Source organism: Nonomuraea sp. KM88 (assembly GCF_052245635.1).
In the GTDB taxonomy this organism is placed as follows: domain Bacteria; phylum Actinomycetota; class Actinomycetes; order Streptosporangiales; family Streptosporangiaceae; genus Nonomuraea.
On record NZ_JBQQCC010000011.1, the window covers coordinates 1 to 366786 of the forward strand.

At 69.9% G+C, this 366786-nt stretch carries 375 protein-coding genes, 4 tRNA genes, 8 pseudogenes and 1 riboswitch; of the genes and pseudogenes, 182 read left to right on the plus strand and 205 right to left on the minus strand.

Annotated elements, in window-relative coordinates:
* Positions 1–200 (plus strand): annotated as a pseudogene (locus ACTWPV_RS28980) (hypothetical protein); the annotation flags it as partial.
* A 427-nt stretch (positions 201–627) separates the two neighbouring features.
* Here the strand turns inward: ACTWPV_RS28980 and ACTWPV_RS28985 are convergent.
* Entirely contained in the window at positions 628–1095 is a 468-nt protein-coding gene (locus tag ACTWPV_RS28985; RefSeq protein WP_443154215.1) for a GbsR/MarR family transcriptional regulator, read from the minus strand.
* 50 nt (positions 1096–1145) lie between these two features.
* Between ACTWPV_RS28985 and ACTWPV_RS28990 the strand changes: the two genes are divergently transcribed.
* From ACTWPV_RS28990 to ACTWPV_RS29000, 3 genes are all read left to right on the plus strand, one after another.
* Positions 1146–2006: an SDR family NAD(P)-dependent oxidoreductase gene (locus ACTWPV_RS28990; protein ID WP_443154216.1), complete on the plus strand. Its 861-nt coding sequence runs from the start codon at positions 1146–1148 to the stop codon at positions 2004–2006.
* A gap of 185 nt (positions 2007–2191) precedes the next feature.
* Positions 2192–2635, plus strand: a complete 444-nt coding sequence (locus ACTWPV_RS28995) for a CBS domain-containing protein (protein ID WP_347650774.1) — start codon at positions 2192–2194, stop codon at positions 2633–2635.
* Positions 2632–3924: an ArsB/NhaD family transporter gene (locus ACTWPV_RS29000; protein WP_347650773.1), complete on the plus strand. Its 1293-nt coding sequence runs from the start codon at positions 2632–2634 to the stop codon at positions 3922–3924. The genes ACTWPV_RS28995 and ACTWPV_RS29000 overlap by 4 nt, the downstream gene beginning before the upstream one ends.
* A gap of 41 nt (positions 3925–3965) precedes the next feature.
* Here ACTWPV_RS29000 and ACTWPV_RS29005 read toward each other — a convergent pair whose 3' ends face one another.
* Positions 3966–4979 carry an alpha/beta hydrolase gene (locus tag ACTWPV_RS29005; protein WP_347650772.1) on the minus strand — a complete coding sequence of 338 codons (1014 nt, stop codon included), beginning with the start codon at positions 4977–4979 and terminating at the stop codon, positions 3966–3968.
* Between the two features lie 185 nt (positions 4980–5164).
* Here ACTWPV_RS29005 and ACTWPV_RS29010 point away from each other — a divergent pair, with 185 nt between their 5' ends.
* The 4 genes from ACTWPV_RS29010 (at position 5165) to ACTWPV_RS29025 (ending at position 12079) form a co-directional block, all read left to right on the plus strand.
* Positions 5165–6079 carry a LysR family transcriptional regulator gene (locus tag ACTWPV_RS29010; RefSeq protein ID WP_443154217.1) on the plus strand — a complete coding sequence of 305 codons (915 nt, stop codon included), beginning with the start codon at positions 5165–5167 and terminating at the stop codon, positions 6077–6079.
* Positions 6080–6089: 10 nt separating this feature from the next.
* The gene (locus ACTWPV_RS29015; RefSeq protein WP_443154218.1) at positions 6090–7265 is read left to right on the plus strand and encodes an acetate/propionate family kinase; all 1176 of its coding nucleotides are present in this window, start codon (positions 6090–6092) and stop codon (positions 7263–7265) included.
* A gap of 59 nt (positions 7266–7324) precedes the next feature.
* Positions 7325–9373 (plus strand): phosphate acetyltransferase, encoded by a 2049-nt coding sequence (gene pta, locus ACTWPV_RS29020; protein ID WP_443154219.1) that lies wholly within the window; start codon positions 7325–7327, stop codon positions 9371–9373.
* A gap of 168 nt (positions 9374–9541) precedes the next feature.
* The gene (locus ACTWPV_RS29025; RefSeq protein WP_443154220.1) at positions 9542–12079 is read left to right on the plus strand and encodes a cation-translocating P-type ATPase; all 2538 of its coding nucleotides are present in this window, start codon (positions 9542–9544) and stop codon (positions 12077–12079) included.
* 56 nt (positions 12080–12135) lie between these two features.
* On the opposite strand, the gene ACTWPV_RS29030 is transcribed toward ACTWPV_RS29025, so the two are convergent.
* From ACTWPV_RS29030 to ACTWPV_RS29060, 7 genes are all read right to left on the minus strand, one after another.
* Complete coding sequence (locus tag ACTWPV_RS29030) at positions 12136–12969, minus strand: class I SAM-dependent methyltransferase (RefSeq protein WP_443154221.1); 834 nt, start codon at positions 12967–12969, stop codon at positions 12136–12138.
* The gene (locus ACTWPV_RS29035; RefSeq protein ID WP_443154222.1) at positions 12966–13367 is read right to left on the minus strand and encodes a YHS domain-containing protein; all 402 of its coding nucleotides are present in this window, start codon (positions 13365–13367) and stop codon (positions 12966–12968) included. The genes ACTWPV_RS29030 and ACTWPV_RS29035 overlap by 4 nt, the downstream gene beginning before the upstream one ends.
* A gap of 302 nt (positions 13368–13669) precedes the next feature.
* Complete coding sequence (locus ACTWPV_RS29040) at positions 13670–14044, minus strand: CBS domain-containing protein (RefSeq protein WP_443154223.1); 375 nt, start codon at positions 14042–14044, stop codon at positions 13670–13672.
* Between the two features lie 127 nt (positions 14045–14171).
* Complete coding sequence (locus ACTWPV_RS29045) at positions 14172–14639, minus strand: CBS domain-containing protein (protein ID WP_443154224.1); 468 nt, start codon at positions 14637–14639, stop codon at positions 14172–14174.
* A gap of 393 nt (positions 14640–15032) precedes the next feature.
* A complete protein-coding gene (locus tag ACTWPV_RS29050) occupies positions 15033–15200 on the minus strand; it encodes a universal stress protein (RefSeq protein ID WP_443154225.1) in 168 nt (55 codons plus the stop codon).
* Positions 15201–15237: 37 nt separating this feature from the next.
* Entirely contained in the window at positions 15238–15891 is a 654-nt protein-coding gene (locus ACTWPV_RS29055) for a universal stress protein (protein WP_443154226.1), read from the minus strand.
* Between the two features lie 18 nt (positions 15892–15909).
* Positions 15910–16749, minus strand: a complete 840-nt coding sequence (locus ACTWPV_RS29060) for a universal stress protein (RefSeq protein ID WP_443154227.1) — start codon at positions 16747–16749, stop codon at positions 15910–15912.
* Between the two features lie 378 nt (positions 16750–17127).
* Between ACTWPV_RS29060 and ACTWPV_RS29065 the strand changes: the two genes are divergently transcribed.
* Both ACTWPV_RS29065 and ACTWPV_RS29070 read left to right on the plus strand, forming a co-directional pair.
* Complete coding sequence (locus ACTWPV_RS29065; RefSeq protein ID WP_347650756.1) at positions 17128–17823, plus strand: universal stress protein; 696 nt, start codon at positions 17128–17130, stop codon at positions 17821–17823.
* A 59-nt stretch (positions 17824–17882) separates the two neighbouring features.
* Positions 17883–19370, plus strand: coding sequence for a bifunctional aminoglycoside phosphotransferase/ATP-binding protein (locus tag ACTWPV_RS29070; RefSeq protein ID WP_443154228.1), 1488 nt, complete (start codon positions 17883–17885; stop codon positions 19368–19370).
* Positions 19371–19419: 49 nt separating this feature from the next.
* On the opposite strand, the gene ACTWPV_RS29075 is transcribed toward ACTWPV_RS29070, so the two are convergent.
* Genes ACTWPV_RS29075 through ACTWPV_RS29085 form a run of 3 tightly spaced genes read right to left on the minus strand, consistent with a single transcriptional unit; the run spans position 19420 to position 21715 of the window.
* Positions 19420–21132: a SulP family inorganic anion transporter gene (locus ACTWPV_RS29075; protein ID WP_443154229.1), complete on the minus strand. Its 1713-nt coding sequence runs from the start codon at positions 21130–21132 to the stop codon at positions 19420–19422.
* Positions 21129–21470: an ArsR/SmtB family transcription factor gene (locus tag ACTWPV_RS29080; RefSeq protein ID WP_347650752.1), complete on the minus strand. Its 342-nt coding sequence runs from the start codon at positions 21468–21470 to the stop codon at positions 21129–21131. Before ACTWPV_RS29080 ends, ACTWPV_RS29075 begins: the two co-directional genes overlap by 4 nt.
* Positions 21470–21715, minus strand: coding sequence for a hypothetical protein (locus tag ACTWPV_RS29085; protein ID WP_443154230.1), 246 nt, complete (start codon positions 21713–21715; stop codon positions 21470–21472). Before ACTWPV_RS29085 ends, ACTWPV_RS29080 begins: the two co-directional genes overlap by 1 nt.
* A gap of 258 nt (positions 21716–21973) precedes the next feature.
* On the opposite strand from ACTWPV_RS29085, the gene ACTWPV_RS29090 reads away from it, so the two are divergent.
* The 5 genes from ACTWPV_RS29090 (at position 21974) to ACTWPV_RS29110 (ending at position 25689) form a co-directional block, all read left to right on the plus strand.
* Positions 21974–23398 carry an MFS transporter gene (locus ACTWPV_RS29090; protein ID WP_443154231.1) on the plus strand — a complete coding sequence of 475 codons (1425 nt, stop codon included), beginning with the start codon at positions 21974–21976 and terminating at the stop codon, positions 23396–23398.
* A gap of 120 nt (positions 23399–23518) precedes the next feature.
* A complete protein-coding gene (locus ACTWPV_RS29095; protein ID WP_443154232.1) occupies positions 23519–23794 on the plus strand; it encodes a hypothetical protein in 276 nt (91 codons plus the stop codon).
* Positions 23791–24084 (plus strand): hypothetical protein, encoded by a 294-nt coding sequence (locus ACTWPV_RS29100; protein ID WP_347650748.1) that lies wholly within the window; start codon positions 23791–23793, stop codon positions 24082–24084. Before ACTWPV_RS29095 ends, ACTWPV_RS29100 begins: the two co-directional genes overlap by 4 nt.
* A complete protein-coding gene (locus ACTWPV_RS29105; protein WP_443154233.1) occupies positions 24081–24971 on the plus strand; it encodes a hypothetical protein in 891 nt (296 codons plus the stop codon). The genes ACTWPV_RS29100 and ACTWPV_RS29105 overlap by 4 nt, the downstream gene beginning before the upstream one ends.
* 139 nt (positions 24972–25110) lie before the next feature.
* Positions 25111–25689 (plus strand): dihydrofolate reductase family protein, encoded by a 579-nt coding sequence (locus tag ACTWPV_RS29110; RefSeq protein ID WP_443154234.1) that lies wholly within the window; start codon positions 25111–25113, stop codon positions 25687–25689.
* Between the two features lie 91 nt (positions 25690–25780).
* Here ACTWPV_RS29110 and ACTWPV_RS29115 read toward each other — a convergent pair whose 3' ends face one another.
* The 4 genes and pseudogenes from ACTWPV_RS29115 to ACTWPV_RS29130 all read right to left on the minus strand — a co-directional run.
* Positions 25781–26818 carry a TerC family protein gene (locus ACTWPV_RS29115; RefSeq protein WP_443154479.1) on the minus strand — a complete coding sequence of 346 codons (1038 nt, stop codon included), beginning with the start codon at positions 26816–26818 and terminating at the stop codon, positions 25781–25783.
* Positions 26819–27040: 222 nt separating this feature from the next.
* Positions 27041–27559: a hypothetical protein gene (locus ACTWPV_RS29120; RefSeq protein WP_443154480.1), complete on the minus strand. Its 519-nt coding sequence runs from the start codon at positions 27557–27559 to the stop codon at positions 27041–27043.
* Between the two features lie 15 nt (positions 27560–27574).
* Positions 27575–27859, minus strand: a pseudogene (locus ACTWPV_RS29125) (acyltransferase domain-containing protein); the annotation flags it as partial.
* Positions 27817–27978 (minus strand): annotated as a pseudogene (locus ACTWPV_RS29130) (acyltransferase domain-containing protein); the annotation flags it as partial. The pseudogenes ACTWPV_RS29130 and ACTWPV_RS29125, both read right to left, overlap by 43 nt.
* 77 nt (positions 27979–28055) lie before the next feature.
* Between ACTWPV_RS29130 and ACTWPV_RS29135 the strand changes: the two are divergent.
* Both ACTWPV_RS29135 and ACTWPV_RS29140 read left to right on the plus strand, forming a co-directional pair.
* Positions 28056–28595 (plus strand): GNAT family N-acetyltransferase, encoded by a 540-nt coding sequence (locus ACTWPV_RS29135; RefSeq protein ID WP_347646163.1) that lies wholly within the window; start codon positions 28056–28058, stop codon positions 28593–28595.
* 167 nt (positions 28596–28762) lie between these two features.
* Positions 28763–29695 carry an NmrA family NAD(P)-binding protein gene (locus ACTWPV_RS29140; protein ID WP_443154235.1) on the plus strand — a complete coding sequence of 311 codons (933 nt, stop codon included), beginning with the start codon at positions 28763–28765 and terminating at the stop codon, positions 29693–29695.
* Here ACTWPV_RS29140 and ACTWPV_RS29145 read toward each other — a convergent pair.
* Positions 29682–30344 (minus strand): Atu4866 domain-containing protein, encoded by a 663-nt coding sequence (locus tag ACTWPV_RS29145; RefSeq protein WP_443154236.1) that lies wholly within the window; start codon positions 30342–30344, stop codon positions 29682–29684. The two genes, ACTWPV_RS29140 and ACTWPV_RS29145, sit on opposite strands and share 14 nt — an antisense overlap.
* Positions 30345–30644: 300 nt before the next feature.
* Between ACTWPV_RS29145 and ACTWPV_RS29150 the strand changes: the two genes are divergently transcribed.
* Both ACTWPV_RS29150 and ACTWPV_RS29155 read left to right on the plus strand, forming a co-directional pair.
* Positions 30645–31172 carry an RNA polymerase sigma factor gene (locus tag ACTWPV_RS29150; protein WP_443154237.1) on the plus strand — a complete coding sequence of 176 codons (528 nt, stop codon included), beginning with the start codon at positions 30645–30647 and terminating at the stop codon, positions 31170–31172.
* Positions 31169–31654 carry a hypothetical protein gene (locus ACTWPV_RS29155; protein WP_347646159.1) on the plus strand — a complete coding sequence of 162 codons (486 nt, stop codon included), beginning with the start codon at positions 31169–31171 and terminating at the stop codon, positions 31652–31654. The genes ACTWPV_RS29150 and ACTWPV_RS29155 overlap by 4 nt, the downstream gene beginning before the upstream one ends.
* A gap of 90 nt (positions 31655–31744) precedes the next feature.
* Here the strand turns inward: ACTWPV_RS29155 and ACTWPV_RS29160 are convergent, their stop codons facing one another.
* From ACTWPV_RS29160 to ACTWPV_RS29170, 3 genes are all read right to left on the minus strand, one after another.
* Positions 31745–32569 (minus strand): SDR family NAD(P)-dependent oxidoreductase, encoded by an 825-nt coding sequence (locus tag ACTWPV_RS29160; RefSeq protein WP_443154238.1) that lies wholly within the window; start codon positions 32567–32569, stop codon positions 31745–31747.
* A 63-nt stretch (positions 32570–32632) separates the two neighbouring features.
* Entirely contained in the window at positions 32633–33568 is a 936-nt protein-coding gene (gene sigJ / locus ACTWPV_RS29165) for an RNA polymerase sigma factor SigJ (RefSeq protein WP_443154239.1), read from the minus strand.
* Between the two features lie 50 nt (positions 33569–33618).
* Positions 33619–34101: a carboxymuconolactone decarboxylase family protein gene (locus ACTWPV_RS29170; protein WP_443154240.1), complete on the minus strand. Its 483-nt coding sequence runs from the start codon at positions 34099–34101 to the stop codon at positions 33619–33621.
* 163 nt (positions 34102–34264) lie between these two features.
* Between ACTWPV_RS29170 and ACTWPV_RS29175 the strand changes: the two genes are divergently transcribed.
* Positions 34265–34693: a YkvA family protein gene (locus tag ACTWPV_RS29175; protein WP_443154481.1), complete on the plus strand. Its 429-nt coding sequence runs from the start codon at positions 34265–34267 to the stop codon at positions 34691–34693.
* 117 nt (positions 34694–34810) lie between these two features.
* On the opposite strand, the pseudogene ACTWPV_RS29180 reads toward ACTWPV_RS29175, so the two are convergent.
* From ACTWPV_RS29180 to ACTWPV_RS29200, 5 genes and pseudogenes are all read right to left on the minus strand, one after another.
* A pseudogene (locus ACTWPV_RS29180) lies at positions 34811–35386 on the minus strand (cation transporter); the annotation flags it as partial.
* Complete coding sequence (locus ACTWPV_RS29185; protein ID WP_347646154.1) at positions 35383–35769, minus strand: ArsR/SmtB family transcription factor; 387 nt, start codon at positions 35767–35769, stop codon at positions 35383–35385. The pseudogene ACTWPV_RS29180 and the gene ACTWPV_RS29185, both read right to left, overlap by 4 nt.
* A gap of 98 nt (positions 35770–35867) precedes the next feature.
* Positions 35868–37115 carry an MFS transporter gene (locus tag ACTWPV_RS29190; protein ID WP_347646153.1) on the minus strand — a complete coding sequence of 416 codons (1248 nt, stop codon included), beginning with the start codon at positions 37113–37115 and terminating at the stop codon, positions 35868–35870.
* The gene (locus ACTWPV_RS29195) at positions 37112–38203 is read right to left on the minus strand and encodes a PLP-dependent cysteine synthase family protein (RefSeq protein WP_443154241.1); all 1092 of its coding nucleotides are present in this window, start codon (positions 38201–38203) and stop codon (positions 37112–37114) included. Before ACTWPV_RS29195 ends, ACTWPV_RS29190 begins: the two co-directional genes overlap by 4 nt.
* A gap of 90 nt (positions 38204–38293) precedes the next feature.
* Positions 38294–38656 (minus strand): hypothetical protein, encoded by a 363-nt coding sequence (locus tag ACTWPV_RS29200; protein WP_443154242.1) that lies wholly within the window; start codon positions 38654–38656, stop codon positions 38294–38296.
* Positions 38657–38966: 310 nt separating this feature from the next.
* Between ACTWPV_RS29200 and ACTWPV_RS29205 the strand changes: the two genes are divergently transcribed.
* From ACTWPV_RS29205 to ACTWPV_RS29245, 9 genes are all read left to right on the plus strand, one after another.
* The gene (locus ACTWPV_RS29205) at positions 38967–40268 is read left to right on the plus strand and encodes an aminotransferase class V-fold PLP-dependent enzyme (RefSeq protein ID WP_443154243.1); all 1302 of its coding nucleotides are present in this window, start codon (positions 38967–38969) and stop codon (positions 40266–40268) included.
* Positions 40269–40351: 83 nt separating this feature from the next.
* On the plus strand, positions 40352–40732 hold the full coding sequence (locus tag ACTWPV_RS29210; protein ID WP_443154244.1) for an ArsR/SmtB family transcription factor: 381 nt from the start codon (positions 40352–40354) through the stop codon (positions 40730–40732).
* A complete protein-coding gene (locus ACTWPV_RS29215) occupies positions 40732–41637 on the plus strand; it encodes a cation diffusion facilitator family transporter (RefSeq protein WP_443154245.1) in 906 nt (301 codons plus the stop codon). Before ACTWPV_RS29210 ends, ACTWPV_RS29215 begins: the two co-directional genes overlap by 1 nt.
* Before the next feature lie 316 nt (positions 41638–41953).
* Entirely contained in the window at positions 41954–42427 is a 474-nt protein-coding gene (locus ACTWPV_RS29220; RefSeq protein ID WP_443154246.1) for a lamin tail domain-containing protein, read from the plus strand.
* Between the two features lie 48 nt (positions 42428–42475).
* Positions 42476–43318, plus strand: a complete 843-nt coding sequence (locus ACTWPV_RS29225; protein WP_443154247.1) for a phosphotransferase — start codon at positions 42476–42478, stop codon at positions 43316–43318.
* A gap of 136 nt (positions 43319–43454) precedes the next feature.
* Positions 43455–44492: a polyprenyl synthetase family protein gene (locus ACTWPV_RS29230; RefSeq protein WP_443154482.1), complete on the plus strand. Its 1038-nt coding sequence runs from the start codon at positions 43455–43457 to the stop codon at positions 44490–44492.
* Complete coding sequence (locus ACTWPV_RS29235) at positions 44489–45946, plus strand: phytoene desaturase family protein (RefSeq protein WP_443154248.1); 1458 nt, start codon at positions 44489–44491, stop codon at positions 45944–45946. Before ACTWPV_RS29230 ends, ACTWPV_RS29235 begins: the two co-directional genes overlap by 4 nt.
* Entirely contained in the window at positions 45943–46842 is a 900-nt protein-coding gene (locus ACTWPV_RS29240; RefSeq protein ID WP_443154249.1) for a phytoene/squalene synthase family protein, read from the plus strand. Before ACTWPV_RS29235 ends, ACTWPV_RS29240 begins: the two co-directional genes overlap by 4 nt.
* Positions 46839–47810, plus strand: a complete 972-nt coding sequence (locus ACTWPV_RS29245) for a phosphate acyltransferase (RefSeq protein WP_443154250.1) — start codon at positions 46839–46841, stop codon at positions 47808–47810. The genes ACTWPV_RS29240 and ACTWPV_RS29245 overlap by 4 nt, the downstream gene beginning before the upstream one ends.
* Positions 47811–47815: 5 nt before the next feature.
* On the opposite strand, the gene ACTWPV_RS29250 is transcribed toward ACTWPV_RS29245, so the two are convergent.
* Positions 47816–48520, minus strand: a complete 705-nt coding sequence (locus tag ACTWPV_RS29250) for a spheroidene monooxygenase (RefSeq protein WP_443154251.1) — start codon at positions 48518–48520, stop codon at positions 47816–47818.
* Here ACTWPV_RS29250 and ACTWPV_RS29255 point away from each other — a divergent pair.
* Positions 48495–49091, plus strand: a complete 597-nt coding sequence (locus ACTWPV_RS29255) for a glycerol-3-phosphate acyltransferase (protein ID WP_443154252.1) — start codon at positions 48495–48497, stop codon at positions 49089–49091. The two genes, ACTWPV_RS29250 and ACTWPV_RS29255, sit on opposite strands and share 26 nt — an antisense overlap.
* Here the strand turns inward: ACTWPV_RS29255 and ACTWPV_RS29260 are convergent.
* The 14 genes from ACTWPV_RS29260 to ACTWPV_RS29325 all read right to left on the minus strand — a co-directional run bounded on the left by ACTWPV_RS29260 (position 49042) and on the right by ACTWPV_RS29325 (position 63670).
* Positions 49042–50157 (minus strand): glycosyltransferase, encoded by a 1116-nt coding sequence (locus ACTWPV_RS29260; protein WP_443154253.1) that lies wholly within the window; start codon positions 50155–50157, stop codon positions 49042–49044. The two genes, ACTWPV_RS29255 and ACTWPV_RS29260, sit on opposite strands and share 50 nt — an antisense overlap.
* Positions 50154–51593 carry a phytoene desaturase family protein gene (locus ACTWPV_RS29265; RefSeq protein ID WP_443154254.1) on the minus strand — a complete coding sequence of 480 codons (1440 nt, stop codon included), beginning with the start codon at positions 51591–51593 and terminating at the stop codon, positions 50154–50156. The genes ACTWPV_RS29260 and ACTWPV_RS29265 overlap by 4 nt, the downstream gene beginning before the upstream one ends.
* Positions 51581–52351: a carotenoid biosynthesis protein gene (locus tag ACTWPV_RS29270; protein ID WP_443154255.1), complete on the minus strand. Its 771-nt coding sequence runs from the start codon at positions 52349–52351 to the stop codon at positions 51581–51583. Before ACTWPV_RS29270 ends, ACTWPV_RS29265 begins: the two co-directional genes overlap by 13 nt.
* Before the next feature lie 112 nt (positions 52352–52463).
* Complete coding sequence (locus ACTWPV_RS29275; protein WP_443154256.1) at positions 52464–54008, minus strand: alpha/beta fold hydrolase; 1545 nt, start codon at positions 54006–54008, stop codon at positions 52464–52466.
* A gap of 128 nt (positions 54009–54136) precedes the next feature.
* Positions 54137–56035 (minus strand): helix-turn-helix domain-containing protein, encoded by a 1899-nt coding sequence (locus tag ACTWPV_RS29280; protein WP_443154257.1) that lies wholly within the window; start codon positions 56033–56035, stop codon positions 54137–54139.
* A gap of 137 nt (positions 56036–56172) precedes the next feature.
* A complete protein-coding gene (locus tag ACTWPV_RS29285; RefSeq protein ID WP_347646137.1) occupies positions 56173–57180 on the minus strand; it encodes a branched-chain amino acid ABC transporter permease in 1008 nt (335 codons plus the stop codon).
* Positions 57177–58040, minus strand: a complete 864-nt coding sequence (locus tag ACTWPV_RS29290) for a branched-chain amino acid ABC transporter permease (RefSeq protein ID WP_347646136.1) — start codon at positions 58038–58040, stop codon at positions 57177–57179. The genes ACTWPV_RS29285 and ACTWPV_RS29290 overlap by 4 nt, the downstream gene beginning before the upstream one ends.
* Before the next feature lie 9 nt (positions 58041–58049).
* The gene (locus ACTWPV_RS29295) at positions 58050–59291 is read right to left on the minus strand and encodes an ABC transporter substrate-binding protein (protein ID WP_443154258.1); all 1242 of its coding nucleotides are present in this window, start codon (positions 59289–59291) and stop codon (positions 58050–58052) included.
* A 34-nt stretch (positions 59292–59325) separates the two neighbouring features.
* Positions 59326–60033, minus strand: a complete 708-nt coding sequence (locus ACTWPV_RS29300; protein ID WP_443154259.1) for an ABC transporter ATP-binding protein — start codon at positions 60031–60033, stop codon at positions 59326–59328.
* Positions 60020–60826 carry an ABC transporter ATP-binding protein gene (locus tag ACTWPV_RS29305; protein WP_347646133.1) on the minus strand — a complete coding sequence of 269 codons (807 nt, stop codon included), beginning with the start codon at positions 60824–60826 and terminating at the stop codon, positions 60020–60022. The genes ACTWPV_RS29300 and ACTWPV_RS29305 overlap by 14 nt, the downstream gene beginning before the upstream one ends.
* Before the next feature lie 199 nt (positions 60827–61025).
* The gene (locus ACTWPV_RS29310; RefSeq protein WP_443154260.1) at positions 61026–61490 is read right to left on the minus strand and encodes a helix-turn-helix transcriptional regulator; all 465 of its coding nucleotides are present in this window, start codon (positions 61488–61490) and stop codon (positions 61026–61028) included.
* A 40-nt stretch (positions 61491–61530) separates the two neighbouring features.
* Positions 61531–61941, minus strand: coding sequence for a VOC family protein (locus ACTWPV_RS29315; RefSeq protein WP_443154261.1), 411 nt, complete (start codon positions 61939–61941; stop codon positions 61531–61533).
* A gap of 155 nt (positions 61942–62096) precedes the next feature.
* A complete protein-coding gene (locus tag ACTWPV_RS29320; RefSeq protein WP_443154262.1) occupies positions 62097–62966 on the minus strand; it encodes an alpha/beta fold hydrolase in 870 nt (289 codons plus the stop codon).
* Between the two features lie 56 nt (positions 62967–63022).
* Complete coding sequence (locus tag ACTWPV_RS29325) at positions 63023–63670, minus strand: TetR/AcrR family transcriptional regulator (protein ID WP_443154263.1); 648 nt, start codon at positions 63668–63670, stop codon at positions 63023–63025.
* Between the two features lie 289 nt (positions 63671–63959).
* Between ACTWPV_RS29325 and ACTWPV_RS29330 the strand changes: the two genes are divergently transcribed.
* Positions 63960–65519 (plus strand): glycoside hydrolase domain-containing protein, encoded by a 1560-nt coding sequence (locus ACTWPV_RS29330; RefSeq protein WP_443154264.1) that lies wholly within the window; start codon positions 63960–63962, stop codon positions 65517–65519.
* 78 nt (positions 65520–65597) lie between these two features.
* Complete coding sequence (locus ACTWPV_RS29335) at positions 65598–66116, plus strand: DinB family protein (protein WP_347646118.1); 519 nt, start codon at positions 65598–65600, stop codon at positions 66114–66116.
* Here ACTWPV_RS29335 and ACTWPV_RS29340 read toward each other — a convergent pair.
* Positions 66113–67225, minus strand: a complete 1113-nt coding sequence (locus ACTWPV_RS29340; RefSeq protein ID WP_347646117.1) for an ROK family transcriptional regulator — start codon at positions 67223–67225, stop codon at positions 66113–66115. The genes ACTWPV_RS29335 and ACTWPV_RS29340 overlap by 4 nt on opposite strands.
* A gap of 88 nt (positions 67226–67313) precedes the next feature.
* Between ACTWPV_RS29340 and xylA the strand changes: the two genes are divergently transcribed.
* The 7 genes from xylA (at position 67314) to ACTWPV_RS29375 (ending at position 74345) form a co-directional block, all read left to right on the plus strand.
* Positions 67314–68465, plus strand: a complete 1152-nt coding sequence (gene xylA / locus ACTWPV_RS29345) for a xylose isomerase (RefSeq protein ID WP_443154265.1) — start codon at positions 67314–67316, stop codon at positions 68463–68465.
* Positions 68462–69205: a sugar phosphate isomerase/epimerase family protein gene (locus ACTWPV_RS29350; RefSeq protein ID WP_347646115.1), complete on the plus strand. Its 744-nt coding sequence runs from the start codon at positions 68462–68464 to the stop codon at positions 69203–69205. Before xylA ends, ACTWPV_RS29350 begins: the two co-directional genes overlap by 4 nt.
* Entirely contained in the window at positions 69202–70305 is a 1104-nt protein-coding gene (locus tag ACTWPV_RS29355; RefSeq protein WP_443154266.1) for a Gfo/Idh/MocA family protein, read from the plus strand. Before ACTWPV_RS29350 ends, ACTWPV_RS29355 begins: the two co-directional genes overlap by 4 nt.
* A 106-nt stretch (positions 70306–70411) precedes the next feature.
* A complete protein-coding gene (lysS, locus tag ACTWPV_RS29360; RefSeq protein ID WP_443154267.1) occupies positions 70412–72013 on the plus strand; it encodes a lysine--tRNA ligase in 1602 nt (533 codons plus the stop codon).
* On the plus strand, positions 72010–72549 hold the full coding sequence (locus tag ACTWPV_RS29365; protein ID WP_443154268.1) for an AAA family ATPase: 540 nt from the start codon (positions 72010–72012) through the stop codon (positions 72547–72549). The genes lysS and ACTWPV_RS29365 overlap by 4 nt, the downstream gene beginning before the upstream one ends.
* Before the next feature lie 63 nt (positions 72550–72612).
* Positions 72613–73341, plus strand: a complete 729-nt coding sequence (locus tag ACTWPV_RS29370) for a glycosyltransferase family 2 protein (RefSeq protein WP_443154269.1) — start codon at positions 72613–72615, stop codon at positions 73339–73341.
* 41 nt (positions 73342–73382) lie between these two features.
* Positions 73383–74345: a ketopantoate reductase family protein gene (locus ACTWPV_RS29375; protein ID WP_443154270.1), complete on the plus strand. Its 963-nt coding sequence runs from the start codon at positions 73383–73385 to the stop codon at positions 74343–74345.
* On the opposite strand, the gene ACTWPV_RS29380 is transcribed toward ACTWPV_RS29375, so the two are convergent.
* Positions 74320–74847 (minus strand): DUF6886 family protein, encoded by a 528-nt coding sequence (locus ACTWPV_RS29380; RefSeq protein WP_443154271.1) that lies wholly within the window; start codon positions 74845–74847, stop codon positions 74320–74322. The genes ACTWPV_RS29375 and ACTWPV_RS29380 overlap by 26 nt on opposite strands.
* Before the next feature lie 75 nt (positions 74848–74922).
* Here ACTWPV_RS29380 and ACTWPV_RS29385 point away from each other — a divergent pair, with 75 nt between their 5' ends.
* A complete protein-coding gene (locus ACTWPV_RS29385) occupies positions 74923–75279 on the plus strand; it encodes a hypothetical protein (RefSeq protein WP_347646108.1) in 357 nt (118 codons plus the stop codon).
* A 6-nt stretch (positions 75280–75285) separates the two neighbouring features.
* Here ACTWPV_RS29385 and ACTWPV_RS29390 read toward each other — a convergent pair whose 3' ends face one another.
* Positions 75286–75711 carry a hypothetical protein gene (locus ACTWPV_RS29390; RefSeq protein ID WP_347646107.1) on the minus strand — a complete coding sequence of 142 codons (426 nt, stop codon included), beginning with the start codon at positions 75709–75711 and terminating at the stop codon, positions 75286–75288.
* A 62-nt stretch (positions 75712–75773) separates the two neighbouring features.
* Here ACTWPV_RS29390 and ACTWPV_RS29395 point away from each other — a divergent pair, with 62 nt between their 5' ends.
* Entirely contained in the window at positions 75774–77675 is a 1902-nt protein-coding gene (locus tag ACTWPV_RS29395; RefSeq protein WP_443154272.1) for a sensor histidine kinase, read from the plus strand.
* Here the strand turns inward: ACTWPV_RS29395 and ACTWPV_RS29400 are convergent.
* Together ACTWPV_RS29400 and ACTWPV_RS29405 are read right to left on the minus strand one after the other, a co-directional pair.
* Positions 77662–78483 carry an MBL fold metallo-hydrolase gene (locus ACTWPV_RS29400; RefSeq protein ID WP_443154273.1) on the minus strand — a complete coding sequence of 274 codons (822 nt, stop codon included), beginning with the start codon at positions 78481–78483 and terminating at the stop codon, positions 77662–77664. The genes ACTWPV_RS29395 and ACTWPV_RS29400 overlap by 14 nt on opposite strands.
* Positions 78484–78504: 21 nt before the next feature.
* Positions 78505–78645 (minus strand): hypothetical protein, encoded by a 141-nt coding sequence (locus ACTWPV_RS29405; RefSeq protein ID WP_347646104.1) that lies wholly within the window; start codon positions 78643–78645, stop codon positions 78505–78507.
* Positions 78646–79038: 393 nt separating this feature from the next.
* Here ACTWPV_RS29405 and rho point away from each other — a divergent pair, with 393 nt between their 5' ends.
* The 3 genes and pseudogenes from rho (at position 79039) to ACTWPV_RS29420 (ending at position 83106) form a co-directional block, all read left to right on the plus strand.
* Entirely contained in the window at positions 79039–80142 is a 1104-nt protein-coding gene (rho, locus tag ACTWPV_RS29410; RefSeq protein WP_443154274.1) for a transcription termination factor Rho, read from the plus strand.
* Between the two features lie 23 nt (positions 80143–80165).
* A pseudogene (locus ACTWPV_RS29415) lies at positions 80166–81063 on the plus strand (putative RNA methyltransferase); the annotation flags it as partial.
* Positions 81064–81339: 276 nt separating this feature from the next.
* Positions 81340–83106 (plus strand): S9 family peptidase, encoded by a 1767-nt coding sequence (locus ACTWPV_RS29420; protein ID WP_443154275.1) that lies wholly within the window; start codon positions 81340–81342, stop codon positions 83104–83106.
* Between the two features lie 161 nt (positions 83107–83267).
* Here ACTWPV_RS29420 and ACTWPV_RS29425 read toward each other — a convergent pair whose 3' ends face one another.
* Positions 83268–84458 carry a PP2C family protein-serine/threonine phosphatase gene (locus ACTWPV_RS29425; RefSeq protein WP_347646100.1) on the minus strand — a complete coding sequence of 397 codons (1191 nt, stop codon included), beginning with the start codon at positions 84456–84458 and terminating at the stop codon, positions 83268–83270.
* A 471-nt stretch (positions 84459–84929) separates the two neighbouring features.
* On the opposite strand from ACTWPV_RS29425, the gene ACTWPV_RS29430 reads away from it, so the two are divergent.
* Together ACTWPV_RS29430 and ACTWPV_RS29435 are read left to right on the plus strand one after the other, a co-directional pair.
* On the plus strand, positions 84930–89105 hold the full coding sequence (locus ACTWPV_RS29430; protein WP_443154276.1) for a HAMP domain-containing protein: 4176 nt from the start codon (positions 84930–84932) through the stop codon (positions 89103–89105).
* A 3-nt stretch (positions 89106–89108) separates the two neighbouring features.
* The gene (locus ACTWPV_RS29435) at positions 89109–89738 is read left to right on the plus strand and encodes a response regulator (RefSeq protein WP_347646098.1); all 630 of its coding nucleotides are present in this window, start codon (positions 89109–89111) and stop codon (positions 89736–89738) included.
* A gap of 31 nt (positions 89739–89769) precedes the next feature.
* Here the strand turns inward: ACTWPV_RS29435 and ACTWPV_RS29440 are convergent, their stop codons facing one another.
* Positions 89770–91149 carry an NYN domain-containing protein gene (locus ACTWPV_RS29440; protein ID WP_443154483.1) on the minus strand — a complete coding sequence of 460 codons (1380 nt, stop codon included), beginning with the start codon at positions 91147–91149 and terminating at the stop codon, positions 89770–89772.
* A 186-nt stretch (positions 91150–91335) separates the two neighbouring features.
* A complete protein-coding gene (locus ACTWPV_RS29445) occupies positions 91336–93705 on the minus strand; it encodes a sigma-70 family RNA polymerase sigma factor (protein WP_443154277.1) in 2370 nt (789 codons plus the stop codon).
* Between the two features lie 110 nt (positions 93706–93815).
* Here ACTWPV_RS29445 and pyrE point away from each other — a divergent pair, with 110 nt between their 5' ends.
* Positions 93816–94349, plus strand: a complete 534-nt coding sequence (gene pyrE, locus ACTWPV_RS29450) for an orotate phosphoribosyltransferase (RefSeq protein ID WP_347646095.1) — start codon at positions 93816–93818, stop codon at positions 94347–94349.
* Here pyrE and ACTWPV_RS29455 read toward each other — a convergent pair.
* A complete protein-coding gene (locus tag ACTWPV_RS29455) occupies positions 94346–94759 on the minus strand; it encodes a hypothetical protein (RefSeq protein WP_443154278.1) in 414 nt (137 codons plus the stop codon). The genes pyrE and ACTWPV_RS29455 overlap by 4 nt on opposite strands.
* Before the next feature lie 66 nt (positions 94760–94825).
* Positions 94826–95527, minus strand: a complete 702-nt coding sequence (locus tag ACTWPV_RS29460) for a DedA family protein (RefSeq protein ID WP_443154279.1) — start codon at positions 95525–95527, stop codon at positions 94826–94828.
* Positions 95528–95654: 127 nt separating this feature from the next.
* Here ACTWPV_RS29460 and fbaA point away from each other — a divergent pair, with 127 nt between their 5' ends.
* From fbaA to ACTWPV_RS29475, 3 genes are all read left to right on the plus strand, one after another.
* Positions 95655–96677, plus strand: a complete 1023-nt coding sequence (fbaA, locus tag ACTWPV_RS29465; protein ID WP_443154280.1) for a class II fructose-bisphosphate aldolase — start codon at positions 95655–95657, stop codon at positions 96675–96677.
* Positions 96678–96711: 34 nt separating this feature from the next.
* Positions 96712–97122 carry a DUF3151 domain-containing protein gene (locus ACTWPV_RS29470; RefSeq protein WP_347617423.1) on the plus strand — a complete coding sequence of 137 codons (411 nt, stop codon included), beginning with the start codon at positions 96712–96714 and terminating at the stop codon, positions 97120–97122.
* 98 nt (positions 97123–97220) lie between these two features.
* A complete protein-coding gene (locus tag ACTWPV_RS29475; protein ID WP_443154281.1) occupies positions 97221–98504 on the plus strand; it encodes an adenylosuccinate synthase in 1284 nt (427 codons plus the stop codon).
* A 65-nt stretch (positions 98505–98569) separates the two neighbouring features.
* Here ACTWPV_RS29475 and ACTWPV_RS29480 read toward each other — a convergent pair whose 3' ends face one another.
* On the minus strand, positions 98570–99091 hold the full coding sequence (locus ACTWPV_RS29480; protein ID WP_443154282.1) for a GNAT family N-acetyltransferase: 522 nt from the start codon (positions 99089–99091) through the stop codon (positions 98570–98572).
* A gap of 244 nt (positions 99092–99335) precedes the next feature.
* Here ACTWPV_RS29480 and ACTWPV_RS29485 point away from each other — a divergent pair, with 244 nt between their 5' ends.
* The gene (locus tag ACTWPV_RS29485) at positions 99336–100241 is read left to right on the plus strand and encodes a glycerophosphodiester phosphodiesterase family protein (RefSeq protein WP_443154283.1); all 906 of its coding nucleotides are present in this window, start codon (positions 99336–99338) and stop codon (positions 100239–100241) included.
* Between the two features lie 21 nt (positions 100242–100262).
* Here ACTWPV_RS29485 and corA read toward each other — a convergent pair whose 3' ends face one another.
* A complete protein-coding gene (gene corA, locus ACTWPV_RS29490) occupies positions 100263–101342 on the minus strand; it encodes a magnesium/cobalt transporter CorA (RefSeq protein ID WP_443154284.1) in 1080 nt (359 codons plus the stop codon).
* Positions 101343–101745: 403 nt separating this feature from the next.
* Here corA and purD point away from each other — a divergent pair, with 403 nt between their 5' ends.
* The 5 genes from purD to ACTWPV_RS29515 all read left to right on the plus strand — a co-directional run bounded on the left by purD (position 101746) and on the right by ACTWPV_RS29515 (position 108043).
* Positions 101746–102960: a phosphoribosylamine--glycine ligase gene (gene purD / locus ACTWPV_RS29495; RefSeq protein WP_347646086.1), complete on the plus strand. Its 1215-nt coding sequence runs from the start codon at positions 101746–101748 to the stop codon at positions 102958–102960.
* Positions 102957–103793, plus strand: a complete 837-nt coding sequence (locus ACTWPV_RS29500) for a phosphoribosylaminoimidazolesuccinocarboxamide synthase (protein ID WP_443154285.1) — start codon at positions 102957–102959, stop codon at positions 103791–103793. Before purD ends, ACTWPV_RS29500 begins: the two co-directional genes overlap by 4 nt.
* A 79-nt stretch (positions 103794–103872) precedes the next feature.
* Positions 103873–105138, plus strand: coding sequence for a UDP-N-acetylglucosamine 1-carboxyvinyltransferase (gene murA / locus ACTWPV_RS29505; RefSeq protein WP_347646084.1), 1266 nt, complete (start codon positions 103873–103875; stop codon positions 105136–105138).
* 201 nt (positions 105139–105339) lie between these two features.
* Complete coding sequence (locus ACTWPV_RS29510; RefSeq protein ID WP_443154484.1) at positions 105340–106629, plus strand: GTP cyclohydrolase IIa; 1290 nt, start codon at positions 105340–105342, stop codon at positions 106627–106629.
* Between the two features lie 400 nt (positions 106630–107029).
* A complete protein-coding gene (locus ACTWPV_RS29515; RefSeq protein ID WP_443154286.1) occupies positions 107030–108043 on the plus strand; it encodes an EamA family transporter in 1014 nt (337 codons plus the stop codon).
* Here ACTWPV_RS29515 and ACTWPV_RS29520 read toward each other — a convergent pair.
* Positions 107924–109225: an aspartate aminotransferase family protein gene (locus tag ACTWPV_RS29520; RefSeq protein ID WP_347646082.1), complete on the minus strand. Its 1302-nt coding sequence runs from the start codon at positions 109223–109225 to the stop codon at positions 107924–107926. The two genes, ACTWPV_RS29515 and ACTWPV_RS29520, sit on opposite strands and share 120 nt — an antisense overlap.
* A gap of 209 nt (positions 109226–109434) precedes the next feature.
* Here ACTWPV_RS29520 and ACTWPV_RS29525 point away from each other — a divergent pair, with 209 nt between their 5' ends.
* Complete coding sequence (locus tag ACTWPV_RS29525; protein WP_443154287.1) at positions 109435–110295, plus strand: fumarylacetoacetate hydrolase family protein; 861 nt, start codon at positions 109435–109437, stop codon at positions 110293–110295.
* Positions 110296–110335: 40 nt separating this feature from the next.
* Complete coding sequence (locus ACTWPV_RS29530) at positions 110336–111415, plus strand: helix-turn-helix domain-containing protein (RefSeq protein WP_443154288.1); 1080 nt, start codon at positions 110336–110338, stop codon at positions 111413–111415.
* Between the two features lie 18 nt (positions 111416–111433).
* Here ACTWPV_RS29530 and ACTWPV_RS29535 read toward each other — a convergent pair whose 3' ends face one another.
* Genes ACTWPV_RS29535 through ACTWPV_RS29560 form a run of 6 tightly spaced genes read right to left on the minus strand, consistent with a single transcriptional unit; the run spans position 111434 to position 118276 of the window.
* Positions 111434–112750: a transcriptional regulator gene (locus tag ACTWPV_RS29535; protein WP_347646079.1), complete on the minus strand. Its 1317-nt coding sequence runs from the start codon at positions 112748–112750 to the stop codon at positions 111434–111436.
* Between the two features lie 2 nt (positions 112751–112752).
* Positions 112753–113553, minus strand: a complete 801-nt coding sequence (locus ACTWPV_RS29540; RefSeq protein ID WP_443154289.1) for an amidohydrolase family protein — start codon at positions 113551–113553, stop codon at positions 112753–112755.
* Positions 113550–114305, minus strand: coding sequence for an amidohydrolase family protein (locus ACTWPV_RS29545; RefSeq protein ID WP_347646077.1), 756 nt, complete (start codon positions 114303–114305; stop codon positions 113550–113552). Before ACTWPV_RS29545 ends, ACTWPV_RS29540 begins: the two co-directional genes overlap by 4 nt.
* Positions 114302–116011 (minus strand): heparinase II/III family protein, encoded by a 1710-nt coding sequence (locus ACTWPV_RS29550; protein WP_443154290.1) that lies wholly within the window; start codon positions 116009–116011, stop codon positions 114302–114304. Before ACTWPV_RS29550 ends, ACTWPV_RS29545 begins: the two co-directional genes overlap by 4 nt.
* Positions 116011–117009: a Gfo/Idh/MocA family protein gene (locus ACTWPV_RS29555; protein ID WP_443154291.1), complete on the minus strand. Its 999-nt coding sequence runs from the start codon at positions 117007–117009 to the stop codon at positions 116011–116013. The genes ACTWPV_RS29550 and ACTWPV_RS29555 overlap by 1 nt, the downstream gene beginning before the upstream one ends.
* A complete protein-coding gene (locus ACTWPV_RS29560; RefSeq protein WP_443154292.1) occupies positions 116993–118276 on the minus strand; it encodes an ABC transporter substrate-binding protein in 1284 nt (427 codons plus the stop codon). The genes ACTWPV_RS29555 and ACTWPV_RS29560 overlap by 17 nt, the downstream gene beginning before the upstream one ends.
* A 177-nt stretch (positions 118277–118453) precedes the next feature.
* Between ACTWPV_RS29560 and ACTWPV_RS29565 the strand changes: the two genes are divergently transcribed.
* Genes ACTWPV_RS29565 through ACTWPV_RS29575 form a run of 3 tightly spaced genes read left to right on the plus strand, consistent with a single transcriptional unit; the run spans position 118454 to position 121723 of the window.
* A complete protein-coding gene (locus tag ACTWPV_RS29565) occupies positions 118454–119341 on the plus strand; it encodes a carbohydrate ABC transporter permease (RefSeq protein WP_347646073.1) in 888 nt (295 codons plus the stop codon).
* Positions 119338–120165: a carbohydrate ABC transporter permease gene (locus ACTWPV_RS29570; RefSeq protein WP_443154293.1), complete on the plus strand. Its 828-nt coding sequence runs from the start codon at positions 119338–119340 to the stop codon at positions 120163–120165. Before ACTWPV_RS29565 ends, ACTWPV_RS29570 begins: the two co-directional genes overlap by 4 nt.
* Positions 120166–120187: 22 nt before the next feature.
* On the plus strand, positions 120188–121723 hold the full coding sequence (locus ACTWPV_RS29575; RefSeq protein WP_443154294.1) for a hypothetical protein: 1536 nt from the start codon (positions 120188–120190) through the stop codon (positions 121721–121723).
* 5 nt (positions 121724–121728) lie between these two features.
* Here the strand turns inward: ACTWPV_RS29575 and hisC are convergent, their stop codons facing one another.
* The 7 genes from hisC to ACTWPV_RS29610 all read right to left on the minus strand — a co-directional run bounded on the left by hisC (position 121729) and on the right by ACTWPV_RS29610 (position 131060).
* Positions 121729–122790, minus strand: coding sequence for a histidinol-phosphate transaminase (gene hisC / locus ACTWPV_RS29580; RefSeq protein ID WP_443154295.1), 1062 nt, complete (start codon positions 122788–122790; stop codon positions 121729–121731).
* Between the two features lie 50 nt (positions 122791–122840).
* Positions 122841–124376: a serine/threonine-protein kinase gene (locus tag ACTWPV_RS29585; protein WP_443154296.1), complete on the minus strand. Its 1536-nt coding sequence runs from the start codon at positions 124374–124376 to the stop codon at positions 122841–122843.
* A 99-nt stretch (positions 124377–124475) separates the two neighbouring features.
* Positions 124476–125141, minus strand: a complete 666-nt coding sequence (locus ACTWPV_RS29590) for an NUDIX hydrolase (RefSeq protein WP_347646068.1) — start codon at positions 125139–125141, stop codon at positions 124476–124478.
* Between the two features lie 58 nt (positions 125142–125199).
* Positions 125200–126987 carry a DUF4434 domain-containing protein gene (locus tag ACTWPV_RS29595; protein ID WP_443154297.1) on the minus strand — a complete coding sequence of 596 codons (1788 nt, stop codon included), beginning with the start codon at positions 126985–126987 and terminating at the stop codon, positions 125200–125202.
* A 33-nt stretch (positions 126988–127020) separates the two neighbouring features.
* Entirely contained in the window at positions 127021–128109 is a 1089-nt protein-coding gene (locus ACTWPV_RS29600) for a glycosyltransferase (RefSeq protein ID WP_347646066.1), read from the minus strand.
* A 19-nt stretch (positions 128110–128128) separates the two neighbouring features.
* On the minus strand, positions 128129–129376 hold the full coding sequence (locus ACTWPV_RS29605) for a nucleotide sugar dehydrogenase (RefSeq protein WP_443154298.1): 1248 nt from the start codon (positions 129374–129376) through the stop codon (positions 128129–128131).
* Positions 129377–129509: 133 nt separating this feature from the next.
* Complete coding sequence (locus tag ACTWPV_RS29610; protein WP_347646064.1) at positions 129510–131060, minus strand: glycosyltransferase family 4 protein; 1551 nt, start codon at positions 131058–131060, stop codon at positions 129510–129512.
* Between the two features lie 188 nt (positions 131061–131248).
* On the opposite strand from ACTWPV_RS29610, the gene wecB reads away from it, so the two are divergent.
* A complete protein-coding gene (gene wecB / locus ACTWPV_RS29615; RefSeq protein ID WP_443154299.1) occupies positions 131249–132379 on the plus strand; it encodes a non-hydrolyzing UDP-N-acetylglucosamine 2-epimerase in 1131 nt (376 codons plus the stop codon).
* Positions 132380–132529: 150 nt separating this feature from the next.
* Positions 132530–134542, plus strand: a complete 2013-nt coding sequence (locus ACTWPV_RS29620; RefSeq protein WP_443154300.1) for a glycosyltransferase family protein — start codon at positions 132530–132532, stop codon at positions 134540–134542.
* Positions 134543–134546: 4 nt separating this feature from the next.
* Here the strand turns inward: ACTWPV_RS29620 and ACTWPV_RS29625 are convergent, their stop codons facing one another.
* Positions 134547–135185 (minus strand): hypothetical protein, encoded by a 639-nt coding sequence (locus ACTWPV_RS29625; RefSeq protein WP_443154301.1) that lies wholly within the window; start codon positions 135183–135185, stop codon positions 134547–134549.
* A gap of 362 nt (positions 135186–135547) precedes the next feature.
* Between ACTWPV_RS29625 and ACTWPV_RS29630 the strand changes: the two genes are divergently transcribed.
* The 5 genes from ACTWPV_RS29630 to ACTWPV_RS29650 all read left to right on the plus strand — a co-directional run bounded on the left by ACTWPV_RS29630 (position 135548) and on the right by ACTWPV_RS29650 (position 141051).
* Positions 135548–137149: an NAD(P)-binding protein gene (locus ACTWPV_RS29630; protein ID WP_443154302.1), complete on the plus strand. Its 1602-nt coding sequence runs from the start codon at positions 135548–135550 to the stop codon at positions 137147–137149.
* A gap of 474 nt (positions 137150–137623) precedes the next feature.
* A complete protein-coding gene (locus ACTWPV_RS29635; RefSeq protein WP_443154303.1) occupies positions 137624–139735 on the plus strand; it encodes a nitrate- and nitrite sensing domain-containing protein in 2112 nt (703 codons plus the stop codon).
* Positions 139732–140139, plus strand: a complete 408-nt coding sequence (locus tag ACTWPV_RS29640; RefSeq protein WP_347617457.1) for a roadblock/LC7 domain-containing protein — start codon at positions 139732–139734, stop codon at positions 140137–140139. The genes ACTWPV_RS29635 and ACTWPV_RS29640 overlap by 4 nt, the downstream gene beginning before the upstream one ends.
* The gene (locus ACTWPV_RS29645; RefSeq protein WP_347617458.1) at positions 140136–140498 is read left to right on the plus strand and encodes a DUF742 domain-containing protein; all 363 of its coding nucleotides are present in this window, start codon (positions 140136–140138) and stop codon (positions 140496–140498) included. Before ACTWPV_RS29640 ends, ACTWPV_RS29645 begins: the two co-directional genes overlap by 4 nt.
* Positions 140479–141051, plus strand: a complete 573-nt coding sequence (locus ACTWPV_RS29650; RefSeq protein ID WP_347646058.1) for a GTP-binding protein — start codon at positions 140479–140481, stop codon at positions 141049–141051. Before ACTWPV_RS29645 ends, ACTWPV_RS29650 begins: the two co-directional genes overlap by 20 nt.
* Before the next feature lie 14 nt (positions 141052–141065).
* Here the strand turns inward: ACTWPV_RS29650 and ACTWPV_RS29655 are convergent, their stop codons facing one another.
* From ACTWPV_RS29655 to ACTWPV_RS29675, 5 genes are all read right to left on the minus strand, one after another.
* Complete coding sequence (locus ACTWPV_RS29655) at positions 141066–141443, minus strand: DUF742 domain-containing protein (protein WP_347646057.1); 378 nt, start codon at positions 141441–141443, stop codon at positions 141066–141068.
* Complete coding sequence (locus ACTWPV_RS29660; protein WP_443154304.1) at positions 141440–143944, minus strand: nitrate- and nitrite sensing domain-containing protein; 2505 nt, start codon at positions 143942–143944, stop codon at positions 141440–141442. Before ACTWPV_RS29660 ends, ACTWPV_RS29655 begins: the two co-directional genes overlap by 4 nt.
* A gap of 56 nt (positions 143945–144000) precedes the next feature.
* Complete coding sequence (locus tag ACTWPV_RS29665) at positions 144001–144675, minus strand: DUF998 domain-containing protein (protein ID WP_443154305.1); 675 nt, start codon at positions 144673–144675, stop codon at positions 144001–144003.
* 145 nt (positions 144676–144820) lie between these two features.
* Entirely contained in the window at positions 144821–146236 is a 1416-nt protein-coding gene (locus ACTWPV_RS29670) for a xylulokinase (RefSeq protein WP_443154306.1), read from the minus strand.
* A 169-nt stretch (positions 146237–146405) separates the two neighbouring features.
* Complete coding sequence (locus ACTWPV_RS29675; protein WP_132341854.1) at positions 146406–146594, minus strand: hypothetical protein; 189 nt, start codon at positions 146592–146594, stop codon at positions 146406–146408.
* 196 nt (positions 146595–146790) lie between these two features.
* On the opposite strand from ACTWPV_RS29675, the gene ACTWPV_RS29680 reads away from it, so the two are divergent.
* From ACTWPV_RS29680 to ACTWPV_RS29715, 8 genes are all read left to right on the plus strand, one after another.
* Positions 146791–147300, plus strand: coding sequence for a VOC family protein (locus ACTWPV_RS29680; protein WP_347646053.1), 510 nt, complete (start codon positions 146791–146793; stop codon positions 147298–147300).
* A gap of 69 nt (positions 147301–147369) precedes the next feature.
* The gene (locus ACTWPV_RS29685; protein ID WP_347646052.1) at positions 147370–147603 is read left to right on the plus strand and encodes a hypothetical protein; all 234 of its coding nucleotides are present in this window, start codon (positions 147370–147372) and stop codon (positions 147601–147603) included.
* Positions 147604–147794: 191 nt separating this feature from the next.
* On the plus strand, positions 147795–148952 hold the full coding sequence (locus ACTWPV_RS29690) for an MFS transporter (protein ID WP_443154307.1): 1158 nt from the start codon (positions 147795–147797) through the stop codon (positions 148950–148952).
* Positions 148953–149256: 304 nt separating this feature from the next.
* Positions 149257–150264: a S1 family peptidase gene (locus ACTWPV_RS29695; protein WP_443154308.1), complete on the plus strand. Its 1008-nt coding sequence runs from the start codon at positions 149257–149259 to the stop codon at positions 150262–150264.
* A gap of 152 nt (positions 150265–150416) precedes the next feature.
* Positions 150417–150794 carry a VOC family protein gene (locus ACTWPV_RS29700; RefSeq protein ID WP_347646049.1) on the plus strand — a complete coding sequence of 126 codons (378 nt, stop codon included), beginning with the start codon at positions 150417–150419 and terminating at the stop codon, positions 150792–150794.
* Between the two features lie 54 nt (positions 150795–150848).
* A complete protein-coding gene (locus ACTWPV_RS29705; RefSeq protein ID WP_443154485.1) occupies positions 150849–151184 on the plus strand; it encodes a VOC family protein in 336 nt (111 codons plus the stop codon).
* An 81-nt stretch (positions 151185–151265) separates the two neighbouring features.
* Complete coding sequence (locus ACTWPV_RS29710; RefSeq protein WP_443154309.1) at positions 151266–152408, plus strand: aspartyl protease family protein; 1143 nt, start codon at positions 151266–151268, stop codon at positions 152406–152408.
* Positions 152409–152661: 253 nt separating this feature from the next.
* Positions 152662–153222: a fasciclin domain-containing protein gene (locus ACTWPV_RS29715; RefSeq protein ID WP_347646046.1), complete on the plus strand. Its 561-nt coding sequence runs from the start codon at positions 152662–152664 to the stop codon at positions 153220–153222.
* Positions 153223–153653: 431 nt separating this feature from the next.
* Here ACTWPV_RS29715 and ACTWPV_RS29720 read toward each other — a convergent pair whose 3' ends face one another.
* Entirely contained in the window at positions 153654–153869 is a 216-nt protein-coding gene (locus ACTWPV_RS29720; protein WP_443154310.1) for a hypothetical protein, read from the minus strand.
* A gap of 49 nt (positions 153870–153918) precedes the next feature.
* On the opposite strand from ACTWPV_RS29720, the gene ACTWPV_RS29725 reads away from it, so the two are divergent.
* The 4 genes from ACTWPV_RS29725 to ACTWPV_RS29740 are packed head-to-tail and all read left to right on the plus strand — an operon-like array spanning position 153919 to position 155727.
* Positions 153919–154197 carry a hypothetical protein gene (locus ACTWPV_RS29725; protein ID WP_443154311.1) on the plus strand — a complete coding sequence of 93 codons (279 nt, stop codon included), beginning with the start codon at positions 153919–153921 and terminating at the stop codon, positions 154195–154197.
* Between the two features lie 10 nt (positions 154198–154207).
* Positions 154208–155050 (plus strand): hypothetical protein, encoded by an 843-nt coding sequence (locus tag ACTWPV_RS29730; protein WP_443154312.1) that lies wholly within the window; start codon positions 154208–154210, stop codon positions 155048–155050.
* The gene (locus tag ACTWPV_RS29735) at positions 155047–155436 is read left to right on the plus strand and encodes a YbaB/EbfC family nucleoid-associated protein (protein WP_443154313.1); all 390 of its coding nucleotides are present in this window, start codon (positions 155047–155049) and stop codon (positions 155434–155436) included. The genes ACTWPV_RS29730 and ACTWPV_RS29735 overlap by 4 nt, the downstream gene beginning before the upstream one ends.
* Positions 155437–155439: 3 nt before the next feature.
* Positions 155440–155727, plus strand: a complete 288-nt coding sequence (locus ACTWPV_RS29740; RefSeq protein WP_347646042.1) for a YbaB/EbfC family nucleoid-associated protein — start codon at positions 155440–155442, stop codon at positions 155725–155727.
* A gap of 23 nt (positions 155728–155750) precedes the next feature.
* On the opposite strand, the gene ACTWPV_RS29745 is transcribed toward ACTWPV_RS29740, so the two are convergent.
* Both ACTWPV_RS29745 and ACTWPV_RS29750 read right to left on the minus strand, forming a co-directional pair.
* Complete coding sequence (locus ACTWPV_RS29745; protein ID WP_347646041.1) at positions 155751–156167, minus strand: TIGR03668 family PPOX class F420-dependent oxidoreductase; 417 nt, start codon at positions 156165–156167, stop codon at positions 155751–155753.
* Between the two features lie 7 nt (positions 156168–156174).
* Positions 156175–157110, minus strand: coding sequence for a GlxA family transcriptional regulator (locus ACTWPV_RS29750; protein ID WP_443154314.1), 936 nt, complete (start codon positions 157108–157110; stop codon positions 156175–156177).
* A 71-nt stretch (positions 157111–157181) separates the two neighbouring features.
* On the opposite strand from ACTWPV_RS29750, the gene ACTWPV_RS29755 reads away from it, so the two are divergent.
* The 3 genes from ACTWPV_RS29755 (at position 157182) to ACTWPV_RS29765 (ending at position 159911) form a co-directional block, all read left to right on the plus strand.
* Entirely contained in the window at positions 157182–158072 is an 891-nt protein-coding gene (locus tag ACTWPV_RS29755) for an NAD-dependent epimerase (protein WP_443154315.1), read from the plus strand.
* 159 nt (positions 158073–158231) lie between these two features.
* Complete coding sequence (locus ACTWPV_RS29760) at positions 158232–159536, plus strand: MFS transporter (protein WP_443154316.1); 1305 nt, start codon at positions 158232–158234, stop codon at positions 159534–159536.
* A gap of 39 nt (positions 159537–159575) precedes the next feature.
* Positions 159576–159911, plus strand: a complete 336-nt coding sequence (locus ACTWPV_RS29765; protein ID WP_443154317.1) for a hypothetical protein — start codon at positions 159576–159578, stop codon at positions 159909–159911.
* A gap of 43 nt (positions 159912–159954) precedes the next feature.
* Here the strand turns inward: ACTWPV_RS29765 and ACTWPV_RS29770 are convergent, their stop codons facing one another.
* Positions 159955–160791, minus strand: a complete 837-nt coding sequence (locus ACTWPV_RS29770) for an alpha/beta fold hydrolase (RefSeq protein ID WP_347646036.1) — start codon at positions 160789–160791, stop codon at positions 159955–159957.
* Between the two features lie 60 nt (positions 160792–160851).
* Here ACTWPV_RS29770 and ACTWPV_RS29775 point away from each other — a divergent pair, with 60 nt between their 5' ends.
* Complete coding sequence (locus ACTWPV_RS29775; RefSeq protein WP_443154318.1) at positions 160852–161442, plus strand: CGNR zinc finger domain-containing protein; 591 nt, start codon at positions 160852–160854, stop codon at positions 161440–161442.
* An 82-nt stretch (positions 161443–161524) separates the two neighbouring features.
* Here the strand turns inward: ACTWPV_RS29775 and ACTWPV_RS29780 are convergent, their stop codons facing one another.
* The gene (locus ACTWPV_RS29780) at positions 161525–162505 is read right to left on the minus strand and encodes a hypothetical protein (protein WP_443154319.1); all 981 of its coding nucleotides are present in this window, start codon (positions 162503–162505) and stop codon (positions 161525–161527) included.
* Positions 162506–162629: 124 nt separating this feature from the next.
* On the opposite strand from ACTWPV_RS29780, the gene ACTWPV_RS29785 reads away from it, so the two are divergent.
* The 3 genes from ACTWPV_RS29785 to ACTWPV_RS29795 all read left to right on the plus strand — a co-directional run bounded on the left by ACTWPV_RS29785 (position 162630) and on the right by ACTWPV_RS29795 (position 163537).
* The gene (locus ACTWPV_RS29785) at positions 162630–162986 is read left to right on the plus strand and encodes an SMI1/KNR4 family protein (RefSeq protein ID WP_443154320.1); all 357 of its coding nucleotides are present in this window, start codon (positions 162630–162632) and stop codon (positions 162984–162986) included.
* A 78-nt stretch (positions 162987–163064) separates the two neighbouring features.
* Positions 163065–163304: a hypothetical protein gene (locus tag ACTWPV_RS29790; protein WP_443154321.1), complete on the plus strand. Its 240-nt coding sequence runs from the start codon at positions 163065–163067 to the stop codon at positions 163302–163304.
* Between the two features lie 56 nt (positions 163305–163360).
* Positions 163361–163537, plus strand: coding sequence for an Imm53 family immunity protein (locus ACTWPV_RS29795; protein WP_443154486.1), 177 nt, complete (start codon positions 163361–163363; stop codon positions 163535–163537).
* A gap of 213 nt (positions 163538–163750) precedes the next feature.
* Here ACTWPV_RS29795 and ACTWPV_RS29800 read toward each other — a convergent pair whose 3' ends face one another.
* Together ACTWPV_RS29800 and ACTWPV_RS29805 are read right to left on the minus strand one after the other, a co-directional pair.
* Positions 163751–164944 carry an FxsB family cyclophane-forming radical SAM/SPASM peptide maturase gene (locus tag ACTWPV_RS29800; RefSeq protein ID WP_443154322.1) on the minus strand — a complete coding sequence of 398 codons (1194 nt, stop codon included), beginning with the start codon at positions 164942–164944 and terminating at the stop codon, positions 163751–163753.
* A 59-nt stretch (positions 164945–165003) separates the two neighbouring features.
* On the minus strand, positions 165004–165228 hold the full coding sequence (locus ACTWPV_RS29805) for a hypothetical protein (RefSeq protein WP_347646031.1): 225 nt from the start codon (positions 165226–165228) through the stop codon (positions 165004–165006).
* 787 nt (positions 165229–166015) lie between these two features.
* Between ACTWPV_RS29805 and ACTWPV_RS29810 the strand changes: the two genes are divergently transcribed.
* Positions 166016–168805, plus strand: a complete 2790-nt coding sequence (locus ACTWPV_RS29810) for an AAA family ATPase (RefSeq protein WP_443154323.1) — start codon at positions 166016–166018, stop codon at positions 168803–168805.
* Between the two features lie 75 nt (positions 168806–168880).
* Here ACTWPV_RS29810 and ACTWPV_RS29815 read toward each other — a convergent pair whose 3' ends face one another.
* The gene (locus ACTWPV_RS29815; RefSeq protein ID WP_443154324.1) at positions 168881–173050 is read right to left on the minus strand and encodes a phospholipase A2; all 4170 of its coding nucleotides are present in this window, start codon (positions 173048–173050) and stop codon (positions 168881–168883) included.
* Positions 173051–173245: 195 nt separating this feature from the next.
* Here ACTWPV_RS29815 and ACTWPV_RS29820 point away from each other — a divergent pair, with 195 nt between their 5' ends.
* Entirely contained in the window at positions 173246–173725 is a 480-nt protein-coding gene (locus tag ACTWPV_RS29820; RefSeq protein ID WP_443154325.1) for a S26 family signal peptidase, read from the plus strand.
* Here the strand turns inward: ACTWPV_RS29820 and ACTWPV_RS29825 are convergent.
* The 5 genes from ACTWPV_RS29825 to ACTWPV_RS29845 all read right to left on the minus strand — a co-directional run bounded on the left by ACTWPV_RS29825 (position 173647) and on the right by ACTWPV_RS29845 (position 179224).
* On the minus strand, positions 173647–175539 hold the full coding sequence (locus tag ACTWPV_RS29825) for an ABC transporter ATP-binding protein (RefSeq protein WP_443154326.1): 1893 nt from the start codon (positions 175537–175539) through the stop codon (positions 173647–173649). The genes ACTWPV_RS29820 and ACTWPV_RS29825 overlap by 79 nt on opposite strands.
* A complete protein-coding gene (locus tag ACTWPV_RS29830) occupies positions 175536–176087 on the minus strand; it encodes a TlpA family protein disulfide reductase (RefSeq protein WP_443154327.1) in 552 nt (183 codons plus the stop codon). The genes ACTWPV_RS29825 and ACTWPV_RS29830 overlap by 4 nt, the downstream gene beginning before the upstream one ends.
* The gene (locus tag ACTWPV_RS29835) at positions 175996–176745 is read right to left on the minus strand and encodes a MauE/DoxX family redox-associated membrane protein (protein WP_443154328.1); all 750 of its coding nucleotides are present in this window, start codon (positions 176743–176745) and stop codon (positions 175996–175998) included. Before ACTWPV_RS29835 ends, ACTWPV_RS29830 begins: the two co-directional genes overlap by 92 nt.
* Positions 176746–178383: 1638 nt before the next feature.
* A tRNA-Ser gene (locus tag ACTWPV_RS29840) sits at positions 178384–178472 on the minus strand.
* A gap of 191 nt (positions 178473–178663) precedes the next feature.
* Positions 178664–179224 carry a YceI family protein gene (locus ACTWPV_RS29845; protein ID WP_443154329.1) on the minus strand — a complete coding sequence of 187 codons (561 nt, stop codon included), beginning with the start codon at positions 179222–179224 and terminating at the stop codon, positions 178664–178666.
* 102 nt (positions 179225–179326) lie between these two features.
* Here ACTWPV_RS29845 and ACTWPV_RS29850 point away from each other — a divergent pair, with 102 nt between their 5' ends.
* Positions 179327–179821, plus strand: a complete 495-nt coding sequence (locus tag ACTWPV_RS29850) for a MarR family winged helix-turn-helix transcriptional regulator (RefSeq protein ID WP_443154330.1) — start codon at positions 179327–179329, stop codon at positions 179819–179821.
* A 54-nt stretch (positions 179822–179875) separates the two neighbouring features.
* Here the strand turns inward: ACTWPV_RS29850 and ACTWPV_RS29855 are convergent, their stop codons facing one another.
* Positions 179876–180370 (minus strand): SigE family RNA polymerase sigma factor, encoded by a 495-nt coding sequence (locus tag ACTWPV_RS29855; RefSeq protein ID WP_443154331.1) that lies wholly within the window; start codon positions 180368–180370, stop codon positions 179876–179878.
* Between the two features lie 217 nt (positions 180371–180587).
* Between ACTWPV_RS29855 and ACTWPV_RS29860 the strand changes: the two genes are divergently transcribed.
* Both ACTWPV_RS29860 and ACTWPV_RS29865 read left to right on the plus strand, forming a co-directional pair.
* Positions 180588–181526: a hypothetical protein gene (locus ACTWPV_RS29860; RefSeq protein WP_443154332.1), complete on the plus strand. Its 939-nt coding sequence runs from the start codon at positions 180588–180590 to the stop codon at positions 181524–181526.
* Positions 181527–181531: 5 nt separating this feature from the next.
* Complete coding sequence (locus ACTWPV_RS29865) at positions 181532–182323, plus strand: MauE/DoxX family redox-associated membrane protein (RefSeq protein WP_443154333.1); 792 nt, start codon at positions 181532–181534, stop codon at positions 182321–182323.
* Positions 182324–182426: 103 nt separating this feature from the next.
* Here ACTWPV_RS29865 and ACTWPV_RS29870 read toward each other — a convergent pair whose 3' ends face one another.
* Positions 182427–183608, minus strand: coding sequence for an ATP-binding protein (locus ACTWPV_RS29870; RefSeq protein WP_347646017.1), 1182 nt, complete (start codon positions 183606–183608; stop codon positions 182427–182429).
* A 274-nt stretch (positions 183609–183882) separates the two neighbouring features.
* Here ACTWPV_RS29870 and ACTWPV_RS29875 point away from each other — a divergent pair, with 274 nt between their 5' ends.
* Positions 183883–184341 carry a MaoC family dehydratase gene (locus tag ACTWPV_RS29875; RefSeq protein WP_132590854.1) on the plus strand — a complete coding sequence of 153 codons (459 nt, stop codon included), beginning with the start codon at positions 183883–183885 and terminating at the stop codon, positions 184339–184341.
* Positions 184342–184343: 2 nt separating this feature from the next.
* On the opposite strand, the gene ACTWPV_RS29880 is transcribed toward ACTWPV_RS29875, so the two are convergent.
* The 6 genes from ACTWPV_RS29880 to ACTWPV_RS29905 form a co-directional block, all read right to left on the minus strand.
* Positions 184344–184580, minus strand: a complete 237-nt coding sequence (locus ACTWPV_RS29880; RefSeq protein ID WP_347646015.1) for a hypothetical protein — start codon at positions 184578–184580, stop codon at positions 184344–184346.
* Positions 184577–186121, minus strand: a complete 1545-nt coding sequence (locus ACTWPV_RS29885; RefSeq protein ID WP_443154334.1) for a radical SAM protein — start codon at positions 186119–186121, stop codon at positions 184577–184579. The genes ACTWPV_RS29880 and ACTWPV_RS29885 overlap by 4 nt, the downstream gene beginning before the upstream one ends.
* Positions 186118–186849: a prolipoprotein diacylglyceryl transferase gene (locus ACTWPV_RS29890; protein ID WP_443154335.1), complete on the minus strand. Its 732-nt coding sequence runs from the start codon at positions 186847–186849 to the stop codon at positions 186118–186120. The genes ACTWPV_RS29885 and ACTWPV_RS29890 overlap by 4 nt, the downstream gene beginning before the upstream one ends.
* A gap of 3 nt (positions 186850–186852) precedes the next feature.
* Positions 186853–187146: a hypothetical protein gene (locus tag ACTWPV_RS29895; protein ID WP_347646012.1), complete on the minus strand. Its 294-nt coding sequence runs from the start codon at positions 187144–187146 to the stop codon at positions 186853–186855.
* A 343-nt stretch (positions 187147–187489) separates the two neighbouring features.
* Entirely contained in the window at positions 187490–188119 is a 630-nt protein-coding gene (locus tag ACTWPV_RS29900; protein ID WP_347646011.1) for a response regulator transcription factor, read from the minus strand.
* 28 nt (positions 188120–188147) lie between these two features.
* Entirely contained in the window at positions 188148–189284 is a 1137-nt protein-coding gene (locus ACTWPV_RS29905) for a sensor histidine kinase (RefSeq protein WP_443154336.1), read from the minus strand.
* Positions 189285–189418: 134 nt separating this feature from the next.
* On the opposite strand from ACTWPV_RS29905, the gene ACTWPV_RS29910 reads away from it, so the two are divergent.
* Both ACTWPV_RS29910 and ACTWPV_RS29915 read left to right on the plus strand, forming a co-directional pair.
* Positions 189419–189964, plus strand: a complete 546-nt coding sequence (locus tag ACTWPV_RS29910; RefSeq protein WP_443154337.1) for a hypothetical protein — start codon at positions 189419–189421, stop codon at positions 189962–189964.
* 56 nt (positions 189965–190020) lie between these two features.
* Positions 190021–190093 (plus strand) — tRNA-Arg (locus ACTWPV_RS29915).
* An 87-nt stretch (positions 190094–190180) separates the two neighbouring features.
* On the opposite strand, the gene ACTWPV_RS29920 is transcribed toward ACTWPV_RS29915, so the two are convergent.
* The 9 genes from ACTWPV_RS29920 to ACTWPV_RS29960 all read right to left on the minus strand — a co-directional run bounded on the left by ACTWPV_RS29920 (position 190181) and on the right by ACTWPV_RS29960 (position 196076).
* A complete protein-coding gene (locus ACTWPV_RS29920) occupies positions 190181–191413 on the minus strand; it encodes a tyrosine-type recombinase/integrase (protein WP_443154338.1) in 1233 nt (410 codons plus the stop codon).
* On the minus strand, positions 191410–191595 hold the full coding sequence (locus ACTWPV_RS29925; protein WP_443154339.1) for a helix-turn-helix domain-containing protein: 186 nt from the start codon (positions 191593–191595) through the stop codon (positions 191410–191412). The genes ACTWPV_RS29920 and ACTWPV_RS29925 overlap by 4 nt, the downstream gene beginning before the upstream one ends.
* Complete coding sequence (locus tag ACTWPV_RS29930; RefSeq protein WP_443154487.1) at positions 191592–192944, minus strand: replication initiator; 1353 nt, start codon at positions 192942–192944, stop codon at positions 191592–191594. The genes ACTWPV_RS29925 and ACTWPV_RS29930 overlap by 4 nt, the downstream gene beginning before the upstream one ends.
* A 136-nt stretch (positions 192945–193080) precedes the next feature.
* Positions 193081–193203, minus strand: a complete 123-nt coding sequence (locus ACTWPV_RS29935; RefSeq protein ID WP_443154340.1) for a hypothetical protein — start codon at positions 193201–193203, stop codon at positions 193081–193083.
* A 4-nt stretch (positions 193204–193207) separates the two neighbouring features.
* Entirely contained in the window at positions 193208–193369 is a 162-nt protein-coding gene (locus tag ACTWPV_RS29940; RefSeq protein WP_347780227.1) for a hypothetical protein, read from the minus strand.
* Positions 193370–193384: 15 nt separating this feature from the next.
* Positions 193385–193726 (minus strand): hypothetical protein, encoded by a 342-nt coding sequence (locus ACTWPV_RS29945; RefSeq protein ID WP_443154341.1) that lies wholly within the window; start codon positions 193724–193726, stop codon positions 193385–193387.
* Positions 193727–193744: 18 nt separating this feature from the next.
* Entirely contained in the window at positions 193745–194398 is a 654-nt protein-coding gene (locus tag ACTWPV_RS29950) for a DUF2637 domain-containing protein (protein WP_443154342.1), read from the minus strand.
* Positions 194399–194416: 18 nt separating this feature from the next.
* Positions 194417–195754: an FtsK/SpoIIIE domain-containing protein gene (locus ACTWPV_RS29955; RefSeq protein WP_443154343.1), complete on the minus strand. Its 1338-nt coding sequence runs from the start codon at positions 195752–195754 to the stop codon at positions 194417–194419.
* Positions 195747–196076, minus strand: a complete 330-nt coding sequence (locus ACTWPV_RS29960; protein ID WP_443154344.1) for an SCO3933 family regulatory protein — start codon at positions 196074–196076, stop codon at positions 195747–195749. The genes ACTWPV_RS29955 and ACTWPV_RS29960 overlap by 8 nt, the downstream gene beginning before the upstream one ends.
* A gap of 110 nt (positions 196077–196186) precedes the next feature.
* Between ACTWPV_RS29960 and ACTWPV_RS29965 the strand changes: the two genes are divergently transcribed.
* A complete protein-coding gene (locus ACTWPV_RS29965) occupies positions 196187–196564 on the plus strand; it encodes a GntR family transcriptional regulator (protein WP_443154345.1) in 378 nt (125 codons plus the stop codon).
* Here ACTWPV_RS29965 and ACTWPV_RS29970 read toward each other — a convergent pair.
* Positions 196524–196715, minus strand: coding sequence for a hypothetical protein (locus tag ACTWPV_RS29970; protein ID WP_443154346.1), 192 nt, complete (start codon positions 196713–196715; stop codon positions 196524–196526). The genes ACTWPV_RS29965 and ACTWPV_RS29970 overlap by 41 nt on opposite strands.
* On the minus strand, positions 196712–196927 hold the full coding sequence (locus ACTWPV_RS29975; RefSeq protein ID WP_443154347.1) for a hypothetical protein: 216 nt from the start codon (positions 196925–196927) through the stop codon (positions 196712–196714). The genes ACTWPV_RS29970 and ACTWPV_RS29975 overlap by 4 nt, the downstream gene beginning before the upstream one ends.
* 152 nt (positions 196928–197079) lie before the next feature.
* Here ACTWPV_RS29975 and ACTWPV_RS29980 point away from each other — a divergent pair, with 152 nt between their 5' ends.
* The gene (locus ACTWPV_RS29980) at positions 197080–197820 is read left to right on the plus strand and encodes an XRE family transcriptional regulator (protein ID WP_443154348.1); all 741 of its coding nucleotides are present in this window, start codon (positions 197080–197082) and stop codon (positions 197818–197820) included.
* A gap of 2 nt (positions 197821–197822) precedes the next feature.
* Positions 197823–198299, plus strand: coding sequence for an NUDIX hydrolase (locus ACTWPV_RS29985; RefSeq protein ID WP_443154349.1), 477 nt, complete (start codon positions 197823–197825; stop codon positions 198297–198299).
* Here the strand turns inward: ACTWPV_RS29985 and ACTWPV_RS29990 are convergent.
* From ACTWPV_RS29990 to ACTWPV_RS30000, 3 genes are all read right to left on the minus strand, one after another.
* Positions 198267–198833 carry an HD domain-containing protein gene (locus tag ACTWPV_RS29990; RefSeq protein WP_443154350.1) on the minus strand — a complete coding sequence of 189 codons (567 nt, stop codon included), beginning with the start codon at positions 198831–198833 and terminating at the stop codon, positions 198267–198269. The genes ACTWPV_RS29985 and ACTWPV_RS29990 overlap by 33 nt on opposite strands.
* An 84-nt stretch (positions 198834–198917) precedes the next feature.
* Entirely contained in the window at positions 198918–199388 is a 471-nt protein-coding gene (locus ACTWPV_RS29995; RefSeq protein WP_443154351.1) for a GntR family transcriptional regulator, read from the minus strand.
* Complete coding sequence (locus tag ACTWPV_RS30000) at positions 199372–199725, minus strand: hypothetical protein (RefSeq protein WP_132631032.1); 354 nt, start codon at positions 199723–199725, stop codon at positions 199372–199374. Before ACTWPV_RS30000 ends, ACTWPV_RS29995 begins: the two co-directional genes overlap by 17 nt.
* A gap of 152 nt (positions 199726–199877) precedes the next feature.
* Between ACTWPV_RS30000 and ACTWPV_RS30005 the strand changes: the two genes are divergently transcribed.
* The 4 genes from ACTWPV_RS30005 (at position 199878) to ACTWPV_RS30020 (ending at position 204450) form a co-directional block, all read left to right on the plus strand.
* Positions 199878–200606, plus strand: coding sequence for an XRE family transcriptional regulator (locus ACTWPV_RS30005; RefSeq protein ID WP_443154352.1), 729 nt, complete (start codon positions 199878–199880; stop codon positions 200604–200606).
* A 294-nt stretch (positions 200607–200900) separates the two neighbouring features.
* A complete protein-coding gene (locus ACTWPV_RS30010) occupies positions 200901–201083 on the plus strand; it encodes a hypothetical protein (protein ID WP_443154353.1) in 183 nt (60 codons plus the stop codon).
* On the plus strand, positions 201067–203445 hold the full coding sequence (locus tag ACTWPV_RS30015; RefSeq protein WP_443154354.1) for a hypothetical protein: 2379 nt from the start codon (positions 201067–201069) through the stop codon (positions 203443–203445). Before ACTWPV_RS30010 ends, ACTWPV_RS30015 begins: the two co-directional genes overlap by 17 nt.
* 3 nt (positions 203446–203448) lie before the next feature.
* Complete coding sequence (locus tag ACTWPV_RS30020) at positions 203449–204450, plus strand: hypothetical protein (RefSeq protein ID WP_443154355.1); 1002 nt, start codon at positions 203449–203451, stop codon at positions 204448–204450.
* A 7-nt stretch (positions 204451–204457) separates the two neighbouring features.
* Here ACTWPV_RS30020 and ACTWPV_RS30025 read toward each other — a convergent pair whose 3' ends face one another.
* Both ACTWPV_RS30025 and ACTWPV_RS30030 read right to left on the minus strand, forming a co-directional pair.
* Complete coding sequence (locus ACTWPV_RS30025; RefSeq protein ID WP_443154356.1) at positions 204458–205621, minus strand: hypothetical protein; 1164 nt, start codon at positions 205619–205621, stop codon at positions 204458–204460.
* 250 nt (positions 205622–205871) lie between these two features.
* Complete coding sequence (locus ACTWPV_RS30030; protein ID WP_443154357.1) at positions 205872–207197, minus strand: protein kinase domain-containing protein; 1326 nt, start codon at positions 207195–207197, stop codon at positions 205872–205874.
* Positions 207198–209108: 1911 nt separating this feature from the next.
* Here ACTWPV_RS30030 and ACTWPV_RS30035 point away from each other — a divergent pair.
* Positions 209109–209534 carry a DUF5980 family protein gene (locus ACTWPV_RS30035; RefSeq protein WP_443154358.1) on the plus strand — a complete coding sequence of 142 codons (426 nt, stop codon included), beginning with the start codon at positions 209109–209111 and terminating at the stop codon, positions 209532–209534.
* Between the two features lie 368 nt (positions 209535–209902).
* Here ACTWPV_RS30035 and ACTWPV_RS30040 read toward each other — a convergent pair whose 3' ends face one another.
* Complete coding sequence (locus ACTWPV_RS30040) at positions 209903–210604, minus strand: response regulator (protein WP_443154359.1); 702 nt, start codon at positions 210602–210604, stop codon at positions 209903–209905.
* A complete protein-coding gene (locus tag ACTWPV_RS30045; protein WP_443154360.1) occupies positions 210601–211854 on the minus strand; it encodes a sensor histidine kinase in 1254 nt (417 codons plus the stop codon). Before ACTWPV_RS30045 ends, ACTWPV_RS30040 begins: the two co-directional genes overlap by 4 nt.
* 169 nt (positions 211855–212023) lie before the next feature.
* Here ACTWPV_RS30045 and ACTWPV_RS30050 point away from each other — a divergent pair, with 169 nt between their 5' ends.
* Genes ACTWPV_RS30050 through ACTWPV_RS30065 form a run of 4 tightly spaced genes read left to right on the plus strand, consistent with a single transcriptional unit; the run spans position 212024 to position 215847 of the window.
* Positions 212024–213667, plus strand: coding sequence for a hypothetical protein (locus ACTWPV_RS30050; RefSeq protein WP_443154361.1), 1644 nt, complete (start codon positions 212024–212026; stop codon positions 213665–213667).
* Positions 213664–214116, plus strand: a complete 453-nt coding sequence (locus ACTWPV_RS30055; protein WP_347646004.1) for a hypothetical protein — start codon at positions 213664–213666, stop codon at positions 214114–214116. The genes ACTWPV_RS30050 and ACTWPV_RS30055 overlap by 4 nt, the downstream gene beginning before the upstream one ends.
* A complete protein-coding gene (locus ACTWPV_RS30060; protein ID WP_347646003.1) occupies positions 214113–215273 on the plus strand; it encodes a hypothetical protein in 1161 nt (386 codons plus the stop codon). The genes ACTWPV_RS30055 and ACTWPV_RS30060 overlap by 4 nt, the downstream gene beginning before the upstream one ends.
* 4 nt (positions 215274–215277) lie before the next feature.
* Positions 215278–215847, plus strand: coding sequence for a hypothetical protein (locus ACTWPV_RS30065; protein WP_443154362.1), 570 nt, complete (start codon positions 215278–215280; stop codon positions 215845–215847).
* Between the two features lie 52 nt (positions 215848–215899).
* Here the strand turns inward: ACTWPV_RS30065 and ACTWPV_RS30070 are convergent.
* The 4 genes and pseudogenes from ACTWPV_RS30070 to ACTWPV_RS30085 all read right to left on the minus strand — a co-directional run.
* Positions 215900–216391: pseudogene (locus ACTWPV_RS30070) on the minus strand (transposase); the annotation flags it as partial.
* 178 nt (positions 216392–216569) lie between these two features.
* A complete protein-coding gene (locus ACTWPV_RS30075) occupies positions 216570–216965 on the minus strand; it encodes a VOC family protein (protein WP_443154363.1) in 396 nt (131 codons plus the stop codon).
* A 110-nt stretch (positions 216966–217075) separates the two neighbouring features.
* Positions 217076–217876 carry a helix-turn-helix domain-containing protein gene (locus tag ACTWPV_RS30080; protein ID WP_443154364.1) on the minus strand — a complete coding sequence of 267 codons (801 nt, stop codon included), beginning with the start codon at positions 217874–217876 and terminating at the stop codon, positions 217076–217078.
* Between the two features lie 342 nt (positions 217877–218218).
* Complete coding sequence (locus ACTWPV_RS30085; RefSeq protein WP_443154365.1) at positions 218219–218443, minus strand: hypothetical protein; 225 nt, start codon at positions 218441–218443, stop codon at positions 218219–218221.
* A 676-nt stretch (positions 218444–219119) separates the two neighbouring features.
* Here ACTWPV_RS30085 and ACTWPV_RS30090 point away from each other — a divergent pair.
* From ACTWPV_RS30090 to ACTWPV_RS30100, 3 genes are all read left to right on the plus strand, one after another.
* On the plus strand, positions 219120–220166 hold the full coding sequence (locus ACTWPV_RS30090) for a questin oxidase family protein (RefSeq protein ID WP_443154366.1): 1047 nt from the start codon (positions 219120–219122) through the stop codon (positions 220164–220166).
* Positions 220167–220280: 114 nt separating this feature from the next.
* Positions 220281–220709 carry a hypothetical protein gene (locus ACTWPV_RS30095; RefSeq protein ID WP_443154367.1) on the plus strand — a complete coding sequence of 143 codons (429 nt, stop codon included), beginning with the start codon at positions 220281–220283 and terminating at the stop codon, positions 220707–220709.
* Positions 220710–221251: 542 nt separating this feature from the next.
* Positions 221252–221413, plus strand: coding sequence for a hypothetical protein (locus ACTWPV_RS30100; protein ID WP_443154368.1), 162 nt, complete (start codon positions 221252–221254; stop codon positions 221411–221413).
* Between the two features lie 341 nt (positions 221414–221754).
* On the opposite strand, the gene ACTWPV_RS30105 is transcribed toward ACTWPV_RS30100, so the two are convergent.
* Together ACTWPV_RS30105 and ACTWPV_RS30110 are read right to left on the minus strand one after the other, a co-directional pair.
* Entirely contained in the window at positions 221755–221937 is a 183-nt protein-coding gene (locus ACTWPV_RS30105; protein ID WP_443154490.1) for a hypothetical protein, read from the minus strand.
* 52 nt (positions 221938–221989) lie between these two features.
* Positions 221990–222292, minus strand: a pseudogene (locus tag ACTWPV_RS30110) (SDR family NAD(P)-dependent oxidoreductase); the annotation flags it as partial.
* A gap of 75 nt (positions 222293–222367) precedes the next feature.
* On the opposite strand from ACTWPV_RS30110, the gene ACTWPV_RS30115 reads away from it, so the two are divergent.
* Entirely contained in the window at positions 222368–222829 is a 462-nt protein-coding gene (locus ACTWPV_RS30115; RefSeq protein WP_443154369.1) for a hypothetical protein, read from the plus strand.
* Between the two features lie 44 nt (positions 222830–222873).
* Here ACTWPV_RS30115 and ACTWPV_RS30120 read toward each other — a convergent pair whose 3' ends face one another.
* Positions 222874–223329 carry a tetratricopeptide repeat protein gene (locus ACTWPV_RS30120; RefSeq protein WP_443154370.1) on the minus strand — a complete coding sequence of 152 codons (456 nt, stop codon included), beginning with the start codon at positions 223327–223329 and terminating at the stop codon, positions 222874–222876.
* Positions 223330–223368: 39 nt separating this feature from the next.
* Positions 223369–224220, minus strand: coding sequence for a helix-turn-helix transcriptional regulator (locus ACTWPV_RS30125; protein ID WP_443154371.1), 852 nt, complete (start codon positions 224218–224220; stop codon positions 223369–223371).
* Positions 224221–224348: 128 nt separating this feature from the next.
* Here ACTWPV_RS30125 and ACTWPV_RS30130 point away from each other — a divergent pair, with 128 nt between their 5' ends.
* On the plus strand, positions 224349–225344 hold the full coding sequence (locus ACTWPV_RS30130) for an aldo/keto reductase (RefSeq protein ID WP_443154372.1): 996 nt from the start codon (positions 224349–224351) through the stop codon (positions 225342–225344).
* Between the two features lie 15 nt (positions 225345–225359).
* Here ACTWPV_RS30130 and ACTWPV_RS30135 read toward each other — a convergent pair whose 3' ends face one another.
* The 10 genes from ACTWPV_RS30135 to ACTWPV_RS30180 form a co-directional block, all read right to left on the minus strand.
* A complete protein-coding gene (locus ACTWPV_RS30135) occupies positions 225360–226175 on the minus strand; it encodes a class I SAM-dependent methyltransferase (RefSeq protein WP_443154373.1) in 816 nt (271 codons plus the stop codon).
* A 10-nt stretch (positions 226176–226185) separates the two neighbouring features.
* On the minus strand, positions 226186–226584 hold the full coding sequence (locus tag ACTWPV_RS30140) for a DUF1801 domain-containing protein (RefSeq protein WP_443154374.1): 399 nt from the start codon (positions 226582–226584) through the stop codon (positions 226186–226188).
* 96 nt (positions 226585–226680) lie between these two features.
* Entirely contained in the window at positions 226681–227664 is a 984-nt protein-coding gene (locus tag ACTWPV_RS30145; protein ID WP_347645989.1) for an arginase family protein, read from the minus strand.
* Positions 227665–227696: 32 nt separating this feature from the next.
* On the minus strand, positions 227697–228338 hold the full coding sequence (locus tag ACTWPV_RS30150; protein ID WP_347645988.1) for an amino acid ABC transporter permease: 642 nt from the start codon (positions 228336–228338) through the stop codon (positions 227697–227699).
* Between the two features lie 2 nt (positions 228339–228340).
* Positions 228341–229096, minus strand: coding sequence for an amino acid ABC transporter permease (locus tag ACTWPV_RS30155; RefSeq protein ID WP_443154375.1), 756 nt, complete (start codon positions 229094–229096; stop codon positions 228341–228343).
* Between the two features lie 3 nt (positions 229097–229099).
* Complete coding sequence (locus ACTWPV_RS30160; protein ID WP_347645986.1) at positions 229100–229957, minus strand: transporter substrate-binding domain-containing protein; 858 nt, start codon at positions 229955–229957, stop codon at positions 229100–229102.
* 19 nt (positions 229958–229976) lie between these two features.
* Positions 229977–230711 carry an amino acid ABC transporter ATP-binding protein gene (locus ACTWPV_RS30165; RefSeq protein WP_443154376.1) on the minus strand — a complete coding sequence of 245 codons (735 nt, stop codon included), beginning with the start codon at positions 230709–230711 and terminating at the stop codon, positions 229977–229979.
* A complete protein-coding gene (locus ACTWPV_RS30170; RefSeq protein WP_443154377.1) occupies positions 230698–231519 on the minus strand; it encodes an FCD domain-containing protein in 822 nt (273 codons plus the stop codon). The genes ACTWPV_RS30165 and ACTWPV_RS30170 overlap by 14 nt, the downstream gene beginning before the upstream one ends.
* 280 nt (positions 231520–231799) lie before the next feature.
* Positions 231800–232192 carry an SHOCT domain-containing protein gene (locus tag ACTWPV_RS30175; protein WP_347645984.1) on the minus strand — a complete coding sequence of 131 codons (393 nt, stop codon included), beginning with the start codon at positions 232190–232192 and terminating at the stop codon, positions 231800–231802.
* A gap of 184 nt (positions 232193–232376) precedes the next feature.
* Positions 232377–233102, minus strand: a complete 726-nt coding sequence (locus ACTWPV_RS30180; protein ID WP_443154378.1) for a hypothetical protein — start codon at positions 233100–233102, stop codon at positions 232377–232379.
* A gap of 575 nt (positions 233103–233677) precedes the next feature.
* On the opposite strand from ACTWPV_RS30180, the gene ACTWPV_RS30185 reads away from it, so the two are divergent.
* Positions 233678–234862, plus strand: coding sequence for a PucR family transcriptional regulator (locus ACTWPV_RS30185; protein WP_443154379.1), 1185 nt, complete (start codon positions 233678–233680; stop codon positions 234860–234862).
* Positions 234863–235018: 156 nt separating this feature from the next.
* Positions 235019–235405, plus strand: coding sequence for a hypothetical protein (locus ACTWPV_RS30190; RefSeq protein WP_443154380.1), 387 nt, complete (start codon positions 235019–235021; stop codon positions 235403–235405).
* A gap of 47 nt (positions 235406–235452) precedes the next feature.
* On the opposite strand, the gene ACTWPV_RS30195 is transcribed toward ACTWPV_RS30190, so the two are convergent.
* The gene (locus ACTWPV_RS30195; RefSeq protein ID WP_443154381.1) at positions 235453–235785 is read right to left on the minus strand and encodes a cupin domain-containing protein; all 333 of its coding nucleotides are present in this window, start codon (positions 235783–235785) and stop codon (positions 235453–235455) included.
* A gap of 71 nt (positions 235786–235856) precedes the next feature.
* On the opposite strand from ACTWPV_RS30195, the gene ACTWPV_RS30200 reads away from it, so the two are divergent.
* Entirely contained in the window at positions 235857–236807 is a 951-nt protein-coding gene (locus ACTWPV_RS30200) for a helix-turn-helix domain-containing protein (protein WP_443154382.1), read from the plus strand.
* Between the two features lie 10 nt (positions 236808–236817).
* Here ACTWPV_RS30200 and ACTWPV_RS30205 read toward each other — a convergent pair whose 3' ends face one another.
* From ACTWPV_RS30205 to ACTWPV_RS30215, 3 genes are all read right to left on the minus strand, one after another.
* Complete coding sequence (locus ACTWPV_RS30205; RefSeq protein WP_347645978.1) at positions 236818–237123, minus strand: hypothetical protein; 306 nt, start codon at positions 237121–237123, stop codon at positions 236818–236820.
* 35 nt (positions 237124–237158) lie between these two features.
* Complete coding sequence (locus ACTWPV_RS30210) at positions 237159–237563, minus strand: hypothetical protein (protein ID WP_443154383.1); 405 nt, start codon at positions 237561–237563, stop codon at positions 237159–237161.
* A 175-nt stretch (positions 237564–237738) separates the two neighbouring features.
* Positions 237739–238722, minus strand: coding sequence for a helix-turn-helix transcriptional regulator (locus tag ACTWPV_RS30215; protein WP_443154384.1), 984 nt, complete (start codon positions 238720–238722; stop codon positions 237739–237741).
* Positions 238723–238782: 60 nt separating this feature from the next.
* Here ACTWPV_RS30215 and ACTWPV_RS30220 point away from each other — a divergent pair, with 60 nt between their 5' ends.
* Together ACTWPV_RS30220 and ACTWPV_RS30225 are read left to right on the plus strand one after the other, a co-directional pair.
* A complete protein-coding gene (locus ACTWPV_RS30220; RefSeq protein ID WP_347645975.1) occupies positions 238783–239367 on the plus strand; it encodes a DinB family protein in 585 nt (194 codons plus the stop codon).
* The gene (locus ACTWPV_RS30225) at positions 239364–239825 is read left to right on the plus strand and encodes a VOC family protein (protein ID WP_347645974.1); all 462 of its coding nucleotides are present in this window, start codon (positions 239364–239366) and stop codon (positions 239823–239825) included. Before ACTWPV_RS30220 ends, ACTWPV_RS30225 begins: the two co-directional genes overlap by 4 nt.
* 28 nt (positions 239826–239853) lie before the next feature.
* Here the strand turns inward: ACTWPV_RS30225 and ACTWPV_RS30230 are convergent, their stop codons facing one another.
* Positions 239854–240186 carry an STAS domain-containing protein gene (locus ACTWPV_RS30230; RefSeq protein ID WP_443154385.1) on the minus strand — a complete coding sequence of 111 codons (333 nt, stop codon included), beginning with the start codon at positions 240184–240186 and terminating at the stop codon, positions 239854–239856.
* A 299-nt stretch (positions 240187–240485) separates the two neighbouring features.
* Between ACTWPV_RS30230 and ACTWPV_RS30235 the strand changes: the two genes are divergently transcribed.
* The 3 genes from ACTWPV_RS30235 to ACTWPV_RS30245 all read left to right on the plus strand — a co-directional run bounded on the left by ACTWPV_RS30235 (position 240486) and on the right by ACTWPV_RS30245 (position 242427).
* Positions 240486–240833 (plus strand): helix-turn-helix transcriptional regulator, encoded by a 348-nt coding sequence (locus ACTWPV_RS30235; RefSeq protein ID WP_443154386.1) that lies wholly within the window; start codon positions 240486–240488, stop codon positions 240831–240833.
* An 87-nt stretch (positions 240834–240920) separates the two neighbouring features.
* A complete protein-coding gene (locus tag ACTWPV_RS30240; protein WP_443154387.1) occupies positions 240921–241979 on the plus strand; it encodes a DUF6745 domain-containing protein in 1059 nt (352 codons plus the stop codon).
* A 10-nt stretch (positions 241980–241989) separates the two neighbouring features.
* The gene (locus ACTWPV_RS30245) at positions 241990–242427 is read left to right on the plus strand and encodes a hypothetical protein (protein ID WP_443154388.1); all 438 of its coding nucleotides are present in this window, start codon (positions 241990–241992) and stop codon (positions 242425–242427) included.
* Between the two features lie 8 nt (positions 242428–242435).
* Here ACTWPV_RS30245 and ACTWPV_RS30250 read toward each other — a convergent pair whose 3' ends face one another.
* The 3 genes from ACTWPV_RS30250 to ACTWPV_RS30260 all read right to left on the minus strand — a co-directional run bounded on the left by ACTWPV_RS30250 (position 242436) and on the right by ACTWPV_RS30260 (position 245550).
* Positions 242436–243422 carry an LLM class flavin-dependent oxidoreductase gene (locus ACTWPV_RS30250; RefSeq protein ID WP_443154389.1) on the minus strand — a complete coding sequence of 329 codons (987 nt, stop codon included), beginning with the start codon at positions 243420–243422 and terminating at the stop codon, positions 242436–242438.
* A 91-nt stretch (positions 243423–243513) separates the two neighbouring features.
* Positions 243514–244845 carry a glycoside hydrolase family 6 protein gene (locus ACTWPV_RS30255; protein WP_443154390.1) on the minus strand — a complete coding sequence of 444 codons (1332 nt, stop codon included), beginning with the start codon at positions 244843–244845 and terminating at the stop codon, positions 243514–243516.
* Positions 244846–244983: 138 nt separating this feature from the next.
* Positions 244984–245550 (minus strand): TetR/AcrR family transcriptional regulator, encoded by a 567-nt coding sequence (locus tag ACTWPV_RS30260; protein WP_347645967.1) that lies wholly within the window; start codon positions 245548–245550, stop codon positions 244984–244986.
* 108 nt (positions 245551–245658) lie between these two features.
* Between ACTWPV_RS30260 and ACTWPV_RS30265 the strand changes: the two genes are divergently transcribed.
* Genes ACTWPV_RS30265 through ACTWPV_RS30290 form a run of 6 tightly spaced genes read left to right on the plus strand, consistent with a single transcriptional unit; the run spans position 245659 to position 250214 of the window.
* Positions 245659–247467: an MDR family MFS transporter gene (locus ACTWPV_RS30265; protein WP_443154391.1), complete on the plus strand. Its 1809-nt coding sequence runs from the start codon at positions 245659–245661 to the stop codon at positions 247465–247467.
* Complete coding sequence (locus ACTWPV_RS30270) at positions 247464–247874, plus strand: hypothetical protein (protein ID WP_443154392.1); 411 nt, start codon at positions 247464–247466, stop codon at positions 247872–247874. Before ACTWPV_RS30265 ends, ACTWPV_RS30270 begins: the two co-directional genes overlap by 4 nt.
* Positions 247871–248107: a hypothetical protein gene (locus tag ACTWPV_RS30275; RefSeq protein WP_347645964.1), complete on the plus strand. Its 237-nt coding sequence runs from the start codon at positions 247871–247873 to the stop codon at positions 248105–248107. Before ACTWPV_RS30270 ends, ACTWPV_RS30275 begins: the two co-directional genes overlap by 4 nt.
* A gap of 49 nt (positions 248108–248156) precedes the next feature.
* Positions 248157–248597: a universal stress protein gene (locus ACTWPV_RS30280; protein ID WP_443154393.1), complete on the plus strand. Its 441-nt coding sequence runs from the start codon at positions 248157–248159 to the stop codon at positions 248595–248597.
* 29 nt (positions 248598–248626) lie between these two features.
* Positions 248627–249358 (plus strand): M15 family metallopeptidase, encoded by a 732-nt coding sequence (locus ACTWPV_RS30285; RefSeq protein ID WP_443154394.1) that lies wholly within the window; start codon positions 248627–248629, stop codon positions 249356–249358.
* A 10-nt stretch (positions 249359–249368) separates the two neighbouring features.
* Positions 249369–250214 carry an NUDIX domain-containing protein gene (locus ACTWPV_RS30290; RefSeq protein WP_443154395.1) on the plus strand — a complete coding sequence of 282 codons (846 nt, stop codon included), beginning with the start codon at positions 249369–249371 and terminating at the stop codon, positions 250212–250214.
* Positions 250215–250323: 109 nt separating this feature from the next.
* Here the strand turns inward: ACTWPV_RS30290 and ACTWPV_RS30295 are convergent, their stop codons facing one another.
* Positions 250324–250650, minus strand: a complete 327-nt coding sequence (locus tag ACTWPV_RS30295; protein WP_443154396.1) for an STAS domain-containing protein — start codon at positions 250648–250650, stop codon at positions 250324–250326.
* A 51-nt stretch (positions 250651–250701) separates the two neighbouring features.
* Between ACTWPV_RS30295 and ACTWPV_RS30300 the strand changes: the two genes are divergently transcribed.
* A tRNA-Ser gene (locus tag ACTWPV_RS30300) sits at positions 250702–250791 on the plus strand.
* 17 nt (positions 250792–250808) lie between these two features.
* On the opposite strand, the gene dnaE is transcribed toward ACTWPV_RS30300, so the two are convergent.
* Both dnaE and ACTWPV_RS30310 read right to left on the minus strand, forming a co-directional pair.
* Positions 250809–254360, minus strand: coding sequence for a DNA polymerase III subunit alpha (dnaE, locus tag ACTWPV_RS30305; RefSeq protein WP_347645959.1), 3552 nt, complete (start codon positions 254358–254360; stop codon positions 250809–250811).
* A 94-nt stretch (positions 254361–254454) separates the two neighbouring features.
* Entirely contained in the window at positions 254455–256587 is a 2133-nt protein-coding gene (locus tag ACTWPV_RS30310; RefSeq protein ID WP_443154397.1) for a nucleotide-binding protein, read from the minus strand.
* A 114-nt stretch (positions 256588–256701) separates the two neighbouring features.
* Here ACTWPV_RS30310 and ACTWPV_RS30315 point away from each other — a divergent pair, with 114 nt between their 5' ends.
* Entirely contained in the window at positions 256702–257658 is a 957-nt protein-coding gene (locus ACTWPV_RS30315) for an NAD(P)H-quinone oxidoreductase (RefSeq protein WP_443154398.1), read from the plus strand.
* A 5-nt stretch (positions 257659–257663) separates the two neighbouring features.
* Positions 257664–258182 carry a bacterial proteasome activator family protein gene (locus ACTWPV_RS30320; RefSeq protein WP_132505806.1) on the plus strand — a complete coding sequence of 173 codons (519 nt, stop codon included), beginning with the start codon at positions 257664–257666 and terminating at the stop codon, positions 258180–258182.
* Here ACTWPV_RS30320 and ACTWPV_RS30325 read toward each other — a convergent pair.
* On the minus strand, positions 258173–258943 hold the full coding sequence (locus tag ACTWPV_RS30325; RefSeq protein WP_443154399.1) for an HAD family hydrolase: 771 nt from the start codon (positions 258941–258943) through the stop codon (positions 258173–258175). The genes ACTWPV_RS30320 and ACTWPV_RS30325 overlap by 10 nt on opposite strands.
* 250 nt (positions 258944–259193) lie before the next feature.
* On the opposite strand from ACTWPV_RS30325, the gene ACTWPV_RS30330 reads away from it, so the two are divergent.
* The 3 genes from ACTWPV_RS30330 (at position 259194) to ACTWPV_RS30340 (ending at position 262120) form a co-directional block, all read left to right on the plus strand.
* Positions 259194–259397, plus strand: a complete 204-nt coding sequence (locus tag ACTWPV_RS30330; protein WP_043619750.1) for a cold-shock protein — start codon at positions 259194–259196, stop codon at positions 259395–259397.
* A gap of 162 nt (positions 259398–259559) precedes the next feature.
* Positions 259560–260885, plus strand: a complete 1326-nt coding sequence (locus ACTWPV_RS30335) for a hypothetical protein (RefSeq protein ID WP_443154400.1) — start codon at positions 259560–259562, stop codon at positions 260883–260885.
* Between the two features lie 71 nt (positions 260886–260956).
* Positions 260957–262120 carry an FAD-dependent monooxygenase gene (locus ACTWPV_RS30340; RefSeq protein ID WP_443154401.1) on the plus strand — a complete coding sequence of 388 codons (1164 nt, stop codon included), beginning with the start codon at positions 260957–260959 and terminating at the stop codon, positions 262118–262120.
* 9 nt (positions 262121–262129) lie between these two features.
* On the opposite strand, the gene serS is transcribed toward ACTWPV_RS30340, so the two are convergent.
* The 7 genes from serS to ACTWPV_RS30375 form a co-directional block, all read right to left on the minus strand.
* Positions 262130–263392 (minus strand): serine--tRNA ligase, encoded by a 1263-nt coding sequence (serS, locus tag ACTWPV_RS30345; protein WP_347645953.1) that lies wholly within the window; start codon positions 263390–263392, stop codon positions 262130–262132.
* Positions 263393–263508: 116 nt separating this feature from the next.
* Complete coding sequence (gene pheA, locus ACTWPV_RS30350) at positions 263509–264429, minus strand: prephenate dehydratase (protein ID WP_347645952.1); 921 nt, start codon at positions 264427–264429, stop codon at positions 263509–263511.
* A 68-nt stretch (positions 264430–264497) separates the two neighbouring features.
* A complete protein-coding gene (locus ACTWPV_RS30355) occupies positions 264498–264917 on the minus strand; it encodes a DUF4446 family protein (protein ID WP_347645951.1) in 420 nt (139 codons plus the stop codon).
* A 22-nt stretch (positions 264918–264939) separates the two neighbouring features.
* On the minus strand, positions 264940–266130 hold the full coding sequence (locus ACTWPV_RS30360) for a glycosyltransferase 87 family protein (RefSeq protein ID WP_443154402.1): 1191 nt from the start codon (positions 266128–266130) through the stop codon (positions 264940–264942).
* Between the two features lie 2622 nt (positions 266131–268752).
* On the minus strand, positions 268753–270264 hold the full coding sequence (mptB, locus tag ACTWPV_RS30365; RefSeq protein ID WP_443154403.1) for a polyprenol phosphomannose-dependent alpha 1,6 mannosyltransferase MptB: 1512 nt from the start codon (positions 270262–270264) through the stop codon (positions 268753–268755).
* A gap of 109 nt (positions 270265–270373) precedes the next feature.
* On the minus strand, positions 270374–271102 hold the full coding sequence (locus ACTWPV_RS30370) for a glycosyltransferase family 2 protein (protein WP_347645948.1): 729 nt from the start codon (positions 271100–271102) through the stop codon (positions 270374–270376).
* Positions 271103–271132: 30 nt separating this feature from the next.
* Complete coding sequence (locus ACTWPV_RS30375; protein ID WP_132328427.1) at positions 271133–271480, minus strand: STAS domain-containing protein; 348 nt, start codon at positions 271478–271480, stop codon at positions 271133–271135.
* 312 nt (positions 271481–271792) lie between these two features.
* Here ACTWPV_RS30375 and ACTWPV_RS30380 point away from each other — a divergent pair, with 312 nt between their 5' ends.
* Complete coding sequence (locus ACTWPV_RS30380; RefSeq protein ID WP_347617572.1) at positions 271793–272074, plus strand: hypothetical protein; 282 nt, start codon at positions 271793–271795, stop codon at positions 272072–272074.
* Positions 272075–272086: 12 nt separating this feature from the next.
* On the opposite strand, the gene ACTWPV_RS30385 is transcribed toward ACTWPV_RS30380, so the two are convergent.
* Both ACTWPV_RS30385 and ACTWPV_RS30390 read right to left on the minus strand, forming a co-directional pair.
* The gene (locus tag ACTWPV_RS30385) at positions 272087–273220 is read right to left on the minus strand and encodes a sensor histidine kinase (protein ID WP_443154404.1); all 1134 of its coding nucleotides are present in this window, start codon (positions 273218–273220) and stop codon (positions 272087–272089) included.
* Positions 273220–273918, minus strand: coding sequence for a response regulator transcription factor (locus ACTWPV_RS30390; protein ID WP_347645946.1), 699 nt, complete (start codon positions 273916–273918; stop codon positions 273220–273222). The genes ACTWPV_RS30385 and ACTWPV_RS30390 overlap by 1 nt, the downstream gene beginning before the upstream one ends.
* Before the next feature lie 94 nt (positions 273919–274012).
* Between ACTWPV_RS30390 and ACTWPV_RS30395 the strand changes: the two genes are divergently transcribed.
* The 3 genes from ACTWPV_RS30395 (at position 274013) to ACTWPV_RS30405 (ending at position 275114) form a co-directional block, all read left to right on the plus strand.
* On the plus strand, positions 274013–274186 hold the full coding sequence (locus ACTWPV_RS30395; protein ID WP_161714338.1) for a hypothetical protein: 174 nt from the start codon (positions 274013–274015) through the stop codon (positions 274184–274186).
* Positions 274187–274190: 4 nt separating this feature from the next.
* A complete protein-coding gene (locus ACTWPV_RS30400) occupies positions 274191–274391 on the plus strand; it encodes a DUF6412 domain-containing protein (RefSeq protein WP_132505839.1) in 201 nt (66 codons plus the stop codon).
* A gap of 81 nt (positions 274392–274472) precedes the next feature.
* Positions 274473–275114, plus strand: coding sequence for a YidC/Oxa1 family membrane protein insertase (locus tag ACTWPV_RS30405; RefSeq protein ID WP_443154405.1), 642 nt, complete (start codon positions 274473–274475; stop codon positions 275112–275114).
* On the opposite strand, the gene ACTWPV_RS30410 is transcribed toward ACTWPV_RS30405, so the two are convergent.
* Together ACTWPV_RS30410 and ACTWPV_RS30415 are read right to left on the minus strand one after the other, a co-directional pair.
* On the minus strand, positions 275098–275541 hold the full coding sequence (locus tag ACTWPV_RS30410; protein WP_443154406.1) for an ATP-binding protein: 444 nt from the start codon (positions 275539–275541) through the stop codon (positions 275098–275100). The genes ACTWPV_RS30405 and ACTWPV_RS30410 overlap by 17 nt on opposite strands.
* Before the next feature lie 113 nt (positions 275542–275654).
* On the minus strand, positions 275655–277535 hold the full coding sequence (locus tag ACTWPV_RS30415; RefSeq protein ID WP_443154407.1) for an ATP-binding protein: 1881 nt from the start codon (positions 277533–277535) through the stop codon (positions 275655–275657).
* A 96-nt stretch (positions 277536–277631) separates the two neighbouring features.
* Between ACTWPV_RS30415 and ACTWPV_RS30420 the strand changes: the two genes are divergently transcribed.
* Entirely contained in the window at positions 277632–278207 is a 576-nt protein-coding gene (locus ACTWPV_RS30420) for a methylated-DNA--[protein]-cysteine S-methyltransferase (RefSeq protein WP_347645942.1), read from the plus strand.
* Here the strand turns inward: ACTWPV_RS30420 and ACTWPV_RS30425 are convergent.
* The 6 genes from ACTWPV_RS30425 to ACTWPV_RS30450 form a co-directional block, all read right to left on the minus strand.
* On the minus strand, positions 278170–278613 hold the full coding sequence (locus tag ACTWPV_RS30425; RefSeq protein ID WP_443154408.1) for a hypothetical protein: 444 nt from the start codon (positions 278611–278613) through the stop codon (positions 278170–278172). The genes ACTWPV_RS30420 and ACTWPV_RS30425 overlap by 38 nt on opposite strands.
* A gap of 9 nt (positions 278614–278622) precedes the next feature.
* Positions 278623–279504, minus strand: coding sequence for a cytosine permease (locus ACTWPV_RS30430; RefSeq protein ID WP_443154409.1), 882 nt, complete (start codon positions 279502–279504; stop codon positions 278623–278625).
* Positions 279495–279607, minus strand: a riboswitch (TPP riboswitch). It overlaps the preceding gene by 10 nt.
* Positions 279608–279937: 330 nt before the next feature.
* Positions 279938–280783, minus strand: coding sequence for a hypothetical protein (locus ACTWPV_RS30435; RefSeq protein ID WP_443154410.1), 846 nt, complete (start codon positions 280781–280783; stop codon positions 279938–279940).
* 72 nt (positions 280784–280855) lie between these two features.
* The gene (locus tag ACTWPV_RS30440; RefSeq protein ID WP_443154411.1) at positions 280856–281299 is read right to left on the minus strand and encodes a peptidase inhibitor family I36 protein; all 444 of its coding nucleotides are present in this window, start codon (positions 281297–281299) and stop codon (positions 280856–280858) included.
* Between the two features lie 718 nt (positions 281300–282017).
* Complete coding sequence (locus tag ACTWPV_RS30445) at positions 282018–282341, minus strand: rhodanese-like domain-containing protein (RefSeq protein WP_443154412.1); 324 nt, start codon at positions 282339–282341, stop codon at positions 282018–282020.
* A gap of 424 nt (positions 282342–282765) precedes the next feature.
* Positions 282766–283200, minus strand: a complete 435-nt coding sequence (locus ACTWPV_RS30450) for a winged helix-turn-helix transcriptional regulator (RefSeq protein ID WP_347645937.1) — start codon at positions 283198–283200, stop codon at positions 282766–282768.
* Between the two features lie 75 nt (positions 283201–283275).
* Here ACTWPV_RS30450 and ACTWPV_RS30455 point away from each other — a divergent pair, with 75 nt between their 5' ends.
* Positions 283276–284793 carry an MFS transporter gene (locus ACTWPV_RS30455; RefSeq protein WP_443154413.1) on the plus strand — a complete coding sequence of 506 codons (1518 nt, stop codon included), beginning with the start codon at positions 283276–283278 and terminating at the stop codon, positions 284791–284793.
* Positions 284794–284850: 57 nt separating this feature from the next.
* On the opposite strand, the gene ACTWPV_RS30460 is transcribed toward ACTWPV_RS30455, so the two are convergent.
* Positions 284851–285729, minus strand: a complete 879-nt coding sequence (locus ACTWPV_RS30460) for an Fpg/Nei family DNA glycosylase (protein ID WP_347645935.1) — start codon at positions 285727–285729, stop codon at positions 284851–284853.
* 46 nt (positions 285730–285775) lie between these two features.
* Positions 285776–286381 (minus strand): TenA family protein, encoded by a 606-nt coding sequence (locus ACTWPV_RS30465; protein ID WP_443154414.1) that lies wholly within the window; start codon positions 286379–286381, stop codon positions 285776–285778.
* A gap of 23 nt (positions 286382–286404) precedes the next feature.
* Here ACTWPV_RS30465 and ACTWPV_RS30470 point away from each other — a divergent pair, with 23 nt between their 5' ends.
* Positions 286405–287067 carry a GOLPH3/VPS74 family protein gene (locus ACTWPV_RS30470; protein ID WP_347645933.1) on the plus strand — a complete coding sequence of 221 codons (663 nt, stop codon included), beginning with the start codon at positions 286405–286407 and terminating at the stop codon, positions 287065–287067.
* A gap of 5 nt (positions 287068–287072) precedes the next feature.
* Here ACTWPV_RS30470 and ACTWPV_RS30475 read toward each other — a convergent pair whose 3' ends face one another.
* Complete coding sequence (locus ACTWPV_RS30475; protein ID WP_443154415.1) at positions 287073–288338, minus strand: LCP family protein; 1266 nt, start codon at positions 288336–288338, stop codon at positions 287073–287075.
* Between the two features lie 292 nt (positions 288339–288630).
* Here ACTWPV_RS30475 and ACTWPV_RS30480 point away from each other — a divergent pair, with 292 nt between their 5' ends.
* Together ACTWPV_RS30480 and ACTWPV_RS30485 are read left to right on the plus strand one after the other, a co-directional pair.
* Entirely contained in the window at positions 288631–289977 is a 1347-nt protein-coding gene (locus tag ACTWPV_RS30480) for a hemolysin family protein (RefSeq protein ID WP_443154416.1), read from the plus strand.
* Positions 289974–290990, plus strand: coding sequence for a hemolysin family protein (locus ACTWPV_RS30485; RefSeq protein WP_347645930.1), 1017 nt, complete (start codon positions 289974–289976; stop codon positions 290988–290990). The genes ACTWPV_RS30480 and ACTWPV_RS30485 overlap by 4 nt, the downstream gene beginning before the upstream one ends.
* 443 nt (positions 290991–291433) lie before the next feature.
* Here ACTWPV_RS30485 and ACTWPV_RS30490 read toward each other — a convergent pair.
* A tRNA-Leu gene (locus tag ACTWPV_RS30490) sits at positions 291434–291516 on the minus strand.
* 199 nt (positions 291517–291715) lie between these two features.
* On the opposite strand from ACTWPV_RS30490, the gene ACTWPV_RS30495 reads away from it, so the two are divergent.
* The 7 genes from ACTWPV_RS30495 to pknB all read left to right on the plus strand — a co-directional run bounded on the left by ACTWPV_RS30495 (position 291716) and on the right by pknB (position 300432).
* Positions 291716–292456, plus strand: coding sequence for an FhaA domain-containing protein (locus ACTWPV_RS30495; protein WP_132630681.1), 741 nt, complete (start codon positions 291716–291718; stop codon positions 292454–292456).
* Between the two features lie 17 nt (positions 292457–292473).
* Positions 292474–292944: an FHA domain-containing protein FhaB/FipA gene (locus ACTWPV_RS30500; RefSeq protein ID WP_132590700.1), complete on the plus strand. Its 471-nt coding sequence runs from the start codon at positions 292474–292476 to the stop codon at positions 292942–292944.
* Positions 292941–294239, plus strand: coding sequence for a Stp1/IreP family PP2C-type Ser/Thr phosphatase (locus ACTWPV_RS30505; RefSeq protein ID WP_347645929.1), 1299 nt, complete (start codon positions 292941–292943; stop codon positions 294237–294239). The genes ACTWPV_RS30500 and ACTWPV_RS30505 overlap by 4 nt, the downstream gene beginning before the upstream one ends.
* The gene (locus ACTWPV_RS30510; protein WP_443154417.1) at positions 294240–295634 is read left to right on the plus strand and encodes an FtsW/RodA/SpoVE family cell cycle protein; all 1395 of its coding nucleotides are present in this window, start codon (positions 294240–294242) and stop codon (positions 295632–295634) included.
* The gene (locus ACTWPV_RS30515) at positions 295631–297091 is read left to right on the plus strand and encodes a peptidoglycan D,D-transpeptidase FtsI family protein (protein WP_443154418.1); all 1461 of its coding nucleotides are present in this window, start codon (positions 295631–295633) and stop codon (positions 297089–297091) included. Before ACTWPV_RS30510 ends, ACTWPV_RS30515 begins: the two co-directional genes overlap by 4 nt.
* A 21-nt stretch (positions 297092–297112) precedes the next feature.
* Positions 297113–298483 carry a protein kinase domain-containing protein gene (locus ACTWPV_RS30520; RefSeq protein WP_443154419.1) on the plus strand — a complete coding sequence of 457 codons (1371 nt, stop codon included), beginning with the start codon at positions 297113–297115 and terminating at the stop codon, positions 298481–298483.
* An 83-nt stretch (positions 298484–298566) separates the two neighbouring features.
* A complete protein-coding gene (pknB, locus tag ACTWPV_RS30525; protein ID WP_443154420.1) occupies positions 298567–300432 on the plus strand; it encodes a Stk1 family PASTA domain-containing Ser/Thr kinase in 1866 nt (621 codons plus the stop codon).
* Between the two features lie 141 nt (positions 300433–300573).
* Here pknB and ACTWPV_RS30530 read toward each other — a convergent pair whose 3' ends face one another.
* From ACTWPV_RS30530 to ACTWPV_RS30540, 3 genes are read right to left on the minus strand one after another with little or no spacing between them, the layout of a single operon-like run.
* Entirely contained in the window at positions 300574–301146 is a 573-nt protein-coding gene (locus tag ACTWPV_RS30530) for an anthranilate synthase component II (protein WP_443154421.1), read from the minus strand.
* The gene (locus ACTWPV_RS30535) at positions 301143–301301 is read right to left on the minus strand and encodes a hypothetical protein (protein WP_347645923.1); all 159 of its coding nucleotides are present in this window, start codon (positions 301299–301301) and stop codon (positions 301143–301145) included. The genes ACTWPV_RS30530 and ACTWPV_RS30535 overlap by 4 nt, the downstream gene beginning before the upstream one ends.
* Before the next feature lies 1 nt (position 301302).
* Complete coding sequence (locus ACTWPV_RS30540) at positions 301303–301920, minus strand: class E sortase (RefSeq protein WP_347645922.1); 618 nt, start codon at positions 301918–301920, stop codon at positions 301303–301305.
* A gap of 157 nt (positions 301921–302077) precedes the next feature.
* Here ACTWPV_RS30540 and ACTWPV_RS30545 point away from each other — a divergent pair, with 157 nt between their 5' ends.
* Positions 302078–302323, plus strand: coding sequence for a cell division protein CrgA (locus tag ACTWPV_RS30545; protein WP_132590961.1), 246 nt, complete (start codon positions 302078–302080; stop codon positions 302321–302323).
* A gap of 35 nt (positions 302324–302358) precedes the next feature.
* On the opposite strand, the gene ACTWPV_RS30550 is transcribed toward ACTWPV_RS30545, so the two are convergent.
* On the minus strand, positions 302359–303222 hold the full coding sequence (locus tag ACTWPV_RS30550; RefSeq protein WP_443154422.1) for a rhomboid family intramembrane serine protease: 864 nt from the start codon (positions 303220–303222) through the stop codon (positions 302359–302361).
* Between the two features lie 178 nt (positions 303223–303400).
* A complete protein-coding gene (locus tag ACTWPV_RS30555; RefSeq protein WP_347645920.1) occupies positions 303401–303940 on the minus strand; it encodes a peptidylprolyl isomerase in 540 nt (179 codons plus the stop codon).
* Positions 303941–304161: 221 nt separating this feature from the next.
* Here ACTWPV_RS30555 and ACTWPV_RS30560 point away from each other — a divergent pair, with 221 nt between their 5' ends.
* From ACTWPV_RS30560 to ACTWPV_RS30570, 3 genes are all read left to right on the plus strand, one after another.
* Complete coding sequence (locus ACTWPV_RS30560; protein WP_347645919.1) at positions 304162–304599, plus strand: hypothetical protein; 438 nt, start codon at positions 304162–304164, stop codon at positions 304597–304599.
* A gap of 192 nt (positions 304600–304791) precedes the next feature.
* A complete protein-coding gene (locus ACTWPV_RS30565; protein ID WP_443154423.1) occupies positions 304792–304923 on the plus strand; it encodes a hypothetical protein in 132 nt (43 codons plus the stop codon).
* A 164-nt stretch (positions 304924–305087) separates the two neighbouring features.
* Positions 305088–306671: a hypothetical protein gene (locus ACTWPV_RS30570; protein WP_443154424.1), complete on the plus strand. Its 1584-nt coding sequence runs from the start codon at positions 305088–305090 to the stop codon at positions 306669–306671.
* A gap of 129 nt (positions 306672–306800) precedes the next feature.
* On the opposite strand, the gene ACTWPV_RS30575 is transcribed toward ACTWPV_RS30570, so the two are convergent.
* A complete protein-coding gene (locus tag ACTWPV_RS30575; RefSeq protein WP_443154425.1) occupies positions 306801–307235 on the minus strand; it encodes a hypothetical protein in 435 nt (144 codons plus the stop codon).
* Between the two features lie 124 nt (positions 307236–307359).
* Between ACTWPV_RS30575 and ACTWPV_RS30580 the strand changes: the two genes are divergently transcribed.
* Positions 307360–308031 carry a response regulator transcription factor gene (locus ACTWPV_RS30580; RefSeq protein ID WP_443154426.1) on the plus strand — a complete coding sequence of 224 codons (672 nt, stop codon included), beginning with the start codon at positions 307360–307362 and terminating at the stop codon, positions 308029–308031.
* A complete protein-coding gene (locus tag ACTWPV_RS30585; protein ID WP_443154427.1) occupies positions 308028–309575 on the plus strand; it encodes a sensor histidine kinase in 1548 nt (515 codons plus the stop codon). The genes ACTWPV_RS30580 and ACTWPV_RS30585 overlap by 4 nt, the downstream gene beginning before the upstream one ends.
* Here ACTWPV_RS30585 and ACTWPV_RS30590 read toward each other — a convergent pair.
* The 5 genes from ACTWPV_RS30590 to ACTWPV_RS30610 form a co-directional block, all read right to left on the minus strand.
* Positions 309554–310507: a GNAT family N-acetyltransferase gene (locus ACTWPV_RS30590; protein WP_443154428.1), complete on the minus strand. Its 954-nt coding sequence runs from the start codon at positions 310505–310507 to the stop codon at positions 309554–309556. The two genes, ACTWPV_RS30585 and ACTWPV_RS30590, sit on opposite strands and share 22 nt — an antisense overlap.
* 10 nt (positions 310508–310517) lie before the next feature.
* Positions 310518–310865, minus strand: coding sequence for a hypothetical protein (locus ACTWPV_RS30595; protein WP_443154429.1), 348 nt, complete (start codon positions 310863–310865; stop codon positions 310518–310520).
* Positions 310862–311239, minus strand: a complete 378-nt coding sequence (locus ACTWPV_RS30600; RefSeq protein ID WP_443154430.1) for an SgcJ/EcaC family oxidoreductase — start codon at positions 311237–311239, stop codon at positions 310862–310864. The genes ACTWPV_RS30595 and ACTWPV_RS30600 overlap by 4 nt, the downstream gene beginning before the upstream one ends.
* Before the next feature lie 110 nt (positions 311240–311349).
* A complete protein-coding gene (locus ACTWPV_RS30605) occupies positions 311350–311922 on the minus strand; it encodes a PadR family transcriptional regulator (RefSeq protein ID WP_443154431.1) in 573 nt (190 codons plus the stop codon).
* A gap of 68 nt (positions 311923–311990) precedes the next feature.
* Positions 311991–312788, minus strand: coding sequence for an MBL fold metallo-hydrolase (locus ACTWPV_RS30610; protein WP_443154432.1), 798 nt, complete (start codon positions 312786–312788; stop codon positions 311991–311993).
* A gap of 31 nt (positions 312789–312819) precedes the next feature.
* On the opposite strand from ACTWPV_RS30610, the gene ACTWPV_RS30615 reads away from it, so the two are divergent.
* Positions 312820–313251 carry a VOC family protein gene (locus tag ACTWPV_RS30615; protein ID WP_347645908.1) on the plus strand — a complete coding sequence of 144 codons (432 nt, stop codon included), beginning with the start codon at positions 312820–312822 and terminating at the stop codon, positions 313249–313251.
* 31 nt (positions 313252–313282) lie between these two features.
* Here the strand turns inward: ACTWPV_RS30615 and ACTWPV_RS30620 are convergent, their stop codons facing one another.
* The 4 genes from ACTWPV_RS30620 to ACTWPV_RS30635 form a co-directional block, all read right to left on the minus strand.
* Entirely contained in the window at positions 313283–313924 is a 642-nt protein-coding gene (locus ACTWPV_RS30620; protein ID WP_443154433.1) for a response regulator, read from the minus strand.
* Positions 313915–315072, minus strand: coding sequence for a sensor histidine kinase (locus ACTWPV_RS30625; protein ID WP_443154434.1), 1158 nt, complete (start codon positions 315070–315072; stop codon positions 313915–313917). The genes ACTWPV_RS30620 and ACTWPV_RS30625 overlap by 10 nt, the downstream gene beginning before the upstream one ends.
* Positions 315073–315169: 97 nt before the next feature.
* The gene (locus tag ACTWPV_RS30630; protein WP_347645905.1) at positions 315170–315601 is read right to left on the minus strand and encodes a hypothetical protein; all 432 of its coding nucleotides are present in this window, start codon (positions 315599–315601) and stop codon (positions 315170–315172) included.
* Positions 315602–315615: 14 nt separating this feature from the next.
* Positions 315616–317433 carry a flavin-containing monooxygenase gene (locus tag ACTWPV_RS30635; RefSeq protein ID WP_443154435.1) on the minus strand — a complete coding sequence of 606 codons (1818 nt, stop codon included), beginning with the start codon at positions 317431–317433 and terminating at the stop codon, positions 315616–315618.
* A 229-nt stretch (positions 317434–317662) separates the two neighbouring features.
* Here ACTWPV_RS30635 and ACTWPV_RS30640 point away from each other — a divergent pair, with 229 nt between their 5' ends.
* Positions 317663–319009 (plus strand): hypothetical protein, encoded by a 1347-nt coding sequence (locus tag ACTWPV_RS30640; protein WP_443154436.1) that lies wholly within the window; start codon positions 317663–317665, stop codon positions 319007–319009.
* 70 nt (positions 319010–319079) lie between these two features.
* On the opposite strand, the gene ACTWPV_RS30645 is transcribed toward ACTWPV_RS30640, so the two are convergent.
* Entirely contained in the window at positions 319080–320750 is a 1671-nt protein-coding gene (locus tag ACTWPV_RS30645) for a serine/threonine-protein kinase (protein ID WP_443154437.1), read from the minus strand.
* Between the two features lie 399 nt (positions 320751–321149).
* Here ACTWPV_RS30645 and ACTWPV_RS30650 point away from each other — a divergent pair, with 399 nt between their 5' ends.
* A complete protein-coding gene (locus tag ACTWPV_RS30650; RefSeq protein WP_347645901.1) occupies positions 321150–322019 on the plus strand; it encodes a hypothetical protein in 870 nt (289 codons plus the stop codon).
* 277 nt (positions 322020–322296) lie between these two features.
* Here the strand turns inward: ACTWPV_RS30650 and ACTWPV_RS30655 are convergent, their stop codons facing one another.
* The gene (locus ACTWPV_RS30655; RefSeq protein WP_443154438.1) at positions 322297–322902 is read right to left on the minus strand and encodes a TetR/AcrR family transcriptional regulator; all 606 of its coding nucleotides are present in this window, start codon (positions 322900–322902) and stop codon (positions 322297–322299) included.
* 98 nt (positions 322903–323000) lie between these two features.
* Between ACTWPV_RS30655 and ACTWPV_RS30660 the strand changes: the two genes are divergently transcribed.
* The 3 genes from ACTWPV_RS30660 to ACTWPV_RS30670 all read left to right on the plus strand — a co-directional run bounded on the left by ACTWPV_RS30660 (position 323001) and on the right by ACTWPV_RS30670 (position 325017).
* A complete protein-coding gene (locus ACTWPV_RS30660; protein ID WP_443154439.1) occupies positions 323001–323444 on the plus strand; it encodes a nuclear transport factor 2 family protein in 444 nt (147 codons plus the stop codon).
* Positions 323441–324361, plus strand: a complete 921-nt coding sequence (locus ACTWPV_RS30665) for an NAD(P)H-binding protein (RefSeq protein WP_443154440.1) — start codon at positions 323441–323443, stop codon at positions 324359–324361. The genes ACTWPV_RS30660 and ACTWPV_RS30665 overlap by 4 nt, the downstream gene beginning before the upstream one ends.
* Before the next feature lie 74 nt (positions 324362–324435).
* Entirely contained in the window at positions 324436–325017 is a 582-nt protein-coding gene (locus ACTWPV_RS30670) for a hypothetical protein (protein WP_347645897.1), read from the plus strand.
* A 12-nt stretch (positions 325018–325029) separates the two neighbouring features.
* Here the strand turns inward: ACTWPV_RS30670 and ACTWPV_RS30675 are convergent, their stop codons facing one another.
* Positions 325030–325686 carry a glycosyltransferase family 2 protein gene (locus ACTWPV_RS30675; protein ID WP_443154441.1) on the minus strand — a complete coding sequence of 219 codons (657 nt, stop codon included), beginning with the start codon at positions 325684–325686 and terminating at the stop codon, positions 325030–325032.
* Entirely contained in the window at positions 325683–326654 is a 972-nt protein-coding gene (locus ACTWPV_RS30680; RefSeq protein WP_443154488.1) for an NAD-dependent epimerase/dehydratase family protein, read from the minus strand. Before ACTWPV_RS30680 ends, ACTWPV_RS30675 begins: the two co-directional genes overlap by 4 nt.
* A 139-nt stretch (positions 326655–326793) precedes the next feature.
* On the opposite strand from ACTWPV_RS30680, the gene ACTWPV_RS30685 reads away from it, so the two are divergent.
* From ACTWPV_RS30685 to ACTWPV_RS30705, 5 genes are read left to right on the plus strand one after another with little or no spacing between them, the layout of a single operon-like run.
* Positions 326794–328110 (plus strand): glycosyltransferase 87 family protein, encoded by a 1317-nt coding sequence (locus ACTWPV_RS30685; RefSeq protein ID WP_443154442.1) that lies wholly within the window; start codon positions 326794–326796, stop codon positions 328108–328110.
* Complete coding sequence (locus ACTWPV_RS30690; RefSeq protein WP_443154443.1) at positions 328107–329081, plus strand: molybdopterin-dependent oxidoreductase; 975 nt, start codon at positions 328107–328109, stop codon at positions 329079–329081. The genes ACTWPV_RS30685 and ACTWPV_RS30690 overlap by 4 nt, the downstream gene beginning before the upstream one ends.
* Entirely contained in the window at positions 329078–329290 is a 213-nt protein-coding gene (locus ACTWPV_RS30695; RefSeq protein ID WP_443154444.1) for a hypothetical protein, read from the plus strand. The genes ACTWPV_RS30690 and ACTWPV_RS30695 overlap by 4 nt, the downstream gene beginning before the upstream one ends.
* 29 nt (positions 329291–329319) lie before the next feature.
* Positions 329320–329934 (plus strand): TIGR04282 family arsenosugar biosynthesis glycosyltransferase, encoded by a 615-nt coding sequence (locus ACTWPV_RS30700; protein ID WP_443154445.1) that lies wholly within the window; start codon positions 329320–329322, stop codon positions 329932–329934.
* Positions 329931–330542, plus strand: coding sequence for a class I SAM-dependent methyltransferase (locus ACTWPV_RS30705; protein WP_347645891.1), 612 nt, complete (start codon positions 329931–329933; stop codon positions 330540–330542). Before ACTWPV_RS30700 ends, ACTWPV_RS30705 begins: the two co-directional genes overlap by 4 nt.
* A gap of 31 nt (positions 330543–330573) precedes the next feature.
* Here ACTWPV_RS30705 and ACTWPV_RS30710 read toward each other — a convergent pair whose 3' ends face one another.
* Together ACTWPV_RS30710 and ACTWPV_RS30715 are read right to left on the minus strand one after the other, a co-directional pair.
* Positions 330574–331950 carry a DHA2 family efflux MFS transporter permease subunit gene (locus tag ACTWPV_RS30710; protein WP_443154446.1) on the minus strand — a complete coding sequence of 459 codons (1377 nt, stop codon included), beginning with the start codon at positions 331948–331950 and terminating at the stop codon, positions 330574–330576.
* 35 nt (positions 331951–331985) lie between these two features.
* Positions 331986–332927, minus strand: coding sequence for an NAD(P)/FAD-dependent oxidoreductase (locus ACTWPV_RS30715; protein WP_443154447.1), 942 nt, complete (start codon positions 332925–332927; stop codon positions 331986–331988).
* A gap of 52 nt (positions 332928–332979) precedes the next feature.
* On the opposite strand from ACTWPV_RS30715, the gene ACTWPV_RS30720 reads away from it, so the two are divergent.
* Positions 332980–333396, plus strand: a complete 417-nt coding sequence (locus tag ACTWPV_RS30720) for a helix-turn-helix domain-containing protein (RefSeq protein WP_347645888.1) — start codon at positions 332980–332982, stop codon at positions 333394–333396.
* Here the strand turns inward: ACTWPV_RS30720 and ACTWPV_RS30725 are convergent.
* Together ACTWPV_RS30725 and ACTWPV_RS30730 are read right to left on the minus strand one after the other, a co-directional pair.
* Entirely contained in the window at positions 333375–334118 is a 744-nt protein-coding gene (locus ACTWPV_RS30725; RefSeq protein WP_443154448.1) for an NUDIX hydrolase, read from the minus strand. The genes ACTWPV_RS30720 and ACTWPV_RS30725 overlap by 22 nt on opposite strands.
* A gap of 184 nt (positions 334119–334302) precedes the next feature.
* A pseudogene (locus tag ACTWPV_RS30730) lies at positions 334303–334490 on the minus strand (zinc ribbon domain-containing protein); the annotation flags it as partial.
* Positions 334491–334615: 125 nt separating this feature from the next.
* On the opposite strand from ACTWPV_RS30730, the gene ACTWPV_RS30735 reads away from it, so the two are divergent.
* The 3 genes from ACTWPV_RS30735 to katG all read left to right on the plus strand — a co-directional run bounded on the left by ACTWPV_RS30735 (position 334616) and on the right by katG (position 337845).
* A complete protein-coding gene (locus ACTWPV_RS30735; protein ID WP_443154449.1) occupies positions 334616–335065 on the plus strand; it encodes a hypothetical protein in 450 nt (149 codons plus the stop codon).
* 79 nt (positions 335066–335144) lie between these two features.
* Positions 335145–335582: a Fur family transcriptional regulator gene (locus ACTWPV_RS30740; protein WP_347617628.1), complete on the plus strand. Its 438-nt coding sequence runs from the start codon at positions 335145–335147 to the stop codon at positions 335580–335582.
* 31 nt (positions 335583–335613) lie between these two features.
* Complete coding sequence (katG, locus tag ACTWPV_RS30745) at positions 335614–337845, plus strand: catalase/peroxidase HPI (RefSeq protein WP_443154450.1); 2232 nt, start codon at positions 335614–335616, stop codon at positions 337843–337845.
* A gap of 79 nt (positions 337846–337924) precedes the next feature.
* Here the strand turns inward: katG and ehuA are convergent, their stop codons facing one another.
* From ehuA to ehuB, 4 genes are read right to left on the minus strand one after another with little or no spacing between them, the layout of a single operon-like run.
* Positions 337925–338686 carry an ectoine/hydroxyectoine ABC transporter ATP-binding protein EhuA gene (gene ehuA / locus ACTWPV_RS30750; RefSeq protein ID WP_347646176.1) on the minus strand — a complete coding sequence of 254 codons (762 nt, stop codon included), beginning with the start codon at positions 338684–338686 and terminating at the stop codon, positions 337925–337927.
* Positions 338687–338732: 46 nt separating this feature from the next.
* Positions 338733–339386, minus strand: coding sequence for an ectoine/hydroxyectoine ABC transporter permease subunit EhuD (ehuD, locus tag ACTWPV_RS30755; RefSeq protein WP_443154451.1), 654 nt, complete (start codon positions 339384–339386; stop codon positions 338733–338735).
* Positions 339383–340117 (minus strand): ectoine/hydroxyectoine ABC transporter permease subunit EhuC, encoded by a 735-nt coding sequence (gene ehuC / locus ACTWPV_RS30760; RefSeq protein ID WP_443154452.1) that lies wholly within the window; start codon positions 340115–340117, stop codon positions 339383–339385. Before ehuC ends, ehuD begins: the two co-directional genes overlap by 4 nt.
* 7 nt (positions 340118–340124) lie before the next feature.
* Positions 340125–341057: an ectoine/hydroxyectoine ABC transporter substrate-binding protein EhuB gene (gene ehuB, locus ACTWPV_RS30765; protein WP_443154453.1), complete on the minus strand. Its 933-nt coding sequence runs from the start codon at positions 341055–341057 to the stop codon at positions 340125–340127.
* A 648-nt stretch (positions 341058–341705) separates the two neighbouring features.
* Between ehuB and ACTWPV_RS30770 the strand changes: the two genes are divergently transcribed.
* On the plus strand, positions 341706–341966 hold the full coding sequence (locus ACTWPV_RS30770; protein ID WP_443154454.1) for a type II toxin-antitoxin system Phd/YefM family antitoxin: 261 nt from the start codon (positions 341706–341708) through the stop codon (positions 341964–341966).
* Between the two features lie 243 nt (positions 341967–342209).
* On the opposite strand, the gene ACTWPV_RS30775 is transcribed toward ACTWPV_RS30770, so the two are convergent.
* Entirely contained in the window at positions 342210–343244 is a 1035-nt protein-coding gene (locus ACTWPV_RS30775; protein ID WP_443154455.1) for a DUF5937 family protein, read from the minus strand.
* 114 nt (positions 343245–343358) lie between these two features.
* Here ACTWPV_RS30775 and ACTWPV_RS30780 point away from each other — a divergent pair, with 114 nt between their 5' ends.
* Positions 343359–344525 carry an MFS transporter gene (locus tag ACTWPV_RS30780; protein WP_443154456.1) on the plus strand — a complete coding sequence of 389 codons (1167 nt, stop codon included), beginning with the start codon at positions 343359–343361 and terminating at the stop codon, positions 344523–344525.
* A gap of 158 nt (positions 344526–344683) precedes the next feature.
* Positions 344684–346126 carry a proline--tRNA ligase gene (gene proS / locus ACTWPV_RS30785; protein ID WP_443154457.1) on the plus strand — a complete coding sequence of 481 codons (1443 nt, stop codon included), beginning with the start codon at positions 344684–344686 and terminating at the stop codon, positions 346124–346126.
* On the opposite strand, the gene ACTWPV_RS30790 is transcribed toward proS, so the two are convergent.
* Positions 346120–346476 carry a winged helix-turn-helix transcriptional regulator gene (locus ACTWPV_RS30790; protein ID WP_443154458.1) on the minus strand — a complete coding sequence of 119 codons (357 nt, stop codon included), beginning with the start codon at positions 346474–346476 and terminating at the stop codon, positions 346120–346122. The two genes, proS and ACTWPV_RS30790, sit on opposite strands and share 7 nt — an antisense overlap.
* An 81-nt stretch (positions 346477–346557) precedes the next feature.
* On the opposite strand from ACTWPV_RS30790, the gene ACTWPV_RS30795 reads away from it, so the two are divergent.
* Positions 346558–347193 (plus strand): NAD(P)-dependent oxidoreductase, encoded by a 636-nt coding sequence (locus ACTWPV_RS30795; RefSeq protein ID WP_443154459.1) that lies wholly within the window; start codon positions 346558–346560, stop codon positions 347191–347193.
* On the opposite strand, the gene ACTWPV_RS30800 is transcribed toward ACTWPV_RS30795, so the two are convergent.
* Positions 347174–347905 (minus strand): aminoglycoside phosphotransferase family protein, encoded by a 732-nt coding sequence (locus tag ACTWPV_RS30800; protein WP_443154460.1) that lies wholly within the window; start codon positions 347903–347905, stop codon positions 347174–347176. The two genes, ACTWPV_RS30795 and ACTWPV_RS30800, sit on opposite strands and share 20 nt — an antisense overlap.
* A gap of 316 nt (positions 347906–348221) precedes the next feature.
* Here ACTWPV_RS30800 and ACTWPV_RS30805 point away from each other — a divergent pair, with 316 nt between their 5' ends.
* Complete coding sequence (locus tag ACTWPV_RS30805) at positions 348222–349628, plus strand: hypothetical protein (RefSeq protein ID WP_443154461.1); 1407 nt, start codon at positions 348222–348224, stop codon at positions 349626–349628.
* Here ACTWPV_RS30805 and ACTWPV_RS30810 read toward each other — a convergent pair.
* The 4 genes from ACTWPV_RS30810 to ACTWPV_RS30825 form a co-directional block, all read right to left on the minus strand.
* Entirely contained in the window at positions 349618–350808 is a 1191-nt protein-coding gene (locus ACTWPV_RS30810) for an FHA domain-containing serine/threonine-protein kinase (RefSeq protein ID WP_443154462.1), read from the minus strand. The genes ACTWPV_RS30805 and ACTWPV_RS30810 overlap by 11 nt on opposite strands.
* Positions 350809–351846 carry a hypothetical protein gene (locus tag ACTWPV_RS30815; protein WP_347645874.1) on the minus strand — a complete coding sequence of 346 codons (1038 nt, stop codon included), beginning with the start codon at positions 351844–351846 and terminating at the stop codon, positions 350809–350811.
* A gap of 21 nt (positions 351847–351867) precedes the next feature.
* A complete protein-coding gene (locus ACTWPV_RS30820; protein ID WP_443154463.1) occupies positions 351868–352845 on the minus strand; it encodes a protein phosphatase 2C domain-containing protein in 978 nt (325 codons plus the stop codon).
* An 83-nt stretch (positions 352846–352928) separates the two neighbouring features.
* On the minus strand, positions 352929–353630 hold the full coding sequence (locus ACTWPV_RS30825) for a vWA domain-containing protein (RefSeq protein WP_443154464.1): 702 nt from the start codon (positions 353628–353630) through the stop codon (positions 352929–352931).
* Positions 353631–353947: 317 nt separating this feature from the next.
* On the opposite strand from ACTWPV_RS30825, the gene ACTWPV_RS30830 reads away from it, so the two are divergent.
* Entirely contained in the window at positions 353948–354847 is a 900-nt protein-coding gene (locus ACTWPV_RS30830; protein ID WP_443154465.1) for an aminoglycoside phosphotransferase family protein, read from the plus strand.
* 47 nt (positions 354848–354894) lie between these two features.
* Here ACTWPV_RS30830 and ACTWPV_RS30835 read toward each other — a convergent pair whose 3' ends face one another.
* From ACTWPV_RS30835 to ACTWPV_RS30845, 3 genes are all read right to left on the minus strand, one after another.
* The gene (locus ACTWPV_RS30835) at positions 354895–356403 is read right to left on the minus strand and encodes an alpha/beta fold hydrolase (protein ID WP_443154466.1); all 1509 of its coding nucleotides are present in this window, start codon (positions 356401–356403) and stop codon (positions 354895–354897) included.
* 147 nt (positions 356404–356550) lie between these two features.
* Positions 356551–357486 carry a DUF6924 domain-containing protein gene (locus tag ACTWPV_RS30840; RefSeq protein ID WP_443154467.1) on the minus strand — a complete coding sequence of 312 codons (936 nt, stop codon included), beginning with the start codon at positions 357484–357486 and terminating at the stop codon, positions 356551–356553.
* A gap of 28 nt (positions 357487–357514) precedes the next feature.
* Positions 357515–358318, minus strand: a complete 804-nt coding sequence (locus ACTWPV_RS30845; protein ID WP_443154468.1) for a helix-turn-helix domain-containing protein — start codon at positions 358316–358318, stop codon at positions 357515–357517.
* An 84-nt stretch (positions 358319–358402) separates the two neighbouring features.
* On the opposite strand from ACTWPV_RS30845, the gene ACTWPV_RS30850 reads away from it, so the two are divergent.
* The gene (locus tag ACTWPV_RS30850) at positions 358403–359806 is read left to right on the plus strand and encodes an MFS transporter (protein ID WP_443154469.1); all 1404 of its coding nucleotides are present in this window, start codon (positions 358403–358405) and stop codon (positions 359804–359806) included.
* 48 nt (positions 359807–359854) lie between these two features.
* Here the strand turns inward: ACTWPV_RS30850 and ACTWPV_RS30855 are convergent, their stop codons facing one another.
* Positions 359855–360454, minus strand: a complete 600-nt coding sequence (locus tag ACTWPV_RS30855; RefSeq protein ID WP_443154470.1) for a chloramphenicol phosphotransferase CPT family protein — start codon at positions 360452–360454, stop codon at positions 359855–359857.
* Positions 360455–360704: 250 nt separating this feature from the next.
* Between ACTWPV_RS30855 and ACTWPV_RS30860 the strand changes: the two genes are divergently transcribed.
* Together ACTWPV_RS30860 and ACTWPV_RS30865 are read left to right on the plus strand one after the other, a co-directional pair.
* Entirely contained in the window at positions 360705–361064 is a 360-nt protein-coding gene (locus ACTWPV_RS30860) for a beta/gamma crystallin domain-containing protein (RefSeq protein WP_443154471.1), read from the plus strand.
* Positions 361065–361298: 234 nt separating this feature from the next.
* On the plus strand, positions 361299–361547 hold the full coding sequence (locus ACTWPV_RS30865) for an SCO4226 family nickel-binding protein (protein WP_347650938.1): 249 nt from the start codon (positions 361299–361301) through the stop codon (positions 361545–361547).
* Between the two features lie 69 nt (positions 361548–361616).
* Here the strand turns inward: ACTWPV_RS30865 and ACTWPV_RS30870 are convergent, their stop codons facing one another.
* A complete protein-coding gene (locus ACTWPV_RS30870) occupies positions 361617–362267 on the minus strand; it encodes a class I SAM-dependent methyltransferase (RefSeq protein ID WP_443154472.1) in 651 nt (216 codons plus the stop codon).
* A 140-nt stretch (positions 362268–362407) separates the two neighbouring features.
* Positions 362408–362584 (minus strand): hypothetical protein, encoded by a 177-nt coding sequence (locus ACTWPV_RS30875; protein ID WP_443154473.1) that lies wholly within the window; start codon positions 362582–362584, stop codon positions 362408–362410.
* Positions 362585–362706: 122 nt separating this feature from the next.
* Here ACTWPV_RS30875 and ACTWPV_RS30880 point away from each other — a divergent pair, with 122 nt between their 5' ends.
* From ACTWPV_RS30880 to ACTWPV_RS30890, 3 genes are read left to right on the plus strand one after another with little or no spacing between them, the layout of a single operon-like run.
* Entirely contained in the window at positions 362707–362952 is a 246-nt protein-coding gene (locus tag ACTWPV_RS30880) for an Imm53 family immunity protein (protein ID WP_443154474.1), read from the plus strand.
* Entirely contained in the window at positions 362922–363026 is a 105-nt protein-coding gene (locus ACTWPV_RS30885; protein ID WP_443154489.1) for a hypothetical protein, read from the plus strand. The genes ACTWPV_RS30880 and ACTWPV_RS30885 overlap by 31 nt, the downstream gene beginning before the upstream one ends.
* A gap of 55 nt (positions 363027–363081) precedes the next feature.
* Entirely contained in the window at positions 363082–363603 is a 522-nt protein-coding gene (locus ACTWPV_RS30890) for a hypothetical protein (RefSeq protein ID WP_347650942.1), read from the plus strand.
* Between the two features lie 206 nt (positions 363604–363809).
* Here ACTWPV_RS30890 and ACTWPV_RS30895 read toward each other — a convergent pair whose 3' ends face one another.
* The 3 genes from ACTWPV_RS30895 to ACTWPV_RS30905 form a co-directional block, all read right to left on the minus strand.
* Complete coding sequence (locus ACTWPV_RS30895) at positions 363810–364544, minus strand: class I SAM-dependent DNA methyltransferase (RefSeq protein WP_443154475.1); 735 nt, start codon at positions 364542–364544, stop codon at positions 363810–363812.
* Positions 364545–364716: 172 nt separating this feature from the next.
* Positions 364717–365145, minus strand: a complete 429-nt coding sequence (locus ACTWPV_RS30900) for a hypothetical protein (protein WP_443154476.1) — start codon at positions 365143–365145, stop codon at positions 364717–364719.
* Between the two features lie 390 nt (positions 365146–365535).
* The gene (locus ACTWPV_RS30905) at positions 365536–366057 is read right to left on the minus strand and encodes a hypothetical protein (RefSeq protein ID WP_443154477.1); all 522 of its coding nucleotides are present in this window, start codon (positions 366055–366057) and stop codon (positions 365536–365538) included.
* A 186-nt stretch (positions 366058–366243) separates the two neighbouring features.
* On the opposite strand from ACTWPV_RS30905, the gene ACTWPV_RS30910 reads away from it, so the two are divergent.
* On the plus strand, positions 366244–366660 hold the full coding sequence (locus tag ACTWPV_RS30910; protein ID WP_443154478.1) for a hypothetical protein: 417 nt from the start codon (positions 366244–366246) through the stop codon (positions 366658–366660).
* Positions 366661–366786: the final 126 nt, after the last annotated feature.

Here is a 366786-nt window from a genome sequence, read left to right on the forward strand (position 1 = left end):
CGGAGGAGATGTTGCTGGCCGCCGCCGGCGCGCTCGCCGCCGTCGTCACGCCCGAGGAGCTCGGCCCCAACTACATCATCCCGAGCGTCTTCCACCCCGACGTGTCCACCGCCGTCGCCGCCGCCGTGCATGTCACGGGGGCACACCGCGGCCCATCGAGCCACAACTCAGCGCGCGGTCGGAAAGAGAGTTGGCAATAGCCCCGGCCACGATGGCCTGGCAGATGGTCGAGACCGTGGACTCGGACCGAGCGTCCTCGAGGGCCGAGCGCGTCGGCCAGCAGTTCCGGCCCCAACAGGTCTCGATGGCGTTCGGTCTGCGGTTGGCCGGTGTCGTGTGTTGCTGCGCAGGCCCGGCTGGCTGAGCGCGGGTTCCCTGTGCCCGGCCGCTGACGCCGGGCCACGCCGATGTCGAGGCGGGCCGCGGCGATATCGTGGACGTCGTTCGCCGAGCGTTTCCGCACCGTGTCGGGCGTGCCGCCGCTGACCTACCTCAACCGGTGGCGGATGCTGCCGGCCCGGCGGGCACTCCACGACGGCGACGTCCGCGTCGGGTCGCCGGCGACCAAACTGGGGTACGCGGTCGCCCGTGGACACGATCGTGCGGCGCGCCGAGCCGGCGATGCCGTCAGGCGCCACTCGGCCGTCGGCGGCGCTCTCGGTCCCATTGGTCGAGGAGCTTGGGGAACTCGCGGCCCATGAAGCCGTACATGTCGCGCATGAGCTCCAGCCTGGCCCGGCTCTTGGGGTTGTCGCCGACGGCGGCGAGGCCCTGTTCGGCGAGCTGTGCGAACGCGGTGAACTCGGCCATCTTGGCCCTGAATGCGCGTCCGAAGACGTCCTCGGTCAGCCGGTAGTGATCGCGGCGGCCTCGCGGCGGGCGGAAGCGCTCGACGAGCCCGCCCCGTTCGAGCTGGCCCAGGGCGACGCTCATGCTGCTCTTGGCCACGCCAAGCTGCTCGCACAACGTCGGGGCGTCGGCGGAGTCGTCCGGATCGGCCAGGAGCGCGCCGATGACGCGGCCTGCCGTACGGCTGAGCCCCAGACGTTCGAAGTACAGCCCGGCACTTTCCACGAACTCCTCGGCACCGGTCACGCACAGATTCTAGTCTGTTCGGATTGTTCCGAACAGACTAGAATCTCTGCATGTTGTCCATCGCCATCACCGGCGCCGGCTCCGGGATCGGCCTGCGCGCCGCCCGCGCCCTCGCCGCCGCGGGCCACCACGTGCTGGCGCTGTGCCGAGACCCCGATCGGGGCCGCGCCGCGCTGGCCGACATCAACGCCCGCGCCGCGCACCCGGCCGACCTGGTCCAGGCGGACCTGTCGGCGCCCGCCTCCATCGAGGCCGCCGCCGAGCAGCTCGCGCGGACCGCCGGTCGCCTCGACGTGCTCATCAACAACGCCGCCGTCTTCGACCAGACGCTCCGCGCGCCCCAGTTCGCGGTGGACGGGCACGAACTGTTCTGGACGACCAACCACCTGGGTCCCTTCCTGCTGACCGCACGCCTCAGCCGGCTGCTCGCCGCCGCAGACAGGCCTCGCGTGATCAATGTCGCCAGCAAGGGCCTGCTCTCGATGCCACGCATCCGGATCCGTTTCGACCAGCTCGACGACCCGAGCTGGTACAGCCCGACCCGCGCCTACTACCACGCCAAACTCGCCCAGATCATGACCACGTTCACCCTGGCCGAGAGGGCCGCAGGACACCTGGAGACGACCTGCGTGCGCGTCCCCGCCGTACGTCTCGACCCGGACCGCGTGGCGGCCATGCCCTGGTTGCAGCGCACCTTGTACGCCCCCAAGAACCGCATGGCCGCCCCCGCCGAACGTCTCGGCGGGACCTACGCCCGGCTGGCCACCTGGGACGGGACCCTACCGGGACCCTACGTGGACGAAGACCTCCGCCCGGTCCGCGCCCCGGCCTTCGCCTACGACGAGGCCGCGCGCGAACGCCTCTGGACGGTGTCCCAGGCCGCCACCGGCCACCCCACCTGGGCCTGGTGACCGCGGAGGCCCCGTCACGAACGCTTCCTGGCCACGTTGTCCTCCATTCGCCGGAACGGGCGGGAGGTGATCGTTCCCGTTCTCCGCCGGTCGCCACCGTTCGCGGATAGTTGATACGTTGATGGCAGGTGTGCCGGGAAGTCTGGTCGGCGATTCTCATCGTCGACCACGAAAGAGGCACGAAGATGCGCGCAGGCGATCTCGCATGCGATTTTCCGACCGTCACCGCGGACACCTCGGTGTACGCCGCCGCCCGGCTCCTCGCCGAGCAGGACCTGCCGGGCCTCATCGTGGTCGACGAGCACGGATTGCCCGTCACCATCCTGCCCGGCACGCAGGTGCTCAGGCTGGCCGTGCCCGGCTACTGCCAGGACGATCCGGCGCTGGCGCGGGTCGTCGACGAACCACACGCAGACCGGTTCCTGCACGCTCTGACCGGCCGGACCGTCCGCGAGGCGCTACCGGCACAGCCGCGCGAACTGCCGATCAGCGACCCCGATGCCACCATCCTGGAGCTGGCCGCGTTGATGGCGCGCACGCACAGCCCGCTCGTGGCCGTGGTGAACGACGGGCGGCTGCTGGGGGCGGTCACGCTGCAGGCGCTGCTGGACCGGGCGGTGGCCGCGTGACCGTCACCGCATGGCTGGCGGTGGCGGTCTTCCTGTGCGCGTACGCGCTGATCGCCACCGAGAAGATCCACCGCGTCGCCGCCGCGCTCGGCGGCGCCGGCCTCATGCTGCTGATCCACGCCACCGACGCCGGAGCCGCGTTCTTCGACGAGCACACCGGCATCGACTGGAACGTCATCTTCCTGCTGCTCGGCATGATGGTGATCGTCGGCGTGCTGAAACAGACCGGCATCTTCGAATACCTGGCGATCTGGGCGGCCAAACGCGCCAAGGGCCATCCGTACCGGCTGATGGTGCTGCTGGTGGTCATCACCGCCGCCGCCTCGGCGCTGCTGGACAACGTCACCACCGTGCTGCTGATCGCGCCGGTGACCTTCCTGGTGTGCGAGCGGCTGGCGCTGAACGCGGCGCCGTTCCTCATCGCCGAGGCCATGGCCTCCAACATCGGCGGCGCCGCCACCCTGGTCGGCGACCCGCCGAACATCATCATCGCCAGCCGCGCGGGCCTGAGCTTCAACGACTTCCTCATCCACATGGCGCCCCTCGTCATCGTGCTGATGATCGTCTTTATCGGGTTGTGCCGGATCCTGTTCAGGAGGTCCTTCCACTACGACCCGGACCGCGCAGCCGAGATCATGGCGCTCGACGAGCGGGAGGCCATCGCCGACCGGCGGCTGCTCTGGCAGAGCCTCGCCGTGCTGGCCCTGGTCATGATCGGGTTCGTGCTCCATCCCGTGCTGCACTACGAGCCGTCGGTGGTGGCCATCCTCGGCGCGGGCGTCCTGGTGGCCGCCACGAAGGTGACCACCGAGGACGCGATCGAAGAGGTGGAGTGGCCGACGCTGGTGTTCTTCGCCGGGCTGTTCGTCATGGTCGGGGCGCTCGTGGAGACCGGCGTGATCGGCCAGATCTCCCAGGCCGCGACGGCCGCCACCGCAGGCCGGCCGGAGCTCACCACCATGGGCCTGCTCTGGGCCTCGGCCGGGTTGTCGGCCATCGTCGACAACATCCCCTACGTCGCCACCATGAGCCCCATCGTCGCCGAACTGGTCCAGGCGGGCGGCGGCAACGACCAGGCCCAGGTGTTGTGGTGGGCGCTGGCCTTCGGCGCCGACCTGGGCGGCAACGCCACCGCCGTCGGCGCGGCGGCCAACGTCGTCATCCTCGGCATCGCCGCCCGCAACGGCACCCCGATCAGCTTCTGGCAGTTCACCAAGTACGGCCTGGTCGTCACCATGGTGACCATCACGCTGACCGCGCCGTACCTCTGGTTGCGCTACCTGACCTGACGTTCACCTCGCGGAGCGTGCCCGGCCGGCCCATGCCCCTCTCAGGACTCCATGTGGGACTGGAACCACTGCAGCATCGGTTGCGGGCGTCTCTGGAACTCCAGGTAGCCGTCAAAGCGGCGGTTGGTACCGCGGATCCACTGGAGTTTCTTGTCGGCGACCGGAATGTTGTCGAACATCGTCTGCACGTCGCTCGGGTGGGTCAGCGTGTCGTCGTGCACCTGGTAGAGGAACGTCGGGACCCGGACCCCCTTGGCCCACTCCTGTGGCTGCCGCGCCGCGAACGGGATGCCGGTGCGCAACACCACCCGCCTTTCCAGCTCGCCGATGCGGTCGGCGGGCACGCCCGCCATGACCAGCCGCCGCGCCATGATGACCTCCATGGTGACCGGTTGCGGCCCCACCAGGCAGCGCACGCCCTCGAACGCCCGCGGGTCCCTGGTCATCGCGTGAAACGTGGCGCTGCAGCCCAGGCAGCGGCTGAACAGGCCGATCCGCATGCGTCGCGTGTCCGGGCGTTCGCGTGCGTACCGCAGCGAGCCGAGGACGTCGCGCGACTCGAAGATCCCGCTGGAGGCGATGCCGCCGTTGGCGGCTCCGCTGAGGCCGTAGTTGCGCAGGTCGTAGGCGAGCACGTTGTACCCGGCGTCGTGCAAGATCTTGTAGTCGGGTAGGAGGTCCACCTCGATGTCGTTGTCGCTGGAACTCCAGATGGACTTCCACGGTTCCAGCTGGCCGGGCAGCCCGGCCCGGCTGAATCCCATCGGGTGATTGGCGATGATCAGCTTGTCGGATCCCCGAGCAGGGATGAACCAGCCCTCGATGGGCACGCCGTCAACCGCCTGGAAGGAAACGTCCTCGTGGTCGAGGCCCTGCTCCTCCGGCGAATGCATGATCGGCGAGCGGAGTTGGTTGCCGAACGCGTCGGCCATCTGCTGCAGGATCTGGTCCTCGTCGGGGGCCGTCGACGCGGCCCTCGCCGTACCCGCCAGGAGCGGGATGGCTGACAGTCCGGCCGCCGCTCCCAGCACGGCGCGGCGAGTTGCTTCAGGCATGTGGCTCTCCATCTTCTGGTAAGGCAGGGCCCCGGTCGGACGGGGTGCGCAGCTCCGCCGAGCCGGCAGGATCACGCATCAACGCCACCATCGTCGGAAGGCCGGCGCGCGAAGTCCAAAGCCTGCGCGGCATCGCCATACGTTCGAGGCATCACCCGACGTCAGCCGCGGGCTATGCTGCAGGCATGGCGGAATCAGCGCCGGATCTGGACCTACGATCAGTGCGCTATTTCACGGTCGTCGCCGAGCACCGGCACTTCGGACGGGCCGCCGAAGCCCTGCACATCACCCAGCCCTCCCTGAGCCGCCAGATCCGCGGCCTGGAGCGGCAGCTCGGCGCCGCTCTGCTGGACCGCACCCCGCACGGCACCAGGTTGACCGAGGCGGGCGAGGTGTTCCTGCCCCGCGCCAAGGCGTTGCTGCGATCATCGGCGCAGGCGGTGGCCGCCACCCGCGCCGCGGCGCACCCCAGCAGGATCGCGGTCGGGCACACCCTGCACGTGCCCGTCATGCCCGCCGTGCGCGAGCTGCGTCATCGGCATCCCGACGCCGACGTGCGCGTGGTGCAGCTGGCCTGGAACGAACCGCGCGCCGCGCTGCTGGAGTGCCGGGTGGACGTGGTGGTGTGCCGGCTGCCGCTCCGTGACGAGGGGCTCCGCGTGACGACTCTCTACGACGAGCCGCGGGTCCTTCTCGTCGCCCGCGATCACCGCCTGGCCGGCAAGGAACGGGTGACCCTCGACGACATCGGTGACGAAGCCCTGCCGCGCCTGCCCGACACGGCCTGGAACGCCTACTGGCGGATCGACCCGCGGCCGGACGGCAGTCCCGCGCCGGACGGCCCGCTCGTCGAGGCGCCTGAGGAGAAGTTCGAGATCGTCGCGGCCGGGCAGGCCGTGGCCATCGTCTCGGCCGGCCTACGCGCGGAGACCCTCCACCCCGGCCTCACCAGCATCCCCTTGGAGGGAGTGAAGCCGAGCCAGGTCGCCCTCGCCACTCGAGCAGGCGATGGCAACCCCCTGCTCGCGCCCTTCCTCAAGGCCGCCCTGACGCGCCTCACAGGCGGTTGGCAGCCCTTCGGCGAAGACCCCCGGACGTAGGCTCCTGGACATGGCCGGCCGCATTCTCGTCCTGAACACGGGATCCTCCTCGATCAAGTACGAGCTCATCGACGTCGAGACCCGCGAACGCCCGGCCCGCGGCCTGGTCGAACGCATCGGCGAGAAGATCGGGCGGCTCACGCACCGGGCCGGCGGCCGGCCGCCGTACGTGAGGGAGCGGACCTTCTCCGGGCACGGCGAAGGGCTGGAGACGATGATGGAGGCGTTCGCCGCGGCAGGCCCCGAGCCGGCCCCCGTCGCGGTCGGGCACCGGGTCGTGCACGGCGGGACCAGGTTCGCCGAGGCCGTGGTCGTCGACGACGAGGTGATCGCCGCGATCGAGGAGCTCGCTCCGCTCGCTCCCCTGCACAACCCGGTCAACCTCGCCGGGATCCGGCTCGCGCGCAAGGTGTTTCCCGACGTGCCCCAGGTGGCCGTGTTCGACACCGCCTTCCACCGCACGTTGCCGCCCGAGGCGTACACCTACGCCGTGCCCCGGGACTGGCGCGAACGGCTCGACGTGCGCCGCTTCGGCTTCCACGGCACCTCCTGCGCCTACGTCTCCCGCCGCGCCGCCGCCCTGCTCGGCCGCGACCTCGCTGGCCTCAACCTGATCGTGCTGCACCTGGGCAACGGCGCCAGCGCCACGGCCGTCTCCGGCGGCCGCAGCGTCGACACCTCCATGGGCATGACGCCCTTGGAGGGGCTGGTCATGGGGACGCGCTCCGGCGACGTCGACCCCGCCATCGCCGGCTACCTCGCCCGGACGGACGGCATCGACGCCCAGCGGACCGAGCATGCGCTCACCCACCGCAGCGGCCTGCTCGCCCTGGCCGGGAGCCTCGACATGCGTGAGGTGCGCGGCCGCCACGACGACGCGGCCCGGCTGGCCCTGGACATCTACACCCGGCGCATCCGCAAGTACGTCGGCGCCTACTACGCGCTGCTCGGCCGGGTGGACGCGATCGTGTTCACCGGCGGCGTGGGCGAGCACGACGCCGCCACCCGCGCTGACTCCCTGACCGGCCTCGACCGCCTGGGCATCACCGTGGATCCCGCGCTCAACGAGCCGGACACTGCCGGTGAACGGGCTGTCTCGCCTCCCGGCGCCGAGGTGCCGGTGCTGGTCATCCCCACCGACGAGGAGTGGGAGATCGCCCGCCAGGCCCTCGCCGTCATCTCCTGACAGGCGGCGCGGCGACCCCTCGGCGAGTGGAACTGCCGCGGTTGCCGACAATGGTGAACATGACACGTGCGGTGTACGTCGCGGCGGGCGAGGCGGGAAGCAACAAGGGCACGGTCGCCCTCGGCATGGTCGAGCTGCTGTCCCGGCAGGTGGAGACCGTGGGCGTGTTCCGGCCGGTCGTGCGTACGGGGCGCGAGGACAATCTGATCAACACCATCCGGAGCAGATTCCAGCTCGCCATGCCGTACGAAACGTACGCGGGCGTCACCTACGACGAGGTGCACGCCGACGCCGAGCGTGCCGCCGGCGACATCGTGGCCCGCTACCGCGCGCTCGCCAGGCGGTGCGACGCGGTGGTCGTGGTCGGAACCGATTACACCGACGTGGGCGCGCCCACCGAGTTCGAGTTCAACGCCAGGCTCGCAGCGGATCTGGGAACGCCGGTGCTGAACGTGGTGAGCGGGAAGGGCAGGACGGCCCCGCAGATCGCCGCCGCGGTCGAGCTGTCGTCCCGGCAACTGGCGCAACACCACGCAAGGGAGCTCGCGGTCGTGGTCACCCGGGCGGCTGCCGAGCCCGTCGCGATCGACCACCCGACACCGGTGTTCGCCCTGCCCGAAACCCCCTCTCTGCGCGCGCCCACCGTCGCCGACCTGCTGAACGCCTGCGACGGCCGGCTTTTCCTCGGCGAGCGCGACGGGCTCGGCCGGGAGGCGAGCGCGCTGATGGTGGGCGCGATGTCGCTGCCCGGCATTCTGGACCGCTACACCGAAGGCGCCGCGGTGATCATCCCGTCTGATCGGGCCGCCGCGCTCCTGCCCGGGCTGATCGCGGCGCATGCGGCGCCCGGCTTCCCCGCCCTGTCGGCGGTGATCATGACGGGTGGCACGGATCTGCCCGGCCCGGTGGACCGGCTGCTCGGCAGCATGGCCATTCCGCTGCCGGTGATCGGCACCGACCACGACACCTTCGACACCGCGACCCGCCTGTCGGCCGTGGACGGCCAGTTCACCCCCGAGGCCGGCGGGAAGATCGACACGGCTCTGCGGCTGTTCGCCGAGCACGTCGACGGGCGGTTGCTGCTCGATCGGCTGGCGATCGCCAAGACCGACGTCGTCACGCCGCTGATGTTCGAGTACGAGCTGCTGGAACGGGCGCGTGGCCGCCGCCGGCACATCGTGCTGCCCGAAGGTGAGGAGCCGCGCGTCCTGCGGGCGGCCGACGTCCTGCTCCGCCGTGGCGTGGCCGAGCTCACCCTGCTCGGCGACGAGGAGCGCATCAGGGTGCAGGCCGCCCAGCTCGGCCTGGACCTGGACGACGCCAGGGTGCTCAGCCCGTTCGACGCGGAGCTGCGCGAGCGGTTCGCCCGCGAGTACGCCCGACTCCGGGAGCACCGGGGCATGACCGTCGAACTCGCCCGCGACACCGTCACCGACGTGTCCTACTTCGGGACGCTGATGGTGCACACGGGCATGGCCGACGGCATGGTCTCGGGCGCGGCGCACACCACCGCCCACACCATCAGGCCGGCGTTCGAGATCCTGCGCCTGGGGCTGGTCTCCAGCGTGTTCTTCATGTGCCTGGCCGACCGGGTGCTGGTGTACGGCGACTGCGCGGTCAATCCCGATCCCACCGCCGAGCAGCTCGCCGACATCGCGATCTCCTCAGCCCGCACCGCCACCCTGTTCGGCGTCGATCCCAAGATCGCCATGCTGTCGTACTCGACGGGCGCCTCGGGCGCCGGCGCCGATGTCGACAAGGTCCGCACCGCCACCGACCTGGTCCACCGGCGCCGTCCTGACCTGCCGGCGGAAGGGCCGATCCAGTACGACGCGGCCGTCGACCCCGCGGTGGCGCGGACGAAGATGCCCGGCAGCCAGGTGGCCGGGCGCGCCACCGTCTTCGTGGTGCCCGACCTCAACACCGGCAACAACCTCTACAAGGCGGTCCAGCGCAGCGCCGGCGCCGTCGCGGTGGGACCAGTGCTCCAAGGGCTGCGCAAGCCGGTCAACGACCTGTCCCGCGGTGCCACCGTCGCCGACATCGTCACCACCGTGGCCATCACTGCCGCGCAGGTATGCGACCACGAACCAATCGACAACGGCTGAAACGGCGATACGCCGCTGAGCCACCCAGGACGGCAGCCCCGGTCACGCACCTGCCGTCCTGCTTCCCCTTCCTGGACCTTCGTCCCTGGGCTGCGTGTTCGTTTCCTGCGAAAACAGGTATGCGAAACGATGCGGCGGTTCTGCCGAGCTAGGAGCAGGGAGGACGACGTGGTGGTTCCCACACGGCCCGGTCTGTCGTCCGGAGAAGCCGAGGCGCGTCTGGAGCGGGACGGGCCCAACCTGCTCCCGGAGAAGCCGCCCGTCCCCCTGTGGCGGAGGGTCGCCGTCCACCTGCGCGATCCACTGATCAACGTCCTGCTCGTGGCGGCGGCGCTGACCGTAGCCACGGGTGACTGGACCGACACCGCCGTGATCATGCTGGTGGTCCTCGTCAACACCTCCGTCGGGGTCGTGCAGGAGGTGCGCGCCGACCGGGCGATCACGGCGTTGTCACAGCTCACCGCCCCGACAGCGCGTGTGATCCGCGACGGCTCGCAGAAGGAGATCCCGGCGGCCGACGTGGTCGTCGGAGACCTGCTGGCCCTGGCGGAGGGCGACATCGTCGTGGCCGACGCCACGGTGGCGGAATCGGCCGCGTTGCTCGTCGACGAGTCGTCGCTGACGGGAGAGTCCGTACCGGTGGACAAGGCCGTCGACGACCAGGTCTCGTCCGGCACCGTCGTGGTGCGAGGACGTGGCGCGGCGACGGTCACCGCCGTGGGGGCGGCGAGCACGAGCGGCCGGATCGCGTCCATGATGGTCAAAGGAGCCGGTCTGACGCCGTTGCAACGCCGCCTGGTGGGGGTCGGCCGCCTGCTGGCCGGCGTGGCGGTGGCGCTGTCGGCGCTCGTGCTGGCGCTGGGTCTGGTCCGCGGGCAACCGGTCGAGCTGATGGTGGTGACCGCGATCAGCCTGGTGGTCGCGGCGGTGCCCGAGTCCCTTCCCGCGGTCGTGACTCTGAGCCTGGCCCTGGGAGCCCGCCGGATGGCGGCGCGCAACGCTCTCGTACGCAGGCTGCCCGCCGTGGAGACGCTGGGCGCGGTGACCGTGCTCGCCACCGACAAGACCGGCACCCTCACCGAAGGCAGGATGGTCGCGCGGCGCCTCTGGACTCCCTCGGGAGAAGCCACGATCACCGGCTCCGGATACGCACCCGACGGCGAGATCGTACGCGACGGCTCCCTCCACGACGCCCACCTCACCGGCCTGCTCGTGGCGAGCGTGCTCTGCAACGACGCCAGATTGTCGCCGCCTCAGGGCGACGGCGGGGAGTGGGCGGCGCTGGGCGATCCCACCGAGGCGGCCCTGCTCGCCGCCGCCGCCAAGCTCGGCCTCGACCGCGAGCACCTGCACGAGCGCTTTCCACGGCTGGCCGAACGTCCCTTCGACAGCGAACGCAAGCGGATGAGCACCGTGCATCGCCTGCCCGGCGGACGTGGCCGGGTGATCTGCAAGGGCGCCCCCGAGGTGCTGCTCCGCCCGCCCTTTCTGGCCGGCGACCCGGAGTCGGCGGCCCGCGCCGCCGAACGCGCCGAGCAACTCGCCCGGGAGGGTTACCGGGTCCTGGCGGTGGCCGGCCGCGATCTGGACGCCGTCCCGGAGACGGCGCCGGAGAGCGGGCTGTCCCTGCTCGGGCTGGTCGCGCTCCTGGACCCTCCGCGCCCGGCCGCGGCCACCGCCATCGCGGACTGCAAGCGGGCCGGCATCAGACCGCTCCTCATCACCGGCGATCACCCCGGGACCGCCCGCGCCATCGCCGCCGACCTGGGCATCATCGGCACCGGCGATCCGGTTGTGGACCTCCGGGCCCCATGGACGCCCGACCATCCCCAGGCCCGCGTGTACGCCCGGGCCACCCCCGGGCAGAAGCTCGAGATCATCGAGGATCTGCGGACGCGCGGCGAGACCCTGGCCATGACCGGAGACGGCGTCAACGACGGCCCCGCGCTGCGCCGCGCCGACATCGGCGTGGCCATGGGCGAGCGCGGGACCGAAGTCGCCCGCCAGGCCGCCGACCTCGTGCTCGCCGATGACGACCTGGACACCGTGGTCGCGGCCGTCGAGGAAGGCCGCCGGGTCTACGCCAACATCCGCCGGTTCCTGGTCTACGGCCTGTCCGGCGGAGCGGCCGAGATCGCCGTGATGTTGCTGGGACCGTTCGCCGGTCTCGCCGTCCCGCTCCTCCCCGCCCAGATTCTGTGGATCAACCTGCTCACCCATGGACTGCCCGGCGTGGCTCTCGGCGGCGAACCCTCCGTACCCGGATCCATGACCCGCCCGCCGCGGCCGCCCGGCGAGAGCATCCTCGGCGCGGGACTGTGGCAGCGCCTGATCCGCATCGCCGTCGTCCTCACGGCCGTCACCCTCGGCGTCGCCGTCTGGGCCCACCAGACCGGCCGCCCCTGGCAGAGCATGGCCTTCTTCGCCCTCGGCGCCACGCAACTCGGCGTCGCGCTCGGTTCCCGCACCCGGCCCGGCTCGCGGACCAACCCCTTGCTGCTGCTCTCCGTCGCCGGTGCGCTCGTCCTGCAACTCGCGGGCCTGTACCTGCCGCTGCTGCAGGACTTGCTCGGCACCGAACCCCTCGCCCCGGGTGATCTGCTGATCGTCAGCGCGCTGTCGGTCCTCGGCTATGCCGCCGCCCGCCTCGACCGGATCCTGCACCCACACCGGCCGGCCCGATCACCAGCCATGGCAGGTGGATGATCTGGCGATAACCGGCTGGTCCACGCCGGGTCGAGGGGCGAGCGCATGCCCGCGCGTCACTCGGTTCGGGCGGTGACCAGCCAGGCCGAGGCAAGCAGTCGTACGGCGTCGTCGCGCTCATAGCGGCGCAATGTTTCTGCCAACGCGGACCGGGCTCTTGCCATGGCGGTCTCTTCAGCACCGGAGACGAAGCCGGCCAGTTGAACGTCGAGCAGGAAATCCGCAGCGTGGGCGGCATCATCGCCCAGCTCGGTGAGGTACTCCACGGGGGACGTCGCAATGGCCGTGAAGCCCGCGTCGTTGAGCACGTCGCGGATGTGCGCCGGGTCGGTGAAGTCCGCGACCCCTCCCAGGCTTTCTTGGGGGTCCGGGGTGGGAAGATGCCGGGCCAGCGTGTCGAGGATCACGTCCGTCTGGTTCTCACCTGCGCGGTGACACAGGAACGCCAGGCGGCCCTTGGGGCGGAGCGACCGTCTGATGTTGGCGAAAGCGGCGACGGGGTCGTCGAAGAACATGACCCCGGCGCGGCTGATGGCCACCTCGAAGTGCGCGTCCTCCAACGGGTGGACCTGGGCGTCCCCGCGCTCGAAGGTGATGTTGCCGATGGCTTCCTCTACCGAGAGGCGTCGGGCGATCTCCAGCATCGGAGCCGACAGGTCGATCCCGACGGCATGCCCGCCGGCCGCCTGACGTGCGGCGATCCGCGTGGTGTCGCCCGTACCGCAGCCGATGTCCAGAACCCGGTCACGCTCGCCGATGCCCGCGGCGGCGAACAGGTGCTCGTTGGCAGGTGCGGCCATGCGATTTAGACGTTGATGGTGATCGGCCCAGGCCCTGCCTTCCTCGCCGTTCCACTCCTCCTCCTGCCTGGCATTGGCCACGAGTGTCATGAGGACGCCTCCGCATCGCTCAACTGCTTGACGAAGTGCCCGCGGCAGTGAGGGCAGCAGAACCCGTAGGTCTTCCCGCCGCGCTCCAGGATGACAGCGTCCTGGAGCGGGACGGTGGCGCCGCAGACCGGATCGACGATCGAGTCGTCCGGGACCGGGGCCGCAGGGCCGATCTTGGCTCGCTCGATCAGCTGCAGGACGTCGGAGGAGCGCTGGGCCCGCCCGTGCAGGCCGTAACCGCCTTCGGGAAGGCTGATCACGTGCACCCCGGGATCGGCGGCCACCGGCTCCCCGTCCACGGCCGACAACAGGCGCCGCCCGGTCAGCCGCCCGGCGAGGCTTCGTCGCTCTTGCGCATCGAAAACACCCTTGGGCACCAGTAGCTCAACGAACAGCATCGTCGCTATGTCCTTTTCGAAGAGAGGGTCCGTCAGTGGAAATGCTTCCGCGCCGGATCCCTCTCCGTCGTCGGCCCATAGACGGCTCTCCCGGCTACCTCGCCGGTCTTAGCGGGCAGGAACTCTACGACCTGGGGAGTAGTGCGAGGGCTCTCCTCCTCGAACGTGGCACGGTCCACGCGCATCGGACACCGGTGAGGCTGACGGTGAAGCGGTGCGGTCGATCTGATGGGGGCATACCTGGTTTCGCAGGTCAGCCGGACACCAAGGAGGTACGCGATGGCGATCGATGCGATCGTGGGCTATGACGGGTCGCCCATGGCGGCGGCGGCGATCGATGCCGGCATCAGCCGGGCCGCGTCGCGCACGCTGGTGTCCGGCGTCACAGTGATCGCCGGGGAGGTCATCAGTTGGGATGCCGTGGCTCCTGTGGCCTTCTCGTGCTCGCGCCGGCGGTGGCGGGACTCGAACATCGACATGCCATGACGTACCGGTTCGATCTCCTTGAGCAGCAGGTCGTCCTCGGAGACCACGCCCATCGGCCGCCGGTCGGTGTCGATCACGGTGACCGCGCCGACCGCGAACCGCTTCATCGCGGCCACGATCTCGGCGAACGACGCGTCCGCGAGCACCGCGATGGCAACGCGTCCCATGATCTCCCTGACTTCGATCGACATGATGTCCACCTCGCTTCCCACGTCCCAGGCTCACGTACGGCGGCCCGCCCGGTCAGCGGCGAACGTCCCCGATGACCGGGCCGAAGGTCCCACCAGGCTGCGTCCGACGGTGCCGGTCACGACGAGGTCAGCCCTGCACCGGCAGCACCGGCTCAAGGCGGAACATCCCCGTGATGACCTCATCCGACGGCTTCTCCGGCCGAACATGGCCCGCCACGGCCCTCAACACGTCCCTGGCGGTGATCAGCCCGACCAGGCCATCACCGGACAGCACGGGTAGGGCATCACAATCCGCGTCGACCATGACCGCCGCGACGCGTTCCAGCGGCGTGTCCGGATGGACGCGCGGCCGGCGTTCACCCGTCAGCAGCTCCCGCACCTGACGGTTCGACTGCTCCCTCAGGCTGCCTGACCAGGAGGCCGCCAGATCCTCCCGCGAGAGGATCCCGAGCACGTCGGCACCGTCCAGGACGGGGAGATGGTGCACCTGGGCTCGGCGCATCAGCTCCCAGGCCATGAGCGGCGACTCGTCCAGCTTGACCGCCACCAGAACGCGGCTCATCACCTGCCGCGCCGTGAGCGACTCGATCCCCATGACTCCTCCTCGGCCCTGGTCGCGTGACCGGTGCGTCGTCCTTTACGCGGGTCGCGTTCCTGGCTCCACTCTCGCGAAGCGGGGAACCGGCCGCCGGAGGCGGAAGTCCTCAACGACGGCGCCATTGGTCCCATCCATCCGCCGGCCATGTCGCGTCCGCTGACCAACGACTGCCCGGCTCGGGACTTCCGGCCCTGAAACCTCGCCTTCCCGCGAGATGCGATGGAAGCAACCAGAAAAGGCGCCTCGCCGCACGAGGGCCAGACAGGAGCTGACCGCCATGCGCATGACCGTCGCGGACGTGATGACCGTCAAGGTCGTCTCCCGCCACCGCCCGACCTGGGGGGCACCGGCATCACGTCACCGGACGCGAGGCGGGAGCGCGGCGGCGGATCAAGGCGGCGGGGTCACCGCCACCGGGCACCGGGCTTCGGCCAGGGCGATCTGAGTCACCGGTCCCAGCAGAAGGCGAGGAGGCGAATCGTTCCCCCGGGTGCCGAGCACGAGGAGGGTCGCGTTCTTCGTCGCGTCGATCAGCGCCCGTTGTGGCCGTTCGGCCACGAATTCTGTGGTGACGGAAACCGTGGGTGCCTGGAGGTCAGCTGGGACGTCGCGTCGCGGAACCGTGCCTCCGCCCCACTGCGGTCGCCTGGGAGTCGACGAACGGCTGCCAGTCAGGCCCGGCCGGCAGCCCGTAGTCTCGCCAGCAACAGATGGCGGTCACGGCGCAGCCGCGGAGCGCGGCCTCCTCCAGGCCGAAACCCAACGCCGCCAGGCTGGCAGGCGAGCCATCGACACCGACCACGATGCGTGGTGCGTCGCCGGTCGGCATCGCGTCAGACCGGACGACGATGACCGGCCGGGCACTGTGGGCGGGCACCTGCACAGCGGCCGATCCCACCTGCAGGTCTTCGAAACCACCTTGCCCCCGCAGGCCCAGCACCGTCAGCTCGGCCTCGCGTGCGACCCGCAGGAGCGCCGTGGAAGCCGTTCCTCTCTCCAGACGCGGAAGGACGTCCACGCCGGGGGCCAGGCCACGAGCACGGTGCACACCCTCGTCCACGACTTGGGCGGCGACCCGCTCGACCTGCGCCAGGACCTCACGCTCAACGGGCCGGCGCGGATACGGCCAGTGCCAGGCATGGCACACCAGAACGGAGGACTCGCGTAGCCGCGCCTCCTCGACCGCCCAGCGCAACGCCACCGCGCTCGCGGGCGACTCATCGTAGCCGACCAGTACGGGCCGTCCCATCATCGCCTCCCCGGGGCCTCAGCGGACGATCGCGACCGGGCAGGGCGCCTTGCGCAGCATGGCCGCCGCCACCGAGCCGAACCGTCCGTGCGGGCTGCCGACCACCACCAGGGTCGCGTCGGAGACGGCGGCGAGCGCCTCGCCCGCTCGTTCCTGCGGCGTCCGCGCCTCGATGGCGACCTTCGGCTGCTTCTGCCTCCATGGCGCGAGGGTCTCTGCCAACCAGCTCTCGGCCGCATGCTGAACGGCCAGCGGATCCATGACCGGGAACGTCATCCCTCCCCAGGCCACCGGTGGCTGGCGCCAGGCGTGCACGACCACCAGGGGAAGGCCGCGCATGGCGGCTTCCGCGCAGGCGAATCCAAGCACCGCGTCGGCCTTGTCGTCGGTCGCCACACCCGCCACGATCGGCCCCGGGTGGGGCTTTCGCGGCAGAGCACCCATACCGCGGACGACGATGACCGGGCACCGCGCGTTGGACACCGCGTGCGCCGCCACGGAGCCGATGACCGCCCTCGCCATCGCGCCCAGCCCGCGGGAGCCGACCACGAGGAGTGCGGCATCGGCCGACAGTTCCTCCAGACGGCTGGTCGTCGAGCCCTCGTACAGGTCCGTTCGCACGTGCAGGCCGCTGGAACTGGCGCGCGCGCAGTCGGCGCCGTGCCACAACACGTGCTCGGCCGCGCGGCGCAGCGACTCGCGGGCCGCCGAATCCCCGTCACCGTACGGCCACTGCCACGCGTGACAGACGGTGAGCGGCAGCTTTCGCAGCTCGGCCTCGTCCATCGCCCAGTCCAGCGCCTGCATCGAGTGGTCGGAGCCGTCATAGCCGCTGACCACGCCCAATGTCTCGTTCACCTGTCCACTCTCGGCAGATCGCACCGCAGGACGACAGGGACACACTTGTCCGAATTAGAAGCTTTCGCATTCTTTCGCCCGAACTTTGGCCGGGCATCGACGAAACGACGCCGGCGAGCGCCGTACCGGGATGCGGTGGAGATCCTGATGAGGCTGCCGTCACGAACGCCGCTGGGCACTACGCCGTCACCCGGCCCCACCAGCGACCCGCTGAGCCGTCCGCGCTGCTGGGCAACCGGCTTCTGCTCCGGGCCGTGACGATCGTGCTGCTGGTCTTCGTGGGCTTCCGTCGGGACCAAGGTCCTTCGAGGCCAGGGTCGCTCAGCCCTACGAGAGGGAGCTGCCGGAGCGAAGACTGGGCGCAGGGAGGCCACTGACATGAAGCACATCGTCCTCGGCTACGACGGCTCTGACTTCGCGATGCAGGCCCTGGACTGGGCGCTCGACGAGGCAGAGCTGAGAAAACTCCCCCTGACCGTCTCGCACGCCTGGCAATGGCCCTACGGCGAGGCGGAGGAGGAGGCCAAAGCACATCTGCGCAAGGCGGCCGAGCACGTGTTGTGGCACGGAGCCGACTGCGCCCGCGCCAGCAGCTCGGGTGTACGCGTCGAAACCGACCTCCACCAAGGGTCCGCAGCCCAGCGCCTCGTCGAGCTCTCCAGCGGCGCCGAACTCGTCATTGTCGGCTCCCGCGGCCTGAGCGCGCTGCCCAGGGTGGTCGTCGGTTCGGTGGCCGGCTATGTCGCCGCCCACGCCGAATGCCCGGTGATCATCGTACGCGGCCCTGGTCCGCTGCCCGCGTCGGCGACTCCCGGGCCGATCGTCGTGGCCGACAAGGAACCCGACGCGTCCGTCCTCGAGTTCGCGTTCGGCGAGGCGGCCATACGCCAGGTCCCCGTCACCGCACAGGCGGATCTGACCGACTGGGCGGCGCGCCACCCGGGCATCCGGGTGCAGCGTGGCGATGCTCACGAGCGCGCGACCCTCACGGTCGTCGGGCGCGGCCAAGCGGCGCATTTCGGCACCGCGAACTTCCTCCTCCAACACGCGCCCTGCCCTGTCGCGGTGGTGTGAGGAAGACCTTGACTGTGCCGCCGACCCTGATGCGTTCCCGCACCGGAGGAGATGGTGTCATGTTCGCCACGACGAAGGAGACGCATACCGCCGTGGTGTTCCTGCTGGGCGAGCACGCGTACAAGCTCAAGAAGCCCGTGAACCTCGGCTTCCTCGACTTCGGCACCCTGCGCGCCAGAGAGGCGGCCTGCCGTCGGGAGGTGGAGCTCAACCGCAGGCTCGCCCCCGACGTCTACGAGGGCGTGGCGCATGTGACCGGCCCGGACGGCGAGGTCTGCGAGCATCTCGTCGTGATGCGCCGCATGCCGCGCGAACGGCGCCTGGCCACCATGGTCAGCGAGGGGAGACCCGTTGACGAGCACTTGCGGGCGATCGCGCGCCAGATCGCCGCATTGCACGCCAGGGCCCCGCACGGCCCGCGGATCGATCGGGAGGGCGCCCCGCAGGCGCTGCGCGCCCGCTGGACGGCCGGCTTCGAACAGGTGCGCGCCCTGCCCGGCCACACGATCGAGCCCGGCGTCCTGGACGAGACCGAGCGCCTCACGCTGCGGTTCCTGGACGGCAGACAACCCCTGCTCGAAACACGCGTCGCCGAGGGCCGCATCGTCGACGGACACGGCGACCTGCTGGCCGAGGACATCTTCTGCCTGGACGACGGGCCGCGGATCCTGGACTGCCTGGAGTTCGACGAGCGCCTGCGGTTCCTCGACGGGCTGGACGACGCCGCCTTCCTCGCCATGGATCTGGAACGGCTCGGCGCGCCGCGGCTGTCCGAGCTGTTCCTCCGCCGGTACGTGGAGTTCAGCGGTGATCCGGCGCCGACGGCACTGTGGCACCACTACGTCGCGTACCGGGCCTTCGTCCGCGCCAAGGTGGCCTGCCTGCGCCACTGGCAGGGCGACGTGGACGCCGGGTGGGAGGCGCGGCGGCTGGCCGAGCTCGCGCTACGTCATCTACGGGTCGGAGCGGTCGTTCTGGTGCTGGTCGGCGGGCCGCCCGGTAGCGGGAAGACGACGCTCGGCGGCTCACTGGCCGACCGGCTCGGTTACACGCTGCTACGCAGTGACCGCATCCGCAAGGAACTGGCCGGACTCGACCCTCTGCAGGCCGCCAGCGCGTCTTACCAGGAGGGGATCTACGACCCGGGGCACACCGCCGGCACGTACGCCGAGCTGCTGTCACGGGCCGAACGGTTGCTCGGGCAAGGGGAGTCGGTCGTCCTGGACGCGTCCTGGGGCGATGAGCGGCACCGGGCGATGGCCGCGGACGTTGCCGGCCGGACCTCGAGCAGCCTGATCCCGCTGCGGTGCACCGTCATGCCACAGATCGCCGTTGCGAGGCTCACCGCCCGGGGACACGAGTTCTCCGACGCGGACGAGGCCGTGCGCTCCGCCATGGACGCGGCCATGGCGCCGTGGCCTGACGCGATCGAGATCGACACGGGGACCGCCCCGGAGCAGACGCTGGCCCGCGCGCTCGATGCTGTTCATCCGCCTGAGCCGAACGTGTCCTGGCGGTTCCGGCGGCCTCGGATGGAACCCGGCTGAGTGGCCGACAGGGGACAAAGGCGCTGACCGCCCGAACCCGCGCCGACAGTCAGCAGGCGGCCTGGGCCGGGCCGGCGGAGGAGGGAAGGATTCCGGCCTGGTGGAGATGGCGGCGGGCTGCCGCGATGGCCTCCGGGGTCGAGGCGAACACCTGCCCGGCCTCGTCCAACCGGGCGATCACGCCCAGGGCGTGCAGCGGCCGGTGGTGACCGTCGCGGATGCCGGAGACGTACACGGTGATGCCGCGTCGTTGGAGGCGGGCGATCGCGTCGCCGAGCACCAGCGCGCCGCTGGCGTCGATCGTGGTGATGCGCGACAGGCGCAGGATGACCACCGAGACGTCGGCGACCTCGGACAGCTCCAGCAGGAACCGGTGCGCCGCGGCGAAGAACAGCGGCCCGTCCAGCCGGTAGGCGACGATGTGCTCGGCCAGCAACGCGTGCTCTTCGGCGTCGTGGTCACCCGGCAGGTCCGCTTGCAGCGGCACGGTGTCCAGACGGACGTTCCTGGCGATGGCGCGCAGCGCGAGCGCGCCGGCGACGATCAGCCCGAGGATGACGGCGGCGACCAGATCCAGGGCGAGAGTGGCGATCGCGGTCAGTGCCAGGACGACGGCGTCGGCCCGGGTGGAGCGCATCATCGCCGTCACCGAGCCGACCTCCACCATCCGTACCGCGGTGGCCAGCAGCACCCCGGCCAGGGCCGCCAGCGGGATGCGGGCCACCACGCCGGCGGCGGTGAACACGATCACGCCCAGGATCACGGCGTGCGCGAGCGCGGCCAGCCGGGAAGAGGCACCCGCACGCACGTTGACCGCGGTGCGCGCGATCGCGCCCGTGGCCGGCACGCCGCCGAAGAGCGGGGCGACCAGGTTGGCCAGGCCTTGGCCGAACAACTCCTTGTCAGGGTCGTGCTGGTGGTTGACGCTCATGCCGTCGGCGACCGCGGCCGACAACAACGATTCGAGCGCGGCCAGCGCGGCGACCGCGACCGCGGGAGCGATCAGGGAGCTCAGCGCGGACACGTCCAGGAATTCGAGCGACGGGGCGGGTAGCCCGGCGGGCAGGGCGTCGATACGCGCCACCGGCAATCCCGCCAGCTCGGCGGCGAGGGTGGCGGCGACGACGGCGACCAGTGAGAACGGCACCGCGGGCCGCCAGCGCCCTCCGGCCAGGATCACCGCCGCCACCGCCGCGGCCAGGGCGATGGCGGCCCAGTTGGGGCGGGCGGCGAAGTCGAGCACCGCCTGCCAGGCCACGGCCAGCGCCTTGTCGCCTTCAGGTGTGGGAACGCCGAGCGCGGCGGGCACCTGCTGCAGGCCGATCACGCACGCGATCCCCAGGGTGAAGCCCTCCACCACCGGCGCGGGCACCAGCATCATGAACCGGCCCACCCGAGCCAGCGCGAGGCCGAGCAGCAGCAGCCCGGCCAGCACACCCACGGTCAGCACGCCGGTGGCGCCGTGCGCGTGCATGATCGGCACCAGCACCACCGTCATCGCCCCGGTCGGCCCGGACACCTGCAAGGCGGAGCCGCCGAATACGGCGGCCAGCGTGCCGGCCACCACCGCGGTGGCCAGCCCCGCTTCCGCGCCCAGCCCGCTGGAGATGCCGAAGCCGAGCGCCAGCGGCAGCGCGACGACCGCCACCGTCAACCCGGCCAGCAGATCACGGCGCGGATGGCGGGTGAAGGCGGCAAGGTCGGCGCGGGCGGGCAGGACTGAGCGCAGGCGGGCCCAGCCCGCCAGGAGCACAGAGGTCACCGGCCGCCGGCCTCCGACTCGAGCAGCTCGTTCAGCAGCGCGTGCCGGCCCGACAACTTGGCCTGCAGCAGGTGGCGGGCCGCGCGCAGCAGCTCGGCCACGTCCCCACCGGACAATGCGTACACCACGGTGGAGCCGTCACGGCGCGCGGTGACCAGCTCCGAGCGGCGCAACACGGCCAGGTGCTGCGACAGCCCGGTCGGCTCCACCTCGATCTCGGCCAGGAGGTCACGCACCGGCATCGGCCCGTCCTGCAGCAGCTCCAGCACGCGGATCCGCACCGGATGTCCGAGCAGCCGGAACAACTCGGCCTTGGCTTCATACAAGGGCACCGACATCAACGTGCGTCCTCCCCCGCCACCACGTCCGGCGAGCCGGGATCCGCGATCGCGCCCGATCCGGAGCCTGTCTCGTGGCCTGGACCGGTGCTCACCCCGTGAGCACGCGCCATGCGCAGCATCTCGTCCAGCGCCCCTGCCGCCGCCAGCGCCGCCTCGGCGTCTCCATCCCGCTCGGCCGTGCGCAGCGCGTCTGCCGCTTCACCGGCCCGACGGCGGATCGCCGCGGCAAATGCCTCAACCACACCTGTCCTCGCATGTCTTCCGATCGGTAGCTCACTTCGCACAATGATAGACCAATGGATTACGAAATTTCGCAATTCCTAAGAGCCAGACCGTCCACTCGTGGCCATCGATCTTCAGGAAGCCGGACGCTGACCCCAGCGGACTTGACATATACCCCCCAGTGGTATTGATTGACCTCTGCCCCTACATACCTCTAAGGGGTATAAGAGAGCCCGCTATATACCCCACCCAGGTATGAGAAAGATCTGGAGGAGCTCATGTCTGAGCCATCACCTCGACGCTGGGCCGCTCTGGCCCTGATCGCCACCGCCCAGTTCATCGTCATCATGGACACGTCGATCATCGGCGTGGCCCTTCCCCGCATCCAGCAGGACCTGGGCTTCTCCCAGGAGAGCCTGTCCTGGGTCTTCAACGCCTACGTCGTCGCCTTCGGCGGCCTCCTGCTCCTGGGCGGCCGCCTGTCCGACCTGTTCGGCGCCCGGCGGCTCTTCAGCACCGGCTGGCTGATCCTGCTCGCCGGCTCGCTCCTCGCCGGCATCGCCCCCGACGTGTGGGTCGAGCTGACCGGCCGCGCCGTACAAGGAGTCGGTGCGGCCCTGATCGCCCCATCGGCCCTCACCCTCCTGATGATGTTGTTCGGTCACGACCCCAAGGAACTGACCAAAGCCCTCGCCCTGTACGGCGCCGCCGCGCCCGCGGGCGGCACCGCCGGCGTCTTCCTCGGCGGCGTCATCACCGAATACCTGAGCTGGCCGTGGGTCTTCTACATCAACATCCCCATCGCCCTCATCGCGCTCCTCGCCACCGGCCCGCTGATGCCCGCCGCCCAGCCCCGGCGCGGATCCATCGACATCCTCGGCACAGTGACCGTCACCCTCGGCCTCGGCGCCGCCGTCTACGCCATCGTCCGCGCACCGGAAGCCGGCTGGGGCTCCGCCGAGACGTGGATCGTCCTCGCCGCCGCCGCGACACTGCTCGCCGCGTTCGTCGCCGTCCAGGCCCGCCGCCGCGAGCCGCTGATGCGCCTGTCGATCTTCCGTACGCCGAACCTCGCCGCCGCCAACCTCACCCAGCTGCTGCTGGGCGGAGCCTGGATCCCGATGTGGTTCTTCCTCAACCTCTATCTGCAGCAGGTCCTCGGCTACAGCGCCTTCCCCAGCGGCGCCGCCCTGCTGCCGATGACCGTCCTCATCATGATCGGCATGATCGTCCTGGCCCCCCGTGCCATCAACCGATTCGGCCCCAATGCGACCACGGTCACCGGCCTGGTCCTCCTCACCGCGGGCATGGCCTGGCTCTCGCTGATCAGCCCCGACGGCAGCTTCGCCGCCGACGTCCTGCCTGCCAGCCTCGTCGCCGCCCTCGGCATGTCGCTGGCCTTCATCCCCTCCCTCGGCACCGCCATCTCATCCGCCCGCCCGGAAGAGGGCGGACTCGCCTCCGGCATCGTCAACACCAGCTACCAGGTCGGCTCCGCGCTCGGCCTGGCCGCGATGACCGCCGTCGCCGCCGCCAACGGCTCCGGCCGGCTCGGCGACCTGCCCGCGCTGACCGACGGCTTCTCCGCCGCCTTCATAGGCGCCGCCGCCATCGCCCTCGCGGGCGTCCTGGTCGCCGCCACCACCCTGCGGACCCGCGCCACCGCACCCGCCGCGGACGAGGTCGCCTCCTCCCGCGGATGACCCACCGTCGATGTTGTCGGCGGCTGCCCTGCCGGTGCCGGTATGTGGCGTTCCGTGCGCGCTCGACAGCGGCGGGGTACGTGCCTAGACTCCCGAAGATCCCAACTTCCGGAGGTGCAGATGGACGAGCCGGTGACGGCGGAGGTGGGCGAGGACGGGCTGCTGGCCGCCGTCCACATCGAGCCGCGGGCCATGCGCCTCTACTCGGCGGAGCTGGCCGGACACGTCGTCGAAGCCGTACGCACGGCGCAGCGCGAGCACGAGCAGCCGCCCCAGGACTCCCCCGGCCTCGACGCACTCCTCCAGCGGCTGGACGAGCTCGAGGCCCGGGCGGACAGGGATTTCGACTACGTGAACAGCAGGCTTGACGACGCTCTCAGAGGGCTCACGGAATGAGCGGGCTCTCGACCGGGATCACGATCGACGCCGGCGGGCGCGACTCCGCGGGCCGGGCGTTCGGCACGCTGGCCGACGAATACCCCGGGCAAGCCGGCGGGTGGGGCCGGGGCGAGAGTCCGCTGCCGTACGAGGAGTTCGCGGCCGGCTACCAGGAGCTCACGGCCGGCCTTCGCGCCGCTTGCGAAGGGTTGTCCGGCTCGCTCGACCGGGCCGGAACGGGACAGGTCACCATGGCCGCCACCAACACGAGCACGGAACTCGCCAACTCCCGCGGGTGGCACGTATGACGGAACAGGCATCGGCGGGCGGGCTGGCGCTGCTCGGCGTCCCGCCACTGCCCGGCCTGGACGGCATCGACAGGCACATCGCCGATCTGGACGCGGCGGTCGCCCACCACCGAGGGCTCGCCGCGGAGAGCGGGCGCGCCCACCGGCTGGCGGGGGCGAACAGCGGCCCGGCCGCCGACGCGGTGGACGGCCACGTGACCGGCCGCGACGGCATCACCTTCACCGCGGGCGACCTCGCCGGCCGCCTCTCCAACCTGGCCGGCACGTTGCGCTTCACCAGGGAGACGCTGGTCTGGGTCGGCGGCCTGCTGACCGGGCTGGCCGCGCTCGCCGTGGCGGCCGTCGCGTACGCGCCCCACCTGCTGCCCCGGCTGAGAGCCATCGCCGTCAAGCTCTCCACCAGGCTGCGCGAGATCACCGCCCGCCTCGGGGCGCTGATGCGCGGCATGTCCACGAACCTGACCAACCGCAGGGTCGACAGGGTCGCCGACCGCTTCCACGACGCGTGGCGCGCTCCGCGCAGGCTGCCCGACGGCACGTACGACCCGAGGGTGAAGACCACCACCGACGCGGCCTGGATCAAGAAGCACGACACCGACCAGGTCGACATCGCCAACACGCGCTATCGCGACCTGCCGGCCGACTGGAAGCGCGAGAACCAGGAGTCCGCGCGCGTCGGGGTACAGCTCGTCGACGAGGCGCGGGTGAGCGGCGTGGACGTCAGAGGCGAGCGGTTCATGGAGGAGGCGAGCTCGGTGGTGCACGACAAGTGGCTCGTCCGCAACCGCGACTGGGCCCCAGAAGAGCAGCGCCGCCCGTACGAACTGCTCTCCGAGGCCGAGAAGGAGAAGGACCGCGACGTCATCCGCATGGTCCTCGGGATCTAGCCAGGCGAGGAGGCGGGAAGGACGGTCTGATCTAGGTCATCCCGTTCGCGCGGTTGCAGGTGTGCAACGGCGATGAGTTTCGCCGAGGTGTCCCGTCTGCATACACACACACCGATCCACCGCACTCGAGGAGAGCAGCGTGACCGCCACCTACACATTCGACGTCTTCAGCAGCCTCGACGGCTTCGGCGCCGCCGGCGGCGACTGGACCGGCTACTGGGGCAAGCAGGGCCCCGAGCTGCTGGGCCACCGTCTCGCCCTGTACGGCGAGGAGCAGCGGATGGTCTTCGGGGCCCACACGTACCGGGCGTTCGCGCAGATGCTGGCCACGAGCACCGAGGACTCCGAGGTGCGTGACCCGTGGGTCACCCGGATGCGGAACCTGCCGGCGACGGTGGTGTCGACCACGCTGGAAGGGCCCCTCGACTGGCCGGACGCGACCCTCGTGAGCGGTGACGCCGTCGACGTCGTCGCCCGGCTCAAGGAGGAGTCCGAGGTGCCGTTGCGCTCCCACGGCAGCCTGTCGATGAACCGGGCGCTGATGGCCGCCGGCCTGGTCGACCGCGTCCAGGTGACGCTCTTCCCCGTGATCACCGGTCAAACCGGGCTTGACCCGATCTTCCAGGGCGCGGCCGACTTCGACCTCGAGCTGATCGGGAGCCAGACGCTCGACGGCGACATCCAGGAGCTCGTCTACCGGCCCACCCTGCATGTCTGAGCCCGTCCCGTGGACGGGCGGCACGCCGGCGCGGCGGCCGGCATGTTCGGGGCAGGCTCGTCGCCGGCCGGCGACGAGCCTGCCCCCTTTCTCAGTTGCGAGCGCGGTCGGCGGGCTCGGACGCAGCCGGCCCTGACGCAGCCGGCTCGGCGGCCTGGCGGGTGTCCCTCCTGGACTTGAGCAGGCTGGCCACCGTCGTGATGGTGAGCACGGTGACGATGACGGACAACGAGAGCCAGTTGTTGATCTCGGGGACCCAGGTGACGTGCTCGCCGCCGTTGATGAACGGCAGCTCGTTCTCGTGCAGGGCGTGCAGGACGAGTTTCACGCCGATGAAGCCGAGGATGACCGCCAGCCCGTAGGTGAGGTAGACGAGCTTCTCCACCAGCCCGCCGAGCAGGAAGTACAGCTGTCTCAGCCCCATCAGCGCGAACGCGTTGGCCGCGAACACCAGGTAGGCGTCCTGGGTGATGCCGAAGATCGCGGGGATGGAGTCGACGGCGAACACCAGGTCCGCGCCGCCGATGGCGATGATGACGATGAACATCGGGGTCAGCAGGCGGCGACCGTCCTGCCGGACGGTCATCCGCGCACCGTGGTAGGCGTCGGTGACCGGGAACAACTTGCGCGCCAACCGGACGACGCCGCCGTTGGGGTCGTACTCGTCGTCGTCGTTGTGGTTGAAGGCGAATTTCCACGCGGTGTAGATGAGGATGCCGCCGAAGATCCAGAACACCCAGCTGAAACGCTGTACGGCCTGCGCGCCCACGCCGATGAAGATCCCGCGCATGACCAGCGCCATCACGATCCCGATGAGCAGGACGCGGTGCTGGTAGATCGCGGGCACGGCGAAGTTCGCCATGATGAGCATGAAGATGAACAGGTTGTCGACGCTGAGCGTGTACTCGGTGATGTAGCCGGTGATGTAGGCGGCCGCCTGGTCATCGCCACCGAAGATCCACACTCCTGCGCCGAAAGCGACCGCACAGGCGATGTAGAAGGCAATCCACCGCGCCGACTCGGCGATCGTGACCTTGTGGGGTTTCCTGTTGACGATGATCAGGTCGAGGAGGATGAGTCCGAGAAGGGCGGCGATGGTGGCCGCCCACAGCCAGGCGGGCACGGGCATGGGTGGGGGCATGAAAGCTCCTCCGACTTAGGCGTTGACACGTCCGTCGGAGGTCTTCTCCGCCCGCGGCGTCGCGGACCGACCGCGCCGGGTCCCGAGAAAGGGTCCGTGATGACGACGTGGCCGCGAAGGAGTACTCCCCTCCACTTCGCCTGCGATCATACATATGGAATGCTGTAGGCCAACATCCCCCCTCGTATGTTTCAGCGTAGGCGGTCGAGGTCAGTCGGATTCCGGGCGTGCCGGCAAGGCGATCCAGCCGGTGCGTGCCCGCCAGTTCCGTCCGGATCTGAGGTGGGCCACGTACGCCCTCTGCAGGGAAGTGCCCTGTGGCAGCTCCGCGAGTTGACGTGCGGTGACCGGCCCCGTCCGGCTCGGCTGTCCGAAGACGTACTCCAGCATGGAACCGTCGGCGAGATCCTCATCGCCGGACGTCAGCGGCCTCAACGCGAAGCGGCGGAGGAATCGCACGATGTTCGACCGCTCGGGGAGATATTCGATGAGCTGCGGGTCGAGCAACCAGGAGTGACAGACGACGTACGAGAGCGGCTCGTCAGGGAAATGGCGGCCGTAGAACCTCCGGGCCTGGCCGAGCGATTCGTCGCAGGAAGCCGGGGACAGCGGTGCACCGGACGGGATGTGCAGATGCAGGAGGAATCCTGTCGTGCCGTCCGGGCATTCGCCCCGGCCGCGGTCGTACTCCAATCGGCCGAGCCGATATTCGGCGCCTCTGAACTTCAACGGTGGACACCACTGCTCGAATCGTCCGACTCCACCGATCCCGTGCACGGAGCGGTGTTCGGCCATCATGGGGCCGAGTGTCGACAACGTCTCCCATGACGTTCGGGGGTCGATGCCGCGCTCGGCGTGGTAGCGCAGCGTCTCCGGCAGGACGGCGAGATAGAGCCAGACGTAGAGGTGGAGAGCGCCACCGGGCCGGCGCCGGCCGGGAACGCAGGGAAGCCGCGATAGCCACCGGCCGAGAGCCCTGAACCCATGTGCGACGTCACATCCTGGTGGCACCGTTCCAGGTGCCGCCACAACTCCGGATGCTTTTCGGGATCGGGCCGCGCCGCCAGCGCTTCGTTCCGATCGGCGGGCGATGCACCCAACTGCTCCAGCAACCGCGCCGCTTCCGCGTTCGAGGGAAGTTCGAGCATGTGACCCAACCTACGCGGACCGTCCGTACGGGTCACCCGCCGGAGTGATCCCGTCGGTGCGTGATTACCATCGCCGTGTGAGCGGAGACGGCGAGGAGCTTGTGACCGCACGGCTGTCGCTGCGGCGGCCCGCGCCGGAGGACGTCGACGCGATCTTCAGCATCCATCACGACCCTGCCACCTGCCTGCACAACCCCTCCGACGCTCTGTCCCGGCGCGAGGAGGCCCGGGAGCTCTTCGAGCGCTGGAACGATCACTGGCAGCGCTTCGGCTTCGGGTACTGGGTGGTGCGGCGCCGCGGCTCGGAGCGGCAGCTGGGTTTCTGCGGTACCAAGGCCATGGACCTGAACGGCATGAGGGTGCTCAACCTCTTCTACCGCTTCGAGGCCTCATCGTGGGGTCGAGGGCTGGCGGGCGAGGCCGCCGAGTCAGTGGTCGGGTGGGTGTCCGGACGCGTTCCCGACCTGCCGCTCATCGCCCGTGTCCGGCCGGCCAACATCGCCTCCCAACGTGTGGCCGTACGCGCTGGTCTGGCGCGAGCCGAACATCTCGACACCAGCGGCGAGGACGGCCTGGACTGGATCTTCGCGACGAACCTGCCCCGTCACGAGCTCTGAGGGCTGAGACCTGCGACGGCCGGGTGGTGCTCCGGTGCGAGGGTCATGCCGGCGGCCGGGGTGGTCAGGTGGTCGTCTCTCCGGACATTGCTAAGTGGCGGGGCCCGCCGTATTGTATCGCGCACAAAACGGCGGGACCCGCCGTTTCAGCCGTACGAGGGAGAAGCATGGTCACCACCTCCGCGCCCGTCCTGGTCACCGGCGCCACAGGCAAGCAGGGCGGGGCCGCCGCCCGCGCCCTGCGCAGGGCCGGCGTTCCCGTCCGCGCCCTGGTACGCGACCCGGCCACCGCCCGGGCCAGAGCCGTCGAGGCGCTCGGCGCCGAACTCGTCACCGGCGATCTCCACGACCGCGACTCGGTGGTCCGGGCCGCCCAGGGCGTCCGCGCCGTCTTCTCCGTACAGATGCCCGCGCTGACCGCCGATGGCTTCGATTTCGACGGAGAGGTGGCCCAGGCCGTCAACCTCATCGAGGGTGCGAAGGCCGCGGGGGTGCCGCAGTTCGTGCAGACGTCCACCAGCGGCGCGGGCGGGCACACCGAGACGCCCGGCTGGGTGGCAGGCCGCTGGGGCTCGCTGGACGACAGCCTGGAAGCCAAGAGCACGATCCAGGACCGGGTTCGCGCGGCCGGTTTCCCCCACTGGACGATCCTCAAGCCGGGCTTCTTCATGGAGAACTTCCTGCCGTCCATGGCGTTCCTGTTCCCGCGCGGCATCGAGGGCGGCCTGGTGAGCGTGGTGAAGCCCGGGACCCGGCTGTCCCTCGCCGCGGTGGACGACATCGGCACGGCGGCCGCCGCGGCCATCGCCGACCCCGCGCGCTTCGACGGGCTGGAGGTGGAGCTGGCGAGCGACTACCTGCCGATGTCGGCGATCGCCGACATCCTCTCCCGCACCCTGGGCACGTACCTGCCCGCGCCGGACATGACCGAGGAAGAGGCGCTCGCCGCCGGAATGCCGCCGATGGGCGCCTCGCACGAGTGGATGAACGTGGCCGGTCAACCGGCCCGGCCGCAGTACGCCAGGGACCTCGGCCTCCCGCTCACCGGCTTCGAGGAGTGGGCTCGGCGGCACCTGCCGGAGACGGTCACCCAGGTGTGAGGCGTTTGCGCATGACGAACCCGGCGTGGTGGAGCACCCCGTCGACCAGCTCTCCGAAGGCCCAGAACCCGGTGTCGTCGAGGTAGGTGACGCGGTCGTCGCGGACCCAGTATCTGCCTGTGTAGGCATCGGTCCGGCCGTGGCGCGTCTCGGTGTACCTGCCGTCGAGGAGCAGGTGTTGTTCCAATTCATGCGATTCGTCGACCCAGACGCCGTGCCATCTCTGGAGCCCTGGGGCGGGTGTTCCGGCGGGACGGGTGGGTTCGCCCTGCCACGCCTCGACATGTCCCCACACGACGACGGCGAGCAGGTCGTACGGCCGGAGGACCAGCATCTGCCCGATCCGCGACTCGCTCATACGCTCCCGTGTGACGGCGAAGGTCGCCGGGTTGCCCGGGGCCACATCATAGACGCCGCGCTGGTCCTCGGCGCGGGCGCGCATCGCGGTGTCCACCAGCAGCGGTACGACGAACGCGCCGTCCGCCTCGATCACCCGGGCCCGGGCCGGACGGGGCTTCTTCCCGCGCGGGCCGACGTGCGTGATCCTCCCGTCCTCGGCCCACAGGTCTCCGCGGACCGTCCGTGACGGCGTGACGTGGACCGTGGCGTCTATCACGACCAGGGGATCGGAGGCATCGTTTCCTGACATCGGCTGTGCTCCTCGTGAGGCCGTATCGGCTGCGGGGGCGCCGATCGGATGCGGGCTTACCGAAAAGATCGCGAGGCCGGCGGCCAGCGCGGCCGCCGGCAGGATCCACCAGGGGCGGCCGGTCTTCGGTGCGGAGGTGACCACGGTGGGCGCGTCGCTCATGCGCCTTACCCTCGACGAGGGCTGGGGTGCGGGAGAAGGCCGCGGTTCTCCTGGGAGCGCCACGCCCATGCTCGCGCCGATCGTGGTGAACCTGAGCGGCTTCTCGCCCGACTGTGCAGGGTGACGGGAAGGGGCGAGATGACCGATGAGCTGCTGGTGGTCCGCGCCCAGCTGGGAGAGCGGGCCGCATGGGCCGAGCTGGTGGCCAGATGGCGGGTGCCGGTGTGGACCTATGTTCGGCGGATGCTGGATGCGGAGCGAGCCGACGACGTCACGCAGGAGATCTGGCTGGCCGTGGTCCGTGGCCTGCCGGGGCTGCGGAAGCCCGGCCGGTTCGCACCCTGGCTCTTCACGATCGCCCGCCGTTCGGTGACCGACCGCCTGCGCGGTGAGTACGCCAGGGAGAGGGTGGAAGGCGTCACGTCTGACGAGGCCATGGTGGAGGACCCTGTCCAGGCCATGGTGGACCGCGCCGAGCTCGTCGCCGCACTCGCCGGGCTGCCGGTCCTGGAACGGGAGATTCTCGTCCTTTTCTACCTGGAGGACCTGTCGGTGGAGGAGTGCGCACAGATCTGTCTCGTCCCGCCCGGCACGGTCAAATCCAGACTCAATCGGGCTCGCCGGATGTTGCGAGAACACCTGGAGAAAAGGGGATACCAGCCATGACCGAAGAGGGGCCTCGCCTGTCGGCGGAGGAGCTGATCGAGCGGCTCGAATCGCCGCTGTCACCGTGGCGGCGGGTGCGCGCCGTAGCGGCGCTGCTGGCCGGACTGGCCGGCGTGGTGTTCGTGACCGCGCTGTGGTGGAGTGAGCCGGGGCAGGTGCCCGGCCGTACGCATCTGGCGTTCGCGGTGCTCGCCGTGTTCTGCCTGGCCTGGGCGGGTTACGGTACGTGGCTGCTGACACGCAGGGTGCCGTTGTTCGCCACCGACCGGGTGATCGCCGCCTGGATCGCCCTGAGCGCGTCGCTGGTCACGACCGCGGGCCTGGCGGGCATCGCCACCCAGCGCGATGCCGGCCCGGGCACCGCGCTGGCGACGGGGGGCGCGCTCGTCGCGGTGTCGCTGGTGCTGGTCGTACGGGCGCACGCGCGCCGGGCCGCGCTGCTGCGCCGCAAGCGCGAGCTGACCCGTGGCGAGCAGGCGTGACCGGCCGCCGGCGTCGACGGGGTCCACGCCGCCACCCGGGACGGTCCATGGCCCGCCTGCACGGGCTCATGCAGCGTGACCTTGACGGCCCTACGGGTTATGGGAGTACGCGTGGACGGCGGCTGTTCGGTTCTCGGCGTCATGTCCGAGGTCGATGCCGCCGGCCAGCCAGCCGCCATCGATGGTGAGCACGCTGCCGGTGATGAACGACGCGTTCTCACTGGCCAGGAACGCGACCAGGTTGGCGACCTCCTCGCTGCGCCCCGGTCTGCCCAGCGGAAAGCGGCTGGCGACGTCGAGCTCCTCACCCATCTTCCTGGTGAGATCGTTACTGGCGATGTACCCCGGGCAGACGGCGTTGACCCGGATCCCGACCGGCCCCAGCTCCAGCGCAGCCGACTTGACCAGACCGAGCACACCATGCTTCGACGCCGCGTACGCAGCCGACATCCGAACTCCGGTGAGCCCGGCCGCCGACGAGGTGACCACGACCGAGCCCCCACCCGCCTCGCGCATCGACCGGCCCGCCGCCTGCAGACCGAGCAGCACACCCCGCAGATTCACCGCCATCGTGCGGTCCCACTCCTCCAGCGGGTAGTCCAGAAGACCGCCCCAGTGCCCCGTAGCGGCGTTGAGATGCGCGATGTGCACGGCCCCGTAACGGGCGACAGTCTCGCGAACCATCGCATCGTTGTCCTCCGGCGACGCCACGTCGACCCGCAACCCGAACGCCTCGCCGCCGGCCGCCACGATCTCTCCAGCCGTCCGCTCGACCTTGTCGAGGGTACGCCCGGCACAGCACACCCGCGCTCCCAGGGCCGCCAGCGCCACCGCGGTCGCCGCGCCGATTCCGGACCCCGCTCCGGTCACGACCGCGACCCTCCCCGCCAGGGAAAACCTTCCTTGCTCCGTCATCAGTTGTTTCCTCCTCCGGTCGAACACGAGACATCAGCGACTCGCCCCTGGCGACAGGGCACGTCAGCCCGTCATCCAGGGACGAAGTTTGTCGGGATTCAACACCGACCAGATGCGCTTGATCCGGTCACCCACGACATCGAAGGCCAGCACCACCACGGTGACGCCGTCCTGCTGGGCCACCAGACCGGGCTGACCGTTGACCGTACGCTCCAGGATCGTCAGGCCGGGTGCCAGGCCGGCGACGGCGACGAAGGCGCGCGCGATCCGCTCGCCGCCCTCCATCGGGCGGAGCATGGCGCTGACCAGGCCGCCGCCGTCGGCGGTCCCCGTGGCCTCAGGGTCGAGGAGGCCGATGAGGGCGTCGATGTCCTTGGCTTCCCATGCCCTCTTGAAGTCCCTGACGATCCCGGTCTGCCGGGCCGCCGGAGCAGCGGACGCCCGAGACGCGCGAATGCGGCGGCGGGCCAACCACGCCAGCTGGCGACACGCCGCCGGCGTACGGCCGACGATCTCCGCCACTTCGGCGAAGGAGTAGCGGAAGACGTCGTGCAGGACGAAAGCGACCCGCTCGGCCGGGGTCATCGCTTCGAGCACGACGAGGAAGGCCATGTTGATCGACTCGTCGAGGGTGACCCGGTCGGCCGGGTCGGCCGTGCTGCCGCCCGGTCGGCCGTCGCTCCATTCCGTGAGATCGGGCAGCGGCTCAGGAATCCACTCGCCCACATAGCGCTCGCGCCGGGCCCGCGCCGAGCCGAGCAGGTCGAGGCAGATGCGGCTGGCGACCGTGGTGAGCCAGGCGCCCGGCGACTCGATGGCCTCCTGCTGTCGCCGGGTCATGGCGTACCAGCGGGCGTAGGTCTCCTGCACGACATCCTCGGCATCGGCCAGAGAGCCGAGCATCCGGTAGGCGAGATTGATCAGCTGACGCCGCTCGCTCATGATCGCGCTCAGCCCCGGATCGAACCGGCCGTCACCTGGATCGGATGGGGTGCTCATGACGTCGCCCGACTCCCTTGGTCGCAACTGCCCTCACCGAGACAACGCCGCTATCCGTGCTGGCCGTACTGGCCGGGCCGGTAGTCGCCGGCGGGCTGCTGGGTGATGATGTTCAGCCGGTTGACGGTGTTCATGATGGCGATGAGGCCCACCAGGGCGGCGAGCTGGTCCTCGTCGTAGTGCTTGGCCGCCGTCGCCCAGACCTCGTCGGTGACGCCGCCGGCCGCGTCGGCGACGCGGGTGCCCTGCTCGGCCAGTTCCAGGGCGGCCCGCTCCGCGTCGGTGAAGACCGTCGCCTCCCGCCACGCCGCGACCAGGTTGAGCCGCACCGAGGTCTCCCCGCGGTGCGCGGCCTCCTTGGTGTGCATGTCGACGCACACGCTGCAGCCGTTGATCTGGCTGACGCGCAGCGCCACCAGCTCCTGCGTCGCGGCGGGCAGGGCCGAGTCGTTCACGACCCTGCCCGCGGACAGGACGTGCTTCAGAAGCTTCGCCGCGATCGGAGTGCCGACGAAGTCGAGACGGGTGTTCATGCTGTTCTCCTTGCCGTGTTGGCTGCTACACCCCACCGACGAAGCAGTCCGGCGAGATGTCACCTCCAACCGGATGTGACGTGCGTCTCCCACCCGTGCGGAAGCGGTCGTCATGCTGCACGCCGACCCGGCCTCTGGCGCGCCAGATAGCCTCTCGGTCGTGATGGGCGCCTGGGGATGGGATCTGCTGATCGGGGTCGCCGTGGCGTTGCTGGTCACCTGGTCGGCGTTGCTCGCGGCCCTGGCCGCCGTCCGGCCGCGCGGCGCCCTGCTGCGCGAGGCGCTGCGCCTGCTGCCCGACGTGCTACGCCTGATCCGGCGCCTGGCCGCCGACCGTGCCCTGCCCCGCGGCGTCCGTGTCCGGCTCGCGCTGCTGCTGGCCTATCTGGCCCTTCCCATCGACGTGGTGCCGGACTTCATCCCGGTCCTGGGCTACGCCGACGACGCCATCATCGTGGTCGCCGTGCTCCGGTCGGTGGTGCGCCGTGCCGGGATCGACGTCGTACGCCGGCACTGGCCGGGCACCGACGACGGCTTCGCCGCCCTGACCCGGCTGACCGGCCTGGCCCCACCCGGCTCGGGGCAGCCCTGACTGTCCTGCGGCGGGGGTCGGCGGGCAGCAGCCGGCGTCGTTCTCCGTGGTGGAGACCTCGTCGGCCAGGGGGTGCGGGCAGCAGGCGTCGCCGCGCCACGCTTCGCGGCCTTCCTTGACGGCGACGGCGGCGATCACCAGCGCGGCGATCGGGTCGGCCCAGGACCAGCCGAACAGGCTGTTGAGCGCCAGGCCCGCCAGCAGCACCGCCGACAGGTAGGTGCACAGCAGGGTCTGCTTGGAGTCTGCCACCGCGGAGGCGGACCCGAGCTCGCGACCGGCGTGGCGCTGCGCGTACGACAGGAAGGGCATGATCACGAGCGAGAGGGCCGCCAGGATCAGGCCGGGGGTGGAGTGCTCGGCCTCGCCTGCGCCCAGCAGCGCCCGTACGGCGTCGAAGGTGACGTAGGCGGCCAGGGCGAAAAACGAGATCGCGATGACGCGCAGCGCCGTCTTCTCCCGTGCCTCGTGGTCGGTGGCGGAGAACTGCCAGGCCACGGCGGCGGCGGAGGCGACTTCGACGACGGAGTCGAGGCCGAATCCGATCAGCGCGGCCGAGGAGGCGATGCTGCCCGCGGTGATGGCCACGGCGGCTTCGATCACGTTGTAGGTGATGGTGGCCGCGACCAGCAGGCGGATGCGGCGCCGCAGTGACGTCCGCCGGTCAGGGGCGGGCGGGTTGAGCGCCGTCATGCCATGACGTCCCCTGCGTCGAGCGCGGCACCGGGAGCGGGGCGGAGCGTGACCGCGTGGCCGGTGGCTGCCAGCAACTGCTCGGCCGAGGCCAGCAGGTCCATCAGCTCGGGCCGGGTCAGGGAGTAGAACGACTGCCGCCCTTCGGCGCGATAGTCGATCAGGCCGCAGCCGCGCAGGCAGGCCAGGTGCTTGGACACCGTGGACTGCGCCAGCCCGAGCTCGGCGGTCAGGTCGACCACGCGGGCCTCGCCGCGGGCGAGTCGGGCCACGATGCGCAGCCGGGTTTCGTCGGCCAGGGAGTGGAACAGCGCCGCCGCCGGGGGGACGCCGGCGGCGATGTCGGCGCTGACGCACAGGCCGGACTCCTGATTGATTGCCATACGGCGATGATATCCCGGAATCGACATGTTGTGGCAGAAACCCTCGAATGCGCCTCACCCGGGGAGCGGAGGGCTCCCCGGGCTTCCGTCCGACGGGCTCAGGCGGTGGCCCGCAGCGGGCCGGCGGCCGGGATCCGGTTGCGGTGCTCCAGCCGTGCGACCGCGGCCGCGGAGACCAGACCCGCACCTGCCAGCAGCAGCCACGGCAGGCTCACCATGCCGGAGGAGCGGGCCACGTCCACCAGGGCGCCTGCCACCAGATTCCCGGCCAGGATGCCGATGCCGGACAGCAGGTTGTACAGACCGTAGTAGGTGCCGATCAGCCGGTTTCCGGCCATGTCAGCGATGGTGGCCATCTCGAACGGGAAGGCCACGAGCGTGCCGAGGGTGAGCAGGGCCGTACAGGAGATCATCGCCGCCATCCCCCATGGCGGCGGCAGCGGCAGCGGCGCCGTGACCGCGAGCGGGACGAAGGCCAGCCCGAGCAGGGCCAGGCCCCGCGCGATCGCCTGACCCCGGCTCCAGCGGGCGGCGCACCAGGCGGTGACGCGCACCTGCCCGGCGATGCCGAGCAGCGCGGACAGCGCGTACAGGGCCATCACGCCGGCGTCGCCGCCGCCGATGCGCGCCACCTCCAGCGGCAGGCCCAGATACATCTGGTACGACAGCGCGTACGAGGCGATCATCGCGGTGGCGAAGGAGACGAAGGCCCGGTCACCGAACGCCTGCCGCCATTCGCTCAGCACCGGAGGCCGCTCGCCGGCCGGGGCTGCGCCGCGGCGGGGGAGGTATCGGGCCTGCAGGAGGGTCAGCGCCGCGAAGATGGCCGCCGCGCTCAGGCACACGACGGTGAACCCGCCGCCCAGCAGCACGAGGCCGAGCAGCGGGCCCAGCAGGATGCCACCCTGGTAGAAGACGTTGAACACGGCGAAGGCGGCCACCTTGCGCTCGCCGGCCTCCGCGGCGAGGTAGGCACGCGCCGCCGGGTTGAACAGCGCCCCGGCCAGCCCCGTCACGACCGCGGCGCCGACGAGGAGCGGCAGCGAGGTGCTCAGCCCGAACGCCGCGAACCCGAGGGTGCGCAGCGCGCATCCGGCCATGATCAGCGGCTTGTGGCCGAGCCGGTCGGCCAGGGTGCCGCCGATGAGGAACAGGCCCTGCTGGCTGGCGTTGCGCAGGCCCAGGACCAGTCCGATCGTCCAGGCCGCCAGGCCCACGTCGTCGGCCAGGTGGCGGGCGAGGTAGGGCATGAGCATGTAGAAGCCGAGGTTGATGCCGAGCTGGTTGATCTGCAGGAGCTGGATGGGCCGGTCGAAGGAGCGGAACTGCCGCAGGGTGTCCTTCACCGGGTGCCGCCCAGCGGGTCGGTCACCGTGGTGCAGCGGCTCCAGCGGTGCACCTCGCGCGAGGTGGCGGAGGCCAGCAGGTCGGGCTCATCGGCCGGAGGGCCCGCGAGCAGGTTGTGGGCGCGGCAGTAGGCGTCGTCGTAGACGGTGCCGTAATAGCGCCAGGGCCCGTCGGGGAAGATCGCCACGATCGTCTGGCCGGGGTGCACGCCGGCCAGCCAGCGGGCCGCCAGCGCCACGGCGCCGGTGCTCCAGCCGCCGGAGATGTAGTGACCGCCGGCCAGCGTGCGGCAGGCCCACACCGCCTCGGCGGGGCTGACCCAGTGCACCTCGCTGAAGGCGTCGTAGGCGACGTTGCGCGGGTGGATGCTGGAGCCGAGACCGCGCATCAGCCGGGGCCGCGCGGGTTGCCCGAAGATGGTGGAGCCGACCGTGTCGACGCCGACCAGCCTCACGTCCGGGAAGTGGCGGCGCAGCACGTTGAAGATGCCCGCGCTGTGCCCGCCCGTGCCGACCGAGCACACCAGCAGGTCGATGTGCGGGAGCCGGGCCAGCAACTCGTGCGCCAGCCCGGCGTAGGCCTCGACGTTGTCGGGGTTGTTGTACTGGTCGGGGCAGTAGGAGTCGCCGATCTCGGCCAGCAGACGCTGCACCCGCTCGCGGCGGGCCTGCTGCCAGCCGCCGACGGGATGCGGTTCTGTGACGATCTCCAGGCGTACCCCGTAGGAGGCCAGCAACCGGCACATGAGCGGCTCCATGCCGGGGTCGCCCACCAGCACGACCGGGTGGCCGAAGACGATCCCGGCCAGCGCCAGGCCGAGCCCCAGGGTGCCGCTGGTCGACTCGATGATGGTCGCGCCCGGCAGGAGGTCTCCCCGAGCCCGTGCCCTGCGGACCATGTGCAGGGCGGGACGGTCCTTGATCCCGCCCGGGTTGAAGCCCTCCAGCTTGGCCCAGAAACCTCCGCCGCCCGGCACGAACGGCTGGGAGATGAATGCCAGCGGCGTGTTCCCGACGGTGAGAGAAAGCGCCGAATAACCGGCGGACGGCGCCTCTTGCGGGCGCGCGAAAGTCGTTTGCGATGACATTGGTGAAATCCCTGAAGTGAAGAGCGCGATTCGCGGAACAGGAAGCCGCGATGTGAACGGACGGTGGACGGCTGACGAACGCCGCCAGTCCTATATGCGCATCACGCAGAGGCCCGCCAGATGGGGTGCGGAAAGGCAGCCCAGGTCCGCCCGCGCGGCAGGAGCCTGTCCTGCGGGCCGGGCGGGAGAGAGGGACGCGGACGCGGGCAGCGCCACGGGAGCCGGCACGCCCGCGGGGCTGGTCACCGGGCAGTCCGCTTCCGTTCCGTGCCGGTGGCGGGCCGGGAGCTTGTGGTGCAGGCACCGCGCGTCGTGGTCGGCGTGTGCGCGGTCGGCGCCGGGCAGGTGAGCGCTGTGGGCGGGCCCTTCCGACAACTCCACGGCCGCGCACGCGCCGCCGTGGGCGAACACCACGCTGACGACCAGGGTGATCGCGAGCACCACATGCGCCATCAGCCGGCCGGCTCCGCATGCGGCCGGGCGGCGAGATCGGGCAGATCGTGTCGCGAGCATCACTGGGTGATAGTGCCCGCGAGGCGGTTTGACGCGCCCAGCGGCAGCAAAGGTTCCAGTAAAGCTCTCGCCTTTATGGGACGTGCAGCGCGCGTCGCACGAAGATCGTACGGCCCTGCGTGTTCATCCTCTTGAGTGTTCTGCCATTTACGCCGTATCCCGCCGGCACGGGAGAAGAAGACATTGTGCCGCGCGGAATATCGGCCGTGTTCGCCGTCCGTGAATTTCGCTGATATCAGTGGAGCCCGTTATGACTTTGTCCAGACGCCGGATGGTCGCCGGGTTCGGCGCGCTGGCGGCCGGTGCCGCGATCCGTCCCGCCGCGGCCGAGACGCTGACCGTGCCGCGAGGTGTCGCCCCCGAGCTTCTGGCCCGCGACGAGCGCTTCTGGGGCACGGTCGCCAGGCAGTTCCAGGTGAGCCCCGACTTCGTCAACCTGGAGAACGGCTACTACGGGATCATGCCGGACCCGGTACGGCGGGCCTACCACCACCACGTCGACCACCTCAACGAACGCAGCTCGCACCTGCTGCGCACCGAGTACAAGCCGCGCGCCGACGAGGTACGCGAGCGCATCGCCGCCCTGCTCGGCGTCACCGGGAACGAGATCGCGCTGACCAGGGGCGGCACCGAGGCCCTGCAGAACCTCATCGCCGGCTACAACCGCCTGCGCCCCGGGGATGCGATCATGTACGCCGACCTCGACTACCACAGCGCCCAGTACGTCATGAACTGGCTCCCGGCCCGGCGAGGCGTCCACGTCGAGCGCATCGTCATCCCCGAACCCGCCACCCGCCAGGCGGTGCTCGACACGTACGAGCGCGCGCTGAACCAGCATCCCAAGGTGCGGCTGCTCCTGCTCAGCCACATGAACAACCGCACCGGCCTGGTCACGCCGGTCCGCGAGATCGTCGCCATGGCCCGCCGGCGAGGCGTCGACGTCATCGTGGACGCCGCCCACTCCTGGGGACAGCTCGACTTCACCCTCACCGACCTCGACGCCGACTTCGCCATCTTCTCCCTGCACAAGTGGATGGGCGTGCCCCTGGGCGCCGGATTCCTCTACATCCGCGACGGCCGGCTGGCCGACATCGACCTCCTCTACAACGACGAGACCTACCCGGCCTCGGACATCCGCTCCCGGGTGCACTCCGGCACCATGAACGTCGCGCCGCACCTGACCGTGGACACCGCCCTGGACTTCCACGAGGCCTTGGGGGCGAAGGTCAAGCAGGCCCGCCTGCGTTACCTGCGCGACCGCTGGGTGCGGCAGGCGCACGAACTCGGCTCCGTGCAGATCCTCACCCCGGACGAACCCGGCATGTACGGCGCCATCACCGCCTTCCGGCTCCACGGCCGGACCTCCAAGGACGACAACGTCGCCATCGCCGATGACCTCATGACCAGGCATCGCATCTTCACCGTCGCCCGCAGCGGCATGAGCGGCGGCGACGCCGTCCGCGTCACACCCGCCCTGTTCACCTCCGCCGGCGACGTGGACCGGCTGGCGGCCGCCCTGAAGGACATCTGCGCGCGTACCGGGTGCCGGTGAGCCCAGGGCGCTCTTGACAGGCGCTCCCCGCCGGCCATTATCTTGCTCATGTGAATAGCTCTTCAGATGACAGCGTGTTGATCGTGGACGGCTGCACCGTCAAGGTGGTCGACGCCGACCGCGTGACCGCCGTACGCGAACGGATGCCCCCTGCCGAGGACCTGACCGACACGGCCGACGTGTTCGGCCTGCTGTCGGACCCCAACCGGCTGCGGCTCCTGGTAGCGCTGCTGGACGGCGAGCTGTGCGTCTGCGACCTCGCGGCGGTGACCGGCCAGAGCGAGTCCGCCGTCTCCCACGCCCTGCGACTGCTGCGCGCGCACCGCATCGTGGCCGCCCGCCGCTCCGGCCGGATGGCCTACTACCGGCTGGAGGACCCGCACGTACGGATGCTGCTCGACCTGGCACTCGCCCACACCGAACACACCGACGCCATCCACCCCGAGCGCGACCGAACCCCGTAATGGGCACCGGACACGGACACGGACACGGGCACGCGGGAAGCCGCCACCGATGGCGGCTGGCGGTCTCCTTCGCCCTGATCGGCGCCTACTTCGTCATCGAGCTGACCTACGGCCTCATCTCGGGCTCGCTGGCACTGCTCTCGGACGCCGGGCACATGGCCGCCGACGTCGTCACCCTCGGCGCCGCCCTGGTCGCCACCAGGATCGCCACCCGCCCGGACACCACCGGCCGGCGCAGTTACGGCTCCTACCGGGCCGAGACCTTCGCCTCCCTACTGGCCGTGATCATGATGCTCGGCGTCGCGCTCTACGTCGTCATCGAAGCCATCGGCCGCATCGGCGGCGGCACCGAGGTCTCCTCCGGCCCCATGCTCGTCGTCGGCGCCATCGGCCTGGCCGTCAACCTCGTGGCCCTGCTCCTGCTGCGCTCGGGAGCCGGCGAAAGCCTCAACGTCAAAGGCGCCTACCTCGAGGTCGTGGCCGACACCGCCGGTTCGGTCGGCGTCATCGCAGCCGGCTGGCTGGTGTCCGTCACCGGCCAGCCGTTCTGGGACACCTTCGTCGCCCTGGCCATCGGCGTCTTCGTCGCCGTGCGCGCCATCTCCCTCGGACGGCAAGTCTTCGCCGTGCTCGGCCAGCACGTGCCCGAGGGCCTCGACGCCGGTGCCGTGGCCAAGGACCTGGCCGCCATCGCGGGCGTCCGCGACGTGCACGACCTGCACCTGTGGACACTGACCTCCGGCATGAACGTGGCCACCGCCCACCTGGTCACCGCGGACCTGAGCGACAACCACGCCGTCCTGGACCAGGCCCGCGACCTGCTGCGCCGCCGCCACGGCGTGGCCCACGCCACGCTGCAGGTGGAACCGGCCGACCACCGCGGCTGCGACGAACTGGGCTGGTGAACCACCACAGGCCCCGGCGATCCATAGGCCGTTCCCGCTGCAACCCGGCGCCGCCACCGCAGCGGTGGTGTCCATCCCGGCCACCGCAGCGCCCGGTGCGGGTCACGGCCGTCGGCGACGAGGGTCTGCCGTAACGCTTGGGGGCGGCCGCGCAGAGCTGGTCACCGGTGGTGCGGCGCAGCACGACGGGCGCGGCACCGATGGTCGTGCTCGGCTGCGCAACGGACACCCAACCGATATGGGAACGGTCCATACGGATCCGACTCCCAACAATACCATCGATCCAGATCATGTCTCACACCTCAGGAGTGTCCCTGTGCGTATCGGATCCCTGCTGACCGCTGCCGCCCTGTTAGCCGCGTCCGCGGCCGTCGCCGCCCAGCCCGCGTACGCGGCCGCCCCGGCCGTCCAGATCACCAAGATCTACTACGACTCGCCGGGATCGCCGGACTCCGGCGCGAACAGCAGCCTGAACGGCGAGTACGTGCAGATCAAGAACATGACCAGGAAGGCCGTCAACCTCGCCGGCTGGACCGTCCGGGACAGGACCCGGCGGGACGATCACATCTACACCTTCGGCAGGCTCACCCTCAGGGCCGGCAAAACGGTCACCCTGCGGACCGGCAGGGGCAAGAACACCACCACCACCCGCTACTGGGGCAGGAGCGGCGGGACTCTGGCCTACATCTGGAACCAGACCAGCGACGCCGCCTACCTGCGGAACGCGTCCGGGAAGCTGGTCGACTCCTGCTCGTACAACTCGACGCGGCAGGCGTACAAGATCTGCTGACCTGACCGCGAGGTTCATCCCGGAGGGCCCGGCCGTACTGTTCACGGCATGACCGTGAAACCCGCGCCCGCCGCTCCGAGCGCCGGCGAACTGCTGGAGATCGCCGGCGCCCTGCTCCCCGGCCACTCCCTCGGCTCGGCCCGGCTCACCGAGGGCAACCTCCATCACGTCGTCCTCCTGCCGGGAACGGCGGCCGTACGGGTGACCAAGACCCCGCTCTCGGCGCAGGAGATGCCGCGGCGGATGGAGGCGCTGCGGGAGATCGCCAACGCGGGGCTGCCCTTCGCGGTGCCGGAGCCGCTCACCCCCGTCACCAGGTTCGGCGAACGTACGGCGGCCGCCGTCTCGTGGATCGACGGTGAGCCGCAGGCCGAGGGGCAGGGCGACCCCGAGCAGATCGGAAGGCTGCTGCGCGCCGTGCGCGAGGCCACCGTCACCCCACGCCTGCGGCGGCTGCTCAACGCCCCCCGGGAGAAGGGCTGGGCCGAGGCCCTGGCCGAGCACGTCGTCCCGCACCTGCCCGGCAGATGGAGGGACGAGTGCCGCAGGCGGCTGGAGGCGGCGCGGGACCTGGAGGCCGTGCCCGATGTGCTGGTCCACGGCGACCTCGGGGCCTCCAACGTGCACTGGAGCCCGGACGGTCGGCTGCTCGGCGTCCTGGACTGGGACCAGGCCCATCTGTTCGATCCCGCCATCGACGCGGCTCTGATGGCCTGGCACGGCTGGGACAACGTCAGGCGGGCGGTGGATCCGGAGACGTACCGGCGCGCCCGCGTCTACGATGCGCCCTTCGGTGTCGGGCATCTCATCGGGATCCTCGACGGCCGCCCGCTGATCAACGTCGACGCGTTCGTGCGCAGCATCGTCGCCTGGCTCGACAGGAACGCCTGACACCCTGGGCGTGTCCCGTTTGGGATCCAGTGTCCGGTGGTTACCGTAAAGAAGCATTCCGGATCGTGTGCAACCAGGTCCGCTCCTCCTGCGAAAGCGTGTACGGCGACAGAAGGAGCTGCGTGAATTGGACACGGTGACCTCGCAGGCCGGCCAGGTGCGCGAGCTGATCGACCGGCACCTGGCGCGGCTGCTTGACGAGCAGGTGGGGCGGCTCGACTTCCTGGACGGCCCGGACGTCGACCTGGTGCGCGAGCTCCTGGTGGCGTTCGTCCTGGAGGGCGGCAAGCGGTTGCGGCCCGCGTTCGTCTACTGGGGCTACCGGGCCGCCGGCGGCGGGCGACCTGAGGAGGTGCTGCCCGCGGCGTGCGCCATGGAGCTCGTACACGCCGCGGCGCTGCTGCTCGACGACGTGATGGACGAGGCGGACACGCGGCGCGGCCGGGCGGCGGCACACGTCGCGCTGGCCGGCCTGCACCGGCGGTCGGGACGGCGGGGCGACGCCGGCCGGTTCGGCGAGTCGGCTGCGACGTTGCTCGCGCTGCTGGCCCTGAGCTGGGCCGATGCGGTCCTCCTCGAGACGGGTCCGCGTCTGGAGGCCGCGCTCGACGTCCTCACCCGGCTGCGCGTGGAAACGATCTGCGGGCAGTACCTCGACCTGGCCCGCGCGCCCGGCGGCAACGGCGACGACGAGCAGGCCAGGCTCATCTCCCTCTACAAGTCGGCCAAGTACACCGTGGAGCGGCCCCTGCACCTCGGGCACGCCGTCGCGGGCGGCTGCCCGGGCACGCTGCGGCTGCTGAGCGCGTACGCGCTGCCGCTGGGGGAGGCGTTCCAGCTCAGGGACGACGTCAACGGCGTGTTCGGCGACCCGGCCAGCACCGGTAAGCCCGCCGGGGCCGACCTGCTCCAGGGCAAGGCGACCTACCTGCTCGCCGTCGCCCGCCGGCGGACCGGGAGCCCGGTCCTGGACGGCGTCACCGATCAGCGCGGCGTGGCGGCGGCGCGCAGGCTGATCGTCGAGTGCGGCGCGCTGGACGCGGCGGAGCAGCGCATCGCCGCGCTCGCCGGCGAGGCGGTCGCGGCGCTGGACGAGCCGCCCGGCATCCCGCCCGAGGCCAGGCAGGCTCTGGTCGAGCTGGCGGCCCTGTGCGCCGCGGGAGCCCCCGGATGAGTCCTGTCGTGGTCGTCGGAGCCGGTCTCGGCGGCCTGGCGGCGGCCGTCCACCTGGCCGCGGCCGGCCGCGAGGTCACCGTGGTCGAGGCTCTCGACGAGCCCGGGGGCTGCTGCGGCACCACCCGCGTCGGGGCGTACCGGTTCGACGCCGGCCCGTCCGTGCTGACCATGCCCGGCGTGCTCGCCGAGGTCTTCGGCGCGGCCGGTGAGGAGCTGCGGCGCTGGTTGCCGCTGCGCCGCCTCGAACCGTCCTACCGGCTCGTCTTCGACGACGGGTCGCGGCTGGACATGCTGCCCGAGCGCGAGGCGATGACCGAGCAGGTGCGGATGGTGTGCGGGCCCGCGGAGGCGGCGCGCTACGAGCGCTACCGGCGGCTGCTCGGCGAGCTCTTCCGGATCGAGTGGCCGGCGTTCATCAACGCCGACATGACCAGGTTGCGCGGCCTGGCCCGGCCGGCTGCGCTGCTCCGGCTGGCCGGGCTGGGCGGCTTTCGCCGGCTGGACCGCCTGGCCGCCCACCATCTGACGGACCAGCGGCTGATCAGGGCGCACACGTTCCAGGCGCTGTACGTGGGCCTGTCGCCGCAGCACGCGCTGGGCATCTACGCCGTGATCGCGCACATGGACACCGTCGGCGGCGTGTTCTTTCCCGAACGCGGCGGCATGCACGCCATACCGGCCGCCATGGCGGCCCTGCTGGAGAAGCTGGGCGCGGGCATCCGCTACGGCGTGCGCGCTCGCGAGGTCGGGACGGACGCCGACGGCGTCACCGGGGTGCTGCTGGAGGGCGGCGAACGGCTGCCCGCCAGGCAGGTGGTCGTGGCCTGCGACCGGCTGGCGGCCCAGAGGCTGCTGCCCGCACGGGCGGACGACTGGCGGCTGCGCCGCCCCCGCCACTCCCCCTCCTGCCTGGTGATGCACGCCGGCCTGGACCGCCCACCGGCCGGCCAGGCGCACCACACGCTGCACTTCGGGCGGGCCTGGGAGGAGACGTTCACCGCGCTGGCGGCGGGCCGGCCACAGCCGGACCCGAGCCTGCTGGTCACCTGCCCGGAACCGGACGGCGACGCGGCGCCCGACGGGCACGCCACGCTCAGCGTCCTCGAACCGGCGCCCAACCTGCAGCGCGTCGCCGACTGGGGCCGGCTGCGCCCGGAGCTCGAGGCGCGGCTGCTCGGCCGCCTGGCCACGCTCGGCTACGGCGACCTCGCGGGCGCGCCCCGGCTGGTGGTGGACCCGCCCGCCTGGGCGGCGCGCGGGCACAGCGCGGGCACGCCGTTCGCGCTGGACCACCGCTTCACCCAGACGGCCTGGCTGCGCCCCTCCGCCGTCGCCCGGCGGGTGCCCGGGCTGCACTTCGCCGGCATGTACACCGCACCCGGTGTCGGGGTGCCCACGGTGCTGATCTCCGGCCGGCTCGCCGCCGAACGCATCGTCAAGGAGGCCCGTTGACGCTCACCGCCAGCTACGAACGGTGCCGGCGACTCCACGCCCGCTACGGCCGCTCCTACTACCTCGCCACCCGGCTGCTGCCGCAGTGGAAGCGGCGGCACGTGCACGCGCTGTACGGTTTCGCCCGCTACGCCGACGAGATCGTCGACTCGTTCACCATGACCGCCGACCGGTCCCGAGCGCTCGACGGGCTGTGCGCCAGGGTCGAGGCCGGGCTCACCGGGGCCAGACAGGACGATCCGGTGCTGCCGGCGCTGCTGCACACCGTCAACTCCTTCGGCATCGACCACGACGACATCGCCGCCTTCCTCGCCTCGATGCGGGCGGACCTGTCGGTCACCCGGTACGCCACCTACGACGACCTGCTCGGCTACATGGCCGGATCGGCCGCCGCCATCGGCACGATGATGCTGCCGGTGCTGGAGCCGGCGCCGGGCTGCGAAGAGGCGGCCCGCGAGCCCGCCCGCCAGCTCGGCCTGGCCTTCCAGCTCACCAACTTCCTGCGTGACGTCGGCGAGGACTTCGCCCGCGGCCGGGTCTACCTGCCGATGGAGGACCTCGGCAAGTTCGGCGTCGAGCCGGGCGAGCTGGGCGCCGCCCGCACCGGACGGGCCGTAAGGCGGCTGCTGGCCTTCGAGGCCGGGCGCGCCCGCGAGCACTACCGCGCCGCCGCCGGCGGCATCGGCCTGCTCGTCGCCTCGTCACGGCCCTGCGTACGCGCCGCCGTCGATCTCTACGGCGGCATCCTCGACGAGATCGAGCGCGGCGGGTTCGAGGTCCTGGCCGGCCGCGTACGGGTGCCGCGCCGGCGGCAGGCGGCCGTGTTCGCCCGCCACCTGCTGGCCTCCGCCGAGGCGGGCAGGACCGAGCGCCGCGTCCGCGTGGAACTCCCGTGACAGCCGTGCGCCCGGTGGTCCTGGACGCGATGGGCGGCGACCACGGACCGGCGGAGACGGTCGCCGGTGCGGTGGCGGCGTGGCGCGCGCACAAGGTGCCGGTCATCCTGGTCGGCGACGAAGCGCGCGTGACCGGGGAGCTGCGCAGGCACGGCGCCGCGGGCGAGCTCGCGGTCGTGCACGCCGACGACGCCGTCCCGATGGCCGAGCGCGGCCCCGCCGCCACGGCGCTGGCGACCTCCAGCCTCGCGGTCGGCTGCGAGCTGGTCGGCCGGGGCCACGGCGGGGCGCTGGTGTCCGCGGGATCCACTGGCGCGGTGGTCTCCTGCGCGGTGCGCGGCATCGGACGGTCCGGCGTGCTGCGGCCCGCGCTGGCGGTGGCGCTGCCGTCGCTGCGGGGCGGCGCGAGCGTGCTGGTGGACGCCGGCGCGACAGCCGATCCGAGCCCGGCCATGATGGCCGAGTTCGCGCAGCTGGGCGCCGGGTACGCGCGAGCCGTGCTCGGCCGCCCCGACCCGATCGTGGGGTTGTTGTCGATCGGGTCGGAGCCGGGCAAGGGCAACCGGCTGACCCGCCAGGCCGGGGAGCTGCTCGCCGCCCTGCCGCTGCGCTTCCACGGCAACGTCGAGGGCCATGACGTGCTGGCCGGCACCGTGGACGTGATCGTCACCGACGGGTTCACCGGCAACGTCGTGCTGAAGAACGTCGAAGGGTGCGTACGCACGGCGCTGACCATGGTCGCCCAGGCCGGCATCGCCTCCCCGCGGCAGCTCGCGAAGGTGGCCCGCCGCTACGACCCTGAGACCCATGGCGGCGCCGCCCTGCTCGGCCTGCGCGGCACCGTCGTCGTCGCCCACGGCTCGTCGCCGGCCGCCACGATCGCCAGGGCGTGCGTGGTGGCGTACGCGCTGGCGGGGCCGGAACCGGCGACCGGCATCGAGGCGACGGCGGCGGAGCGGGTGACATGACCCGCTCAGCGCAGCGGGTCGGCGCCGTTCCAGGTTCCTTCACTGGCGTAGGGGGCGAAGCGGGCGAACAGCTCCTCGGCGTACCAGTTGTGCGCCCGTACCTGGCGGATGACCCGCTGGTGTGCCCCGTCCCGGTAGGCGAAGGCACGCACCGCCTCCTGGTCCCGCCACAACGAGAACGTCGCCTGCCGGGCCAGCGGCCACTCCCCCATGCCGATCGAGCGCAGGCAGCCGTCCTGCCGCCGGAGCAGGTCGTCGACGGGCGGAACCGACCGGTAGAAGGCGACCAGGCGGCCGGGCCGGATGGACGCCCTGGTGAGCACCGCCACCGGCCCTCCCCCGCCGTCGGGGCGGGCCGCCATGCCGTCGAAGGGGTCGCGCCCGGCCCAGGCGCCGCGCGAGGCCAGCGGGACCAGCCGCGCGTGCCAGCTCTCGTACGCCTCCGCACGCCAGCGGGCGGCGATCGGCGAGACGCGCAGGAACTCCTCCAGGTCGTCCTCTCCGCGCCAGACCGCGAACAGCGCCCACCGGCGCAGATCGGCTCCCAGCGACATGGAGCGGCCCCGGCCGGTGCCGAGCAGCCGCCAGAACAGCAGCCCGCCGGCGCCCCGCAGCAGCGGCCGGTCGAAGGCCATGTGCTTCATGGCGCCCGCGCTGCCGTACCGGACGAGGTGGAACGAGGCGATGGTCGAGGTGCTCGTGGCGGTCACCGCCGGCTACCTGCTCGGCTCGGTGCCGGTCGCGGTCGTGGTGGCGGGCGGGCACGGCGTCGATCCGCGTGACGTCGGCGACCGCAACCCGGGGTACTGGAACGTCAAGGAGGAGCTCGGGCGGCGGGCGGCCGTGCCGGTGTTCGCCGGCGACACGCTGAAGGGCACGCTGGCGGCCCTGGCGGGGCTGCTGGTCAGCGGCGGCCACACCACCGGGCTCGGCGTGGTGTCGGGCCCGAGCGTGGTGCCGGTGTACCTCGCGGTGGCGGCGGCCATGGCCGGGCACGCGTGGCCGGTCTTCGCCTCCTTCCGGGGCGGCCGCTCGGTCCTCACCTTCGCCGGCGGCGTCGCGGTCATCTGCCCGCCGGCGTTCGTGCTGGCGGTGGCCGTGCTGGTCGTGACGGCGCTGGCGCTGCGCTCGTTCGCCGCGGGGGCGCGCCTGGCGGTGTTCGCGGTGCCGGTGCTGCAACTGCTGTTCGCGCCCGTGGAGGTGGTGGCGGCCACCGGCGGGCTGATGTGCCTCATCGGGCTGCGCTTCTGCCTGGTCGCGCTGGCCGCCCGCCGCCGCTGACGCGCGGGTACGTGCGGCCACGCCACGCGCGGACGGGTCGCAGCGTGGCCTGGGTCAGCCGGAACGCGGACGCCGGGTCGAGCAGCGGCGACAGCAGCACGCCCGCGCCCGGTTCGCGATAGCTGCCCCGCAACGCCCTGGCCAGCAGCAGCCGCATCCCCAGCAGCGCCACGTCCAGCGCGGCCGGGCGTCCGGCGGCCAGCCGGAGCACGGGCAGCGCCCCGGTCAGCCAGAGGACGGCCAGGTCGGCCGCCTGCCGGCCGGGCCCGGTCACGTCCCGCAGCGGCAGCGAACGGCCCCACTCCCGCCACAGCTCGCGGACCGAGTCGTGCATGTCCACCTCCAGCAGGCCGCCCGCGTCCAGGAAGCCCACCGTCCAGCCTCGCCCGGCCAGGCAGCGGGCCAGCGCCACATCGTCGGTCATGCGATCACGTACGAGCGCGAACCCCTCCACTTCGGCCATCCGGGCCCGCCGGAAGGCCATGCACTGGCCGTTGGCGACGACGCGGCGCGGCGGCGGCGGGCTCGGCGGGCCGATGGGCCCGAACCGGTAGACCAGCGTGGCCAGCATGGAAGCGTGCAGGGCCTGCTCCAGCACGCCGTCGCAGACGAACCGGGGACCGGCGCTCACCAGGTCGTACCGCTCCAGAGCCGCCGCCAGCGCGCCGAACAGGCCGGGCGCGGGCCGGGCGTCGGCGTCGAGCGTCACCACGACCTCGCCGGCGGCGGCGGCCATCCCCTGGTGCAGCGCCCACTGCTTGCCCACCCATCCCGGTGGCAGCGGTCCCGCGGTGACGACCTTGGCGCCCAGCGACGCGGCCACCCGGGCCGTGCCGTCGCGGGAGCCGTCGTCGACGACGATCACCTCGGTCACGGCGGGCGCCGCCGGCACGGCCCGCAGGCACGGTCCGATCCTGGCCGCCTCGTCGCGGGCGGGGATCACCACGGAGATCGTCGTGCCGGCGTCCAGGCGGGGCCGGAGCCGCGGCAGCCGCCGCCGGCCGCGCGCGAGCCTGGCGGCGACGACAGCGGCGGCGACGATCTGGGCCGCGGTGAGCGGCCTCACGGCGCGCCCCCGGGGAGGTCCCGTGCCACCAGCCCGGCCACGATGCGCGCGCCCAGAGCCACCATCGGCAGCCCGCCGCCCGGGTGCACCGAGCCGCCCACCAGGTACAGGCCGCGGCGCGGCCCCCGGTTGCCCGGGCGCAGGAAGGGCGCCAGCCTGCCCCTGCAGGCGCTCCCGTAGATGGCGCCGCCCCAGGATCCGTAGCGTTCCCGCAGGTCGGCAGGGGTGAAGACGTCGACGAAACGCAGCCGACCAGCCAGGTCGTGGCCGCGCTCGGCCAGCCGCTCCAGCACGAGATCCCGGTACGCCGGCACCCCGATCGGCCATCGGCCGGGGTCGCGGGCGGGCACGTTGACCAGCACGGTCCAGTTCTCGGCGCCGCGCGGGGCCTGGGAGGGGTCGTCCACGGCCGAGCAGCCGACGTAGATCGTCGGGTCGCGCGGCGGGCTCCCGCGTTCGAAGATGTCGGCGAACTCCCGCTCGTAGCCGGCCGAGAACAGCACCGAGTGATGCGGCAGCCCCGGCGTGCGCCCCTCCACCCCGGCCAGCAGCAGCAGCGCGGACGACGAGCGCCCCAGCCGCGCGATGCGGCGCAGCCGCCGGCGGTCCGGCAGCAGGCGCGCGTACAGGGCGGCGGCGTCGGTGTTCGCCACCACGACGTCGGAGCGCACGCGCTCTCCGCTCGCCAGCCGCACCCCCGTGACCCGGGAACCGCCGGCCTCGACGGCGGCGACCGGCTCCGAAAGGAACACCTGCACACCTGCCGTTTTCAGCAGCAGGGCCAGGTCGTCGGCCAGCCGGGCCAGGCCGCCGGGCGTATACCAGACACCCTGCCCGTGCTCCAGCGCCGGCACGCACCCCAGCGCGGCGGGCGCGAGGTACGGGCTCGACCCGGCGTAGGTGGCGTAGCGGCCGGTGTACTGGCGCAGGCGGGGGTCACGGAAGTAGCGGCGGGCCAGCCCGTCCAGCGTACGCGCGGGCGCCACGGCCAGCAGATCGGACAGCCGGGCCTGGCCGGGCGGGCGGATAAGCGGCCCGGCGAACACCGTCCGGTGCGCGGCCCGCAGGCAGCCCCGCGCCCAGCCGTGGAAGGCGCGCCAGCTCGGTCCCTCTCCGGGAGCCAGCCGCTCCACCTCGGCCGCCATCCGGTCCGGGTCTCGCGGCGCGTCCAGCACCGTGCCGTCGGCGAACCGGTAGCGGCACAGGAGCTCCGGCTCGACGAGCTCGCGCCGCAGCCCCAGCTCGCGGAACAGCTCCGGCATGGTGAGCAGCGAAGGCCCGAGGGAGAAGGCGAACCCGTCCCGGCGGTGCTCGGCCAGCTTGCCGCCCAGCCGCGCGGACTGCTCGTACAGCCGGACCTCGTGCCCCTGCCTGGCCAGCAGCAGCGCGCACACCATGCCGCCCACGCCGCCGCCGATCACCGTCACCTCTGCCATGACCGCCTCCAGGCCAGCGCGGCGAACACGCCCATCGTGATCCCTCCGGCCGCCGCCACCAGCGGGTCGGCGGGCTCGAACACCGCCGCGAAGGCGACCGTCTCCATCACCGCCATGACCGTGTACAGCACGAGCAGGCCCCGCCCTGGCCCGGCGTCGCCGCACACGCGTCCGACGGCCAGCATGACCAGCGCCGACACCAGCAGCCAGCCCGCGAAGTTGCTCAGCGGGATGCCGCGGTACGCGCCGCCCTCGGCCCACGTCCACATCCCGAGCCGGACCATCTGCGGGTCGAGGAACAGGTCCCACGCCGTCAGCGCGCCCGCGCCCGCGGCGGCCCGCGCCCACCTCCCCGCCGGCGCGACGGCGGCCGCCACCGCGTACGCCGCCAGCCCCATGCCGCCCCAGGCCAGCGCCACCACGACGGGGACGCCGCCCACCTGCGGCCACAGCACGTCGTTGTAGCGGTAGACGCCGAACGGGAATCCGGTCAGCACCCCGGCCACCTCGGCCGCGTAACCGGTGAGCACCGCCGCGCCGAACGCGGCCACCGCCCTGGCCGTCCCCCACGTGTCGGCCGCGAAGGCCACGGCACACGCCGCCAGCAGCACCACGATCGGCCCGGTGTACCGCTCCGGCCGCGCGTCCAGCCCGGACGCCACCTGCAAGGTCACCATGGCGAGCAGCGACAGCACGCCGAGCGCGCGTGCCGGCCGCAGGGCCGCACCCGTCACCCGTTCGCCTGACGTCTGTTCCACACGCTGTCTTCCGGAGCGGCCGCAATCACGATCTACGTGCCCGGACGCGTGCCAAGCGAGCCTCATGGCCGTCCGAGCATCGGGACAAGATTCGCTCCGTGCGCGGTGCGGGTCAGCCGGTCGTGGCGGGGGCCGGCTTTCCCGGGCACGTGGTGGTGCGCCTGCCGGTCTCGAAGTAGGCGACGATCTTCTCGGCGCAGCCGGGCACCTGGGAGGCGGAGCCGTGGACGTCGTCGTCGACGGTCACCAGGGTGCCGCCGACGGCCGCGCGCATGGCGCGCGCCCACTCGTACGGTGTCACGGTCTCGTAGCGGTGGCCCGACAGGATCAGCGAGCCGCCGGTGGGCCGCACCTTCGGCGTCTTCGCCGGCAACGGCCACCCCGCGCACATGTGCACGAAGTTGCCCGTCCGGCCGGTCACCGGATAGTGCTTGAGACGCTGCTGGTAGGCCTTCCAGTTCGGCTGGAACGCGCTCGCGGTCGGATCCTCGTTGCAGTGGAACGCACGGCCGGCCGTCTTGTCAGTCCCCCCGTCCCCACCTCCGCCCTCACCCTCGCCCGGCTTGCCGAACGCCTCCTTGACCGCCGGGGGCGCGGCCGGGCCCTTGGCGTCGGCGAGTTCCTTGAGCACCTGGGCCATCCCGGGCCACTGGCCGCTGGGCCGGCCGGCGGCCCGGGAGATCAGCCCGCCGTCCACGGTGAGGCCGATGTCGGTGAAGGTCAGCGGTTCGGCGTCGTACCGCCTGACCATGTCCTCCACCGCGGAGACCACCTGCCGCTTCGAGGTGCCGAGGCCGTAGGTGTCGTCGCGTTCGGCCATCCAGGCGGCCATGCGCTCGAAGTTGCGGTCGACGGCGTCGGTGTGGGTCTTCGTCCAGAAGCCCTTCCAGATGTCGGGCGGGGTCACGCTGTCCAGCCACATCCGGCCCACCCTGGTGGGGTACATGGTCCTCATGACGGCGCCGAGCCACGTGCCCCACGAGACGCCGTAGAAGTTGATCTTACGCTCGCCCAGGGCGGCGCGGATCCGGTCGATGTCACGGGCCACGTTGGGGGTGGTGAGCTGCCTGAGGAACGCGGGATCCCGCTGGACGCACTGCTTGCTCCAGGCGACCATGTCGGCGTAGGCCTTCCTGGCGTGCTCCTCGGTGATCGGTCCCGGCGCGGGCGTGCCGCGCGGGATGTCGGGGCAGGAGACCTTGGTGCTGCGGCCGATGCCGCGCGGGTCGATCCCGATCAGGTCGTAGCGCTCGTTGAGTGCTTTGGCGCCCCTCATCGCGAGGTTGATGGACATCAGGTAGCCGGAGCCGCCCGGCCCTCCCGGGTTGAGCGCGATGCTGCCCAGGCGGTTCTTCTGGTCGGAGGCCCGCAACCTGGTCAGGGCCACGGTGATCTGCTTGCCGTCCGGGTCGCCGTAGTCCTGGGGGACGCGGATCGTGCCGCAGTCCGTACGGGCGAGCAGCCGCCTGAACTCGGCGAACTGATTCTCCTTGAGGCCCTGCTTGCGGAGGTCCTCGTCCGAGAACTCCTGACATTTCTGCCAGGTGATGGATGAGGGCTTGGGCTTGGAGTCGGCGGCGGCGGGCACGCCGACCGTGAGGGAGCTCATCAGCAGGGCTCCCGAGAACAACCCGCGGGCCGCTGTCGCACGGTTCACTGGTCGAGGTCCTTTCGGCGGAGGGTGATCCGGCGGGGCACGCGAAGGGCCGCACATGCCGGTCTTCTGCGGTTCCGCTCCTTTATGCACCGCCGCCTGTTTCCCTGCCGTTTCCGCCTGCGGGCACGTCAGCCGTCGGGCTCGCGCAGCTCGCGGCGGAGCCGGTGCAACCGCAGGGCCAGCTGCACTTCCAGGGTGTGGTCCGGGCTGTTCCAGTCCATGCCGAGCAGGCGTCTGACCCGGTCGAGGCGCTGGGTGACGGTGTTCGGGTGGATGTGCAGCCGTTTGGCGCTGGCGACCAGGCTCTGCCCGGTGGCGAAGTAGGTTCCGAGCGTCTCCATCAGCGCGGTGGACCGCTGCTCGTCGTGCCGGATGACCGGCCCGAGGGTGCGTTCCACGAAGCGCACCGCGGACGCGCCGTCGCCGAGCAGCAGTCCGGCGTATCCGAGGTCGTCGGCCGTGGCGGCGGCTCCCACCCGTTCGAGCCGGAGCAGGGCCTGCACGCAGGCCAGCGCCTCCGCGTACGCGCTGGGCAGGTCGGCCGGGTCGTCGACCGGTCCCGCGGCGCCAGCGGTGACCGGCGAGCCCAGCCGCGTGGTCAGCGAGCGTGCTATCTGGCGGCCGGTCAGCGACGGGTCGTCGGAGGGGACGACCAGGATCGCCTGGCCGTCCCGCACCGTGCTCAGACCGTCGCGGGCGGCCGCGAGGTCGGACGCCACGGAGGCGAGGCTCTGCCGGTTCTCCGCCCGGATGTGCGCGACGACGACGGCATGCCGCTTCTGGGGCTGGTAGCCGATCCGCAGGGCCCGCTCGGCCAGCGAGGAGTACGTGCGTGGGGTGGGCGTGAGGAGGTCGTCCAGCAACTCGCCGCGCACTCTGGCCTCCGCGGCGGCGAGGTTGCGGCTGAACAGCTGGAGCAACGACGCGACGACGGCGGCCCGGGCGAGCAGCCGCCTGTCCAGGTCGCCGACCTCGGACGGTGCGGCCGGCGGCCCCCACGCCAGGGTGCCGAGGTTCTCGGTGCCGGCGACGAGGCCGGTGACCCAGTACGTCCCGTCGTGGGTGACGGCGGAGCGGCCCGCGGCCCCGCCCGCGGCGGCGGACATCGCCCGCAACACCTCATGGGAGGCCCCGGGCGTCCAGGCGACGGGCGTCTCGAACTCGTCGAAGATGGCGAGCACGCCACCGAGCTGGTCGCCCGCCGCGGCCACGACCTCCTGCACGCCGCCGCCCCGGAGCACGATGGCCATGCTCTGGTCGTGCGCCGCGACCGCCCTTTCCTGGTCGACCGTACGTTGCCGCAGAGCCTCGTTCTCCCGCCGGAGGGCCGCCAGGGTCTGCTTCTGGTCGTCCCTCGACCGCGCCTGCTCGATGGCGGTCGCGGCGAGGGTGGCGAAGGAGCCGAGCAGAGCGATGGCGTCGTGGGAGAACCACCCCGGCGTGCGGTTGGAGGCGAACAGCACCCCGATGACAGCGCTGGTCCGCAGCGGCACGCCGACGATCGACACCTGCCGCTCGGCCCTGACCGAGGTGTCGACCGCCGGATCGTGCGTCAGCCGTTCGTCGCTGAAGTAGTCGGGCGTCGAGAACGGCGTGCCGGTGGCGGCGACCCTGCCGCCGATGCCGATCCCGAACGGGATCCTGACGTCCTTCCACGCCGAGGAGGTCGCGCCGACCATCACCTGCATGCAGGTCGCCCGGCCCTCGTTGTCGTTGAGGCTGAGGTAGGCCATGTCACAGCCGAGCAGCCGCTGTGCCTGGCTCACGATCAGGCTGAGGATCGTGTCGGGGTCGCTGCGGTCCTCCGCCAGCTCCTTCGCGCACTCGACGAGCGCGCGCTGCTGTTCGTGGCGGCTGCGCCGCTTCTCCAGCGTGTCGCGGAGCTGGAGCGCGAGCGTGTGCTCGGCGTGCAGATCCGCTATCTCGGCGGGTGAGGCGGCGCCGGCCACCGCGTCGTGCAGGACCTCGTCGTAGTGGGGCAGCGGGGCCCCGTCCACGAGAAGCTGGAGGAAACTGCGCCTGTTCACGCCCTTGCCCATCGTTATAGCACTCGCGCTTCCACAATGGGCACTAGTCAAGTCCCGCGGATCGCCAATTACCAGGCTGCTGCGGAGATAGGTGAATTCACGGGGCGTTCACCCATGCAACGGGCGGGCTTTCACGGTCAGGCCGGGGTGTCGACCGACTTCTTGGGCTCGGCGGGCACGTCCGCGGGCGCGTCGGGCGCACGCCGGGCGGCCAGCAGGTGGCGGGCCGTTCCCCAGATGCCCCGGCGGAACAGCAGCACGACCACGATGAAGATCGAGCCGGTGATGATCCCGGTCTCGGCGAACCCGGCGGTGGCCAGGAAGTCCTGGAGCTGGACGATCAGCGCCGCGCCGATGGCGCCGCCCCACAGCGTGCCGATCCCGCCGAGGATGACCATCATCACGGCCTGCCCGGAGGTGGTCCAGTAGACGCCTTCGAGCGAGGCGAAGCCGTGGCCGATGGCGAAGACTCCTCCGGCCGTCCCGGCGAGCGCGGCGGACAGGACGAACGCCTGCAGCTTGTAGCGGTCGACCGGGTAGCCGAGAGCGCGGGCCCGGTCCGGGTTGGCGCGGATTGACACCAGCACCCGGCCGAACGGCGAGCGTACGATGCGCCAGGCGACGAACAGCCCGGCCAGCACGAACGGCAGGCCCGCGTAGTAGAAGAAGAACGAGTCGGACAGGTCGAGCCCGAACAGCTCCCGGGGGATCCCCTGCAGGCCGTTCTCCCCGCCCGTGACGTCCCGCCACTGGTTGGCCACGAAATAGATCATCTGGGCGAAGGCCAGGGTGACCATGGCGAAATAGATGCCGCTGAGCCGTACGGACAGGAATCCGATCGGGAGCGCCAGCAGTGCCGTGAACGCCGCGCCGCCCGCGATCGCGACCGGGAACGGCAGCCCGCTGTGCAGCGCGATCAGGCCGGTACAGTACGCCGACCCGCCCCAGAACGCGGCGTGCCCGAACGACAGCAGCCCGGTGAAGCCCAGCAGCAGGTCCACCGACGCGGCGAACAGCGCCCAGCAGGCGATGTCGAGCGCCACCGGCGGGTAGATCAGCCAGGGCAGGGCGAAGGCGGTGACGAGCCCGGCCGCCAGGAGCAGCCACCCGCCCCGGCCCGAGCGGGCCAGCCTGGTCAGGATCACCGGAACGCCTCCTCGCGTCCGAACAGCCCGGCCGGGCGCCACAACAGCACGGCGGCCATGAGGATGAACACCAGGATCTGGGAGAGCGCCGGCACGTACAGGTTGCCGAGGGCCGACACCAGCCCGACGGCGAAGCCCGCGGCGACCGAGCCGAACACCGAGCCGAGACCGCCGATCACCACGACCGCGAAGACGGTGATGATGAGGTCGGCGCCCATGAGCGGGTTGACCGCCCGCATCGGCGCGGCCAGCACCCCGGCGAACGCGGCCAGCGCGATGCCGAAGCCGAACACCGGGGTCACCCACCGGCCGACGTCGATCCCGAGCGCCCGGGTCAGCTCGGGCCGCTCGGTCGCGGCCCGCACGATCACCCCGACGCGGGTACGGGTGAGCACCAGCCACACCGCCACGCACATCAGCACCGACACGGCCAGCACGAACACCTGGTAGGCGGGGTAGGTGAACAGCCCCAGGTCGACCGTGCCGTCCAGGGCCTGCGGCCGCGGGTACGGCTGCGAGCTCACCCCGTACTCCCGTTTCACCAGGTCCTGCAGGATGAGCGCGAGACCGAAGGTGAACAGGAAGCCGTAGAGCGGGTCGAGCGGCGTCAGCCGCCGGATGAACAGCCGTTCCAGCACGATCCCCGCGGCGCCCAGCAGCGGCGGCACCAGCAGCAGGGACACCCAGAAGTTCAGGCCGAACGCGTCGAGCGCGACGAACGCCCCGAAGGCGCCGAGCATGTAGAACGCGCCGTGGGCCAGGTTGACCACGCCGAGCATGCCGAAGATGACGGACAGGCCGAGGGCGAGCAGAGCGTAGAAGGCTCCGCCCACCAGCCCGTTGAACGCCTGCTGGAGCACGCCGGCCGCCTACAGCTTGCAGGCGGGGTCGGGCTGCGGCTGGAACGCCTCCGACGCCGGGATGGTCTTGAGCACCTTCACGTAGTCGTACGGCTCCTTGACCTCGCTGGACGGCTTGACCTGCGACAGGTACGCGTCGTGCAGCAGCAGGTGGTCCTGGGCGCGGATGGTGGCGTTGCGGGCGAACATGTCCTCGATCTTGTGGCCTTCGAGCTGCTTGACCACCTCGTCGGAGTTGTCGGTGCCGCCGCGCTGGACGGCCTCGAGATACTGCAGGGCGGCCGAATAGTTGGCCGCCATGTTGGCGGTGGGCCGCTTGCCGGTCCTGGCGTGGAACTTGTCGGCCCAGGCGCGGGACTGCTCGTCGGCGTTCCAGTACCACATGTCGGTGTAGCGGGTCCCGGCCAGGGCGTCCGCGCCGAGCGAGTGGATGTCGCTGAGGGCCAGCAGCCCGACCGCGAGCCCTACGCCCTTGTCGCGCAGCTTGTACTCGTTGTACTGCTTCACCAGGTTGACCAGGTCACCGCCGGCCTGCATCGTGCCGATCACCTGCGGCTTGGGGTCCAGGTTCGGCGCCTTGAGCAGGAACGTGGAGAAGTTGTCGTTGGGGAACGGCGTCGGGTCGGACTCGACCACGGTGCCGCCGGCCGCGTTGATCGCCGTGCTGAACGTCTTCTGCATGTCCTGCCCGAACGCGTAGTCGGGGTAGACGATGTACCAGTTCTTCGAGCCGTCCTTGGTGACCTCGGTGCCGGTGCCGTGGGCCAGCATGTAGCTGTTGTAGCCGTAGTGGAAGGTGTACTTGTTGCACTGCTTGCCCTCCAGCTCGGTGCTGGCGGCGCCGACGTCGATGAACACCTTCTTCTTGTTCTTGGCGATGGTGGCAACGGCGAACGCGGCCGAGGAGGTCGGCACGTCGAGGATGACGTCGGCCTGCTGCCGGTCGTAGAGCTCCTGCGCCTTGGAGTTGGCGATCTCGGGCTTGTTCTGGTGGTCGGCGTCCTTCACCTCGATGGTCTTGGCCACCGCCTTGTCACCATATTTCGCCTGATGGTCGGCCACCGCCATCTTGACGGCCTCGATCGTCAGGCGCCCGGAGGTGTCGGCGTAGATGCCCGACTGGTCGTTCAGCACGGCCAGCACCACCTTGCCGTTGCTGATCTTCTCGTCACCACCGCCAGGACCGCCTCCGCACCCGGCCAGCAGCAGCCCCGTGGCGGCCAGGCAGCCGCTCCAGCCTGTGACTCTCATTCAGGCATCTCCTCTTTTCCCGGCGGGGTGGTCGTCAGATTCCGAGGTATTCGAGCAGCTCGTGCTCGCGCTCACGGACCTGCTCGTTGTCCAGCGACTCGACGATCCGGCCCTCGGCGAGCAAATAGTGGCGGTCGGCGACCGTGGCGGCGAAGTGCACGTTCTGCTCGATCAGCAACACGGTGACGCCGGCCGCCTTGACCTCGCGCAGGATCTCGCCGATCTGCTGGACGATCAGCGGCGACAGGCCCTCGGTCGGCTCGTCGCACAACAGCAGTCGGGCGCCCGTCCGCAACACGCGGGCCAGCGCGAGCATCTGCTGCTCACCGCCCGACAACTTCGTCCCGGGAAACCGGCGCCGCTCACGCAGCGGCGGGAACGTCTCGTACACCCGCTTCAGCGACCACGGCTCCTGGCTCCCCTTGGTCACGGGCGGGAGCAGCAGGTTCTCCTCCACCGACAGGGTGGCGTACACGCTCCGGTCGTCGGGGACGAAGCCCAGGCCGCGGCGGGCCCTGCGGTGCGCGGCCAGGCCCGTGATGTCCTCGCCGGACAACGCGATCGTGCCCGTGGTCCTGCCGTACGCGCCATGCAGCCCCATCAGGCAGCGCAGCAGCGTGGTCTTCCCGGCGCCGTTGCGGCCGACCAGCGTGACGATCTCGCCCTCGTCGACCCGCATCGACACCTCGCGCAGGGCCTGCGCCTCGCCGTACCAGGCCGACAGCCCGTCAACGCGCAGCATGAGAGTCTCCGAGGTAGGCGGTGATGACCCGCGGGTCGTGGCGGATCTCGGCGTACGGGCCTTCTGCCAGCACCTTGCCGTGCTGCAGGACGGTCACCCGGTCGGCGAGGCTGGCCACCACGTTCATGTTGTGCTCGACCAGGACCACGGTGCGGCCCGCACGGATCCTGCGGACGAGCTCGCACGTACGGTCGACGTCCTCCACGCCCATCCCGGCGGTCGGCTCGTCGAGCAGGAGCACCTTGGGGTCGAGGGCCAGGGCGAGCGCCAGCTCCAGCGCGCGTTTGCTCCCGTACGGCAGCGAACCCGCCGGGACGCCGCCGTGGCCGGACAACCCGACCTGGTCGAGCAGCTCCTCAGCGCGCTCCGCGAAGCGGGCCAGCGCCCGGTCGGAACGCCAGAACCGCCAGCCGAGACCGGTGGGGCTCGCCAGCGCCAGCTCCACGTGCTGGTGCGGGGTCAGCTCGGCGAACAGGCTGGTGATCTGGAACGAGCGCGCCACGCCCAGCCGGGTGATCGCCTCGGGGCTGCGCCCGGCCAGCTCCCGGCCGCCGGCCAGCAGCACGCTGCCCGCGGTCGGCTTCAGGAAGCCGGTGAGCAGGTTGAACAGGGTGGTCTTGCCGGCGCCGTTGGGTCCCACCAGCGCGTGCACGCTGCCCTCGGCCACGTCCAGGTCCACGCCGTCCACGGCGAGGAAGCCACGGAACTCCCTGCTCAGCCCGCGCACCTTCAGGACGGGGACGGATCCGCCCGGGGCGGCGCCGTGCCCGCTCCCCACCGGATCTGCTCCCATGCGCCCTCCTCGCGCGTCATGACGTGACCCGCGTCACGCTCAGGCCGCCGTAACCGTGAACGCTAAGTGGGAGCCGGGCCGGCGGACCAGGTGAGAAGGACACACATTCCGGCAGCCCGCTATGAGCTGGCGCACACACCACGTGGCCTTAAGAGGGCTGCGGCCCGCTGTGCTTCTGATCGGGCACCGCGTACGTGACTCACGCCGGTTGCGGCTCGGCGACCGGCGCTTCCCTGCTCCTGACCGGTCTCGTCACCTGCTTCGCCACGCAGGAAGGCAGCCCCGCCACGACACCCGCCGCGCGGCGCTGGTAGTCGCTGGGCGGCCTGCCGACCAGCTCGGTGAAGCGGGTGCTGAAGGTGCCCAGCGACGAGCAGCCGACCGCGAAGCAGACCTCGGTGACGCTGAGGTCGCCACAGCGCAGCAGCGCCATCGCGCGCTCGATGCGACGCGTCATCAGATAGGCGTACGGCGACTCCCCGTACGCGAGCCGGAACTGGCGGCTGAGGTGTCCGGCCGACATGTGCACGCCGCGGGCGAGCGCCTCGACGTTCAGCGGCTGCGCGTACTCCCTGTCGATGCGGTCGCGCACGCGGCGCAGTCGCGCGAGGTCCTTCAGGCGTTCCGCCGCGGTGAGAGCGCGCCCCCATGCGGGATTGCACATGAGAGAACCCCTTTCGTCGATTCCTGAGAGCGAGACCGGCTCAGCGGAGCTGCTGGATGCGGACCAGGTTGCCCGCGGGGTCGCGGAAGGCGCAGTCGCGGACGCCGTACGACTGCTCCGTCGGCTCCTGGACGACCTCGGCGTCGCCGGACTGCACCTTCTCGAAGAGGCCGTCGAGGTCTCCGGTGGCCAGCAGGATCCAGCCGTAGGTGCCCTTGGCCATCATCTCGAGGATGGTGCGGCGCTCGTCCTCGGTGATGCCGGGGTCGGCGGCCGGCGGCGCCAGGAGGATGGACGTCCCCGGCTGGCCGGGAGGGCCGACCGTGATCCAGCGCATCTTGCCCTGTCCGACGTCGCTGCGCACCTCGAAGCCGAGGGCGTCGCGGTAGAAGGCCAACGAGGCCTCCGGGTCGTCGTGCGGGAGGAAGGTCGTGTGAATGGTGACGTCCATACCGCCACGTTAACCGCGGCCCGATGACCGGTGCTTCTCGAATCCTGACCGGTCCTGTGGTCAGCTCGCCGGCACGCGGGTTTGGTTGATCTGCCGGAATGTAGACCAGGCCAGGACGTGGTCGATGAGACCGGTGTTTTGACGGTGACGGGAAATCAGACGCCCACGCGGTTCGTGTGCCGGAGTATCTCCGAGGCGATGCGGGCAAGCGCTGGGGCGGGCAGGCTATGCCCCATGCCTTCGATCGGCACCAGGACGCTGCCAGGAATCGCGGCAGCGAGCGCCCTGCCCTGCTCGAAGGGCGCCATGAGATCTTCGGTGCCATGGATCACCAGTGTGGGAGACGTGATCGAGCTGACCAGCTCAGAACGGTCGCGGGAGGCCATCACCGCGAGAATGTGATTCTGCATCGTGTGCGTCATGTCGCCGGCTCGGAGGAACTCTCGTGCGATGATTTCGCGTGTCGCCGATTCATCGAACGGTGACAGGGAGCCGGACAGGATGCGGGCCAGGTCGAGTCGGGCCTGGATGCGCTGTTCGTCGGTGGTCGGCGGATCGGTGACCTGCCGAGCGTCCCACGCGACCAGTCGAGGATCCCGTTCAGAGCCACGGAACGTGCCGCTCTGTGGGTCGATCGCGGCAGCCGCGGACATGATGGCCGTCAGGGTGCGCACCCGTCCGGGGTGTTGCAGGGCGATCTCCTGCGCGATCATGCCGCCCATCGAGGCGCCGACCACGTGCGCGGCGTCCACGCCCAGCCCGTCCAGCACGCCGACCGCGTCATCGGCCAGGTCGGTCAGGGTGTAGGGCCGCGCCGCGTAGTCGACCCGGCCGGACAGCCCGGTGTCCCGGTTGTCGTAGCGGATGACGTAGTGCCCGCCGGCTCGGAGCATCTCGCACAGGTCGTCCGGCCAGGACGTCCCCTGGGCGCCGAGCCCCATCACCAGCAACATCGCCGGATCGGCCGCGTCTCCCAGAGTCTCGCACCACAGGCGCACCCCGTTGCTCTCGATCCATCGCTCCATCGCCTGCTCCCGTCTCCGCCGGTACACTTCCGATCAACACAAAAAGTATAGGACGGTTAACTTTTCTGCGGAAATCGGGGAGGGGCAGGCGCCCGCATCACCGCGAGCATCTGGACCTTCAGATGCTCGCGAACGACTGCGTCCTCTCCCCCCAGCCGGGCGGCGAGAACCGGGGTGACCATGCCCATGACAGACGTGACCGCGATCTGGGCTCCCAGCTCGGACAGGTCCGGCCGTACCTCTACAAGCAGAGCCACCCACTCTTCGCGCAAGACCCGCATCTGGCCGATGAGACGCCGCCGGTCCTGCTCGGGCAGCCTCGGCAGTTCCCCTTGCAGGATCAGCATCAGCTCCTGGTTCTCCAGAGCGAACGCCGCGAACCACTCCACCAGCCTGACCAGACGCTCATCGGGCTCCTGCCCCTCGGCCTCCAGGACGGCTCGCCCTCCTTCGCCCAGCCGCTCCAGCGACAACTCGATCAGCGCAAGCAGAATGGCCTGCTTGCCCGCGAAATGCCGGTAAACCGCTGGCCCGCTGATGCCCGCGGCGGCGCCGATGTCGTCGATCCCGGTGAGGTCGTAGCCGCGCTCCACGAACAGGCGGGCGGCCTGCAGCAGGATGACCCGCTTACGCGCCCCGTGCTGACGCCCCCTCGCGATGAACGCCTCCAACTCAGCCATCACCGGCCTGTCGGATTGTGTCATCACCTGCTCCAATTCCTGCCGTCGGTGACGCTCAACGTATCGCCGCCGGCCGCCTCTTCAAGATGAGCGGTGTCCAGCCGATTCTCTGAGGACTCTCAAACCGGCTCCGTCGCGGGATCAGCCACCTCCTGATCCCGGCACCGGCCCAGCTCCAATCGCACCCTCGACCCTGCGTACCCCGGGATTTCAAGAAGACCGGCAACAGCCACCGGCGGGGCCCTGCCGGATGTTCTCCCGGGCTTACATCACCGTTGGTGATCCGGTTAATGTGGGACGGTGTGATCACGAGGTGTTCTCCCCCCGCTCGTGGCTCGCCGTGACGCTCATCGGCACGCTCGTGCCCGTCACGCCCGCCGCCGCCCACCGCTCCCCGGCGAAGGTCGCCGATCCCGTCAGCCACGTCGATCCGCTGATCGGCTCCGCGGGCGGCGGCAACACCTATCCCGGCGCCGTCACGCCGTTCGGGATGATCTCCTGGAGCCCGACCAACACAGCCGGCGACCAGACCAACGCCGCCGGCTCCAACGGCTACTCCTACAACACCCCGCGCGTGCGCGGCTTCGCGCTGACCCACGTCAACGGCGCGGGCTGCCATCCAGGAGCGGCGGGAGACGTCCCGATCATGCCGTACGCCGGCGACGTCACCTCGTCCCCCACGGCCGACACGAAGGACGCCGTCTACGCGAGCGGCTTCAGCCACGACAACGAGACCGCGCGCCCCGGCAGCGACACGTTCTTCCACCGCCCCGACGGCTCGTGGGCGACCGGCGGCGACGGCTTCCGCTACGACCCGACGAACGAGCCAGGCATCCACGCGCCGTGGCTCTACAACGCACTCGGGCAACCGTGGAAGACGCAGGAGACCGTGCGCGCGATGGCCGGGCTGGTCTACAGGACCGGCCCCGGCGGGCTGCCCGGCAACGACGACCTCGGCACCATGTCCGCGTGGTACGTCTTCGCCGCGCTCGGCATGTACCCCCAGACGCCCAGCCGCGCCGAGATGTTGTTGTCCAGCCCGATCTTCCCGAAGGCGTGGATCAGGCGCGGCAACGGCAGGACCATCACGGTGACCGCGCCGCAGGCCTCCCCTGAGGCGATCTACATCCGGGACGTACGGGTGAACGGCAAGCGCCACACCCGCTCCTGGCTGCCGGAGTCGCTGGTCAACGGCGGCGGGCACGTCGTGGTGGACGTCGGCACGGCCCCTGACAGGTCGTGGGGCACGGCCGCCCGCGACCTCCCTGTCGACCGCGTCCCGGCCGCGCGGGAGCCCGTCCCGAACCTGCCCGCCCCGTGCGAGCCGTCCGGCGGCGTCTGCCTGCACCGACCGCAGTACGACGTCGACGGAGTCGCCACCGCCGACGCCAAGGCGCAGGGCAACCTGGACGGCAAGGGCTGGAGCTTCCCCGCCGAGCAGCTGCCCGAGCCCGGCCCGCACACCGTGGACGGCACCGCGTACCTGATCCCCGAGACCAAGGGCACCGCGGTCAACTTCATGAGCATGCGCGGCCAGCGCACCTACCTGACGAAGGGCCGCTACCGCGCGCTCGACCTGCTGGTCACGGCCGTGAACGGCGACCAGCGGACCGAGCTCACGATCACCTACGCCGGCGGCGGCACGTCGGCGGCGCCCCTGCGGGTGACCGACTGGGCGAGCGCGTCACCGCACTTCGGGGAGCAGGCCGCGCTCACGGCCGACACCCGTTACCACGTCAACGGCACCTCGGACGGCCGCAAGGTCACCATCTGGCGGGTGTCCGTACCGGTCGACCCGGCCCGCGAGGCCGTCTCGTTCACCAGCTCCCCGACCCCCAACCTGAAGGTCTTCGCGCTCAGCGCCCGCGCCTGAGCGCCGGGCTCTCCCGTCGTGGCGGGCCGGCCGAAAAGATCGCGCGATATCGGCGCGGTTGAAGTAGCGTCGGCCGTCATGACACTCCCCCGTGAACGACCTCCCTTCATGGCCGACGAGCGCACGCAGCTCGTGGGCTGGCTCGACATGCAGCGCGCGATCGTCCAGTGGAAGTGCGAGGGGTTGTCGGAGGAGGACGCGCACCGCCCCGTCCTGCCCACCTCGCCCCTCATGACGGTGGCCGGCGTGCTCGCCCACCTGCGCTGGACCGAGCACTGCTGGTTCGAGGTGCTCTTCCTGGGCCGTTCCGCCGCCGGCAACCCGCAGTTCGACGAGGAGGCGGAGGAGGACGCCGACATGGTCGCCGACGGCGTGCCGACGGCCCGGCTGCTCGACGACTACGAACGCCAGTGCCGGACCTCCAACGAGATCATCGCGGCTCACTCGCTCGACGACGCCGGCAGGCATCCGCACTTCGGCGCCGCGCCGGCGAGCCTGCGCTGGATGGTGATCCACATGGTCGAGGAGACCGCCAGGCACGCCGGCCACCTTGACACGATCCGCGAGCTGCTCGACGGGAGGAAGGGCTACTACTAGACGCCGAGGACCTCGGCGGGTTCGGCGATGACGCGCTGGATGATCATCCCGGCCGCCCCCAGCACCGCCGCGTCCGGGCCGGTCCGCGAGACCACGAGGGCGGGCGGGCCGTCGCGCATGTGCGCCAGCCTGGCCCCCAGCCCGCCGGCCACGGGCCCCTCCAGCCACGGGAACAGCGGCGCGAAGACGCCGCCGAGCACGATCATGCCCGGGTCGAGCAGGTGCACGGCCGAGGTGAGCGCCACGCCGAGGGCTTCGCCGGCCCGCTCGCACGTCTCCAGCGCCCGCGGGTCGCCCGACTCCAGCCGTGCCACCAGCTCGGAGACCGAGTCCAGCGCTCCGAGCAGGGTGTCCTGCCCGGCATAGACCTCCAGGCAGCCGCGGCCGCCGCACCGGCACGCGGGCCCGTCGGGCACGACGACGACGTGGCCCAGCTCGCCCGCCAGCCCGAACGTGCCCCTGAACAGGCTGCCGGCCACCACGAGCCCGGCGCCGACGCCGATCTCGCCCGACACGTAGAGGAAGTCGGTCTCCCGCGCGCCGAACCACAACTCGCCGAGCGCCGCCAGGTTGGCCTCGTTGTCGATGGCGAACGGCAGGTCGACCACGTCGGCCACCCGTACGTCCCGCCAGCCGAGGTGCGGCGCGCTGCGCAGCGTCTCACCCTCGACGGTGCCGGGAACGGCGAGCGCGGCGCCGATGACCCGCAACCCGGCCGCCTCGGCCTCGGCGATGGTCTCCTTGGCCAGTCCGCGCAGCTCGTGCAGGATGTGCGCGGGGTCGGAGTTGCGGTTGTCGGCCGGGCGGGTGCGGCGCAGGCGTACGGTGCGGGTGAGGTCGACCACGCAGGCCGCCAGATAGTCGATGTTGATCTCCAGCCCCAGCGTGGCCACCCGGTGGCCGCTCAGGCTCACGGCGACTCCCGGGCGGCCCCGCTCGCCGTCCCTGACGGCGCCGCGTTCGGTCACCACCCCCGCCTCCAGCAGGTCGGCGACGAGGCTGGACACGGTGGTCTTGGTGAGCCCGGTCAGCTCGGCGAGCGCGGCGCGGGTGTGCGGCCCCGACCGGTGGATCGCGCCGAGTACGACGGCCAGGTTACGGGCACGCATGGAATCATGACGGACCCCTCTTGACGCCACCATGCTCACCTCCTCAGGATTATGTACAGATTATGGACTAAAGACCGAAGGACGCACCATGACCGCATTCACGCCCACCCCCGACGACCGCTTCACCTTCGGCCTCTGGACTGTCGGATGGCAGGCCCGCGACCCGTTCGGCGACGCCTCCAGGCCGCCGCTCGACCCGGTCGAGAGCGTGCACCGCCTGGCCGAGCTCGGCGCGCACGGCGTCACCTTCCACGACGACGACCTCCTCGCGGTCGAACCCGACCGGGACAAGGCCATCGCGGCGTTCAGGAAGGCCCTCGACGAGACCGGCATGAAGGTGCCGATGGCCACCACCAACCTGTTCACCCACCCGGTCTTTAAGGACGGCGCGTTCACCAGCAACGACCGCGACGTGCGGCGCTACGCCCTGCGCAAGGTCATGCGCAACATCGACCTGGCCGCCTCGCTGGGCGCGAAGACGTACGTGTGCTGGGGCGGCCGCGAGGGCGCCGAGTCCGACGCCGCCAAGGACGTCAAGGCGGCCATGGAGCGCTACAAGGAGGGCCTGGACCTGCTCTGCTCGTACGTCCGCGACCGCGGCTACGACCTGCGCTTCGCCCTGGAGCCCAAGCCCAACGAGCCCCGCGGCGACATCCTGCTGCCCACGATCGGCCACGCCCTGGCGCTGATCAACGAGCTGGAGCACCCCGAGATGGTGGGCCTCAACCCCGAGGTCGGCCACGAGCAGATGGCCGGGCTCAACTTCGTGCACGGCATCGCCCAGGCGCTGTGGCACGGCAAGCTCTTCCACATCGACCTCAACGGCCAGCACGGGCCGAAGTACGACCAGGACCTGGTCTTCGGCCACGGCGACCTGAAGAGCGCGTTCTTCCTGGTCGACCTGCTGGAGAACGGCGGCTACGACGGCCCCCGGCACTTCGACTACAAGCCGCTGCGCACCGAGGACCGCGAGGACGTGTGGGTCTCGGCGGCGGCGAACATGCGGACCTACCTCATCCTCAAGGAGAAGTCGCGCGCCTACCGGGCCGACCCCGAAGTGCAGGAGGCCCTGCGCGCCTCCCGCGTGGACGAGCTCGCCCAGCCCACCCTCGCGGCCGGCGAGACGTGGACCGACCTGGCCAAGGACGACTTCGACCCCGAGGCCGCGGCCGAGCGCGGCTTCCACTTCACCCGGCTGAACCAGCTCGCGCTCGAGCACCTCATGGGGGTACGCGGATGACGAAACCCGTCAGTGTCCAGCTCTACACCGTCAGGGAGCCGCTGGCCGCGGGCCGCGACGACGTGCTCAGGCGGATCTCGGAGATCGGCTACACCGCGGTCGAGCCGTACGACCCCACCTCCGACCCCAAGGGTTTCCGCCAGGTAGCCGACGACCTGGGGTTGCGCGTGTCGAGCACACACGCGGGCGCGCTGCTCCGGCAGGAGCCCGCCGAGGTCTTCGACGCGGTCGCCACGCTCGGCACCGATCTGGTGATCGTCCCCGCCGGGATCGCGCACGAGGAGTTCACCACCGCCGACGGCATCGCCCGTACGGCCGACCTGTTGAACGGCCTGGCCGAGCAGGCGGCCGGGCACGGGATGCGGGTCGGCTACCACAACCACTGGTGGGAGCTCGAGCCGAAGATCGACGGCCGGCACGCCATCGAGGTGCTGGCCGACCGGCTGGCTCCCGAGGTGTTCCTGCAGATCGACACCTACTGGGCGGCGGTCGGCGGCGCCGACGTGCCCGCCCTGCTCGGCCGCCTGGGGGAGCGCGTGATCGCGCTGCACGTCAAGGACGGCCCGGTGGTCAAGGGCGAGCCGCACACCGCGGTCGGCAGGGGTGTCATGCCCGTGCCGGAGATCCTCGCCGCGGCCCCTGACGCCTGGCGCGTCGTCGAGCTCGACGAGTGCGCCACCGACATCTTCGCCGCCCTGGCGGACAGCCACGCCTATCTCACCTCCTTGGAGAGCCTTTGAGCAACGGCCCCGTCGGCGTCGCCCTGGTCGGCGCCGGAGTCATCAGTGGCCAGTACCTCCGCAACCTCACCGCCTTCCCCGACGTGCGCGTGCTCGCCGTCGCGGACCTCGACGCCGACCGGGCCGCGACCGTCGCCCGCGAACACGGCGTTCCCGTCTCCGGCGACCTCGGCACGGCGCTCGCACTGCCCGACGTGGAGATCGTGGTCAACCTCACGGTCCCGTCGGCGCACGCGGCCGTCGCGCTGGAGGCCCTGCGCGCCGGCAAGCACGTGTACGGCGAGAAGCCCTTCGCCATGGACATGGACGAGGGCGCCAAGGTCATGGCCGAGGCCGCCAACCGGGGCCTGCGCCTCGGTTGCGCCCCCGACACGTTCCTGGGCGCCGGGCTCCAGTCGACCCTGCACGCCCTGCGCTCCGGCCTCATCGGCACGCCGGTCGCGGTCGCGGCGGCCACGCAGAGCCTCGGCCCAGAGTCGTGGCACCCCAACCCCGAGTTCTTCTACCAACCCGGCGGGGGCCCGCTCTTCGACCTCGGCCCCTACTACCTGACCGCCCTCGTGTCCCTGTTCGGCCCGGTCAAGCGGGTCGCGGCCGGCACCCGCAAGGCCCGCGAGCAGCGCGTCGTCGGGTCAGGGCCCAAGGCGGGCACGGCCTTCCCCGTCGATGTCCCCACCCACGTCAACGCCCTGCTGGACTTCCCCGGCGCCGCCACGGCGACGGCGACGTTCAGCTTCGACTCGCCCGTCAACCGCAGGATGATCGAGGTCATCGGCACCGAGGGCGCGCTGTCGCTTCCCGATCCCAACACGTTCGAAGGCCCGCTGCTGGCCCGCGGCCTGCGCGACACGAACTGGCGCGAGCTGCCCGTGTCGGGCACGACGGTGAGCCGCGGCATCGGCGTGCTGGACCTGGCCAGATCGTTGCGCGCGGGCACGCCGCACCGGGCGTCGGGCGAGCTGGCCTACCACGTGCTGGAGCTCATGTCGTCGATCGCGCAGTCGGGCGAGCGTTCGGAGTTCCGTCCCATCTCCTCCACCACGACCGCGCCGGAACCGCTTCCGGCAGATTGGGATCCGCACGCGGCCACCCTGTCCTGATCCGGCGGCGACCGTGCTCCGGGCGGGACGGAGTACGGTCGCCGAGCCGGCGGACCCGTACGGTATCGCGTTGGCTTGAACCGGCCGGACCCGCAAGAATGGCGCGATGGCGGAAAGTGCCGAGACCGACTGGGTCTCCAGGTTCGCGGACGAGGTGATCTCCGAGGCGGAGAGACGCGCTCCGGGCAAACCGATCGTCTGCGCGTCGGGGTTGAGCCCGTCGGGCCCGATCCACCTGGGCAACCTGCGTGAGGTCATGACCCCACACCTGGTCGCCGACGAGATCCGCCGGCGCGGCCTCGACTGCGTCCACCTGCTGTCGTGGGACGACTACGACCGCTTCCGCCGGGTCCCCGCGGGCGTCGACCCGTCCTGGGCCGAGCACATCGGCAAGCCGCTGACCTCGGTGCCCGCCCCTCCCGGCAGCGTGCACGCCAACTGGGCCGAGCACTTCAAGGCGCCGATGGCAGAGGCTCTCAAGGAGCTGGGCGTCGACTGTCGCGACATCAGCCAGACGGAGCAGTACACCTCGGGCGCCTACCGCGAGCAGATCCTGCGGGCGGTGCGCGAGCGGGCGGCGATCGACGCCGTGCTGTCGCGCTACCGCTCGAAGCAGGTCGAGGACTACTTTCCGTACAAGCCGTACTGTGACCTGTGCGGGCGCGACCTGACGACGGTCACCGCCTATGACGACGAGACCACCGAGCTGGCCTACACCTGCGAGTGCGGCTTCGGCGAGACGGTCCGGCTGGCCGAGCACGACCACGGCAAGCTGGTGTGGAAGGTCGACTGGCCGATGCGCTGGGCCTACGAGGGCGTGATCTTCGAGCCGTCCGGCGTCGACCACCACTCTCCCGGCTCCGCCTGGATCGTCGGCGGGCAGATCGTGGGCGAGGTGTTCGGCGGCCGGCAGCCGATCGGCCCCATGTACGCGTTCGTCGGCATCACCGGAATGGCCAAGATGAGCAGCTCCAAGGGCGACGTGCCGACCCCTGCCGACGCCCTGGAAATCATGGAGGCGCCGGTGCTGCGCTGGCTGTACGCCCGCCGCAAGCCCGCACAGTCCTTCAAGATCGCCTTCGACCAGGAGATCCAGCGCCTCTACGACGAGTGGGACGCGCTGGGCCGCAAGGTCGGCGCCGGGCAGGCCCAGCCGGCCGAGCAGGCCGCGCACAGGCGCGCGGTCAGCACCGCCGCGGGCCCGCTGCCCGCCACGCCGCACCCGATCCCCTACCGCACGCTGGCCTCCGTCCTCGACATCACGACCGGGCACGCCGGGCAGACCATCCGCATCCTGCGCGACCTCGACGGGGTCGGCTCGCTCGACGACGCCCGCCCGCGCCTGGACAAGGCGCAGAGCTGGGTCGACGACCACCTGCCCCCCGACCTGCGCACCCGCGTGCGCGGCACTCCCGACTACGAGCTGCTCGACTCGCTCGGCCCCGGCGCGCGCGAGTCGTTGCGGCTGCTGGCCGACGGCCTCGACGACTGGTCGATCGAGGGCCTCACCGCGCTGGTGTACGGCGTGCCGAAGGTCCAGGCCGGGCTGCCGGCCGACGCCCAGGCGACACCGGAGCTGAAGGCGGCGCAGCGGGCCTTCTTCGCCCTGCTCTACAAGCTGCTCGTCGGCCGCGAGACCGGCCCCAGGCTGCCCACGCTGCTGATGGCCGTCGGCGCCGACCGGGTGCGCAAGCTCGTCGGCGCATGAGGGGCGTCGTCCTCATCACCGGCATCTCGGCCGCCGGCAAGTCCACCGTGGCGCAGGCCCTGGCCGAGCGGCTGCCGCGCTCCGCCCACGTGCGGGGCGACGTGTTCCGGCGCATGGTGGTCGGCGGCCGCGCCGAGATGACGCCGGAGGAGACGGACGAGGCGCAACGCCAGCTCCACCTTCGTTACCGCATTGCAGCGAATACTGCGGACATGTATTGCGAAGCCGGATTCACATCAATTGTTCAGGACGTCGTTATTGGTGGGGATTTGGAGCGGTTTACGGAAATGGTCCGTTCTCGGCCTTTGCAGGTCGTCGTTCTCGCTCCCGACCCGGCGGCCGTGGAGCGCCGCGAGCGGGCGCGCGGCAAGCGCGGATACGCGGGCGGATGGACGATTGCCCAGCTGGACGCCGTGTTGCGCGACGAGACGCCGCGCCTCGGCCTGTGGCTCGACACCTCCCGGCAGAGCCCGGAAGAAACCGTGAACGAGATTATCTCTCGGGTCAGAGAGGCTCAAATAGGAGGCGATGGATAAGAACCCTGACCCATGCAAGGAATCGTCAAGTGAGCTGCATGCGAAAGGGGGGATTTTTCTGCCATGAACAACCAGCCTTTCGCCGTCAGCGTCAGCGTCATCGTTCCCGCGATGAACGAGGCCGACAACCTCCCCCACGTGTTCGCCACGCTGCCCGAGTGGATCGACGAGGTGATCCTCGTCGACGGCAACTCGACCGACGACACCGTCGCCGTGGCGCGCGAGCTGCGCCCCGGCCTCCGGGTCGTCACGCAGACACGGCGCGGCAAGGGCAACGCCCTCATCGAGGGTTTCCAGGCCGCACGCGGCGACATCATCGTCATGATCGACGCCGACGGCTCCACCAACGGCCGGGAGATCCGCTCGTTCGTCGCCACGCTGGTCAACGGCGCCGACTTCGCCAAGGGCTCCAGGTACGCCCCTGGTGGCGGCTCGGACGACCTCAGCCCGATCCGCTCGCTCGGCAACAAGGTCCTCACCGGGCTGACGAACCTCCTCTACGGCACCCGCTACACCGACCTCTGCTACGGCTACAACGCCTTCTGGACCCGCCACCTCGACGCCCTCGACCTCGACTGCGACGGGTTCGAGATCGAGACCCTGATGAACGTCAGGGCCGCCCAGGCCGGCCTCGTCATCCGCGAGGTCCCCAGCCACGAGCGCTCCCGCATCCACGGCGAGAGCAATCTGCACGCGCTGCGCGACGGCTGGCGCGTGCTCAGAACGATCCTGCGGGAGCGCGGTCGCGGCAGCGCCGTCACGGCCCAGGCGCAGGTGGCCCTGGCGAAGTGAGCCGGTGGCGCCGGCCACGTGAATAGTGACATTCTCTGACAATGCGCTACATAGTGATCGGAGCGGGAGCAGTCGGGGGAACCATCGGGGCCCGCCTGTTCCAAGGCGGCCACGACGTTCTGCTCATCGCGAGAGGCGCCCACCACGACGCGCTCAAACGTGACGGCCTGCGCCTGATCACCCCGGATTCCACCGAAACCCTCCACATCCCCACCGCCGACGGCCCCGTGCCCACACGCGACGGCGACGTGCTGATCCTGGCCACCAAGTCGCAGGACACCATCGCCGCACTCGACCCGTGGCCGACCGGCCTGCCCGTGGTCTGCGCCCAGAACGGCGTCGCCAACGAGCGCATGGCCCTGCGGCGGTTCGAGCACGTCCACGGCATGTGCGTGTGGTTGCCCGCCGAACATCTGCGGCCCGGCGTGGTGACCGCGAACGGCCACCCGTACTCCGGCATGCTGCACGTCGGCCGCTATCCACAGGGTGTGGACGAACTCACCGAGCAGATCGCCACCGACCTCGGCAAGCACGGACTCGTCGGGCGGGCCGTCCCCGACGTGATGCGCTGGAAGCACGGCAAGCTGATCGGCAACCTGGGCAACGCCGTCGAGGCGCTGCTCGGCCGCGTGGACGGAGTCGCCGAGGTGGTCACGCGGGCCAGGGTGGAGGCCATGGCCGTGCTCGACACGGCCGGCATCGCGTACTCGACGAACGAGGAGGAGGCCGAGGTGCGCGGCCGGCGGGTCGACATCCGCCCGGTCGAGGGCGCCCAGCGCGGCGGCGGGTCGTCGTGGCAGAGCCTGGCCAGGGGCAGCGGCTCGATCGAGGCCGACTACCTCAACGGCGAGATCGTCCTGCTCGGCCGGCTGCACGGCGTGCCCACCCCCGTCAACGAGGTGCTGCGGCGCGAGGCCAACAGCGCCGCCCGCGAGAAGCTGCCGCCCGGCTCGATGCGGTTGGAAACGCTGCGAGCGCTCATCGACGAGCGTTGCGCATCCTGATCCCGCTGAACTCCAGCGTGCTCGCCGTCACCTCGTTCCAGAACGGCCACAGGTCGGCCATCACCCTGAGCTGGATGCCGGCCTCCTCGTGCAGCTCGAACAGGTCGGAGACCGGCTCGGGCGGACCCAACGGCGCCACGGGAACCGTCGCGACCACGGCGTGCGGCGGATCGCCGATGGGCTTGAAGTCGTCGGCCGGGAGCCGGTAAGCGTAGAGCCGGACGTCCATGATGGCCCGCAGCCAGCCGTACTCGACGGCGTGGACCCGCTCGCCGCAGCCCACGCCGACGATCCGGTCGAGGTCCTCCTGGGTGGTGCGCGGGCCGGCCCACGCCATCGCCCGGGGGCAGTCGCGGGGGAACCAGTAGTCGGGGCACCGGTCGTGGCCGACCGCCCACACGTAGGGCTCGGTCCGTACGGACGTCGGCGCGACATGCGGCACGAACCGCTCGATGGTCGGGTCCTCGGAGAAGTGCAGCACCTCGCCCGGTCCAGGTCTCATGATGACCATCATGGCGCATATCCCGCCGCCGCCAGGGCAGGGGAAACCCGCTCTGACGACAAGGGGTGAGTTCGGATGATCTTTTTAGGTGTGCTTCTGGTCCTGCTCGCCGGCGCCGCCGTCGCGCTGGTCCTCACCGAGGAGAGCGCCAGGTACATCCTGTTCGGATACACCTTCGAGCCCAGTCACCTGGAGATGTTCCTCGCGGGGACGGCCGTCGCGGCCGTCCTGCTCGCGGGGTTCTGGCTGATCGGCTCGGGGTCCCGCAGGACCGCCAGGCAGCGCCGCAGGCTCCGCAGCGCCAAGGCCGAGGCTTCCAGCCGGGTGGCCCGGCTGGAGGACGAGAAACGCGATCTGGAACGCAAGCTCGAACGCGACGGCTCCTCCGGTGACCGCCTCGTGTCGCGCGGACCCCAGGACACGCGTCCGTGACGCCGGTCAGGCGTTCACGCTCTGGCGTGCGGGTAGCAGGTTGCCCTCACGCCAGAGCGCGAACCCCGTGATCAGCGCGCCGAGCCCCTCCCAGAGCCCGACGCCGAAGAACTTGGCCGGCGCCGCGCCCGTCAGCACCAGCGTGGTGAACACCGCGAACGTCACCAGCCGGAACGGCACCGTCCAGCGGAAGAACGGGGTGTAGTTCGCCGAGGCCGCGAAGACGTAGTAGACGCCCATGTTGACCGCAGCCATCGACGAAGCGGCCATGTAGACCAGCGTGTAGTCCCCCGTCGGCCTGGTGTCGAGCACCTCGAAACCCAGCATGACCAGCAGGGTGTCAGGAGAGATCAGACCGAGCAGGCCGAGGGCGAAGGCGAGGAAGCCGAAGACCGCGATGGTCCAGCCCGAAAAAGAACGCGGGAGACGCACAGAAATCCTTCCAAAGGGGGGTGTACTCTGCGAGGCGATCTCATCATGCACCCGGAGGTCGCATGCCCCCCACGCGTGGCCGCCCCATCGCGCTGAAAATCCTCATCCTCCTCCTCGTCCCGCTGCTGTCCCTCGTGGGCCTGTGGGCGTTCGCCGCGGGACTGACCGGCGGCGACGGCGTCCGGCTGCTGGCGATCAACGACCTGGCGGGCAACCTGGCCATCCCGTCGGAGCAGGTCAACATCCACCTGCAGAACGAGCGGCTCGTCTCGACGCAGTTCCTGGCCACGGGCAAGGGCGCCGGCAAGGTGGCCCAGCAGCGCAAGTCCACCGACCAGGCCATGGCCACGTTCCGCAGGCTGGCCAGGGCCCAGCAGGACCTGACCCCCGCCATGACCACGCAGCTCAACGCGCTGAACACCAAGCTCGGCGGGCTCCCCGACCTCAGGCGCGCGGTCGACGGCGGCACGGCCGCGCCGCTCGACATCGTCGAGGGCTACAGCCAGATCGTCGACGCGTCCTTCCGCATGTACGACGCCATGGTGCTGGTGCCCGACATGTCCCTCTACAAGCAGGCCAGGGCGATCACGATGCTCGGCGAGGCCAAGGACATGTTGTCCAGGGAGCAGGCAGTGATCGCGGTGGTGCTCGCCAAGGGCAAGGTGGAGCCCAGGGAGCGAGGGGCGTTCACGGCCATGGTCGCCACCAGGCGGCTGCTCTACTCCCAGGCGCTCTCCCACCTCGACGACGAACTGCGCGGCCCGTACGAGCGGTTGTCCGCGTCGCCGGTCTACCGGGAGTTCGTCCGCACCGAGGACACCATCCGCACCCGGACCGCCGCCATCGGCCTGCCGCCCACGGCGGCCACCTGGCCCGTCGACGCACAGAACCTGTGGCAGGCCGTCGAGGACAACCAGAGCGCGGCCGTGCGGGGCATCACCGCCCGGGTCACGCCGACGGCCATCGGCATGCTGGTCAAGCTCGGCGTGGCGGGCGGCGTGGGCCTGATCGCCGTCATCGCCTCGATCGTGCTCTCGCTGCGCTTCCGCAGGCGCCTGGTGAGCGAGCTGGCCGGGCTCCGCGACGCCGCCACGGAGCTGGCCGAGGTACGGCTGGCCGAGCTGGTCAGGCGGCTGCGCAAGAACGTCGACCCGCCCAAGCCCGAGGAGGTGGCGCCGCTGAAGGTCAGGACCAGCACCTCCGAGGTGAGCGACATCGTCCAGGCGTTCAACGAGGTGCAGTCCACGGCCGTCGAGGCCGCGCTGGGCCAGGCCAAGCTGCGGCACGGCGTCAGCCAGGTCTTCGTGAACCTGGCCAGGCGCAACCAGTCGCTGCTGCACCGGCAGCTGCTGCAGCTCGACAGCATGGAGCGGGCCACCGAGGAGCCGGAGACGCTGGCGGACCTGTTCAAGCTCGACCACCTCACCACCCGCATGCGCCGGCACGCGGAGAGCCTCATCATCCTGTCCGACCAGGCTCCGGGGCGCGGCTGGCGCAACCCGGTGCCGGTGCACGACGTGTTGCGCGCGGCCGTCGCGGAGGTCGAGGAGTACGAGCGGGTCGAGGTGCTCCAGCCGCCGCCGGTCTCCCTGCTGGGCTCGGTGGTCACGGACGTGGCCCACCTGGTGGCCGAGCTGGTGGAGAACGCCACTCTCTTCTCCCCGCCGCAGACCAAGGTGGACGTGCGCACCTCCAGCACCGCGCACGGCCTCATGATCGAGATCGAGGACCGCGGCCTCGGCCTGCCCCGCGTCGAGCTCGACGAGCTCAACGAGCGGCTGTCGACGGTGCCGGAGTTCGACCTGGCGCAGAGCGACCGGCTCGGCCTGTTCGTGGTCGGCAGGCTCGCGTCCAGGCACGGCATCAAGGTCACCCTGGCGCCCTCGCCGTACGGCGGGCTGACCGCGATGGTCGCCCTGCCTTCGTCGCTGCTGGCCGGCCAGCCGGTGCTCAGCGGCCGGTGACGGGCCCAGTGGCCGGGTCAGTGGCCGGGTCAGTGAGAGGGCCGGTGACAGGCGTCGCGCCGGCCGGTGCCAGGCGCAGGAACGGCTCGCTGAAGTGCGCGGTGGCGAGGATCGCCCGCTCGGCGCGGAGCGCGGCGAGGGTCTCCGCGCGGGTGCGCGCGGCGGCCTCCTGGTCGCCGTCGTAGAGGTAGCGCAGGCGCGGATCGTCCAGCTGCACCGGGTGGAGTACGAGGTCGCCGGTCATGGCCACGTCGCCAGCCCTGGCGATCTGGTGTCCGGGGGTGTGGCCGGGTGCGAGGTGCACGCGCACGCCCGGCGCGACGTCCGCGTCGCCCTCGACGACGTGCAGCTGATCCTTGATCGTGGTGACGACGTCGTCGAGCATCGGGCCGGCGGCGGCGTCGAGCTCGGCCCGCTGGAGCACGTAGCGGGCGTTCTCGAACGCGGGCCTGCCGTCCGCGACAGCGCCCGAGGCGTGGTCGCCGTGCAGGTGGGTCAGGATGACGGTGCCGATGTCGGCGGGCGACACCCCCACGGCGGCGAGCTCGCCGGCCAGCGTGCCGGGGACCGGCGCCCAGCTGGCCGCCGGTGAGTCGACGCCGCCGATGCCGGTGTCGACCAGCGTCAGGCGGCCGGCCGCGTCACGCAGCAGGTAGCAGTGGAAGTGCAGGACCCAGGGCTCGTCGGGCAGGCCCGAGCCGGCGAACATCTCATCGAGCGGGCGTCGGATGGCGGGGCCCATGGGGCCGACGGCGTCGCAGAGCGGGGTCACGTCGACGCCGGACACGGTGATCGGTCGGTGCGGCATCCGGTAAGGCTACGCCGTCGCTCAGGCGGCGACCGGCTCGCCCGGGACGTATTCGTTCTCGACGTCGGCGGCGAAGACGGCGCGGCGGCAGCGGGCGCACCTGTACATGATCGGGCCTTCGTCGAGCTCGTTGTGGCACCGCGGGCAGTTGACGGTCTTCATGATGCTCCCCCAGATTCTCTCTTCGCCTTCATGGAACCCCCATCGAGTTGCAGGGATCCTGCATGCCACTAGATATGACGCCGCTGCGTCGATGGGAGTTGTGTCCTTCGGTACACCGAGCGCGGTAATTTTCCTCGCCCCGCGGTGTCGAGAAGAACATTGTCACGCGTCTACCCGGCGTTCGCCGGTCAAGACACGGGAACGGCCCGGGAATAGTCCGAGCGGGCTAGGCGTTGCATGGGCCAGATGGTGTGGTATGTTCCCAACCAGCGTTGAGCTCAGGCTCCGCTGATCCTCATCTCACAGCCCCGCCCCGCTTCACGGGGGCCCGGCTCGTGTTCCTTTCTCTGCCAACCCGTTACGGGTTCGGCGCATTCCCCTGAGGGGTCCATCATGTCTGTGCAAACCATTCCGCGGCAGCGTGCCTCCACGTCGGTCCGGCATGTGACCGGCCTTCTGGACGTACGCGAAAAATCCGCATTTCTCCGGGCCGGCCATCTGCCGGGACCGGGCGACGTACGCCTCACACCCGACAAGCTCCGCCAGTACGACCTGCGTCCCGGCGACCACGTGACCGCCACCCTCGCCGGCAACAAGCTGGTCGGTGTCGAGTCCGTCAACGGCGCCGCACAATGGCGCGACCGTCCCCGCTTCGCCGACCTGACACCGATCCACCCGACAGAACGGCTCAGCATCGAGACGGAGTCGCTCAGCACGCGCGTCATCGACCTGTTCGCCCCCATCGGCAAGGGGCAGCGCGGCCTGATCGTGGCGCCGCCCAAGGCCGGCAAGACCATGGCGATGCAGGCGCTGGCCGCCGGGATCTCCCGCAACCACCCCGAGGTGCACCTCATGGTCCTCCTGGTCGGCGAGCGGCCCGAGGAGGTCACCGAGATGCGCGCCACCATCGACGGCGAGGTCTTCTCCTCCACCTTCGACCACCCCGACCGCGACCACGCCGCCCTCGCCGAGCTGGCCGTCGAACGGGCCAAGCGGCTCGTCGAGGCAGGGCAGGACGTGGTGCTGCTGCTCGACTCGCTGACGCGGCTCGGGCGCGCGTACAACAACCTGGCGCCCGGCGGGGGGCGCGTGCTCACCGGCGGCATCGACGCCACCGCCCTCTACCCGCCCAAACGCTTCTTCGGCGCCGCCCGTAACGTCGAGGGCGGCGGTTCCCTCACCATCCTCGCCACCGCACTGGTGGACACCGGCTCGCGGATGGACAACAGCCTGTACGAGGAGTTCAAGGGCACGGGCAACATGGAGCTGCACCTGACCCGCGAGCTGGCCGAGCGGCGGTTGTTCCCGGCCGTCGACCTGGACGCATCGGGCACCCGGCGGGAGGAGATCCTGCTGCACCCGCAGGAGCGGCAGGTCATCTGGCGGCTGCGCCGGATGCTCACCACGCAGGAGAAGCGGCAGGGGCTCGAGATGCTCGTCGGCAAGCTCCGCGCCACCCCATCCAACGCCGCGTTCCTCCTGGAAGCGAGCGCGTGACGTGCGTGCACCAGAATGGGCGCATGCTGGCTGACATCGTCGACTGTCTGAGTTGTCCCGTGTGCCGTGCGGGGCTGCGGATCGACGCGGCCACGGTGCGGTGCGCGCAGGGGCACACGTTCGACATGGCCAGGCAGGGATACGTCAGCCTCCTGGTCGGCTCCAGGCCGCCGGGCACCGCCGACACCGCCGCGATGGTGGCCGCGCGGGCCGGTTTCCTGGACGCGGGGCACTATGCCCCTTTGGCGGACGCCGTGGCGCAAACCGTGCGGGCGCATGTCACGCGGCGGGCAGAACATGAGTCCTCCACGGAAACGAGTGACGGCGCCGAGCTGAGGGCGTACCGTGGGGCGCAAATGGAGGCCGGTCACGGCCCGGGGCCGGCCGGCCGCGGGCAGGGGCCGGAGATCGTCGAGGGTCGTCGCGCGGAGGGCAGGGCCGCGCCGGTGATCGTCGACGCAGGAGCGGGCACCGGGCACTACCTGGCGGCCACGCTCAACGCGGTGACCGATGGCATCGGGATGGCATTCGATGTGTCGAAGCACGCTGTGCGCCGGGCGGCGCGGGCGCATCCGAGGGCGGGAGCGTTCGTGGCCGACGTGTGGCGGCCCCTCCCGATCCGGGATGGGGTGGCCGATGTGGTGATCGACGTGTTCGCGCCCAGGAACGGGCCGGAGTTCGGCAGGATTCTGCGGCCCGGCGGCGTCGCGGTGGTCGTCACTCCCGCGAGGGCTCATCTGAGCCCGCTGGTCGAGGAGCTGGGCCTGCTCTCCGTGGACGACGAGAAGGAGCGCAGGGTGGCCCGGAGCCTGGAGGGGTTCGCCGAGCGCGAGCGGCGTTCGGTGGAGTTCGAGATGGAGTTGGGGCACGATGACATCGCCCAGGTGATCGGGATGGGCCCGAGTGCGTGGCATACCGATGCGACTACGCTCGATGAGCGAATTGCCTCATTTATCTCCCATAACGTCGCGAAAGGACGTCATAAAGTAACGACGCACGCGGCGTTTCACCTGTCTATCTATGAACCCGTCCCCCGATCAAGTCCCGTTCCTTGACGGGCCCGCGTGGCCGATGTTACTGATGGGGCATTTAGTCCGAAATTCCCCCACATTTCCTAAGTATTTCCCCGGCACAGGCGCAATACTGGACGACATCCATCGCCCCGAGGCGAAGGACTTCAGGGAGGGAGCGCGCCGGATGAAGGCGGAGGAACGCTGGCAGGCCAGGTTCCGGGCCTCGCGCATGACGCTGCCGTCCTGGGCCCGCCAGGCCCCCAACCGCTCCATCTACCGTTCCAACGCCACCGGCACCTGGCAGGTCTACGCGTGGGACCGCGTGTCGGGCTCCACCCGCCAGGTCACCGACCGGCCCAGGGGCGCGGTGTACGCCGCCATCGACCCGACCGGCCAGTGGATCTACTGGTTCGCCGACACCGAGGGCGACGAGTTCGGCTCGTGGTGGCGCCAGCCGTTCAACGGCGGCCCCGACGAGCCGGTCGCGCCCGGCATCCCGCCGGGCCAGCCCGGCGGGATCGCGCTGTCCGCGACAGGCGTCGCGGCGATCAGCCTGGCCAGCGGCGGAGCGTTCCGCATCCACCTGGTACGCGCCGGCGAGCCTGCCACGCTCCTGTACGAGCACCCCGAGGCCAACTGGGTGACCGACATGTCACTCGACGGCTCCCTGATCGCCATCAACCACGGCGAGTACGCCGACTACCGGCATCCGGCGCTGCGCGTCGTCCGCCCCGACGGCGACACGGTCGGCGAGCTCCACGACGGCCCCGGCAAGGGGGTCCTCGGCCTCACCTTCGCCCCGGTCATGGGCGACCGCCGCCTGCTCGCCCTGCACGAGCGCCGCCGGCGCCACGAGCCACTGGTATGGGACCCGGTGACCGGCGAGCAGCGCGAGATCTGGCTGCGGGACTCCGGCGACCTGGCAGCCGAGTGGTACGACGACGGCCGCGGCCTGCTCATCCTGCGCGACGACCGCGCCCGCAGCCACCTGCACCGCTACGACCTGGCCGGCGGCGTGCTGAAGCTCATCGAGACGCCGCACGGCGTGATCGACGACGCCGCCCCGCGGCCCGGCGGCCATGTCGAATACTCCTGGTCGAGCGCCTCCCACCCGCCGGTCATCCGGTCGAGCAACGACCAGGTCGTGGTCAACTCCAGCGGCCCGCCCGCCCCTCCGAGCGTCCCCGTGGAGGACCTCGACGTCGAGGGCGAGGGCGGCCGCATCCACGCGCTGGTCAGCAGGCCCGAGACCGGCACCTCGCCCTACCCGACGATCTTCCTGTTGCACGGCGGGCCGGCGGCGCACGACCGCGACGCCTTCTCACCCGAGGTCGCGGCCTGGGTGGACGCCGGGTTCGCGGTGGTGCGGGTCAACTACCGCGGCTCGACCGGCTACGGGTCGGCCTGGCGTGACGCGCTCCGCGGCGACGTCGGGCACACCGAGCTGGCCGACGTGGCCGCCGTGCACCGGTGCGTGGTCGAGCGCGGCATCTCCGACCCCGGCCGGACGGTGCTCGCGGGCTCGGGTTGGGGCGGCTATCTCACGCTGCTCGGCCTCGGCACCCAGCCCGACCTGTGGGCGGCCGGCATCGCCGCGGTGCCGCTGGCCTGCCACCAGACGTCGTACGAGGACGAGGCGGAGAGCCTGCGGGCCTACCATCGGGCGTTGTTCGGCGGCTCACCCGACGAGCAGCCCGAGCGGTACGCGGCCAGCTCCCCCATCACCTACGTCGAGCAGGTGCAGAGCCCGCTGCTGATCCTGGCGGGCGAGAACGACGCCCGCTGCCCGATGCGCCAGATCGAGAAGTACGTGGCCAAGCTGGCCGAGCACGGGCGCGATCACGAGGTCTACACCTACGACGCCGCCGCGAGCTCGCTCCTGGTCTCGGAGCGCATCGCCCAGCTCGCGTGCCAGCTCGATTTCGCCCGAAAGCACGTCAAACTGCACTAACCACTGACATGTCGTAAGAAGTTGGGCGACTCCGTCGCTTGATCGTCGGGCTTCCCGGCTGCCACCATCACGCCACCGCCGAGCCGGAAGGGCGTACTTGGAGCTCCACGATCGCCACGTTGTCGTGCCCGCCACGATCGCCGGACCGCCGGCCTGACGTGCTAGCGGGCGCGCAACACCACGATCGCCAGGTCGTCGGCGCTCGGCTCGGAGGCGAAGTCGGCCGCACCCCTGCGGATGCGCTCGGCCACCGCTCTGGCCGACAGTCCCGCGCACTCGGCCAGCAGCTTGGCCAGGCCGCCGTCGTCGTCGAGCAGCCGCCCGCCGGAGCGCCGTTCGGTCACCCCGTCGGTCACCGCCAGCAGCACGTCGCCATGGTCGAGGCGGATCGTGTCGGCCTCGAACGTCACCTCGTTGAAGACCCCCAGCAGCGACTGCGGGGTGGTCACCGCCTCCACCTTGCCGCCCTTGAGCCGCAGCGCCTCGGGGTGACCCGCCGACACCAGGCGCAACTCCAGCCCGGTCTCCACCGGCGTGATCTCGCCGTGCAACAACGTGAGGAACCTGGCCCGCTCGCCCTCCTCGAGGATCGCCTGGTTGAGCCGGCCGAGCACGGCCGCCACGCCGTACCCCTCCCTGGCGAGCAGCCGCAGCGTGTGGCGGGCGAGGCCGGTCACGGCGGCGGCCTCGGGGCCGGTGCCGCAGACGTCGCCGATCGCGAAGCGCCACGACCCGTCGCCCGCCTTGAACAGGTCGTAGAAGTCGCCGCCGACCTCGTTGGCCTCGCCGGCGGGTTCGTAGATGACGCCGTAGTCGAGGCCGGGGACCTCGGGCTCGTTGGGCGGCAGCAGGCTGCGCTGGAGCGCGCGGTTGGCGGCCGCCTGCTGGGCGTAGAGCCTGGCGTTGTCCATGGCGAGCGCGGCGCGCCTGCCGATGTCCTCGGCGAACTGGATGACCTCGTCGGGGAAGCGGTCGGGGCGGCCCAGGCACATCATGCCGAGGCTGCGGCCGCGCGCCGTGAGCGGCACCGCGAGGACGTGCGAGTCGTTCACGTGGAACGCGGAGGTGGCCCCGGTGTCGGCGCCGTCGACGTCCATGCCGTCGAGCTGCTCGCGCAGGCCGTCGATCCTGGCCTCGTCGGCGTGCCAGAGGTAGACCAGCCGCAGCGGGCCCACGGCGTTGTCGGAGGTGTAGACGGCGCACCAGCTGGACAGCCTCGGCACCACGACCTGGGCGACGATCGCGGGGACCATGTCGGGATCGAGCGTGCCCGCCAGCAGGTCACTCGCGTCGGCGAGGAACCCCAGCCAGTGGGGACCCCTGGAACTTTCCTCCAGCCATTCGGCTGCCACTCTGTCCGCCGAGCCGGGTACCGTGATCCTAGCCCAGTGGACACGGGAATCACCCGCGAAGGTGACTCCCCACTCTTCGACATTCGCGGAAGGAGCCTTTGGATCACTCTGGGAGAGGTTTTGCTGCCGCAACTCGACCTGTACGGCGTCCCCAAAATGCTTCCAAATCACCTCAAACGGCTCGTCAGCGACTTGCTCCGCCAAGTCCCCCGCGACCTGCTCCGCGGTGTGGAGCACGCCACCGGTGGCCCACGCGGTCATCACCTCGCGCGTGAACCTCATCGCAGCGGTCACAGCGGTCACGCCCGGCGCGAACGTCGCAGCGAGCACCGCATGGGGAGAAGCAGTCATCCCAACGTGCCTACCACACTTCCCGTTGACTTGGGGTAAATCCAAGGACAGGACTACGAGCTACTCATCGTGACAGACTTGAATCACTCGCCGGAGCACGCCGCGAGTGAAGGAGGCCCCATGACCACGGCCAAAGCCACGCTAACTCCGGAGGAGAGGACGTACACCGAGTCGGATCTCGTTCCCATCCTGGAGACCCTGTTCTCCTGGCGGGACGGCGACTTCCGGCGACGGGTCCCTCATGCCCCTCCCGGGATACTCAGCGAGGTGCGGCTGCTGCTCAACGAAGTGGCCGACCGGCGCGAGCATCTCTCCAACGAGCTCACACGCGTACGCAAGGAAGTCGTCAAAGAAGGCCGATTCGGGGAGCGGCTGACCCCCGGTCCCGGCGTCGGCGCCTGGGCGGAGAGCGTCGAGTCGGTCAACATCCTGATCGACGCGCTGGTCAGCCCGGTGAGCGGCGCGGCCGACGTCATCGACGCGGTGGCCAAGGGCGATCTGTCACGACGCATCGACCTCGACCGCACGGCGCGCGGCGAGGTGCGGCGGCTGGGCAAGGCCATCAACGGCATGGTCGACCAGCTCGCGCTGTTCAACACCGAGGTGACGAGGGTCGCGCGCGAAGCGGGCACGGAGGGCCGGCTGGGCGGCTCGGCCAACCTGCGGGGCATGTCGGGCAGCTGGCGCGACCTCACCGAGGCCGTCAACACGATGTCGTCCCGCGTGGCCGCGCAGGTGCGCGACATCGCGGTCGTGACCACCGCGGTGGCCAAGGGCGACCTGAGCCGCAAGGTGACGGTCGACGCGGTGGGCGAGATGTTCGAGCTGAAGAACACCGTCAACACGATGGTCGACCAGCTCTCCGGCTTCGCGGAAGAGGTGACGCGAGTCGCCCGCGAGGTGGGCACCGAGGGCCAGCTCGGCGGCCAGGCGCAGGTGCCCGGCGTGTCCGGGGTCTGGGAAGACCTCACCGACAACGTCAACTTCATGGCCAACAACCTCACCTCCCAGGTGCGCAGCATCGCGACCGTGGCGACGGCGGTGGCCCAGGGCAACCTGTCGAAGAAGATCACCGTTGACGCGCAGGGCGAGATCCTCCAGCTGAAGGACACCCTGAACACCATGGTCGACCAGCTGTCGTCCTTCGCCGACGAGGTCACCCGCGTCGCCCGCGAGGTGGGCACCGAGGGCAAGCTGGGCGGCCGCGCCGAGGTGAAGGGCGTGTCGGGCGTCTGGAAAGACCTCACCGACAACGTCAACTCGATGGCCAACAACCTGACCTACCAGGTGCGCAACATCGCCCAGGTGACCACCGCGGTCGCCAACGGCGACCTCACCCGCAAGATCGACGTCGACGCCCAGGGAGAGATCCTCGAGCTCAAGTCGACCATGAACACGATGGTCGAGCAGTTGTCGTTGTTCGCATCCGAGGTCACCCGCGTCGCCCGCGAGGTGGGCACCGAGGGCCAGCTCGGCGGCCAGGCACAGGTGCGCGGCGTGTCCGGGGTCTGGAAGGACCTCACCGACAACGTCAACTCGATGGCCAACAACCTGACCTCGCAGGTGCGCCAGATCGCGGCGGTCTCGTCCGCGGTGGCGCAGGGCAACCTGTCCAGGAAGATCACCGTCGACGCGCAGGGCGAGATCCTCCAGCTGAAGGACACTCTGAACACGATGGTCGACCAGCTGTCGTCCTTCGCCGACGAGGTCACCCGCGTCGCCCGTGAGGTGGGCACGCAGGGGCAGCTGGGCGGCCAGGCCCGGGTGCAGGGCGTGTCGGGCGTCTGGAAAGACCTCACCGACAACGTCAACTTCATGGCCAACAACCTGACCTACCAGGTGCGCAACATCGCCGAGGTGACCACCGCGGTCGCCAACGGCGACCTCACCCGCAAGATCGACGTCGACGCCCAGGGCGAGATCCTCGCGCTGAAGACCACCATCAACCGCATGGTCGACCAGCTGTCGTCGTTCGCCTCCGAGGTCACCCGCGTCGCCCGCGAGGTCGGCTCGGAAGGCCAGCTCGGCGGCCAGGCCCGCGTCGAGGGCGTCGAGGGCACGTGGAAGCGGCTCACCGAGAGCGTCAACGAGCTGGCCGGCAACCTCACCACGCAGGTGCGCGCCATCGCCACCGTGACCAGCGCCGTGGCGCGCGGCGACCTCACCCGCTCCATCGCCGTCGAGGCGCAGGGCGAGCTGGCGGAGCTGAAGGACTACATCAACTCGATGGTGGCCAACCTCCGCGAGACCACCCAGGCCAACCAGGAACAGGACTGGCTCAAGTCCAACCTGGCCCGCATCTCCAGGCTCATGCAGGGCCACCGCGACCTCCTCGAGGTCGCCAAGCTCACGATGAGCGAGCTGACCCCGCTGGTGTCGGCCCGCTACGGCGCCTTCTACAGCATCGACCCGGAAGGCGACCACGAGCTGATGCTGATCGGCGGCTACGGCGTGCGCCCCGACCGGGGGCCGCGCCAGCGCTTCGCGATCGGCCAGGGCATCGTCGGCCAGGCGGCGGCCGAGGGCCGGCACATCATCCTCGACGACGTCCCGCCGGAGTTCATCACCATCGACAGCGGGCTCAGCAGGTCCACGCCCGCGCAGATCGTCGTGCTGCCCATCCTGTTCGAAAGCCGGGTGCTCGGCGCGCTCGAGCTGGCCTCGTTCACGCCGTTCGGCGAGGTGCACCTCGACTTCCTGACGCAGCTCGTCGAGACCATCGGCGTCACGATGAACACGATCATCGCCAATTCCCGCACCGAAGACCTGCTGACCGAGTCGCAGCGGCTCACCAGGGAGCTGCAGGAGCGCTCCGACGAGCTGCAGCGCCAGCAGGAGGAGTTGCGCAGGTCCAACGCCGAGCTTGAGGACAAGGCGGCGCTGCTGGCCAAGCAGAACCGCGCGATCGAGATCCAGAACTTCCAGATCGAGCAGGCCCGCCGCACCCTGGAGGAGCGCGCCGAGCAGCTCGCGGTGTCCTCGCGCTACAAGTCCGAGTTCCTCGCCAACATGTCTCACGAGCTGCGCACGCCGCTCAACAGCCTGCTGGTGCTGGCCAAGCTGCTGACCGAGAACGCCGAGGGCAACCTGACCTCGCAGCAGGTCGAGTTCGCCCGTACGATCCACAGCGCGGGCTCGGCGCTGCTCCAGCTCATCAACGACATGCTCGACCTGTCGAAGGTCGAGGCGGGCCGGATGGACATCCACCCCATCCAGGTGTCGCTGCCCAAGATGGTCGACCTGCTGGAGGCGGCGTTCGCGCCGCTGGCACAGGACAAGGGGCTGTCGTTCAGCGTCGAGGTCGCGCCCGACGTGCCGCAGGAGCTGCGCGCCGACGAGCAGCGCCTGCAGCAGGTGCTGCGCAACCTGCTCTCCAACGCGGTGAAGTTCACGCCGCGGGGCGAGGTGAAGCTGCGCATCTCCACCCCGCCCACCGGGGTGCAGTTCGACGACGACACCCTGCACGACGCCGACGACCTGCTCGCCTTCCAGGTGATCGACACCGGCATCGGCATCGCCCCCGACAAGCGGGACGTCATCTTCGAGGCGTTCCGGCAGGCCGACGGCACCACGAGCCGCAAATACGGCGGCACGGGCCTGGGCCTGGCCATCTGCCGCGACATCGCCCGGCTGCTCGGCGGCGAGATCCACGTCGACAGCGAGCTCGGCAGGGGCAGCACGTTCACCCTCTACCTGCCGGCCTCCTACACCGGCCCGCTGGCCGTGACCGACGGCGGCGCCGCGCGCAGGCAGCTCATGACCAAGCCGGCGGAGGAGCCCACGTCGCCGGCGCCCGAGCCGCCGATGCCGCTCGACCTGCCGTTGCCCGAGCTGGTCGAGACGCCGACCGAGACGCCCGCGCAGTGGCAGGGCGACGATCCGCTCGCCGGCGCGAAGATCCTCATCGTCGACGACGACATCCGCAACGTCTTCGCGCTGACGAGCGTGCTGGAGCGACATGGTTCCACGGTCGTCTACGCTGAAAACGGTCGTGAGGGGATCGAGCAGCTCGAACGGAACGAGGACGTCGCGCTCGTGCTGATGGACATCATGATGCCGGAGATGGACGGCTGGGCAACGACGTCGGCGATCCGGCGCATGCCCCAGTTCGCCGATCTGCCGATCATCGCGCTCACGGCCAAGGTCATGCGGGGCGACCGGGAGAAGAGCATCGCCTCGGGCGCGTCCGACTACGTGCCCAAGCCGGTCGACGTGGACCGCCTGCTCGAACGCCTGCGCGGCTGGCTCAGCCGCGGACGCGGCGCCGCGTCCGACTCACCAGCCGAAGGGTCGTGATCGGTGACAGACCGTGCGAAGATCCTCCTGGTAGATGACCGCGAGGAAAACCTGATCGCCCTCGAGGCCATCCTCAGCTCCCTCGACCTGGTGCCCGTACGCGCCAGGTCCGGCGAGGAGGCTCTCAAGGCGCTGCTCAACACGGAGTTCGCGCTCATCCTGCTCGACGTGCGCATGCCCGGCATGGACGGCTTCGAGACGGCCGCGCACATCAAGCGGCGCGAACGCACCAGGAACATCCCGATCATCTTCCTGACCGTCGTCGACAGCGCCCCCGACTACGCCTTCCGCGGCTACGCGGCGGGCGCGGTCGACTATCTCACCAAACCGTTCGACCCGTGGGTGCTGCGGGCGAAGGTGTCGGTGTTCACCGAGCTGTACAACATGAACAAGCGCCTGGCGGAGCAGGCGTCCATGCTCAGGGATCGCCTGACCGGCGAGCTGCCGCCCGGCGCCGGCGACCACGCGGCGGTGCTGCCCGAGTTGTCGCGGCGGCTCACGGCCGTGGAGGACGAGCTGGCCAGGGTGCGCGAGCTGGCCCGCAAGTCCCAGGACCCCGCGCTGGCCGCGCCGCTGGCCGACCTGACGGACCGGGTGAACAGCCTGCGCGCGGGGTTCGACGCCCTGTCCTGACGCCAGGGCTGCGCGCGCTGACGTCGAGGGGTCATTGGCGGGCGCGTTCGAGCGCGTCCCAGAAGCCGCGGCGCAGGGCGTGGCGCACCTCGTCGTGCAGCAGGAAGTCGATCGGCAGCGACGACCCCTGCAGCAACCGCGCCTCCAGATCGGAGGGCATGCGCGGCTTGCGGGCCAGCACCGCCTCCAGCCAGAGCGCGGGCGCGTCCCGCGCGACCGACTCGCCGAAGTCGTGCCCTTCCCGGTGCGCGGCCTTGACCGCGTCGGACAGCGTGGTGGCGCCGGCCGTCGAGGCCGACGGCGTGACCGGCGCGGGCTGCGGACCGGTGTAGGGGCCGTGCTGCGACTGCTGGTAGCCGCCGGTCGGCGAGGAGAACTGGCCGGTGCTGGGCTGCTGCGGCTGCGCGGGCGCCGAGGGCGGCGGCGTAGCCGGCTGCTGCTGTTGCGGTTGGGGCTCGGGCTGGTAGTTGTACGTGGGCAGCACCGGAGGCGGGGACGACTGGCCCTGCCCCGACGGCGAGGGCCCGTTGGACGACGGCTGGCCCGGCGCGGTGGAACCGCCGGCGGCGTGGCTGCCGGAGTGGCTCCCGGTGGCATGGCTCCCCGATGCGTGACTGCCCGCCGCATGCCCACCCGTGGCGTGACCGCCTGAGCCATGACCGCCTGAGCCATGACCGCCCGAGGCATGACCGCTTGAGGTGTGCCCGCCCGAGGCATGACCGCTTGAGGTGTGCCCGCTTGAGGCGTGGCTGCCGGACGGCGGGGCCTGCGGCAACGAGGGCAGCGACGGCGTGGAGCTCTGCCCGGGAGGCAGCGAGTGGGTGGCCTGCCCGTTGCTGATCGGCTGGTGGTGCCCGTTGGCCGCCTCGGCGGCGCCGCTGACCAGGCTGACGTACTGCCGCAGGTGGACGGCGCCCAGCTCGACCAGGTCGTCGCACTCCTGCCGCAGCGAGCGCGACACGGCCCAGCTGCCTTCGACCGCGATGTGGATGACGCTCACCCTGATGCCGAGATCCTGGGCGTCGCACACGACCTGCGTGAGGTCCTCGTCGCCGCTCAGGACCACGGCGTCGCAGATGGCGTTGTTACGGGCGAGGGTCATGAGATCGCGATGCACCTGGGCGTCCACGCCCTCGCGCCGGCCCGGCCGGATGCGGGACAGCCTGAGCTTGAGACCCGGTATGTCGGCCAGCGCGTCGTGCTCCGCTGTGCGGCGGCCTTCGACGGTCGCTTCGTACCAGTAGCACCGCAGCAGCGGCAGGCCTGTGCGCTCGCGTGACAGGCCGGTCATCAGCTGGAGCAGACCCGGATAATCCCAGGAAACCGCTTCACGATGACGCGTGCCGTGCACGGCCATCGCGCCATCAGCCAGCAGATAGCCGGCGTCCACGAACAGCGCACAGCGATCCACTGACACCGCCCCTTTCCTGGTGGTCCGACCTTGCTGGCTCTGCACCGTCAGAGACCGGACTCGGCGGCCCTCTCTCAGGGTAATGAAAGCAGGTGATCGTGCGAGGGTTAATCCTGACGATTCGCCCCTCAGCCGCCATCGCGCCGGACCACTCAGGCCGACGGTACCATTTTGTCCTGATTATGGTCACGACCGTGCTCGCACGCTTATGGCCGCGGCCCCGAAGAGTACGGCGTCCTTGCCCGTCGCGATCGTCAGCCAGGGATCCGTTCCGAGCCGGGCGCTGACCGTGTCGACGTCGACGCCGAACGTCATCCCCGACACCCCACCCGACGACCCGTCGAAGACGTTCGCGAGATCGCGGTCGCCGCCCGCCGGCCGCAGCGCGCCGGACCCGAGCGAGACCTTGTCGCCCTTCAGATCGGCGTCGCCCTCCCACGTCACCAGCGCGGCCCTCGCGGGGGTGGCGGCGGGGTGCAGCCCACCCAGCGGAAGGCGCACCCGGCGGGCGGGCCCGCCGACCACGGTGGCCGCGTCGAGCACCATGGCCTGGCTGTACGGCTGCGCCGGATCGGTCACGACCAGCACGAGGCTCCAGCCCGCGTGGCGCGAGGCCCCCTCCTCCATGGGAGCGTCGGCCGCCCACCACACGCCGGTCCCGCGTGCGCCCGCCGCCAGCCCCGTGACGTCGGCGAACGCGTGGTAGGCCGGGCCCTGGGGCAGCTCGCGCACCGCCACGTGGCTGGGCCGGATCGTCGCGTATTTGCGCCGCCCAGGGGGCCTGAACTTGATGGGCCCGGTGCTCGCGCCACCGGCCGACCAGTAGAGCCCGGCCCACACGACCCTGCCGCCCTTCGGCAACGACAGCCTCGCCCCGCTGGAGGCGCCGGTGCCGAGGGTGTCGTCCCGGTCCACGGCGACCATCGGCCAGAGGTCGTTGTCGCGCCTGCCGCCCTCGCGACCCCGGGCCTGCTCGCAGCCGGGGCTCTCCTCGGGGCAGCTCAGCAGCGCGTTGCCCGCCGCCCTGACCGTCACCCTCCCGTCGGCGGCGAACCTAACCGGCGCGCCCGTCGCGCGCACTCCCTTGCCGGCCCGCGCCCTGACCTGCAGCGGGCCCGCGGCGACCCGCGCGGCGGGGCCCGTGCTCCGCGGAGCCCGTCGGGCCACCGTCACCCGCAGGAAGACGGCCGTCGCCCGCCCCGCCGCCAGCGGCTTCCTGGCGCAGCGGGCGCCGCCCACCGAGGAACGGCATTCCCAGCCGTCCGCGGGCCCCACGGCGGATGGAAGCCCGCGGCGCGCGGGCGGCATGAGCGTCACGCCCGGCGGCAGGGTCACGTACGCCGTCAGCTTCTCGCTCGGCCGCCCCCCGTAGTTGCGCAGCCGCAGGCCGACGATGCCGGGCTGGGCACGTACGAGTGCGCCGAGCACGTCGATGGTGGCGCGCAGCCGCGCCTGGCCCGCCGGCTCCCGCTCCGCGGGGGGTGGCGGCACCCGTTCCGGCTCCCCGCCCCGCGGCGGCGCCTGATCGGGGTTCTCCTGCGGCGGCATCCGCTCGGGGTCGCCGCCGTGCGGCGGCACGCGCACCGCGTGGACGGGCTCCGACGGCTGGGCGGCCACCGTCGCGGTCGCCGGTGTGCCGTCGGGCGCCCTGCCGGCGGTCTGCCACAACGACGCCGCCGCGGCCACCGTGAGGGCCACGCCGGCGACCAGCATGACGGGCTGCCGCCGGCGTGCCCGCAAGAGCCGCCGGACTCCCAGGGGCGGCCCGCTCTCGGCCGCGTCCGGCCTGGCCAGCGCCGCCGCGTACCCGCCGAACATGGGCCCCGCGATCAACGGCCCCACCAGCACCCGCAGCCCGCGGTTGACGTCGGTGAGCTCCAGGATCACCCCGTGGCACTCCTCGCAGCCGTCCACGTGCCGCTCGACGGCTCTCGCCTCCCGCCTGGCCAGCCCGCCCCTGACGTAGGCGCCCATCTTGCCGAGCACGGGTCGGCAGTCGTGCGGCGGCGCGGCGCCGAGGTGAATCTGCAGGTACGCGCGCCGCAGCCCTTCCGTGGCCCGGTACGCCAGCGCGGCCACGCCGTTGGCCGACAACCCGAGCAGCGGAGCCACCGCGGCGGGCTTGCACCTCTCCACCTGCGTGAGCCAGAGCACCGCCCGCCAGCGTTCGGGCAGCGACAGGTACGCCCTGGCGATCAGGGACCGTTCCAGCCCGGCGAGCGCGGGATCGACGAACGGCGCCGCCGGGTCGTACTCCTCGACCTCCCCCGCCTGGCGACCCGCCAGCTTGGAACGGTCGTGGACCGTGCGCCGCACCACGGTCAGCAGGTAGGTGCGGAAGCCGGACTCCGGCCCGCCGCCCCTGCCCACGAGATCGAGGATCTTGGTGAACGCCTCGGTGACGACGTCCTCGGCCTCGGCGCGGCGTACGAGCTGCCTGGCCATGGCACGGGCCGCGGCCACGTGCCGCTCGTAGAGCCGCCCGTAGGCGGTGGCATCGCCCTGTCGGGCGGCCTGTAGCAGGCTTGCATCGCTTTGCGGCAATTCGACACCCATGATCGGCTCCACGATTACGAAGGGTTGCCCCGCGCATACATTCCGCATTACCTGTCACGGCTAAACCGGGTGCGCGGAGGCGATCACGGGCGGGCCATAAGCTTGGGCGCATGACGGATCGCGACAACCTGCTGGCCGAGATCAAGAGCAAGGCCATCGTCCACGGCAAGGTCACGCTCTCCTCGGGCAAGGAGGCCGACTTCTACCTCGATCTGCGGCGCATCACGCTCGACGGGGTGGCCGCGCCGCTCGTCGGCAGGGTGATGCTGGACCTGACCGCCGACCTGGAATACGACGCGGTGGGCGGCCTCACGCTGGGGGCCGACCCGGTGGCGGGCGCGATGATGCACGCGGCGGCGGCGCGCGGCCGCACGCTCGACGCGTTCGTGGTGCGCAAGGCGCAGAAGGCGCACGGCATGCAGCGCAGGATCGAGGGGCCCGAGGTGAAGGGGCGGCGCGTGCTGGCCGTCGAGGACACCTCGACGACGGGCGCCTCGCCGCTGACGGCCGTGGAGGCGCTGCGGGAGGCCGGGGCCGAGGTGGTGGCGGTGGCGACGATCGTCGACAGGGGCGCCACGGAGCGCGTCACCAGTGAGGGCCTCGACTACCGCACCGCTTACACGCTCGGCGACCTGGGGCTCTAGCCGGGCTCCCCGACGGTGAACGCCTCTCTCTCGCCGCTCTCGCCATGCTCGCGCGGCTTGCCGTTCTCGGTGACCCGCACCGTGCCCGCGTCGCTGAGCACCACGTCGAGTTCGGGCTCGAAGTAGTTGAGCTCCTCGCCCCTGGTCATCTCGTGGTGGTGGAGCACGTCACCGCCCGGCACGCGTACGGTGACCACGGGGCAGGTCTCCGCCAGGCACTCGATGCGCACGGTCGGCACCCGCGCGGTGGCGTCGGAGGCCGGGGCGGTGGCGAGGCCGGTGGCCGGAGCGGAGGCGCGCTCGCGTTCAGGGACCTGCCCGCCGGGCGACACGAGCAGCGCGCGACCGCCGATGACCAGCAGTGTCACCACGGCTCCCGCCGCCAGGACGGTGAGGGCTAATCGGGCCATGCCCATCGGATCTGACCTGTGGCGTCCCACAGGGGGAGCGTACAGCGGATGATCCCGCCGTCGCGGCTAGTGCCGGCCGTTGGTCACCCGGTGCCTGCCGCCGGGGACGGCGGCGACCTTGTCACCCCTGCGCTTCTTGATCACCTCGACGATGATGGGGATGATCGAGATGAACACGATGAGGAAGACGCCGGGCAGGATGTACTTGTCGATCTGCTTGGGATCGACCTCTCTGCCGAGGGCGTTGCCGAGCAGGATGAGCCCCTCGGTCCAGACGATGCCGCCGATGACGTTCCAGACGAGGAAACGTTTGGCCGGCATCTCCAGCACGCCCGCCACCGGGTTCATGAACGTGCGGACGATCGGCACGAATCTCGCCAACACCACCGCCTTCGCGGGGCCGAACTTCTCGAAGAACTCCTCGGCCCGCAGCACGTGCTCGCGCTTGAACAACCGTGAATCCGGCTTGTCGAACATTCTCCGGCCGAACCTGGCCCCCAGGTAATGCCCGAGCTGGGCGCCCGCGATCGCGCACAGCGGCGTGCCGACCAGCAGCACGGGCAGCGAAAGCGGGGTGATGCCCATTCCCTGGGCCACCGCCGCCGAGCTGAAAATTCCCGCCGCCACCAGCAGCGAGTCGCCGGGCAGGAAGAACCCGAGCAGCAAACCGGTTTCGGCGAAGATGATCGCCAGAACGCCGACCGTGGCGAAAGCGCCGAGAATCGTCAGCCACCACGTCGGGTCCAGGAGGTTCCAAAGCCAGTCCACCAGGAGAGCCTACCTGTACTGGAGAGGCGCCAGATGACCAATGAGGTCGCGTTGTCTCTACCACGCGGGGTAGGGAGCCGGGATACTGGGCTCGCGCGAAGCCGTTTACTTCTCAGGGAGATGAATCATGCCTATAGCGACTCCAGAGGTCTACGCTGAGATGCTCGACCGGGCGAAGGCCGGCGGATTCGCCTACCCGGCGATCAACGTGACCTCATCGCAGACGCTGAACGCCGCCCTGCGGGGCTTCGCCGAAGCCGAGAGCGACGGCATCGTGCAGGTCTCCACCGGCGGCGCCGACTTCCTGTCCGGCACCACGGTGAAGGACATGGTCACGGGCGCGACGGCGCTGGCCGAATACGCCAGGGTGGTGGCCGCCAACTATCCGGTCACGGTGGCGTTGCACACCGACCACTGCCCGAAGGACAAGCTCGACGGCTTCATGCGGCCGCTGATCGACATCTCACTGGAGCGGGTGGCCAAGGGGCTCGACCCGCTGTTCCAGTCGCACATGTGGGACGGCTCCGCCGTACCCCTCGAGGAGAACCTCGACATCGCCAAGGAGCTCCTGGACAAGTGCGCCAGGGCGCGGATCATCATGGAGATGGAGATCGGCGTCGTCGGCGGCGAGGAGGACGGCGTCGTCGGCGAGATCAACGAGAAGCTCTACACGACCGCCGGCGACGCGCTGGCCACCGCCGAGGCCGTGGGCATCGGCGACAGGGGCCGCTACATGCTGGCCGCCACGTTCGGCAACGTGCACGGCGTCTACAAGCCCGGCCACGTCAAGCTGCGCCCGAGCGTGCTGAAGGAGATCCAGGACGCGGTCGGCGCGAAGTTCGGCAAGGACAAGCCGTTCGACCTGGTCTTCCACGGCGGCTCCGGCTCGCTGCTCGAGGAGATCCACGAGGCCATCTCGTACGGCGTGGTGAAGATGAACGTCGACACCGACACGCAGTACGCCTTCACCAGGCCGATCGCGGACCACATGTTCCGCAACTATGACGGGGTGCTCAAGGTCGACGGCGACGTGGGCAACAAGAAGACCTACGACCCGCGCTCCTACGGCAAGGCCGCCGAGGCCGGGATGGCCGCGCGCGTCGCGGAGGCGTGCCAGAGCCTGAAGAGCGCTGGGACAAAGATCTCCTAGCCACTTCGGCGGCCCGGCGGGTATGACTTGTCGTATGGATAACCTTCTCGCCGGGCCGCCCCCGACGCACCTGCCGGACCTGCCCGAGGCCAGGGAGGCGCTCGAATCCGGGGCCAAGGCCTCCGACGTGGCCGCCCGCTTCCCCGCGTTCCCCGCGGCCTGGGCTTCGCTCGCGGAAGAGGCCTTCGCCCAGGGGCACGCCGTCACCTCGTACGCCTTCGCCCGCACGGGCTACCACCGCGGGCTCGACCAGTTGCGCCGTAACGGCTGGAAGGGTCACGGGCCCGTTCCCTGGGAGCACGAGCCCAACCGCGGCTTCCTGCGCTGCCTCTACGCGCTGTCCAGGGCCGCCCAGGCCATCGGCGAGAAGGACGAAGCCGAGCGGTGCCTGCAGTTCCTCAAGGACAGCACGGAAACGGGTTACGACGCGCTGACCCAGAGCTAGCCCTTGGGACGAATAACCACGTTCGGGTAGTCTCTCCACGCAAGAGCCCCTGTCGCGCTTGCGCCAGGGGTTTCGTTTTGTGCTCGGGAGACTGAACCATGCCGGCTGCCGTACTCGTTGGTGCCCAGTGGGGCGATGAGGGCAAGGGCAAGGCCACCGATCTGCTCGGTGGCGACGTCGACTACGTCGTCCGCTATCAGGGTGGCAACAACGCGGGTCACACCGTGGTCATCGGAGACCAGAAATACGCGCTGCACCTGCTACCGACGGGGATCCTGTCGCCTGAGGTGGTGCCGGTCATCGGCAACGGCGTGGTCATCGATCCCGGCGTGCTGCTGGGCGAGATCGACGGGCTGGCCGCGCGGGGCATCTCCGCGGAGCGGTTGCTCATCTCGTCCAACGCGCACCTGATCATGCCGCACCACAAGGCGCTCGACAAGGTCACCGAGCGCTACCTCGGCAAGGCCAGGATCGGCACCACGGGGCGCGGCATCGGGCCCGCGTACGGCGACAAGGTCGCCCGCATGGGGGTGCGCGTCCAGGACCTGCTCGACCCCGGCATCCTGGCGAAGAAGATCGAGGTCGCCCTGACCGAGAAGAACCAGGTGCTGACCAAGGTCTACAACCGGCGCGGGATCGACCCGGCGGCGGTCGTGGAGGAATATCTCTCCTTCGCGGAGCGCCTCAAGTCGCACATCGCCGACACCTCGCTGGTGCTGTCCAAGGCACTGGACGACGACAAGTTCGTGCTGCTGGAGGGCGGGCAGGGCACGCTGCTCGACCTCGACCACGGCACCTACCCGTTCGTCACGTCGTCGTCGCCCACCTCGGGGGGCGCGTGCGCCGGGGCCGGCATCCCGCCCAACCGCCTCACGAAGATCATCGGGATCCTCAAGGCGTACACCACCCGCGTCGGCTCCGGGCCGTTCCCGACGGAGCTCACGGACGACATGGGCGAGTGGCTGCGCCAGACCGGCGGCGAGTTCGGCGTCACGACCGGCCGCGACCGCCGCTGCGGCTGGTTCGACGCGGTGATCGCCCGGTACGCCACCCGCATCAACGGCGTCACCGACTACTTCCTCACCAAGCTGGACGTCCTGTCCGGGCTGGAGCGCGTCCCGGTGTGCGTCGCGTACGACGTGGACGGGGTGCGCCACGACGAGATCCCCATGACGCAGACCGACTTCCACCACGCCAAGCCGATCTACGAGGAGTTCCCCGGCTGGCAGGAGGACATCACGGGGGCCAAGGTCTTCGAGGACCTGCCGCCGAACGCCCAGGCGTACGTCAGGGCGCTGGAGGAGATGAGCGGCGCCCCGATCTCCGCCATCGGCGTCGGCCCCGGCCGCGACCAGACGGTCGTGGTCCGGCCGCTCGTCTAGCCGTTTCTGCGGGGGTGGGTCACGCCCCCCGCAGGTCCCGGGAAGCCGTGCCCCATGACGGCGGTTCAGGGGCCGGTGAGGACCACGGCGGTCATCGGGGTGTGCAGGGTCCAGCCGAGCGTTTCGTACAGGGCCCTGCCGTCTGCCGTGGCCACCAGGATGCCCTGCCGCGCGCCCGCCGAGGCGGCGGCGGAGGCGAGCGTGCGCATGATGACGGTGCCGAGGCCGCGGCGGCGGTGGCGGGTGGCCGTCTCCACCTGGTCAACGACGGCCGTCCTGCCCGCCGGCGCGAACTGGCCCCTGGCCGCGACCTCGCCGGCGCTCGTGAGCAGGCGGGCCACCGTGACGCCCGCCCTGGTCGTGACGGCCGCCGTGTAGCCCGCCGGGGCCGAGGGCCGGGCCGTGCGGGGCAGGCGGGTCGTGGTCATCATGAACTCCGGCTCCTGGATGCGCCAGGAGGGCGGGAGGTGCGGGACGACGGCCTCGGCGGGCGCGCAGAGTTTGAGCCAGGTGCCGGGGGTCGTGATCCTGCTGGTCAGCTGGTGGAGGATGTCGGGGGTGGGTGCGGCCACGATGTGGCGGGCCACGTGTCCGGGGAGGCCGACGTCGACTCTCCACCCCCACGGTTGGGGTACGGGCCGTGGGGCTCTGCGGGAGATCACCCATCCGTCCACCCATGCCCCGACCGTTGCGGAATGGACCTTTTTGAGAACCTCCGTCATGCAATCCAGCCTATTGTCTGAGGTCTAGTCATCGACCGGGCGTAGCAGGATAAAAAGGACACGGCGTGGCACTGTCTAGTCGCCCCTCCAGCCAGGTAGGGTCCGGGTTGTGCGCGTTGAGATTCATGGTCACCGGGGTGCTCGCGGCCTCTGGCCGGAAAACACCCTGCCGGGGATGAGCCGCACGATGGAGCTGGGCGTGCACGCGCTCGAGCTCGACGTCGCGCTCACCGCCGATCGGCGCCTCGTGCTCACGCACGACCTCACGGTCTCCGCCGTGACCAGCGCCGACAGGCGTCCCATCCGCGCCGGCGACCCGCTCTTCCCCTATGTCGGCCGGCCGATCAACGCGCTCACCCTCGCGCAGCTGCGCACGCTCGACGTGGGCGTGCGGCTGCCGCGCCATCCCGACGACCCCTTCGCGCTGACCCAGGTGCCGATGCCCGAGACCCGGATGCCGACGCTCGGCGCGGTGCTGGGCCTGGTGAACGCCTACGACGCCGAGAGCGTACGCCTGCACGTCGAGCTGAAGTCCGACCCGACCAGGCCCGAGCTGACGCCCGACCCCGAGGCCTTCACCGAGCTCGTCGTGGAGGAGCTCGACCGGCACGGACGGCTGGACAACGTCGCCGTCCTCAGCTTCGACTGGCGGATCATCCGCCACGCCGCCCGGCTCGCCCCGGGCACGCGCAGGTTCGCGCTGATCGAGCCCGACACCCTGCACTGGCACGACGACCTGGGCGACGACATGCCGGCCACCGCGCGCGAGGCCGGTGCGACCACGCTCTCGCCCAAGCACCCCATGGTCGACGAGGCCCTGATGGCGCAGGTGGGGGCGGCCGGTCTCGACGTGGCGGTGTGGACGGTCAACGACACCGAGCTGGCGGGCCGGATGCTGGATCTGGGAGTGGCCGGGATCGTGACCGACTATCCCGACCGGATGCGGGAGTTGTGGCGCGAGCGCGGCCTGGAGCTGCCCGAGCCGGTGGGCCCGCTCAAGCCGGTCGGCGTCTAGAGGGCCGGAGCAGGCCGGTGCCTAGAGCCAGCCGTTGCGGCGGAAGCCGCGATGGAGCAGCACGCAGGCCGTGATCATGACGCCCAGCACCGCCGGATAGCCCCAGACCTGCTCGGTCTCCGGCATGAAGTCGAAGTTCATGCCGTAGATGCCGGCGATCATGGTGGGCACCGCGAGGATGGCCACCCACGAGGAGATCTTGCGCATGTCCTCGTTGGCCAGCGCGTTGGAGCGGGCGAGCGCGGCCTGGAGGATGGAGCTGCACAGCTCGTTGGACGACTCCACCTGCTCGCACACCCGCGACAGGTGGTCGCCGACGTCGCGGAAGTATTCGCGCATCTCCGACGGGACGACGCGGCGCTGGGGCAGCGCCGACAGCGGCGCCTGCAGCGGGGTGACGGCCCGCTTCATCTCCAGCATCTCGCGCTTGAGCTGGTAGATCCGGTTGATGTCACGGGAGCTGACGTCGGCGAACACGGTCGCCTCGACCTCCTCCAGCTCAAGCTGCATGAGGTCGGACACCTGGAGATACTGGTCGACCACGTGGTCGGCGATGGCGTGCAGGACGCCGGCCGGGCCGCGGCTCATCAGCGTGGGCTTGTCCTCGAGGCGCTCGCGGACCGCGGTGAGCGGGCAGTGCTCGCCGTGCCGCACGGTGACCACGAAGTCGGCGCCGAGGAACACCATGATCTCGCCGGTGGCGATGATCTCGCTGGTGCCCTGCGCCCGGACGGGGTCGAGGTAGGCGATGGTCTTGAGCACCATGAACAACGAGTCGCCGTACCGCTCGATCTTGGGGCGCTGGTGGGCCTTGACCGCGTCCTCGACGGAGAGCGGGTGCAGGTCGAACACCTCGGCCAGCCACTCCACCTCGGGCGCGCCGGGCTCGTGCAGCCCGACCCAGACGAACGCGTTGGCGCCTTCGGCGCTCTTGTTGTGCTCGCGTACGAGGTCGAGTGCTTCGACGATGGCCGGGGCCGCGACCTTCTCGCCGTGGACGTAGGCGCCGAACTCGACGACCGAGTCAACGGGAGGGACGCGGACGTCGCGCACCGCGCCGCCCGCCGGAGCGGCGTGCTGGCGTGCGACGTGCTGGCGCACAGGGTGACGGTTGATGCGACGGAAAAGAGTGGACGAGCGCATGGCGGGCCCTTTCCGCCCGACCTGGCACGCTCCACGCGCGACGAGAAGTCACCTCAATCAAGAACAAGGGCGTGGAGGCACGATCAGGCTGCCGTATTGGAGTGGTCGGGGGTACGCACGGAGTACGTGAAAAAGCACGTACTGCTGGGATCACCAGGTTTCATCCCGGACCACCTCCAATCACACAGGGACGCCGCAAAGCCGCCTCAACCTATCACAGGCGGGTGAACCAATCTGACAATACTCGCCTGAGAGCACGCGTCTCTGGTAGAACTCACCGAAGATTGTCGCCTGTTCCGGCACGTGTCGGGCGCGGCGGACCTGTGGGTGCGCATGGCGGCGGGCCTGCGACAATGAGCGGGTGCGCGTTCTAGTCATTGGTTCCGGTGGGCGTGAGCACGCCCTGTGCCGTTCCCTCAAGCTCGATCCCCAGGTCAGCGAGCTCCACTGCGCTCCGGGCAATCCGGGCATCGAGCAGGTCGCGACCGTCCACGCGGTCGATCCGCTCGACCCGGGCCAGGTGGCCGGCCTGGCGACGCGGCTGCGGGTCGATCTCGTCGTCGTTGGGCCCGAGGCGCCGCTCGTGGCGGGGGTGTCCGACGCGGTGCGCGAGGCCGGCATCGCCTGCTTCGGGCCGTCCAGCCAGGCGGCCATGATCGAGGGCAGCAAGGCGTTCGCCAAGGAGATCATGCAGGCCGCCGACGTGCCCACCGCACGGTCGCGGACCTGTGACAGCGAGGAGCAGGCCGCGGCGGCGCTCGACGAGTTCGGCCCTCCCTACGTGGTCAAGGACGACGGGCTGGCGGCGGGCAAGGGCGTCGTCGTCACCGATGACAGGCGGGCGGCGCTCGACCACGCGCGGTCGTGCGGGCGAGTGGTGATCGAGGAGTTCCTCGACGGGCCCGAGGTGTCGCTGTTCGCGCTGTGCGACGGCAGCACCGCCGTCCCGCTCCAGCTCGCCCAGGACTTCAAGCGCGCCCACGACGGCGACCAGGGCCCCAACACCGGCGGCATGGGCGCCTACACGCCGCTGCCGTGGGCGCCCGACGGGCTCACCGACCAGGTCATGCGGGAGGTCGTGCACCCGACGATCGCGGAGCTGGCGCGGCGCGGGCTGCCCTACCAAGGGGTGCTCTACGTCGGGCTGGCCCTGACCACGAAGGGCCCGAAGGTGGTCGAGTTCAACGCGCGCTTCGGCGACCCCGAGACGCAGGTGCTGCTCGACCGGCTGGAGACGCCGCTGGGCGGGCTGCTGATGGCGAGCGCGACCGGTGAGCTGGGGCTCGACCCGGTGTTCAAGGGCGGCTCCGCCGTCACGGTGGTGATCGCCGCCGAGAACTACCCCGACACCCCGGTCAAGGGCGACGTGATCACGGGGATCGAACCGTCCGACGACGCCTACGTGATCCACGCCGGCACCAGGCGCGAGGGCGACACGATCGTCTCCAACGGCGGGCGGGTGCTCAGCGTGGTGGGCCACGGCCCCGACCAGGAGAGCGCGCGGCGCAACGCCTACGACCTCGCCGCGCGGATCACGCTGCGCGGCTCCCACTACAGGACGGACATCGCCCCATGAAGCACGTGCACTCCGGCAAGGTGCGCGATCTCTACGAGACGGACGACGGCCTGCTGCTGATGGTCGCCTCCGACCGGGTCTCGGCCTTCGACCACGTGCTGGAGCCCGGCATCCCCGACAAGGGCGCGATCCTCACGCAGATGTCGTTGTGGTGGTTCGACCAGCTCAAGGACGTCGTGCCCAACCACATCGTGGCCAGGGGCGACGAGCCGCGCAGCGTGGTGTGCAGGCCGTTGACGATGGTCCAGGTCGAGTGCGTGGCCCGGGGCTATCTGACGGGCGGCGGGCTGGCCGAATATCGCGAAAGCGGCACCGTCTCCGGGGTGCGCCTGCCCGAAGGGCTGCAGGACGGGTCGCGCTTGCCTGAGCCGATCTTCACGCCGTCCACCAAGGCGCCGATGGGACAGCACGACGAGCCGATCTCCTACGGCCAGGTGGTGGCGGAGGTCGGCGCGGAGGCGGCGGAGGAGCTGCGCCGCATCACGCTGGCCGTCTACACGGGCGGCGCCGAGATCGCCCGCGAGCGGGGCATCATCGTGGCCGACACCAAGATCGAGCTCGGCTGGGACTCCGACGGTGTGCTCACCCTGGGCGATGAGGTTCTGACGCCCGACTCGTCGCGTTTCTGGCCGGCCGACGCCTGGCGACCAGGCCGTTCGCAACCTTCTTTCGATAAGCAATTTGTACGCGATTGGCTACTATCGCCCGAATCCGGATGGGACAAAGCATCTGGAAACCCCCCACCTCGCCTACCTGACCCCATCGTGGAACGCACACGCGAACGATACCTAGAAGCGTATGAGCGCATCACGGGAGCTCCCTTTAGCGGATGATTCGGCTGGGTCATGTGGTGTTAGCGACTACTGTTGGCCCGATCGAGCCTCACCGCCAGAATTCAAGGAGCCGCACGAAATGGTCCGTTACCGCGTGCGCGGTGGCAACGCACTGCGTGGAACCGCGTTCATCCAGGGCGCGAAGAACGCCGTGCTTCCCATGATCGGTGCGGCTCTGCTGGCCGCGAAGGGCCGCACCGTCCTGCGCAACGTGCCGATCATCGAAGACGTCCGCCGCGCGATCGAGCTCGCCGAGGCGGTCGGCGCGTACGTCGAACTCCACGAGTCCGAGCGCACGCTAGTCATCGACGCCTCCCGGCTGTCCAGCCCGGTGCTGCCCGCGGAGATCGCCCGGCGCTTCCGCGGCTCGGTGCTGTTCACCCCCGCGCTGCTGCACCGGCTCGGCGAGGCCGTCGTCGAGGGCGTCGGCGGCTGCAACCTCGGCAGCCGCAACCTCGACTTCCACTACCTCGGCTACAAGCGGCTGGGCGCGATCGTCGACGAGGGCGAGACCGTCATCCACGTCAAGGCGTCCGGCCTGACCGGGGCGACCCTCTACCTCGACACCCCCTCGCACACCGGCACCGAGAACCTCATCATGGCCGCCTCCCTGGCCAACGGCACCACCGTGATCGAGAACGCCGCGCTCGAGCCCGAGGTGCTCGACGTCATCGACATGCTCACCAAGATGGGCGCGCGCATCAGCGGCGGCGGCACCGGCTTCATCACCGTCGAGGGCGTCGACGAGCTCCACGCCGTCGAGCACACGGTCATGCCCGACCGGCTCGACGCGGGCGTGTTCGCGATGGCCGCGGCGATCACCGGGGGCGAGCTGAGCCTCGTGGGCACCGGCCTCGACCTGGGCGTGGTGCGCTACAAACTGGAGCAGATGGGCGTCGAGTTCGCCCGGCAGGGCGCGGTGCTGCACGTGCGCTGCGAGGGCCCGCTGCGGCCGATCAACATCATCACCGACACCTATCCCGGGTTCGCGACCGACCTGCAGTCGCCGATGATGGCCGTCGCGGCGCTCGCCGACGGCACCAGCTACATCCACGAGCGCATCTTCGACGGCCGCTTCGCGCTGGCCGGCGAGCTCAACAAGATGGGCGCCGGCGTCGAGGTCGACGGCAGCAGGGCCATCGTGCGCGGCCGCACACCCCTGACCGGCGCCGAGGTGACGGCCCACGATCTGCGTTCCGGGATCGCCCTCGTGCTCGCCGGACTCGCCGCTGAAGGCGAGACCGTGATCGGCTCCGGCTACCTGATCGACCGCGGCCACGCGCATCTCGCCGCCCGAATGCGCGCGCTCGGCGCGGACATTACACGAGAGATTTCCACGCACTAACAAACGCGAGAAAAACCTCGTTGAGCTGCTAGGACATCTTGTCGGGCGGTCAACCTGAACGGCTTTCCGGAAAAGTCGGGCGTGACATTACGGCCCCCGCGAGCGATCGTTCCAAAAGAGAGCACTGCAACGGACAGCAGGATGGGACGAACATTGGTCGAGAGGGCCGAAGAAACTCCCCGAGTGTCACGCCCGGGCGCCATGACACCGGACCTCACCATCGGCGTGGTCGGACCCCACGACCTTGTCGAGCGAGTCATGCTGATGGGTCACGCCGCGGCACCGCTGCCATGTCGACTGGTGGCGGCCGCCTACCGCGACGAGCAGGAGGCACCCGACAAGGTGACGAGGCTCGGGCCCGGTGTCGACGCATGCTTGTTCGCCAGCCCGGTCCCCTACGACCTGGCCAGGCGATCCGGCGTGCTGACGATGCCCGCGACCTACGTGCAACTCGGCGGAGCAGCATTGGTGGCGGCGCTGGCCAAGGCCGCGATCGACACCCGGATGGACCCCAAACGGGTCAGCATCGACGTGGTCAGCCGGGCTGACGTCGAGGAGGCGTACACCGACCTCGGCATCCCCGCCACGGACGTGCACAGCCGCGACGAGCCGGGAGCCACCGGCACGATCGCGGCCTACCACGAACGCCTGGCCAGGCAGGGCGCGACCACGGGAGCGCTGACGTGCCTGCCCTCGGTGGCCGAACGCCTGCACACGGCGGGCGTACCGGTCATCAGGATCAGGCCGACCTCCGCCGCGGTCCGCACGGCGCTGCACACCGCGGCGCTGCTCGGGGCGCATCACCGGCTGGAGGAGTCGCAGCTGACCGTGGTGCTGGTGGAGGTGCCGACGCTGCGCGAGCCCGTGCGCCGCGCCGCGCCCCGCTACTGGCGCGACGAGCTGCGGCTGTCGCTGCACCGGCTGCTGGTCCAGGAGGCGAACCGCATCAACGCCACCGTCTGGCCCATCGACGATCACAGCTATCTGGTCACGGCGACCAGGGGCTCGATCGCGGCGGCCACCGACGGCTTCCGGGTGTTGCCGTTCGCGGCCAGGATCAGGGACGAGCTGGGGCTGGCGGTCGAGGTCGGCGTGGGCATGGGTCGTACGACCCACGACGCGGAGTCGCACGCGCGGGCGGCGCTGGCCCGCACGCAGGCGGGCAAGCAGGCGCAGGGGTTCGCGGTCGACCGCGAGGGGCGGGCGCTCATCCCGGCCCCGCGGATGCCGCCGACCGGGGCCACCGCACTCAAACCCAAAGGGGTCGAGGTGCTGGCCCGGCTGGCGGCCAAGCTGGAAGGCGGCGACACGGTCGTGGACGCCGAAGGGGCAGGCAAGATGCTGGGGGTGACACCCCGTACGGCTCGGCGGTTGCTGCGCACGTTGGTTGACGAGGGACTCGCGTGGCCGCTACCGCCCAACCGCACCCCCCAGCCCGGCCGGCCCCGGCAGCTGTACCGGCTGATCGTGGAGAAGCTCGGGCCGCGCTGATCCGTCAGGGCTGATCCGGGCCGATCCTCCACCGGGCTGAACCCCGGAGGGCTGATCCACCGGATACAGGGCCCGCCGCCGCACCTTCCCCCTCCGACGGCGGCGGGCCCGCTTCCGGTTGCCCCGCAGCGGGGCCTCCCGTGCCCTGGCGACTGTCCGGCGGGCCAGCACTTGGCCAACTGGTGGTTGACATTTGGGGAAATGGCGGTTGGTCCTCGTGAGAAGGGGTATGAATTGCGACGCCCCCGATCGACGGGATTCGGACGGGGGCACCAATCTTCCGATGGTCCCTCGTCCGGCGCGCGCAGGTGAGAGCTCCCCGCAACCGCAAGGATCGGGCCAGTAGGTTGTCCGATAGTCGCGCGGTTTCTGTCGGGCTGCTCGGCTACTGTCATGACCCATGGACCGCAACGCTCCTGACCAACGATCCCCGCTCATCGTCTGGGGCGCCCTCGCCATCGTCTACGTGGTCTGGGGGTCGACCTACCTCGGCATCGGCATCGTGGTCGAGTCGATCCCGCCGCTGCTCGGCGCCTCCATGCGGTTCCTCGCCGCGGCCGTGCTCCTCGGCGGGTTCCTGCTCCTCACGTCCGGCAGGCGGGCGTTCACGATGACCCGGCGGCAGCTCCTCAGCGCCTCGCTGGTGGGCGTGCTGCTGCTCACCCTGGGCAACGGCATGTTGTCCGTGGCGGAGCAGTACATCTCGACCGGGCTGGCGGCGCTGCTCGTGGCGTCGGTTCCGCTGTGGCTCGTCGCCTTCAGGTTCGCGGTGCGTGACCGTCCCAGGGCCGCCACGATGGCGGGCGTGCTGGTGGGCCTCGGCGGGGTGGCGGCGCTCTCGCTCACCGGCAACGAAGGGGCGGCCGCCACGGGGATCGCGGTGGTGCTGGTCGCCTCGCTGCTGTGGGCGGTGGGAGCGTTCCTGTCGGGCCGCGTCACGATGCCGGCCAACTCGTTCGCGACGAGCACGATCGAGATGCTCGCGGGCGGCCTCGGCCTGGCGGTGCTCGGCACCGCGACGGGTGAGCGGCTCGACCCGTCGACGATCACCGGCAGGTCCTGGATCGCGCTCGCCTACCTCATCCTCGTGGGATCGCTGATCGGGTTCACGGCGTTCTCGTGGCTGCTCGGCAACGCCCCCATCTCGCTCGTGTCCACGTACGCCTACGTCAACCCCGCCGTGGCGGTGGTGCTCGGCGCGCTGGTGCTGAGCGAGCCGATCACGCCGCGGATCCTCGTGGGCGGCGTGATCATCCTGGTCGGCGTCGCGCTGGTCATCTCGACCGAACGCAGGTCAAAGATCCCGCAGCGCGCCGGCGAACGCGTCGACCGTGGCGGCGACGTCCGCCTCGGTGTGCGCCGTGGACATGAACCACAGGCCGCGCGGGACCATGTTGACTCCCCGGTCGAGTAGCGCGGCGTGCAGCCTGGCCATCCCGGCCCGGTCGGTGGCGGCGAAGTCCCGGTAGTTCCGCACGGCGGGCGCGTCGGTGAAGTACGTCTGGAACACCGGTCCCGGGCCGTCCACGAGCATCGGCACGCCGGCGCCGGCCGCGGCCGACCGCAGGCCCTCCATCAGCGACTTGCCGCGCTCGTACAGCGTGCCGTAGATCTCGTCGCGCTGCTCGTCGAGGATGCGCAGCGTGGCCTCGGCGGCGGCGATGCCGACCGGCTGGGAGTTGAACGTCCCCGCGTGGGCCACCTTGCCCGTCGAGATGTGGTCCATGACGGCCGCCCGGCCGGTCAGCGCCGACACCTGCATGCCCGCGGCCATGGCCTTGCCGAACACCGACAGGTCGGGAGTGACCCCGAGGTGTTCCTGGGCGCCTCCGGGGGCGAGCCGGAAGCCGGTGATGATCTCGTCGAAGATCAGCAGGGTGCCGTGCTCGTCGCACAGCCGCCGCACGCCCTCCAGGTAGCCGGGGTCCGGGCTGATCGCCCCGGTGTTGCACAGGATCGGCTCGGCGATGACGGCGGCGATCTCCCCCGAGTGCCGTTCCATCAGGCCGGCCAGGGTCTCCAGATCGTTCCACGGGCAGATGACCAGGTCGTCCGCGTGCCCCGGCTGCTGTCCCGCCGTGCCGGGCACCGCCATGGGGGCGCCGGCCGGCCCGGCCGCGTCCACCGCCGGGTGCACGCTGTAGAGGACGGGGTCGAGCCAGCCGTGGTAGTGGCCCTCGAACTTGAGGATCTTGGACCGGCCGGTGTAGCCGCGGGCCAGCCTGAGAGCGCCGTGGACGGCCTCCGACCCGACGGTGTTGAACCTGACCCGTTCGGCCGAGGGCACCATGGCACAGATCCGCTCGGCCACGCGCACCTCGGCGGCGTGCTGGGCCGAGTAGACCATGCCGCGGGCCGCCTGGGCCGCGATGGCCTCGACGACCGCCGGCGGGCAGTGGCCGAGCAGCGCGGGCCCCTGGCCGAGCACGTAGTCGACGTAGGAGTTGCCGTCCACGTCCCACAGGCGCGCGCCCTGGGCACGGTCCACGTAGAGGGGGACACCGGCCACCCGGCGGGCGTCGCTGGAGACGCCGCCGGCCAGGTAGTGCCGGCCGGCGGCATAGAGGTCACGGCTGACGTGCAAGGTCCTGCTCATGTGACCATCAAAGGCCGCGGCTCCGGCCGCCGACAAGGAGGAGAGCAACAAGGAGGGCGGCATCGCAAGGACGGGCCCTTGTGAGGCCCGCGACGCTCCTGGTGAGCTGCTCATGGAGATCTGCTGAGCGGGCTGCCGCCACGGCCTGACCGGAGAAGACGTCTGAGCAGGTTTCCTGTGGGTGAAGCGACTTCCAGGAAGGAACGGCCGTGTTTCTCGGGCGCATCCGGCGGTCTCCCGCCGAGCAAGTCGAACTGGTGGCCTGGCGCGAGGGTGGCGAACTGCTCAGCCTGGCCGGGCTGGACGCCGGTGACGATCCGGTGGCCCTGCTCGATCGGTACGGGCTGGACCGGCTCACCGGCGAGGTGAACCGGCTCTGGGCCGGCGCGCCGGCCGTGCTCGACGAGTCGTCGGTGGTGTTCGAGCCGCCGGTGGCGACCTGCACCAAGATCTGCTGCCTGGCGCTGAACTACGTCGCGCACGCCGAGGAGAGCGGGCTGGAGGTGCCGCCCGAGCCGGTGCTGTTCTTCAAGCCGCCGTCCGCGCTGACGGGCCACAACCGCCCGGTGACCGCTCCGGCCCGTACGAGGCATCTGGAGCACGAGGTCGAGCTGGCGGTCGTGATCGGCTCGACGGTCCGCGACCTGCCCGCCGAGCGCTGGCGGGAGGCCGTGGCCGGATACACCGTGATCAACGACATGACGGCCCGCGACCTCCAGCTGGCCAACATCGCCCGTAACGCTCCGTGGGACCAGTCCAAGGGGTTCGACACGTTCGCCCCCGCCGGGCCGTACCTCGCGACGGTGGACGAGGTGCCCGACCCGCAGGACCTGGAGCTGACGCTGGAGGTCGACGGGGAGGTGCGGCAGCGGGCGAACACCAAGCAGATGGTGTTCGGGATCCCCGAGCTGATCGCCGACCTGTCGGACGGGATGACGCTGCTGCCCGGCGACCTCATCGCCACCGGCACCATCGCGGGGATCGCCCCGCTCAGGGACGGGGACGTCATGCGGGCCACCGTGCAGGGCGTGGGCACCCTGGTCAACCGTGTCGACTTTCGGCCCGCCTAAACCATAGATATCGGCGCACCTTACTCGTACTCTTGGAGGCATGGACTTCACGGTCGGCGCCCTCATCGACATCGACGACTACGTCGCCTCGACGCGGGCCCGCGGCCGGGAGTGGGCGCGCCGGCAACTCGGCCAGGCCGATCGCGCGGTGCGCGCGGTGGCGGCACGACGGCCGGCCTCCTGCGAGCCGCTGCCTCCCGACGAGTGGCTGGTCCGGCTGAGCGGCGACGACCCCGACAGGCTGATGGGCGAGGCGACCGCGCTGGCCGAGCAGATCCGCGCCGGCATCGTCAGCGCCACCGACCTCACCGCGACCGTGAGCCTGGGCACCCCTCGGCGGGGCCCAGGCAGCACGACGGCGACCGAACGGGACGCCCGACGTACCAACGCCTACAAGCTGCTGCTCGGCGGCGACAGGGTCATCACGGCGCCGCAGGAGGAGTACTCCGAGGCGGCGCCGCCCGTGCGCATCGAGGCGGAGCTGGCCCGCCGGATCCAGGCCGGCGACAGGGGCGGCGCGGCCGGGCTGCTGGCGGGCTGGGTGGACAGGTGCGTCCAGGAGCGCGGCCTGTCCCCGAGGACGCTGCACAACTGGCTGATGGGCGAGCTGCTCTTCGTCGTGGACGTGGTCAACAGGGGCCGGCTCGCGGGCGGCTCCACCGACTGGGTCGACGCCTTCGCGCGCCTGCCGATCGAGGAGCTCACGACGGTGACCCAGATCCACGAACGCTCCTACCTGCACATCTGGATCGAGGAGACGTTGTGGCGGCTGATGCCGCCCGCCGCGCGCGACATCCTCTCGATGGCCGAGAGCTACATGGCGGCGCACTACACCGACCCGCGCCTGCGGCTCGCGACGGTCGCGGAGGCCGTCTCGGCCAGCCCGTTCTACATCGCGCACCTGTTCGCCGACGTGCGCGGGACGACGTTCCTGCGCCACCTGACCGGGCTGCGGCTGCGCCACGCCCGCGTCCTGCTCACCGCCACCACCGCGCCGATCGACACGGTCGCCGCCCGCTCGGGCTATCTGAGCGCGAAGGTGTTCCGCGGCGTGTTCAAGCGCCACGTCGGCTGCTCGCCCAGCGAATATCGCCGCAACCACCGGCCCCTGCCCCTGTGAGACCCGCACCCGGGCGCGCTAGTCGACGCGCGACACCAGCCGGTACGGCTGCCGCGGCCGCCCCGCCTGCGACGACCTGACCGGCGGGAGAGCCCACGCCAGCCCTTCCTCGACGAGGCTCTGCAACACCCGGCGGGCGCTGCGCGGCGCGACGCCCAGCACCTCGGCCACGCTCTCCGCGTCGACCACCATCGCCTCGGGGTCGTCGCCCAGCCGCTGGAGGAGCCGGTCGAGCGTCCTGGCCGCCTTGGAGTCGGCCATGGGCTCGTCCACCTGCTCCCGCCTGCGCCGCTGCCGCAGGGGCAGCGAGGTCGCGGTGCCGTCGCCGCTGACCAGGAAGGCGGCGGTGGCGTCGGCCGCACGCGCCCGCTCGACGGCGATGAGGGCGTGGGCGTCGGCGTCGCGGGCGGTGTTGCCGAGCCCGATGCCCACCTCGACGACCATCCCAAGGTCGGCGCGCACCCGGTCGGCGAACGGCGCCACCCGGAACCCGTCGGTGGCCTGCGAGAGCGCCCCCACGGTAGCCGTGATCACGTAGCTGTTCTCCTCGCGCGGGGCCACGGTCGCGCCCATCAGCCGGGCCTCGGCGAGCAGCGACCTGTGCAACGACAGCTTCAGCTCCTGCTGCCAGTAGTTGCCCGGCCCCGACTGGGCGGGGCGGGCCGAGGCCGCGAGCTCGACCAGCACGATGGCGATCTGCGACTCCTCCAGGCGGCTGCCCGTGCCCAGCAGCGTCGCGGTGTTGATGGCCAGGCGCAGCGTGTGCGGGGTGGGCATCATCCGCAACACCGGCACCTTGGCCGCCTCCAGCTTGCGGGCCACGGTCCTGACCGTGGTCAGCGCCGCCGTGGTGGCGCCCTCGCGGTAGAGGCGCTCGTGGAAGCCGACGAAGTCGCGCACCGAGTCGGGCTGGCGGTATTCGGAGACGTGCACGCCGTCCATGGGCACGCCGATCTCCTGGTAGGCCTCGGCCACGTCGGCGCGCGCGATCGAGTCGATGCTCACCCTGGCGGGGTCGATCCGCATGGACAGCGTGCCGCGCAGCAGGCTGGAGTAGAGGCCGGCCCCGCTCACCGGCACGAACGTGGCGGGCACCGGCAGCTCGCCCGCCTCGGTGGCCAGGTCGTGCTGGAGAGGCCCGGTGAACAGGACCGCGTCGATGTTGCCCGCTATCTTGGCGAGCTTCTCGCGCGTCTCGTGCTCACCCGCGTGGGGGGCGCCCACCAGCCGGAACGACGCGGCCGACGGCAGGCTCGCGCCGATGTGCACGATCTGCTCGACCAGATCGTGCGGCCCCACCACACCAATCGCGATCTTGGATCGTAGCCCGTCCACCTCTATGCCCCTGTTCTCCCGAGCAGAGCGGTGATCGTGCCCCCGAGTACCGCTGCCCTGTCGTCGTCGCCGAGATCTGAGAACAGTATCCGCCCTAGCGACATGCGCAGATCGATGAAGGGAAAGTCCGACCCGTACACGACCCGGTGCGCGCCGAGCCTGCGGACCATCTCGGCGATGTCCGCGCCCGTGTTGAAGGACCCGCACACCTCCAGGACGACCCGCTCGTGCCGCTCGGCCACCTCGATCGACTGGTCGATGCCCAGCGGCGTCACCCCCGAGTGCCCCGCCAGGATCGTGGCCCGCGGGTGCCTCCCGGCCACCTCGTCGACCAGGGGCAGGTCGTTGTACGGCGAGCCGGAGTAGGTGTGGGTGAGCACCGGCCGCCCGGTGAGCTCCGCGTACTCCCAGACCGGCGCGTAGCGCGAGCCGGTCAGCGGGTATTCGTGCAGGTCGGGATGGAGCTTGATCCCGCCGAAGCGCGGGTCGCCGCCCCACCGGTCGAGCTCGGCCACCGGGTCCTGCCACGGGTTGACGGTCAGGTAGCCGGTGAACCTGTCGGGCGCCCGGTCCACGATCTCCGCGGTGACCGCGTTGCCCCTGGCGGCGTCGAGCTGGATCGCCAGATGGCTGGAGAGCATCGCGTGCGCGACGCCGCACCGGTCCATCACCCCGATCATCCCGGCCGGGTCGGGGTCGGGGATGAAGAACACGCTGTACGGCCCGGCATGGGCGTGCGCGTCGACGATCCTCGTAGCCTGCTGCGGGCGGCGCTCCCACAGAGCCGTCGTCAACTCGTTCATGCCGCTCGGATCTCCCTCCTCAGCAGCCGGTGCACGTTCCCCGCGCCGATGGCCGCGACCTCCGCCTGCCCGAGCTCCGACCAGAGCAGCCGGGTGACCGCCTCGGCGGGGTCGCGGTAGGGCGCTCCGGTGCCGAAGACGAACCTGTCCGCGCCGAACCGGGCGACCAGCCACTCCAGCCCGCGGTGGGAGGACAGGTCGGCCAGCCCGATGTGCACGTTGCCGGTCCTGTCCAGGACGCCGGCGATCTGCCGCAGTTTCCGGTAGCCCACGCCGCCGACGACGATCCGCAGGCACGGGTGTGCCCGCGCGAGCGCCTCCACCTCCTGCCAGCTGGTCTGGCCGGCGTCCACGAGCAGCGGCAGGCGTACGGACTCCACGGCGCCGAGAACGGCGGCCGCGTCGGGGCCCGCGAGGTCCCAGCCGTGATCGAGCGGGAAGGCGCGCACGGCGACCACGCCCGCCTCCACGGCGGCCCCGGCGAACCCGGCGCCCGTCTCGCCGCACGTGTCGGGCACCATCACCCAGCACGGGCTGAGCCTGGGCTCCCCCGCGAGCCGGCCGATCAGCTCGCGGTTGCCCCGCGCCGGGTCGTGCAGCCACGACGTCATGCTGCCGACCACGGCCTCGGCGATGCCCACGCGGTCCATCGCGGCGAGCAGCTCGGCCACGGTCCCCCCGCCCACGTCGCGACGCGGATGGCGGCCGAGCATGGCGTCCGCGTCGATCAGGACCGGCCGGTCCTCGCTCATCGGCCGCCCCAGTGCTCGGCGAGCCCGTCCCGCGCCCAGCCGTGCGCGGTGAACGTGTCGGTCACGCCGCCCACGCTGATGGTGGACGGGCTCGCCTGGGCCTCGGGCGGCGCGTCCCTGAACGGGAAGACCGCGACCGTGAACCGGCCGTCGCGGCGGCGCAGCCCCAGCGAGTGGATCTCGCCGTACGGGGCGGTCGCGGTCTCCGGGTCTGGGATCCTGGCCCGCCCGCTGCCGAACGTGACCTCGTCCGGCGGCTCCACGGGCACCACGAGCAGCCCGGGGCCCTGGCTGCTCGCGTAGCCACCGCCGTGCTCGACCCACGGCGACGTGCCGTGCAGCAGCCAGATCGCCTCCGCGTCGATCGCGTCGGTGATCAGCCAGTACGACGGCTCGCTCCTGACGAAGACGATCCGGCGGTCGTGCCTGGCCCGGTAGCCGTGGTGGTGACCGGCGAAGACGTCCACGTGCTCGCCCGCGTGGAACAGGTCGCGGGCCGCCCTGCGGTCCTCGGTGTACTCCTCGCCGGGCACGAGCAGGGTGTTGTGGCCCCTGGTGGCCTGGAACCAGTCGTAGTAGCCGGGATCGTCGTACGACGGCGGGCCGCCCGCCTCCCACGCCAGCGGCACCCCCCAGCCGGACAGCACGAAGTCGAGCGCCGCGTGGTGGCTGTGCGGCTCCAGCTCGTGCCCGATGTACGGCCCGTGGTTGATCACGGTGTGCAGGGTGCCTGCGCGGAAGATCGTGTAGGCGCTGTCCTCCAGGGCGTGCGAGCCCTCGGCGGGCGCGATCGCCTCACCCAGCAGCCTCTCCCCTGTGCGCACCATCTCGGCGGGCCAGACCACGCCGCTGTCCTGCAGGTGCGGGACCCACCCGCCCGAGGTCGTCAGCGAGACCAGCCAGTCGTGCATGGCGCGGAAACGGGGGTGCGCGACCAGGTCGGGGTCGACGGACGCGGCCCGCTGCACGCCTCCCAGGCACATGCCGTGGTAGCCGGGGGAGCGCTCGTGGTGGCCGCCGTCCTCGCGCACGTCCCGTTCCAGGTGTTCCAGGATGCGCGCCCTGGCCACCTCGGCCCACTGCCCCGACTCGGGCAGGTCGGCGAACACGCGGGCGACGTGCAGCAGCTCGCAGACGGTGGCGAACTGCCAGTTGCCGTGCCGGAACTCGTCGTGCTCCTCGGCCGCCCACCGGGCGCCGCCGAGCACGGTCTTCATCATCTGCAGCCAGCACTCGTCGCTGAGCGCGGGCTCGGTGGAGAGGACGGCCAGCGCCCGGGTGACGTGCATCGACCGGGAGGACACCCCGAGGGAGTACCAGACCACGTCGAGCCCTGGCCAGTCGCCTTCGACCTGGTCGCGGCTCGCGTACCACTGCCGGAAGAAGCGGTCCCACTCGCGGGCGTAGCGCGGGTCACGGGTCTGCGCGTAGGCCGAGACCAGGGGCATCATCCACCGCAGGTAGTGGAACCCGTACAGCCGGGACCGGCCGTGGCCCTTGTCGAGGAAGTCGACCTCGGTCCCGATCAGCCGGTCCGCCTCCGCCACGTCCTCGGGCCGGGGCTGCGGCCACACCGGGTCGGGCCGCCGCCACGGCCGGGCCTGCGCGACCGTCGTCACGCCCAGCTCGGCGAGCAGCGCCTCGTCAGTGATGTGCCGCATCCGCGCCTGGTCAACGTGCGGCGGCTTCTCCACGTACGTCCCCATCAGAGCTTCACCGGCTGCCCCGTCCGGGCCGACTCGTGCGCGGCCGCCAGGACCGCGGTCACGTGCCGGGAGCTCTCCACGGTGATCAGCGGCTCGGTGCCGGCGATCGCGCAGTCCACGAAGTGGTGGATGGCGTCGCGGTAGGCCCCCGCGGGCACCCCGTGCACGACCCGCTGCAGCATGTTCCTCGGGTAGGTGTAGCCGTCCTCGGTGGCCAGCTGGATGTTCTCCTTCTGCCGGTCGAGCTGGATGGCGCCCGTCTCGCCGGCCACGGTGACGTAGCTGTCCACCATGGTCGGGAAGGTGTTGGGGTAGATCCAGGCCGACTCGAACGTGGCGACCGCGCCCCTTCCGAACCTGGCCTGGATCTGCATGGCGTCGGGGGTGTCGATGCCCCGGCCGCGCAGCTTGCCATATCTGGCCGTGGCGAACACCTCGACGACCTCGTCGTCGTACAGCCAGGTCAGCAGGTCGATGTCGTGGCTGGACAGGAACCAGGCGCAGGTGGTCCGGTCGGCCCAGCCGATCATCTCGGTGGGCACGTAGATCGTGTCGTCCTTGCGCGCGTAGCCCACGACCGGCTCGCCGATCACCCGCATCTGCTCCTTGGCCTGCGCGTACGCCGGCACCCAGCGGTGGTTGAACAGGCACATGGCCACCACGCCGGCCGACCGGATCGCGGCGACGGCGCGGTCGGCGTCGGCCACGGTGGTGGTGAACGGCTTCTCGACCAGGATGTGCACGCCGGCGCGGGCGGCGGCCACCATGACGTCGGCGTGCAGGTGGTCGGGGGTGGTGATGGAGATCGCGTCCACGGTGCCGGAGTCGAGCAGCTCCTGGTAGCCGGGGTAGACGGTCGCTCCTGGGGCGTGTTCGAGTGGCCTGCGGGCGACCGCGGTGATCTCGGTTGCGGGATGGGCGGCGAGGACCTCGGCGTGGCCGCGGCCCATCAGGCCGGCGCCGACGATCCCGATGCGAAGTTCAGGCAAGTGCGTCATTCCATCTTTTCTCGGCGGCGTCGAGTGCTTCCTCGGCGCTCTGGGATCCCTGGAGGAAGGCTCTGACCTCTTCCATGAGGTATTCGGCGAGCTCGGCGTCCTTGCTGGTGCCGAGCGGGAGGTACTGCAGCTGGGGCAGCCCCTTGACGATCACCTGGCGGGCGGCGGCCATGGGGTCGTCGCCCGCGGCCTCGGTGAAGAAGGGGTCCTTGGTCGACGAGACCGTGGACGGGTAGATCGGCACGATCTTGCAGAACGCCAGCTGGTTGACGCCGTTGGTGAAGAACTTGATGAACTCGGCGGCGGCCTTCTTGTGCGTGGAGGCCTTCGGGATGGAGAAGGCCTGCTGCGCGAGCAGCAGGTAGCCGCCGGTGTTCATCTTCACCGGCTCGGTGATGACGAGGTCCTTGTAGACGTCGGGGGCGTTCTTCTGGATGTTGAGCAGCTCGGCGGCGTTGGCCATCGGTTTGAAGGCGACCTGGCCGTTCTCCAGCGACTGGGGCAGGTTGCGGATGTCCTTGGAGATGGCGCCGGGCGCGATGCCGTGCTTGTCGTAGCTCTTCTTGAACGTCTCCAGGACGGCGATCGCCTCGGGCGTGTTGAAGGCCGCCTTCTTCTTGTCGTCCGTCAGCAGGGAGACGCCGTGATAGCGCAGCGCGGTGTGGTCGGGGATGGCGTTGGTGCCGTTGACCTTGGTCTTCTCGTAGACCTTGTCGGCCAGCGCGAGCGCCTCGGCGAAGGAGGTGGGCGGAGCCTTCTCGTCGAAGCCGGCCTTGCTGACGACCGACTTGCGGTACATCGCGACGGGGGAGCCGCCGTTGTACCAGGGCACGGCGTAGAGCTTGCCGTCCATCCGCATCGGCTCGACCAGGTTGGGCTGGAAGTCGGCCAGCTCTTTCTGGCCGAAATAGGCGTCGAGCGGCTCCAGCGACGGGACGAACCTGCCCAGCTCGACCGAGTTGACGTTGACCGCGTCGGGCACGTCGCCGCTGGCGACGGCGGCGAGCAGCTTGGTCGCGCTCTCCTGGCCGGGGACGTCCACCCACTTGATGCTGACCTTGGGGTGTTCCTTCTCGTACTGGGCGATCAGGCCGGTGATGTAGTCGCTGTAGTTCTTCTTCAGGTTGATCGTCCAGAACTCGACCTCACCCTCGAAGGGCTGGTCGTCCGCGGGCGCGGCGGCGGTCTGGGGCGACGTGCCGGCGACGCAGCCGGCGGTGAAGAGGGACAGCGCCAGCGCGCCGATCGTTAAGGCACATCGAGTCATCTCCGCGAGCCTCCTGCAAGATATGGCCGTCCTTTATCGCCACTTTCGGCACCATGTCAGCCCTGAGACGGAACGTCAAGAGGCAGGTCTTGACCATGTCGATCAGCCGAATGTACGCTTCCCCAAATTCTGGCCAGCCTTTATCAAATCTTAGGACGGCAAAAAGGATGTGATGCGATGGCCGCCGGCCGGATCCCAGGGCAGCGGTGGTACACGCCCTACCTGTTCGTGATCCCGGCACTCGCCCTGTTCGGCGTGTTCTTCGCCTGGCCGGCGATCACCGCGATCCAGCTGTCATTCCTCGAGTACGACGTGGTGTCGCAGCCGGTCTTCGTCGGGGTGGAGAACTTCACCAGGATCGTCGGAGACAGCAGATTCTGGACCGCGCTGCTCAACTCGCTGCTCTTCCTGGTGGGCATGTTCCCGCTGCTGGTGGTCGTGCCACTGCTGCTGGCCGTGCTGGTCAACCAGAAACTCCCCGGCATCAGAACGTTCCGGATGCTCTACTACCTGCCGGTCGTGACCTCGATGGTCGCCGTCGGCGTCGCCTGGGAATACGTCTTCCACCAGCAGGGCGTGCTCAACTGGATCCTCACCGGAGCCGGGCTCCTCGACCAGCCCATCCAGTACCTCCTCGACCCCTTCTGGGCGCTGCCCGCGCTCGTCCTGGTCGAGGGCTGGAAGAGCATGGGCTTCTACATGATGATCTATCTGGCCGGGCTGCAGACCATCCCCGCCAACCTGTACGAAGCCGCGAAGGTCGACGGCGCCACCGCCTGGCACCGGCTGCGCCACATCACGGTGCCGCTGATGGTGCCGTACATCGCGGTCGCGGTGACGGTGGAGATGCTGGACGCCATGCAGGCCTTCACCTCCATCTACGTGATGACCAGGGGCGGCCCGCAGGACGCCACCCTCACCCTCGGCTACTACATCTGGTCGGCGGCGTTCGAGCACTACGAGATGGGCTACGCCAGCGCGATGGGCCTGGTGCTCTGGGTGCTGATGATCGCCATGGCCATCCTCAACTACCGGCTCACCCGCGGACGGACGGTCACCCCATGAGCCTGCCCATGACACTGCGGCGCGCGGGGATGTACATCCTGCTGACGGCGATCGCCCTGGTCTTCGTCGGCCCGTTCCTGATCCTGCTCAGCGCTGGGCTGAAGCCCGCCGGCCAGGCGGTCTTCTCCTTCCCGCCCGACGTCATCCCCCGGCCGCCCGTGCTCGACTGGGCGGTCGAGGCCTGGACCGCCATCCCGTTCCCCACCTACCTGCTCAACTCGGTGATCTACGTCGGCGTGACGGTGCCGCTCTACATCGTCGTCTCCGCGTTGTGCGCCTACCCGCTCGCCCTGATGACCTTCAGGGGCAAGAACCTCATCTTCTTCGCCATCCTGTCCACGATGTTCCTGCCGAGCGAGGTCATGCTCATCCCCAGGTTCCTCGTGGTCTCCGAACTCGGGATGGCCGACACGTTCGCCGGGGTGATCCTGCCCGGGGTGCTCTCCGCCTTCGGGATCTTCCTGCTCCGGCAGACGTTCGCGGGCGTGCCCCGCGAGGTCGTGGACGCCGCCCGCACCGACGGCTGCCACGAACTGCGGATCTTCTGGCACGTCATGCTCCCCGCCGCCCGCCCCACCCTCGCGATCCTCGGCATCTTCGGCTTCATCTCGGTCTGGAACAGCTTCATCTGGCCGCTCGTGGTGCTGAAGGACTCGGCGAAATACCCGGTCGCGCTGGGGATCGCCTATCTCGCCGGAATCACCGGCACGGATGTTCGCAGCCTGGCGGCCGGAACGATCATCTCGATCATCCCGGTCGTCATCGTTTTCATGATCATGCAACGGCACGTACTCGAAGGCATGCGCGGCGCGGTCAAGGGCTGACGCCGCCGGAGGTGATGGATCGATGGTGACACGCAGGCAGTTCGGTCTCGGCGCGCTCGCGATGGGCGTGCTGGGAACCGTGCACACGGGCACGGCTCGCGCCTCGGCGGGCCACGACTACACGGCGCGGGAGACGTTCGACCTCTTCGAGCGGACCTTCCACGAGAGCGGCGCCGTGGGGCAGCCGACCGACAACAACGAGCACGGCGGCCTGGCCTGGGGCCAGTCCTACGTACTGGCCGCCTTCATCCGCATGTACGAGGCCTACCGCGACACCCACTACCTGGACCGGCTGGTCACCAACATCGACCTCGTGCTGGGCAACCGCGACTCCGAGCGCGGCGTGGCCGACTATCGCGGGGAGTCGCTGCCCGCGTGGCGGGCGATGCACCCCTACACGGTCGGCATCGCCGCGTTGAAGGACGCGACCGGCCGGCCCGTGCTGGAGGTGCGCAGCTCGCTGTCCTACGCCGACCTGACCACGGCCACCGTACGGGCGGGCAGCGGCGAGGACCGCTTCACGTTAGAGGTGAAGACCAGCAGGACCGGCGCGGTCGCCACCTTCACCGACCTGTCCATGGACCCCGACTCCCCCGACTACGCCGTACGCAGGATCCTCGACGCCTACCCGACGCCCACCCAGGTCACCGCGCGCGACCTGCGCGAGGGAGGGGAGGTCGCGCCCCCCGCCCAGGGCGCGACCCAGCTCGTCTCCCAGCCCGTGATCTTCGCGGTGCACACCGGCATGATCACCTACCCGATCGCGTCGTTCGCCCGGATCGTGATGCGCACGCCGAAGCTCCGCGCCGACCCGCGCTACCGGGCCAAGGCCGCGGAGTATCTCGAGGCCGCCAAGGCCGCGGCCGCCGTGCACGACCGCGAATGGCGGCAGAGCGACGACGGCGGCGGGCACCTCGCCTGGGTGAAGGGCACCCCGCTCGGCTACGACGGCACCGAGATGCCCACCAACCAGTTCCTCGCGCTCGGGCTCACCTACGCCGAGATCGCCGCCGCCACCGGCGACCCCGCCTACGCCGACCGGGCCAGACGGATGGCCCGCACCTTCGCCCGCGAGCTCAGGACGAACGACAAGGACGCCTACACCTGGTCCTACTGGCCGTCGTTCGGCGTGACCTACCGGGGCTTCTCGGCCGCCGACGGCATCTCGGAGTTCACCCCGTCGGGCAACGGCGCCAAGCAGATCGAGGACCTCAGCCACGGCGCGATCGACGTCGAGTTCGCCGCACTCGCCTTCCGTCACGGGCTCGGCTTCAAGGGCGCCGACATGGCCAGGTTCGCCAGGTCCTACAGCAAGAACATGGCCACCACCGACCCCGACGGCGTGCCGACCACGTTCCTGCGCGTCGACGGCACCGGCGGCCTGGCCTCCTCGGGCCAGTATCTCCAGGCGCCGCGGTGGATGGCCGTGGCGCAGTGGGACCGGGTGGTGTTCGACCACGCCAGGTCGATCTACGAAGCGCGCGCGCTGGAACCCAGCCAGGGCTCCCACATCGCCGGCGTGGGCTACCTCAACTGGCAGGCCCGCCGGCAGGATTGACGGCCCTACCTGGCGAAAGTGGCGGCGGCGGCGGCCAGGAACGCGTCATTGGCCTCGGGAGAGCCGATCGAGACGCGGACGCCCTCCTCCGCGAAGGGCCTGACCGCCACGCCCTCCGCCGCGCACGCGGCGGCGAAGTCGAGGGTGCGCCCGCCGAGCCGGAGCCAGACGAAGTTGGCCTCGGTGGGCGGCACCGTCCAGCCCTGCGCGAGCAGCGACTCCCGCACCCGGGTGCGCTCCTTGACCACCTGCTCGACCCGGTCGAACAGCTCGTCCTCCGCCCGCAGCGAGGCGATGGCCGCGACCTGCGCGAGGTGGTTGACCGCGAACGGGATGATCGTCTTGCGCACGGCCGAGGCCACCGGCTCCTGCGCGATCAGGTAGCCGACCCGCAGGCCCGCCAGCCCGTACGCCTTGGAGAAGGTGCGCAGGACGCAGACGTTGGGCCGGTCGCGGTAGAGGGTGAGGCCGTCGGGGACGTCGCGGTCGCGGACGTATTCGTGGTAGGCCTCGTCAAGCACGACGAGCACGTGCTCGGGCACGCGGTCGAGGAACGCCTCCAGCGCGCCACGGCGGATGGCCGTGCCCGTGGGGTTGTTGGGGTTGCACACGAACACCAGGCGCGTGCGGTCGTTGATCGCCTCGGCCATGGCGTCGAGGTCGTGGTCCTCACCGGCCAGCGGCACCTGGACCGAGGTGACCCCGGCCAGGTCGGCGAGGAGCGGGTAGGCCTCGAAGGAGCGCCACGCGTAGACGACCTCGACCCCCGGCTCGCCCACCGTCTCGAACAGCTGCTGCGCCACCGTGACCGACCCGGCCCCGAGCGCGACGTGCTCGGGCGGCACGGAGCAGCGCTCGGCGACGGCCTCGGTCAGCTTCGTCGCACCGGGATCGGGGTAGCGGTTGATCTGCCGCGCCCCCTCGGCGATGGCCTCGACCACGGACGGCAGCGGGTCGTACGGCGTCTCGTTGGACGACAGTTTGTACGACCGCCCATCGGGAGCCGCTACGGCCTTGCCCGGTTTGTACGGGGCCATGGTGTCGAGAATGTGGCGGAAACGAGGCATGGCCCAACTGTAGAAGGCGCGGCGCGGTGAAGCATCACCCGTCCCTGCCTTCAGCGGAGCTTGACGAGGGACGCCTGGACGAACCTGGCCGCCCTGTCGCCCGCGGCGAACCCGGGTCTACGCGTGGTGACGGCCACCTGCACCCAGACGTCCGACGAGCGGAAGGTGATGTCGGTCTTGTAGAGCTGCCCGCTGAACGAGAAGGGGGTCTTCTGGGTGTAGCTGAACGCCTCGTCCCCGACCTTCGGCCCCTTGCGGAGCTTGGTCCCCGGGACACGTTTCGGCTCTTCCTTCATGGTCACGACCGACTGGTCGAAGGCCATCTCGACGCCCATGGCCATGCGGCTCGCCACGAGGCTCACGTTGCTGCCGTCGTCCCGTCTCCACCCGCAGCTGGCGGCGACGACGAACTGGCGTTTCGCCGGCCCTCCGAGCACCTTGCGCACCTGCGCGGCCGTCAGCAGGTCGCAGGCTTCGAAGTCGCGGGTCTTCTTCTTCGGCGGCGACGGCGACGGTTGCACGCTCGCGAACGTCTGCGGCACGGAGTAGGTGGCGCGGGGCGTCACGATGAACGCGATCGTGCGGATGATGTTCGGCATGAACGGCACCATGGCCACCGCAGCCGCCGTGACCAGCGCCACCGCGATCGTGGAGCCCACGACGACCCGGCGGCGGGGGCGGCGGGGCAGGCGGCCGGGCGCGGTCCGCTGCCTGCTCAGGGCCGGGTCGGTCGTGGGGTTGCCCTGAGCGATGGCGTCGAGCCAGCCGGCCACCTGGTCGGAGGTGCAGCGTCGCGCCGGGTCCTTGTCGAGGAGGGCGGCGAGCACGGGTGCGAGCGGGCCGGCCCGCCGTGCGGGGTCGGGCTCCTGCATCAGCACCGCCGCCATCACGGCCGCCTGGTTGGGCCGGGCGAAGGGCGGCGTGCCCTCCACCGCCGTGAACAGCGTGGCGCCGAGCGACCACAGGTCTCCGAGCGGGCCGTCGGCCTCGCCGCGCAGGCGCTCGGGGGCGATGTAGCCGGGCGAGCCGCTCAGGAACCCGGTCTGGGTGAGCTCGGCGTCCCCGGAGACGCTCGCGATGCCGAAGTCGGTGAGCAGGACCCGCCCGTCGTCGGTGAGCATGACGTTGGCGGGTTTGACGTCCCGGTGCAGGATGCCCGACGCGTGCGCGGCGCCGAGCGCGTCGAGCATGCGCGTGCCGATCCAGGCGACCCTGTGCGGCGGCAGCGGCCCGCCCTCGCGTACGGCCTGGTCGAGGGAGCGGCCCCGCACCAGCTCCATGACGATCCACGGCCGGCCGCCGTCGAGGACGACGTCGTGCACGGTGACGATGGACGGGTGGGAGCGCAGCCGCGCCGCGGCCCGCGCCTCGCGCAGCGTGCGCTGGGTCAGCTCCTCGCGCGACGCCGCGTCGAGGTCGGGCGGCAGCTTGACCTCCTTGACGGCGACCTCCTGCTGGAGCAGCTCGTCCATGGCCCGCCAGACCGTGCCCATGCCGCCCTGGCCGAGCTCCGCCAGCAGCCGGTAGCGGTCGGCGAGCAGCGGCGTCATCGGGCCGTCGCCGGCGCCGAAGGGATCCCCTGCCATCCGCCGTCTCCCTCGATTCGCGACCGGCCCGCATGTTGACATGTGATCTTACGGGCGTACGGAGCTGAATGTCCGGTTTTCCGGGGAAGCGCGAGCGCGTCAGTCTTTGAGGGTGCGCAACATCGGCGGGTGGAGCAGCTCGGCCGGGCCCCGGCGGTAGAGCTTGGCCGGGCGGCCCCCGTCGCGGGTCGTGGTCGCGCCCGTCTCCACCAGGAACCCCTCGGCCTTGGTGACCTTGCGGTGGAAGTTGCGGGGGTCGAGCACCCGGCCCCAGACGATCTCGTAGACGCGGCGCAGGTCGGCCACCGTGAAGTCGGGCGGGCAGAAGGCCGCGCCCAGCGGGGTGTATTCCAGCTTGGAACGGGCCCGCTCGACGCCGTCCTTCATGATGCGGCGGTGGTCGAAGGCCATGACGGCGAGCGAGTCGACCGGCTGCCAGCTCATGTGGGCCTTCTCCGAGGCCGGCAGGTCGGGGGCGAGGCCGAGGTAGGCCACGCTCAGCACCCGCTGGCGGGGATCGCGGTCGGGATAGCCGTAGGTCTGGAGCTGCTCCAGGTGCACGGGCGCCCCCGGCAGGCCGGCCCGCTCGGCCAGGATGCGGTGGGCGGCGGCCGGCAGGTCCTCGTCGAGCTGGATGAAGCCGCCGGGCAGCGACCAGCGCCGCAGGAACGGCGGATTGTCGCGCCGCCACACCAGCGCGCTCAGCGCCTGGTTGCGGACGGTGAGCACGACCAGGTCGACGCTGACCGGGATGCTCGGGACCATGGCAGGCACGTTACACGCAGCCGCGGACGGGGAGCGAACGCTGCGACGGCCCTCGAGGTCAGGTGTCGATCCGCACGTGTAACGGCTCCGTCGTCGACTGCCCTGACGGCAGCTTCACCCCGATCCTGACCCACTCTCCGGCCGGCACCTGTGACCAGTTGAACGGCACCCACGCGGTGGCCATGCCCTCGGGCAGTTCCTCCAGTGGGTCCTCGTCGAGCCAGCCGACCGCGGACACCACCAGCTCCTCGGTCCCGCCGGACCACTGGATGGTGACCGTGCCGCCCCTGAAGTTGTAGCCGCGCACCTCCACGCCGTCCTGGACGTCACGCCCGCGGCGGATCGCGTCGACCGCGAGCGGCCGCCGCCAGTCGGCGGTGATCTCCTGCTCCAGCGAGGGCTGGCCGCACGTCATGAAGTCGCTCCACATGTAGGAGACGATCTTCTGCACGTAGCGCCCGGCCATGGTCACGGCCTGGTCGAGCCGCTTCTTGTCGGTCTTGCCGCGGGTGCCGTGCGGGGCGCACGGCTGGTCGCCGGACGGCTCGAACGCCTCCACGTTCGCCCACAGCTGCACCTCGTAACCGGCCATGAGCAGCTCTTCGCGGGCGAGCGACATCTCGCGGTAGTATTCGCGCGTGGAGCCGTGGTACGCGGTCTCGTACGTCGACTCCCCCACCACAGGCCGCAGCCGCTCGTCGACCTCGCTCTCGCGCTCGTCGGGCCAGAACAGGCCCACCTTGCCGGTGCCGCGGCTGTCCTGGGGCGCGATGATGCCGACGCCCGTCTTCGTCAGCGCCCTGAACCCCTCGGCCACCTGCCTGGGCGTCTGGCCGAACGCCACCCGCTTGCGGGCGTCGAGGTAGGGGCTGATCAGGATGGGCTTGCCGGGGAGTTCCTGCTCCACGATCCGGTGCTGGTCGGCGTAGACCTCCAGCGTCGGGTTGTCGGCCAGGGTGTCGGACATCTGGACCTCGAACGGCTGGTAGACGCCGCCCAGCGACTCGCGCTCGGCGAAGCGCACTCCGTAGTCCTGCAGGATGCGCCGCGTCACCGTGGTGAGCGTGCCGATGTGCTTCTTGTTGGCCCTCGTCGGCGTCTTGGGGTCGCGGGGCGCGAGCGGCAGCGCGGGGAAGACCCGCATGCCGAACTGGTCGGCCAGCCCGAGCAGCTCCGTCAGGCTGTCCGTGGGCTTGCCCGCGATCAGGATCATGTCGTAGGAGACGGCCTTGCCGCTGAAGTCGCACGTGGAGTCGTCCGAGCCGTCCGGCTGGGTGATGAGCCGGAAATAGGTGCGCTTGGGCGTCTGGATGGCGTGTTCCATCTCGGGGCAGCGGAACAGGCCCTCGCCGAACGACTCGTCGGTGCGGTAGACGTACGTGCGGCCGATCCGGTTACCGGGGTTGGCCTTCTTCAGATCCCGCTCGGCGGCGTCGTGACAGGTCAGGCCGTCTTCTTCGCACGCCTCGTACAGCGAGTCGAGCTCGCCGTCCTTGGTCTTGATCTCGCCGGAGCGGGTGACGGGGCGGTATTGCAGGCCGTAGCCGATCCTGATGATCGTGTCGCCGCCGACGCTGTGGATCTCCTGCAACTGCTTGCGCCAGGTGCAGGGGTTGGACTTGGGGGTGATCCAGTAGCCGGTGACGGCGTAGGGGGCCTGTTCCTTCGTCTCGAACGTTCCACACCGGTCGGTGACCGCGCTCACCTTCGGTGTCGGCTGGGTGCTCGACGGCTTGGGCGTGGCCGGCCGGGTGACCGGTTGCTCCGACGAGATGGGAAACACGATGATCGCCGCCGCCACAACGGCGAGAATGGCCGCGCCCACAGCGAGGAAAAGCCAGCGCACGTTCAGGTACCTACCGCCCTTGAAGGAGAACCGTTATCGGCTGAGGCCCGCCCACGACTCCAGCTGGGCGACGAACCGCTTCGCGGAGTTGGGCCAGTGATGGTTGGTGCGGGCCGCCGCGTAACCGCGCGCCCCCTGGGCCCGCCGCTCCCGCACGTCGTCGCGGAGGGTCAGCACCGCCTGCGCGACCGCCTTGGGGTCCTCCCACGGCACGACGACGCCGCTGTCGTAACGTTCGACCAGCTCGACAGCGCGCGGGGAGGGGGTGGTGATGACGGGGATGCCGTGGGCCATGTACTCAACGATCTTCGTCGGCATGGAATGCCGGTAGTTGGGCTCGTCGTGGAGTAAGGAAAGCCCCGCGAGCGCCCCGTCGAGCCGCTTGAGCGCCTCGTCGTTGGGCATGAAGTCGCGCCATTCCAGCAGGCCCTCGGTGACGGCCTGGTTGAGCATCGGACGGCTCTGCGGGTCGGCGTACCCGATCAGCTCGACGGCCACGCGGTACGGCTGCAGCAGCTTGGCCACCTCGACGGCCTCGATCACGCCCCTGGCCCGCGACAGCCAGCCGAGATAGACGACCCGGTCGTCGCCGGGCGGGGTCACGGAGTCGGGCACCCAGGTCTCGTTGGGCACGATGGGGTGGGCGTGCTTGAACCGGCCCGCGTACGCCGTCTCGGCCAGCATCAGGTGCATGTGGCGCTCGGCGGTGCCTTCGAGCATGCGGGCCATGAAGCGCACGGGCGGCCGCAGGGGCGAGGGGAGCCAGGGCTTCAGCGAGAGCGTGGCCGGGGTGTCCTCGTGCACGTCCCACACCACGGGCGGCCTGTTGCGTACGCCCCACACGGCGAACAGCAGCTCGGGGTCGTGGACCAGGACCAGGTCGACCTTGTCGCGCATGCGCTTGAACAGCCGGCGGGCGGCCCACACCGCGGACAGGCGTTTGCGCTGTGCGGCCCTGGGCAGATCGACGCCCGTGACCCAGGGACGGGGGACGACGCCGAAAGCGGTGAAGGACGCCGCGTACGTGACCTCATGACCGGCGTCCACGAGAGCGCGTATCTGCCGATGCAGAATCCTCGCGTCCTCGGGGTTATGCACCACCGTCATGACGAGCACGTGCACTGCGCGCAGCCCTCCGTCGCTACAGCCGCTCGACGCGTTCACCCTCGGCGAGAACGCCTCGGGTGTCCAGCACGAGCTTGGCTTTCGCCTCGACCATGTCGAGGTCGAACGCGGCGTGCTGCTGCAGGAGCAGCGTCACGTCCGCGTTGGTCACGGCCTCGGCGAGATCCTCCTCACGCGGCACCGGGGTGCCGTCGACCGACCACTCCTTGACGTACGGATCGGCGAACGAGAGCTCCGCTCCCAGTTCCAGCAGCGCCCGCGCCACCGGGAGCGCCGGGGTCTCACGTTCGTCGGCGATATCCGGTTTGTACGTGACGCCGAGCATAACCACTTTGGCGCCGTTCACGGGCTTCTTGTTGCTGTTCAGCAATCGCTGGACCCGCGCCACCACGTACGACGGCATCCGCTCGTTGATCTCCTGCGCCAGCTCGACGAACCGGAACGGGTAGCCGAGCTTGCGCACGGTGTAGGAGAGGTAGGACGGGTCGACGGGGATGCAGTGCCCGCCGACGCCCGGTCCTGGCAGGAACTTCTGGAAGCCGAACGGCTTGGTCGCGGCGGCCTCTATCGACTCCCACAGGTCGATGCCGAGCTCGTCGCAGAAGATCGCCATCTCGTTGACGAGGGCGATGTTGACGTGCCGGTAGGTGTTCTCCAGCAGCTTGGCCATCTCGGCCTCGCGAGTGCCGCTGACCGGCACCACCTGCTCGATGAATCCCCCGTAGAACGCCGTCGCCCGGTCGCGGCAGGTCAGCGTGTAGCCGCCGACGACCTTGGGGGTGTTGTGCAGCCCGAACTTGGGGTTGCCCGGGTCGATGCGCTCGGGCGAGAACGCCAGGTGGAAGTCCTCGCCGGCGCGCAGTCCCGAGCTCTCCAGCAGCGGCCTGGCCACCTCGTCGGTGGTGCCCGGCCAGGTGGTGGACTCGAGCACGACGAGCGTGCCCTTGCTCAGGTTGCGGGCGACGGTCTTGGTGGCGCCCTCCACGGCCGACAGGTCAGGACGGTGGTCCTCGTCGAGCGGGGTGGGCACGCAGATGACGATGGTGTTGCTTCTGGCCAGCACGGTCTCGTCGAGCGTGGCGCTGAACCCGTTGGCCAGCATGTGCTCGAGGTCCGCGTCGGTCAGGTCATCGATGTAGGACTGCCCGGCGTTGAGCGCGTCGACCTTGCGGGGGTCGACGTCCACGCCGACGACCCGCAACCCGGCGGCCGCCGCCTCTTTGGCGAGCGGCATGCCGACGTAGCCCAGACCGATGACAGCCAAGTCGATTTCTGTCACAGCTGTGCCTTGAGGAGCCGGAAACAACACTTCATGGTCGCAAAGGTTATCTCAAGTCCACCTAGCTCACGCCTAATGCGACCGAACCCGTCGTAAGAGACAGCCAACACGAAGGTCATCATTCACCAAGAGACCGGTATAGAGCTTGATAAGTCTCGGCAACCCGGCTCCACGTGCGCTTCGCCGCCACTTCGGCCCGTCCCGCATCGCCCATCTCCGCGCGCTTGCCGGGATCTTCCCTGAGCCCGGCGAGCGCCTTGGCCAGCGCGGCGGGATCGCCGGGCGGCACGAGCATTCCGGCGCCGTCGGAGCCGACGAGCTCGGAAAGCGCGGGCAGATCGCTCAGCACGACGGGTTTGCCGAGCGCCATCGCCTCGACCGGTTTCAATGGCGTAACAAGTCGGCACACGCGAAGGTCCTCGCGCGGGCAGACGAAGATGTCGATGGCGTCCTGCGCCTGCAGCGCCTCCTCGGGACCGACCCGCCCCGGCAGGACGGCGTCACTCAGACCCAGCTCGTCGACCAGCTCGAGCAGGTTGTCGCGCTCGGTGCCGTCGCCGACGATGAGCACCCGCACCGGGGTGCGGTCGTCACGCAGCAGCGCGGCGGCCCGCAACAGTGTGGCGAATCCCTCGTAGGCCACGATGCTGGACACCGACCCGACCACGATCTCGCCGGGCTCGATGCCGTACGCCTGCCTGAACGAGGCGCCGTCGTAGTGGGCCGACAGCAGCGAGTCGTCCACGGCGTTGGGCGCCAGGTGGATCTTCTCCCTGGGCACGCCGCGCTCGACGATCTCGGCGGCCATCGTCTCGGCCAGCGTCACCACGGCGTCCGCCTCGCGCATCAGGAACGCCTCGCGCTCGCGCTGGAGCACGTGCCGCTGGCTGCCGACGCGGATCGGGTCGCGCGAGGCCCAGGTCTCCTCCAGGAAGCCGCGCACCTCGTAGACGAACGGCGTGCCCGTCCTGTCGCGCACGGCGTGGGCGATCGAGCCGTTGCGGTGGTCGGTGGCGGCGTGCACGACCCGCGGCCGCAGCTCGGTCACCAGCTTGGTGACCCCGTCGGCGCCCCGCGTGATGCGGCCCTGGGTCTCGAACGGCATCTCCCCGTGCCCGTCCGGCAGCAGCCGGTAGTAGGGGATGCCGTCGATCTCTTCGTACGGGGCCGCGTCGGCGTGGCCCTGCAACATCGGCCAGCCCCAGCTCGTGACCACGTGCGGGTCGATGCCCGCGGCCTTCTGCGAGCTGACGATGCGGTGGGTGCGGACGGTGTAGCCGGCCTGCGTGTACGGCAGCGCGTTGGTGACGACGTGCAGCACGCGGTTCTCGACCCGGCTCAGGATGGCCACCTTGGGGGCCGGCGGGATCGGGTCGGGGCTGATGGCGGCTAACTCGCCTCGGTAGTAGGCGGCCCTGCGCTTGACGAAGGGGTATTTGGTGTGCGCCTCGAGCACGGCGGCGGCCTCGCTGACGCGGCCGGCGTCCCAGTGGGTCTTGGCTTCGTTCCACGGACCCTTGACCACGCGCATGCCGAACTTGCGCACCATGCGCCGGGCCCGGCGCGCGGCCGGCCAGGCCACGCTGCCCACGATGGGCCGCATCCGGGGCGGAAGCGTGTCGGCGGCGGCCTGGGCCACGCGGACGGGGTCGGATCTGACCTTCGTCATGACCACCCGGGAAACGATGATCGGGTGCTGGACGAAGCCTTTGAGAAGTCCACCGACGCCGGCACGGGCGGACTTCGCGGAAACCCTGTCGGATGAGCGGGAGGAGTCTTGACGACTGGCGTCGGATGCCACGCGGTGACCGTACCATAGGCAGCGTTTTTTCCCTTCCGCTATGAAAGGCGAGGTCAATGAGGGAGAACCCCCTGGTCCTGCACGTATTGGGTGCTCGTCCCAATTTCGTGAAAGCGGCCCCGGTGGTCCGGGCACTCGGTGAACTCGGCGTGCGGCAGGGCATCATCCACACCGGTCAGCACTATGACGCGCTGATGTCGGACGTGTTCTTCGCCGACCTCGGCCTGCCCGAGCCGGTGGCGAACCTGGGCGTCGGCTCGGGCAGCCACGCCAGGCAGACCGCGGCGCTGCTCGTCGGCCTGGAGGAGGTCGTGCAGGAGCAGGAGCCCGACCTGGTCGTGGTGTACGGCGACGTCAACTCGACGCTGGCCGCGATCCTCGTCTGCGCCAAGCTGGGCGTGAAGACCGCGCACGTGGAGGCCGGGCTGCGCTCGTTCGACCGCGGCATGCCGGAGGAGGTCAACCGGGTCGTCACCGACGCGCTGGCCGACGTGCTGTTCGCCACCTCGCCCGAGGCGCTGTCCTACCTGGCGTCCGAGGGCGTGCCCGCGTCGAAGGTGCACCTGGTGGGCAACCCCATGATCGACAGCCTGTACGCGGCCCTGCCCTCGCTGGACCCGGAGCCCGTGGTGGAACGGCTCGGCCTGCCCGGCCGCTACGCCGTGGCGACCCTGCACAGGCCGGCGAACGTGGACACGGCCGAGGCCGCCAAGGAGCTGGTCGACGCGGTTCTGGACGTGTCGCGGCAGATCCCGCTCGTGGTGCCCGTGCACCCGAGGGGCAAGGCCCGGCTGGCCGAGGCGGGCCTGGTCGACGGCCCGTCGGTCAAGGTGGTCGACCCGCTGGGATATGTGGACTTCCTCTCACTCGTCCGCGGGGCGGCGCTGGTGGTCACCGACTCAGGGGGCGTGCAGGAGGAGACGACCGTGCTGGGCGTGCCCTGCCTGACCGTACGGCCCAACACCGAGCGGCCGATCACGATCACGCACGGCACGAACCGGCTGGTCACGCCCGCGCTGCTGCCGGCGGCGGCGGAGAAGTCACTGGCCGACGGCGCCTCGACGCCCGCGGGCGAGCTCCCGGTGTTGTGGGACGGCCAGGCCGGCCCGCGGATCGCGAAGGTGATCTCCGCCTGGCTCAAGGGGGACAACCTGGCCCCTGCCTCTCAGGGCAAACGCCCCGAATAGTGGCCATTTCCCCCGTAGCATGATGTACCTCCGCTGAGCGTTAGGCGTCCCACCATGGCCGAAAATCCTCGCGGGGGGCAGGCCCCCCGCGTTCCTCCCGAGAATCTCGGTGCTTCGCACGGATCTTCCCAACACGAGCCCTCCGAGTTCGTGTACCAGCGACTCGGCCCCGTCAACTGGCTGCCCGAGGACCGCAAGGTCGTCGAGCGGTACGAGGCGGAGCTGAGAGAGTTGCGGCGGCGGCTGGAGATCGCCGAGGCCAAGGCCGCGTACGCCGGCTGGAAGCTGGAGGCCACGCAGGCCAAGCGCACGTTCAAGCTGGGCGAGGCGCTGGGCACGAAGAGCCCCGGAAAGATCGTCGAGGCGGTCAGGTCGAAGCAGAAGGCCCCCAAGCCGCCCACACCCGTCACCGAGGCCATCGAGGCGGCGAACAACCGGCCGCCGCTGGTCGACGTGCCCGCGGTGAAGTGGCCGGCGGGCCCGGTCAACCGGCCCGACCTGAAGGTCGCGGTGATCCTCGACGACTTCTCCAGGATGGCCTTCCGCTACGAGTGGGACCAGATTGAGTTCGGGCTCAAGGACTGGCCCGAGATCTTCGCGGACAAGCGGCCCGACCTGCTGTTCTGCGAGTCGGCCTGGCACGGCAACCAGGGCCGCTGGCGCTACCAGATGACCGGCACCAACGCTCCCAAGGAGCCGCTGCGCGACCTGGTGGCCTGGTGCAGGCAGGAGGGCATCCCCACGGTCTTCTGGAACAAGGAGGACCCGCCGAACTTCGACTTCTTCATCGACACGGCCAAGCTGTTCGACTACGTGTTCACCTGCGACGGTGACATGCTGCCGAAATATCGCGAAGTTCTCGGACATGACCGGGTGGACGTGCTGCAGTTCGCCGCCCAGCCCCGCGTGCACAACCCCATCCAGCAGCGCCAGGGCCGCCTGCACGACGTGGTGTTCGCCGGGATGTACTTCCGCGACAAGCACCCCGAGCGCCGCGAGCAGATGGAGACCGTGCTCGACCCGATCAGGGAGCTCGGGCTGCACATCTTCGCCCGCAACGGCGAGGTGGACGAGAAGTACGCCTGGCCGGAGAAGTACCGGCCGCACATCGTGGGCGAGCTGCCCTACGACCGGATGCTGGCCGCGTACCGGATGTACAAGGTCTTCCTCAACGTCAACTCGGTGCTGGACTCGCCGACCATGTGCGCCCGCCGCGTCTTCGAGCTGTCGGCCTGCGCCACCCCCGTCGTGTCGGGGTGGTCACGGGCGATCGAGGAGACCTTCGGCGAGCTCGTCCCCATCGCGCGCGAGCCGGTCGAGTCGTACAACCAGGTGCTGCACCTGATCAACAGCCCCGAGCTGCGGGCCAGGACGAGCCACCTGGCGATGCGCGAGGTCTTCGACAAGCACCTGTTCTCCCACCGCGTCGACCAGATCCTCCAGCTCCTCGGGCAGCAGACGCCGGCCAGGTCGCGCTCGATCTCGGTCGTGCTGCCCACCAACCGCGCCGCCCAGATCGAGCACGCGATCTCGTCGGTGGCCCGCCAGATCCACCGGCCGCTCCAGCTCGTCATGGTGCTGCACGGCCTGGACATCGACCCGGTCGTGGTCGCCGACAAGGCCCGCATGGCGGGCATCACCGACGTCGTCGTCCTGCCCGCGGACGCCTCGCTCTCGCTCGGCGCCTGCATGAACCTGGGCATCGCCGCCGCCGAGGGCGACCTGATCGCCAAAATGGACGACGACAACCTCTACGGCGAGCACTATCTGTCGGATTTGGTCAGGGCGTTCGACTACTCCGACGCCGAGCTGGTCGGCAAGGGCGCGCACTACGCCTATTTCGAGGGCATGAACACGACCATGCTGCGCCTGCCCGGCCTGGAGCACCGCTACTCGTTCCTCGTCCAGGGCGGCACGTTCCTCGGCAAGGCCGACATGTTCCGTTCGTACGGCTTCGCGGACATCACCCGCGGCGAGGACACCCAGCTGGTACGGCGGCTGAAGGAGGACTCCGTCAAGATCTACTCGGCGGACCGCTTCAACTTCGTCTACTGGCGCAGCGCGGACGCCTCGATGCACACGTGGCAGGCCGACCACATCAAGCTGACCCGCAACGCGCAGTTCGCCTTCGTCGGCCGCCCTGACGACCACGTGCTCATCTGACCCGTCAGGCGACCTGTTCGAGGTTCTTGTCGGCGAGGCGGGCCAGTTCGTACAGGCCCTGCGCCTTCACCTTCTGGCCGACCACGAGCATGCTCATGACCACGGTGCCCCGCCTGATCATGACGGAGCCGATCTGCGCGTTCTTCTCGCCGCCGGCCGCCGAGGTGAGGTAGGCCCGCGACTCGTCGCCCTTGGGCGGCATCTTCAGCGTCCTGGTCGTGTACGTCACCTGCGTGCCGCCGACGTCGGCCGTGTAGGAGGCGCACTGGCGCGGCAGCGGCTTGGGGAAGGACTCCGACGGCAGCGACACCACCGCCTGCGTGATCGAGCCGCGCTCGGCGGCGAACGCGATCACCGCGGCGGGCGCCCCCGCGATGTCGGGCTGCTCGATGTCGAGCTGCGCCGCGCCCGCGCACTCCGGGCGCTGCAGCTTGGCCTGGCGCAGCGCGGCGATGCCCTGCTGGGTGGACTTGAGCTTGCCGAACGCGCCCAGCTCGGGGCCGTAGGCGACGTGCATGCCGTCGGGCACCGGCAGCAGGGCGGCGCGGAGCTTGGCCGAGGCGGCGGACGGCGAGGACGCGGACGCCGAGGCAGCGGGGGTCTGCGGCTCCTCCCCGGAGGAACATCCGGCAAGGGCCAGCATGCCCAGACATATGCCAGAAATGGTCTTAAGCATATACGCTCCAATTCGCTCGCGCGGCATTGTCGGAAACGCTAGAGGAAGCGGAGAGTACGCAGCCGGGCAACGTCGCTATTCGCGGAATTCAATGGTTTCGCGGCTTTTTCCGGTTCCGCGGCCCACGAAGGGTGCCGCGATCGTGCTGGTCAGGCACTCGCCACCGCCAGGAGGCTGCCAAGAGGGGCGTGCCGGCCACTTGACTCTCCGGCCTGACATGCCGGACGGGTGACCCGATCAGGCATTCGCCGTAATAGGTCGCGCAAAATGTTTCTCGAACCACTGCGCGGCATGACGCCGCTTTTCACCCGGCTGCTGATGATCGCGCCATGGGCCTGACTCCACGCGACCTCGGGATGAAACAGATCATTTCCCGCCGGGACTTCTTCGACGGCATAGCCGTGAGCGCTCTGGGGAGCCCGGCGGCGGCACGAGTGGCGCATGGCGCCCCTGGGCAGGCTGAGACGCCCCAGAACGCCGCGTACGGGCCGGGCGGCTTCACGGTGCGGGGAGACACCAGTGAGGCGCTCAGCGTGCCGCACGCGCTGCGGGACGGGCGGTTCTGGGCCCACGCGGGCGCGCCGGAGGCGACAGGCGAGCACTACGACCTCGTGGTGGCCGGCGGCGGGCGCAGCGGGATGAGCGCCGCCACCGCATGGCTGCGGCACGATCCCGGCGCCTCCGTCCTCGTCCTCGACAACCACGACGAGGCCGCGGGGCAGGCCCGGCGCGACGCGCTGCGCCGCAGGACCCGCCAGGGAGCCGAGCGGGGACGGCCCGACGGCGTGATGTGCGACGCGGAGACCTTCGGCGCGGACACGCTGGTCAGGCTCGACTCGCCCGGATGGGCCGGCGAGGCGCCGATCGCCGAGCGGGCCAGGCGCGACCTGCTCATGCTCCACGAGAACCCGCCCGACTGGTTCCCCAGGCTGTCGGCGGAGGAGAAGCAGGAGCGGCTGGCCGCGCTCACGTACTCCGAGTTCCTGCTCCAGGTGTGCGGCGTCCATCCGGACGTCGAGCGGTTCTGCCGGACCATGCCGTGCCGCGAATGGGCCTACGACACCCGGGCCTTCGGCGCGATCGACGCCTGGGGCACCGGCTATCCGGGGTTCGCCGGCCTCGGGCTCGACCGGGACAAACCCTCCCGGCTCAACTCGCCCAGCGTGCGGCAGGAATGGCAGGCCGGCGTCCGAGGCGACCACGTCGCCCCGCCGCCGTCCGACGGCCGGGCGCGGCTGCGGCTGTCCAGCCCGGTGGTGTTCGCGCGCGACGGCGCCCGCGCCGCGACCGTGGGCTACTTCGACGGCCACCAGGTCATGACGGTCGAGGCCGGGGCGGTGATCCTGGCCTGCTGGAGCGCGGTCGTCCCGTACCTGGTGCCCGAACTCCCCGAGGACCAGCGGCGGGCGCTGCGCTCCGCGATCAGGGTGCCGCTGCTGCACGCCACGGTGCAGGTGCGCGACGCGCACGCATGGCGGCGGCTCGGCGTCCGGCGGGTGCGCTGGACGGGCGCGTACTGGTGCTTCTGCGAGCTCGAACCGCCCGCCACCGTGCACCTCCTGGCCGCGCCCTGCCGCTCCGAGCTGGGGCCCGGCGCGGGCGCCGCGGCGGGCAGGCGGGAACTGGTCAGGACGCCGTACGGGCGGCTCGAGCACACCATCCGCGACCAGCTGGCCCGGCTGCTCGGCCCTGCCGGCTTCGACCCCGCGGCGGACATCGAGGCGATCACGGTCGACCGGTGGGGGCACGCGAACACGCCCGAGTACTGCCGGCCCTGGCACCCGTACTATCCCGACGGGCCCTTCCCCGCGGACGTCGCGCGCAGGGGCTTCGGCAGGATCGCGATCGCGGGCTCCGACTCCGCGCCCGTGGGACGCGCCGACGCGGCCGTGTCCGCCGCGCTGCGCGCCGTCGCGGAACTCGGGCGATGACGCCGTGGCTGCCCTGATCCTCATCGGCCAGCCCTTCCCCCGCGAGGGAGCGCCGGTGTCTGGACTGAGGAGAGAGGGAGCGCAGCGACCGAACGACGAGGGAAGACACCGGACCCAAGCGACCGAGCCCGCGATCCGCAGGATCGCCACCAACCCGCGAGGGAGCGCCGGTGTCTGGACTGAGGAGAGAGGGAGCGCAGCGACCGAACGACGAGGGAAGACACCGGACCCAAGCGACCGAGCCCGCGATCCGCAGGATCGCCATCAACCCGCTTCGGCCCGCCGAGAGCCCAAGATCCCGTCCCAATAATCCCGGTAATGAACGTCTTCCCCCCACTGCGCGGGGACCATAAACGGTGCTAGTCTCCTGTGCGATCTTCCGGAGGTGTATTTACACAAGGTGTGGAAATGCCCCCGACTCGAGGTTGGGACATGGGCTCGCGAAACCGGTCAATTCGGTTCAAGATCTTCTTATTGCTGCTGCTACCCCTCCTGTCTCTGAGCGCGCTGTGGGGTTTCGTGCTCAACCTCACCATGGGCGACACCCAGTCACTGCTCCGGGCGGACACGCTCTACCAGACGATCGGTGTGACCTCCACCGACCTGGGCTTACAGCTGCAGGCCGAACGCGTGCGCTCGATGGAACCGCTCACCGCGCGTGAGCTCTCCGAGGTGCTCGGCAGCCAGCGCTCCCGCACCGACAAGGCCGTCGACGACTTCCGCCGGGCCGTCGACGAGGCCGGTGACGCCGTCGACAGCGACCTGCGCCGCCCTATCGGAAACCTCAACGTCGCCCTCGACCGGCTCGGCCAGATCAGGGCCGGCGTCGACGAGAGCCGCGGCAACCGCCTCACCACGCTCAACGCCTACAACCACGTGCTCGACCGGCTCTTCCTGGTCTACGACCACCTGGTCACCGTCTCCGACCTGGCCATCTACCAGCAGGCCTCCGCGATGCAGGCCATGGGCATGGCCCGGGAGTACATCGCCAGGGAGCACGCCCTCATCGTCGGGACGCGCGGCGCCGAACGGCTCAGCGACGCCGAGGCGGCCGCCTTCACCGAGTACGTCGCCTCCAGGAAGTTCCTGCACGCGCGCGGGCTGGCCGGGCTCGACGTGCGGCTGCGCGAGCCGTACAAGCTGGTCTTCGCCACCGACCCCTTCCTCTCCTTCACCAGCCTGGAGGCGCGCGTCGCCGGATCCGGCGAGCTGCCCGCCGACAACGACCGCTGGCACGAAATCGTCGACCGGCTCACCACCCAGCTCGACGAGATCGGCGCCGAGTCGTCCGCGACCGTGGCCACGCGCGCGGCCGAGGCCGCCACCTCAACCATCGTCAAGATCGCCATCGCGGGCGGCGTCGGTTTGATCGCGGTGCTCGCGTCAATCATCATCTCTGTACGCTTCGGTCGCCGCCTGGCCGGCGAGCTGGGCGGGCTGCGTTCGGCCGCGGTCGAGCTGTCGCAGACCCGGCTGCCCGAGATCGTGGCGAGGCTGCGCAGGGGCGAGGACGTCGACGTACGGAAGGAAACGAAGGCGATCAAGGTGAGCGGTTCCGCTGAGATCACCGACGTGGCCAGGGCCTTCGGCTCCGTGCAGCGCACCGCCGTCAACGCAGCGGTCGGCCAGGCCTCGCTGCGGCGCGGCGTCGGCCAGGTCTTCCTCAACCTCGCCCGCCGCAAGCAGGGCCTGCTGCACCGCCAGCTCGCGCTCCTCGACGGCATGCAGCGCCGCACGCACGACCCCGACCGGCTGGAAGAGCTCTTCCGGCTCGACCACCTGACCACCCGCATGCGCCGCCACGCGGAGAGCCTGATGGTGCTGTCGGGCGCCGAGCCAGGAAGGGCCTGGCGCAAGCCGGTGTCCGTGATCGACATCGTCAGGGCCGCGGTCGCCGAGGTCGAGGACTACACCAGGGTCGCCGTGGAGGCGATGCCGGTCGGCGCGGTCGACGGCACCACAGCGGCCGACATCACCCACCTGGTGGCCGAGCTGGTCGAGAACGCCACCATCTACTCGCCGCCCGACACCACGGTCCGGGTGAGCGGCGACATGGTGAGCAACGGCTACGCCATCGAGGTGGAGGACAAAGGCCTCGGGCTGTCGGCCGGCGAATACGCCCAGTTCAACGCGCTGCTGGCCGCGCCACCCGAGTTCGACCTGGCCGACAGCGACAGGCTCGGCCTGTTCGTGGTGGCCAGGCTGGCCGAACGGCACGGGATCCAGGTACTGCTGCGACGCTCGCCCTTCGGCGGCACGACGGCCATCGTGCTCGTGCCGCGGACGCTGGTGTCCGACCAGGCGACACTGGAGGCGGGCAGCGGCGACGGCAAGGCCGCCCTGCCGAGCCGTACGAGAAAGAAGGCGCTCGCGGTCGTGACCTCGGGCACCCACGCCGGGCTGCCCAGGCGAGTGCGTCAGGCCAAGCTGGCGCCGCAGCTCAAGCAACAACCGCCTGAGCCGGAGCCGCAGGCCGAACGCTCTCCCGAAGAGGTACGCGACCTGTTCTCCGCGTTCCAGCGGGGAACGCAACGCGCCCGAGAAGAAGCCTCTGAGGAGGGGCCCATGAGTAAGGGGGATGCATGAGTGTGCCGGCCACCAACACCGGTGAACTGAACTGGCTGCTGGACGACCTCGCGACAAGGGTCGCCGCGGTCCGCCAGGCGGTCATCCTGTCGACGGACGGGCTGGCGGTGGGTTATTCCAGCGCGCTGACCCGTGACGACGCCGAGCACCTGTCAGCGGTCGCGGCCGGGTTCCAGAGCCTGGCCCGCGGCACCGGGCGGCATTTCGGCGGCGGCGACGTGCGCCAGACCATCGTGGAGATGGAGAGCGCGTTCATGTTCGTCACCGCGGCCGGACAGGGCACCTGCCTGGCCGTCATCGCCGATGCCAGCGTGGACGTCGGCCACATCGCCTACGAGATGGCGATGCTGGTCAAGCGGGTGGGTCAGCACATCAGCACCAACCCACGCGCTGGAGCGTCATGAGCGATAGCCCGCAGTGGTTCGATGAGGAGGCGGGGCCGATCGTCCGGCCCTATGCTCTCATCCGCGGTCGCACGCACTCCTCCGGAGACACGTTCGACCTCGTGGCCACCGTGCGCGTCATCGGCGACCCGCCTGACGAGCTCGGCCCAGAACAGCAACTGATCCTGCGGGCAGCGCGAAACCCGATCTCGGTGGCAGACCTGGCCGTCGAGATCGACCTGCCCGTCGGCGTCGTCCGGGTCATGCTCGGCGACCTGCGTGACAACGGCCTCATCTCGGTGACGTCGCCCTCGGCTGGAGGGGCGCGCTCGAACGAGCGCATTCTCAAGGAAGTGATCAATGGACTCCGTGCTCTCTGAGGACCCCGTCGCGCTCAAGATTCTTGTCGCGGGGGGGTTCGGCGTCGGCAAGACCACACTGGTCGGGTCGATCAGCGAGATCAAGCCGCTGCGCACGGAGGAGGTGCTCTCCGACCGCGGGATCGGCGTCGACGACCTCGACGGGGTGGAGGCCAAGTCCACCACCACCGTCGCGATGGACTTCGGTCGCATCACGATCCGCGACGGGCTCGTGGTGTACCTGTTCGGAACGCCGGGCCAGGAGCGGTTCTGGTTCATGTGGGACGAGCTGTCCCACGGCGCGCTGGGCGCGGTCGTGATCGCCGACACCAGGCGGCTGACCGACTGCTTCCCGTCCGTCGACTACTTCGAGCAGCGCGGCACGCCGTTCGTGGTGGCCGTCAACTGCTTCGACGGCGCCGCCCGGCACAGCGTCGACGACGTGCGCATCGCGCTCGACCTCGAGGACGACGTACCGGTGATGCTCTGCGACGTGCGGCGGCGCACCTCCGCCAAGGAGGTCATGATCACCCTGGTCGAGCACTCCTTGCGGACCCTCGCCTCGGCGAACTGACGCGCGGGCCCCGGCTACAGGGCACGCAGGCCGTTGATCACCTCTCGGAGCAACGACTCCGAGGGGGCGGCGGCCTTGTCGCGCGGCGGGCGTACGGTCACCAGGCCGTGGTCGAGCAGGTCTCCCAGCAGCACCCGCACCACGGCGACCGGCAGGCCGAGGGTCGAGGCGACCTCGGCGACGGGCTTCGACTGCCCAGCCACGCAGGTCAGCAGCCGGCGGTGCTGGGAGCCGAGTTCCGCCTTGGCGGGCGCGGGCAGGCCCGTCGAGGCGACGGTCGCCAGCAGGTCGAGCGCCGACGACGACGTGGGCCTGGTGCGCCCGCGGGTGACCGCGTACGGCCGGACGACCGGCCCCGCCTCCTCGTCGACCCACTCGTGCTCGCGACTCACGATCCAGATCCCCCATCCTGCTCGCTGTCCTGCCGCCCGCGCTGCCAGCCGGACTGGAGCGAGGAGAGCAGCGCTCTGGCCTCCTCAGGTGAGCGCTCCGCGACCGGCTGCTCGGCGGGCGGCGCCTCCTTGAGCCGCTGCGGCAGGTTCGCCTGCCGCTCGCGCCGCGGCAACCCCGTCTCCCGTTCCCGCTGGGGCAGGCCCGTCGTCCGCTCGCGCCTCGGAAGCCCCGCGTCCCGCTCGCGCTGCGGCAGCCCCGTCTCCCTTTCGCGCTGCGGCAGCCCCGTCTCCCTTTCCCGCTGCGGCAGCCCCGTCTCCCTTTCCCGCTGCGGCAGCCCTGTCTCCCGCTCGCGCTGCGGCGGCTCGGCCGGCTCGGGGTCCTGCCGCTGTGGCAACGCCGTCGGGCCGCCCTGGAGTTGCCGCGGCACGGCCGTACGACCGTTCCCCTGGGATTGTTGCGGCACCACCGTGCGAGCGTTCCCCTGACCCTGCTGCGGCACCGCCGCGGGGCCGCTCCCCACCGCCCGTCTGCTGGTACGAATCCGGCGCGGCAGATCGCCCGGCCCGGTCGGCTCCTCCCTGACGACCGACACGGAGACGGGCTCGAAGTCCATCGGCTGCACGGGCGTGGGGATGGGCTCGACCAGCGAACCGGGCACCAGCACGATGGCGGTGGTGCCGCCGTACGGTGAGGGTTTGACCGTGACCTTGACGCCGTGCCTGGCGGCGAGCATCGCGACCACCGCGAACCCGAGCCGTTCGGTCTGCGCGGGGTCGAACTCCGGCGCGCTGGCCAGGCGCTCGTTGATGGCCCTGCGGGTGTGCTCGTCCATGCCCAGGCCGCGGTCCTCGATCTCGACCGCGAAGCCCTTGCCGACCATCTCGCCGCGCACGGAGACCTCGTTGCCGGGGGAGGAGAACGAGGTGCCGTTCTCGATCAGCTCGGCGAACAGGTGCATCAGGTCGGCCACCGCGGCGCCGGAGACGCCGCACTCGGCCATCGGGTAGACGCGGACGCGGGTGTACTCCTCGACCTGGGCGGCCGCGCCGCTCAGCACGTCCTCCATCGGGATGACGCCGCGCCACCTGCGGCCCGCCGAGCCGCCGGACAGCAGCACGAGGCCCTCGGCGTGGCGGCGCATGCGGGTGGTGAGATGGTCGAGCCTGAACAGCCGTTCCAGGGCCTCGGGCTCCTCCGTCTGCCGCTGCATCTCGTCCAGCAGCCGGAGCTGGCGCTGGAGCAACGACTGGCTGCGCCTGGCCAGGTTGCGCAGCGCCTCCGACACGCCCTCGCGCAGCCTGGCCTGCTCGACGGCGGCGTCCACGGCCGTGCTCTGGACGCTGTCGAACGCCGCCGCGAGGTCGCTGACCTCGCTGGTCGAGTTCTCGCTCACGCTGATCGGCGGGGCCTCGGTCGCGATGTCGACGCTCTCGCCCTTGCTCAGCTTCGACACGACCTCGGGCAGCCTGATCTCCGCCAGGTCGAGCGCCGTGCGGCGCAGCGCGGCCAGCTCGCGGGTGATGCGGCGGCCGACCCTGATCGAGACGACGACGGAGAACACGACCGCGATCAGGCCGAGCGCGCCGGCGACGCCGGCCTGCACCAGGACGGACACGCCAGCGGGCTCCATCCTGGCGAGCAGCTTGTCGCCGGTGGTGCCGATGGCCTCCCGATATTCGGCCTGCACCTGCTCGGCGATGCCCCGCCAGAGCTGCATGTCCACCCGCTGGCCGCCGATGTAGCCCTCCAGGAGGTTCTCCATCGTGACGTATCGGGGCGAGTAGTACAGCTTCTCGAACGGCGCCCGCAGCTCGGTGTCGAGGTTGGCCAGGGCCTGGGGATACAGGTACGTCCTGGCCCCGTCGATTCCGGCCAGCATGTGCGTCTCGTGCATGGTGGCGCGGCCGTTCGTGGCCACGATCAGCGCGTGCTCACGGCTCAGCAGCTCGCGCGCCTGGTCGGCGGTGATCAGGCCCTGCCCCTGCAGGGACAGCTCCAGGTCGGTGCTGACCACCAGCCTGGAGTACAGCAGGTGGATCTCGTCGGAGACCTTCGAGTACTCCGTGACGAGGTTGCCGGCGACGAACCTACGGTCGTCGACCTTCTTCCTGATGTCGGGCAGCCGGTCGGCCTCCGCGAGCACGGTCTGGAGCTGAGTCCGCATGTCCGGGGTGAGGACGTCCTGGGTGTCCTGCGCCATCGCTCCGTCGCGCAGCTCCTTCCTGGCCACGTCGACCTTCTCCCGAGCCTGCGCCAGCGCCTTCGGATCCTGCACCGCGCCCGCGAGCCGCTCGGCCGAGGCCAGTCGCTCGGCCTGCAGGCCGGACACCAGGGCGTCGGCCCTGTTGATGACACCGGTCCAGATGGTCTCGACCTTGAGCAGGCTGAGCGCCTCTCCCGACGTTGTGCTCGCGGCGAAGCCCCAGAGCGCGATCAGGGAGACCAAGGGGATGACGAGCAGCGTCGAGATCTTGAATCTGATGGATCTGCCCGATGCCATGACACCTGCTCCCGGATAGAAGATCGCGGGAGAGAATAGCACCGAAACAGACGCTTTTAAGATCGACTAGCGATAAATCTGTGATATGTCGGGAAATTGACGGCCTTTGCGGCGGCCGGACGCCAGGCCAGCCACGCCAGCCACCCCGCGAGCACCGCCAGCAACGACACCTCCGCGGCCAGCAGCAACCGCTCCACCAACCCGATCATCACCCGCTCGCCCGGCAGCGCCACGTAGGTGATCGCCAGCAGCCCGAACCCGCCCGCCAGCGCCACCCACTCCACAGCCCGCGCGACGGGCTTCCACGCCGCGTGCGCGGTCAGCCGGGGCACCAGCAGCGCGCCCGCGGCCGGCAGGCTCACGAACGCCGCGACCGACGCGTACCTGTGGATCTGCGCCGCGAGATCCGGATCCTGGCCGATGGGTGTGGTCGGGACGATCGCCGCCACGATCAGCGCTCCCGACCACACCATCAGCAACCGCCCGGGCATCCCCCGCACGGGCGCCCCCGCGGACCGCAGCCCCGCCAGCAACACCAGAGACCCGACCCCGAGAACCGCCATCGCCATCTCCGTCACGCCCCCGCGGTCGGACACGGCGAACTCGCTCACGGTCACGTTCATGGGGTCGAGGTAGGGGGCCGAACCGAACTGGCCGGCCACCACGGCGACCACCGAGAACAGGATCGAGGCGCAGGCGATCAGGGGGTAGAGCCTCTTTGCTGCGGTCATAGGCCCTACCCTGCCCCTGGCGACCGCTCCCCCGCATCAGGCCCCGCCCCCGACCCGACCCTGACCCGTCCCTGAGTCCTCATCTGTGGGCAGGGCGCGCGCCCGTGCCGCCACGCGGCGCGGAGCCGGCGCGGCGGGGCCGGCGTCAGTCGAGGATGTGCGCGGTCGCGCGGGCGTAGCGGTGGCGGATCTCCTGCACCGCCTGACCTTCGTACGTCTGGGTGTCCCCCGAGCGCCAGTCGGGGGTGGTGACCAGGGTGGCGGCCTGGTGGGCGGCGCCGTCGGCGACGTATTCGGCGGGTGGCGGCACCGCGATCGGCACGCCGAAGATCGTGGGGGCGATGCGGCGGACCGCCTCCGAGCGGGCCGCGCCCCCGATCAGCAGCACCCGTTCCGGCCGCAGGCCGAGCGCGTCGTGCGCGTCGGCCAGCCCGCACAACATGCCTTCGACGGCGGCCCTGGCCAGGTGGGCGGGGGTGGCGGTGGACAGGGTAAGCCCGTGGATCGACCCCGTCGCGGTGGGCCGGTTGGGGGTGCGCTCGCCTTCGAGGTAGGGGACCAGCGTGAGCCCTTCGGCCCCCGGCGGCGCCTGGAGGGCGAGGTCGCTCAGCTCGTCGAGCGAGACGCCGGCGATGCGGGCGGCGGCGTCCATGACGCGGGCGGCGTTGAGCGTGCACACCAGCGGCAGGAAGCGCCCCGTCGCGTCGGCGAACCCGGCGACCGCGCCGGTGGGGTCGGCGCTGGGTGTCTCGGCGACCGCGAACACGGTGCCGGACGTGCCGAGCGACACCACGACGTCGCCGGGCCGGGCGCCGACGCCGAGCGCAGCCGCCATGTTGTCGCCGGTGCCCGGCGCGATCAGCACGCGCCCGGAACCCGGCGCCGCCTCCTGCGGCCCGAGCACCTTGGGCAGGTGCGGGACGGTGCCGAGTGCGGTCTTCAGCAGGTCGGTGCGGTAGGCGCCGGTCGCGGGGGACCAGTAGCCGGTGCCGGAGGCGTCGCCGCGGTCGGTGGCGAGCTGGTCGAGGGGCGGCGTGGGGGCCTCGCGCCAGGCCCGCGCGTCGAAGGGGCCGGAGGCGAGGGCGCCGGCCAGGCGCCAGGTGAGCCAGTCGTGCGGCAGGCACACCGCCGCCGTGCGCTGGACGCCGGCCGGCTCGTGCTCGGCCAGCCAGCGCAGCTTGGTCACGGTGAACGACGCCACGGGCACCGAACCCACCGCGTCGGCCCATGCCTGAGGGCCGCCCAGCTCGGTGACCAGGTCGGCGGCGGCCCGGGCGGAGCGGGTGTCGTTCCACAGGAGGGCGTCGCGGACGACGTCGCCCGAGGCGTCGAGGCAGACCATGCCGTGCTGCTGGCCGGCCACGCTGATGGCGGCCACGTCGTCGAGCCCGCCGGCCTCCTCGATGGCCTGCAGTAATGCGGCCCACCAGTGTGACGGGTGGACCTCGGTGCCGTCGGGGTGCGGGGCCCGGCCCTGCCGGACCAGCGCGCCCGTCTCGGCGTCGCGGATGACGACCTTGCAACTCTGCGTGGAGGAATCGACCCCTGCGACCAGCGTCACCCGCGTACTCCTAACACGTGTTCCAGCGCCAAACTGGTTGAGATGGGGGGAATGCTACCCGCGCCCGGCGGGGACGCGGGTGACCAGGGCGTCCGCGGCCGTCCGGGAGATGCGCCCGTCGGCGCGGTCGGCTCGCCCATGTCTCGATGCTCCCCCCGCGATCAGGTGTTCACAAGCCCGACGGGTCGCGGCCCACGCTGATCTCCTCGGCGATCCTGCGGATCTCCGTCACCTCGAGGCCGGGAGCCTTGGGCAGGTCGCGCAGCAGCGCGTCCATCACCACGGGCACGGGCTGGCCTGCGAGCCTGCCCGCGATGCCGTGGACCGCCCTGAACAGCGCCTCTTCGGTGTCGTGCATCGGCAATCTCCTCGGTTCGGGTACCCGGAGAACGGTACGGCCTCTGTCCGACAGTTGCGCGCCACACCCCGCCCGCGTGTTCCCCGCCGCCGATGGGCCCCGGCAGGCCCCACCGGCCGTCGCTCGGCGGCAGCGGGGCTCTCCAAGTGGTTGAATTCTCATACATTTGAGGTGGCTCCATCGAAAGGGGTACACCATGCCGGTTCAGCGGCTCAACCACGCGGTCCTCTACGTGCGCGACATGGAGCGCAGCGTCGCCTTCTACCGTGAAGCCCTCGGTTTCGAGGTCGTCATGAGCCTGCCGGGCGCCGCCTTCCTGCAGGCCCCCGGCTCGACGAACGACCACGACCTGGGCCTGTTCGAGATCGGCGGCGACGCGGCCCCCTCACCGGCGGGCCGCACCTCGGTCGGCCTCTACCACCTGGCCTGGGAGGTCGACACCCTCGACGAGCTCGATCGCATCGCCGCCAGGCTGCGCGAGCTCGGCGCGCTGGTCGGCGCCTCCGACCACGGCACCACCAAGGCGCTCTACGCGAAGGACCCCGACGGGCTGGAGTTCGAGGTGTCGTGGCTGGTGCCCGCGGCGTTGCTGACCGACGAGGTGCTCGCCGCCCGCTCCAGCATCCGCCCGCTCGACCTGAGCGCCGACAAGGAGCGGTACGGCGCACGGACCCGAGGCGGCGTGGGCGTGTCCGTCCCGGCCTGAAGTACCGTGGTGATGACGGCTCCTTCGCCACGGAGCGATTCCACCGGGTGACTTCCAGGGGAAACGGCCATGCCAAGCGATCCTGACCATGTGCTCGACGCGATCGACGGCGTAGTCGACGAGTGGGAGACGCTGAGCGCCGACGCCATGCGCTGGGCGCCTCCCGAGAGCAAGAGTCCCGACCTCATGACCGAGGTGACCGAGATCTTCGGCCCGCTGGTCAACGCGTTCACGGAGGTGCTGCGGCCCGTCGGCGACGCGTTCGAACGGGTCCTGCAGTCGTTCGACGACGACGACCGCTGACGCGACCCCCTCCACCGGCGGGCCCGTCCGCTCGGCCTGGGGTCGCGGAGGGGTGGACGGTGACAGAGGGTGCACTAGACTGGCTCGCATGATCTGGCGACATTGATCCATAACCAGGGGCCGGCGCGGGGCGCGCGGGCCTCCGAGGCGACAAGCACTCGGAGTCCCTACTCGTCCCCCTGGAAGGCCTCATGCTTGTCGCATCACTCTACGTCTACGCGTTCCTCGGCGAATTCCTGCTGATCTACCCGGTCTACACGCTGCTGTTCATCGACACCGGGTTGTCCGTGGCCGAGACCTCGTCCCTGTTCGTCATCTGGTCGGCGACGGGCATGGTGCTCGAGATCCCGTCCGGTGCCTGGGCCGACCGGCTGTCCAGGCGCGTCACCCTGTTCCTCGGGCCGCTGCTGGCCGGGCTGGGTTTCACCCTGTGGTTGGTCTTCCCTTCCTACTGGGCGTTCGCGCTCGGCTTCGTGTTGTGGGGCGCCGAGGGGGCGCTGGTTTCCGGCGCGTTCGAGGCCCTCTCCTACGAGGAGCTGGAGCGCCGCGGCCAGGCGCACCGTTACACCGCCGTCATGGGCCGGGCCACCGCCGTGGGCACCGTCGCCGCCGCGGCGGCGATCGGCCTGGCCACGCCCGTTCTCGCGTCCGGCGGCTATCCGGCCGTGGGCGTCGCCAGCGTGCTGGCCTGCGTCCTGTGCGCGGCCACGGCGCTCACCCTGCCCGAGCACCGCACGCGCGGCGACGGCGCTGAGGAGGGTTACCTGGCGATCCTGAAGGCCGGCCTGACGGAGGTCCGCACGGATCGCCGGGTCCTGCGCGCTGTGCTGCTGGTCGCCTTCGTGACGGCGATCTGGGGAGCGCTGGAGGAGTACGTCCCCTACCTCGCGATCGAGGCGGGCGTGACCAAGGCCGTGATCCCGATGCTCATCCTCCTGACCTGGGTCGGCGCCACGGCGGGCGGCCTGCTGGCCGGACGCGCCCGGCACATGCCGCCCCGCGCGTACGCCCTGACCCTCGCCCTCGCGGCGCTGGCCATGGCGGCGGGGGCGGTGAGCGGGCACCCGGCCGGGTTCGTGCTGATCGCCCTGGCCTTCGGGGCGTTCCAGCTGGCCGGGGTGGTGGCGGACGCGCGGATGCAGGAGCAGATCACCGGCACGGCCAGGGCCACCGTGACGTCGGTCGCCGGTCTGGGCATGAACGTGGTCACGCTCGCCGTGTACGCCGCGTACGGGGCGACGTCGTCGTACGTGTCGAACGGCCTGACGTTCGCCCTCATGGTGGTGCCGTACGCGTTCATCGCCCTGGTGACGGCGCGCTCGACGGCGCTCGCCCCGGCGCGCCGGTGACCGGGGCCGTTCCCCGGCGGCGGCCCTGCTCGCCGCCGGGGACGGCCTTATGGGCGGAGGGCCGCCGGTTCGGGCCCACGGCCGAAACCGCGGATATAACACCGAAATAGGGCCTGTTTGACATCTGACGAGAAGCGTTAACCTCCGTTAACTTGACAGCACCCCCAACCGAGGAGTGCTCATGTTGAGTAAACGCGGTGCGGTGGCAGGATCCATCATCCTCGCCGCCTGCCTGGCCACCCCCCTCAGCCCAGCGTTCGCTGAGCCGGCACCGCAATCAGCTCCCCCCTCCGCGCCTCCCCCCGTGATCGACGCACTCGAACGCGACCTCGGCCTTTCCGAGGAGCAGGTCATCACCCGGCTCGCCAACGAGCAGCGCGCCGCGGCCACCGAGGCCTCGCTCAGCGGCAAGCTGGGTGCCGACTCGTTCGGCGGCGCCTGGCTCAACAAGGACGCCTCCAAGCTCATGGTCGCCACCACCGACGCCGCCGAGACCGCCGCCATCGAGGAGCAGGGCGCGCAGCCCGTCGTCGTCAAGCGCACGCTGGCCGAGCTCGAGGGGATCGTTCAGAAGATCGACCAGGCTCCGGAGACCGCCAGGTCCGGTGCCGCCCTCTGGTACGTGGACGTGACCGCCAACAACGTCTCCGTCCAGGCCTCCACGGTGGAGGCCGCGCAGGCCCTCGCCGACGCCGCGGGCGTCGACAAGGAGGCGCTGACCGTGTCGGCGACGACTGAGCAGCCGAAGCCGTTCATCAACATCATCGGCGGGTCGGCCTACTACATCGGCTCGAGCCGCTGCAGTGTCGGCTTCTCGGTCACGCGAGGCAGCACCCCCGGCTTCGTCACCGCCGGGCACTGCGGCCGGGCCGGCTCCAGGACCACCAACCCGACCGGCACCTTCCAGGGCTCGTCCTTCCCTGGCAACGACTACGCCTGGGTCGCCGCGCCCGGCAACACCCCGCAGCCGTTGGTGCGCGGCTCCGGCGGCTCGACCGTGACCGTACGCGGCTCCTCGCAGGCCTCCGTCGGCTCCTCCATCTGCCGCTCCGGCTCCACCACCGGCTGGCGCTGCGGCACCATCCAGCAGCACAACGCCAGCGTCACCTACCCGCAGGGCACGGTACGCGGCCTCACCCGCACGTCCGCCTGTGCCGAGCCCGGCGACTCCGGCGGCTCGTTCATCTCCGGCAACCAGGCCCAGGGCGTGACGTCCGGCGGCTCGGGCAACTGCAGTTTCGGTGGCACGACGTACCACCAGCCGGTCAATGAGATCCTCAGCGTGTACGGGCTCACGCTCCGCACCGGCTGACCTTCCCGCGAACACGCGCAGCGCGCCCGCCGCCGCGGGCGCGCTGCGCCTTTCTGGTCCGTGCGCAGGACCGTCGCGGCGGCGGCGATGAGTTTCTGGCGGCGGGCCGGTCTGTCGTGGTGTAAGGCACATCGACGACAGAGGAGTGGGCCATGAGGCGACCCGTTCTCGACAGCATGCTGCTCGCGAGCACCGATCCCGACCGGCTGCGCGACTGGTACGCCGCGGCGCTGGAGCCGGAGGAGAAGACCGACGTCGGCGTGATCCGGGTGCTGAAGTACGGCGGCTTCCATCTGCTGATCGACACGCGGGCGGACATCGCGGACAAGAATGCCGAGCCCGGCAGGGTGATACTGAACTTCGACGTGGCCGATGCCCGCGCCGTGGTCGCCCGGATGGAGAGTCTGGGAGTTTCGTGGCTGGCCGAGCTGGAGGACCGCGACGGCAGCCTGTTCGCCACCGCGATCGATCCCGACGGCAACTACGTCCAGATCATCCAGCTCAGCGAGGCGCACCGCGCGGCGATGTGACGAGAGGGGGCGGTTATCGTGTTCGGCACGACGAAGGCGTTCAGCGGTTTCTCCGTGAATGACGTCGCGGCAGCGAGAAGTTTCTACGGCGGCACGCTCGGGCTCCGGGTTTCGGAGGAGCACGGAATGCTGACGCTGCACATCGAGGGCGGCAACGGCGTCCTGGTATATCCGAAGGGCGACGCCCACACGCCGGCCTCGTTCACGGTTCTCAACTTCCCGGTCGAGGACATCGACAAGGCGGTGGAGGAGCTCGCGGCGCGGGGAGTGCGTTTCGAGCGTTACGAGGGCATGCCGATGGACGAGAAGGGGGTTTTCCGCGCGGAGGGCCCGCCGATCGCGTGGTTCAGGGATCCGGCGGGCAACGTCCTGTCGGTCATTCAGGTCTAGGCCTCGCGCGGGGGCGCCCCAAGGGTGCCCCCGCCGCCGGAAACGCCCTGGAAACACGCCGCCTGGTCTCCTGGTCTGACCATGCCGACCTTGCTTGACAGCCTGTTCCGCGCCGGCCATTTCGCGCAGGCTCGCCGCGGCTACGCGGACATCCTGCGCACCGACCCGGGTGATGCCCACGCCAACGCGCAGATCGGCCGCATCGCCCTGCTGTCGAACGCGTTCATCACCGCCGAGAAGTATCTGGCCAGAGCCGTGGAGCTGGCCCCCGGCGACGACGTGCTCAAGGAGCTGCTGGCGGACTGCTACGCACGCCAGTACAAGCTTGCCCGAGCCGTCCCGATGCTCAGGGCCGCCGGGAGGGACGCGGTCGCCGCGCAGTACGCCGCCGCCGGCGACACCCCGTTCGACCTGTACGGCCCGCGCAGCACCAAGCTGGTCTTCCAGCAACTGGACCCGCTGCCCACCGTGGAGGCGTCGGTCAACGGGTCGGAGCCGATGAGGTTCCTGCTGGACACGGTGGCGGAGCCGCTCCTCACTATGGAGGCGGCCGAGCGGGCGCGCCTGCGCGCGGTGGCCTCCACCCGTGCCAGGGACGGCACGGAGACGCATCTCGGCGTCGCGAGATCCTTCCGGCTGGGATCGATCGAGGTGCGCAACGTACCCGTCGTCTGGCGCGATGCCGACGTGTCCGCGTCCGGCACCATCGGGATGAGCGTCTTCTCCCGTTTCCTCACCACGATCGACTACGTCCGCCAGGCCCTCGTCCTGCGCCGCAGGTCGCAGCTGCGGGCGTTCAGGGCGGAGTCGGCGCGGCATGACGCGGAGATCCTGCCGCTGTGGCTGGCGGGCGGGCGTTTCCCGTGCACGGTGGGCAGCGTCAACGGCCACGGCCCGCGCCTGGTCTGCCTGTCCACGGGCGAGCCCGGCGTCGGGGTGACCACCTCGGAGAAGTTCGCCACGCTCTGTGGCCTGAAGTTCGAGACCCCTCGTACGGGGAGCGGCGGCGGCCCGTGCTATCCGATCGTCGCGGACCAGGTGGCGCTCGGCGCCGCGACGGGCCGCGGGATTCCGGGGGTCGTGGGGCCGTTGTTCGACGACCGTCTGGGATTCGACACGATCGCGACCTTCGGCCACGAGTTCCTCAAGCGTTTCGCCGTCACGTTCGACTTCACCGGCATGGGCCTCTACGTCACCGGCCCGCCCGGGGCACAGTCGCGTTGAATAACTACTTATGAGGTTTAAATCCCTTATATGGCAAAAGTTTAGTTCTATGCCTTTTGTGCCTTTTGGGGTAAATGCAACTCCGACATGCTCAATGACCTCCGACACTGGTAGTGGAGACCCGGGTCGCGAACCCGGGCACCTCGACGCCGTGCCGGGGCCCCGCCCCGCACGGCGCCACAGAACACGGGGGTACACAGTGAAACGAATGCTTCTCGCGGCGGCCTTGGCGCTGACCGCCTCCACTGCCGGTATGACCGGCGCATCCGCGCACTCGCCAGCCCTCTCCTCGCCGGTCCCCTCGCCGGATTCGTCGCCCGGCACGTCGCCCGGCACGTCGCCAGGGCCGGGAGGCGCCCCGATCGGCCCCGGATGCTCCGCGCTCGAGAGCAGCCTGCCGGGCCTCGCCGACCAGACGGCCGCGACCGCGCTGTCCGAGGTGCCCGACCTGTCCTCGCTGGACGAGGCCGTACAGGAGGCGGGTCTGGCCGACCGGCTCGACCAGGCCGAAGAGCTCACGATCTTCGCGCCCGACAACAAGGCGTTCGAGGCCATCCCGCAGGATGCCCGCGACCAGCTCATGGGCGACAACGAAGAGCTCACCAGGGTTCTGACCTACCACGTCGTGGAGGGCAAGAAGACGCCCGCCGACCTCGAGGAGGAAGGCACCCTGACGTCGCTGGAGGGCGGTGAGCTCAAGATCGAGGGCTCGGGCGAGAACCTCATGATCAACGACGCGAAGCTGGTCTGCGGCGGCGTGCAGACGAAGAACGCGACCATCTACGTCATCGACAAGGTCCTCATGCCCGAGTGACCGTCACCACCGGATCCACGCCCCGGACCGGGCGCGATCGCCAGGCCACCACCCTCGTGACCGCGCCCTTACCCGGGGCGTTTCCCTGCCCGCTCCGAAATGCACGAGCGGCCGTACGAAGAAAAGGCTGATCAACCACTGACCTGGCTATTTCCCGTCGGGTAACTCCGAGAGAACCTGAGTATCTGCTGTCGTCAAGGCCTCGCGGGAGTGAATTCCGGCTGAACGTCTTTGACATGCTGCCAAAAGAATGGGGGCAGGCGGTCTGGCGACACCCGGTGATGATAGAAAGACCCCGTGTCGACCGATGAATCGTCTTTCACGGCCAGTACGCCATCCGCGAGCGGTTCGCCGACCGCCTCTCCGAGCCCGTCGGCGTCCGACCCGGCCCCCACGCCGTCAGCGACCACCACGCCGACTCAGCCCCCGACTCAGCCCTCGACGCAGCCGCCCACCACGCCGCCCACCACGCCGCCGACGGCAACGGACCAACCGGCTACGACGCCTCCGGCGGCCACACCCGGAACACCCAGCCCTTCGGAGTCTCTGGTGAGCCCGTGCCCGCACGCTCCCGCGTGCCCTCCGCCCGTCTGCCTCCCGTCGAGCCTGCGCACCACGCCGACGCCGGCCGCCACCCCCGAGCCCACGCAGGCCCCGGACACCTCGGGCGGATCCCAGGACGGCTACGAGACCGGCGTGAGCCACGTACGCAAGTTCGCCGGCATCATGGACATGTCAGCCACCGGGGTCGACACGGTCAAGGAGGCGACCCCCCGCTTCGAGGGCTCGAGCCTCATCCCTCTGGCCGGCATGCCCATCGTCGGGCTGAGGTTCGTCAGCCGGTTCAACACGATCACCGACACCTGGAAGGACAGCGCCGGCATCCTCTCCGAAGTGCTGCACACCGACAGCGGCAAGGTCTCCAGGGCCGCTGACAACTACGTCGCCGCCGAGCGGGCCGGCACCATCAAGTGAGAGGGGCACGATGTCGACCGGCGAACCGCCGAAGCTGATCCTGCCCGGCCAGAGCACGCCGACGGCCAACCAGCAACTCCACGTCGCCAACGCCCGCGGAACGGTGCAACGGACCGTCACGGTCGCTCCGGGGCGCACCGACCCCGGCTTCTACAAGCGGCTGATCACGCAGCTGAACCCGCTGCGCCAGTCCACCAGGGCGGCGATGGCGATGTCGGGGATCGGCGTCGCCGCGCTCGCCCTGGACGTGGCGGCCACCCTCAACCTGGGCAACCCGTTCCTCTTCTACGACCGCCGCGAGCAGTGGAAGGAGATGGCCGGGCTGCTGGAGGCCAGCCGGTCCGACCTGTGGCGCTCCTACTTCGACGACATCTCGCCCAACTGGAAGGGCGCGGCGGTGGAAACTCTCCAGCAATACGTGCGGTTCAACATCAACGGCCTGTACGGCCAGCTGGCCAAGGTCTCCGAAGCGATGAGCGGCACCATGCACGGCCAGTACAAGCAGGTGCTGGGGTACGACCTGTCGGTGTTCGGGCTCTACGCCACCTCGGCTCCCATCCTGCGCAGCGTGGCCGCCATGAGCGCGCACCCCGTGGGGAAGGTCGCCCTGATGGCCCAGGTCGGCCTGTTCATGAGCGCGGCCGGCAACCTGGTCAAGCAGTTCGCCGACGTGTACAACTCCTACGAGGGCGAGCTCAACAAGCTGGAACTCAAGCTCAACGATGTGAGGGGCGCCTTCTACCGCTCCGGGAACCCGGACATGGGTGCACGCGACCTTCACCTCACGCCCAACATCGAGGATCCGTCCATGGTGGACGACTACTGGATCCCCGTCGGCGGGGAGGCCTCATGAGGCACGCAGACGCGTTCTCCTCAGGCTGGCAGGACGACGTCGCCGGGCTGCTGCGCGAGACCGAGGGCTGGGCCCGCGCCGTGACCGGGGCGCTGGGCGAGCTGGAAGAGGAGCGCCTGGCGGGCGCCGACCCGTCCGCCACCGTCCGCGTCGAAGTGTCCGGCACCGGCCGCCTGCGCAAGTTGTCCATCGACCCGCGCTGTCTGCGCGCCCTCGACCACGAGCAGCTCGCCCAGGCCGTCCGCGAGGCGATCGTCGCCGCCCACCTCGCGATGGACGAGCGGCTGACCGAGGTCGTCCAGACCCTCGCGGGCAGTCCCTCGGACACCGCGGTGCCCGCAGACCCGCTCGCTGGCCACATCCGCGACGTCCTTCGGGGAGAGTGATCGATGGAGGAGGCGCAGGCACGGCTCGATGCGCTGATCGCCGCCGCCGAACGGGCGGAGGCCAGGGTGGAGGAGTGGACGGCCGCCGAGTTCACGGGCCGCGCCGACCGTGGCGGCATCGTGGCCGTCACCGACGCGCTCGGCGTCCTCACCCGGCTGGAGATCTCACCACGGAGCAGGAGAAAGCTGGACGCGGCGAACCTGGCCGACGCCATCTTCGCAGCGATCACCACGGCCGAGGAGGCCGCGGCGGCCGCCCGGGACAAGTTCCTCGCCGACCTCGGGCGGTAAGGGACCGAGTGCATCCGCCCCGGCTATTCTGCAGAAGCCCAGCCGGACCATCGGCTCACGTACACGAGGATCACCGGCCCGCGCGGGCGTCGCTCGCGATACTGCGCGTACTTGGTGACGAGGTCGTCGATCGCCCGGTCGTGATCCGGTCCGCCGGACACGACACGGGCCCGGCCGTCGGCGCGCACCCACCACAACCGCGCCCACTCCTCGTCGTCGTAGCGGTCGGCCAGGAGGCAGGTGGAGGGGTTCTCCTCGATGTTGCGCAGCCGCCGCAGGCGGGTGGCCGACTTCGGTTTGTGATCGACGGCGGTCGCGACGACGTCGCCCGACACGGCGAACGTGACGGGCACCAGATGGGGGACACCGTCGCCACCCACCGTGGCCAGGCGGGCGACCCGCTCGCCGGCGAACAGAGCACGGGCACGATCGGGGTCCATGCCTTGCCTACGTACCCGCGGGCACCTGGGTGAAGCTCGCGCGGTAGGCCGTGGGGGTGAGCCCGACCCGGCCGACCATGTGCTTGCGGAGGGAATCGGCGCTGCCCAGCCCGCTCCGCGCGGCCACCTGATCCATGTGCAGCCGGGTGGTCTCCAGGAGTTCCCTGGCACGGTCGATGCGCCGGTGCAGCAGCCACTGGAGCGGGCTCATCCCGGTCTCCGTGTGGAACCGCCTGGTCAGGGTCCGCACGCTCATCCTCGCGTGACCGGCCAGGTCGGCCAGGGAGAGCGGGCGGTCGAGGCGCTCGAGCGCCCAGGCTCGGGTGGCGGCGAGCGAGGTGCCGTGCTCGGCGGGCATCGGCGTCTCGATGTACTGGGACTGGCCGCCTGGCCGCACGGGAGGGACGACGGCGAGCCGGGCGGCCGTGTTGGCCACCGCGGCGCCGTAGTCGGCCCTGACCAGATGGAGGCACAGGTCGATGGCGGCGGCCGCGCCCGCCGAGGTGTAGATGCCGCCGTCCTCGACGAAGAGCAGGTCGGGTTGCACCTCGACCGACGGGAAACGGGCGGCGAGGTCGCCGGCCAGGTTCCAGTGGGTGGTGGCGCGGCGCCCGTCCAGCAGGCCGGCCTGGGCCAGGACGAACGCGCCCGTGCACAGGGAGGCGATGCGCGTGCCGCCGGCCGCGGCTTTCCGCAGGGCGTCGAGCGTCTCGGAGGGAGCCTGTTCGCCGCCGCTGCCGACGGCGATCACCGTGTCGGCGCCCTCCACCGCGTCCAGCCCGTACGGCACCACGATGTCCGGGCCTCCGACGGTCGCCAGCGGGCCGGGGTTTGCCGTACAGATACGCACGTCATAGTGCGGAACGCTGTTGAACACCATGAGCGGGATCGAGACGTCGAAACTCAGCACGGGGGGCACGACGACTGCGGCGATGCGGTGCATGGCCAGATCCTCCGGAATATCGGCATTCCGGCCACTATGCCATGAAGTCGCCGATCGGCATCGTGGTCCGCATGACCTTTCATGTGATCGTGGGTCGCGGGGCCACCGCGACCAGGACCGCCCTGCACCTGGCCGGCGACGGCGAGCGCGTACGAATGATCAGCCGCACCGGCGGAGGGCCCGAGCACCGCCTCGTCGAGAGGGTCGCCGCGGACGCCACCGACACTGACCGGCTCACCCGGCTGGCGGAAGGGGCGGACACCCTGTTCACCACCGCCGCGCCGCCGTACCACACGTGGCCGGAGCAGTTCCCCATCCTGTCGGCGTCGCTGCTCACCGCGGTCAAGCGGACCGGACCCGCCTACGTCATGCTCGGCAACCTGTACGGCTACGGGCCGGTGGACCAGCCGATCAGACCCGACTTCCCGCTGGCCGCCACCGGACCCAAGGGACGGGCCAGGGCGCGGGTGTGGGAGGAGGCCGCCGCCTCGGGGGTGAGGGTCACCGAGGTGCGGGCCGGCCAGTTCTACGGCGCCGGCGCCTTCTCGGTGTTCAGCCTCATGGTGCAGCGCCCGGTGCTCGAAGGCCGGCTCGCCCTCGTGCCGCAGGAACCCGACGTGCCGCACAGCTACTCGGCGATCGGCGACACCGCGCGTACGCTGGTCGCCGCCGCCCGCGACGAGCAGGCGTACGGGCGGGCGTGGCACGCGCCCACCTCCACCCTGTCGGTGCGGGACCTGGCCGGCCGGCTCGCCGAACTCGCCGGGGCGCCGCGGCCGCGCCTGGAAGAGCTGACCGAACGCGACCTGACCCTGCTCGCGCTGAACGATCCGTTCTGGGCGGAATTGCACGAGGTGCTGATCAAGCCGGGCCACCCGTTCGTCGTCGACCACTCCGAGACTGAGAAGGTCCTGGGAGTGAGTACCACACCGGTCGACGACGTGCTCCGCGAACTGATCTGACGCGGCCGCCGGTCGGTGAGGTGAGCGGGCGCCGGAACACGAGGTCGCCGCACGGACCATGCCCGCCGCAAACCACACAAAAGGAGTTGAGGAACCGTCAGCGGCCGTGTTGGATGACCACGGCTTCAAGCGGGAGCGGTACACAGGGCGGTGCAGGGCGTGGCACAGGCAGCAGCCGACGACGGCACGACACGGAACGGACGGAGGCGCTGGCCGCTCCTGCTGGCGGTGGCGATCGACGCGCTGGGCACGGGCCTGTATCTCCCGCTGTCGCTGCTGTACTTCCTCGAAGTCACCGACCTGGACCTGGCGACGATCGGTGTCCTCGTCAGCGTGACCACCGCCCTGACCCTGCCGGTGCCGATAGTCGTCGGCTGGCTGGTCGACCGGTTCGGGCCGCGGATGGTGGTCGCCGGCGGTCAGGCGCTGCAAGGGTTCGGCTTCCTGCTCTACCTGACGGTCTCCGGAGCGGCCTCCCTGGTGGTCGCCGTCCTGATGACGGGGGTCGGCCTGCGGGTCTACTGGTCCTCCGTCTTCACGCTCGTCGCCGACCAGGCGGACGCCGAGGGGAGCGAGGCCACGGACCACTGGTTCGCGAGGACGGGGATGATCCGGGAGGCGGGGGCCGGCGGTGGAGCGCTGCTCGCGGGCGCGGTGCTCGCCGTCGACTCCGCGCGCGTCCACGACGGGCTGGTTCTCGGCAGCGCGCTGGCGTTCCTGGCCGCCGCGCTGCTGGTCGTGTTCGCGGTGCCGTCCACACCACACGTCCAGGCCCCGGTCCAGGGCCCCTCCGGCCACCGGGCGCTGCTGCGGGACCGCCCCTACCTCGCTCTGATCGCGACGTCCACGATCTTCGCGTTGTGCAGCTCGTTCCTCGCCCTGTCGTTGCCCGTCTACGTCGTCCAGGGCCTGTCAGGACCGAGCTGGGTGTCCGGGCCGCTGCTGGCCCTGAACACCCTGCTGCTGGCCACCTGTACAACCGCCCTCACCCGGTTCGTCCGTCGCCGCTGCACCCGTCCCCGCGCCATGGCGTGGGCCGGGGTGCTGTGGACGCTGTGGTGCGCCGCGTCCGCGGCCGCCGTGCTGCTGCCGTCCGAGGCGCTGGTGCCTTACCTGGTGGCGGTGGTGTTGTGCTACACGGCCGCCGAGATGGTGTACGGACCCGCGTCGAACGCGCTCGCCGCCGAGGCCGCACCGCCAGGGTCCAGGGGGACCTACCTGGCGGCGTTCCAGTACTCCTTCGCTGCCGCCAACATCCTCGCCCCCGGCCTCTTCGGCCTGCTCTTCGGCCAGAATCGGCTGCTCCCCTGGCTCGCCGTGGGCCTTCTCGCCGCGCTGGGCGCGGCGCTGATGCTGCGCCTCGAGCATCGCCTGCCTCAGGAGCGCCGAACGTCCGGGCCTACGGACACCGCCCGGGACGGCGCACCGGACACCAAGGCGACCGATGAAGGGGCAGCGCACTAGTCTGGTTCGGGGACGACCCGGACGGAGGCGCGGGCGCGAATGAGCGAGACCGATCCGCACATCCATGTCGACCGGAAGGTGCTGGAGGCCGGCGCCGACTTCCGCAACGTGATCGCATCGACGCTGGGCCGCGCACCTGACGCGCCTGGGGTCGTCACCACCGGCTGCGGCATCCAGGTGTCCAGCGCGATGACCTCGCTGCATCCGGAAAGCGTCACCTGCCTCGCCTGCCGCGAACACGCCCAGCAGGCATATGTACGCTTCGCCGACCTGACGGAGCGGCTGGGCGGTATGCCCGGCTCCCCCATCACCGGTGACCAGGCCACCCAGGCCGCGCGCTGGGCCCGCGACCGGGCGCAGCGGTTCGCCAGCTGACCCGCGCGCCGGCTGACGTGCGCGCCTGTCTGCTCTTCGGCCGTCAGCCGAGGAACCGCAGGAGCGCCTGCGCGGTGTCGTACGGGCTGTCCTCGGGAAGGAAGTGGCCCGCGTCCGGGATCATGGTCAGGCCGGCGCCGGGGATCGCGGCGGCGAGGCGGGCGGCGGTGGCAGGGGGAAGCCACTGGTCGTTCTCCCCCCACAGGACCTGGGTCGGAACGGTGATCTCGGGCAGCCGGTCCTCGATGTCCCTGGTGTCGTCGTCGCTCACCGCCGCGACCTGATCGATCCAGCGCTGCTGCCCGGCGGCTCCGTCCCAGGGGGCCAGGTAGGAGCTCGCGACGGCCTCGGACATGGGCCGGTGGGTGGCGGTGTGCAGGCGCGGGCGGATGATGTCGGCGAAGACGTGCGCGGGCATCGTGCGGTAGACGTCGGCGTGGGTCCGCATGTGGTGGGTGAACGGCGTCAGCCACGCTCCGAGGACGGCGGCGTCCAGGAGCGCGAGGCGGCGGACGGGCATCCCGTGCACCAGGTGGGCGCGGAGGGCGGTGGCCCCGCCGATGTCGTGCCCGACCAGGGCGGGGGCGTCGAGGTCCCAGTGCCCGACGAGCTCGGCGAGCGTGCGGGCCTGCAGGTCGATGGACGGGACGACACCCGGACCCGGCTGGGAGTCGCCGTATCCGAGCAGGTCCCACACGTGTACGGCGTGCTCGCGGGCCAGGATGGGAGCGACCTCGCGCCACAGGAAGGAGGAGGCGGGGGTGCCGTGGATGAGGATCACGGGTGATCCCTGGCCGAAGACGTCGGTGGCGACCTCACCGCCGGACACGCGGACCCGGTGACGAAGCTGCCATGTGCCGGACTCGGTGTGCGCGCTCATGCCACTCCTCCTGTAAGGGGTATAATTGGCTTATTCCGGTTACAGTAGGAGATGTAAGGCTTGAAGGCAACTTTTACCGGTTACGCGTGGGCGGCCGGGGTGGCGACAGACCTGGTCAACACCTCACCGGCAGTCCAGAGCGCGGGCGAGCTGCTGCCCGATCCGGCCGCGCTCTCCCGGTTCCTGGCCGAGCACGACCTCCACCCCGACGCCCTGGCCGCCGGCCGCACCCCGTCCCGCGACGACCTCGACCAGGTGCTCGCTCTCCGCCATGAGGTCCGCGCCGTCCTCGAGGCCACCGCCGAGGAGCACGCCGCGCTCCTGGCCACCACGCTCGCCAGAAGAGCGGGCACCGCTCCGGGCCTCAACCGTGACGCCGACGGCAGATGGCAGTGGTACGTCGCGACCACCCCGCAGGCCTCCGTCGCCGACGAGCTGGCCGTACTCATAGGCGTGGGCCTGCTCGCCGTCCTGCGGACCCTGAGCCACGACCGCTTCCGCCACTGCGCCTCCCCTACGTGCGACGGCATGTTCGTCGACACCAGCCGCGCGGGACGCCGCCGCTACTGCACGCCCGACCTCTGCGGCAACCGCGTCAACGTCGCCAACCACCGCGCCCGCCGCCCGGCCGCCGGCCCCCGCTCCGGCTGAGCGGGACACCAACGAGGGGCTCCCAACCGCGAAGATCGCTATTCGCCGGAGGATCGAGCGGGCGCGGCATCGCGCGTCAGGACTACGGCCGTCCCCGGCCCGGCTCCGAGTACGGCCGTTGCGACTCATAGGGTGCCTGCTGGTGCCGCTGTTGCGCGTACGGCTGCTCGTACCCCGGCTGCATGGGGGCGCCGTCCTCCCATGGTCCGTCTGGCCGCTGCGCCGCGCCGGAACGCCGGCGAAGCAGCGGGACCACGATCGCCCCCGCCACGCCCGCCACGCCGAGGACGACCGCCGCGATGAGAACGCCGAACAGATCCGCGCGCAACGAATTCCCGAACGCCTCGTAGACCGCCGCGACCAGTGTGCCGGTCACCTCGTCGGCCGCGACCGCGCTGTTGCCGAGCAGCTGATCCTTGCCGACGTCCAGCGCGACCATCGCACCACCCATGCCGAGCGCGACCGCGCAGCCGGCCGCAGCCAACGTCACGAACCGCCGCCGCGCGCTCAGGATGGCGAGCCCCAGTACGCCGAGCGCGGCAACCGGCAGCACGCCGGCCAGCGTCCCGAGCTGGTTGACGGACTCCCGGGCCTGAGCGATCTGCGGCGAGTCGACCAGCGTGAGCCGGGTGTCCGCCTCAGCCGGCGCCCGCGGCAGGGTGATGCCGTGGGCCCTGAGTCGCTTGCGCACGTAATCGATCAGGTCGCCGGTGTCCACCACGATCTTGGTGCCGGTGCCGTCCACCACGAGGTCACGCGCCGCCAGGTTCGCGTCCAGCCAGATCTGCCGCGCCTCCGGGGTCGCGAGAATGGTGGCCATCTGGGTGTGCACGCGGTCCTTCCACCGGGGCGGAACCGCGTAACCCTTCTCGTCGGCCGCGTCGAACGCGGCGTTGGCCAACAGGCGTTGCAGCTCCCGATCCTGCAGGAGCGGAGCCACCGTGGTTCCGTACGCATCGGTCTGCAGCTGACCATCGGCCCACCGCACAGGTACGGCGGTGATCGCCACGAGACACCCGACCAGAACTAACAAACTCGCGACAAATCCCCTGACAAAATTCATCAGGACACCGTGCCAGCTCTCCGGGGTAGCTGTCCAACTACGCTCGGCTCCCACCGGCTCCGAGTTGGCGCGTTCCGGGCAAGGTCAGTGTCGGCCGAAGCCGGCAGGATGCAGCCTTATGGACATGAACGTACTTCAGGCTCGTCCTCCAACGATCCCCGCAGGCGGAGTGCAGATCATGACCGAGGGTGAGATCTTCGAAGCGATACGGTCCGGCGCTGGGCCAGATGTCCTGCCGGTGGCCTCGTCCGAGGCGGTCGCTGAGGCTGAAGCGGCCATTGGATACCCGCTCCCTTCGCTGCTACGGCGGTTGTATCTGGAGGTGGGAAACGGAGGTTTCGGACCTCGAGGTGGCATCATCGGCGTACGGGGTCACGACTTCTGGAGCAGCGACATCTTCGCGGACATCACCGAATCGGCTGAGGCGTTTCGCACCGCGTCCCACGGACGACGGGCAGGCATGATCCAGTTGTTGGACTGAGGGTGTGCGATCGCGTCACTGGTGGATTGCCGTGATCCTGAGGGCGCGATGTGGGGATGGGATCCCAACGCGTGCTGCTTGGATCATGCGCTTTTTCCTCAGGACATCACCTTCGCTTCGTGGCTCGCGGAGTCGATCGGCCGCGACTTCCCCGAGCCCTTCTATGACGGTTACTTCGAGAACTCGTCGCAAGACAACACAGGGAGCGCGGTGAGCCCCAGCGGAGAGGAGGATGAACCGTGCATGTGGGTGCCACCCGTCTGGGTGAAAGGCAGGAAGGCCGGCACCTGGGAGCGCCGTCACCAGTCCGATGGCTGACGGCTCAGGGCCAAGAAGTTCCAAGGACAGGGCTCCTAACCGGCTGAAAGATCGACCTGGTCGACACGCCTCTCGCCGGAGCCTCGCTGGACCGCCAGGTAGCGGAACGCACCGAGGACGACTGGGTACACGCCTGCAGCGACGGGATCCACTTCGAAGGAGTCTGCGGACCTCTGAACCTCGGTGAGCTGCTGGTACCATTTCGCGACTTCGCCGGTATCACCCCTGACTGATGCACCCACGGAGTATGGCGCGCGACAGCGACGGAAGCCGGGGCGCCGGCGGTGTGACCGTTACACCCCCTGAGCAGGCGCGGCGGTGCTCCCATTCGGCAGGTCCCGCCGCCGCACCACCGAAAGAGAACGGACACGCACACCTGGGAGCCGTACACGCGGCGGGCCATGAGGACGTGTTTCCACGACTCGTCCGGGTTCGCTCTTCAAAGTTCAGGAAGCGCGTAGCCGCAGATCTGCCTGGACCCGCTCATGGATGTGCGTTATCAGCTTGAACAGGTCCGGGCAGTACACCGACGGATTGAGGTACCCGGTGCCCTCGCGGTAGCGGTGGGCGTAGTAACCTCCGCCGCACACCCTCGCCACCGGACAGCTCACGCAGGTCTCGCACAGCGCGGCCGCCCCCGCCTGACGTGCCGCCATGCCTGGGTGCTCCAGCGCCCGGTCGAAGGGATGGTCGAAGACATTCAGCCCAGTCCCGGCAGCACCCTCGTACCCCGACTTCAGCGTGTCCACCTGCTCGATGGTCCCGTCGGTCTCCACCACGACCAGCACGTTCGGCGCCAGCCCCACGGAGTCCACCCTGCTTTGCCCACCGAGCACCAGCTGGATGATCGACTCGAACAACCGCACACCCGTCTCCTGCTGGGGCGCGCCGTACCAGCGCTCGAACACGGCGATCAGCCAGTCCGCGTACGGCGTCGCCTCCACCCCGGCCGCGCGCAGTGGCGGCGGCGTGGACCAGGTGCCGTCCGGCAGCAGAAAGTCGACGACGGGCGGCCCGAACTCCAGCAGCGACTCGTACACCTGCACCGGATCGTTCGCCACATCGACCACGCAGTACAGGTGCGAGAACAACTCCCGGTACGGCTCGGCCCGCAGCCGCCGCAGCCCAGCGGTCACCTCGGCGTGGCTTCCACGGCCGCCGGTGTAGCGGCGGTGCCTGTCTTGCGCCCGCGCGTCCCCATCGAGGCTGACGCCGACCGCGATACCCTCGGCCAGCAGCACGTCCAGCACCTCGTCGGTCAGCAGCGTGCCGTTCGTCTGCAGCCGGAAGCTGAGCTCGGTTCCGGACGGGAGCGCGGCGCGGACGCTGCGTGCGGCATGGGCGACGGCTTCGCGTCCAGCCAGCAGCGGCTCACCGCCGTGGAAGACGACGTTGACGTACTCGACGCCATGCGCGACCACGTGCTCCGCGATGCGGAATGCGGCGCGCTCCACCGTGGCTGGGTCCATTTTTCGCGGACGGTCCCGCCACGACTGGTCGGCCATCTCGTAGACGTAGCAGTAGTCGCAGGCCAGGTTGCACCAGCCGTGCAGCTTGAGCGAGAACTGCTGGAACGGCGCCGGTCGCCAGGCCCCGCTGTCGCGGGCAGCCGCGCTCCACTCCTCGGTGGGCCACATCATCAGGGTCCCTTCGACGCTGGACGGGCGCGGTGGTCAGCCGCGCCCGCTCTCTTCTGGACCTACCGGTTGTGCCTGCCAGCGAGGATCTTGGCCTCGGGCTCGGCGCCCGCGCGGATGGCCAGCGCGTTGTCCAGGACGGAGGAGGCGGTCGAGACGGCCTCGGCCGCGGTCTCGGTCACGGCCTGCGCGATCAGCGGGGCCTGCGGTGCGAGCGCGAGCGACGCCGCGGCTGCCAGCGCAACCACGATCCGCGTGTTGTGACTCTCGGCGTGTGTAGCGTCCATGGGAATCCTCCTTTGTCGGAACGACATTCGGTTTTCCTTGCGATCAACACCACACGGTGGCCAGGCGGCAGGGCCCTGGACAAACCCACCCGGATACTTGTCCGCCGTGGGGCAGTGACCTTGGTCATGGCCGGGTCGCGACCGGTTCCAGGTTGGCGAGCATGATCCAAGACTGGCGGCCCCGTTCCGGCTGCGCATCCGTCGCATGACTGGACATGGTCCTGAGTGCCGGCTTTTGAGCCCCTGGGCGCTGTAGCCAAGGCTCGGGCGCCGAGCAGAAGCGAGCTGACGTGCGCTTTCATCCTTTGGCTCCTTGTTGATGTGCCGTCTGAACCGGCAGGTGCGACGTGCGGCCGCGCCCGGGTGTCACATTTCTCGGTCAGGCGGCGTCCAGTGATATGACCGGCGAAACGGAGAAATGTGACAGATGACCGAGCAGAAGTGGGCAACCTCCACCTCGGTGCGGGACCGCGGTCTGGGAGGCGTGGACGCTGCGCCCGCCGGGGATGGTCGGGTAGTGCTCGTCCTGGATGCGTGGGCTGCCCAGCGCGGAGACCGGGTGACGGGTGATCTCGGCCAGGACATCGTCCCCTCCGATCCTCTCTGCACGGGCCCGTCCCTTCGGTGGATGCTCGTTCGTCAACCGGATATGAGCACACTTCACGTGGAGCGGGCACGCGCAGCATGGCCAGACAGGGCCGTGGCGCACGCGTCGCACGGCGCGGTGTGGCCAGAGCTGTAACGCGCCGCCCATGGGAGAGCGGGCAGCGGTGGCCGTTTCGCGACCGTGCCGGAGCTGTTTCGACTGAGCGAGCGCGACGACCCTTTGGGACTCCCTGTGGCTGAAATCTACGGAAGAAGTGCGGAGAGGGCTGTCATCGACGAGGTGCTTGCCAGCGCGCGCGCCGGCGACAGCGGGGTCGTGGTGGTGCGTGGTGAGGCGGGAATCGGTAAGACGGCGCTGCTGGAGTACGCCGCGACCAACGCCGCCACGGACATGCGGGTGCTGCGTGCCGCGGGCATCGAATCGGAGACGGAGCTGCCGTTCTCAGGGCTGCATCTGGTGCTCGCTCCCCTGCTGCACCTCCGGAACAAGCTGCCAAGGCCGCAGTCCGAGGCGTTGGGTGCGGCGTTCGGCCTGGTCGACCAGGCCAGGAGTGACCGGTTCCTGCTCGGGCTGGCCACCTTGTCGCTGCTGGGCGAGGTGGCGGCGGCGGATCCCCTGCTCGTGCTGGTCGATGACACGCAATGGATGGACCGGTGCTCGGCTGCGGTGTTGTCGTCGGTGGCGCGCCGGTTGCGTGCCCAGGGCGTCGCGCTGCTTTTCGCCGTGCGAGACGGGTACCCGACGCCCGCGCAGGGCGTACCGGACGTACGGGACCTGCGGCTGACGGCCCTGGACCGGGACTCCAGTGCCATGCTGCTGGGCGACCTGGCCGGTCACGTCAAAGACCATCTTCTGGCCGAGGCCCAGGGCAACCCGCTCGCCCTGCTGGAACTGTCGGCCGCCCTCACGCCCGAGCAGCGTGCCGGTGAACTGCCCGGCGCCACGTTCCACCTCCATCACGGCCCGATGTCCGGACAGCTGGAATCGGCCTTCGCCCAGCGAGTCAGAGCGCTGCCCGAGCGAACCCGATCGCTGCTCCTCGCCGCGGCGGCCGACGACAGCGGCGATCTGCACCTCTTGCTCACGGCGGGCCGGCAGTTGGGCGCCGACGTCGCCGACCTGGAGCCGGCCGAGGACGACCGGATGATCCACATCTGCGGTGACCGGTTGAGATTCACCCACCCGCTCTTCCGCGCCGCCGCCTACCGTTCGTCGTCGCTGCCGGCCCGCCTGGCCGCTCATGCCGCGCTGTCGGAGGCGTTCAGGGAGGGCGGCATGGCAGACCGAAGCGCGTGGCATCGCGCCGCCACCGTACACGGCACCGACGAGAGCGTGGCCGCGGAGATGGAACGCACCGCCGAGAACGCTCGCGCCAGGGGCGGTCACGCAGCGGTTGCCACCGCCTATCATCGAGCCGCTCAGCTCACATCCGACCTGGGGCAGCGCGCCCGCCGCCTGGACGCGGCGGCACAGGCCGCACTCCATGCCGGGATGACCTCTTTCGCGACCCACCTGGCCGATCGCGCCTGGCCGATCGCGCGCGACCCGACGGTCCGCGCCGGCCTGGCGATGGTCCGCGCGGCCATCGCCCAGGAGCAGGACTTGCGGGCTCGGCCGGAGGAGACGGTCGAGGCCGCCGCCGGGCTCGCGAAGCAGGCTCCTGACACCGCCGCCACCATGCTCCTCTTCGCACTGATCAGCGTCTGGAGCGATGGCGAGCCGTACCAGCTGCCCCAGCTCGCCGCCAGTACGGCCATCGTGCCCCGCTCTTCACCCATGCTGGCCGATGTCACCGCAGCGATCGCTCACCTCGCCGACGAGCGATGGGCGCAGGCCGTCCCCCACATCAGATCGCTCGTCCAGGAAATCTCCAACACCGCGAACCTGGCTACGTGGCAGCGCATAACCGTACAGTGGTGGTTCCTGTGGCTCGCCGACATCCATGCGGGCCAGGAGGGCGCGATGGTCCTGGCCGACCGATGCCAGGCCCAGGGCAACATCGGTATGCTGCCCCGCGCCCTGCTGCATCTGGCGCGCAGCCAGTTGCTCCTCGGCCGGCACCGAGACGTGCTGTCCACCAGCGAGGAGGGCCTGCGCGTCGCAGCGCGCACCGAACAGCCCCACTTCGTCGGCCACCACGCCGGACTGCTGGCCTGCGTGGCGGCGATCGAGGGCGACCAGGCGCGGTGCACCGAGTTGACCGAGGACATCCTCGCCGATGGTGTGAGCGAGCGCGGCATCGAATGCGTGTATGCACGCGCGCTGCTGGACCTGGGAAACGGACAGCACGAGGCGGTGCTGCGCCGCCTCGCGCGAGTTCCCGAGGCTCTGATGCGCCACCATCCCGCCATCGATCACAGCCTTGGCACCGCCACCCTCGTGGAGGCCGCGGTCCGTCAGGGCCACCCCACCCTCGCCGTGGTCCCACTCGCCCGGCTGCGGCGATGGGCACACGCTACGGGCCAGCCGTGGACCGTGGCCATCGCGGCACGATGCCAGGCCCAGCTTGCCAGCGGCGAGGAGGCCGAACGGCACTACGAGCAGGCCATACGCCTACACCGGCAAGACGATGCGTACCCCTTCGAAGCGGCCCGCACCCATCTGCTCTACGGTGAGTTCCTGCGCCGCAGGCGGAAGCGCAACAGGGCTCGCCCGCTTCTGCGGTCCGCGCTCGACACCTTCGAGCAACTCGGCGCAGTCCCCTGGATCGACCGTGTCCGCAGCGAGCTGCGCGCCACCGGCGAGACCTCCCAGCCCAAGGAGCAGACGTCTGGGCTGCTGGACCGGCTCACCTCTCAAGAGCTGCAGGTGGTCAGGCTGGCCGCAACCGGGCTCAGCAACGCCGGCATCGCGGCCCGCCTGTATCTCAGCCCGCGTACCGTCAGTTATCACCTGTACAAGGCCTATCCCAAACTTGGCATCGGCTCGCGCAACGACCTGGCCCGCATGGACCTCGACCCGGACGGATGACGGTGGGAGGCGGTAGCGGGCCTGTTCGCGGCCGTATACGTACGTGTGAGTGCCGTGCTCCATGTCACCCATTCATCAGAAATGAGCGAACTGCCGGACAAATCCGTAATATATCCAGACAATCCCTCTGCAGTTCTCGTTGTAGTTCGGCGGCAACTGGTTGTCGCACGCGAGGTACATGTCCGCGACGAGGAGCCGGTCCAGGTACAGGCGCTTGGCGTAGCCGTCCCAGCCGACGTGCTTGTAGTTCCGGTAACCGAAGTCATGCCGGGTGCAGGCCCTGGTGAAATCCACCTGTTTGGGCCACCCGGCGCCCTTCGGCGGCACCAACGGGCGGGTGGGCGAGTGAGTGCATTCGTTCGTGTCCCAGTTGAAGTTGTAACTTTCGTAACGGACGTTGTGCCGCGCCGCCCAGAACATGTCGCGGCTGGCCTTGGTGTTCAGGGTCATGAGGTACATGAGGCCGCGCTTGCTGGTCCACAGCGTGGCGAAGGCCACGTTGCTGTCCGCGCTCCCCGCCCTGTTCACCGCCGTCACCTTGAAGTCGTAGTCGCCCCACGGAACGTACTTGAAGGTGATCGACGTCTTCGCGATCGGATAGCGCGCCCGCTTCCAGGAGGTGCCGCCGGCCCTGCGGTAGTGGAGCCAGTAGTAGACGTCGCGGGTCGAGCTGGGGTTCCAGTTGAGGGTGACGTATCCCTGGTGGCCTTCGGCGCGTAAGGCGGTGGGCGATTGCGGCGGGGACAGCTTCGGCCCGCCGCGCACCACGTTGGTCGCCGAACTCTGACCGAAGGAATTGGCCGCGACGACCTTGAAGTCGTAGGGCTGGTCGTTCCACAGGGGGTAGCCGACCCGCGTCCGTGTCTTCAGGGTCGGGAGCTGGAAGTAGTACCAGGTGCTGGAGCCCGCCGACTTGAAGAACAGCCAGTAATAGACGCGAGCGGTCGGGCTCGGGCTCCAGGCCAGATCCACATAGCCGTTGCCCGTGCCGAGGAACACCAGATCGGACGGAGGCTTGGGGAGGCCGGGGCCTGGCATGGCTGTGACCGTGTTGGTCGGGCTGCTCGCGCCGACGCCGTTGACCGCGACGACCCGGAAGTCGTACCAGAAGTGGTTCCACAGGGGTGCGGTCACCATCTTCTTGGTCACGGTCGCGGGCGTCGTGTCCTGCAGGACGTACCAGGCGCTGCGGTCGTGTGGTTTGAAGTGGATCTGGTAGTAGACGGGGAAGGACGGGGTCGCATTCCATTCGAGCTGGACATATCCGTCACCGGTGCCGGCGACCTGCAGGCCGGTCGGCGGTTTGGGGAGGGACGTGGCCGCAGCCGTGGCCCCGGCGGCTTCACGCCGTGCGGCCGGTCGCGCGGCCCGGCTCGACTGAGCCGGGCTGGACAGCGTGGCGGTGGCGGAGGAGGCGGAAGAGGTGACGGTCACGCGTACCCGGTCCGACAGCGGCCCGTCACCGGCCGCGTTGGTCCCAGCGACGGCGAACTCGTACACGTGCCCGCCCGTGAAGGGCCCCACTTGGGCCTGGGCCGTGGTCGCGGGATACTCGAGCTTGCGCAGCTCCGTCTCCCCGGCCGTGACGTCGCGGTAGTGAACCCAGTAGAAGGCGCCGTCGATGGCGGTCCAGGTGAGATCGACCTTCCCGCCGGCCTGCGGGGTCGCGGTCAGCCCGGTGATCTGCCCCGGCAGCGGCGGCATCGGCCTGGCGGACACCACCGCGCTCGCCTTCCCCTCGCCGCCCGCGTTCTCGGCGGTCACCTTGAACTCGTAGGCGTGCGCGTTGGTCAGCAGGCCCAGCTCAGCACGGGGTTCGAACGCGGGATAGGCCAGCTTGACGAACGTGCTCTCCCCGGCGGTGACGTCGCGCTGATAGACCCAGTACGTACCGGCGGTCTCCACGGCTTGCCAGGTGAGCGTGACCTTCCCGTCGCCGGCAGTCGCGGCCACGCCGGTGGGCGCGGCGGGTGGCGGCACGTCGGCCACCGCCCTCGCCACGTCGCCGGCAGGGCCCTCGCCGCCGTCGCCGACCGCTGTCACCTTGAACTCGTAGGTGTTACCGCTGATCAGCCGGTCCACTGTCGCCGTCGTGGTCTCCACCGGGGCGTCCGACCTGGCGAAGTCCGTCTGCCCCGAGGTGACGTCGCGCCGGTGGACCCAGTACGCGCCGGCCCGCGCGACCGCGTTCCAGGTGAGCTTGATCGTGCCGTCGGTCCCGGCGGTCGCGGTCAGGCCCGTCGGAGCGCCGGGTGGACGCATGGTGGCCGTGGCGCTCACGACGTTGCTCGCCGGCCCTTCGCCGCCCGCGTTGACGCCGGCGACCCTGAAGTCGTAGGTGGTTCCCGAGATGAGCTGCGTGGACCGCATGGTGGTCGTGTCGCTGGGCAGGTCGAGCGGCGTGAACTCGGTCGTGCCGGTGGGACGGTGGTAGACCTGGTACGTCTCCGGGTCGCCGGTGGCCGACCCGGTCCAGCGCAGGGTGACCGTCGCGTCCACCTCGGCGGTCGCCGTCAGGCCTGTGGGCGCGCTGGGCGTGGCGAACCGCGCCGTCATGGTGACGACGTTGCTGGGGAGGCTCTCACCCACGGAGTTGGCTGCCGTCACCTTGAACTCGTACGTGTGGCCGCTCTCGAGCCCTTCGATCTTCTGCGTGGTGGCCTCCGCCTCCTCCACCGGCACCTGCGTGAAGAGGGTTTCGCCTGCGGTGACATCCCGCTGGTGCACCAGGTAGGCCACCTCCTCCTCGGCCGCGGTCCACGTCAGCGTGGCATCGCCCACGGTCCCGGCGGTGACGCGCAGGTTCGTCGGCGCGGGCGGCACGGAACTGCGGCCGCGCGTGGTGACCACGGCGCTCGGCGTCCCCTCCACCCCGTTGGCGGCGACTGCGCGCACGTAGTAGGCGTAGTTCACGCCGGGAGACAACCCGCCGTCCTGCAGGCTTCGCTCCTGGGTGGGATATCCGGTACGGGCGAAGTGTGTCTGACCGTTGTCGAGGTTCTTGCGGTAGACCCAGTAGTCCAGCGAGTCGCCTGGCGGTGGCGTCCAGCCGATCGTGGCGACCCCTTCGCTGGACACCTTCACCTGCACGCCGGTCGGCGCCGCGGGGCCGCCGGTCGACGGGGGCGGCCAGGGCACCTCCAGGAATCTGGGCCGGTAGATGCGGACGTCCTTGTAATGATCGGCGTTCTCGATGGTGTTGACGTCGTAGGACAGCAGCAGCTCGCCGGGATCAGAGAGCTGCGGGTGGGCCCGGCCGTGGTAGATGAACTGGCGGTACGCGCTCAGCTCCGGCTCCGGCGCGCTCTCCAGATAGATGGGCCCGGTGAACGGGCCGGTCGCGGCGTTGGAGACGTACGCGACGAGCCAGTGACTGAACGGCTCGTGGCTCTCCTGCGTCACCAGAACGTACTGGTTGCCGCTCTTGTGGACCGAAATGCCCTCAGGGACGCCGCTCATGAACCGGGCCGACGCCGACTCCTGCGCCGACCAGCCGCTCCCGGTCCAGAACTCCCACGCCCCGCCGAGATCACCGGACGCGACCCTGGCGACGTGGCCGAACTTCAGTCCTCCGGCCGGCTCGCTGCCGTAGACATAGGTGTACGCGCTGTCCTCCATGATGGCCGAGCCCCAGCCCACCGGCCCTGTCAACGACAGGTCGCGGACCGACGAGACGGTCAGGCCCGGCAGGGCGAACGTCACGAGCGAGGTCCCGACGCGTTCGAAGGCGAACGGGCCCTCCTCCCCCGTCTTTCGGAACTTCCCATAGACAGCCTGTAACTGCCCGTCCGCCACGGTCGCGTCGCCGACCCAGTAGAACTCGTCGGCGGCTGAGGCGATCACCAGGGACTTGGGCTGAGCACTGCTCCCGCCGTGGATCGTGGGGCCGAGAGCTGAACCCTGCTGCACGACGATCGAGTTGTTGATGAAGGGTGCGCTTTCCGGCCTGGAGAAGTCGCTGTTGACCGTGCCGAGGAAGGTGTCGGAGAACAACCACGCCGTGCGGCCGTCGGGCAGCGGCACCGAGACGGTGGAGTCGCCGCCCGTCCAGTGGCCGCCGCTGTTGCCGTAGTTGCCGAACATGGCCCGCAGCTCGGACGCGTCGGGGTTGGCGGAGCTCTGGGCCGCGGCGGCCTGGGCGGACCCCGGCGGGAGGAGCGCCGACGCGACAGCGGGCAGCGGGGTGACCAGCACCAGGGCCAGAATCAGCGAGATGATCGCGGCCGGCAGGCGGGCGTGACGCATGGAGCCTCCCTGGTGCTTACACCGACTGGGCACGACGTAGACGGTAAGGACCCAGGCGACCCCGCGAATCAGTCTCCTGACTGGGTTTCGCGGTATGCGCCGGGGCGGCGACCTGGCGGATCCGTTCCGGCAGGGCACGCGTGGTTCAGCCGGTGCGGCGGGCCGCGGCACTCCGGCTTGAGCTAGCATCGGCCGATGTCCTACCTCATGGCAGCTTTCGCGGTGTGCGTGGCTGCCGTAACAGCGCTGGTCCTCGCCCGCCGCCGCCTGACGATCGTGACGGTGGCGGGGAGCAGCATGCTGCCCACCTACCGCCCGGGAGACAGGGTGCTGGTGCGGAAGATCGCCCTCCGGCGACTGCGGCGCGACCACGTGCTGGTGTTCGAGCCGTGCGGCCCCCAGGGCTGGAGCAGGGGCCCGCTGCCACGGCCAGAAGCCGCCGAGTGGGTCATCAAACGCCTGGTCGCCTTGCCTGGCGATGCAGTGCCGCCGCAGGTCATCACCGCCGTCGGCGCCTCCGAAGGCGCGACGGTGCCGCCGGGGAATCTGGTCGTGGTCGGGGACGGCGTGGACAGTGCCGACTCCCGGATCTGGGGCTACCTACCGGACGACCGCGTCCTGGGGGTGGTGGTGCGCACGCTGTCGCCTCCCGGAGTGGCCGGGGCGGGCTCATAACCCGAGGCCTGCAGGTCGAACAGCCGCGCATAGACGCCGCCCGCGGCGATGAGATCGTCGTGACTTCCCCGTTCGACGATCCGCCCGTCATCCAGCACCGCGATGAGGTCCGCGTGCCTGATGGCGCCGAGCCGGTGGGAGATGAGCACGCTGGTCCGGCCCTGCCTGAGCCGGCGCAGGCTCATATGCACGGCATGCTCGGCCTCGGCGTCGAGGCCGGAGCTGGGCTCGTCCAGGATCAGCAGGTCACGATGGCGTCTCATGAGGGCCCGAGCGAGGGCGACCCGCTGCCATTGACCGCCCGAGAGCACGACCCCGGACTCCTGATCGTGCTCCCCGAAGAAGGTCCTGCTGAGCAGGGTGTCGTAGCCGCGCGGCAACGCGCTGACAGTCCCATGGACGCCGGCTTCGGCGGCGGCGGCCTCGATGCGGTCCCCGCCGTTGTCTCCGGCGGAGGCCAGGTCGCCCAACATGATGTTCTGCCCGGCCGTCAGATCGTAGGACATGTAGTCCTGGAAGACCGCGCCGATTCGTTCACGCAGGTCGACGGGACTGACCTCGCGCAGGTCCGTCCCGTCCCAGCGAATGACTCCGCGGTCCGGGTCGTACATCCGGCACAGCAGCTTGACCAGGGTGCTCTTGCCTGCGCCGTTGAGTCCCACCAGTGCCACGGACCGGCCGTACGGGATGAACAGGTCGATGCCGCGAAGGATCCAGGCATGATCGCTGGAGTAGCGGAACCAGACGTCCCGTAGCTCGATGCCGGCGCGCAGCGCGGGCAGCGGGGCAGGTGCGGCTGGAATCGGCAGGTCCGGCCGGTCCCGCACCACGGCGAGATAGTGCCCGAACAGCAACAGAGCGTGGTGCGCCTCGGCCCACTGCCCCACCAGGGAGCCGAGCGCCGCCTGCACGCCTGCGGTCGCGGCGATGAAGACGGTCACATCGCCGACGCTGATGCCGCCCCCGGCGGCGCTCACGACCGCCCACAAGATCCCGGCCCCGGCTACGGCCGTCCCCAGCAGCGACAGCAGCCCATGATGGCGCAGGGCACTCCTGTCCAGGTCACGTTCAGCGGTGTTGACCGTGCGCAACTCGGCGAGCATCAGTCCGCGCAGGTAATCCCCCAACCCGAACAGGCGGACCTCCTTTGCCGCCTCCGGCGTGGTGAGCAGGGAGCCGAAGAAGATCTGCCGCCGCATGTTGGGCGTGATCCGCGCCTGCACGGCCGCCCGGCGGCGGCTCAGCGAGAGTTGCACCCCCACCGACGGAAGCGCGGCCACGATGATGATCGCCACCAATGGCGGGTTGATCGCCGCAAGCGTCGCGACGAAACCCGCCATGGTCACCAGGGCCTGGCCGGCCGCCAGCGAGGAGGTCACCAGGCGGTCGGGAGCGGTCTCGCCCGCCTCGGTACCCAGCCGCAGATCATCATGGAATCCGGGATCCTCGAACCTGCTCAGTCCTGGATGGATGTTGACGGCTGCGAACAGGCGGTCATAGATGAGTGTCCTGAGCGTGCGGCGCAGCTGCCCCTGCACATACGTCGACAGGGAGGGCGCGGCGATGAGCACCAGCCCCGCCACCGCCAGGGCGGCCGTCACCGGCAACAGCCGGCCGAGGTCCTGCCGGGTCGCCAGGCCGTCGATGACCAGCTTGGTCAGCCATGCCGTCAGGACCGGGGCAACGCCGGAGACCAGCGCGATCACCACCGAGCCCACCGTCGCGAGCGGGTGCGCCCGCCAGCTGAGCGCGGCAGCCGTACGGGCACGCTCGGGCAGCGAGCCCGCGCCCGGCCGGGAACCGGGGACGCTCACGCCAGTGCCGGCCCGGACAGCTCGGCGGGGTCGCCCGCAACCGCAACGATCACTGCGCCGGCGTCGACCAGGAAAAAGGTAGGGTACGAGGTCACCTGGAACGCCTTGCCCACCGGCCCTTCATGCGGCTCGACCACGATGGTGGCCGCTTGTGCCAGGTCGTCGGCGTAGATCGCGGCGTCGCCGTCGTCGGCCGCGATGATCGCCAGCGTCTGCCCGGCCGCCTTGGCGCGCTCGACGAACCCCGGTAGGTACACCCTGCAGACCGAGCAGTCGGTCGAGAACACCCCGACGAGACAATAGGGCGCCGACGCCCCGCCGGCAGTCTCCGCGCCGGTGAAGAACCCACGCGAAATGACGCTCCCGTCGAGACTCACCGCGGTGAAGTCCGGCAGTTCCGTGCCCGGCAGGGCAAATGGCGGCGGCGTGAACAGGTCGTCCAGGCGGCTGCCGTGCTCACGCAGGCGGCGCGTGACGCCGAGCACCAGCAGCAGGTTGACAGCGGTCAGGCAGCCGAGGAGGATCACGGCGGCGACCAGGTACGGCATGAGGCGGTCCTTGGATGAGGGCTGAGGGCGTTCGCGGAGGGCGTGACCCCTGCGTTTGACCGGCCGGCCGGCCGGCGAACAGGTCCGCGAGGTCGTCGAGGAGGACGACCGCCAGCGCGGCAGCCGCGCCAGCCACCAAGGCGATCACGGCGCCGGCGGGATGCAGGCTGTCGGGCGGGGCTTCCCGATGAGCCGCCACACCCGCCGCAGCGGCGAGAACGAGGAGCAGGTTGCGGATCAGATGCCGGCCGCCCAGCGGCGACGCCGTGGCGCCGAAACATCGGCAAGGGGTCCGGGCGCCGGTGCGGATCACCCGCCCGATCGCCGCGCAGAAGGTCAGGAGCACGGCACCGGCCAGCACGAGACCGGCCGGCGCCGTCCCTTCGGCCACCAGCAGTACGACGACGCTCGCCTCAGCGGCAACGACAGCGGCGCCGACGGCGACCGTCACCCTGGAAGGTAGACCGGGAAGCACATCAGGCACCGACCCGGCGAACCGGCCGAACGCGTTCTTGCTTCTGAGCTTGCCGAGCACCGCCACCAGAAAGACCAGGCTGATCGCGCAACGCAAGCCCAGGGCCACATACTGCATGTTCGACTGAGACGGCTCGTCGATCAGGCAGGGTTGCAGTACGTCCTGCCGGCGACGATGCAGCACCGGAGGCGGTAGAAGGGGGAGGGGTACTCATACCAGCACGTCTCGGCGTTGGCCGTCGTGCTGGGCAGTACTCGGTCAAGGAGCCGGTCGGCCAGGTGATTGATGGAACGGAGCATGGGGGGTTCCTTCATTCAAGCCGACGTCATCACGACGCCTGCAGCCGATGGGCGTGCATCACCCTCGTGTGCAGAAGGGCGATCGATCATGCCCGTATCGACCGCAAACCTAACTGTCGTGCCGCCCGGAGAATAGGTACATCATCAAAACCCAGTCACCTGTCATATACGACACGCCTCCGCACGGTGTTGTCCCACACGGGTGCTCGTCGACCGACATATAACCCGTATCTCATGGATCGGCCATGAGCAGCAGGGCTGGACGCGGCCGCGGCGCGCGCTTGCGATGGCGAGGCCGGACTCGGCGAGACGGCGCCGCTGGAATACGTGGGCTCCGGATGGGAGAGAGGCTGAAGGCTGGGGATGAGTGGACCGATCACACTTTGATCTTCACCACCCGACTCGGAGGCGCATGGGGCGATCAGGCGGAGATCTCCATCAGTCCAAACTGATCAGGAGGGACGACCACCGCGTGATTCATCGAGGTCGAGTGCTCGGCGAATCTCATTCCGAAACGACAGCCACGGCACCCGGCATCGCCTCCGTTTGCAGAGCCGTTTCGACGATGCGGAGGCCGTATATCACCAAGGTATGTCCGACCGGCGGCATTCCCGCCCGGCATGCCATCTTCGCGGAACGGGACGACACCACGGAAGACTGCAACCTGATCCGGTTTGCATGATCGGCCCCCGCGAACCCAGCGGAGTAGACGGATAGCGAAGTATCTGAATGCCCAGCGTCAATGACAACTTAACTTGATGTCTGCAGACTGGAAATCGGAAAAGCCCTTGCGGCCCACGAGACCACGTGGAAGAGAGCCGCCTGCCCCTGTGGAGGGAACACGGTGAGTAAAATGCTACTCCGCGCCATTCCGGCTTCCGTCGGCGTGCTGTCTGCACTATTGGCGACAGCGGCCGTACAAGGGCCGGCTTCGGCATCAGCACGCGACACCTACAAAGCTAAGCACGGGTCTGACACTGCGACTGTCTGGATCGCCTCCGAAACGATCTATGTGAACGACGGCGAGAAGGATGGACGTGATGTCGTCGGGCAGGTCAAATGGTGGGATTCTCGGTACGCGCAGATACGCGTGCACAACGTATGGGACCGCAAAGCGGACGGTGAAAGCGTCACGGGCAACGCCCCTGGCCCTGTACGCGGAATCCGGGTCTGCGAGAACGATGGGACGCCCGACGGCGCGTGCTCCGCATGGGTAGGCTGACCGGCCCTCGCGGAGATGGGTGACTCGGGAGAACTCGCCTCCGGGTGCACGACACGCCACAACGCCGCGACCTCCTGATCGAGGAGGGCGTCAACCTTCGAGTCGTCCAGGGGGTCCTCCGCCACACCCGTGTCACCACGACAGAGCGCTACACCATGTCGCCACACTCCAGATGAAGGACGCCGGCCAGCGTGTGGACGAAGCCCTTGGGGGACCGGCCCTGACGGGCACCAGCAACCCTGATGTCCACAGGCAAGGAGAAGGCCCTCACCCGCTCTCAGGGTGAGGGCCTTCTGCCTGCGGAGGATCGGGGATTTGAACCCCGGATGGTGTTGCCACCAAACCGCATTAGCAGTGCGGCGCCATAGACCTGACTAGGCGAATCCTCCCGGAAGCCACCGCGGCTCAGCACAGCGTACCGGCCTTCAGGCGAGGCGGCAAAGCGATTCCCCGCCCGGCTTCGCCAAGAGTTATCAACAGGCTGTGGGTAACTGCCTGTGGACGAAGCCCGCCCACAGCGTGGACGGGCTTCAGGGCTGTGGATAACCCTACCCGCGGACGGCTGCGACCCCAACGGGCGTCAGGCGGGGTTGGCTTCGCCCTCGATCTCGATCTTGACCTTCTTGCCCACGAGCACGCCGCCCGTCTCCAGGGTCTGGTTCCAGGTCAGGCCGAACTCCTCGCGGTCGATCTCCGTGGTGATCGTGTAGCCCCACACGGCCTGGCCCCACGGGTTGGTGCCGGCGCCGCCGTACTCGACCGTGAGCTCGACCTCCTTGGTGACGTCACGGATGGTCAGGTCGCCGGCGACGGTGAACTCGTCGCCCTTGTGCCCGACCACGCGCGTGCTCCTGAAGGTGATCTCCGGGTATTTCTCGGCGGACAGGAAGTCGTCGCCGCGCAGGTGGCCGTCGCGGTCGGCGACGCCCGTGGTGATGCTGTCGGCCTTGATCGTGAGCTCGGCGGACGACTCGATCGGGTTCTCGGCGATCGTGACCGAGCCGCTGAAGGTGTCGAACGAGCCGCGGACCTTGCTGACCATCATGTGCTTCACCACGAAACCGACGCGGGTGTGGGCCACGTCGAGGTTGTAGGTGCCGGCGGCCGGGATGGTCAGAGACTCCCAGGTACGAGTGGTCATCGAGGTTCTCCTCAGAAGGGGTTCAGGTGCAGTTATCTGCAACAACAATTATGTACACGAGGAATATTCCACTCGTCAACTATCGTCGGTTAGGCTGTGAGTGTGCTGAACTTCGACGACCCCCGGCTGACGGCCATCGGACTCCTGAGCGAGGCGTACGCCGGTCTGATGGCCCGCTTCCAGCCCGTGCTGACTGCGGCGGGGTTGTCCGAGATCGACTTCGAGACCCTCATCCGGCTGGCCCGCTCGCCCCGGCAGCGGCTGCGGATGAGTGATCTCGCCGCCCAGACCGGGCTGTCCACCAGCGGCGTGACCAGGGTCGTCGACCGGCTCGAACGCGAAGGGCTGGTGCGCCGCGAGGCGTGCCCCACCGACCGCAGGGCCTCCTACGCGGTGCTGACCGACGCCGGGCGCGAGCGGCTGGAGACCGTGGTGCCGCAACATGTGCAAGACATCGACGACTGCTTCACCGGGCTGCTGAGCAGGTCCGAGCTGGAGGCGTTCCTGGGCAGCCTGCGCAAGATCAGAGCCGTCGTACGCCCCTGCGCCACCGCCGGCGCGGTCGAAGCGGAGGCCGAGGCGCCGGCCTCCTCGTGAGGAGAGGGCCGTCGCCGGCTTCCTCATGACGAACGCGGAGAGAGGCGTCGGGCCTCAGCGTGACGGCAGCAGGGCGCTTCTCAGCTTGGCCATCGCCCGCGACACCGTGCTCTTGACCGTGCCGACGCTGATCCCCAGCGTCCTGGCGATCTCCGGCTCGGTCATGTCCTCGTAGTAGCGCAGCACGATCGCCGCCCGCATCCGCTCGGGCAGTTCCTCCAGCGCCTGTTCGAGCTGCTCGTGCACCTCGCCGCCGCCCACCGGCTCGGACGTGGTCGCCTCGGGCAGGTCGGCCGACGGATATTCCTCCAGCTTGCGGCGCCGCCACTGCGAGATGTTGATGTTCACCATGGCCCGCCGCACGTAGCCGTCGAGTGCGCCCCTGTCCTCGATGCGATCCCAGGCCAGGTACGTCTTGGTCAGCGCGTTCTGCAGCAGGTCCTCGGCGTCCAGCGGATGCCCGGTGAGCTGGTTGGCCGCGCGCAGCAGTGCGGGCCCGCGGGCCTGCACGTACTCGCGGAACTCGTCTTCCCAGCCGGTGGTCTGCATCGTGGCCAGAATCGCAGCCCGATGCCCTATTGGGCCTGAACCGGAATTCAGGTTTCGGCCCACCCACGACAAAGGTCCGTCAAGGTCGGTGGCGGTTTGTACGCCGCCGGGTGTCTAGTCACTTCCCCGGGGTTGCGTATTTTGCTCTTGTCTGCCCCGGTACGGTGTAAGCCACCCCCAAGTCGTGTGAATCTAGTACCCGACGAGGGAGGGGCGCATGGGGTATCCGAGCGTTGAGCGCCGCCGGGTGCTCGCCGCCGCCGTACTGGGTCGCGATTCGGATCCCGCTCCGGACAACGCGGACCCTTTACGCGCCGTCGCCGGCGAGATTCTGGACGTCAGCCCGCACCTGATCATCATCGAAACCCCCGGCGGCGCCGAGGAACGGCTCGTGATCGCGCCGTGGGCCACCGCGTGGCACGGGCGGGACGCGGCTCCCACCGACCTTCCCGTAGGGGCCATGGTCATGATGCGCGCCTTACGCGACGGGCGGGTGGTGGAGCGGATCTGGGCCGACGCCACGCGCGTCACGGGAACGATCCTGTCCATCCAGGGACGCAGGGACCTGACGGTCGAGCTCGACTGCGGCCCGCACCGTGGCCACCGGACGATCACCATCCCCTACCGGGCTTCAGGACGGATCCAGGTACGGCATCCCAAGTTCGAGCCCGGTTACCTGTTCGACGCGATCGGGATCAGGCAGGACGGCAGGAGCCTTGCGCTGCTCCCCGCGACCTCCCAACCTCCTTACCCGGCGCGGGCCGTGCCCTCGCCACCGCACGTGCACGCGGGGATGGCGGGCGGCATCTCGGGCACCGCCACCTGGTCCGACACGTTCGACGAGGAGGAGCGGGGCGCGGCCTACCCGATGCTGGAGCGGGCCGACACCGGCTGCGCCCAGGCGGGGGTGTCGTGCGCCGGGCTGCCGTACCTGTCGGTCGGGTCGCTGCTCCGGGTCACGAACGTGTGCTCCGAGCGCGCCGCCGACGTGCCGGTGGTGGCGTGCGGATGTCTGGCCGGGCGGTTCTGTGACCGGTGCGTCGAGTGCGACACCTCGCCGCGCGGGCGGATCGTCGAGCTGTCGCCGTTCTCCTACGTGGAGCTCGGCGGTGACCTGGTCAAGGGGTGCTTCAACGCTCAGATCGGATTGGGGTGACGCACGTGTGGGAATCGCAGCTCCCGCTGCTGGTCGTGCTGCTCGTTCTGGGCACCATGGCCAAGGTGGCTACGGTGCGCTCGGGGGGTGAGCCGGGCGCGCTGTCCAATCTGGGGCCGGCGGTCCTGGTGCCGGGGCGCCTGCGGGTTCCGGCGCTGCTGGCGTGCGCGGCTGGCGAGCTGGTGCTGGCCACGGGCCTGCTGGTGACCGACCACGCGATCTTCAGGTGGGCGACGGTCGCCTTCTTCGCGATGTCCACGTACGTGCTGCTGGAGCTGCGCAGGCGGCGGCCGGACGCGGGGTGCGGCTGCTTCGGCGAGGTGAGCTCGGCGCCGGTCGGGCTGCGTTCGATCGGCCGGACCGTGGTGTTGACCGGGATGGCCGGGGTGTCGGTGCTGGCACCGGTGCCCGGGTGGGTGGCCGTGTCGCACCCGTCGTGGCTCACGGCCGCGGGGGTGGCCCTGCTGCTCGGGTTGTCGCCGGAGATCGACGAGCTGATCGAACGCGCCCGCTTCCGTGCGCCGTGCGAGCGGCGGCGCGGCCCGTCGGAGTCGGCGACGCTGGCCCGGCTCAGGTCGAGTGGCGCCTGGCGCACCCACCGGGACGGGCTGGCGTCGCCGGAGCCGTACGACAGCTGGCGCGAGTTGTGCTGGCGGTTTTTCGCCTTCCAGAACCACGACCACGACGACGTCGTCTTCGCCGTCTATCTCAGCGGCCGGCGCCCGGCGGTGCGGATGGCCGTGGTCGGTTCGGAGGGCAGCGAATCTCTGACGGAATATACGCCAGTATCGGCCTGAAGCTAGAGAGCGTTAGATTTCGCTCTACAGGCAGGCTGATATAGCTCTATTGGGCTGTCTAGCTTCCCCACTAGACAGCCCAATAGAGGTCTAGGGGCGTCGCTCAAACGGGTTGAGCGCGCAGGAACTTGCCGAAGTGCGGCACCGTGAACGCGATCAGGCCGCGCTCGGCGCTGTAGATGAGCCCTTTCTTGATGAGGCTGTCGCGGGCGGGCGAGAGGCTGGACGGCTTGCGCCCGAGGGCGTCGGCCACCTCGGCGGTCGCGACCGGCTCGTCGCCGATCTGCGCCATGGCGTGCATGTAGTCGCGCTCGGCGGGGGTGGCCCGCTCGTAGCGGCTGCCGAAGAACCCGACGGCGAGCTCTTCCTCGGCCTCCGGGGCGGAGACCTTGACGTCGTCGATGGTGATCGGGCTGCGCGGCGCGAGATCCCACGCGACCTTGCCGTAGGCCTGGACGAAGTAGGGATAACCGTCGGCGGCTTCGTAGAGGGCGTCGAGCGCCTCCTGGGTGAACTCCACCTCCTCCTCGCGCGCCGGCAGGATCAGCGCCATGTCGGCGGCGTCGCGGTCGAGCTTGTCGATGCGCGCGTAGCGGAAGAGCCGCTCGGAATAGCTCTTGCTGGCCGACAGCACGCTCGGCAGGTGCGGCAGCCCGGCGCCCACCACGATCAGCGGCCCGCCCGACTGCGACAGCTCGTGGCAGGCGGCGCAGAGCGCGGAGACGTCGGCGGGCTGCACGTCCTGCATCTCGTCGATGAACAGCGCGATGCCCACCGCCAGGTCGGTGGCGACGCCGGCGGCGTCGACGAACAGCTCGGTGAGGTCGATCTCCAGGTCGCCGGAGTCGGCGCGCCCGCGGCTGGCGGGCACCTCGATGCCGGGCGACCAGTGCGAGGTGCCCTTGGCCGCGGACGGATCGCGCATGGCGAACGCCTTGAGCACCCCGAGGAACTCCTCGATGCGCTCGGGCGCGCGGTGACGCGGGGCCAGCTCGCGGATCGCCATGTGCAGGGCGGCCGCGACCGGCCGCCTGATCGACTGGTCGGGCCGGGCCTCGATCTTGCCCGTGCCCCACAACCGCTGCATGGCCATGGACTTGAACGTGTTGAGCAGGACGGTCTTGCCGACCCCCCGCAGGCCGGTGACGACCATGCTGCGCTCGGGCCGCCCACGGGCCACTCGCTCCAGCACGACCTCGAACTGCTGCAGCTCTCGATCGCGCCCGGCGAGCTCCGGCGGACGCTGCCCGGCGCCGGGGGCATAGGGGTTGCGCACAGGATCCACGCTCTCGGACTCTATTGCCGGATATAGCGGCCGTCTTAGATTTGGGAAGAAAGTGCTACGGCGTGTCCGGACAGGGGCCAGTGCGAGCACCGTCATCGGACACACCCCCTCCCACCAGGCCGAACCCTTGTTCGATTGCGGTACTGAAGACTGTAGCGCGGACTCGAACATCTATGCGATGGTTTCGAGTAAAGATCTTCGCAACAGCTCGACGCGTCCTGCTTAAGGCGGCGAACTTGGCAGCCGCGCCACCCGGGCAATAGCGTTCGGGACCATGCGGACCTTCGCGAACGTTCAGGAGCTCAAGGCGGCCGTCGGCGAGACCTTCGGCCCGACCGAGTGGCAGACGGTGACCCAGGACCAGGTCAACCTCTTCGCCGACGCCACCCATGACCACCAGTGGATCCACGTGGACGTGGAGCGCGCCAAGGAGGGCCCGTTCGGCGGCACGATCGCGCACGGCTATCTGAGCCTGTCGCTGCTGCCGTCGTTCATGTTCGAGATGGTCAAGGTCGAGGGCATCGCCATGGGCGTCAACTACGGCCTCAACAAGGTCCGCTTCCCCCGGCCGGTGCTCGTCGGCGCACGCATCAGGGCCACCGGCGAGCTCACCGACGTCAAGGGCACGCCGGCCGGCTACCTGTCCAACCTGAAGATGACGATCGAGATCGAGGGCGAGAAGCGCCCGGCCTGCGTCGCCGAGACCCTCAGCCTCTACGTGCCCGCCCAATAGCGTCAGAGGACGATCGCCGCGATCGCCGCCAGGCCGATGAGGGCGAGGTAGGCCAGCACGAGCCGGGTGTCCCTGAGCAGGCACTTGCTCCGGGTCAGCCCGGCTCGCCGCGCCCTCCAGTAACCGGCGAACCCCAGCACCGCGAACGCCAGCACCGCCCACGGCCCGAGCAGCCAGGCCAGCAGCGCGACGGTCGCGTACACGCACAACCGGAGCGGATCGTACGGCTCCTTGTTCACAACACCACCTCGAACGGGGCGCGTGGCCGCGCGGCCACCGCGGACAACCGCTGCCGGGAGAGCTGCGGCCAGGCCTGCACGGCGCAGAACGGCGCGCACTGGTCCTGCTCGGCGCGCGTCCCCACGTGCACGCAGCACTGTGTGAGCCGCTCCTCGATCATGGTCGAGATGTCCATGAACGGTTTGACGGTGATGCGCACGATCCGCTCCCCCATCATCCTGCGCAGCTTCTTCCGCCGGCCCGGCAGGGCCGACGACGCCAGGGTGAGGAGGGTGGAGACGCCGAGGTCGCAGTTCTCGCAGATGTTGCGCCACAGGTCGCCGATCTGGGGGTGCGAGAGCGACGACTGCTCCGACAGCAGCCCGAGCAGGGACTCCTGTACGGCCAGCCGCAGCTCGCGCGGGATCTCCGAGTCGGCGATGCGGTTGGAGACCAGGCCGAGGTTCTCCTTGAGCCGGTCGTGGCCGATCAGCGCCGTCAGCGAGCGCCACTCGCGGGCGTCGTCGCGGATGAGGTAGCCGACCGAGCAGCAGTGCGGGTGGGAACAGGGCAGCGCGGTCAGGTCGCGCCAGGTGACCAGGCCGCCGGTCTGCGGGCCCAGGCGGCTGAGCACGCCCGTGTGCGTGAGGCGGTCCTCCGGGTCGATGGTGCCCGACCTGCCGGAGCCGAACTGGGGCTGGAGTGACACGCCTCCGACGTACGGGGTGTCGAGGGCGAGGCGTACGACGTCGCCGATCTCACCGTCGTTGACGCCGAGCGCGGCGGTCATGACGAGGGTGGTGAAGATCTCGCGTCCGGACAGGCGCTGCACGGCCTGGGCCTTGATGCGGGTGAGGTCGCCGCCCCTGTGGTGTTTCGAGGCCTCGGCGGAGCCGTCGTACTGGAGGTAGACCTCGACCCGCTCCCTGTGCTCGGTGAGCAGGTCGAGCAGGGCGTCGTCCCTGGCGATGAGGACGCCGTTGGTGTTGATCAGGATGCGGGTGACCGGGCGGTCCGCCAGCTCGGCCAGGAGGGTGCCGAGCTCGGGGTGGAGGGTCGGCTCGCCGCCGCTCAGCATGAGGACGTCGAGCTTGCCGTTCTCGCGCTGGAGGCGCTGGTCGACGTTCGCGAGGATGTCGGAGACGGGGACGATGCCGGTCCGGTCGGGCGAGCTGTCGGCGAAGCAGGTGGGGCAGCGCAGGTTGCAGGCTTCGGCGATGTCCTCGAGGAGGATGCAGGTGTGCTGGGTCTGCATCTCGGGGAGTCCGTGGAGGTAGGCCTCGGGGATCGGGAGGAAGTTCCCCGATATATCCGGCATGTGCTGCTTGGTAGGGGCGGTCCATTCCTCCAGGTACGCCATGATTTCTGGGTCTTCGTCGTACAAAGTCCGGATATATCCGTGTTCTCGGCATCCGCGTTCCAGCCAGACCTTGCCGTCACGCTCGGCCAGATAGCCGCTCAGCCGCTCCACCCGGTCGAGGTCCCGGCCATGGCACCTCGGGCAGAACGCGTTGACGTACCTGAGAATGCGGTCGCCCCGCAGCCCCATCCCTGTGCTCACGACAGGACCTTCCGGTTGAAGAGGGAAACGTAGTAGCCGCGCCGCCAGCCGTACCCGAGCCTGAGGGCGAGCAGCAGCACGCCCGGGATCAGGAACCACTGCGGCCTGGTCAGATCCAGCCAGACCGTCTCGTTGGCCCTGGTGAACTCGACGAGGAAACGGAAGACGGCGTACGCGGCGACGTAGAGGGTGAACAACTCCCCCGGCTGGGTGAGCCGTTCGCGGGCCCAGAGCAGCGCGGCGAACGCGGCGAGCTGGAAGACGATCTCGTAGACGAACGACGGATGCATCGCCTGGCCGGTGAGGCAGCCGGGGCATTCGGGGGTGGTCGCCGGGGCGTGCACGCCCCACGGCAGGTCGGTGGGCCTGCCCGGCGCCTCCGTCAGATGGCAGCCGATCCGGCCGACCGCCATCCCCAGCGCCACGGCCGGGGCGAACAGGTCACCGGTGCGCTCCTTGTAGCCGATGAGCTTCTTGGCCACCAGGACGCCCGCGTACGCGCCCGTCAGGCCGCCGAGAATGCTGCGGGAGCCGTACAGCCAGAGGTCCTTGGCGTCGAGCGTCTCCAGCCAGCCCGCCAGGCGCATCCCGATGGCGCCGCCCACCAGAGCCCCGGCGACAGCGATCAACGACTGCTCGCTGAGCGCCCCACGCCTTCTCGCCTCCCGCACGAAGACCACGGAGGCCACCAGGACGCCCAGGCCGACGAAGATCTCGTGGTAGGGCATGCTTCAGCCGTACAAGCTGGGGTTGAGCCCCGTGCAGAGACCGGCGGTCAGGATCGACCAGAGCGCCCACCCGATCATCAACCCGAGCCCGGTGCCCCTCGCCCAGACCTTGCCGCGGACCAGGCACAACCCGATGCCCGCGCCCAGGCCGACCAGGGCGAGCACGGCCGCGCCGACGATCACGTAAGGGGTGGAGCTGCCCTCGGCTTCCATGGCGGCGACGAAGACGGCGAACCCGAGCACCGCGTTGATGAGGCTGTAGACGGTCAGGCCGACGAACACGAACGCGACCAGCACACCGGTGGAGGCGCCGCCCGACGGGGGCGGCGGGCCGTACGGGAGGTGCTGGTAGGGCGGTTGTCCCTGGTGCGGACCTTGCGGGCCTTGGGGCCGACCCTCGTGCGGCGGCCCTTGAGAGGGAGGTCCTTGGGACGGAGGCCCCTGCGGTGGCACCCACCGCTGCTCCGGCCCTTCATCACCCGGCGTGCTCACTGACGCTCACCTCCTAGTCGGGATCAGACTAGGAGGAACCGGTTGACATTGGCCAACAGGCCCCGGCTAGGCATACAGCTCCGTGCACAAGCGACGCCGGCGCCCGCCCGATCGTCCCTCCCCGACGAGGCTTTCCGGTCAGCCAGCCTTATGCCCCTTCCGAGTAGTAGATCGCCGCCTGCACGCGACTCTTGAGGCCCAGTTTGTTGAGCACCCGGCTGACGTGCGTCTTCGTCGTGGCCTCCGCCATGTCGAGCTCTCTGGCGATCTCGGCGTTGGACAGGCCCCGCCCGACGCAGGCCAGCACCTCCCGCTCCCGCGGCGTCAGAATCTCCGGGCCGGGGCGCGGCTCCCTGCGCGGCGCCTGATCCGCGAAAGCGGCGATCAGCCTCCGCGTGACACCGGGCGAGATGAGCCCGTCGCCCCGCGCCACCAGCCGGACCGCCTCGACCAGCGCGTCGGCGTCGGTGTTCTTCAACAGGAAGCCGGCGGCCCCGGCCCGCAGCGCCCCGAAAACGTAGTCGTCCACATCGAACGTCGTCAGGATCAGCACATCACACACCCCCGACAGTTCCCTGGCGGCGGAGATGCCGTCGAGCCTCGGCATGCGCACGTCCATCAACACCACATGCGGCCGCAACTCCCGGGCCATCGCCACGGCCTGCTCCCCGTCGGCCGCCTCACCGACCACCTCGATGTCGTCCACACCGTCGAGGATCAGCACGATCCCGGCCCTGACCGCCGCGTGATCGTCGGCCACCAGCACCCTGATGCTCACCCGCGCACCTCCACCACGTCACCCCTTCTCACGACTTTTCACCAGGAGCCGCGGGAAGCACCGCGGCCACCCGCCATCCGTCTCCCCGAGGACCCGCCTCGAAGGAGCCCTCGACCAGGGATGCCCGCTCCCGCATCCCGATCAGCCCCGCCCCGGCCCCCGGCAGCCGCGCGTCGCTCCCCTGGACCGCGTTGACGACCGTCAACGACACCTGCTCGGGACCGTAGGACACGACGACCTCCACCAGCGGGTCGCCGTGCTTGAGCGCGTTGGTCAGCGCCTCCTGCAGGATGCGGTAGCCGGCCAGATCGACGGCCGCAGGGATCTCGCGCGGCTCGCCCTCGACCCGGAACTCCGCCTCCATGCCCGCCCGCCTGGCCCTGTCGACCAGGCTCTCCGCGTCGGCCAGCCGCGGCCGGGTCGCCTCTTCCGCCTCATCGCCCTCCTGTCGCAGCAGCCCGATCATCGCCCGCATCTCGGCCATGCCCTTCAGGCTGTTCTCGCGTACGGACTCCATGATCTTCTGCACCGTCGCCCGATCGAGGTCCTTGCGCGAGAGCGCGGCCGTGGACTGGATGGCGATGGCGCTGAAATGGTTGGCGATCATGTCGTGCAGCTCGCGAGCCATCCGGGTGCGCTCGGCCGCCACCGCCGCCTGCCGATCGAGCTCGGCCAGACGCGCCACCTGCTCGGCCCGTTCCCGCTCGGCCGCCGCCCGATCCCGCTGCTCGCGCAGCACCATCGCCGTGAGGACCGGAGTCACCAGCACGAGCCCCGCCTGGATGCCCATGACGGCCGGCACGAGCCAGTCACCCTCGACGAACCCCGTCACCGCCCCCACGACCACCGCCAGCACCGAGCTGACGCCGAGCAGCCACCGGGCCAGCCTGACCGGCCCGTAGAGCGCCGCGGCGTACAGGTTGTCGGTGAAGACGAGAATGGTGCCCAGCGACGGACCCACCGCCACGTCGAGGGCGATCCCCACCGTCCCCAGCCCCAGGCACAGCAGCGGCGCCCGCCGCCGCACCAGAACCGCGGCACAGGTCAACGCCAGCGGCCCGGCGAGCCACCATTCGGGCAGGCCACGCTGGAAGTGCGCCCCGCCCGCGATCAGCACCAGGCCCGTCGCGAACGCGAGCCCGGCACCCAACGCCACCCGTTTCATGTCCTCATCCCACCACCCTCCGGACCCGGTTCCCTCCTGCTGCGCGACCGCCTGTGGATACACCCTTCGATGTATCCACAGTCTCGTTTTCACTGACGATGTGCCGGCCCGCCCCCGGCCGGAGACTGGAACACGTGATTGTCGCCATCATCATCGGCTGCGAGATCGGCTTCTGGATTTTGCTGGCCCTCGGGCTGGCCTCCCGCTACCTCTGGCACCGCCGCACGCTGAGCACCGCCCTCCTGCTCGCCGTCCCCCTCCTGGACGTGATCCTCCTGGCGGCGGCCGTCATCGACATGCGCGGCGGCGCCACGGGCGACGTCCGCCACGGGCTGGCGGCGGCGTACCTCGCCTATTCCATCGTCTTCGGCCACCGCACCATCCGCTGGGCCGACGCCACCTTCCACCACCGCTTCGCCGGCGGCCCCCCACCCTGGAAACCGCCCGCCGGGGGTATGGCGAGAGCCCGGTACGAATGGGCGCTGTGGCTGCGCATCGTCCTGGCGTACGGGATCGCCTGCGTCGTGCTGCTCGGCCTGGTGTGGCTCGTCGACGACCCGGCGCGTACGGAGGGCCTGGTCGCTTTCATGGAAGGGCTGTTCAAGATACCGCTGATCGCCGTACTCTGGCCGCTCAGCTACACGCTGTGGCCCCGCAAGGTGGAGTCGGCGAGCTCATGATTGCGGCATGTGGTTCGAGGCACTCCCAAGGACCCGCTATGCTGGTCTAGCAACAAGCGGCCGTAGCTCAATGGATAGAGCATCTGACTACGGATCAGAAGGTTACGGGTTCGACTCCTGTCGGCCGCGCACAGTTGAAAGGCCCGCCACCAGGGACATCCTGGAGCGGGCCTTCGTGTTTGTCAGGACAACCTCGCGATCTTGCTAACAGGGTTGCTAACACCACGCTCTCTGGTCGTTGATCGCTTTGGCGAAGACCTCCGCGGCCGACGCTTCCGCCGCGCGGATCACGTGGGCGTAGACCCTCAGGGTGATCGACGGGTCAGCGTGGCCGAGGCGGGCGGCAACGACGTGGACCGGCACACCGGCCAGGAGAAGCGTGGTCGCGTGGATGTGCCTCAGATCGTGGAGCCGGGCATGCGGTAGCGGGTGGTCCGGGTAGGTCTCGTTGTAGCGCTTGATCAGGATCGGGAACAGCGAGCTGAGCGTGTCCGGGTGGACGGGTTCACCCCAGCCGGTCGTGAACACGTAGTCGCCACCGCCTCGCCACTCAGGGCCGACTTTGAGCTTGTCGGCGGCCTGCATCTTGTGCTGGTTGCGCAGGACGGTGATGGTGCCGTCGTCGAGACTGACAATGCGCTTCCTGCCGCTCTTGGTGGTCCCCTCGACACGCGCGCCGTCGATGAAGGACGCCGAGCCTCTGATGACCAGCTCCTTGGCGTCGAGGTCCACGTCCGACCACCGGAGGTGGAGGAGCTCGCCACGCCGTGCACCGGTGTAGGCCGCCAGGTGGAAGAAGGGCCAGAGGCGATGATCACGAGCGTAACGGAGGAATGCCTTGAGCTGGTCCGTGGTCCAGACGGTGCCCGGTTCCCTGATCTCGCGGCGGGGACGCTTGGCTTTCTCGACCGGGCTGGACGACAGCAACTCGTCAACGTTCACCGCGTCGCGGAAGGCCTTCCGGAGAATGGCGTGGACGTAGTCGACCGTCCGTGAGGAGAGGGGCCGGCCGTTCTTCCCACCGCCGGCCATGAGGTCCCGGTACAGCTTGGTAATCGTGGACGCCCTGACGGCCTGCAAGCGCAGGGGGCCGATGTTGGGCTTGATGTACCGGTTGATCATGTGCCGGTAGTCGGCGAGCGTCTTGGGCTTGATCTCGACTGCGTGGGCCTCAATCCACTCGTCGAGGTACTCGCGGACGGTGATCGTGTTGCGGTCGACATACTCGCCGCGCCGGGCTTTGACCCGCGCTTCATCGCGGGCAGCCTTGGCGTCGTCCTCGGTGGCGAACCCGCTCACCCACTTCGGCTTGCTCTCTCCCGTCTCGGGGTCTCGGACTCTGATCACGTATGACCAGGTGGTGCCGCGCTTCATGACGCCGTCGCGCAGTTTGGGTGCCTTCTTCTTGCGGGGTTGCTCGTCTGGTGTGCCGGCGAGGGTCTTGGTCATATGGCGGCCTCCTTCCTGGTCAGGCGGGTGATGTAGTCGGTGAGCGCGGAGACGGGGATGCGGCGGGAGCCGTCGATGCGGATGGAGGTGACGGCGCCGGTGGCGAGTAGTTGGTAGAGCTTGCTGCGCGAGATGGACAGGGCTTCGGCGGCCTCAGGGACCGTGAGGAGCAGCCGGGTCATGGGCGGCTCCCAAGGTCGTGTTGGGACGTCGGCAGCGGTGTCTCGGTGAGGGCGGCGGCGAGGAGGTGGTCGCCGGGGGAGTGGCCCTTGCCTGCGTACTGCCATTCGCTGATGACGAGGACGGTGTCTTCGTCGAAGAGGGGGAGGCGGCCGGTGGTGATGTTGGTGTTGCGGGCGTGGTGTTCTCGGTCGGCGCGGATGTCGCTGAGGGTGGTGGAGTAGTGGCGGGATCGGGTGGAGAAGTGGCCGCGGAAGCCGAGCATGTGGGCCCAGTCGGTGAGGCGGAGTTCGGCCAGTTCGGGTTGGGTGCCGAGGTGTAGGCAGGTGGTGATGAGGCGGCGGGCGTGGTCGCGCAGGTTGTAGGCGGTCAGGTCGTCGAGGGGGTTGATGCGGTGGTCGAGGGTGCCGACGCATTCGGCGGCTTTGGTGGCGTACTTGGCGATGTAGCCAGCGACGGCTTGTTCGGTGAGGGCGCCGTTCAGGGTGATGGGGCGGATGTCGAGCTGGTCGCCCCAGCGCAGGGCCCGCTCTGGCTGGTCGGCGTGGGCGGGTGCGGTGGCGGAGACAGCTTGGGCGGCGTGGTGGATGGCTTGGGTCAGGGTGTCTGTGGTGGCCCAGGTCGGTGGTGGTGCGGTGGGTCCGCCGGGGCCGTCGAGGCGGATGACGGCGTGGAAGTGGACGACGCCGCGCCGCTGGTATTCGGCGACCTTGGCGAAGGAGAGGGTCAGGTGGTGGCGCAGCTCCTTGAGGGCCAGGCCGCCGGCCTTGGCGAGGGCGCGGCGTAGGGAGTCGGCGAAGCGCTTCCACAGCAGCGGGGCCAGGGCGTTGAACAGGACGCTGCCGGTGTAGTCGTAGCAGTCCGGGCAGAGCGGTTCGCCCAGGCGTGGGTCGTCTTTGCTGTGCCGGGTGGTGCAGGACATGACGCGGCCGTGCGGGCAGGTGGTGGCGTTGCGGCGGGCGTGGCAGGGGTGCACCTTGCCGCCATGCTCGCGGCGGGTGTGGACCGGGCCGAAGGACGGGGCGGTCAGGGTGACGAACAGGGTCGGGTGGCTGGTGACGGTGTCGGGGACGCCTTTGCCGCCGATGAGGCCGGCGCGGATGAGGTGGTAGGTGTCGGCGCGGTAGGTCTGGGCGCAGGCGGGGCAGCGGGTGGCGCGGCGGGTCTTGCACGGGACGCGTAGGACGCCGTCGGGTTCGCTGCGGGTGGTGTAGCGGTGCAGGAGTCTGCCGGTGGCTTGGTCGTAGTGGTCGACCTTGCCGCGGAGGTGGATGGGCTGGCGGCAGCCGCCGGTGTGGCGGACCTGGTTCGCCCAGCGGTCGTAGTCGGGCCGGTTGAGGCGCTTGATCATGCCGGTGATGGCGTGCGCGTTGGCGTGGGTTGCAGGCAAGATGGAGACCTCCTCTCACTCGTTCGGGTGATGGGGATGGCCCCCGACCTGGCAGTCGTCTTGGCGGATGTGCGGGCCAGGCCGGGGGCGCTGCGCGTTACGCGCCGTGGTTGTCGATGCCGGTGCCGTCGCAGTCGGAGCACCGGGCGTCGTCCGGGTCGATGCCGGTGCCGTTACAGGTGCAACAGCGGTAGTGGATCACCGGCAGGGTTTCGGGCACGGGCCTAGCTCCTTTCGCGTGGGCGGGTGGTCAGGTAGACGCGCCAGTGGTGCGGGTGGGCGCGGTCGGGGTAGGCGCGTGAGACGGCCTGGACGGTGAAGTGCAGGCGTAGGCGGAACAGGGCGTCGATGATTTCGGCTCGGGTGCCGTCAAGGCGGATGCGCATGCGTCGTTCTCCTGGTCAGGTGGCGGGCATCGGGTCGGGCTGGATGCAGCCGCGGTAGCTGATTTCGGCGTCGTAGCGGGCGCGGGCGGCGGCCAGGATGGCGACGGCGCGGTATTCGATCGGGCCGAACATGCGCGAGGTGGCGTAGTGACCGTGCAAGGCGTCCTCGTGGTTGGTGTCCGTGCCGAGGAGGGCGGCGAGCCGGTCGATCTCGGCGCGCTGGGCGGCGTCGCCGTCCTGGCGGGGGAAGTGGTGGACGGTGACGCTGGGCGGGACGGGTAGGTCGGGGTGGGTTTCGAGGAAGGCGGCCAGGTCAAGCAGGCCGTTGATGAGGGCGGTGCGGTGGTCATGGGTCATTGGTCGGGTTCTCCCTTCTCAGACGGTGCGCAGGGTGCGCAGCAGGTCGGAGGCGAGTTGGTTGGACACGCCGAGGTGGGCGCGTAGGGCGTCGCGGGTGATGGGTCGGCCGTGTTTGGCGTGGTGGTCGTCGGCGACGCGGCGGGCGTAATCGACGAGGGCGGGGGCGAGGTCGCCGTCCCGCCCGTCTTGGTCGTCGTCCTCGTCCTGGGCGGGGTGCGGGACGAGTCGCGGGTCCGGGGACGGGGTCAGGACGGTCGAGGACGACGCGGCCGGAGCTTCGGGTCGGGCTTGGGTAGTGCGGCGTTCGAGCATCGAGATGGCGATGAGGAATGCGGCGGCCGGGGTGGCGGCGGTGATCCAGCCCCAGACGGTCGGTGTGGCTTGGGCGAGGTTGGCGGCCAGGGACAAAGCGATGCCGCCGCTCAGGACGAGGACGGGCCAGGAGACGGGGCCCCGCCGGCCCTTGCCAGTTCGCTTGTCGCGTTGGCGTTCACGGGCGGCCATGACGCAGGTCAGGTCGATGCAGACGGCGACGGCCCAGGACATCCAGCCGGTCTGGCCGTGCTGGGTGGCGGTGTCGCGGATGTGGGTGAACGATCCGGCACCCGCGATGGCGGCCAGGACGAGGACCGGGCCGGTGTCGAGCAGTCGGCAGGCGAAGCGTCGCATCGTTCCTCCCTTCATGGTTCAGGCGGTGACGGGCTGAGGTAGGTGGGTGGTGATCTCGTCCCAGGCGGGGGTGAGGTGGGCGTGGGTGCGGGCGGCGTGTTCGGCGGTGGCTTCGGTGACGTAGAAGGATCGGGCGCGGTACCACTGGCCGTCCTGTCCGGCGACGATCGCGACGCCGGGCGTCTCAGCGGCGATAGCCCGTGCGGAGATGAGCGCGGCGGGGTCGAGGTCGCCGAGCGTCATGGTCGCGGTTTCGGGGTCATTGACGCGGTGGCAGATCCGGCCCGAGCACTGTGCGCGCAGGGCGGTGACGCCGGGGCCGAGGTCGGAGCCGATGCGCTGGCCGCAGCAGAACAGGTAGATGCCGAATGCCCGCCCGAGCTGGGCGACCCGCAGGAGCGCGGTTGAGGTTTTGGCGATCTCTTCTTTCTCGGACTTGTCGGCCATCAGGTACAGCTCGGCGAGCTCGTCGACCAGGACGACGACCGGGACGGGGCGGATGGCGGGCGGGAGTTGCCAGATGTTGCGGGCACTGGCCTGGCGGCACAGCCCCATGCGGTCGATCATTAGGCCGACCAGGTCGCACAGCAGGTCGACCGACTCCGTCCGCGAGGTGGCCAGAGCCGACAGCCGAGGCGCGTACGGGGTGAACTCGACGCCGCCTTTGAGGTCGAAGCCGACCAGCGCCACCGGTTGCGGCGCGAGACCGACAATCAAGGCGTTGGCCAGGTTCGACTTGCCGGACTGGGTCGCTCCCGCGTTGATCCAGTGCGGCACCGTACGGAAGTCGATCACCCACGGCTGTCCGGTCTCTAGCCGTCCCACGGTGACCTTGAGCAGGTCAGTGGAGGGTGGGAGGTGGTCGACGGTGACGAGCGGGTCGCGCATGGTGGCCATGAGGACGACGCGGCCGGGCCGGGGTGAGGAGACGCGTACGGCGTGCACGCCCCAGGAGTGGGCGAGGCGTTCGGCGGCGTCGGCGTAGTCGCCGGGGGTCTGGCCTTCGAGGGTGTGCAGGGTGACGCGCCAGCCGTGCCGGGTCGGCAGCGGTAGCCACATGAACGGTTTGGTGTCGACGGCGACCCGTTGGAAGCGGCGGCGTACCTTGACCAGGCCGGTGGAGGCGATCGCGCCGGGGACGGTGGTGAACCACCAGCACTGGCGCTTCTTGGTCAGCCCACAGCCGAGCGCTACCCGCCGCCAGGACACTCGTACGGACAGGGCGATGAGCGGGAAGCCGACCGCCAGCCAGAACGAGCGGTAGTGGTAGCGGCGCCAGGCCCACAGCCCGGCCGCGACAGCGACCAGGACTGCGGGGACTGCGAGCACTTCGAGCACTTCGAGCGCGTCACGCATCGGCGGCCTCCCGCAGGGGGAGCAGGGCGTTGGCGCGGTAGGCGATGCCCCATCGGCCGGCGATCTCCCAGACGTAGCCGAGCAGGCCGACGGCGTTGATCTGGTCGCCGACGGTGATGGGTGGTTCGCCGGTGATGCCGATCTTGACGAGTTCGATGCGGCCGAACTCGTCCTCGACGGAGACGGTGACTTCGTAGACGGTGTTGCCGTTCTTGTCGGTCTTGATCTCGCCGGTGTCGCGGTTGAGCACGCGCGGGCGTGGGGCTTTGACGCAGGTGATGGCGAGTTTGCTGACATCCACGGGGATCGGGACGGAACGCATGGGCGGAGACCTCCTCTTTCGTCGTGAGCAACATAGTTAACCTAGTTGGCTCGGTTGTCAATGTTCCCTCGGTTGGCCAGGTCGAACATCCGTGGTGAGATAGAAGGGCGATGGTCAAAAACACCGGACGCCCCGGCTACCTTCAGATCGCCGACGACCTGCGCGCGCAGATCCGCGGCGGGTCTCTTGCGCCCGGCGCTCCGCTGCCGTCCACGGCCAAGCTCGCCGAGCAGTACGACGCCTCTTTGTCGGTGGTGAAGCTCGCGGTCGGCGTCCTGCGCACCGAGGGCCTGGTGATCGGCCAGCAGGGCAAGGGCGTGTTCGTCCGCGACACCACCGAGCAACCCCCGCCGGCCGGCGGCGGCGACACCGCCGGCGAGGTGGCCGAGCTGCGCGCCGCCGTCCAGGACCTGTCGCTGCGGCTGGCCAAGGTGGAGGAGCAGTTGGCTACGTCCACGACACGCCGCCCCGGGCGTAGCAGCCGGTGACCTTGCGGGCCAGCGACGCCGCCGCCCCGTCCGGTGCCTGACGCAGGCTGAGGCGCTTGTCCTCCCGGCGGATGCCGACCAGCACCGTCACGTACCCTGCGAGCAGCGCGACGCCGAGCACTCCGGCGACGATCAGCGGAATCGCGGTCATGACCAGGTCACCCCCGCCTGCGCCAGCCCGCGAGGGGCACGCGGAGGACGCCGGTTGTCGTTGCGACGCCGGTTGCGCCGGTTGCGGGCCCGTTCCTTGCGCGCCCACCGGTTGCGGGCCAGGCACTTGGAGCATCGGACCTGGCCGTGTCCCAGGGCGTTGCCGCACTCGCACGAGGGCGTCTCGCCCGGGATGGTGATCTCGTTGTTCATGGCTGCATCCCCTCCTTCGGTTGGTGCCGTTGTGGCGTTGTGCAACCGAGGATGCGACGCAACGTCAGGACGAGATCACTACACGACGGGACATGTTCAAGACGTCCGGCCTACGATGGCCAGGTCCCCGGACGTCCTTGGGAGCAGGTGAGATGGCGAACGAACGGCTACGCGCGGCCCTGCTGCAAAAGGGCGTGAGCGTCGCGGACCTGGCCGAGGCGATCGAGGTCGACCCCAAGACCGTCGAACGGTGGATCACCAAGGGACGCGAGCCGTACCGTAAACACCGCTTCGCCACCGCTTCCTACCTGGGTGTGGACGAGACCTACCTGTGGCCGCAAGCCCTCTCCCGTGAACAGGTCGTCGCCGCCTCCGAAAGCGAAGTCCTGGCGATCTACCCGCACCGCTGGGCCGTGCCCCGGGACGCGTGGGGACGTCTGTTCACCGCCGCGTCCGACGACATCGGCGTCCTGGTCTACAGCGGCTTGTTCCTCGCCGACGACGCCGCCATGGTCCGCCTGCTCGGAGAGAAAGCACGGGCGGGGGTGCGGGTGCGGATCCTGCTCGGCGACCCCGACTGCGCCCAAGTCGCCCAGCGCGGAGCAGACGAGGGCGTCGGAGACAGCATGGCCGCACAGATCCGCAGCGTCCTGGTCTTCTACCGGCCATTGCTCGGCCTGGACAACTTCGAGATCCGGCTGCACCAAACGATCCTCTACAACTCGATCTACCAAGCCGACGACGACTACCTGGTCAACATGCACGTGTACGGCACCCGCGCCGGCAACGCCCCCGTCCTACATCTGCGCAGAGTGGCCGGCGGCGAGATGGTCACCACCTACGCCGACAGCTTCGAAAAGATCTGGGCCGGAGCCGTCCCCGTGGAGGCGTGAACGTGGCCAAACGCATCGACTTCTACGACGACCCCGACGCACCCGAGCCGAACAGCCTGGTCCCGTCCGTCAACGTCATCGTCACCAACCCGGCCGGAGACGTGCTGATGATCCGCCGGACCGACAACGACAACTGGGCCGTGCCCGGAGGAGCGATCGACCTGGGAGAGTCCATCCCGGAGGCGGCCGTCCGCGAGACGTTGGAGGAGACCGGGATCACGTGTGAGATCACCGGCCTGGTCGGCACCTACAGCGACCCCCGCCACGTCATCCTCTACACCAGCAACGGCGAGGCCCGCCAAGAGTTCTCCATCGTCCTGACCGCCCGCGCCACCGGCGGCCAGCCGACCCCGAGCGAGGAGTCCCGAGAAGTCCACTGGGTGCCCCGCGCCGAGGTCACGTCGCTGCCGATGGACCGGTCGATGCGGATGCGGATCGAGCACTACCTAGCCGGCGTCGGCCTGCCGCACATCGGATAGCGCGGCCTCCACCGACCGCACCGACGACACGATGCACGGCGTCGCGTCGGTGATCGACCGGCTCACCACATGCTCAGGCCCGTACCGGGCGTGGATCTCGGCCAGCCGGTCGAGCACATCCAGGTGCCGGCCATCCGGATCGGTGGTCATGTCGCAGTACGTCAGCGCCCGCGCCAGGTCCGGCCGTTCCTGGTCGAACTCCTGGGCCAGCACGTCGAACAGGTCCCGCTGCCGAGCCTCGTTGTCCGCACACGAGTGGTACGCGACCAGGCGGCACAACCGCTCATCCGCCCCGGCCACGTCACGCAGGTAACGGGCGCCGTCGAGCTGATGCATGCCAGTGTCGACCAGGTCCGGCGCGTACCCGATGTCATGCAACAGACAAGCCGCCAGCAACGTGTCAGCGTCCGCACCGAGAATCGAGGCCAGGGAGTCGGCCTGCTCGGCAACCCCCTGCGTGTGCGCCCACCGCCGGGGCAACGTCGTAGCCAGCAGGTCCTTGGCCAGGCCATATGCCCATTCGCTATGTCCCACGGGGCTCACGATAGGCATCCGGGACATAAGCGGAGCAGAGGGCAAGGCTGGACGTCCTGGGACGTCCTTCTTCACTGGCGTTCCCTACCGGACGAACCGCCCCCGGCCATGCTCCACCACCACAAGCCCTTCGACCTCCAGCACGGCCAGCGCCTGCCGCACAGTAGTCCGCGACACCCCGAACTGCCGCTGCAACTCCGTCTCACTGGGCAGCGCCGCACCGGGCGCGAGATCCCCGCGCTCGATCTGCGTACGCAACCGCGCGGCGATCACCTGATACCGGTATGAGGCGGCCGGGCCGTCCCCGAGCACTATCCGCCCTTTGGACGGGACCGTGGTCAGCAAGCCCTCCTCCTCCAGGAGGGCCAGGCCACGCCGTACCGTGTTCCGCGCCACCCCGAACACCCGGCACAGCTCCGCCTCCGACGGCAGCACCTCACCCGGCGCGAACTCACCCGCCCGGATCCGCTCCCGCAGCCGATCAGCGACCTGGGTATAGACCCGCCCGCCGGTCAGCCACCGCCCCGTCGCCACCAGGTCAGCCGCGGTAGGCATCAAGCATCTTGTTCAAGTCGACGCTCAGGTCACCCTGCTCGCCCTCACGCCACCCCTTGCGCGCGGCCTGCTCGATCCGATCCACCGCAGGGGCCATCTGCAAGAACGAGACCCGCTCGTCTTGCTGATCGCCCCAGTAGAACCAGCAGAACGGCAGATGCACGAACACCCGCCGCATCCGGCACCGACTGTCGGTCACGTCCAAGGCCGGCCGCCCATCCTGCGTGATCACCAGCACATGCGTGACACCCCGCACGGCCAACTGCTCGCCCAACGCGACCAGCAGCCGCTCCGCGTAGATGCGTTGCTGCTCCCTGATGGACTTGCTCGTCTGCACCCTGTGCCTCCCTGACGTCCTGTGTGGTTCCTCGTGTGCGTCGAGGTTCGCCCCGCAGCCGGGGGCAGGAACACCACAACTTAGGGACGTCTAGGGACGTCTGATGCTAACGTCGCAGAGCAGGGTCGTTCTGCGAGAGGAGCAGACCGGTCATGAACAACAACCTCCGCTACGCACTGGCCGCCGCCCGGCTCAACACCACCGACGTCGCCGCCGCCCTCGCCGTCGACCCCAAAACCGTCACCCGATGGCTCAACGGCCGCACCCCCTACCCCCGCCACCGCTGGGCCATCGCCGACCTCCTCCACGTCGACGAAGCCGACCTCTGGCCCGAAACAGCACCACGCCCCCAAGCACTCGCCAACGGCATCCAAGCGATCTACCCCCACCGCTGGGCCGTCCCCCAGACCGTGTGGCGCAACCACTTCGACCAGGCGCGCGAGGAGATCGACATCCTCGCCTACAGCGCCCTGTTCCTCGCCGAAGACTCAGCCGTCCTCAACACCCTCATCAAGCGAGCCGAGGCCGGCGTCAAAGTGCGCATCCTCCTGGGCGACCCCGACGGGCCAGAAGTCGCCGCACGAGGAAACGACGAGGGCATCGGGGCCGAAGTGATGACAGCCCGGATCAAGAACGCCCTGATGCTGTACCAGCCACTTGTGAACGTCGACGGCGTGGAGATCCGGCTACATCGCACAGTCCTCTACAACTCCATCTACCGCACCGACAACGAACTGCTCGTCAACGCCCACGCCTACGGCACACCAGCAGCCAACGCCCCGGTCATGCACCTCACCCGCACCGACGACTCAGGGCCCGCAACCACCTACATCACCAGCTTCAACCACATCTGGAACGGCGCCCAGCCTCACGGCAAGTAGTTCATACCTCAAGCGACACAGCTACGGTCCGGCCAGAAAGCAACTTCTCTCCACGTCATCAAGGGCAGTCCGCCTGCGGCGACCTGCCCTGCGTCGTGTGGCATCTGGCCGCGCTGCGGCTCTTCGGCCGGTCGCGGCCAGAGCCACCGACGCAACCAGTAGCGCAGTCGCCACAGAGTGGACATCCAGGCCAAAAAAGGACCTTACAGTCCGACGCCGTCGCCGACGGTCTGTCCATAAGGCTTGTGGCTTAGTAGGATTACAGCCCCACACTTCGAGGAGAATCAGCAGCACATGACTCCCGAGAGCAACCATGTAGTCGCGGTATTGCGGGAGGTAGATAACGCCGCAAGAAAGCGCCTAGCCCCGACCAGCGCCTACCTGCTAGACATGCCTTTGATTGAGGCATTGATGACGGAGCCGTTCGACAAGCAGGACACCCTTGGGAGGCTGATGCAGCATGCGGATAACGATTGACGCAAAGCCGCGAAGAGGGCTCAGGGTTATTCAGGAGATACCGAACATCCCACTTTGCCGCATTGAAGGCTACAACGGCATGGGAAAAACAAGCGCGATAAAGTTGTTGCAACTATGTGTTGGAGATCAGCCGTTTGCCGGGCAAGAAGCGGCATGGCAGACTTTCAGAGATCAGCTATCTGATACAAGCATCAGAATTACAGACTTGAAGGGCGCCAGCTCTGTAGAGTGGGAGATTAACCCGTCTCAATGGCCCGTCACGCCGGAACCCCTAGGAAACTCTGTGGGGCGGATATCGATTGACGGTAGTTCTAGAGATATAATGCACGTCCGCGAACTGCTCGAAATACACCACATCCGAGCGGACGAAACCATCTCTAACATACTTGCCAAGTATGCTGAGAAGTCACGCGACCACCTGAGGGGCTGGCTTGATACGCATGGCACGCCGAGGCAAGTAGAACTCGACAATGCTCTCACCTACATACAGGACCTGATTACAGCTGCGTCTCCTGCACAACTTCCTCTGGAGATTCATAAGGCAGACGCTGCCCGTGCGGAAGCGGCAGCAGTGAACCAGCAACTAGTAGCGCTAACCGAACAGGTGGAACTACTAAAGAAGGCTGTGGCTGTCTCTGAGAAGCTCGACCAAGTCCGCGGGCGCGGACCAGAACTTGATGAGAAGTTGGCAGAGCTCGATCGAGCGCGACGTGAACTTATAGAGCAAAAGGCACGCCTCGACGAGGAAATTAAGCATGCCAGCGAGCGTCAGCAAAGAGATACCGAGGCAGAGAAGGAGTTTAGCCTAGCTCAGAAGCATTTCGCGCGCCAGGAGACTAAGGTTGTAGAAGCAGAAACCGAGCTGCGTATCGCGTGCGAAGGCGCCGGCATTGCGGCATCGAAGCCATCAATTGAACAGGCTCGAAAGGCCGCGGCCAAGCGCCTCAAGGATTTGGTGGCGTTGCAGCCCCAAGTGAACGCTACACCCCTCCTTATAAATCTTCTCCGAGACTTGTTGTCACCACTTCATCAGGCTGAGCAGGGCGACCTTGGAGAGCAGACTCTGCTTGAGGAACTGGGGGCCCAAACCCACATTACTGTGACAACGCTGCGCGAGGCGGTGGCGCGCCAGCTCGAAGCCTTTGAACAGCAGCGGCCTACCTCAAGTGCTGAGGAGCTTGCAGTCAGCATCGATATGGCGAGAGCCAAACTCACAAAACTCGTCGATCTTGATGCTCTAGTGCAGAAAGTCGACACCGCACGTGACACAAAGAAGCGAGCATCCGAGCGTCTCAGCACCGCAGCGGCAAACCTACCTCCGACCACCGCACGGGCTCTAAATGACCTGCTCACCCAGCGTAATAACATAGATGATAGGGCCACCACACTACAAGGGCAGCATGCACGTTTGCAGCAGGCGAGGGAGCTCCTCGGCGGCGGCCAATCAGAAGATGCACTACTAGCAGAACTCCTGCGCCTTTGCGCATCGGCGGAAGTGGAGGCATCCCGTGTACGCCGCCGCCTGCAGGAAAAAGCTGAAGATCTAGATCGCGTCACCAAACGGCATGCCCTTGCCGAACAAGCGGCAACCCGTGCAACCAGAGTGGCTTCTGAACGTCTGATCCAAATTCACAGCGTTATCAAAGAACTTTCTCAGGCGGAGAACTCATGGATCCGCCGGATTTCACCTGGCATTGATGGACTTGAGAGGGCTACTCCACAAGTACAGGTGCAGGAACTGCAGAACATTCTTTCTGCGACAGAGTCGGCGCGTAATAGACTTGAACTCGCCATCAGTTCGGTGCAGGGTATAGCAGGAGCACTGAACAGGACGGTTGACCTTTTGGAGAAACAGGAGGGAACAACCGGAACATGGAATGACTCAGTACGCCTATGGCTGGGTGAAGAAGTACGTAGGTGGTTCGACAACGACAACGTTAAACAGGCACTCTTTGAATCTGGCAGCAGCATCTTCCTGGACCCGCTGACGATGATCGTATCGTGGAAAAATGGAGACGGTGCGGATCAGCGGCGACCCCTAGCCGCATTCTCTAGTGGCCAGCAAGCACTCGCCTTCACACGTGCACGAATGGCGCAGCTAGATCGAGAGCCTCCCCGGGCTTCCAATAGGCTAATCGCCCTAGATGAATTCGGATCAGTCATCGACAGGGACGCAATGGCGTACCTGGCGAAATATCTTACTGAACGGAGCGTTGGGAAGCCTAGCGAGCAAGTTGTGGTTATCCTGCCGCTTCGTGAAGGCACACTGGATCACAGCCGTAAAGAAGCTCCAGAGCGTGTCAAAAGTCTAGAGCTCCGGGGATATTTCGCCGAACCTCTGCTTCTAGAACAGGCTCGATAGTCCATGAATAACATTACACTTTTTGGTCTACCTACAGTGCTTGCTGATTTGGAGGCGGCACTTCTCATCGAGGATCTTACGCATCTCTGGCAGCTGACTTACTCTGAACTCCCAGGCGACCTGGAAGCGGACCTCTCCACGTGCAGGAAGTTTTTCGATCCGTCTCTGCGAGGATTTACACTCCGGCAACGTCTGTCGGATATAGAAACAACGCCGACCAGCGTGTACCAGCGTATGCATAAAAAGGGAGTGTCTCTTGTAGTTGATGTGGGCGAGAATCGGCTTATCGTTGGTGTTGAGGCTCGCCTTGCACTTGGCATACTGCGCAGCAAGAACCCAAATGAAGACCACGTGGTGATTGCTAAGCAAGAGGTCATGGAGGCAGAAGGTAGGGCGCTTCAGCTTTATCGCACCTGGTGCATGGGAAAGCTGATCCAGACTGTTGGCCTGAGCGCTGGCACGGGGAAGGAGGTTCTACAAGCTCCGTCAGTAGGCCTAGTGATAGCTCTCCTTATCAATCGATCCACAACACCTGAAACTGCCATCATTGACTACGGCGAGTCCTCTGAAGGCGCACTTATCGATCGAGCAATCCACCATGCGGCTATACGTTTCGCAGAGACGATCGCATCGGGCAGAAAGAAGTCTTCTTCAGAACATAAACTAACAGGTGGTTATATTCTCAGCGAAGCTCGTCGTCGGCTAGCCCATCGGCTAGTTACTGTCCCTCAACAAGAGGGGTCTGGCAGGTTGCTTTATGTGCCCGCACAATACCAAGATGAGGTAATCCGATTCATCGGCAAAGACCTTGCTCGCCGGCCGCAATTGACTGAGGCGAAGCTCAGAGATGGCATCGCTGAGCTCGTTAGATCCTTCCGTGCGATCGCCGAAGAACTTGCGTATCAATCCATGGTCCATGAACGTCCTGCGGACACGATCAAAGTCACCGACCGCATCGTATCCGCGTACGCGGATGCCCATGTGGAACAGGAAAGAGCCCAATAATGTTTGTCTAGGTTCGGCGGAAGAGCATCGCACGCTCGGTCAGCTCGATGTTGTGACGAGTCTGATTCTGCGCCCAACGCGCTCCACGCTTTCGCATGGTCACGTCTTTCTCTACTGTGAAGCCGTACTCTTCAGCAAGTTTACCGATGAGCGCGGGCGTGTCGACGTAGACACCATAGGGTGCGCTGTCTCCGATGAGCCATATGCTTAGAGCGTCCGGTTCAAGAGCTGCTGCCAAATTCTTCAGCACCTGAGCCATCGCTGCGAAATAGTCTGGTAGAACTTGGTCGTATTCCTTTCCTCTCGGCCTAGCAGCTCTTTCGTCCTTCAGCGCAGCGATTAGCGATGTAAGGTGGTCGCCGAAGGTTCCTACCTGGAGGAGCTGCTGGACCGCCGCTTGTGCAGCAGGAGCGCTGCTCTGTTGGGTCGTTGCGGTTACCATATCAACTCGAACAGTGGCACACATCTCCGCCCAACTCGACGCATAACCCCAGAAGTACAGTTCCAACCGTGTTGCGTCTGCGTAATCGAAGTTATTCAGGTATGGCGGTGACGAGATGCACCCCTGACCGAGTTGCTCTTCGAGTGACCACGTGTCAGGATTTCGCGAGTCGCCGGCAACGACTCGGGATAGGCCTGCGTCCGCATCGGACCTAATCGCGATATCTTCGCTGATCCAGTGAACTCTTACCAAAAACCTCGAGATAGGGTCGGAATGTATAGGCTTTCTCGCGGCTGCAGGACGTTGATATGGCCAGCCCACCTTTACAGCAGCGACGTCTCGAAGAGTAGCGAGTAGGGCCCATCTGAGATACGGCTCCCACTTGACTCGACTACCCTGTTTTATTTCGTCACGCAGTGCCGTCAACTCGGCCAGGACTGGCCCTGTAAACGACCTTACTACCAGGTCTGTTTCTGTACTTTGGAGTCTCTCTATTCGCCTTTTTGTGGCCACAGCTTTCGTTCGAACAATGTCGGCGATACGAGTGGCCTCGTTCCTTAACTCTGTCGGAGGCCCCGGCGCTGGCCTGAGCTTGAGGTTGGCGAGTTCGGCGACGAGAGGATGGGCTTCTATTCCAAAAAAGCGGAGATGGGCGCTCTGGCATCCCGTGCCTATAACGCCTGATCCCGCGAAAGGATCAAGGATCAGTGAGTCGGGGGACAGGTTCAAGGCCGAAAGTAGATGTGCTGCATAGTCAGAGGCAAACCCGGCAGGATACCGAAACCAGCGATCAAATGAGGCCTTAGAGCTGGTGCCATGGCTACGCCCGCGGCCTGACGGAGTCTCCAAGACCCGTACGGGGTCTGGGTGAGCGTCCAGGGCGGGTCCATGCTCGGAAGAGTGGATCTTGGGTAGCGTCACTAGGCTATTGCACCACGGCGGCGGTCATCATCGCCACGGAGCGCGTCGATTTTTTCGTTCACTGCACTAGAAGCGCGCTGAGAAGGTCACTGCGTGGTTGCCAAGTCCGCGCTTGCTTATAGTAGGTGACGAGGTCGCGTCGTGGTGTGAGGACTCGGTGCATGACCCTAGCTGCCGCTCCATCCAGGTCAGCAAGCCACTCAAGTGTCCGGTCCCGTTGCCGCCCGCTCTGGGTATGCATATCCGCAAGGAAGTACTGGAGGGCGACGTCTTCAGCATGGCCTAGTTCATTCCCCTCGACCAGCGTTTGAAGGATAGCGTGAACGCATCCAAGGGGGGCGTCAACATAGGAGCTGTCGCGATCTCCCCAACTGTTGACGATATGCCAAGCCATCTGCTGTGCCAAGATGGACGCTTGTCGAGGCTCCGATACTGTCCAGTTGTGCAACTTAGCTGACGGAACTAGCGCAAGGCTGTCGAGATATATGTCGGCATCGTCTGTGTGCCCGAGAGCGAAAGTTACCAGGGCGCTTAAATCCTCTCTGCTCCCCGACAGGATGCCTGCGAGAAGTGTCCTGGCTCGGTCGGAAGGGGGTTGATCCTTACTTTCGAAGACTTGCTGCAGAAGCGTGCGAACGTCGCTCAATGAGGCCGGCCGATCTTCCGGTTGTGGCGCTGCGCATGCCCGTATGAACTGGCGCCAGTGTTGATTCTTTCCATCGGGTAGATGGTAGATGCCATGGACAGGCCACTTGCCGCTGAGAAACCACTCGGCTAGCCGCCCGATGCTATAAATATCTACCTTTTTGCTTGATTGATATTTAGCGTCCACCATCAGCTCGGGTGCACTGAAGCCAGGCGTACCTACTCCTTGACCGGTTACGGTCAAGGGTGGCGATGAGCTGGTAGGGGGCCGCAGGACTAGGCCCCAGTCGGATATCACCCATCTGGGGCTTTGTGACTCAGGGACACTTATCAATAGGATGTTGTTCGGCGACAAATCTCTATGGATATGCTCCTGATTATGTGCTACATCAAGCGCTCTCGACACATCTACCAGCAGGCTTGCAAAATCGTCCTCACTTAGTTGTGAGCGGCGCGCGGTGAGGGTTCCTTCCGCCTGAGGCATTGTGTACCACTGATAGCCAGGGTCAAAGTCCCACACCGGCATGATGTTTGGATGAGCTAGATCTCGCTGCGCGTTTATCTCTCTATAGAGTCGAGCCAGCGCGTCGGGTGTCGAATTACATCTCTTCAACGCCACCCGCAATCCATCTTCTCGGCGGATGGCACCTCTAACCTCTGCGTATCCGCCTCGACCAAGGGTTTTAGGGGCCATCTTATAGAGTATCCGCGGGTCAACGCTGTCTCCACGCTGCATCATGAGATCAGCGTAGGTGGCGGGCCTCTCCCACGGCAGAGGCTTCGGGCTTGTAATCCGTTCGATACAGCTGCAGCGTCGGCTGCAGTCGGAGTGCCGGCATTGCGACTGCGGACTTCGGTACCCCAGTTCTGCGGCGGGGCCGATCGTCGCCGTGCCTCTCCGCCGTGGGTCGTTGAGTCACGTCACCAGGTGACCATGGCTGAGGTGCTGAACTGCCCACGACGGGCGAGGTGGTCGCTATCGGTCGACCTTGCTGACACGGATTTAACCCGGGGCCTGGACGACTTCAAGAGGGGAGTGGACAGGGATTGGGAGGCCGACATGCGCAATGAGCACGGCCCGGACGCGTACGCACGTTGATGGACAGCCTTGCCATGACTGCGGATAAGAAGGCGGCTTGGCGCCTGACGCCGTGACGATCGCTGACTTCGGTGCCCGCCATGCGGGGTAGGGCGATCGACGCCGAGGCCCTCCTTCGTCGGGCCCCGGCACCGGGGTGGCCATGGCAGAGATGACAGCAGTACTGACCGCAACGTCCCCGCACGGTGACGAACCCGCGCCATCGTCCACACGCACCTGACCCAGCCGAGCAGGGTGATTGTTCGGCCTGAAGCGGACGGTCAGGGCTCGACTGGATCGCTGGCATCGGGCGGATGAGGAGGACGGCTGACGAGGCGGACTGCTGTACAGCAGAGAATTACAGCAACAGGGCCGCACAGAGCCTCGTGCTGACGCCCGCCATCACACGTTTGATCAGGGAGGATGCCTTCACAGCTCCCGGCTGGCTCCCGTTTGCAAGCAGGCTCTCATGGCGGCAACGGTTCCGCTAGCAGTTCGAGATTGCTACACGTCGAGCTGCTGGACATCAACTGCCGCCGGAGCAAAGTCGAGAAGGGCTCGGCGGGCCTTCCGACCTCGGTCAGTTCGATCTTGTTCATCTGTAGCGCCGTGGATGTCCTCGGTTAACCGCAATGCCAACGATGCCAACCCATCGAGTTCATGGTTCGCTGTGACCAGCCGCAGCCTGAAGAGAGCGGCCGTCGCGTTGGCGCGCTGGCGGTAGGACTCATCTCGTGCAGTAGCGTACGCCGCGCTCTGGGAGTCTTCCTGTTGCCTATGCCATCGGTCGTTCTGGCTCTTCCGGAAGTCCGTAAGCGCGCCAGCGAAGGTGCTGTACGCCGCCAGACGTTCTTGCCACAGTCGCTTCTTCCCGCGCGGACTGGCGGGCCTGCTTGGCAGTCCTTATCTGGAAAACATATGTGGCGGTGGCTCCCAACAGCGTCCCCAAGATCGCTACAAGACTCGTTACCACGCTCTCCATCTGACCAGTGGATCACGCACACGTGCCGCCCGTCATGGGCTATCGCGTTCCGGTATTACCACCCTCCGTCATGATCTTGCTAACGCGGCTGCTAACACCGACCTTGGACTGCCCTGGACAACTATGGGCTTCCCGTTCGCCCGTTCGCTCGATGAGCTGGACCTTTGACTGCTCGTGTACGGACGTGGACGTTGTCGACCTTGCTACGGATCAGAAGGTTACGGGTTCGACTCCTGTCGGCCGCGCATCTGGTCAAAGGCCCTCCGGGATGATTCCGGAGGGCCTTTGGCGTACGGCAACGCAGCCGGGGCACAGCTGATCCCCCGCGAACAGCCCGTGCCGACGGGACGCCCGCCACTGAGGTGCCGGCGAGGCCCCTCGAAGGCTGTGGACCCGAGCCGCGGAAAAGGCCTGCTCAAGTCGCTCCCTGCCAGTCTCCAACAGCCCTCTTGGCCGAGATCGCAACGAGCCCTTTCGCTCTCACTATGAAAATTTCATAAGAATGCAGAAACTTTCTTGTCAAGGGTCCTTTAATGATCAATGATTGCCGAGTAAGGGAACTTAAGGCATAAGCACCAAGGGAGGCAGCCGTGAAAAAGAGTCACCGCGCCGCCAGGGCAGCGCTCGGCCTGACGGCAGGACTGGCCATCACCTTGGCCGGCAGCCCACCCGCGTCGGCGGCCACATGGGACCTCTGGGGGGAAAATCAAATCTGCATCCAACACCCCCACTCCCACTGGACATACTTCGTAGCCGCCATCGTCGGCAGCTGGTCGTCGACCGTTCACGTCACGCTGGAGGACCTGCCCCCCGGTGCGGTCGTCACCCATGCCGACGCGATTCCCCCCGGCTCGAACTACACCAGGCCCAACGGTTCGACAACGCTCAACGGCTGGGTCACCGCAGAGTTCGAGCCGCTGCCGATCGGCGTCTACACGGCGCAGTTGACGGCTTCGGACGGGACGCAGACTCTGTCCGACCCCGTCACCATCACCGTTAAGGAGCGCTGCCCCTGAAACGCGCATCCAAAAAATGTGCTCGGAACAGGGCAAGGGATTTGCTCTATTCGGTAGGTGTATCAGCCTTTGCATAGCGGCAAAAACACCGTCCGCGGCGCCCGATGGCTATGTAGGTGAATCCGAGAGCCAGATGTCAGTCAGTTTGAGAGCCATTTGGTGACCAACTGGGCCTGGAGTGTCGGTGAAAACGAGAGCCATGCCCCAGCAGGCGGGGCATGGCTCGGCTGGACCCGCTAGTCACGCAGGTGGCGCACGCGCTCCACCGCGCCGTCGCCGAGGTGCACGGGCCGGCACTCGCGCCGCCGCCGTCGACGAGCTGGACCTGGCGGGCTACCACCTGCTGCCCGCCACCCGCGCGGACCTGCTCACCCGCCTGGGCCGCACGGGCGTCCGGCGGACGGAGGCCGCGCGGAGGCCTGGCCGACGAGGCCGTGCAGGTGGGCGTAGGCGACCGCGTGGATCCGGTCGCGCAGGTGCAGTTTGCCGAGGATGCGCGACACGTGCGTCTTGACGGTCTCGTCGCCGATGCCGAGGCGGTCGGCGATCTCGGCGTTGCTGCGGGCCTCGGCCAGCAGCAACAACACCTCACGTTCCCGGGTGGTGAGAAGATCCAGGCCGGTCGGGGTGGGGGGCGGGGCGATGCCGTCGGCGAGGCGGGCGCTGAGGCGCCGGGTGACCGACGGGTCGATGAGGGTGTCGCCGCGGGCGGCCACCCGGATGGCTGCGATCAGTTCCTCCGGCGGCAGGCTCTTGAGCAGAAACCCGCCGGCTCCGGCCCGCAGTGCACGATGGACGTAGGTGTCCTGGTCGTAGGTGGTCAGCAGGATCACCTTGGTGGTGTTGGCGGGGTCGGCGAGTATCGCCTCCGTGGCGCGCAGGCCGTCCAGGCGCGGCATGCGGATGTCGATGATCGCCACGTCGGGACGCAGCCGCGACACTTCGTTGACCGCGCTCCGCCCGTCGGCAGCCTCCCCCACGCATACCAGGTCGGCCTGGGTGTCCAGGACGGCGCGCAGGCCGGAGCGGAACATGGCGTGGTCGTCGGCGATCAGGACGCGCAGGGTCACGAGGGGTCCAAGGGGAAGGTCACGGTGGTGATCCAGGTGTTGCCGTCGGGGGCGGGCCCGTAACTGGTCGACCCCGCGAACATGGTGACACGGTTGCGGATGCCCTGCAGGCCACGGTGAGGCGAGTCCGGCCGGGCGCGGATGGCGGGGGCGTTCGCGCCGAGGGGGTTGGAGGTGGCCACGGTGAGCCCCGCGCGGTCGTAGCGCAGTTCGACCTCCGCGACGCCGCCGGCGCCGTGCCGCAGGGCGTTGGCCAGCGTCTCCTGCACCACCCGATAGGCGGCGATGTCCAGTGACTCCGGCAGCCGGGACGGAACGCCGTGGACGCTCACCCGCGCCCGCAGGCCCACGGCGCACAGGGTGTCGAGCAGTTCGGGCAGGTTGTCCAGCCCGGGCTGGCTGTCCTCCTCGGCCGGGTTGCCGTGCAGGACATCCAGCAGGCGTCGCAGGTCGAGCATGGCGGCCCGGCTGGAGGTCTCCACGGCGGTCAGCGATGCCGTCAGGTCCTGAGCGCCGGCCGTCGTGGTGGCCCGCATCCGGGCCACCCCCGCGTGCATGCCGATCGCGCTGACGTGGTGCGAGATCACGTCGTGCAGGTCGCGGGCGATGTTGCTGCGCTCTTCGGCGATGGCCGCGGCCATCGCCTGCCGGGCTTCGGCCTGTTCCCGCTCGGAGCGCTGCTCCAATTCGGCGATGTAGGCGCGGCGCGCGGTGGTGTAACGCCCGACGAGCCAGGGCAGCAGGGCATCGCCCAGGACGTTGAGCAGGAACCGTCCCTGCTCGAAGGGCGCCCCGCCGAGGATCGGCCGCATGACCGCGCCCGCGGTCAGGCAGAGCAGGGACACCACCGCCGGCGCCCGGTTCAGCCAGGCGCCGACCCGGTAGGCGGAGATGAGCATGCCCGCCCTGTTCAGCAGGGGCACCGGGCTGGGCTCGGCGGGCCCTGCCTGACCGGCATGGGCGAACAGGACCGCGCCCGCCACCATGACGGCCGCCTGGGCGACGGCCACCACGCCCGACAGGCGCGGCGCGCCGGCCAGGGCCGCGTCCACCACGACGATCGCCGCCAGCACGGCCCAACTCCACACCGCCGGAGCGGGATCGTATTCCATGAACAGGGCGAAGGCCAGGACGTCCACCCCGAGGGTGACCGCGGCGATCATGATCGCCTGGCGGGTCAGCGACCCGCTGACGTCGCGGATGCGGACCGGCCCTGCCCCGCGCCCGCCACGCCCTTCGCTGCCGGACACCGGCACCCCTCCGTCCTGCGCCGCAACGGCCCGCGGCTACGTGGGCGGGCCACCATGATCACCCATAATGCCTGGTCATGCAGCATAGGTGAGTCCCCCGTCCGGGGGACCCGCATCCCCTGACACCGTGACGACAGCGGCAGGCGGGCATCCCTAGGCTGCCCGCACGATGAACGACACCGCAGCGCGCACGATGACGGGGCACGACAGCACGGCTCCTCCGCCACGCCGCCTCCGCGCCGTGCTCGCCGTCCTGCTGAGCGGCGTGACGCTGCTGCTCGTCCTGGGCCCGGTGGCCGAAGCGGACTCCGCCGACGGCGCGGACCTGCACGTCGCCCAGACGCTCGGCGATCGGGAGCTGACCGTCATCCTGCGCCGCGTCACCGATGTGCCCGGGCCGCTGCACGTGGACGTGATCACCCACACGGGCACGGCCGCCGGCCGGCTCGACCTGGCGGTGGTCCCCACCGGCGTCTCCGCCTCCGCGTCCGCCGGCTCGGCGTCGGGCACGACCGTCGACACCGCCGTGGTCACCTTGGGCAGCCGGCCCGGCACCTACTCCGCGGTGCTGGACGTCACCCGGGCCGGGCCGTGGGAGTTGTCGCTGCGCGACGAGAAGAGGACCGCGACGATCCCCTTCGTCGTGCCGAAGCAGGTGACCTCGCCGCCCGAGACCGCGGTGTACCTGGGGTTCAGCGGTGCCGGGCTGCTGGTCCTGGTCGCCGTCCTGGTCGCCGTGCGCGCGCGCCGCGGCTGGTGGACGCTGGTGCCGGGCGGCGCCCTGGTCGCCTGCCTGGCCGTGGCGGTCACCGGCGCGCTGCTGTCGTCCCGGCTGCCGCTGCCGCCGTCCCAGGGCGGGCAGGTCGACGCCACCATCGACGGCGTCACCGATCCCTATGCGCACGTGGAGCAGCAGGTGAGCAACTATTCCCGCCCGCCGGGCACGCTGCTGTTGTCGTCGTCCACCAACCGAGCGGGACAGGTGGCCGATCTGCGGCTCGCCCTCTCCGACGCCGCCACCGGCCTGCCCCTGGACGACATCGTCGTGCACGACGGGGCGCTGCTGCATCTGCTGGTCGTCAGCCCTTCGGGCCGGTTGCGGCATCTGCACCCGGTGCGGACCGGGACCGGCGTGTACGAGGTCCCGTTGTCGCTGCCCGAGGCCGGCCATTACGCGCTCTCCGCCGAGTTCGCCCGCCGGGGCGGCGGCGTCCAGCAGCTGCGCTCCGCCACCGGCATCGACGCGGTATCGGCCGCCCCCGCGCGGACGGAACCGGGCGGTCTCCAGGTGGGCACCGATCCGCGGACGGTGGCCGGCGTAAAGGTGCGGCTCACGGCGTCCTCGCTGGTGGCGGGCGAGACGGCCGTGCTGACCGCCCGCGTGGGCGACACCGCGACCCTGCAGCCCTGGCTCGGCATGATCGGGCACCTGATCGTCGTCGGCCCGCTCTCTCCTACGGCGGCGGCGGGGACGGGGACGCAGGGTGCCCAGGTCTGGGCCCACTCCCACTCCATGGGCGCGTTGCCGGACGGCCCTCACGAGATGAGCGATCCGGCGGGCACGGGGCACGCGACGCATTCATCCGCCCATGACATGGACGCGGGCATGCCCGGGATGAGCGGACTGACCTCCGTCAACGGCGACAGCACCGCCGACGAGACCGTGGCCGCCTACGGCCCCGACGTCTCCTTCGTCTACACCTTCCCGGCGGCCGGCCACTACCGGGTCTGGATCCAGGCCGAACGCGGCAACACCATCCTGACCGTCCCGTATCTGCTCCACGTCACCGGCGCCGCGGATAAGACGCCATGAGCCGGCGGTTCCTGGTCGCCGCGGTGCTCCTGGCGGGAACCCTGCTCACCGCGTTGTCGGTGCGTGCCCTGTGGGCGCCGTGGTCCGGCACGGCGCAGCCCGCCTCGGATGCCCCGCCCGGTGCGGCGACGCTCACCGGCGGCACCGCCCGCGAGACGGTGACACTGACGGTCTCCACGCCGGTCACCGGCACCACGGCTGTCGACGTCCGGCTCGTGCCGCGCGACGCGGCGGCGACCGGCGGGGCCCCACCGGTGGTCACGGTCTCTGCGGTGCTGCCCACCGCAGGTCACGCGGTACCGGACCACCCCGCTGCGCGGACCGTGGACGGCCGTTACCACGTGGCGGACCTTCCGCTGATGATGCCGGGCCGCTGGCAGGTCGTCGTCGCCGTCGACGGCGACGGCCGCCACGACCGGCTCGTCTTCCCGCTCACCGTCCCCCGTTGATCCCCCCGAAAGGCATGAGCCTGATGGCCCCTGTCCCCGCATCCACGTCCCGGCAGGCGGCCCCGGCCGGCGCGTACACCGTGCTGGCCGGCACCCTGTTGTCGCTGGTCGGCATCAACTGGGACGTGCAATGGCACGTCGACGTCGGCCCGGACACCTTCTTCACCCTGCCCCACCTCCTGCTGTACTCAGGAAGCGCCGTCGCCGGCGTCGCCAGCCTGGTGATGGTGCTGCGCGCCACCTCCGCGCAGCGGGCCGGGCACCCGCCCGATCCCACGGTCGGCGGCAGCCCGGTCCGGGTTCTCGGCGGCACGTTCACCGCGCCCCTGGGTTACCTCGTCGCCGGGATCGGCGGCGCGTTGTTCCTGCTGTACGGCCTGCTCGACCTGTGGTGGCACTCCCTGTACGGCTTCGACGCCGTCCTGGACTCCCCGCCCCACGTCGCCCTGTTCATCTCCATCAGCCTGACCATGCTCGGCAGCGTCATCGTCTTCGCCGCCGCCCGCGCACGACGGTGGGGGCAGATCGGGCTCATCACCAGCATCCCTGTGCTGATCATGTTCACTCCCCTCACCACGAGCGCCTTCAACAGGCTGGGTCTGCCCGTCAGCCCTCAGCTCGCGAGCAGCGTCTTCTTCGCCGTTTGTTTCGTCCTGATGGGCGCGATGACGCTGCGCCGCTCGCGGGTGGCCGTGTCCATCGCGGTCGTCCTCGGCCTCATGCAGCTGTTCCTCTGGTGGTTCGCGCCGTGGGCGGCGCGGGTTTACGCGGACTACGTGCGCTTGCCGCTGCGCGACAACCTCCTGGACGTCCCGCCGCAGTTGCCCTCGGGCATCCCGATGTTCCTGCTCGCCGCGGCCCTGGTGATCGAAGGGCTGCTCCGGCTCGGACGCGGGCGCGGCTGGCCGGCCCGCTGGCTGCCCCAGCTCACCGGCGCGGCCGGCGGCCTGGTGGTGAGCCTGTCGATGCTCGTGCAGACGTCGCTGCTGCGCGCGGGAGGGCCGATGGGCCGGCCCGCCACCTCCGTGACCTCGGTGGTGGCCAACGTGCTCCTCGGGCTGGCACTTGGCGCGCTGGCCGGGTTCCTCGCCGCCCGCTTCGCGGTCCTGCTGCACCTCAACGCTCCCGCCCCGGCCCTCGACCAGGAAGGACGCTGAACCGATGCGTCTCAGAACGCTCCTCGCGCCCTGCGTCGTCGGCGCGGTCGTGCTCCTCGCCTCCCCGGCCGCTCAAGCCGAGCCCGAGCCGGAGCAGGCGTACGCGCCGGTCGGGGTCGTCCACACCGAGCGGGTGCAGGCCGGCCCCTACCACCTGACCGTTGGCTTCTCCACCTGGCCGCTGCGCGCCATGCAGTCGCTGGACTTCACCTTCGTCCCCGACGGAGGGCTGACCGGCAAGTCCGGCACCCTCAGCATGACCGGCCCCGGCATGAAGCAAGGGATGCGCAGGACGAGCCCGCTGTCCCGCCACCCACGCAAACGGGACGTCTGGGGCCTGGACATCCACGCCCTGCCCACGGCCGGGCCGTGGAGCTTCACCTTCACTGTGAACGGCCCGCAAGGCCAGGGCACGGCCACGCTCGCCGATGTCACCGTGCTGGAGCAGCCCGGCCCGCCGCTGGCACTGAGCTGGACGTTGTGCACGCTGCCCGTGCTCGGGCTGATCGCCTTCCTGGTCGCCGCCTGGCGACGGCACCGCCCGTCCCGCCGCCTCGCGACGCTGGGCCTCTGACAGCGCGGCGCACGCCCCGGCCAACCTCACAGGGCCATCTCTCAAGCAGAGGTCAGGTGGCCCCCGGCAGCGCGAGCGCGTCCGATTGCGACACCCGGCGGCCGGGCCGGGTCGCTTTTGACCCTGCTCGCAGGCCAGATGCAGCTTGGTGGTCCAGCCGCCGCGGGAACGGCCCAGCGCATGATCGGCCGGTTCTAGACGCTCGCCGCCGGGCGGCTCGGCCTGCAGATCCCTCTTTTACGCGCACCGGCGGCGTGCTGGTGCGCGCGGGTGATGGTGGAATCCACGCTGACGTTCCGGTGATGTGCCCGGCCGCATCGGCCATCGCCTGCAACGCGGTCAAGATCCGCTGCCAGGTCCCGTTGCGCTGCAACCGTCGAAACAGCGCATAGACCGCCGACCAGGATCCGTGGCAGGCGGGCACGTAGCGCCACGGGGCGCCGACTCGCACCTGCCAGCGGATCCCGTCGATCAACTGCCGCTTGCCGAACAGCGATGGCCGTCCCGGCCGCTTGGGCGCAGGTAGCAACGGCTCCAGCACCGCCCACTGCTCATCGGGTCGGGTCGAACCGTCTCGTCACCGCTAGGGTGGCCACGAGGTCTCCGGTATTCAGGTTTGTCTTGGTCGACCAACCACCTACCGGAGACCACACTCATTTGTCGATCTAGGACGTCCCGGAGCCCATCAGGGCCTGTCCCACCACCCGCAACGGACTGCCAGCTCAACGTAGCTCACCCGTGATGATCCACAAATGGCCGAACGGGTCACGGATGCGGCCCGAGCGCTTACCGTATGGCCGGTTCTCGATCGGCACGACCACCTCGGCGCCGTGGGCGATCATGCGTTCGCCGACCGTGTCCGGATCGTCGACCTCGGCCTCGAGGAGAACCGCGGATCCCCCGAGATCGTCGGGTGACAGCCATCCCCACGATGAGACGGCCGGCGAGACCCGGAAGGACGACCCGCCGAGGCGATGATCAACGACGCTGGGTCGGCCGTCTTCATTCCGGGGAGCACTGAACACCAGCTCAGCGCCAAGGGTGACCTGGTAGAACGCCGACGCACGCTCCGGGTCGGGCACGACGAGACGGGGAGAAAGATGAATATCAGGCGTCATGGGCCCATCGTCGGGTCGGACGGAGCCAGGGGTCTTGAAGATTTGGGAACGCCCCATACGTCCGCCGTCATCTGGACGCACCCCTTGGCCTGGTGGCCTCGCGATGGACCCTACGCGGCCAGTCCCTCGGCATATAGCCACTCCGTCGGCGTACAGTCGGCCATGGCCCGCCATTCCCGGGTGAAGTGCGCCTGGTCGGCGAATCCCGACGCAGCTGCCACTGCCGCCAGGCTGACCGTCCCGGTACGGGCGGCGGCCACGAGCCTGCCACGTGCGGCCTCGAACCTAAGGAGCCGCTGGTACTCCTTCGGCGTCACCCCCAACGCGGTGCGAACCGTACCGCTCAAGTGACGCCGGGAGCACCCCAGAAACCGAGCCGCCTCCTGCACCCGGGAGGTCCCGGACAGTGCCGCCAACGTGGCCCGCAGTTCCTGGCCGCCGGTGTTCACCTCGTGCCGGGCCAGTCCGGCGATCAAGGCGCCTTCGACGAGGGCCCGACGTTGCGGCCATGACCGGCAGGCCGCCAGTTGCTCCGGCAGGTACGCCATCGGCGGGGCCACGTCGGCGAGCTCAGCGACGTGCCCGGACAGCGCCGACGCCGGGATCCCCAGCAGCGCACCGGCACCCAGCGGGCTGAGTGTCAGCCACACACCGCGCGTGCCGCCCTCCTGCCTCAACTCGGCCGCGTCCAGGTGAAGCCCGGCGACGACGGCCCGGAACCGTTTCCGTGAGCCGGGCCGCGCGAGCCACGCGATCTCCAACGAGTCCGTCTCCGGAATCGTGATCGACATCGTGGACGAGGGCAGCCCGCGATGAACGCCGACCGAACCCGGGCCGAGCTCGTAGGCGCTCAGTGTCGCCACGAACGGCGCTAGAGCCGCCGACCTCTGATGAACAGGCACGATGGTCACTCCTTCACCGTACGGCGGTCCGGCGATGCGACCGACGTCTCCGCCCCCAGCCACGATCCTCATCGCTGCCATCAACGAATGGCTCTGACCGATTTCGATACAGGACCTAGAGGCGACCTTCACCACGATCACCCCGGCCCCAGCTCCGACCTCGGCTTGAACGCTGCCAATGACCAGGTCGGCCAGCTGTGGAAACACCGAACCTGCAAGATCCTTTACGTCACACCGGCGTCACGCTGACACAGCACGCCGCGATAACCATGAACCGACACGAAGTATCACGGTCCGTCACCACCGAAAGTGGGCCAGAGCCGAAAACCGTACCGTCCCCGATCCGGACCGTCACGTCCCCGAAGTCGACCTCTGCTTCCACTCCCGGCAGATGTGACTGCGGGATGAACGCCTCCGGCGGATCGCGGCCCGCCGCTGGGCGACATAGGCGCGAACCATCTGATACGACACCTCGGCCGCCTGGTGCTCATCCACCAGGCGCGTGAAGATCCGTTTGGCCGTGTGCCGCTGCTTGCGCGGAGCGTCCAAATCCGCCCGCAGCATGTCGTCGATCAACGGCTTAAACGCATCCAGCCGACTCGCCTCGCGGTGCCATCTGCTTCCTCGGTTCCGGCCACGGCTGCCGCAAGGCCGCAGCCACCGTGTTCCGGCTCACCCGGTACTTGATCGCGATCTGACGACCCGAGAGGCCATCCCGAGAATCCCGGCGAATCGCCCCGAAAACCTCAGCCTTGGACTTCGGGTGCATCACCAGCGTCTCCTCACGCGGAGTAACGCATCGATGCTCCCACCGTTATTCCTCAGGTGGCTCCCGAATTCACCAACACGACCCCGGCCCTCTCGGGCGGCACAGAGCCACTGACTGACATCTGGCTCCCCGTTTCACCTACAGAGCCAGCCCGATTTGGTCGCGGACGGTGGATCACTTCGCCGCTGATTAGGCAGGACGAAGAACACCTGCACGGTCATGGCGGAGCGGGCAGCGACGCAACCGGGCCAGGATCTTCCAGGTCTTCACCCCTGTGGCGGTCAGCGCTTCGATCAGGCCGGCGACGCGGGCCGCGGTCAGGTCATGCGGGGCGCCCGTTGCGGAATGACCCAGCAGAGCTGAGCGTGCTCTGGCTCCGGCACGCGAAAAGGTCAGAGGACACATGCCTAGGTCCAAGGCTGTAGGGTCTCTCGTTCGCGGGACCGAGGTGCGTGTCGGCGATCGCCACTAGCGTCCACTGTCATGAATGACACCGGGACGTTGGAAGAAGCGTACGGGCGGCTGCACAGGACGGGCCCCGAGTTCGACGGATGGCTGTCCAACCACGGTCCGATGGCGGTCGAATCCATGGTCAGACACGGATACAGCCGTGAAGTGCACCGTTGGCTCGACACATACGTCGGCCGCCTGGACGAGCTTCCACGCGGCATCTCGCCGATCGGCGCCGAGGATTGGCGCGACGCGCTCGGCGACCCGAACCGTCTCGGCGACTGGCTGACGTACTTCGACAGGGAGCTGAGGGGGCAGCCGTGGCGTGCCGTACTGGAAACCTGGTGGCCGCGATTGCTGCCCGGTATCGCGGCCGGAGCCACCCACGGGGTGATTCGCACGGGGCATGCGATCCATGCGTTGTTGCGGCAGCAGGACGAGAGGCGTCTTGCCGAACTGGGCCAGGCACTCGGTTACTGGGCAGCGCGCTGGCAGGCCATCGCGGGCGTCGACGCGCCGTCCGGCACCGCCGGGCCGGAGCGCGCCTTCGCCGGGATCCACCGCGTGCCGGACCAGAGCAAGGGCATCAACCATCGCCTCGAACAGCTGGCTGACATCACCGAGTGGGGCTCTTCGCTCGCCGCGCTCAAACCGGCCGCCGACGCCGAGCAAGCTCGTGCGCACCTCACCGGGCTCGCGGACGCGGCGACCCTGCGTTACGCCGCTCACGCGCACGGCAATCCCATCATGCTGGTCCACACCGCGACGGCGCCGACAGCCGTGCTACGGGCTCTACCCGCGTTGCCTGCCGGTGTATGGGGCGCCAGCCTCAACGCGGCGTGGGCGGCAGGCGCCGCGGTGACCGCCGCCTACGCCCCGGGCGAACCCGCGCCCCGCCGGGATCTGCCTGTTGTCCCCGGATCGGCGGAGGAGGTGTTCGAACTCGCCGTCCGGCACGGGGATGAGCACGTGATCAAGCTCGCCGACACGGCCCTGGACGTCTACCACCGCACCAACGATCCCGATGCCCTCGCCGCGGTGGTCCGCGCGGCCGCTCTGATCAAACCCTTCTTCTCCTGAACCGGGGAGCCGCCGGCCCGTGTAATGCGCTCAACCGGATCGAAAGCAAAGATAAATCGACGCACACTACCGTAGCCATGAAAACACAACGGCATCACAGGGGGAATTCAGCTCATGAATCTGCCGAGATCAACGGCTGTCGCGCTGGCAGCTGTCGCGATGATCGGGCCGCTCCTGTCGACGGCCTCGCCGGCGGCGGCGCAGTCGGTGAGCGCATGGAACTGCACCAGCCTCAGCGGTTCCGGCGAATCGACCGATGACAAGGGCGGCCGAGATGTATGGGCCGAGTGCCACAAGGGCAGCGAGTGGGTGCGGGCGTATTTCCGGGCATACGACGAGAGGTTGGAGCTCGAAGACCACCACGGCAGCGACCCCAACAGCGTGGTGGCCTACCTGACCGTGGCAGGCTCGGGAACAGCGAGGTTCGAGGGCGCGGGCGACCGGGACCTGAGCTACGACGAAGGCAAGGCGGTCTCCGTAAAAGTGTGCACCTCCAGCTCGTCGACAAAGGTCTGCCACACGGAGCACGGGGGAAAGACCTGACTGAAGCGATAAGCGCCCAGCCTTGGCGTGTGTTCTCGGATAGTGACACCTTGGGGGATCGGCGCGAGTCACGCGTTTGTCACGTATTCGAAACGCACGCCATGCCCCCTGTCGGCTTCTAAGGAAAGCGCGGCAGTACGCTTTTTACGTCAGGCACCAGAGGCATTCCCCGGCTCCGTCGACCACCGTCTGACCTGGGCTCGCTGTGCGTGATCTACGGAGATCAGTCGACGATCGGAGATGGTGAGTGCCGGCAAGTCTCGCGCGGCTTGTGCTGTCGTTCCTGGATCAGGAGCTGGTTCTCGACCGGGGAAATGCGAATGCGGAGGCTCGGGGCAATCTGATGGCGTTCGGCTTCGCCCCGGAGGGCTTCGACGCCGGGTCCGTGGAGCGGGCTCTCGTCGCGGCTCGGTGCCCGGTTCGCTGATGTCGCCGGCCCGGTGACGTTCTATGCCTGGTACGACGAGCAGGCCGGCCAGCTACGGTGTTCGGCGGCCTCTGTCGAGCCGAGTGGTCTGCCGTTCCGGGGCAGGTTTCGGCCTGTGGACAGTCCCGCACCGGTGCTCGCACTGATGGCCGCGGACACACTGCCGGGTGTGGTGCCGTGGACTGATCTGCGGGAGGTCACCGCCGAGGAGGACGCCGGCCCGGACGAGCAGACCGAGCACACCTTCCCGGTATTTGCCGTGCAGCTCACCCGGTGAAGTGGGTCGCATCTCGTGAAGTGGTGTGCGGCAGTAACGTACACGGGTTCGGCCTTGTCGGCCGCGCGCAGCTGAAAGGCCCGCCACCAGGACATCCTGGAGCGGGCCTTCTCGTGTTTGTCAGGACGATCTCGAGGTCTTGCCAACGCCCGGCTCCTGATCGTTGTGCGGCTGAGCGAAGGCACCCGCCGCTGGGGCTTCCGCGGTGCGATCACGTGAACCCGAAGGCGCGATCGAGGGTCGGCGTGGCCGAATCGGTCGGCGGCGGCATCCCGCTGCGGCGCGAAGGCGACCTCTTCGAGCTCACGGCCGCGGACGCCGTGGCCGGCAGGAGCGGCACGTCAGGTCGTGAGGGCGGCCGCAGCTTCCCGGTAGATGACGTCCGGGTCCTCGGACAGCCAAGCCTTCACCTGGCGGCTCCAGTCGTCGGCGAGGACCTCGGGCCGGTGCGCCTCGATCCCGTCGAGGGCCGCCGCGACGATCACCTCGGGGGCGCTCTTGTCGCCCTCGTACCAGGCCATCATGTCGGTGTCGGCAGCGCGCGAAGGCGCGGATCATGTTCAGGGTGCCGTAGAAGTGGGTGTCCATCTCGCGGCGAATCGTGTCCAGGTCCCCGGCGACCAGATTTGCTCCGCTCGAGATGCCCGCGTTGTTGATGACGATCTTGACGTCAGGTGCCGCTGCCGCCGCAGCGGCGATCGATTCCGGATCGGTGATGTCCAGGCGCAGCGGGACGACCCCCGGTACGTCGACGAGGTCGGGCCGGCGGGCCGTGGCGTACACCTTGCCGGCGCCGCGGTCGAGGAGGGACAGGACGAATTGCCGGCCCAGGCCCCGGTTGGCCCCGGTGACCAGCACATGTGCTCCGTTGATCTGCATGCGGATACGCTAGAACCTCACATCCATGTCAGAGGCAAGTCCTGTGATGGATGTCACGGCGCGAGCGGAGCCGTCATGGAGTCATCGGCCAGGGCAAAGTCCGACGGGGACAAAGGCTCGATCGGTGCGCTCGTCTTCATGGTCGTTCTTGTCGCGCTTGTTGTCGGCGGGTTCGGCTGGATAGTGCACCGCAACTCGCAATGGGAGCAGATGCAACGCCGTGAGGCTGAGGGCCGCGTGCAGGAAACGGCGGCCGAGGTTTTCCGGGAATTCTCAGCGCTACCGGCGTCGGCCTCGAAGGGGAACTTCCACGATGTCCTGGCCGGACGCGGGGTCGACCTCACGGCCTACAGCGCTCGGACCGATCGCACCGATGTGGTGATCAGAATCCACGCGTACGCCGATACACAGCATGGCCGGCTCGCCCACCTGCGGAAATGCTTCGCCTACACCCTCATGTTCTCGGATGCGGCCAAGTCGTCGTATCGGAGCGTGGCATGCGGGCCCGGATGGAGCGTCTGGGACTTGGCGACGTGACCTTCACGCTTGTTGCCGCTCCAGAATGCGGCATGTCGGTGGAATCAGCCGAGTTGTTCGGTCAGCCGTTCCAGGCCACCCTTGATGAGCTGCGCATATTCGTCGTCGCCGAGCGCGCCGATCGTGGCCTGTGCGTGCTCGAGGTGCTCGCGGGCGCGGTCGAGATCGCCCAGCTTGCGGTAGCACTCGCCCAGGTTGAGGTGCAACGACGGGTAGAGGCCGGCCACCGGAAACGCCACCCCGGCGTGCGCCACCCGCTCATCGGTGATCGAATCGGCGGCGGCGAGCGCTCGCAGGTCCCACAGCAGCTCCTGCTGCACGTCGTCCTGCACGTCGGCCATCGAGTGGGCGAGGACGCAGATGTGCAGCGGGTCGCCCTGCTCGCCGCCGATGTCATCCCAGATCTGTGCGAACAGGTCGCGGGCGGCCTCACGCTGGCCTTGGTGGTGGTGCAGCTCCACCCCCTGGCCGATCCTGGTGAGCGTGGGGTCGGTGATCACGGTCACTCCTTGATCGGCGGGATGCGAACGTACATTGAATCATTTCACCGTTGACCCCGAGGGGAACTCCTCGATGCCGAGCACCAGCAGCAGCTCAAGCCGCTCGCGCGTCTCGGCGTCCGCGGGGGTGAGCACCAGCAGCTGCTGACCCTGATCGGGAGTGACCAGGGTCTCGCAGTCCATGGTCAGCCGGCCGACTCTCGCGTGCAGCACGGTCTTGCGGTCGGCGCGCCGGACCGCCACCTCGTGCTCGGCCCAGAGCCGGCGGAAGTCGGCGCTCGCGGCCTGCAAACGGTCGACGAGCCCCTCGACCACCGGGTCGCCGGACCGGCGGCCGGCGACCGCACGCAGATCGGCCACCAGCTGGCGGGTCTGGTGGTCGTGCTCCTCGGACGGGTAAGTGGCTCGAGAGGCGGGCTCGGTGAACCAGCGGTACACGACGTAGCGCCGGTCGCCGGAGAAGCCGGTGTGGTCGCCTGTCAGCAGGAGGGCCGCCCGGTTCTGGGCGAGAACCTCGCTCAGGTCGGACAGCACCATGGCCGGGGTGTCACCGAGCAGGTTGAGCATGCGCATCAGGCCGGCGCGGGCCAGGCGGGCCACCCCGTCGGCGGGCGGTGGCCGGTGGCCGGCCAGGTGGAACAGATGGTCGCGCTCGTCGTCGGACAGGCGCAACGCCCGGGCCAGCGCGCCGAGCAGCTGGGTCGACGGCTGGCTGCTGCGGCCCTGCTCGAGGCGTACGACATAGTCCACCGACATGCCGGCGAGCATCGCCACCTCTTCCCGGCGCAGGCCGGCGGTGCGGCGGCGAGGGCTGTCGGCCAGACCCACCTCCGCCGGCCGGATCGCCTCGCGGCGGCGGCGGAGGAAGTCGGCGAGCTGGTCACGTTGCATGCCTTCATCCTGCCTCGCGGGGCATCGGCCGAGCCAGGGAGCGGCTCTCCCATGATGAACGCTCCGCTTTCGCGCCTGCCTGCCCGGGCACAGCATGGTGGCGACATCGACAACGAGGGGTGAATGTGATGCAGCGACGAACCCTGGGCCGCACAGGTCCGGCCGTTTCCGCGCTGGGCCTGGGTGCGATGGGGATGTCGGACGCTTACGGCGCAACCGACCGGGCCGAGAGCATCGCGACGGTGCACGCCGCGCTGGACAGCGGCGTCACGCTGATCGACACCGGCGACTTCTACGCCATGGGCCACAACGAGATGCTGCTCGCCGAGGCGCTGCGCGGCCGGGACCGCGACAGCTACCAGCTGAGCGTCAAGTTCGGCGCCCTGCGGGGGCCAGGCCGCGAGTTCGGCGGGCAGGACAACCGTCCCGAGGCGGTCAAGAACTTCCTGGCCTACTCGCTGACCCGGCTGGGCACCGACCACATCGACGTCTACCGCCCCGCCCGCCTGGACCCGGCGGTGCCGATCGAGGAGACGGTGGGCGCGATCAAGGACATGGTCGACGCGGGATACGTACGGCACATCGGCCTGTCGGAGGTCGATGCGGCGACGATCCGCCGGGCGCACGCCGTGCACCCGATCGCCGACCTGCAGATCGAGTACTCACTGATCTCCCGCGCGGTGGAGGCGGACGTCCTGCCCACGCTGCGGGAGCTCGGCATCGGCCTGACCGCCTACGGCGTGCTCAGCCGCGGCCTCATCTCGGGGCACTGGTCCGCCGACCGCGCCGCCGGCCCCGGCGACGTGCGCGGCTTCAGCCCGCGCTTCTCCGGCGAGAACGTGGAGCACAACCTCGCCCTCGTGGAGGCCCTGCGCCAGGTCGCCGAGGCGAAGGGCTGCACCGTCGCCCAGCTGGCCATCGCCTGGGTGGCCGCGCGGGGCGAGGACATCGTGCCGCTGGTCGGCGCCCGTACGCGGGAGCGGCTGGCCGAGGCGCTGCCCGCGATGGACCTGCGCCTCACCGCGGACGACCTCGCGGAGATCGAGAAGGCGGTGCCGCCGAACGCGGCCCGCGGCGACCGGTACCCGTCCGCGTTCATGGCCGACCTCGGCGTGGGCAACTGAACAGTCCGGCGGCGGTCACGCGGGGAAGTCCAGGCGGTAGAAGACGGCCATCCTGCGCATGAACGGCAGCGCTCTCGCCACCGCGACCAGCGCGCGGTAGCTGGGCTTGAGCCTTTCGTATCCCGGCAGGTCGAACGCGCTCAGTTCGGTGACGACGCGTAACCGGGGGTCGATGGCCTCGAGGTCGGCACGGTTGTCCACTCCCCAGTGCAGGGTCGCGCCGGCGAGCCGGACCACCCGGTTGATCTTCTGCCACTTGATGCCGCGCCTGCTGAACGCGTCGAACACGAACCGGCCGGAGGGGAACCGGTCGATGATCGCGCGGAACAGCGCGTGGCCTTCTCCCTCTTCGAGGTACATGGTCAGGCCCTCGGCGACGACCAGTACGGGAAGGTCGCCCTCCACCCGGTCGAGCCAGGCCAGGTCGGTGACCGACGAGGGGATCACGGTGTGGTGGTCGCGTGCCGGGTAGAGGCGCTCGCGCAGGTCGATGACCTCCGGGAAGTCCACGTCGTACCAGTGCACGCCCGGCCCGGGGTCGACGCGGTGGACCCGGGTGTCCATGCCGCACCCCAGGTGCAGCACGATCGCCTCCGGATGCTCGGCGAGGAAGTCGCGCGTCCAGTCGTCCAGGTGTCTGGCGCGCATGGCGACGGTCACGGCGTCGCCGCGCCTCAGTCCGACTTTCGTGAAGTCGGTGTCGATGGCGCGCATCGCTTCGAGCGCCATCGTGTCGCCCAGGATGGGGGTGGGGGATTCGGCGTCCACGGCCCGGCCGTACAGAGTGGCGAGCATCGTCGCCTTCTCGCCACTCAGCTGCACCTTCTGCATGGACGTCAGGCTACGCCCCTCGGTGTACGCGGACGGAGTGGTCGAAGAGCTCGCGCAGCGCGCCGAGGTCGACGTCGGACAACCGCTTCAGGTAGAGGCATCCCTTGCCCGCCTTGTACGGCCCGAGGCGGGCGAGCGCCGCGGGACAGCGGTCCTCGTACCCGGCGACCAGGTAGACGACCAGGTGCGCCTTGCGCGGGGAGAAGCCGGTCAGGGGCGCGTCTCCCTCGTGGCCGCTGGCGTAGCGGTAGTGATAGGCGCCGAACCCGACGATGCTCGTGCCCCACATCGCCGGCGGCTCCCCGGTGATCTCCGCCATGAGCGAGGACACCTGCTCGGCGTCCGCTCGCCGGGTCTCGACCGGCACCGCGGCCAGGAACTCCTCGACCGATGCGCCGGTGGGGCTCATGGCGGGTGCCTTCTTCGGCGCTGGACTCGTGAGGACATCATCCTCCACGTGGTCGCCGCGCGGGGCGCCGGTCAGGTCCCCGCGCGGGACCGGGTGTCAGGACAGGCGGCCCTTGCGGCGCAGGTATTCGGGGTTCTCGACGGCGCGGGCCATCGTCTCGATGGCCAGCTGGGCGCCGAGCTGGGAGGTGACGTTGGAGGCCACGTCCAGCATCGGGTTGATCTCCACGACGTCGAAGCCGACGAGCTCGTGCTCGCGGACGATCGCGAAGATCGTCTGGCGGAGTTCCTCGTACGACATGCCGTCCGCCTCGGCGGAGGCGCATCCGGGCACGAGCGGCATGTCGAGCACGTCGATGTCGACGCTGACGTACACCTTCCTGCCCTTGGGCAGGGTCGCGAGCACGTCGTCGATGCCGGCCTTCCTGAAGCCCTTCATGGTGAACACGTCGTTGCCGTTGGCGCGGCTCTCGGCGAGGTCGTCCTGGGCGGCCCGCATGCCGCGGCTGCCGATCTGGACGATCTTCTCGACGTTCGGCAGCTTCCCGATCTTGAGCATGGGGCTGCCGTTGCCGTATTCGGCGCCGTGGATGAAGGGCCGGTAGTCGAGGTGCGCGTCGAAGTGGACGACGCAGATCGGCTCCTCGTAGGCCCGCACCACGCCGTAGGTGACCGAGTGCTCGCCGCCGAGGACGATGGGGACGGCTCCGGCCTCCAGGATCTGGGCGGTGTTGCGGGTGATGTTCTTGAAGGTCTGCTCGGGGTTGGAGTAGATGATGTCGACGTCGCCGCAGTCCACGATGCGCTGGTTCGCGGTTTCGTACTCGAGGAAGCGCCTGTCCTCCTCAATGTCGAAATATCCGGACCTGGCCTGCATGCGGCCGTAGCCGGCGTACCGTACCGACTGCTCCCGGATCGCCCGCGGTGCCATCCGCGCGCCCGGGTACCAGGGAGAGCCCTCGTCGTTGGGCACCCCCAGGATGGCCAGGTCGGCATCCAGCTGGGAGAGGTCGCTCACGATGGGCGACCGCTGGAAGCTCGGGATGCCAACGAACGGAAGGTTGAGCCGTAGATCCGACATAGTGCGTGATTTTCCTTCTTGTAGGTGATGCGTCAGGCATCCAGCCGCAGCTCAAGACGGCGAGCGACGCGGCTGAGGCCATAGTTGAGCAGGAAGTAGCAGACGGCGGCGAAGCCGAGCACCGCGAACGGCTCGGTCAGCAGCCGGGAGTTGGTGACCTCGACCCGGTGGAAGAACTCGAAGACCCCGATGATCGAGACCAGCGAGGTGTCCTTGATCAGCTTGATGAACTCCGACACCAGTGCCGGGGCCATGCGGCGCAGCGCCTGGGGCAGCACCACGTCACGCATCGTGCTCGCCTGGGACAGGCCGGAGGCGCGCGCGGCCTCCCACTGCCCGGGCGGCACGGAGGCGATGCCGGCGTGGACGATCTCCGCCAGATAGGCGCTGGTGAACACGCCCAGCGCGACCACACCCGCCCAGAAGGGGGTCAGGTCGAACCCGAGGTCCGCCAGGACGAAATAGCAGTAGAGGATGAAAACGATCAGTGGCGCGCTGCGGATGAGCTGGATGTAGCCGATCGCCGGCCACCGGACGAGCCGCGAGCGGGCCGAGCGCATCGCGCCCGCCAGCACGCCGAGCACGGAGCTGAGCACGATGGCCAGCACCGCCAGCTTCGCCGTCTCCCAGAGCCCGGCCAGCATGAACGGCAGGTTGTCGATGATCGCGCCCATGGTCACGCCTCCAACGCCGGCGTTGGGGTGGCGGTCCTGGCGCCCGGCCGCATCTTGGTCAGCATTCCCCGGACGATCAGAGCCAGCAGCGCGGACTCGGCCAGGCAGATCACGATGAAGATGACGAGCGCAGCGGTGTAGGCCTCGAATGCGGCGAAGGTGGCCGACTCGATCTGCTGCGCCTGGAAGACCAGGTCGGTGACGCCGATGGCCATGACCACGGAGGTGTTCTTGGTGGCGCTGATGTACTGGTTGCCGATCGCGGGGAAGGCCAGCGCGAACGCCTGCGGCAACACCACCGCGCGCATCGCCGTCCAGTAGCCGAGGCCGCCGGCCCTGGCCGCCTCCAGCTGCCCTCTGGGCACCGACTGGATCCCGCTGCGCAGCGCCTCCGCCACGTACGCCGAGGTGTAGATCGTCAGGCCGAGCAGCCCGGCGAGGAACTGGTTGCTGTAGACCGGGTTCAGCGGCGCGGCAGCGGCCCTGACGAGGTCCAGGCTGAACATGCCGAAGCTCCAGAAGACCAGCTGCACGAGCAGCGGCACGTTGCGGAAGAACTCGACGTAGGCGGAGAGCAGCCAGCGCAGCGGCGCCAGCGCGGGCACCGTCGACACGCGGCCGAGCGCCACCAGCGTGCCCACCACCGTGGAGCCGATGATGGCGAGCACGGCGAGCTGGAGGCTCACCCACGCGCCGTGCAGCAGGAAGCTCCTGCCCGGATCCTCGAGCACCACGGACCAGCTGAGGTCGTTGAACATGGTTCAGGACCCCGCGGGAAGGACACGGATCTCGTACGGCTCGGGCAGCACCTTGCCCCACCACTTGGCGTAGATGCGGTCGTAGGTGCCGTCCTCGGCCATGCCCATCAGCGCGGTGTTGACCTCGTCGCGGAGGGCGGCGTCGCCCTGGCGGAACCCCATGGCGAGCGGTCCCTGCGCGATTCCCGGGCTGACGATCTTGACCTGCTCGCCCGCCTTATCGGCGGCCGACTTCAGGCCGGTGAGGATGCCGACGGTGGTGCTGACGGCGTCGGCGTCGCCGCGCAGCAGTGACTGCAGCGCCGTGGGCCAGGACTGGAAGCTGAGGATCTTCGCGCCCGGCGCCTTCTCCCTCAACACGCTCTCTTCCGTCGAGCCCTGGACCAGCGCCACCGTCTTGCCGTCGAGCTGGTCGACGCTGGAGATCTTGGAGTCGCCGCGCACCATCAGGCGCTGGTCGTCCTCGAAGTACGGCTCGGAGAAGTCGACCGCCCTGTCACGCGCCCGAGTCGCGATCATGGTCGCGGTGATCACGTCGATCTTCCCGCTGTCCAGGTTGGCCACCCGGTTCTTCGGGTTGACCTCGACGAACTTCGGCCTGACCTTCAGCCGCTTGGCGACCTCCGTGACGAGGTCGATCTCGAAGCCTTCCGGCTCGGTTTCGCCCTGCCCGATCGACCCGAACGGCGGGGTGTCGAACTTGACTCCGAACACGATCTCCCCGCGTTTCCTGATCTTCTCCATCGAGTTGACTCCGGTCCCGCCCTTGGTCTCCGCCACCGGGGACAGCCCCGCCCTCGGGCGGTCACCGCAGGCGGTGAGCAGGAGCAGCGCGAGCGCCAGGCACACGACCCCTTTCATCCGTACAGGCACCTCTCTGTCAGATATGTGAGACCCGGCGCAGAAACTCCTGGGCCCTCTCGGTCGACGGGCTGGCGAAGAAGTCCTCGGGCGCTGCGCACTCCACGACTCGACCGCCGTCCATGAACACGACCCGGTCGGCCACCTTGCGCGCGAAACCCATCTCGTGCGTGACCACGACCATGGTCATCCCGCTGCCGGCAAGGTCGACCATGACCTCCAGGACCTCCTGGATCATCTCCGGGTCCAGGGCGCTGGTCGGCTCGTCGAACAGCATGATCGCCGGGTCCATGGCCAGCGCGCGGGCGATGGCCACCCGCTGCTGTTGCCCGCCGGAGAGCTGCGTGGGCAGGCTGTCCGCCTTCTCCGGCATCCCCACCCGTTCCAGCAGGTCCATCGCCCGGCGGCGGGCCACGTCCTTGGAGACCTTCTTCACCCTGACGGGGGCGAGCATGATGTTCTGCGCCACCGTCATGTGCGGGTAGAGGTTGAAGTGCTGGAAGACGAAGCCCACTCCGCTCCGCAGCTCGTTCAGGTTCGTGGCCTTGTTGTGCGGATCGCGGCCGTTGACCACGATCGTGCCGCCGGAGACGTCCTCCAGGGCGTTGATGCAGCGCAGCAGCGTGCTCTTGCCCGAGCCCGACGGGCCGAGCAGAACCACCACCTCGCCCTCGGCGACCGACAGGTCGATGCCGTTCAGCACCTCAAGGTCGCCGTACGACTTCTGTACGCCGGTGAACTCAATGATCGGCATCCGGCTCAGGCCCTCCGCGCGTGTCGTGTCCGGTAGGTCCGGGCATGCCCCAGGTGAGCAGCCGCTCGACGATGGAGGCGGTCTCTTCGGTGAGGAAGCGGCCGGCCTCGTCCAGCAATCGATCCATGTGGGCGCGCATCGCCTCCTCCGCCGCGTCCGCCCGCCCCGCGGCGATCGCGTCGGCGATCCGCTGGTGCTCGATCACCGTGACCTCGCCGGAACGGTGCGAGTCGAGCACGACGTCCAGGGCCGCCTCCAGGCGGTCGAGCGCCGGATCGAGGACGACGTCGAGCATGGCCTTCACGATCGGATTGCGGGTACACCTGGCCACCCGGCGATGAAAGGTCAGCGCGATGTCCCGCGGCACTTCGTGAACGTCGGCGAAATGCCTGCCGTGCCGCTCGACCAGCCGGGTGAGCGCCTCCGCCGAGGAGCCGTTGTCCTGGGCGAGCGCCGCTTCCCTGGCCGCCTCGGGCTCCACCGTCCGCCGCGCACGCAGCAGGTTGATCAGCCCTTCAGAGGTACGTACCTGCGTGCCTTCCAGGAACCGGGTCGCGGTGGTGCGCCCGCGCAGCACCGCGGCGACGTGCTGGCGGCCGGACGAGGTGAGCATCCGGCCCTTGGTCCCCGCGGCCACGGTGAGCCCGCGCCGGTCCAGCAGTCGCAGGCGCCGGGCGACCGTGGCCTCGCTGATCTCCAGGTCGGTGTCCAGCTTCAGCGCCTGCAGCACCTGCCGCGCGCCCAGCGGTTCCGGCGCTCCGGCGAGCACCTCGAGGATGGCGTCAGCCGAGCGTTCCTCCACCTTCACCACACCACTCCCACCGGCGGACCACCCACGAGCCCACTGTCCGTTACGTCCCGTTTTGTACCTCTTTGCCGCGTTGGTACATCAGTCAAATCTGACAGACGTCCGTCATGGGTTACAGGCGTGATGCATTTAGGTAAAGGTAAGGTTACGGCTGGCCTGGCGTGGATTCCCGGCGACGGTCAGGCGGGAGCGGGGTGACGAACGGCGCCGGCGATTCCAACGTGGCTGCCCCGGCATGAGAGAGCACACCACCCGGTCCACCCGACCGGCACGAGACCCTTCACATCGCCAGGACTTTGGCCTTGGCGTGCTCGTACTCCTCCGCGGTGAGTTCACCATGGTTCTTGAGATCGGCCAGACGAGTGAGTTCGTCGGCCTGGCCGGTCGTCCGCCCCAGGCGGCGTTCGACGGCTTCGTAGTAGCGGGACTCGCGTCCGGCCCTCACCGCGAGTTCTCTCTCGCCCATCCCCTTGCCGCGAGCGATCAGGTACACAAGGGCGCCCAGCAACGGCAGCACGATGACGAAGATCGACCAGCCCGCCTTGCCCCAGCCACTCAGCCTGTCGTCGCGGAAGATGTCGATGATGATCTGGAAGAGCAGCATCAGCCACAGGACCCAGAGGAAGAACCACATCATCGTGAGGAAGATATTGAGCAACGGATAATCATCCATTGGCCCTCGCCCCTTCCACCTAGCCTGTCCGGCGTTTCTGGATCCGTCACCGGAGAGCTATGGGATGTAAGCAGTCTACGAAAACCCTCCCACCGCGAGCAAACCGCCAATCAAGAAAACGCGCGAAATAGCACGAGATTTTAAGATGGATCACCTCGACTTTTTCTCCGGCAGCCGCGGGAGATTACTGCGGGCGCATCAGGTCGAGGTCCTCGCCCCATGCGTCCAGCACCGCGCCGTGCCCGGCGTGCCGGGCCGCCGCCTCGACCTGGGCGAAGAGGCGGCGCTGCACGAGCACATCACCCGTTGCCGAGATGCGGTCGACGGCGTCCAGCAACCTGCCGGTGTCCCAGTCCGGCAGCGGGTGCCGGGCGAGTTCCCATGCCAGGTACTTGTTGTAAGGACGGGGGCGGCGGTCCATGGCGAAGAGCAGTTCCAGCAGGAACCTGACGCTGTCGGCGGCGTCGAGCCGGGCGGCCAGCGCGTGTCCGTCGCGGTCGTTCTTGACGGATCGGTAAAGGGAGTTGGCGTACGCGTCGAGCCATTCGCCGCAGTCGCGGAACGCTTCGGCGGCTCCGAGCCGCGCCTTGGCCGCCACGATCCGGGCGATGCCTCCGTCGAGGCGGTCGAGCACGATTCTGGCGCGGGCGAGGGCGTAGCGCTCGAAGCCGGGCATGCCGACCGTACGGAACTCGGCGAGGGAGACGATGACGAGGTCGAGTTCGGGGCTGCGGTGGCCCGCGAACCGGGTGAGATCCGTGGTGGCGCCGTCGGCGAGGACGACGTACAGGTCGTGGTCGGAGTGCTCGGTAGTCATGCCGTCGTGGGCGTGGGAGCCCTTGAGTACGAGGCCGACGACGGCGGGGTCGGCTGCTGCGCGTTCGACGAACGCCTGGTAACTCGAGGGCATCGTGAGCTCCGATGAGACGCGTACGCGGGCGACTGGTCACAGCCGTGCAGATCGGGTCTATGGGGTCAAAGCAGGTGAGGTGCGATTGTGCCAGGTGGACTTCGCCGGGGCGGCCTTCGTCTGACGGGACGAGGCATTTGACCGGCATCCGTCCACGCGCGGGTCCCGGCCGGCTGTCCGAGCCGGGGCCCCTCGGACCCAGGTCGGGTTCGTACTCTTCCGGGTCCTTCAGCCAATCCGGGCCACAGCGCGGAGGAAACAGCGCTATTCCTTCTCCTCACAGGGGGTCAGACCCATGGAAAATCCTTAGTCGGGCCATTGTTGCCGGGCCCGCCCGAGCGCACCGAGGCGGAATGCAATCACCTCGTGATCGTGCGTCACAATTTCGGTCACCACGAATCACCGGCCGCATGAAACTTTCACCGCACCCCACGGCCATAATGGCGCTTTCCACCTTCCCCACCAGGTCGCGCGCCGATTTCCAAAAATCCACTGATACGAAAGCGTCCGGCCGACGAATACCGGACGCGCGTTTCAGGGTGACACGACCAATGGCGACGTCACGGGGAGAATTCATGGGCGACCTCTTCGGCATGCTCAAAAACCGGGTCGACGACAACGCGAGGAGGGTGGTGGACGCCTGCGTCGGCGAGCTCGCCGGTTTCCAGGCGATCGAGCCGAGAGCGCGGGCGTCGATGATGGAGTTCGCGGTCGTCGTACGGCAGCGGACGGCCGACCTGGCCGCCTCCGGCGAGCCGCTGCTGGACAGCGACCTGGCCTTCATCGAGTCGGTCGGCGAGCAGCGCGGCATGCAGGGCGTGGCTCCGGGATGCCAGCGCGGCGCGCTCGCGCTGCACGCGGCCTTCACCATGCGAGAGATCTCCGAGGCGGCCGGGCCCGGCGACCTGACCGACACGATGCGCATGCTCGACTGGCTGGCCCAGCAGGGCGCGGCGGCGCAGGCGGTCTACACCCGCGGCTACTTCCGGGGATATGAGCGCTTCCTGCCGACCGCCTCGCGCGTCAACCTGCTGGCCACCATGGTGCTGCACGACGACCCCATGGCCGGCGGGCTGGCCGGCAGCCTCGGAGTGCCGCTGGCCGAGCACTACCTGGTCACGGTGGTCCGGGTGGCCACGGCGTCGCCGAAGGAGTGCAGGGAGGAGGTCGTGTGCACCCTGCTGCAGCGGCATCGTGTGCCGTTCGGGTGGCAGGAGCCGGACGAGTTCGTGGCGCTCGTGCCGTACCACGGGACGCGGCCGGAGCACCGGGCGGCCGCGGAGAGCTCAGGACTGGCGCTGGCGCGGGCGGTCGCGGAGGGCGTGGGACGGCCGTGCTCCGTCGGCATCGCCCACGGGCGCCGCCGCGCGCTCGTCCAGGCGGCCGCGCTGGCGCGGAAGGTCAGCCGGGTGGCGCCGATCGAGCGGGTGCCGCGCCGGTCGTACGGGGTGGCCGACGTGTTCGCGGAGCTCGGCGCGGTGGAGACGCCGCAGGTGGACCAGTGGTTACGGGAGACCGCGCAGCGGCTCGGCGACGGGCCGGAACTGGTGCCCACGCTGGACGCCTACTACCGCAACGACATGAACCGCCTGCGTACCGCCGAATCCCTGCACATCCATCCCCGCACCCTCGACTACCGGCTGCGGCGGGTGCGGGAGCTGGTGGGGATCGAGCCGGGCTCCACGCACGGCGTACGGGTGCTGAGCACCACCGTCACGCGGATGCTGGCGGGCGCGTGGACCGAGCACGGCCTGGCCTGACCGCGCCCGAGCCCTTTGACATCAGTGACAACCGTCCCCCGGCGGCCGCGGCGGAGATTTACGAGAAGTGACGATGACCGGCGCTCCTGGCTTGGCGAAAGTAGCACTGACAAGGCTCGGCCGGCCGCCAGGAAACCCAGCGAGAGGTTCGATCACATGGCTGTACATGCGAGAAGAACGCTCATCGGCGTGCTGGCCGCGATCGCGGCGCTGCTGTTCTCTGTCGCGCTGCACACGGGTTCGGCCGCCGCGGCGCCCGAACGCGGGTTCACCGACCAGTCGACCGAGCTTTCTGACGCTCGGGGCAAGGGCGGCGCCGGGCTGGCCGCCACCTACTCGTGCTCCCGCAGCGTCCCCATCCCCGCGTACTACGTCGACATCGACTGCTCGGTGTTCAGCGGGGCGATCAGGGTCGTGGTGATCTGCTCCGACGGTTACCAGTTCGCCAGCCCGATCATCTTCGCCGGCTACCGGTTCACCGGGCGCGGAACGTGCGGGCCGCCGTGGACCGTACGGACCACGAACGTCGAACAGGTGTTCTGACCGGTACATCCGTCACCGGAGCCACCCGGGATCGCCGGGTGGCTCTTTCAGCCTTCCGGATAGAAGAGGAACAACGTGCAGCCCGTCACCGTCTGCGGAACGTGCGAGGACCCCGCAGGGGCGTGGATGAAGGAGCCGGCCGGGTAGTCCCGGTCGCCGTCGTTGAAGACGCCGGAGACCACGAAGACCTCTTCGGGGCCGGGTTCGTGGACGTCGATCCCCTGCCAGCAGGTGTTCGCGTCCATCTCCAGCACGCAGGCCTTCGCGCCGTTGTCCCCGGTCCACAACATCCGCGCCCGGATGCCCGGGAAAAGCTCGCGAACCGGAGCGTCCTGGACGGCTGCCCACGCGTAGGCGGAGGTGCTCTGTTCTGTCGTCATAGGGCCAGCCTGGCGGCCGGTCATGGCCCTCGCCGAGTGTCAGGAAAGACATCATGCGGTACTTTTAGGCCATGCATCGGGTAACGGCGCTGATCCGCCCGCCGCAGTCCACTTTCGAGCTCGGCTGCGCGGCCCAGGTGTTCGGCATCGAGCGGCCAGGGCTCCCGAAGCGCTACACCTTCAGCGTGTGCACCGAGCGTCCTGGCCCGGTCGCGACCCATGCCGGCTACGACATGCTCGTGACCGACGGGCTGGACGCGCTCGACCGTGCCGACACCGTGATCGTCCCGGGCTGGCTGCCCGCCGATGTCCCGCCCGCGCCCGCGGTCGTTCATGCACTGCGCCGGGCGCACTCCCGCGGAACGCGGGTGGTCAGCATCTGCTCCGGCGCCTTCGCGCTGGCGCACGCCGGCCTGCTGGACGGGCGGCGGGCGACCACGCACTGGGCGCTGGCGGACAAGCTCGCCACGCGTTTCCCCGAGGTGCGGGTCGACCCGGATGTGCTGTACGTCGACCATGGCGACGTGGCGACCAGCGCAGGCGCCGGGGCCGGCATCGACCTGTGCATGCACCTGGTCCGCAACGACCAGGGCGCCTGGTACGCCGCCCACATCGCACGGACCATGGTCATGCCGCCGCACCGCGAGGGCGGGCAGTTGCAGTACGCGGCGCCGCCGCACCCCGTCCAGATCGACGGCACGCTCGCGCCGTTGCTGGAGTGGGTCGCCGGAAGGCTCGGCGAAGAGGTCACCATCGAGAGCATGGCCGCGCACGCGGGCCTGTCGACGCGCACGCTCACCCGGCGGTTCGTCGATCAGCTCGGCACCAGCCCGGGGCAGTGGCTGCTCGCCCAGCGGATCGCCACCGCCCGGGGCCTGCTGGAGTCGTCCGACCTCCCGCTGGACGCCGTCGCCCGCCGCGTCGGTCTCTCTTCGGCCACCAACCTCCGCAGGCGTTTCCTCAACGCCCTGGGCACGACGCCCGGCGCCTATCGCCGGGCGTTCCGGGCCGGACCGCGATGACGCGGCGATCTCACTTGCTCCTGCCAGATTTCACGACGAGCCGTTGCGGACCGTTGACGTTGTTGGCGCTGCCGCGTGTCGAATTGTTGGACCGGTAGGAATCGATCACGTTGGAGAAGTTGCCGCTGTTTACCGACCGGCCCTTGCTCCAGTAATTTCCCGCCTTCTTGGCATTTCCCCGGGGCCGGATATTTCCGGTCTCCGCCGCGAAGGCCGAGGAATCCGCCACGAGCACCTGTTGCCCTGGAGAAGCCGGTGTGCCGGCCGCGAGCACCGCCAGCCCGCAACCGGCGATCAACAGTCCGGCCCTGCTCATATCGTTCGTCCTCCCGAAGGTCCGCGCGTGGTGCGTCATCGGCGCACCGAGTGGGTCTGGGCTCCGTTGGCCGCGTTGCCGCTGCTGGTCGCGTTGTTGCTGTCCGTGGATCCGTTCCCGTTCGCGAAGTTGCCGCTGTTGATGGGATCGCCTTCGTTGTGGTAATTCCCGCTGTTGGTGGAGTTGCCGCTGTTTTCAGCGCCGTTGATGCACTTCGTGGGCGAGTTGGACGAAGGAGAGTTGTAGGCGACCAGCCGGTTTCCGCAGAAGAAGCTGGGGACCATGGTGATGACCGTGCCCAGGTCGGCGCCGGCCAGCTGGGCCAGCTGGGAAGGAGGCCGCGGTTCTGCCACCGAACTGACGGCGCCGGCCAGCACCACGCCGCAACCGGCCACCACGACCGCCGCCAGCCGCAACGCATTTCTCGCGAAAGATCTCACAAACGCCTCCGGTTTCGGGCCAGGAACTTCCCGTCGCCGCCGAGCGTAGAGTCACCCGCAAAACGCGAACAACGGCGTGGGCACCCTGCCGGAGTTTCCGTGAAAGCCGGCTACACAAAATTTACCGGTGGAAAGGTCGCCGCGACGCGCGGGGAGACCTCGGTGCTGGGGATGATCACACCGGTCCGGCGTCGGCCGCGCCTGCCGCGAGCAGCCTCTGCGCCAGCTCGCGGCAGCGCCCGACGAGCTCCGGAGGGTCGAGCACCTCGAAGGCGTGCCCGAGCAGGAGCACGTGCATGAGCACGAAGTCGAGGTTGCCGCCGCCGCTGAGCACCTCACACCGCCCGGCTCCGCAGGGTCGCACCACGGCCGCCGACGGCGGGACCTGCGCGCGCACCGTGTCGGCCGGGGCGTGCACGAGAAAGCGTGCCTGGTGCGGGTAGACCCGGCTCGCCACGCTCTCCTGCACGTACGCCGCCGCGTCGGGCGCCGCGCGGGGGCTGAAGCGCCAGGTCCTGGCCGTCACGCCGGCCATCCGGTCGACGCGGAAGCTGCGCCAGCCGTCGCGGTCGAGGTCGTAGGCGAGGAGGTACCAGCGCCGGTCGGAGGCGACGAGGCGGTAGGGCTCGACCCGCCGCCGACGCACCTCGCCGCCTGACGGGTAGTCGAAGCCGGCCTCGACCTCGTCGCGGCAAGCTCGGGCCAGCGTCATGAGCATCTCGGGGTCGACCGGCGTGCGACCCCCGCCGAACGACTCGACCGAGCCGGAAAGGGCGCGGACCTCGTGCCGCAGCCGGGCGGGAAGCACCCGGTCGAGCTTGCTCAGCGCCCCCAGTGCGGCGTCGCCGGCTCCGGCGACAGCGCCGCCCGCGCCGGCCAGCAGCGAGACCGCGATGGCGATGGCCTCCTGGTCGTCGAGAAGGAGCGGCGGCAGGTCCTGCCCGCGGCCGAGGCGGTAGCCGCCACCGACGCCCTGGGTGGCGTGCACCGGATAGCCGAGGGTGCGAAGCCGCTCGACGTCGCGGCGTACCGTGCGCGGCGTGACCCCCAGCCGGCCGGCGAGCTCGGGACCGGTCCAGAGCTGGCGCTGTTGCAGCAGCCCGAGCAGGGTGAGCACCCGCTCGGTCGTCCCCCGCTCGTCACCGTTCGCCACGTCCATGACGTCCAGCCTGCCAGATAGCGGACCGATACTGTCCGCTAGCGCAGCGACAGTGACTCCATGGACACACGAACACCCGACTGGAACCGCTCCCTGCGCGAGCAGGCGGAGTGGCACTGGAATCACCACCTCAGGCCGAGGCTCGACGGCCTCACCGACGAGGAATATCTCTGGTCACCGGTGCCCGACGCCTGGAGCGTGCGGCCGCGCGGGACTTCGACGGCGCCCGTGCAGGCCGGCGCCGGGGATCTCACGATCGACTACGCCTTTCCCGAGCCGTCCCCCTCGCCTTTCACCACGATCGCCTGGCGGCTCGGCCACGTCATCGTCGGCGTGCTCGCCATGCGCAACGCGGCGCACTTCGGCGCGCCGCCCGCGTCGTACGAGACCTGGGAGTACGCGGGCGACGCGGCCACCGCGCTCGACCAGCTCGAGACCCAGCTCGACGTCTGGCTGGCCGGGGTGCGCGGCCTCGGCGAGGACGGGCTCCTGGTCCCGGTCGGCGAGAAGGAGCCCTACCCGGACGCGCCCATGGCGGATCTGGTGTTGCACATCCACCGTGAGCTGATCCACCACATGTCCGAGGTGTGCCTGCTGCGCGACCTCTACCTGCACACGAAAGCCGCGAACGGAGCAGCCCGATGAGCCGCGAGATCCAGGTCACCTTCGACGCCCACGACCCGAAGGCCCTGTCCACCTTCTGGCGTGACGCGCTCGGTTACGTCCACCCCGGACCGCCCGGGGTGGACCTGCCCGAGGGCGCCGACCCGCTGGCCGCGTGGGAGGACTTCCTGGAGCGCGCCGGCGTGCCCGAGGACCAGCGCAACGTGGCGTCGGCCGTCGAGGACCCGGACGGGCGGGGCCCACGCCTGTTCTTCCAGCGGGTGCCGGAGGACAAGGTGGCCAAGAACCGTGTCCACCTCGACGTCCGCGCGGCTCCCGGACTGGAGGGAGACGAGCGGATGGCGGCGCTGGAGTCCGAGTGCGACCGGCTCGTCGCGTTGGGCGCGACGCGTGTCCGCCGCCACGAACCCGACCAGCAGATGAGCGCCGGATTCATCGTGATGACCGACCCCGAGGGCAACGAGTTCTGTCTGGACTGACCGCCCCCGCGGTAACGGGGGCGGCACGTCAGTCGAGAAGGGTCAGGCCGAGCAGGCCCGCCAGGCGGCTCAGCTGCGGCTGAGCGTTGCGGATGACGGCTGAGCCGCCGGAGGCGAAGGACTGCAGAATCCGTACGGCCGACACGTCGGCGAAGGAGAGGTCGCTGACGTCGATGATCAGGTGATCGTCGATGTAGCGGGCCTCGGTCAGCGTGCGCAGGACCTCTCCGCTGTTGCTGGAGTCGATCTCACCGATGAGACGGATCACGGAAGGCCCGGCGTTGACGGTGCAGGTGACCTGCAGGATGTGGTCCACGTACAACAGGTGCTCCGGCGTGGGCGGAGGCGCTGACAAGACCATGTCGCCCTCGTCGGCGCACGAGGTCTCGAGAGTCGTGTGGCGGTCTCGGCGCACGTGCCGAGCCGCGTTCGCAGGGCGACGCGATCCGTAAGCCGGTCGCGGCTTGACGCTGTGCCTCGCGTGCGACATCGCATCCCCTCTGATCATCATGGGCGTCGAGCCTGGGCGGGCGGACACCTCTACGCGTAAACTAGTAAGCAGAATACTGGAATATCTTTTCTGCAATCAAACTTCGTGCAACGAGGTGCGGATCATCGTATGCTGCTGGTCAGCTCGACACCGGGAGGAGCCGTACAGGGATGGAAAAGGAAGGCGCACGCCGCGCAGCGTGGACGTTCCTGACCAACCATGCGCGGGTGCTCCTGGCGATCGCCGTCGACCCGCAGGTGAGGGTCCGTGACATCGCCGCATCGATCGGCATCACCGAGCGCGCGGCCCAGAGCATCGTCTCCGACCTGGAGGAGTCCGGCTACATCCAGCGCAACAGGGTCGGCCGCCGCAACCACTACCACATCGAGCCCGGCCTGAGCTTCCGCCACCACACGGAGGCCGACATGCCCGTTCAGGTGCTGATCGACATCTTCACCCACCGCGATCTCCCCGATGGCGGCACGCCCTCCCTCAAGGAGCAGGGCCAGGCCCGCTAGCCGCTGGACACGGGCGACGCCGATCTGTCACCATTCATCCATGATCGTGAGAAAGGACGACGCCACCCGCATCCGGTGAGCGTCCACGTGCAGCGGGAAGCTGCCGCAATCCGCGAAGCATGGCTGGGCCGGGCGTTGTCGACGCGGCCCGCCGACCGTCCGGCCGCAGAGGCCGCCATCTCGGGGCTCTACCAACTGATCGGCCTGCCCCCACCCCGTTTCCACTGGGTCTCGTCGCCCGCCAAGGGCCTGGCGACCGTGCCGCCGGGGACCCGCGCCTGCGAGAGCATCGACCGCCTGGCCGAGTGGCCCGTGCCCGGACGGCTGTCCACGCTGGCGAGCACGCTGCGCCACGAGCTCGACGCACGGGTCAGACCGCGTCGGCAGCCGCTCGACCAGATCGTCCGCCGTACGACGTTCTTTCCCCTACAGCGGTCCGTCACCAGCACCCTCGTCCCGGCGCTGAACGCGGCGCACGAGTCGCGGGCGCTCCGGCGCGTCTGGTACGACACGCTGTACGTCTCCTGGATCGCCGAGTACGACGCGCTGCGCCGTGCCGCCGGCGCGGTCTTCACCGGCGAGCAGCGGCGCCACCTCGACCTGTGGACCGCCGCGACCACGTCGTGCGGCTGGTGGTGGCCCAGGCAGGACACGTGCGTGGTCTCCGAGCGTCCCGCCGCCCTGCACACCGAGGTGTGCGGCGAGAACGGCGAGGTCCGGCCGCACCACGCGGACGGCCCGGCCGTGCGGTACGCGGACGGCTGGGACCTGCACGCCTGGCACGGCATGCCGGTGCCCGCCTGGGTGATCACGGATCCGAACGTGCGGCGGATCGCGGACGAGCCGAACGTGGAGGTCAGGCGGTGCGCGATCGAGCACATGGGCTGGGCCGCGTACGTCGGCCAGGCCGGGCTACGGCTCGTCGCCACCGCGCCCGACCCCGGCAATCCGGGCTGCGAGCTGCGGCTCTACGACATGCGAGGGGGAACGAGGGTGCTCCTCGCCGTCAACGGATCCGTCGAACGCGACGGCCACCGGCGCCGCTACGGGCTCACCGTGCCGGCCTTCGACGACCCGATCGCCGCCGCCGGCTGGACCTACGGGCTGTCCGCCGAGCACTACTCCCTGCTCCAGCGCAGAACCTGAGGTGATGACCATGAACGTGACTCTTGCTTCCCTGACCCGGCGGACCGGTTTCACCGTGCTCGACCACCTCGAGCAGTCGGTCCGCATCCCCGTCGTCGACGGCCTCCAGGCTCAGGGCGACCTCATCGTCATCCCGCTCGCGATGGTCGCCGGCTCCGTCAGGGCCCGGCACCAGGCCGAGTGGGAGCCCGTGCCGTCGGCGGGCGTCGAGCTGCTGCGCGGCGAGGCCGGCGGCAACCCGCACACGCTCGTCGCCGACCCCGGCACGTGCCTCTGGACGAATCAGGTGACGGACTCCGACCGGCTGGCGATCGGCATGTTCCAGGCGCACGCCACCGTCTACCTGCTGCACCCCGAGCATGGAGGCACGGGGTGCGCGCCGGGCACGTACGTGGTGCGGCGGCAGCGCGAGCGCGAAGGCCCCAGGATGCGCCTCATCGCCGACTGACTCCGACCTCAGGCGCGCAGCCCGTGAACCTCCGCGAGGAGCTCGGCCGAGCGCATCCAGGCCTTCCTGTCGACCGCGGAGAACGCGACGATCAGCTCGTCGGCCTGGGCGTGCTCGGCGAAGCGGGCGACGTACGCCTCGACCTCGGCCGGGTTGCCGACGGCGGAGTATTTGGCCATCTGCACGATCTGCTGCCCGGCCGGCGACTCCAGGATCATGTCGGCCTCCTCCTGCGTGAACGTGCGCCCCCGGCCGAGGAACCGGGTGACCCTGAGCCGCTTGGAGGCCAGGAACTGCTCCTCGGCCTCCTCCGTCGTCTCGGCGGCGATCACGTTGAGCGCCGCGATGACGTGCGGCCGGTCGAGCTGCGCCGATGGCTTGAAGTCGCGCCGGTAGACGGCCACGGCCTCCTCCAGCGCGTTGGGCGCGAAGTGCGAGGCGAACGCGTACGGCAGGCCGAGCGCCGCCGCGAGCTGGGCGCCGAACAGGGAGGAGCCGAGGATGTAGAGCGGCACGTCGGTGCCCTTGCCGGGCGTGGCCTCGACGCCGGGGATGCGGGACTCGCCCGTCAGGTAGCCCTGGAGTTCGAGCACGTCCTGCGGGAACGAGTCGGCGGAGGCCGGGCTGCGGCGCAGGGCCCGAAAGGTCTGCTGGTCGCTGCCCGGCGCCCGCCCGAGGCCGAGGTCGATGCGCCCGGGGTGCAGGGTCTCCAGGGTGCCGAACTGCTCGGCGATGGTCAGCGGCGCGTGGTTGGGGAGCATGACGCCGCCCGCGCCGAGGCGGATGGTGCTGGTGTGCGCGGCGACGTGGGCGATCAGCACGCTGGTCGCCGAGGAGGCGATGCTCGGCATGTTGTGGTGCTCGGCGTACCAGATGCGCTGGTAGCCGAGCTCTTCCGCGCGCTGGGCGAGCGCCACGCTCGCGGTGAAGCTGTCGCGCGCCGTCTCGCCCTCGCCGATGTGCGCAAGATCAAGAATGGACAGCGGCAGAGCCATGGGTACGCGCCTTTCGAGGAGTGCGGATGGCTCTGTGCAACATCGTGCGGGGCGCGGATATTTCGCCGGGCCCGGTGGGCCCGGCGAATGATCAGGAGGCGGTGCAGGTGAGGGTGGAGGGCGTGCCGTTCTGGCCGCTGTGAGCGGCGAGGAAGCCGAACGTGGTGCTGCCGCCCGCCGACACGGTGCCGTTCCAGCCGAGGTTGGTGACGGAGACGGAGCCGCCGCCGCCGGACAGGGTGCCGTTCCAGAGTTGCGAGATCGTCTGCCCGTTGGGGAACGTCCAGCCGACCTGCCAGCCGCCGATCGGGGACGAGCCGGTGTTGGTGACGGTGACCTCGCCCTGGAAGCCGCCCTGCCACTCGTTCGTCACCTTGTACGTCGCGGTGCACCCGCCGGGGCCCCCAGTGGGTGTCACAGTAGGTGTCACGGTGGGTGTCACGGTCGGCGTGACCGTGGGCGAGGGCGCGGCCATGGCCAGGTCGTACGCCCGCTGCGGCACGAACTGCCCGGCGGCCGCGATGCACCCGTCGGCCTCGCCGGGCGGCTTGACCCACAGGTAGGCGGCGATCGCCGAGTCACCCGTGTCCGTGGTGCTCCAGATGCCCGTCGCGCGTCCGGGCGGGTCGCACCACTCGCTGCCGGAAGGGCCGTTGCCGTTGCGGCTGGTGTCGATGACCGCCTTCAGCCCGGACACGCCGGTCGCCGCGAGCACGTTCTTCGCGTACGACACCAGGCCGGGCGTGGAGCGGTAGTTGGAGGTGTTGACCGCGATGCCGTCGGCGCTGCCGGCCACGTCGGCGCCGTTCAGCCTGGTCGCGGCCTCCGAGGCGGACAGCCAGGCGTCGTGCCCGATGTCAAAGTAGACCTTGGCCTGCGACGACGCGGCCTTGAACTTCTTGCCCGCGTACGCCATGGAGGCCTGGACCTGGGCCTGCTCGGAGTTGTTCATGCAGTTGGACATGATGGCCAGCGCGTCGGGCTCCAGCACGATGGTGGCCGCCCGGCCGCCGATCCCGGCGGCGATCTGGTCGATCCAGCCCCGGTAGGCGGAGTGGTCGGGGGCGCCGCCCGCGCTGGGGCCGCCGCAGTCGCGGTTCGGCATGGCGTAGACGACCATGATGGGGTTCTTGCCCGCCGCCGCTGCCGCGCCGACGTACGCGTCGACCTGGCCGCGCACGGTCGAGGGGTTGTACGTGGCGAACCACCTGCCCTGCGGCACGGCGGCGATCCGGTCCCTGATCACGGGGGTACGGCTGTCGCCCGGGTTCTCGGCCACCCATTCGGCGGCGTTCGTCTGGGGGTCCACGTAGAAAGCGGAGTCGGCGGCCCTGGCTGTGGACGAGGAGAGGACGACCGCCCCCGCGGCGACCGTGGCGGCCGCGGGGAGGAGCACCCCCAGGAGGGGCTTCCTGCGAGACATGGGTTTTACTCCGTCCGTCATGTGGGAGCGCTCCCACCGGCACCCCGAATGTAGGGAGCCATCACCGCCCGCACCAAGACATCGGATCGGTCATCACATCATCGCCCCAGGCCAGAGCCGCCTCGGGAGCTGAAACTTTCAGCCGGCCAGGCACGCCTCGAAGACCGCGGTGAGGCGGTCGACGTCGGCCGGCGTGGGCTCCTGCGGGCCGAGGCGGCGCCGGGTGGCGCCGATGCCGAGGAAGACCGCGGTGGCCATGCGGGCCCTGACCTGCGCGTCGGGGCCGTCGAGTCGCTCGGCGATGGGATTGAGCACGGCGGTGATGAGGCGCTCACGGGCCACGGCCCGCACCTCGGGGTGTGCCGCGGAACGTTCGAGCGCCCGCAGGATCGGGCTGTCCGGCGGTCGCCGCATGCGCTCGGCGGCGTATTCGGCCAGCCTGCGCGGCAGGGCCTCCGCGTCCCCCTCGAACAACGTGTTGAGCGTCGGCTCGCCCTGCAGGACAGCGTGGAAGAGCCCCGCTTTGGAGCCGAAATAGCGGCCCACCAGGGCGACGTTGGCCTCGGCCGCCGCAGCGATCATGCGTACGGTCACCGTCTCGTAGCCCTGCTCGCCGAACAGGGTGCGGGCCGCCTGCAGGATGCGCTCGCGCGTGGCCTCCCGGTCGCGCGGCCTGGCTCCCGCCTCCGTTGCCTGGCCGTCCATACCAGGACTCTAGTCGGCGGCGCGCGACCGCCGACCCACTTGCCGCGCGGCTAGTAAACGGGCGTATACTCCACTGAGTCACGACTGTTTCAGGGGGGATGTGGTGTCTTGGTAGCCCAGGCACATACCGCGACCCCCACGAAGCGGCAGTACACCCACCGCGAAATCCTCGAGATCATGTCCGGGCTGATGCTCGCGATGCTCACGTCGATGATCTCGACATCCGTGGTGGGCACCGCGCTGCCGACGATCGTGGGGGAACTCGGCGGGCAGGATCAGTACTCGTGGGTCGCGAGCGCGACCATGCTGACGATGACGGTCTCCACGCCGTTGTGGGGCAAACTGTCCGACCTGTTCGGGCGCAAGCTGCTCTTCCAGACCGCTCTGGGGTTGTTCGTCGCCGCGTCGGTCGTCGCCGGGATGTCGCAGGACATGGGGCAGCTCATCGCGGCGCGCGCCGTGCAGGGCCTGGGCGTCGGCGGCCTGTCGGCCCTTTCTCAGGTGATCCTCGGTGACATCGTCTCGCCCCGCGAGCGCGGCCGTTACTCCGGCTACATGGGGGCGGTCTTCGGCATCTCCACGGTCGCGGGCCCGCTGCTCGGCGGGTTCATCGTGGACGCCGACTGGCTGGGCTGGCGCTGGTGCTTCTACGTCGTCGTGCCGTTCGCCATCGTGTCCTTCCTGGTGATCCAGAAGGTGCTGAAACTTCCGGTCGTCAAGCGGGAGACCTCGATCGACATCTGGGGCGCGACGACCATCACCGCCAGCGCGAGCGCCCTCATGCTGCTGCTGACGCTCGGCGGCAACGAGTTCGAGTGGAACTCGGTCTGGACCTACTTCCTCACCGCGATCGCCCTGCTCATGCTGGCGCTCGCCGTGTTGTCCGAGCGGACCGCCCGCGACCCCATCCTTCCGCCGCGGTTGTTCCGCAACCGTACGTTCGTGCTCACCAGCCTCGCCTCGCTGTTCGTCGGCATGGCGATGTTCGGCGCGATGATCTACCTGCCGCAGTACCTGCAGATCGTCAAGGGGCTCAGCCCGACCGACTCGGGTCTGATGACGCTGCCCATGGTGGCGGCGCTGTTCGTCTCCGGCGTGATCTCCGGGAAGATCGTCACCAAGACCGGCCGGTGGAAGCTCTTTCCGGTCGCGGGCCTGCTGGTGGTGGCCGCCGGGCTGCTCCTGCTGTCCAGGCTGCACGTCGACTCCAGCGAGTGGCTCATCGGGTTCGACGTCGCGGTGCTGGGCACCGGGCTCGGCATGTCCATGCAGATGCTCATCCTGGCCGCCCAGAACGGTTCGGAGCCGCGCGACATGGCCTCCACCACGTCCGGCGTGTCGTTCTTCCGCTCGCTGGGCGGCGCCGTCGGCGTGGCCGCGTTCGGCGCGATCCTGACCAACCGGCTCAAGGACGAGATGGCCGAGATGCTCAGGGCCGCGAACATCGCGCTGCCCGGCGGCTCCGACGTCAAGCTCGGCAGCCCAGACGCCATCCAGCGGCTGCCCGAGCCGATCAAGCACATCGTGCTGGAGTCGTTCACCAGCGGCCTGGAGACCGTGTTCATGGTGGGCGTGCCCATCGCCCTGATCGGGTTCGTGGCCACGATCTTCCTCAAGGAGCTGCCGCTGCGCGGGTCGACCATGGCGGCGCCGCCCGAGCCCAAGCCGCTCGGCAAGGACGACCTGGTGCTGGCCGGGCTGCTGCTGGAGCTCGTGGCCCAGCGCATCGAGCGGACGAACGGCGAGCGCTCCGCGCTGCTCACCGCGGTCGCGAGGATGGCGCCGCCGGACGGCCGCTCCGAACGGGAGCGGGCCAGGTCGGTCGCCCAGGACGTGTTGCGACCCACCTCGCGCGCCCTGATCGCGCAGGCCGCGCCACCGGAGAAGGACCTTGTCACGGGAGGAATCTCGCAATGATTCGCAAGTTTGTCGGCGCCGTCACGGCCGCCCTGGCCACCCTGGCCGGGTTGTGGCTGATGATCGCGCCTTTCGCCCTCGGCACCCAGCCGGAGGCCGGCGACTGGACGGACGCCACCCGTTCCGAGTTCTTCACCGGCCTCGGCGTGGCCGTCGTGGGCCTGGCGGGCGCGATCGCGTTCGTGCTGGCCATCCACGCGGACCTGGTGGCGCGCGGCCTGGTGGAGGTGAAGCAGCGCGCCCCCGAGCCGGCGCCCGAGCCGGTGCCGGCCCCCGCGCCGCAGGCGTCGTCCGCGGAGCTGGCCACCCTGCTCGCCCCGCTCGTCGAGGCGCTGCGCGAGGACCTGAACAACACCCCTCGCCCGAACGGCAAGGGCTCCCTGGTCGGAGTGGAGGAGAACCGGTGAAGGCCAAGCTGGGCGTATCCGCCCTCGTCCTGCTGTTCCTCGGCGGCCTGTGGCTCGTCGCGGCCCCGTTCGTCGTCGGCTACCAGCCCCGCGGCGCGGCCTACGCGGACGCGACCGTCAACGACCTGTGGCTCGGCGGCTCGATCGCCGCGCTCGCGTTCGTGTCCCTCGTGATCTACGCGGCCGACGCGCTGCGCGAGCTAACCCGCCGCGGCAAGCACGCCGACACCTGACGAGAGACCAGCCGTGTTCGGCAGTGGCACGGACCCTCACGGGGAGCCGTTGGAAGGCCGGCTCCCCGCAGGGCGGTTCGAGATCGGCAAGGACGGCGCCGGCCTTCTCGTCGTGGGATACGACGGATCCGACCCGAGCCGCAACGCGCTCGCGTACGCGGCCGGGCTCGCCAGGAGAGACGACGCCGCGCTGCTCGTCGCCTTCGTGGAGTCGCTCTACAGCCCGTCACTGTGGTTCTTCTACGGGTCGCCCGTCATCCCCGACGCGGCGGCCGACCTGACCGAGGACCTCAGGGACGAGCTGAAGGGCGCTGGCGTCCCCTGGCGGTTCGTCAGCGTCCGCGGTGACGCGGCGCGGGAGCTGGAGACGCTGGCCGGCGCCTACAGGGCCGACGCCATCGTGGTGGGCCGCTCGCGCTTCCGCCTTGGCGGCTCGGTGGCGGCCAAGCTGGCCAAACGGGCTCGCCGTACGGTGCTGATCGTCCCCTGACCTGCTCCGACGTCGCATATGGTGGCCAGATGAAACGTACTGCCGCCATGGCGTTCGTGGTGCTCGCGTCCGTTTCCTGTGGGGCTCAGGAGCGGGGCGCCTCGCCCGCGACCTCCGTTCCCGTCCCCCCTGCGTCCGATCCGCCACACGAGACGTCCAGGCCCGTGGCCGTCACGCCCGAGCCGACGGGCCCGCCGCCGTTCAGCGCCAAGGTCTCGCGGGTCACCCGCGACCGCGTGCCGTACTCCTGGAGGGCCGGCTGCCCGGTCTCCTACCGCGACCTGCGGCTGGTCACGCTGACGTACTGGGGGTTCGACGACAAGCCGCACACCGGGGAGCTGGTGGTGCGCAAGACGGTCACCGACGACATCGTGACGGTCTTCGAGAAGCTGTACGACGAGCGCTGGCCGATCCGGAAGATGGAGCTGGTCGACGCGTACAAGGCGGACGACTACGACTCGATCGACGCCGACAACACCTCGGCCTTCAACTGCCGCCGGGCCACCGGATCGAGCAATTGGTCCAATCACGCCTACGGCGCAGCGATAGACATCAATCCCCGCGAGAACCCATATGTCACCGCCAGTGGCAACACCGCACACCAGAATGCGAAAAAGTTCACCCAGCGCCCAACTAAGGGTAAAGGTGTGATAAATCCTGGTGACAAGGTCGTCAAGGCGTTCGCCCGGGTGGGCTGGGAGTGGGGCGGCTACTGGTCGGGCACCAAGGACTACCAGCATTTCTCCAAGGGCGGAGGCTGAGCATCACGCCATGACGGCCAGAGACGGCGACGGCTGGACCGAATGCGGCCTGGGGCACCGCCACTGGGGCATCCACGGCGCGTCGGGACTTCTCGTCGTCCACCATGACGACCGCGGCGTCCCGCACGTGCTCATGCAGAAACGCGCCGTGTGGAGCCACCACGGCGGCACATGGGGCCTGCCGGGCGGAGCCCGGGACAGCCACGAGGACGCCGTCACCAGCGCGCTGCGCGAGGCCCACGAGGAGGCCGCACTCGCCGGCGACGCGCTCCGCGTGCAGGGCGTCTACCTCGACGACCACGGCGGGTGGGCGTTCGAGACGGTGATCGCCGAGTCGGCCGAGCTGCTGGCCGCGGCGCCCGCCAACGCCGAGAGCGACGAACTGCGCTGGCTGCCGTTGCCCGAGATCACCGGCAGGAACCTCCATCCGGGCTTCGCCGCGACCTGGGGTGAGGTGCAGGCGGCGATCAAGCCCGAGATCATCGTCCTCGACGTGGCCAACATCGTCGGCGCGCGGGCCGAGCACGGCTGGTGGAACGACCGGCTCGGCGCCGCGACCCGCCTGCTCCAGGACGTCTCCCGGCACCGGCTGGCGCATCCGGTGCTGGCCCAGTGGTTCCCCAGGATGGTGGCGGTCGTCGAGGGCGCGGCGAGGAACGCGCCGGACGTGCCGGGCATCCAGGTGGTCGCGGCCACCGGCAGCGGCGACGACGCGATCGTCGACGTCGTGCGCAGGGCCAGGCCGTGGGAGCGCGTGGTCGTCGTCACCGCCGACCGAGGGCTGAAGGAGCGGGTCGGCGCGCTGGGCGCCGAGACCATGGGCCCGAAGTGGCTGCTGGCCCAGCTCGGCGCGTAGACCCCGCCAGTGGCCCGGCACGCCGGCCGTCCGCGCACGCGACACCGCGGACGGCGGCCCTGAGGCGCATCAGCCGTCCGCGCACTGTGGACGCCGGCCCTGAGCCGTGTCAGCCGTCGGCGGACGCGACGCTGTCGAAGGCGGCCTTGAGCCGCGTCACGTCGAGCACCCGCTGCAGCACGCCGTGCACCCCGACGAGCCGTAACGACCCCGCGTGCTCGGCCACCCGGCGCCGGTGCTCCACCAGCGCCCACAGCCCGCTGGAGTCACAGAACTCGAGCCTGGAGGTGTCGATGACGACCTGCACGAAGCCCTCGGTGTAGAGCTTGACCAACCACTCCTTGAGCAGCGGCGCCGTGAGCTTGTCGAGGTCGCCGTCGAGCCGCACCAGCGCGCGACACGGCCCCCGCTCCACCTCGACGTCTAGATCCGCCACCTCCTGAACGTACACCCCTGCCACCACAGCCGCTATCGTGGGTTCCGCACAGGAGGGTTCGCATAGTGGACGAGTGCAGCCGCCTTGAAAGCGGCCAGGTCAGCGATGGCCTCGTGGGTTCGAATCCCACACCCTCCGCCAGGTGACGACCGGCTGGTTCACAGCGTGATCGCCTCCGGCCCCAGCAGCGCCTTCACATCGGCGGCGAAGCTGGGCTCCGCGTTGACGGGGAAGTCCGGCACCGCCAGCACCATGGTCTTCCCTGCCGGGCGCTTCAGGTTGATGTGCAGCGGAACCTTGCCCTCGTGCAGCTTCAGCACCTGCCGGAGCTCCTCCAGCAACTGCGGGGTGACGCGTTCCTCCCTGAGCAGGAGGGTGATCGGGGCGCCGTCGCTGTTGACGCCGGACACGTCGACCACGGTGAGGTCCGTCGCGAAGATGCTGATGGCGCCGTCCCGGTTGTTGATCTGGCCGCGGACGGCCACCACGCTGTCCTCACGCAGCGAGTCGGCGTACAGCACGTAGCTCTTGGGGAAGAACAGGCACTCGACGGCGGCGTCCATGTCCTCGACCGTGGCGATCGCCCAGAGGTTGCCGGCCTTGTTGACCCTCTTGTCCACCTTGGTGACGAGGCCGCACACGCTCACGTCGCCGCGGTCGTCGCGGCCGGATTCGAGCAGGTCGGCGATCGTGGTGTCGCGGTTCCTGGCCAGGAGCCGTTCCGTGCCGGCCAGGGGATGATCGGAGACGTACAGGCCGAGCATCTCCCGCTCGAAGTCGAGCTTGGTCTTCTTGTCCCACTCCGTGTCGGGGACCGTGACGGTGAAGGCATCGTCGGCGCCCGCGTCGGCCAGCCCGCCGAACAGCGAGTCCTGGCCGTGCGCTTCCTGCTTCTTGATGCCGCTGACCTGGTCGACGGCCTGTTCGTGAACCATGAGCAGGCCCTTGCGCGGGTGGTCGAGCGAGTCGTACGCCCCTGCCTTGATCAACGATTCGATGACCCGCTTGTTGCAGGCGGTGAGCGGGATCTTGCCCAGGAAGTCGTTGAAGTCCTGGTAGAGGCCCTTCTCCTTGCGGGCCTTCACGATCGCTTCGACGACGTTCTCGCCTACGTTGCGGACCGCGCCCATGCCGAACCGCACCTGGGTGTCGCCGACCGCGACGAAGTCGAGCTGGCTGTCGTTGACGTCAGGGGGCAGGACCTGGATGCCCATCTTGCGGCACTCCGCGAGGTAGACGGCCGCCTTGTCCTTGTCGTCTCCCACGGAGGTCAGCAGCGCGGCCATGTACTCGGCCGGGTAGTTGGCCTTCAGGTACGCGGTCCAGTAGGCGACCAGGCCGTATCCGGCGGTGTGGGACTTGTTGAAGGCGTAGCCGGAGAACGGCAGCATGACGTCCCACAGGGCCTGGATGGCGTCGTCGCTGTAGCCGTTGCCGCGCATGCCCTTCTGGAAGTTGGCGAACTCCGCGTCCAGGATCTCCTTCTTCTTCTTGCCCATGGCGCGGCGCAGCAGGTCGGCGCCGCCCAGGGTGTAGCCGGCCAGCTCGCGGGCGACGGCCATGATCTGCTCCTGGTAGACGAGCAGGTGGAACGTCGGGCCGAGGATCGGCTCCAGGGCCTCCTTCAGCTCCGGGTGGATGGGCTCGATGTCCTGCCGGGCGTTCTTCCTGTGCGCGTAGTTGGTGTGCGCGTTGGCCGCCATCGGGCCCGGCCGGTACAGGGCGAGTACGGCGGCGATGTCCTCGAACCGGGTCGGCTCCATCAGTTTCAGCAGCTGGCGCATCGGCCCGCCGTCGAGCTGGAACACGCCCAGGGTGTCACCGCGCGCCATGAGCTGGTACGTCTTCGCGTCGTCGAGCGGGATCGTCAGGGTGTCGAGCGTGATGCCCCGGTTCTGCTCGATGATCTTGATGGCGTGGTCGATGATGCCCAGGTTCCTCAGCCCCAGGAAGTCCATCTTGACCAGGCCCATGTCTTCACACGAAGGGTAGTCGAACCCGGTGATGATCACGCCGTCCTTGTCCCGCCGGTGCAGGGGGATCAGATCCATCAGCGGCGCCGAGGACAGGATGACCGCGGCCGCGTGCACACCGGTGCCGCGGATCAGTCCCTCGATGCCGCGGCCGGTGTCGATCACCTTCTTCACGTCCGGGTCGCTCTCGTACAGCGCGCGGATCTCGCCGCCCTCGTTGTAGCGCGGGTGATCCTCGTTGAACATGTCCGCCAGGGGGACGCCCTTGCCCATGACGTCCGGCGGCATCGCCTTGGTGATCTTGTCGCCGACGGCGAACGGGTAGCCGAGAATGCGCGACGCGTCCTTGACGGCGGCCTTGGCCTTGATCGTGCCGAACGTGTTGACCTGCGCGGTCATGGCGCTGCCGTACTTGTCGGTGACGTAGTTGACCATCCGGTCCCGGTGGCGGTCGTCGAAGTCGAGGTCGACGTCCGGCGGGTTGATCCGCTCCGGATTCAGGAACCGCTCGAACAGCAGGCCGTGCTCCAGCGGATCGAGCTCCGTGATCCGCGTGGCGTAGGCGACGATCGATCCGGTGGCGCTGCCGCGGCCGGGACCGACCGGGATGCCGTTGTCCCGCGCGTAGCGGCAGATGTCGGCCACCACGAGGAAGTAGGAGGAGAAGCCCATCGGCCCGATGACCTTCATCTCGGTCTCGTACCGCTCCATCACCTCGGCGGGGACCGGGGCGCCGTACCTCATCTCCAGGCCGCGCTCCACCTCCTGGCGAAGCCACGACTCCTGCGTCTCGCCCTCGGGCACGTCGGGGTAGTCGGGCATCCGGTCCACCTGTGCGAACACGTCGCTGTAGTCGCCGACCATCTCGGCGACCAGCAGCGTGTTGTCGCACGCCTCCGGCAGTTCGGAGAACAGCGCGTACATCTCGTCGGCCGGCTTGAGGTAGTAGCCGGAGCCGTTGAACCGGAACCGGTTGGGGTCGTCCTTGTTCTTGCCGACGCCGACGCACAGGAGGCTGTCGTGGGCGTCGGCCTGGTCCTCGGTGACGTAGTGGGAGTCGTTGGTGACCAGCAGCGGGATGTCGAGCTGCCTGGCCAGCCGCAGCAGGTCGGCCCGCACCTCCCGCTCGATGTCGATGCCGTGGTCCATCAACTCCAGGAAGTAGTTCTGCTTGCCGAAGATCTCCTGGTATTCGCCGGCGACCTTGACGGCCTCGTCGTACTGGCCGAGCCGCAGGCGCGTCTGCACCGCGCCGGACGGGCAGCCGGTGGTGGCGATGATCCCGGCCGCGTGCTGCGAGACCAGTTCCTGGTCCATGCGGGGCTTGCCGTAGTAGCCCTCGACCGAGGCCAGCGACGACAGCCGGAACAGGTTACGCAGCCCGTCCGCGTCCTTCGCCCACATGGTCATGTGGGTGAACCGGCCGCCGCCGGAGACGTCCTTGCCGCCCTCGCCGTCCGCGACACCGGTCTCCGCGCGAGAACCCCAGAAGACCGGTTTCTTGAACAACCGGGATCCTGGCGCCACGTACGCTTCGATCCCGATGATCGGCTTGACCGGGCTGTCCTTCGCCACCTTCTGGAACTCGTACGCACCGAACATGTTGCCGTGATCCGACATGGCGATGGCCGGCATATCAAGCCGCGCTGCCTCTTTGAACAGCGGTTTGATCTTGGCCGCTCCGTCCAGCATGCTGTATTCGGTATGCACGTGCAGGTGCACGAACGACTTGCTCACCCGTCCCCCGATCCCACTTCGCCCGACCTGTCGCCTGAGCTTATTGCGTCTCGCGGGACTGATGACGCCTGCCGCTAGGCCCGCGCCCGCGGCCTCACTCGGGGACGCCCGCGAAGCCGTCGCCCACGCTGGCGGCGAGCTGCAGGTAGGCGTCCCTGGTGGGCTCCTGGAGCCGGTCCAGATCGATCTCCGCGCCCTCCTCCAGGTGCGGGTCGTACGGCACCCGGATCACCGCTCGGCATCTGGCGGCGAAATGGGCCTCCAGCTTCTTGATGTCGACCGCCGACTTCGAGCGCGGCCTGACGCTGCACAGCACCACGGTCGCGTTCTTGACCAGGTCGCCGTACTGGTGCGCCTCCAGCCAGTCGAGCGTCGCCGAAGCCGCCCTGGCGCCGTCGACGGACGGGGAGCTGACCAGCACGATCTGGTCGGCGAGCCCGAGCACGCCGCCCATGGCGGAGTGGAGCAGGCCGGTGCCGCAGTCGGTGATGCAGATGGAGTAGAAGTTCTCCAGCACCTGGGAGACGTCCTGGTAGTCGTCGCCGCTGAACGCCTCGGAGACCGACGGATCACGGTCGGAGGCGAGCACCTCCAGCCGCGACGGCGCCTGCGAGGTGAACGCCCTGATGTCGACGTAACGCTTGACCTGGTCACGCTCGTTGAGCAGGTCACGCACGGTCGCCGAGGTCTCCAGGACGAGCTTGTCGGAGAGCGTGCCCCTGTCGGGGTTGGCGTCCACGGCGATCACGCGGTCGCCGCGGATCTGGGCGAGGGTGGCGCCCAGGCCGACCGTGGTCGTGGTCTTGCCCACTCCGCCCTTGAGGCTCAGCACGGCCACGCGGTGGTGCCCGGCGGTCACCGGAGTGCGCGCCCTGGTCACGAGCTCGCGGCGGCGGCGCACCTCCGGGGGTTCGCCCGGCTTGATCCAGCCGCCCGACGCCTTGTAGACCACGCGGCGCCACCCCTTGGAGGGAGCGTTACGCCGTCCGCGGAGCAGGGACTCCGGGTCGAGGCTCTCGGCCGTCGGCCTCCCGGTGACCGGGGGTCTGGGCGGGGCGCTGAAGACGGGCGCCGGGGCGGGTCGGCGGCGCGGCGGCGCCGGAGGGATGTCCCGGTCCGCGGGGCGCCACTCGGGCTGGTCGGCCCACGGAGAACCCTCCTGCCCGGCGGGACGCTCACGCGGCGGGTCGTCGTGGGGCGGGCGGTCCTGGCGCTGGGAGCGCTCCAGCCGCAGGGGACGGTCCTGGTGCCGGTCCTCCTGGACCGGCTCGGACCACGGAGAGCGCTCATCGGGCTGCGGACGCTCCTCCGGCTGCTGCTCGGGCTCGGCCCGCCGCTCGGGGCCCGCCCACTGCGGCACGGAATCAGCCCGCTGCTCAGGGCCCGCCCACTGAGGACCGGAATCGGCCCACCGCGGGCGCTCGTTCCGCGGCAGGGTCTCGTCGGAACCGGTCCACCGCGGGGTCTCGGTCCCGGGAAGGGTCTGGTCGGATCCGGAGGGCCACTGCGAGGGCTCGCTCTTGGGGGGCGTGCTCTCCCAGGTGGGCTTCTCCTCGTCGGCCGGCTTCTCCTCCGCCTGCTTCTCCGTCTGCTCCTCCGGGCGTGCGGTCTCCTCGGCCACGGCCGGCTGCCGGGCCGTCAGCGGATCCTCCACAGCCGATCCCTCGGCCGGCTGGATGGACGGGGCCGAGGGCTGGGACGAGGGCTGGGACGAGGGCTGGGACGCGGATGACGCGGACGGCTCCGCGGGCGGCGGCCACTCGGGCGGCGTGGACCACGGATCGTCCGCCGGCTCCGCCGTCTTGTCCTTGTCGGCCGTCTCCGGAGGCGCGAACGACAGCGTGAAGGTCTCGGTGTCGTCGGGGCGCGGCAGCGGCTTCAGCGGGGTGTTGAAGGGGTCGTCCGCGGGCGGCGCGGCCGGCTCCTCCTTCTTGGCGGCTCCGGCCTCGCCGAGCCACTCCCCGGCCTCGCTCTCCCCTTCGGGTACGTCCTCGGCCGCGGCCGTGCCGTACACGGAGTCGACCGCCGCGCGGAACAGCGGCGGCGTCGGCGTCTCGTGCTGCTGGGGCACGAGCGACCACGGGTCCTGGGGGTACGGCGAGGCGACCGGCTCGTCGGCAGACGCAGTCGAGGCGCTGACAGAGACGGGGGTCTCCTCCGTCTCCTTGATCGCGTCAAGCCAGGCCAGCTGTTCCTCGAGAGATTCTTCTCGATCGTGTCTTGCCACCGTGTTCCCCCTCGGGTGGGTCTAAAGGGGCAGCAAATAACTTGCAGATTAACGCCACCTGCTCCTACGCAGCCCGCCAACCCGGAACTTCTTTGCCCGACTACCGTGGTTCGCATGCGAGCCATTGAGATCACCGAGCCGGGCGGCCCCGAGGTGCTGGAGTGGCACGAGGTGCCGGATCCCGAGGTGGGGCGCGGAGACGTGCTCATCGACGTGACCGCCTCCGCGGTCAACCGTGCCGATGTCCTGCAACGTCAGGGGTTCTACGATCCTCCTCCCGGAACGTCGCCCTACCCGGGGCTGGAGGCCTCGGGCGTGGTGGCCGCGGTGGGCGCCGACGTCGAGCAGTTCAAGCCGGGCGACGCGGTGTGCGCGCTGCTCGGGGGCGGCGGTTACGCCGAGCGCGTAGCCGTGCCCTGGCAACAGGTCATGCCGCTGCCCGAGGGTGTGTCGCCGCGGGAGGCGGCCGGGCTGCCCGAGGTGGCCTGCACCGTCTGGTCCAACGTGTTCATGGTCGGGCGGCTGCGCCGGGGTGAGACGCTGCTCGTGCACGGCGGCGCGAGCGGGATCGGGACGTTCGCGGTGCAGCTGGCCAAGGCGCTCGGCTCCCACGTGGTCGCGACGGTCGGCACGGCGGAGAAGGCCGAGCGGGTCAAGGAGCTCGGCGCCGACGAGGTGATCAACTACCGCGAGGAGAACTTCGCGGACAAGGTACGCGCCGACGTCATCCTCGACATCATGGGCGCGAAATACCTCGCGGGCAACGTCAAAGCGCTGCGCACCGGCGGCCGGCTGGTGATCATCGGGCTCCAGGGCGGCCGCAAGGCCGAACTCGACCTGGGCGCCCTGCTCGCCAAGCGCGCGGCCGTGCACGCGACGGGGCTGCGCTCGCGTCCCGTGGAGGAGAAGGGCGCCATCGTCCGCAGCGTCGTCGACAACGTCTGGCCGCTGGTCGGTGCCGGTGCGGTGCGTCCCGTGGTCCACGCGGAGGTGCCCATGGCGGACGCCGCCGAAGCTCACCGAATGCTGGATTCCGGGGAGCACGTCGGCAAGATCCTGCTAGTACGGTGAGAGTTATGAATGCTGAGGACAACAACACCCCCCACATCGTGGTGGTGGGCCCCGACTTCCAAGGTCAGGGCGATAGCGGCGAGGACGATCGGTCGGTCACCAACCTGGTCGAGCAGCCCGCGAAGGTGATGCGCATCGGCAGCATGATCAGGCAGCTTCTCGAGGAGGTCCGCGCGGCTCCCCTCGACGAGGCCAGCCGTAAGAGGTTGAAGGAGATCCACGAGTCGTCCATCAAGGAGCTCGAGGACGGCCTGGCGCCGGAGCTGGTCGACGAGCTGGAACGCCTGTCGCTCCCGTTCACCGACGAGACCGGCACGCCGCCGAGCGAGGCCGAGCTGCGCATCGCGCACGCCCAGCTCGTCGGCTGGCTCGAAGGCTTGTTCCACGGCATCCAGACCACGCTGTTCGCGCAGCAGATGGCCGCCCGTGCCCAGCTTGAGCAGATGCGCAGGGCGCTGCCCGGCGTGCCGCACGGCGAGGAGCCGCAGCCGCGGCCGCCCGGTGGTTCCGGCCCCTACCTGTAGAGCTTCTCGATCACCTGCGCGACGCCGTCGTCGTCGTTGCTCGCGGTCACGTGATCGACCGCCGCCAGCACGGTGGGATGAGCGTTGGCGACGGCGTACGCCGTGCCTGCCCAGCTCAGCATGGGCAGGTCGTTCGGCATGTCGCCGAACGCCACGGCCTGCGCGGGTTTGATCTCGTGCTGTGCGGCCAGCGCCGCCAGGGCACTGGCCTTCGTGACGCCTTGGGCGCTCATCTCGATCAGGCCTCTGCGGCTGGAGTGGGTGGCGGTCACCAGGTGCCCCACCAGTTCGTGCACGGTGGCCTGGAGTTCGTCCGGGCCCATGCCCGGGTGCAGGGCCAGCAGCTTGGCGCACGGACGTGCCGTGAGGGAGCCGGCGCGGGCGCTCCCCTTGGCCTTGTCAAGGGCGCCGAGGAGGAAATCCGACTCATGCGCAAAACCGGCTTCATACTCGACCGAAAATGCGAGATCGGCCACGTTCGCTCTTAGCTGAGCCACGACTTCCTCGAGTACATCCACCGTGATCAGGTGAGATTCCACTATCCGTTCGGTATGGAGATCGTAGATCAGTGCCCCGTTCGCACAGATGGCGAGCCCGTGGTGACGCACCGCACCCGCGACGCCGCCCATCCAGCGCGGCGGCCGCCCTGTCACGAACACCAGCGCCGCCCCCGATTCCTCGACTTTGGCGAAGGCCGCGGCCGTGCGGGGAGACACGGTTCCGTCGGTGCGCAACGCGGTGCCGTCGAGGTCGGTGGCCACTAGACGGGGTGCGGGAAGGCTCTGCATAACAGGTTCCAGTTTGCCTGGTGATGCCGCCTGACAGAAATCTTCCTAGGGACGGGAACACCAACGCGCCAGAATGGTGTTAGATGTGATGGCGTTGTATTAGCTGATCCCGTAGTGAAAACCAGCATGACTTTGTCTGAGCCACCCCGGGTGCTTGCTGTACGACACACCGGGATCCACGAGGTGTGGGTCCCATAGATTCACATCCTGAGGGAGAGCTTTTATGGCTCAGGGAACCGTCAAGTGGTTCAACGCCGAGAAGGGCTTCGGCTTCATCGCCCCGGACGGCGGTGCGCCGGACGTGTTCGTGCACTTCTCCGAGATCGTCGGCAACGGCTACCGCAGCCTTGAAGACGGCCAGCGGGTCGAGTTCGAGATCACGCAGGGCCAGAAGGGGCCGCAGGCCTCGCAGGTCCGAGCCATCTGACCTGTAGCAGCGAGAGAGAGACCGGGGTCCGCATTCCAGCGGGCTCCGGTCTTCGCATGTGTCGGCCAGGTCACGGCTGTGACTCGACTCACACAGCCGTTGAACCGCCGGCCCCTCCCATACATCGACCTCTATATGAGGTATGCGTGGTCATGTCACCCCGTGACCGTCGCCGGGGTCTTCGTACTACTGGTCAACGACCACCTGCTCAAGCAGGCCTGGCCCGGGTTCGTCACGGGCAAGCTCAGCGACGTGGCAGGTCTCGTGGTGGCGCCCGCCCTGCTCGCCCTGCTCTTCTGGCGGCGGGCCGATCTGGCGGCCACCGCGCTCGCCGGGGCGCTGTTCACGCTCGTGAAATCGACGGAGACGGGCGCTGAGGTCGCCTCCCAGGTCTGGAGCCTCGTGGCGGGCCCGTCGCGCGTCCTGGCCGATCCCACGGACCTGCTGGCCCTCCCCGCGCTCGCGCTGGCCTGGTGGGTACGCGGGCGCAGCCTCCGTACCCGCTCCTCCAGATGGCGGATCGTCGCGGCGATGCCGCTGACCGTGCTGGCGGTGGCCGCCACGTCGGCCGACCACATGCCCGCCGCGGAGTCCGTCGAGGTGGACGGCGACCGGATCGTCGTCCACGTTTCGAGCGGCCAGGACTGGATCTCCCGCGACGGCGGAGCCACGTGGTCGGAGATCGACCGGGTGATGGCGGACGAGCCCAGAAGGCCGCAGAGCGCCGCGTGCGTGCCCAGGCAGGCGACCCGGTGCTACCGGGTGGTGCCGGACCGGATGGCCGTGCAGCAGTCCGACGACGGCGGCAAGACGTGGCGGCCGTCGTGGCCCACGTCCGGCGACGACCGCGAGCGGCTGCGCAGGACCTACTCCGGCGGGCACGGGCATCACCCGATGGGCCTGGCCGTGGTGCCCCGGCCCGGCGGGCACGACGTGGTCGTCGCGAACGGCCGGGACGGCATCCTGGTCCGCGACGCCCAGGGGACGTGGCGGCGGGTGGGCTGGCCCGGCTCGGCCACGGAGCAGGTCCCGGCCGTGGACGTGAGCCTGGAGCGGAACGTGGCGCTCTTCCTGGCCGCCTGCATGCTCTTCGGCGGCGTCGGGGCGGGGATGCGCCAGTTCCATCGCGTCTACACCGGCTTCGCCATATTCGCCTGCCTGGGCTTCTTCGCCATGGTCGCCGAGGCCGCCCTTCTGGGTCACGACGCGCTCGGCCTGGTGGCGCTCGGCGTCGTCGCGGCCGTGCTCGGCACCCTGGTCTGCCTCGTGCTGGCGTTCGCGGGCCGGGCGCGTCCCGTGACGGCCGCGGTCGGAGTCGTGGGCGCGCCGCTCGTCTACGCGGCCGTCTATCTGCCCTTCGACGGCTGGGCCGGCGGCACGCCCGAGGCGTACGAGGCCGCCGTCGCGATCGCCGCGGCGCTCACCGTTCTCGTGCTGGTGGCGGGCGCCGCCCTCATCAGGAACGACGCGAGCCGTTCCGGCCCGTGACCTGGTACCCCTCTGCCCCTCTGCTACTCTGTGGCATAGATTGATTACTTTGCGTCACAATGGGGGCTCTGGTGAAAGTCGCCTGCGTCGGCGGTGGACCCGCCAACCTGTACTTCTCGATCCTGATGAAACGTGTGGATCCGTCCCACGACATCACCATCTACGAACGGAACCCGGCCGGCTCGACATACGGCTGGGGCGTGACCTACTGGGACGAACTGTTCAACGATCTCCACCGGGCCGACGCCGACTCCGCGCGGGCCATCAGCGAGAGCTCGGTCCGCTGGGACTCCTGGGTCGCGGACATCCGCGAACGCGCCACGGTGACGGTCGAGCAAGGGGAGGCCGGCTACGGCATCAGCCGGCGCAGGTTGCTGGGCATCCTCGCGGAACGCGCCGAGTCGCTCGGCGTACGCATCGAGTGGGAGCGGGAGATCACCGACGAGGACGAGTTCGGCGACGCCGACCTCGTCGTGGCGGGCGACGGCGTCAACAGCGGGCTGCGCGACCGCCACGCCGAGCACTTCGGCCCTGAGTTCCATACCGGCCAGAACATCTACATCTGGCTCGGCACCACCAAGGTCTTCGACGCGTTCGTCTTCGCCTTCGTGGAGACCGAGCACGGCTGGATCTGGTGTTACGGCTACAAGTACAGCAAGGAGCACAGCACCTGCGTCATCGAGTGCACCCCGGAAACCTGGCGAGGGCTCGGGCTCGACCAGGGGAAGGAAGCCGACAGCCTGGCCATCCTGGAGAAGCTCTTCGCCGACATCCTCGACGGGCACCCGCTGATCGGGCGGGCACAGGCCGACGGCACCGCGCACTGGCTGCACTTCCGCACGCTGACCAACCGCACGTGGCACCACGGCAACGTCGTGCTGGTGGGGGACGCCGCGCACACCACGCACTATTCCATCGGCGCGGGCACCGCCCTGGCCCTGGCGGACGCCTCCGTCCTGGCCAAGGAGCTCTACCAGCAGAAAAATCTCGAAACGGCCCTCGCCGCCTACGAACGCGAGTCGAAGGCGAAGCTCCGCTCGCCGCAGAGGGCCGCCCGCAACAGCGCCCGGTGGTTCGAGAACCTCCCGCGCTACATCGACCGCTCGCCCATGCAGGTGATCACGCTGCTGGGCCAGCGGCACTCGGTCATGCAGCCGTTCGTCCCGCCGGCGCTCTACTACCAGTTCGACCGGATCGCCGGGCGGGTCGGAGGGCTCTTCGGGTTCGGGCGCTGACGGCGGTCGCTATTTGGCCGGCTCCAGCACGTCGAGGCCGACGTAGGGGCGCAGCGCCTGCGGGACCACCACGGAGCCGTCGGCCTGCTGGTGGTTCTCCAGGATCGCGACGATCCAGCGGGTCGTGGCCAGCGTGCCGTTGAGCGTGGCCAGGTGCTGGGGCTTGCCGTCCTTGTCGCGATAGCGGACGGCGAGCCTGCGCGCCTGGAACTCGGTGCAGTTGGAGGTCGAGGTCAGCTCGCGGTAGCGGCCCTGGGTCGGGATCCACGCCTCGCAGTCGAACTTCCGGGCCGCCGACATGCCGAGGTCGCCCGCCGCCGTGTCGATGATGCGGTAGGGGACCTCGATCCTGGCCAGCATCTCCTTCTCCCAGGCCAGCAGCCGCCGGTGCTCCTCCTGGGCGTCCTCGGGACGCACGTAGGAGAACATCTCGACCTTGTCGAACTGGTGGACCCGGATGATGCCCCTGGTGTCCTTGCCGTACGAGCCCGCCTCGCGGCGGAAGCACGACGACCAGCCCGCGTAGCGCAGCGGCAGGTCGTCGGCCGCGAGGATCTCCTGCGCGTGATAGCCGGCCAGCGACACCTCGGAGGTGCCGACCAGATAGAGGTCGTCCTCAGGGAGGCGGTAGATCTCCTTGTCGTGGGCCACGTGGAAGCCGGTGCCCTGCATGGTCTCCGGCTTGACCAGCACCGGAGTGATCATCGGCGTGAACCCCGCCTCGATCGCCTGCTGCATGGCCATGTTGAGCAGGCCGAGCTGCAGCCGGGCGCCGACGCCCTTGAGGAAGAAGAACCGCGAGCCGGACACCTTGGCGCCCCGCTCCATGTCGATGGCCCCGAGCGCCTCCCCCAGCTCCAGGTGGTCTTTGGGGGTGAAGTCGAACGCGCGCGGCTCGCCATGGGTCTCCAGCACGACGTAGTCGTCCTCGCCGCCCTCGGGCGCGCCCTCATCGACGATGTTGGGCACCGTCTGGAGCACCTCGTCGAGCTCGGCCCCCAGCTTCTCCGCCTCGGCTTCCGCGGCCTTGACCTGGCTCGCGAGGTCTTTGGCCCGCTGGAGCAGAGCGGCCTTCTCCTCGCCCTGCGCCTTGGAGACCGACTTGCCCATGCTCTTCTGCTCGGCCCGCATGGACTCGAACGCGGTCAGCGCGGAACGCCGGCGTCCGTCCAGGTCGAGCAGCGTGTCGACGACAGAGTCGTCCTCACCGCGGGCACGCTGCGACGCCCGTAGCCGGTCGGGATCCTCACGAAGGGTACGCAGGTCAATCACAAGGAAAAGGCTACCGGCGCCGGACCGCGGCCCGCCCCTCTATTACGCCGAGTCGCCGCCGCCCGCCGCCGCCCGCCGCCACCCCGCGTCACGAGCCGCCACGCGTGCCGGCGTACTCAGACCTGGCCGGAGCGGACCCGCGCCAGCCACTCGGCCGCCTCGCCGAACGCGCCGTCGGACGTGCCGCGCCTGATCAGCGGGGTCACCCCGTCGGCCCGCGGATAGCTCCCCAGGAACCGCACCTCGCCGCAGACGCGGTGCAGCCCCGCGATCGCCTCGCCGACACGGGCGTCGGCGATGTGCCCCTCGAAGTCGAAGTGGAAGAAGTAGCGGCCGATGCCGTCGCCCGTCGGCCGCGACTCGATGCGCGTCAGGTTGACCCCGCGTACGGAGAACTCCGTCAGCATCTCCAGCAGCGCGCCCGGGTGGTCGTCGGCGAGGAAGACCACCAGCGTGGTGCGGTCGGAACCGGTCGGCGCGGGCAGCGGCTGAGGGCGGCCGACCCGGACGAACCTGGTCACCGTGTCGGACCTGTCGCCGATGTCGGAGGCCAGCTCGACCAGCCCGTAGTGCTCGCCCGCGATGCGGGCGGCGATGGCCGCGTCGTAGGGGGAGCCGGGCAGCGACACTTCCTGGGCCGCGGCCGCCGTCGACGGGGCGGCCACCACGACGGCGTCGGGCAGCTCGCGGGAGATGAAGGCGCGGCACTGGGTGATGGCAGCGGGATGCGTGTAGACCCGCTTGACGTGGGCCATCTCGGTGTCGGGCCGGGCCAGCAGCGAGAACTGCACGGGCAGCAGCAGCTCGGCCGTGATCAGCAGCGGCTCGCCCCAGGCGAACTCGTCGAGCGTCGTGGTGATGGCGCCCTCGATGGAGTTTTCCAGCGGCACGACGGCGCCGTCGGCATCGCCCGCGCGGGCGGCGTTGAGCGCGGCGCTCACGTTGGCGCAGGGCAGGCGCTCGGCGGTGGGGTCGAGGAGCCGCAGGGCCTCTTCGGTGAAGGTGCCTTCGGGTCCGAGATAGGCGAGACGGGGCATGAGTCCAGAATATCCGCAGGTGGACAGCGCATGGTGACCATTCGGCCGAGCGCGTGGGGGACGACCGGCTACAGCTGCCACGAAGCCCGGGCCGTGATCAGCGGACCCAGCCCCAGGCGGGCCGCGCGCACGGCCTCCTCCTCTTCGGGCGACAGCTGCTGCTCGCCCTTTCCTCCCACCACGGACCGCACGTACGTACGCGTCTCGCTGCGCCCGTTGATCGAGGTCAGCACGATGCCGTCACCCAGCCCGTTGATCATCGCCACCGAGAACGACAGCCGCCCGGTCATCTCCGCGAGGGCGTCGTACCGGCAGACGGCCACGTCTCTGACGGCCTTGAGATCGCGCCCGCCCTCGTGCGTCTGCCGGGCGAGCAGCCGCCGGCAGTCCTCCACCGTGGCCTGCGCCCGGCGGAGGGCCAGACAGCCGATGAGCACGCCGCTGACCCCGGCCAGAACGCCCACGAAGACCCATGCGGTAACGAGCACGACACATAGCGTAATGGCCGGGTCAAGCAAGCATCCGGCGTTTCGGCACCCAGGACACCAGCAACCACACCAGGGCCAGCGCTCCCAACCCGAACCCGTTCTGGACGATCTTCCCGAGCACCAGGCTGACGCCCGGGATGTCGGCCGCCTTCAGCGATACACCCCACCACGGGACGGGCACCACGTAATAGAGCCACACCCCGGCCGCCACCCGCAGCCTGACCTGATCGCGGCCGTCGCCGACGATCGCGCCGAGCACCACGACGACGTAGGCCAGGTGGTGGATCCAGGCGACCGGCGAGAGCAGCACGGCCATCAGCCCGACGAGCGCGACCGCGGTGATGGAGTCGCCCGCCTGGTACGCGTCCCGCGCGCCGCGGAACCCATACCAGCCGACCGCCGCCACGATCACCAGCCAGATCGCGGACGTCAGCAGGTCGGGCAGGTAGAGGCGGATCAGCATGCCGCGGATCGACTGGTTGGTGGTGGCCGCGTTGGCGCCGAGGCGTTCGGGATCGAGCAGCGCCGAGAACCAGAAGTCGGCCGCGTCCTGCGGGATCACCGCGAACGGCAGCAGCGTGAGCACCGCCGCCGCGAACGCCGCCATGAAGAACGTCCGCCACTGACGGGTGACCAGCAGGTAGATCAGGAAGACTCCGGGCGTCAGCTTCACCGCCGTGGCCAGCCCGATCAGGAACCCCCGCGGCCACCACGGCCTCCTGGCCACGCAGTCCGCCAGGCACAACGCGACCAGCAGGATGTCGACCTGGCCGAACCGCACCTGGTCCCGGATGGGCATCATGTACGCGCAGGCCACCATGAACAGGGCGAAGGCCCACGGCGCGTAGTTCCGCCACGTGCCGAGGGCGCCCCTGAACGCGAAGCCCACGGTCACGGCCAGCGCCACGAAGATCCCGGCCGTCCACACCCACTGCGCGACGCCCCAGGACATCCCGGCCAGCCCGACGGCCAGCATCGCCGCGACGGGCGGGTAGGTGAACGGCAGCAGTTGCGGCGCGGGGGTGAAGTAGTCGTACACCGGCCGCCCGTCGAGGAGCATCTGCCCCCCGGTGCGATAGACGTCCAGGTCGACCAGGCGTTGATCGTCCGCATTGGTGAGCCATGTGTGCACCAGCGGGGTCACGGCCGCCGCGACGACGAGCACGACGACCGCCCACGCCCACCACTGCCGCCGCCCCACGCCCCCGGTCATCGGACCTGCTCCGTCGCTTCCCCCGCGTCGCGGGGCGGGCGGATCGCCGGCTGGGCGCTCACGGGTGGTCTTTTCCGGTGATCGCGCAGGCGTGGCCGCCGGCCCGCCGGAGGCTGCCGGGCCGGGAGTCGCTTCGGGATCGGGGCTTGACGTGGCCAAGGGTCAACGGAGTGTTGCTCGCCGCACGGTTCCCGCCCCTTGGGGGTGGCACGTACTCACGGACCTCATGACCGAGCAGCGTACCGTGCCGGGCACGCCGTCCCGGCCGCCGCCTTGCCCGCGCCCGGGGCCCCGGCCCGCGCCGTGCCGACGACCCGGCCCGCCCGTGCTCAGCATCTACGATCGGACGCACATCCTTCCCCGAAACGCTGGAGCTCCCGCACATGCCCAACGACGCCAGGCCGGACCCGTACGACGGCGGGCACGAGTCGCGCGGCCGACGGCGTGTGCGATCAGGCCGTTCCCTCCGCCGCGTGTTGACGTTGCTGCTGGGCATCGCCCTGGCCACGGCCGTCGCGCCCGCGGCGGCGGGCGCGGATCCGACGCAGGAGCGGGCGGTCGGGGGGCGCGTGGCCCTGGTCGGCGTGCCCGGCCTGGAGTGGAGCGACCTCGACCGGTCACGCACGCCCCACCTGTGGGACCTCGTCGGCAGGGGTTCCTCCGCCTCGCTCTCCACCCGTACGGTGCCGCCCCCCGACCGGGGCATCACCTGCCCCACGGCGGGCTGGCTGACCGTCTCGGCGGGCCAGCGAGCGGGTACGCCGGGCAAGGGCTGCACCCCGGCCCCCGCGCCCCGGCAGTCGGGGCAGGGCGCCACGATCCCCGGATGGGAGGCGCTGAGCGCCCACCAGGGCGAGACCGGCTTCGACGCCCGGCTGGGCACCCTGGGCCGGGCCGTGGGGGACGGCGGAGGGAAGGTGGCCGCGATCGGCCCCGGAGCGGCGCTCGCAGCGGCCGACGCCTCGGGAGACGTCGCCGCCTACGCCCCCGACCTGGGCTCGGCCGCCGACCTGACCCCCTACGACCTCGTCGTCTTCGAAGCCGCTGACCTGGCGACCGCCTGGGCCGCCCGCCCCCTGGACGAGTACGGAGTCCCCGCACCGATGCCCGCCGAGGCCAGGAAGGCGGCGGTGGCCCGGGCCGACCGGCAGATCGGCGCCCTCCTCGGCAATCTGCCCGCCGGCACCTCCGTCCTGCTGGCCGGCGTCTCCGACGTGACGCCCAACGCCCACCTCCACGTGGCCATCGCCGCCGGCCCGTCGGCTCCCGGCGGCCCGCCGTTCCCGCACGGCCGCCTCACGGCCACCTCCACCCGCCAGGACTCCCTGGTCACGATCACCGACCTCACCGCCACCACGGTCCAGCTCCTCGGCCTGCCGGCGCCCCGCGAGGTCGTCGGCCGCCCGTGGCGCTCCGGCGACGCCGCCCCGCCCGACCCGGCCGGCACGGTGGCGGACCTGGCCGACGCCGACCTGGCCAGCCAGGTGCTACGCGACGTACGCGGCCCCTTCTTCACCGTCCTGGTGACGGTGCAGCTCCTCTTCTACGCCCTCGCCGCCCTGGCTCTGCGCCGCCGCTTCAAGAACGGCACCCCGCCGCCCCCCTCCTCGCCGGAAACACCGGCCACCTCCGCGGTCGTGCCGCCGGCGGACGGCTCGGCCGCGGGCCTGGCGAGCGCGTCCAGGCTGCTCGTCGCCGTCCAGGTCGTCGCGGTGGTCAGCGGCGCCATTCCGGTGTCGACCTTCCTGGCCCAGCTGGTGCCCTGGTGGACGCTGCCGGACCCGATGGCGTCGGTGATCGTGACGATCGTCGCCATCGCCGCCCTGATCACCGCCGCGGCCTTCGCGGGGCCGTGGCGCTCCCACGTGCTCGGCCCTCTCACCGTGGTCGCCGCCGTCACCTCGCTCGCGCTCCTCCTCGACGTCATGACCGGCTCCAAGCTCCAGGTGAACGCCGTGACCGGCTACGAGCCCGTCACCGGAGGACGGTTCTACGGTTTCAGCAACATCGCCTTCGCCGTCTACGCCACCGGCACCCTGCTCGGCCTGGCCGGAGTGGCCCAGTGGCTGCTCGGCAAGGGGACGTCCAGGGTCGTGGTCGTCGTGGCGTGCGCGGCCTATGGAGGGCTGGCCGTCTTCGCGGACGGATGGCCGTCGTGGGGGGCCGACTTCGGCGGCGTGCCGGCCTTCGTGATCGGGCTGGCCGTCTTCCTCATCCTCCTGTCGGGCCGGCGCGTGTCACTGCTGAAACTGGCGCTCGTCGGCCTGGCGGGCGCGCTGCTCGTGGGGACGCTGTCGGTGTTCGACTGGCTGCGGCCGGAGCCTGAACGCACCCACCTGGGCACCTTCGTGCAGCAGATCATCGACGGCCAGGCGTGGACGGTGGTCGGGCGCAAGCTCACCGCCATGGTCGGCGTGACCGTCGGCAACTGGTCGCTGACCCTCCTTTCCGTGGTCGCGCTGGCCTTCCTCTTCCTGGTGCTCGCCCGCCCGTCACGCTGGGGCGCCTCCGCGCTGGGCCAGGTCTACGCGCTGGCCCCGGTGCTCAGGGCGGGCCTTTTCGGTACGCTCGCGTGCGCGTTCGTCGCCTTCCTCATGAACGACTCGGGCATCGCCATCCCCTCTATGGCGTTGACGGTAGCCGTGCCGCTGACGCTGGCCGCGTGCGTGCGCGCCCTGCAGCTCGCCACGCCCACACCAGTAGTGCCACGGTCAGGGCCAGCAGGGCCCACGCGAGCCGGGGCCTGAGCTCCGTACTGAGCCACACGAGGTCCTGTGGCTGGCCCTCCACCCTGGCGGGCAGGTAGGCCAGCGACAGGACCAGCAGGTGCGCGACCACGAACATGTCGAGCGCCGACGCCGTCACGAGCGCCAGCAGGCCGAGCGCCAACCCGTCGTACCACGGCAGGATGTAGGGGGTCGCGAACACGTACGCCACCACCAGCACCGCCGCCACGACGGGAGCCTCCGGGCCTCCTCCGTCCGTGGCCACAGAACCGGCACGCGACGCCGTACCGGATGCGAGGCGGAACAGGGACCAGGCGACGAGTGCGAGCACGAGGAGGGAGCCCACCTGGATCTCTCCTCGGTAGGCGCTGCCGGTGCCCACGACGGACTGCAGCCAGCCCTGGACGAGCTTCCAGAACGAGGCGTGCGAGATGGCCTTGCTGGTGCGGGTGATCGGCTCGATCGCCGCCGTGCCGACGATCGCGTAACCGGCGACCACGACGGCGAGGGCGCACCCGGCCATGAGCGCCAGCCGGGCAGGGCGCCGTCGCAACTCCCAGGCCGGGCCCAGGGCGACGAGGCCGGCGTTGATCTTGATGGCCACGCCGAGGCCGAGCAGGACACCCGAACCCGCCGGGCGGGCCCTGGACAGCAGTGCCGCGACCATGCAGGCGACGGCGAGGGTGTCGGCGTGCATGCCCGCCACCAACTGGTAGAGCAGGAGCGGGTTGGCGGTCCACAACAACGCGGCGCGCAGGCGTCTCGCCGGGTCGCCACGGGCGAACCGGTCGATGAGCAGGCCCGTCACGATGAAGGCGGCGGCATTGAACAGGGCCAGCACGAATATGGTCAGCCGGAGCGAGTCGCCGCCCACCCAGCTCGCCACCGCCTGCAGAGCCGTCGCCACCGGACCGTAGACGCTCGGCTCCTCCCGCCACGGCTCCTCGACCGCATCGGCGACGGGGTCGCCGGGAAGATCCACCGCGCCGTGGGTGTAGGGGTCGACGCCCAGCGTCACCATGCGGCCGTAGACGGCGTAGTTGAGGTGGTCGCCGGAACCCGAGGGAGGCAGGAACGCGAGCACGCCGGCGGCCAGGCAACCGATCATGACCGCCGTGCGCGCGAGCTCAGGGAGGACCCGGGGACCGCGGATGAGGGACAGGGCGAGCAGGAGGCCGAGGCCGCCGAGGACGAGGGCGGCGGCGGCCATGGCGATCGTGAGATGGGGGTCGGGCCGGACCTCGAAGGAGTAGGGCGGTTGCCAGGCAGCGCCGGTCAACGCGGGGACCATCGGCGAAGGACCGAGCAGGCCGATGCTGAGCGTCAGCAGGATCGAGGCGCCGATCGCCGCCGTGGCCGCCCACGCGAGCCGGCCTCGTGCCTTGTCGCGCCACGATTGCGAAGTCACCGGAAGATTCCAGCACATTCGCCAGGTGGTTCCGGACGGACGAGGTCAGACCTCCTCACGCCGGACGTTCTCCCGATCACCGAGCGAACGTTTCCCGTACGGCAGGTGGTCAGCGCTTGAATCGAACTTTGTCCAGATTTTGCGTGACAAGTGGCTCCCGCGTGGCCAGGGCGCGTGCCACATCGCGCAACTGCACGGCCCGGTGAAGTTGCGCCCGCCAGTCGGTGCCGGTGGCGCGGTGTGCCATGTCGACCTCGACTTCGGTGACCCGGAAGCCCTTGCGCAACAGGTCGATCGTCAGCGCCGTCTCCACGCCGAACCCGTGCGCCAGCGGCCTGGCCGCCTCGAAAGCGGCTCTCGTGAGGCAGCGCTGGCCGTTGAGCGGCTGGGCGGGCTCGAAGCCGGTCGCCCGGCGGATGCCCTCTTTCGACAGGCGGACGACTAAGCCGTGGCCGCCGAGCCGCACCCGGGTGGTGAACACGGCGATGGTCATGTCGGCCTCGCCCGCGCGTACGGGCTCGATGAGCGGAGCGGCGGCCTGGGCCGTGTCGCCCAGATCGGCGTCGAGGAAGAGGAGATGCCGGGGAGCGGCGTCCTCGTCGAGGAGGCGTACGGACTCCGCACCCGTCTCCATCGCGGCGGCCTTGCCCTTGTTGCGGCTGTGGCGCACCACCCGGGCGCCGGCCGCGCGGGCGACCCGGCCGGTCTGGTCGGACGAGCCGTCGTCGACGACCACGACGAGGTCGACGCCGGGCAGCGCCGCCGCCGCCCTGACGGTGGCCGCGATGCGGTCCGCCTCGTTGGCGGCCGGGATGACGGCCGCCGTGTCACCGCCCATCGAGCGTCACCTCCGCACGCGCGGCTTCCGTCATGATCCCTCGGCTATGAGAAACTCCTGCGGCACCTCGTCGTACACGGTGAACACCGAGTCGAGCCCCGTGACCTGCAGGATCTTGCGTACGGCGGGACGCGGCGCGGCCACGTCGAGCGCCCCTCCCTGCTCTTTCATGCGCTTGAGTGCCGAGAGCAGCACGTTCATCCCCGTGGAGTCGCAGAAATCCACGGCGGACATGTCGATGACCACCCGGCTAGGCCCTTCCTGCAGGAGCCGAGTGAACTCGGACTGCAGGTGGGGCGCCGTGTACAGGTCGATTTCTCCGGTGATGGCGACGAGCGCGCACCCGGCCTGTGATCGAGTCGAGACCTTGAGCTCCACATGGGCAGGCTAGCGGCGCGGAGGCTTCCGGTCACGTTGTCACGCCGATAGGGCGACCACAGGTTTTTGTCCTCCGTTTGTGCTCCATGGAAACGGAGAGTACGCGAAGCTTGACAGCGTGACATCGGAACTGGCAACCGCGTCATGGCGAAGGAGGGGCTGGGGCACGTCCGGCGGGCCCCCGGATCGATGAACGCAGACAATCCTGAAGATCCTCAGCGTCAGGGGCTCCGCGAACGGCTGGAGACCATCCTCATCCGCACAGAGAAGGCCACCTCATGGGATGACGAAGCAGGACGCCTCCGCGGCCTGGTGAACCACGAAGGCTATGTCCCCATCCGCACCCGGCTCGCGATCGAGGACCTCGACTTCCTCGCCGGCGCGCGCGCCGACCTGCTCAGGTTCTCCGAGCTCGGGCTCAGGCTGCTCGACCTCCACCAGCCGAGGGACGCGGGGGGCATCACGAGTGACACGGCCCACCCGATCCTGCGGTGCAGGAGCTGCATGTGGCGCTGGCCTTGCCCGACCTTCCGGGCGATGTCGGAGTCATTCGGCCTGCCCCGCTCCGACGTCGACCTTCCGGAGAGCGCCTGAGCACCCGAGGGATCAGCCGGCGACCAGGGGAAGCCGGATCTCGAACCGGCACCCCGGCCCGTCGTTGACCACCTCGATCCTTCCGTCGTGCGCCTCCACGATCCCCTGCGCGATGGCCAGCCCGAGCCCCGCCCCGCCGTCGGCCGTAGGGGTGCGTGCGGCCTCCCCTCGGAAGGCCACCTCGAACAACCGGGGCAGATCCTCCTCGGGGATCCCCCCACAGCAGTCGGTCACCGACAGGCATGCCATGCCCGTGTCGTCCACGCGGGCCCGCAGCACCACGGTCTGGTCAGACGGCGTGTGCCGGATGGCGTTGACCACCAGGTTGCCCAGGGCCCGCCCCAGCGCCCCCGCATCGGCCTCCACGGGCACGACCGACGCCGCCTCGGCGGTGAGCACCACGCCCTTCGCGCGGGCCAGCGGCTCGGCCCCTGCCAGGGTGTCGGCGACGAGGTCGGCCAGCCCGATCCTGGCCCGCGACAGCCGCAGGGCGCCCGCATGGATGCGTGACAGCTCGAACAGGTCGTCCACCATCACGGAGAGCCGCTCCACCTCCTGCTTGATCTGCCCGTGGTAGCGCGCGACCGTCTCGGGGTCGGAGACCACGCCGTCCTCCAGCGCCTCGGCCATGGCCCGCATCCCGGCCAGCGGCGTGCGAAGGTCGTGACTCACCCAGGCCACCAGCTCCCGCCGCGCCCCTTCGAGTGCCCGCTCGCGCGCGTGCGCCTCCTCCAGGGTGTTGGCGATCGTCTGGAGCTCGGCGGGCAGCCCCTCGGGCGCCACGAAGGGCGGATGGAGCACGGCGGCCACCAGCCGCCTGCTCTCCCCGACCACCCGCTTGGCCAGCACGAACGCGACCCCGAGCCCCACGAGCCCGCCCACGGTCACCACGCTCAGCACGAAGTCCTTGACCGCCCCCGCGATGATCATCTTCATGATGATCGCCACGACGCCCGCCAGCGTGGCCGCCACGGCGACGACAACGACCACGGCCAGCATCACGCCGATCGACCGGGTGCGCAGCCGCCACATCACCGCCACGCCCGCAAACGCGATCAGCAGCCCGAGCCCGGCGGTCACGGCGACGACCACGGCCAGGTCGCCGACGGCCACCGCCGGCTGCGTCAGAGCGGCCGTCCGAGGCATCAGGGCCCGTCTTCCAGAGGTTCGTACCGGTAGCCGACCCCCCACACCGTCACGATCCTGCGCGGCCTGGTGGGGTCGGGCTCGATCTTCTCGCGCAGCCGCCGCACGTGCACGGTCACGGTGGACGAGTCGCCGAACGACCATCCCCACACCTGGTTGAGCAGCGCGGACCTGCTGAACGCCTGGCGGGGGTTGCGCATGAGGTGGGCCAGCAGGTCGAACTCCCGCGCCGTCAGCAGCACCTCCCCACCCTCCAGGTGCACCTCGTGCGCGCCCACGTCCACCACCAGGCCCCCGTCGCGGAGCACGCCGGTGCCGCCCGTGACGGAGGCGCCGCGGGCGCGGCGCAGCACCGACTGGACGCGCAGCGCCAGTTCGCGCGGGCTGAACGGCTTGGTCACGTAGTCGTCGGCCCCGGTCTCGAGCCCGGCCACCCGGTCGATCTCCTCGCCGAGCGCGGTCAGCATGATCACGGGTACGGGCCAGCGTTCCCTGAGCTTCCTGCACACCTGAAGCCCGTCGAGCTTCGGCAACATCAGGTCGAGCACCATCAGGTCCGGCGGGTGGGCCAGCGCCCTGCGCAGCGCCTCGACGCCGTCGCCCACGCATTCGACCTCGTGCCCGTCGCGCTCCAGATAGCGGGCAACGACCTCCGAGACGGTCGGATCGTCGTCCACGACCAGGATGCGGGTGTTCACCACTTCACGGTACGGCCCGGCTTCGCGAAGGTGGCAAGGACGTCATTACTTCGTAAGCGTCGCGGATCATGCCACGAGGACGTACGGTGGCCTCATGGGTAGAGTCGTGATGCTCGTTCTCGGGACCCTGCTGGGTCTCTTCGTGTTGTTCAACTTCCTCCTGCCGATGGTGCTGGGGCTGCTCAAGGTCGCCCTGATCATCGGCGTGGTCGCTCTGCTCGTCTTCGTCGTGGTCACGGTGATGGGCAAGTCGTCACGGTCGCACTGAGCCGGTGACGCAGCTCCTGTTCGACCCGTGGCTGGCGGGGATCACCCTGGTGGCGGTCCTGCTGCTGGTCACATGGGCGGCCACGTTGCTGCCCGCCTTCGGCGGCGAGCCACGACGCTTCCCGCTGACCTACGCGCGGCGCACGGCGTTCCAGCGCCTGCGCGACCCGGACGCGGCCGGCCGCCCGCGTCCGCGCGCGCCCTAGGCATGCCCCGCTTCCTTCCAAGCGGGGCTCCTCAGGCACAGGCCGGGTGAGCCCTTCCTCTCTCACGCAGAAACAGGGCTCATGATCGATTCTCTTGTCACGTTCGTCATCACCGTGTCCGGGGGCCATGCCGCGCTCGGCGTCGTGCTCTTCACGCTGGCCGTACGCCTTCTGCTGCTGCCGCTCAACGTGCGCCAGGCCCGCACCGCCAAGATCAAGGAGAGGCTGGCGCCCAGGCTGCGCGCGCTGCAGAAGCGCCACCAGCGCAATCCCGAGCGGCTGGCCAAGGAGGTCTCCGCCCTCTACGCCAAGGAGGGCAGCTCGCCGTTCGCCGGAATCATGCCGATGCTGGCGCAGCTGCCGTTCATGTGGCTGATGTACCGGGTGGCCACGCATCCGACCGCGCTGGCCGGGCATGACCTCTTCGGGGCTCCGCTGGGGCAGCAGGTGGCGGGCATGATCGCTAATTACGGTCTGGTCAGCACCCCGGTTTTGGTCTTCTTCTTGGTCATCGTACTGGTCGCAGCGGTGGCGTGGTTCTCCGCGAGGCAGATCAAGATCACCGAAGAGCAGCCGGAGCTGATAAAGAAGATCATGCCGCTGCTCCCGTACGGCTCCGTGCTCGCCGCGCTCGTGCTGCCGCTGGCGGCCGGGATCTATCTGCTCGTCTCCACGGCGTGGGCCGTGAGCGAGCGGGCCGTGCTCGCTAGCCGGCCTCTCTGAGCGTCGCCACCTGCCCGTTCACCGAGCCGTTGCCGTGCGGAGCGGGCAGGATCGCCCACACCGTCGTCGTCTCGCCCTCGTGCCGGACGCCCCAGCTTTCCGCCACATATTCGACGATGCCGAGCCCCCGGCCCCCGAGCGAGGACAGGGTCGGGCGGCCGGCGCGTGGCTCCGTCGCCGCTCCTCCGTCGCTCACCGCCACCTCGATGTGGTCGTCGTTGCGCAGCCAGGCGACCCGCACCATGCCCGAAGGAAGCGGATGCGCGTGCCGCAACGCGTTGCTCAGCAGCTCGCTCACCACTAGCACGGCGTCGTCGATCGCCGCGGAGAAAACCCCGCCGTCCTGCAGGTCAGTGCTCAGACGCTGGCGGGCGACGGCGACGCTGGACGGCGCGTACGGCAGCAGCACCACGCTTGACACACCCACCTCCCCGTTCCCTGTGCCCCCCACGGGAACACTCCCCGGTACGACCGAAATGCCCCGTTAGCCGACTCCAGAAACCGCATCTCGATCACAGCTTGTACACATTGGACGATAGATCAGCGCAACTGTGACCGCCTCGTTACCGCATCGGTGTGTCGGATCCGATAGGGCAGAACCAGCCGCATGCGGGTGCCACCTCCCGGTCTCGGATGGGCGCTCACGTCACCCCCTTGTGCCCTCGCGAGGCTGCGGACGATGTAGAGCCCGAGCCCTACTCCACCAAACCTTCTCCGGTCGCCGCTGTCCACCTGGACGAAGCGCTCAAAGATCCGCTCCCGGTCAGGCGGGGCGATTCCGACGCCCTCATCGTCGACCACCACGACGACGTTGCCGGCCTCGGGCCAGGCCTCCACGGCGATCAACCCGCCCTTGGGCGAGTACTTGAAGGCGTTCTCCAGCAACTGCCCCAGAACGATGTCCGTGGCCAGCGCGTCGCCCAGCACGTTCGGCAGTTCGTCGGGGAGCCTCACCTCGACCCGGTGCCTGTCCGACAGCACGGGGAGCCCGAGCGTGGCGGCCCGGATCCGCTCGGCCAGGTCGAACTCCTCGATCCGGACCTTGAGCTCGTCCGCCCCCGCCCTGGAGCCCAGCAGCAGGTGGTCCATGAGCTGGCCGAGCGACCTGGACCGCTCGGCGATCGTGTGCACGGCCGAACGGCGCTCGGGGTCGCTCAGCTTGTCCCAGCGCGAGTCCAGCGTGCTGGCGAACCCCCGCACGATCGTGATCGGAGTGCGCAGCTCATGGCTGGTCGTGGCCAGGAACAGGTCCTTGGCCTCCTCGAGCTCCTTGGCCGCGGTCACGTCGCGGAAGTCGATGACCACCTCGCCGGTCTCCTCGATCCGCGCGCTCACCACGTCCAGCCAGCGGCCCGTCTCCAGCTGGAACGTGACCTTCTCCCCCGGCTCGGGCAGCGGGAACGGCGGCGGCCCGCCGATGACGTCGTCGGCCGAGAACGCGGTCAGCACGGCGGCGGCCGGGTTCCAGCGGACCACGCGGCCCGCCCCGTCGAGCACGGCGATGCCGTCGGCACTGGCGTCGAAGACGGCCCGCTCGTGTGCCCGCTGCCGCACCGCCTCCTGGTAGGCGACCGCGTTGCCCACCGCGATGCCCGCATGCCCGGCGAGCAGCTCCAGCAGTTCCAGTTCGAGATGCCCGGGGACACGCCGGGCGAAGAGCGCGTAGAGGGCTCCGTACGGGCGCCCGCCGACGGCGGCCAGGCCCAGAGTGATCGTGTGCAGGCCGTCCAGCCGCGCCCACACCAGCTCTTCGAGCCCGTTCGTCTCCAGCATGACGGTCTTGCCGGTGCGTAACAGCTTGTCCACCAGGCTCGTACGCAGGTCGGTGGTGGTGCCCCTGATCGCCTCGGGCAACTGGTAGGTGCTGACCAGCCGCAACCGGTCGCCCTCGATCAGCACGAACCCGCCCGCGTCCGCGCCGGTGAGCTCCGTGAGGCTGGCCGAGATCCGGTCGAGCACGGCCGACAATTCCAGCTCGGAGTTGATGTCGCCGACGACGTCCGTCAACCGGCGCACGAGACGTTCCCTGCGCGCCATGCGGTGCCTGGCCAGCTCGTCGGCCCGCGCCGGATGGTGCACGCAGATGTATCCGGCCACGGCGTTGCCCAGGCGCAGCGCGCTGATGTCCACCCGGAGGTCGAGGGGGACGCCGTCCTTGCGCAGGCGTTTGGTGCGCAACGACACGGACTCGCCCGTGCGTACGCGCTCCAGCACGGCGTTGAGCTCGGCGGTCAGCTCGCCCGGCACGATCGGCGCCCGCCGCCCGAGCAGGTCCTCGGCCGGCCACCCGAACAACCGCTCGGCGGCCTCGTTCCAGACCAGCACGCTCTGGTCACGGTCGAGCACCACCACGGCGTTGGGCGAACCGGCGAGCACCGCGCGTGCGATCTCGTCGTCACTACCGGCCCATTCGTCCCCCACACCTCCATAGTGCACGTGGCTTGGTAGGTGCGTCGGGCGATCCGTCCGATACGCTGCGGTCACGGCGATCTCGGCGGGTGTGGAGGGTGAGGGCGAATGGCGAGCGGTGATCTCGATGCCCTGTTGCGGGTGACCTCCAGCACCTACCGCGGCGAGACGCCGCCCGACATCGCGTTCGGCACCTACGACGGCGCCGTGGGCAGGCTGGTGCTGGCCGTGACGGGCAAGGGCATCGCGGCCTGCAGCTTCGAGGCGGAAAACGACGTCTTCGAGCTGGTCAGCCGGCATGTGGGCACGTTCATCGGCAACGACGCGCGGCGGCTCGACCCGGTGCGCAGAGAGCTGGATGCCTATTTCTCCGGCCGGCTGCGCGCGTTCGCCACGCCGGTCGACTGGGCGCTGGCCACCACGTTCGCCCGGTCGGTGCTGCAGAAGACCACGGCGGTCCCCTACGGCACGACCACAACGCTGGAGGAGATCGGCCAGAGCATCGGCAGGCCGCGCGCGCTGCGCGCGATCGGCAACGCGCTGGCCTCCAATCCCGTCTGCGTGATCGTGCCCTGCCACCGGGTGGTGCGCGAGGACGGCGCGCTCGGAGACTACGCGGGTGGCGCGAGCGCCAAGCAGCACCTGCTCAACGTCGAACAGCGCGCCTCCGCAACACGCCGATGAGCGCGGTCACGAGGGCCGCCACCACCGCCGCGCCGAGCGCGCCGTTCATCCACGGTTGCCTGGTGAAGCCGATGGCGTCGCGGGCCGACGCCCAGAACCCGTCCCACGCCGCGATGGTGGGCGTCGAGGTGGTGAGCCAGTAGGCGGCGAAGCCGAGCGCCCACGGCACCAGCATCGACCAGCGCGAGGGGGCGTCCTCGTCGGTGTTCCAGCGGTCGGAGCGGCCGAACCCGAAATAGTCGACGGCCAGCACCGCGAACATCGGCACGAACACCGCCCCGATCACGCCCAGGAACGCGCCGTACGAGGTGACGTCGACGACCAGGGCGATCACGACCGTGAACACGCCGATGGCGGTCGAGATGACCCGCCGGTCGACGCGCGGCATCAGGTTCTGCAGCGACATGGTGGTGGACTAGACGTTCGCGAACGACTGGTCGGTCTCGCGCAACACCAGGATGCCGAAGAACACCGCTCCGAGCGGCGCGGCCACGAACGGGTCGAACACGGCCGTGTTGTCGGCGTTCACGGCGGCGGCGCCGGCGATGGCCACGGCGTAGACGCCGAGCCCGAGGCAGGCCACCTGGGCCACCGTGTAGCCGCCGACGATCCCGGTGAACGCGGCGCGCCCGGAGCGGGAGTGCCGGGCGAAGTCGGCGGCCAGCGGCACCCAGGACACCGACAGCGCGATCACGTAGTCGACGGCCGGAGCGAACCCGGTCCACGACCCGCCGGCGGGGGCGGGCGCCTCGGACAGGAAGTACCAGGTGAACCAGATCATCGACACGATCACGCCGACGGTGACGTACCGCCGCAGCAGGCGGATCGCGCCGAGCGGCCAGATCGTGAGCGCGGTGGTCAGCACGCCCGCCAGAACCACCCACACGGGGTACGCCACCCCGTCGAAGATCGCGGTGGCGGCCTTGGCGATCACCCACAGCTCGAAAGCGCCCCATCCGAGCATCTGCACGATGTTCAGCACCGTGGGCGCGTAGGAGATCCTGGCCCCGAACAGGCCGCGCAGCAGCACCATCGCGGGCTGGCCTGTGCGGGTGCCGGGGATGGCGGACAGGCCCACCATGGCCGTTCCGATCAGGCTGCCGACCACCGTCGCCACCAGCGCGGCGGCCAGGCTCAGCGGCGCGTCGCCGGTCGGGTTGAGCAGGAGCAGCGCCCCTGAGAAGCCGAGGAGGCTGACACCGAGGTTGGCCCAGAGCGCGCCCTGATCGAGCACGCCCAGAGTCTTGGGGGGCTGACCGTCGAGAGTCAGCGGAACTTCGTCGGCGACGTGCGACATCGCACACTCCCTACGCCGGCATTACCCGGACAGGTTCATGCGGTCGGCGACAGCCGTAGTCGCCCTCTCAGCCTGATTGCCTCAAGCTCCCGCGGATTGATTTGTACGTGCGGAGCCGGAATGTCCAAGTTCCGCGGGCCCCATGATGCCTCATCCCTCCGAGTTCGGCCAGCCCGGGGGACATGACCCGGGTGGCCGGCTCCGTGGTGGCGGCTGCGCCCGCCATGGCAGCACCACTCCCAGCGGGCGTAGCCGTACAGAACGACGACGTCATCCGCAACTCGTACGGAGCCAGCCGCCCCGAGGTTCTCGCCCACAGGGTCATGACCGCGACGGTCGGCAGGCCCCTGGCGAAGGCGCCCGAGGGGGAACCCCCTCGGGCGACCCGACCTGACCCGGGGTACGTGGCTTCCTGCCGGAAGTATTGACGCCTTCACCGTGCTTCGCTGTCCGCTCGCCGGTCAAGGGTGTGTCGTGCGTTGCCGAGGTAACTCTGATTCGCCTTCCGCAGGGCCTCGAACCGCTTGGCATGCTGTTCGATCATCTTCGTCTGAATTCGCCATTCCGCTGCGGCGCGAGCGGCTACAAGATCGGTCTTTTGCTTGCAGCGTACGTCAGCGGCGGCCACGGCCTGTTCCGCCGGTGAGACCTTAGGTACGTTGAGGTTCCACCGCCGATCCTCCACCGCGGCTTGTGGGGTCTGGTAGTCGAAGCCGTTGTCGCGCATGCAATCGCTCCATGCCCGGGTGGCTATGACCACCGCCGGATCTGCCGCGGATTGGTCGACCGCCGCGTATTCCAGGTCGACAAGCCATGCGGAGTTCCGGTCGCGGACGCCTCTCCAAAGGGCAGAATCCGCCTGGTCCAGGCACCCGCCCGGGCCGAGCAGGGCGGACTGCTCGGCCTTGCTCGCACGGGCGGCCCATGCTGCCTCCTCCGCCTGGGCCTGTGCTTCTTGCGGCGTGTCAGGGACGTGGTAACCGTAGCGCCGGGCGGCTTCTGAGTCGGCAAGGCCGTAGCGGCGGGCGTTTTCGGTGAGGAGCGGGTGGGCATCCGCAGCCGACTGTTTCCCAGTCCAGACGAAGCCCTTCTTGGCCATGCATTCCCGTCTGAGCCTGGTCCGTGCGGCGGTGACCGTAACAAGGTCTTCATCATTGAGCCGGTAGGCATCGAAGGGCAGCGCGAAGGCCGCCCGGAACGGCGGTGTGCCTGGCTTCTGGGCAGCGCCCACACAGGCGGCGACCCCGACGCCGACCAGCGTTACGACCGCCCCTGCCAAGAAAGAGGAATTCTTTCCTTGCGCACTCGTTCGTCGTGCCGACGCTCGCTTGATCCCCATAAGCAGCGAGATTCAGCAGTTAACAATCTTAAACGCGCTCGCCCGATTGTCGCCGATCTCATTGTTTTTCAACTTGCCATCATCAGGCTGGCCCAGCTCCCGCCCGAACACGCTCATCGCTCCGCCGTATCCAACGTCCTGATAAAGCTCAACCCAGCACCACCCTTTTCTGACTTTGATCGAGCTGGTCTCGTTGTCCATCCCGTCACCACTATCATCGCCGTAATAGTCCAGCCAATTGTACTTCCTGAGGTCGGGCTTGCTCTTCTTGAAGTTGCGCCAGTGATCACCGTCCGCACCCTTATCCTGGTTGAAGTCCTCGTTCTCGTACAAGCAAACCCAACCAGCACTACACTTGCCGAAGGAGTCTGCGGCAGCGGGTGTTCCCCCGGCGAAAAGAACGGCGACCGTCGTGGCCGCCGTGACAGCCAGCGCGACCTTACGCTCCACTCTCATCACAAGTCCTTTCCCTGAGATCTCTTTGAGGCGAGCCCAGTCTTCAGACCCGTTTCAGCGCCGTAAATAGCCCGGATTCCACGCCTTATGCGCAGAGAGTCCACTTCAGGGCCAGACCCCGGCGTAGTGGATGTTTGTCCGGTTTCTTGGTCATGTGAGGCAAGGAACGGCGAGGCCGCGGGTGGCGTCGCGGACAGACGGTCACGGTCCGCCACTTTCCTGTCGTGCCGTCCCTGACCTGGCGTTCGACCGGTATCGCCTGCCCGGCGTGCGGAAACGCAGTCCCCCCGTGACCGTGACGACCTTGAGAGTGCGGCGTTCCTCACGTCCACGGCGAGTAGGGATCACGCCAGCAGCGGGCCGAGTCGGCAGCGGCCTCCTCGACGGCTGCGCGGATCGGGGGATGGTGTCCAGCGCCTCGGTCAGGACCGGCAGGTCGGTCGGTGGGCCGGCGAGGGTGACGTGCTCCAGGTGGCGGGTGAGCACGTTGACCGGGATGATGGCACGCGAACGCGGCCCCTGTTCCTGATCGGCTGGCGTAGAAACCCAACGATCACCAGGGGTCGCGTTTGTCATGTGTGCCCGGGGTGCCTCAACCGCCCGGCCTCACAGCACATGCGGCCCATCAGCCGAGAACGCTCCGGCACATGGAGTGCCATGGGTAGCCCTTCTGGTCTGCTCCCGAGCGCCTATGGTGCGCGGCGGCGGGGCGTCCGGCTCAGGCCACGAAGGGTTGCTCCCCGGTCTCGCTGACCAGCGGACGCCCGGCCGCCTCCCACGACTGCATGCCGCCCCCGACGTTGACCGCGTCGCGCCCGAGCTGGTTGAGCCAGGCCGCCACCTGCAGCGACCGGCCGCCCACCCGGCAGACGACGTAGACCGTCCGGTCGCTCGGCACCTCCTCGACCCGGCTCTGGATCTGGGTCATCGGAATGTGCACCGCCTCACGGGCATGGCCCGCCCGCCATTCGTCCTGCTCGCGGACGTCGAGAAGGTAGGCGTCTGCCGGGATGCCGCCCGGCTCGATCTCAGGAACGGTCATCAGATACCTCCGAGGAAGCCCCCGCCTTCATTCAGGCGGGGGAGGAATCGGACTCCTGCGGAGCAGGACAGGGGTAGCCGGTTCGCCTGGCGGCGAACCGGCGTCAAAACACCGCACGGTTCGGTAGTGTGTTCGACGGTGGCGATAACCAAGCCACCGGACGAACGATCAGAAGCACCCTCGCCGCAGGGCTTGCGGAGAGGTGAAACGCCTGTGGAGCTGGTGTAAGACCTCAACGAGAGTTCCTTTCCCGGGCGGGCGACCGGCGGTGAAGCAGGAAGGCCAGTCGGCGACGGCTGGAATCCCGGTCCTTCAGGGCCGGGAGATGTCAAGACCCCATCATCTCCCGGCGGCGGGGGGGAGTGCCGTCGCCTGGAGGAGGAGCGACGGGGGAAGGCGACGGCGCCCGACGACCGAGCCCGCCTCACGAAGTCGGGCCCTGAACGCGGGCGTCGTACGCGGCGCGGGCGCGGGCGATCTCCTCCTGGTGGGCCTCGGTCCAGGTGACCAGGGACTTGATGGTCTCGTGCAGCGTACGGCCGAGCGGCGTCAGCGCGTAGTCGACCCTGGGCGGGACGACGGGGTGGACCGTGCGGCTGACCAGGCCGTCGCGTTCGAGCTGGCGCAGCGTGACGCTCAGCATGCGCTGGCTGACGCCGTCGATCTCACGGCGGAGCTGGGTGAAACGCAGGCTCTCGCAGTCGAGCAGGGCGATGACGAGGAGTGACCACTTGTCGGCGATGCGATCGAGGATCTGGCGCACCTCGCAGTCCTCACGGGTGTCCCACTGGCGCGCGTCGTAGTCGTCGTCCATGGTGCCTGCGGAGTAACCGAGTGACGCAGAAGTGCCTTCTTCCATGAAGTCTCATGATGGCCGATGATGTGGACGGTTACAACAAGGAACTAACATAATTTTCCGTAACCGGGGGTTGTCATGCCTGTCCCTGCTCGTACGTGGGGCGTACTGATCGTTCTTTGCGGGGCCATCTTTCTCGAAGGCATCGACGTCGCCATGCTGAACGTCGCCCTCCCCGCCATCCGGGCCGATCTCGGCGTGCCCACGAGCATGCTCAGCGGGGTGGTGAGCGCCTACGTCCTGGGCTACGGCGGCTTCGTGCTGCTCGGCGGCCGGGCCGCCGACCTGCTGGGCCGGCGGCGCATGTTCCTGCTCTGGCTGGGGGTGTTCATGGCCTTCTCCGGGCTCGGCGGAGTGGCGAACGACGGCTGGGTGTTGTTGTTGGCGAGGTTCGTCACCGGAGTGGCCGCCGGCTTCATGACGCCCGCGGGGCTGTCGCTGATCACCACGAGCTTCCCCGAGGGTCGCGACCGCAACCGCGCTCTGATCATCTACGGCAGCACCGGCGCCGCCGGCTTCGCACTCGGCCTGGTGTTCGGCGGGGTGCTCACCACGTTCGGCTGGCGCTGGGTCTTCTTCGCCCCGGTGCTGATGTCGCTGGTGGTCCTGATCGCCGCGAGCCTGCTGATCGAGAGGGCGCCGGCGGAGGAGCGCCCGGCCGGCGGTTTCGACCTGGCGGGCGCGGCGAGCGTGACGGGCACGATGATGTTGCTGGTCTATGGAGTGGTACGCCTTGAGCACCCGTCCGAGGGCCTGCCGCTGACGCTCGCGGTCTTCGCCGCGGCCTTGGGACTGCTGGCGGCGTTCGTGACCGTCGAACGCCGCTCACCGCACCCTCTGGTCCGCCTCGGCATCTTCAGGTCGGCGGCGCTGGTCCGCGCCAACGTGATGGCCGTCCTGCTCACGGCCTCCTTCTTCGGCTTCCAGTTCCTGGTCACGCTCTACCTGCAGGAGTTGCGCGGCTGGTCACCCATGCAGACCGGGCTCGCCCTGCTGGCGGCCGCCGCCGACGTCGTGATCGCGCCGACGCTCACCCCGTGGCTGGTCAACCGGTACGGCAGCGCCAAGGTCATCCTCGGCGGCCTGCTGTCGGGCCTGCTGGCCTACGTGCTCTTCCTGGGCGCCGGGCTGGACTGGACCTACGCCGCGATGGTGCCGTCGATGGTGCTGATCGCCCTGATGTTCGCCTTCGCCTACGGCCCGCTCATGATCACCGCCACGGACGGGATCGCGGCCCGCGAGCAAGGGCTGGCCGGAGGGCTGATCAACTCGTCGTTCCAGTTCGGCGCCGCGCTGGGCGTGTCGATGGTCACGGCGGTCAACGTGGCCGCACTCGGCGGCGCGACCACGCAGGAGGCCGGGATGACCGCCTTCCGCACGGCCCTGGCGGTCCCGCTGGCGGCCGCGCTCCTGGCCAGCGCCGTCGCGGCGACGGCCCTGCTCACCAGGCGGCCCCCCAGGACAACCGACGTCCTGGTAGCCGGGCTGCCGGAAGAACCCACAGGACACGGCCAAGCAGGCGCGGGAACCACGGAACACGGTCAAGGAGGCGCTCGTCACGGCGAGCAACCCGTGAGCCTTCACGACCGGCCATGACAGACGGCGGCCGGCGTCGGCGCGTGCGGTGACGCCGGCTGTGCCGTAAAAGATGGATTATTTCAACAAACGGGACAACCTCCGGTCGGCGAGGGGCTTGCCGCCGGTCTGGCAGGTGGGGCAATACTGCAGCGCCGAGTCCGCGAACGACACCTCGCGGATCGTGTCGCCGCAGACGTCGCACGGCTGCCCCGCGCGGTTGTGCACCCGCAGCCCCGACTTCTTCTCCGCCTTGAGGTCCTTCGCGGCCAGCCCGTGCGCCCGCTCGACCGCTTCGCCGAGCGTGGTGACGATGGCCTCGTGCAGGTCGGCGATCTGCGCGTCCGTGAGTGTCGCCGCGATCTTGAACGGGGACATCCTGGCCGCGTGCAGCACCTCGTCGGAATAGGCGTTGCCGATGCCCGCGATGATCTTCTGGTCGCGCAGCAGCCCCTTGATCTGCGTGCGGTTGCCGCCCACGATGCGCTTGAGCGCGGCGACCGTGAAGGACGGGTCGAGGGGGTCGGGGCCGAGTGCGGCGATGCCGGGGACCTCGCCCGGATCGCGCGTGACATAGACGGCGAGCCGCTTCTGTGTGCCCGCCTCCGTCAGCTCAAAGCCGGGCGCAGCCCCCTCGTCGTCGGGCGCGAGCCGGACCCGCAACGCGAGCGGCCCCTTGCCGGGGCGGACGGGCTTGGCGCCCGACAGGTCGTCGCGCCAGCGCAGCCATCCCGCCCTGGCCAGGTGGATGACCAGGTGCAGGCCGTCGCAGTCGAGGTCGAGGAACTTGCCGTGCCTCGCCACGCCGGTGATGCTCAGCCCGCCGAGCGCCGTGGCGGGCGGGTCGAAGGTCTTGAGTGCCTGGAAGCCGACCACGTCGACCCCCACGATCGTGCGGCCCACCGCCCGCTCGCGCAGGAAGTGGGTGAGTGACTCCACTTCGGGAAGTTCCGGCATGTCACCAGGGTACGGTCCGCGCCACGCCGTCCACAGCCTGTGGATGCTACGGCACGCTCCAGAAGGCCAGCTCGTGCGCCATGCCCTCCCTGAACTTCGCCTCCGCCCGCGCCGGGTCCGGGTCGGCCTCGTCGATCATCTGGGCGATGCGTACGGCGAGCGCGGCGAACCCGGGATCGGCGTACGTGTCCACCCAGGCCCGATATCTCGGCTCAGTAGGCGGATTCTCCGCCAATATCTGCCCGAGGGTCGAATATCCCCACATACACGGGTAAAGCGCCGCCAACCCCTCCCCGTACGACGCCGCCGACTCCAGCAGGAACCCCGTGTACGCCCCACACGCCGGCCCCTTCACCGCGCCCTCCAGGTCGGCCCCGAACTCCGCCGACAGCGACCTGTGCAGGTTCAGCTCGTCGTGGTACGTCGCGTGCGCCAGGTCCACCAGGTCGCCCAGATGCGGGTCGGGCGCCTGCCAGGCCAGCCGCGCGAACACCCGCACATAGTCCAGCAGGAACAGGTAGTCCTGCTCCAGCCACGACCTGAACACCGGTTCCGCCAGGTCGCCGCGGCCGATCCCGATCACCGTGGGATGGTCGAGCTGCGCCTGCAGCAAGGGACGGCCGATGGCGTGCAACTTCTCCGAAATGCTCATGGCTGGGAGGTTAGTGTCGGAAGATGACTGTGACGATCGCCGAAGAGTTCCTCCTGCTGTCCTACCGGGACGACAAGGGCACCCCGCTCATCGACTCCACGCGGCTCGACTCCGCGCTCGCCGGCGCGCTCCTCGCCGAGCTCGCCGTGGCCGGGCGGCTCGAGTTGTCCGACAAGAAGGTGGCGGTCACTGACCCGAGCCCGCTCGGCGACGCGGAGCTGGACGCCACGCTGACCCGCATCGCCACCGAAGGTAAGGCCAGGAAACCCGCCTGGTGGGTGCAGCGGCTGAAGACGGGCAAGCTGCGCACGCGCCTGCTGACCAAGCTGGCGGAATCGGGCGTGCTGGCGGAGGAGCGCGGCAGGGCCCTCGGCATCTTCCCCGTCACCCGCTGGCCGGAGGCGCACCCCGGTGTCGAGGCCGACGTGCGCGAGCGGGTGTCGGCCGTGCTCGCGGGCGCCACCCCCGACCCCCGCACGGCGGTGCTGATCGCGATCGCGCACGCGGCCAGGCTGGACCGCAAGGTCTTCCCCGACGCGGACAAGCAGCGGATCAAGGAGATCTCCGAGGGCGCGTGGACGGCCGACGCCGTCGCCAAGACCATCGCCGCCATCAACGCGGCCACGATGGCCGCCATCAGCGCCGCGACCGCCGCTGGCGCTGCCGGCAGCGCCAGCGGCGGCTGACGGCGTCAGCGGGCGTCGAGCACGCTCTTCGGCACCGGCTTGTCCTCCTTCAGCGCGTTGAACAGCGCCAGCGCCTTCTGCCGGTCGGACTTGACGGCCACGCCGCCGTTGGGGAGGTCCTCGTTGCCGCCGAACGGCACCACCGTCGTCACCGGGCTGTCGCCCATGGCGAGCCCCAGCGAGAGCAGGTCGAAGGCGCCGGTGCTCGAATCGACCGTCACCGCGTCCGTGGCGCTCATCGCCAGCGGGATCGACGTGAACGGGTTGATGAGCACCCCCGGGCTGGCCGCCTTCTTCACCACCGCCGCGAGGAACTGGCGCTGCCGCTTGGTGCGCTCGTAGTCGGGCAGCGCGCCGCCCTTGCGCGTGCGTACGTAGCCCAGGGCCTGGGCGCCGTCGAGCACCTGCTTGCCCTTCTTCAGCTTGAGCCCCGCCTTGGGGTCGTTCACGGCGGCCGTCACGTTCATCTCGACCCCGCCCACCGCGTCCACGATGTCGACGAACCCGGCGAACCCGATCTCCATGTAGTTGTCGACGCGCAGGTCCGTGACCGTCTCGATGGTGCGGACCAGCAGCTGCGGCCCGCCGTTGTAGGCGGCGTTGAGCTTGTCGCGCTGCTTGCCGTAGATGGTGACGGCCAGGTCGCGCGGCAGGCTGACCAGCGTGGGCGGGTCGTCGGTGTCGGGGATGTGCAACAACATCATCGAGTCCGTACGCTGCCCGACGGCGCGCCCCGTGGCCAGCTTCTTGCGCTGGGCCTTCGACAGCCCTTTGCGGCTGTCGGAGCCGACGAGCAGCCAGTTGGTGCCGGGGCCGTCAGGGGGGCGCTCCTCGTAGTCGGCGAGCACGTCGTCGATGCCGCCCAGCCTCGAGTCGATCCAGAAGAACATGCCGACGGCCGCGACCAGCAGCGCGACCAGGAGCCCCGCGACGATCTTCACGATCGTCCTGCCCGAGGGCCTCTTGCGAGGTTCCCTCGGCTCCTGCCCGCCCCTCGACCTCAACGGCCTGACGGGACCGCCCCCGCCGCCGGAGCGCTGCCTGCCGTACACGCGCCCGCCCGACCGGCGCGGCTCGGAACCGGGCGGGCCCGGCGGCGGCTCGGGGATCTGGGAGGCGGCAGGAAGCTTGTGGGTGGGCGCGCCCGGCCCGCCCGCCGGGAACCGGTGCGCGGGAGCGCCCCCTGAGCGCGGGACGTCGTTGGGCCGCGGTGGCAGCGGGCGGCCGTCGCCCGGCGAGCGCATGGCCCGCGTACGGTCGTCCTCAGACACTTCGCCTTCTCCCCTTTGCTTCGTACATAGACGCTACGTCCAACCCCCCGGCAGTGAAGGCGTTCGGTCAAGGATTTCCCACGGAAAAGTACACAGAACCAGCCGACCGTAACGGTGGAGCCGGGCCGCCGCCAAACCGGCGACGGGTCCTTGCGCGGGCTCGGGAAACATAGAGGCCATCGGCATCGTTACGGTTAGGGACGACGTCTATCGAAGGGATGATCGTGTCCGCTCCGGACTCGTGGAGTCTTTGCCCGTGCTCAGGCACGGGTTCCCCTGAAGGCTCACTGCGGTGAGCGCTTATCTCGGGCTGCTGTCCCTCATCCTCCTCACGGCGGCGACCGGCTATTTCGTCGCCCAGGAGTTCGCCTTCGTCGCCGCCGACCGCGGCATCCTGCGCGAGCAGGCCTCCGCCGGTGACACCGCCGCCGAGAGGGCCCTCCAGGTGACGTCCCGCCTCTCCTTCATGCTCTCAGGCGCGCAGCTCGGCATCACGGTCACCGCGCTGCTGGTCGGGTTCCTGGCCGAGCCGGCGATCGCCGTGATCGTACGCCCGTGGCTGTCCGACTGGGGGCTTCCCGACGGCATGATGACCGGCGTCTCCGTGGCCATGGGCGTGTTCGTGGCGACCGTGGTGCAGATGGTGCTCGGCGAGCTGGCCCCGAAGAACCTCGGCATCGCCAGGCCGGAGGCGGTGGCCAAGTTCCTGGCCCGCTCGACGCTGGCCTACCTCACGGTGGTGGGGCCGGTGATCCGGTTCTTCGACTCGGCCGCCACCGGGCTGCTCAGGCGGGTCGGCATCGAGCCCGTGGAGGAGGTCGAGCACGGCGTGACGCCCGAGGAGCTCTCGCGCATCATCGCGGAGTCGACCCAGGCGGGCGAGTTGCCTCCCAAGCTGTCGGAGCTGCTCGAACGGGCGCTGGAGTTCGGCGACCGCAGCGCGGAGGAGATCATGGTCCCGCGGCCCCGCGTGGTCGCGCTGCGCGACGGACAGCCCATCTCCGATTTGCTCGACGCCATGCGCGCGTGCGGTCACTCCCGCTACCCGGTCCTCGCCGAGGACGGCGACGTCGTCGGCGTGACGGGCGTGCGCGAGCTGCTCACCTCCGGCCTGGAGGAGGGCCCGATCTCCACGATCACCCGCCCCGCGCTGCTGGTGCCGGCCTCGGTGCCGCTGCCCGCCGTACTGGAGAGAATGCGGGTGGCCAAGGACGACGTCGCCTGCGTCATCGACGAGTACGGCGGCCTGGCAGGCGTGATCACCGTCGAGGACCTTGCGGAAGAGCTGGTCGGCGAGCTCGTCGACGAGAACGACCCGGAGCCGGTCGGCGCCCTCGAACACCCGGGCGGCGTCTGGGAGGTGCCGGGCAGTCTCAGGCTCGACGAGGTCGAGCGGGCCACCGGCGTGGCACTGCCGGAGAGCGACGACTACGACACGCTCGCCGGGCTGGTGCTGGCCAAGCTGGGCAGGATGCCCGAACAGGGTGACACGGTCACCGTCCCGATCAAGCCTGACACCGACCCGTTCACCGAGGACGTCGAGGAGCACCTGGCGGAGCTCACGGTCATGTCACTCAACCGCAGGGTGCCGGAGTGGGTGCGGCTGGCTCCTGCGCGACACGCGGAGGCCGCCCGATGAGCATGATCATTCTGAGCCTGGCGCTGCTGGCCTTCAACGCGCTGTTCGTGGCCGCCGAGTTCGCCTTCGTCTCCTCGCGCCGCCACCGCCTCGAGGAGATGGCCTCAGGCGGCAACCGCCTGGTCAGGCTCACCGCGAAGTCGGCGGTGCGCGGCGGCCGCCAGCTCTCCCTCATGCTGGCCGGCGCCCAGCTCGGCATCACCCTGTGCACGCTGGGCCTGGGTCAGGTGACCGAGCCGGCGATCGAGCACTATCTGGAGCCCGTCTTCGCCATGGCGGGCGTCCCCGAGGGCCTGCGCCTCCCGATCGCCCTGACCCTCTCCCTGGCCCTGGTGACGTTCCTCCACATGGTGATCGGCGAGATGGCCCCCAAGTCCTGGGCGCTGACCCACCCGGAGCGCGCGGCGCTCCTGCTGACCCTGCCGTTCCGCGGCTTCACGTGGCTGATGCGCCCTCTGCTCTCGGCGCTCAACGGCCTGACGAACGTCATACTCCGCCTCTTCGGCGTCAAGCCGAGGGACGAGCTGGCGACGACCAGGACGCCGCGCCAGCTCGCCATGCTGGTGGGCGAGTCGGGCCGCATGGGCCTGCTGGACAGGGAGGAGCACGACCTCCTGACCCGCGCCCTGCGCCTGGACGACGAAGGCATCGAACGCCTGATGACCCCCATCGCCCAAGCGGCCAAGGTCGCCCCCACGGCCAGCGCTTCTGAGATCAAGCAGACAGCGGTGGCCACGAACCACCTGCGCCTCCTGGTGGAGAACGAGTCGGCCCTGGAAGGCGCCCTGCACGCCAGGGACGCCCTGCTCAACCCCGGCAAGACGGCACGCGAGCTGGCCAGGGAGGTGCCGAGGCTCCGCAGCACCACCCAGATCCCCGAGGCGGTGACGGCCCTCCAGGAGGCCAGAGCCCACCTCGCCCTGGTCACGGACCAGCAGGACGCGGTCATCGGAATGGTGAGCCTCACGGACCTGGTGGGCGAACTCCTGGACACCAGAACCAAAGCAGCCTGACTGTGAACTAAAACACACACCAACGGTCAAGCGACCAGAAAGCATCTTGCAACCACCAAGGCGTACGGTCCCGAGAGCCCCCATCACCGACAGATTCTCGAAAAGGAAGACCCCGACCCTTGCGATCCGCAACGAGCTTCGCCAATGTGGGTCTGCACAAAAGAACCCAGGAACACCACCAGACACCCACGAGGGCCCCGGCCGAAGACCACCCACAGAGGAAAGGCCGGACACCACCCACGAGGGGAAAGGTCCGACACCACCACAAAAGGCCCTGGTCGAACACCAGCCACAACGGGGTTGTGATGGGGGCCCGGGGGTCTCCCCCGGGAGCGCCAGCGACCTGCCTGGGGGTCCGGGGGTTATCCCCCGGGAGACACGACGAGGGGACCCGAGGGAGCAACGCCTGAAAGGCTTGCGACCAAGGATCCCCTGTCAACGAGTGGGCGAGGAGGGATTTGAACCCTCACGTCCTTTCGGACACACGGACCTGAACCGTGCGCGTCTGCCGTTCCGCCACCCGCCCTTGTGGGTGCGGAAAGAACAGTAGCACGGAACAGCCACTGGTACTGAACCCGGATACGATCGCATAAGACACGGGAGCGGAGGAGCTGGGCGCGACAGCTGACGAGCGCCAGGGACGCCGTGAAGTGGAACGAGCGGAGACCGGGCGCCACGGGCGCCTGGGGGCCGCGATCATATGCACGGAGGAAGGGAGGTACCCGGTGGGAGTCCTTCAGCGCTTCGAGCGAAGGCTCGAAGGCTTGGTTGAGGGAGCCTTTGCGCGGGCGTTCAAATCTGACCTTCAGCCGGTCGAGGTCGCCAGCGCGGTTCAGCGGGAGATGGATGAGCGTGCGGCGATCGTCGCCCAAGGCCGCACACTCGTGCCCAACGACTTCGTGGTTGAGCTGTCCACGACCGACAGCGAGCGGCTTGAGGTCTACGCCGACAGCATCAGCCACGAACTGGCCAACCTCGCCAGGGAGTACGCCAAGGAGCAGGGCTACTCCTTCGTGGGACCGGTCCGGGTGCGTTTCGAGACGGCCGGCGACCTGGCTGTCGGGCTGTTCCGCATCAGGTCAGGCGTCATCCGCGGCGCCACGGTGGAGCAGGACGAGATTCGCCACCCGGCGAGCGACCTGCCTCCGTCGAGGCCGCACGCGTTCCAGGGGCGGCCCAGGCTGCTCGTCTCCACCCAGGACGACCCGCAGGGCGACCGTTCCTACGAGCTCACCACTCCGGTGACCTTGCTAGGCAGGGGCACCGACTGCGATCTTCGTCTGGTCGATCCGGGCGTTTCGCGTCATCACGCGGAGCTGCGTGTCGAGGGCCAGCTCGTGGCTCTCGTCGATCTCGGGTCGACGAACGGCACTTTTGTCAACGGCCAGCCGGTACGCAGGATCGAGCTCCAGAACGGCACGCGAGTGACGTTGGGGCGCACGACTCTGGTGTTCCGGCGCGATTAGAGGTAGACAGACGGTCCATGTCCGAGCTCACGCTGCTGCTGATCCGGCTCGCCTTCCTGGCGGTGCTGTGGTTTTTCGTCATTGCCGCAGTCGGCGTGATCCGGACTGACTTGTTCGGTTCACGCACGGCTCCCGCGGGCCCACGCAAGGGCGTGAAACCCGCCAAACCCGTGGCCAAGCCCAAGAGCAAGAAGGGTGAGCCACGCCAGCTCGTCGTTACCGGTGGCCCCCTGCAAGGCACCACCATTAACCTCACGGAGACGCCCATCACCATTGGCCGGGCGAACGACGCCACGCTGGTAGTCAGCGACGACTACGCATCCAGCCGGCATGCCCGGCTCTTCCCTCAGGACGGTCAGTGGATCGTGGAAGATCTCGGTTCGACGAACGGCACGTATCTCGACCGCTCGAAAGTCACCCGCCCGACCCCGGTGCCGCTCGGTGTTCCGATCCGCGTCGGCAAGACAGTCATTGAATTGCGCAAATGACCATCGCACTCCGCTACGCCGCCCGCTCGGACGTCGGCCTCCTCCGTGAAGGGAACGAGGACTCGGCGTACGCTAGCGGCCGCCTGCTCGCCGTCGCCGACGGCATGGGCGGGCACGCACACGGCGAGGTGGCGAGCTCAGTCGCCATCGACGCCATGGCCTCTCTGGAAGAGGCTCAACAGGGGGGTGACCTGCTCAACGCCATCGAGGCAGCCGTACGCGACGCCAACCGCAAGCTGCACGAGATGGTGGGGCGGGATCCCAGCCTCAAAGGCATGGGCACGACTCTCACGGCCATGCTCTGGCACGGCACCCAGGTCGCTTTGGTGCACGTCGGCGACTCGCGCGCCTACCTGCTCAGGCGCGGGGAGCTCTACCAGATCACCCATGACCACACCCTGGTCCAGCAGCTCGTCGACGACGGGCGCATCACGCCGGAGGAGGCGGCCACGCATCCGCAGCGGTCGATCCTGCTGCGCGCGCTCGACGGCAGCGGCGAGGTCGATCCCGACCTCACGCTCCGCGAGGCGCAGGTGGGCGACCGCTACCTCCTGTGTTCCGACGGCCTGTCGGGCGTGGTGAGCGCGGAGACGATGCACGCCACGCTCACCAACATCGACGACCCTGAAGAGGTCGTTCGCCAGCTCATCGACCTGGCGAACCGAGGCGGCGGGCCCGACAACATCACGTGTGTGCTGGCCGACGTGCTCGAGATCACCGATGGGCAGCAGGTGCCGGCCGACGCCGCCGTCGTGGGCGCCGCGGGCATGAACCGCCTGCGGGGCGCCGCGCAGGAGGCGGAGCCGCCGGGGCGAGCCGGCGCGGTGACCGCACCCCAGCCGGTGATCGCGGACGACGGTGACTTCGACGAGCCGGTCGCGCAGGCGACCCGGCGGTCGGGCCGCCGTCGTCTGTGGCCCGTGCTGGTCACCGTGCTCGGCATCGGAACGCTCGCCGTCGGTGTCGGCGGTTACTTTGGATACCAGTGGACCCAGGACCAGTTCTTCGTCGGTGCGAGGGGCGACGAGGTGGTCGTGTTCCAGGGGATCAAGGTCGAGGTGGGCCCCTTCCAGCTCTTCGAGGTCTCGCGGCCCACTGGCCGGCAGCTCTCCCAGCTGTCGGAGGCGGATCAGGAGCTCATCAAGAGCACCTTCCCCGTCACCACCGTCGACGAAGGCATCACGAGGATCAACGCGTTGAAGTTCTCCGAGGACCAGCAGAGCGAAACGTCCCCGTCCGCCACCACGTCGCCCACGCCGACCGCGAGCGCGACCAAGACGAAACAGCAGCAGTAGATGAGCGAAGTCGCCGCCGAACCGGTCCCGATGCCGGCCAAGCGCCGCGGGGCTCAGCTGGTCATGCTCGCTCTCGCGGTGCTGATCGTCATGGGCGCGTACGCCAACGTGGGCCTGGCGATGGACGGCGCGATCCCGTCGGGGATGCTGACGTACGGCCTGAGCCTGGGCGGGCTGATGCTGGCCGCCTACGCGGTGCTGGCGAAGTTCGCGCCGTGGGCCGACCCGCTGATCCTGCCGCTGGTGACGCTGATCAACGGGCTCGGCCTGGTGATGATCTTTCGGCTCTCCGAATCCGACTCGAACCTGCCCTCCGCCAGGCTGGCCTCGCCCAACTCGCAGCTGATGTGGACACTCGTCGGCATCGTGCTGTTCAGCGTCACGCTGATCTTCTTGCGTGACCACCGCGCACTGCAGCGCCTGACCTACACGGCGGGCGCTCTGGGCCTGCTACTGCTGGTCTCGCCGTTGATCCCGTTCCTCGGCCAGGAGATCAACGGCGCCAGGATCTGGATCGGCATCCCCGGCCTGGGCCAGCTGCAGCCTGCCGAGTTCGCCAAGCTGGCGCTGGTCATCTTCTTCGCCGGCTATCTGGTCGCCAAGCGCGACGTGCTCGCCCTCGCCGGGCGGCGGCTGCTCTTCATCGACCTGCCGCGCGCACGTGACCTGGGCCCGGTCCTCATCACCTGGGGTGTCAGTCTCGGCGTCCTGGTGATGCAGAAGGACCTGGGATCCTCGCTGCTGCTGTTCGGCACGTTCATCGCCCTGCTCTACATCGCCACGCAGCGTGTCTCCTGGGTGATCATCGGCATCCTGCTCTTCGCGGGCGGTGCCATCCTGGCGGGCCTGGTCTTCGACCACGTCCAGCAACGTTTCGAGGTCTTCCTCAACCCGAGCGACCCCGCGCTCTTCGACCGCGTCGGCGGCAGCGCGCAGCTCATGCAGGGGCTGTTCGCCATGGGCTCGGGCGGCATCCTCGGCACGGGGCTCGGCCAGGGACATCCCGAGCTGATCCCGCTGGCCTTCTCCGACTTCATCTTCGCCGCGACGGGCGAGGAGCTGGGCCTGACCGGCCTGATGGCCCTGCTCATGCTCTACGCCCTGGTGGTGCAGCGAGGCCTGCGCACCTCGCTGGCGGCCCGTGACCCGTTCTCCAAGCTGCTCGCGGGCGGCCTGTCGTTCATCCTCGCCTGGCAGGTGTTCATCATCGTGGGCGGCGTGACCAACCTGATTCCCCTGACCGGCCTGGTGACGCCGTTCATGTCGCAGGGTGGCTCGGCGCTGCTGGCTAACTGGATCCTTATCGCGCTATTGGTACGCATGTCGGATGCGGCGCGTAAGCCTCCGCCCCAGGCGATCCAGAACGAAGGGATGACGCAGGTGTTCCAGCGATGAACAGCACAATCAAGCGCACGGCCGTGGCCTGCCTGGCCATGTTCGCGCTTCTGATGGTCAACGTGAACTACCTGCAGGCCGTGAGGGCAGAAGGCCTGAGCACCGACGCCCGTAACACTCGTAACTTCTACGACCGTTACGCCGTCGAGCGCGGCCGCATCACCGCCGGCGGCAAGGTGATCGCGCAGTCCGTCGAGACCGACAGCACGCAGTTCAGGTTCGTCAGGAAATACCCCGAGGGCGAGCTCTACGCGCACGTCACCGGCTTCTTCTCGCCGGAGAGCGCGAGCGCCATCGAGGGCACCCAGAACAAGCTGCTCGACGGCTCCAGCGCCGACCTGTTGCTGAGGCGGAGCATCGATCTGTTCACCGGCGAGCCGACCAAGGGCGCCAACGTCGAGGTCACGATCGACCCCAAGGTGCAGAAGGCCGCCTACGACGCGCTGCGCCAGAGCGGCAAGCGCGGCGCCGTCGTCGCGCTCGAGCCGAAGACGGGCGCGATCCTCGCGATGGTGTCGCTGCCGACCTACGACCCCGCCGAGCTGTCGCTGACCGACAAGAGCAAGGTGTTCCCGCGCTACGACGAGCTGGCCAAGCAGAAGAACCAGCCGCTGCTCAACCGCACCATCGACCGCACCTACCCGCCCGGCTCGACGTTCAAGGTCGTGACCATGGCGGCCTACCTCGAGGACGACACCTCACGGGGGCCGCAGACCACCGTGGAGGCGCCGCAGCGGCTCCCGCTGCCCAACACGAACATCAGCCTGCCCAACTACGGCGGCGCCGCCTGCGGCAGCGGCCAGGTCACGCTGGTCTTCGCGCTGGAGAGGTCGTGCAACACGCCGTTCGGCAAGATGGGCATCGACCTGGGCTACGACAAGGTGCAGGAGCAATCGGTCAAGTTCGGCATGGGCGAGCAGGTCGCGATCCCGATGCCCGTGGCCCAGAGCGACTTCGGCCCCCGTGAGGACGAAGCGGCCGTCGCGATGGCCTCTATCGGGCAGCGCAGCAACCAGATGACGCCGCTGCAGATGGCCATGATCTCCGCGGGCATCGCCAACGAGGGCACGGTCATGAAGCCGTACCTCGTGAAGAAGGTCACCGACGCCCAGGGCGACTCGATCGAAGAGGCCGAGCAGGAAGAGCTGAGCGAGGCGGTCAGCACCGAGACGGCGGCCAAGCTGCGCGACATGATGGTGAGCGTCGTCAGCAACGGCACCGCCAACCGGGCGCAGGTGCCGGGCGTCCAAGTAGCGGGCAAGACGGGCACCGCGGAGACGTCCGACAACCAGCCTCCGCACGCCTGGTTCATCTCCTTCGCGCCGGCCGAGGACCCCAAGGTGGCCCTGGCGGTCATCGTCGAGTCCGGTGCGGCCAACGTCGGCGCGGAGGCCACGGGCGGCGGCACCGCCGCGCCGATCGGCAAGGCCGTGATGGAGGCGGTGCTGAACAAGTGAGAGACGGTAACCTGCTGGACCATGCGGCTCCGTAACCGCTACCTCCTGATCTCCCGCATCGCCACCGGCGGTATGGGAGAGGTCTGGCGTGCCCGCGACGAGCTGCTCGGGCGCGAGGTCGCGGTGAAGATCCTGCGCAGCCACATCCACGCCGACCCCACCTTCCGCGAGCGGTTCCGCAACGAGGCGCGGCTCACCGCGGCGCTGGCCGACCCCGGGGTGGCCCAGATCTTCGACTACGGCGAGGAGAGCGACCTCGCCTATCTGGTGATGGAGCTGGTGCAGGGCGAGCCGCTGTCGGCCATCCTGGCGCGCAACGGCGCGCTCGGGGCCGAGGTGGCGCTCGACGTCGTGCACCAGACCGCCAGGGCGCTGCACGCCGCCCACTCCTCCGGGATCATCCACCGCGACATCAAGCCCGGCAACCTGCTGGTCACGCCCGAGGGCACCATCAAGGTGACCGACTTCGGCATCGCGCGGGCGCTGGAGGCGGCGCCGGTGACGCAGACGGGCACGGTGGTGGGCACCGCCCAGTACGTCAGCCCCGAGCAGGCGCAGGGTTTCCCGCTCACGCCCGCCACCGATCTCTACTCACTCGGCGTGGTGGCCTACGAGTGCCTGGCGGGGCGCACGCCGTTCCGCGGCGACACCCAGGTGGCGATCGCCCTGCAGCACCTCAACGAGCAACCGCAGCCGCTCGGTGTGGACGTTCCCTCGCAGGTGCGCGCGCTCGTCATGGCGCTGCTGGCGAAGGAGCCGGGCCAGCGCCCGGCCACGGCGCTCGAGTTGGCCGAGCGGGCCCATGCGCTGCGCGAGTCGCTGGCGGGCACCCGGTCCGGCGCCCAGTCCGGCGCCGACCTCAGCATGCTGACCGACCCGGGCGGCTTCCGCGTACGCGAGCCTGCGCCTGAGGATCAGCAGGCGACCGACCGCATCGCCCCGGCCACCGAGCCCCATGCCCCGCCGGCCCGCAGGCGCCGTAAGGGCGCCAGGACGCTGGCCTTGGTCGCCACGGCGGGCTGCGCGGCCGCGGTCGGGCTCAGCGCCGTCACCTTCGCCAACCGGCCGCCGCCCGCGCCGACGCCTGACGTGGCCGAGCCGCGCGAGTCGCCGCCGCCGACGCCGCAGCAGGCCGAGCCCACGAAGAAAAAGCGCACCAAGCGGCCACCGGCGCTTCCGGTGAAGTCGCAGCGGCCTATACCCTCTCGGTCGGCTACCGTAAGCAAGTCGGCAACTCCCAGCAAGAAGCCGACGCCGAAACCGACCCCGACACGGACGACGCGGACCCCTACGCCCACGCCAACCCCGACGCCCACCACCACACCCACTACCCCGACACCCACCGCCTCGCCGGACCCGGGTGAGACAAACCCACCCAAGGAGCAGACGTGACGCGCAATGGGGTCGATGATGGACACCGGCGGCCCCCCGAGCAGGCCGGTACCCAAGATGAACGGTAAGGGACAGTGCAGGAAATGACTCAGCCTCGGCTACTCGGAGGTCGTTACGAGCTCGACGGTGTCGTCGGGCGCGGCGGCATGGCCGAGGTGTATCGCGCCCGAGACATCCGGCTGGACCGCATAGTCGCGATCAAGACGCTCCGGTCCGACCTGGCTCGCGACCACACCTTCCAGGCCCGATTCCGCCGTGAGGCGCAGTCGGCGGCCTCACTCAACCACCCTGCCGTGGTCGCCGTCTACGACACCGGCGAAGACGTCACCGACGGCACCCCCGTGCCGTACATCGTGATGGAATACGTCGACGGCCGGACGCTGCGCGACCTGCTGCGCCAGGATCGGCGGTTGCTCCCCGAGCGCGCGGTCGAGCTGGTCGACGGCATCCTCCGGGCCCTCGACTACAGCCACCGCGGCGGCATCGTGCACCGCGACATCAAGCCGGCCAACGTGATGATCACGAGGGCGGGCGACGTCAAGGTGATGGACTTCGGCATCGCGCGGGCCATGGCCGACTCCGCGGCCACCATGACGCAGACGGCCCAGGTGATCGGCACCGCCCAATACCTCTCGCCCGAGCAGGCGCGGGGCGAGCGGGTCGACGCCCGCAGCGACATCTACTCCACCGGCTGCGTGCTCTACGAGCTGCTGACGGGCCAGCCGCCGTTCACCGGTGACTCGCCTGTCGCGATCGCCTACCAGCACGTGCGCGAGGAGCCGATCCCGCCTTCCCAGATCGACCGCGAGATCCCGCCGTGGGCCGACGCGATCGTGCTGAAGGCCATGGCGAAGGACCCGGCGCACCGCTATCAGAGCGCGGGCGAGATGCGGGCCGACATCCAGCGGGCGATGTCCGGCATGCCGGTCGACGCCCAGACGATGGCGATGACCGGCGACTACGGCCAGGGCACGCGCATGATGGCCTCGCCCCAGACGTCCGGCGGGCCGGCCACGCAGCGCAGCGGAGCGATCCCGCCCTACGAGTACGACGACGGCGACGGCGCCGGCCGGGGCGGCCGGCGCAGGGCTCCCAGCGGCGGTGGCGGCAACGCGGTCAAGACCGCGATGTGGATCATCATTCCGCTGCTGATCATCGGCGGGTTCATCACGGCCGGCTACCTGGTGTTCGGCTCCAAGGACACACCGGCAGAAACCCAGGTCACGATCCCCGAGCTCACGACGCAGAAGGGCACGTTCGCCGAGCAACAGCTCAAGGGCCTGGGGCTCACCGTCCAGACGGTGCAGGAGTTCAGCTCCGACGTCGAGAAGGGCACCGTGATCAGGACGGAGCCCGCCGCCGGCACCAAGGTCGACAAGGCCTCCAGCGTCCAGCTGTTCGTGTCCAAGGGCACCGAGCGGGTGAAGGTGCCCGACGGCCTCGTCGGCCAGCAGCAGGCCGATGCCATGGCGGCCCTGGAGGCGGCGGGGCTGCGCGGCACGGTCAAGACCCGAAACTCCACCAAGGAGCAGGGCACGGTCATCGACACCAGGCCGAAGGCCGGCGAGTCGCTGGAGAAGGGCGGCACCGTCACCCTCTACGTGCCGAAGGACCTCGCCGAGGTGCCCAGCGTGATCGGGCTCACCCAGGAGGACGCGACCAAGCAGATCAGGGGCGCCGGGTTCAAGGTCAAGGTCTCCGAGCAGCCCAACGAGCAGCCCGAGGGCACGGTCATCCAGCAGAACCCGGGCGAGGGCACCAAGCTGCCGCAGGGCACGACGATCACGATCGTGGTGTCCACCGGTCCCTCGGTCACCGACGAGGCGCCGCCCACGGACGACTTCCCGACGGATGATGTCCCGACGGATGACCCGCCGACCGACGACTTCCCGACAGAGGACGAGCCGCCGGCCGACGACAACCCGATCGGCGACGGCGGCTTCAACTGAGCCTCGCACGTGACAGGGCCGTCCACCCCTTCGGGGGTGGACGGCCCTTTCGCTTTCGCCGCGCGCACACAAGAACGTCCCCGCCGCTCGGGGGCAACGGCGGGGACGCTCACTTGTCTGTCGCTCGCCGCGAGAGGTTTGTTACAGGATCCGGCGCAGCCAATTGCCCAGCAGGCGGTGACCGTGCTCCGACAGCACGGACTCGGGGTGGAACTGGATGCCTTCGACGGGCGCCAGGCGGTGGCGCAGGCCCATGATGACGCCGTCGCCGGTGCGGGCGCTCACGTCGAGCACGTCGGGCACCGTGGCGGGCAGCACGGCGAGCGAGTGGTAGCGGGTCATCCGCACAGGGGAGGGCAGCGTCTCGAACACGCCCTGGCCGTCGTGGACGACGGCGCTGGTCTGCCCGTGGAAGAGCTCGGGCGCGCGGGCCACGGTGGCGCCGCAGGCGATGGCGATGGCCTGGTGGCCGAGGCAGACGCCGAGCAGCGGCAGCTCGCGCGCGACCGCGTGGCGGACCAGAGGGACGCTCACGCCGGCCGCCTCGGGTGTGCCGGGGCCGGGGCTGACGAGGACGCCGTCGAAGCCGTCGGCGTCGCTCACGGCCACGTCGTCGCGCGGCCGCACGTCGCAGTCGGCGCCCAGCTCGCGCAGGTACTGCACGATGGTGTGGACGAAGCTGTCGTGGTTGTCCACCACCAGCACACGGGTCATCTTCTGACGGTCACCTCGTCCAGCGTCACCACGGGCTCGAAGAGCGGGAACACCACGAACCAGAGTACGGCCACCGCCGCCGCGACCAGCACCAGGGCCGTCAGCACCCTGGTGCGCGGGGTGCCGGGCAACTTGCGCCAGAGCCAGGCGTACATGTCACTCCTCTCTAGGTTCGGTCTCCTTGAGCACGCCGTACACGATGAGGCGCTCGGCGGCCGAGTATTCGGGGTGGCAGGTGGTCAGGGTGATGAAGGCGCGCACGGGGCGGATGCCGGGCTTGCCGGGCACGGGGGCGAGCACGTCGACCTCGTCGGGCCGCACGATGTCCTGGGAGGTGACGCGGTAGGTGTAGCGGGCCTCGCGGCTCTCCACGACGATCTCGTCGTCGCGTTCGAGCTCGTCGATCTCGTTGAACGGGGCCGCGTACGTGGTGCGGTGTCCCGACAGCACGAAGTTGCCGACCTGGCCGGGCATGGCGCTGTCTGGGTAGTGGCCCGGGCCGCGTTTCAGGTGGGTGGCGCCGACGCCTTCGACGATGGCGTACTCGTAGTCGTGGCCCAGCCGGGGGATGCGCAGCACGGCGAGGGCCTGGCCCGGACTGACCGTGCGCAGGCGCTCCTGCGCCGCCCGGTCGGCCGCCAGCTCGCGCTGGAGCAGCAGCTGCTGCCTCTGGGTGTAGGCGCCGGTGCCCCAGAGCAGGTAGGCGCAGAACAACATGAGGATGAGGCCCGCGGTGATGCTCGTCTCCCCCACGGCCCGGAGCATGGCCCGCATGCGATCAGGGTATTCCTGGACGATGCGGGCTCCAGGGATCGCCATGTCATGCGCGTGGCGACTATCCTTGGCACGCTCGCACTACTGTGCTTGAACTACGCTTACCGAAAGGCCTGTGGACGATCCGGAAGCCCAGGCCCTCAGCAGGAGTTACCCAGTGCCCAAGTCGAAGGCTCGCAAGAAGGCGGTTTACACCCCGCCGCAGAGGTCCCAGCAGGTCAAGGTCAGCCCCCGCTGGCTGGCGCCCACCATGGTCACGGCGTGGATCATCGGCATCCTGTGGATCGCCGTCTATTACGTCGCACCGACGACGCCCTTCATCGGCGACCTCCAGAACTGGAATCTGCTGATCGGGTTTGTTTTCATCATCTTCGGTGTGGTGCTTTCCACCCGCTGGCGTTAGTTCTTTCCACAGCCTTTTCCACAGCCTGGGGAAGCTCAGCTCATGGCCAGGATGGCCGACACCCTGACCAGCGCGAGCACGGCCAGCAGGATCAGCGCTCCGCCGATCGCCAGCCCTTGCCACAGGGTCCTGTTGTTCTTGGGGGCGTAGGCCAGCGCCCCCGCCAGCAGCGAGCCCGTGATCAGCCCGCCGATGTGTCCTGTCCAGCTGATGTTGGGGAAGACGAAGGTGATCACCAGGTTGATCACGATGAGCACGGCGATGCCGCGCACGTCCATGTTGAGCTTGCGGCCCACCACGAACACCGCCCCGAACAGGCCGAAGATGGCTCCGGACGCGCCGACCGTGGGCTGGGCGATCGGGTCGATCCAGAGGCCGAGCACCGAGCCGCCGAGCGCACTGATCAGGTAGAGGGCGACGAATCGGGCATGGCCGAAGGCGCGCTCCAGATAGGGGCCGATGACATAGAGCGCCCAGCAGTTGAACAGGATGTGGAACACGCCGCTGTGCACGAACGCCGCCGTGAGCAGGCGGTGATACTCGTCCAGCAGGGCCACGCCGGCGGGCCACATGGCCAGCTGCCTGGTGACCGTGTCGGTGAGATATTGGGCGCCGAAGACCAGGACGTTGATCACGAGGATCGTGTACGTCACGATCGGCGTGCGCACGATGCCGCCGCCGAAGGTGGACTTGGCCTGGCGGATGCCCTTGTTGCCCTCGGCCACGCACTCGGGGCACTGGAAGCCGACCGCCGCGTCACGCATGCAGTCGGGGCAGATGGGACGCTCGCACCGCTGGCAGCGTACCCAGGTCTCCTTGTCGGGGTGCCGGAAGCAGGTGGGCACCGCCTCAGCAGGCTGCTCGGGCTGCGGGGGCGGGCTCGGCGGCTGGCTGGTCATGACCGAAGCCTATGGCTTGTGCGGGGATGCCGCGTGACCGCCGCCCGAGGCCGGTGCGGACGTGCCGTGCGGCCGCCGGGCTGAGGCCGGTGCGGGCATGCAGCCGGCCGCGGGGCCCGCACCCCGGCGAGGCCGCCGCGGATCGGGCGGCCTCGGAGCGCCGGAGCGTGGTGCTGGGTCAGGCCGGGACGCGGTCGATGGTGACCGACTCCAGGACGACGTCCTCCACGGGGCGGTCGTTGGCGCCGGTGCGGGTCTTCGAGATGGCGTCGACGACGTCCCGGCCCTCGACGACCTCGCCGAAGATGGTGTGCTTGCCGTTGAGGTGCCGCAACGGCGCGTGGACCGTAACGAAGAACTGCGAGCCGTTGGTGCCCTTGCCGAAGCGGATGCCCGCGTTGGCCATGGCCAGCAGGTAGGGGCGGTCGAAGAGGAGCTCGGGGTGGATCTCGTCGTCGAACTCGTAGCCGGGGCCGCCGACGCCCTGGCCCAGCGGGTCACCGCCCTGGATCATGAAGCCGGAGATCACCCGGTGGAAGATCGTGCCGTCGTAGTAGGGGCCGACGCCCTTCTCGCCGGTGCCCGGGTGGGTCCACTCGCGCGTGCCCTCGGCGAGCTCGACGAAGTTTCGCACCGTTTTCGGGGCCTTGTTGGGGAAGAGCTCTATTTTGATGGTGCCGCGATTGGTCTGCAGGTTAGCGATCAGCTTCTCAGCCACGAGACAGCTGCCCCCCTCTATGTACAGGGTCGATTCGTCATGTTCTGAGGACTATGGCCGGACGGCCTTTCCGGGCCATCCTCCCACGGACGGCAATGATTGAGCCGCCTTGTCCAGGGAAGGTCAGGCTCGGGCACCCAACGACAGGGGAGGTTGACGTGTCCCTGACAATGAAAAGACGCCGCGTGGTAGTGGAGATTCCCGCCACATGGGTGGGCCGAATGCGGGCCCAGGCCGTCCGTACGGGCCACCGTATGGCGCCGATGGCGGACCAGGCCAAAGTGGTCACCGCCCGGCGCATCGAGGACGCCCGCTACTGGGCGGCGCCGCGGCTGGAGTCCGCGGCACACGGGTTCGAGGAGCAACTCGCCCCCAAGGTCAGCCACATGCTGACCACGGCGGCCAGGAAGATCGACCCCAAGCCCGAGCGGTCGCGGCGATGGCCGATGCTCATGCTGCTGACCGGCCTCACGGTGGGGTCGATCGGCTACATGTTCTACCGCCGAAACGCCCAGCAGTGGACCGAACACATGAAGGACTCCGCTTCCGATGCGTCACGCTGGGTCAACGAGAGTGCGAACAAGACCGCGGAGTCGGCGGACCGGATGGCCACGAAGGCGTCCGACAAGGCGGATGAGGCGTCTCGCAAGATGTCCTGATCCCGCTGGGAAGCGCGCCCCCTACCGGCAGGGGGCGCGCTTCCGTTGTGCCGGGGCCCGTCTCCGGCCGCCCATCCCTCGCATTCGGACATTCAGATGAGATGTCCAGGTGAGCCCAGTATGTTCCCGCGGGAACGGCGCATGACCCGCTCAACGGGCCTGAGGCCGCCGGCGATCGGCGAAGGGAAACACATGCAGATCCGTAGAAGGCTCGGACTGGTCATGGCCGGACCGGTGTACGCCAAGGCTCCGAGCAAGTGCATCGACGTTTACGGGGCGGTCGGCGGTGCGGGTCGCTGGCTGCGGGGCGTCCACTGCGGCTGACGCACATGGTGAACCGTCCGTGGTGGGGGTGGTTCGGCGTCGGTCTGGCGACCACCGGAGCGGTTACAGCGGTTTCGGCGTACGTGGCCTGGTGGTCGCCGCCTGACTGGCCATCGTTACCCGCCTCGTCCCCGGAGCCGCCCGGCCTCAGTGAGGCGGCGCTCGTGCTGGGGATTCTGCTGGTCTGGTGGCTGGTCACCATCGTCAGGACGGTCCGCGGCACAGGCCGGCGCGACTCGTACGGCGGGCCGCAGGCCGACGAATGGCGTGTATCAACGCTGACCTGCGCCGCAGGACTTGTGGTAGCCGCCGTATTTCAGTGGATTGCGTTGAAGGGCGCCTTCGCGCTGGGTGAGCCGGGGGCGTCCGAGGCCGCCTTCACCACGGGCCTGACGGCGACGGCGGCAGGGTTCGCCGTGACAGCGCTCACGTTCAGACCGGCGAAAAGAGGGCTCACCGGGGTGCTGGGCGGATCGGCCGTCGCGGTGGTGACAAGCGCAATCGTCCTGATCGCCGTCGTGGTGCTGCCCGTTGACGCCGGCACCACGACGAAAGCTGCCCCGCAGGCGGCGGTGCCGGCTTCGGTGGGCAAGATCGCATGGCGGTGGCAGACCCCGGACGGCGCGCCCCCATATGACGTCGCCGTCGCGGGTGTCGGCCTGGTGGTGTGGGTAAGAAACGGCGTCGTGGCGCTGGACAGCGTCACCGGCCGGGAACGCTGGCACTACCGCCGGCCGGGAAGCTTCGCGAAAGGTTTCCGGGCGTCACCTGACGGGAGCACCGTTGCGATCCGCTTCACCCGGCGGACGGTGCTTCTGGACGCGTACACAGGGGTGGTCCTCTCCGAGCACTCGAAGGGGTGGGGAGATGAAGACCCGTGGCTGAACTCCACTGGTGTGGTCACCTCCAGCCGTGGACATCCGCTCGCAACTCTGTGGCCCGGAACGCTCACCGGTTGGCAGCCGACCGCCTCTGAGCCCGCCTGGCACTACGCCCCGCCGCGAGATTGCTTGACCGGCAAGGACCGGGACGAGCACCAATTCCGGACGATGGCCCGGGACGTGTTCGCCCAGATCATCATCTGCGCTCCGCGGATCAGGCAGAAGACACATGACGCTGAGTACTGGTACGGGTCGAGCGCGTTCACCATCGCCGTACTCGGGCTGGATCCCGCTACCGGCGCCGAGGTGTGGCGGCATGAGCGGAAGGTGTCGGCCAGTCCGGAGAGCGTCGAGATCCGCCGATCTGGAGACGCCGAGGCCCTGTCGGTGGTCTGGGGCGAGCGCGAGGGCGTGGTGCTGGAGCAGGCGTCAGGAAAGGTCCTCGCCCGGCAGCGGGTGACCGGCTCGTTCAGTACAGAGGGCTTCCTCGACGTCGTGAACGGTATGAACTACGACAAGAAGTGGACCTACCGCTGGGAGCCGTTCGGCAAGGGTGGACTGAAGCGGGCGTCGTTCTCCCTCAAGGGACTCAATCGATCGCGCACCGGAGATCTTGAAACTAAGCACCTGCCGCTCGCCGACTCGCTGGCCGTGGCGTACCCGTCCTGGGAGAGCCGCACGAAGATGACCGCGACCGTGCTGGTCACCCCGTGGGACACGGCCGGCACGGTGCGGATCCCCGTCGCCCTTCCCTGGAAGGGAAATCCGAGGGGTTCTCCCCAGCCCTATTCCCTGGAACTGCTGCGTGCGCCCGGCGCGCTGGTCGTCACCCAGATGGCGAGCCCGGTCGTCGTCGGCCTGGTGTGATGGGCCAAGGGCCCCACACGCCGGGCTGCGGACCCGCGCCGGGCCCCAGCGCGGGTCCGCAGCCGTCGTCAGCGGACCCGCGCCGGGCCCCAGCGCGGGTCCGCAGCCGTCGTCAGCGGAGCGACCTGGTTACTCAGCCTTCTCGCACGAGATCTTGATGGTCTTGGCCACGCCCTTGGGGGCGTCGGCGTGGTCCCTGATCAACACTCCCTCTGCAGGCAGGGCGGGTGCCGCCACCGCGTAACCGTCCTCGACCCGCGTGTGCCGTTTCGCCTCGCCCTCGGGGCGCGGCAGGGCCTTCACCTCCGCGGCCGGCTCACCGTCCCGGAGCACCACCGTCTCCCCGGGCTCGGCCTTCCTGATCTCGCCGTCGGGGCGGGTCGCCTTGAATCCCTTCGCGGGCAGGGCCTTGGCCAGCTCGATGGTCTTGCCGTCGCTCGTCTTGCAGATCACCTTCGCGCCGGCGGTGGGGCGGGCGGGCTCGTCGGCCAGGGCCGAGCCGGCCAGCCCGGTCACGGCCAGGGTGGCAACCGCGGCGAGGACCGCGAGACGTCGCTTGAACATGATTCTCCTTACTCGATGTCGATCGAACGCCCCCGATCGTGCTCGCGCGTACCTGAAGCGACCCTGAAGAGACCCGAAACGATCTTCAGGTTGGCTTTAGGTGCGCTGCGGCACTCTTGTGCGTGTGCGAGTGCTACTGGTGGAGGACGAGGAGCGGCTGGCCGACCTGGTGAAGGGGGGCCTGGCCGGTGAGGGCTTCGCGGTGGACGTGGCGCACGACGGTCGCGACGGGCTCTGGATGGCCACCGAGAACACGTACGACGTGATCGTGCTCGACGTGATGTTGCCGAGAATGAACGGCTACGCCGTCTGCTCCAAGCTGCGCGAGGAGGGCGACTGGACGCCGATCATGATGCTCACCGCCAAGGACGGCATCTACGACGAGGCCGAGGCGCTCGACAACGGCGCCGACGACTACCTGGCCAAGCCGTTCTCCTACGTGGTGCTGCTGGCCAGGCTGCGCGCGCTGGTACGGCGGGGCGGGCGGGAGCGGCCCGTGTCGATCAGCGTGGGCGACCTGGTGATCGACCCGGCCGGGCTGCGCTGCCACCGGGGTGAGGCGGAGATCGCGCTGACGCCGAAGGAGTTCGCGGTGCTGCACGCGCTGGCGCGGCGGGCCGGCGAGGTGGTGTCCAAGAGCGAGCTGCTGGCCCAGGCGTGGGACTTCTCCTACGACGGCGACCCGAACATCGTCGAGGTCTACATCAGCGCCCTGCGCCGCAAGATCGACGGGCCGTTCGGCCGGACGACGCTCGTGACGGTACGCGGGGCCGGCTACCGATTGGAGGCGGCGTGAAACGGCCGAAGCTTTCCTTCCCAGGGCTGTCGTCCTCGACGTCCTCAGAGTGGCCGGCCTCGGGGTTGTCGTCCGTACGGCTGCGGGCGACCGTTGCGGCGACGCTCGTGGTGGCGCTCGCGCTCGGCGTCGTCGCCCTGGGGCTGGTCGCGGTGCTGCGGGGCAGCCTGGAACGCAGCGCCGACGCCGCTGCGGTCAGGAAGGCCGTGGAGGCGGTGCCGTACGCGCAGACCTTGTCGGTCGTACCCGCTCAAAAGGTGACACCGCCGGCCACCGGGTTCCACCCCGTGCAGGAAGCCACCGGGCCGACCACCGGGCCGATCACCGGGCCGACCACCGGGCCTCCCACCGAGCCCCCCGCGGACTCACCCGCCGGGCCGTCCCGCCCCGCGCGGAAGGCGGAACCGAGCGGCGAACGGCCGGTGGGCGCGGAGAGCACGAGAGAGCTGATCTACGTGAACGACGGCGCGGTGGTCAGGGTCGCCGACCCCGACGTCATGCTGACCAAGGTGAAACCCGCGCCCGCCGCGACCGTCGAGTGGGCCGAGCCGGGCCAGTACGCCATCGCCGGCGTCAAGGTGAGCACGGAGGCCGGCCCCGCGATGGTATGGTCAAGGGTCTCCCTGGCGAGCGCCGAGGAAGCCCTGAACACGCTGTACGGCGCCCTGCTGCCCGGCATGCCCGCCGTGCTGGCCGTGGTGGCCGGGATGACGTGGTTCTCGGTGGGCCGCGCGCTGGCGCCCGTGGCCGCGATCAGGGCGAAGGTGTCCGACATCACGGCCCGCGACCTGCACCAGCGGGTGCCCGTACCTGATTCCAAGGACGAGATCGCCGCGCTGGCCACCACCGTCAACGCGACGCTCGACCGGTTGGAGACGGCGGTCGGCACCCACAAGAGGTTCGTCGCCGACGCGGCCCACGAGCTGCGCAGCCCGATCGCCACCCTGCGCGCCCGGCTGGAGCTGGCCGAGCGGAGCGAGCTCACCCAGGAGGCGCTGGCCGACGTCGAACGCCTGCAGTCCCTGGCCGCCGACCTGCTCATGCTGGCCAAGCTGGACGCCGGTGAGCCGCCGCGCACGACGGAGCTGGACCTGGGGCAGGTGGCGGCCGAGGAGTCGCTGCGGGTCAGGCGGCGGCCCGACGTGCGGGTGGAGCTCGACGTCGAGCCCGACGTGGTGATGAAGGGCTCGCGTGCGCATCTCGACCGCCTGGTGACCAACCTGGTCGACAACGCGGTCCGGCACGCCGCCTCCACCGTACGGGTGGGGGTGCGCGCCGAAGGTGATCAGGCGGTGCTCGAAGTGGCCGACGACGGGCCCGGGATCCCGCCGGAGCACAGGGAGGCGGTCTTCGACCGGTTCACCCGGCTGGACGAGGCCCGCGCCCGTGACGCGGGCGGGGCCGGGCTCGGGCTGTCGATCGCCCGCGACATCGCCGCCCTGCACGGCGGGACTCTGGTGTACGAAGACGCCGGATTTATCGCGAGATTTCCCTTGACCCCGGCCCAGGCCGCGAACGCGGGTCAGGACACGGAGCGAACATAGACGGTGCAGCGGCGCGTGACGGCGAAGCCCGACCCGGTGTAGACGCGGACCGCTCCCGTGGGGTTGTGGGCGTCGACGCCGAGCCCGGTGCTGGTGTAGCCCTGGGCGGCGAAGGCGGACAGGGCGTGAGCGATCAGCGCGCTCGCCACGCCCTTGCCGCGCCACTCCTTCAGCGTGCCGACGATCTGGATCCAGGCCTGGCGCTCACCGGTCAGGGCGAACTTGTGGTCGAAGAAGTGGGTGACCAGCACGCCCACCGGCTGGTCGCCGGCCATGGCGACGAACGTGGCCTCGGGGACGAAGTTGCGGGAGCCGGTCAGGCTGTGGCGCCAGCTCTCGGGGGTGTGCGGCACGCTGCCCCAGTGATCGCGGAACGCCTCGTTGCGCACGTGGCGGGCGCCGTCGTCGAGCGCGGGCGACCAGGCGGCGATCGACACGCCCTCGGGCGGGCGCGCCGAGGGCAGGTCGCCGGTCACGGACCGCTCCATGCGGGCGAAGAAGCGCGCGGCGGTGAACCCGGCGCCCTCCGCGAGCACCCGCGTGCCGGGCCGGTCGTCGAAGACGTCGAACGAGATCTCCACCGGCACACCGGGATGAACCATCGCGCCCACCTCGGGCGCCGCCCGAAGGCTCCAGTCGATGACCCGCCGGCCCAGCCCTCGCCTGCGGCAGGCCGGGTGCACGCCGCCCCACAGCTGCATCAGGTGCACGTCGCCGGCGGACTGCCGGGCCGGGAGGCAGCCGAAGGCGACGATCCGGTCGCCGTCTCTGGCCGCCAGCGTGCCCTCGGCCATGTCGAGCAGGCGGGACGAGAGCCGCTCCGCCACGTCGTCGGCGCTGTAGACGGCGCCGGTCATGTCCTCGGCCTCGATGGCGGCCCAGAGCTCGGCCAAGGGCCGGGCGTCCTCCCGTGTCAGCGGTCCCCACTCCATGCCGGGAAGCCTAGGTGAGCCGCGTCGGGCACCCCAACTTCTCCCCGATGCGGGCCAGTCCCTTGGCGAACGCCTGGCGCGTCCGCCGGTCGAACCCGATGAAGAGCCGGTTGGCCAGCGGCACGCCCCACCGCAGCCACTCGGCCACGTTGTAGACGCGGTGGACGACGCGGGCGCCCTCGGGGTGGGAGGTGACCGACCATTCGCCGCGGTACCACCAGCCGCCCTGGTAGGCGACGGTGTGCTCGCCCAGCTCGGTTCTCACCGCGCCGCCGGGCCCCTGGCCGAGCAGGGCCTGCCACACCTGCTCGACGGGGGCCGAGACCACGCCGGCGACCTCGGTGACCAGCTTCCTCACGGCCGCTGCACCCGGGTGTTCTGGAACGAGGCGAAGCGCCAGCCCTCAGGGGTGCGCAGGGCGGTGAGGGTGATGATGGAGGCGCGGCTCGGGTCGGGCTCGCCGTCCACGGTGGAGCCGCCGCCCGAGATCACCAGGGCGACGTCGTCGGACAGCGCCTTGACCAGCGGCGCCTCGTCGGCGGGTCCGAGCTTGATCGGGGTCTCGAACAGTTTCCTGTGCGTGTCCTCGATGGCCTGCCTGCCGCGCAGGTGCAGGCCGAAGAACGTGATGTACTCGGCGTCCCGCGTGAACAACTCGGCGTACGCCGTGGCGTCCCCGGCGTTCCAGGTCTCCGTCATGCGGGCCAGCAGGTGGGTGACTTCTGCGGACATGGCACTGCTCCTTCTGTCGCGGCGCCTATCCTGTGAATGCGAGTTCGGGCAGGGCAGGCGCCTTGTTCGGGTCTACGGCCGCCGGGGTGTTGGCGCACTCCGGCGGCCTTTCACATCTCGATCGTGGGGGACCAGTCGAGCTCCCCCCTGCCGAGGCGGTCGAGCAGCCCGGTGATCCAGCCGAGCTCGGCGGTGTAGAGCGCCTGCTCGTACTCGATCTCGAGCATGAGGACGCGCGGCAGGCCGCCGGCGTCGAGCGCGCGCATGTGGGCGTCCAGCCCGGCCAGGACGCCCTCGATCGCGGCCCCGCGGGTGCGCAGCGCGCGCTGCGCGTCCGCCAGCGGGAGGCACCCCATGAGAGAGACGGCCGCGACGAACGTGAGCCGGTTGGGGTCGGGCGTCTCCAGCAGCCGGCGCAGCCGGGTGGCCAGCTCCTCACGGCCCTCGTCGGTGATCTCGTAGACCGTGCGCTCCGGCCTGCGGCCCTCGCGGCCGGTGCCGGCGGGCACGATCAGCTCGTCCTTCGCCAGCCGCTCCACGGCGTGGTAGAGGCTGCGTGGCAGGCCGGTGATGAAGTCCTTGTGCGTGTCGACGATGAACCGGTGCAGCTCGTACGGATGAGCGGCGCGCACCGTGAGCATGGCCAGCACGGTGAGGCCCACCAGGTCGTGCCGTCGCGCCATCCCGCCTCCTTCCATATTGCATTTTGCAATATAGCGCGTCGATGGCGGTCATGTCGACCGCCGGCCACTCAGGCCGCGTCGAGCTGCATGAAGGCCCGGTCGATCGCCTGCCTGGACACGTCCTCGGGAAAAGGGAAGAGCTTGATCAGGTCACGCAGACCCTCCACATGAGCCCGTTCGGCCAGCTCGGCAACCAGGGACAGCTCCTCGCGCTGCGCCAGCGCGTACGCCCGGTCCACCACCGCGCCGTGCCCCGGCACGACCACCGGCTCGGGCATCTCCTCCAGCATCTTCCCCACGGTCACCGGCCAGTCGAGCGGGTAGGAGTCGCTGAACGCCGGAGGCGCGCCCTCCTCCACCAGGTCGCCGGCGAACACCACCCCCGCGTCGGGAACGTGCACGACGACGTCGTTGCTGCTGTGCCCGAGCCCGAAATGCCGCAGATGCACCATGCGACCGCCGATGTCGAGGCCGGCCGCGGCGCTGAACGTCTGGTCCGGCGGCACGATGCTGAGCTCCTCCAGCTCGTCGCGCAGCTCCGGCGAGTTCTTGATGACAGCGGCCCGCTGCCGCTCGCCGTACAGCTCCAGCTCCTCCGCGCACCGGACGTGGCCCCAGATCTCGGCGGGGCGGAAGAGGGCGTTGCCGAAGCAGTGGTCGAAGTGGGAATGGCTGTTGACGACCGTCCACGGAGCGGAGGTGATCGTCCTGACCGCCGCGATCAGGTCCGCCGCCTCCCGGTACGACGTGCGCGTGTCGAGCACCATGCAGTGCCCGTCGCCCACGACCAGACCCACGTTCATGTCGTACGACCGGTGGCGCCGGACGTAGACCCAGTCACCGATCTCCTGCCACTGCTCACTCATGCCCACGAACCCTACTTTTAGCATTGGACTCATGGCATATGACTTCCAAGTCGTCATCGACACGGGCGACCCCCATCCACTCGCCGACTGGTGGGCCGACGCGCTCGGCTGGCAGGTGGAGCCCTCGAACGAGGCGTTCATCCGCGCCATGATCGAGAAGGGGCACGCCACCGACGACGACACCACCACGCACAACGGCGCGCTGGTGTGGAAGGCGGGCGCGGCCATCAGGCACCCCGACGGGCTCGAACGCGCACCACGGGTGCTGTTCCAGCTCGTGGCCGAGCCCAAGACGGCCAAGAACCGCGTGCACCTCGACGTACGCGTGGGCGCCGACAACATCGAGCCCGTGGTCGAGCGGCTGACCGCGAAGGGGGCGAAGGTGCTGCACCGCGGCCGCCAGGGGCCCAACTGGTGGATCACCATCGCCGACCCCGAGGGCAACGAGCTCTGCATCACCTGACCCGCACGTACGCGGCTCCCGCACCGTCCGGTCAGCCCCGCAGGTACGCCAGCACCGCCAGCACCCTGCGGTGCCCGTCTGCGGCGGGCGGCAGGTCGAGCTTGGCGAAGATGTTGGCGATGTGCTTGGCCACGGCCGCGTCGGTGACGACCAGCTCCTTCGCGATGGAGGCGTTGGAGCGCCCTTCGGCGATCAGGCCGAGCACCTCCTGCTCGCGCGGGGTGAGCCTGCCCAGCGGGTCGCGCCGCCGTCGCAGCAGCTGCCGCACCACCTCGGGGTCGACGACCGTGCCGCCCGCGGCCACCCGGTCGAGCGCGTCGACGAACTCGCGTACGTCGCCGATGCGGTCCTTCAGCAGGTAACCGACGCCCGCGCCGCCGCCGGACTCGAGCAGCTCGGCGGCGTACGTCTGCTCGACGTACTGGCTGAGCACCAGCACGGCGACGTCGGGATGGGAGCCGCGCAGGTGCAGGGCGGCCCGCAGGCCCTCGTCGGAGAAGCCGGGCGGCATGCGCACGTCGGTCACCACGGCGTCGGGGCGGTGCTCGGCGACGGCGGACAGCAGGGCGGGCGCGTCGCCGACCGAGGCGGCCACGGTGTGGCCGAACCGTTCGAGCACCCCGGCCAGGCCCTCCCTGAGCAGGACGGCGTCCTCGGCGATCACTATGCGCACGGAATCTCCACTCGTACCAGGGTCGGCCCTCCTGCCGGGCTGGACACCGACAGTCTCCCGCCCACGACGGCCAGCCGGTCGGCCAGGCCGCTCAGCCCCGTTCCCCTGGCCGGGTCGGCGCCGCCCACGCCGTCGTCGCGCACCTCGACGACCAGCGTGCCGCGCTCAAGCCGGCCGGTGACGGCGCCCCTGGTGGCCCGGGCGTGCTTGGCGAGGTTCGCCAGGGTCTCGCTGATCACATAGTAGGCGGTGACCTCCACGGCGGTGGGCAGCCGTCCCGGCAGCTGGACGTCGACGTCCACCGGCACCGGCGAGCGTCCCGCGACGTCCTGCGCGGCCGCGCCCAGCCCCCGGTCGGTGAGCACCTGCGAGTGCACGCCCCTGATCAGCTCGCGGAGCTCGGCCAGCGCCTGCTTGGCCTCGTCGTGGGCCAGCCCGATCAGCCGTCCGGTGGGCGAGTCCTCCGGCAGGTCCAGCTTGGCCAGGCCGAGCGTCATCGACAGGGACACCAGCCGCTGCTGAGCGCCGTCGTGCAGGTCCCGCTCGATCCTGCGGCGCTCCATCTCGAACGCGTCCACCAGCCGCGCCCGCGACCTCAGCACCTCGTTCAGCTCGGACCCCTGCGGCGCGAGCACCGCCCGGGCCATGGCCCCTCGCGCGCCGCCCCAGGCGGTGGCCGTGTACGCGGCGACGGGCAGCAGCAGCACGCCGATCACGCCGGCCGCGACCCCGACGGACGTCGCCACGTTCGGCTGCACGGCCGGGGTGAGGATGAGCAGCACGGGACCCACGACGGTGAAGAGCACCATGATCAGGTCGATCCACCACATCGCGAGCAACGTCATGACCGCGAGCCCCAGCTCCCGCCTGCGCCGGTCCGGCGTCGCGGGTACGGGCACGTCGTCGACCAGCCGCAGCCGCCGCGGCTCGAACCAGGCGACGGGCAGTACGGCTCCGATGACGACCGCCGCGCCCACGGCGAAGCCCTGAGGCGACTCGATGAGCGTCGCGGCGATGGCGGCGAGCGCGAAGGCCGCGCCGGGGACGGCGCTGGCGAGCAGGTACGCCACACTCCGCCACGGCCAGGCCGACCTGAGGAAGGGCAGCGGGCGCCGGGTCAACGCCTCCAGCGCGGTCCTGTTCAGCACCCTATGACGGTAACCAGGGCCGGAGGACCGGGCAGTAGTCCAGGGTGTACCTTTCGCGAGGGTCAGGCCTCCTCGCCCTGCCACCCGAGCCGGACGGTCAGGTCGCCTCCGTCCGCCGGCCGAACCGGTCGGCCACCGTGTCGAACGCCTCCACCGCGCGCGCCGTGTCGGCGATCTCCGCGAGCGGCAGGCCGACCTGCGGGTCGTAGCACTCGAGGCCGGACTCGCGCTCGACGGCCCGCGCCATCTCGTAGAGCGCGTCGACGGTCCGCCGCGCGTCCTCGCCGTGCGTCCAGTAGGGGGCGCTCATCTCCCAGCCGCCCTCCCAGTGGTTCACGGAGATGCCGGTGCCCTCGTGGTCCATCTCCCAGTTGGGCGGATATTCGATGATCCGCACCTCGCCGAGGATCTCGCGGGCCCGACCGACGACGCGCTCCCAGGCCGCCGGGTCGGGCGATCGCGGCTCCTCCAGCGCCTCCTCCCAGGACTGGCCGGGCGCGCGACGGGCGAAATAGAGGTCGTAGCTCATGCCGGACGAAGGTACTAGCCCTCGGGGCCGGCCCCGTACCGGAACTCCAGCCCTTCGAACGCGCCTGACGTGCGCCACCGGTCGATGTAGCCGAAGTACGCCATGGCCCCGTGCGGATAGCCGGCGTTGAGCCAGCTGCGCAGGCCGAGGTCCTGGCCCTCGTTGTTGTAGTAGCCCGGCGTGCAGTCGGGGGAGCCGAGGATCCCGCCGCCGCCCGACAGCAGCAGCTCGATCCAGGCGTCGTCGGCCTCCTTGGTGACCTCGATCTCGCCGTGATCGTGGTCGAGGGCGTGCCGGATGGTGAGCGCGATGGTCCTGCCCGCCTCCGTGAGGTTGTGCGGGATGTTGGAGATGAGGTTCGCGCCCTGCGTCGGCTGGACGAGGAAGACGTTGGGGAAGCCGTGCACGTGGATGCCGTGCAGCGTGCGCATGCCCTCCGCCCAGCGCTCCGACAGCCTGACCCCGTCGCGTCCCGTCACCTCGTAGCCCGCGCGGCGGGTGTAGTCGGTGCCCACCTCGAAGCCGGAGGCGTAGATGACGCAGTCGACTTCGTACTCCCTGCCCGCGGCCACGACCCCCTTCTCGGTGATGCGTTCCACGCCCTTGCCGTCGGTGTCGACGAGGTGGGTGCCGGGGACGTTGAAGGCCTGCAGGTATTCGTCGTGGAAGCAGGGGCGCTTGCAGAGCTGGCGATACCACGCCTTGAGCTTCCGCGCGGTCTCCCTGTCGGTGACGACGGCATCGACGCGGGCGCGGATCTCCTCCATCTTCTCGAAGTCGGAGTCCTCGAACGCGGCCAGCATGTGCTCCGCCGTACGCCGCCCGGGCGGGAGCGCCTGGATGCGCGAGCGCACGCGGCGGGCCAGATCGGTCCAGCCGTCCATGACCAGGTCCTCGTCGGCCGGCGCGCCGGTCTGGTTGGCGGTGAAGTTCTCCAGCCAGCGCTGCTGCCATCCGGGGGTCGCGACCCGGGCGAACCACTCGGGGTCGGTCGGCCGGTTGTCCCGCACGTCGACCGACGAGGGCGTGCGCTGGAAGACGTACAGCTCCTTGCAGGCTCGCGCGAGGTGCGGCACGCACTGTACGGCCGTCGCGCCGGTGCCGATGACGGCCACCCGCTTGCCGGCCAGCCGGTCCAGGGGCGCGCCCGACGGGTCGCCGCCGGTGTAGGCGTAGTCCCAGCGGCTCGTGTGGAACGCGTGCCCGCGGAACGTCTGGATGCCCGGGATGCCCGGGAGTTTGGGCACGTGCAGCGGGCCGATGCCCATGGTGACGAACCGGGCGGTGAAGCGGTCGCCCCGGTTCGTGCTGATGCGCCAGCGGGAGCGGGCCGCGTCCCATTCGAGGCTCTTGACCTCGGTGTGGAGGAGGGCGTTGTCGTACAGGCCGAAGTGCTTGCCGATGCGGCGGCAGTGTTCGAGGATCTCGGGCGCGTGCGCGTACTTCTCCGTCGGCATGTGCCCGGTCTCCTCGAGCAGCGGCATGTACACGTACGAGGCCGTGTCGCACTGCGCGCCCGGGTAGCGGTTCCAGTACCACGTGCCGCCGAAGTCGCCGCCCTTCTCGACGACGCGCACGTCCTCGACGCCTGCCTCCTTCAGCCGCGCGCCGGTGACGAGCCCGGCGAAGCCGCCGCCGATGACGGCGACCGTCACGTGGTCGGTCTTCGGGGGGCGTTCGGTGACCGGGGTGTAGGGGTCGTCGAGGTAGTGTGCGAAGCGGCCGGTGAGGCGGAGGTACTGGTCGTTGCCGTCCGGACGCAGCCGCTTGTCACGCTCCTCCCGATATTTCAGGCGAAGCGCCTCTTTGTCGATGATCGGGCGGTCGGTCATGCATCCTCCGCGACGAGTGGTCAGGACGCCGGGACACCAATTCCAGAATGACATTCGGGAAAACCCCCGGCAAGGATGGCTGACGGCTTACGCCGGGTCCGACGCGGAGATCAGGAGTCCGCGCTGCCTGACAGTGGTGGGCGACCACCATGGAGACCAGCTCCCGGCCCCCGCTCGGTGACCGGAACACCCACTATTGTGGGGGCCCGGCTCACGAGGAAGCGGATTCATGTTGGCTCATCGCGCACTGGTCATCGCCATGCTGCCCGCGATCGGGCTCCGCGTGCTCACCCTGCTCGGGTTCCCGCCGGCACTGCTCTTCTACGGCGACTCGTTCGCGTTCCTGAGCGAGGAGCTGGCGCCGGGCACCACGCGGCCGTCCGGATATTCGCTGCTCCTGGCGCTGCTCCGCCCCGCGCACAGCCTGACCCTGGTGACGGTGCTGCAGCACCTGCTGGTGCTGGGGCTCGCCGTGGCGATCTACGCGCTGCTGCGCCGGCGCGGCCTGCCCGGCTGGGGAGCCGCGCTGCTGGTCACGCCGCTGCTGTACGACGAGTTCATGCTGCTCCTCGAGCACATGATCATGGCAGACGCGATCTTCATCGTGCTGGTCACCGCCGCGGTCGTGCTCATCGTCCTGCGCGTCAGCCCGGCCACGGCCGCCGTCGGCGGGCTGCTGCTCGGCCTGGCCGGCATCACCAGGACCGTCGGGCTGCCGCTGCTCATCCTGGTCGCCGCCTACCTGCTGATCCGCCGGTACGGCTGGCGCCCGCTGGTGGCGCTGCTGGTCGCCGGCGCCATCCCGCTGGGCGCGTACGCGACGTGGATGAAGGTGGAGAAGGGCAAGTTCGGGCTGACCGAGGCCGACGGCAACTTCCTGTGGTCGCGGACCATGAGCTTCGCCGACTGCGGCGTGATCAAGCCTCCCGAGCGGCTGGCCGTGCTCTGCCCCGACATGCCGGTGGAGCAGCGGCCCTACCCGCCGCACTGGCTCTGGGAGGACTTCTCGCCGCTGCTCAAGGTGCCGGGCAAGGCCAACCGCAACCAGCTCGCCGGCGAGTTCGCCAGGATGGCGATCCTGGCCCAGCCCGGCGACTATCTGGCCGCGGCGGCGACCGACCTCGGGCAGCTGCTGCGCTGGGAGCGCACGGCCGTGGACGAGAAGACCCCCTACAAGCTCCCCGAGTCGGAACGGCCGATCAACGAATCGGTGCGCGACGTGGCCGAGTCGTACGAAGCGGGGCCGGCCGCGACCCGGGTGGTGGAACCGGTCGCGGGGTGGCTGCGCGCGTACCAGCGGTTCGGTTACGTGCCCTTCCCGCTGCTCGTGCTGGCCCTCGGCGGGGCCCTGGTCGCGGCGGTGGTGCGGCGGCGGTGGGACGCGCTCCTGCCCGGGGTCGCGGCGCTCGCGCTGGTCGCCTCCCCGCCCTTCCTCGCCGCCTACGACGTCCGATATGTGATCCCGGCGATCCCGCTGGTGTGCCTGGCCGTGGGGCTGACCCTCGGCGCCCGCTCACCCTCGCGCCAGGACCCGGCCGCCGCCGAACCCGAGCCCGCCGGCCACGCCCGGGCCTGAGGGCGCCGCCGGTAACCGCCTCCGGTAACCGTGCCGGGCACGGCCAGGCAGGCCAGAGCCGTGCCGTGCGCTAGTCGATGGGGAGGCTCTTGAAGGCGCCCAGATCCAGCAGGTCGAGGTCGGCCTTCTCGGCCTTCCCTCCCGGCACGTCGGGGAAGATCGCGTGAAGGGTGACGGACTCGTTCGGGTCGATCGCGTTGGCGTGGCTCCACCACTGCGTGCACGAGCAGACCTCGCCTTCCATGAGAGGGGAGAGCCGCTCGGTCGTGCCGGACGGCGTCAGGGTGATCTCCTGGAGGTTCCACGCCGGCCTGCCCAGCATGGAAGAGAAGTCGGCGCTCGCGCCGGTGGAGCTGAGATTCGTGAGCGTGCCTTCGAAGCGGATCTCGCCGCCCCACCGGTGGAGCGATCTGATCGTGAGGGAGAGCGGCACCCGCTCCCCTGACGCGTTCGTCATCGACGCGTCGCGTTGCGCGAGGGCGTCCGGATCACGAGGAGGGCGGGTGACCGGCGGCGTGGCGGTGGCGGTCACCCGGTCGTCCGCGGGTGGGCCGGTCCGCGACGTCTGCCACAACACGGCTGCCGTACCCGACGACGCCAGCAGCACGGCGCCGATCGCCGCCGCCGGCCGGCCCCACCACCTGTGCGGCAACCGGTCCCAGCCCCGCAGGGACGGCAGCGGAGAGCCGGGCCGGAACCGGCGCGAGGATGGCGAACCGGACCGGCGAAGGGCCGGCGCCGGGTCCGCGTCGCCGGGCGAGCGGCCGGCGCCTCCGAGCCTCCCGGACAACGGATCCGAGACGCCGGGCACCCCGGACGAAAGGTCCGGGCCACCGGAAAGCCCGGACGACGGATCCTGGTCACCAGGCGACCCGGACGAGGGGTCAGGGCCGTCGAGCAGGCGGGCCGACCAGGAATCGCTCACCAGATGCGTCGCCGTGGCCGCCGTGATCGCCTCGCGCCCGAGCAGGCGGTCGAGGAGCTGCTGGGCCGTCGGCCGCCGCTCCGGCTCCTTGGCCAGCGCCTGCTCCACCAGCGGCCGCAGCCGATCGTCCATGCCGCGCAGGTCGGGTGCGTAGTGAACCACCCTGAACAGCACCTCCGGCGCACCGCCCGTGCCGAACGGCGCCCGCCCGGTGGCCGCGTACGCCACCACGCCGCCCCAGGCGAACACGTCGCCGGCCGCCGTGACCTGCTCGCCGGTGGCCTGCTCCGGCGACATGTACGCGGGCGTGCCCACGATCGACGCGGACCGGGTCGCGTCCGGCTCCACCAACTGGGCGATGCCGAAGTCGATCACGCGCGGTCCCACGGAGCTGAGCAGGATGTTGGCGGGTTTGAGATCGCGGTGCACGACGCCGGCCTGGTGGATGGCGGTGAGCGCGGTCGCCACGCCCACCGCGAGCGCCTCCAGGTCGGCCCCCGCCATGGGCCCCTTCTTCCTGATCTCGCCGGCCAGGTCGGGGCCCTCGACGTAGTCGGTGACGAGGTAGGGGACGTCGCCGTCGATGCCCGCGTCCAGCACCGGCGCCGTACAGAAGCGTGCCACGCTCCGCGCCGCCTCGATCTCCCTGCTGAACCGGCGCCTGAAGTCGGCGTCGGCGCCCAGGCCGGGGCGGAGCGTCTTGAGCGCGACGAGCTTCGACGCGCGATCGCGGGCGAGGTACACGATGCCCATCCCGCCCTCCCCCAGCGGGCGAACGATGGCGTATGGGCCGATGTGCTGGGGTTCGTGACTCACAGTGGTGATTGTTCCGGGAGTCCTTGGCGACAGGTAGCAGATCGCTTGATTCCGCGACCCCTCGGACAGGGTGATGATCAAGGTGGCCGGCCCCTCCACAACACTGGGACCGAAATGTCCGATTTATGAAGAAATCGAGAATTGATCGAGACGGCAAATTCGGAGCACCAGGTCTGCTAATTAGACCGTGCCATTCTCTTGATGATCTTGCTCATGACACATGCTCTGACCTGCGAAGACGCCGCGCTTTTCCACCCCGTTATCGAATCGCATTCTAGTCGTGAACGATCTGACACAGCCGCATCACGATCACCATGACACATGGTCAAATATCCCTCATCCTCTGTTATGGTCCCTTCCTGCCCAAAAATAAGGGACACCCTTTACCCGAGGAGGATCATGCGGAGCGCCCGAAGGATCATCGCCATCAGCACCGCTCTGGCGGCGGCCACCGCTCCCCTGCTGGCTGTTGCGTCCCCTGCAGCCGCGCAGCCCGCGACGACGACCGTCCAGCGGAACTTGCCGCTGGACGACGTGCTTCCCCTCCAGGGCCTCAACCCCCTGGCACAGCTGAAGCGCGTCAAGCAGCTGCTGAAGAGCGGCTACGTGCCGCAGGCGCTGAGCGTGACGAACGCGGCCAACCCCCAGTACGCGTCTCTCTGGGTCAAGGACGTCACCCGCAAGGTCAACGTCCTGCAGGGCCTGACGGCCATCGACCTGCAGAAGCGCATCACCGAGCAGCTGAAGCTGGGCTACGTGCCCACCATCATCAGCGGCACCGGCTCGGGCCCTGGCGCCATTTTCGCGGCGGTCTTCGAGAAGAAGCCCTCCGGCAAGGCCGAGGCCAAGGTCGACCTGACCAAGGGCGCCTTCCAGAAGCTCAACGCCCAGCTCAGCGGCGCCGGCCTCAGCCTCGCCTCGGTCGACGTCTACGGCACCGTCGAGAAGCCGCTCTACGCGGCCGTCTGGGTCGCCGGCGCCGCCACCGGAGCCGTCAAGGTGAGCCTCGGCCAGACCGTGGAGGAGCGCGGCAAGGAGCTCCTGGCGATGGCCAGGCAGGGCCTGCGCCCCGTCCTCATGGCCATCGAGCCCGGCCAGCTCTACACCACCGTATGGAGCAAGGGCCCCACGACCGGCCTGAAGGAGAACCTGCAGCTGTCCCGCGTGACCTACACCCTGCAGAACACCAAGATGAAGGCCCTGGGCTACACGCCCGTCGTCCTGGACACCGCGGGCAACACCTTCGCGGCGATCTGGAGCAAGGGCTGACGACTCGCTCGTGAAGAGCCGAGGATCCCGGTGAAGCCGCGGCCGCCGTGATCCTCAGCGCGCGCCCGACGCCACCTCGCCGGAGCCCGACCTGCCGACCGCGCGTGACCGGCAGCGTACGGGACGAGCGGGGTGCGGCGCGCCGATCCCCCCGACGCCGCGGCGGCCATCCCCCTCCCCCGGCGATCAGGGACGTCCTTTCCTTGATCGCCGGGTGGGCCGCAGCTCAGCCGGCGGCGGTACGCACCGGGAGCTCGCCGGGCGGGGTGGCCCGCAGTCACCTTTCGGTGGCGCCCAGCGCGCGCATGAGGTGGTCGGCGAGGGCTTCGAGGTAGCCGGGCTCCACGGGCGCCTGGCGGACGTTGAGCCGCCAGTGGATGGGGGCGGCGATCAGGTCGAGAGCGAGTTCGAGGTCCAGGTCGGCGGGGAGTTCGCCGCGGTCGACGGCCCGGCGCAAACCGGCCGCGCCGAGCAGCCGCCTCGGGGTGCCGATGGCGTTCTGGATCGCCTCGGCCAGGTCGGGGTTGCGGGCGGCCTCGGCGGTCAGGTCGGGCAGGATGAGGACGAACCGCGGGTGGGTCAGCCAGTCGCGGATGGCGTGCAGGCCCCCGATCAGATCTCCGCGTAGCGACCCGGTGTCCGGGAACTCCGCCAGCGGCACGCTCATCTCCGACAACACCGCGAGCACCATGTCCTGCTTGCCCGGCCAGCGCCGGTAGAGCGCGCTCTTGCCCACGCCCGCGCGCCGGGCCACCGCCTCCATCGACAACCGCCCGTAACCGCGCTCGGCCAGCTCGTCCAGCACGGCTTCGGTGATCGCCGTGGTGATCTGCGGCTGGAGAACGGCGGCACCGGTCGGTGGGCGGCGCGTACGTGCGGTCATGCCCCGCAGCATACATGTGGACGGTACGGTACCGTCCCGTCCTATGATGAACGGGACGGTACCGTACCGTCCATTTGTTCGACCCCGGGGAGAGACCCATGACCACCGCGCGCGACCTCATCGCAGAAGCGCTCCGGCGCCTGCTCGCCAAAGACATGATCGGCTACGCCGGGCTCTGGGCCGTCGACGGCGTCATCGAGTTCCCGTTCGCCCCGAAGGGCTACCCCGCCCGGCTGAACGGCAGGGCCGCCATCGAGGACTACCTGCGCGGATATCCCGACCTGCTGGACGTGAAGGAGATCATCGAGCAGGTGGTCCACGAGACGGCCGATCCGGCCGTCGCCGTCGCGGAGTTCGAGATCGCGGGGGTGGTGGTGGCCACCGGGAAGCCGTACACGATGCGGTACGTCACGGTCGTCACCGTGCGCGACGGCGAGATCGTGCGCTGCCGCGACTACTGGAGCCCGCTCGCTGCGGCCGAGACGATGGGCGGGCTCGACGCGATGACGGCGGCCTTCACCGGCGGGAGCGCGGGCGCATGAACGTGCTGGTCATCGGCGGCACCGGCACCACCGGCCGCCGGGTCGCCGCCGGGCTGGGCGAACAGGGCGCGGACGTGCGCGTCGCCACGCGGTCACCGGCCGCCGCCGACCACGTACGCTTCGACTGGAACGATCCGGACACCCACCGCCCAGCCGTCGCGGGGGTGGACGGGATCTACCTGATCGCCCCCGCCGGCTCGCTCGACCCGGCGCCGCTGGTGCGGTCGTTCCTGGCCGGCGCGGTGGACGCCGGGGTGCGCCGGGCGGTGTTGCTGAGCTCGTCCGCGCTGCCCGAGGACGCGCCCGGCGTCGGCGCCCTGCCCCGGGTCGTACGGGCGACGGTGCCGGAGTGGGCGATCCTGCGTCCTTCCTGGTTCATGCAGAACTTCACCGGCGACCACCCCGTGGCGCAGGGCATCCGCACGGACGGCGAGATCGTCACCGCGACCGGGGACGGCCGGGTGGGGTTCGTGGACGCCGCCGACATCGCCGCGGTCGCCGTACGGGCGCTGCTGGACGCCGCGCCGCACGACACCGACCACCTGATCACCGGCCCGCAGGCGCTGAGCTACGCCGACGCCGCCGCCGTCATCACCGACGTCACGGGCCTGCCCGTACGGCACGGGCCCGTCGAGGCCGCCGAGATGGCCGAGCGGTTCGCCGCCACCGGCCTGCCCCGCGCGTACGCCGGCATGCTCGCCGCCCTCGACGAGGACATCCGGCACGGCGCGGAGGACCGCGTGACCAGCACCGTTCCCGACGTGACCGGGCGCCGGGCCCGGTCGTTCGCCGAGTTCGTCACCGAGCACCAGGCCGCGTTCACCGCTCGCGCGGACGAGGGAGTCACACACCAGGCCCGGGAGGTCGCCGGAGAAGGCACGCGGGCCGGCTCTTCCGGCGCTTCCGTCGCCGGCTGACGGGCGCGGGATGTCGGTGGAGGACCGTAGGCTTCACGTCGTTCGGCTGGCAGGACGAGCAGGAAGGAAGTCACGTGGGGGATTGGTTCCAGACGATCGTGGACGTCGAGGCGTCGCCCGAGGAGGCGGGCGCGCTGGCGGAGGGCGTTCTCAGCTGGCTGGTCTCGTCCGGCGTGGTCGCCGCCGAGCGCACCGACTGCGTTCTCGGCGCCGAGCTCGGCCACGCGTCGGGCCCGCGCGCCGGCGAGGTGGTGGACGCCTCCGGCTGGAGCGGGCCGTGGCAGGGCGGCCTGGAGATCAGCGTCGGCCGCACCGTCTTCGACGCGGGGCAGGGCGACCCGACGGCGGTGACCTGCCCCCACTGCTCGGCGACGGTCGAGCTCATGGACGACGACTTCACGCTCGACCGCCAGGCGTGGGAGCCCTTCCGCGACGTCGTGCACGACTGGGACGAGGGGCGCGACGTCGTCATCCCCTGCCCGTCCTGCGGCCGGGCGGTGGAGCCGACCGGCTGGAGGTGGGCGGACGACTATTTCGCGTTCGGCCACCTGGGCTTCAGGTTCTGGGGCTGGCCGCCGCTCCGCACCGGCTTCGTCGCCGGGATCACCTCCCGGTTGGCCGGCCACCGCGTCGTGTTCCTCGACGGCAAGCTCTGAAGCGCCGCGCGATCACCCGAGTTCGGCCATGACGCGCCGCATGTCGGAGACGGCCTGCAGGGTGCCGCGCACGGTCCCGGTCACCTTGGAGCGTCCCGACCTGGGCAGGTAGTCGACCTGTGTCTCGGTGATCCGCCAGCCGGCGGCGGCGGCACGCAGGACCATCTCGCACGGATAGCCGAACCGGCGGTCGGTCAGCCCGAGCGCGAGGAGCCGCTCGCGCCCGGCGGCCCGCATCGGCCCGAGGTCGTGCAGCAGGGCCCCGGTGCGGCGGCGCAGGATGCGGGCGAGGACGGCGTTGCCGAGCCGGGCATGCCAGGGCCAGACCCCCACGGTGCGCGGCCGGCGGGCGCCGAGCGCCAAGTCGGCGTGGCCGGCGGCGACCGGCGCCACCACCGAGGGGAGCTGGCGAGGGTCGAGCGAGGCGTCCGCGTCCATGAAGCAGACGACGTCGGCGGTCGCGGCCAGCAGGCCGGCATGGCAGGCGGCGCCGAATCCGCGCCGCGGCTCGTGCACGACGTGGGCGCCGAGCTCGCGGGCGACCTCGGCCGAGCGGTCGGTCGAGCCGTTGTCGACCACGAGCGGGCGATAGCCGGCGGGCATGTGTCCGAGGACCCAGCCGAGCGCGGCCTCCTCGTTCAGGCAGGGCAGGATCACGTCGACCGTCATGACCGGGCGAACTCCTTCATCCCCGTGTCGAAGCCGATCTCGGCACGGAAGCCGAGCTCGAGGCCCGCCCGTTCAGGAGAGGCCACGATGTGGCGGACGTCGCCCAGCCGGTAGCCTCCGGTGATCTCCGGGCTCGGTCCGCCCTGCTCGGCGGCCAGCGCGTCCGCCATCTCGCCCACGGTGTGCGGGGCGCCGCTGGCGATGTTGTACGCCCTCAGCGCACCGGGCCGCGACGGGGCCATGACCGCCGCCAGGTTCGCACGGGCGACGTCGCGCACGTGCACGAAGTCGCGGAGCTGGCGGCCGTCCTCGAACACCTTCGGAGCCCGGCCCGCCGCCAGCTCGGAGCGGAAGATCGCGGCCACTCCCGCGTAGGGGGTGTCGCGGGGCATGCGCGGGCCGTACACGTTGTGGTATCTGAGCGCCACGGCGCTCCCGCCCGTCTCCCTGGCCCAGTTGGCGGCCAGGTGTTCTTGGGCGAGCTTGCTGGTGGCGTAGGCGTTGCGCGGATCGGGTGCGGCGTCCTCGCCGATGGAGGCGCAGCGCACCGGCTCGCCGCACTGCGGGCAGGTCGGCTCGAACCGGCCCCGCTCCAGGTCCTGCACGGTACGCGGCCCCGGCCGGACCCGGCCGTGCCGGACACATTCGTAGTCGCCCTCGCCGTAGATCACCATCGAGGAGGCGAGCACCAGGCGGCCGATCCGGTGCCTGGCCATGGCGGCCAGCAGGACGGCGGTGCCGTACACGTTGACCGAGGCGTAGTCGGGCAGGTCGGAGACGTCCACGCCGAGCCCCACCTTGGCGGCCTGGTGCACGACGACATCGACGCCCGGCAGCAGCGCGTCCAGGACCGCCGCGTCGCGCACGTCGGCGCCGTCGCGCAGGTCCAGGGCGGTGACCTCGTGACCCGCCGCCTCCAGCGTCTCGGCCACGTGCCCGCCGACGAAACCGGCCGAGCCGGTGACCATCACTCTCACTCCGCCGACGCTAGCCCGTGACCCCGGCCGCGCCGAAGAGACGTAAGCGGTTCGTAAGGGCTCTTACGGAGGACGAACAGCCGGCGCCGCCGGAGTCCGTGAGCGGCCCAGGAATGCGAGGCTGCGGCCTGTGAGACGAAGCCTGCTCCTCGCCTGCGGGGCCCTCGCCGGCCTGGCGGCCGTCCTGCTCAGGATGGTCGCCGGGCCGCCCGGCCTGGGCTGGACCCTGGCGGCCTGGGCGCTGTTCGCGGTCGCACTGTGGCTGGTCAGGCGGGTGCCGGAGCGGCGGCTCGGCGCGCTGGTCGTCGCCGGCGGGATCATGCTCGCCGCGACCGGGCTGGCGGCCCCGCCGAGCAGCAGCACCGACTCCTTCCGGTACGCGTGGGACGGCCGGGTGCAGGCCGCGGGCATCTCCCCCTACGACCACCCGCCGGCCGACCCCGCGCTGGCCGGCTTACGCGACGGCTGGCTCTTCCCACCCGCCTGCGACGCCCCCCGCCTGTGGCCCCTGCCCGGCGACGGCTGCACCAGGATCAACCGCCCCGCCGAGCCCACGATCTACCCGCCGGTGGCGCAGGGCTACTTCCTGCTGATCCACTGGCTGTCGCCGGAGGGCTCCCGGCACAAGGTCCTCCAGCTCGGCGGCTGGGTGATGGCCGTGCTCGCGCTGCTGGCGCTGTGCCGGCTCGCGGGCGCCCGGCGGGCGGCGTGCTGGGCGTGGTGCCCCGCGGTTCCGGTCGAGGCCGTGAACAACGCGCACGTCGACATGCTCGGCGTGCTGCTGGTGGTGCTGGCGTTCGGCGCGGTCGGCGCGGGTCGCGCCCGCGGCGCGCTGCTCGGCGCGGCCGTGGCGGCCAAGCTGCTGCCCGCGACGGCACTCCCCGGCGCCCTGTCCGGCGTGCTGGCGAACGGCGTGGCGTGGCGGCGCGCCCTCGTCACCGTGGTGCCCGCCGTGCTCGTGGTGGCGCTGTCCTACCTGCCCTATGTCCTGGCCTCGGGCACCGCCGTCCTGGGATACCTGCCGGGCTACCTCAAGGAGGAGCGCTACGACGGAGCCGGCCACGGCAACCGCTACGCCGTCCTGCGACTGCTCCTCCCGGACTCCTGGGCCCCTTATGCCGCCATCGCGCTGCTCGCCCTGATCGTCCTCCTCGTCCTGCGGTACGGCGACGCCGACCGGCCCTGGCAGGGCGCGCTGCTGGTCAGCGGCTCGCTCCTGCTGCTGTTCACCCCCGGATACTCCTGGTACGCGCTGCTGGTCGTCGCGCTGGTCGCCATGGACGGGCGGAGGGAATGGCTGGGCGCCGCCCTGGCGGGCGCGGTCGCCTACACCGCCGGCCCGACCGACCCCGACAGCCTCGGCGCGCCCTTCTACGCCGCCGCCGCGCTGGCCGTGCTGATCGGCTGGGCCGTACGGAGGCCTCGTCCCGCGGAGGTACGCCCATGAACCCCAGCACCATCTCCGCCAGGTTCACCAGCCGGCTGCGCTCCGAGCAGGTGGCCGCCAAGCTGGGCGTCTGGCTGGGCGTGAGCTTCACCGTCGCGTTCGTCACCGGGCTGTTCAGCCACTTCATGCAGCACCCGCCCGCCTGGCTGCTGTGGCCTTCCCGGCCGGTCAACCTCTACCGGTTCACCCAGGGACTGCACGTCATCGGCGGGATCGCCACGGTCCCGCTGCTGCTGGCCAAGCTCTGGGCGGTCCACCCGAAGTTGTGGCAGTGGCCGCCGTTCCGCTCCGCCGGCCACGCCGCCGAACGCCTGTGCGTGCTGCTCCTGGTGGCCGGCGCGTTGTTCCAGCTCGTCACCGGGGCACTGAACATCGCCTACCTCTACCCGTACCCGTTCGGCTTCCTGCAGGCGCACTACTGGACGGCGTACGTCGTCTACGGCGCGCTGCTGATCCACGTGGCCAACGAGTGGGCGAAGGTCAGGCGGAACCTGTGGACCCACGTGGAGAGCCAGGAACGCAGACGCCTGTTGCTCACCGTCGCCGCGGCCGGCGTGACCACCGTCCCTGACGGCTACCGGCTGCTGGTCACGGGCGCCGTCCGCACGCCTGCGTCGCTCGGCTACGCCGACCTGCTACGGCTGCCGCAGCACACCGTACGCCTGCCGATCGCGTGCGTGGAGGGCTGGAGCGTGGAGTGCGAGTGGACCGGCGTACGGCTGCGTGACCTGCTCCTTTCCGCCGGCGCCTCCCCGGACGCCTTCGTCGTCGTCGAGTCCCTTGAGCGGGCGGGAGGGTATCGCAGCAGCGAGGTCCGGCCGCCTCACTGGAGCGATCCGCTGACGCTGCTGGCCCTGCGGATCAACGGGGAGACGCTGAGCGCCGACCACGGGTTCCCGGTGCGCCTGATCGCACCCAATCGGCCGGGCGTCCTGCAGACCAAGTGGGTCAAGGAAGTGAAGGTGACTTGAAGCGGGTCGGCTACGCGGCCGGCGGCGCCCTGATCGTCCTGGGGACCCTGGTGCTCGCCACCCTCCCCACCGTGCTGGCGCTGGGCCGTCGGGCCGACAACCCGTCGATCCTCCCGCTGTCGTACGGCGTCAACCTCGTCATCGTCCTCGCAGCCATCGCCCTGCTCGCTGTGGGGGATCACCTGCTGCCGGCTTCCAGGAAGGACTGAGCACCCTGAGCCATCACCCGTTCCAGATCGTGATCATCGCCAAGGAACCGCTGCCGGGGAGGGTCAAGACGCGCCTCACCCCGCCCTACACCCCGGCCGAGGCCGCCGCCCTCGCCGCGGCCGCGCTCCGCGACAGCGTGCGCGCCGTCGCCGCGGTCCCGGCCACCCAGCGCGTGCTCGCCCTCGACGGGCTGCCGGGCCGCTGGCTGCCCGCCGGGTTCGTGGTGATCCCGCAGCGCGGCGCCGGCCTGGACGAACGCCTGGCGGCGGCCTTCGCCGACGCCCACCGGCTGCGGCCGGACCCCGTCGTGCTGATCGGCATGGACACCCCGCAGGTCACCCCCGCCCTGCTGCGCGAGGCCGGGCAGGCGCTGGAGCGGCACGACGCGGTGTACGGCGCGGCCGCCGACGGCGGCTTCTGGCTGCTCGGCCTGCGGCGGCCGGACCCCGGGCTGCTTTCCGGGGTGCCCATGTCGCATCCGGAGACCGGCAAGCTCCAGCTGGACCGGCTCGAACGCGCCGGGCTGGCCGTGCACCACCTGCCCGAGCTGACCGACGTCGACACCGCGGCGGACGCCGCCGCCGTCGCCGCCGAAGCGCCCGCGTCCTGTTTCGCCGCCGCGCTGAGGGAGCTGAGCCGGTGATCGGGGAACTGTACGCCGACGCCCTCGCGGGCGAGAGCGCCGAGCTCGAATACGTGGACGGCACCCGCGCCACGCTCGAGACCGCCCGCTGGTTCGAGCCGATCGACGGAGACGAGGAGCTCCTCCGCCGCTGCGCCAGCCCCACGCTGGACGTCGGCTCGGGCCCCGGGCGTCTCACGGCGGCGTTGACCCGGCGCGGGATCCGCGCGCTCGGCATCGACATCACACCGCGCGCCGTCGCCCTGACCCGCCGCGCCGGAGGCTTCGCGCTGCTGCGGGACGTCTTCGACGACGTTCCCGGCAGCGGCCGCTATGCGACGGCGTTGCTCGCCGACGGCAACATCGGCATCGGCGGCAACCCCGAGGCGCTGCTGCACAGGGTCAGGCAGCTCCTCCGGCCGGGCGGCACGATCGTGGCCGAGGTCGCGCCGCCCGGGACGCGCAGCCGGGTCGACCGGCTCCGGCTGCGCCGGGGGCCGCTGGCCGGGGAGTGGTTCGGCTGGGCGACCGTTTCCGCCAGCGACATCCGGCGCATCGGGCTGGCCGCCGGCTTCGCGGACGCCGGCTGCTGGACCGCGCACGGCCGCTGGCTGGCACGCCTGCGCTAGGCACGGGTCCTGGCCTGCCTGCCGGCCTCCGTCATGCGGGGGTCGCGGGCCGATCGACCGTCCTCGGCAGCGCGGCCATCAGCGCCACCAGCACGACGGCGACCGGCGCGCCCCAGATGAGCACGTCGGGGATCGCCGCGGCCGTCGACTCCGGGCCGGGGGCGCGGTCGTGGAGCTCCCGGGTGAGCAGGTTCCCCGCGGCGGCCACGCCGGCCGACAGGCCCAGGCCGCGCACCGACACCGTGACGGAGGTGGTGGCGGCGAGGTCCGCCGGGGTGGCCGCGTTCTGGGCGACGACCACGAGGTTCTGCATCAGCAGGCCGAAGGCGAGCCCCAGCACGCCGATCTCCACGGCGAACAGCGCGTAGCCGGCGCCGGGGCCGAGGTTGCCCAGCAGGAAGAACCCGGCCGCCGCGATCGCCGCGCCGGCGATCAGGTACGGCCTGAACCGGCCGCTCGCGCCGATGCGGGCGCCGGCGAGCGACGAGACCGCCATGAAGGTGAGCACGTACGGATTGAGCGCCAGGCCCGCCTGGGTGGCTCCCATGCCGTGCGCCGCCTGCAGATAGGTGGGCAGATAGACGACGGAGCCGCCGAGCAGGGCGCCGAGCAGCGCACCGGCGGGCAGGACGACCCGCAGCGTGCGGTCGGCGAACAACCGCGGCGGGAGCAGCGGATCGGCGGCACGTCGTTCCCGCCACACGAACAGGGCCGCCAGCACGACCACCGCCCCGATCAGCGCGAGGATCACGCCGGAGTCCCACGCGTGCACGCGGCCGCCCCACTCGGCCACCAGCAGCAGGCTCACCGTCGCGCCCACGATCAGCGCGGCCCCCGCCAGGTCCACCTTCCCGTCCCCGCGCGCCCTGGGCAGCCGCAGCGCGTACGCGACGAGCGCCATGCTGAGCAGGCCGAGCGGCAGGTTGACGGTGAAGATCCAGCGCCAGCCCGCGGCGTCGGTGATCGCGCCGCCGGCGAGCGGGCCGCCCACGCTGGCCAGGGCGAACACGCCGCCGGTGAAGCCCTGCACGCGGCTGCGCAGCCGCTGCGGGTAGAGCTCGGACAGCACGGTCGTGGGCAACACGAACAGCGCGCCGGCGCCGACGCCCTGCACGGTCCTGGCGGCGATCAGCTGGGGCATCGTCTGCGCGAGGCCACACAGCACGGAGCCCGCGACGAAGACGGCGATGGCGACGAGCAGGACCGGGCGGCGGCCGTACCGGTCGCTGATCCGGCCGTAGAGCGCGCCGGTCGCCGTCGAGGCCAGCACGTACGACGTGACGACCCAGCCGATCGTGTCCAGGCCGCCCAGGTCGGCGGCGATGTCGGGCAGGGCGATGGCGACCACCGTCTGGTCGAGGACCGACAGCAGCATGCCGAGCAGGAGGCCGGCCGTGGCGAGCGGCACGTTGCTCGTTCTCGATGAGGCGCGGAGCACAGCGGTCAGCCCCTTCCCCGCGCGAAGGGGTCGGGCAGGCCGAAGTCGGCGCCGATCAGGTCCTGGTCGATGACGGCGCCGGCCAGGGTGCCGCCGGCCGCGGCGGCGACGACGGCGGCCAGCGGCACCGGTACGGTGGCCCGCCGGGCCATGTCGCCGGCCGCGTACACGCCGGGCACGCTCGTCCGGGCGAACTCGTCGATCTCGACGCATCCGTCGGCGAACGTCGCGCAGCCGAGGCGGGCGGCAAGCTCGGAGCGCTGCCGCGGCACGTTCACGACGAACACCGCCTCCCTGGCCAGGGGCGGGCCGCCCTCGAAGACGACCCGTCCGAGCTGGTCGCCCGTGCCCTCCAGGCGGGCGACGGGCTCGCACCGTACGGTGACGCCGTTCGTCTCCAGCGTGGTCCGCGACGCCGCGTCCAGCGGCTCGCCGCCGGTGCAGAGGGCGACGTCGGCGGCGAAGCGGCTCAGCTGCAGCGCCAGCCGCACCCGGGCCGGCGCCGCGCCGAGCACCGCGACCCGCTTGCCGGCGCACTCGTAGCCGTGGCAGTAGGGGCAGTGGAAGGCGGAGCGGCCCCACAGCGCCTCGACCCCGCGCGGGCCTGGCAGGTCGTCGGCCAGCCCGGTGGCCAGCAGGAGCCGGCGCGCGTCCACCGTGCCGCCGTCCGCCAGGTCCAGGCGGAAGCCGCCGTCCAGCACCGCGGCGTCGGTGACCGTCCCGGCCTCGACTCGCACCGACGGGTACGCGGCGAGGTCGGCGCGGCCGAGTTCCCGCAGCCGGGCGGGCGGCGTGCCGTCGCGGGTCAGGAAGTTGTGCACCTGCCCGGCCCTGGCGTTGCGGCCCTCGCCCGCGTCGACCAGCAGGACCGTACGGCACGTCCTTCCCAGGGTCAGGGCGGCGGCCATGCCGGCAGGGCCTGCGCCGGCGATGACGACGTCGATCATGTTGTCCTCCACGTGTCTTGACGTGGAGGAGAGTCTGCAAGTTAATGTCAACATGAAGTCAAGCGAATCCATGCGGATCGGGGAGCTCGCCGAGCGGTTCGGGCTCGCGCCGCACGTGCTGCGCCACTGGGAGGCGATGTCCCTGCTGGCCCCCGCCGCCAGGGTGAACGGCCGCCGCCGCTACACGCAGGAGCACGTCATTCGCGTCATGACGATCATCCGCGCCAAGTCGGCGGGAATGAGCCTGGAGCAGATCAGGGAGATCCTGAACGTCTCCGGCCAGGCCGAGCGTCAGGCGCTCCTCCGGCGGCACCACGAGGAGCTCGAACGCCGGTCGCGGGAGATCGCGGCGTCCAAGACGCTGATCGAGCACCTCATGGAGTGCCGCGCGGACGACTGGACCCGGTGCCCCGACTACCGGCGCATCGTGGAGACCGCGACGCCCGCTCAGGACATGTGCATGATCTGACCCGACCGCTGGCAGCGGCGGACGACCGGCTCCAGGTAGTCGACCAGCGGCCCGCCCAGCTCGGCCGGGGAGCGTACGAGGGCGATCCGGTCGAACTCCGGGTCCTCCTCCGCGGCCTGCAGGGCCGCGAACCGTTCGCGCAGGTACGCCGCCGGCCGGCTCGGCGCGCTGAACAGCACGCCGACGTTCCCGGTGGCTCCGCGCGTGACGAGCCAGAGGCTCAGGTCTTCAGGTGCCGTGTCGACGCCGGTCTCCTCGACCAGCTCGCGCGCGGCGTGCCTGCCCAGCGCGGCCAGGTCGAGGGGGTCGTCGTCCTGGGGCGGTTCCATGGAGCCGCCGGGCAGCTGCCAGCGGCCGGGCGCGACCGTGACCCGCGACATCCGCCCGACCAGCAGGCGCCCGTCGTCCGCCGGCTGCACGACGGCGACGAAGAGGGACGGCAGCCACGCGGCGCAGCCCATGACCCGGCGCAGGACGTGATGCCGGAACGTCGTGCGTACCCACGAGACCACCAGGCGGTGCGGCCCCTCCCAGCCGAGGCTCGCGCACGCCACCACCGGACCGTCGAAGAGGCTCGGGTTGGCCTGGACCGCCTCCTCCCACAGGCGGTCCATGGCCGCCCGCTCGTCCGGCGACAGCCGGGGCGCGACGGTTTCGACCAGGGAGAGCCGGTGGACGTCCAGGAGCTCGACGCCGGGCGTGCGCGGCAGCGGTCGGGTCATACCTCATGGTCACCCTTGGTGATGACTCCATCACCGGACTTGACCCGACCTTTGTCGCCGGAGCACCCGTCGTGCCGGATAAGACGTAGGGTCCAGATCTGCACCCATTCCCGCCGTGCGCACGCCGGCCCTCGGCGCCTCGGCGAGATGGACGCCGACTTGACTTTTCCACCTCGTGCGCGAGGGGGGTTCCCACGGTCGCCCGTGAGGGTTCCTGTTTCACCGCAGGGTGCCCGCCCGAGAGGACTCTCGTTGAGGTCTTACACCAGCTCCACAGGCGTTTCAGCTCTCCGCCAGCCCGGCGGCGAGCACGTTCTTCGCGGCGTTGACGTCCCTGTCGTGGGTCGCGCCGCAGGCGCACGTCCATGCGCGGCCAAGAATCGTGCGGTAGTTCGACACGGCGGTCCGCCCGGCGGCGAATCACCTACCCCTACCCTGCTCCGCAGGAGTCCGATTCCTTCCCCGCCTGAAGGCGGGGGGTTCCCCGGAGGTACCTGATGACCGTCACTCCCGCACACCTGCGCGACCTCGCGAGCCGCGCCGAGGCGCTCACCGCCGAGGTCCTGGCGCTCTGCGATCGCGCCGCCCGGCCGGAGCCCGAGCCCCTCACGACCGCGCGGCAGGCCGCGAGCCGGCTGGCGCGGGGCGCGGAAGACCTCCTCCGGGCAGCCGGCGACCTGGCCAGGCTCCAGGTCCAGCCGTGCGGCCTGCCGTGGGGCGTCTGCCCGGAGCACGGCAACACCCTGTCCTCCAGGGCCGGTGTCACCACGTGCCGCGTGTGCGGGCGCGCCTGGGACCATGACCGGCTCGGCCGGCCGTGCGAGGAGCCGGTGACCTGGAAGGTGATCGACCGGGCCGGCACGGAGACGCGGATGTGCGACGGGCATGTCTTCGGCGCCCGCGCCGCCGCCGCGGGGGCGACCTTCGCCCGCCTCGACGAGAGCTGAGCCTGCTCGGCGACACGCCACTAAATTGCATGGTTCATTATCTTGTATCGTTCGTGTTTATGGGGATACGGTGGCGGCCATGACCGCACCCAAGACGCCGACGACCGCCGACGAGCTGCGCGGGGCAGGGCTTCGGGTGACGGCGGCCCGCGTCGCGCTGCTGGAGACCGTCAGGCACGGTGACCATCTCGGCGTCGAAGCGATCGCCGCCGGGGTGCGCGAGCGCGTCGGCCACATCTCCCTGCAAGCCGTGTACGAAGCCCTTCACGCGCTCACCGCCGCGGGCCTCGTACGCCGCATCGAGCCGGCCGGCAGCGCCGCCCTGTTCGAGGGGCGGGTCGGGGACAACCACCACCACGTCGTGTGCCGGTCGTGCGGTGCCGTCGCCGACGTCGACTGCGCGGTCGGTCACGCACCCTGCCTGGCCGCGTCGGACGACCACGGTTTCTCCATCGACGAGGCCGAGGTCATCTACTGGGGCCTGTGCCCCGGCTGTTCCACCAGTCGCAGTTCCTGAGTTGCAGGAAGCCCGATATCGGAAGGAATCCATGTCCGAGAACCACGAAGCAATCGTCACTGACCCCAAAACCGAGGGCGAGGGCGGCTGCCCGGTGGCGCACGAGCGCGCGCTGCACCCGACGCAGGGCGGCGGAAACCGCCAGTGGTGGCCTGAGCGCCTCAACCTGAAGATCCTCGCCAAGAACCCGGCCGTGGCCAACCCGCTCGGCGCGGAGTTCGACTACGCCGAGGCGTTCAAGAGCCTCGACCTCGCGGCCGTGAAGCGCGACATCGCGGAGGTGCTGACCACCTCGCAGGACTGGTGGCCGGCCGACTTCGGCCACTACGGCCCGTTCATCATCCGGATGGCGTGGCACAGCGCGGGCACCTACCGGATCAGCGACGGCCGCGGCGGCGCCGGCGCCGGCCAGCAGCGTTTCGCCCCCCTCAACAGCTGGCCGGACAACGCCAACCTCGACAAGGCCCGCCGCCTGCTGTGGCCGGTCAAGAAGAAGTACGGCAAGAACCTCTCGTGGGCCGACCTCCTGGTCCTGTCCGGCAACGTCGCCCTGGAGTCGATGGGCTTCAAGACCTTCGGCTTCGCCGGCGGCCGCGAGGACGTGTGGGAGCCGGAGGAGGACGTCTACTGGGGCCCCGAGTCCACCTGGCTCGGCGACGAGCGCTACACCGGCGACCGCGAGCTGGAGAACCCGCTCGGCGCGGTGCAGATGGGCCTCATCTACGTCAACCCGGAGGGCCCCAACGGCAACCCCGACCCGCTCGCCGCGGCCCGCGACATCCGCGAGACGTTCCGCCGCATGGCGATGAACGACGAGGAGACGGTCGCCCTGATCGCGGGCGGTCACACCTTCGGCAAGACCCACGGCGCGGGCCCGTCCGACCACGTCGGCCCCGACCCCGAGGCCGCCGGCTTCGAGGAGCAGGGCCTCGGCTGGCGCAACACCTTCGGCACCGGCAAGGGCGGCGACACCATCACCAGCGGCCTCGAAGGCATCTGGACCAACACCCCGACCGCCTGGGACAACAGCTTCTTCGAGATCCTCTTCGGCTACGAGTGGGAGCTGTTCAAGAGCCCGGCGGGCGCCCACCAGTGGCGGCCGAAGGACGGCGCCGGCGCCGGCACCGTGCCGGACGCCCACGACCCGTCGAAGCGTCACGCCCCGACCATGCTGACCACCGACCTGTCGCTGCGGGTCGACCCGGTCTACGAGCCGATCTCGCGGCGCTTCCTCGAGAACCCCGACGCGTTCGCGGACGCGTTCGCCAGGGCGTGGTTCAAGCTGACCCACCGTGACATGGGCCCGGTCGAGCGCTACCTCGGCCCGGAGGTCCCGTCCGAGACGCTGCTGTGGCAGGACCCGCTGCCGGCGAGGACGTACGAGCTGATCGACGCGGCGGACATCGCCGAGCTCAAGGGCAAGATCCTCGCCTCGGGCCTGTCGGTGTCGCAGCTCGTGTCCGCGGCGTGGGCTTCGGCCTCGTCGTTCCGCGGCAGCGACAAGCGCGGCGGCGCCAACGGCGCCCGCATCCGCCTCGAGCCGCAGAACGGGTGGGAGGTCAACGACCCCGACGAGCTGGCGCTGGCGTTGCGCTCGCTGGAGGGGGTCCAGCAGGCCTTCAACTCCGCCCAGACCGGCGGCAAGCAGGTCTCGCTGGCCGACCTGATCGTGCTCGGCGGGTGCGCGGCCGTCGAGAAGGCCGCCAAGGACGCCGGCTTCGACGTCCAGGTGCCCTTCACGCCGGGCCGCGTGGACGCCTCGCAGGAGCAGACCGACGTGGAGTCGTTCGCGGCGATGGAGCTCACCGCCGACGGCTTCCGCAACTACGTCGGGAAGGGCCACCGGCTGCCCGCCGAGTTCCTGCTGCTCGACCGGGCCAACCTGCTGACCCTGAGCGCGCCCGAGATGACCGTGCTCGTCGGCGGCCTGCGCGTCCTGGGCGCGAACCACGGGCAGTCGCCGCTCGGCGTCCTCACCGAGACGCCAGGGAAGCTCACCAACGACTTCTTCGTCAACCTGCTCGACCTGGGCACGACGTGGAAGTCGACGTCGCAGGACCAGACCACGTTCGAGGGCCGCGACAGCGCCACGGGCGAGGTCAAGTGGACCGGCACCCGGGCCGACCTCGTCTTCGGCTCGAACTCCGAGCTGCGCGCGCTCGCGGAGGTCTACGCGAGTGACGACGCGAGCGAGAAGTTCGTGACCGACTTCGTCGCGGCGTGGGACAAGGTGATGAACCTCGACCGGTTCGACCTGCGCTGATCAGACGGCGTCCAGGCCGGCCGGCGCGGGCCGGCCTGGACGTCCTCAGGCGTCCAGCACCGCCTGAAGAGGAAAAAAATCAGGTGTCCAGCACCGCCTGGAGGAAGTCCCGCGTGCGCTGCTGCTCCGGCTCGTTGAAGATCTGCTCCGGAGGCCCGTCCTCGACGATCTGCCCCTGGTCGAACATGAGGACCCGATGGGAGATGTCCCTGGCGAAGTTCATCTCGTGGGTGACGCACAGCAGGGTCAGGTTGCTCGAACGCGCGATGTCACGCAGCAGGCACTGCACGCCGGAGACGAGCTCGGGGTCGAGCGCCGAGGTGACCTCGTCGAGCAGCAGCACTTCCGGCTCCATCGCGAGCGCCCGAGCGATGGCGACCCGCTGCTGCTGGCCTCCCGACAGCTGCGACGGATGCGCGAGCGCCTTGTCGGACAGCTCCACCATCTCCAGCAGCTCGCGGGCCTTCTCCTCCGCCTGCTCGCGCGGGACGCCGAGGGCCCGCACCGGCGCCTCGGTGATGTTGCGCAGCACGTTCATGTTGGGGAACAGGTTGAACTGCTGGAACACCATGCCGATCTTCTTGCGGACCTGACGCAGGTGCTTCTCGTCGGCGGGCACCACGCGGTCGCCGCGTTTCATGTGGGACAGGCACTGGCCGTCGACCTCGATGGTGCCGGAGGTGACCCGTTCGAGGGTCATCAGCAGGCGCAGGATCGTCGTCTTGCCCGACCCGCTCGGCCCGATCAGGGTGACGCGTTCGGCGGGTTTGACGTGGAAGTCGAGCTCGCGCAGCACCGTCACGTCGCCGAACCGTTTGACGACCTTGTCGAACTGGATCATCCACTGCTGGTCGTCGCCCACATGTGGATCTTTCTCGGACTGCGTATCAGGTATCAAGACGGCGCTCCATACGACGGACGAGCATCGACGCCGGGATTGCGATGAGCAGGAAGAACAGCCCGGCGATGGTCATCGGCTCCAGGTAGCGGAAACTCTCGGAGCCGACACCGCGGGCGAGCCCGACGACGTCGACGACAGTGATCACGGACAGCTGCGGCGACTCCTTGAAGATCGCCACGACGTAGTTGCCCAGGGCGGGCAGCGCCCGGCGTACGGCCTGCGGGAGGACGATGCTGATCCAGGTGTAGGGGCGGGGCATGTTGAGGGCGATCGCCGCCTCCCACTGCCCCTTCGGCACACCGTCGATGCCCGCACGGTAGACCTCCGAGGTGTAGGCGGCGTAGTGCACGCCAAGCCCGATGATGCCCGTCGTCAGCGCGGTCATCTTGAACCCGAAGTCCGGCAGCACGTAGTAGAGCACGAACAGCTGCACCAGCAGCGGCGTGCTGCGGATGAACTCCATGACCGCGCCCACCGGCCGGCTGATGTACGCCCTGCGCGAGCGGCGCAGCAGCGCCACGAACAACCCCAGCACGAACGCGAGCACCGCGCCGCCGAGCGTCGCCTGCACGGTGACCAGCAGTCCCTGCGTGAGCAGCTGGGGAAGGATCTCCAGCGTCCAGTCCCAGTCCCAGATCATCGGGCCGCCTCCACTGCCGCCGTGGCCCGCCGCCGCCGCGGCGTGCCCCGGCCCACCATGCGGGCGGCCCGCCGCTCGACGAACCGCATCACCAGCGTGATCGCGTACGAGAACAGGAAATAGATCACCAGCATCAGCGCGAACACGATCAGCTGGTCGCTGCCGGAGTTGACGAGCAGCCGGCCCTCGTAGGCCAGGTCGGCCACGGTGATGACGGACAGCAGCGACGTCGCCTTGAGCAACTCGATGAGCAGGTTGTTCATCGGCGGGATCATCTCGACGAACGCCTGCGGCAGGATGACGTAGCGCATCCGCTGCAACGGCGTGAAGTTCAGCGCGATCGCGGCCTCACGCTGGCTGGGCGGCACGGCCTGCAGCGCTCCGCGCACCACCTCCGAGCCGTAGGCGCCGAGGTTGAGACCGAGCGCCAGTACGCCGGCGAAAACCTTGTCCAGCTGGTAGCCCGTGAGGATGGGCATCGCGTAGAAGAGCCAGAACAGCTGGACGAGGACCGACGTGCCGCGGAAGAACTCCATGTAGACGCGGGCGACGCCCCGCACCGTCCGCAGCGGCGAGGACGCCATCAGCCCCACGATCAGGGCGATGACGATGGCGAGCGCGGCGCCGCCCGCCGCGCTCTGCAACGTGACCGCGGCCCCCTGGCACAGGAAGGGCATCGTCTCGCCGAAGACGCCTGGCAGGTCCCCGCTGCACGGGTTGACAGTCATCATGCTCGCGTCAGGAACCCGCGCAGAGCTGCTGGGCGGTGAGCTTGGCGGCGTTGTCGACCTCGGTCTTGGTGAAGCCGAACTTCTCGATGAGCGGCAGCACGCCGTTCGAGTCCTGCAGCTTCTTCAGCTCGGCGTTGAACGCATCGATGAGCCCGGTGTCCTCCTTGCGGAAGCCGAACCCGCCCGCGCCGACCTGCTCCTTGCCGTCGACGACCGGCACGAACGACTCGGTCACCTCCAGCGGCTCGTCCGCGTACTGCTGTTGGAGCGTCCAGCGCAGCGAGACGGCGGTGAGCGCGATGGCGTCCACCCGGCCGGCGAGGATGCCCTTGAAGGCCGCGTTCTGGTTGGGGAAGACCTGGATCTGGCCGCCCTTCACGCCACCGGCCTCCGCGTAGCCCTTCTCGACGGCGCCTTCGAGCACGCCGACCTTGGCGCCGCCCTTCGCGATCTCCTCGAAGCTGGTGATCTTCTTCGGGTTGCCCTTGGCCACCAGGAACGCGGTCGTGCCGGCGTAGTCGGGGTTGGAGAAAGCGATCTCCGAGCACCGCTCGGGGGTGATGAACATGCCGGCGGCGATGAAGTCGTACTGCTTCGACTGCAACCCGGGGATCAGGGAGCCGAAGGAGTCGACGATCTGCGCTTCCATGGTGTCCACGCCGAGCGCCTTGAAGATCACGCGGGCCACCTCTGGGGCCTCGCCGGTCAGGTTGCCGTCCTTGTCGCGGTAGCCGTACGGCTGCTCGTTGGCGATGCCGACCTTGATGGTGCCCGTCTGCTTGAAGCGGGCGAGGGGGTCAGCGCTCTGTGAGGCGCTGGTGGTGCCGCCGTCGTCGACGCGGCTGCAACCGGCGATGAGGGCGGGGCCGCCGACGAGGGCCGCCGCAGCGAGTCCCGAGCTTCTCAAAAAATCCCGACGCGTCCAACGGTTGGCCGTCACGCTTTACTCCCGTTCGTGCCGTTGTCGTTACTATGTTCATCCGAACGGATCATCAACCGCCGTTCGGTTTCCTCTGCGAAAGGGGAAGGCCCGGAGGTACCGTGGCCGCGCGATGCGCTCCGCCGCTTCGGCGCCGCTCGTAGACACCCGGCCCCGCGCACGCGGGCAGGGCCTCCATGCGTACGTCGAACCGGCGATGCGTTTCGCCAACATGGGCCCCGAACCTAGCGGACGGACCTGTGTGCTCCTCCGAACCGGCTTCGGTCCGCGATGTTTGAGGCCCCGGCGTCACCGGGTAGGGAAAACGGCTTATCCGTTTTCCGAGTCGCCTGGTGGGTTAAACTTCTTGCCCCGTGCGCATACTACCCAGCCTGAGCTGGGGGAACGTCGCCGCTACCGTGATCTCCCCATCCTGCCGAAACGCTTTCGAGGCCGTCACGGGATGATCTCAAACAGAGCACGGGGCGCTTGTCCAGAGAGAAAATATGTGATTCGCGTTACGTGACATTGATGTCAACCTGTGACCTGGGCAAACCCACCCGTCCCACCGTCACCACGTGCGCGCGCACTGGCAATGTCCCAGGTCAAGCAAGTAGAACTTGGCACACTTGGACTGGATAACGCCTTTGACATCAGACAATCTGCTTCATGAAGGTGATGACCGCCACCGAAGCCTCCCGAAGCTTGGCCGCCGTCCTTGACCAGGCCGAGCACGAGGAGACGATCGTGGTGACCCGCGGCGGGAAGCACATCGCCGTGATCGGCCCCGCACCCGTCGTACCAGGGCGCATGGTCAAGGCGTTTCTGGCCAGAAGCGCGGGGACACTCGACGATGATTTCGAGGCCGATGTAGCGGCGGCCCGTGAGGCGGTCGATGACGAGATGAGGGGCACATGGCCCGACGCCTGATCCTGGACACGGTGGTTCCCCGCTAAGAGCCGGCCGTCATCCCCGGCGAGGGCTTCACGAGCAGCGTCACCACCGCCGCGAGCAGCGGGATCGCGACGGTCAGCAGGCCGATCGACGTCCACGGGGTCCCGAACGACACCCGCGGCGGCGCATCCCAGCCGGGCGAGGGGCGGCCAGCGCGGTCATCGCGTGCTCCGGTGAGAACCTCACGACGAGCGCGCCCGGCCGGGCCTGGCCACCGTCTCAGGCCTCCTGGCCGAACCGACCGGGACCGGGGTGGGCAGCGTCCTCCGCTCCGCGGTCGACACCGACGGCCCGAAGTCCTGATCCGGCGACGAGGGCGTCGCCGAGTTCCGAGCGTAGATAGAGGACCGAGCGGCCGTGGCGGGCGCTGGCGAGGAGGCCGGCAGCGCGGAGGGTGCGCAGGTGCTGGTTGACGGCCGAGGGGGTGACGCCCAGGCGGCCGGAGAGTTCGGTCGATGAGGCGGGGGTCTCAAGCATGGTGAGCAGCCCCGCCCGGGTGGCGCCCAGAAGGTCGGTGAGCACCCCTGGGGAGTGGCGGGGCTCCGGTTGCCAGAGCGTGCCGACGCCCCGAGTGCCGTACATGATCAAAGGGGGCTCGGACGGGGAGATGGGGACGGTGGCGGCCCGGCTGAAGAGGGTCGGGACCAGGGTGAGGCCCTCGCCGCTGGTGGAGCGCCGGTAGCGGGTGTCGCTGATCAGCCGCATGCGTACGACGCCGTCCTTCAGCTGAACGCGCTCGCTGAGGTCGGCGAACATCGCGGCCAGGCCGTGGGCCGAGATGACCTGGCCGCGGTGGACCACGTCGGCCTGCAGGACCGCGCGCATTCTGGGCCACCAGGGCACGAAGCAGGTGCGCCAGTAGTCCCGCAGCGCGTCCAGGATGCGGGCCGACGGGTCGCCGCGCAGCGGCTCCGGGAGCCGGGGGTGGAGGGCGCGCAGGTCGTCGAGCACCCGGTCCACGGGCACGCGGGCGACTGTGGCGAGCTCGTCGTCGATGCGGGTAAGCGGGGCGTGGGGGCGGGGTGACAGGTAGTCAGGTGTCCACATGTCGTCGTTGGTGAGCGCCCGCAGCAGGGGCACGTCCAGGGTGGATCGGGCCTGCTCCGTGCGGCGCAGCCAGGGCAGGTGCACGGGATAGCGCCCAGGGTCGCGGAACGTGCGCAACGACAGCGTGAGCTCGTTGAGCGGCGAGATGGCGAAGCGGACGTCGGCCACGTCCATCCCCGCGAGGCCGTACTCGATCAGCCCTGCCATGAAGCCAGACGCTACATCAATTGGCGACAAAGGCCCTATTGCTGGATAAAGGCCCGCGTGATCCAGACCTTTTTCCCTAAGGACCGCGTCGCCCGCTCACTGACCGTAAGCACTATGGCGTTCGCGCTCTCCAGCGGCGTCTTCTACACCGTCAGCACGCTGTACTTCACGCTCGTCATCGGGCTCAGCGCGACGACGGTGGGTCTCGGGCTGGGCATCGCGGGCGGCACCGGGGTGCTGGCCTCGTACGCGGGAGGGTGGCTGGCTGACCGGGTCGGCGCGCACCACGTCCAGACGGTGGCGACAGGGCTCAACGGGGTTGCGCTGCTCGCCTACACGTTCGTCTCCGACGCCGTCGTGTTCACCCTGATCGCCTGCCTGGCCGTGATCACGCGTTCGGTGGGCTCCTCGTCGAAGCAGGCGATGCTGGCGCGGTGGTACACCGGCCCGGAGCGGGTCGAGGTCCGGGCCAGGATGCGCGTGGTCACGAACGTCTTCATCGGCCTGGGCACGGTGGCTGCTGCGGCGGCGCTCCTCATCGGCACCGCGCCGGCATACCGTGTGGCGGTGGTCGTCGCCGGCGTCTTGCTGCTGGCGGCCACCGTGCCGCTGGCCGGGCTCGGGCGTCAAGTGCCGGAGCTCGCAGCCAGGATGACCGCCGTCAGGGAGCGCACCGCGTCCACCGGGCCTTCGCCGCTCAGGGACCGTACGTACATCGCGAGCGTGGCGTGCAACACCGTGGTGGCCACGCAGTTCGGCCTGCTGACCGTCGGCATGCCGCTCTGCGTGGCCACCACCGAAGCGCCCACCGCCATCGTCTCCGTGCTACTCGTCCTCAACACCGTGGTCGTGGCCGCACTCCAGGTGCGCGCCTCGCGCGGCACCGACGACGTGCGTAAGGCCGGGCGCACGGTCAGACGTGCTTCGTGGCTGCTCGCGATGGCATGCGGTCTCTACGCCCTGGCCGGCTACGGAAACATGATCGTCGCCTGCGTCCTGTTCGTCCTGGCCGCGTTCACCCACACCATGGGTGAGATCCTGGGTGAGGCGGGTGGCTGGGGCATGGCCTTCGAACTGGCCGACCAGCGCAGCGCCGGCGCCTACCAAGGCCTCAGCCAGACCGGCTACGCGATCGCCGCCATGTTCTCCCCGATCCTCGCCACCACCGCCGTCGAACACGGCACTGCGGGCTGGGTCGGCCTGGCCGCCCTCTTCGTCCTGGCCGGCGCGGGCGCCGCCGCGGTGGCCCGGCACGCAGCTATGATGATCCCCGCCGACTAGCGAAGAGACGGAGCTGCGAGGAGTCACCGCTTATGTGCGGTGCGGCGGCGGATCTCGGTGAGCGCTGTGTTGGCCAGTTGACGGCGTCGAGTCCTCTCGTGGAGGTCGTCAGATATCAAATAGAGGGCGCCCGCAGCTACGCGCGATATTCTCCGGTCATGGGACGTGACGAACGTGGTGTGACTCCTCAGGATGAGGACTTCTCGGCCTGGTACAACGAGCTCGTCGCCAAGGCGCAGCTCGTCGACAGGGGCCCGGCCAAGGGCACCATGGTCATCCGACCGTACGGCTACCGCCTGTGGGAGCTCATCCAGGACGAGCTCGACCGCCGGATCAAGGACACCGGGCACGAGAACGCCTATTTCCCTCTCCTGATCCCCGAGAGCTACCTCCGGCGCGAGGCCGATCACGTCGAGGGGTTCTCGCCCGAGCTCGCCGTCGTCACGCACGCCGGCGGCAAGGAGCTCGAGGAGCCGCTGATCGTCCGGCCCACCTCGGAGACGATCATCGGCGAGATGATGGCCAAGTGGGTCTCCTCCCATCGCGACCTGCCGCTCCTGCTCAACCAGTGGGCCAACGTCGTGCGCTGGGAGCTGCGGCCGCGCATGTTCCTGCGCACGACGGAGTTCCTCTGGCAGGAGGGGCACACGGCGCACGCCGACGAGGCCGACGCGATGCGCGAGACGATGCTGGCGCTCGATCTCTACACGGAGGTCGCGCGGGACGTCGCGGCGATCCCGGTCGTGCCGGGCGAGAAGACGGCCGGTGAGCGGTTCGCCGGCGCGGTCCGCACGTTCACCATCGAGGGCATGATGCGGGACGGCAAGGCGCTCCAGGCCGGCACCTCCCACTACATGGGCACCAACTTCGCCAAGGCCTTCGACATCCAGTACACCTCGGAAGCCGGTCAGCTGGAGCTGTGTCACACCACGTCATGGGGCATGTCGACGCGGATGATCGGCGGGGTCATCATGACCCACGGCGACGACAAGGGGCTCGTCCTGCCGCCCAGGCTGGCCCCCTACCAGGTGGTCATCGTGCCCATCGGACGCGGCGAGCAGGGCACGCAGACCGCGGCCGCGGCGCGGGAGCTCGCGGGGCGGCTCAAGGCGGCCGGGGTGCGCGTCCACGTCGACGATCGCGCGCAGCTCTCGCCCGGTTTCCGGTTCAACGACTGGGAGCTGCGCGGAGCTCCCGTACGGCTCGAGCTCGGCCCGCGCGACCTCGAGTCCGGCACCGTGGTGATGGTCAGGCGGCTCGGCGACGAGGGCAAGCAGAGCATCCCCCTGTCGTCCGCGCCGGAGCTCCTTCCCGGCGTGCTCGAAGACTTCCAGGCCTTCCTGCTCCGGCGGGCCACCGAGTTCCGCGACGCTCACACCGTGACGGTGGACACCTGGGACTCCTTCGCGGAGGCCGTCGCGTCGGGATGGGCGTTGGCGTTGCACTGCGGCAAAGCCGCGTGCGAGGCCGACATCAAGGGCAAGGTCGCGGCGACTCCGCGCTGCGTTCCGCTCGACGGCGCCTCCGAGACCGGGCAGTGCGTGCTCTGCGGCGATGCCTCCGCCTACGGCAAGCGGGTCATCTTCGGGCGGGCCTACTGATTCTCGCGGGCGTCGATCAGCTCGTCCATGTGCGTCTCCGCCCAGGCACGCGCCGCGTCCAGCAGCCCGAGCAGGCTCCGGCCGAGCGGGGTCAGCGCGTAGTCGACGTGCCTGGCGGGCCCGGCGTGGACCGTACGGACGACGAAGCCGTCGCGTTCCAGCGCCCGCAGCGACTTCGTGAGCACTTTGGGGGTGATGGTCCGCAGCGGTACGAGGAGTTCGGAGAACCGCCGGGGACCCTCTTCGAGGCACTGGATGATCATTCCCGCCCATTTGTCCCCGATCCTGATCGGCATCAGGCCGGAGGGGCAGACCGGGTCGAACATCTCCGGATCCAGCGGCTGCGTCACGGAACCACCGTAACCGCGCTATCCGCGCGGTAACCACGGCCCCGGCTACCTTGGCGCAGCACATCGGAGAAGAGGTGGACCATGGGAAAGATCATTGTGTTCGGTGCCGGTGGGCGCGCTGGGCGTGCGGCCGTCGGCGAGGCCCTTCGCCGCGGCCACCAGGTCACCGCGGTCGTCCGCGACCCGGACAGGCACCGGCACCTCACGGGCGCCGCAGTCCGCGCCGGCGACGTCACCGCGGCCGGCGCGGTCGCCGGCCTCGCGGCCGGGCACGACGCCGCGATCATGGCCGCGTACGACGCCGGCGCACGGCCCGACGCCTTTTTCCCGGCCGCCGCCCGCGCCCTGCTCGACGGACTGACACGGGCCGGGGTGGGCAGGCTGGTCGCCGTCGGCCTCGCGGCGACGCTCGAGACCGCCGACGGCACACCGTTGATGGACACCCCAGGCTTTCCTCAGGAATTCCGCCCCATCTGCCTGGGGCACGCGGCCGCGGCGGCCGTGCTGCGCTCCTCGGACGACCGGATGGACTGGCTGATCGTCAGCCCGGCCGGCGACTTCGACCACGCCGGCGCACGTTCCGGCCGCTATGCCGTCGCAGCCGTCGACATGACCGGTCGCATCTCCTACGGCGACCTGGCGGTCGCCCTGCTCGACGAGATCGACAACCCTCGCCACCATCGCACGCACATCGGCGTCACCGCAGCGCCGCGGTGAAGTGAGGGCGGTTGGCGCTGGTAAAGGCGTGTTCGCGCTCGGACCAGGCGATGCTCTCCTCCGGGTCGGCCGACCCGTGAGCGGGGCCGGTCAGGCGCCCGGTCCACCACCGGATGTTGCGGGACTGGCGGTCGAGGATCGCGTCGACGACGGCGGCGCGGCGCTCGGCATCGAGTCCGTAGGCGTCGGCGAGGACCCGCACCTGGGCGGCCTGTTCGCCGGCAGGCGGCGCGGTGCTCTTGGACGAGACGCACCACGTCCAGGCCATGTAGCCGATGTCCTCGAGCGGATCGCCGGGGGCGGCGGTGTCGAAGTCGATGAAGGCGACCGGCAGCCCGGCGCGGAACACCGTGTTGTTCGGCCCGGGATCGTGATGGCAGACGACCGGGTGCTCGCCGGTGAGCCCGCTGCCCCGCGTGGCGTCGTGCAACGAACGGAGCAGCACGCCGGCCGCGGCGACCTGGGAGTCGCTCCAGCGCCGGAACGTGGCCGGCACCCAGCCGGGCAGGTAGCTGAGAACGTCACGGCCGGCCAGGTCGCGTCCGAGATGGCGCGGCGCTCCCTGGAACCGGCAGCGCTGAAGGTGCGTGAGCAGCCGGGCGACGAAATCGGACGAGTCGGTGGCGGGGCGCCGAACCGTATAGGCGACGCGGACGACGCCCGGGGTGATGCGCCCTCCGGTCAGGGGAATTTCGGCGGGGACGTCGCGCATGGCGGGGAGTTCTCCTGGCTGTTCCGCAAACGCTCCGCATGACGAAGCCCGTTGTCGGGCCTCATCGATCACGTTTTAATGACAAAGAGTTTAGGCGCCCGTCGACCCAGGGAGGGGAAGCGTGCGACCGACATTCTGGAGAGCGCGGTCAAGGCATCAGTGACGGGTGGGAGTCCAGATGTATGACGAACCGGCACCGGCACCCTCACTCGCAGCGCGCGTCTGGAACCTCTTACGCCAGGTGGGGGCACTTTTCCGCCGCAAACTCGTGGTGATCGTCGTTGTTGTCGCCGTACTGATATCCACAGTCGTACTCGTGAATTACACCCAGGGGTGGTGGCCCTGGGGCGGTTGCGAAACGCAGAGCGAGGACGTCGTCGCCATCGACGGCGAATGCGTCGGGCTGATGGACCCGGCCGACGGGACGATGGTCCTGGGCGAGGAATACCGGCCGCTGCTCGAGGTCATCGCGGCGGAGAACCGCAAGGTCACCGAAGGCACCGACTACAGCACGATCGCGCTCATGGCCCCAATGGGGGCGGGCCCGCGCGGGCTGGTCGGAGATCGTGCTCTCCACCAGCTCGAAGGGGCGTTCATCGGCCAGTACCGAGCCAACCAGTCCGAGACGTTTCCCAAGATCCGGCTCGTGCTCGCCAACACCGGCCACGACGGCTCGAAGTGGCGTACGGCGGTGCAGGCGGTGCGGAAGAACGCCGCGACGGGCGCGACGGGCAGTCCCGGTCAGATCGTCGCGGTCACCGGAATGGGCCCGAGCCAGCAGGAAAGCATCGACGCCGCGCGGGCCCTGGCCAAGGATCCCGGAATCCCGATGGTGGCCGACTTCATCACCGCGGCCGGATTCAACACCACCGGCGAGATCGACGGCGGCGGACCCATTCCCGGTCTCACCCGCACCGCGGTCAGCACCTCTGCCCAGCTCGAAGCCATCGCGAAAGAGCTCAAGGACAAGAAGGTCAAGGGCAGCGCGGCGCTGATGTGGGCCGACGTGACCCCGCAGGGCACCAAGGACCTTTACGCCCTGTCGTTGAAGGACGCCTTTCTCGATCCGGAGCTCGGGCTGAAGCCGTACGTCGACGAGTCCGGGCTCAGCTTCCCCTTCGACCCGCGCGGCGGCCCCTCGCTCCTCCGGACCATCAGCGACACGATCTGCGGCACGAAGACCGACATGATCTTCTACGCCGGCCGCCAGACGTTCATGCCGACGTTCCTCAAGCTCCTGCGCAACCGGCCCTGCCGGTCCACGCCGATCACCGTGGTCACCGGTGACGACGCCCAGAACCAGGATCCGGAGGACCCGTCGCTGCACGACCCGGAAGCGCCCATCAAGGTGATGTTCGTGCCGCTCGCCGACCCCAAGCGGCTCGACCACGAGGACAACGAGCACCGCCAGCTCTACCAGCAGTTCCGTAACGAGTTCGTGGCGCCCCACCATGGCGAGACGTTCTCCGCGGCGCACCTCGGCAGCGGCTTGGCGATCATGGCGTACGACGCGGTGACCGCCGCCGCCACCGCGGTGCAGAAGGCCGCCATCGGCGCCGACCCGTCCCAGCTCAGCCTGCCGTCCACCGCGGCGGTGCGCGGGCAGCTCTACCTGTTCACCGGCACCAACGTCATCCGCGGCGCCAGCGGCGCCTTCACCCTCGACTCCAAGACCGGGGAACGCGTGAACGTCACCGCGCCCACGCCCGTGACTATCCCGTAACGGCGACCACGGCCATCAGCGCCACCGCCGCGACGAGGAGCAGCAGCAGCCACCAGCGTGCGGCGGGCATCCGGCCGAGCCGTACGCGCTCCAGCTCCCCCGCCTCGGTGAGGCGGAGCACCGCCGTGCCGATCGTGAACCGATCACCCGGTCGCAGGGTCGCGTAGAGCACGGGGCTGCCGTCGATGTACGTCCCCAGGCCCCCGCTGTGGTCGTGCAGCCGGTACCCGGCGCTCACCTTGCGGACGGTGGCGTGCGCCGGGGCGATCCCCTCCTCGTCGATCACGATGTCGGCCGCGGGCCCGCTGCCCAGCGTGGTGGTCTCCTTCAGCGTTCCGATGACGGCCGACAGGATCCGGGTGCGGGGCACCGTCGCCTGCGCGTTCTCCGACTGGTGCCCCACGAGGCGGCCGAGCAGTTCCATGGTGGTCGGCCGCCGCGCCGGATCCTTGGCGAGGCAGTCGGCGATCAGCGAACGCAGCGGCTCGGAGATCACCGTCACGTCGGGGGTCTCGTTCAGGACCCGGTTGATGATGACGGCCACGTTGCTGCCCGCGAACGGCATCCTGCCGGTGGCGGCGAAGTACATGGTGGCCGCCCAGGCGTGCACGTCGGCGGGGAAGCCCACTTCGGCGTCGGCCCCCACCACCTGCTCCGGCGCGAGATAGCCGGGAGTTCCCACGGGCGTGGTGATCACGGCGGTCGCCTCGAGGGCCCGGGCGACCCCGAAGTCCACGACCCGTGGCCCGTCCGGCCCGACGATGACGTTGGCGGGCTTGAGGTCCCGGTGGACGACTCCCACGCCGTGGATGGCCGCCAGCGCGGTGGCCGTATAGGTCGCCAGCCGTTCGAGCGCGGGCCCCGACAGCGGCCCGTGGTTGTCGACGAGCTTCTGCAGGGACGGGCCTTCCACGTACTCGCTCACGATGTACGGCTGGTCACGGTCGATGGCGGCGTCGATGATCATCGCGGTATAAGCCCTGGGCACCCGCGACGCGATGGACACCTCGTCCGCGAACCGCCTGCGCGCCCTCGGGTCGGCCGCCCCCTGCGCGTGGATGACCTTGATCGCGACCCGGCCGGCCTCGCTCTGCCCGAGGTAGACCGTCCCCTGACCGCCGGCACCCAGACGGCCGAGCACCTCGTAGGGCCCGATGTGCCGTGGCTCGCCGGTGTCCATTCACGCTCCCAACGTGACCGCTACGACGACGGCGATCGCCGCCAGGACGACGAGCAGCACCACGACCGCCCCGCGCCGGCCCCGCGAGCCGTCCCCCACCGCGGACCTCCCCCGCCGCCACGCCTCGCGCAGGTTGGAGTCGGTTTCGACGTAGATGCGTTCGGGAGTGACGAGCCACTGCCACGACTCGCCGGCCGCCCGCCATCGCGCGGTGTCCACTGATTCCGGTGAACCGTCCAGACACTGCCTTATCAGGCGGCGGTGCCGCAAGGGCAGCACCCTGGCGAGCGCGGCCTCGTCGGGCGACCACGCCTCGGCGCTCTCCTGGAGGCACCGTACGACGGCCCAGGCGAACTTGTAGTAGTCGGACTCCTGGGTGAACGCGCCTTCACGGGGGAGTTTCCACTGCTCGGGATCGGCCTCCGCCAGGGCGCCGCGGCCCCCGGCCGGCAGGCAGGAGTCGCAGTCCAGCAGGTACACCGCGGGAGCGGGGTCGATGGTGAAGACGGCGTTGCGCAGTTGCAGATCGCCCACCACGTAGCCCTGCTCGTGCAGCCACTGGACCGTCGCGAGCAGCTGCCCGAGGACGGCCAGTTTGTAGGGCGGCTCGTAGTAGCGCGTGCCGTAGTGATCGCGAAGGGCACTCACCCGCTCGGGCGAGCGCGTGAGCTCATCGAGGTGCCGCGGCACCAGCCGGTCGCGCAGCTCGACGAACATCTGCCTGGGAGCGGGCCTGATCAGGATGCCGGTGATCCGGTCGTGCCGGACCGCCGCGACCGGCCACGCACAACGCTGGTCGAGCGTCGCGCGGTCGTGCCGGGGAAGTTCGCGCCGCCAGCGCACCATGGCCAGCAGGGCCTTCTCGTCCAGCCCGGCCAGCGTCTCCTCGTCGTACCGTTTGAACAGGAACCGGCCTGGGACGCCGCTGACCCCGCACGGCGCCAGGCTGCGCGCCTGGCCTCCCGGGCGCAGGGAGTAGGCATCGGCGTCCGTGGGGGGTGTCAGATCCGCTTCGTCGACCACGTCTGGGGGATTCATCGTTCTGCCGCCGCACTCCTGTCACAAGACGGCCGTGTCGTGGCGGCCCGCCCACAACGCCAGAACGGTCCGGTCGTCGTCGTAGGTCGACAGATGGAAACCCACATCGCGGTAGAAGCTGCGCAGCGCGGGCGGCGAGTTCCACGATGTGACGAGCTGCTGGGCGAGCACGCTGCCGCCGCCGCCCATGGCCGTCCCGAACCCGTCGCTGCACAGGACGAGCACATCGCCCGGCTGCCAGTTGATCTGCCGTTCGCGCAGCTCGCCGAGGTCGTCCGGCAGGGCGGACGTGACGTTGTCCGGTCGCCGCCCGTCCGGAGGGAACAGCTCGGTCCACGTCCCGTCGTGGAGCCACAACGCCGGCGAGTCGCCGATGGCCGCGCAGGCGGCGATCCCGCGCCCGCCGTCCGCGGGGACCACCGCGATCGTCAGCGTCGTGGCGGGCGGATCCGTCCCCCTGCCGGCTGGTTGGCTGACGGGGCCGGCGAACCGGGCGGTGGCGCGCACGACCTCCCCGGCGATGGTGGCGAAGGCCGCGTGCCAGCCGGGCTCGGGAGTCAGGGCGAGGTTCGTGGCGGCGCGTACGGCCACCGCGGCGGCGTGTTCGGCGTGCGGCGTGCTGCCCAGCCCGTCGGCCACGGCCGCGATGACCCACCGTCCGTCCGCGCTCAGCCGTACCGCGTAGGCGTCCTGGAGGGGCTCGCCTCGGTAGCGATGGCGCCGCCCGCGGATGCTCACGGCGCGGATCGTGGTCTGCGCGAGCATGCCGCCGTCGAGCGCGACGCCCGGGGCGCGCGAATCCGCGCCGCCCGCCAGCAGGACCGGCAGCGGCTGGGGAGGCGGGCCGAGCGGCGTCCTGCCGTCGACGGCGGCAGCGGTACGGTTCCTGCGCGCCAGCACGAACCGCCCCAGGAGTACGGCGCCGGCGCCGGCGACGCCGGACAGGATCCACAGCGGCCAGCCCTCCTGCGCCGGGCTGGGCGTCACGGTCACCGTCACCGTCGGCTCCGGTGACGGAGCAGGCCGCGCTCCCACCGGACCGATGCCGATGACCAGGAGTAATCCCGCCAGCGCCGCTTTGATCATCTCAGCTGCCGCATCCCCGCGGGCCCGCGTAGAACGGCCGTGTTCCTGTTGACGGAGGCGCTGATGCTGTCGGACACGGCCTGCGCGATGCCGTGCAGCACCGTGGCCGCACCTGTCGCGACCTCGCCCGCGAAGGCCAGCACGTCACCTCTCAGCGTGGTGGCGACCCGTCGCAGGGTGTCCTCCTGCACCGTCCCGAAGCCGAGGGCCACGATGTACGGGGCCGGGTCGAGGCTCGCCAGCCGGTCGCGCGCGGGGCCCCAGATCTCGACGTCCTGATGGTTCGCGCCGACGTACGGCTCGCCGTCGGTGATGAAGAAGACCACCGGCGCCCGTACGTCGAAGTGCCTGGACAGCTTCCTGTGGTCCTTTTCGATGATCTTCACGAGCCCGCGGAAAGCCGCCAGGTAGTCCGTCTGCATGCCGGGCCTCAGAGCCGGGACCCTGATCGCGTCGCACGGCCTGGTCAGCGGAAGCACCACCTCGACCTTGTCGGCGAAGGACACCACCGCGACGTGCGCGGCCTCGCTGACACCCGGGTCGCCCACCTCCAGCTCGAAAAGCAACTCCCCCACGCAGTTCGACAGCACCTCGAAGGGGGTGGGCCGTCCGTCCTCGCGGGCGGTGTGCATCGAATGCGACACGTCGCACACGATGTAGAAGGGGAAGGCACGAGGGCGCCCGTTAGCCGATGTCATCGGATTTTCATCCTTATAGGGATTACCGGTCTTGGCAAGGTCGGCGAACGAAAGGATGCGGCCTACCGGACCTGCTCACGTCCCTCGGACACGGGCGTGCAGGTGCATGTCATGCCGGCCGTCGTCATGCACGGCGGCGCTCCGGCGCCGCGGGCGGCCGGGAGCACCCAGTAGGCGACCCCGGCCACGGGAGCGCGGAACAGGCGGTACAGCAGTGGCCACGCCGGCGCGGAAATCCGTTCGACAGGCAAGCCTGCGGTGCACTGTGATGGTGCGGCCGCCCGCCGCGCGGAGCGGGCCGATCTCAGGAGTTGCTCTTGGCGACCTCGGGCACCGCCGGCTCCCGGTCCACGATCACTGACGCGCTGGCCAGGAGGCTCGTCGACACGCAGTTCCCGCAGTGGGCCGGGCTGCCGCTGAAGCTGCTGGACCCGGCCGGCTCCGACCACGTGATCTACCGGCTGGGCGAGCAGCTGTCCGTGCGGCTGCCCCGCCACGCCGGCGCCATCGGGCAGGCCGCCAAAGAACTCGAGTGGCTGCCCCGGCTCGCTCCCCACCTGCCCCTGGCCATCCCGGTGCCGGTGGGAGTGGGCGAGCCCGACTTCGGCTACCCGTGGCGGTGGGCGGTGTCGCGCTGGCTGGAGGGCGAGGTGGCGACCGTCGAGGCGCTGGCCCACTCGTCCGCGGCGGCCGTGCGACTGGCGGAGTTCCTGGCCGCCCTCCAGCAGTTCGCGGCCGATGACGTACGGACCCTGCAGGTCCGCGACGACCTCACCGGGCAGTCGTTGAAGAGCCGCGATCAGGCGACGCGGGCCGCCATCGCCCAGGTCGGCGACGTGTTCGACGCCACCGCCATGACCGGCCTGTGGGAGAGAGCCCTGCACGCCCCCGCATGGGATCGCCCGCCGGTCTGGTTCCACGGCGACTTCCACACCGGCAACCTGCTGACCGTCGACGGCCGCCTCAACGCCGTCATCGACTTCGGCGGGCTCGGCATCGGCGATCCGGCCTGCGACCTCACCATCGCCTACACCCTGATGTCGGCCGGCAGCCGGGCCGCCTTCCGCGCCGCGCTCGGCGTGGACGACGCCACCTGGACCCGCGGTCGCGGCTGGGCCCTCACCACCGGCCTGAACGCCTACACCTCCTACGCCGCCGTCAACCCGAGGATCGCCGCGCAGACCGCCCGTCAGATCACCGAGGCCCTCATCGGCTAGGTCGGCAGCGGGCTGATCCCGCCGCCGCCGGCGAAGACGTGGCGGGGCTACTGGCCGAAGGGGACGCCGTCGAAGGTGCCCGAAAGGGATGGGCGGGTGGAGAACGCCGCCCAGGTCAGCGCCACCTCGTGGGTGCGTCCGCCGGTCTCGGCGCGGAGCGTGGCGGTGGCGCGGCCCTCCGGAGTGAGCTTGATCGGCCCGCTCACCCGCAGGTCGCGCACGAACCGCACCTCGTCGAGTGTGATGTCCTGGCCGAAGGTGACCAGGCCGCCGCGTAGCCCCGCCTCGTCCCGCACGCTGGTGTAGGCGTGACCGTTGGGGTTGTGGCGGGCGGTGGCGTCCGCGGCGGTGGCGAAGGTGGCCGCGAGCACCCGCCGCTGGGCGACGCTGAGGTTGCGAGCCGTCTGTGGCGGCACGTCCCCGACGGTCTTCGGGAAGGCGCCGAGGGCACGATAGTTCTCGCCGGTGCACTGCGAGTCACTCACCTGCCTGGTGGTCAGGAAGGTACGCAGCATGCCGCGCACGCAGTCACCCATCGGCGACGCGAAGGAGGTCAGCGCATGAGGCCCGAAGGGGACCCGCACGACGGTCGCGTTCGGGAAGGCCCGCAACGATCGGGCCACTTCGGCGGGGCTGTTCTGGTCGATCTCCCCCGCCATCACCAGGACGGGCACGGCGGGCAGCGCCAGTCCAGGTGGGCGTGGCGGGCTGTGGCGCGGAGTCGGCCAGTAGATGCACGGCTCGACGCTGCCGATTCCCGAAGGGAAGATGTCGGTGATCCGATAGGGCCCCAGCGGGCGTGCCCGCTCGTAGTAGCGCTCGGCCTGGACCTGCCGCTCGGCCGCCGAGGCGCGCCGGTCGAAGGGGAAGGTGCCGTCGCCGCAGCGAAAGCCCAGATATCCGGCAACGTACGCATCGTTGGCCGGGGGAAGCGCCGCGGGAATCAGCCGGGCCAGGCGGTGCAGCGGAGCCGGGTCGCCGTGCAGGTAGGCGTCCGCGGCCGCGGTGGCCTCCCGGCCGAACACCGGCTCCCACACGTTGCTGAGTGCCACGGTCTGGAACACCGACACCTCGGGGTCGGGCCGCTTCCGCAGCCGGTCCACCAACCGCGTCCACGCGTCGGTGGCGCTGCCCGGCAGCGCGTCGCACGCCTTCGACCGCGCGCAGACGAGATCGAGTTGGCGAAGTCTGGACCAGTAGTTCTTCCAGCTCGCGTACCCGTCGCGGTTCACCACCACAGAGCTGTCCAGGAAGATCGCGTCCAGGCCGGCCGGATAGCGGGCGGCGTACGCCTGGGCGTACAGGGTGCCGCAGGAGTTGCCGTAGAAACTCACCTTGCCCAGACCGAGCGCCCTCCGAATCGCGTCGAGATCGTGCGAAGCCTGGTCGGCGGTGAAGTACGCTCCGCGGCCCCACGCTCTTGGCGCAGGCGGCGAGGGACTCGGGCTTGTCGAGGCCGGCTCCCGGGCAGTGCAGCGGCGAGGACTTCCCCATCCCGCGCGGATCCATGACCTCAGGGCCGCGACCAGCGTTGATCCCAAGGCTTCTGCGATCATGCCGACAGCTTCGCCTGCCGTGCACCGGATGTCTTCGGCCTGGCGGAGGATTCCCTCTGGGAGCCGGCTCCCAGAGCCGTCAGCGAACCTGGGATGATCTCAGCGCCCTGACCAGCCGCCTCTCCGACCGGACGCGCCCGCGTCGCGTCAGGGGCGTTCCCACCACGGCTGCACGCCCTCCTCGGCGACGAACTCGTGGAAGTCCATGTTGGCGATCTCCAGGTTGCACGCGAGCGACCCGGCCATGCGGCATGGGAGAACGGCGGATTGCCCGGGCGTGTCGTACAGGTCGACCACGGTCAGCGGCCGGCCGGGCTCGGCGAAGGAGCGGCCGTCGGCGAGCGCGACCAGCGTGGTGTGCTCCTCGGGCGGCACCAGCGCCGGGACCTCGCCGGGCTGGAGACCCTCGAAGGCCCGGTCGTCGACGACCAGCGCCGCCAACGGTGCGTCGTCGTCGATCGCGTCCTCGTCCATGCCGACATGGCCGTCCTCGTCGGCCCCGCCCAGCTCGTCCAGCAGGGCGCGCCAGCCCTCCTCGTCGTCGAAGGAGGTGCGGACGAGCAGGGCGAGGTCGGTCGAGGGCAGCGCGGGGAACGACCGGTGCGGCGGCGCCGCCGGCACGGGGAAGGCGGGCCGGCCGCCATCACCGAGGTAGACGCCCGACCGGTCCATGTCGCGTACCAGGTCGTCGAACGCGAGCGTGCCGGATCGCAGGGCCGCCAGGATCTCGCCGAGCCGGTCCGGCGCGACCTGGACCCCGCGACCGGGGATCGCCGCCAGGTCCACCAGCAGGGGCCCGTCTCCGCCGTACACCACCGGGATGTCCACCAGGACGGCGACCGGCGGCACGGGGCCGCCGTCCGGGATGAGCGCCGGGACGTTGCCTCCGTGCAGGTAATCCCATCCGGAATCCTCGACAGGGCGGAGCCGCATCCCGCTGTCCCCGAGAACGAGCACGTCGCCGTCCCGGCGCCCGCCGATCTCGTGGAGCAACCCGCCGAACAGAGCCTTACCGTCCTCGTAACACGTGCAGACCAGCAGCACCTCGCCGGGCGCCGGCTGGGGAAGCTCGGGGCGGGACATGGATCCTCCGAAGACGAGATCGAAAAGGTCACGGGGACGGCCGGCACGGGCCGGCGTCCGGGGAGAGAAGGGCACGGACCCGGCCGGGAGTGTGACCCAGCTCGTCGCGCATCACCCTGGTCAGGTGGGCCTGGTCGCTGAAGCCTAGGCCGGCCGCGAGCGCCGCGAGGTCCGTCTCGCCCTGGTCCAGGCGCGTCAGCGCGCGGCTCACCCGCACGCGGTTGCGGTAGCGGCTCAACGGCATGCCCACGTGATGGCGGAAGGTGTGGCTCAAATGGGATGGGGAGGTCCGCAACCGCCGGGCCAGGGCTGTCAGGCTGGCGCAGCCCGGCTCGTCAGCGACGATCGCCTCCCGGGCCCGGTCCGCCAGCTCCCGCCGGCCGGGCGGGGACACGTCCTGGGGCTGCTCGCGCAGGGCCGGCAGGAGGAGGTCCAGCAGAGCCTCGACGGCGGCGAAGCCCGGGTCGGCGCCAGGACGCAGCAGCAGGCGGTGGGCGAGTTCGAGCCGCGCGTCGACCCGGACCGCGGGAGAACGGACCGCATCGAGCCCGGCCGTCAGCACATCGCCGGTGAACGTGATCGACGTGCACACGTCACCGCCCGCCGGATGGGCGAAACGGATCTCCTGCCCCGGACGGTGCAAATAGCCGGTGGTGGGCTCGACCGTCAGCTGCCGGCCCTGGGACTCGAGGCGGAACCGGCCCCGCCGCACCAGCACGATCTGGGCGGCGGACGACGTCTCGGGAGCCGACCAGCCGGCGTGGTCGTCCGCACACTCCACCGCGCTGACCACGAAGTGTGGGCTCTCGATCAGCCTTCTCGCCGTACGCACCGGACAACCCTAAGCAACACCACCGACAGTTTCGTCCGCATATTTCTTCAAGACCGGGCGGCGCGAACGGCCGATGCTGCGTACATGGTTACTGTTGTTCCTCAGTCGGTGACGGCTGCCGGCCGGGGCCGGATGCTGGCCGTGCTGCTCACCGGGCAGGCCATGGCGTCCATGGACGGGTCGATCGTGTCCGTGGGCGCGGTGACCATTCGCGAGGGCCTGCACGCCAGTGGCGCCGAGATCCAGCTGATCGTGTCGGGCTACCTGCTGATCACCGGCGTGCTCCTGGTCACATGCGCGCGGATCGGCGACGTCATCGGGCACAGGCGCGCGTTCCTGCTGGGGCTCGGCTGGTTCACCGGGGCGTCGCTGCTGTGCGGGCTGGCCCCTGACCCGACCGTGCTGGTGCTCGCCCGCATCGCCCAGGCCATGGGTGCGGCACTGCTCACGCCACAGATCTTCTCGCTCATCCACATGCACTGGGAGGGCGCGGCACGCCGCAGGGCGATCGGCGTCTACAGCATGGTGCTCGCCCTGGGAGTCGCGCTGGGGCAGGTCATCGGAGGGCTGGTCGCCGGCGCCGACCTGTTCGGCCTCTCCTGGCGGCCCATCTTCCTGATCAACATCCCGATCGGCGTGATCCTGTTGACGGCCGGCCCGCGCGTCCTGCTGAACTCCCGCACCGACCAGCCGGTACGCCTCGATGTGGCCGGGGTGGCCCTCCTGACCGTCGCCATGACGGCGCTCACCGTCCCGCTCATCTTCGGCCAGGACTACGGCTGGCCCACGTGGGCGTGGATCTCCCTGGCGTGCGGTGCCGCGCTGCTGGTGGCGTTCGTCCGCCACGAAGCCGGAGCGCCGCACCCGCTGCTGGACCTCGCGGCGCTGCGGCCGGGCGGAACCAAGTCAGGGCTGGCGGCCTGCTGGATCATCATGGGGTGCTACACCGTTTTCCTGCTCACCCTGACCCTGCACCTCCAGACCGCGCTCGGCTACTCCCCGCTGGAGGCAGGACTGGCGTTCGTCCCGTACGCCCTCGGCTTCGGCACGCTCAGCCTGAGCTGGAGCCGCTACCCGCAGTGGCTGCAGAACGCGCTGCCGATCGCCGGACCGATCATGTTCGCGGCAGGGTCGGCCCTGGTGGTGCTCCTCTACCGTGACGAGTGGAGCCCGCTCGGCTCCATCCCGCTGCTGCTCCTCGCCGGGGCCGGCCACGCCGCCGGATACAGTCCGCTGATCGCGCAGATCACCTCCCTGATGGAGGCGCGGTTCGCGTCAGCGATCTCGGCGCTGAACGCCAGCGGCCCGCTGCTCGCCGGGGTGACCGCCGTCGCCGGGCTCGGAAGCGTCTACTTCGCGGCGCCCTCCTCCGCCGACGGCCTCCTGCGCGTGGTCACCGCCGGCATCGTCCTCGCCGCGATCGGTACGGCCTGCGCCATCCGGGTCGCCCTGCTGGCCCGGCGTACCGTACGAGAAGGTGCGAACTGAGGTGCGGGACGGTGGTCGCGGTCGGCCACGTGCGGGACCGCACAGGGTTCACCGCCTGTCCGCGTGACGCAGCAGGACGGCCCTGGCCAGGTCCGCGGGTGTCCCCGTGCTGGTGTCCACCGTCACGTCATAGGCGACGCCATGGTCGTGGACCGTCCGGAAATGCCCGCGTGCCAGACCGGGTGGGTTGCGGCGCCCCGTTTCTCGTTGCTCGGCGACCGCCAGCGGACACATCACGCCCACGAGCAGGACATCGAGACCGGCCAGCGCTTCCATCCACATCGGCAGCAGGTCCGGGGTCAGCAACATCTCGTCGATGACGACGTCGTCGCCGCCGCGGGCGAAGGAGGCCGCGGCGGTGCAGGCCGAACGGATCATCCGGCGGCCGACCGGGCCGTAGCGGATGACCACGTGGGGATGGCCGTCCTCGTCCTGAGTGGTGCGGTCGTACCAGAAGCCGGACCTGCTGAGCGGGCCGTCGCGTCCGCCGCCCCAGTCCGGGGGGACGAGGCTGAACAGGGTGTCGATTCCCCAGTAGACGAAGGGGATGTCGCTCTCGTCCTGGATGGCCCGGGCCAGAGTGGTCTTGCCGGCGCTCGATGTCCCGTTGAGGAAGATGACGCGGCCTTGGCGTCCGGCGTATGGCACGCCGGCCACTGTAGTCGCCACCAGGAGCGTATGCCGCTCGTCTTCGTACGTTCGGGGCCGTCTATCGGTCTTGCGCCACCAATCTGGCGAATGGCATCAATCCCCTGAGCCACGCCGGCGGCGAAACATTTCGAAATGAATCTCCGGGGAATGCCGACGTGATCCCGTTTTCGAGTGGTGCGAGCGCGACGTTCGCGGACGCCCTGTATGATCCCTCTCCTGTGTGATCACTCCCCGAAAAGAGAAGGTTATGAAGTCATACCTCCGTAAGGCCCTCGCCGGTTGCGCCGCCGCACTGGCGGTCATGGTGGCCTTCCCCACGCCCGCATTCGCTATCAACCACGCGGACTGCAACGTGAGTTACAGCCGTGAATTCTTGCAGATCTTCAACGGTACGGACCGCCACTGCTTCGCGAACGGCGGCACGATGAACGTGGCCATCTACGGCGTGGGCCTGATCTCCGCAGGCAACAACAATGTGGCAATCGAATACATCGATGACTTGGGAGGGCCCGCCAGAGCCATGCTGCTTCCCAAATGGAACCTCTGGGATGGCTCATCGCAGAGCAGCGGCAACATGCACAAGGTGTACCGAATCAGGATCGTTTAGGTCACATCCCGTGACAGCCGGCCGGACGGTGAGCACCTTCAACGTGCGGTTCCTCACGGCCATGCCGCTTCACACCGCCGGTCGGCGGCGGGAACATCAGTGCGTCCGTGTCCCTGCGAATCACGGGAAGACGGCACCGGCACGCGCCTTCTTGGCGAAGTTTTGAGGACCGGTCCGCCAGGGGCCGCCATAGGCTGGAGAAGATCCGCAGATCACGCCTCCGAGGAGGAAGCCATGGCGAAGTTCATGGACGTGCATCACGGCATGAAGGGCATCACCGACGAGCAGCTCCAGCAGGCGCACGCCGCCGACCTCGCGATACAGAGAGAGGAAGGGGTGACCTTCCAGCACGCGTGGGCCGACCCTGAGGAGGGCGTGGTCTACTGCCTGTCGGAGGCGCCGGACGCGGATGCCGTCCAGCGCATCCACCAGCGGGCGGGGCACCCGGCCGACGAGATCCACAAGGTGCCGCTGACCGCCTGACCGCCTGACCGGCGAGCGAGGGCGTCGGACGACTCCGCCGGATGATCAGATGATGGCGCTCGCCGAGTTTCAGCCGGTCTTGCCGGCCAGCAGGAACACCCTCGGGAAGCCGCGCCTCGCATCCTGGTCGCCGGGAAACACCAGCCGGGCCGTCTCGACGATGCCCCGCTCGCGGAGCATGCCGGAAACCATGTCGGTGGACCATCTGTAGGCCGGCGCAACGGCGTGATCGTACGGCTCAGCCTCCTGTGACGGCTCGTCAGTCCCCGAGAAGGACAGCAGCACATACCCGCCGGGTGCGAGCACGCGGCCGAACTCGTCGAACACCTCGGGCACCCGCTCGGGCGGAGTGTGGATGATCGAGTAGTGGCTGAAGACGCCCCCGACGCTGCCGTCGGCGAGCTCCAGGGCCAACATGGAGCCGACCTCGAACGGGAGGCCGGGATGCTCCTGGCGGGCCTGTGCGATCATCTGCGGCGACAGGTCGATCCCGAACGCGTGGAGCCCGCGCGCGTGGAGGTAGGCCGTGTAGTGCCCTGGCCCGCACCCGAGATCGGCGATGGACTCGGCGTCCGTCGCCTTCACCAGGTCGGCGAACGTGTTGATGAGGGCTCGGTCCAGCGGCTGGCCCGCGAGAGGGTCGTGGAAGAGCGCGTTGTACTCGGCCGCCCTCGCGTCGTAGCCGCTGCGGGTCGTTTCGAGGAAGCCGGCTTCAGTCATAGCCGATCAAAGTACCCCACTCCGGGCTGAGATCCGGCCGATGTACGGCAGACCGGCCTTCGTCGCCGCCCTGTCGGAAGCGGACGTACCCGGGACGCTGGTGTAGGGCGTTCAAGCCGACGGGCCCGCTGTCCTCGCTCTCACTCCTCCCCGGTCTTGCGGTTCTCCGCCAGCGCGTACGAGAGGGCGATGCCGAGACACAGGGACAGCGCGATGCCGAGAACGAAGTTGTGCAGCACTACGCCCAGCCCCATACCGATCGCGATGCTCGGCCACATGCCGACCTTCCAGTTGGGGGAGCTCTTTCCGTTCGTCATGGTCCGATCTTCGTACGCGACCGTGGAGCGGCGTAGACATCGCAATCATGAGTACGACATGACAGCTGTCACACGGGGCGGGAAGCGGGGCACGCGACGGGCACGGCTGGCAGACTCACCACGTGATCACAGATGCCCTCGTCTTCCTGCAGTCTTGGTACGCCTCCTGCAGCAATGACGGCTGGGAGCACGGTTACGGCATCACCATCGACACCCTGGACAATCCGGGGTGGCGCCTGAAGATCGACCTGGTCGACACGCCTCTTGCCGGAGTCTCGCTGGACCGCCGGTGGTGGAACGCACCGAGGACGACTGGGTACACGCCTGGTGCAACGGGATCCGCTTCGAAGGAGCATGCGGACCTCTGAACCTCGGTGAGCTGCTGGAAGCATTTCGGGACTTCGCCCGCGATGCAGGTCTCACTGATGCTCAAACCGGGTAGGCGGAGGCCAGCGGCCTCGAGAAGCCCCGGCGACGGCGTCCGGCACAATCACCGCATGTTCAACTTCGGAATTCCTGGTTACAGGCCGGAATGGTTGACCAGCCGCTCGGCGATCACTGCCATTCACGGGGCGCGATTGGGCCATCTCGTCGGCAGGCGGCTGACCCGAGCTCTGGTGGTGTGGGATGTCGACGAGGACGAGTGGTTCGCCGACTGCCCGGTCCTCCTGGACTTCGAGGGCGAGCAGGTCGAGATCAAACACAGAAAGTTCGACGAGCTCTCCATCACCTGGAACACCATCGATCCAGCGCGCTCGCCGGACCGGCCGGACTTTCACCTCGCGTGGCGAGACGACGTACCGGATCAACTCACCGCACTGGTCGGGCAGCCTTGTTCCGCAGCGGAGTTGCTGATGTGGAGAAACAGGGATCTCGTGGAGGGGACGATCGTGACCTTGGGGTTCAGCTTCCCGAACGGTCAAGTGACGATCTATAACGCCCTCGATGAAAACGGCATCGAGTTCGCTCCTCCCGCCGATGCCTACGCGCGATACAGGCTCGGAACATCAGATCAGTAGGCGCCTGACGTTCGGTCTGGCCGGCCGTCGTGCTGGTGATTTGTTGGTCTGAACGGACAGCGCTTGGAGGTGAGTTTCGACAGCGGTTGAAGATCAACATGGGGCGGAATGTTGGCGAGAAACGACAGCGCCCGCTCCGCCGTGATCAGACGCGTCCTGTGCCGTCCAACCTTGAGCATGTGTCATCGAAGATCGAGTGGTGTGGATCACTGAAATGATGGACGCCGCGCGACGAAGACGAACTCTCGGCCGGGTCCGTCAGGCGCTTCGCGAACCTCCTCGACCACGTAGCCGTGCGTGGCCAGGTCCCTCTCGACCTCCTGCCGCTCACGGAAGCGCAACGTCGAGTCCGACGTCAGGATCTGGCCGTCCGCAGCGAATACGTAGGTCCACCGGAATGTCACCAGCGGCCAACTCACGTCGATGAGCTGGACCCAGCTCTCGACGGCGCCGACGTTTGGAATCTCCGTCACGCTGTAAGAGCTCTCGCGGTTCCACTCCTCCCAAGCGCGCCTCGCCGGATCCCGTGTCTCGAACACCAGGCGCCCGCCAGGCACCAGTGCTTCGTAGGCCCCCTGCAGCGTCTTCTGCCATATCTGCGGATCAACAATGGCCTGGGCGACGTTCGCCGTCATCGTCGCGAGGTCAACCCGCAGCGCCGGGAGAGTTCTCGCATCACCGCAGATCCAGCGTGCTCGCTCACTGCCCGGTTTTGCGCGAGCGACATCGATGGACGCCTGGGCGGGATCGATGCCGATGACCTCGATCCCGCGATCAGCCAGTAGGAGGCCGAACACTCCTGTCCCGCAGCCAATGTCCAGTGCTCGATGCGCCCTGAACTCTTCCGCCATCCGGACGTATGCATCGAGATCGCTGCGATCAGGGTCGAGGTGGTCGTAGATCGCGGCGAGCCGTGGATGCCCGAAGCACTCGTCAGTCATGCTGCAGAACGTATGCGGAGCCGGCTCTGGACAACCACCCGGTTTCGCGACTCCTCAGTCCGGATGCCCGAACGCATCCGCGAGCGGCTCTTCCGCCATCCGAACCACCTGCACTTCGCACCGATCAAACTTCGATGGCACGAAGTGCCAGCCATCGTTGAATGAAGCCGGGTCAGGCCGGGGTTCGCTTCTCGTGCCAGGTGTAGTAGAGGAAGGTGCTGTCGGGGCCGGTCAGCGTGCCGTGGACTTGCCAGAAGCTGTTGGGGGGAATGTCGTAGCGGAAGATTTTGTCCCCCGGCCGGTCGTCCGTGAACATGGTTTTCAACCCGTCGTTCAAGTCCCTTACGTTGATCGTGAACGTCGAGGTGTCCGGGATGTCGAGGCAGATCTCGTACGTGTACGCCTGGGGCCCGTTGATGTTGTAGAGCAGATTGTCAATGCCGGGCCTCTCGACGTTGGTGGGGACGTAGCTGTTCACCGCCCGGGTGTAGTCACCGGTGGTGCAGTCGATGGTGGAGGTGGCTGCGGACGCGGGAGTGGTGAAGGTGAGCGCGGCGCCCAGAACACCGGCGGCGGCGAGAACAGAGATCTTGCGCTTCATGCCTCTCCTATCCGTGCGGTTGCGCTCCAACTGAGTAGTTGAAGACTGAACTGATTCTTGCTTGATCAACCGCCTCCGGACAAGGCCAGGAAAAAGGTGTGCACTTCGCAGTAACGGGGTGACGCTCAGTCCCGATTCGTCGATCAACCGCGTACGCGCGGTCGGGCATAGCGACCCCCGAAGGAGTCCGGTGGCCACGAGGCAAGACCTTCGATGACGCCGTCGCGGTCACGCTCTCGCTGCGCTGATCGCTGCAGAGCGCTGCCTTCGGACTGGACGGTTCACGACGCCTACATGACCCTCCGGGCCGCGCTGAGCAACGCGGCGGCGCGTACCTTCAGATTTCCGTGACTCCAGCACCGGCGAAGGTCAACAAGGCCATCTCCTCGATCACGGGGAATGGCCTTCCGCGCGGGGCACACGCCGACCGCTCTTCCTGCCGTATCGTCTCTTCCTGCCGTATCTACGTGGACCCCGTTGACGCCCTGGGGTGGCTTGCGGTTCGTAGCCAGACCATCGGATCAAGATGATGAAGAGGCCGACGAGGATTGTGACCACACCAGAAGCGAAGGCCAGAAACGCAATGACGGACTCGCCGTCTGGATCGCCGAGTCCGGACGGTCGTCCGTCGATCCAGTCCATCGCGGGCCGTGCCTGGGTGGCGACAATCACTCCGAACGCCGTCGTGATCGCACCCAGGACATGACCAGGAGGACGCGTCCACGAGCCCATGACCGCCAGCACGAACCCGAGCACCAACGCGACGGGAACCGTTAGGAACTGGCCCATGCCCAGGGCCGTGAGCACTGCGAACCGCGCGTGCTCGAAACCGTCGCCACGTGGCCCCGACCAGAACGGCACCACTACCAGGCCGCTGAGAAGGCCGATCGCCAATAACCGGAGCATAGCCACGCACACATGATCGTGGACTGGCTGGTTGCTGTGCCACCTCAGCTGAGCATATAGCTGTACTTCGCAGCTGTACAAGATCGAAAAGGCTACTCACGATTTACCGCTGCTGACCGCCCTTAATGGCTCGCTGATGGCCCGACGATCACGCCTTGCGCTCCCGCTGCGATCGATGCCACTCTGACCGGCGTGTACGACGAGAACCTGGTGGGCCTCTGGGACAGTGGGACTTACGACCTCGGGTACATGGAGACCAGTTGGTTAGGATTTCTGCCGGATGGCCGCGGCTGGAGTGCATGGGCCAACGCCGCAGGTGGCATCGAGGTTGGTCGCTTTCGCTGGCATTGCCCAGAACCAGCAACCCTGGAGTTGCGCTACGAATGGCAGGTTTCCGGTGGTTGGCAAGACCCAGGAGATGCATCTCGATTCGGCTCGATCGACAGCCAAGGGCCATACCACGAGGTGCTGAAAACCGGCTACGTTGTCAGGCCAGATGTGACGATCTCGGAGCCGTTCACCGCTCTTCATCTCGAAGAAGATGTCAACTTCTGCTCGGCCTACGGTCTGAAACGGCGTGGGCTCTCACTCCAGGACGACCCTGCCTAGAGCAATGATCGAAACCTGTGGATCTGACGGGAAGGGGTGTACCTTCCCGAATCATCTGATCAAGGTTTCGAGATAAGGCCGACGCGCCAACGTCGGTCGGGAAGGCACACCCGTGCTCACCGTAGT

Excerpts from the sequence above, each read along its gene's own strand:
- lysS (WP_443154267.1), top strand. The coding sequence starts at position 70,412 with ATGGCGGAAAGTGCCGAGACCGACTGGGTCTCCAGGTTCGCGGACGAG.
- ACTWPV_RS29310 (WP_443154260.1), bottom strand. The coding sequence starts at position 61,490 with ATGTGCAATCCCGCATGGGGGCGCGCTCTCACCGCGGCGGAACGCCTG.
- ACTWPV_RS29585 (WP_443154296.1), bottom strand. The coding sequence starts at position 124,376 with ATGGCAGGGGATCCCTTCGGCGCCGGCGACGGCCCGATGACGCCGCTG.
- ACTWPV_RS30095 (WP_443154367.1), top strand. The coding sequence starts at position 220,281 with ATGAATCTGCCGAGATCAACGGCTGTCGCGCTGGCAGCTGTCGCGATG.
- ACTWPV_RS30015 (WP_443154354.1), top strand. The coding sequence starts at position 201,067 with ATGCGGATAACGATTGACGCAAAGCCGCGAAGAGGGCTCAGGGTTATT.
- ACTWPV_RS30330 (WP_043619750.1), top strand. The coding sequence starts at position 259,194 with ATGGCTCAGGGAACCGTCAAGTGGTTCAACGCCGAGAAGGGCTTCGGC.
- ACTWPV_RS30140 (WP_443154374.1), bottom strand. The coding sequence starts at position 226,584 with ATGAGCCCCACCGGCGCATCGGTCGAGGAGTTCCTGGCCGCGGTGCCG.
- ACTWPV_RS29510 (WP_443154484.1), top strand. The coding sequence starts at position 105,340 with ATGACACCGGACCTCACCATCGGCGTGGTCGGACCCCACGACCTTGTC.
- ACTWPV_RS30655 (WP_443154438.1), bottom strand. The coding sequence starts at position 322,902 with ATGACCGCACGTACGCGCCGCCCACCGACCGGTGCCGCCGTTCTCCAG.
- ACTWPV_RS29815 (WP_443154324.1), bottom strand. The coding sequence starts at position 173,050 with ATGCGTCACGCCCGCCTGCCGGCCGCGATCATCTCGCTGATTCTGGCC.
- ACTWPV_RS29185 (WP_347646154.1), bottom strand. The coding sequence starts at position 35,769 with ATGGCAATCAATCAGGAGTCCGGCCTGTGCGTCAGCGCCGACATCGCC.
- ACTWPV_RS29235 (WP_443154248.1), top strand. The coding sequence starts at position 44,489 with ATGAGTCCTGTCGTGGTCGTCGGAGCCGGTCTCGGCGGCCTGGCGGCG.
- ACTWPV_RS30840 (WP_443154467.1), bottom strand. The coding sequence starts at position 357,486 with ATGTCCCGCCCCGAGCTTCCCCAGCCGGCGCCCGGCGAGGTGCTGCTG.
- ACTWPV_RS29175 (WP_443154481.1), top strand. The coding sequence starts at position 34,265 with ATGGGCGCCTGGGGATGGGATCTGCTGATCGGGGTCGCCGTGGCGTTG.
- ACTWPV_RS29300 (WP_443154259.1), bottom strand. The coding sequence starts at position 60,033 with ATGCTGCGCGTTGACGGGCTGTCGGCCTGGTACGGCGAGGCGCAGGCC.
- ACTWPV_RS29965 (WP_443154345.1), top strand. The coding sequence starts at position 196,187 with ATGGTCAAAAACACCGGACGCCCCGGCTACCTTCAGATCGCCGACGAC.
- ACTWPV_RS30560 (WP_347645919.1), top strand. The coding sequence starts at position 304,162 with ATGCGGGCCCAGGCCGTCCGTACGGGCCACCGTATGGCGCCGATGGCG.
- ACTWPV_RS30230 (WP_443154385.1), bottom strand. The coding sequence starts at position 240,186 with ATGGTCTTGTCAGCGCCTCCGCCCACGCCGGAGCACCTGTTGTACGTG.
- ACTWPV_RS29950 (WP_443154342.1), bottom strand. The coding sequence starts at position 194,398 with ATGCGACGCTTCGCCTGCCGACTGCTCGACACCGGCCCGGTCCTCGTC.
- ACTWPV_RS30425 (WP_443154408.1), bottom strand. The coding sequence starts at position 278,613 with ATGTCGCTGCAGAACCTGATGCCGCGCGTCGACCGGCGGGTCATCTCG.
- ACTWPV_RS30590 (WP_443154428.1), bottom strand. The coding sequence starts at position 310,507 with ATGGAGTGGGGACCGCTGACACGGGAGGACGCCCGGCCCTTGGCCGAG.
- ACTWPV_RS29625 (WP_443154301.1), bottom strand. The coding sequence starts at position 135,185 with ATGCTGGCCCTTGCCGGATGTTCCTCCGGGGAGGAGCCGCAGACCCCC.
- ACTWPV_RS30220 (WP_347645975.1), top strand. The coding sequence starts at position 238,783 with ATGGACACACGAACACCCGACTGGAACCGCTCCCTGCGCGAGCAGGCG.
- ACTWPV_RS29055 (WP_443154226.1), bottom strand. The coding sequence starts at position 15,891 with ATGGGACGGCCCGTACTGGTCGGCTACGATGAGTCGCCCGCGAGCGCG.
- ACTWPV_RS30135 (WP_443154373.1), bottom strand. The coding sequence starts at position 226,175 with ATGCAGAAGGTGCAGCTGAGTGGCGAGAAGGCGACGATGCTCGCCACT.
- ACTWPV_RS29575 (WP_443154294.1), top strand. The coding sequence starts at position 120,188 with ATGGTGACACGCAGGCAGTTCGGTCTCGGCGCGCTCGCGATGGGCGTG.
- ACTWPV_RS30175 (WP_347645984.1), bottom strand. The coding sequence starts at position 232,192 with ATGGATGATTATCCGTTGCTCAATATCTTCCTCACGATGATGTGGTTC.
- ACTWPV_RS30385 (WP_443154404.1), bottom strand. The coding sequence starts at position 273,220 with ATGCCTCGGACGGCCGCTCTGACGCAGCCGGCGGTGGCCGTCGGCGAC.
- ACTWPV_RS30180 (WP_443154378.1), bottom strand. The coding sequence starts at position 233,102 with ATGCCCTCGAGTTACCAGGCGTTCGTCGAACGCGCAGCAGCCGACCCC.
- ACTWPV_RS28995 (WP_347650774.1), top strand. The coding sequence starts at position 2,192 with ATGCGCGCAGGCGATCTCGCATGCGATTTTCCGACCGTCACCGCGGAC.
- ACTWPV_RS30600 (WP_443154430.1), bottom strand. The coding sequence starts at position 311,239 with ATGTCCGCAGAAGTCACCCACCTGCTGGCCCGCATGACGGAGACCTGG.
- ACTWPV_RS29160 (WP_443154238.1), bottom strand. The coding sequence starts at position 32,569 with ATGACGGAGCAAGGAAGGTTTTCCCTGGCGGGGAGGGTCGCGGTCGTG.
- ACTWPV_RS29340 (WP_347646117.1), bottom strand. The coding sequence starts at position 67,225 with ATGCGTGCCCGTAACCTGGCCGTCGTACTCGGCGCGATCCACCGGTCG.
- ACTWPV_RS29150 (WP_443154237.1), top strand. The coding sequence starts at position 30,645 with ATGACCGATGAGCTGCTGGTGGTCCGCGCCCAGCTGGGAGAGCGGGCC.
- ACTWPV_RS29350 (WP_347646115.1), top strand. The coding sequence starts at position 68,462 with ATGACGAAACCCGTCAGTGTCCAGCTCTACACCGTCAGGGAGCCGCTG.
- ACTWPV_RS30605 (WP_443154431.1), bottom strand. The coding sequence starts at position 311,922 with ATGGCGCGACGGCACGACCTGGTGGGCCTCACCGTGCTGGCCATGCTC.
- ACTWPV_RS30460 (WP_347645935.1), bottom strand. The coding sequence starts at position 285,729 with ATGCCGGAACTTCCCGAAGTGGAGTCACTCACCCACTTCCTGCGCGAG.
- ACTWPV_RS30470 (WP_347645933.1), top strand. The coding sequence starts at position 286,405 with ATGACTGTGACGATCGCCGAAGAGTTCCTCCTGCTGTCCTACCGGGAC.
- ACTWPV_RS30075 (WP_443154363.1), bottom strand. The coding sequence starts at position 216,965 with ATGACGCCTGATATTCATCTTTCTCCCCGTCTCGTCGTGCCCGACCCG.
- ACTWPV_RS29325 (WP_443154263.1), bottom strand. The coding sequence starts at position 63,670 with ATGACACAATCCGACAGGCCGGTGATGGCTGAGTTGGAGGCGTTCATC.
- ACTWPV_RS29665 (WP_443154305.1), bottom strand. The coding sequence starts at position 144,675 with ATGACCGCAGCAAAGAGGCTCTACCCCCTGATCGCCTGCGCCTCGATC.
- ACTWPV_RS29780 (WP_443154319.1), bottom strand. The coding sequence starts at position 162,505 with ATGAATTTTGTCAGGGGATTTGTCGCGAGTTTGTTAGTTCTGGTCGGG.
- ACTWPV_RS30530 (WP_443154421.1), bottom strand. The coding sequence starts at position 301,146 with ATGACCCGTGTGCTGGTGGTGGACAACCACGACAGCTTCGTCCACACC.
- ACTWPV_RS29405 (WP_347646104.1), bottom strand. The coding sequence starts at position 78,645 with ATGAAGACCGTCAACTGCCCGCGGTGCCACAACGAGCTCGACGAAGGC.
- ACTWPV_RS30370 (WP_347645948.1), bottom strand. The coding sequence starts at position 271,102 with ATGGGCGGTGACACGGCGGCCGTCATCCCGGCCGCCAACGAGGCGGAC.
- ACTWPV_RS30515 (WP_443154418.1), top strand. The coding sequence starts at position 295,631 with ATGAACAGCACAATCAAGCGCACGGCCGTGGCCTGCCTGGCCATGTTC.
- ACTWPV_RS30865 (WP_347650938.1), top strand. The coding sequence starts at position 361,299 with ATGGCGAAGTTCATGGACGTGCATCACGGCATGAAGGGCATCACCGAC.
- hisC (WP_443154295.1), bottom strand. The coding sequence starts at position 122,790 with ATGCCTCGTTTCCGCCACATTCTCGACACCATGGCCCCGTACAAACCG.
- ACTWPV_RS29675 (WP_132341854.1), bottom strand. The coding sequence starts at position 146,594 with ATGCACGACACCGAAGAGGCGCTGTTCAGGGCGGTCCACGGCATCGCG.
- ACTWPV_RS29385 (WP_347646108.1), top strand. The coding sequence starts at position 74,923 with ATGATCTTTTTAGGTGTGCTTCTGGTCCTGCTCGCCGGCGCCGCCGTC.
- pyrE (WP_347646095.1), top strand. The coding sequence starts at position 93,816 with ATGACGGATCGCGACAACCTGCTGGCCGAGATCAAGAGCAAGGCCATC.
- xylA (WP_443154265.1), top strand. The coding sequence starts at position 67,314 with ATGACCGCATTCACGCCCACCCCCGACGACCGCTTCACCTTCGGCCTC.
- ACTWPV_RS30235 (WP_443154386.1), top strand. The coding sequence starts at position 240,486 with ATGGAAAAGGAAGGCGCACGCCGCGCAGCGTGGACGTTCCTGACCAAC.
- ACTWPV_RS29715 (WP_347646046.1), top strand. The coding sequence starts at position 152,662 with ATGACCGGCGCATCCGCGCACTCGCCAGCCCTCTCCTCGCCGGTCCCC.
- ACTWPV_RS29930 (WP_443154487.1), bottom strand. The coding sequence starts at position 192,944 with ATGATCAAGCGCCTCAACCGGCCCGACTACGACCGCTGGGCGAACCAG.
- ACTWPV_RS29430 (WP_443154276.1), top strand. The coding sequence starts at position 84,930 with ATGACCACGGCCAAAGCCACGCTAACTCCGGAGGAGAGGACGTACACC.
- ACTWPV_RS30825 (WP_443154464.1), bottom strand. The coding sequence starts at position 353,630 with ATGACATCGGCTAACGGGCGCCCTCGTGCCTTCCCCTTCTACATCGTG.
- ACTWPV_RS29500 (WP_443154285.1), top strand. The coding sequence starts at position 102,957 with ATGAAGCACGTGCACTCCGGCAAGGTGCGCGATCTCTACGAGACGGAC.
- ACTWPV_RS29735 (WP_443154313.1), top strand. The coding sequence starts at position 155,047 with ATGAGGCACGCAGACGCGTTCTCCTCAGGCTGGCAGGACGACGTCGCC.
- ACTWPV_RS29515 (WP_443154286.1), top strand. The coding sequence starts at position 107,030 with ATGGACCGCAACGCTCCTGACCAACGATCCCCGCTCATCGTCTGGGGC.
- ACTWPV_RS30800 (WP_443154460.1), bottom strand. The coding sequence starts at position 347,905 with ATGCGCGACGTCCCCGCCGAAATTCCCCTGACCGGAGGGCGCATCACC.
- ACTWPV_RS29940 (WP_347780227.1), bottom strand. The coding sequence starts at position 193,369 with ATGCGCATCCGCCTTGACGGCACCCGAGCCGAAATCATCGACGCCCTG.
- ACTWPV_RS29090 (WP_443154231.1), top strand. The coding sequence starts at position 21,974 with ATGTCTGAGCCATCACCTCGACGCTGGGCCGCTCTGGCCCTGATCGCC.
- ACTWPV_RS30255 (WP_443154390.1), bottom strand. The coding sequence starts at position 244,845 with ATGTCTCGCAGGAAGCCCCTCCTGGGGGTGCTCCTCCCCGCGGCCGCC.
- ACTWPV_RS29690 (WP_443154307.1), top strand. The coding sequence starts at position 147,795 with ATGCTTGTCGCATCACTCTACGTCTACGCGTTCCTCGGCGAATTCCTG.
- ACTWPV_RS29845 (WP_443154329.1), bottom strand. The coding sequence starts at position 179,224 with ATGACCACTCGTACCTGGGAGTCTCTGACCATCCCGGCCGCCGGCACC.
- ACTWPV_RS30430 (WP_443154409.1), bottom strand. The coding sequence starts at position 279,504 with ATGTCGCACGTCGCCGACGAAGTTCCGCTGACTCTCGACGGTCAGCCC.
- ACTWPV_RS30775 (WP_443154455.1), bottom strand. The coding sequence starts at position 343,244 with ATGGCAGGGCTGATCGAGTACGGCCTCGCGGGGATGGACGTGGCCGAC.
- ACTWPV_RS29745 (WP_347646041.1), bottom strand. The coding sequence starts at position 156,167 with ATGGACCCCGATCGTGCCCGTGCTCTGTTCGCCGGCGAGCGGGTCGCC.
- ACTWPV_RS30440 (WP_443154411.1), bottom strand. The coding sequence starts at position 281,299 with ATGAGAGTGGAGCGTAAGGTCGCGCTGGCTGTCACGGCGGCCACGACG.
- ACTWPV_RS30740 (WP_347617628.1), top strand. The coding sequence starts at position 335,145 with ATGACCGCACCCAAGACGCCGACGACCGCCGACGAGCTGCGCGGGGCA.
- ACTWPV_RS29140 (WP_443154235.1), top strand. The coding sequence starts at position 28,763 with ATGGTCACCACCTCCGCGCCCGTCCTGGTCACCGGCGCCACAGGCAAG.
- ACTWPV_RS29115 (WP_443154479.1), bottom strand. The coding sequence starts at position 26,818 with ATGCCCGTGCCCGCCTGGCTGTGGGCGGCCACCATCGCCGCCCTTCTC.
- ACTWPV_RS30270 (WP_443154392.1), top strand. The coding sequence starts at position 247,464 with ATGATTCGCAAGTTTGTCGGCGCCGTCACGGCCGCCCTGGCCACCCTG.
- ACTWPV_RS30780 (WP_443154456.1), top strand. The coding sequence starts at position 343,359 with ATGGCGTTCGCGCTCTCCAGCGGCGTCTTCTACACCGTCAGCACGCTG.
- ACTWPV_RS30635 (WP_443154435.1), bottom strand. The coding sequence starts at position 317,433 with ATGACCGACCGCCCGATCATCGACAAAGAGGCGCTTCGCCTGAAATAT.
- ACTWPV_RS29955 (WP_443154343.1), bottom strand. The coding sequence starts at position 195,754 with ATGCGTGACGCGCTCGAAGTGCTCGAAGTGCTCGCAGTCCCCGCAGTC.
- ACTWPV_RS30550 (WP_443154422.1), bottom strand. The coding sequence starts at position 303,222 with ATGACCAGCCAGCCGCCGAGCCCGCCCCCGCAGCCCGAGCAGCCTGCT.
- ACTWPV_RS30125 (WP_443154371.1), bottom strand. The coding sequence starts at position 224,220 with ATGCAACGTGACCAGCTCGCCGACTTCCTCCGCCGCCGCCGCGAGGCG.
- ACTWPV_RS29520 (WP_347646082.1), bottom strand. The coding sequence starts at position 109,225 with ATGAGCAGGACCTTGCACGTCAGCCGTGACCTCTATGCCGCCGGCCGG.
- ehuC (WP_443154452.1), bottom strand. The coding sequence starts at position 340,117 with ATGATGACTGTCAACCCGTGCAGCGGGGACCTGCCAGGCGTCTTCGGC.
- ACTWPV_RS30360 (WP_443154402.1), bottom strand. The coding sequence starts at position 266,130 with ATGACCGGGGGCGTGGGGCGGCGGCAGTGGTGGGCGTGGGCGGTCGTC.
- ACTWPV_RS29215 (WP_443154245.1), top strand. The coding sequence starts at position 40,732 with ATGGGCACCGGACACGGACACGGACACGGGCACGCGGGAAGCCGCCAC.
- ACTWPV_RS29370 (WP_443154269.1), top strand. The coding sequence starts at position 72,613 with ATGAACAACCAGCCTTTCGCCGTCAGCGTCAGCGTCATCGTTCCCGCG.
- ACTWPV_RS30405 (WP_443154405.1), top strand. The coding sequence starts at position 274,473 with ATGATCGATTCTCTTGTCACGTTCGTCATCACCGTGTCCGGGGGCCAT.
- ACTWPV_RS29770 (WP_347646036.1), bottom strand. The coding sequence starts at position 160,791 with ATGAGCGCGCACACCGAGTCCGGCACATGGCAGCTTCGTCACCGGGTC.
- ACTWPV_RS29765 (WP_443154317.1), top strand. The coding sequence starts at position 159,576 with ATGAGCGAGACCGATCCGCACATCCATGTCGACCGGAAGGTGCTGGAG.
- ACTWPV_RS29970 (WP_443154346.1), bottom strand. The coding sequence starts at position 196,715 with ATGACCGCGATTCCGCTGATCGTCGCCGGAGTGCTCGGCGTCGCGCTG.
- ACTWPV_RS29170 (WP_443154240.1), bottom strand. The coding sequence starts at position 34,101 with ATGAACACCCGTCTCGACTTCGTCGGCACTCCGATCGCGGCGAAGCTT.
- ACTWPV_RS29295 (WP_443154258.1), bottom strand. The coding sequence starts at position 59,291 with ATGAGAGTCACAGGCTGGAGCGGCTGCCTGGCCGCCACGGGGCTGCTG.
- ACTWPV_RS30650 (WP_347645901.1), top strand. The coding sequence starts at position 321,150 with ATGCGGAGCGCCCGAAGGATCATCGCCATCAGCACCGCTCTGGCGGCG.
- ehuD (WP_443154451.1), bottom strand. The coding sequence starts at position 339,386 with ATGATCTGGGACTGGGACTGGACGCTGGAGATCCTTCCCCAGCTGCTC.
- ACTWPV_RS30485 (WP_347645930.1), top strand. The coding sequence starts at position 289,974 with ATGAGCATGATCATTCTGAGCCTGGCGCTGCTGGCCTTCAACGCGCTG.
- ACTWPV_RS30795 (WP_443154459.1), top strand. The coding sequence starts at position 346,558 with ATGGGAAAGATCATTGTGTTCGGTGCCGGTGGGCGCGCTGGGCGTGCG.
- ACTWPV_RS29700 (WP_347646049.1), top strand. The coding sequence starts at position 150,417 with ATGAGGCGACCCGTTCTCGACAGCATGCTGCTCGCGAGCACCGATCCC.
- ACTWPV_RS29375 (WP_443154270.1), top strand. The coding sequence starts at position 73,383 with ATGCGCTACATAGTGATCGGAGCGGGAGCAGTCGGGGGAACCATCGGG.
- ACTWPV_RS29755 (WP_443154315.1), top strand. The coding sequence starts at position 157,182 with ATGACCTTTCATGTGATCGTGGGTCGCGGGGCCACCGCGACCAGGACC.
- ACTWPV_RS30680 (WP_443154488.1), bottom strand. The coding sequence starts at position 326,654 with ATGGTCACCGGCTCGGCCGGTTTCGTCGGCGGGCACGTGGCCGAGACG.
- ACTWPV_RS29045 (WP_443154224.1), bottom strand. The coding sequence starts at position 14,639 with ATGGGGATCGAGTCGCTCACGGCGCGGCAGGTGATGAGCCGCGTTCTG.
- ACTWPV_RS29200 (WP_443154242.1), bottom strand. The coding sequence starts at position 38,656 with ATGGCGCATGTGGTGCTCGCGATCACCCTGGTCGTCAGCGTGGTGTTC.
- ACTWPV_RS29365 (WP_443154268.1), top strand. The coding sequence starts at position 72,010 with ATGAGGGGCGTCGTCCTCATCACCGGCATCTCGGCCGCCGGCAAGTCC.
- pheA (WP_347645952.1), bottom strand. The coding sequence starts at position 264,429 with ATGCCCCGTCTCGCCTATCTCGGACCCGAAGGCACCTTCACCGAAGAG.
- ACTWPV_RS30715 (WP_443154447.1), bottom strand. The coding sequence starts at position 332,927 with ATGATCGACGTCGTCATCGCCGGCGCAGGCCCTGCCGGCATGGCCGCC.
- ACTWPV_RS29225 (WP_443154247.1), top strand. The coding sequence starts at position 42,476 with ATGACCGTGAAACCCGCGCCCGCCGCTCCGAGCGCCGGCGAACTGCTG.
- ACTWPV_RS29710 (WP_443154309.1), top strand. The coding sequence starts at position 151,266 with ATGCCGACCTTGCTTGACAGCCTGTTCCGCGCCGGCCATTTCGCGCAG.
- ACTWPV_RS29650 (WP_347646058.1), top strand. The coding sequence starts at position 140,479 with ATGGACTCCGTGCTCTCTGAGGACCCCGTCGCGCTCAAGATTCTTGTC.
- ACTWPV_RS30835 (WP_443154466.1), bottom strand. The coding sequence starts at position 356,403 with ATGATCGCAGAAGCCTTGGGATCAACGCTGGTCGCGGCCCTGAGGTCA.
- ACTWPV_RS30810 (WP_443154462.1), bottom strand. The coding sequence starts at position 350,808 with ATGGACACCGGCGAGCCACGGCACATCGGGCCCTACGAGGTGCTCGGC.
- ACTWPV_RS30535 (WP_347645923.1), bottom strand. The coding sequence starts at position 301,301 with ATGTACGCCTGGCTCTGGCGCAAGTTGCCCGGCACCCCGCGCACCAGG.
- rho (WP_443154274.1), top strand. The coding sequence starts at position 79,039 with ATGTCTGTGCAAACCATTCCGCGGCAGCGTGCCTCCACGTCGGTCCGG.
- ACTWPV_RS29590 (WP_347646068.1), bottom strand. The coding sequence starts at position 125,141 with ATGGTCCCGAGCATCCCGGTCAGCGTCGACCTGGTCGTGCTCACCGTC.
- ACTWPV_RS30505 (WP_347645929.1), top strand. The coding sequence starts at position 292,941 with ATGACCATCGCACTCCGCTACGCCGCCCGCTCGGACGTCGGCCTCCTC.
- ACTWPV_RS29570 (WP_443154293.1), top strand. The coding sequence starts at position 119,338 with ATGAGCCTGCCCATGACACTGCGGCGCGCGGGGATGTACATCCTGCTG.
- ACTWPV_RS30055 (WP_347646004.1), top strand. The coding sequence starts at position 213,664 with ATGAGCCGGCGGTTCCTGGTCGCCGCGGTGCTCCTGGCGGGAACCCTG.
- ACTWPV_RS30445 (WP_443154412.1), bottom strand. The coding sequence starts at position 282,341 with ATGACCGTTCCTGAGATCGAGCCGGGCGGCATCCCGGCAGACGCCTAC.
- ACTWPV_RS30030 (WP_443154357.1), bottom strand. The coding sequence starts at position 207,197 with ATGATGCAGCGTGGAGACAGCGTTGACCCGCGGATACTCTATAAGATG.
- ACTWPV_RS28990 (WP_443154216.1), top strand. The coding sequence starts at position 1,146 with ATGTTGTCCATCGCCATCACCGGCGCCGGCTCCGGGATCGGCCTGCGC.
- ACTWPV_RS29395 (WP_443154272.1), top strand. The coding sequence starts at position 75,774 with ATGCCCCCCACGCGTGGCCGCCCCATCGCGCTGAAAATCCTCATCCTC.
- ACTWPV_RS29105 (WP_443154233.1), top strand. The coding sequence starts at position 24,081 with ATGACGGAACAGGCATCGGCGGGCGGGCTGGCGCTGCTCGGCGTCCCG.
- ACTWPV_RS30050 (WP_443154361.1), top strand. The coding sequence starts at position 212,024 with ATGAACGACACCGCAGCGCGCACGATGACGGGGCACGACAGCACGGCT.
- ACTWPV_RS29820 (WP_443154325.1), top strand. The coding sequence starts at position 173,246 with ATGTCCTACCTCATGGCAGCTTTCGCGGTGTGCGTGGCTGCCGTAACA.
- ACTWPV_RS30020 (WP_443154355.1), top strand. The coding sequence starts at position 203,449 with ATGAATAACATTACACTTTTTGGTCTACCTACAGTGCTTGCTGATTTG.
- ACTWPV_RS30150 (WP_347645988.1), bottom strand. The coding sequence starts at position 228,338 with ATGGGCGCGATCATCGACAACCTGCCGTTCATGCTGGCCGGGCTCTGG.
- ACTWPV_RS30130 (WP_443154372.1), top strand. The coding sequence starts at position 224,349 with ATGCAGCGACGAACCCTGGGCCGCACAGGTCCGGCCGTTTCCGCGCTG.
- ACTWPV_RS29890 (WP_443154335.1), bottom strand. The coding sequence starts at position 186,849 with ATGCCCTACCACGAGATCTTCGTCGGCCTGGGCGTCCTGGTGGCCTCC.
- ACTWPV_RS29475 (WP_443154281.1), top strand. The coding sequence starts at position 97,221 with ATGCCGGCTGCCGTACTCGTTGGTGCCCAGTGGGGCGATGAGGGCAAG.
- ACTWPV_RS29785 (WP_443154320.1), top strand. The coding sequence starts at position 162,630 with ATGAACGTACTTCAGGCTCGTCCTCCAACGATCCCCGCAGGCGGAGTG.
- ACTWPV_RS30520 (WP_443154419.1), top strand. The coding sequence starts at position 297,113 with ATGCGGCTCCGTAACCGCTACCTCCTGATCTCCCGCATCGCCACCGGC.
- ACTWPV_RS30320 (WP_132505806.1), top strand. The coding sequence starts at position 257,664 with ATGAATGCTGAGGACAACAACACCCCCCACATCGTGGTGGTGGGCCCC.
- ACTWPV_RS29875 (WP_132590854.1), top strand. The coding sequence starts at position 183,883 with ATGCGGACCTTCGCGAACGTTCAGGAGCTCAAGGCGGCCGTCGGCGAG.
- ACTWPV_RS29195 (WP_443154241.1), bottom strand. The coding sequence starts at position 38,203 with ATGTCATCGCAAACGACTTTCGCGCGCCCGCAAGAGGCGCCGTCCGCC.
- ACTWPV_RS29420 (WP_443154275.1), top strand. The coding sequence starts at position 81,340 with ATGAAGGCGGAGGAACGCTGGCAGGCCAGGTTCCGGGCCTCGCGCATG.
- ACTWPV_RS30185 (WP_443154379.1), top strand. The coding sequence starts at position 233,678 with ATGGGCGACCTCTTCGGCATGCTCAAAAACCGGGTCGACGACAACGCG.
- ACTWPV_RS29095 (WP_443154232.1), top strand. The coding sequence starts at position 23,519 with ATGGACGAGCCGGTGACGGCGGAGGTGGGCGAGGACGGGCTGCTGGCC.
- ACTWPV_RS30155 (WP_443154375.1), bottom strand. The coding sequence starts at position 229,096 with ATGTTCAACGACCTCAGCTGGTCCGTGGTGCTCGAGGATCCGGGCAGG.
- ACTWPV_RS29860 (WP_443154332.1), top strand. The coding sequence starts at position 180,588 with ATGGGGTATCCGAGCGTTGAGCGCCGCCGGGTGCTCGCCGCCGCCGTA.
- ACTWPV_RS30010 (WP_443154353.1), top strand. The coding sequence starts at position 200,901 with ATGACTCCCGAGAGCAACCATGTAGTCGCGGTATTGCGGGAGGTAGAT.
- ACTWPV_RS30500 (WP_132590700.1), top strand. The coding sequence starts at position 292,474 with ATGTCCGAGCTCACGCTGCTGCTGATCCGGCTCGCCTTCCTGGCGGTG.
- ACTWPV_RS29305 (WP_347646133.1), bottom strand. The coding sequence starts at position 60,826 with ATGGGAGCAGATCCGGTGGGGAGCGGGCACGGCGCCGCCCCGGGCGGA.
- ACTWPV_RS30875 (WP_443154473.1), bottom strand. The coding sequence starts at position 362,584 with ATGACGAACGGAAAGAGCTCCCCCAACTGGAAGGTCGGCATGTGGCCG.
- ACTWPV_RS29445 (WP_443154277.1), bottom strand. The coding sequence starts at position 93,705 with ATGGGTGTCGAATTGCCGCAAAGCGATGCAAGCCTGCTACAGGCCGCC.
- ACTWPV_RS30455 (WP_443154413.1), top strand. The coding sequence starts at position 283,276 with ATGCCTGTCCCTGCTCGTACGTGGGGCGTACTGATCGTTCTTTGCGGG.
- ACTWPV_RS30200 (WP_443154382.1), top strand. The coding sequence starts at position 235,857 with ATGCATCGGGTAACGGCGCTGATCCGCCCGCCGCAGTCCACTTTCGAG.
- ACTWPV_RS29550 (WP_443154290.1), bottom strand. The coding sequence starts at position 116,011 with ATGGGGACGTACGTGGAGAAGCCGCCGCACGTTGACCAGGCGCGGATG.
- ACTWPV_RS30465 (WP_443154414.1), bottom strand. The coding sequence starts at position 286,381 with ATGAGCATTTCGGAGAAGTTGCACGCCATCGGCCGTCCCTTGCTGCAG.
- ACTWPV_RS30770 (WP_443154454.1), top strand. The coding sequence starts at position 341,706 with ATGAAGGTGATGACCGCCACCGAAGCCTCCCGAAGCTTGGCCGCCGTC.
- ACTWPV_RS29730 (WP_443154312.1), top strand. The coding sequence starts at position 154,208 with ATGTCGACCGGCGAACCGCCGAAGCTGATCCTGCCCGGCCAGAGCACG.
- murA (WP_347646084.1), top strand. The coding sequence starts at position 103,873 with ATGGTCCGTTACCGCGTGCGCGGTGGCAACGCACTGCGTGGAACCGCG.
- ACTWPV_RS29030 (WP_443154221.1), bottom strand. The coding sequence starts at position 12,969 with ATGACACTCGTGGCCAATGCCAGGCAGGAGGAGGAGTGGAACGGCGAG.
- ACTWPV_RS29680 (WP_347646053.1), top strand. The coding sequence starts at position 146,791 with ATGCCGGTTCAGCGGCTCAACCACGCGGTCCTCTACGTGCGCGACATG.
- ACTWPV_RS29100 (WP_347650748.1), top strand. The coding sequence starts at position 23,791 with ATGAGCGGGCTCTCGACCGGGATCACGATCGACGCCGGCGGGCGCGAC.
- ACTWPV_RS29685 (WP_347646052.1), top strand. The coding sequence starts at position 147,370 with ATGCCAAGCGATCCTGACCATGTGCTCGACGCGATCGACGGCGTAGTC.
- ACTWPV_RS29645 (WP_347617458.1), top strand. The coding sequence starts at position 140,136 with ATGAGCGATAGCCCGCAGTGGTTCGATGAGGAGGCGGGGCCGATCGTC.
- ACTWPV_RS30850 (WP_443154469.1), top strand. The coding sequence starts at position 358,403 with ATGGTTACTGTTGTTCCTCAGTCGGTGACGGCTGCCGGCCGGGGCCGG.
- ACTWPV_RS29855 (WP_443154331.1), bottom strand. The coding sequence starts at position 180,370 with ATGCAGACCACCGGCTGGGAAGACGAGTTCCGCGAGTACGTGCAGGCC.
- ACTWPV_RS29155 (WP_347646159.1), top strand. The coding sequence starts at position 31,169 with ATGACCGAAGAGGGGCCTCGCCTGTCGGCGGAGGAGCTGATCGAGCGG.
- ACTWPV_RS29800 (WP_443154322.1), bottom strand. The coding sequence starts at position 164,944 with ATGATGTGGCCCACCGAGGAGTGGAGCGCGGCTGCCCGCGACAGCGGG.
- ACTWPV_RS29035 (WP_443154222.1), bottom strand. The coding sequence starts at position 13,367 with ATGCTGTTCGTTGAGCTACTGGTGCCCAAGGGTGTTTTCGATGCGCAA.
- ACTWPV_RS30315 (WP_443154398.1), top strand. The coding sequence starts at position 256,702 with ATGCGAGCCATTGAGATCACCGAGCCGGGCGGCCCCGAGGTGCTGGAG.
- ACTWPV_RS30675 (WP_443154441.1), bottom strand. The coding sequence starts at position 325,686 with ATGACGGTCGACGTGATCCTGCCCTGCCTGAACGAGGAGGCCGCGCTC.
- sigJ (WP_443154239.1), bottom strand. The coding sequence starts at position 33,568 with ATGAGCACCCCATCCGATCCAGGTGACGGCCGGTTCGATCCGGGGCTG.
- ACTWPV_RS30510 (WP_443154417.1), top strand. The coding sequence starts at position 294,240 with ATGAGCGAAGTCGCCGCCGAACCGGTCCCGATGCCGGCCAAGCGCCGC.
- ACTWPV_RS29455 (WP_443154278.1), bottom strand. The coding sequence starts at position 94,759 with ATGGCCCGATTAGCCCTCACCGTCCTGGCGGCGGGAGCCGTGGTGACA.
- ACTWPV_RS30260 (WP_347645967.1), bottom strand. The coding sequence starts at position 245,550 with ATGGACGGCCAGGCAACGGAGGCGGGAGCCAGGCCGCGCGACCGGGAG.
- ACTWPV_RS30190 (WP_443154380.1), top strand. The coding sequence starts at position 235,019 with ATGGCTGTACATGCGAGAAGAACGCTCATCGGCGTGCTGGCCGCGATC.
- ACTWPV_RS30575 (WP_443154425.1), bottom strand. The coding sequence starts at position 307,235 with ATGTTCAAGCGACGTCTCGCGGTCCTCGCCGCGGTTGCCACCCTGGCC.
- ACTWPV_RS30720 (WP_347645888.1), top strand. The coding sequence starts at position 332,980 with ATGAAGTCAAGCGAATCCATGCGGATCGGGGAGCTCGCCGAGCGGTTC.
- ACTWPV_RS30420 (WP_347645942.1), top strand. The coding sequence starts at position 277,632 with ATGGCGAGCGGTGATCTCGATGCCCTGTTGCGGGTGACCTCCAGCACC.
- ACTWPV_RS30660 (WP_443154439.1), top strand. The coding sequence starts at position 323,001 with ATGACCACCGCGCGCGACCTCATCGCAGAAGCGCTCCGGCGCCTGCTC.
- ACTWPV_RS30690 (WP_443154443.1), top strand. The coding sequence starts at position 328,107 with ATGAACCCCAGCACCATCTCCGCCAGGTTCACCAGCCGGCTGCGCTCC.
- ACTWPV_RS30735 (WP_443154449.1), top strand. The coding sequence starts at position 334,616 with ATGACCGTCACTCCCGCACACCTGCGCGACCTCGCGAGCCGCGCCGAG.
- ACTWPV_RS29610 (WP_347646064.1), bottom strand. The coding sequence starts at position 131,060 with ATGACGAAGGTCAGATCCGACCCCGTCCGCGTGGCCCAGGCCGCCGCC.
- ACTWPV_RS30665 (WP_443154440.1), top strand. The coding sequence starts at position 323,441 with ATGAACGTGCTGGTCATCGGCGGCACCGGCACCACCGGCCGCCGGGTC.
- ACTWPV_RS30145 (WP_347645989.1), bottom strand. The coding sequence starts at position 227,664 with ATGTCGGATCTACGGCTCAACCTTCCGTTCGTTGGCATCCCGAGCTTC.
- ACTWPV_RS30900 (WP_443154476.1), bottom strand. The coding sequence starts at position 365,145 with ATGAAGCGCAAGATCTCTGTTCTCGCCGCCGCCGGTGTTCTGGGCGCC.
- ehuA (WP_347646176.1), bottom strand. The coding sequence starts at position 338,686 with ATGATCCAGTTCGACAAGGTCGTCAAACGGTTCGGCGACGTGACGGTG.
- ACTWPV_RS30890 (WP_347650942.1), top strand. The coding sequence starts at position 363,082 with ATGTTCAACTTCGGAATTCCTGGTTACAGGCCGGAATGGTTGACCAGC.
- ACTWPV_RS29980 (WP_443154348.1), top strand. The coding sequence starts at position 197,080 with ATGGCGAACGAACGGCTACGCGCGGCCCTGCTGCAAAAGGGCGTGAGC.
- ACTWPV_RS29545 (WP_347646077.1), bottom strand. The coding sequence starts at position 114,305 with ATGAGCGAGGACCGGCCGGTCCTGATCGACGCGGACGCCATGCTCGGC.
- ACTWPV_RS29995 (WP_443154351.1), bottom strand. The coding sequence starts at position 199,388 with ATGCCTACCGCGGCTGACCTGGTGGCGACGGGGCGGTGGCTGACCGGC.
- proS (WP_443154457.1), top strand. The coding sequence starts at position 344,684 with ATGGGACGTGACGAACGTGGTGTGACTCCTCAGGATGAGGACTTCTCG.
- ACTWPV_RS29925 (WP_443154339.1), bottom strand. The coding sequence starts at position 191,595 with ATGACCCGGCTGCTCCTCACGGTCCCTGAGGCCGCCGAAGCCCTGTCC.
- ACTWPV_RS30250 (WP_443154389.1), bottom strand. The coding sequence starts at position 243,422 with ATGGCTCTGCCGCTGTCCATTCTTGATCTTGCGCACATCGGCGAGGGC.
- ACTWPV_RS29660 (WP_443154304.1), bottom strand. The coding sequence starts at position 143,944 with ATGGCATCGGGCAGATCCATCAGATTCAAGATCTCGACGCTGCTCGTC.
- ACTWPV_RS30195 (WP_443154381.1), bottom strand. The coding sequence starts at position 235,785 with ATGACGACAGAACAGAGCACCTCCGCCTACGCGTGGGCAGCCGTCCAG.
- pknB (WP_443154420.1), top strand. The coding sequence starts at position 298,567 with ATGACTCAGCCTCGGCTACTCGGAGGTCGTTACGAGCTCGACGGTGTC.
- ACTWPV_RS30540 (WP_347645922.1), bottom strand. The coding sequence starts at position 301,920 with ATGCGGGCCATGCTCCGGGCCGTGGGGGAGACGAGCATCACCGCGGGC.
- ACTWPV_RS30870 (WP_443154472.1), bottom strand. The coding sequence starts at position 362,267 with ATGACTGAAGCCGGCTTCCTCGAAACGACCCGCAGCGGCTACGACGCG.
- ACTWPV_RS29255 (WP_443154252.1), top strand. The coding sequence starts at position 48,495 with ATGGTCGAGGTGCTCGTGGCGGTCACCGCCGGCTACCTGCTCGGCTCG.
- ACTWPV_RS29400 (WP_443154273.1), bottom strand. The coding sequence starts at position 78,483 with ATGCCGCACCGACCGATCACCGTGTCCGGCGTCGACGTGACCCCGCTC.
- ACTWPV_RS30160 (WP_347645986.1), bottom strand. The coding sequence starts at position 229,957 with ATGAAAGGGGTCGTGTGCCTGGCGCTCGCGCTGCTCCTGCTCACCGCC.
- ACTWPV_RS29010 (WP_443154217.1), top strand. The coding sequence starts at position 5,165 with ATGGCGGAATCAGCGCCGGATCTGGACCTACGATCAGTGCGCTATTTC.
- ACTWPV_RS29265 (WP_443154254.1), bottom strand. The coding sequence starts at position 51,593 with ATGGCAGAGGTGACGGTGATCGGCGGCGGCGTGGGCGGCATGGTGTGC.
- ACTWPV_RS29945 (WP_443154341.1), bottom strand. The coding sequence starts at position 193,726 with ATGACCCATGACCACCGCACCGCCCTCATCAACGGCCTGCTTGACCTG.
- ACTWPV_RS29065 (WP_347650756.1), top strand. The coding sequence starts at position 17,128 with ATGAAGCACATCGTCCTCGGCTACGACGGCTCTGACTTCGCGATGCAG.
- ACTWPV_RS29015 (WP_443154218.1), top strand. The coding sequence starts at position 6,090 with ATGGCCGGCCGCATTCTCGTCCTGAACACGGGATCCTCCTCGATCAAG.
- ACTWPV_RS29205 (WP_443154243.1), top strand. The coding sequence starts at position 38,967 with ATGACTTTGTCCAGACGCCGGATGGTCGCCGGGTTCGGCGCGCTGGCG.
- ACTWPV_RS29470 (WP_347617423.1), top strand. The coding sequence starts at position 96,712 with ATGGATAACCTTCTCGCCGGGCCGCCCCCGACGCACCTGCCGGACCTG.
- ACTWPV_RS29070 (WP_443154228.1), top strand. The coding sequence starts at position 17,883 with ATGTTCGCCACGACGAAGGAGACGCATACCGCCGTGGTGTTCCTGCTG.
- ACTWPV_RS30860 (WP_443154471.1), top strand. The coding sequence starts at position 360,705 with ATGAAGTCATACCTCCGTAAGGCCCTCGCCGGTTGCGCCGCCGCACTG.
- ACTWPV_RS30090 (WP_443154366.1), top strand. The coding sequence starts at position 219,120 with ATGAATGACACCGGGACGTTGGAAGAAGCGTACGGGCGGCTGCACAGG.
- ACTWPV_RS29630 (WP_443154302.1), top strand. The coding sequence starts at position 135,548 with ATGGGCCTGACTCCACGCGACCTCGGGATGAAACAGATCATTTCCCGC.
- ACTWPV_RS30165 (WP_443154376.1), bottom strand. The coding sequence starts at position 230,711 with ATGCCGATCATTGAGTTCACCGGCGTACAGAAGTCGTACGGCGACCTT.
- ACTWPV_RS29315 (WP_443154261.1), bottom strand. The coding sequence starts at position 61,941 with ATGGACGTCACCATTCACACGACCTTCCTCCCGCACGACGACCCGGAG.
- ACTWPV_RS29640 (WP_347617457.1), top strand. The coding sequence starts at position 139,732 with ATGAGTGTGCCGGCCACCAACACCGGTGAACTGAACTGGCTGCTGGAC.
- ACTWPV_RS29920 (WP_443154338.1), bottom strand. The coding sequence starts at position 191,413 with ATGACCAAGACCCTCGCCGGCACACCAGACGAGCAACCCCGCAAGAAG.
- ACTWPV_RS30285 (WP_443154394.1), top strand. The coding sequence starts at position 248,627 with ATGAAACGTACTGCCGCCATGGCGTTCGTGGTGCTCGCGTCCGTTTCC.
- ACTWPV_RS30630 (WP_347645905.1), bottom strand. The coding sequence starts at position 315,601 with ATGAGCTACGACCTCTATTTCGCCCGTCGCGCGCCCGGCCAGTCCTGG.
- ACTWPV_RS29380 (WP_443154271.1), bottom strand. The coding sequence starts at position 74,847 with ATGAGACCTGGACCGGGCGAGGTGCTGCACTTCTCCGAGGACCCGACC.
- ACTWPV_RS29805 (WP_347646031.1), bottom strand. The coding sequence starts at position 165,228 with ATGGACGCTACACACGCCGAGAGTCACAACACGCGGATCGTGGTTGCG.
- pta (WP_443154219.1), top strand. The coding sequence starts at position 7,325 with ATGACACGTGCGGTGTACGTCGCGGCGGGCGAGGCGGGAAGCAACAAG.
- ACTWPV_RS29080 (WP_347650752.1), bottom strand. The coding sequence starts at position 21,470 with ATGTCGGTGCCCTTGTATGAAGCCAAGGCCGAGTTGTTCCGGCTGCTC.
- ACTWPV_RS29530 (WP_443154288.1), top strand. The coding sequence starts at position 110,336 with ATGGACTTCACGGTCGGCGCCCTCATCGACATCGACGACTACGTCGCC.
- ACTWPV_RS30105 (WP_443154490.1), bottom strand. The coding sequence starts at position 221,937 with ATGATGGCCTGGTACGAGGGCGACAAGAGCGCCCCCGAGGTGATCGTC.
- ACTWPV_RS29145 (WP_443154236.1), bottom strand. The coding sequence starts at position 30,344 with ATGTCAGGAAACGATGCCTCCGATCCCCTGGTCGTGATAGACGCCACG.
- ACTWPV_RS30115 (WP_443154369.1), top strand. The coding sequence starts at position 222,368 with ATGGAGTCATCGGCCAGGGCAAAGTCCGACGGGGACAAAGGCTCGATC.
- ACTWPV_RS29975 (WP_443154347.1), bottom strand. The coding sequence starts at position 196,927 with ATGAACAACGAGATCACCATCCCGGGCGAGACGCCCTCGTGCGAGTGC.
- ACTWPV_RS30205 (WP_347645978.1), bottom strand. The coding sequence starts at position 237,123 with ATGAGCAGGGCCGGACTGTTGATCGCCGGTTGCGGGCTGGCGGTGCTC.
- ACTWPV_RS30215 (WP_443154384.1), bottom strand. The coding sequence starts at position 238,722 with ATGGACGTGGCGAACGGTGACGAGCGGGGGACGACCGAGCGGGTGCTC.
- ACTWPV_RS30290 (WP_443154395.1), top strand. The coding sequence starts at position 249,369 with ATGACGGCCAGAGACGGCGACGGCTGGACCGAATGCGGCCTGGGGCAC.
- ACTWPV_RS30565 (WP_443154423.1), top strand. The coding sequence starts at position 304,792 with ATGCAGATCCGTAGAAGGCTCGGACTGGTCATGGCCGGACCGGTGTAC.
- ACTWPV_RS29555 (WP_443154291.1), bottom strand. The coding sequence starts at position 117,009 with ATGACGCACTTGCCTGAACTTCGCATCGGGATCGTCGGCGCCGGCCTG.
- ACTWPV_RS30610 (WP_443154432.1), bottom strand. The coding sequence starts at position 312,788 with ATGAGTGAGCAGTGGCAGGAGATCGGTGACTGGGTCTACGTCCGGCGC.
- ACTWPV_RS29740 (WP_347646042.1), top strand. The coding sequence starts at position 155,440 with ATGGAGGAGGCGCAGGCACGGCTCGATGCGCTGATCGCCGCCGCCGAA.
- ACTWPV_RS29335 (WP_347646118.1), top strand. The coding sequence starts at position 65,598 with ATGACACTCCCCCGTGAACGACCTCCCTTCATGGCCGACGAGCGCACG.
- ACTWPV_RS29960 (WP_443154344.1), bottom strand. The coding sequence starts at position 196,076 with ATGCGTTCCGTCCCGATCCCCGTGGATGTCAGCAAACTCGCCATCACC.
- ACTWPV_RS30895 (WP_443154475.1), bottom strand. The coding sequence starts at position 364,544 with ATGACTGACGAGTGCTTCGGGCATCCACGGCTCGCCGCGATCTACGAC.
- ACTWPV_RS29040 (WP_443154223.1), bottom strand. The coding sequence starts at position 14,044 with ATGTCGATCGAAGTCAGGGAGATCATGGGACGCGTTGCCATCGCGGTG.
- wecB (WP_443154299.1), top strand. The coding sequence starts at position 131,249 with ATGAGGGAGAACCCCCTGGTCCTGCACGTATTGGGTGCTCGTCCCAAT.
- ACTWPV_RS29540 (WP_443154289.1), bottom strand. The coding sequence starts at position 113,553 with ATGAACGAGTTGACGACGGCTCTGTGGGAGCGCCGCCCGCAGCAGGCT.
- ACTWPV_RS30450 (WP_347645937.1), bottom strand. The coding sequence starts at position 283,200 with ATGGAAGAAGGCACTTCTGCGTCACTCGGTTACTCCGCAGGCACCATG.
- ACTWPV_RS30815 (WP_347645874.1), bottom strand. The coding sequence starts at position 351,846 with ATGAATCCCCCAGACGTGGTCGACGAAGCGGATCTGACACCCCCCACG.
- ACTWPV_RS29560 (WP_443154292.1), bottom strand. The coding sequence starts at position 118,276 with ATGACTCGATGTGCCTTAACGATCGGCGCGCTGGCGCTGTCCCTCTTC.
- ACTWPV_RS30005 (WP_443154352.1), top strand. The coding sequence starts at position 199,878 with ATGAACAACAACCTCCGCTACGCACTGGCCGCCGCCCGGCTCAACACC.
- ACTWPV_RS29005 (WP_347650772.1), bottom strand. The coding sequence starts at position 4,979 with ATGCCTGAAGCAACTCGCCGCGCCGTGCTGGGAGCGGCGGCCGGACTG.
- fbaA (WP_443154280.1), top strand. The coding sequence starts at position 95,655 with ATGCCTATAGCGACTCCAGAGGTCTACGCTGAGATGCTCGACCGGGCG.
- ACTWPV_RS29750 (WP_443154314.1), bottom strand. The coding sequence starts at position 157,110 with ATGCACCGCATCGCCGCAGTCGTCGTGCCCCCCGTGCTGAGTTTCGAC.
- ACTWPV_RS30245 (WP_443154388.1), top strand. The coding sequence starts at position 241,990 with ATGAACGTGACTCTTGCTTCCCTGACCCGGCGGACCGGTTTCACCGTG.
- ACTWPV_RS29830 (WP_443154327.1), bottom strand. The coding sequence starts at position 176,087 with ATGCCGTACCTGGTCGCCGCCGTGATCCTCCTCGGCTGCCTGACCGCT.
- ACTWPV_RS29905 (WP_443154336.1), bottom strand. The coding sequence starts at position 189,284 with ATGAAACGGGTGGCGTTGGGTGCCGGGCTCGCGTTCGCGACGGGCCTG.
- ACTWPV_RS29565 (WP_347646073.1), top strand. The coding sequence starts at position 118,454 with ATGGCCGCCGGCCGGATCCCAGGGCAGCGGTGGTACACGCCCTACCTG.
- ACTWPV_RS30725 (WP_443154448.1), bottom strand. The coding sequence starts at position 334,118 with ATGACCCGACCGCTGCCGCGCACGCCCGGCGTCGAGCTCCTGGACGTC.
- ACTWPV_RS30640 (WP_443154436.1), top strand. The coding sequence starts at position 317,663 with ATGTTGGCTCATCGCGCACTGGTCATCGCCATGCTGCCCGCGATCGGG.
- ACTWPV_RS30615 (WP_347645908.1), top strand. The coding sequence starts at position 312,820 with ATGGCATATGACTTCCAAGTCGTCATCGACACGGGCGACCCCCATCCA.
- ACTWPV_RS30065 (WP_443154362.1), top strand. The coding sequence starts at position 215,278 with ATGCGTCTCAGAACGCTCCTCGCGCCCTGCGTCGTCGGCGCGGTCGTG.
- katG (WP_443154450.1), top strand. The coding sequence starts at position 335,614 with ATGTCCGAGAACCACGAAGCAATCGTCACTGACCCCAAAACCGAGGGC.
- ACTWPV_RS30395 (WP_161714338.1), top strand. The coding sequence starts at position 274,013 with ATGGGTAGAGTCGTGATGCTCGTTCTCGGGACCCTGCTGGGTCTCTTC.
- ACTWPV_RS29320 (WP_443154262.1), bottom strand. The coding sequence starts at position 62,966 with ATGGAGCGATGGATCGAGAGCAACGGGGTGCGCCTGTGGTGCGAGACT.
- ACTWPV_RS30225 (WP_347645974.1), top strand. The coding sequence starts at position 239,364 with ATGAGCCGCGAGATCCAGGTCACCTTCGACGCCCACGACCCGAAGGCC.